This is a genomic window from Priestia sp. YIM B13552 (assembly GCF_042787775.1).
Taxonomy (GTDB): Bacteria; Bacillota; Bacilli; order Bacillales; family Bacillaceae_H; genus Priestia; species Priestia megaterium_E.
Genome location: NZ_JBHZOU010000003.1, coordinates 401945 through 863317, shown reverse-complemented (window position 1 = coordinate 863317; position 461373 = coordinate 401945). Strand labels below are relative to the sequence as shown.

Genomic DNA, 461373 nt, shown 5'->3' with positions numbered 1-461373 from the left:
GAAAAGAAGGGCTTAAATATTTTGGTATGTTTGATGTCGGAAATGCCTTTGTTATTTTTGTTTTATGCTATGTAATTGGCAGCTACTACTCTGGGGATGATATTGACATTGAATTTAAAAAGATTTTATATAAAGTATTAAAATCAATGCCGCTTCTTACCTATGTAATCATTTGTCTTCTTGCGATTATAGGCATTCATTTACCATCATACGTATTAGACGTTTCAGACATTATCTCGAAAGCGAATATGCCGCTTTCTCTTTTGCTTTTAGGCGTATACTTAAATTTTTCATTCCAAAAAAGCTATTTGAAAAAAATTATCATGTTTTTAAGCATCCGCTACGTGATTGGACTCGGCGTAGGAATTGCGCTGTTTTTCTTACTTCCGTTTGAAGATATGTTTCGGTATACAATCTTAGTTTGCTTCATTCTACCGGTAGCGGGGTCAGTTTTACCTTACGCAGTAGAATTCAAATACGATCAAAAATTTGTCGGCACCGTGTCAAATATGACCATTTTGCTAAGCTTTTTGCTGCTGTGGGGAATGACAAACATTTTAATGTAAATAACTGAGGACGCTCGCACTTGTGAGCGTCCTTTTTGATGAAAAAAGGATATTCCCAAATAAACAGAGGTAAGCTAGGAGAAGAGAAAATCCATCATACATACAACCTGACGGGAGGAAAAAAAGTGGAGTCCTTAACTTTTGTTTTATTTGGCGCAACGGGTGATTTAGCAAAAAGAAAAATCTTTCCTGCTCTTTATAATTTATTTACAGACAAAAAGCTCCCTGATGCTATTTCTATTATTGGATCGGGGTACGAGCAGATGTCTCATGAGGATTTTAAAGAGCGCGTAAAGCAATCTGTAAACGATTTTTCGAGACGGAAAATGGAAAGTAATGAGGAAGATTTTTTGTCTCTGTTTCATTATCAAGCAGTAGATGCAAGCAAAACAGAAGATTACAAACAGCTATTAAAGGTTGTGAATGAGCAAGAAACAACTCATGGAAGTAAAGGAAATCGTTTGTTTTATTTGTCCGTAGCACCCGAATATTTCGATGTAATTGCTTTGCATATAAAAAAAAGCGGCTTAGATCAAACTGGAGGCTGGAAGCGTCTAATGATTGAAAAGCCGTTTGGACATGATCTTGTTTCAGCAAGAGAGCTTAATGAGAAGCTAAGCAGCACGTTTAAAGAAGAAGAAATTTATCGAATTGATCATTATTTAGGTAAACCGATGGTGCAAAATTTAGAAGCGCTTGAATTTACGAACCCTGTGCTGCAATCATTGTGGAATAACAAACACATTGCGAACGTACAAATTACGGCAAGTGAAACAGTCGGTGTTGAAAATCGTGCAGGGTATTATGATCATACGGGGGCCATACGCGACATGATTCAAAATCATATGCTACAGGTTCTCATGATGACAGCTATGCATCTTCCAAAACGAATTTGCTCAGAAAACATTTTAGAAGAAAAGCAAAAAGTAATGGAGTCACTGAGGAAAATTCAAGCGAAAGAAGTAGCTCGCGATGTTGTACGAGGGCAATACGGAAGCGGAGAAATCAATCACAAATCTGTTAGAGGATACAAAGAAGAGCCTGGCGTAGAAGCAGACTCTAAAAATGATACATTCGTGGCAGCACGTTTATGGATTGATAATCCATTTTGGAAAGGTGTTCCTTTTTATATTCGAACGGGCAAACGAATGAAAGAAAAATCAACTCGCATCGTCGTAGAATTTAAAGATTCTTTAAAAGGTCTGTATGAAACTCCTTATGACAAAGTAGCACCAAACTTATTTATTATTGAAATTAGTCCAAGCGAAAACGTCGCTTTGCAGCTTAACAGCAAAAATCCATTAAAAAATGGTGTTATTGAGCCGGTTCGTATTACGTTTTCAAGAGAAGAAGAAAGTGTGCCAGAAGCATACGAACGAATTATTTACGACGCATTAATCGGGGACTCCACATTTTTTGCCCATTGGAAAGAAGTAGAGCTATCTTGGCAATGGGTGCAGCCTGTATTAGATGCATTTGAAGCTGACATGCTGCCGCTTTATGAATATCCATCCGGCTCACAAGGTCCTGAAGAAGCACAAAAATTAGTTGCACAAGAAGGCTTTAAATGGTGGCTCGATGACGATGAACATGGGGAAGCACCCGGAGTGTTTTTGCCGATTTAATAAAGACATCTCTTTTAGGGGGTGTCTTTTTCATACTTTGTATATTCTGAATTTTCTTGAGGCTCTTATGTTCCCTGCGTATAATCAAAAGAGTAGATGCATGAAGTATTGTGTAGAGATTAATATAAAAAGACGCAGGGGGATTTTTGATGAAAACGTTAAAAATAGCGAACATACCAGGAGATGGAGTAGGAAAAGAAGTTGTGCCGGAGGCGGTGAGGGTCCTTCATACGATTGCAGATCTTCACGGGGGATTTAAATTTGAATTTACAGAATTTCCTTGGAGCTGTGATTATTATTTGAAGTACGGACAGATGATGCCGGAAGATGGGCTAAAGCAGCTTCAACATTTTGACGGAATTTTTTTAGGGGCCGTAGGAAATTTAAATCTTGTGCCAGATCACGTGTCGCTATGGGGGCTGCTCATTAAGATTCGTCGAGAATTTCAGCAGGTAATTAATATTCGTCCAGCCAAGAGGTTAAAAGGCATCGCATCTCCACTAACGAACCCAAAAGATTTTGATTTAATTGTTGTTCGTGAAAATAGTGAAGGAGAATACAGTGAAGTAGGAGGCCGGATTTATCAAGGAGAAGATCAAATTTCTATTCAAAATGCGGTTTTTTCTCGAAAAGGAACAGAACGAGCGATGCGCTACGCATTTGAATTAGCTTCTAAAAGAAAAGCGAAAGTTACAAGCGCAACGAAGTCAAATGGAATTGTTCATTCCATGCCGTTTTGGGACGAAGTGTTTCAAGATGTTGCAAAGAGTTATCCTCATATTGAAACAGACTCACAGCACATCGATGCGCTGGCGGCTTTTTTCGTTACAAATCCAAGTCGTTTTGATGTAATTGTGGCAAGTAATTTATTTGGAGATATTTTAACAGATATCGGAGCTGCTATTATGGGAAGTATTGGCGTTGCTCCTGCTGCAAATATTAATGTGAACGGAAAATATCCTTCGATGTTTGAACCGGTGCACGGGTCTGCTCCTGATATTGTCGGAAAAGGCATTGCAAACCCAATCGGACAGATTTGGACGGCTAAAATGATGTTGGATCATTTCGGTGAACAAGAATTAGGCAGTCATTTGTTAGAGGTTATTGAACAAGTGACGGAATCGGGCATCATTACACCAGATGTGGGAGGCAGCGCAACTACTAGTGAAGTAACGGATCAAATTATTTCTCATTTAAAGAAGTGAAGGTTCTAAAAGAGGCTAGGACAAAAGAATATTAGACGAAGTGAAAAACGAACCATTGATCAAAGTGTTTGATTCATGGTTTGTTTTTTTGTGGTAAACGTAGGTTTCATGTGTGTAGATCTTTCTAGCGGTTGATTGGAGGGCAAGGCGAAGACTCCTGCGGGGAAATTGAAGTCTTGCCCGGAAATCAAAATCGATAAATACATGTTGACACTTACATATATGAACCCTATAATAGTTTGAGTTGAGATAATTCGTATACATATTATTTCTAGACTATGATTTAGTTTGTTTTAATAAATAGATACGAATAAACAAATAAAAGGAGGAAAATCATGCAGAAATCGAAATTATGGACAAAAGATTTTTTAGCGGTCTCATTGACCAGCTTTTTTGTTTTTGTCATTTTTTATATGTTAACTGTCACATTGCCGCTGTTTGCAACAGATGAACTTCATGCAAGTAAACAAAGCCTAGGGTTAATTGTGACAATTTTTTTAGTGTCCGGTATTGTGTTCAGACCGCTAGCCGGTAAGTGGATGACAACATTAGGACAAAAGAAAGTGCTATTGATAGGTGTCTTTATCTTTTTAATTGGTTCTATTTTATATATGAATATTCACTCATTATCTGCGCTGCTGCTGCTGCGTGTGCTTCATGGTATTGGTTTTGGAATGAGCACAACTGCTACAGGAGCAATCGTTGCAAATGTAATCCCAGAACAGAGAAAAGGCGAAGGGATGGGGTACTATGCGACGTTCATGAACTTAGCGATGGTAGTAGGTCCGTTTGTAGGCTTAACGTTAACAAATACTTTGAGTCATACAGCGGTTTTTACCGTTGCGGTTGTATCTTCTGTTTTAGCAGTATTATGCAGTCTAGTACTTCGTGTACCTGAGGTGCAAGCTTCTTCTGCAACAAATGAAATACAGCCAGCTAAAGGTCTTGCGGCGTTTTTTGAATACCGTTCGCTGCCTATTTCTGTTGCTGGCCTTGTGGTAGCTTTTTCATATGCAAGTGTTATTTCGTTTGTGTCTATTTATGCAAAAGAAATGGGCTTTACGCAAGCTTCAAGCTTTTTCTTTGTTGTATACGCGGTGTGCTTATTAGCTTCTAGACCTTTTACTGGAAAATGGTTTGATCAATACGGAGAAAACAGCGTGGTATATCCGTCCATTTTATCTTTAGCCATCGGTATCTTTTTGCTTAGCCAAGCGACGACAAGCTGGGTGTTTTTATTAGCTGGAGCATTGATTGGATTAGGCTTTGGAACGATTACATCAAGTTTTCAATCCATTGCTGTAAAAAAAGCTTCTCCTCATCGCCGAGGTGTCGCCACAGCTACGTTTTTTGTGTTTTTTGACTCTGGAATGGGTTTAGGGTCCTTTTTATTAGGCATTTTATCCACGGCAGCCGGGTATAAAGGAATGTATGTATTCTGTTCTGTTGTTGCTCTTTTAGCTATAGCAGTATACCTTGTATTGCACGGCCGAAAAAGCCAGAAACAGCGCATTATTTCTCAAAATGAATCATTAGGAAAATAACATAAATAAAAAAAGGCGTGCTCAAGGGGAGCATGCCTTTTTTATTTATAGAGCTCTAAAGAAAACGGCTGTGAGCATATCGATATAGAAGCCCTCCTGATTTTTTTAGAGATTTCTTTTATTCCACTTCTTCTTTTGTAATCCACTCACTGGACCATGTCTGAATTTCCTGAATTACCGGCGCTAGTGCTAATCCTTTGTTGGATAATGAATACTCGATTCGAACTGGAGTTTCCGGAATAACCGTACGAATGACGATTCCTTCATGCTCTAGTTCTTTTAAGCGCTCGGATAAGAGCCTTCCGCTTACTGGAAGTGCTTCTTGCATTTGAGAAAACCGCTGTGATCCGGAAAGCAGCTGAAAAATGATCAAACTCGTCCAACGTTTCGTTAGTATAGTAACAGCCTTTTCAAAACGCGGGCAGAGTGCTAAACCGTCCATGTTATTACCTCCATTCTCTTCCTATATTATAAAACAAAGTCAGCATTTTATCTAGTGTTGTGTAATTTAATTACTTAAAGAACATAAATTACTTTACGTTTTTACGTTTTAATTATATAATTCATATAATTAAGGAAGTTAATTACTAAAAGTAACAAATAGAACATAAAAGCTTTACAAGATAAATTTATCGTCATATAATACTTTAAGCAAGTAAAGTTACTTACTTTTAGTAAGCTGATACATCAATTAAAAAAGATAAATGTAGTGAAGTGCTAGAAAAAATAGTTGTTCATGTGAGAGATTGAGCAAAATGTGAAAATAGTAGATAAGTGAAAGACACATTAGAGGAGGAAATGACTGTGATTAACGAAAAAGTTGTTTCAATTTTAAAAGATAAAATTAACGTAGTAAAAAATGATGATCATTTTATTTATATAGTAGGACCTATCACGCTTCCTGTGAATCTAGATGGTGAGACACAAGTATTTAGTTGGTATTCATGGCTGCGTTCTGATAATGTAAAAGAAGGATCTTTAAGTACGGAAGAGCTTATTGAAAAAATGCAAGGAGCTAATTTAGCTGACATGCAGCAATCGAGTGTTCTTGTGTACGGAGATTTTCAAGAATCGCATGAGGCACTCATTCGTATGCACAGTATCTGCCATACGGGAGATATATTCGGAAGCAAACGCTGCGACTGCGGTTTTCAATTAAAACAATCGATGAAAATGATCGTCGAAAATGGAAGCGGAGCGCTATTTTATTTAGCAAATCATGAAGGGCGCGGTATTGGCCTATTCAGCAAAGCAATGGCATACGTTCTTCAAGAAAACGGATTTGATACGGTAGAAGCGAATGAAGGGTTAGGATTTGAAGATGATACTCGCAGCTATAGTGATGCCATCAGCGTGTTAAAAGTGCTGCGCCAAAAACCGGTTACGCTGATTACCAATAATCCGAAAAAGCTAATCGCGCTTGAGAAAAACGGCGCACTTTTATCAGGGCGCGTTCCACTTTGGGGAGATGTATCTCAGTTTAATGAAAAGTATTTAGATACTAAAGTTAAACGTTCAGGACACTTAAAAGAGGAGGTTCTTCTTTGATCAATCACGAATTTTATATGAATATAGCTTTACAAAACGCAAAAGCAACAAAAGGACAAACAGAGCCAAATCCGCTTGTAGGATCGGTCATTGTAAACGATAATCGAATCGTTGGAATTGGGACGCATTTAAAAGCTGGCGAACCGCACGCTGAAATTCACGCGCTGCGAATGGCTGGCGAACAAGCAAAAGGGGCAACTGCTTACGTAACGCTAGAGCCTTGTTCACACCACGGACGTACGGGTCCTTGTGCTGAAGCGCTAGTTGAAGCCGGTGTAAAAAAAGTGATCATAGCAACTTTAGACCCCAATCCTTTAGTAGCAGGTAATGGAGTTAAAATTTTAGAAAACGCAGGCATTGAGGTCATAACAGGTGTATGTGAAGAAGAGTCACGTCAAATGAATGAGGTCTTCAATAAGTATATTGTAACGAAGAAGCCGTTTGTTTCATTAAAGTCAGCGATTACGTTAGACGGTAAAATAGCAACTGCTTCTTCTCACAGCAAGTGGATTACGTCTGAGGAAGCTCGTTTGGATGTACATCAGCTGCGTCATGAAACAGCGGGTATCTTAGTAGGGGTGAATACGGTCATTAAGGACAACCCAGAGCTGACAACTCGCATTGAAGGCGGCCGCAGTCCAATTCGTATTGTGATGGATTCAAAGCTGCGCATGCCGCTTGAATCTAAGCTAGCAACGGATTCTTTAGCTCCAACGTGGGTATTTGCAAGTCAGGGCTATTCAAAAGAAAAAAAAGAACAGCTCGAAAAGCAAGGCGTCGAAGTATTTGTTACAAGCGGTGAGGACAAAGTAAATCTTGAAGACATGCTTTCTATACTAGGTGAGAAATTTGTGTCGTCTCTTTTAATTGAAGGAGGGGGCGAAGTGAATGCCGCATTCGTGGAAAATCGTTTAATTGATAAATTGGTGCTGTATATGGCTCCAAAGCTTTCAGGAGGAAAAGAAGCTCCTACTTTCCTAGAAGGAAAAGGCGTAGAGAAAATGTGGGACGCAGTGGACGTGGAGCGTCTTTCTGTGACGTCAATCGGCAAAGACTTTAAATTTGTTGGATATCCTGTTTATAAATAAAAATGTGAATGAGAATGGAACAAAAATATGTTAGTTGAAGGAAGATCCGAACGATTTATCGTTCGGATTTTTTGCTGTTATGGTGAACAGAGGTTTCATGGATGCAGATGCTTTTAGCGGTTGATTGGAGGGCGAAGCGAAGTCTTGCACGAAAATCAACGGCGGTGTGACAAGTAGTCCAGATTATTTATCCTATTTGTTCGTCTTTAGATTGGATTGATGTAGTTATGTCTCAATCACGTTTTTTTTAGGGGATTTTTTAGAGAAGAGGAATCATACACTATTTTACTCTTATAGATTAATTTGCTATTATAGGGAATGGTCAATTTCGAAACATCGTATAAATTTTTAACGTGTTTACAGTTGACTATCTAAATAAAAGCACTATATGTTTATAGAGAGAATATATTATGTGAAAGTAAGGGTGAGAAAAGAGATGAGAGAGTATAGAATTGGGAGTGTTATGAGAGACCTTCGCAAAATGGCAGGGTTGACACAACAAGAATTATCAAGAGACATTTGTACACAAGCGCAAATCAGCAAAATTGAAAACGGTGAAGAATATCCATCAAGCATTACCCTCTATAAAATTTCTAAGCGCCTTGGCGTAGATGTTAACTACTTTTTTGATAGTGTAGAATCACCTCGACTTGATTACGTAGATGCGGTTCAATCGTTAATTCGTCAATATATTCGTCAGAGAGATTATGATGCTATTCATAATATCATTGTAAAAGAAAAAGAAAGTCCTCTGTTTCAAAACCCGCTGAACAAGCAATTTTTAATGTGGCACGAAGGGATTTGCGTGTATTACATTCATCACAACAAAGAAGATGCGCTGTCTAAAATGTACCAAGCGATCGAGCTTACTAAGCAATCGGCAACGTTTTATAAAGAAAGAGAAATTGAAATTTTAAATAGCATTGGGATTATTCTTTATGAAGAGAAAGAGTATGAACAGGCTCTAGATACATATCAAACAGCACTCAAAAGCTTAAATGAGCTGCCCCAAACAAAAGACGAAAATATAAAAATTAGAATTTTAAATGCACTTGCCAAAACGCTTGGAGATATGAGTAACTATGATGAATCATTAATATATAGCAATCGAGGAATCGATTTGTGCATTAGTAACGAATCAATGTATTTATTTGGAGAACTTCATTACCAAGCAGGAGAGAGCTTAATCAAATTAGGTAAAATTGAACAAGGTAAAGAATATATGGAAAAGTCTATGACCATTTTCACCCTGCAACGAAATGAGCGATTCGTCAAGCTAGTAGAAAAAGAACTTGAAGCTCTATTTGTTTAAAATATTCCTATCATTATAATTTTTGAGAAATTTCTATCAAAATGGAGAAAATCCATGGTTTTAAGGCGATAAATGCTGATAGAAAGGAATTCATCTACTTTTATCCTGTGATACACTAGAGTCAAATCAAAGAAAGAGGAGGAAATAATTATGAAAAAAGTATTAGTCGGTATGGCATTAGCATTTACATTAGTAGCAGGTGTTGCTTCAGTTGGAACAAGCGTAGCAACAGGAGATTTTTCAACATTAGGTCTTCCTAGCCAACATTAATAAGAAAAAGCCGTGCTTCTTAGCACGGCTTTTTCTTATTGTGTTTTACTTGACTGATCTTTGTTGCGTTTGTTTCCTTTTGAATTATCTCCGCTTGAAATTTCTTCACCCATTTCAACAAGATGGTGCTGCGTTTTTGGGTTACTTTGATTAGCGCTTCCTTTGTTATTCTTTTTAGTCATCTTCATTCTCCTTTAAAACGATGGCAATGCATCGAGATTATTTGTTTTGTCATGGTCAGGAATGCTGCGAATATACGTACCGCCGTCTTTCCCTACAAAGGTACTCACATGCTCAACGTCCCCGGCTTCTACTTTCTTTAACGCTTCTTCATAGGTTAAAACGTCTCCTGAAGCCGTTTGGAATTCTAAGAGGTCGCCGTCTGCATTTTTACGTACTGCAACGAAACGTTCTTTCATACAAATAAACACCTTCCTTTACATCTATATGGTTGCTGAAATAGTCGTTTTTATTCATTATAAAAAGTGATAAGGTAAAGAAAAGAGTGCAAAGGGGATAAAAAATGACAACATTTAATTGGCATGATCAAGCTCAAGACGAATGGAATCAAAAAGTCTCATTTTGGAATAGCCGAAGTGAAGAGATGTGGAAAAACGGAAGTCGGAAAACAGTGATTCCATTTATTCAAAAACATCTTAAATCAGGTGGTATAGTGGCAGACGTGGGCTGCGGTGATGGGTTTGGAACGTCTCTTCTAGCTGCTTCTGGATATAAAGCAGTCGGTCTTGATTTATCGGAAGAAATGATTCAAAAAGCATCCCAGCTGCATAAAAGTGAAAATTTGTCGTTCGCTCAAGCTGATATTATGCAGCTTCCGCTGTCTTCTGAATCAGTAGAAGGGGTTATGGTAATCAACGCCCTAGAATGGACGGAGCACCCGCGATTAGCTTTGAAGGAATTGCACCGAGTTGTAAAAACAGGAGGATACGCATGTGTAGGTATTCTTGGACCAACTGCTCAGCCTCGTACCAATAGTTTTCAAAGACTATATGGTGAAGACGTTATTTGCAACACGATAATGCCGTGGGAGTTTGAACAGCTTGCAAAAGAAAATGGATGGGAAGTAATCGATGGCGAAGGTGTATATAAGCGAAATGTTCCAGATAAGCTGATTGGACAGCTCCCAAATGAATTAAAGCAAGCCTTAACGTTTCTATGGCTATTTATGCTTAAGAAACAATAAAATCAGCACACCTCTCCTTATATGTAGCTGTACAAAGGGTACACTACAAACTGGAGGTGAGTGACATGAGTAAAATTAAAAAAGACCGCTCAAAATCAGAGCTGGGTTCACCAAATGTAGAAGGACAAGGGACGACCACTTCTGAACAAGGTGTTCAAAGCAGTTCAGCTAACAAAAAGCAGAAGCGTTCATAACAAAAATAAAACGAACTTGCAGGGAGAACAACGAGCTCTCTGCAAGTTCGTTTTATTTTTGGTGTCAGCTTTATAAATAAGAAGGTGTTGTGTGCAAGAATATAGATAGCTTATAATAAAATTTGAGCCAATAATTGTAATTTTCTACAAGCTTGGTTTACAGTCGATGTAAAGTGGAGGTGTAATAAATGGTAAATAAAAGATGTTTACCGGATACTGCAGCGTCTCATGCAAAGCCTGATATTAGAAAGGCGATACTTTGCATGGGGTGGACGGTTTAGTAATAGAACATCGCCTAACCGCGCATATCTCATTTCTAATATATACGGCTTTGCCCCTTATTGTATAAGCAAAACCACATAAGGAGCTGGCAGAAATGACGTATGTAAAAGCAACAAATATTTTACCTGAAGAGCTGATTAGTGAAATTCAAAAATACATTCAAGGAGAAACCATTTATATTCCAAAGCCGCAGAAGGCAAAAAGAAAATGGGGAACTTGCTCTGGTGGAAGAAAGTTGATTGACGAGCGAAACGAACGGATTAGGAATTTGTTTAAAAAAGGAACTTCAATTGAGGAACTAGCCCGTGAATACTTTTTATCAACCGAAACCATCAAAAAAATTGTATATAAAAAGCAACGGTAGAAATCAAGCGCTGGCAACTGAATGCCCGCGCTTTTTTAGGTATAGTTTATTTCTGATTTATTTTTTACATTTCGTAAAAGGAATCCGTACTGTAAAGTAAAAAGTAGCTGATTAAATGAAGAAGGAGTGAAGAACGTGGAAGCGTTTATAAGAAATGATCAATATAATTTTATCAAAAGCCAAACGCAAATCCTTATCAATGGGCATGGAACAGTAAACAATTCCGATGTGCTGCAGGCTTTAAAAGCTCTTGCAAAAGAAAAAGTATTAAATGTGTTTGATGTGCTTAGCGAGGAACAAGAAGAAGTGCTGCTGTCAGTTGCTGAAGTTAGAAATAAAGAGCAAGCAGAGGTGTTTTTAGAAACGATAAATCCTTACGTGATTCCATTTAAATCTTTTACGGAAGCTGGCGTGAAAAAGCTATTTCCAAAAGTGAAAAAGTTAAAAGTTCCGTCTGCTGACAGCATTGATCTAACGAGCATTTCCTATGTCAGCTGGATCGATAAAGGCTCAAACAGAAAGTTTATCGTAGCGCAGGATCCGGATACCCAGAAGTTAAAAGGTATTCAAGGAACGTTTAAACCTATCAATCAGAAGGGAATATGCACGCTCTGCCACAGCTACGAGGAAGTCGGTATGTTCACTGCTGAAATCAAAGGAACTGTTCAAGGGACATTTACACAACGAGGAAATTATATTTGTCAAGATAGCGAAGCATGTAATCAAAATTTGCTTACCTTAGAGCGGCTTCATGATTTTATGTTAAGGCTTAGTAAATAACATGCGCCTAATAAGAAGAATACAAAAAGAGAAGGTTCAGCCTCTATACTTTTGGTGAGACTGAGCCTTCTTTGTCTATCTGTTTTTCTCGATTGGATTGTCACGATAGCTAATCCAATCGCTCCAGCTGCCGGCATATAATTTTACATTTGGAAAACCTGCTGATTTTAAAGCTAAAACGTTAGGGCAAGCAGATACACCCGATCCGCAGTATACAATGATTTCAGCGTGAGAATCAATAGCTGAAAACATTTCCTTCCACTCTTTATCTGTTTTCCATAAACCTTCTGAAGTTAACACATCTTGCCAGAAAGAATGAATGGCGCCTGGGATATGTCCTGCTACAGGATCAATGGGTTCCTCTAAGCCGAGATATCTCTTTTTTTCACGAGAGTCGATAAGAACAACATTAGGGTTATGAAGATTCTCTTTTACGTATTCAACTCCTGCAAGTCCCCAATCTTGTTGCACGAAAGGTACAAACGTTTGAGGAGAACCTTCTGGTACGTTCTTCGTTGTTTCATATCCCGATTGCTTCCAGTTATTAAAACCTCCATTTAAAATTTGTACGTCTTCAATTCCTATATATCGCAGTAGCCACCATGCTCTTGAAGCCATCATTCCGTTTTGTTCATCATAAACGACGACTTTTGAATCAACATTAATTCCTAAATTGCCCAGCTTCTGAGCTAGCTTTTGAACGTCAGGCAGCGGGTGTCTTCCTCCGTGCAAAGTAGCCACAGAAGACAGATCTTTTTCTAAATCCAAATAATGAGCATCCGGGAGGTGCTCATTTTGATAAGCGCTTGCGCCTGCCTCAGAATTCCCAAGGGTAAATCGGCAGTCAAGCAACACAATGGAGTGTTGGGGTTGCTGTAATGCAGTATGTAAGTCAGCTGGTGAAATAATAGTATTCATAACATTCACATCCTTTTACCAAAATTCTAGTTGAAATAACTAAAAATGAAAAGCGTTATATATAAATTACGGCAAAGCCATTTTGTTTTCCTTCAATTATTCCCCATAGAATAATTGACCATTTTAACGCTTATCTGATGCAGAGCGAAATGCTCCTGTGCTACAGTTATAATAAGAGTTACATAGTGTAAGTCAAATGCTCAGCGTAATGTCATACCTACTATTGATGAGAAGGAGAGAGAAAGATGCAAACAAATGAAAAAAAAGAATTTAAACTGATCGCACTAGATATGGATGGAACGCTGCTGAACAATCAGCAAGAAATTTCTACAGAAAATCGTCAGGCCATTGCTAAAGCCCAAGAACAAGGTGTTCATGTGGTGCTCAGCACGGGGCGATCTCTTTTAACATGCCGTGAATATGCGCAGTCTCTACAGCTATCTTCTTACCTTATTACAGTGAACGGAAGTGAAATTTGGGATGAATCTGGAGAGCTTGTAGAACGAAAGTTAATTGATGCTTCTTCCATCGAGAAGATGTGGAATTTAACGCAAGAGCATAAGCTTAACTTTTGGGCTGTGACTACGGATAAAGTGTGGAGAGACGAATTTCCAGAAGATATTGCCTCACAGGAATGGCTGAAGTTTGGCTACGATATTCCAGATGATGCTTTACGAGAAGAAGTGCTGAAACAAATAGCAGGCATTTCAGATTTTGAAATTAGCAACTCTAGTTTAACGAATCTAGAAATTAATGCACTTGGTATCAATAAAGCAAAAGGGATTATGACCGTATGTGAACGTTTGGGCATTTCAATGGATGAAGTCATTGCTATGGGAGACAGCTTAAACGATATGGCTATGATTGAAGCGGCAGGATGTGGAATTGCCATGGGAAATGCTCAGGAAGCTGTAAAAGAAGCAGCGGACTGGGTGACAGATACAAATGTCAATAACGGAGTAGCGAAGGCTATCAGCCACTGGGTGCTGAAATAACAGCAGCTCTACATGTTGCACCACTTAACTGCTTCCCGCATAAACTGATACTGGATGCCTCCCTTAGAGTTCGTCTTATACGTATATATAAGGAGAAGCCATCTAGTTAAGGAGTGGGGAGTATGAGTGATTTATCATTAGACAAGCTGTTACAAAAAGCAGAAAATAAGTTGCAAGATGTACATGAAATAGTGCAAGAAAAAGCGTACGATCTCATTGGGCAAGCATATAAAGAAAGCATATTTGTTAGTATCACTGAAGGATTTAGATCGATAGAGCATCAGCACAGACTATATTCACAAGGCCGAACAACACCAGGAAGTATTGTGACTAATGCCAAAGGCGGCTATTCTTATCATAACTATGGACTAGCTTTTGACATTGCGCTGCTTGATAACGACGGAAAAGTTGACTGGACCATTGATCGAAGATGGAACAAAGCGGGAGAGATAGGAAAAAGGATTGGGTTGGAATGGGGAGGAGATTGGACAAGCTTAAAAGATTACCCTCATTTTCAATATACATTCGGTTTATCTTTGTCGGAGCTTCGAAGTGGAAAAGTACCTAAAACACAGACGCCAAAGGCTTCAAGCATGTTAATTAAATACGGAGATCGAGGAAATCACGTACAGTTAATTCAGCGTATGCTTATTCACTTAGGTTATTCTCTTTTTGGAGGCGCAGACGGTATATTCGGGTCTTCCACTTTCAAAGCGGTAAAAGATTTTCAACAAGCACTTTATCTGCAGGTAGATGGAATAGTTGGACCGAAGACACTCGAAAAACTCTACAATAATTTTAATAAAACTATGTTCTAAATAACCATAAAAAACCGATAACGAGAAAAGGAAGAAAAGAGATGGATGGAAATCGTCTCCTTTCTTCCTTTTCTGTAGTTATAGTAGAAAAACTGAAATTTATAAAGAAATAAAAAAGATTTTCTAAGCGTAAGAAACGTTCACGTGATCTAACTGGATAACATTGCTCAACAACACGATATCTTTATATATTTCACTTTTTACAGAGGCGTTTGAACAGTTTTGATAGTCTTTCAACAAGCGGCCAAGTTCTTTAATAAATAACAACGTCTCTTGTTCATTAATCATAGTCAAAACTCCTTGTTTAGAAATGAATCCAGGTCATTATATAGGAATTCTATCATATCTATACGCACCTGTTGACAAAAAAAGTTCGTCAATTTTTTTGTATGAAGAAGAAATTTAGGGATATGTGGAATACGTTCGACTCTCTCATTTTATCTATATGCAGCTTGTCTAAAAATATGAGAGTAGTTATAGTAATATTTACTCCTAATCATGCAACTTAAAACCTATTTTAGAGGTTATCCGTAAATTCCCTCTATTGTAGAGCGATGGAACAAAAAAAGAATGCCTCTTTTTGTATCTTTAGTATGATAACGTTTTGAAGAAATAAGACATATTTTTGAGTTTTAAGATGGATTTGGATTAGATCTTTTGACACGCTCTTTTTGTAGGAGAGGCATATTTACTTTCTATCAATGGAAATCGTAAAGCGCCAAAGAGTTTCTAAATCAGAAACTCTTTGGCGCTTAATTTTTTGGATAGGGGATGTGCAAAAGTTCTGGGACGGTCACAAAATGATATCCTTCTTGCTTAAGTCTAGGAATGATGGTATCCAGTGACTTTGCGGTGTTGGAAAGGTCCATGGTCCAATGGCCGCCGTCGTGCATCAAAACAATTGTTCCGGCGTGCATGTTCTTAAATACATTATTGGTAATTTCCGTTTCCGGGATTTGCTTCCAGTCCAATGAGTCAGAAGACCAGTTAATCGCATAGACATTTTCATTTGGCAGCTCGTTGATCATTTCTTGTGTTAAATTTCCATACGGAGGACGAAACAGCTGCGTTTCAAAACCGGTAATGTTTTTAATAATAGCCTGAGTTTTGGCAATTTCCCAGTGAAACTTTTCAGTAGATTCTTTTAGTAAATTGGGGTGCCAATAGGTATGAATCCCAACGGCATGACCTTCAGCTACCATTCTTTTCACCAGCTCAGGATGTTCGTGAGCTTTTGCCCCGATAAGAAAAAAGGTTGCTTTAATACCATGCTTTTTCAACTGATCCAATACATGTGGAGTAAAGCGAGGATCCGGTCCATCATCAAATGTTAGGGCGGTTTGCTTTAGTTGGTTATTACCTTGATAAAGCAAACGGTCACGCACTTCTACATTTTTTACTTGTTCCGCTTTACATAGTGCAGCAAGGGCTCCATTAAATAAGAAGCACAGTGTGAAAAGCAGTATGCTAATTCTTCGTATCATGTACATGCACGCTCCTTTCTAGGGCAAAGTATAACGTTATGATACCCGATTAAAAATTTTGTATGAAGCTGAATTTCCCTTTTGTGTCAAAACGTATGATATGCATGAAACAGCGCACTATAATAAACAGTTACTATTAGGTGAAGAAAGGAAAAAGCAGATGAAAAAAATAATGATTGCCGTAGCATTGATTTTTTCGCTAAGTTTATCTCCCTTAGCTGAATATATTTCCTATCACGATGACTATAACGTAAGTGCAAGGTCGTACCGGTCAGGGAAGCGGTCGTTTAATAGACAGCCAAGTGTTAGGCAAAATGAGCCGAGGTCTAATTTTTCAAACCGCAGAAATGGAACTGTAAATCGAGGGGTTACCCGTTCAAAACGAGGAGGGTTCGCTCGTGGACTGCTTTATGGCGGTCTAGCAGGGATGTTATTTGGCGGTTTGCTTGGTCATATGGGTGCACTGGGCGGGATTTTTGGGTTGTTAATTAACATTTTAGCTATTGTGCTTATAATTAATTTAATTCTGCGTTTATTCCGCCCTTCTCGTCGCGACAATAATTGGAGGTAGACCGTAATTGCTGTCATAAACTAATAAGAAAGCTCCATATAAATAAGAAAACGCTTTCTATAGTTAATCGAAAGGATGAAACGTATGTCAGCAAACAGACAGCGCAGCAAATACCTGGCGTTTTGCACAGAATGCGGTCTCCCAAACAGGTTAACATTGTTTCTTCTAAGACAGTACGTTGCGACAGACGAATATAGCGGATTTTACTGTGGGAATTGCGGAATTCGAAACGAATTTCCAGATTCGGTGATTGAATATATTAAAGAACTTTAAAAAAGCTGGGACAAAAAAATCCGAACGCGTTTGATTCTTGATGGAGAATCAAACGCGTTCGGATTTTTTCATTGGTAGGGTGAACGTAGGCTGTATGTAGGTGCTTCTAGCTGTTGATTGGAGGGTAGGGTGAAGACTTCTGGGGGAAAAGCGGAAGAGGTGAGACCCTGCAGGAGCAGCAGCGGCGAGGAGGCTCATCGGCCGCCCGCGGAAAGCAACGTCTTGTACGGAAATCAACAGTGGTGAAACAAGCGATCCATACTAGACCATTTATCTCGTTTGTTTGTCTGTAGATCGATTTTGTTATGTCTAAATCCCTTTATTTATTTGATAAAACTATGTTCTAAATGCAAATTAAAAAGAAAAACATAGCTGTGCACAAAGATAACTAAATACTTTTTTTCTTAAGGATAATCAATAAATTCCTCCCTTCAGGCTTGCTGATTAAGGGCAGTGTAAAACGATTTGTAAGAAGAGTAGGTATAATGAATAATTGTAAGACCTAACTAACATTTTTGATTGCAGAAAATCGATTGAACCATACTTTAGAAGGAAGCATATACTACATTAAAATTTTAGAAAACGGAGGAATTGACTAATGCCTGTTTCCGTCATTTTCAACCAAATAAATGTGGTAAGTATGGTTTCCAATTCAGTAATTGCTTCGGGTCAAAATAGCCAGCCAGATTGGAATTCCCAAGGTAAATTTAACTTAGGAAACGGATTTTCTGTAAATTCAGCTATACTGGGCAGTACGAATATCATTAATGATCAAGATGTTTGTGACATTCCAATTACCCAGCCGGAAAATATTAATCCTCAGCCAGTTTCTCAATTCTAGGGAAAAAGAAGATGAAAGAAGTTGAAAAAGTTGATTATAAAATTTACTAATCTTAATGTTACGTATATTTCTACTAATTCTGGTATTTTCACAGGGGAAAATACTCAATCAGATTGGCAAGTAAATTGGAAAAGTAATACAGGTTTTGGTGAAATAATCGGCTATAATAACTTTGCCTCTCAAATTGTAAATATCATTAACGATAATGACGTCGTTGATTCCTATTTTTCTGAAAATATAGATGTCAACAACGCCCCTGTTACACAAAGTTAAATGAGGAAAAACGGGTTCTGCAAATACCCGTTTAAGCACTCTATTAATTATTCTGTCAGAGTGGCGAGAATAGATTAGTAATAGAGTTAAACCATCTTTTATACAGATGGTTTTTTGCTAGCTTATTTTAGGATGTAATCGCAGCTATTAACATAGACTAAAAGGTAATGACAGGAATACTTTTATCGTAAATGGAGTAAGTATCATAGAAAAGACGTAAAAGCTCAAATGATTAAAGAGACGTTCAATTTGAGGTAAACAGATAAGAGTTTAGACATAAGATAATGTATTTTCAGTTTTATATTGAATGTGATGAAGCAAACTTCTGTCTGTGAGGTGTTGTCTATGGCTAATATTCACTATCATTCGATTAAAGTAAATAAAATTCAAAATAGTTCAGGCCTATTTTACGGCGTTAATATTCAATATAAGTGGAATCATAAAAGTCGAATTTCTGATGGTTTCGGAAAAGTAGTTGGTGATTCTAATAAAATTTTAAATAATACCACCATTGCAAAAATCCCTAAAAAGAATGATGAATAAAAACGTAGAGTCAATCCTCCTTTCTGACCTGTTCAAAAGAATCATTTATATCATCTTCACCAAGAACAAGATGTGTGTTATAGGATAGCTGATTATCATCTCCCAAAATTGTTCCAAAACCTGAATTACTGCTGCTGATCGTAGTTTCCCAATTTTGTTGCACATTCTTCCCTATAAAAACTCCTGCGTTGTTTTTAACCGCATTTACGGTGAGATCATCAAAAACGATCTGAGGAGAACGAAGATGTATTTTCATAATTCCTCCCGATACATATGAGACATTAATAGAAGTCATCTAATACACTATTATATGTTGTAGATGGGCTAAAAGTGTTAAATCAAATAAGGGGTCAAACTCTATGGATGAAAAGGTGCTGAATATACTCCAAAACATTGAAAAAAGGCTTACAGATTTAGAAAAAAACATGAATGAACTTTCAAAAAAAACGGTCCATTCTTTTCATTTAGATATAAAGAACGTTCAAACACTAAACTTGGACGAACTGTCTTATTATTTAGAGCACATTGATGTAAAAGAACTTAGTGGAACGTTGAATATTGGTAATACTTTTCCTTCGCAAACGAATCAATATCAAGCGCCAGGAAAGAAAGGTAAAAAAATAAAAAATGACTCTGATGTCAATCGAAAATCGGGTAGTCAGAATAATAAAGCAAAAAATAAAGAAAAGGGTCCTTCTGAAATATCAGTTAAAATTAATGAAAGAAGTGTCCCTTATACACTAACCCATATGGAAGAAATGAGGGAGCCTGATCAAGCTCTAGAATCAACTTTTAGCATAGGTGACATCCACATTGGCACAATTGAAGATGCTTCAGCTGTGAATTTTGGTAATAACTTTCCGACAAACTTCAGAAGTCATAAAAAAGTGAGTCAAGGATTTGGCAATATTTTAGGCAATCAAAATGACATTCATGACATCTTATCCTCTTTGGAAGAAAAAGATATATCAGAAGTATACAATGAAAGCCAAGACGGTAAGCCACCCCAGTGGCTGGACACAATGGTAGAAGAACAAACGAAGGAAATGGATGAAACAAAACTAAATGAAGATGAAAAGGGAGAATGAGCAATAGTATGTGAGTGTTGGATCTCAAAAGCCGTGTTGTTGATGCTGAATTTCTGAAAGAAAGCTTTAATTGCGGAATGAAGAAGAATTAGTAATAGAAAACCTGCTGCTCTAAACGAGCAGCAGGTTTTCTATTTTATTTCTCATTTGCTGCAGTTTTAACACAAAAAAGAGCATGCGTAATTTAATTGAATACTGGGACAGATCGGTTCTTTCATTCCCACAGATAAGGAGTCTCTTGGTAAACATAATAGTTCAACCAATTCATAAACAGCAGGTTGGCATGAGAACGCCATGTTTTTAAAGGATTTTTGTCAGGATCATTGTTTGGGAAATAGTGTTCCGGAAGCTTTGGTTCTAGCCCTTTTTCTGTATCTCGAAGAAATTCTTCTTGCAGTGTTTGAACGTCGTATTCTGGGTGTCCTGTAATGAAAACAAACTTTTCATCTTTAGACATCGCCATATAAACACCAGCTTCTTCAGAGTAGGAAAGAAGCTCAAGGTCAGGATGGTTTTTTACTTCATTCATGTCGACGTCGGTATGACGAGAATGAGGAGAATAAAAGACATCATCAAATCCTCGCAGCAGCTTAATCGGTTCTTCACTCGATACAACATGCGTAAATACACCCGTGCATTTATCAGAAAGAGGTCGCTTGTCAATGCCAAAGTGATGATAAAGTCCAGCTTGAGCTCCCCAACAGATATGAAGGGTAGAAGTCACATTTGTTTTACACCAATCCATAATTTCTTGAAGTTCTTTCCAGTAGTTTACTTCTTCAAATGGTATATGTTCTACAGGTGCTCCTGTAATAATCATTCCGTCATATTTTCGTTCTTTAATTTGTTCAAACGTTTTATAAAACTGATCTAGGTGATTTTTACTCGTTGTTTTGGCTTTATGACTTGCTGTGTAAAGAAGTGTAATATGCACTTGCAGCGGCGAGTTCCCGAGTAAACGTAATAATTGCGTTTCAGCTTTTTCTTTTTCCGGCATTAAGTTTAGGATAACAATATTAAGCGGGCGAATTTCTTGGTTAACCGCGCGTACGTCGTCCATAATGAAAATTCTCTCTTTTTCTAAAATTTCTTTTGCCGGAAGATCACGTGGAATATTAATAGGCAATAAAATTCCTCCTATTCGATTTCGAAGTAATGACGCGTATAAATGTTCTTTCTCACGTGAAAATGAGGTTCAACATTTATGTACAATATACTATTATAGGAATATACAGAATATTAAGCAATTGAATTTTGAAAAAAAAGAGCATTAATATGCGTAATGGCTAAAATGAAATGGTACAATAAGGTTAAACTGGAGCGTCGCTATGCTTTTTTTTGCTTGACTGAAACTCAGTGAAATTTACAGCGCAGTCGTTCCTGTATTCATTAAACTTCATATCTCCCCCAGAAAATGGATTTTATCCTTTTTTGATGAAGTGTTTGAAAAGAATTCTCAGCAGAAAAGGGGTTTTTATATGACAACTAAGAAGCAAATAAAAAGTGATTTGCAAATTGCACAAGAGGCAACCATTAAACCGATTAAAGAGATTGCCGAGCAGCTGGATATTTTAGAGGCCGAGCTAGAGCCGTACGGACATTATAAAGCCAAGCTTTCTTTGTCCGTTATGGAACGTTTACACACAAAACAAGATGGAAAAGTGATTTTAGTTACAGCTATTAATCCAACTCCAGCAGGAGAAGGGAAGTCGACAGTGACGGTCGGCTTAGCTCAGGCATTACATAGATTAGGTAAAAAAGCGATTGTCGCCATGCGTGAACCATCTCTTGGTCCGGTAATGGGAATTAAAGGAGGTGCCGCTGGCGGCGGTTATGCTCAAGTGCTTCCAATGGAGGATATTAACTTACACTTTACTGGAGACCTGCATGCCATCACAACAGCTAACAACGCGCTGGCGGCTATTTTAGATAACCATATACATCAAGGCAATGAATTGCGTATTGATACACGTAAAATCACGTGGAAACGAGTGGTTGATTTGAACGACCGCGCGCTGCGTCAGGTCGTCATTGGATTAGGTGGTCCGATGCAGGGTGTTCCTCGAGAAGATGGATTTGATATTACGGTGGCATCAGAAATTATGGCTATTTTCTGCTTAGCGTCAGATTTACAAGACTTGAAGCGTCGCTTAGCGTCTATTGTGGTAGCTTATAATATGGACAATGAGCCTGTAACGGTTGCAGACTTAGGTGCACAAGGAGCGCTTACTCTTCTTTTAAAAGATGCGATTAAACCAAACCTTGTACAGACGTTGGAACATACTCCAGCCCTCATTCACGGAGGTCCTTTTGCTAATATTGCCCACGGCTGCAATAGCGTCATTGCCACAAAAATGGCTGCAAAACTAGGCGACTATGTAGTAACAGAAGCGGGATTCGGGGCAGATTTGGGGGCGGAAAAATTCCTGAATATCAAAGCTCGTATGGCAGATATTAAACCAGAAACGGTGGTAATCGTTGCAACAATTCGCGCTTTGAAAATGCATGGGGGCGTTCCTAAAGAGCGTTTAAATGAAGAAAACATTGAGGCTTTAGAAGCGGGAATTGAAAATCTGGAAAAGCATATTGAAACGATTCAGGCATTCGGCGTTCCTTACGTTGTAGCCGTGAACCGTTTTGTGACGGACTCAAAAGGTGAAGTAGAAGCGCTTATGAATTGGTGTGCTTCAAAGAATGTTCCCGTTGCTTTAACAGAAGTATGGGAAAAAGGCGGAGAAGGCGGCGTCATGCTTGCTGAAAAAATTCTTGAAGTCATGAACGAGACAGAAAGTCAGTTTTCTCCTCTTTACGATGTGTCGGCTTCGATTCCAGAAAAAGTAGAAGCTATTGCTAGAACTGTATACGGAGCACAAGGCGTAGATTTTGCTCCAAAAGCGTTAAAGCAAATACAGCAATTTGAAGCAAACGGTTGGGATCATCTGCCGATCTGTATGGCCAAAACGCAGTATTCGTTAAGTGATGATCAGACGAAGCTTGGGCGACCAACTGATTTTAAGATTACGGTAAGGGAATTCCGTCCTTCACTCGGAGCTGGGTTTCTCGTGGCGCTAACAGGTTCAATTATGACAATGCCTGGCCTTCCAAAAAAACCTGCTGCGCTCAATATGGATATTGACGAGAATGGACATGCACTAGGGATTTTTTAAGAGAAGAGGCTGGGGTAAGAGTATTTTAGTTGAAGGAAAATCCGAACGATGAAGCAAGATTCTTGATGAAGAATCAAACTCGTTCGGATTTTTTCATAGCTATGGTAAAAAGAAGTTTCATGGGTGTAGTGGCTTCTAGATGTAAATTGGGTGGACTTAGTTGTGTCTCAATCTCTTTCTTGTAATATAAAACAAAATAACAGGTATGTTATGAATTAATTTGGCAAGAAAGAAGAAGAGCTGACTGTTTGTATTTTATAAAAAAGGAAGTAGTTGAAATGTTTGATCCGATTGTATTTGATAATTTAAAAGTTGTTGTAGAAGGAGAGATCTATGATCTTGACTTATCTGGGCAAGTATCTGTTACGAATCGCGAAGATTTTGTAGACTTAGCTCAGTTTACTCGAACGTACCGTATTTCTTTTCAACAGCATTTTTGCTGTACCGCGTCGCTAACTTTATCAACCGACTTAGACAACATTCATGCCGAATTAACGCCTTCCCGTGTAGAAAAACCAGGGTGTACAGTTTATATTCATTTTCAGCTAAAAAAACAAAAACCGTTTGAAGAAGCTGAGTTTCAAAACATACAGGAAATGTGTGAGCGGATCTGGGGAACAACAAGAGTTGTGAAGCAGCGTATTACTCATGAAATCGGAGGAAGCGAATACGAAAACAATATTGAGGTAACCTTTAACCGATTTATTTACGAAGACCAAGTAGGAGATTTAATCGAGATGATTGATTACATGCTGCAAACGACTGACCAGCTAAAGGTTCTTTACGACAAATCATAAGAGCGTTTCAGTTGTACTTCCGAAATAAAGTGAATTACAATAGGGAAAAGGAGGCGTTTTGATGAGCGTGTATGAATACTCGGCAAAAACAATTAAAGACGAAGACGTATCGCTATCTAACTATCAAGGTGACGTGCTGTTGATTGTGAATACAGCTAGCAAGTGCGGCTTCACCCCTCAATATAAAGATTTGCAGGCGCTGTATGAAGAAGAAAAAGAAAACGGTCTAACGGTTCTAGGTTTTCCTTGCAATCAGTTCGGTGGTCAAGAGCCAGGAAGTTCAAATGATATTGAACAATTTTGCGAGTTAAACTATGGCGTTTCGTTTCCGATGTTTGCAAAAGTAGATGTAAAAGGGGAGCATGCACACCCGTTATTTACATACTTAACAGAACAAGCACCGGGCCTACTAGGTTCCAAAGGGATAAAGTGGAATTTCACAAAGTTTTTAGTGAATCGTCAAGGTGAAGTCGTGAAGAGATACGCACCTCAAACTGCACCAAAAGATATTCAAAAAGATATAAAAGAATTGCTGTAAAAGCAGGTGGATCTCCATCTGTTTTTTATTTTTAAGCAAGGGTTTTCAAACGGTGATCCGCTGTCAGTGAGACGAGCGCCTCACTTTGTGCTAAAATAATGGTGGATATAATTGAGGTGAGCAAATGAATAAAATAGTGGAAACGGAAAAGTGGGTTCAAGCAAAGCTTGCGCATGACACAACGGGTCATGACTGGCAGCATATCGATCGCGTGCGTCGGAATGCAGTGCTTTTATATAAAAAAGAAGGCGGCAATCGGGAAGTTATCGAACTAGCCGCACTTTTACACGATGTTGTAGATGATAAGCTAGTCGAAGATGTTGAAAAGGCGTACGAAGAAGTGTGGGAGTGGCTGAAGAGTCATCAGGTAGAAGAAGAGAACTGCAAGCATATCGTTCACATTTTACAAACGATGTCATTTAAAGGCGGAAACCGTCCGACTATGGCTACGCTTGAAGGTCAAATTGTTCAAGATGCAGATCGTTTAGATGCGATCGGTGCAATTGGTATCGCACGTACGTTTATGTATGCAGGTGCTAAAGGCACGGCTTTGTATGATGAAAACATTGCTGTACGAAGTGAGATGACGGAAGAAGAATACAGACACGGGAAATCAACGGCTATTGCACATTTTTATGAAAAGTTATTAAAGCTCACTGCGTTAATGAATACTCAAACAGCACGGTCTCTAGCGCAAGAGCGACATACATATATGAAAGAATTTTTAGTTCAATTTAAGAAAGAGTGGAATTATCATTATGAAAATGCTGACTGTTGAAAACTTAACAAAAACGTATGGAGAAAAAGAGCTGTTTCATCAACTAACATTTACCATTACGGAAAATGAGCGAATCGGCTTAATCGGTGTAAACGGAACAGGGAAATCAACGCTTCTTAAAATTATCGCAGGTTTAGAGATCGGAGACGAAGGAGATATTGTTCATGCTAAAGACTACAGCGTGACATATTTACCGCAGCATCCGGATTTTGATGAAGACTTAACGGTTCTGGAGCAAGTTTTCAGCGGAGATACGCCTCTTCTTAACTTATTAAAAAACTATGAGCTAGCTCTGTATGCGTTAGAGCAAGACTCTGCAAACGAAAAAAATCAGCAAACATTGTATGATTTACAGCAGAAAATGGATGCGATGAACGCGTGGGAAGCCAATTCTAACGCACAGTCAATTTTGACGAAGCTTGGAATTTCAAATATGAGTGCAAAAATTGGTGAGCTTTCAGGTGGACAGAAAAAGCGCGTCTCCATTGCGCAAAGCCTAATTCAAACACCTGATTTACTGATCTTAGATGAGCCGACTAACCACTTAGATTATGAGACCGTTAAATGGCTCGAAGAATATTTATCCAAATATCAAGGAGCCGTGCTGCTTGTTACTCATGATCGCTATTTCTTGGATGCTGTTACAAACCGGATTTTTGAATTAGACGGTGGAAATTTATATAGCTATAAAGGAAACTATGCTGCTTTTCTAGAAGGAAAAGCGATTCGAGAAGAGCAGGAAAAAGCAACTCAAGCAAAATTAAGCAACTTATACCGCAATGAATTGGCTTGGATTCGCAGAGGAGCAAAAGCGCGTACGACTAAGCAAAAAGCGCGTATTCAGCGATTTGATGAATTAGAAGGGAAAATCGATTCCTCTGAAAAAGAATCACTGGATTTAAGTTTAGCAGGCAGTCGCCTTGGGAAAAAAGTGTTTGAATTAAAAGATGTGTCTAAGACGTATGAAAATAAAATCATTCTTTCAGATTTTACGCACATCGTAAAAAAACAAGATCGAATTGGAATTGTCGGGAAAAATGGAAGCGGAAAGTCTACCCTGTTGAATATGATTGCAGGACGCATTGAGCCGGACAGCGGTGAAATTGACAGAGGACAAACGGTTAAAGTTGCTTACTATACCCAAGAAAGCGATGATATGGACTTGAATCAACGCATGCTTGATTATATTAAAGAATCGGCAGAAGTTGTGCATACGACGGATGGGAAGATGATCTCTGCGTCGCAAATGCTTGAGAGATTTCTATTTCCTTCACATACGCACGGAACACCGATTCAAAAATTGTCCGGGGGAGAGCGCCGTCGTTTATACTTATTGAAATTATTAATGACATCGCCAAATGTTTTGCTTCTAGATGAGCCGACTAATGATTTGGATACTCAAACGCTAACGGTGCTTGAAGACTACCTCGAAGAATTTCCAGGTGTTGTTATCACTGTATCGCATGATCGCTATTTCTTGGATAAAGTAGCAGATTACTTACTAGTTTTTGAAGGAGAAGGAAACATTTCGATTTATTTTGGCGCTTATACAGATCAATTGGAAGAAGCGATGAAGAAGAAGCAGGCAATGGTTCAGCAGGCTAAAGTGAAAGAAGAAAAGCCAAAACAGCCGGAGAAAACAAAAAAGCGTCGCTTAACGTATAAAGAACAAAAAGAATGGGAAGAAATCGAAGATAATATTGCAGCAAAAGAAGAAGAAATTGACCGCTTAACAAGTGAAATTGAACAGGTGGGCAGCGATTATACAAAAGCGCATAACCTATCGTTAGAACAAGAAAAAGCAAATGAAGAATTAAGTGCACTTCTTGATCGCTGGGCAGAGCTTTCAGAGCTGATTGAAGAAATTGAAAACGCGTAAACAAGTCGTTAGACTGAGTATAAAGCACATGCTACAATTTTAATGAGAGGAGTACGATACGATATGAACATTAAATCAATTGAGCCAACGCCAAGTCCGAATACAATGAAAATTAATTTAGACGAAGTGCTATCAGGCGGAAAAAGCAATAACTATACGGAAAAAAATGCTGAAGCAGCTCCTGAAGTTGTTCAAGACATCTTGAAAGTAGAAGGGGTAAAAGGAGTCTACCACGTAGCGGACTTCTTGGCAGTAGAGCGAAATGCCAAATATGACTGGAAGCAAATTTTGCCGCAAGTTCGTGCAGCGTTTGGTGAAGATTTGCAAAGCAGCAGTGAACAGCACAAAATGAATGAGCATTTTGGTGAGGTCAATGTGTCAGTTCAAATGTTCAAAAATGTACCGATGCAAGTCAAGCTAACGGACGGAAATGAAGAAAAGCGCTTTGGTCTGCCCGAGCGATTCGCAAAAGCGGTAGCAGAACTTCAACGTTTTTCAGATAATGTGGTATTAGAACGGAAATGGAAAGAACAAGGCGTTCGTTACGGAGAGTTAGCTGCTATCGGAGACGAAGTAGTAGAAGAGTTAGCAGCAGCATATCCCCAAGAAAGATTAACTCGCCTTGTGGCTAATGCACAAGAAGAAAAAGAAGGCGGAAAAGCTGTACAGCCGCGTAAAACCTATAAAGTTACAGAAGAAATGCTAGAAGACAACGATTGGTCAGTGCGCTATGCCCATTTAGAACAAATGGATCCAACAGAAGCTGATTTAGACGTTTTAAATAAAGCGCTTGATGATGAAAAAGCATCTATTCGCCGCTTAGCTACAGTCTACTTAGGAATGATTGAATCAAAAGCGGTACTGCCTTACTTATACAAAGCATTAAAAGATAAATCAGTCACTGTGCGCCGTACTGCTGGAGACTGCATGTCAGATTTAGGTTTTGAAGAAGGTATTCCGGCAATGTGTGAAGCTCTTGGTGATAAAAACAAGCTTGTTCGCTGGCGTGCAGCTATGTATTTATACGAGGTAGGGGACGAGACGGCTCTTCCTGCATTAAAAGCAGCAGAGAATGATAAAGAATTTGAGGTAGATTTACAAATCAAGCTAGCAATTGAACGTATCGAAGGCGGAGAAGAAGCAAAAGGTTCTGTTTGGAAACAAATGACGGAAAGCAGAAAAGCATAAAAAAAAGATCATTCATCTGAATGATCTTTTTTTTACGACTGTTTTGCAGCGGGAGTTGGAAACTGCATAGGCTGCATGGTGTTATCAATTTTAATAGGCTGATAGCCCGACTGCTTTAAGTAAGTCAAAATAGCAGGAAGGGATTGTGCCGTAAAGGATTTATCATGAAATAAAATGACTGGTGTTCTTCCATTGGAGTTAACCCCTTGAATATGAGGTTCAAGCCCCTGAATAATTCTAGGTGCAGAACGAAGTGCCCAGTCTTCGCTGTCTACATTCCAGTCCCATAATTTAAAGTGGCTTAGCAACTCTGTACGGTGAGGCTCTTTTAAATAGGGAACGCTGCCGTAAGGAACGCGGATTAACTTACTGTCGACACCGGTTACTTTTTTAACGGTCGCTTGACACTCCTGCATTTCTTTTAACGCGGCGCCGTCTTCACTATACATGACATGAATATCATGAGAGACGCCGTGACAGCCGATGGCATGTCCTTCCTGTGCTACTTTTTTAGCAATTTCAGGGTGAACGTCAATTTGATGCTTTAACATAAAGAAAGTTGCTTTTACGTTATATTGACGCAAAGCATCTAAAATATGAAGAGTATCAGGTGTTGGACCATCGTCAAACGTAAGGTAAACAGGCTGTGTAAGAGCTTGATTTTGATTGTTTACCGTATTTCCTACATACATATTATGATGAAGTGTATTAAGCAGCTTCTCAGGCTGTGCTGAAGATGCAGCTTCTTTCAGCGGCAACGCAGTAGATGCTAATACTTGCTGAGATGCAGCGGATTCACTTCCTTTGGCTTCTGTAATAAAAAACAAAGAAGCGACGATCACTAACACTAAAGACAAAAATGCATAAAATCGTTTGTTTGGCTTAAATCGTTTGTTCGGTTTAAATCGCTGGTTCAATTTGAAAATCCTTTCTACTAAACTACTATTTACTACTATAGTACAAAAAATGGAATATTAATAGTAAAAATCGACATTTTTATGGAAAAAAATTAGATGATATGACCCGGTTTTAATCTTTTTTTGTCAAATGGAAAAGGAGAACGGGACAACGATAAGGATTTGAAGAGTGAGTAGCTAGATTTTTCCTGGTTTTTATAGTATGCTTTTAGCGTGAATGATTGTTAGGAGGAATGTTAATATGTCAATGGCATATGAAGAATATATGCGTCAGTTAGTTAAACCAATGCGTCAAGAATTAACTCAAGCTGGTTATGAAGAATTAACAACAGAGGAAGCCGTAGTTGATTTTATGGAAAACGTAGAAGGAACAACTTTTGTTGTCGTTAATTCAGTTTGTGGATGCGCTGCTGGTTTAGCACGTCCTGCAGCAACGCAAGCGTACTTACAGTCTGAGCAAAAACCAGATCAAGTGGTAACTGTTTTTGCTGGCCAAGATAAGGAAGCAACAGCTAAAATGCGTGAATATTTTGGGGACATTGAGCCTTCATCACCGTCTATGGCGCTTTTAAAAGGAAAAGAAGTCGTTCATTTTATTCCTCGACATGAAATTGAAGGTCAGCCGTTAGAAGTTATTTTTGAAAATATTTTAAATGGCTTTAAGCAGCACTGTTCATAAAATGTCCTGCTTTTGTCACATCTAGTATATAGATTTTTAGAGAAAAATCGCATATACTTTATAAGAAAAAGGATGTCTATCGGCATCCTTTTTCTTTATGTAAATAGCCAAACAGTGTAGGGGGAGTTATGAAAGTGATTGTTACGACTGCTGGTCGAACAAATGAACAGATGACTGTAAAAGCCAAACAAGTAGCCGCTGATTTAAGTATACCTTTTGTAGTAAGAGAGAAGAAATCCGTTGCAGATCTTCAAAATCTTCAAGCTGCAGACGTGCTGGTTGTCGGTAAGAATAGAGTAGAATTGCATGTCCAAAATGAAGAGGAACCTATTTTTTTTCATCCAAATTCCGCTATGTTTAGAGTAAAGAGATGGCTGCGAGGAGAACGTGATCCGTTTATTGAAGCTGCTGGTTTAGAAAAAGGAATGAGCGTGCTTGACTGTACACTTGGTCTTGCATCGGATAGTATGATGGCGAGCGCAGCGGTAGGGAAAAGCGGGAAAGTTGTCGGACTAGAAGGCAACCGCTATGTAGCTTATTTAGTCAAACAAGGACTTTTAAATTGGGAAAGTGACGTACAAGAGTTGAACGATGCAATGAAGCGTATAAACGTGGTTCATCAAAATTTTGAATCGTTTTTGGCGTGTTGTGAAGATAATTCTTTTGATGTTGTCTACTTTGATCCTATGTTTCAAGAGCAAATTGATGAATCGAATGGAATTAACGGTATTAAAGCAATAGCACTGTATACTACGCTGACGCCAATGGCTATACAAGAAGCAAAAAGAGTAGCCAAACAAAAGATCGTGCTAAAAGATCATTGGAAAAGCAGTCGTTTTGAAGAACATGGATTTACCGTACAAAAACGAAAAACATCAAAATTTCATTACGGGACAATTGATATACAATAATAAACAAAAAAGTAAAATGAATCCCGATCATTGAAAAGACTTCCAAAACCTTTTAGGAATTAAAAAGTTTTGGAAGTTTTTTTTATGAATTTCATCTAAAGTTCATAAAAGTATGATATATTTTTGAACATAAAAATACTTTTGTGTTTAAGCATCCAGCAAAAAAGGAATATCTTGTATAGGTTTCCGCTCGGTGTGACAACCTCAAATAGAAGAAGGAAGGTGCTAACTAAAAAGTCTTCGAATGCCCGTAGGCAGCATAAATGAATAAGCAAATATAGGTAAAAAATTAATAAGTATGTTACAATACCTAGTGAGTTATAACAATGAATTTTACGATATGAAAAGACCATATGGGAAAAGATAAGAAAGGAAAGATACGAATGCCTAGATGGATAAAAAGAATGCTAATTGTATTTATTACAGTATTTACATTTGGGCTTGTCACTCCACCAGAATATTTATACGTTGATGATGCAAAAGCGGACAAGCAACATAAAGCAGGGTATGTAAGAGAAACAACTCCTGTCACAGCTGTTATAGAAGATATTCATTTGCCATATGAAGAACCAAAATATGAAGACGTTTCATCATTTGTTACGTATGCAATGGAATCAGCTGAAAAACAGTCAGTGGAAAAATTCGGAACAAAAATTGGACCTGTCATTGAAGATGAATTTCGTCTAGCAGTGTTACCTAAAATTGAAGAAGTGCTGACCGACATTGGCACTGAACGTGAACAGTCGATTCAGAATCTCGAGATAAGCGAGCACCCTGCTGCTGGCTACGGTGAAAAGATTTTCCATGTATATGACCGGGAAACCGGTCAGGACTTAATACGATTTCATGTACGGCGTGAAAATCCTCCAAAAGATGGATACTGGTTTAATTTTCACTATCATGCGGCTGCAGATAATTTTCAGAAGCATTATGATTTAGGGAAAATTTATTGGAACCGAAACATGCCGCCTAAATGGTTTAGCTGATAATAGACACAACATTCTGCGATTTCGAAATGTTAGCTTTTTTAAGCTAGCATTTTTTTACGTCTAAAACCGTTATGGTCTAAATAAGCTGAAACATTAGCACAATGATAAAAAAATCGTTTATAATGAAGTCAGACTTCTTACCATAGAATAGGGAGAAGGAACGAATAGATGTTGGAGGTAACATAATGAAACAATTTACGGAAGAAAAACAATTTCGCGAACAAATTAAGAACGAAACACTAAGCGTTGGGATTTTTACGACAACGTGGTGTCCTGATTGCAAACGTTTGGATATGTTCATTGATGAAATCGTTGACGAAAATACAGATAAAGCATGGTTTAAAATTGATAAGGATGAGTTTGAAGAACTTTCTGCTGAAAACAATGTAATGGGTATTCCTTCTCTTCTTGTATATAAAAACGGTGAAAAAATTGCACACTTGCACAGTGCAAATGCTAAAACGCCTGAAGCGGTCCGTGAATTTTTAGCAACTCTTTAATTCCTTAAGCTGCGAGAGCATTCTCGCAGCTTTTTTTGTGAGAATGGCTATTTCCATTTTTCCATGAGTGGGGTATACTAGGACAAGTGAATAATCGTAAAGCAATAAGGTCTCAATTTAAAGATTGAGTGAAAAGGGAAGTCTGGTGAAAAACCAGCGCGGTCCCGCCACTGTAAGCGCTCTGTGCGTAAGTCAGGAGACCTGCCTTATTGTTAGCTGTGAAACCTTCGAGGAAGGGTGAAGCAGGGTAATGAACATACATATCAAGTATAGTGAACGGATTCTTTTCCTGCTTATCTTGACGTTACCTGCTTTGCTTTCAATTGAAAGTAAAGCTTTTTTATTTTGAAGCTGCCTGCGAGCAGTATACATAGTCAAAGCGGAAAAACGGGATAGCGCTGCTTTTTGCATGATCATTTGCTTTTTCTTTAACGTGGAGGTTTCGTATTCACAATGAACAATATATAGGGGGAGTATTTAGATGAAAAAATGGCTTTCGTATTCCATTATTGCACTGTTAGTCATCGTACTTGCTGCATGCGGTGCAGGCAACCAAAGCAACAGTGATAAAAAAACGAAGCAAGATACGAAACAAACGTCACAAGCTGCATTTCCAGTGAAGGTAAAAGACGCGCGTGATAAAGAAATCACGTTGAAAAAACAGCCTAAGAAAATTGTTTCCTTAATGCCAAGTAATACGGAGATTGTATATGCCCTTGGCCTTGAAAAAAAATTAGTCGGTGTTACAAGCAACGATGATTATCCTAAAAGCGTAAAGAAAAAAGCGCAGGTAGGAGATATGAACGTTAATGCGGAAAAAGTTATTGCTTTAAATCCTGATTTAGTGCTGGCACACGCTTCAAGTATGGGCGTTTCGGATGAAGTATTTAAACAAATTGAAAGTGCGGGTATTCCGGTATTTGTTGTAAAAGATTCAACAACGTTTGATACGGTTTATGATTCTATTACGCAAATCGGTAAATTAACAGGTAAAACAAAAGAAGCTAATCAAACAATTAAAGACATGAAAGAAAAAGTAGCTTCAATTGAGAAAAAAGCAAAAACGATTTCAAAAGAAGATCGTAAAAAAGTATGGATAGAGGTATCAGGAGCTCCTGAGATTTATACAACAGGAAAAGGTACGTTCATGAACGAAATGCTTACTATGATCGGTGCGGATAACGTAGCAGCTAGTGAAAAGGGTTGGGTTAAGTTTTCTGAAGAGCAAGTTGTTAAGTTAAACCCTGACGTTATTATCGCAACGTATGATGCAGACAAAAATGAGATTATGAAGCGTCCCGCTTGGAGCAGCATGACTGCTGTAAAAGAGGGTAACATCGAGAAGGTTGATCAAAACAAAATCAATCGCTTAGGACCTCGTATTGTAGATGGCTTAGAGGACTTAGCAAAAGCAGTATACCCTGAGGTGTACAATAAATAAGAAGAGGGACCATATTCCAGTTCGAATTGAAAAGGGGATTGGTCCCTTTTCACATCTTAAAATTGAAGAACGGCCTGAGCTTTTAATCATGAAAACCGAGACTTCTTATAAAACATACAGCTCAGGGGTTTTAGGAACAGGCATTACGGAAACGGACACCTTTTACAATCGATTTGTTCACAAAGACTATTATTCAGATACTCCTTCTTTGGAGTATGAGCAATATTTGATGAAAGAAAATGTGCGCCATGAGCAAATCGTAGGGTTGATGACAGCCGTTTGGTTAAAAGAAAGAGCGGTTTACTGTTATGAAGGCTACGGAGTAAGAGTAGCTTCCGTGATAACGGCTGGAGTAGGAAACGCAGTAGATATTACAGCTGATGAAGCTGTCCCGTTCTATTCCTCTCCCGGTACAATTAATATGTTTTTTTTCGTGGAAGGTACGCTTACGGATGCAGCGTTTTTACAGCTTTTTATCGCGGCCACAGAAGCTAAAACAAAAACGCTGTCACAGCTGGGTGTCATAGATCCGGCTACAAAGACGATTGCTACGGGAACATCTACGGACAGCATCTCAGTTGCAGCGTCTCAGCAAGGAGCATTATATGAATATGCAGGCTCTATGACCGCTTTAGGGCAAGCGGTAGCCAAGCTGGTGAAAATAAGCTTAGAGCAGGGACTTAAGGGAAAGAGGTGAAGAAATGAGTATTACACAAGCGATAATTGCACACATGACGGCCATGACGATTGCTTTACTAATTGACCGAATTATAGGTGACCCCGAAAATTGGCCGCATCCCGTTCGCTGGTTTGGCAAATGGATTTATTGGATGGATTCCAGATTAAATACAGGTGCAGGAAAACGATTCAAAGGATTGCTTCTTGTGATAAGTATGGCTGTGCTCGCAGGAGTTGTTCCCTTTTTGTTCCTCCATGCTTTGTACGGAGTTCATTTTATAGCAGGTGTTTTAGTAGAGGGCGTAATGATTGCGACTACTATATCCACTCGTTCTTTAAGCGAAGCTGCCTATAAGGTACAAAAGCCGCTTCAGCTAGGAGATATGGAGAAAGCTAGATATGAAGTAAGTATGATTGTGGGACGAGATACAGATCGTTTGTCAGAAGGAGAAATTGCCAGAGCGACGGTAGAGACCGTGGCTGAAAATACAAGTGATGGTATTACAGCTCCGCTTTTTTATGCATTTATAGGAGGAGGAGCCCTAGCATTTTTTTACCGGGCTATTAACACATGTGATTCGATGGTTGGGTACAAAAATGACCGCTACTTTCTGTTCGGCTACTTTAGTGCAAAAACCGATGACGTATTAAACTATATTCCAAGTCGGTTAACTGCAGTGGTGATGACGGCTGTTAATGTAGCAAAAAGCCAGTATTCTCTTGGGCATGTAACGAGTTTGATTAAGCGTGATGCTAAGAAGCATCCAAGTCCAAATAGCGGATACGGGGAAAGCGCAGTGGCGGCTCTGTTAGGTATTCAACTCGGCGGACTTAATACATATAAAGGCATAGAATCTAATCGTGCAAAAATGGGTGAACCACTCATTCCCCTGCAAGCCGGTCATATTGAACAAGCTGTTTTCATTATGAAAAGGACGGTCTATGCTACGTGGTTATTATATTTTTTGTTAGGAGGAGTTATGAGTGCTATTACCTACACATGGAGCTAATCCTACTGTCTTTTTAAAAGCAATAGGGGCCGAGAATTTGTCGCATATAAAAGACTTTAGCGTGAACACAAATCCTTTAGGGGCTCCCCTTGTGCTTCACGAAAAGTGGAACGAATTCAAGGATGCAGCGTTTAGTTATCCTGATCCTCAAGTAACGAAGCTGAAAAATAAACTTGCAGCTCATCATCATGTTTCAGCTGCTCAAGTGTTGCCTACAAATGGTGCCGCTGAAGCGTTTTTCCTTATTGCTTCGTTATTTTCAGGAGAGAAAGCAGGGATTGTACAGCCGACTTTCGTTGAATATGAACAGGCAAGTAAAGCTTATGGATGTGAAGTGACATACATTCCTTTAGCTGAAGAAAATGGCTGGAGCTGGGATATAGAGTTGATTATGAGCATTCTTCCGGACATAAAAGTACTGTGGATTTGCCATCCAAATAATCCAACGGGCGTTATGTATAGTCATGAGGAATGGATGAAAGTAGTAAAAGCTGCTGCTCATCATGGTACATACTTAATGATTGATGAGGCATTTATTGATTTTGTCGAATATCAGCCTTCATTTGATTCTCTTATTCTGGATTATGAACATATCATTGTTGTGCGTTCCATGACAAAGATGTTTAATATTGCCGGGCTTCGTCTTGGCTATATTTTGGCAAATGAAAAAATCATCAGCAAGATGTCTAAAAAGCAGCCTCCTTGGAGTGTAAATGGATTGTCGCAGCAAGTAGGCATGATATGTGTGGATGAAAAAGATTTTGTAAAAGAAACCGTACATTATATTAAACAAGAACGGGAACGGATCTTGAGTCAACTAAAAGAATGGGGGCTTTTGGTTTCTCCTTCTCAGACAAACTATTATCTTTGCAGTGTTCCGTCTTCTATTAAAACGCGCGAATGGCTTGTCTATTTAGCAAGCCATGGCGTGGTAGCTCGTCATACTGAAAACTTCCCATTTTTAAATGGCCGCTATATCCGTTTGGCTGTGAAAACGAAAGAAGAAAATGACTATTTACTTAACGTAATCAAACAAGGACTTGATGAAATATGATCATCTTTATTAGCGGAGGCGTTCGAAGCGGAAAATCACGTGCAGCGGAGAATATGGTTCAAACTTTTTGTACAAAGCGTGCTGTTTATATTGCCACAAGCAGGCAAACAGATAAGGAAATGCAAAAACGCATCCAGCTTCATCAAACAGAACGCCAAGCAGCGAACACGCCTTGGGTAACGATCGAACAGTCTGTAGATTTACAAAAAATTCTGCCGAATCTTCAAAGTGATGATGCTATACTTTTGGATTGTGTCACGAACTGGCTTGCCAATGAGCTTTTTTTAACAGAAAAAAGGTGGCAAACAAAAGAAGGGAAACAAGTGGTTTTTCGTCATATGACAGAAACGCTCGATAAGCTGTTTGCGCAGTCTCAGACGGTTGTGCTAGTATCTAATGAACTGTTTGAAGCGGGCGTATTAGAAGAGCCCACATATAGTTATATGAAGATGTTAGGGAAATTACATCAGTATATTGTAGAAAAAGCAGATGTGTCTATTTGTGTAGAAGCGGGAATCTATCGTTTTAAAAAAGGAAAGGAATGTGTAGATATATGAAAGAATGGATAGCCATACTACGAATTTCTCTCCAGTTTTTTACGATCTTACCAGTGGCTAAAACCGTTCAATGGACTGAAAAAAGAACGGCACGCTCACTTTTTGTGCTGCCGTGGATTGGTATGTTACTAGGCTTGATGTTTTATAGCTTTTTACAGCTGCTTCAGTCTTCACCTATCACTACGATTGTTGGTAGTATTTTAGTTTTGCTTTTACCGCTTATCTTAACGGGCGGTCTTCATTTAGACGGCTGGATGGACGTAAGCGATGCGTATTTTTCTCATCAGTCAAAGGAAAAAAAACTGCAGATTTTAAGTGATCCGCACGTTGGGTCTTTTGCTATTCTTTCTCTTATGGTTCTGCTTCTGCTGCGTTTTAGTGCGATCTATGAATTAGCGTCTCTTTCTTCTTTATCAATTTGGGCATGTTTAGTAGTCTTTACACTTCCAAGAATTGGAGCAGCCTTTTTGTTGATGAGAGATAAGCCCGCTAAAGATACGGGTCTGGCTGCTTATTTTCAAAAAGGAGTCACCAAACGGTCTATTTATGGATTTATCATCATGAGCCTATTCTTAGTTGCTATTTTCGCTGTTTTTATGGACAATAAATTCATTATTCTTTTCTTTGCCGGGTTTTTATGGCTGTGGATACGGTTTTATCGTTCGCAGTTTGGTGGCGTAACAGGAGATGTTATAGGGGCAACCATTGAAGGAGGAGAAACGTTTTTATGGATAATTCTTTGGTTATCACATGTATTCGTCACGGCATGACGCTTGAAAATCAACAGAAAAAATATATAGGGTGGAGTGATCCGCCTTTAAGTATAGAAGGGAAAAATGAATTGAAAGAGCTTTTTCTAGAACCTCAGCTCGTTATTTCCAGTGACTTAAAAAGAGCGCTAGAAACAAGTGCAGTTGTTTTTCCAAAATCTCAGGTGGTTAAAAGTAAAAATTGGCGTGAACTGCATTTTGGAGATTGGGAAGAGAAGACGTATGAAGATTTAAAAAACATACGGGCGTATAGAAATTGGATTGATCACTGGACAGAACATACGCCTCCGAATGGTGAAAGCTTCTCAAGCTTTTCAAACCGAGTTTGGGCAGCGTGGGAAGAAGCGGTCGATTTGGCGGCCAGTCAGCAATTGCGTCACATTGCTATTGTTTCACACGGCGGACCACTGCGTTTACTTGCATCTCATTTTAAACAGACAGCGTCGCTTTGGGATGTTTCTTTTTCTTACGGAGAAGGTTTTTCAGTAGCGTGTACATACAAACAGGCAAAGGAGAGAAGAGCATGCATTTCGTATTCGGCGGTGCATTTACCGGCAAAAGAAAATGGGTGAAGCAGCATTATGCCAGTGAGTCGATAAAATGGCATTGTTTGTATGAAGACCCCGTTTTACCAGCGTTTGAGTTCGAAGAAAGTTACATAGTACTAGAAGGATTTGAGCACTATGTTAAGGAATTAATACATAGCGAGCTGGAGTCTCCGCATCTTGTTGTTAAAAAGTTAATACAGAAGTGGAGAGACAGCGGTGTATGGGAACAGTTAATAGTGATTGGAACTGAAGTCGGCAAAGGGATTGTTCCTTTAGATCCAACAGAGCGGCAGTGGAGAGATGAGTGCGGGTATGCGTATCAGCATTTAGCGGCACATGCCCGGAAAGTAGATCACATTTGGTACGGAATTGCTAATCGATTGAAGGAGGAAATACAATGAACATTTACACAAAAACAGGGGACAAAGGGCAGACAAGCTTAATTGGAGGACGAGTAAATAAAGATGATATTCGAGTGGAAGCATACGGTACGATTGATGAGCTAAATGGCTTTGTAGGTCAAGCGATTTATCAGCTGGATGAAGCAACATTAAAAGATGTAAAAGAAGAGCTAATTACGATTCAACATGAGCTTTTCGACTGTGGAAGTGATTTAGCATTTGCAAAAGATGATCATCCGTACAAAGTAACAAACGACATGATATCAGTACTTGAAAAGCGCATTGATGTCTATATGTCAGAAGCGCCGGCCCTTGAGCGTTTTATTTTACCTGGAGGCACACCTGCAGCGACAACGCTTCATATTTGCAGGACGATTACACGCCGCGCAGAACGGCTTGTTGTTGGCGTACAGCGTGAGTATAAAATTAATGCGGCGGTGCTTCAGTATTTAAATCGTTTATCCGATTATTTCTTTGCTGCGGCTCGAATCGCTAACGCGCGAGAAAATGTACAGGATGTAGAGTATATTCGCAGTGCCAAAGTATTTAAACAGCCTAAAAAATAAGGTATAAAAAACGGTCGAGCTAAAAGCGATCGTTTTTTTTTATGAGCTATTTCGATAGGCAAAATAAAGCTATAAAAAAGAGGTAAATGCATCTATAATGATAAGAGACAGAGAGATAAAGAAAAGAGGTTGAGAAATGAATCAAGATTCTAAACGAGCAGGTATTGTTTATACAGCCAGCGCTTACGTTATGTGGGGGCTTTTTCCGCTTTACTGGAAGCTTCTTGGCGAAGTGAATGCGAATGAAATACTCGCTCACCGTGTCATATGGTCATTTGTTTTTATGCTTTTACTTTTGCTTGTGACAAAGCAAATGAGTGCTTTAAAGAAGACGCTTGGTTTATTATTTCGTAATACGAAACAAGCGGTCATTTTATTTGTGGCTTCAGTGCTGATCAGCATCAACTGGTTCGTTTACATTTGGGCGGTTAACCATAATCATATTATTGAAACAAGTTTAGGTTACTACATCAACCCGCTCGTTAGTATTTTGCTTGGTATAGTCGTTTTAAAAGAGAAGCTTAATTTTTGGCAGGGTGCTTCTGTTGGATTGGCTGCTATAGGTGTTATCGTTATGACAGTTACATACGGGCATATCCCATGGGTATCATTAAGCTTAGCGTTTAGCTTTGGTTTGTACGGTCTTGTAAAAAAGACTATTCAATTAGAAGCAAAAGTAGGATTAACGATTGAAACGATGATGGTTGCACCTATTGCTGTTATTTATTTTATCTTTCTTTTAGTGAAAGGATCTTCAAGTTTTTCTCTTCAGTCGCTTGATCTGAGCGCTCTTTTAATTGGCGGCGGTGTCGCTACAGCTATGCCACTACTGTATTTTGCTAAAGGAGCGCCGCTTATTCCGCTATCGATGGTCGGTTTTTTACAGTACATCGCTCCTACCATGACGCTTTTATTAGGAGTGTTCGTCTATCATGAACCGTTTTCTAGCGTAGAGATGATTGCCTTTTTGTTCATTTGGGGCGGATCGGTTATGTTCATTTTATCTAAAACTAAGTTCATGAGTTCTCATCAGCCGAAATTCTTTAAAGGGCGCTCAGCTTAACGGACAAAAAAGCGGATATCTTTAGATATGCGCTTTTTTGTCTGCCGTAAAGAAATAAAAACGGGGACGGGAAAGTCACCGTATGTATACTTTATAGCTTCCGCTTGAAATGAGCGTTCAACTGACCTTGAAGCATTTGGTTTTTTACTTCTTTCATTTTTCTCGCTTCATCTTTTTTGGCCAGTTCTGTGCGTATTTCACTCGTTTGAACTCCTTCTTCTATGCGATCGGCAATATCCATTAATCGTTCGACGTCTGAAAACGAATATTTCCGGATACCCGTATTGGTTCGGTCCGGAAAGAGCAGGCTTCTTTTCTCGTAGTAGCGAATTTGCCTTTCTGATAAACCGGTTAATTCTTTTACAATCCCAATAGACATGACTTTTTTATCTCGATATGACGCTTCATTCGTAGACAATCTCCCTCACCCCTGAGTACGTAGTAGTATGTTATTATTATAAAGGAAAAAAATACAAAAATTTATAACATGTAATACATTCTAACATATATATGTTATATTTTTGAATTACTATGTGAGAAAAAGTGACATAAATAATGAAATAGGGAAAAGAGTCCTATAAACTAATGATTAACTCGATCCCAAGTGGTTAACCATACAGGATAAAGCCTTGTGGTTAATCACTTGCTTTCAAAATGATGAATAGAAAATAAATGTGAGAATATACATAAATTCTAAAAGGGAAGGGCGTTTTAAATGGCTGTGCAACAATTGAAAAAAGAAGAGATTATTGAGCTGGCAAAAGAAATTATTGAACTTGATTTGAAAAGAGATGAAAAATTTGAAGAGTTGACAGAGTTAGCCGGAAATCGTGCATATGAAATTTTGCGCAGAGTACAAAATGCCTGTTTATAAGTAATAAAAAAATCCCGCTCTAGGCGGGATTTTTAATTGGACTGCTGTTCAAGATTAAATAATTCTTGTTTCATCTGAGCGTGGTCGAGGTTTTCCCCTATAAAGACAAGAGTGGTGGGCAGCTTCATCATTTCTTTCATATATAGAGGCATGCCGTATGAATATTGAAACGAATACGTATCATCCGAATGAGTAAAGCGCATATAGCCTTTAATACGATAGATGGTATCTGGCATTTGGCGCAGCCAATTTTCAAATAATTCAAGATCCACTTTTTTTGTAAACTCATATACAAATGTTTTCAAATGAAGATGATCTTCAACATGAGCCTTCTCGTGCGGCTGTTTTTGAGACAGCTGAGCTTTTTGAATCAGGTCAAGCTTCACGCGGGAAAATGTCGTTAATAATGTTATTGCACGAGCGTTAATTGATTGAACCTCAAAAAGCAGGGAAGACTTTTCCGCCTCAGACAGCATGTCCGTTTTATTTAATAAAATTACATCCCCATGTTTTACTTGTTCTTGAAGAAGTTTTTGAAGTTGAATGCTTAAGGACCCACGTTCTTTCCACCTTGTTGCATCGAGTGTGGTGATAATACTTTTAATCGTGACTTGATGCGCAAAAAGAGGAGACATACAGGCATCCAACACTTCAATGGGATGTGCAACTCCGGTTGTTTCTATATAGATAGCATCCAATGTGTTCTCCTGTAGAAGTGAATGAAGCTGAGTTTCAAATTGACCTTGAATAGTACAGCACACGCAGCCGTTTAGCAATTCTTTTAACGGCGTGTCTTTTTCTACTTCATTTGAGTCAATCGAAACTTGGCCAAGCTCATTCATCACAACAGCAATGTTGCGATTACGATCTTTTTCTTGCTGAAGCAGCTGTTTAAGTAACGTTGTTTTTCCACTGCCTAAAAATCCAGATAAAATGTAGATTTCTGTTTTCATTTCAGTCTCTCCTATGTAAATAACATTGTTTAAATCGAAATTTTTCCGATTACCGATTGGTAAATAGTATATCCAAGAGGGGATAAATATCTAAGAGTAAATTTTTATGCTTTTTTGTATTCATTATAACAACTTTAAAAGCGCTATGGCTATCTTTTGTAAAAAACTCAAAATACACAATGAAATAAGAATATTATAAAATTTCAAACTAGCTGTGCTACAATAAAGGAAAAAGAAAAAGGGGAGCAAAAGTTATGCGAATATTAGTTTTAGGCGCAGGCGGCGTTGGAGGTTACTTTGGAGGCAGGCTTGTGGAAAAAGGAGAGGATGTGACTTTCCTTGTCAGAGATCGCCGAAAAAAAGAGCTGGAACAAAATGGACTTGTTATCAAGAGCATACACGGTGACTTCACTTCACCTGTACAAGCTATTACAAAATCTGAGATGAAAGAGCCTTATGATGTTATTTTGTTTACAACTAAGGCTTATCATCTTAAACAAGCAATTGAGGATGTGCGTCCTTTTATAGGGAATCAGACAGTTGTCGTACCATTGTTAAACGGTATGGCTCACATGGGTCCTTTACAAGAAGCTTTTGGGGAAGAAAAAGTCATTGGGGGACTGTGCTTTATTGAGACGACGTTAAACAAAGATGGAGATGTCGTCCAGACGAGTCCTGCTCACAGACTTGTATTTGGTGAATTTAAGCAGAAGGAAACAGAAAGATTACAACTGATTGAGCAAGCGTTCAGTGGTACAAAAGCTTCGTTTGTAAAAAGTTCATATATTGAACAGGATATGTGGCATAAGTATTTATTTATTACGGTTATGTCAGGCATGACCACTCTTATGCGCGCACCTGTTGGCCCAGTGCTAGCGGCAAAAGGAGGGCGTCAATTCGTACAAGAGCTTTTTAAAGAAGTTGAAAATATTATGATGGCATACGATGCACCATTAGCTGAAGGGATTATTGAACAGCATATGAATACGATGGACAAAATGACGTATGACATGAAGTCATCGATGCAGCGTGATATGGAAAAAAGTTCTCAAATTGAAGGAGACCACCTTCAAGGATATTTGCTGACATTAGCTGAAAAATCGTCTATACAAGTACCCCTTCTTCAAACTGTGTATACGCATCTAAAAGTGTATGAAGAAATGTTAAAAGGTTATCAAAAATAATGACAGCGAAAATTGATTTAGCAGTCATGCAGGTACTGCAGAAGCTGCTAAGTACAGCAGAAATAGGACAATTGCCTTCCGCTCCCGGCATTTATTTTTTCTTCGATAAACCCGGCAGGCTTTTATATATCGGAACAACGACGGGCTCTCTATTAGAAAGAGTAAGAGCTCACGTTGCAGGAAAAGGCGTTAGCAACACAAAAAAATTTCACAAAGAGATTTATACTGTTGGATATATTGAAGTTCATGGATTAAAAAAAGAATTGGATATGCTAAGAACGATGCTTGTAAATGGTTATTTTCCAAAATACAATAAACAAGATGTAAAAAGAGAAAATGAATACGACATTTACACCGTTCACGGTAGAAGCCTCAGGGATACAGGAGTTGATAAGAAAAAAGCCTCCAAGCGAAAAACGGTGCTAAAGCCAACGTTAAAAGAGATAGAGATTCGTCAAGAAAACAGCGATATTACATATGCACGAGTCGCAAATATGAATGCTGAAGATCGAGTGAAAAAATTGTGGTCTTGTCAAGAAGCAGGAGCGCAGCTACATCTTCCGGAGTCGAAAGTGTTAGCAATAAGTGACCGGCTCTTAAAAGAGCAGTATACATTTCAGCGAGATATGAAAAAGAATATGATGTTTACGATGCGGGATTTAGTTGTTATTCAAGTGTTGTTAAATTTAAATCCGACCCATGATTTGAAAAAACGAGAAATAAAGGAAGCCATCAGTTTAGTGCGTAAATTTGGCATAGAAGAAGCTCTTCGCATCTCTGAAAAATTACTCAAAACGTAATAAAATCCATGATCATTGTGATCATGGATTTTATCATTTATCATTCACACTTAAGCTAATTCGTCAATAACTTTTGGTAGAGCCATAATGGAAATAACGCAAAGTGAACTGACAACTTGATGCATTTCAAAAATGGCAATGATGAATAACATCAGTGATATATATAATTGAAGGCCTTTTAATCCCCATGGCTTGCGATCGAAAAAAAAGTCGCTAAGTACAAATACAAAGAAAATGAGCGAACTGAACAAAATAATCATGGATGTAGACATGGAACGATCATAAGCAATGATAAATAACAAAGCGAGAAGCGACACAACAGATATAACTTTTAATGTTTTAATCATCGTGTTTTTATTCACTTTTTTCACCTTCATTTGTAGGATTGATCTTTCATCCTCATTTTATAGGATAGTCAAAAGTTCTAAAAGTCAAACGAATAAATCATAACAACAATTTAACATCTTTATACTACATTTACATTGAGAGAAAAAAATGGGCGTGTTTTGAGCTTTGTGCCCTTCATTGACGCGTGCAAAGAACAAGTGCTATAGTATGTTTGCTCTAAAAGCGAAAGGAGCAAAGTTTTCAAAGGACGTGACTATGTGAACGAAACACTATTAGTAATTGATGGATTTAATTTATTAAGCCGCTGTTATTTTGCTACTTCTTATGGCAGAGATGAAGCAGCGTTGACAAGAAACAGTAAGGGCCAATTTACGAATGCCCTGAGAGTAACGATTCAAAAAATGCATGCATTGATTCACCAATATGAGCCAACCCATATTTTCGTCGCTTGGGATGTTAAGCGCGAGGATACAAAACGTAAAGATACATACGCCCTATATAAGCAAACAAGAGCAGAGCTGCCTGAGCCGCTGATTCAGCAGTACGAAACGTTAAAGCAGTTTTTTGACACCGTCGGGATTTATCAAATGTCATTGTCTTCTTATGAAGCAGATGATTTAATCGGCGCACTGGCAAATAAGTGGAGCAAAGAAAAGCAAAGCCCAGGATATATTTACAGCAACGACCGAGACTTGCTTCAGCTCCTAGATCAACATATTTCACAAATTATTGCTAAAAAGCAGGTGGGAGATCTTGTTTATGGCTTTAAGCACTTTCAAGAAGAATACAATATTCATCCTCGTCAATGGGTGGACGTAAAAGCATTGCTTGGTGACAAATCTGACAATATTCCGGGCGTTCCTGGTGTAGGAGAAAAAGCCGCACTGCCTCTTATTCAACAATATGGCTCTATCCATGAAATTTATGCACAAATTGAACAATTAGATCCAGCTTTTAATCGGTACAAAAAAAAGCTGGTCGAAGGAAAAGAACTAGGTATGCTTAGTCGTGAACTTGCTGAGATTATTATAGACATTCAAGAAATCAGCATGTTAGATTGGGAAGGATTAACATTTATGTATGATTATGAACGATGGAATAAAGAAATTCAAAGTCTAGAACTAAACATTAGGATTCGCTCATGATTTTTAGTACAATACAATTTATGAACATGAGAAAGGAGTAACAAGCGTGCAACCAATTCATAAAGAAACAGTCCAAAAAAAAATACAAACATTTTTAAATAAAGACGTATATGTACACCTTGAAACGACAAACGGTGCATATGCTTCACACGTAAATGAAAAAGTAATGACAGTTGGGGCTTTTATTCGCAATGGTAAAGTCACTATTTCAAACGGAAAGATAACTGGAGAAGGTCCTTATCGTGTAGGTCTTCAAATTGACTTAGGATGGATTTATGCAGAGGGACTAACAGATTGGGAAATTGATGAAGAAGGCCGACTTCTTCTAGCTGGGCATGACTTTGAAGGTCGTTTAGCAGTTGCCCTTCAATTAAGTGAACATCCGTTTTCATAACAGAAAAGAGAGGAGAATAGAACATGGAAGAAAGATTATTAATTGTATTTCCGCATCCTGACGATGAAGCATATGGAGCAGCAGGAATGATCACGCAAGCGAGACAAAAAGGAACGCCCGTTACATATGCCTGTATTACGCTAGGTGAAATGGGACGAAATATGGGTAGACCGCTGTTTGCTAACCGTGAAACTTTACCCCAAATCCGAAAAAAAGAACTTTTAGATTTAGCGAACGTTTTAGATATTCAAGACTTGCGTATGCTAGGGCTTCGTGATAAAACGCTGGAATTTCTTGATATTGATGTTTTTGCAGATAAAATTGAAGAAATCATTAACGATGTAAAGCCGACTCACATTTTAACGCATTACCCTGGCTTTGCGGTACACCCTGATCATAATGCTACAGGAGCAGCTACGATTCAAGCAGTAAAACGTATGCCAAAAGAAAAGCGTCCGGTAGTTTGGTGTCATGCGTTTTCAAAAGATCGTATTGAACATATTGGAGAACCAGATGTTATTTTTGATGTAACAGCGATGAAAGATAAAAAAATTGAAGCGTTAAAAGCCCATCGTTCTCAGACCGAAGGAATGATAAACGCAATTGACTTCGACCGCTTATCTGACTATCCGCAAATGGAACGTTTATTAACTAGAGAAGAATTCTGGACATATAACTGGGAGTAACAGATGAAAAAACAGCGAATTTTATTTATTGGAGCAGGACGAATGGCTGAAGCTGTAGCGGCTGGTTTGGTTACGAGCAGCGCTGACAGTATTGAGGCAGTGGTGATGTCAAACAACGGAGATATTGAGCGGTTACAGCGTGTTGAAAAAACGTACGGCGTACAAACGACGCAAAATTGGCGCCAAGAAGTTGACAATTCGGATGTTATTATTTTAGCGATGCCTCCTGAAGCCCATCCTTCCGTGCTCAAGGAACTTTCGACTCATTTAAATCAACAATTTGTCGTAACGTTAGCGGCAGGAATTGGTCCGAGTTACTTAGAAAATCACCTTCCGCAGGATACGCCTGTCGCTTGGATTATGCCAAATACAGCTGCTATGATTGGACAATCGATGTCACTGTATACACTTGGAACTTTTGCCACAAAAGAGCATAAAGAAGTGCTTCACATGATTTTAAAAGGAATTGGTGAAGCGCATGAGTGTTCAGAGAAAGAAGTACATGAGCTAACGGCTGTAACTGGCAGTGCACCTGCGTTTTTATATTATTTTGCAGAATCGTTAATTGATGCAACTACTGCTTACGGTGTAGATGAAAAAACAGCCAAAGATTTAGTTATTCAAATGATGTATGGCTCTGTACAAATGCTGCATGAAACCAAAGATCCTGCGTCTTTAAGAGAGCAAGTAACAACTCCAGGCGGCGCTACTGCCGAAGGGTTAAAAGTGATGAAAGAACAGGACTTCTCTTTAATAATGAAACAGGCAATTGAAGCAACGAATAAAAAAGCAATGGGTGGAAGTTAAAAAACTCGTACAACCATATGTTAGCTGAAAAATCCGAACTATAGTTCAGCATTCTTTCATTAGAATGTTGAATCAGTTCGGATTTTTTAATGAATAAACTTCCTTAACATACATTCCTCTTTGGAACTGTTTTTTCTCTATGTCCCAAACTTTTTTAGTCATCAACAAACCGCTTTTTCATATCAGAAGTTGGGAGCATGCAGTGCTGCTGTTTGCCAAACCACTTATATCGGTTGCGAGCGATCCAGTTGTATACTATATCTCGAATAGGTGCAGGAATGATAATGAAAGCATATAAAAATTTAACGGGTCCATCTAAGCGCTTAGCGATTTTTAAAGCAGCCGTTGATTTTACATATCTTTGTTTTCCATGAATATATACAATGCTGTCTAATTGCTCAGGAAGTAAGCCGTGAGAGGCTAGCTGCTGCTTTCCGAAATCTGATTGAAGAGAAGCGAAAGAAAACAAAGCTTGTTCATCATGTTTAATAATATATTGAACACTGCTATTACATAAATTACATATACCATCAAAAAGAATTAAATGATTCATTGGACGATTTCGCTCCTATTCCATAAAAAAAAGTATAATTACTTGTTATTTTTGAAAAATAAAGGTACGTTTAAAAGATGTGAAAGTGATCCAAATTCAAAGGTAATTCGATTATATAATAAGGACTCATAAGAGTTAAAGGAGAAGGGTATGAAAGAGCAAAACGACGTTGTCTTATACAATAGAATAAAAGAACGAGACAAAAAAGCCCTTGAACTGCTGTATGACAAGTATGAGCGAATTCTTTATTCGTTTATATACCGATTAACAAATAGCTCTGATATTGCTGAAGAAGCTGTTCAAGAAGTATTTATTAAGCTGTGGAGAGGAAAAGGAGTTTACAGCGATGAAAAAGGGAAGTTTTCATCATGGCTGTTTACGATTACAAGAAACACCGCGATTGATATTGTAAGAAAAAGAAAAAACGATCCTATTTTCTCAGAAGAAATTTTTGATTTTATTGAAGATGATCATCCTCAGATTGACGAGCAGCTTCAGTGGAAAGAAGAACAGCAGAGAGTACGGCACGCTGTATCAAAATTGTCTGAAGACCAAAAAAAGATTATTCAATCCGTTTATTTTAAGGGATTAACGCAGCAAAAAGTAGCAGAAGAGCAGCAAATCCCATTAGGAACAGTAAAGGGTAGGGTGCGATTAGCGTTGCGGAAATTAAAAACATATTTAGGTACTGATGCAGAAGGGAGAGCTGATTCATGAGTATGTGCAATAAACTAATTGATTACTATAATGATCAGTTGACTTCCCATGAGAAAAAAGAGTTTGAAATGCACTTGAAAAACTGTCAAAGCTGTCAAGAAGAACTAAGAGAGCTGGAGGAAGTTCTTGGAGATCTAACGTATTTGACACCAGAACAATCTCCTCCGCCAGAAATGAAACAGCGAATACTTGCGAACGTATTTGAAGAAGATCAAGATGAGACAAAGAGAGAACCAATCGCTTTAAAAAGTGAAAAACAACATGCTGCGTCTAAGAAATCAAATAAAAAGTCCATCATTATTGGATTAGCTGCGGCACTTCTTTTATCCCTTGCAGGAAACAGCTACTTTCTGTTGAAAGATGGAGACAAAGGCAAACAAGAGCCAAATGTTTCGGTTGCTCCTCAAAACGAACCTCTTACATCTGAAAAAACAATGAAGCTGCAGGCAGAGCCGAACGTTTCTGGCGAAGCAACAGCATCTCTTACGAAAAAAGGTGGAAATTTAAATGTGGTTATTCAAGCGAATAACTTGAAAAACGTAAAGGGGAATGAAGTCTATCAGGTGTGGCTCATAAAAGGTGATAAGCCTCATCCGGCAGGTGCTTTTGTAACAGATAAAAATGGAAACGGGACAGTGGTCTATACGATGAGCCAAAAAGAACAGACTGAAAAGTGGGATGTTATGGCGATTACTTTAGAACCGAACGCGAATAATAAGACGCCAAAAGGAAACATTGTGTTAAGTTCAGCGCTCTAACAAAAACCCTTCTGCTAACAGAAGGGTTTTTGTTACGTGCAGTTAATCATCTTCAAATTGTATGGCAATGGTTTGGTCATTTTCTATCTTATTCAGTCGAATTTCCAATAATCCATTTTTGTACTTAGCGCGAACTGGTTCGTCTGTGTAGTGAAAAGGAAGTTTGACCGTGCGAGAAAATACGCCTGTATGGCGTTCGTTGAGCTTTAACTTTTGTTTAGAAGCTTCATAAGCATAAGGAACGTTCCCTTCAACTGTTAATATATTTGCGTCCAACTTGATTTGAATGTCGTTAGTTGAATGCAGTCCAGGAACCTCAACGACGATAATGCCTTCTTTATCGGTTTCATATAAGTCGACGTTTGGAAATCGCTTTGGTAAGATGTGATTTAAATCGCTCCAAAAGTGATTTCCAAGCATATCTTCTACCTTATGCTGAATCGAACCCCAATCAATCTCTTCATATTTTTTACTCAAAGGAACCCCTCCTTATATTCACGTAAATTCCTTCTATATATATGAAAAAAAGAAAATTCAATGCCTGCTTACAAAGAATGAGAAAAACGCGTAAATAAGTGAAAAAATGTGAGAAAAAAAAGAGATTTTGAGTGAAAAAGAAGGATTATGTAGAATAAAAAAAGTATAATTACGTATAGAGCTTTCTATTTTCCTGAATGAAAGCAAGTATGTGAAGGAGGAAGTTGAGATGAGAGAAAAGCGTACATCCAGTGGTTTTCTATTAAAACAACGTGCTTTCTTAAAATTATATATGATTACGATGACAGAACAAGAGCGTCTGTATGGCCTTCGGTTATTAGATGTGTTGAGAGATGAATTTCGCCCTTTTGGGTTCAAACCTAATCATTCTGAAGTATACAAAGCCCTTCATGACTTGATTGAAGACGGTGTCCTCAAACAGGTGAAGCGTAAAAAAGAAGGAATGAAGCTTCAAGAAGTGGTTTATTATACATTTACAAATGAGGGAGAAGAGAAAGCTAAACTATATAAAAAACAATTAAAAGTAGAGCTGGAGCGGTGTGAAGCTATGATTCAAAAAGCTATTCGTGACAACTTCGGGTCCAAATGAACGTGTCTTTAGTTAGAAAAGACACGTTTTTTCTATAGCTGATTTTGTCGTCTTATGTCGGAATAAAAGTTATAAAATGGGTACAAAGTAGTGTAAAAGATGGATATATAGTTATATTATGGATAAAATACACACTTTTAACATATATGGATGAATTCGATTTTAAAGATTATGTACTATTCATAAATAGTGTACGAATTGATATGATACAAAGTGTATATAAATCTATTTAATGCGTTATTTGCCATATTTTAAGAACTTATAAACCGTTATCAGACCATCATTGAAGCATTTTGGTTTTAGCAACTCTGACGAATTTGACTAGATTTGTATCGAGAAGATATTATTTGTTTACTATGAAAGGAATGGATTTTATGAAGTCTACAGGAATTGTAAGAAAAGTAGATGAATTGGGTCGCGTAGTAATTCCTATTGAATTGCGCCGCATTTTAAATATCAACACAGGTGATCCAGTAGAAATATATGTTGATGAAGATATTATTATTTTACAAAAGTATAGCCCGTATGGTGCTTGCTTAGTAACTGGGGAAATTACGCGCGAAAACTTAACCTTTGGGAATGGAAACGTTGTGTTAAGTAAAAAAGGTGCGGAACAGCTTTTACAAGAGTTAGAGCGTACCTTAAATAAATAAGAAGTTTTAGGCCTTAGTATAAGGAAGAGTATCAATCCATTTTTAAACAAAAAAAGAACGTTCTTTTGAGAACGTTCTTTTTTTGTTTAAGCCGTTCGAGAAGATTTATTCTCCTCTAGCAGCTGCTTTTTTTGTATTTTTATCAAACGATACGCAAGTCCTGTTGCTCCTGCAGCAAGCCCCGCAATTAGTCCAATCCAATAGCCAAACGCCTGCAAATCGGTGTATTTTGCTAAAACAATGCCTAAAGGTAGACCAATTACCCAATAAGATACCAAGGACATTAAAAAGGTAACATTTACATCCTTATATCCTCGCAGAGCGCCTTGAATAGGAGCTTGAAGAGCATCAGAAAGCTGAAAGAAAATTGCATAAATCAAAAAATGAGAAGTTAATGCGAGTACCTCTGCATCTTTTGTATATAAAGATGCTACTGATTCTCGAAGAGTAAATAAAAGACCTGCGCAAACAAAAGCCATGCCCACAGCGATAGTTACACCGATCCTGCTATAGCTTCGTGCATCTTGATGACGCTTAGCACCCGCTTCAAATCCAACAACAATCGTTAAAGCCATAGAAATACTCAGCGGAATCATATAGAGAAATGAGGCAAAATTAATAGCTGCTTGGTGAGAAGCGATTGTAATGGTATTATACGAGCTCATAAACAGCGTGACGGCTGAAAAAATACTTGTTTCGAAAAAGACCGAAAAACCGATAGGTAAACCAATTTTTAATATTTCTTTCCAAGTAGAAAAAGAGATACGGTGAAATCTCTTAAATAAATTGAAGTTAGAAAAAGGTTCTTTTTTATGAATAATTACAATGGATACAATGAGTATGCACCAATACGTAACGGCAGTTGCATAACCGGAGCCTACTCCACCCAAGTGTGGGAAGCCCAGCTTACCGAAGATTAATACATAGTTTAAAGCTACATTAACCGGAAGCCCTAAAATGGTGATAAGCATAGACGTACGAGTTTGCCCTAAAGCATCAATAAAGTTTCGTAAAACCGTATAAATAAAAAGCGGAATAATACCAAAAGATAAAGCAATTAAATACTGTTTGGCAATGCGCATTACGTTTGCTTCTAAATTCATCTCTTTTAAAATAGGATCAACAACAAAAAAGCCGATTAAAATAATAACAACGGCCATTAAAATGGAGACATAAAGCCCTTGAATGACGGAGAACGGAACTTTTTTCTTTTGATTAGCTCCCACAAGCTGTGCAACAATTGGCGTAATAGACATTAAAATTCCGCTTAGCCCTGTAAAAACAGGCACCCATAAGCTTGAACCAATCGCTACCCCTGCCAAGTCGTCTGCACTTACCCTCCCTGACATCATCGTATCAAAAAAAGTCATTGAAAACATTCCAAACTGGGTGACCAATATCGGAAATAAAATAAAAATGAACTGCTTAACTTTTTGAGACGTTGAAAACATTTGTTGCATTAAAAAACCCCCAATTTGAAAACATTTACACCAAAAAGCATTATATCACGCCGTGGCTTGTTTTTGCTAAGAGTTCTGACAATAAATTCAAAGAACGTATCCATAAAACGCACCGTTTAAAAGGAATAAAAAGGTAAAATAGTATATGATTTTAATTTTGACAGGCAGTGAGCTATGATAGAAAGTATAGTAATTATCATTTAACGTGGAGGGATACGTGTGAATTTACAGTTGCAAAATAAAAATGTACTTATTACCGGCGGGTCAAAAGGAATTGGGAAAGCTATTGCTGCCTCGTTTATTCAAGAAGGAGCAAACGTTGGAATTGCGGCAAGAGGAGAGGAAGCGCTACAGGATGCACAGTCAAAATTAGAAAACGTACGTACATATACAGCAGACCTAACAAACGAATCAGACAGAGTTGCATTAATCGAGAAATTCATTAAAGACTTCGGAAGCATTGATATTTTAATTAATAACGCTGGAGGAAGTAATGGAAGCAAGGCAATGGAAACAGATTTATCCCTTTTCAAAGAAGCGATGGAGCTTAACTATTTTTCAGCTGTTCACTTGAGCAAGCTAGCAGCAGCTCGTATGACAAAAGATGCGGCAATCGTTAATGTGACGTCTATTTTCGGGAGAGAAAGTGGAGGGAAAGTCACGTACAATAACGCAAAAGCAGCGCTTATCAGCTTTACAAAGTCGTTTGCAGATGAAATGATTTCTAAAGGAATTCGTGTAAATGGAGTAGCGCCGGGAAGCATTTTGCATGAAACGGGTAATTGGAAAAAAAGAATGGATGAAAATCCGGAGAAGATTAAGCAGTTTGTTGAAAACGAAATACCAGCAGGGCGCTTTGGGGAGCCGGAAGAAGTGGCAAACGCCGTTGTTTTTTTAGCATCTTCTCAAGCTTCATGGATAGTGGGTGCTACGTTAAACGTAGACGGTGGACAGTCAAAAATGAACTTTTAAAAAAAGTGCAGGAATTTCCTGCACTTTTTCATTATCCAATATCTTTTTGCATACGAGGAATCTGAAAATCTTCATTAATTGCGTCCGCTGTAAGCTGACCTGATAATGTCACCATTGGCACGCCGCCTCCAGGGTGTGTAGAGCCGCCCACAAAATAAAGGTTAGAAAGAAGCTGACTTCTTGCCGGAATTTTAAAACCTCCATTTTTCTTACGGTCAGTTGCTACGCCATAAATGGACCCGCCGTTAGCACCGTAAAGCTCTTGGATATCGTTAGGAGTAAACGTATATTCAAACTCAATGCTTGAACGTAAGTCTTCTAATCCCATTGCCTCAAGCTTTTTCAATATGACTTCCCGGTAGCGGTCTTTTAATGCAGCCCAGTCGTCGCCTTCTTTTAAAGGAGGTACATGGGTAAGAACGAACAGATTTTCTTTTCCTTCAGGAGCTTGCGTAGGGTCTGATTTAGACGATACGCCAATGTAAATTGTCGGATCCATGGCTACTTGACCTTTGTTAAAGATTGTATCAAACTCTTCTTTCTGATCCTTTGAGAAGAAGAAATTATGATGTTGAAGCTGCTTGTACTGTTTGTTAACCCCTAATAAAAGAACAAGGCCAGAAACAGTAGGCTCGAATTTAGCAAGCTGCTGAGTTTGCTTAGCTGCCTGCGCATGATTTTTTAATAAATAGCGGTAAGTTGGAATTGCTTCTAGATTAGATACCACAATATCTGCTGATAGATTCTCGCCATTTTCTAGTGTAATCCCAGTTGCCTTTGCTCCGCTTGTTGTGATTTCTTTTACCGGCGTATTTAGATGCACAGTGACGCCAAGCTCTTGAAGAAGCTTATCCATCGCTTCAGCGATTTTGTACATTCCGCCTTTTACGTAATAAATACCTAATCCTAGTTGAACGTGAGCAAGCTGTGTTAATACAGCCGGTGCATGATAAGGAGAAGAACCGATGTACATAATTAAAAAATTAAACAATTGACGCAAATGTTTGTTTGAAAAATATTTGCGTGTAGTAGCATCCATAGATCTCATTGGATCCATTTGAAGCAGTTCTTTTACCGTGTGCATCGTTCGTAAATCATGCAGTCCAGATAAACTTTTTTTATAAAAACTTTTTAAGTTCGATTCATACATTTTATTTGCATAAGATAAATAGTCAAAAAAACCTTCAATGTCTTCTGGAGCAAGTTCTTGAAGCTGCTGAAGCATGCGAGGAAGGTCACTGGTCAAATCAATTTGTGTTCCATCTTGGAAAAAAGTTCTCCACTGAGGCTCAATTCGTTCTATTGTTAAGTAGTCGTGGATATTGCGGCCTGCACTGTCAAACAGCTGCTCTAGCACCCACGGCATCGTTAAAATAGAAGGTCCTGTATCGAAAGAAAATCCTTTGCCGCTGCGAATATTTAACTTACCGCCAATTCGCTCGCTTTTTTCAACGACTGTTACATCATATCCATCAGCTGACAGACGAATAGCAGCTGACAGACCACCTAAACCTGCGCCTACAACAATTACTTTCTTTTTCATCTTTTTCCTCCTTATAAAACAAAAGCGAGTTGTCAACAATGTGTATAAAATGACTTCACGCAAAATAAAAATAGGTCTACAACTTTTTATTTTGTCCAGTTCGCTAATTTTCATACGTGAAGGAAAGGAGAAAAGGATGTCTTTTTTACTGGTTGCTCTTGTCTTGACAGCTACGCTTGTCATCACTATCCCTACATTTAAACGTGTAAAAATAGTAAGAAACAATATGTCATGTTTGTCCATTATTATTCCAGCTAGAAATGAAGAAAGAAACCTTACCTTTTTATTGCAGTCACTCCAGTTACGGAACGCTGACTTTGAAGTGATTGTTGTAGATGACAGCTCAACAGATAATACTGAGAGGGTAGCCAAAGCATTTGGCGTAAAAGTAGTGCAACCGGGCGCACTTCCAGCTGGGTGGCTAGGAAAGTCATGGGCATGCTGGAATGGAGCACGAGAAGCAAAAGGCTCGGTGCTTTTGTTTTTAGATGCTGATATTACAGTAGAGAAAGACGGAATTGAAAAAGTATTTTTCTATTATCAACAGCAAGGGGGTGTGCTGTCGGTTCATCCTTATCACCTTGTTAAGAGGCCTTATGAAATGCTTTCTGCTTTATTTCACTATGTTACGTTTGCATCGATTGGCGCGTTTCACCCCTTTAAAAATTGGAAAAGTCCTTCTGTCGGTTTCGGGCAGTGCTTGCTTTGCAGCGCAGCCTCCTACTTTCAAAGCGGAGGCCACGAAGGGATAAAAAAAGAAGTGGTTGAAAATATGGCGCTGGTTGAGAAAATGAACAAACAAGGTGAATTTATTACGTGTATGAGTGGACAGGGAGCTCTTTCCATGCGCATGTATCCAAATGGTATGAAAAGCCTTATAAGAGGGTGGAGTAAAAGTTTTGCTTCAGGTGCGGGGAAAACGGAAGCCATTTATTTATTTCTAGTAAGCTTGTGGCTTACTAGCATGATTAATTATATCCTTTTTTTACCAACTCTATGGAATCAACATGCAGGCTTGGCAATTAGCAGCTATGTTTGCTATGTAAGCCTCTTATTTAATAGCTTAAGAAAAATAGGTTCGTTTACCTTTTTTTCTTTGTGCTTATTTCCTATTCATATACTGTTTTTTCTGGGTCTATTCGTATGGTCTTTCGTCCAAACGGCGGTGAGAAAGCAAGTTAAATGGAAAGAACGCAGCATATCTATAGAAGAAGAAAAAAAGAAGAAAGTGATAAAATGACAGGTGCTCAGCTCTTAATTAATATCATGGCATGGTTTGTGATTCACATGTTCATCGCCTACAGATGCACAAAAATTTCTGCCTTTTATTTAAAGAAGGACCTTGCGCTGTTTAAGGTTCAAAGGTGGGAAACAGTTGGGATATATAAAAAATTCGGGGTGCACCGATGGAAAACGTGGCTTCCTGATGCAGGAAAGCTATTTAAACGAGGATTTTATAAAAAGAAATGGGAGAGTAGAACGAAGGAATATGCACAGCTTTTTTTAATTGAAACAAATCGAGCAGAGTTAACTCACTGGATCAGCATACTTCCTTCTATTCTTTTTTTTATATGGAACTCTCCTTCTATAGGTGTTTGGATGGTTATTTATGCGATTGTCGCAAACGTACCGTTTATCTTGGTTCAACGATATAATCGAATACGAATTCATCAAGTTGTTTTGAAACTCAAATGAAATTAATTCACGTGCCTTTGGCTCCGAGTAGGGGCCTCGTTTTTTATCTTTTTCTCTTTATTCGAAGACAATAACTTCTTGGATAAAAGAAAAAAAGAAGCAAAGGCGATATAAATACTAAAAAAGACTAAAAACCCCCATAAACCTGCTATGGCATCATCAAATTCCATATTGCCCCGAGTGGTAATTCCTTGCTGAATTTCAATGGCAAAAACTAAGACAAGCATAACGGTAAGGGTATAGATAAAAGAAATAGCTGTAATACTAAATTTCCACTTTGACAATAATTTAAAGATCATATAAACGCTTAAAAACGTGAGAAGTCCAATAATACCAATAATCCAGAAGTGAAGTTCTTTATCTGAAAGAGAAAATCCTAGTAAATAAAAAATATAAATTAATCCGTCGTGCAATACATTAATAATATTTGTAATGAAAACAATACATTCTTTCATTTTTTCTCCTTTATAAAAATGTAAGACGTTTAAACTTCTAGGTATACAAGCATGCATAGCCCATACTCATTCCAATTTTATATAAAAAATGCACTTTCTAGATCAGACGTTAAAGAGATCTGAAATTTCAAATAATATTTATAATTTATATTATAAACAAAAAGGTAAAAAAATAAAAATTTTCGATGCAAACTGACACATTTTTTTCAAATTTAAAGAAAGAAATAACTCAAAATATGTGGTTTACTGTAGAAAGAAAAGAAAATAAGAGGTATTGATATAACAAATATTCACAAGTGCTTTTATGCATTCTCTTGTAAAGGAGAAGGAAAACTAAGGCAAGTGTTAAATTTATATGTATAGTGGACAAAATAAAAAATAAATATAAAATAGTGAAACTTAAAGAGAAGCTGTCCGTATTAAATAGTGAGAAGAAAAAAGCATAGGAAACATTTGTGTTTGAAAGCCGATATAGCTGGGAATAAGAAAGTAGTTATTTTCTCACGTTTGGTGAAAATTATACGTAGCGGTGTTGACAATTTTTTTTAAAGAGTTAAAATGTGAAAGAACAGATTAGCTCTCTTACATTTTTTGTAAGAGAGATTTCTTTTTACATTTACTATAAAAATAAAAGTGAGCTTAAATTTCAATAGAGACAGAGGTGGGAATATGAAACAGCTCATGACAAACGGTAAAAATATTTTTTCGAAACAGCTGCCGTTATTTCTAATTGCAGTTTTGTTGTTTTGGATTAAAACGTATACCGTTTATCGTATCGAATTTAACTTAGGGCTAGATAATTTTATGCAAAAGTTCTTACTTTTCATAAACCCAATTGGTTCGGCAATTTTCTTTTTTGCCATTGCACTACTATTTAAAGGGCGCGGAAAAGTACGAGCACTGCTTGGAATGAATTTTTTACTTTCATTCATCCTGTACGCAAATGTAGTGTACTATCGCTTCTTTAATGATTTTATTACTGTTCCTGTATTGACTCAGTCAAACAACTTTGGTCAATTAGGCGGCAGTGCCATGGCTTTAATTAGCCCAACTGATATTTTATACTTCACAGATTTCTTTATTCTTTTAGTTTTAGTACTATGGAAAAAAGTTGACTTACCAGCAACGATTAGTCGACGTACTGTGACAGGTGTATTTTTATCAGGGATTTTATTCTTAAGTGCCAACATCGCACTAGCGGAAATGGATCGTCCTCAACTATTAACAAGAACATTTGACCGCAACTATTTAGTAAAATATTTAGGAACGTATAACTATACGATCTATGACATCATCCAGAGCTCGAAATCTTCAGCACAGCGCGCGCTAGCAGATAGCAGTGATGTGGCTGAGGTAGAGAACTATGCAAAAGCAACATATGCTGAGCCGAACAAAGAATATTTCGGTCAAGCAAAAGGCAAAAACGTCATCTATATTTCATTAGAGTCACTTCAGTCATTTATGATTGGTTATAAGTTAAATGGTGAAGAAGTAACGCCATTCTTAAATTCACTATTAAAAGATCAGAACACAATGTATTTCGATAACTTCTTCCATCAAACAGGGCAAGGTAAAACGTCAGATGCTGAATTCATGATGGAGAACTCATTATTCGGCTTACCTCAAGGTTCTGTATTTACAACAAAAGCAAATAACACCTATCAGTCGCTGTCTGGTATTCTAGATCAGCAAGGCTATACAACATCTGTGTTCCACGGAAATGGAAAATCGTTCTGGAACCGTGACGAAATGTATAAATCAATGGGTGTAGAAAAATTCTTTGATTCAGCTTATTACAATATGTCAGACGAAGATACGCTGAACTATGGTTTAAAAGATAAACCATTCTTTAAAGAATCAATGCCGTACCTAAAAGGCTTAAAGCAGCCATTTAGCGCGAAGTTCATTACGTTATCAAACCACTTCCCTTATCCGCTAGATAAGGAAGACCAAACGATTGGACCTCACAATACGGGAGATAAGTCAGTTGACCAATACTTCCAAACGGCTCGTTATTTAGATGAATCAATCAAGCAATTCTTTGAGGATTTACAGGCCTCTGGCTTAGCAGACAATACGATGGTCGTGATGTACGGTGACCACTACGGTATTTCTGAAAACCATAAGCGTGCAATGGGCAAAGTAATGGGTAAAAACATCAATGATTTTGAACAAGCTCAGCTGCAGCGCGTACCATTATTTATTACTTCACCAGGCCTTAAAGGCGGCGTAAATCATACGTATGGTGGAGACGTAGATGTTCGTCCAACAGTGATGCATTTATTAGGTCTTGATACAAAAGACTATATTGACTTTGGTACAGACTTATTATCAAAAGAACATCAGCAAGTTGTGCCTTTCCGTAACGGTGACTTTGTTACACCTAAGGTAACAAAAGTTGACCAGAAAGTGTATGACAATGCAACGGGCAAGCAGCTTTCAGATAAGGAAGCGAAACAGTACGATAAGTATGATGAACTAGTTAAGAAAAAGCTAGAACTATCAGATAAACTTGTTTACGGAGATTTACTCCGCTTTCATACACCAGAAGGGTTCAAACCAATTGAACGCTCGAAGTATGATTACAACAAGCGCGAAGATCAATAAAAAACAGGCAGCTTTTAATAGCTGCCTGTTTTTTTGTTTTGTGAAACCTTTAAAGGTTTTATCCGTATATAAATTATAACAGTAATCGTTTTAAGAGACGGGAAGACAATGGTATAATATGTATACGTTTAAAAGTTCGGTCACATTTGAGATAGGAGTGAAAGCGATGAAAGTCGTTCGAATCATAAAAAAGATTCTTGCCATTTGGGTAACAGGAGCAGTAGCCGTTCCGGTCAGCTATTTTGGATTTAGTACCACGATGATTCAATCCTTTGGCATTAGTATAGGAGTAATGGTCGTGATGAGCCTGTTCTTTATTATAAGCAGTGCTCGACGTCATTATCAAAATCCGTATAGAGAAGAAATTGCATACGTTCGTCATCAAGTAAAAGAGGCAAGAAAGCAATTAAGAACCATTGGAAGCTATCGTTTTAAAATTCGGTCTGTTCATATGTGGACAGAACTTTCTAAACTATACAAAGTAGGTAAAAGCATCATTGAAATGGTAGAAAAAGAGCCCGCACGTTATAAAGATGTTCAGCCCTTTTTTACGAACTACTTACAATCAACGGTTACCGTCATTGAAAGGTATATGTTTTTATTATCAAAACCAACGAAAAGCATAGAAGTCAAAGAAAGTCTTCATGAAGCGGAAGACATGCTGCGCGGGTTATCAGGGAAGTATGAGCATTTATTAACAAATGCTCTTTCACAAGATAAGCTGACATTAGATGTAGAGCTTAAAGTGCTAAAACAAGCATTTGAAGAAGAGCAGCCGTATATACCGACAGCTACTAATCGCACAAAGTAACGTAAATGCAAAGGATGGGATTTTATGATGAAAGAATATAATCAAAATCAATCGTTAGATGCGCTGCTTGATGATCCTTTTGCGTCACCTACCCCGCAGGTACAATCGGACTCTCGCGCTGCAAAAAGAAACACATACGATGATTTGACACCGGAATATCAGGAAAAAGCACAGAAAATCGCAAATCAAATTGATTATAAAAATCAGCAGGCGATCTTACAGTACGGGGTAGCAGCTCAGTCAGAACTATCTCAGTTTTCTCAATCTGTGCTACAGCATGTGCAAACGAAAGATACGGGACCAGTAGGAGACGTTATAGGAGATTTAATGAGTAAGATTCGCCAAGTGAATCCCGATGATTTTTCTGCAAAGAAAAAAGGAGTTATCGGTCGATTGTTTTCAGGAGTCTCTAGGCCTATTCAAAATTTATTAACAAAATATCAAAGCATTAATGTTGAAATTGATAAAATTGCAGATAAGTTAGAGCGCTCAAAACAAATGCTGTATCGAGACATTACGATGCTAGATAGCTTATATGATAAAAATAAACAGTTTTACGAGGCGCTTAACGTCTACATTGCAGCGGCAGAATACAAGTTAGTGGCGCTGCAGAATGAAACGCTGCCCCAGCTTCAGCAAAAAGCATCTCAAAAAAATGACTACTTGATGGCTCAGGAGGTCAATGATTTAAATCAATTTATCAATAGGCTAGAAAAACGAGTGCATGATTTAAAACTGAGCCGTCAAATTGCCATTCAAAGTGCACCGCAGATTCGATTAATTCAAGAAGTCAATCAGACCCTTGTTGAAAAAATTCAAAGCTCTATTTTAACAGCTATTCCCCTTTGGAAAAATCAAGTAGTAATCGCAACCACTTTATTACGCCAAAAGAAAGCAATGGAAGCCCAAAAGCAAGTATCTAAGACAACAAACGACTTGCTTACTAAAAATTCAGAGCTGCTCAAGCAGAACACGATTGAAGTAGCTCGTGAAAACGAGGCGGGGATTGTCGATATCGAAACATTGAAAAAAACACAGTCCGATTTGATTACCACGTTAGAAGAAGTGCTAAAGATACAAGAAGAAGGACGTACGAAGCGTACCGAGGCGGAATCAGAGCTGTATCAAATGGAAAAAGATTTAAAAACTAAACTGTTAGATATGAAATAAAGAAAAAGTCGGTTTACACACTTTGTAAACCGACTTTTTCTCTGTTTTATGCATTTTGAAGCGTTCTCGCCATTTCTAAAAACGGCGTTAAATCCCTTTCGGATTTAGGAGCAAAGATCGTTAACCGGAAAGTAGGGTGATGATTTTGCTTTCGAACGAGAAAACCGTATGCGTTACTTTTATCATCTGATGCTTTGTACGCAGCTTCTATCTCTAAGTTATGGTGAATGAGGTGCGTATCAAGGGAAGCCACTTCTGAAAAGCCAGCTCTTAAAATTTTTTTTGTTTCTTTATTGAGCTCCTTTACACTTTTATTTGAGGGAAACACTTCAATCCGCATCCACAAAGCATCATTTTTTTTGTTGTAAATGACATCTTTTCGTGGCTCTTCTTCTGTAAACTCGTATCCTTCTAGTACGTAAAGCGTATAGTTTTGATTGGTGCTTCTTTTAAGATAACCCGCATCTGTTCTGCTGCTTCCTTTGTAAGGATAGGTGAACTTTTGCTGTGGCAAGCGTTCTTTTGGAATTTCTTCTTGTGTGTTAATAAGCTCTTCACGAAAAGCAGTTGAGCAGCCACTCATCAAACATATAAAGCAAACAAGAAATATCTTTTTTTTCATAGCTGGCTTCCTTATCTATTTTCATTCATGCGTTTTTACTGAGTTCACAATTGAAATTAACTTTTTTTCATCATCAGAATTTTTAGCTGTAACCATCGTGATTTTTAAAGCAGGGTGCCCCTTTGTTTCTCTCAGTACATACAGCTTTGCCGTTTCTTTTTTGCTCCCTGATGTAGATGCAAACACAACAGGTTGAAGAAATGGGGATGCAGAAGAAATTTTTAACGATTTTCCAAACTGGTCATCAAACAATTTTTTTGAACGATCTAGATATGATTTGCTTGTACTTTCTTTCCCGGAAAGGACTTCAATTCGCATCCACGTATAGGGAGTCTTGGTTGAAAAAAGAATATCTTTTCCATCCTCTTCTTTTTGAAGCGTATATTCATTGGGCAATGAAAGAGAATATCCTTGTTCGCTTACGGTGAGCTGCTGATGTTCCTTATTGCTTTCACTGACTGCTTTAACAGAAGGCAGTATAACCATGGTTATGCTTATCATTAACAGAAGCGCTAAATAAAATTTTCGCATGTATATATCTCCTATTCAAAACGCTAGACAGCGTGTAGTTACTATAAAAAAATGTTTTCGCCATGTTAGAACCCGTAGGTTTATTTTTGACTTTTTGGTAAAGCTAAAAACACAATCAATTAGTAATGGAGAGAAGACTATGAAAAACCGTAAATCAACTTCTGCAGCTAATCGCCGTCAACAGCGCGTGTGTTTGGGTGATGAACGATTATTTGCAGTTGGTATCAAAGCGTTTATTGACAATACGCATGAATCACACCTAGACAAAAAAGGAGGTCATTGAGTGAAATGGTGCTTGTCAATTATCATTATTGTTTCCATTAATTTCTATGGTATTCAGGCGGATGCTGCAAAGAAGAGCAGATTTTATTATGAAAAAAAAGGAGATATCGTGTGGGAAGTTCCCATGAAAGACGAGAAGTTAATTGCGCTTACATTTGATGATGGACCAGATCCTAAATATACGCCGACCATTTTGAATTTATTGCAAGAGTACGGTGCCAAAGCAACTTTTTTTGTAGTCGGCGATCGAGTAACATCGTTTCCCAAGCTTGCTCAAAGAGAAGTTCGTGAAGGGCATGAACTTGCTAATCATACATATAGCCATTTGAAAGTAAGGGGCCAGGAAGTAGAGAGAATTGAACAAGAAATTGAAAAAGCGGATGAACGTATACAAGCTATTACAGGAATAAAACCTTACCTGTTTCGTCCACCTACTGGCTATTATGACGATCGGGTAGTAAAAGCTGCTAAAAATCAGCAGTATACCATTATTCTTTGGTCTTGGCATCAAGATACATTTGATTGGAGAAATCCAGGCGTAGGTAAAATTGTAAGTCAAGTGCTTAACCATGCCAGGTCAGGAGATATTGTATTGTTTCATGATACGGGAGGAGATCGAACCCAAACCATTGAAGCATTAAAACAAATTTTGCCGAAGTTAAAGGAAGAGGGGTATAAATTTGTAACGGTCTCAGAACTTTTAAAACATCACCCCAATTATAAATCTCTTTATTTGATGCAACAGCAAAAACAGCACTCCGTTCAATAATCGAGTGCTGTTTTTCTCGTAAAGACTTTAACCAATTTTTTAACTGGTTTTTCCTTCTCTTTTGTCCCCATCAGACGTATTTTTTTGGAAAAATGCTTTTACTTTATCCCGTTTTTTCTTCGAAATAAGAATATATAATGTATCACCTGCAAAAATTTGTGTATTTCCTCTAGGGGTAAGTAGTTTATCATCTCGAATAACAGCAGTCACTAAAATGTCTTCAGGGAGGTGAAGTTCTTCAAGCGATTTTCCTGATATATCTGCATGTTCCACGAGCTTCAACTCAATCATTTCATTTTTTGTTTTGCCCATCGAAACAAGCTCGAGACTGTGAGGAACCGTCTCTTTTTCACCTTGAGAAAGGTTTAGAAATTTGGCTAAAGGAGCGATTGTTGCTCCTTGAAGAAGAGCGGAAGTTAAAACAACAAAGAAAACGACGTTAAAAATGAGCGTGCTGTTCTCCAAACCTGCCATCATAGGATAAGTAGCCAATACAATTGGAACAGCTCCTTTTAAACCGGCCCAAGAAATAAACAGTTTTTCTTTGGATGAGTATTTAGCAAACATCATCGAAAGAAATACGCCGAGTGGACGAGCGACAAACATAAGTAAAAGAGATAACAGTATACCCTGCCAAATGATATCTAGCAGTTGATTAGGAAAGACAAGAAGGCCGAGTAAAATAAACATTAAAATTTGCATCATCCATGCAAAACCTTCGTTAAAGCGGACAATTGTGTGACGATAAGTTAGATCTGCATTCCCTACTACCACTGCCATTACATATACAGCAAGTAGACCGCTTGCTTCTACAAATGTGGAAATTCCATAGGTTAAGGCGGCTAATGACAATGTAAGCACAGGGTAAAGACCTGAAGAATCTAAATTAATTCGATTAATAATCCACACGGCTGCTTTTCCGAGTACTAAACCAAGTACCAGCCCGATTCCCATTTGCCAAAAGAAATTAAGGATTAACGAGAGGATAGGAGAGTCTGGATGTTGAATTAATTCAATAATAGAAACGGTTAAGAAGATGGCCATCGGATCATTGGAACCAGATTCTGCTTCTAGCGTGGAGTTTAATTTTTGGCGGATATTCTGTGTCCCTAGTACAGAGAACACGGCTGCAGCATCTGTAGAGCCAACGATTGCCCCGAATAAAAAGCCTTCAAGCCAAGTAACACCTAAAATATATTTGGCAAGTACACCTGTTAAAACTGTCGTAATGAGGACTCCGAAAGTAGCTAATGAAACGGAAGGGCGAACAACGCGTTTAACATCTTTCCATTTGGTCTGCACGCCCCCATCAAAAAGAATAATGATAAGCGCTAATATTCCGAATCCTTGTGTTAAAAGAGCATTGTCAAAGTAGATGTAGTGGCTAACAACCATTCCTACAATAATAAAGAGTACAAGCGAAGGGACTCCAAGGCGAGTAGAGAACTTTGCAGTAAGTACCCCTATGACAAGGAGAATAGATAGTAAAAGAATTGAATGGTCTACCGTAAAATCCAAAAAATACACCTCGTTTGTTCAAAATTTTTATGTAAGTAATAAATGAGGTTCCTCTATAATAATTGTAGCATAATGGATTTAAAACCTTGAGAAATCTGCTTATCAAAAAAAGAGATGCATAAACATCTCTTTTTTTGATCATGTATGAATAACAGGGACAGATTCTTACTTAACATCTTGCTCGTGATAAAGATGAGGAGCTTTAAATGTTGCTTTCTTTTTAACTGAAGAACCTTGTTGGTCGGGACGGGAACGATCGTAAATAGCTGTTCCAACAATCTCAGCCACATCTTGAAGTTTTTCTTTGCTTATTTTATCAAGGTTATCTTCAGGCGTATGATACCAAGGTTCAGACGGACTGTGAATAAATAGAGCAGCCGGTATTCCTGCTTCTGCAAACGGAACGTGATCACTGCGGCCGCCAGCTTGGAATGGCGTAGGTGCTCCATTTAATCTTGTACTTGAAGCTTGAGCTAATTCTGTGACAAGATTTGGTGTTCCATCAGCTGTATTCATCACCAAATCTCCCGCATCTTGACTTCCTACCATGTCTAAATTAAACATTCCAACAATACGATTTTTCTCATCTTCAGATAGCTCACTAACATAATGCTCGGATCCTAGTAAGCCTACTTCTTCAGCTCCGAATGTGACAAATCGCAGTTCTGTATCAGTAGGAAGAGTTTTAAATACGCGAGCTAATTCAAGCACCATTGCTGTTCCAGAAGCATCGTCATTTGCCCCAGGCGCTCCGGCCACAGAATCATGATGAGCACCTACTACAATAATATCATTTGTTCCTTTTTTCTTAAAAGTAGAAGGTTTAGTAGCGGTTACATTATAAGATGTTCGCTCACTTACGACAGCTCCTTCAATTTTTACTGTACCTGAAGGCTTTTCGCCTTTTTGAATAGAAGTAAGAACCTTGTCACCTTCTTCTTTGGTAACAGCAAGAGACGGAATGTAGTTATCATTAGCGCCGCCAAGCGTTCCGTTTAGCTCACCGTCTGTATTATTAAAAATAATGACGGCTGCAGCTCCTTTTTCAGCAGCATTTAATACTTTTTCACCAAAAGTAATAGTGCCTCGCTGAACTAATACAATTTTACCTGTCACATCTTTGTTTGCTAAATTATCTTTTGTACCCAGCCCTCCATCTACAATTTCAGCAGTGACATTTCCATTGGTGCTATAAGTAAAAGTTGTCGGAGAGTAGCTGGTACCGTTTACGCTTAGTGAAAAACTAGCTGCTGGTGTGTAACCGGTAAAGGTAAAAGGCTCTACTGCGCTCTCATAGCCTAGTTTAGACAAACGCTTTTGAACAAATGTAGCAGCTTCGCGTTCAGCTTCAGTTCCTGCCACACGAGGTTTTTTTGAGAGATACGCAATGTCTTGATAAATTTTCTCAGCATTGATTTTTTTTAATACTTTTTGTTCAGAACTTTGATGGTGAGAAGCATTTGCAGAAGTAGAAGCTTGTACACTTGTAAAAGATAAAGTCAAACTTGTTGCTACAGCCAAAGAAATCACGGTTTTTTTCATTAAAATCCCCCTAAATTTATCGATGTAGTTGGTACTACTCGAATTTACAATATTAAGAAAATACAAAAAAGAGTATTATTACCTAAATGTTCCAGGATATTCCGTATCTAAATTCCTATTTTGATAGAGAAAATAACTCAAATAAAATGAAAATACGGAAACAACTAAAGAGGATAAAAGAAACTGTGTCAAAAGTAATAAAAAAAGGTATTAGATAAGAATAAAAAAATAAGGTAAACTAGTTTAAAAGTAAGAAGAATATTCAGAACTTAATTGATGAAACATAGAGAGTATTCACGTAAAAAACAAAGGCTGGTGGGAAATATTGATAAAAAATAGGGAGGGTGTACGAAAAGCAGCGGCGGTAGCGGGTCTTCTGCTTGTAGGGGTGTACATCGTCTTTCAAACAATGGCATTTTTTAAAGGAGCATATGCTCTTAGCAGTTTGATAAAAGATAGTTTACTAGTGGGCGTAACGGCTGGCACGTTTTATTTACTTCATAAGCGTTCGATTCATACCCAGGTGTCTGATGAACAATATCAGCTTGCTACATTAATAAATTCAATGCCAGATTTTATTTGTTTTAAAGATGGAGCTGGCAAATGGGTGGCGGTGAATGATTTTGGAAGAGAACTTTATCATTTAAAGGGTATTGATTACAGGGGTAAAACCGATGCAGAACTTGGGGAACTTGTGCCTTTCTTTCAAGCCGCTTTCTTACACTGTATTTCATCGGATGAAGAAGCATGGAGAAAAAAGGAAAAGGTACGCACGGAAGAAGCATTTGAAATACCAAACGGCGAGGTCAAAACATTTGATGTTATTAAAGTACCTGTGTTTTTTGGTGATGGCTCAAGAAAAGCTCTTATCACGATTGGACGAGATATCACTCAGCAAAAGCTTGCAGAAGCGCTTCTCATAAAAAAGGAAAAGCTTTCTGTAGTAGGCGAATTAGCTGCTGGAATTGCTCATGAAATTAGAAATCCGCTTACGAGTATTAAAGGGTTTGTTCAGCTCATGAAAGAAACAGACCGATCCGCAATAGGGTATGCTAACATCATGCTTGATGAGCTGGAACGAATTAATGGTATTGTCAGTGAAATGCTCCTTTTGTCAAAACCTGAAAGTGAACATTTTCGCGTGTTTTCTCTTACAGAAGCGGTTAAGTATGTAATGAGTTTAACTTCCCATGAAGCTTTATTGAAAAACATTGACTTCTTATACGATGAACAAACAAATAACGCTAGTGTGTATGGAAATAAAAATCACCTTATTCAAGTATTACTTAATGTTTTTAAAAACGCAATTGAAGCCATGGATAGGCCTGGAAATATTTACATTACAATCAAAACAGCGCAGGATAACCATATTTTTATAGAAGTTAGAGATGAAGGAGTAGGAATTTCTAAAGACCGTCTAGAACATATAGGAGAACCGTTTTTTACTTTAAAAGAAAAAGGAATGGGGCTTGGATTAACAATCAGCTCCAAAATTATTCATGATCATCACGGTACCCTGCAGATTGAGAGTGAACAGAACAAAGGGACGATTGTTAAAATCCGACTGCCTCTGTATGTCGAAGATACGGCGGTTTTTGCAAGCAAATGAAATGTTGTAAACGAAAAGTAATGAAAACGTCATCCATTTCTTATTGCTAAACGCAGCCGTACATGATGTAATAAAAGAAACGAACATGTCAGGAAGGTAGCAAAATGAGACGTGCAGATCAAAAAATTATATTACCGTATACACCGGAAAATTTAAGAATGCTATTGCTTCAAGTATGTGACGGAGAAAATCCGTTCTCCCATCAGGACCTTACGTATTGGTGTGATAAATATACTCTCCATTATTATGAGTATGAAGCGGATGAAACGCAGTGGATGAATGATATGCAGCAGACAGATAATAGACAAGATCTAGCTAAATCCTATGCCATTGCTAAAGATATTGGCTGGCAGTGGTACTTTTATATGGCTAGAGGGACGACGCTATCTGATATTCAATATGTCGAGCTTCACGAACTAGAATTACCCAGACATTTGTTTGTAAAATGGCTAAATGAATTATATGAAATGTAATCCTATATATGAATTGTAGTACATCCGGTCTGATGAAAGAAAGACCATCTCTGGTAACGGGGCAAAAGACCACTGAAGTACATACAAGCGTAAAATAGAAAGCTAAGGAAAATCCTTAGCTTTTTTGTTTTGTCAAAATTATTCAAAAAAACTGTCTTCAGGAAAAAACATAAAACCTAGTTGACTTATTGGTATTGTTATATTATAAGTAATAGAGACATGATTTATGGAAAAAATTACAGGGGGAACATCTATGAATAACTTATTAGTCATCATAAACATCCTCATTATGCTCGCATTGCTTGCGGGGCTGTTTATGATGCAGAAAAAACATGTATCATTTTCAAAGCGTGTGTTTACAGCGCTTGGACTAGGAATTATTTTTGGCTTTGCTCTTCAGTGGGTGTATGGTCCGACTCATGAAGTAACGATGACGACCGCCGATTGGTTTAGCATTGTAGGAAGCGGATATGTTAAGTTTCTGCAAATGATTGTTATGCCGCTTGTATTTGTATCGATTGTAGCGGCATTCACTCGCTTAAAATTGACGAGCAATATTGGAAAGATTAGTAGTTTAATTATTGGGATTTTGCTTGTCACAACAGCGATAGCAGCTGCAATTGGTATTTTTACAACAACGAGCTTTAATTTAGAATCTGTCCAAATCACAAAAGGGGAAGCGGAACTTCAGCGCGGAGAGGACTTAGAAAACAATTTATCTAGTTTAGAAGCAAAAACAATCCCACAGCAAGTAGTAGAATTATTGCCTGCTAACCCGTTTCTTGATTTAACAGGCGCACGTTCAACTTCCACGATTGGCGTTGTCATCTTTGCGGCATTTGTTGGAATTGCGTATTTAGGCGTGAAGCGTAAAAAGGCTGAGGAAGCGGCGTTATTTTCAAAAATTATTGATACGCTTTATGCCATTGTAATGCGTGTAGTGACGCTAATTCTTCGTTTAACTCCTTATGGGGTACTTGCAATTATGACCAAAACAGTAGCAACGAGTGATATTGATGCAATTGTTAAACTTGGAAAATTTGTTGTAGCATCATATGTCGCATTGGCAGCTATGTTTATTGTTCACTTAGTTATTCTAACAATGATCGGTGTAAATCCGATCACATATGTTAAGAAAGTATTTCCTGTATTGGCTTTTGCCTTTACTTCCCGTACAAGTGCTGGAGCATTACCTTTGAATGTTAATACACAAACAAGACAGCTAGGGGTTCCAGAAGGAATTGCGAATTTCGCAGGTTCATTTGGTCTTACAATTGGTCAAAACGGATGCGCTGGAATATATCCAGCTATGTTAGCCGTTATGATTGCACCAACGGTAGGTATTGACCCCTTAACGCCTTCATTTATTTTCACGTTGATTGCCATTGTAGCAATTAGTTCGTTTGGCGTAGCAGGCGTTGGCGGAGGAGCGACATTTGCGGCTTTACTTGTATTATCTTCTATGAATTTGCCCGTAGCGCTAGCAGGCTTATTAATTTCAGTAGAGCCATTGATTGATATGGGGCGTACGGCGCTTAATGTAAGTGGAAGCATGACAGCCGGAGTCGTCACTAGTAAATTAACAAAAGAGCTAGATACAAACGTATATAACGATCAAACCATCTCACCTGAGACAGCAGAAGTGTAAAAGAGATACGTCATCCATAGTTAACATTGTTAACTATGGATTTTTTTTCTTTATCCACATAAAATAGGAAAAAATACTTATGATGACGCTTTCAAAAAAGGTTATAGTGAAAAATGTGTACGTACTTTATTTTACGGGAGGGTTTTCATTGAAACGTAGTTGGACTAAATATGCAACGGTACTGATGGCTTTACTCTTACTAGTAAGCTCTTTTTTTAGCCCATTTATGCAATCGTTTGCATCTGCAGCAGACGCAACAAAAATCACGATTCACTATCAGCCTGCTCCAAATGATACAAAGGAATGGGGATTATGGGTTTTTCCTGAAGGAGGAGAAGGGAAGCCTTACGCATTTACAGGGGAAGATCAATTTGGAAAAGTAGCGGAAGTTGAATTACCCGGTACTTATGACAAAGTAGGTTTTATTGTTCGAACAGAGTCGTGGGAAAAAGATGGAGGAGACCGCTTCGTTTCGGTGGAGAACGGTGAAGGAGAAGTATGGGTGAAAAGTGGAGATGAACATACATATACGTCTCCTCCTGACGGTGAATACCGAGATTTACCGAAGTTTGATAAAGTAAACGTTACCTTAAATTATCATCGGTACGACGGAGATTACAGCGGGTGGAACATTTGGACATGGCCCGGTGATGAAAAAGAAGGCAAGCAAATCGAATTTACGGAAGACACGAATTTTGGGAAGAGAGCGACTTACGCCATTAACAGTGGAAGTGGCAATTTATTTGACAAAATTGGTTTTATTGTACGCCATTCTACTAGTGACAGCGATTGGGAAAATAAAGACGGAGGAGACCGCTTTATTACCAAGGTTGGTAAAGATGGGAATGTAGAAGTATGGATTGTTCAAGGACAAAATCGAATTTATTATGATAGAGCAGGAGTAGATATCACTCGGAAAATCACGAAAGCGACTATGGATACATTTAATCAAATCACCTTAGAAACAAACGTGCCGTTTGACTCTTCTAAGAGTGTAGGAGACATTGAAATTGACGGAGCTCAAATTGAGAAAGTGATACCTTATAAAGAGGGAGAAGACGCTGCTACTACTAAAGTTAAAATCATAACAAAACAGCCTTTGGACGTTACAAAAACGTATAAAGTTAAGCAAAAAGGCTACGGCTCAGCTGATGTAGTCAATGGAAATGTCGTTCGCACGAAAGAATTTGACGAAAAGTATGCATATAGCGGAAACGATTTAGGAAACACGTATTCTAAGAAACAAACAAATTTTCGCGTATGGGCTCCAACTGCAAGCGAAGCCAAGCTAGTGATTTATTCGTCATGGAACTCCAAAGCTGTAAAAGAAATTTCTATGACTAAAAGTGAAAAAGGAACGTGGAAAGCGGAGTTAAAAGGAAATCAAGATGAACTGATTTATACGTACAAAGTAAAAATTGGGAACAGCTGGAACGAAGCGGTTGATCCATATGTACCAGCAACAACGGTGAATGGAGATCGCGGAGTTGTCGTAGATTTGGCTAAGACAAATCCGAGAAAGTGGAGTGCAAATAAGCCGAAATTTAAAAATCCAGAAGATGCGATTATCTATGAACTGCACGTACGAGATTTATCGTCTCAAAAAGAGAGCGGTATCAAAAATAAAGGAAAATATCTAGGCGTAGCGGAGTGGAATACGAAAGGACCAAATGGAGTAAAAACAGGACTCAGTCATATTAAAGATTTAGGTGTGACGCACGTTCAGTTCCTGCCTATTTACGATTATCGTACGGTGGATGAAACGAAATTAAACGAGCCGCAGTTTAACTGGGGATATGATCCAAAAAATTACAACGTCCCAGAAGGTTCCTATTCAACAAATCCATATAATCCTAAGACGAGAATTATTGAGCTTAAACAAATGATTCAAACGCTTCATGACAAGCAGCTTCGTATGGTAATGGACGTGGTTTATAATCATGTGTATGCAGTGAGTGAGCATAGCTTTGATAAACTAGTTCCAGGCTACTACTTCCGTTATAAAGAAGATGGAACTTTATCCAACGGAACAGGTGTTGGAAACGACACGGCGTCTGAACGGAAGATGGTTCGGAAGTTTATTGTAGATTCTGTTGCGTATTGGGCAAAAGAGTACCACATTGATGGGTTTCGATTTGATTTAATGGGGATTCACGATACAAAGACAATGAATGAAGTGAGAAAGAAGTTAGATGAAATTGACCCTTCCATTATCGTCTTAGGAGAGGGCTGGGATCTAGGAACCGAGCTTGATGCTAAGCTAAAAGCTAATCAGAAAAACGCTCAGGATATGAAGCGCATCGCTCACTTCAATGATGGTATGCGAGATGGTCTTAAAGGCAGCGTGTTTTTTGATCGTGAAAACGGATTTGTTAATGGAAAACAGGGTCAAGAAAAGCTCATACAGCAAAGTATAGCAGCTGGAATAGATTATGATCATTCAACTGCCACGTATGAAGACCCGGATCAAGTTGTGACGTATGTAGAAGCCCACGATAACCATACGTTATGGGATAAGCTTCAGCTGACGAACCCTGCTGACACCGAGCAAACGAAAAAGCAAATGCATAAGCTTGCTTCTTCTATTATTTTAACATCTCAAGGAATGAACTTTATACATGCAGGTCAAGAGTTTATGAGAACAAAAGGCGGAGATCATAATAGCTATCAGTCACCCGATTCTGTCAATCAGCTAGATTGGAAGCGCCGAGCAGCTTTCAGCCAAGAAGTAGATTATATGAAGGGACTTATTGCGCTTCGAAAGCAATATTCCTCATTTAGAATGACGAGTGCACAGGCTATTCATCAAAATTTACGCTTTGTTGACGCACCATCAAACGTAGTAGGTTATACGTTAAATGCTAAAGCTAATAAAGATAAAGCAAACGAAATAATGGTGATTCATAATGCAAATAAACAAGCTCAAACGGTTCATCTGCCTTCTAACAGAACGTGGAGATTACTTGTTGACGGCGAGCAGGCAGGAACAAAAACGCTCCGTACGGTGAAAGGAAATACAGTAAACGTTTCGCCTCTTTCGACATTTGTACTAGTAAGATAAGTTTTAGATAGCTGGAATACATGTAGAAAAATTCAGAATATTGTATGTAAAATTGTTGATTTTATTAGATAACATGGTAAAATATTCATTGTTAGCGTTTTCAAAATTCGTGGGGAGGTATGTATTTGATGCAAAATCTTGGAGCGAAAAAAGTTGAAATGAGTCCGAAAGTAGTGGAGTTTTTAAAAGGAGTTAAACAGCTATACATTAACGGCGAGTGGGTAGACTCTGTTTCAGGAAAAACGTTTGAAACAGTAAATCCAGCAACGGGTGAAAAGTTGGCAGATGTAGCTGAAGCAAATCCAGAGGATATTGATCGTGCCGTCAGAGCGGCTAGAGAAGCCTTTGATCATGGACCTTGGACAAAGATGTCAGCAGCTGAAAGAAGTCGACTTATTTATAAATTAGCTGATTTAATGGAAACACATCAATTGGAACTTGCGCAGCTTGAAACGCTTGATAACGGAAAACCAATTCGTGAAACATCAAATGCAGACATTCCATTAGCAATCGAACATTTCCGCTACTTTGCTGGTTGGTCAACTAAAATGGTTGGACAAACTATTCCTGTGCAAGGAGCGTATTTTAACTATACAAGATATGAGCCAGTAGGAGTTGTTGGCCAAATTATCCCGTGGAACTTCCCGCTTTTAATGGCCGCTTGGAAGCTCGGAGCCGCTTTGGCAACTGGATGTACAATTGTGCTCAAACCAGCCGAGCAAACGCCGCTTTCTGCACTTTACTTGGCTCGACTAGCCGATGAAGCAGGGTTCCCAAAAGGCGTGCTAAACATCGTGCCAGGCTACGGGAAAACAGCAGGTGAACCGCTCGTTCATCATGATCTTGTCGATAAAATTGCTTTTACGGGATCTACTGCTGTCGGAAAAGCAATTATGAAGCAAGCTAGTGACTCCTTAAAGCGTGTGACGTTAGAGCTTGGAGGTAAATCACCAAACATTATCCTACCGGATGCAGACTTAACAAAAGCGGTTCCTGGTGCACTTTCAGGTATTATGTTTAATCAAGGACAAGTATGTTGTGCTGGAAGTCGTCTGTATGTCCAAAAAAGCTTATATGATAATGTCGTAGCTGATTTAGTTTCTCAAACGAAATCTATTAAACAAGGAAATGGATTAGCAGATGAGACAACAATGGGGCCGCTTGTATCTGCGCAGCAGCAAAAACGAGTGAAAACCTATATTGATAAAGGAATAGAAGAAGGAGCAGAAGTACTCGCAGGAGGAAACATTCCATTTGATCAAGGCTATTTCGTAGAACCGACTATCTTTGCAGATGTCGATCATTCAATGACGATTGCTCGTGAAGAAATCTTCGGTCCGGTTGTAGCTGCTATGCCGTTTGACGATCTTGATGATTTGATTGCCAAAGCAAATGATACAGCATATGGTCTAGCAGCGGGCGTCTGGACACAGGATTTAAAGAAAGCACACTATATTGCTCATGGTATTAAAGCAGGTACAGTTTGGGTGAACTGTTACAACGTATTTGATGCAGCAAGCCCGTTTGGAGGCTATAAACAGTCGGGAATTGGTCGTGAAATGGGAAGCTATGCGCTTGATAACTACACTGAAGTGAAAAGCGTATGGATCAATATGGAATAATTAGTAAGAATTTTTGTGAAAATCAATAGCATATCTTTGTGTGAAAAAGAGTAGTCTTTAGTGGACTACTCTTTTATTTGTTTAAGTCCCGCATTTTTAGAAAAGGAGTGATAACATTGCCGGTTATACAGGGCCCCTCGTCGTATAAGCTTACCGGTCACCTGCAAAAGTTTAGAGAGAACCCCCTGGGTTTTTTGGAAAACTTGACTCAGTATGGAGAAATTGCAACATTTAGAGTTGCGCACAAACGCTTTTATGTAACGAGAGACCCTCAACTTATTAAAGATGTAGTCATTACAAACAGCAAGGCGTTTCAAAAAATTAAACTAACGCACATGTTTAAAACGCTGCTAGGCGAAGAAATGTTATGGACAGATGAAGCATTATACATGAGCCCCATTCAACCCTCACAACTTAAACAACATCTAACCTATAATAAGGAAGCAATAGCAAAAATAATTGAAAAGCATACGGAAACGTGGGAAGAAGGGCTGCTTCGAACGATAGTAAAAGACATAAGACAGATAGTCGTAGCTGTACTCCTTCAACTTGTATTTGGCATTTCGATTGAGGATAAAGATAAAATTCACTACGTTCAAGCGCTTATGAGAAAAAAAGAAAAGTTAGGCAAAATTTATATTCGTCTGCCTTTGCACCAGCCTGACTCAGATGAGCAGCTCGAACAACTCCTTTTTGAACGCGTTCAAATGCGTGTTCAAAACAAAACCGAAGGAAATGATTTACTGCAGTATATATTGAATTCTTGCGGAGAAGACAGCGATGAAAGAGAAATATACGAACAGCTAAATTCTATATTCCTTTCGATGTATGAAATGATTACGCACGTATGCAGCTGGTCTATTCATTTACTGTCTCAAAATACTAGGGAGCACCTTCAGCTGCATAAAGAAATTCAAGCCTATGCTAGCGGCGAATCGCTTTCAACCAAAAATCTGACCTATATGCGCAAAATAATTGCTGAAAGCATGAGGTTATATCCGCCTCTTTGGCTATTTGGGCGTCAAGCACGTGAAGATATACAAATAGATGGCTACAGTATTAAAAAAGGGGAGATTATGTTAATTAGCCCTTATATGATGCATCGCCATGAAGATTATTTTTTAGAGCCAAGTGAATTTTTACCTGACCGTTTTGAAAAAGGAGGGTCCATTGATGTCCCAAGCTATATGTATATGCCGCTTGGGATTGAGCATCAAGCGGAAAGGGGCACGGACTACATCACTGAAATAGTAACCATTTTTCTGTCAGAAATGACAAAGCGCTTTTTATTTCAGCTGACTAAACCCGAATCTATTTCTCCGATGGCGGGCGTAATGCTGAATATGAAAGAAGAACTGAAGGTGAATGTTCACAAAGTTCACACCCAGTCTTGAATGAACGGGAATACTTTCCCTCTTTATATCAGACTGTCAATTTATTGACACATCCTGCATTGAGATTTATCATAGGGTAATATTTGATAGAGATTACTGAAGGATTTTTAGAGGGGACTATGGATAAAACAATTAAACAGTTGGTGTCGCTAGTTGAAACATCATTACTAACGCAAGTTACGATTCAAAGTGAAAGTGACTATGATCCAGTTGAAGTTACGAACAAAACAAAAGAGTGGGTACTTATTGGTAAAGGAAACTATGCCGGTGTGTTTACGCACGAAAATTATCCTGAATTTGTCGTGAAAGTATACGGAAGAGAAATTTATGGTGTAAAAAAAGAAGCGCAAGTGTATAGAAAGCTGGGCGTTCACCCAGCTTATTCTCAACTTTTTCATGAGGGAAAGACGTACTTGATTTTAAAAAGACTTACAGGCGTTACACTGTATGATGCCGTCCAGCGGGGAATAAAGATTCCAGAACAAGTCATAAAAGATGTGAACAAAGCTTTGGACTATGCAAGAAGCCAGGGTTTAAACCCGTATGATGTGCATGGTAAAAATGTCATGATGAAAGATGGAAGAGGGTATGTGGTGGATATTTCTGACTTTTATAAGGAAGGTATTGATAAAAAATGGACAGACCTTGTAAAAGCTTATTACACCTTTTATCCGTTTATTGATAAGTACCATATCCGCTTGCCATACCCGTTGTTAAACGTGATCAGAAAAGCATATCGTCTATATCGTAGAATCAAATCAAAAAGGAGTTTCCGCTAAAGGAAACTCCTTTTTAAGATGAAATACAGCGCAATACATGCTGCTGCTCAAAAGTTGGTTTTAATTTGAATAGAATGGTTTGTAGTATTTCAGATTGATAGACAAATTTTAGCGTATGTTTAAGGGAAAGAGGGTGTAAGAAAGAACGTATTCTTTTTTCAGCATAACGTATCACCTGTTCTTCATAAAATAAAGTACGTGCGGAGATTTTAGCGTGAATGTCTTTTGTTAGTTCAATTGTAAACTGGATAATCATTAAATCAGTGTCTTTACAGTATTTTTCTAATAGCATAATATCACCTCCATTTTGTCAACTCATTTACATAATCTTAATATAAAATTTACAAATGTCAATAAAACACGGAAAAATAAATGGTAAGACTGTTCTTTTTATATGTTGAATAAACAAGAACGTGATAGAGGTGAGTAAAGTTGAACATTAACGTCGGATTTGCCATTTTAGCTGATATTGATAATAAGATGACGGCTGCTATTTATGTGGAAAATCAAATTGTAGCGATTATAGCTGGACCTTCAGACATTCTGTATGAAAAGTTAAAAAAAGTGTTTTTATAATAGAGAAAAGCTGTAATTGTAAATATGATTCATAAAAAGCTTAAAAATTCTATGAAATAGTCGAAATAAAAGATGAGGATAAAATATACAAAAAGAAAGAACAGGAAGTTAAGGATAGGAGAATTACATATGGATAAAACATCTTTTATTGGACTGATTTTAGGAATAGCCTCTCTTATTGTAGGCATGTTTTTCAAAGGGGTTAATCCATCTGTGTTAGGAAATCCGGCTGCTATTTTAATTATTATTGTCGGAACCGTCGGAGCAGTAGTGATTGCATTTCCTTCAAATGAAATCAAAAGAGTCCCAAAACTGTTTGGTGTCCTGTTTAAAGAACAAAAAATGCTGCAGCCCGTTGATTTAGTATCCATGTTTTCTGAATGGGGACAAGTTGTTCGAAAAGAAGGGTTACTATCACTTGAAGCCCAAATTATTGATGTAGATGACCCTTTCTTAAAAAATGGTTTGAATTTAGCTATTGATGGTCAAAGTGCGGATTATATACGAGACGTGTTGTCTGAAGAAATTGATGCGATGGAAGAAAGACATCAAACGGGTGCAAGTATTTTCGCTTTAGCAGGTACATATGCTCCAACTCTCGGTGTACTTGGAGCTGTTATAGGGTTAATTGCTGCGCTTGGGAACATGGAAGATACAGATACGCTAGGACATGCGATCAGCGCGGCGTTTGTTGCTACGCTTCTTGGTATTTTTACTGGGTATGTACTATGGCATCCGTTTGCAAATAAACTAAAGCGTAAATCGAAACATGAAGTAAAGGTGAAGTATATGATGATCGAAGGAGTGCTTTCACTTCTAGAAGGAGAAACACCAAAAGTAATTGAGCAAAAGCTGGCTTCTTATTTGCCAACAGCGGAACGTAAAAAGCTTCTTCAAGAAAGTGAAGTGGGCATAAATGAGTAGACGCAGAAAACGAAAGCATGAAGAGGACCATGTTGACGAAAGCTGGCTGCTTCCTTACTCAGATTTGCTTACACTTTTACTTGCTTTATTCATTGTATTGTTTGCAATGAGCTCAGTGGATGCGCAAAAATTTAAGAATCTTTCTCGCGCATTTAATGAGGCGTTCGTTGGAGGAACGGGCGTGATGGAATTTCAATCTCTGGAGGAATCTGAAGAAGCGGTTCAGCCTTCAAATACTCCTGCAGCTAAAAGTACGGAAAAAACAAATGAAGTGGAGACAGCTCCTAATCAGTCTCCTGCTTCTTCACAATCGCTAACGAGCGAACAAAAGGAGCAAACCATTCGAGAAGCTGATCAAGAAGAGCTTCAGCAAATTCAATCTAAAATTAATGCGTATATTCAAAAGAAAAACCTAACAAATCAATTACAGACTTCGCTAACTGATGAAGGTCTCTTAATTTCCATTCGAGATAATGTATTGTTTGATTCGGGAAGAGCGCAGGTTCGAAGTGAAGATACAAAAATCGCCAATGATATTTCAGAACTTTTGGTGATTGATCCTCCTCGTAATATCATTATTAGCGGTCATACTGATAACGTACCCATTCGCAACGCTGGTTTTGAATCCAACTGGGAGTTAAGCGTGATGAGAGCAGTTAACTTTATGAAAGTTATCTTAAAAAATGATAAGCTTAATCCAAGCATGTTCAGTGCAAAAGGATTTGGAGAGTTCAAACCGGTGACATCTAACAATACAGCAGAGGGGCAAGCGAAAAATAGAAGGGTTGAAATATTGATTACTCCTCGTACAATTAAACAGCCGTAAAAGCAGTCCTGCTTTTACGGCTGTTTTTCTATGTGTTATAAAGCTAAGAGTCTTCTCTTTTCAAAGTTTCCTCGTACTAACTTGAGGTCCATTCCATCTAAAATCAAGTCAATGAGAGCGCCTTTAAAGACATCCGCTGTTTTTTTCTTATCATTGGACTGCAAATATTGCACCCGATACCACTTGTCTTCAACTTGAAAGTACATAAAACGTCCATGCGTAAAGTCAATCCAAAACTTTGTAGGTTGTCCATTGAGATTTTTATAAACATATCCCCAGCTTCGGCCTTGGTGAGCGTCCTTCATTTTAGGGCGAGCTGTATTAAATACTTCGTAATATACTTTGTGCTTAATATCATAGAGCATCATATGACAGTCCTCCTATCTATAGACGTGCTAGCAGGTAAATGTATATTTGTATATAACAAGTATACTCAGCTGAAAGGAATCGTAGACTATTTTTTTGAGACAAGCAGAAACGCAGTTAAATGAAAAAGACAGTTTAAATTAGCTCAATCATTCTGCTTTTTTTATACTGTAAGTAAATGCGTTAAATAAGGAGGAAAAAATGAGACGAGTAGGAATAGTAGGTGCTGGAATGACGGGCCTTACAGCAGCGGCTGAATTACAAAAAGAGGGAATAGAGGTCTTTCTTCTTGATAAGGGTAAAAGTGTAGGGGGACGAATGGCTACCCGAAGAGTAGGGGATGGAAAAGCAGATCACGGAGCTCAATTTTTTACAGTGAGATCCGATGAATTTCAACAAGACGTAAATAAATGGATAGCTGATAGAAAGGTTAAGAAGTGGTTTGGTGACCATCACCCTCGGTATCACAGTCCGAATGGCATGAATGCGCTAGCTAAATATTTAGCTGAAGATCTACGCGTATACGTGAATCGAAAAGTTCAAGCCATTGATTTTCAAAACGGAAGGTATCAGCTGTATACAGAAGAAAATGAGATTTTTGAAGCGACTGATATCATTCTTACACCTCCGTCTCCTCAGGTTATTGAGGTACTTAATAATAGTAAGCTGCAAGCGGACCAATCTATTCTTAAAACACTGAAATTTAGTCCCTGCTTGGTTGCTATCGTGGAGCTTTACACAGAGATGCTGTATGGTGATCATGGTCAAATCATGAATCCATCCAGCACAATCCAAAGAATCGTTAATCATGAGCAAAAAGGAATATCAAAGACGCCCGTTCTTAGCATATATACGAATAAAGACTGGTCAGAAAAACATTTTGATGAGCATGAACATGAGTTGCTGCAGGCGATAAAAAATGAAATAAAAGAATGGATAGATGCAAATCATATTAAAAGCATTCAGTTAAAGAAATGGCGCTATGCAGAGGTTGAACAAGTTCTTCATCAGCCCTTTGCTAAAATTATGCCGTCGCTACTGGTGGCAGGAGATGCTTTTTTAAGAAGGGAAGACGAGACGAATCACTCACGGTTAGAGAGCGCATATTTGTCAGGGAAATCGGCAGCCGCTGAATTAATGGGAAAGAACACCTAGAACAAGGAGGGACCAAGAAGTGAAAAATAATTGGATAATGAAACAAACGTGGAAAGATTTACTGTTTATTCATTGGCCTGTAGATCCGGCATTTTTGGCTTCTTTATTGCCTAGTCAGTTAGAGCCTGACACCTATGATGGTCAAGGATGGATTGCACTGGTGCCTTTTACGATGACAGACATTCGATTTAAAGGAACGCCCGCAGTTCCCATCTTTTCACGGCTATATGAGCTGAATGTGCGTACATATGTTACATATAAAGGGGAAAAAGGCGTTTATTTTTTTAGTTTAGACGCAAGCAATCCGCTAGGGGTATGGATTGCTCGTCAGTTTTTTCATTTGCCTTATTACCACGCTGCTATGACATTCAACAAGACTCAGAACCATATTTCTTTTCAGTCAGTTCGCACGCACAGAGACTCAAAAAAAGAGCGAGTAAAGCTTACATATAGAGGTACTTCTCCGTCCTATCGCAGTAGAAAAGGAGAAGTAGCTCATTGGCTTACAGAGCGCTACTGCTTATTTACCACTCATCAAGGAAATGTCTATAGAGGAGACCTTTATCATGATCCTTGGGAGCTGCAAAAAGGAGAGTGTGAAATAAGAGATGATTCTATTACTCAGCCTTTTTTGCGTCCGGCAGACAATCGCGATTTAATTGTGCACTATGCGAATCAAGTCACGGCTTATTTTTATCCTTTTAAAAAAGTATAAGTATCAAAACAAAATTAAAAAGTCTTCATACCCTTCTTCTTTAAGCTTCTCTTTTGGAATGAAGCGCAAAGCCGCGGAATTTACTTGATAGTATTCGCTGTTTTCTTCGGTTAATAGTAAACCCAAATAGTTATTTCCTTCTTTGCTTTTTAGTGCTGTTTCATGCTGCATCGGAACTTTTTTTATATTTCCGTATAAAATAGGGCGTTTAAAAACAGGCCACCCTGTATGGGAAGGGAGTTGATCTGACGTTTTAAACAGTGCTTCTCCCGTTAGAAGATCAACGTAAATTCCTTGTTTTTTGTTATTCCAATATAAATTTGTAAAAGGAGGTTCGGTTCCATTTTCCTGCGTAACAAAATATTGAATGGGCGTTAGGACCTCTTTTAAATAGGAGCGGTCCTTTAGCCAATGCTGTGTCAGAAAATCAGTCCGCCCCGAGCCTTCTTTGTATAATTTATAGTGAAATGCGTTTTTTCGATAATAATCCTGCTGCTGTTCTTCTGCTTCGCAAAAAGAAGAAAAAGGTAAAATAGGTGTGACGATAGGACGCTTAAAGCGCCCGCTTTGGGCTAGCTTTTTTTTAGAATCGAAAGCCGCTTCTTTTTGTTTTTCGTTGTGATAAAAAATAATGGCTCGATAGGACGGTCCGCGGTCTGAAAACTGTCCGCCGGAATCCGTAGGGTCAATTTGCTGCCAATACAGGTTAAGCAGTTCTTCAAACGTAATATGAGAAGGATCCCATACAATTTGTACTGCTTCTACGTATTCGCTTTCCTGTTTAGCTTCAGAAGTGATTTGTTCATCTTTAGCGTAGCCCGAGCGAATACTGCTGATTCCTGGAAGCTGATCAAAAGGAGCGACCATGCACCAAAAGCATCCTCCCGCAAATGTTGCATATTCTTTCATGTTACTTACCTCTTTTCATTGAATAAAATAAATAAAATATATTTATGTATTAAAATGTATAAATAATCAGAAAGCGCTTTATAACTAGTCTTGTAAGAAAGCACGCTCTTGTGGTATTATGACCACTGGATAAAAGAAAAAATGGCTTATTGTTTACACGAGTAACCTTATTTTATGTTCTTAAAAAGATGCAGTTTATTGTTTAAGCATTCAAAGAAGTACATACGTTCAAGCAGTAAGAGGAACAATTAAAGAATGAAATAAGGACGTTTTACTCTTAAACGATACCACATTCCAGAATCTACATACCAGTTTAGGAGGAGCTAGTTTGAACACAACCCGTTTACCATCTATGTGGGAAATAATGATTGTGCTTGCTTTATTTTTAGCAGTTGTTATTTCATTTGCAACTGTTTTGGATTTACCTATTCAGCTCGCTTTATTTATTTCATGGTTTATTGTTATGGCGCTAGGAGTACGACTTGGGTATACGTATAATCAGCTGCAAGGAGCCATTACAAGAGGAATATCAAACGGTTTAGAAGCTATTTTAATTTTATTAGCCGTCGGTACGTTAATTGGAACATGGATTGCCGGAGGAGTTGTTCCTTCTCTTATTTACTTTGGACTAGAGTTTATTAATCCAACATTCTTTTTACTTGCTACACTTATCATTTGCTCTATTACCTCGATTTCAACAGGAACATCTTGGGGAACGGTTGGTACAGCAGGAATCGCGATGATGGGAATCGGACAAGGCTTAGGTATGCCGCTTCCTTTAGTAGCTGGAGCTGTGATTTCAGGAGCTTATTTTGGAGACAAGCTTTCTCCTCTTTCTGACAGTACCATTTTATCTGCGTCAATGGCTCGAGTGAACGTTATTGATCACGTAAAAGCAATGTTAGTGTTGGATATTCCTGCTTACGTCATTACGGCAGTATTATTTACGGTAACAGGGTTTATGTATGGAGGAAAAGATTTTGATGCTGGACGGGTAGAAGGATTAAAATCTTCGCTGTTGGATACATTCCATATCAGCGGGTGGATGCTGATTCCGGCTTTGGCTGTTATTGTCCTTTTAGCATTAAAGAAACCTTCTCTTCCAGCCATTGCGATTGGCTCATTATTAGGAATTATATGGGCAGTTGTCTTTCAGCATATGGATGTGGCGAGCGCATTTAATACGGCTTATGAAGGATTTAAAATTAATACCGACAACACATTTTTAAGTGAGCTGTTAAATCGTGGCGGAATTTTAAGCATGGTCGGTTCCATTATTGTCATTATTTTTGGACTAGGCTTTGGCGGGTTATTAGATGAGCTCGGTGTCTTAGAAGTCCTGCTATCTAAATTCGAAAAAATTCTTGTCAATTCTGGAAACGTTACGGCTTCTACTATTTTCGTTGGATTATTAGGGAATATATTTGGTTGTGCAATGTATGTTTCATTAATTTTAACGCCGAAAATTATGGAGAAAAGTTATGACAAGTTAAGAATACAGCGTCTAGTGCTTGCCCGTAACTCAGAAGTAGGGGGAACCTTAACTTCAGGGATGGTTCCGTGGACGGACAACGGTGTATTTTTAGCTACAACGCTTGGGATTTCTACATTCGCTTATCTGCCGTTTATGTGGCTAAGCTTTGTCTCTATTATTTTGGCGGTTATTTACGGATATACAGGGAAATTCATTTGGTATGTAACCGAAGAAAAACAACGTTCTTCTATAGCAAAATAAAAGAGGCTGCGGCAACAGTATGTTAGTTGAAAGAAGATCCGAACGATGAATTAAGATTCTTGATGGAGAATCAACTTCGTTCGGATTTTTTTATTGGTATGATAAACGTAGGTTTCATGTATTTTGTTGCTTCTAGCTGTTGACTGGATTGATTTAGTTATGCCTTAACCTCTTTTTGATCAAATCATTTCTGGATATTCGATTTTCCAGTGGACATTTTGAAGGTAAAGCTGAACATCCGCCTTTTTTTTCTGCTTCAGAAGTTTTAGAATATGGCGGTGATGTTCATTCATCACATGTAAAATGGCGTATAGCTCTTTATTGTCATCGCTAAAGTACGTTTGTCTGATGAATCCGTCTTGTAAAGATATAAGCTGTTCTTTTAAGGTCACATTACCGCATCGGTTCAAATATACTCGATGAAAATACGTTTGGTATTTTTGATAATCCTGATAATTTTCTAATGCAATCGAAACATCAATTTTTTTAATAAGCTCATCCATCTTCGTAAAATCGTCTTCCGTTAAGTGATCAATCGACAGGGAAGCTGCAAGACCATCTAAAGCACCGACGATTTCAAATACTTCTAGTTTTTTTGGTGTATCAATTTCCTTTACGGTAAATCCTCTGCGCGGTCTGTATTCTAATAGGTTGTCTGAAGCTAATTTAATAAGCGCTTCTCTCACAGGCGTTCGGCTGACATTCAGCTGAGAACAAATGCTGGCTTCATTTATTTTGTCGTTAGGCAGCAGTGTACCGTCTTGAATTTGACTTGCTATGTAGTTATATACATGATCTTTTAATGAATGATAAATCATAGGCCCCTTGTTCATTGTTTCCCCCTAAAATAAATATCGCATCAGCCGTTCTTTCTCATCATGTCATGGTGATGAAAGAGTATAAAAATAGCGTGAAAGAACGTACAGGTGTAAAAATAATCATATCACTTCGTCTAATCTTAGTTAGAATATAAAAAATAGAATTATTGAAATATTTTTTACTATTGATTGTTGTAAAAAATCTGAAAAATGATATAATCGAAAAAAGATTTAAGAAGTGTATATTGTATACAATATACAAAATTTGTACATATCGAAGAAATAGAGCCTACTCCTTCAGAGAAGAGACTATAGAGAATATGTAAATAAACCAAGTTTTTAGATGGGTTTACTATAAAAGGAGGTACATAATGGGAGAGAATACAACATCTATGAATCAGTTACAAAGAAAAATGAAAAGCCGTCATTTATTTATGATTTCTCTTGGCGGTGTTATCGGTACGGGGCTGTTTCTTAATTCAGGCTACACAATTAAGGCAGCAGGTCCTGGGGGAACACTCCTTGCTTATTTAATCGGTGGATTAATTATGTATTTAGTCATGATATGTCTAGGGGAACTAAGCGTAGCAATGCCTGTGTCGGGATCATTTCAAGTATACGCTACGAAGTTTATCGGGCCGGGAACTGGTTTTGCGGTTGGCTGGCTTTACTGGCTGACTTGGGTGGTGTCTGTCGGTTCGGAGTTTACAGCGTCTGGATTGCTTATGCAAAGATGGTTTCCTGACGTTTCGGTTTGGATATGGAGCGCGCTGTTTGCCCTTTTATTATTTGGTTTAAATGCAACATCTGTACGTTTTTTCGGTGAAACAGAATTTTGGTTTTCAAGTATTAAAGTATTAACGATTATTGTATTTATTATTTTAGGCGCAGCAGCGATGTTTGGATTCATTCCCCTTAGCGGTCATGAAAAAGCGCCGATGCTTTCTCACTTTACAGGAGAGGGCGGTTTATTTCCAAATGGACTTATGCCTGTATTAATTACGATGGTTTCTGTTAGCTTTGCTTTTTCGGGAACAGAATTAATTGGTATTACGGCTGGGGAAACAGAGGATCCGGAAAAGAACATACCTCGCGCAATTAAAAATATCATTTGGCGTACGTTCTTCTTTTTTATTGGCGCCATGTTTGTACTATCTGGATTGATTTCATGGAAACAAGCAGGAGTGTTAGAAAGTCCATTTGTAACGGTATTCGATCAAATAGGTATTCCTTACGCAGCAGATATCATGAACTTGGTTATTTTAACAGCTTTATTATCAAACGCTAATGCAGGATTATATGCATGTTCGAGAATGCTATGGTCATTATCTGATCAAAAAATGGTCAGCACTTGGTTAGGAAAAGTAACGTCTAAAGGAGTTCCATTTAATTCGTTGCTTATCAGCATGGGAGTGGCATGTCTGTCCTTGCTGTCAAGCGTAGTTGCACCAACAACTGTTTACTTAGTATTAGTTTCTATTTCTGGATTTGCGGTTGTAGCTGTATGGATGGCTATTGCGGCTTCTCACTTTATGTTCAGAAGACGCTATATTAAAGAAGGGAATGATGTATCGAAGCTTGTTTACAAAGCTCCTTTATATCCTATTGTACCTATTTTAGCGTTTGTTTTATGCTTTGCTGCTTGTGTAGGACTGGCTTTTGATAAGAGTCAGCGTATCGCATTATACTGCGGTATCCCCTTTGTCCTTTTTTGTTACTTGTTTTATTATTTGAAAAATAAAAAAGGAAACAGAAAAAACGAAAGTCAGCCTATAGCAAAATAAAAAGCAGAAGACCTAGGTCTTCTGCTTTTTTTGCATACAAAAACACCCTATCCATCCGTACTGGTTAAGTGTCCCGCAACAAGCGAAATTGAATTGGATAGGGTGCGTATCTATATAGTAGAGAAAGAGGCGCCGTTTGTCAAACTTATTTAGCCGCGCCTTATTTAAAAATAGAACTAAGCAAGGTTTTCACTGTTTTTTCATTTTCACTATGTATAGTAAGGAATGTAAAGAAAAGATATTCGCAGCAGCACGTCGTACAGATCCGTAGAACGCGAAAGAAAGGAGGAGGTCAAATGGCTAAGCGGGATGCCTATTTTGATAACGTAAAGTTTATCTTAATTGTATTAGTAGTGTTTGGCCATTTGTTAACTCCCTTCATCAATGATGAACAGTGGCTACGAACGCTCTACATATTTATTTACACCTTTCATATGCCAGCGTTTATTTTAATAAGCGGCTATTTTGCAAAGGGATACCGAAAAAAGGGATACATGTGGAAGATGACGAAGAAAGTATTACTTCCTTATATTATTTTTCAACTTATCTATGCGGTATACGACTATAAACTGTATGATGAATCCACATTCGAAGTTTCAGTGTTTCAGCCAGCTTGGTCGCTATGGTTTTTGTTGAGTTTATTTTGTTGGAACGCCATGTTGTTCATTTTTACAAAAATCAAATATCCTTTAGCCGTTGCGGCAGTTTTAGGAATTATGATTGGCTTATGTGAACCGCTGGAAACAACGTTGAGCCTTTCTAGAACCTTTGTGTTCTTTCCCTTCTTCTTAGCAGGATTTTATATGAAAAAAGAACATTTTAAAAAGTTGACGTCGGTTTCTTGCAAAAAAGTAGCTGGAGGCACTTTGCTGATTATTGCTCTATGGATCCAGTATATAGCACCGGATTTTGAGAAAGAGTGGTTATTTGGTTCAAAATCTTATGCCTCTTTAGGTGTAAATCAATTAGAGGGAATGACCATTCGTACGCTATTTTATAGCATCAGCTTAGCAATGACGATTTCCTTTTTAGCTTTGATCCCTACACAAACGATGTCCTTTACATCTCGAGGTGCTCAAACCTTTTATGTATATCTGCTACATGGGTTTCTGATTAAATATATCCGCCTATCTTCTTTTGGAGACTGGATAGAAAGTGTACAAGGATACAGTATCCTTCTAATTGGAGCTTGTGGAGTGGCGTGGTTGTTGTCGAGTAAATACGTATCTACTATTGCAAGACCTTTAATTGAGCTTAAACCGTTACCAAGGCGCAAAAGTTTAAGTTTAGGTAAGTAATGAGAAATGGAAAAGGAGTTTAACGATGTCTAAAAACAAAATAATTATGATTATTGCAGCCGTTGTGGTTATTGCTGCAGTAGCTATCGGTGCCGTAGCAATGAATAAATCAAAGGTGGTTGCTACCGTTGGTGATGAAAAAATCACAAAAGATCAGCTGTACGATGCTCTTCTTGCTCAAGGAGGATCAAGTGTCCTTGATTCATTGATTGAACAAAAAGTCATTTCAAAAGAAGCAGCTAAACAAAATATTAAAGTAACCGATAAAGAAATTAATGCTGAATTAGAAAACCTTAAAAGTCAGTACGGGGGAGAAGATGCATTAAATCAAGCATTAGCATCTAGCGGTGTAAAATTGTCAGAGCTGAAAAAAGATTTAAAGACGAATATTGAGGCAAAAAAAATGGTCGAGTCGACTATTAATATTAAAGATAGTGAAATGAAATCGTACTTTAATCAAAATAAAGATTCACTAGCTACAGAAGCACAGGTGAAAGCTAGCCACATCTTAGTAGCAGACGAAAAGACAGCGAAAGAAGTAAAGGCTAAGCTTGACAAAGGAGAAGATTTTGCGAAGCTAGCAAAAGAATATTCAACAGATACAGCTTCTAAATCAGATGGCGGAAACCTTGGATACTTCAAAAAAGGCGATATGGTCGAAGCTTTTGCCAACAAAGCATTTTCAATGAAGGTAAATGAAGTAAGTGATCCTGTTAAAACAGAATACGGTTATCACATTATTAAAGTAACAGGCAAAAAAGAAGCGCAAAAAGCAACATATGAAAATAGTAAAGCAAAAATCAAGCAAACGCTGCTTGATCAAAAATACCAAACAGAGTATCCAACGTGGTTACAAAAGCTAAAGAAAAAGTATGATATTACAAACAAACTTGATTCATAAATAATACCTTAACGAAATGAGGGGATGGATATGAAACAAACAGCGTCTTATAGTAAGTTAGAAAAAATCGTCGAGCAATTGAAGCACAGAGGTGTACGAGCTGAGATATGCCGGCGTGTTGTAAAGGTCACAGAAACTGTTAATGGATCAAATCCTTCATATTCAAATCAAATCGTTAGGCATTCTTAATACAGATAGGGAAAATTAAAATGAAAAGTGATCAGTAGAGGCAGCTTGTTTCTGCTGATTCTTTTTGTATAATAAAGTAAACAAAAGGATGCAGGAAAATGTATCAAATGAAGGAAGGAGTTACGCAGAATGAACGTACTGCTAGCAGAAGATGATTTGCAGCTAGGTGAATTAGTTAGTTATATGCTGAAGAAAAAAGGAGGCTATAACGTCGAATGGGTGACGGAAGGGAATGATGCATATGATTATGCATCTGAAGCGCATTATGATGTGTTAATTCTTGACTGGATGATGCCCAATGGAGACGGAATCGATGTATGTAAACGTCTAAGAAAAGAAGGATACGCCGGAGCTATTCTTATGTTAACAGCAAAAGATGCGGTTCAAGATCGTATACAAGGCTTAGATGCGGGAGCGGATGATTACGTTATTAAGCCATTTGAAATTGACGAGCTGCTTGCAAGGCTTCGCGCTTTGTCTCGTCGTAATTATGCACCGATTTTAGAAGAAGAAGTAGAGATTGCCAGCATGATATTAAAAAGAGCAAGTCAAACCGTGCAGTTTGACGAGGAGTTTATTCAATTAAGTCCTCGTGAATTTCAACTGCTAGATTTTTTAGTGAAAAACAAAGGACAAGTTCTTTCTCGAGATATTATTTTAGACCGGGTATGGGGATATGAATCAGATGTTTCGATTAAAACGATTGATGCGACGGTTAAACTTTTGCGGAAAAAACTAGAGAAATTCAACAAACAAGATCTTATTCAAAGCATTCGCGGAGTAGGCTACAAAATTGAAAGCTAAACTTCTTACGAGGGCTAAACAGAAAGTAAAACAAAAAGTAAAGCAAGATTTATTCAGCCAGACGCAAAATCGTTTAACATTCCGATACAGCGCATTGCTAATGCTGTTTCTGCTATTATTCGTGTTTATTGTTTATGCATTGGTATATGTGGTTGTATCCAACAGTCAGCAGCAAAACTTAAATAGCATGCTAAAACAAGAGTCTCGAATTGTCCAAAGCATCTTAATTAAACAAGCGATAAACAGCTCGAATCAACAGTCGAAAGAAGAGTACAAAAACATTGTCGTAGCCGGTGAAGATCAGTTTTTTTATTATGTCATCAGTCCTGAAGGGGACCTTATTATGGGGAACGAAGCGAGTGAGCGTCTTCGCTCTAACTTGTTAGATTTAATTGATGGATGGATCCCTATTGAAAATGAAGTGAGGAAAGAACGAATAAAAGCCCCACGTCCTAGTTTTGAACACATTGAAGGAGTAAAAGGGCAAAACGGAGAAGGCAAAATAGATATTGATTTGATGATGGCGGGTGAACCTATTTTTTATAAAGGCCAATTTTTAGGGATGCTTTATATTGGAAAAGACGTTTCGTTTCTTTATCAGCTGTTAAAGTGGCTCCTCATTATTATGCTGAGCCTTACCGTACTGTTTGTAGGAGTAGCCATTTATATCAGCCGTTTAATGTCAAAACGTGCGATGGTCCCAATTGAAACAGCTTTCCAAAAGCAAAAAGAGTTTGTGGCGGATGCGTCCCATGAGTTAAGAACGCCGCTTAGCGTTATGCTTTCTTCTATCAACGCTTTAGAAATGCAGGAGGAAGTAACAGAAGATCCTTTCTCTAAAAAATTAATTAATAATATGAAAGCTGAAGTGAAGCGAATGACGAGTCTCGTCAGTGATTTACTTACGCTTGCACGCTCAGATTCTAATAAAGTAGAAAAAGCAATGATGCCCTTTGATATTACAGACGCGGTGCAAAAGGTAATGGAATCTGTTGAAACTCTGGCCATTTCCAAACCTATTGATTTACAGCTAGATACGCCCGGAAAATTAGTCGTAACTGGAGATCAAGAGCGTCTAACTCAGCTGATTTACATTTTGTTAGACAATGCTATTAAATATACGACTCCTCATGGAAGTGTAAACATTCAAGTAGTTCAGCATGGGAGTGAATGTATATTAAAAGTACGTGATACAGGAGTTGGAATTCATCCTGACGAAAAGGATCGGATCTTTGACCGCTTTTATCGTGCTGATAAATCCCGATCCCGTCAAATGGGAGGTCACGGGCTAGGCCTAGCCATAGCTAAATGGATTGTAGAAACACATAAAGGAAAAATTGACGTAGAAAGTGAACAAGAAAAAGGAAGTACATTTACAGTAAGGTTGCCAATGTCACAAAAAGTGAAAAAGAGTTAAAAGAGGCTGTGACAAAATTAGTTGAAGGAAGATCCGAACGAGTTTGATTCTTGATGGGGAATCAAACTCATTCGGATTTTTTTATGGTTAGGGTGAACGTAGGTTTTACGTATGTAGTTGCTTCTAGCTGTTGATTGGTAGGCAAGGCGAAGACTCCTGCGGGAAAAGCGAAACAGGAGGTGAGAGCCGGCAGAAACGAAAGGCTTGGACGGAAATCAACAGCAGTGTCACAAGCGATCTATACTGGTCCCTTTATTCAATTTGTTCGTCCATTCATTTATTTATATCTCAATCTCTTTTTAGTTAGTGAAAGTGACCAAATAAAAAAGAAAAGTTTAGACAAAATAGCGAGTGTGAAAATCAGATAATTCAGTTATATTTACTAGCGTAATAACCAGTCTATGTGTCAGGTTTCTTTACAAGGATAAAGACTTTTTGAAGGAAACAATGCATGATAGAACAATAGCAGACTGCTTCGTTTAATAAGAAGACGGAGTAGTTAAATAAAGGGGAGTTTGATAACATGTACGATTTAATTATTAGGGATGGTTCGGTCGTATTAGAAGACGAAATAGTAACAGCGGATATAGGGATTAAAAAAGGAAAGATTGCAGAAATAGCGCAAGGTGTTAGCACACCAGCAAAAAAATACGTAGATGCTAAAGGCAAATATGTTCTGCCTGGAATGATTGATATTCACGTGCATTTTGATGAACCGAGCCGAGACCATTGGGAAGGGTTTGACTACGGTTCAGCGTCTATGGCTGCGGGAGGCTGCACTACATATTTTGATATGCCTTTAAACGGCGTTCCTCCTACCGTAACAGAAGCAGCGCTGTGGGAAAAGAAAAAGCTGGCTGATCAAAAGTCAGTAGTAGATTATGGTCTATGGGGAGGGTTGGTTCCTGGTAATAAAGAAGAATTAGCCAAAATGGCTCATTCGGGTGTAATAGGTTTTAAAGCATTTATGTCAGAAGCCGGTTCTGAATTTGATTTCTCAGATGACCTCACATTATACGAAGGAATGAAAGAGATTGCAAAACTAAATAAAGTGCTTGCCCTGCATGCTGAAAGAAATGACTTAATACAAAAGCTTGAACAGGCTAAACAGAAGCAAAAGCAAACTGCTATTAAAGATTATTTAGAAACGCGACCGGTCGTAGCAGAAGTAAACGCAGTAAAGCAAGCGCTTGAGTACGGTGAAGAAACGGGATGTCCGCTTCACTTTGTACACATTAGCAGCTCTGAAGCAGTACAGCTTATTACGGAAGCAAAGAAGAATGGAATGAACGTTACGCTGGAAACATGTCCGCATTATTTACTCTTTACAGAGGAAGACTTTGAAGAAATTGGCGTAACGGCTAAGTGTGCACCTCCTCTTCGCAGCAGGAGTCAAAAAGAAAAATTATGGGCTTGTATCCAATCGGAGGAAATAGATATGATTTCTTCTGATCATTCTCCTTGCCCGATTGAGTTAAAAACCGCTCATCAGAATGATTTATTTAAAGTTTGGGGTGGAATATCAGGCGGCCAGTACTCTTTGCAAGCAATGATTAGTGAGGGAGCCATCACTAGAGGGATTTCTCTTTCTCGCATTTCAAAGCTTGTATCAACCAATCCAGCTAAACGTTTCGGTTTATATCCTAAAAAAGGAACCATCTTGCTGGGATCCGATGCGGATTTGGTTATCGTTGATCTGGATCAAACTGAAAAAGTGACAAAAGAAGGAATGGTTTTCAAACATAAGCACAGTATATATGAAGGAACAGTATTTAATAGCGTTATTTTAACTACCATTAATAGAGGAACGATTGTATACACTAAAGAAGAAGGTGTGGTTCCTCTTCACAAAGGACAAATGGTAAACGGTGAATACGTAAAATTGTAGGTACAGTGAAAAAAGAGGTAAAAAATAAACCTTTTATCTCTTTTTTTACATAAAAAAATGAGGATGACTTATATTAAAGGTAATACATAGGAGAAAAATGAGTATCTACTATAACAAAAGAGATGTTTTTAAAGAGGTTTTTATTATTCTGAAAAAGTATATTTTTGATTGAGGGAAGCATAATGAAAAAATAATAAAATTCCTTTTTAAATTCAAAGAAAAAATTTCCAAAAAGAAAAATATTATCTGGTTGTATGAAAAGTAGATAATCAGATGCTTTGTAATCAAGGGTTTTGTATAAAAAAAATTTCAAAAAGATATTTTAAGAAAAGAAATCTTGATTTAAAGCTTTTTATAGGTGCAATTTTATAATGGAAAATCGTATTTTATGCACTCATTGTAAAATTCTGATATTGACAGAATCATTTTATAAGAATAAAATTTTCTTGTTTCTATTTTTTTATATCATCATAATTTTTTGATAGTTTTGTCTATGGTGGTTTACGGTTGAAAGAGAGGTTAAGGAATATGTCGGTAGAGAGAGAAAAAGTGTATGAAACAGTTCCTCAAAAAGGATTCTTCGGACATCCTAAAGGGTTATTTACCTTGTTCTTTACAGAATTCTGGGAACGTTTTTCATACTATGGAATGCGTGCGCTACTTGTATTGTACATGTACGATACAATTGCAAACGGTGGATTAGGAATGGAACAAGGAACCGCTTTAGCGATCTTTTCTATTTATGGTTCCCTTGTTTATATGTCTGGAATTATTGGCGGTTGGATTGCAGACCGCATTTTAGGTACGTCTAATACGGTGTTTTACGGTGGTATATTTATTATGCTGGGGCATTTAGTGCTTGCGTTGCCGGCAGGTGTAACAGCGCTGTTTATTTCAATGTTCTTGATTATCATCGGAACAGGTTTATTAAAACCAAACGTTTCGAGCGTTGTGGGCGATATGTATAGCCCGACTGATAACCGTCGAGATGCTGGATTTAGTATCTTCTATATGGGTGTGAATGCTGGAGCATTTATCGCGCCGCTAGTTGTTTCAACAGTAGGTGAAAAGTATAACTACCATTTAGGTTTTGGAATCGCGGCAGTAGGAATGCTTTTAGGTCTAATCGTATTTATGGCTACAAGAGGCAAAAACCTAGGTCGTGCAGGCAGACAAGTTCCAAACCCTTTAAAACCAGAAGAACGCAAAAAAGTTTTTGGTACCATTGCACTTGTTGTAGTTGTACTGGCAATCTTTATTGTACTGACTTCTTTAGCGGGTATTTTAACTGTTGAAGGTGTTATTTTATTTGTAAGTATTTTAGCGATAGTTATTCCTATTATTTACTTTGTTGTTATGTATAAGAGCCCCAAGACAACAGCTGATGAGCGTTCACGCGTATTAGCGTACATTCCTCTTTTTATCTCTGGAGTAATGTTCTGGGCGATTCAAGAGCAGGGGTCAACAATTTTAGCAACGTATGCAAAAGATCATACGCAGCTAACGTATGGTGGTTTTAAAATTCCAGTTGGCTGGTTCCAATCGTTAAATCCGCTATTCATTATTATATTTGCGCCAGTTTTTGCAGCGATTTGGGTAAAATTAGGAAACAGACAGCCTTCTACACCAAAGAAGTTTTCATTAGGACTTTTATTTGCAGGACTTTCTTTCCTTGTCATGGTTATCCCGGCTAGCATTCATGGAAATGAAACGTTAGCGAGCCCGCTATGGCTAGTGCTAAGCTTCTTCTTAGTTGTAGTTGGAGAGCTTTGTTTATCACCAGTAGGGCTATCAACTACAACAAAACTAGCACCTGCAGCGTTTTCTGCTCAGACGATGAGTTTATGGTTCCTAACAAGCGCAGCGGCGCAGGCAATCAATGCTCAGCTTGTTCAATATTATGAAAACATTTCGCAAGTTGTTTATTTTGCTGCATTGGGCGGAGTGTCGGTCATTTTAGGTGTAATTGTACTAATGATTTCGCCAAAAATTCAGCGTTTAATGAAAGGTGTTCAATAAAAAAAACCGTCCTCAAGGGCGGTTTTTTTATGATTTATTTGAAAAAATATTCATGAAGGAGGCGTATGTCTGATCGTCTTCACCTTCGTAAAATGCAAGATTTAAAAGTCTGTTTAGTTCGTTTGTTGATTTTTCAGTTTCTGCAATAATTTGATGCATATGAGCAATCTTAGACATGGATCCGTTGCCATGCGCATTTTTGATTTGATTTAATGTTAAATGAAGTGATAAGACCTCTCGGCGAAGAGCTTGTCTTAATTCAGAGGAAGCCGGAATAAAAAAGCGTTTATAAAAATAACTTGCTTCTTCAAAAACCAATTCTCCATTTTCTAGCTCTTTAGCCGCAATTTCTTTAATTTCTTGATCGTCTAATCGACTGGACGCCTCTTCGATAAGAAATCCAAAAATAATAGCTGTATCTGGTTTTAGCATGCAATAACCTCCATTATTATAAAAAAGAACTATGTAGTTTATATGTATAGAGAGAAGAGAAAGAATATTCATAGTAATTTACTAATCAGCATAGACAAAAAAATAAAAATTATTCTTTTAAAGGTAAACTGAAATTATTTTAAAATAAATTTTTTATAATTAAACATTTTTTCCATATTAAAGAACCATTTTAACTCTCAAAAAGAAATAACCGTTGTAAATAAGGTTCTTAATACCTATATAAAAAGAAAATTAATAAAAGATATTAAATTCAGAAATTTCCACCTCTTTATAACTAAAAAATTGCTCTACTAAAATAGTTGACAGCAGAAATAGATAGGCATAAAATATACTATTGTCAAATGAATTAGCATGCTATTCATAAAAAGTTAACGGACATTTGAATAATATGTAATATCCATATAAGATGTTAATTACTTAAATCTAACCAACTTGTATGCTTGTCATACAAGTCTACAGAAAGGAAGATAGTCGTATGCGCAACGTATTTTTTGCAGATAATGAAACAATCGAAACGACTTTACGCGGGAAAGAAATTTTAGGAGCTCCAATGTTAAACAAAGGGGTAGCTTTTACAAAAGAAGAGCGCAAAACGTTAGGATTAGAAGGTTTACTTCCTCCAATGACTTTAACTTTAGATGAGCAAGCAAAACGTGCATATGAGCAATTTTTAGCTCAGCCAGATAACCTTGGTAAGAATGTATATTTAAACGATTTACAAAACCGTAATGCTGTATTATTTTATCGTTTATTGCAAGATCACTTAAAAGAAATGCTTCCTGTTGTTTATACACCAACAGTTGGACAAGCAATCCAAGAGTACAGCCACGAATATCGCCGTCCGGGTGGCGTATACTTATCAATCGATAATGTAGAGGGCATTGAAGAAGCTCTTAAAAATATCGATGCAAATAGTGAAGACATTGATTTAATGGTTATTACAGATTCAGAAAGTATTTTAGGAATTGGCGACTGGGGCGTTGGCGGTATTAATATTGCTATCGGTAAATTAGCGGTATATACAGCTGCAGCAGGAATCGATCCAAGCAGAGTGCTTCCAGTTGTTCTTGATGTAGGAACAAACAACGAAAAATTATTAAATGATCCTTTATATATCGGAAACCGTCATGAACGTATCCGCGGTGAACGCTATGATCATTTCGTAGATCAATTCATTTCAAAATCTCTTGAAATATTCCCTAATGCACTGTTACACTGGGAAGATTTCGGTAATGTAAATGCTCGTAACATTATTAACAAGTACGGAAAAGAAATTTTAACGTTTAATGATGATATCCAAGGAACAGGTGCTGTAACGCTTGCCGCTATTTTCTCAGCAGTTCAAGTGTCTAAAATGCCACTTCGTGACCACCGCGTTTTAATCTTTGGACCGGGTACAGCAGGTATCGGTATTGCGGATCAAGTTCGTGACGCAATGGTATTAGACGGTATTACAGAAGAAGAAGCATACAAAAACTTCTGGGCAGTTGATTTCCGAGGTCTTTTAACAGATGACATGGACGACTTATTAGGTTTCCAAACGCCTTATGCACGAAAAGCAGAAGAAGTGAAGGACTGGAACCGTGAAGAAGACAAAATTTCTCTTTTAGAAGTTGTCAGACAAGTGAAGCCAACAATCTTAATTGGTACGTCTGGTGTAGCAGGCGCATTCTCAGAAGAAATCATAAAAGAAATGGCGAAGCATGTAGAACGCCCAGCTATTTTACCGATGTCAAATCCGACTCCGCTTGCGGAAGCTACTCCTGAAAACCTATTAAATTGGACAGAAGGAAAAGCGCTTGTAGCGACTGGAAGTCCGTTTGAACCAGTTAACTACGATGGTGTGGAATATGAAATTGGTCAATCTAATAATGCTTTTGTTTTCCCTGGTCTTGGTCTTGGATCAATCGTGGTAAAAGCAGAAGTTATTACAGACAGCATGTTTGCAGCATGTGCACATGCTGTAGCTCAAATGGTAGACAGCAGCAAGCCGGGTGCTTCATTACTACCACGCGTAGAAGAATTACGTGAAGTATCATATAACGTTGCTTTAGCGGTTGCTAACGCAGCAATTAAAGATGGCGTTGCAAAAGAAGTTCCAACAGATGTTAAAGCGGCAGTAAAAGCGGCAATGTGGGAACCAACATACAAAGAAATTAAAGCTTTAGAAACAGTAAATGCTTAATTTTTAGATAGAAAAAGCACAGCTTCTGAAAAAAGAAGCTGTGCTTTTTTTAGTTACAAAAAGAATTCTTAAGTTACATAACGTATATAGTTTTTTGAAATTTGTGTATGATTCTCTATATTAGAACCACAGGGGGTTATGAGATGAATACAGCACGTAAATTGGAAACGTTTACTCAAGATTCACAGCCTGAAAATAAGGGTTTTTGGAACCGAATCAACAATATTAAAGTAGGAGTTATTCCTCTGCCGCTATACGTTTTACTTGCATTAATTGTATATGGCGCGGCCGTTTACAACGAGCTTCCTCCAGATATGATTGGCGGATTTGCAATTATTATGGTAATGGGAATGCTCCTTGGTGATTTAGGATTAAAAATTCCGATTTTAAAAGATATTGGCGGACCAGCTATTTTATCACTGCTTGTACCTTCCGTATTAGTTTTTTATAATGTTTTAAATCCCGCATCTATGGAAGCGGTAACAACTTTGATGAAAACATCAAACTTTTTATACCTTTATATTTCTTGTTTAGTAGCCGGAAGTATTCTTGGTATGAACCGTAAAGTTTTAATTCAAGGCTTTACACGTATGTTCGTACCGCTTGTATTAGGTACGTTAGCCGCTGTAGCTGCAGGCGTAGCTGTTGGGATGTTATTTGGCTACGGAGCAAAACATACATTTTTCTATATTGTTGTACCAATTATTGGAGGAGGGATTGGTGAAGGTATTTTACCGCTTTCACTTGCTTATTCTCAAATTTTAGGTAGTTCAGCAGAATCTTTTGTGTCGCAAATGATTCCAGCTGCTGTTATCGGAAACATCGTTGCTATCGTATGTGCTGGCTTAATGAAACGTCTAGGAGAGAAAAAGCCAGAATTAACAGGTAATGGAGTTCTTGTGAAGACAAAAGGCGGAGATGGCATCTCAGAAGATACAAATATCAAGAAACCAGTAGATTTCTCGTTAATGGGCGCAGGTCTTTTAATTGCATGTAGTTTCTTTATTTTCGGAGGCTTAGCACATAAGTTTTTAGGAATTCCAGGTCCAGTTTTAATGATCGTAGCGGCAACGCTAGTCAAATGTTTACAAGTAATGCCTGCTAAAATGGAGCAAGGTGCTTATCATATGTACAAATTCATTTCTACGAGCTTAACATGGCCGTTAATGGTAGGGCTAGGAATTTTGTATATTCCTCTTGAAGATGTAGTGAAAATTGTTACACCAGGTTATGTAGTCGTATGTGCTGCAGTTGTTATTGCTATGGTAGCAACGGGTTATTTTGTAGGTAAAATGATGAAAATGCACCCTGTAGATGCTGCTATTGTAACCGGCTGTCATAGCGGTTTAGGAGGTACGGGAGACGTAGCGATTTTATCAGCTTCCAACCGTATGTCACTTATGCCATTTGCTCAAGTAGCAACAAGACTTGGAGGCGCTTCCACTGTTATTTTAGCGACGCTTCTTATGAAACTGTTAGGAGTATAAAATCAAAACAAAAAAGCAGCTCGGTTCGTACGAGCTGCTTTTTTGTCTTATGAAATGCTAACAGGTTTTAAGATAAATTCTTCCACAACTTTTGCCACACCGTCGTTCATGTTTGTATCTGTTACGTGGTTGGCTTTTTCTTTAATATCTTCAGGAGCATTTCCCATTGCTACCCCAAGTCCTGCAAATTCAATCATGGCAAGATCATTATAACTGTCGCCAATAGCAATCACTTCATCGCGTGTAATGCCAAGCTGTTGAATTAATAAGTGAAGACTTGTCCCTTTTGTGACGCCTTCTTCTGTAAATTCAAGGAAGTATGGTTTAGATCGCATTACGCTTAGCTCTCCTTGAAGCTGCTTTTGAAGTTTCTTTTCAACATGAACCAGCATTTCCGGTTCTGCAAGCATGAGTACTTTTACAACAGGCTCTGTAACGGCATCAGTAAAAGATGAAACAACACGGATCGGCAGACCTGTAATGTCACTTTCGATATCCGTAAATTTATTTTCTACTTCAGTTATAATTTCATCTCCAACGTACGTATGAATTAAAACGCCTTCTTCGCGGCTAATATCGTCGAGACGTGCAACGGTTCTCGGAGATAATGTGCTGCTAAATAGCTCTTCATTTGTTAGGCAATTAATGATTTTTGCCCCATTAAACGATAAAATAAAGCTTCCGTACTTTTCTAACTCCAGTTCCTTGGCGATGTGAACCATTCCGTAAGTTGGTCGTCCAGAAGCAAGTACAACTTTCACTCCCGATTCTTGCGCCTTCATTAATGCTTCTTTTGTGCGCGGAGAAATAGTGTGATCATCGCATAATAGTGTATCATCCAAATCTAAAACAATCATTTTGTAAGGCATATTTTTAAATTCCCTTCTTCTACTAGACTCATATCTTCATATGGTACTATAAAAAAACGTTTGATTCAATTTAATGATTTTTTGAAAAAATGAGAGGGATGCGTATACTTTGTTTGAACTGCTGGTAAGTAGATAAAACAAAGAAATTGAGACATAACTAAATCACTCGAATCTATAGACGAACACATGGGATAGAAGATCCAGTATGGATGACTTGTTACACCGCTGTTGATTTCCGTGCAAGGCTTCGCTTTGCCCTCCAATCACCAGCCAGAAGCAACTAAACACATGAAAGGTACGTTCTTCGTATCAATAAAAAAAACGCACTAATAATCGGTAATTTTGATTATTAGTGCGTTTTTTACTTCTACTAAAATACTTTTGTCTCAGCTTCTGGATTAGTAAGCAGCTAGAGTGTGATTAGTTCTCTGCACATCTCCTTCATTGAATGCTTCTTTTAAGAGCGTGTAAGATCGCTTTTTTAGTTCAAAATCTTGAATGGCAGTAAGAATAATAAATTCATCAATAGAAAATTCCTGTTTCAAAGCTTGAAGCTTTTGACGAACGGTTTCTTTTGTACCGTGTATAACGTTTGCTTCTTTTTCTTCAATTCGATAGCTTTCTTTGGACTGCTGACCGAATTCTTCAGCTTTTTCTTTGGAGCCTAATGTAGCGGACTTCCCATTTTGTAAGTATACTTTAAATATTTTTGTGCTGGATGCTAATGCTTTTGCTTCTTCTACGGTATCCGCTACGATGACGGAAAGGGCAATGACAAGCGAGCGGGCGCGAGATGAAACGTGCTGATTATAGACAGAAATCGCTTCTTCTAGCACTTTTTGATCACCATTAATAAATTGAGCAAATACATAAGGAAGGTTTAATGAACCCGCAAGCTCTGCGCTTGAAGCACTTGCTCCCAGTAAAAACATATCTGCTGATTTTTCCGGCCTTGGATAGGCTTTTAAACCGTAAAGAGGGTGATCTTCCGGCAGCGTATCGTTTAGGTATTGCTTAAGTTCTATCAGTTTGTCTGTTAAGGACTTAGTAGGCTGAGAGTTTTGTTGCAAGGCTTGAGTAGAATGAGGTAGTCCTCCTGGTGCTCTACCGATTCCAAGATCGATGCGATTTGGAGATAATGAGGCTAAAACATTAAAATTTTCTGCTACTTTATAAGGGCTGTAGTGCTGAAGCATAACACCGCCTGAGCCGATACGGATATGATGCGTTTTAGCGAGCAGGTGAGAAATTAACACTTCAGGTGATGATCCTACAACATGTTCAGAGTCATGATGCTCCGCTACCCAAAAGCGGTGGTAGCCAAGTTCTTCTGCTAGCTGAGCTAATTGTATAGTATGCTGAAATGCATCTTCAGCACGCTCACCTTCATAACGGGGGCTTTGATCTAAAATACTTAATTTCACTGAAAACACTCCTTAAAGTTGATAAAAAAGGTAAGAATAATTGGGATTAATTTTAGCAAAGGATTTTCCAGATGAAAAGAGTTTTTTAAAAGAAAAATATTTTTTAAAAAATAAGTTGACTTTGCCATTTTGAGGCTATATAGTTGAATCATCAAACAGAAAAGCCGATAAAACAACTTGGATAAATAAGAATTAAGTGAGTATGTTTCAAAGACACTTCACTTCATTCTCCGGTTTTATCAAAGAAACAGTTAAAGCTGATTGGTCTACCAAAGGCTCCTGAGGAAACTCCAGGAGCCTTTTTGCTGTAAAAAGGAGGGGAAGAAAGTGAGCGATGTATGTATTTTATATAACGGGAGCTCTCATAATTATCAACAAATAGCCTCAGTGAAAGATGAGCTAGAAGCTTGCTTAACCTCAAGAGGAGTGCACGCAGAAACTATTTTGTATCATGATGTACACGCTTTGAAGCAGGAAGCACAGAAAGAAGTAAAGGGATTTATTTCAAAAGTGAACCAAGCTAAAAGTATTGTCGTTCTGTTATCTGGAGTAAATGAAACATACGTACAGTCTTTTGAACGGCTAACAAAAATATTGCCAGAAGATTTATTGCATAAAAAAATACTTCTGCCAATTCTTATTGGTGAAAATGTGAATTCGTTACTAAAAGCTAAGTATGATTTAAAACTTTTAGCGTCTTTTTTAGGTAGACCTTATTGGGTCAGCAGTCTTTTTTTGCTGCATGAATACGTCTCTTTTACAGGCATCAACAATGCAAATGCCAAAAGTCGTTTAAAGGAAGCTGTGGATGAGCTGATTTATAAAGCCGATCTATCTCTTCAAACATTTATAAAATGAGGTGAAGAAAATGAGTGAATTATTTCGATTAGCAACCGTAGAAGATGCTGAAGAGCTGTTGGATTTAACGCTTCGAGCATACGAGCCGATTCGAAAGCTAGGAATTAAGTTTCCAGCCGCAACGGCAACGATTGAACTAGTCAAAGAAAACATTCAAAACAGCCGCTGCTACGTACTGGAAAGTGATAAAAAAATCGTAGCTACGATTACAGCAAGAACGTATAAAGAAATAACGAACTGGCCTTTCTTATGGTGGTTTGCGGTAGATCCTTTGGTTAAAAAGAAAGGAGTAGGTTCTAAACTCTTAACATGGGTTGAAGAAACAATTATTCGGGATCAATTGGGGGAACCTGCCGTTACATTGGCTACTTCTGATCAACATCCGTGGTTGATTCCTATGTATGAAAGGAAAGGGTATGAGCGCTTTTTTGAAGTCGATCAAGGAGAAGAAGGAAAAGGCGTATTCTTAAGGAAGATCTTACACCCCGAAAGATATGAGTTAGAAAAACACAAGGAGTTACAAAAAGCTACTTAATCATTTAAAAGAAAAGAGGAAAAACCATGTCAGTAAAAATTTTATTATGGAATCGAAAAGGTTGTCATCATTGCGAGGAACTAAAAGCATATTTTCATGAGAAAGGATATCAATATGAAAGTATCGATGTAGAAGGAAGAGATTATTTGCGGGATTTACTTGAAATTAAATACGGTATTCGCTATGTACCGGTCGTTGAAATTGGAGACGAGGGGCAGTTTAAAGGAGTAATTGAAAAAGATTATGAGCAAATAGAAAAATTGATTGAAGACTATTCACCAATCGTTAAATAGCTGGAACATCTATTTTATTCATTCATTCATTAAAACAACAAATTATTTTGAGACATAGTGAGGGACAAAACACATGAAAAAACTACAGCTGACAGCTATCTTTTTATCACTTCTTTTATTACTAGCCGCTTGCGGAACACCAAATAAAGAAACAGCGGCTAACGCAAGCAAAGACAAAGTACAAAAAATTATTGTAGGAACGGGTACGCAATTTCCGAACATTTGCTTTCTTGACAATAAAGGAAATCTAACAGGGTATGACGTAGAGCTTGTTAAAGAAATAGACAAACGTCTTCCAAACTATAAGTTCGAATTTAAGACAATGGATTTTTCTAATTTACTTTTGAGCTTAGAATCGAACAAAATTGATTTAGTAGCCCATCAGATGGAAGTGAATGAAGAGAGAAAACAAAAGTTCCTTTTTAATAAAGAACCTTATAATATCTTTCCGCTGCATGTAGTTGTAAACGAAAAAAATACGTCTATTAAATCAATTAAAGATTTGAGCGGTAAAAAGGTAATTGTAGGAGCAACGAGTAATTCTGCTAACTTAATCGATAAGTATAACAAAGAACATGGAAATAAAATTAATATCGTCTATTCAGGCCAAGGATCTGATGACACAAAAACGCAGCTGAAAACAGGGCGTGCGGATGCCACGATTAGTACGCCGTTTGCAGTTGACTTTGTCAATAAACAAGCGGACGCAGAGCAAAAAGTTGTAGGGCCTGCTATTTCAAATTCAAAAGTATATTTTATGCTTCGTAAAAATGAAACAGGTTTACAAAAAGACGTTGATAAAGCGTTAAAAGAAATAAAAGAAGACGGAACATTGACAAAATTAAGTAAAAAATGGCTGGGAGAAGATTATACAAAAGCAGCTGGAAATAACTAAAGCACTTACTGTGACCCAAGCCTTGAACTTGGGTCCTTTCGCTACCTGCAGAGGGAAACAAAGGAGAGAAAAAGATGGGAAAAGCATTTGATATAGAGCTGATTTTCACCTCTATTCCTCAATTATTATCTTATTTGCATATTACAATTTGGATTTTGATTGCTTCACTTGTGATTGGCAGTACCTTGGGATTGTTTATTGCTCTGCCTCGTATTTATAAAGTGCCGGTGTTAAGCCAAATAGCAGCAGTTTATATTTCTTTTATGAGGGGAACCCCTATTTTAATTCAATTATTTTTAGTTTTTTATGGAATACCTGCCCTTTTACAATTGATTCATATTGACGTTTCAAGAATGGCTCCGCTTGTATTTGTTATTATCACGTATTCACTGAGCACGGCGGCGTCTTTTTCTGAAATGATGCGCGGTGCCATTAATAGTGTAGATAAAGGGCAAACCGAAGCAGCTTATAGTATAGGAATGACGGGAAAACAAACGTTCACTCGAATTGTGCTGCCGCAAGCTCTCGTTGTAGCCTTTCCTAACTTTGGAAATCTTGTGATTGGGTCCTTAAAAGATACGTCTTTAGCCTTTACCATTGGTGTGATGGATATGATGGGAAGAGGAGATACCATTATCGCTGCAACGGCTCATGCAGTGGAGGTATATATCGCACTTGCCATTATTTATTATTTGGTAGCGATTATATTAGAGAAATTTTTTGTGAAATCAGAACAGAAGCTGCAAAAACATGATCAGCCTGTTCATGTATAAAACGAGCTTATTAAAAGAGGTGTAAACATGATTATTGATGTACCGTTTATATGGACAGCATTTGTAGAAATTTTAAAGGCATTACCTTTAACGCTCCTTATTACCATCGGTCCGTTACTAGGCGGGTTGCTTATTGGCATTGCTGTTGCGGCTGTGAGAATCAATTCAGTAAAAATAATAACGCCAATTGCCAACGTATACGTATCATTTTTCCGAGGAACGCCTGCTATTCTTCATATTATGGTTATTTACCTAGGGTTCCCGCTATTTATTAATAAACTATCGAGTTACTATGGATGGAGCTTCAATGCAAACAGCATTCCTATTGTCGTATTTGTATTAATCGCTTTGTCTTTTACAGCGGGAGCTTATATGTCAGAGATTATTCGCTCTGGTTTGTTAGCTGTAGAAAAAGGACAAATTGAGGCTGCGTATGCCATTGGGATGAATCGTTTTCAATCAATGAAACGAATTGTTTTTCCACAGGCGTTTGCTTTGTCTTTACCGAATTTATGTAATATCTTCATCGGCTTTTTGCATACGTCTTCTATCGCATTCATCGTATCGCAAAAAGAGCTAAACGGTGCTGCTAATATCGTAGCTTCGAACAATCTCAAGTTTTTAGAAGCCTATATTGCTGCTGCTCTTATTTATTGGATGCTGACGATGTTAATAGAAGGGATAACAGCGCTGCTTGAACGAAAATTAACGGTTTATAATCGAGGAGGGGTTGTATGATTGCATTAACAAATATCAAAAAAACATTTGGTGATAATACAGTATTGGACGGTATTGATTTAATTGTTAAAAAAGGCGACGTTGTGACCATTTTAGGACCGAGTGGTTCTGGAAAGACTACGTTTTTGCGCTGCATTAATTTCTTAGAAAAAGCAGATGAAGGAGAAGTTTCGATTGATCAATTTACGGTTCAGTGCCAAAAGCCAAACCGCAAAGACATTTTAACTCTTCGACAAAAAACAACGATGGTTTTTCAGCAGTACAATTTGTTCAAACACAAAACCGTTACTGAAAATATTATGGAGGGGCTAGTTATTGTTCAAAAGCTGCCAAAGGAAGAAGCGAAACAACGCAGTTTAGACGTCCTTGAAAAAGTTGGGCTTGCTGAAAAAGCAAATGCTTATCCAAGTCAGTTATCAGGAGGTCAACAGCAGCGAGTGGGCATTGCTAGAGCGCTTGCTTTAAACCCTGAAGTCATTTTATTTGATGAGCCAACGTCTGCTTTGGACCCTGAACTGGTGGGTGAAGTACTGTCTGTTATCCGTAAAATTGCTGAAGAAGGAATTACAATGATCATTGTTACGCACGAAATGAGTTTTGCCCGTGAAGTTTCTAATCACGTGGTATTTATGGACGGAGGAAAGATTGTCGAACAAGGTCATCCTGAAGACATATTTTTAAACCCAAAAGAAGATCGAACAAAGCAATTTTTTAAGCGTATTAACCCAACGCATTCTCCTTACTCTTATATTTATGAAAAAACAATCTAATATTTTAATTAAAAACCAACTTGACTCATAGGAATAATAAGTATATGATAAAATCATCAAATTAAACAAACCGACTAGATCACTAGAGGTTCTTTGCACAATGTGTGACATTGTGCAAAGAACCTTTTATTTTTTTACTAGACTTAAGGGAAGAAGGGTGAACGTAGTGAATAGAGGAGCATTAAAAGCTAAAACAAGCAAAAAACTTATTATAAAAGGGCAGGTTGTACCTGGAAGGCAGCAAGGAAGACACTTAGGGTTTCCAACAGCTAATATAGATACTCAGCATGAGGAATTAAAAAATGGCGTGTATGGTGTCCTCGTTCATCTGCGGGGACTTGAACATATAGGAGTTATGAATGTAGGGGTTAAGCCGACATTTGGATCGGAACTATCTAAAACATTTGAGGTGCATATTCTGGATTTTAACGACGTTATTTATGAAGAGACAGTTCAATGCGACGTGATCTTTCGGGTGCGAGGAGAGAAAAAATTTCCTTCTATTGAATTTTTAAAGCATCAAATTAAAGCTGATACGCTACAAGCAAAGCAAAGATTTCAACATATGGGCTATGTATCTAGTGAACATATAGCTTCCAAGCTAGGGCAAGCGCGGTATTTAAATCTGCCTGATCTCCAGTTTTTTAATTGGTGCCACAGTCAATTCAGAGTCAATAAAGGGATTTACAATACAATTGATCAATGGTTTTATGACGAAGGAATTGAAAATATTCACCCTAGAAGAGTTCACGTTATCGCTTTTTTGCAATTTGCACAAGAAGGAAATGGAAGAAAGACAGAAAAAGAAGGAGTCCTTCGCTTTGGAGCAGGTGGTTTAACCAATCAATTACGAGAATTTATGAATGGGTATGAAAAAGGAGAATGGTAATATGACACATCAAAGACAATTAAAGCTAGGGGCTATTATTCATGGAGTTGGAGGAAATATGGGGGCGTGGAGACACCCTGAAATTTTGTCAGATGCCAGCGTTAATTTCGGTTTTTACAAGCAGCAGGCTCAAAAAGCGGAAGAAGGAAAATTTGATTTAGTATTCATTGCCGATGGGTTATATATCAATGAAAAATCGCTTCCGCATTTTTTGAATCGTTTTGAACCTCTTACTATTCTATCAGCACTTGCTTCTGTCACTTCTCATATTGGTTTAGTCGGCACTCTATCGACTTCGTATAGCGAGCCGTTTACGGTGGCTAGACAATTCGCTTCACTTGATCATATTAGCAGCGGCCGAGCGGGATGGAATGTTGTCACGTCTCCATTAGAAGGATCTGCGCTTAACTATGGAAAAGAGCACCCCACTCATGACAAACGCTATAGAATAGCTGAAGAGTTTCTAGAAGTAACAAAGGGATTATGGGATTCTTGGGAAGATGATGCATTTATTCGAAATAAAGAAACCGGACAATTTTTTGAGGAGAAAAAGCTACACCGATTACATCATAAAGGCGAATTTTTCTCTGTAGAAGGTCCGTTAAACATTGGGCGCTCAGCTCAGGGGCAGCCCGTAGTGTTTCAAGCAGGATCTTCTGAAAGCGGAAAAGATTTAGCAGCAAAAACGGCTGATGCAGTGTTTACGGGACAAGACAATTTAGAAGAAGCAAAAGCTTTTTACCAAGATGTAAAATCGAGAGCCGCAGCGCAAGGACGCAATGAAAACGAACTTCTAATTTTTCCGGGAATTGGTCCTATAATTGGTAGTACAAACGAAGAAGCCGAAAGAAAATATGAAGAACTTTCTCAATTGGTGACAATTGAACATGCGCTAAACTACTTAGGACGCTTTTTCGATCATTTTGATTTTTCACAGTTTCCATTAGATGATGCATTTCCTGACTTAGGAGATATAGGAAGTAATAGTTTCCGCAGTACAACTGACAAAATTAAAGAAAACGCCAAAAAATATAAGTGGACACTGCGAGAAGCAGCGCTGCGAATTGCTACACCTAAAACACAATTTATTGGGACGCCAGAGCATATCGCTAATTTGATGGAACAGTGGTTTGAAGAAAAAGGAGCTGACGGCTTTATTATTCATTCAAGCGTTCCGCATGGCTTAGATGACTTTGTTGAACACGTTGTACCGATACTGCAAGAAAGAGGCTTGTATCGTACAGAATACGAAGGGAATACGTTAAGAAGTAACTTGCAGTTGAATGTTCCTAAAAATCGCTACACACAGGTGAAAGTTAATTGAAGTGGATTCAAAGAGACTCGAAGGAGTCTCTTTTTTAATATTTTTAATATTAAAAATATGGTAAAATTCTTTTTGTAGGTTATTCGTTTCAGTTCATAAGGCCTAAAGGGTTTTGAATACCCGGAAAGGAGTCAAATGGAAAAAAGACATAAAAGTAAGAAGAAGCGTATGATCATTTCGATATCTTTATCCGTTTTTTTAGTCGGGGGAGGAGCGACAGGGTGGATATTGTACCAAAACGGAAAAATTCCTTTTTTATCACAGCAAAGTATACAGGCAAGCGCCATTAAAGTGGATCAACAAAAAGTTGATAAACTGGAAAGCAGCGATCAGCAGGCAAAAGACTTTATTGCTGAACATCATGACGTACTAAATGATTTGACGGGGTGGAGTGCCATTGAGCATCCAGACTGGTCTGCAGTACAAGAAGAAGCCACAGCCATTAACAATACGATTGGCACGATTGAAGTAAAAGATTCTGTTTTAAAGAAAGACTTTCAGCATATGGAGAAGCTCGCTGTACAGCTAGAGCAGACGAAAGATCAAGCACTGTTAAAAGAACTTCATCGTTATTTTCATGACTTAGATGTTGTGATCAATGAAGACGATGGATCAAATACATATTTTGATGTTACTAGCTATGGTAAATCAGTTGTAAAGACTTCTAAATGAGCTATAGCAAAAAGCTTTATACATAAAAGTAGTTTTGTATAACAAACGTCTTCGCTTATTCATGCATATGCTACGGATAAGGAGGAGACAGGTTATATGAAAAAAATTTATTTAGATGCAGGTCACGGAGGGGCAGATCTAGGGGCTGTCGCCAGCGGGTTATATGAAAAAGACTTAGTGTTAGCTGTTCAACAGTACATCATCTCTTTTCTTTCTACTCACTATCAAGGATTTTCTCTTTGTACAACACGTACAACCGATGTGTTTTTGTCATTAAATGAACGGGTCAACAAAGCCAATGCGTGGGGTGCTGATGTATACTTATCTATTCATATAAATTCGGGTGGCGAAACGGGATATGAAGATTTTATTTATAGCAAAAATATAAATAACCAAACCATTGTGTTACGAAACGATATTCACGATCATGTGAAATTTGTTCTCACTAAATACAATCACTTTAACCGAGGCAGGAAATTGGCTAATCATAGTGTGTTAAGACGTTCCTATATGCCGTCTGTACTAACTGAAATCGGGTTTATTGATACAGAACATGATGCAAAGCTCTTAAAAAATCCTCAATTTCTAAAAGATATGGGGGTGGCATATGCAAAAGGGGTTGCGCAGTTTTTAAACCTGGAGTCTAAATCTACAAATCCTGTGGGAGATTCTGACGAGGAAGGTTTTCCAAAGCCTACTTTTTTATATAAACCTTTATGGATAAAAACAACCGAGGATACGGAGACGTATAAGGATGCAAATATGTCGGAGAGAACAGGTTATTTAAAAAAGAATACCTTCTTTCAAGTTTATGGTGAAACGCGTGCAGCCTGGGTGATGGATGGACAACATTTTATTGAAAAAAAAGATACAATCATTGAAGGAGAAACCATCACAACTGCGGAATTAACAAAAGAGAATATGGAAACATTAAAAGTGTTTGTGACAAAAGAGAAATTAGAAACAGCTATAACCTTTTCCAAAGAAGGAGCTGCGGTAGCCATCATTACCCTTCGCGATAAAAAAATACTGAATGTAAAAGCATTTTTAGATAGAGAAAATTGGTGGTACAAAGCTGAAAGGATAACAAAATAGTGAAAAAACCTTCTTGTTTTTTGAAGCTTTCACCCTAGTAATTTTACTTATTTTTGATAGAATATAAAGAGCTGAATCGTAAAGATGCATAAAGGTGTGATGGAAATGGAAGAGCAACAAGAAGCGATTGATTTAACAAAAGTATATGTATATGAGGAGTTTCCGGATAAAGTTGCAGGCAGATGCGATAACTGTGGACATGTGAAATTTAAAAGCTTAGTAAAAGACTTTATTTTTATTCGTACATGCGTAAAGTGCGGCATGAAAAAAAGCATTTAAATCCCTACTTCTTTATAAAAAACGCTCTTTTCTGAAATGAAAAGAGCGTTTTTTCTCTATTTAACGTATAAATGATCGCTAAGCTGCTCTGAAATAGTCTCTACATCTTCTTGTACATGTTTTTGTTTTTTCATCATTTCTAATAGGATGTCTTCAAGGTTCTGTGAATGGTTTTGCTTATCTTTTGGTTTATGTAAGTACTTTGCAATTTGATGCATATTATTGCTTAGCCGGCTTAGTTCAGACTCAATTTTTCGCAGGTTAACCAATAGTTCCACACCTGCTTCTTTGCCGATTAAAGGAGGCTTAACTTTTCCATCCATAATAAATTTTCGAATGAGAGACGTTCGTTTTAAATTATAGTGTTCAATAAGTTCTTCTAATTTTTCTTTTTCTTCTTCATTCAACTTAATTGCTGGAATGCTGTGTCCTCTCATAAGGTATCTCCTTTCAAGAGCAGTTCTTGCTGCGTTCAATCATATGTAAACATTCTCTTGTCTTTAATAATAGCAACCTTTTCCATGGTTAACTATGGTGAAAAGTTACTAAAATGTCGAACGTACAGTCTGTTAAAAAACTGGTAAATTAAGAAATTTGGTTTAGTAATAGTTTAATTATAGAAGGAATGTCATTATCTACAATATTGCTGCTTTATTAAAAAGGCAGCAAAAGGGATGAATGGACCGCTGTTGTACTCAACCATTTTTGAGAGCGCAGCTTTAAAGAAGAGGGATGATTTTTATGATTTTTTCCTCGTACCACATCTTTCCTCCTAGTAACTCTGTCGAATCTTCTAGACTATTGTCTCAAGGGAATAGAAAGAAAGAAGACGAAATGGTTGAGAACGAGGTAAATTCATATTATGTCTTTATTGACCTCATTTACATACTTTACGGGGGAGGAATACGTTTGAAACTAAAAATAAGATTAAAACTAAATAAGATAGGGGTAGCCATGCTTACGGCTGGTGTCATATGTACAGCTTATATGCCCCTTCATATGCTGCAAAAGCCTGTAGTCGCTTTGGCTGCAGAGAATCAGTCAGATTCTTTGGAGCGAGCATTTGCACAAGCATCTAAAGAATTTGGTGTGCCAGCTTCGCTTTTAAAAGCAATTTCCTACAACAAGTCGCGCTGGGAAAATCATAACGGAGAACCCAGTGCAGCCGGGGGATACGGTCTTATGCATTTAACAGACATCCCTTCTTTAGAAGATGGAAAAGGAAACGGAGCTTCGCCTTCAAAACCAGCATATGATAAACAGCAAACGCTCACCTTAGCTGCTAAGCTGCTTAAGTCCGATAAAGAAAGATTAAAAAAAGATCCTGTGCAAAATATTCGCGGTGGCGCTGCTGTGCTGGCTTTTATTGCAAAAGACAAAAACGGAAATGTACCGTCCACTGATCAAAAATGGTACGAAGCAGTCGCAGCTTACAGTTCTTCTCAGGATAAAGAAAACGCTCAAGTATTTGCCGATGATGTATATGAAACGTTGGAAAAAGGAGCAGAGCATACAACGTCAGACGGACAGCATCTTAAAATTCCCCCTCAAAATATAGATATGTCGATTCCTCATGCTGAAAATACCAATACGAATAAAGCGGATTGTCCGGCATCTTTAAAATGTGAATACATCCCTGCTTTTTACGGGAAATTCAGCGAAAGTCCTTCAGATTATGGAAACTATGATATTGCAAATCGCCAAAAATCAGATGTTCGCTATATTGTTATTCATGATACAGAAGTAAGTTATGATGGAACGATTGATTTGTTTGCTAACCCTAATAGAGCCGCTGCAAACTATGTAATCCGTTCAAGTGATGGTCACATCGCACAGATGATCAATAACAAAGACGTAGCATGGCATGCAGGAAACTGGTATTTTAATACACACAGTATTGGAATCGAGCATGAAGGGTTTGCGCTTGAAGGATCCACGTGGTTTACGGAAGAAATGTACCGTTCTTCGGCAAGACTCGTACGCCACCTCATCATGACCAATAATATTCCGTTAGACCGAGCTCATATTATTGGTCATGATGAGGTGCCGGGTTTGTCTCCTAAAGCTCAATCAGGTATGCACTCAGATCCTGGGCCGTTTTGGGATTGGGGGCACTACATGGATTTAGTAGGAAGCCCAATCGAGCGCCAGCATACAAACAAACTAGCCGTTACGATTAATCCAGTCTTTCAAAACAATCAGCCAGAAGTATCAGATGCACCAAAGCAGCCGGCCAACTTTGTGTATTTGCATCAAGCTCCCAGCAATGATTCACCGCTACTGAATGAGCCTGCAGCTTCAGGGCCTGGAACGAAACAAACGTTAGACTGGGGAAGCAAAGCTGTAACTGGCCAAACGTATGCAGTAGCTGAGACAAAAGGAGAATGGACAGCGATTTGGTACGGAGGGCAAAAAGCGTGGTTTTATAATCCCCATCATAAAAATACAAGTAAAGGTACAGGCATATTATTAACGCCAAAACCAGGAAAAGAAAGCATTCAAGTGTACGGAGGAGCTTTCCCGGAAGCTTCAGCCTATCCTTCTAATATACCGGTTAAAGGCATGGTCCCGCTTCAGTATACAATCTCTCCGGAGCAGGTGTACGTGGGGGTAGAAAAAGTAAGGAGTGACTATTACTATGCCCCAACTTTTACAACAAACCCAAACGATCACAAAATGATTGTTGGAAAAGACGAATATTATCAAATTTATTTTAATCACCGCTATGCGTTTGTGAAAGCGTCGGATGTAGAGGTTAAAAAACAATAGAATAGAGTGTTAAAAGAAAAGGAAGAGACAGGGGGTGTTCAAACGGTAGGTCTCTTTCTTTTTTTAATAAAATGTTATAAAAAATTCAGAATTTTATTGACAGCATTTCCTTATAGTGATTTAATAAGATTATTCAACTGGTAATTACATCATTATGAGTTGTAAGTGTAAATAAAATTTATTTTTTAATTCATTTGTCTTACAATGGAGAAAAGAAATAAATTTTAGAAGAGGTGCATTGTGATAGACAATACGAATAAAATAGTGGTAGAAAAAAATAGACCTTTGCCTCTATACTTTCAGCTGAAAGAAGTACTTAAAGAAAAAATTGAAAAAGGAATTTATAAGCCGGATGAATTAATTCCTTCTGAACGAGAACTAATTGATACTTATGGGATAAGTAGAACACCTGTAAGGCAGGCTTTAAATGAACTGGTGGCTGAAGGTTTTTTGAGAAGAGAGCACGGTAGAGGAACCTTCGTTGCACCAAAGAAGATTGACCAAATGTTTTTGGAAAGTTTGAGTAGTTTTGGAGATGAAATGGAGCGTAAAGGACTTTCCTTTGACACAAAAGTGTTAAATAAAGAGATTGTTGAAAAAACGTCCACTCTTCAAGAGATTTTTGGAGATAAATATCAGTTCTTTTACCGAATTGATCGACTAAGGTATATTGAAGAAGATCCATACGTCCTTGTAACGACCTATATTCCAGCATCTCTTGCATCGGGTCTGCTTGATGAAGATTTAGAGGTTCAGTCTTTGTACAAGACGCTTGAATCAAAATATGGATTTCATATCAGTCATGCTAAGCGTGTAATAGAGGCTGTTAATGCTACGAGTGAGGACGCTGGCGCTTTAAATATTCCTCCGATGTCTGCTGTTCAAATTACAAAAACAACGGCGTTTCAAAAAGATTCTCAGCCTTTTGAGTATTCTATAGGGCGTTACCGTGGAGATTTAAACAAGTTTACAGTAGAGGTAAAATACGAAAGAATATAAGAAAGCTGAACGAGTTTTTTAACTTGTTCATTTCTCTGCGCTAACTGGTAATTACATAATTACAAGATGATAGATTTAGTCTATGAGCGATTGAAGGAGGGATGGGTATGAGTAATGGATATATTATTGCTCATGATATCGGAACAACGGGAAATAAAGCAACCTTATATAAGACTGACGGAACGTTGGTTAACAGTACGCTCCATAAATATAAAACCTTCTATCCTAAAGCTGGATGGGCTGAACAAAATCCATCAGACTGGTGGGAAGCCGTTTGTGAAACAACAAAAATTTTGCTTGAGCAAAGTGGAGTGAAACGCGAAGAAATTTCTGCTGTGAGTTTCAGCGGGCAAATGCTCGGCTGCTTGCTTGTAGATCGAGAGGGAACCCCTCTTGGTAATTCCATTATATGGGCAGATATGCGGGCGGCCGATCAGGCTCGGCGGTTTGAGAATGAAATAGGTATGAAAAATGTTTATGAAATCACAGGACATCGCATTAGCTCATCATATTCTGGAGCAAAGATTAAATGGGTCAAGGAAAATGAGCCGGAACGCTTTAAAAAAGCATATAAAATCTTACAAGCGAAAGATTACCTTGTTTATAAACTAACAGGTATATTTGCAACCGATTATTCAGATGCATGCGGAACTAACTGTTTTGATTTAATAAATAAAGTATGGTCTCGTGACATTTTAAATACGTGGAAAATTGAGCCGGAGCTTTTTCCAGATTTGTATGCTTCTACTGATGTAGTAGGGTCAGTAACAGCTAAGGCAGCAGCCGAAACAGGCTTACTTCAAGGAACTCCTGTTGTAATAGGGGGAGGCGATGGAGTTTGTGCAGCTGCCGGCGTGGGCGTTATAGATGAAGGAGAAGCTTTTAATTACATTGGCTCTTCTTCATGGATTGCAACGGCATCAAACAAGCCTATTTTCGATCCTGAAATGAAAACGTATACATGGGTTCACCTTGATTCTACTAAATATTCTCCTAATGGAACAATGCAGTGCGGTGGGGGATCTATGCAATGGATTACAGAGTTACTTTATCAAAATTCCAACAAAAGCTATGAACTTATGAATAGTGAAGCCGAACAATCGCCCCCTACGTCAAAAGGGCTAATTTATTTACCTTACTTAATGGGAGAACGCTCACCGAGATGGAATCCGGATGCTAGGGGAGCTTTTGCTGGTTTGTCCATTACTCATACAAGAGGAGACATTGCCCGTTCCGTCATGGAAGGAGTGGCATATAACTTGAAAATTGTACTTGATACTTTTCAAAAAGAAGGAGCACCAATTGACCGGATGTGGGTATTAGGCGGCGGAGCAAAAAGCACTTTATGGCGTCAAATTCTAGCAGATATTTACGGGCTTGATGTGTATGTGCCTAACTATTTAGATGAAGCCACATCTATGGGGGCAGCGATGGCTGGAGCCGTTGGAGTAGGGGTAGTGGATAATTTTAAAGAGGCTAAAAAATGGGTGAAGAGAGTAGGTATTCACCATCCGCAGCCAGATATTCAAGAACAGTATCAAGAGTTTTTTTCGGTATTTAATGAAACGTATGAACAGCTAAAACCAGTTTACCAAAAGCTAAAAGTTTTTAATTGAAAATAGAGGAGATGCATGATAAATGAGTACATTATTTCAACCTTTTGCTACACAATTAGATTTTGAAACAGGTAAATTAAATCCAGAAGGAAAAGTCATTATTCGACATTTATCGGATATGAAAGGCATGTACTTAGACGAGGGAGAATTTGAAAATCAACTTAAGAAAAATCCGCTTATTTACGAGGTTTATAATGTAGTAGTTCCAGAGACAATGCCTCACATTCAGCATTGCGTAACTATTTTGCATCCAGGTAAAGTAGGAAAAGAGTATTTTATGACCAAGGGACATTATCACGAAGTATTAGATAGGGCTGAAATTTATTTTTGCCTTAAAGGAAAAGGTGAGCTGCTAATGCAAACAAAAGACGGAGAGTTTTCTAGCCTAGAAATGGTGCCGGGAACAGTAGCATATGTGGCACCAGAATGGGCTCACCGCACTGTTAATACGGGGGAAGAACCTTTTGTGTTTTTTGCAGCTTACCCCGGAGATGCAGGCCATGATTACGGAGGTATTGAAACAGAAGGATTTGTAAAAACGTTAGTTGAACAAAACGACAAGCCAACATATATTGAAAACCCTCGCTATATACAAGCGGTAAAATAACAAAAAAGGAGAAAACCAAATGTTTAAAGTATTAATTACCCCTCGGTCATATGGGATGTTTACAGAAGACATTATGAATAAATGGCGCGAAGAGGAGTTTGAGGTGATAAGGGAGGTCGGCCCTATTTCTGAATCTAGGTTTATAGAGCTCATACAAGATGTACAAGCATTAATCATAGGAACTGACCATCTTAGCAAAGAAGTTTTAAACCATGCTTCGGAGCTTAAAATTATAGCAAAATACGGAGCAGGTACTGATAATATTCCTAAAGAATATGCAACGCAAAAAGGAATTGTGGTCGTGAATACTCCCGGTGTGAATCATGAAGCTGTTGCAGACTACGCGTTTGGTTTAATGCTGTCTGTAGCCAGACAAATTTCACTATCTTCCCAAAGGCTCAGAAAAGGACAGTGGACAAAAAACGTAGGGGTTGAACTTTATGGGAAAACGCTAGGTATTTTAGGGTTCGGTGCAATAGGAAAGGCTGTTGCCCGCCGTGCTAAAGGATTTCAAATGGACATACTCGTTTATGACGTTTTTCAAGATGAGCAGGCAGCTGCTGAATATGGTGCAACCTACGTCCACATAAATGAATTGTTAAAAAAAAGCGATGTTGTATCTGTTCATATGCCTCTTGTGCCTGAAACAACCAACCTTCTAAACTATCAAATGATGAAGAAGATGAAGAAAGAGGCAATTCTCATTAATACCGCAAGAGGCGGAATCATAAATGAAACTGATCTTTTTCATATTTTAAAAGAAGAAAAAATACTAGGAGCGGGCATTGATGTATTTTCCGTTGAGCCTCCTACAGATTCTCCTTTGCTAGAGTTAGATAATGCTGTTTTAACCCCTCATAATGCAGCGGCCAGTAAAGAGGCAATCGAGCGTATGACATTGCAGTCAACGCATAGCGTAATTAAATTCTTTCAGCGAGAAATTTCAAAAGGGCAAGGAGGGAACCAGCATGTCACGCAAACGTGAAGTTATGAATGGTATTTGTAAAAGTAGTGTTGTGGCAGTTTTACGAGGTACAGAAGCGGAAGTGTTAACGACAGCTAGAGCTGCAATTGATGGCGGAATACAGGCAATCGAACTAACGATGACGGTTCCAAATGCAATTGATGTATTACGTCAATTAAAAAGTGAATGTGCCTCTCAGTCCGTTTACATAGGAATGGGGACCGTCATGGATGTTCATTCGGCGGTTAGTGCCCTTCAAGCAGGAGCAGATTTTGTTGTGACTCCTCACTTGGACATGGACATTATTACGGTAAGCCATCAATATCAAACTCTTGTTATGCCCGGAACTTTTACAATGACAGAAATGGTTACTGCGCTTAAAGCAGGGTGCGAAATCCTTAAATTATTCCCAGCAGACTTAGCAGGAACGGCTCATATTAAAAATGTAAAAGGGCCTTTGCCTCAAGCTAATATTATGCCTACTGGAGGCGTTAACGAAACAAATATTGAGCACTGGATTCAAGCGGGAGCAATCGCTGTAGGAGTAGGATCTAATTTAACAAAAGCAGGTGGGGATTCGCTTGATTCCCAAAAAATTCGTGAATATGCCTCTTTGTTGATGCGTAAAGCGCAGCAGGCTAAATTGACGCTTAGCGGTATTAGATAATGAAAAATTCATGTCGTATACAAACTGTTTTAGGCTTTGTGGATTCAAACGAAATTGTACATGTTCAACCGCATGAGCACCTTATGCTTGAAAAAGGTTATGCAGCGAGTACTAATTCAGATTTATGCATTGATAATGTCGATGTTACAGTAAGTGAAGTAAAGAAACTGCCTGCGCGCTCTCTTGTAGTGGACGCACAGCCGATCGGCGCGGGGCGCATAGCAATGGACCTGATACGAGTCTCTAAGCGAACAGGTGTTCATATTGTTGCTTCGACAGGATTTCATAAATCCATGTTCTATTGGCGAGATCATTGGATCCATAATGAATCAGCAGAAATCCTTACAGCGCTTTTTGTTTCTGAAATCCAAAAAGGAATGTATGTAGGTAATGGAATAGAGAGGCCTACTAAAAAAGTTGATGCAAAGGCAGGGCTAATTAAAACTGCCGTCGATAAAAAGGGGTTAACTCCCTATTATCAAATGAAGTTTGAGGCAGCTGCCGAAGCGTCGCTTTTAACAAACGTCCCAATTATGGTTCATATTGAAAAAGAATCCGATCCGTTTGAAATTATTCAATTTTTGACGGATAAACAGGTAGCAGCTAAAAAAATAATTCTTTGTCATCTCGATCGTACTCATCATGACTACGGGTTGCATAAAGAAGTAGCGGCAACGGGTGTCTACCTTGAGTACGATACGATTGGACGCTTTAAATATCACAGCGACGATAAAGAAATTGAGTTAATTCACCACATGTTGAATAGTGGCTTTCAAGAATCTCTTTTAATTAGCCTGGATACAACCAGAGCGAGGCTGCAAGCATATGGGGGAGAAATAGGAATTGATTACTTAACTAAAACCTTTATTCCAAAGTTGAAAGTAAGTGGGATTTCAGATAAAACCATTAGTACCTTAGTTCTGGATAATCCGCTCGCAGCTTTAAGCGTTTAGAAAAATCAAGGAGGACACTATGTTAAATCTAGTAAATGCAACCAAACCAACCTTTTATTTTATTGGCGTTACAACAGGACAATCCTCTATCATGAAGCTATTTCCTTTATGGGCTAAATCTCTTTGTATCGATGCGGAGATTAAAGGAATTGATATTGATATTCATGCAAACCGTGAAGTGTACCGTGAAGTGGTAACTTTTTTAAAGAATGATCCTCTGTCGCTGGGAGCATTGGTCACAACACACAAAATTGATCTATATCATGCGGCAAAAGACTTGTTCGATGAGCTTGATCCTTATGCGCTTTTATTTGGAGAGTTATCAAGTATTTCCAAAGGAGACGGAAAGCTGATTGGACATGCTAAGGATCATATCTCTAGCGGGTTAGCCATGGAGGGTTTTCTTCCAAAAGATTATTGGAACAAACATAAGGGGGATGTCCTTATTATGGGAGCTGGCGGAAGTGCCATCGCCATTGCTTCAAACCTAATCCAGGATGCAAAACGTAATGGCATGCCATCTGCTATCTATGTAACAAACCGAAGCCAACCGAGGTTAGATTCAATGCAGAAAATTATCTCGGAAATGTCTACGGATGTACCTATTCAGTATCTTACAGTAGACGAGCCATTTAAAAATGATAAAGTGTTATCTAAACTGAAGCCCTATTCTCTAGTCATTAATGCAACAGGGCTTGGAAAAGATCGACCAGGCTCTCCGCTAAGCAACGAGGCGCTATTTCCTCACAATAGTCTTGTGTGGGAACTGAATTATCGAGGGGATTTGTTGTTTATGCATCAAGCCTTGTCGCAAAAAGATACGCAGTCATTATATGTTGAAAACGGATGGATTTATTTCATACATGGATGGACTCAGGTAATATCAGAAGTGTTCCAAATTCAACTAAACAATGAGCAATTTACTGAAATTGAAAGAATTTCAAGTGAGTTTAATCAATCAAAATTAAGTGGGAAATAAGGGAGTGAGGAGGAAATGTTTCTCCTCTTCACTTACATAAAACAGTGATAACTAAAAATGAGAGCGTTAACAAAAAAAGACTACAAAAAGGTGAAGGATGTGCCTCTTATGAAGATTATACGCACAGAAAATTATGAGGAAATGAGTTACATGGCAGCTGTTGAAGCGGCTAAATGTATAAAAGGAAATCCAGAGTTAGTATTGGGCCTTTCCACAGGAGGAACACCTCTAGGCACGTATAAAAATTTAATTCAGTTCTACGAGGAAGGAAAAGTAGATTTTTCAAATGTAACAACATTCAATTTAGATGAATACATCGGTTTGGAGCCAGAGCATTTCCAAAGTTACACGTACTATACATGGGAAAATTTTTTAAAGTACGTAAATATCAAAGCAGAGCAGGTGCATATTCCTTTAGGTATATTTGAGAACGAAGATCAAGCAGTGAAAGAATACAATGAGAAATTAATAAAAGCCAACGGGATTGACGTACAGATATTGGGAGTTGGAAGGAATGGGCACATTGGTTTCAACGAGCCTCAAGATTACTTGCATGGGGCTACACATATTGCTAAGTTAACCAAAGAAACGATACGAGACAACGCTAGGTTTTTTTCAAATATAGAAGATGTCCCTAAAAAAGCAATAGCAATGGGAGTAGGAGATATTTTAAAAGCAAGACACATTATCTTTATCGCCAGTGGTCATGAAAAAGCAGAGGCTGTTTATCAAACGTTACATGGACATGTTACAACAAGATGTCCCTCTTCTCTTCTTCAGTTACATCCTAACGTCACAGTTATTGTAGACAAAGAAGCAGCCGCGTTACTTTAGATGTCAAGGAGTATTTTAACAGCATAGGTGAACACAGAAGCAAGTGGATTTGTAAAGAAATGATGAGTGATAATAGGGAGGCTTTACAATGAAACATAAAAATTTAGTTCAAATGCCTAATGGGTATCTTAATCGAACGCCTATCTTTCAATTTATTTTACTTTCTATTCTTTTCCCACTTTGGGGAGCAGCCGCGAGTTTAAATGATATTTTAATTGCTCAGTTTAAAAGTGTGTTTACTCTTAGCGACTTTGCAACGGCTTTTGTGCAAAGTGCTTTCTACGGGGGATATTTTTTAATTGCTATTCCAGCTTCGTTAATTATTAAGAAAACAAATTATAAGCTGGCTGTTATTACAGGACTAATCTTCTATATTATAGGTTGTTCACTGTTTTTTCCTGCTTCTCATATGGCTACCTATTCTATGTTTTTATGCGCAATTTTTGCAATCGCCATTGGTTTAGGTTTTCTTGAAACATCAGCTAATACGTATAGCTCCATGATGGGACCTAGGGAATCCGCAGTGCTACGCCTTAATATCAGTCAGACGTTTACCCCTATCGGATCTCTTTTAGGAATTGTACTTGGCAAGTATTTAATATTTCAAGAAGGGGAAAGCCTTGATAATCAGCTTGCTAAAATGAGCTCGGAAGAAGCACATATCTTTGGCCTTAAAATGTTACAGCATACGCTGCAGCCTTATAAATATATGATTTTAGTTCTTATTGCCGTACTGGTACTTTTTCTTATAACGAAATATCCTTCATGTAAAGCTCAAATAGAGAAGACCGAGGTAGGGCAAAAAAGCGAATTGATAAAAACGCTAAAGTATTTAGGGGGGAATTCGCGTTTTCGTAAAGGTATCATAGCCCAATTTCTATACGTAGGGATGCAGGTAGCTGTATGGTCATTTACCATCAGATTGGCCTTAGACCTTAATTCTGAAATTAATGAGCGAAGCGCATCAAATTTCATGATCTATAGTTTTATTGCTTTTTTTGTTGGGAAATTCGTAGCTAATCTATTGATGACACGTTTTTCAGCCAAAAAAGTGTTAGTTATCTATTCAATCATTGGTACGCTTTTACTTGCGTATACGTCGTTTGCATCCAGTACGATGGCTGTATATGCAGCTGTTGCTGTAAGCATGCTTTTTGGTCCATGCTGGGCAACAATCTATAGTGAAACGTTAGAAATAGTAGAAGAAAAACAGCATACGGAAGTCGCAGGAGCTATTCTAGTTATGGCTATTGTAGGAGGAGCTGTTATTCCTGCCGTTCAAGGACTTGTATCAGACTTAACAGGGTCGCTTCAACTCGCTTTTTTAGTTCCGACGGCATGTTTTATCTATGTAGGATATTATTTTTATAGTGGTGTAAACAAACGTGAGAAAGTAAAAAAACTAATGAATGAAGATCAAATTAATTCAGCTAAATAGAAATCGATTTTATAAACAAGGAATTTTACGTTTTTCATCGAATACAATGTAAATTGCCTTAAGTTAAAAAGAAAACTGCTTTGGAAGCAGTTTTCTTTTTTTACTTTAATTATTTATTACTATCTTTTTACAAAAGGAAGGAATGTCCCGTGATTATAATTAAGCCTCTAAGCCAGTGTTCTTTTTCTGATGCGCTAGAAGCATTTAATAAGGGTTTTGAAGATTATTATCTTCCGATTGAGCTGTCACTAGATCAATTCACTTGTAGATTTGGTTTCGATCAGCTATCTGTCGACCATTCTTTTATGGCTTATTATAATAATACACCAGCTGGAATTATGTTAAATGGAATAAAAAAGGTCAAGGGAAAAAAACATGCTTGGAATGGAGGTACAAGCGTAGCCCTACCTTACCGAAAAATGGGAATTGGAGAAGGCTTACTAAAATCTACACTTGAGAGATACCAGCAGCAAGGAGTAGTGGAAGCCAGTCTGGAAGCATTTAAAGTGAATGAAAAAGCCATTCATCTTTATCAGAAATACGGATATGAGATTGTAGATATGCTTTTATTTCTAAAGCATAGAGGTAGTTTTCACGCTTCTCTACTTAAAAAGAAGAATCAGCTTACGTATTCGTTAAAGCGAAGACTTGCAAAAGATATTCAAAACCTACCCTTTTATACATACGACGTTCCGTGGAAAAATCAATTTGACTGTATTCGTGATGGAGAATCGTTTATTGCGTTGAATGAAAAAAACGAAGAAGTTGGCTATCTGTTATTTCAAAAGAATTTTTCTTCCATAGGCATCGTGAATTCCGTTACTTTTTATCAAGGAAGCGTTAAGGAACATATCTCAAATTCAGAGGACGTTCTGAGCTTTTTATTAGCAACCATTTTTAATATGTATGGACCAATTGCTTACAATACATATAATGTACCTGAAAAAAGAAATAGCTTACTCGTGAAAATGTTAAAATCATTTGGTTTTCAAGATTTATATACAGATGAAGGAATCAAACTTGAGCAGGTGTTTATGAAAAAACAACTTTAAAAAGCGGCCATGGGCCGCTTTTACTGCATTTCTGTAATTGGATGTGCATCATAAAATTCCTCGATTTTTTCTTGCTGTCCTTCGAATTTTTCTTTCCATACTTGTTTCACGTCATTATAATTCCGAAGATCTATTCCGTAGAAGTCCGTTAACTCTTTTCGAGTAATGGTGATTGTCTGAGGAACAGTCGTATTAATAGTAAAGTGAACGCTATCAGCATTTTGTACGGCAGAAAGTAAGATGGTTGCGTTATGTAAAAGTATGCGTTTGGTTTTAACAGACGTCCAGCTTTTTTCAAACGTATGCTGATTATTATTTATTGCAGCGTAATTAATTGCTAAGTAATAAGGTTTTTGTGTATCTTGAAAGGCTATACCTTTTAAATAAACGTGTCCCGGAAGCTTATTTGTAATTTCCTCTACTGAAGCCTCATGTTTTGAAGAAGAAGTATGTTGAATAGAAGAAGCAGAGACTCTTTCGGCAGACAGATTATTATGAGGTGCATAAGCACACCCTGATAGGCAAGTGAGTACTGTGAAAAGTGTAAGAGAAGCATATATTTTTTTCATAATGGTAACTCCTTTTGTTTAGATCTACTTGTAAAGACGAAAGGCCTATATATTTTGTTTCATACAAAATATAAGTTTATTCACTAAAAAGACAGATAATCCAAAATAATAGAAGTTAATAACCCTAATGAAGCAATAAAACCAATAACAGGACCACCTTCTTCAAAAGCTTCTGGCAACATCGTCGAAGCAACCATTGCCACAATTCCACCACCGGCGAATGAGGCAATAAAACCCATCATGTTTGGGGTAGCATTTTGAAGAAATAGATATCCAATCCAAGAACAAAGAGCCGATATAAAGAAGACAGAAAGCCATAATGAAAAAATTTTCTTTTGCTTATATTGGCTTTTTAGCAGTCCGCTTGTCCCGGAGATTCCTTCGGGTATATTGCTGATAAAAATAGAAACAACAAGCAGCCAGCTAACGTGGTGCTGTTCAATCAAACTTGCGCCAATCATCAGTGACTCAGGTATAGCATCCATAATGGTACCAATAAAAATGGCTAGTCCCGAGCTAGCGGGGACAAGGTGGTCCGAACGTTTTCTTTTGTGAGCGCCTTTTTTAGCTAAGGAGATGTCAAGAAGAGTAAAAAGTGCTGCGCCTGTTAAAAAGCCTAAAGAAGAAGCAATGATTCCCGCTTCTTTTACCGAATCTTGAATGAGCTCGTAAGCAGCAGCTCCTAACAAAACGCCCGTGCCAAAAGCCATAATATAAGCAGTCAACTGTTTTTTTAAAGGTACAAAAATAGCTATAATAGCTCCAATTAATACAGCTGAGCCTGAGACACCACCCCACATAAGGGCATCTATCACATGAGATCCCTACTTTCTTACGTACTTACTTGTAGTGTAACCATCTCTATGATTATTATGAAACACGATAAATGAACTAAAAAAATGGAAAATAATCACTGATTTAGACCTTAAATAAAATAAGTCTTCTGTATAATTGACAAAATTTTCTGATTGTGTCCGTTGAAAGTGAAAAAACCTTGTGATAGTCTGATCAAAAGATACAAAGATGGAAAAAAATTCTTTGATCTGTAGAAGATTAAAAAACTTAACAAGGTCACTTTTAAACGAAAGAAGGAATACGAGATGAATTCAAAAGCAGTAAAAAGAGAAAATCGCTATGCTAACTTGATTCCTATGCAAGAAATCCAATCCGTTGAACAGCAGCTTTACCCATTTGATATTTATAACAGTCTGCGTCAAGAGGCACCTATTCGTTATGATGAAAGCCGAAACTGCTGGGATGTATTTGATTATGAAACAGTAAAGTATATTTTAAAAAACCCGTCGCTTTTTTCATCCAAACGAGCAATGGAAGAACGCCAAGAAAGTATTTTAATGATGGACCCTCCAAAACATACAAAGTTACGAAACTTAGTAAACAAAGCTTTTACACCAAGAGCTATTCAGCACTTGGAGGGTCATATTGAAGAGATTGCCGATTATTTATTAGATCAAGTAAGCAGCAAAAAAAAGTTTGATATAGTAGAAGACTTTGCTGGACCACTCCCGATTATTGTAATAGCAGAGCTGCTAGGAGTACCAATCCAAGACCGAGAACTGTTTAAAAAATACTCCGATGACTTAGTGAGCGGTGCTGAAAATAATTCAGACGAAGCTTTTGCAAAAATGATGCAAAAGCGTAATGAAGGCGTGATTTTTTTACAAGGGTATTTTAAAGAAATTATCGCGGAGCGTCAGCAAAATAAACAAGAAGATCTCATTTCGCTTCTTTTAGAAGCAGAAATCGACGGCGAGCATTTAACAGAAGAGGAAGTGCTGGGGTTTTGTATTTTATTGCTAGTAGCAGGCAATGAGACAACCACAAACTTAATTACGAACGGAGTTCGGTATATGACAGAAGACGTAGACGTGCAGAATGAAGTTCGCCGAGACATATCGCTAGTTCCGAACCTGGTAGAAGAAACGCTTCGCTATTATCCTCCTATTCAAGCGATTGGACGCATAGCTGCTGAAGATGTAGAACTTGGAGAGTGTAAGATTAAAAAAGGGCAGCAGGTAATTAGCTGGGCAGCAAGTGCAAATAGAGATTCAGCTAAGTTTGAACGGCCTGACACTTTTGTCGTGCATCGTAAAACAAATCCTCACGTGAGCTTTGGATTCGGCATCCATTTTTGCTTAGGAGCACCGCTAGCAAGAATGGAAGGGAAAATTGCTTTTACTAAGTTACTAGAGAAAGGCGAGTTTTTAAAAGTTGAGAATCAGTCTTTAAAGCCAATAGGCAGCCCTTTTGTTTTTGGCGTAAAAAAATATGAGATTACTTTTAATAAAGCTTAAAAAGCGAGCGCAAATTATGCGCTTGCTTTTTAGCTAGCGTTCAGTGTTCCATTTTTGGTCCTCTGAAGGGGACGTGTACGTGTCCATTGAAGAGATAAGCTGTTCAGGAGTATCAGAAATATTGATGAGACGAATAGCAGAATCTGTAGAAAATCCTTCATCTACGGCATGCTGAACCATTTGCATAAGCGGGTTGTAGTAGCAGTTCACATTTAATAACCCTACTGGTTTTTTATGTATACCAATTTGAGCCCAGCAGAGAGCCTCAAACAACTCTTCAAATGTCCCGAAACCTCCAGGAAGCGCAATATAACCATCAGCTAACTCGTGCATAGTTGCCTTTCGCTCATGCATGCTCTCTACTTCGATGAGTTCTGTCAGCGCGGTATGAACAATTTCACCGCTAAACAAACCGCGGGGCATAATGCCGATGACTTCGCCTCCATGCTGAAGCATTTCATTTGCGACTTCTCCCATCAGGCCCATTCGTGAGCCTCCGTAAATCAGCCGGTATTTTTTTTGGGCCATGTAGCGTCCTAGCGAGACGGCTGCCTCTTTATATTCGGTTTTTATTCCAGCGCTTGATCCTGCAAATATACAAATTGATTTCAACTGCTTCACTCCTTTGTTTCTTTTCTATATAAGTCTTTTCTGTTTATGAAGAACAAATTCCTTCTTAATAATTTATGAATTTTCACAATGTCATCGCTTGATTATTCTAAAAACTTTGCTTATAATCAAAGCGAAACGTCTGTTTGAAAGCGTTATCTATTGTTCTTCTTTTAATGGAAAAGACAGTACGTATGGATCTACTTGTAAGATAAGTAGATAACATGAACTCATAGGAAATTTGACCGTTTTAAACGCTTCATTTAGTAAGTATACGCACTTGCAGGATTAAGACAAGGGGGATATGGGGATATGATGAACAATTTAATACGCACATTAATGGTACAAACACCGACCGTACCAGGAAACTTAGGAAGAGTAGCAACAGCTATCGGAAATGTTGGAGGAGACATTGGCGAGGTTGAAACCGTTAAAGTAGGACATAACTACACCATGAGAAGCATTACGGTTCAAGTAGAAAGTGAAGACCAGCTTGAGGAATTGCTTGAAGCGGTTCGCAGTTTAGAAGGCATTACTTTACATACAGTATCAGATGAAGTTCTTCATGCGCATGAAGGCGGCAAAATTCAAATGAAAAGCAAAATGAAAATTGAGTCGATCGCTGACCTAAGAAGAGTATATACACCAGGTGTAGCAAACGTTTGCCGTGCTATTCAAGAACAGCCCGACAAAGCTAAAATTTATACGAGCATTGGAAACACGGTTGCGATTGTAACAGATGGTACCGCTATACTAGGATTGGGAAATATTGGTCCAGTTGCAGGAATGCCTGTTATGGAAGGAAAAGCTGCGTTATTTGATCAACTTGCCAATGTAAACGCTATCCCTATTTTGTTGAATGTAAATGAGCCGGAAGAAATCATTCAAACGGTTAAAAATATTTCACCGGGATTTGGCGGCATTTTACTAGAAGATATAGGGTCGCCTCACTGCTTTGAAATTGAAGAACGTTTAAAAGAAGAGCTCGATATTCCAGTTATGCATGATGATCAGCACGGAACAGCAGTTGTGACGCTAGCAGCAGCTATCTCAGCTTGTCGCAGCACAGGTGTGAATTTGAAAGAAGCAAAAGTAGGACAAATCGGCTTAGGAGCTGCCGGCATCGCTACTTGCAGAATGTTCATGGCTTACGGTGTCAAACAGGTGATAGGAGCTGATAAGTCTCCTGAAGCGAATGAGCGCTTAGTCAGCTACGGTGGAAAAGTAGCGGATTCATTAGAAGAGCTTATGGAGAACTGCGATATTGTTATTGCGACAACAAGTGTACCTGGCTTAATACAAAAAGAATGGATCCGAAAAGGGCAAATCATTCTAGCACTTTCTAATCCAAAGCCAGAAATTGAACCTGAAGATGCTCTTGAAGCAGGAGCTATTTACGCTACTGACGGAAGGTCAGTGAATAATGTACTTGGCTTCCCAGGTATTTTCAGAGGAGTGTTAAATGCGGGGGTGCGTGATATTACGCATACGATGCTTGTAGCTGCAGCTGAAGCCATTGCAAATTCAACGCGTCCAGGCGATTTAGTTCCTCATCCTCTTAATCTAGCTGTACATGAAGCAGTATCTGAAGCAGTTGAAAGAGCGGCTGTTGTACACGGAGAGAAAGACGGCGTTTATCGATAACAAACAAGGTTGCCTCGAAATAGGCAGCTTTGTTTGTTTTTTATCAAAAAATAATAAGAAAATAGCAAACTATGAAACTTTTTTCCTTTTTTAACGTAATATAGTAATAGAAATAGTAAAAAAGGTAGAGAAAGGAGTTTTTATGGAGTTTGAACATTTAAAGGGCAAATTGCCCCTCGAAGCTAAAAAAGCGATGCGCTGGCAATCCATTTTTACGCATAGCCTGTGGCTTCTTGCAACAGCGGGTTATTTTCTACTCGTTCATTTTTTTGATTGGTGGTCAATTATTGGATGGATATCAGCTGGACTATTAGTCGTGAGCTTTATCATATATACAATTATAGCTCCAAATGTATATATGAATGTATATTCATATGAAGTCACAGATACTCAAATTGATGTACAAAGAGGGCTATTCATCTGGTATCATACGAAAATTCCGCTTGTGAAAGTGCAGCACGTTGAAACATTGACAGGGCCGATTTTTCGAAAATTTGACTTGGCATCTGTTAAAATCATTACAGCAGCTGGAAGCGTCGAAATTCCTGCACTTGTACAAAGAGATGCTGAAGCACTGCGAGAGTATATTGCTAGACTAGCAGAGGTAGATGATGAAGATGAGTAAACGGCTGCATCCGCTATATATTGCAATAGCATTTATTGAACATATAAAAAATAATATTCTGCCTTTTGTGTTTGTATTTATTGTTAATCGGCACCTATTGTTTACATATTGGTGGGCAACGCTATTAGCGGGAGGCGTAGTCGCTTTATTTGCTTTTTTTACTTGGAAGGAATTTCGTTACGAGGTAACAGAAACGGAAGTGCGTCTGTATAAAGGGATTTTTAAAAAAGAAAAACGATTTATTCAACGCAATCGCATTCAATCGATTCAGTTAGATCAGCCGTTTGTTTTTAGAATTCTTCGCTTAGCCCGGCTTCGTATTGACACGGCCAGCAGCGGTACGGATGCTGAAATTGATTTATCTGGTATTTCACTAAAAGAAGCGCACCATCTTAAAGATACGTTAAAGCTGTCAGGGAGTCAGCCGGAAATAAGGGAAAAAATTCCTGAACGTACGATGAAAGTGTCGGTGAAACAGCTGGCGTTAGCTGCTGCGTTTTCCGGGAATTTTGGGTATATATTTGCTGCTCTTGGTTTTCTTTATCAGTATATTGATACGTATATCAACCGCTGGGTGAAGACAGCTTACGAAGAAGTGATTCATCAATCGATGTTTGGTTTATTTGTATTAGTGGCTGTAATTGTGGTGCTTGCTTATTTGCTGTCTATCGTTTTATATGTAATACGATTTGGCGGTTTTACAGTAGAGCGCTACGATCATTATCTACATATTAAATACGGATTGTTAAATAAGAAATCCCTTACGATTCCTTTTCATAAAATACAGGCTGTTACGATAGAGGAAGGGTTGGTTCGACGCTTATTTGGATGGTCTTCCGTTTCGTTAAACGTCGTAACCTCTGATTTAAAAGAAAAGGTCTATTTACACCCGTTTATCCAGCAAAAAGAGATTTCAGCATTAATGAACGTATATGTCCCGCACTATGAATATATAAAGTGTCCAAGAAATACAGCTATTCAATATGCATGGTACCCATTACTATTACCGCTCTTGTTATTTGCAGCGGCAGGGATTGGCATCAGCTTTTGGAAATCAATGTTCGTGTGGGTTATTGCCGTGCTATGCCTTGCGTACGTACTCATTCACTGGTTGGGCTATCGCCAAGGCGGCTTGATGATGAATGATGTATTTGTCAGTATTCGATCGCAGTTTTTAACACGAAAAACAACGATTATTAGAAGGAAGAAAATAGAAGAAATTGAGGTGTTTGCAGGCACCTTTTTATGGAAAAAAGGATACAGGAAAATAAAAATTGCAACTATGGGTACAAGCGGCAGCTATAAGTCCGGATATTTTCCATTTGAGATTTGGCATCCTATCTTTTTGCAAGCTACTTCGGCTAAAAAGGCATGAAGAACATCATTGTTCTCCATGCCTTTTGACGTTATCTATTCATTAAATTTTTCCCTTGCTCGTAATAGCTGTTCATCACCTCAACTGGAACCATACTGCCTCCGGTCGACCATACAAGATGAGTAGCTTTTGACATATCGTTTTCTAATCCTTGCGCTTGTATATAGGAAGGCCCGTTTTTCATTAGGTGAAAAGGCCCTTGTAAACCAGCCGCTGCTGAAGGTTCTATATACATATTTTCACGATTGGCTAGCTCATAAATAAATCGGAAAAGCTGATCATCTTCTACGGTATAAATTCCGCTAATAAGCGATTTTACCGTTTCGCCTACAAAGCTAGATGGCCTTCCTACAGCTAGTCCATCGGCAGCTGTTACGTTATCAAGTCCAATATCGGTAACGGAAATGCCATCATGCAGCTCGGTCATTAATCCAAGCAGCATGCAAGGGGAGTGAGTAGGTTCAGCAAAAAAGCAGTGAACGTGATCACCGTATATTGCTTTTAATCCAAACGTAATACCGCCAGGACCGCCGCCTACTCCGCAAGGTAAATAGACAAATAAAGGGTGTTCGGCGTCTACTTGAATCTGCTGCTCGGCTAGCTGCTTTTTCAAACGTAAAGCCGCAACGGAATAACCAAGAAATAAATCTCTAGACTGCTCATCGTCAATAAAATGACAGGCGGGGTCTGCTTCGGCTTGCTTTCGTCCTTCTTCCACGGCTTTTCCGTAGTCAGACTGATATTCAATAACGGTTACACCTTTAGAACGAAGCAGATCTTTTTTCCATTTTTTAGCGTCCGCTGACATATGGACAGTGACGTTAAAGCCGAGAGTAGCGCTCATAATACCAATGCTTAAACCTAAATTACCGGTAGATCCTACTGCAATAGAATAAGAAGAAAATAACTTTTTACATCGGTCTTCAGCTAGAAGAGCGTAGCTGTCTTCCTCGGTAAGCAGTCCTTCTTTGATAGCAAGACTTTCAGCAAATTTTAATACTTCATAAATGCCGCCTCTTGCTTTAATAGAACCTGATATGGGAAGATCGTGATCGCATTTCATCAATAATTTTCCTTGCAGCTTATTATTCATTTGTTGATTTAAATAGTCTTTCATGTATGCAATTTCTTGAAGAGGTGATTCAATGATTCCTTTTGATGCTTTCAGCTCAGAAAAAGCAATTTGAAGAAAAGAAGAAAAGCGAGAAAGTCGTTCTTTTGCATCTTTTATATCTTTGGTATGTAAAGAAAGAGAAGAAAGTGCTTCTTGAGCAGGTTTTATATAAGGATTTATCCAAAGTATTTCCTGTTTATTGATTAAAGGTGTTAATAAAGGATATTCATGCATCCATGTAGCAAGGGGTTTTTGGTGAAATAAATTTGTCGTCATAAAGGCTCCTTTCTCAATATGTTATTTCCTTTATATGTATAGTATCAAGAATAGAAGAAGTTGAAAACGAAAATATCAAAAAGCAGAAAGCGCATTTTAACCACCTCTTGTATACTAATAAAGATAATCTATACAACTGCATAGAAAAAAGGAGAGGAATTCATGACATTTTCAGGCGATGATAGCAGATGTCCTATCTGCGGAGAAAAAAATAACTGTGCTTCTGTACAAGATAGAGAAATAGAAAAATGTTGGTGTATGCAGAAAGTTTTTACCCCTGATTTGTTTAAACAAATTCCTTTAGAAAGCAGAGGAAAAGCGTGTGTATGCGTCAAATGCGTTGGGAGACAGAAGAAAGAAGGTGAGGATTAACTTGAAAAAAGGAATTATCTCATACGGTGAGGCATTTATTGATTATATTGCTAAAAACGAATTTAACACCAGCTTTGACCCTTTTTTAGGAGGCACAACGGTTAATGTAGCAGTCGGAGTTCAGAAGTTAGGAGCAAAAGCATATTATATCTGCAAGTTAGGCAGTGATGAAACAAGTGACTTTGTAAGAAAGAATCTTTTAATTGAAGGAGTGAATCAAAGCGGCTGTGTAATATCGGAGATTAAAAAAGTTTGTGAAGTGTATGTACATAAAAGTAAAGAAGGAGATCGTTACTTCCATTCCTACATAGATTCTACACCTCATGAGCAAGTGTATAAACATGAGCTGCAGGAAGCTTTATTTGAGCAGGCAGCGATTTTTTATTTTGGATCAGGTACGTTGTTTCATTCGATTTCCCAGGAAACTACAAAAGAAGCTGTGAAGCTCGCAAAAAAACATCGTATGCTTGTAGCGTTTGATCCAAATATTCGAATGAAAAGATGGGAAAGTGAAGCAGCATGTAGAAATATCGTGACACCGTTTTTGTACGAGACAGACATTTTGAAAATCTCTCAAGATGAGCTCCTATTTTTGATGAATTCAGCAGACCTGACAGAAAGCCTAGAAAAACTGAGAGCGTATCATATTCCGTACGTATGGGTCACTCAGGGAGAAAATGGCGCAGTAGCCGTTACTGCAAATCAAACGCTTCATGTGAGTGCAAAAGAAGTGCAGGTGATAGACACGACGGGAGCGGGTGATGCATTTATGGCAGGAATTTTATGGTGTGTTCACGAAAAAGGATTACCTGAAAGTGAGGAGTCACAGAAGCAGTACACAATGTTTGCTAACGCGTTAGGTGGAGCAGTTTCGGCAAGGTACGGAGGAATGATTTCGCTTAAAGCAAAAGATGTATCTAGTATAAAAGCAGGTAGCTGATAGCTACCTGCTTTTGAACGTTTATTATTTAAAAAATGACAGTATAATCATAAGGGCAAAAATAATCGTAAGATGGTTCAATGAGAACACAAACATTAAAGTAGCCCATTTTGTATCTTCTAATTTTTTAAATCCAACAATCCCAAGAAGCATCCACACTAGTGTTAAACCAAACATTGTAAATGCGATAATTTTACTAAACGATAAAAATAAGAAAGATGCCGCTAGCAAAATAACTAGGTATACAAGCGTTTGGACTTTGGAACGACGGATCCCTTTTACTACAGGAAGCATTGGTACACCTGCGGCTTTATATTCCTCAAGTCTTCTAATCGCAATAGCGTAGAAGTGAGGAGGCTGCCATAAAAACATAAATACAAACAATCCAATGGCTACCGGATGAAATAAGTCTGGTGAAATAGCGGCCCAGCCAATGATTGGAGGCATAGCTCCAGAAATACTTCCGACTTCGGTATTATAAATAGTTGTACGTTTTGTAAGCATAGTATAAGGAACTACATAAAAGAAAAATCCTAAAATACCCATAATGGCGGCCATGTTAGAAACTAAAAATAAAATGCCTACACCGATAACAAATAAAGCCAGTCCTAGCCATAGAGCAAATTTAGGGTTGACCGCTCCTGTTACCGTCGGTCTGTCTTTCGTACGTTTCATGATCGCATCAATATCACGGTCATAGAAGTTATTAACTGCCCCAGCTCCTCCTACGACAAAGGATGTCCCAATTAAAGCCAAAATAATGATAGGAATTTGTGTCACAAAGCTTAAGTCATTAACAGCAATTGCGAGACAAAGCCCAGCAACCATTCCTAGTGAGTTCGATTTAATAATCCCAGTTTTTATAATAGCACTGATTACTTCCCGGGAAAAATACTGATTGATAGGAAGTGATTCCTTTGTGATAACTTCGGTATTTTTCACAGCAATTCTCCTTTTTGAGCTTATTCCTACATGAATAAACCTAATCTTTATTAATCAACTAAACTATTTTAACAAAAAAATATCGTAATTACATCAAGGTTGCTCGTAAAATTTGTTAACATTCCTTGAACTTTTTAAAAAAACAAAGAATAATGTCGAATTACCAATTAAAAATAAGTACATCCTTTATTATAAGATAAAAATGGAATGCTTAAAAATGAAAATTTTGACTATCTGGTGAACTTTTAACGAGCAAGAAACTCGAACTTAATCGTACCATATTTATTGGTAATTGCAATCACATAGTATGTGATGAAAGAAAAGATGTGGTACATTAAAGAAAGAACTAACAAGTTTATTTACTATGTCTTATTCACAAGGAGGATATATGATGCCAGATAAATATGCTAGCTTCTCTGAACTTGCCTCTCATGAAGTATACAACCAAGACTACAAAATTCAATTCGAAATCAGACCTTCTAACATTATTATGCTTGCGATACACGGCGGAGGTATCGAAACTGGAACATCCGAACTTGCTGTTGGGCTAGCAGGAAACGAATACTCGTACTATATATTTGAAGGGTTAAAGAAATCAGGAAATGCCGATCTTCATATCACATCCACTCATTTTGATGAACCTCATGCGTTAACTATTATATCGAAAGAAGACTATGCCGTATCTTTTCATGGATACAATGATAAAAGTGAAAAACACACTAAAATCGGCGGTGCTGACAAAGCATTAAGATCCAAAGTGTATGAGGCGCTTGTTTCCAAAGGTTTTAGCACAGAAATTTTATCAGATCAAGACCCTTTTTCCGGTACAAGCCCTAGAAATATAACCAATAAAACAGCTAGGAGGATGGGTGTGCAAATTGAGATAAGCAAAGCGCAAAGAGAAGCTTTTTTTGCAACTAACACGAGAAATGAACGTAAAAATTCGAAAACCCAGGAATTTTTTGAGTATATATCAGCTATTAGAAGCGCATTTCCTCTTAGATAAAACAGATACGTTTAGTATTTATTAAACAGGTTAGATTTATTACGGACATGTTTGTGGTATACATATAGTAACTACATATACTGGAGGAGATAATCATGAAAACATTTGACCAAGAAGATACCCTAGAACGTCTTAAAGCCTCTTATCAATATTTAAAAAGCGTAGACGTACGGGGAATCAGCACATTAGATGATCAAAAACGAGCGGAAGCTGTGCAGTTAATCGAAGAGATTGGTCTTAAAATATCAGAAATGCGTGTGAAAGTAGAGTGAGAAAAAAGAGAAGGACATCTGTCCTTCTCTTTTTCAACAACTATAAACAGGAGATTGGCCATGAATGAGCAATATTATGACGCTTTATTAAATATAAAAACAACGGGAGAACAAAAGGGATTCAATGATTCATTTCATTACCATCGTTATGAACCCACGCCTTATAGTGTATTAGAAACACTTTTCACTCAGTATGAGCTAACAAGCAGCGATAGAATTGTCGACTTCGGGTGTGGAAAAGGAAGGCTAAATTTTTATGTGAACTACCTGTGCAATGCCACCGCTGTAGGGGTAGAAATGAACGAGCACTTTTATGAGCAGGCCATAGATAATCAGAGGCGCTATTTAAAAAAAGCCAAGGGTCGCAAACATCCTATTCATTTTCAGTGTTGTTTAGCCCAGGAATATAAGATTCATCCGCTAGACAACTGCTTTTATTTTTTTAATCCTTTTTCAGTTCAAATTTTTATCCAAGTAGTGAACAATATTTTGCTTTCGTGGGAAGAGAATAAACGCGAGATTGATTTGATTTTATATTATAGTTCGGAGGATTATCTTCATCACCTCGAAAAACACCCTTCTTTCATTTTAAAAGAAGAGGTAATGCTGCCAGAGTTGGATCGTAAAAACCCATATGAACGGTTTTTGATTTATAAAGTAGCTTATTAAGACGAACTATTTACTGTTTGATAAAGCTGTATCTTGACGGTTCTATTGAACAAATCAGCAGGAGGTGGAAAAATACCTGCTGATTTTATTTATAACTTTTTAGAAATTAAAGCATAACACTTTATTATGTAAGCGCTTTCTGTTATAATGAAATTAGGTTGGATAGCATGCGTGGCTATCGGTGTACTCAGCGCAGGCGGGGCTAGTACAGAAAGAGAAGGCTACATACAAGTTAATAAACATTTAGTGGATAGAAATAAGAACTCTCAAAAACAAATTTATTAATTTGTATGCTAAATCGTAAATTAACAAAAACGGCATTTATGATAAGGTTTTAGAGAAAAGAACCCAGCATATACTGTATAAGCAATTTTTTTACTCTAAAAAAGGGTAAAGAAATTGCTTATTTATTTTTAAATAAGTGCCCAGCTGTTCAGATTTGTTTTGAGATATCTAACGTTAGTGTATAATAGTAACAAGTATGAAAAGTTGACATTGTGAATTGATTAAAGGGGATTTAAAAATGAGTGAACTAAAAATAGATGATGTAGCGAAGCAAAGCGGTTTAACAAAACGTACAATTCGTTATTATGAACAAATCGGACTGATGCCAGCACCTCCAAGAAGTGAAGGTGGATTTCGTCTGTACACCGAAGAACATGTAGAATTTTTAAAGAAAATTACGAATGCCAAAGAAGTCATGGGTTTTTCACTTCAAGAATTACAGGAATTTCTTGCTTTAAGTGATACTCTTGAAATACAAAAGATGGATTATAGGCAAGTGAAAGGAACAAGTCAACAAAAAGAAAAGTTAGAGCAAGTATTACATACGGTAGAAGAGCAGCTCAAGCTGATTGAACAGAAAAAGAAAAACATCTTAAAAGTAGAGTCTGACCTTCTGTCACTGAGAGATCGTGCTAAGACTGCAATTGTAAAATTTGAGCAGGAAGAATCATAAAAAGCAGGCGCATTCACCAGAAGAGTGCGTCTGCTTTTACGGTTTTTATAGGGCATTGATTTACGATTGTGAAGTGTTTTCTTCTAGCTGTACCCCTAAAAGAAGTAAAATAGCCTGTATCCCATCGGCTTTTCCACTGTGAAAGCTTCTTGTTTCAGCATCCAAAGCTTCATTTACAGATTCCATCATATTTGATTCGTACAAGTCTAAAATTAATTGTTTTCCTTCGGGACTCAAATGCAGCTGCCCGCGTTCCTTCATTTTAAACTTCAACTTCTTCAACTCCCTTTCCCATAATACTATCAGTATACAAAATTAATAACATTTACGTAAACGTTAATTTTTGTATATGGACAGAAGAACGTATTGAGTATAGGTACTAAGTGAGGTGAGAGATACTGATTACCCTTTGCTTGTTTTAATGTTTGTCAGCTTATAGCCGCAAGCTGAGCATGTATAGATAACGTTTTGATTGGACTGAGCAGTTAAAACGGTAGCAAGCTCTTTTTGAGAATGACAGTTAGGACAAATAACAACAGGGGATTTCATGTGATTTTCTCCTTTTCTTTTTCATAGTCAAATTTTATTTTATGTAAAGTTTAATCAAATATCCTTTGTGCTATCAAAAACGACGGAAGACATGTAAAAAAGCATTCTCGCTCAAAAGAAACGGGAATGCTTAAGGTGAGTTTAAAATCCGTCCTGGCTTGCTGTAAATGGAATGTTAAGTCTTCTTTCTACATTGCGTAAGCGCTGATTTAATCTGTTTATACGATCAGTATGTCGCTCCACAACGCGATTTAAACGAGTAATTTCTCTGACTTGCTCCTCATTTTGTCTCTCAAGGGCACGAATTCTTCGTTCAAATCCTCCAAGATTTTGAAGCTGCTGTCTTTCATCGTATTCTTCATGCTGTGGTACGTAAGGGGGATAGTATTGTTGAACTGAGTAATCAACTTGCTGAGGAATGTATCCAGGGTTGAAATAATAAGGGTTCATTAGGGCACCTCTCCTTTTAAATAGTAATTTCAAATCAAACACGATATAACGTATGCGAAGATAAGAAAAATGCTATAGGCACATACCTAAAGACATTCTGTATTTAAAAAAGGAAAGTATTTTTAAAAGCGAAAAGGAGATAGCCGGTCCTTTCTTGAATATGCAAAATAGAAAAGCTTCTTTTTTAGACACTTTATTTAAGAAAGAGGGAAAGCGACCGATGGCTCAAGGGAAACAAAAACCAGCACCTAAAATAGAAGAATCAAAAGCTCCGCCTGCAAAGAAACAAAAGTCGAAGAGCCGAAGCACTAAAAAAGCGCAGCCTCCTACATCGCCCTGGGTAAAAGTTGCTTCCATTTTATCTAACATTGATTTCATTCGTTTGTTTCGAGTGCTGTTTCTTGCTTTAGTGGTTGCTTTTATTGTGTATCAATATATTTTACTTACAAAGGGAATCTTCATCAAAACATATGCGGCCCTTTGGCATCATCACAAAATGCTCTTGCTGGCCGGAGCTGCATTCATTACCTATACTTCTTTCGTTTTTTACCTTGGCTACCGCACTGCTAAAAAACGGTAGAACTGCTCTAGGGGGCGAATAGCATCTATTCTTTAAACAAACCTTATATGTATATCAGCATAGAGGGGGGAAGAAACGTGGACAAGCAGCGAGCAAAACAAATTGCTGATTCACCCGTTATGGCTAACGTTACGTATAACGATACGGCCGTTTATATTCAACATGTAAGCGAAGAAAATGATACGGTAAGAATTTATCCGCTAGGTCAGCCGGAAAATGAACAAAATGTTTCCGTGAGCCAATTAGTAGAGAATTAAGGTGGATAAATAGAGCTGGTTTTTCAGTTAAATAAAAGCCAGAGAGCTATGTTGTACTCTCTGGCTTTTATTTATTCTTCCCATTTCTTACTGCTGATTTTCTCAATAATTCCGTGCAAATCATCGGGCTTATGAAACTCAATCGGGGAAGCGCCTTTTTCAAACAGAATCGATTCTGCTTCAATTAACGCCACGTAGCGTCCGTTCACTTTCGCTAAGTGAATATTTTCCCCGAAATCAGCTAACAGTCCTTTAATCTCTGTTTCGCCAAGCTTCATTTTAAGTTCTGCATCAGGCGTATGCTCGACGATATGAGCAGCAGCTTCCATGACTTGATGGGTATCTAAACGTTCTTGAAGCTCACGCTTTTCACTTGTTGCCCACAGTTCCATGTCGGATTCAAACTGCTCGAGTTCTACGCTTTCTGCTTCGAACGTTTCGCTGACGTGTTCACGCACCATATCCATCACTTGTGTTTTCATAATTTCAGGCATCGGCTCGTTGTAGTCAATAAATTTCAAGAAGTCTTCAAAGTAACGAGCGTGAGACGCTTGGTGGATGACGAGTTCACTTTCTTCGACCATGCCTTCTTCAGGCATGTATGGGTATTGAATAGATTTCATGTTTTTAGTAGTAATCGCCATTTCTACGTGACGAATAAGGGTTGATTCATCTGAAATTGAAGCCACTTTTGGTTCGAAGTCACATTTTAAAATAAACACAAAAGCATGATCAAAATATTTTCTTGGAACAGCAGATACAACTAAAAATGCTCCTCCTCGAACGGCTGCAGTATCAAGGTATGCATTGATAAACTGTTCGCTATTTTCTTCAAATTCTTCTTTGGTTGTGGCAAAACGAGTGCGGTGAAATAAATTATAATTAGGGTTTGAGTCGAGAGCGTGTCCTGGTTCAACTATAAAATACCCGAGCTTTGTAGGCACTTGTTCTGCTTTGGGGTGTCGCTCTACTTTGCGTTTTACAATTTTTTTAAATTCACCGTCTAAAAAATCTTTAATGGAACTTTCGTCATATTCTTCTGTATCAAGCGTTTGAAAATGCTTATATTGTTTAGAAGCCTGTTCTTCTTTTCCTTCTACTTGTATTACGTAAAATGATAAAAAATTAATTTTAAAATCCATAGCAGTCACCTTGTTTCTTTTTAGTCAGTTACTTCAGTATAAGAAAGAGTCCGGTAAGCGTCAATGGCTGTTAGCTTTAGGGGGAAGAAGATCTATTTATACAATTGAACAGCTGAGGAATAGCCTATAAAGCAAAGAATAAGAGAGGCAGAGGGCCTCTCTTATTTATACTGCTCCAACCGTTCAAAAAAGGTTTTGACAAACTTATAAAAAATTTTATCAGAAGGTGCTAAATCACGATTTCGAGGAATAATCATCCCGACTGTACGCTGAAGCTGCGGCGTGTGAATAGGGAGTTTAGTCGTAAAACGAGGAGTCGTTTCAGACACTGTGCTTTCAGGAAGAAGCGTGACGCCGATTCCTGCGGATACAAGACCTTTAATCGCATCTAAATCTTCTCCTTCAGATGAAATATTGGGCATGAATCCTGCTTGTTTGCAAGCGTCGAAGGCCATTTTATGTAAAATGAATCCTTTTGGAAATAGCACAAAATCTTCATTTCTTAAATCCCGCAGCCGAATGTTATCCCGTTCAGCGAGCGGATGATGAGAAGGAACAAGGGCTAAAAGATTTTCAGTGAATAGAATATGGCCTTCTATACTCTGGTCCTCTACAGGTACAGGGCCTAAAAAAGCGATATTAATATCTCTTTTTTTAACCGATTCAATTAAAAATTTATACGAACCTTGTCTAAGATGAAAAGCAACATTTGGGTGTTCTTCTTTAAAGGCTGATATAATAGTAGGAAGAAGGTGACTGGCAAGGCTTGTGGGAAATCCGATTTTAATCGTTCCTCTTTCGGGATCCAGGTATTCATCAATTTGTTCTTTCGCATAGTCAATAGCTTTCATAGCCGTCTCCGTATGCTCAAGAAAGACTTTTCCTATTGCTGTTAACTTGACATTTCTTCCTTCGCGTTTGAATAAACTAACACCTAGCTCAGACTCCAGGTTCGCGATTTGACGGCTGATCGCTGATTGAGCTACATGCAGATATTCTGCCGCCTCAGATACGTGTTCTCTTTTTGCAACTTCCATAAAATAGCGTAATTGACGCAGTTCCATAGGCATCCTCCATCTATATATATCAAAATTAGATTAGTTTTATCTAAATTATATATTGTTTATATTGATTTGAAAACTTACAATGTAAACAGGTGATCTTAAAAAGATAAAGAAAACGAACGGGGGAGAAGAAGATGACATACAATCAAATGCCAAAAGCTCAAGGTCTCTACCGTCCTGAATTTGAGCACGATGCATGTGGAATCGGACTATACGCTCAATTGAAAGGCGTAGCGTCACATGATATCGTTAAAAAAGGACTAAATATGCTTTGCCAGCTTGACCATCGAGGCGGACAGGGAAGCGATCCGCTAACAGGAGATGGAGCTGGATTAATGGTGCAAATTCCACACGCGTTCTTTAAAAAGACATGCGTTGAATTGAACTTGCCTGAAAAAGGTCGTTATGGAGTTGGAATGATCTTTTTCTCAAATAACGAAGACGAGCGTCGAGAAATCGAAGCTTATATTAATAAATTAATTGAAGAAGAGGGACAAACGTTACTAGGTTGGAGAACTGTACCTGTAAATGTCGGAAAAATCGGAAAAGTTGCAAAAGAAAGCTGTCCGTACGTACGACAAGTATTTATTGGGGCAAATGACGGTATTCAAGATGACTTAGCGTTTGAACGCAAGCTATATGTTATTCGTAAGCAAGCGGAAAATTGGGCGCAGGCGCGTCAAAACCGTTTTTATTTTACGAGCCTTTCAAGTAGAACAATTGTGTACAAAGGGTTATTAACGCCTGAGCAAGTTGATGCTTTTTATCTTGACCTACAAGATGAAGACTTCACTTCAGCGTTTGCTTTAGTGCATTCTCGCTTTAGCACAAACACGTTCCCAAGCTGGGAAAGAGCACATCCAAACCGTTATTTAATTCACAACGGTGAAATCAATACGCTTCGCGGTAATCAAAACTGGATGAGAGCACGTGAACAGCAGTTTGTTTCGGACGCATTTGGTAAGGATTTGCCGAAGGTTCTTCCAATTTTAGATGCTGAAGGAAGCGACTCATCGATGTTAGATAATGCGCTAGAGTTCTTTGTATTGGCCGGCCGCAAGCCAGCGCATGCAGCGATGATGCTTATTCCAGAGCCTTGGTCTGAGAATCCGCACATGTCAAAAGAAAAACGTGCTTTCTATGAGTATCATAGCGCATTAATGGAGCCATGGGATGGTCCGACTGCTATTTCGTTTACGGATGGAAAGCAAATCGGTGCTATTTTAGACCGTAACGGTTTACGTCCAGCTCGCTATTATGTTACAAAAGATGATTACATCATCCTTTCATCAGAAGTAGGCGTCATTGATGTTGAAGATGAAAATGTATTATATAAAGATCGTTTAAGCCCAGGTAAAATGCTTCTAATCGATTTAGAGGAGGGCCGAATTATTTCAGACGAAGAAATTAAATCTGAAATGGCACAGGCTGAGCCTTATCAAGAGTGGTTAGATGAACAGCTGGTAACGTTGCCAGAAGTGCAGGGAAAAAAATCTGAATACTTCGATGATTTGGTCATTCGCCAGAAGTCATTTGGCTACACGTATGAAGATATTCATAAATATTTAGTTCCAGTTATTACAGAAGGAAAAGATCCGCTTGGTTCAATGGGTAATGATACTCCATTAGCCGTGTTGTCTGATCGTCCTCAATCGCTGTTCAATTACTTTAAGCAGCTGTTTGCTCAAGTAACGAATCCACCGATTGATGCTATTCGTGAACAGTTGGTTACATCAACAATGACATTGCTTGGTGCAGAGGGTAATTTACTGCATCCAACTAAAGAAAATATTCATCGAATTCAGCTTGAGACACCGGTTTTAACAAACGATCAAACTGATCAGCTGAAGTCTGCCATTCATCCAGATTTCAAAAGTGCTGTTATATCTGCTGTATTTACAAATGATTTAAAAGCAGATCTTGATCGCGTATTTGCTGAAGCTGAAGCGGCGATTAACGCAGGTGCTAGCATTCTTGTTCTGACAGACCGTGAAGCGGGAGCTCAATCCGTAGCTATTCCAGCTTTATTAGCGGTTAGCGGGCTGCACCAGCACCTAGTGCGAAAAGGAAACCGTACAAAGGCGAGCATTGTTGTGGAAACAGGAGAAGCGCGTGAAGTGCACCATTTTGCAGCGCTGATTGGTTACGGCGCAGACGCAATTAATCCATATCTTACTTTTGCAACATATCAAAATGAAATTAACGCCGGTACGTTGAACGTATCGTATGACTATGCTGTTGAGAAATATGTAAAAGCCGTTACTGAAGGTGTCGTAAAAGTAATGTCTAAAATGGGTATTTCAACGGTGCAAAGTTATCGGGGCGCACAAATTTTTGAAGCAGTTGGAATCAGTGCAGAGGTTATCGAGCACTATTTTACAGGTACTGCTTCGCAGCTTGGCGGTATCGGTTTAGATGTTATTGCAAAAGAAGCAAAAACGCGTCATGACAATGCTTATGTTGAAACAATTGAGCAAACGTTAGAATCAGGAAGTGACTTCCAGTGGAGACACACGGGCGAGCATCATGCGTTTAATCCAAAAACAATTCACACGCTGCAGTGGGCTTGCCGTAAGGGAGATTACAGCTTATTTAAAAAATTCTCTGAATCGGCTAATGAAGAACGCATCGGTTTCTTGCGCAACCTGTTCTCATTTAATGGATCGCGTTCATCTATCTCCATTGATGAAGTGGAATCAGTTGATTCGATTGTAAAACGTTTTAAATCAGGTGCTATGTCGTTTGGATCTTTAAGTCAAGAAGCTCATGAAACATTAGCGATTGCGATGAACCGTTTAGGGGCACGCAGCAACAGTGGAGAAGGCGGCGAGCATCCTAGCCGCTACACTCTGGATGAGAATGGAGATAATCGCCGCAGTGCGATTAAACAAATCGCTTCTGGGCGTTTTGGAGTGAAAAGTCACTACCTTGTGAATGCCGATGAGCTTCAAATTAAAATGGCACAAGGTGCAAAACCTGGAGAAGGCGGTCAGCTTCCAGGAAACAAAGTATATCCATGGGTGGCAGATGTGCGTGGATCAACGCCAGGAGTAGGCTTAATTTCACCTCCTCCACACCACGATATTTATTCGATTGAAGATTTAGCGCAGCTTATTCATGACTTGAAAAATATAAACCGTGATGCACGAATCAGCGTCAAGCTCGTTTCAAAAGCAGGTGTAGGAACGATTGCTGCCGGAGTAGCAAAAGGAGTAGCGGATGTTATTGTCATTAGCGGTTACGACGGAGGTACGGGAGCATCTCCAAAAACAAGTATTAAACATACTGGACTACCGTGGGAACTTGGCTTAGCAGAAGCTCATCAAACACTTATGTTAAACGGTCTTCGTGAAAAAGTAGTGCTTGAAACAGACGGGAAATTAATGACGGGTAAAGATGTAGTCATGGCAGCACTTCTAGGAGCAGAAGAGTTTGGTTTTGCTACGGCACCTTTAATTGTTTTAGGCTGTATCATGATGCGTGCGTGTCACTTAGATACATGCCCAGTTGGAGTGGCGACGCAAAATCCAGAGCTTCGTAAAAAGTTCCTGGGAGAAGCGGACCACATCGTTAACTATATGAAATTTGTTGCACAAGAAGTGCGCGAAATTATGGCTGAACTTGGATTTAAAACAGTGGATGAAATGGTTGGACGCACAGACGTATTAAGCGTTAGTGAACGTGCAAAAAATCACTGGAAGGCTCAGCACTTAGACTTAACAACTCTTTTATATCAAGCTGAAGGTGTACGTACCTTTAAAACACCTCAAAATCATAAAATTGACGAATCTCTTGATATGCAAAAGATTTTGCCTGCGGTACAGCAAGCAATCGAGCATAAGTATCAAGTCGAGTTAGAACTGCCAATTTCTAATATTAACCGTGTAGCTGGAACAATTGTAGGAAGTGAAGTTACAAAACGTTACGGTGAGAAAGGTCTGCCAGAAGATACGATTACTCTTCGATTCACTGGCTCTGCAGGACAAAGTTTTGGCGCGTTTGTTCCAAAAGGCATGTCTATGTATCTAACTGGAGATGCAAATGATTATATCGGAAAAGGTTTATCAGGAGGTAAAATCATTGTTGCTCCACCTAAGGAAACAACAGCTGTGTCAGGCGAGAATGTTATCGTTGGGAACGTTGCATTTTACGGTGCAACAAGCGGTGAAGCCTATGTTAGCGGGCTAGCAGGGGAACGTTTTGCAGTTCGTAACAGCGGTGTGAACGTAGTGGTTGAAGGAATTGGTGATCATGGCTGTGAATATATGACTGGCGGACGTGTTGTCGTATTAGGCGATGTAGGTAAAAACTTTGGTGCAGGAATGTCAGGCGGTATTGCTTACGTATTTGCTGATGATCAAGAGGCATTCAAAAACCTTTGCAATAAAGACATGATTGGGTTTGAGAGCTTAAAAGGCGAAGAAGCAGAAGAAGTAAAAGAGATGGTTTCAAATCATCTGAAATATACGAACAGCCATAAAGCAGCATTTGTCTTGGAAAATTGGGAGCAATCACTTTCAAAATTTGTAAAAGTGATTCCGAATGATTATAAACGCATGATGAATCGCATTGAAGAGCAAAAAGCAGCTGGACTAACGGAAGAAGAAGCAGCTATGAGTGCGTTTGAGGAAAATGCAAAACAAGAAAAGAAAGCGTCGGCAAAACAACAAGAAGCGGTAGCTCAGTAAGAAAGGGGAGAGTACGATGGGAAAACCAACAGGATTTATGGAAATCAAACGTGAAAAAGGGAAGGAACGTGACCCGTTAAAACGTTTAGGTGATTGGAAAGAGTATGCTGCTCCTTTATCTGATGAAGCGCTAAGCCGTCAAGGGGCACGATGTATGGATTGTGGCACACCTTTTTGCCACATGGGAATGGATATTAATGCTTTTACTTCTGGATGTCCAATCTATAACTTAATTCCAGAGTGGAATGATTTAGTTTATAAAGGACGCTGGAAAGAAGCTTTAGAGCGTTTAATGAAAACGAACAACTTCCCGGAGTTTACAGGACGAGTTTGTCCTGCTCCGTGTGAAGGTTCCTGTACGCTTGCTATTTCAGATCCAGCCGTTTCGATTAAGAATATCGAACGCGCTATTATTGATAAAGGCTTTGAGAATGGGTGGATTACTCCGCGAATTCCGGAGAAAAGAACAGGCAAAAAAATTGCTGTTATTGGCTCTGGGCCAGCAGGCTTAGCAAGCGCAGATCAGCTGAACCAAGCGGGTCATTCCGTAACGGTATATGAAAGAGCAGATCGTGCTGGCGGTTTATTAACATATGGAATCCCGAATATGAAGCTAGATAAAGAAGTAGTGGGAAGACGTGTTCGCTTATTGACGCAAGAAGGTATTGATTTTGTAACAAATACGGAAGTTGGAAAAGACATTACTGCTGAAGAATTAAAAGAACAATATGATGCTGTGATTTTGTGTACAGGAGCTCAGAAGCAAAGAGATCTAGTATTAGAAGGTCGTGAAGCAAAAGGAGTTCACTTTGCAATGGACTACTTGACAACTTCAACAAAAAGCCTTTTAGACTCTAACTTCAAAGATGGTCAATTTATTGATGCTGAAGGAAAAGACGTTATTGTTATTGGAGGCGGAGACACGGGAGCTGACTGTGTAGCTACTGCTCTTCGTCAAAAATGCCGCAGCGTTGTTCAGTTTGGTAAACATCCTCAGCTTCCTGCTGAGCGTACGGCAGATAATATGTGGCCTGAATATCCACATGTATTTAATCTTGAATATGCTTATGAAGAAGCACAGGCAAAATTTGGGGACGATCCACGTGAATATTCAATTCAAACGAAAAAAATCGTGGCAGATGAGCAAGGCAATCTAAAGGAACTTCATACGGTTCAAATGGAAAAAGTAAAAGGTGAAAATGGACAGTACATCTTTACCGAAATTCCAGGAACAGAAAAAGTATGGCCAGCTCAGCTTGTCTTTATTGCGATTGGGTTTGAAGGTCCAGAGCATCCGGTTCTATCAGCGTTTGGTGTTGAAACGAAAAATCGTCGCGTAGATGCAGCGTATGGAAATTACAAAACAAATGTTGAAGGTGTTTTTGCTGCTGGTGACGCTCGTCGTGGGCAAAGTTTAATCGTATGGGCTATTCATGAAGGTCGTGAAGTAGCCAAACAAGTTGATAGCCATCTAATGGGAGCAACTGTATTACCATAATAAAAAACCGTCACAATTGTGGCGGTTTTTTGTTTATCTAGGATTTGGCACTTCATTTCCTCTACGTAAATTTTCAAATGAAACGGTTAAAATCGTGTTGGTAATTCGAACTTGTGAAGCGGGGGAAACGCTGTATAAGTTGAAAAGTTCAAATATCCAGGGGTCACGTTTTTTTAACTGTCGCGCGGCTTTTTCAACGCGTTCGTTAATAGATCCGCTGTAATTGTTATAGTTATCATCAACAAATCTTACAATGGAACGAAATAAGTATTCTGTTAGTTTGCTATCCATCCCGCCTCGTTGAGCATCTCTGTAGATGGACTGATACTGTCGTTTTAAAATTTTCATCACTCTGTCTACATCGCGTGTAGATCTAACTTCCTCTTCTTCATGCAGGATATAAGAAAATAAGTCTTCATTGTATCTATAAGGTTCTAAATAATTTTCATTCGTAGTAGGAACCACTGGATGGTAATAGCGCGGCATATAGGGGTAAACCCATTGACTGTACATGAAACATTCACACCTTCCTCGTTCATTTCCCATTAGTTTATGCACGAGCGTGCTAGCTGCTGCATGTTTGTTTTAAATAAAATTTAGGAGTTTGATAATAGGACCACCCTCTAAATTCTTGATAAGTCGATATAAAATAAATGTAAATGGGTGTATTTAGCAAGTCGGGATAATGTTGAAAAAACGCTTGGTCTCCGTAAAACATTGCTTCTAAAGCAAGGGGGAGTTCACGACGGAAAATTTGATAACGAAGCTGCGCTTGCTCGCGGCTGAACTCGCCTCCGCTAACAAAAACTTCGCCTTGAATAACTGCTTGTCGGTCTGTTACGTGAAGCGCAGCTAGTACTTCATCACGCATATTTTTATCTATCGCCTTGTTGTTATATGAGCATCCGATGCTTAAAAAAAGCTGACCGGTTGTATCAGAATGAGTGAGAGTATATTTTCTTCCGGAAACCGGATAGGAGGAAGTAGCAGGGGGAATAAGAGTCGTAGAAAGTTTTGAAGAATTAAACGAACTCATAGTCATTTACACTCCTTTTTTTGAATGAATTTCAATATTATACGGCGCTATGGGCTCAGTTGTGATAAATGTCTACTTTCTTTCTGTAAGAAAGGCGTTTTGATGTACTTTTTGAGAAAAGGATGGTAATATTTAACTGAAATTATGCATGTATAGTCCCCAAGAGAGTCTTCAAAAGCAAATGTGAATGGAGGTTATCACTTGAATATCACAACGTTTGACGGTAAGTATGGAAACTGGCTAACGACTAAAAATCCTCTTCAATTTCAAGCAGCGACTGCCTATGGGAACATTGGGCTGGCTCCTATCTATTGGGGAACAAAAGAAGAAAAAAATGGATGGTATTACATGTATCAGCCTGAAGAAATAACGGGCGTTCAAGTAGAAGGTGAAGTTGATGGTGGTAAATTTCTCATTCGAATTCCCGATGATTGGAATGGAAAGTTAGTTATGTCAGGAGTTCCAGCTACCCGAGATGAGAAATCAACGGATTTACTATTCAGCGACTATGTGTTGGCAAAAGGGTTTGCGTTTGCTGCTTCTGATAAAGGAACTCAGGGAGAAGAAGTGAGAGATGATCCATTTGCTAAAGCAAAGAACGCTCTAGTCAAAGAAGAAGACTCCATTAGAAAATGGCATATTCAATACCGAGAAGTGACAAAAATCGCGCAGAGATTTTTATTTGAAAATTATCGTCACAAACTTCAAAAAGAAGTGACAGAATATTTTGATATAAAAACGTATGCGTTAGGTATTTCTAACGGGGGTTATGTTGTTCGCTATGCTTTAGAAAACGACGGGAAACATGGAGAGCCTCAGCTTTTTAATGGAGGCGTTGAATGGGAAGGGGTTATGTGGCGAGCTGATCACGATAACTTGATTACTTCCTTAACACCTGTTGTAAATCATGCCGAAGAAGCACTGTACACCGTAGGTGAATCGCAAAAAGAAGCTTTGCACCGTTTGTATCAAGCAGGGTTGCCAAAAGGATCTGAGTTTTTATGGCCATATCATGACCAGTATTATTGGTTTTTAACGCTTAATATATATAGAGATGAGTTTGACAGTCAAGCACCTGGAAGCATTCCATGGCAAAAATACTTGACTCTTTTTGAAAACGGAGTTAGAGACCGTTCGTTAGATTCTATTTTTGAAAAGTATGATTATCAAGAAAGACCGCAAGATGTAAAGCAAAGAGTTCGTGAAATTGAAAATACAGGTGATATTTCCGTTCCGTTGATAAGCATTACAGGGTCGTTAGATGCTCTTATTTTTCCGGATATTCATGCTTATCCTTATGAACAACTGGTAAAAGATTCTGGTAAGCAGCACCTTCATCGTCACTATGTAATTGAAAATGGCAACCACATTGATAGCTTAGTATGGAATCATCAAATTGACCCAGATCGAAAGCTTCAGCCTCTCCTGCCTTATGTGTATCAAGGATTTGAACTGCTATGTGATTGGGTGGAGAATTTTGAAGAACCTCCGAAAAATAAGAAAATAAGTGCGCCTCTCAAGGAAATGCATGTAAAAGATCTAAAAACAGAGGAAGACGTGCTGCCGTTGACTACAAAGAAAAGCATATCAACAGAAAAATAAATCGTTCAAAACCGTGCCGAAGGTGCGGTTTTTAATTTGGAAAAGCAATGTTTGAATAAAAACACCTTTGGTGAATACAAAATATTATAGTACGATAAGAATGGAATATACGTTATTTGTTATTTATTTTCATCTATTTAAAATAAAAACAATAAAAACATTGAACAAAACCGAACTTTTGTGTTAGATTAATAACTATAATTCGTACATTTATTAAATGGCTACAGTTGAAAGGAGCAAAAAACATCATGACAGCGAAAGTAATTAAAGGAAAAGAAGTAGCGCAAGAACTGCGCGCCGCATTAAAAGAAGAGGTAGCTCAATTAAAAACAAAAGGTATCGTTCCTGGTTTAACCGTGATTTTAGTAGGAGAAAATCCTGCTTCGCAATCATATGTAAAAGCAAAAGCAAAGGCTTGTGAAGAAATCGGTGTTGCATCTGAAATTATCAAACGTGACGTAACGATTACTGAAGAAGAGCTTTTAAACGAAATCCATCACTTGAATGGAAATCCATCTGTTCATGGTATTCTTATTCAACTTCCATTACCAAAACATATTGATGAAAAAGCAGTATTAAATGCTGTATCTCCTAAAAAAGATGTAGATGGCTTCCACCCAGTAAGTGTAGGGAATATGGTTATTGGCGATGAGTGCTATTTACCATGTACACCACACGGCATCGTTGAGTTAATTAAACGTTCAGGTGAAGAAATTTCAGGTAAACATGCGGTAGTAATTGGACGAAGCAATATTGTTGGTAAACCAGTATCCATGCTGTTACTTCAAGAAAGTGCAACGGTAACAATTGCTCACTCTCGCACAAAAGATTTATCTGCTTTAACAAAACAAGCTGATATTCTTGTGTCAGCTGTAGGACAACCTAGACTTATTAAAGCAGATGATATTAAGCCGGGTGCGATTGTAATTGATGTAGGTAACACAATGGAAAATGGTAAACTCGTTGGTGATGTTGATTACGAAGCGGCTTTAGAAGTTGCAGGTTATATCACACCAGTACCAGGCGGAGTTGGCCCGATGACCATCACAATGTTATTAAAAAATACGGTAGATGCTGCTAAAACAATTAACAACGTAAAATAACAAGAAGTAAAAAAGAGGCTGAGACAAAGGTATTTTCGTTGAAGGAAGATCCGAACGAGTTTGATTCTTGATTGAGAATCAAACTTGTTCGGATTTTTTCATTGATAAAGTTAACATAGGTTTCATGTATGAGTGTGCTTCTAGCTGGTGATTGGAGAGCAAGGCGAAGACTTCTGCGGAAATCAATAGCGGTGTTACAAGCAATCCATACTAGAGCATTTATCCAGTTTGTTTGTCTTTAGGTTGGATTGATTTCGCTATGTCTGAATCTTTCTTTGCTTCAGTAATGGAATGGAGGCTAAAAGAATAGAATGTAACAACCTGTATACAAAGAGGAGGAAGCGATGGTTACGTTACCTGCAACCGTATATTCTCAACAAATAGTGAAGAAAAAGTTAAACGTTTATTATCCAGTTGTACATTTGACTAATCAAGCTGTTCAGCACAGCATGAACAGTAAAATTTTGCAGCGCACGAATGAATTAATTCGTCAGCAGGGATATGGAGAAAATCCGGATACGGAAGAAACGGGTTATTATGAGTTGAAAACGAACGAGCGAAATGTACTCAGCTTAACACTTGTCAATTTTGCTTATTCCGGGGGAGCGCATGGTTTGACCGTGGTCGTTCCGTTAACGTTTAATGTGCTGAGTGGAAAAACGTATCAACTCAAAGATCTATTTAAAAAAGACAGTAATTACGTGAGCATTCTTTCTAAAATAGTAGGAGAGCAAATAAAAGAGCGCGATATTATGGTTCTTGGAGAGTATAAAGGAATTAAACCAGATCAAGATTTTTATATCGCCGATAAATCACTTGTGCTCTTTTATCAGCTGTATGACCTGGCCCCTTACGCATATGGAATTCCTTACTTTCCAATTTCTATCTACGCTATTCAAGATATTATTGAAGATGAAAGTCCACTTGGACAAATGTTTGGATAAAGTTATAAAAAATTGCGGTGCGGCCGTACGTATCTTTTTAATTCGGCCGCTAACTGCTGACGAAGCGAACGAACGCTAATCGCTTCAGCAATATCTTTTGCTACAGGGAATACCCCGATTTTAGTGATATGAATACGAAGATAACCCTCATACAAGCATCCTCCCTCCGCATGCTTGATTTTGGTGCGTACCACAGCTTCTATTTTATCGTTTTCATTTTGCAAAGGGTAAGAATCTGTGATATGAAAACGAAAAGAATATTCCTCCATCACCATCATCCTTTTTTCTATGATATGTACTAGCATACTATACAAATAGTGAATCAGAAAAAATAAATGTGTCAAAAAGACAAAGGGCAAAGCAATCAAGGAAGCAGTTTCTTGCATGTAATGGTCCTTATTTGTGAACGATAACAGAAAAAGACAAGAAGCTGGAGTTGCGATGATAAAAATAGCATTCAAAGGATTACTTATTATTTTATCTTTATATATTCTGTACGTGGTTATAGCGGCGGTGGTTCTCTTTTATGTACCTTTAAAAACAGGAGAGGGAACGACTTCAATTAAACCGACTAGCTTTTTTGGTCACAGGGAGTCTACGGACCGAGTGAGACTTCTTGAAGATGGTTATGAGGCAGGAAGAGTTCGTATTCAAATGATTCAAGAAGCTGAGAAATCGATTGATATTGCTTATTACTCAATAGGAAAAGGAGAGTCAACTGATTTAATTATGGCCGCTCTTTTTAAAGCAGCTGATCGAGGCGTCCATACTCGCGTTCTCTTAGATGGGATAGCTAACGGCTTACGAGGAAATCGAAGAGGCGTGCTCTATGCATTAGCTTTACATCCCAATATTGAAGTGAAGTATTACGAACCGCTTCAATTGTTTAAACCTTGGGCGTGGCAAAATCGTATGCATGACAAAATAATGATTGTAGACGGTAGACTAGGTATAATAGGAGGACGGAATATAGGGGACAAGTATTTGGCTAAAAAGCCTCCTCCAGATTTCGTCTATGATCGTGATGTCTTTATTACAAACAGCAAACATAAACAAGATAGCGTCATCACTCAAATGCAAAATTATATAAATGAATTATGGGCTCATCCTTACACTAAAAAAGCTTTTTATCATCTCACGCAGTACCAGGTCGATCAGGGAAATAGGATGAAAGCTTTGCTGCTGCAGCAATATGATAAAGCTAAGCAAGTAGGAGAAACGTTTGCGACGCCTAAGATTAATTGGAATGCTTCCACCGTTCCTACAAAGCGTGTTTCTTTTATTCATAATCCAATTGAACGCTTTAATAAACGACCTTTTATGTGGAAAACGTTTATTAATCTGGCAGAAGCAGCTAACCGCTCTGTTCTTATTCAAAGTCCTTATGTGGTGCCAACCAATGCGATGAGAAAGTATATAGCAATGAAAAAGAATCCAGCTGTTCAATGGACGCTACTCACAAATTCAGTTACATCTACGCCCAATGTGTTGGCTTTTTCCGGGTATATAAGTATGCGTGATACGATTGTGAAAACAGGTGTAAAGCTTTACGAATACCAAGGACCTTATTCGATTCATGCAAAGTCTGTGATTTATGATCAAAGACTCAGTGCCGTAGGCTCTTTTAATTTAGATTGCCGTTCTACATTTTTGAATAGTGAATCCATGGTCATTATCGATAGTCAAGAATTTGCAAAAAAGCTGACGATGGCGATGGAAAACAAAATGGATAAAAGTGTCCTTATTGCTAACCATAAGCGATGGATTAAATCTCCTGACATCCAAAAGACAGAAGAACCTGTTATGAAGCGGACCTTCCTATACGCCCTTGCAAAAGTGACGAGGTTTTTTAAGGAATTTATTTAAACAATCGGCAGTAGAATAAAAAGCACTCAATGGTATATCCATTGAGTGCTTTTTGTTACATATCTTATAAATAAATGAATAAACAAACTTATCACATAATGTAAATTATCCTCTTTTATTTATTGGAAAAACTAGGTAGTATAAACATAATAGACAAAAAGGAGGAAGGCACGTGGAAACCCCCGTTTTAATGAAACCAGATGCAGCTTATAAAGAGGCTTATATGAACTTTTATCATGAATGGAAAGCAAGCGGAGAAAAAATGATTCCGTGGGTAATTGATAAAGAACCTGCTTACTTTGAAAAAATGGTTCAAGAGTTGTTAGATGCAGAAAAAGGGATCGGGTTAAAAAAAGGATATGTACCCGATTCCACCTACTGGCTAATGCATCACGAAAAAGTAATAGGCGTAGTTAATATCCGCCATGAGCTAAGTGAAATACTGCGAAACAGCGGAGGACATATAGGTTATGGTATTCGGCCGAGCGAAAGACAAAAAGGATATGCGAAGCTGCTACTGAAGTTATCTGTTCAAGAAATTAAAAAGCTGGGAGTTCAACGGGCATTAGTTGTGTGTGATGATTGGAACACCGCTTCTCGTCGAACTATTCTGGCAAACGGTGGTGTACAAGACGAGGATTATATAGAAGAGGACGGAACTGTCGTTCAACGCTTTTGGATTCACACGGATAAAATGGCATAAGAAAGAGGTGAATTTTTCAATTCTCCTCTTTTATGCTTAGTCATATTGTTTTAAAGCTAACTTCAGCCGCATATAGGTATACATGGCGTATGCCTGTCTTCCTTTTAAACTGTACGGATTTGCTTTGGAGCAAAGACAGTCAAGAAATTGCTCATCACATGAGCGGCATGATCCGTAATCTTCATAGCATAAATCATGGTATTTGCAGCAGCAGTCTACATCGTTTACCGGACATCCGGGACCACTGCATCCGGGACCACACCATTTATAGCCGGGGAAGAGGCAGGGCGCGGCTTTCCGTTTGTTCGGAACAGACATAATCATACATCCTTTTCAATAGTCTCTTTACATTAAATGCAAAAAAGAGAAAAGAGACAGGGACAAACACCTTGCAGCAGCAGCCTAATTTTCATGAATTTCTATTTAATCGATAAATGCGTCATTCATCCGCATTAATAGTTTGCCAAACAGCTCCTTTTCTTCATTTGACCATTCCTTTAACATACTATGATAGCGTTCAAGGCGCATTTGCTTATCAGTTTGCAGCATTTTTTTTCCACGTGGTGTGATGTCAAATAGGCTGACGCGTCCATCCGAAGGATCAGAGGAACGGGAAATAAACTTTTTATTTTCTAAAGCAGATGCTTGTCTAGACAGAGTTGAAATGTCGAGTTTAAATGCTTCTGCCAGCTCTTTTACACGAGCTGGTCCAAATTCATCTAATTGCCGCAATAATAAATAAGCTGATCTTTCTAGATTTCCTATTTTATTTTCAGAATTATCAAGATAGACGGCTCGTCTAATAAAGGTAGTAAGCTCATATTCAATCAATTCAATTGAATTTTTTTCTTGCATTATAATCTCTCCTTACAAAATCATTCATTGACAAAGAAATATATACTTGTATAATACAAATGTATATATAGTTGTATAGTACAAGTAAAAGCAGGTAAAGTAAAGGATGTTTATATAGTTAAATGTTAGACAACATGACAAAATAAAGAGAGGAGGACAGCTGTTCTTTATCTATAGGACAGCGACCTATAATGAAAGTGATACGAATCATTTTACAAATCGCGATTCTTTATGCTTTTTCTATGATTGGCGAAGCTTTTCACCACATGCTTCACCTGCCTATTCCAGGCAGTATTATAGGCTTAATTTTAATGCTCATTTGCTTAACGTGCAAAGTTGTTCCCATCAAAGTGATTGAAGACGGAGCAAGCTTCTTGTTATCTTTTTTACCTTTATTATTCATACCAGCTATGGCAGGAGTGATGAATTATCCTTCGCTTCTTTCAAGCAGCGGAGCGATTTTATTTTTAATTATTGTGCTTAGTACAATCATTACGATGGCTGCCGCGGGGGCTGCCAGTCAACTTTTAGAAAAGAAAGCGAACAAACGAAAGGAGAAACAACAGTGCAAGAATTCTTTATCGCGCTCTTTATAATCATAGCTACAGTTGCTCTGTATCTAGTCATGGCAAAAATATACGTACGGTTCTCTTACCCAATCCTTATTCCAGTTTTAACTACAACCGTATTCGTTATTCTTCTTTTGCTTGCCTTTCATATTTCCTATGACGAGTATATGATTGGAGGCAAATGGATTAATTCACTTCTGGGGCCAGCGGTTGTTGCATTAGCGTATCCACTGTATAAACAGCGTGAGATGCTAGTGAAATACAGCATTCCTATTATTGGAGGAGTGTTTGTAGGATTATTTGCAGGCATGATTAGCGGACTCGTGTTCGCTGAAGTATTCGGCATTGACCGAAGCCTGATTTTATCCATTGTTCCTAAGTCTATTACCACTCCCGTTGCAATTCAAATTGCCACGGGACTAGGAGGGGTTCCATCCATGACTGTGGTATTTGTTATGATTGCAGGCTTTTCGGGAGTAATTCTTGGACCTTTACTTTTAAAGTGGATTCGTATTAAAAGTTCTTTAGGAAAAGGAATTGCCCTAGGCAGCGCTTCTCATGCGCTAGGAACTTCTAAAGCATTTGAATACGGTGAACTAACGGTATCGATGAGCTCGGTATCAATGACGTTAAGTGCTGTACTGGGGTCGGTTTTTGGGCCGATTGTTGTCTGGCTATTCCAAGTGTAAAGTGAGATAAGTAAATACAGAAAACAATCCTGTTTGAGTTCAAACAGGATTGTTTTCTCTGTCAAATTACGAATTTTATTCGCAGCAAACTTTCAGTTGTGCGGCTCTTGCTCTGGTACTATAATAAAAAGAAAGAAAATTCATAAAATAACCGCTTTTTTGTTATTTTTAGGAAGGCTAGTCAATTGTCGGTTGGGTAAGTAGGCTTAGTCAAGGTTATATACGCAGTAAAAATAGCAGAAAAGAGGAGCTGAGCGTATTTTATGAAAGAGGAACTCGTGTATATAGGAAAAAAGATTATTGAACATAAATATAGCTTGTCAGAAAAATTAGCCGAACGATTAGATTCTACGCATACGCTAAGTCTAGAGGAATTGAAGGAAAAGAAAATTTTGAAGTGGCGAGTGTTAATCATGGAATACTTTGGAAGATCCCTATTTGAAGAACAAGAGGATGTACTTAAACTTGTTAAAGAATGGGCACTAGAAACGGGAAAATATGCGGTAGAAAAAAATATTCCGTTAGAAAAAGCACTGGGTACCTTACCAATCTATCGCAGCGTTATTTGGGATGTATTTACAAGAGAACTAGAGGAGCATCAGTTTGCTGCAATTACTATGCTGCATGTCAGTGAACGGATTGATCCGCTTTTAGATACGGTAACATGTGTTTTTGGTCAAATTTATGACGAGCATAATCGATACATGATGAATTTAGCTTATACGTCACTAGAAGAACTGTCAGTTCCGCTTGTACCTGTCACAAAAGGGATTGCTATTATGCCGATTATTGGAGAAATTGATACCCACCGCTCGCAAGTTATGATGGAAACCTGCTTGAAAAAAGGGACAAGCCTTCAATTATCCTATCTTATTTTGGATATTTCAGGTGTCGTGATTATTGATACAATGGTAGCAGATAATCTGTTCAAAATTCATCGATCTCTCAAATTAGTAGGAGTGGAAGCTATTATAACAGGGATACGACCGGAAATTGCCCAAACGGTAGTGAAACTAGGAATTGATTTTAATCAAATTAAAACAGAAGCAAATTTAGAAGCAGCGCTTTTAAAAATTGGTTTTAGACGTCCTGAAGAACATAGCCGCGCGCATGTGTCATCACGGCGAATAAAATGACCGGAGATGAACACGCGGCACCTGTGTTACATATGTAGAGATTCATTCTTCTAAACGTCGGTAGGAAATATGGATTTCAGCAGATAGAAAGTAAGCGCATAGTAAAAAAGCGGATGTTAATTAACATCCGCTTTTTTTACTTAATAAATGCCATATGCCATGGCAGCACCAAAGCATAAACGAGGAAGTATACCACTATTGAATAGATAAAAAACCAGCCGTTTAAATGCATATAGCCACTTTTAATCATTCCGTATTCTATGAGTAGTGAACCAGCGCAAAAGAGAAGTGATAAAACCCATTTATTTTTAGCTGTTAAGTAAGTCAAAAATAAAATGGAAAGGGAAGGTGGAATAAATGTATAGCTTAGAATATCTCCAAGTCCTGTAACTTTTGGGTCTCCCAAATCAATCATGTTAAAAACACGCGTAATGATAACATCACAAAGCCATCCGACAAATCCAACTACGCTAAACGTGATATAAAAATCTCGCCAAGTTAGCTGTCGTTTAAATAAAACAAGGGCAAGAATAAATAAACATAAACTAACGGTAATCGGAAACCACAAACCATGTGCAGATAAGTCTAAATGCTGAATTGCTTGCTCCAACATTGTTCACCTCAAAAGGAAGAGTTAGTGTTGAAGTTAGCCTATGTTATGGAAAGTATTTTATACATTTTCTACGCGTTGCGTGTATATTCTTCTCGCAAGATTGAATATAACTTTAAGTCTTGGTGAGCTCCCTTAATAAACATGGCTTTTCGAATCGTTCCTTCATAAGACATGCCGATCTTTTTCATCACTTTCTCAGAAGCGGCATTTTCAACAAAGCACCTCGCCTGAATGCGCACTAAATCCATTTCTTCAAATCCAAACGCAATTACTTTTTCAGCTGCTTCCGTAACAAATCCCTTATTCCAATATGCTTCAGAAATCGCATAGCCAATTTCCGCAATGCGATGAGTAGGGTTCCAAGTGACAAAGTCAATGGTGCCAATACATTTTTTTAAGGCTTTGATTTCCATAGCCCAAGGAGAAATGGATTGGTTGCTGTACTGCTTTAGAACGAAGGAAACAAACTCTTTTGTATCTTGAAGCTTTCGGTGCTTTTCCCAATTTACATATCTGCTTACCTTTTCATTTGAGGCATATTCAAACATGTCACGCACATCTTTTTTTGTAACTTTCCGCAAGCGGAGTCTTTCGGTTTCTAGTGTGGGTAAATTTCCGTATATATCTTTTACTTGAATCATAAAGTTGTCTCCTTTCCCAGCAAGAAGTGGATGAAGTGTTGATAATAATGTTTCATAGAAGCTGCAGCATTCCAAGAATACGCTTTCTATTTCATTTGCTTGATTCTTTAATTGTAAAATATTTCATTGGTGAGTGTAAGAGGTCAAATGGGTTTTAAAAAAATAAAAAATTATTTTTCCTGTTCATAATCAGTTCACATATGCTTGTTAGACTAAAGTCAGAAATTACGAAGGAGTGAAATGAAACACATGAACAGTGAAGTGAAAGAAGAACGAACTTCAAATAAAAACAGAATAGACTTATTTTTAGTTCCCATTGTTTTAATTGCAGCGTTTTTGAACTTATTTAAAATTTGGACAGATGAATACGCCAATGCTTATTACACGGCAGCTGTCAAAAGTATGCTTCAAAGTTTTCATAATTTCTTTTATGCATCTTTTGATCCAGGAGGCTATGTAACGATTGATAAGCCGCCGGTTGTATTTTGGATTCAGACAATTAGCGCTAAAATATTTGGATTTCACGGATGGAGCGTCATTCTACCGCAAGCATTGGCAGGCATCGGTTCAGTCCTTTTACTATACGTGCTCGTAAAACGTACGTTTGGCGTATGGGCTGGGAGATTTGCTGCTCTTGCCATGGCTCTGACGCCAATTGTGCCTGCGGTAAGCCGAACAAATAATATCGATAGTATGCTTGTATTTACATTACTAGTAGCAACGTGGATGTTATTTCGTGCTGTGCGTACGGCTAAATTTGGCTGGGTGTTAGCAGCTTTTGCGATGATTGGTGTTGCATTTAATATGAAAATGCTTCAAGCATACATGGTTTTACCAGCATTTTATGTTTTCTATGTAGTGGCAACCAAAATCACTTGGAAAAAGAAAATTGCTTTTTTGACAACAGCGACTGCACTAATGCTCGCGGTTTCTGTCTCATGGGCAGTTGTGGTAGATTCTACTTCTGCTGATAAGCGCCCTTATATGGGAAGCAGTCAAACAAATTCAGTTCTAGAGCTTGCTTTCGGATATAACGGTATTAATCGTTTAACTGGAAATACAAGTGTGACGGGAAGCGGTCATAAACAGCCTGCTCAAACTGAGCAGCAAACAGCAAGCAGTGAAACAAAACAAACTAGTAATTCAAGTGCTGATTCTTCACAAAGCTCAAATCAAAGAAAGAGCAGCTCTTCTCAAAAGATGCAGGCTCCAGGTGGAGGGAATCAAAACGGAATGTTCAACACGGGGAATCCTGGTCCATTCCGACTATTTCAAAAAGGGTTATCAGATCAAATCAGCTGGTTATTACCATTTGTAATCTTTTCAATCGTGGGTCTATTTGCCGGAGTAAAATTTAAAGGGCCTTACACGACAAAACAAAAAGAAAGTTTATTTTGGTTAGCGTGGCTGCTACCAGTAGCTGTTTTCTTTAGTATCGCAGGATTTTTCCATCAGTATTATTTAATTATGCTGGCACCTCCAATCGCTGCATTTGCTGGAGCGGGAGCAGTAGCTTTATGGAGCATGTACAAACAGCATAATGGCTGGAAATCATGGCTGCTGCCAGGTGGTATTTTAACAACAGCAGCACTTCAAGTATATATTATGTCTCCTTATGTCAGCTCAATCGGCGTAGCGCCAATTGCAGGTGTAGGAGCACTGGGCGTCATTTTAGCTCTTGTTTTAGCTGTTCGTAAACAGCGTAAAAATTCGTTGACGAACTACCTAGGAGCCGCAGCGATGGTTGTCTTACTTGCGATGCCGGCGTACTGGGCGATGACACCAATTATTTATGGTGGAAATAGCATGCTTCCATCAGCAGGTCCTGATTCTTCAAGCGGTATGGGAGGACCTCCAAGCACAGCTACAAATAGCAAACAATCTGGTTTTAACGGCATGCAGCCTCCAGGAAGCTCTAGCGGCAATTCATCATCGAACAATCAAATGCAGCCGCCAAGCGGTTCATCAAACGGCGGTCAAATGCCGGGCGGTTCGTCCAATAATGGTCAAATGCAGCCGCCAAGCGGTTCGTCCAATAATAGTCAAATGCCAAATAGCTCTTCAAGCAAATCATCCTCTTCAAAACGAAAAAGTGGAGGGATGAACGCAGAAGTAAACCAAAAGCTACTAAACTATTTAACAAAAAATAATACAGGCGAAAAATATTTATTTGCCACAACGGACTCAACTTCAGCTGCACCTTACATTATCAAAACGGGCAAGCCAGTAATGGCAATGGGTGGATTTAGCGGTTCAGATCCAATTTTAACGGTAAGTAAATTAAAAGCCATGATTAAAAAAGGTGAAGTGAAATATTTCTACCTGTCTGGAATGGGCAAGGGAGGTCAATCTGACGTTATCACTTGGATTAAAGACAATAGTAAGGAGATTCCTTCTTCCAAATGGCAGTCTACGTCATCAAGTGCTCAGCAAGGGCCATCTGGAAACGGAACACTATACGAAATAACGCTTAAATAAGGAGGGCATGAACATGAGTTCCATTGTTAAATATTCTATTGTTATTCCTGTCTACAACGAACAAGAAGTGATTCATGAAACCTACCGCCGTCTCACAGAAGTGATGCGTTCAACGAAAGAAGCTTACGAGCTTCTTTTCGTGAACGACGGCAGTAGAGATCGAACAGCAGAAATCATTAAAGAGTACAGTGAGCAAGACCCAGCGGTTGTTTTATTAGATTTTGCCCGTAACTTTGGTCATCAAATTGCTATTACAGCGGGTATGGATTATGCAAGAGGAGAGGCGGTCGTTGTGATTGATGCTGATTTGCAAGATCCGCCCGAATTGATTTTAGAGATGATTGAAAAATGGAAGCAAGGGTTTGACGTTGTATACGCTAAGCGTACAAAGCGAAAAGGAGAAACATACTTTAAAAAACAAACGGCTGCTATGTTTTATCGCTTCTTACGTGCGATGACCGATATTGATATTCCACTTGATACAGGGGATTTCCGTTTGCTAGATCGCAAAGTGTGCAATCAAATGAATAGCATTCAAGAAAAAAATCGCTTTGTTCGCGGATTAGTAAGCTGGGTTGGCTTTAAGCAAACAGCAGTAGAATATGAGCGAGACGAGCGTTTGGCCGGGGAGTCGAAATACCCTTTGAAAAAGATGCTGAAGCTTTCAATGGATGGTATTACATCTTTTTCATATAAGCCATTAAAGCTAGCTAGCTATGCTGGTGTAACTCTATCTGGTATCGGCTTTATTTATCTTTTAGTAGTGCTGTATTTGAAGTTATTTACAGACAGCACCATCACCGGGTGGTCGTCATTAATTGTCATTCAGCTATTCTTTAGCGGCATCATTTTAATTATTCTTGGTATGATTGGAGAATATATTGGCCGCATCTACGATGAAACAAAAAATCGTCCACTCTATATCGTCCGTGAAAAGTATCAGCTTGAAACACGCAAGGAAGTATCACTTCGTGACTAACAAATGGATATCTTTTATTAAATTTGCGTTAGTAGGAGTTGTAAATACACTGATTGATTTTGTAGTATACGCACTTTTAACAACAATCGGTGTTAACTACATACTAGCGCAGTGGATTTCATACAGTGCGGGCATCTTAAACAGTTATGTCATGAATCGCAAATGGACGTTTGAGAGAAAAGAAAAAAGCAGTAAGCGTGAGGTGATTTCATTCGTGATCGTAAATTTGATCACTTTATCCCTAACATCATTTCTGTTGATTGTTCTATATAATAAATGGGGTATATCGCTGCTAATCAGTAAACTTTTAATTACAATCGCAAGTGTCGGTATCAACTTTATTGGTACTAAATTATTTGTATTTACTACTAAAAAAGAAAGAGGGATTCATATATGACGATAAAAAAAGCAGTTATTCCAGTAGGCGGTTTAGGAACTCGATTTTTGCCAGCGACAAAAGCGCAGCCGAAAGAAATGCTGCCAATTGTCGATAAGCCTGCTGTACAATATATTGTAGAAGAAGCTGTGAAATCAGGCATTGAAAGTATTATTTTTATTACAGGGCGAAACAAAAAATCAATTGAAGACCATTTTGATAAATCAATTGAGTTAGAGCAAATGCTTGAAGAAAAACACAAGTTTGACATGTTAAAAGAAGTACAAACGATCTCATCAATGGCCAGCATTCACTATATTCGTCAAAAAGAGCCGTTAGGACTCGGTCATGCTATTCTTTGTGCCGAACAGTTTATTGGAGATGAGCCGTTTGCTGTTCTTCTTGGAGACGATATTATGACTTCTGAAGAACCTGCGCTCAAACAGATGATCCAAGCGTATGAAACGACTAATCAATCAGTTATCGGAGTTCAAAAAGTGGATGTTGAAGAGGTATCAAAATACGGAATCATTCAGCCGAAAAATAAATCTGGCAGCCTTCATGAAGTGAATGACTTGATTGAAAAACCATCGATAGAACAAGCTCCGTCAACTATTGCCGTTATGGGCCGCTACATTTTAAATCCTTCTATTTTTTCTTATCTAAAAACGATTGAAAGAGGGGTAGGAAATGAATTACAATTAACAGATGCACTGCGTGTGGTATGTGAAAAAGAGCGATTGTTTGCTCTTGAACTGGAAGGGCAGCGCTTTGATATTGGAGATAAGGTAGGCTATATGAAAGCGATGGTAGAAGTTGCGTTAAAGCGCAGAGATTTACGTCACACGTTTTTATCGTATTTGGAGGGAATTGTAGAAAAAGAACGAGCAAACAACTTCAGTCACTAAGCGTTAATCAGTTTGTTCATATTCAGTTCATATTTGAAGTATAAAATCATTGTATGATCTTATGCGGCTCTCTGTTTGGTATAAACAGAGAGCTTACTGTGCGTAAAAGCTGGACAAACTTAGGAATAGGGAGAGACATGTATGATTCAAATATTAGTTGCAGATGATGATCAACATATTCGAGAGCTGATATCATTATATTTAGAAAATCAAGGATTTAAAATTATAAAAGCAGCAGATGGTGAAGAAGCATGGACGAAAATGGAAGAGTTTCGAATTGATCTAGCAGTCGTTGATATCATGATGCCATTTAAAGACGGATGGGAACTAACAAAGGAAATTAAGGAGTATTTTGATATACCGGTTTTAATGGTAACAGCTAGAGGCGAATCGCATGATAAGCTAAAAGGATTTGATATCGGAACAGACGACTATGTCGTGAAGCCTTTTGATCCTCAGGAAATGGTTGCTCGTGTAAAGGCTCTTTTACGCAGGTACCGAGTAGAAGCTAACAATGTAATCTATATGGGGAATATAAAACTAGACCGTACCAAATTAGAGATGAGTGCAGGAGAAACAAGCGAACAGCTGCCGTTAAAAGAGTTTGAATTACTGTTCACGCTCGTTAGTTCTCCAGGAAAGATTTTTACTCGTGATCAGCTTATTCAATTAATTTGGGGATATGATTATGAAGGCGATGAGCGCACGGTAGACGTTCACATAAAACGTCTGCGAGAGAGGCTTAATCATATGAAAAACGTCGGTATGGAAATCAAAACAATTCGCGGATTAGGTTATAGAGCAGAAGGGTGTTAACGTGAAATCAATTTATGTAAAGCTGGTTCTGTCGTTCATCATTACAATTTTATTGAGCGTTGTGATTACCGTTGTCGTTACGACATTTCTTAGCAAGCAGAAGCTCGAAATGCGATTAGGTCAGGATATGGTGAAGATGGGAGAAGATTTTATTGATTTGTACGGAGCAGAAGACTCCGACAAAGCTGCAAGGTTTTTATCTAATTCATCATTCATTCATTTTTCGTTTATTATTATTGATGATCAGCATGAAGAAAAAGTATTAGGACAGCCAGGACCGCCTATTCCAATTACACCGAAAGAAGTAGATCAAGTATTAGACGGGAAGCGTTATTCTAATTTAAACGAGGAAAAAGATGATCGTCCACAGCCAAACGTAGTGGGTCTTCCTTTTAAAGAAAATGGACGGTCGTATGCTCTATTTATTCAGTCTCATCCACAGCGGCAATTTTCAGTTATTCAAGATGTTCAAAATATCCAGCTTATTACGATTTTATTAGTGGGTATTGTATTATTTGCATATGTTTCAATGATTATTATTAAACCGATTAAGCGTCTCAGTACAGCGATGAAAGTGGTCGGACAAGGCGAATACAATGTGCAAGTCGAGCACGCAGCGAATGATGAAATCGGTCTGTTAACTAAAAATTTCAATCAAATGACTAAAGAATTAAACAAAATAGAAACGATGAGGCAAGAGTTCATTGCTAGCGTTTCGCATGAGATTCAATCACCGCTGACCTCTATTCGCGGTTTTTCAGCGGCACTTAAAGATGATATCGTCAGTGAAGATAAAAAGATACAATATTTAACGATTATTGAAAAAGAAAGTACAAGACTTTCTCAGCTTAGTTCCAATTTGTTAAAGCTTGCTTCTCTAGACTCTGAACATCAAACGCTAATGCTGCAGCCATACCGCCTGGATGAACAAATCAGGCATGTGGTCATGGCTTTAGAACCTCAGTGGACAAAAAAGAACATAGAAATTGATCTTGATTTATCCAATGTTCAAATGGAAGCAGACAAAGATTTGTTAGAGCAAGTGTGGCTAAACTTAGTAACAAATGCTATTAAATATACGCCTGAACATGGATTTGTGAAAATATCCATTTCTCTAAAAAACGAAGAAATAGACGTGGAAATAAAGGATAATGGAATTGGTATTGCCGAAGAAGATCAAAAATATATTTTTGAAAGCTTTTATAAAGTAGATAAATCGAGAACGTTAAAAGGAAGCGGCCTCGGTCTAGCCATTACAAAAAAAATTGTTCGGCTGCATGAGGGCGCAATACGTGTTGAAAGCAAAAAAGAACAAGGAAGCATCTTTACGGTAACCCTGCCTATCCAAAAAAATAGGACTAAAAAAGACTCGTCTGTGTAAGTTCATGCAGATGAGTCTTTTTTATTAGGTCAAAGATATAAAAAAATTTAATAATATCTATTTATTTTTTTAATCCCTACTTGACATATAGGTAAAGTGTAAATAATATAGATAGTATAAATCTTTTGAAAAAATTGGGATGCTAAAGAAGCTGATCGGTCAACCGAAGGCTCATACTTGTTCGCTACTAGTGTGGGCCTTTTCTGTACATTGGTTGTGGTCATTAAAATCTCAATCTTCAACTGAACATATGGGGAGGATTACCATGTATTTATCTTCTGCACATTATACAAGTACTTATAGATGTTGTTCGCTTTGTTTATTCAACTGCAACTAAAATATAAATTTATCTATGAATAGGAGAATGATAAAATGGCTTCAATTACACAAGAAAAATTAGATTATATTGTTAAATTACTAACTGAAATCAACTATGGATCTGTACTAATTACTCTTCACGACGGACAAATTACTCAAGTGGACAGTACGGAAAAAAACCGTTTTTTAGCTAAAAGCAAAGTAGCAAGCCACAAATAAGTCTAGTTAAATACTTTCTCCACAAACATGGAAGAGACGGCCTAGCTATTGAAGTCTTTGGCAGCAAAGTGGGAGTACTGTATCAAGTATAGAAAATATGCATATCCAAAGAATAATTGACTTTTTATTGATGGAAGATTTAGAATTTTTCGAATTAAAATTGTGTTATAGGTTGTCTAAGTATAACGATGAGAAGTGTAAAGCTGCTGAAGCAGCAGCTTTATACTTTTTAAAATGATAAAGATCTGACAGTTTCATCCTTGTGCTGATCGGGTTACCGAAGGCTTCTAACCTATGTTAGAAGCCTTTTTTATTTTTAGATGAATAGAATAGGAGGAATAAAGATGGAAAATTTATTACGAGCAGCGGTGCGGCAAAGAAAACAATACCTCATTGAAGAGTTATTAAAAAAAGGGGTTTACAAAAAAGAAAACCATCATCTTTTTGAACTCACGCTCTCTGACTTAGAAAAAGAGTATCAGACACGCAGTAAGTAAGGAAAACACGTAAAAAGAACTAAAATAAGTGTAAAAAAGATTAAAAACCTAGTTGACTAATAGGTAAAGTGTGTTTATTATAAAAACAAGAATAAATTGTCTTTTCAGAAAGTATCTTCTTTTTATTCTTACGAATAAATTTAATAAGAATAATTTAAGAGCATATACGCTGATCAGACTAACTGAAGGCTGCTTCTCTTTTCAAAGAGATAGCGGCCTTTTTGTATTTTTTATAAAAAGGGGAGTAAAACATGAAGAAAAAAGCAGTTCAGTTTTTAATGGTGCTAACAGCACTGCTCGTCGTACTAGCAGGTTGCGGCAATGGGAAATCTACTGAAACAGCAGGGAAAGATAGTTCTGCGAGTAAAAACGATTCAAAAAAACCAGTAGAGCTTTTAAACGTTTCATATGATCCTACACGTGAACTTTATCAGGAGTTCAATAAGAGTTTTGCATCTTATTGGAAAGATAAAACAGGGCAAGACGTTACTATCAAGCAATCACACGGTGGCTCTGGTAAGCAAGGTAGAGCAGTAATTGACGGTTTAGAAGCGGATGTCGTAACGCTGGCGCTTGCATACGATATTGATGAAATCGCTCAAACTCGCCAATTATTAAACAAAGACTGGGAAAAAGAATTGGCTCATAATTCTACACCATACACATCAACAATTGTTTTTTTAGTTCGTAAAGGAAATCCAAAGGGAATTAAAGATTGGGATGATTTAACGAAAAAAGGTACATCCGTTATTACACCAAATCCAAAAACGTCTGGAGGCGCACGCTGGAATTATTTAGCGGCTTGGGCATACGCGAAGAATAAATATAACGGAGATAACAAAAAGATTGAAGACTTCATGAGTAAACTTTATGGAAATGTCGAAGTGTTAGACTCAGGCGCACGCGGAGCGACAACTACATTTGTAGAACGGGGCATTGGAGACGTGTTAATTGCATGGGAAAATGAAGCTTACTTATCGTTAAATGAGCTAGGAAAAGATAAATTTGAAATTGTAACACCGTCATTGAGTATTTTAGCAGAACCGCCTGTTGCTGTAGTAGATAAAGTAGCTGAAAAGAAAGGCACAACAAAGGTAGCAAAAGCATACTTGAAATATCTATATACAGAAAAAGGTCAGGAAATCGCAGCGGAAAACTACTATCGTCCTCGAAATGAAAAAATATTAGAGAAACACAAAGATCAATTTCCTTCTCTTAACCTAGTCACCATTAAAGATTTTGGCGGCTGGAAAAAAGCTCAAGAAACTCATTTTAACGATGGAGGAACATTCGATCAGATTTATCAGCCAAAGTAATATGATGCATTAAAAAAGTAAATGAGGAAGATACGAATGGTAATTCGTATCTTCTGTGTATATGTATCTTGAAAGCAGAGAGAGGTGTAAGACGTGAGCGTGTTACAACGACAGAAGAAAAAGAAAAGCATCTTACCTGGATTTGGGCTTTCTTTAGGTTTTACGATGTTTTATGCAAGTATCCTTGTGCTTTTTCCGTTAGCTATGATTTTTTTAAATACGGCATCTATGGGATGGAGCGACTTTATTAAAACTGTTATAGACTCTAGAGTAGTAGCATCATATAAATTAAGTTTTGGAGCAGCATTTGCAGCAGGGATTATTAATGTTATTTTTGGAACTATTATTGCATGGGTATTAGTGAGATATCATTTTCCTGGAAAGAGGTTTATTGATGGACTTGTAGATTTGCCGTTTGCTTTACCAACGGCTGTTGCCGGCATTGCCTTGACCACTCTTTACGTTCCGAAAGGATGGATTGGTCAATTATTTACGTTTAAAATCGCATTTACGCCTATCGGAATTATTATCGCTCTGACGTTTATTGGTCTGCCGTTTGTTGTCCGAATGGTGCAGCCAGTATTGCAAAACTTTAATGCGGAGATCGAAGAAGCATCTGCTAGCTTAGGAGCCAGCCGAATGCAAACGTTCAGAAAAGTTATTTTTCCAGAGCTGGTGCCTGCTATTTTAACAGGTTTTTCTCTTTCATTCGCAAGAGCGCTTGGAGAATACGGGTCAGTTGTTTTTATTGCTGGAAATATGCCGATGAAAACTGAAATTACGCCGCTTATTATTATGACAAAACTCGAGCAGTACGATTATGCGGGCGCTACTGCTATTGCATCAGTCATGCTCGTTGTATCATTTTTTCTGTTATTACTTATTAATATTATTCAATGGTGGACAAATCGTAAATTTGTACATAGTTAAGGAGGGATGACATTGGCAGGACATGTTCCAATGCAGCATGCAAAAACGACTGTTAAACTTAATCATTCTAGTTTAAAAGAGCCCAAAGTCGTCCAGTGGCTGCTTACATTTATTGCACTGGCTTTTTTAGCTCTATTCTTAGTGCTCCCGCTCATCACCATTTTTATGACAGCTTTTCAAAAAGGGTGGGAAACGTATCTTGCTGCGATTACGAATCCGGATGCTTTGGCTGCTATTAAACTAACGCTAATTGTGGTGCTTATTACCGTTCCTTTAAATGCCATTTTCGGCGTGGTAGCTGCATGGTTAATTACAAAGTTTGATTTTAAAGGAAAGAATATTTTAATTACGCTTATTGATTTGCCGTTTGCTGTTTCGCCTGTTATTGCTGGATTGATTTTTATTTTATTATTTGGTGCACAAGGGTTATTCGGAGAATGGTTGTTTAATCACGACATCAAAATTGTATTTGCTATTCCCGGTATTATTTTAGCTACTCTTTTTGTAACGCTGCCGTTTGTTGCTAAAGAATTGATTCCACTCATGCAAGCTCAAGGGTCAGCCGAAGAAGAAGCGTCGTTAACGTTAGGAGCCAGCGGTTTCAAAACTTTTTTTCTAGTGACGTTACCTAATATTAAATGGGGCTTATTATATGGCATTATCTTATGTAATGCGCGCGCAATTGGAGAGTTTGGAGCTGTTTCCGTTGTGTCTGGGCACATTCGAGGAATGACAAATACGATGCCTCTTCATATTGAAATTCTCTACAATGAATATCAATTTGCAGCAGCGTTTGCGGTAGCATCTTTAATGTCAGTTTTGGCTATTTTTACATTAATTGTAAAAAATATTATTGAGTGGAAAGCCAAACATATTTGAATAGGAAGGAGCTTATGAGATGAGTATCCATATTAAGCACGTATCAAAGAACTTTGGTGATTTTAAAGCGCTGGATTCTATTAACATTGATATTCAAACGGGTGAATTAGTAGCTTTACTCGGTCCGTCCGGTTCTGGAAAAACATCTTTGCTTCGTATCATTGCCGGTCTTGAACATCTTGATCAAGGAGCTATTTTATTTGATGGAAAGGAAATTACGCACATAAATCCAAAAGAGCGGAATGTAGGGTTTGTTTTTCAACACTATGCTTTGTTCAGGCATATGACTGTGTTTGATAACATTGCGTATGGTTTAAAAGTACGACCTAAAAAAACAAGGCCTTCTAAAACAGACATTATCAATAAAGTAACCGAGCTACTGCAGCTTGTTAAACTAGAGCCGCTTGCAAATCGCTATCCCTCTCAATTATCGGGCGGACAGCGCCAGCGAGTAGCGCTTGCTCGAGCGTTAGCAGTAGAACCGAAAGTACTGCTATTAGATGAACCTTTTGGCGCTTTGGATGCAAAAGTTCGCAAGGATTTGCGCAGATGGCTGCGTAAATTGCATAATGATTTTCATATTACGAGTATTTTCGTTACACATGATCAAGAAGAAGCTTTAGATGTGGCCGATCGTATTGTTGTGATGAACAACGGTAAAATTGAGCAGATTGGCAGTCCTGAGGAAGTATATGATCATCCTAACAGTCCATTTGTGTACGATTTTCTAGGGAACGTCAATTTATTCAAGGGCCGCATTCATAAGGGAAAACTAAAACAAGGAAGCTTTGAAATGGATATTCCAGAATTTAACGGAAGAAATGAAGAAGCAGCTGTTGGATATGTACGACCTCATGATATTCACCTTGAAAAGGCAAAAACAAGCGCAGATGCTGTTTCTGCAACCGTTAGCCATATTCATGTGATAGGGCCTATCGTGCAAATTGAATTAAAAAGAGAAGATGCAGAAGAATTTTTAGAAGCTGAATTAAGCAAAGAGCACTATAAAGTCCTCAGCCTTCAAGTGGGAGAGCAGGTGTATGTAAAGCCTAAGCAGCTAAAAGTATTTATTCCAGAAGATTATTCTATTTAATAAAAAGCGTAAAGGGTATGCCTTTGCGCTTTTTATCTGCTAATAAATTAGTACCAGATATTAAAAGTAGGTGTTATAATTAAGTATCAACTGATTTGAGGTGGAGAAATGATACAGTCAAAAGCTAGAATTACGGGAATGGGGATATATACACCAAAGCAAAAATTAACGAACGACCATTTAAAAGAAATGGTTGATACAAGTGACGAATGGATTGTACAGCGCACGGGAATGAAAGAACGACGAATTGCAGGGGAAGGCGAATACACGTCCACGCTTGCCATTCAAGCCGTTGAAAATTTGCTTAACCGATATGATGTAAAAATAGAAGATGTAGATGCAATTATTGTTTCGACCACAACGCCTGATCACTTTTTTCCTAGCGTAGCATGTCAGGTTCAAGATTACTTTCATATTGATCAAGCTGCTGCATTTGACTTAAGTGCAGCATGCGCTGGATTTACATATGGCCTTCATGTGGCGAACGGCTTAGTGACGTCGGGATTGCATAAAAAGATTTTAGTTATTGGTGCTGAAGTCATGTCGAAAATTACAGATTATACGGACCGGGCCACATGCGTGCTGTTTGGTGACGGAGCGGGAGCCATGCTTGTAGAGTACGATGAGCATAATCCAAGTTTCTTAGGATGTCACTACGGAACGGACGGAAGCGGAGGAGTAAATTTATATCGTTCTAACTTATCTAATACTCTTTCGGGAAAAGAAATTAACTCGAGCGGGAATTTAGTTCAAAACGGGCGTGAAGTATACCGCTTTGCTGTACGAACGATTCCAAAAGGAGTAGAAGCATTATTAAAGAATACTTCCATTTCTCTTTTTGATGTAAACTGGTTTATTCCGCACAGTGCAAACCTTCGAATGATTGAAGCTATTTGTTCTAAAACGGGTGTTTCAATGGATAAAACGTTAACGAGTGTGCAATACTGCGGAAATACGTCTTCCGCTTCTATTCCGCTAGCTTTAAACGAAGGAATAATGACAGGAAAAGTACAGGATAATGACCTCCTTATTTTCTATGGTTTTGGAGGAGGATTAACGCACTGCGGTCTGTTAATTAAATGGACGTGTAAAGAAAAAAGCTAAAAGGCATCGCCTTTTAGCTTTTTAGATTTTCATTACAGAGCTTTTTATTGTCGTTACAAGAGAGTTTATTCTTTTTATAACGGCAGGTTTACTGTATTTTCAGCGCAAACATATATAATAGAAAAAAACCGCTTTTTTACAGCGGGTTTTCAGCCGGCTTTTGGAATAGTAAAACCTACTCCAAAGACGTCGCGCACATCGTGTACGACCACAAAAGCTTGTTCGTCGACTTTATGAATAATACGCTTTAATTCTAGCAGTTCTTGTTTGTTCACAACTACGTACAATACGTCTTTTGCTTCTTTTGTATAGCTTCCATGAGCCGAAAAGACAGTGACGCCGCGCTGCATCTTTTTATTGACTTGTTCGGCTACTTCAGCTGAACGGTGTGAAATAATAGTGATTGCTTTGCGAGGGTTGAGTCCTTCAATGATATAATCAAGCACTTTCGTTCCGATGTAAAGAGAAATAATCGTATACATCGTCTTTTCTCCACCGATGACAAAATAAGCGCTTGCTACCACTAATAAATCAATTGCCAGCATCGTTTTGCTAATATTCCAGTCTAGATATTGATTAGCTAAGCGGGCAATAACTGCAGAGCCTCCGGAAGTTCCGCCGCCTCTAAACACAAGTCCGAGTCCTACCCCAGCTAAAATACCAGCAAAAATAGCCCCCAGTAGCGTATCGTCAAGAGGATTTCCCAGTCCTTCAGTTATATGTAGGAATAGAGACGTGAAAATAATACATATAATTGTGTAAACAATCACACGCTTATGAAGCAATTTGTATCCGATTAGTACCAGCAAACCGTTTAATATAAAGTTTGTGATACCCGGAGACCAGCCTAATACATAATAGGTAATCATTGTTACACCGGTTACGCCGCCTTCTGCTAATTCATTTGGAATAGCAAAGTAATTAATGGCCAGTGCGAAAATGAGGCTCCCTAGAATAATGAGGATAATTTCTTTTATTTTATTAATCATGAACGTTACCTCCAATCATCAAAAACTCCGAAAACACAGTCATGACAATGTATTATACCAACTCTAGAGACCGAATTAAAGATGGGATATTATTATTTTTTAAAAATCAGTTTCTGCTATTAACATAAAATCTTTTGACAGTTTTTATGGAGTATGAAAAAATGAATTGTTTGCTTTTATTTTGATTAAAAAGTTTTGCAATGAGAATGTTCGTTCGGTAAAATAGAAGCAAGAGTCAAGGGGGAGAATGAACGTGTATCAAGATGAATTAAAACAGTATGCGAAGTTAGTAATGCCCGAGCATTTAGAGAAAATGAAGAAAATGTACAGTCCCGAGGCGCATAAGCAGTCCTTAGGGTTGAAAAAAGAAAAGATTGAGCATATTGAAAATGTCATTATGAACAGTTACTCGGAGCATCATCCAGTAACGCTTCACGTCTATGAAGCAGGACATATTCAAAGGTATGAACGAGTGACGATTGATAAAGTCTCGCTGCAGTCGAATATGCTGATGGTTACAGGCCCTTGTTATACATATTCGATTCGAGCGGATGCAGTAATTGAAGCAGATGTATGGAAAGATGAAAGCTACTCTAGCTAAGAGTAGCTTTTTTGTTCGTTTTGTATCTTTTTTTTAACGCATGCATACAATACATAAAAGCATATTCTGCGAGTAGTAACTTCTAGCTACTAGGAAATTTTAATTAAAGAAGGGATCATTGTATGCAAAATGAAAAAACTCAAGTAAGAGAAATCGAATTAACGCAGTTCATTAAGAAAAGACTTGTTCGTTTTATCTCAAGTTTAGCTATTTCTTCTGCCCTTGCTTCCATATTATATATGCTTCTATTTTTATTTAAATGATGGGTCACTTTGAGTTGTCCAAAAAGGTGGACAACTTTTTTGGTGTGTAGGCTTTTACGAAATCAGGACAAGCTATGGCTGATTCAGTCAGAAAAATTCAATCGGTCAAGAAATAGTCAAAAACAGTCATAGCTAATTGAGTAGAAGAAAACCTTTACATATAATGAGAAAAGTAGACGAATTCTTGAATTACCAGCATATTTCCTTTTGTATTAACTATTATTAAACCAAATGCAAATTTAACTATTCGTTCAAAAAACTTTATTTTGTAATTAAAAAAATGAATGTTTTTGATTTTTTATGATTGATTTTGAATGTAAACCGTGATAAAGTAAGTACATGAAATAAATGAAAACGCTTTTTTGAAAAAGGAGCTAGAACATGTTAACGCCGGAGAGACATCAACTAATCTTAAAACTTTTAAAAGAGAAAGAACTTGTAAAAGTACAAGAGTTTATCGAAGTTACAGGCGCTTCGGAATCCACCATTAGAAGAGACTTAAGTCAACTAGAAGAAGAGCAAATGCTCAAACGTGTTCACGGTGGCGCTTCGCTTATTCGCAGTAAACGAATCGAACTGAGCGTTATCGAAAAATCTGCTAAAAATGTTCAAGATAAACGAAACATTGCAGAGTATGCGGCTTCCATTATAAATGAAGGTGACTGTATTTTTTTAGATGCAGGAACTACAACGTATGAAATGATTCCTTTTTTAAAGCAAAAAGATGTAGTAGTCGTGACAAATGGTTTAATGCATTTAAACCCGATGCTAGAACAAGGTATCACCCTCTATTTAATTGGGGGATCTGTTAAACATAAAACGGGCGCTTTAATTGGCAATGGAGCTCTTTTAAGTCTTGAGCAATATCGTTTTGATAAGTGCTTTATGGGAGCGAATGGGATTCATCATCAATATGGATATACAACTCCTGACCCAGAAGAAGCATTGATCAAGCAAACGGCAATGAAGCTGTCTAGAGAATCGTATATTTTATCAGATTCCACTAAGTTTTTTGAAACAAGCTTTGCGAAAATAGCCGATTTACATGAAGCAAAAATTATAACAAATGACGTACCTAGCGATGTACTTATACAGTATGCAAACAAAACAGACATAAAGGTTGTGAAATCATGATTTATACATGTACGTTGAACCCATCCGTTGATTACGTAGTACATGTTTCAGCATTCGAAGAAGGCGGGCTTAACCGTACAACGAATGAAGCCAAGTTTCCAGGAGGAAAAGGCATTAACGTCTCTCGCGTTTTAAAGCGATTAGGTGTTGATAATAAAGCCCTCGGTTTTGTAGCCGGCTTTACAGGAACCTATATCGAAGACTACTTAAAAGCGGAGAATATCGAAACAGCTTTTACAAGAGTTGAGGGAGATACCCGTATTAACGTAAAGTTAAAAACAGAAAAAGAAACAGAAATTAACGGTCAAGGACCTGCTATTACAGACGAAGCGCTTCAGTCTTTATTGACTCAAGTAAAACAAATGACTGAAGGCGATATCTTCGTATTAGCGGGGAGTATACCGAAAACGCTTCCAAGTTCTGTGTATGAAACGTTAACTGAACTAGCAGCAGCGAACGGAGTAAAAGTTGTAGTAGATGCAAGTGGAAAAACTTTGCTAGACGTCGTGTCTCACAAGCCGTTTTTTATCAAACCGAACCATCATGAACTTGCAGAATTGTTTGATGTAGAAGTAAACAGTGCAGAAGATGCGCTAGTATACGGTAAGAAGCTCGTGGAACAAGGAGCGCAAAACGTTGTTGTGTCTATGGCAGGTGATGGAGCACTGCTTATTAACGAAAGCGGTGTCTACAGTGCCACAGTCCCTAAAGGAACGGTAAAAAATTCTGTTGGAGCTGGCGATTCACTTGTAGCTGGATTTATTGCTTCTTATGTAAAACAAGGGGATTTATTAGAAGCTTTTCAAACAGGAGTAGCTTCAGGAAGTGCCACAGCATTCTCACTTGAATTATGTACAGCAGAAGATGTAAAGACGCTTCGTGAACAAGTGTCAATCACAAAGGTAGAGTAGGGGGAAACGAGAATGAGAATTACTGAATTATTAAAAAAAGATACAATCATTCTTGATTTAAAAAGCACGTCAAAAGCTGATGTTATTGATGAATTAGTTGGAAAATTAGACGAAGCTGGTCGCTTAAGCGACCGAGCTGGCTATAAAGAAGCAATTTTAAATCGTGAATCTCAAAGTACAACGGGAATTGGAGAAGGCATTGCCATTCCGCATGCGAAAACAAGCTCGGTAAAAACACCGGCCATTGCATTTGGACGCTCAACAGAAGGTATCGATTATGAATCATTAGACGGACAGCCTGCACACTTATTCTTCATGATTGCAGCGAGTGAAGGCGCAAATAACGCTCACTTAGAAACACTATCTCGTTTGTCTACGTTATTAATGGACGAATCATTCCGAAAAACGTTGCTAACAGCATCATCAATTGATGAAGTCATTAAAGCAATTGATGATAAAGAAACTGAAAATGAAGCGCCGGAAGAGGAAGTAGATACAGCTTCAGATCAATTAGTGCTTGCTGTAACGGCTTGTCCAACGGGAATTGCCCACACATATATGGCAGCGGACAGCTTAAAAGCAAAAGCGAAAGACATGAATGTCACGCTAAAAGTTGAAACAAACGGTTCCAGCGGGGTTAAAAACGCGTTGACGAAGGAAGAAATTGAAAACGCTACCGCTATTATCGTTGCAGCGGACAAGCAAGTAGAAATGGAACGTTTTGCAGGTAAAAAAGTCATTCAAGTTCCAGTAGCTGAAGGAATTCGCAAGCCTGAAGAATTAATTAACCGCGCGTTAAAAGGAGACGCTCCTGTATACAGCGGCGGCGGTGGCAGCAAAGAAGGCGGAGAAAGTAAAGGATCAGAGCGTACAGGGTTTTACAAGCATCTAATGAGCGGTGTATCCGCAATGCTTCCGTTTGTTGTAGGGGGCGGGATTTTAATTGCCATTTCATTTATGTTTGGCATTCACTCAGCAGAACCGAAAGATCCGACGTACAATGCATTTGCAGCAGCATTAAAAACAATTGGCGGAGATAATGCATTCTTCTTACTAGTACCAGTACTAGCAGGATTTATTGCAATGAGTATTGCTGATCGTCCTGGTTTAGCTCCCGGTATGGTTGCAGGTCTTTTAGCAGCTTCTGGCGGAGGCGGTTTCTTAGGTGGTTTAATCGCTGGTTTCTTAGCAGGTTATGTAGTAGTGGGGTTAAAGAAATTATTCAGCGGCCTACCGCAAGCGCTTGATGGAATTAAGCCAGTTCTTCTTTATCCGCTATTTGGGATTTTTATCTCAGGGTTGATTATGCTTTATGTTGTAAATGAGCCAGTTAGTGCAATTAACAAAGGATTAACGCACTGGTTAAGTGGATTTGGTACAGGTAACTTAGTATTATTAGGTATTATCTTAGGCGGTATGATGGCGATTGATATGGGTGGTCCTATTAATAAAGCAGCCTTTACATTTGGTATTGCAATGATTGATGCTGGAAACTATGCACCACACGCAGCGATTATGGCAGGCGGTATGGTTCCACCATTAGGTATGGCCATTGCGACAACTTTGTTCAAAAATAAATTTACTCGCCAAGAGCGTGAAACAGGTAAAACGTGTTATGTAATGGGTCTTTCATTTATCACAGAAGGTGCGATTCCATTCGCAGCAGCTGACCCAGGCCGCGTGATTCCGGCATCGGTTATCGGTGCTGCAGTAGCAGGTGCTTTAACAATGATGTTCCACATCGGTTTACCAGCACCACACGGCGGCGTATTCGTTATCGGAATTGTACAAGGAAATCCTCTTTTATATGCACTAGCAATTTTAATTGGTGCAATTGTAACAGCGGTCCTTGTAGGCGTATTAAAAAAGCCAAAAGCAGAATAACAAATAAAGACTGATTTTACATGATGTAAAATCAGTCTTTTTGTGTTTTTCTGGTAGACATTTGTTCTTTATGGGAGTACAATTACGGTAGTATTCCTTTAATTTTTAGAAAAGTTAGATAGATGAGCTTTTCTACTTGATAAAATATGGTACAATAATCGAATATTAAAAACAAAGTAAGGAAGTGTCTCACACATGAAGGTTGCGAAGTTTGGCGGGAGTTCAGTTGCAAGCGCAGAGAAATTTAAACAGGTTGCGCATATTGTAACGTCTGATAAAGAGAGAAAGCTGGTGGTTGTATCAGCTCCGGGTAAGCGATACGGAGAAGATACAAAAATGACAGATTTGCTAATCGCACTTTCTGCCAAAATACAGCTTGGAGAAGATTACGTCGATGAGTTTGGGCAAGTAATTGATCGCTATCGTGAAATCGTTGTGGACTTGTCTATGCCAGAAACGATTATTACTGACATTATTACGAATTTACAATCACTTATTGATTTACATAAAAACGATCCATTTCGCTTATTAGACTGCCTAAAAGCAAGTGGAGAAGATAATAACGCAAAGGTAATGGCTGCTTATTTAAACCATTTAGGTTTTGAAGCTCATTATGTAAATCCAAAAGAAGCAGGTATTTTTGTTTCTGATGAACCCGGAAGAGCAAGAGTGCTTCCACTGTCTTATGAAAAATTACCGCAGCTAAGAGAGCGTTCGGGCATTTTGGTGATTCCAGGATTCTTTGGCTACTCTGAAGAAGGGAACATGGTTACGTTCTCGCGCGGTGGGTCAGATATCACAGGCTCAATTGTAGCAGCAGGAGTAAAAGCTGACTTGTATGAAAACTTTACCGACGTAGATGCTATTTACAGCGTAGATCCACGACTTGTGGAAAAGCCTCATGAAATGAAAGAAGTAACATACAGAGAAATGCGTGAACTATCCTATGCAGGTTTTTCTGTCTTCCATGATGAAGCGCTGGAGCCGGTTTATAAACTAGGCATTCCTGTATGTGTAAAGAATACAAATAATCCGGAAGCAAAGGGCACATTCATTGTAGCTGAGCGTCCTCACGGCGATACACCGGTAGTTGGAATCGCTGGGGATAAAGGTTTTTGCAACATCCACGTGAGCAAATACTTATTAAACCGTGAAATTGGTTTTGGCAGAAGATTACTTGAAATTTTAGAGGATGAAGGTATTTCATACGAACATACCCCTTCAGGAATTGATAATATCTCTGTCATCATGCGCGAGCATCAGCTTACGCCAGATGTGGAAAAGCGCGTATTTGCTCGAATTGAAAAAGAACTTGAAGTAGATGAAATCTTTATTGAACGTGATCTTGCTATGGTTATGGTAGTAGGAGAAGGAATGAATAGCACAGTAGGAATTGCTGCAAAAGCTACAGAAGCTTTTGCTCGTGCTGAAGTAAATCTTGAAATGATTAACCAAGGTTCTTCTGAGGTGAGCATGATGTTTGGTGTGAAAGCAGATGCTTTAGACCGTGCTGTTCAAGCTCTTTACAATACGTATTTTAACAGCATGTACAGTATTTCTTATTCGAATGTAAAATAAACAAGACGAAAAACCCCGCTTTCTTTTTAGAGAGCGGGGTTTTCTAGTGAAGGCGTATAAAAATCAAATTTGTGGACATAAAGGGAAGGAAGAGTGAAGTCAAAGGAGGAAATACAGTGAAGAAACGACCCTTTTTCATATTCTTTTCCCTTATAAGTATTAGCGTGCTTTCAGCGTGCCACAATGATGATGCAGCGCCGGCAAAAGAAGCTCAAAATAAACAAGGCGTGACGAATGGCGGAACGCCGATGAGCTATGATAATCAAAGCGAAAACACATCTTTTAACTTTTCAAAATTTGATTTAGAAGTAGACTATAAGGGGCTCAACAATGATTATGAAGCCGACTACGAAAATGAAAATGATGAGATAGAAGCCAAAGTGGATGATAATATTAACGATGAGCACTTGAACGGAGACAAAGCTTTTAATAAATTATCTTCAAAATTTAAAAAGTTAAATTTTGATCAGCGCACGCCCGATGAAGATGTAAAAAAAGAAGTAATCGATGCGTTTGGTCTAAAAAAAGATTTTCAGTCGTTTGAATTAGAAGTTCGTTTTTCAAACGGAACGGAAAAAGAATACAACTTTAAACAGAAGTAAGACGTTAAAGCAAAGTATTTTAGTTGAAGGAAAATCCGAACGATGAATCGAGGTTCTTCATTAAGAATCCAACTCGTTCGGATTTTTTTATTGGTAAGGTGAACGTATGTCTCAATCTTATTTTTGATGTCTAAAAAAAGGAAAATAGTGAAAGGATGGTGATAAATAAGAAAAAGGAGGAATCACGGATGCAAAAGTTGATAATGAACGGATGCGTAGTCTTTGTTCTGTTATTGTTAGGAGCATGCAGCATGGTAAAAGAGCAAAATAACGCTCATGAAAACCACCTGAAAACAGAGGAAGCAAAAGAAACAAGCGAAGTATCGGTAGAACCTGTTAAAGTGGATTTAACAAATACATCGGGTAAAAAAGTAGGAGAGGCTACCCTGTCAGAAGCAAAGAACGGCGTGCACATTAAATTAACTGCTCAAGGTCTTTCACCTGGGAGACATGGATTTCATATTCATGAAATAGGAAAATGTGAGGTGCCGGATTTTAAAACAGCGGGTGCCCATTTTAATCCTTTTAAACGTGAACACGGCTTTAAAAATACAAAAGGCCCGCATGCAGGTGATTTGCCCAATCTAGAAGTTGCTCCAAATGGCAAAGTAGATACAGAAATTTTTGCTTCTCTTGTCACTCTGCAAGAAGGAAAGCCGAATTCTCTTTTGGATATGGATGGATCGGCATTAGTGATACATGATAAAGTCGACGATTACACAACGGATCCTTCAGGAAACTCAGGAGATCGGATTGTTTGTGGAGTGATTACAAAATAAGCCAAAAAGCTGTGAGATCATTCACGGCTTTTTTATTTCAGTAACGAGCCGCTTCTAAATTGCGGTGAGCTTCTTTTTTTTGCACAATAGAAGAAAGAGCTAAAGAAGGTGAAAACATGCATAAGCAAGTTGTCGTAATAGGCGGAGGAATAGGTGGTTTAACAGCGGGAGCGCTTTTAGCTAAACATGACTATGAAGTGACGGTTTTAGAGGCTTCTCGAGAATGGGGAGGCTGTGCAGGGAAATTTCAGCGTCATTTGTATACGTTTCCTGTTGGGGCGACGCTTGGAATGGGATTTGAGCACGGAGGGATACATGAGCGAATCGGCACGTACCTTGGCCTAGAAATTGAAAAGGTTTCTCTTGAGAAAATCATGAAAGTTCATCTTCCTCATCGTACACTGATTTATTATCAAGACCGGTATCAGCATATTTCCTATCTTCAAAAACAATTTCCTCATAAAGCAAAAAATATTAGGAGCTTTTATGAAAATGTTTTTAGAATTGCAAAAGAAATTCGCAAGCTTATGCAGTCTCTGCCGGTTCTTCCTCCTCTAACAGTCGGTGAGTGGAGCAGGCTGGTAAGTTCGTTGAATTTTGGTTCTGTGAAGCTGTTGCCTTATTTTCATCAATCGTTTAGTTATTTACTAAAAAAACACAGCTTGCTAGACGAAGCGGACTTTCTTCATTTTGTTGATGGTCAATTAATAGACAGCATGCAGACAACGAGTGAGAACTGTTCAATGCTTATTGGATGTTTAGCGTTAGATATTTATCACGAAGGTGCTTTTTATGTGAATGGCGGATTATACAAAGTCGCAGAAGCGCTGCAAAAATCGATTAAAGCCAGCGGAGGAAAAACGATTCTAGGAAGGAAAGTAGTAAAGATAGAGCGTGATAATGACGGGTGGATCGTGCATGATCATAGAGGTAACCATTACCGTGCATCAGACGTTGTATGCAACGCGCCGGTTCAAAGCATAAAGTCTTTGCTGCATGATGAAGATTACCAGCATATTCATAAGCGGGCAAAAGAAAAAAGCGAGCTTCCGCAGTGGGGAACGTTTTCGATGTATTTTGCGATTGATGAAAGAGATCTGCCGCAAAAGGTAGAGTTGTTTCAGCAAGTACTTCAATCCGAACAAGGGGAAATGACGGAAGGAAATCATTTGTTTCTCTCAGTCTCTCATCCTGACGATCGTTTTCGAGCGCCTGAAGGCAAGCGTACAATTACAGCGTCTACTCACATTGATCTTAGCAAGTGGAGTACCAAAGAAGCCTATGATTTTCAAAAACAAGTTCTTGAAAAAAAAATGGTAGCAGGCATTAAAACCATTATTCCTGGCATTGAAAAAGCAGAGCATCAAATTTCGGGAGCTCCTAAAGCATGGGAAAGGTTCACTTCTCGCCCAAGCGGCGGAGTGGGAGGCTTTCCGCAAACGTTAGATCATGCCTTGTTCAACAGCATTTCACATCGATCTGGCTTACAAGGAATGTGGTTATGCGGAGATACAGTATTTCCAGGAGCAGGAACTATAGGCGTATCGGTAAGCGGCTATCATGTTTTTCAAAGTATAACGTCTCATCGCCACGCGTTACCTTAACATTTCTTACATACAAACTACTATTGTTCATACTATTAAAAAACACCGGCCCTATTACCATAGGGCCGGTGTTTTCAGGAGAGAAACAGCTTCCACCACTTCCTTTTTCGCTTCATATCAGCAGCGGCGGTTTGTCTAAAGGTTTGGACAAAATCACTAAACATCTCTTCGCGTTCAGCTACGCTTTGACGATGAAGCTTACGTTCTTTCTCCATTTCTTTTAAATAATAGACTCGTTCCTCATTCATTGAATCAATTAAATCACGAAGCTCTTCTGTCGTATTAGTTGAAGAATTGTTTAATTTTTCAACCATAAATTTTACTTGATTCATCGCAACGGTGGAATTGCTTGAGAATCGGTCTAATAAATACTGCATTTCTTTAGAGGATTCATCCGCATTCTCCATGACATCTTTCATGAACAGGCGCATATCCTCGGTTTTCTCTTCAGCGATTGTTGAATAATCTTCAATCAAAGAAGTGACTTCATCAAACGATTTTTCGTTAGAACGGATAATTTTTTTAGACATATTCTCTACATCTCTTGCGCTGCGTTCTGAAGACTCAGAGATGTATGCCCCGACCGACTCCACCATTTCTACAGTTTGAGTAGCACTTTTTTCAAGCTCTCTTTTTACTTCTCCGACAATTTCTTCGCGAACTTCATTTCGCATACCTTCCCGCATTTCTTTTAACAAATCAGCTTTAAATGTATCAAGCACCTCAAACACATCTTCATAGCGGCGAACAGCTTCTACTAATTCCCCTTGAAGCAGTTCTTTTTCATTCACAACAAGGTCGTTTGGTTTTGGCTCTTCAATAGAAGCAGAAATAGCCTGCTTTTCTTCTTCAGTAGCTAATCGTGCTTCAGGTATAGGAGGGGTCTTCTCTTGCTTATTTTCTGAAATGCTTTCCTGCTTTTCAGCAGCTTTTTTCTTTTCTTGCTTCATTTGTTTATTGGAATGTTCTTGAAAATCAATGACGTTTTCTTTTTTAGCAGTTTTCAACTGTGCCGGTTCTTCTTCTTTTGAAACCGCTGCCTCTGATTCCATCACTAAATGCTCCTGTTCTTCTTGTTCTTTTATCAGCAGCTGAACGTATTCTTTGACTTCATCTAACGTACATTGTTCATCAAACAGCTGTTTAATATCATTAAATAACTCAATTTGTTCCTCTGTATAGACACGGGCCCCATCTACTCGTTCAATTGTTAAATAGCTGCCCAATAGTTTTTCCCATTGTTTTAGCGTTTTCTTTTCTACCTCTAATTGATCACTTACTTTTTTAATTGTATATGTCTCCATCATTTTTCATTTCCTCCCTTATCTATTTTCATCCAACTATGTAATGGATTATTTGTTGTATGTTGTATTCACCATATCTTCACTTGTTTTCCTGCTAGGTGACAAAGGTTGTCAAAACTAGACGACATTAGCCTTCTATGTAAAGAAAACGCATATTTTGTAAAAAAATGTACAGAAATGCGCAAATGGAAAAAATGGAAAACATAAAAGAAAAGAAGAGTATAGAAAACAGTTGACGGGAAAAAATGAATCCTATAAGATAAGTTTAAATGTTTAAGTTCTTGAACATATAAACATAAGGAGTGAACACTATGTCACAGCATTATGCGCTCATCACCGGTGCGTCGGGAGGAATAGGTAAAGAGTTAGCTTATCAATTCGCAAAGGATGGGCATCCTGTAATTTTAGTTGCCAGAAGCGCTGATAAACTAACAGCGATTGGAGAGAATTTAAAATCTACTTACAATATTGACGTGATAACGGTTGTTAAGGATTTATCAAGAGAAGAAGAGATACAGTCACTATATGAAGAACTTAAAAATAAAAAAATACACGTTGACTATTTAGTGAACAATGCTGGTTTTGGACTATACGGCAAATTTATTGAAACAGCTTTAGACGACGAGTTAAACATGATCGATTTAAATATTCGAGCATTAACTCATTTAACAAAATTATTTTTACCGGATATGGTCAGAAGAAATCAAGGTAAAATTTTGAACATTGCGTCCGTTGCTGCATTTATGCCGGGTCCGCTTATGACGGTGTATTACGCAACAAAAGCGTACGTATTGTCTTTCACAGAGGCCCTTGAAAATGAATTAAAAGGTACCAATGTAACGGTAAGCGCTCTATGCCCGGGTCCAACTAAAACGGGTTTTAGCGACCGAGCCCAGCTAAGCAACTCCAAGCTTTTTCAAAGCGGTGCAATGGATGTAGAAACAGTAACGAAAGTTGGCTATAAAAAATTTATGAAAGGGCAGACGGTTATCGTACCAGGAGTGCAGTTTCGTCTCGCCACGTTCATCCCGCGCTTCGTGCCAAGAAAGTGGCTTACATCCGTTGTCCGAAGAACACAAGAAATTAAATAAAGGGGAATCTATATGAGTGAAAAAGCAGTCGAGTTATTTCGTGCCAGCATTCCTATTTTTCAGGCGCTAAGTGATTCAGCAAGACAAGATATTATTTTGCTGCTCGCGGAAAAAGAGCCTTTAACCGTAAATGAAATTGCAAACGAGTCTACGCTATCACGACCGGCAATTTCTCATCATTTAAAAATTTTACGCGATCAAAAGCTTGTGCAAATTGAGCAAAAAGGAACGCAGAGATATTATTCATTAGCTTTAAATGAGGCAGTTGAGCTATTAAAAAACTTGCTTGCTACAGTTGAAAGCGAATGTTTATAGGGAGATGAAAGAGATGAACCACGAGCAATTTTATATCACAGATAAAACGGTCATTGAGCATATTGTCTCTACACAAAAGCAGTATTTCTATGCGCAAAAGACAAAGAGTATCAGCAGCCGCATTCAAGCGCTGAATAAGCTAAGAGAAATAGTCAAACAAAATGAGCAGAGAATTATGGATGCTTTAAAACAAGATTTAAATAAATCTGAAGTAGAGGCCTACACGTCGGAAATCGGGATTTTACTAGAGGAAATTCGGTTTACGCTTAAACATTTAGCGAAATGGATGAAGCCTAAAAAAGTAAAAACCGCTTTAACACATGTGGGCTCTAAAGGGAAAATTGTTCCTGAACCGTATGGAGTTGCGTTAATTATTGCTCCGTGGAACTATCCGTTTCAATTGGCACTGTCTCCTTTAGTAGGAGCGATTGCCGCTGGAAACACGGCGATTATAAAACCTTCTGAACTAACGCCTAGCGTATCTCGCGTTATACAAGAATTACTGGCTGAAGCTTTTGACCCAGCATTTGTGACGGTGGTTGAAGGGGCTGTAGACACGACAAGCCTGCTTTTAAAACAGCCCCTTGATTATATTTTCTTTACGGGAAGTGTAAATGTAGGGAAAATTATTATGCAAGAAGCAGGGAAGCAGCTTATCCCCGTCACGCTTGAGCTAGGCGGAAAAAGTCCGTGCATTGTACATGAAGACGCAAACCTAGATCTTGCAGCGAAGCGAATTATGTTTGGTAAAGGGATGAATGCAGGCCAGACGTGCGTTGCTCCTGATTATTTGCTCGTGCATAAAAAAGTGAAAGCGCCGCTTGTAGAGAAACTTCGCGAAGCAATTTCTCAATTTTACGGTAGTAATCCACTTGAAAGCGACCGCTACGGCCGTATTGTCAGTGAGCGTCATTTTACTCGGCTAGTTGAGTTTTTAAAAGACGGAAATGCTATAGTTGGAGGCGGGTACAATAAGGACACGCTAACAATAGAACCTACGGTGTTAAGTGAAGTAAGCTGGACATCAGACGTTATGCAAGAAGAAATCTTTGGGCCTATTCTTCCTATGATTGAATATGAAACACTAGACGAAGTCATTCATAAAGTTCAAGAAAAAGCTAAGCCGTTAGCTCTTTACTTATTTACAGAAAGTGAAGATGTGCAAAACGTCATAACGGAGCGCCTTTCATTTGGAGGAGGCTGTATAAACGATACGCTTATGCATATCGCTACGCCATATTTGCCGTTTGGCGGAGTGGGAGAAAGCGGCACGGGTCAATATCATGGAAAAGACAGCTTTCAGACATTCACTCATTTTAAAAGCATGCTGTCTCAAACAACCAAGTTTGATTTGTCATTCCGCTATCCTTCGGAAAAACAAAGCTTGAAAATGATCAAAAAACTATTGAAATAAAAGAGCCTCCTGATAGGAGGCTTTTTCGTTATTTTGAAAGGGAAAGCTGAGAAAGCGGCCATTTTTCTTGGGTATATGCCATTTCCCAAAATAAATACTCCAGTTCACAGCTTTTGATGAAATGATCTTTCATACGGTTACGTTCTTCTTCAGTCGCTTGTTCGGCGAGTTCATCAAGCTTGTTACAAAACCATTGTGTTGTGCCATTCATTTCTTCATTATTATAAAACTGAATCCATTCATAAAAAGGATGAGAAGGAGATGGATTTACTTGTTCTGTAATGCGCTGGCCAATTTCAACGTACGTCCATGGACATGGAAGAAGCACTGCAATGATTTCTGCTAAGCTGCCTGTATGCGCAACACTTGTCATATGGTTAATGTAGTGGCTGGCCGTCGGTGAAAGCGTCTCAGTGTGAAGGTCTTCATAACGTACGCCTGCTACTTCACAAAAATTATTGTGAGGGTGTACTTCACTATGTAATACCGTAGAAATGCCGGCATTAAAGGCTTCCATTTCGGTACGCGTGCGGCATTTTGTTAAAGCAGCGCCGTAAATGCGAACAAATGCTGTTAAGTATTCGTAATCTTGAGAAACGTAGTGAATAAGCGCTTCTTTTGGCACGTTTCCTTCAGCAATTCCTTTAATAAAAGGATGGTTAAAAATGGCTTCGTAAATATAGTTTGCTTCTTGTCTTAATTGAGATGAAAATGACATCAAAATCCTCCTTTAATATGAGGAAGTCACAAACAAGCACATAAAGGAAATAAAAAACACTCCGTTTATAAACGGAGTGGCAAAGGACAGTAAAAAACTGAACATTGCCACTTTCCTACGCTGGTATGAGCCAGATCAGGTTCAAAGGGATCAAGAAAACTTGTCTCAGCCGGTGGCACCCCTAGTGGACTTCCTATTAATCTAAGTTTAACTTACCATATATTCTGAAAAATAGAAAGCGTTATGGGAAATTGTGTGCTAACCGCTTTTCTTTCTTAAAGAGGAAATTTCTTAAAGCTATTTTTAATCATTTTTGTTTAAAAATGCATATTTTTAGGGAAGAAGAGGTATTAATGAAGGGAAGAGCCGTTTTCGTCTCCGAAACACTCCCATATAAATAGAAGAAAGGAGAGAACAAAATGGCGAAATTTCGTTTGTATGCTGTATTAAATACAGTAGGCTTGGCTATTACACTGCTTGTGAATTATTTAGCAAATGCTATTCCAATAGGAGGCAAAACAACGGGAGAAGCTTCTGCGCAAGTTCCTACGTTGTTTACACCAGCTGGTTATGCCTTTGCTATCTGGGGCGTTATTTATTTATTATTAACCATTTGGGTTATACGCCAATTTTTTGCAAGAGAAGATCAAAAGGAAATATATGCACGTATCGGCATTTGGTTTTTTCTAAACTGTTTGTTAAATAGTGCGTGGATCTTTATTTTCCAAAACGATTACTATAAGTTATCCCTTTTAGTTATGCTCTTTATTCTAGGCACATTAATGATTGTGTATTCCATTATTCAGCATTCTCGAATGACGACATGGTTTATGCGTCTGCCAATTTCGCTTTATCTTGGATGGATTTCTGTTGCGACTATTGTCAATGTGTTTGTCGTATTTCAAGCAAATGGAATACAGCACTTGCTTGGCTTAAACGAGTTAGCATGGACGATTATTATGCTGCTGGTAGGAGCTGTGCTGGGCATCATGTTTACATTAAAAAACCGAGACGCTGTTTATCCGCTTGTTTTTATTTGGGCTTATATTGCCATTGCAGTGAAGCAAAGTGGAAATCAGCCAATTGTCATGACTGTCATTATTTCGATTGTTTTATTAGCAATTGCCATTATTGTGGGACTGATTAAACGCTATAGACGTTTTTAAAAAGAAGCTCTAGCTTTTGTAAGCTAGAGCTTTTTATGATGCTCTTTTGATTGTAAAAAAGCAGCTGTAAAAGCAATTAAGCTAATTAAAATACCAAAAGGAACAACAATTGGTACGAATGATAAAATAAATGTCATAAGTGTAACCTCCATGTTGCATCGGTGCATAATGAAAAATTCAACTTTTTTAAATTGAAGTTCCGCTATTATAGTATGCTAGGCTTTATGTTTGGAGCCTATATGTTTAGAAATAAACGAAAAAGGCAACATACGTTACATACAGGTTATATAGGAGGAGTTAAAATGGAAACATATTTAGTCGCTTACACAGATAAAGATGATATGGAATATAAACAAGTGACGTGCGAGAGCTATGAAGATGCAGAGCGTACGGTCCTTCGTTTAGAGAGAGAAGGGCATATGCATATTGAAGAAATTTCAAATCAAGAAGCCTACCGTGGAGATGAATCATCGTACAGAGAATAAATTTTGAATAGAAACACCGACCTTAAAATGAAGAAGCAGCTGCTTCTTCATTTTTTCTATTCTATATAGATATCGTTTTATAGAAAAAAGTAAAACGGGAATGATTTTCTTCTGCATTTATGGTACAGTACTAATCAGGTGAGTTTTGAGTTTAGAAGAGGAGAGAGTAACATTATATGAGTAAAGGAAATCAGTGGTCTTCACGCCTCGGTTTTATTTTAGCATCTGCTGGGGCAGCAATTGGTCTAGGAGCGATATGGAAGTTTCCATACGTAACGGGAACCAGTGGCGGTGGAGCATTTTTTGCGTTGTTTATTTTATTTACGATTTTTATTGGATTGCCGCTTCTGTTGGCAGAATTTATCATTGGAAGACATACGGGAAAAGAAGCGATTAGTGCTTATAAGGCAATTGCTCCAAAATCCGCTTGGGTATGGATTGGCAGGCTGGGAGTACTAAGCTGTGTCGTTTTGCTTTCCTTTTACAGCGTCGTTGGCGGCTGGGTGATTTTATATACGATTATGAGTGTAACCGGTATGCTAAGCGGAAAAGAGTACGGCGCGTTGTTCAATGCCGTCATTAGCCAACCTTATGTAGTATTAGGTGCACAGGCGCTGTTTTTATTAATTACAGTGTTTGTTATTTCAAAAGGCGTACAAAAAGGAATAGAGCGTGCTAATAAATACATGATGCCGCTGTTATTTATTTGTTTTATCATTATCGTGGTGCGTTCTCTAACATTAGACGGAGCAATGGACGGAGTAAAGTTCTTTTTAAAACCGGATTTTTCAGCCATTACAGGGTCATCTGTTCTCTATGCGCTCGGTCAGTCGTTTTTCTCGCTTTGCGTGGGATTATCCTGCATGGTGACATATAGCTCTTATTTAGGGAAAAAAGTAAGCTTGACGCGTTCAGCTGGCACTATTGCTATTTTGAACTTGTTTGTTTCGCTGCTGGCGGGCTTGGCTATTTTTCCAGCCGTTTTTTCGTTTGGATTAAAGCCAACTGAAGGACCTGGACTTTTGTTTGTGGTCTTGCCAACAGTATTTGAGAAAATGCCGTTTGGTACCGTCTTTTTAGCACTGTTTTTAATTTTATTTCTATTTGCTACGCTTACGTCTGCTTTTTCACTTCTGGAAATTATCGTAGCTGCTTTAACCAAAGACGATCAGACAAAACGAACTCGCTACGCTTCTTTATCAGGGATTCTTGTGTTTGTGGTAGGTATCCCATCAGCGCTTTCGTTTGGTGTACTAAAACATGTTTCACTTTTTGGCAGAAGTATATTTGACGTAGCTGACTTTTTTGTGAGCAACTTAATGCTGCCTCTTGGAAGTTTAGCCATTGCGATTTTTGTGACATTTAAAATGAAAAAAGAAGCCGTGTATGAAGAGTTTATTTCAGGAAGTACAAAAGGTGTTAAATTATTCAACGCATGGTTCTTTCTAGTTAAATACGTATTGCCTATTATTATTATAGCTGTTCTATTAAGCTTACTTGTTGCATATTAAAAAAAAGCACTCATCTGAGTGCTTTTTTTGTTTATTTTGCAAAAACGTGATTTCCGATCGTAATCGTAACCTGTTTTTGACGAAGCCATTGGTCGCTTGTTTTATCTGGATTAAAGAAGAATAATGAACCTTTTCCTTGACCTCTAAAAGCTAGTGCTTCATTTACAGCTTTTTTTGCTTCAGCATCCGCTGCTTTATTAATTTCACCGTTTTGTACAGGTGTAAACTGTGTACCTTGATAAATGACATCATGAATAGAGTTTGGGAAAGAATCGCTATCCACGCGATTTAAGACAACTGTTGCTACAGCCACTTTGCCAGCGTAAGGTTCGCCTTTTGCTTCAGCTTGTACAAGGCGAGCTAACAATTCTTTATCACTTTCGCTAATAGAGTTAGGGATTGTTAGTGTTTCATTTGCATTAATAGAGTCCGTAGATTTGTGATTCGCTTCTTTTAACTGTTTAACCGTAACGCCGTATTCAGCGCCAATCTTGTAAAGAGTCTCTCCGGCTTTTACGCGATGAGTTGTTTCAGCGGCATTTGCCCCGTGACTCATGCCGAACATAGGAACTGCCAGTGCTCCAATAATTGCTAGTTTCTTAAACATAAAGTAAGTACCTCCTAAAATCCTTTTGAACGCCCCTTTTATCACGGATCGGTGCGTGCTGTGCACCGAACTTTATATGTACGTTTCAAAGATTAACAGGTGTCAATACATCTTGTCACTGCTTAAAACATGCCAATCTAGGAAGATATTATAATAGTTAACAGATAATTTGAAAAATACGTTGACTGATAATAAAGGAGTGAATTATAATGAACGAGTAAATAGTTAACCGTTTAACTGGAGAGATTTTATGGGAGAAAAGATAACGATTCGTGATGTAGCGAAGCATGCAGGGGTGTCTGCAGCTTCAGTATCTTACGTCTTAAACGGAATTAACAAAGTATCCGATGAAACAAAAGAGCGAATCTTAACAGCGGTAAAAGAATTAAACTACGAACCAAATTTAACCGCCGTTAGTCTCTCGAAACAAAAGTCAAATATGATTGGCGTTATGTTCCCGCTTACAGATGATTCACTTTCTACTATATTTAAAGATAACCATTATTACAGCGAAATGATTAGTGGAATTGAATATGTAATCCGCAAGCATGGTTATGATCTAGTCATATCTGGAGCGAGTAGCCCAGCTGATTGCCTAAAATGGATTCGAACGAGAAATATTGATGGTCTTCTGTTTTTAGGAGCCTTCCCTCATCGATTGTATGAGAAAATGAAAGCGTTATCGAATCCGATTGTGCTAGTAGATACATATGAAAAGTATGAACGTGATTATCATCATATTTCTGTAGACGATGAGCATGGAGGATATCTAGCTACAACACATTTAGTGAATTTGGGGCACAAAGAAATTGCCTTTGTTGCTCATCACCTCGTCAATAGTCCAGTGGATAAAAAGAGGTATATAGGCTACGAGAAAGCATTAAAAGAAGCAGGCATTACACCATCAAAGACGTTTGTTTTTGAAGTGAACGAAAGTTCCTTTGATAACGGTTACAAATTAGGGAACAAGCTGCTGCAAGATCATAAGGATATTCGTGCGGTTTTTGCATCCTCTGATACGCTGGCGCTTGGAATTATGAAAGCACTGCAAGAAAAGGGGAAAAAAATTCCGCAGGACTACTCAATCGTAGGGTTTGATGACATAACGTTTAGCAGCTATGCATCTCCAAGTCTAACAACCATCCGTCAAGATGTATTTAACAAAGGAGTCGTCGCCGCGACGTCTGTTATTCAAGCAATTGAACACCGTTTCAGCACGCTGCAGCATGTGAAATTATCGGTTGAACTTATTATTCGAGATTCGACTGCTAAGCGCGGGTGAATCACAGTAAGTTAACCGGTTAACCAAAGTTTAGCATTTATAAAAAAAGGGGATATAAGTTAGCATTCACAAAAAAAGGGGATATGAAAATGATTAATGTTACAGTATGGAATGAAAATCGTCATGAACAGAAAAATCCGGTGGTAAGAGAAATTTACCCTGAAGGCATTCACGGTGCCATCGCTTCTTTTTTAGAAGAAGGAGGATTTCGTACGCACACCGCAACATTAGAAGAAGTAGAACACGGGTTGACTGAAGAAGTATTAAATCAAACGGATGTTTTAGTATGGTGGGGTCATTTAGCACATGACGAAGTAAAAGATGAGATCGTTGAGAAAGTAAAGCAGCGCGTGCTAGACGGTATGGGGCTTATTGTCTTACACTCAGGTCACTTTTCTAAAATTTTCAAAACGTTAATGGGCACAAGCTGCGACTTAAAATGGCGTGAAGCAGATGAAAAAGAGCGCTTGTGGGTAGTAGAACCAAGTCATCCGATTGTGGAAGGTATTGGTGAATTTATCGAGCTTGAGCGCGAAGAAATGTATGGAGAGCACTTTGATATTCCAGCACCTGATGAACTGATTTTCACGAGCTGGTTTGAAGGCGGAGAAATTTTCAGAAGCGGCTGCACGTACAAACGCGGAAACGGAAAAGTATTTTATTTCAGACCTGGACATGAAACATATCCAACATACCATAACAAAGACATTCAGCGTGTCATTATGAATGCGATTAAATGGGCGAAGCCAGCAGAGAGAAAACGTCCGGTTTACGGCAATGCGCAACCGCTTGAATCAATCGCTGTTAAAAACTAATTAATAATGCTTAAGCAAAGGGGATAGGAAAGATGGCAAAAGTAAAAATTGGCGTTATTGGGTGCGGAAGCATTGCGCAACACCGTCACTTACCAGAATATAAGATGAATGAACAAGTAGAATTAGTAGCCGTTTGCGATATAAACACAGAACGTGCAAACAGCGTAGCACAGCAGTACGGTGTAAAAGCTTACACAAACTATGAAGAACTTTTAGCAAGCGGTATAGTAGAAGCAGTGAGCGTATGTACGCCCAACTATCTTCATGCGCCTATTTCGGTTGCAGCGTTAAACAGCGGAGTTCATGTCCTGTGTGAAAAGCCGATGGCAACATCAGAAGAAGAAGCGAAAGCAATGATTGAAGCAGCAAAAACAAACGGTAAAAAACTAATGATCGGACATAATCAGCGCTTTGTAGCTTCTCATCAAAAAGCTCGTGAACTTATTGAAAAAGGGGAAATCGGTAAAATTTATAGTTTCCGTACGGCTTTTGGCCACGGTGGCCCTGAAGGTTGGAGCGTGGACGGAAAAGACAGCTGGTTCTTCAAAAAAGACGAAGCGTTTATTGGGGCTATGGGTGATTTAGGCGTTCATAAAACCGATATGCTCCGCTACATATTGAATGAAGAAATTGTAGAAGTCGGTGCATTTGTAGAAAGCAATGCAAAAGACTTTGCAAATGTAGACGACAATGCTGTGTGCGTATTAAAAACGGAAAGTGGGATTATCGGTACGCTTGCGGCAAGCTGGGCTTACAATGGAAAAGAAGATAACTCCACGATTGTTTACGGAGAGAAAGGGATTCTTCGTTTGGAGGACGACCCGACGTATTCATTAGTTGCACAATATGCAACGGGTGAAGTCGTGAACTATGAATTAGGAAAAATTCAATCGAACGATGAAGGCGGCCAAGGTAATTCTCACGTCATTGAACAATTTGTAGATGCAGTTGCAGAAGATAAAGAATCTCCTGTTCCTGGTGAAGAAGGATTAAAATCACTTGCTGTTATTTTAGCAGCTTTAAAATCAAGTCAAACGAAACAAATTACGCGCGTGTAAGAGGTGAAAAACGTGAGAATTGGCATAATCGGAGCAGGAGGGATTGCTGTAAGCAGGCATATCCCGGCATTCAAACAACTGGGTGATGAATGTGTGATTTGGGGGCTTAGCGATATTAATAGTGAAAGAGCCACAGAGGTAGCCAATGAGCATAATATCCCTCACGTATTTGTTGATTACAAAGATATGTTTAAAGAAGTGGATGCTGTATGTATTTGTACACCGAATAAATTTCACGCCGAGTTTGCAGTAGAAGCGCTAAAAGCAGGCGTTCACGTCCTATGTGAAAAGCCAATGGCGATGTCTAAAGAGCAAGGTGAAGAAATGCTTGCTGCTGCTAGAGAATCAGGTAAGCAGTTAGCGATTGCGTATCATTACCGATTCATGAAAGAAGCGCAGGCAGCGAAAAAAATGATGACAGAGGTAGGGCGCCCATTAGTTGCACGTGTCAGAGCAATGCGTCGCCGAAAGGTTCCCGGTTGGGGGGTATTTACGAACAAAGATCTTCAAGGAGGAGGCAGCTTAATTGATTACGGCTGCCATTTGCTTGATTTAACGCTTTGGCTGATGGGAAACCCAAAGCATACTGAAGTGCTGGGAAGTACATATAATGACCTGAGTAAAACGCCTAACCAATTAAATCAATGGGGAGCATTTGATCATGAAGCATTCAGCGTGGATGATCATGTAACGGCCTATATTAAATTTGAAAATGGAGCGTCGCTTCTTTTAGAAACTTCTTGGGCTGCTAATATCGAAGATGATGAAGAGCACGTAAGCATATCAGGGGTAGATGGCGGTTTAAGCGTGTTTCCGTTTGAACTATACACGTCTAAAAACGGTATGCTCATGAACAGTACGTCACCGTGGATAGATGGAGAAGATGATTACAGCCTAAGTCAGGCTAAAAATTTCGTTGAAGCGTGTAAAGGAAATGCTGAATTAGTGGTAAAGCCACAAGAAGCGCTTCAAGTCTCAGCTATTATTGACGAAATATATCGCACAGGGGGAAATTAAAATGAAACTTGGAGTATTCACGGTCTTATTTGCGGATCTTTCTTTTGAAGAGATGTTAGATAAAGTAAAAGCAGCAGGTCTTCATGCTGTTGAAATCGGAACGGGGGGCTATCCGGGAAACAGTCATTGTCCGTTAGATGAGCTGCTTGAAGATGAACAAAAAAGAGAAGCCTATATGAAGCAGATAAAAGACCGCGGACTTACAATCAGTGCATTTAGCTGCCACGGCAATCCTATTTCACCTGAGGCAAGTTTTGCAAAAGAATCTGACGAAACGCTTCGCAAGACCATCCAACTAGCATCATTAGTAGGTGTTCCAGTGGTTAACTGCTTTTCTGGAACAGCAGGAGATCACGAAGAAGCGAAGTACCCAAACTGGCCTGTTACTCCTTGGCCTAACGAGTATGGAGACGTCTTGAATTGGCAGTGGGAAAATAAGCTTGTTCCTTATTGGAAAGAAATTGGAGAACTAGCGGAGGAGCATAACGTGAAAATTGGTTTAGAACTTCACGGCGGATTTTTAGTTCATACTCCGTATACGCTGCTAAAGCTTCGCGAAAAAACAAGTCCAGCGATTGGCGCTAACCTTGATCCAAGTCATTTATGGTGGCAAGGAATTGATCCGGTAGGAGCTATTAAAATTTTAGCAAAAGAAAATGCCATTCATCATTTCCATGCAAAGGATACGTACTTGGACCAGGATAATATTAACATGTACGGCCTGACGGATATGCAGCCATACGGAGAAGTCCAAACGCGTGCATGGACGTTTAGATCCGTAGGATGCGGACATGATGTGAAAGAGTGGTCTGATATGATGAGTGCACTTCGCACATACGGATACGATTATGTAGTCAGCATCGAGCATGAAGATCCAATCATGTCGATTGAAGAAGGATTTAAACGCGCGGTTACAAACTTACAAAGTGTATTAATTGAAGAAACTCCCTCACAAATGTGGTGGGCGTAAGCAAAAAGAAGCATCTCTAAAAAGAGGTGCTTCTTTTATTTTCGTTAATAAATCAATTCGTCTTTTGTTCACCTGAACTTCGATACAAACGGGTGATTGGTAACCCAAAAGCGCCAAGGGTAATCCTTCGCTTCACCAGAATTATCAATGCCAACGCGAGGTCCGGCGGAAATCTCTGAAGGAGTGAAGCCACGAGCAATATAAAGAGGAGGGCTGGTTAAATCATGACCGTACAAATCCATTGAAACCCCTAGTGCTTTTGTTAGTTTCCCAGGACCGTTTGTCCAATTTATTTCATTTTCCATCCCTCGACGTCTATTTTTCATCAAATTTTTTCCGCTAAATGGCTCAATAGCTCGAATGAGGACGCCTTCTGGACAATCGATGTCGCTGCTTACAACATTGAGTAGACAATGTGTATGCATTGTATGCGTATAGGCATGACCAGGAGGACCGAACATGACCTCCGTCCTTTTTGTGCGCCGGTTATTAAAACTATGAGCTGCTCGGTCGAAAGGCCCTTTGTAAGCCTCTGTTTCTACAATAAAACCAGAGGCAGTTCCTTCTGCCGTTTCGTGAACAAGAAGACATCCTAACAGCGACTGAGCTAATTCAAGTGTAGGCTGTTGATAAAATAAAAGAGGAAGTGGTTCAATCGCTAAAAGAGAACGCTTCATTTGCTGTAGTCCATCCTTTCAAAACAGAGTCATTCACGCTGTTATGCGCACCTTTTATTATGATGTTTTCTTTATTATTTTGCAAAGGAAGGCACTGATTAATACAGTAATCTTTCTTACCTCACTTTCAAGTATTTATCATGATTCAACTTACTCTATGAAATTATTTTATTTTAAAGAATGGTTTCGTTTTGCACGTATAGGGGGAATATTTTACTACAATGCTTCGCTTTTGCTGCTGGTATGATATACACAGTTCATCCATATTTTACATACTTTTAGTTTTAAAAAATAGTGATCCGTCTTTTCTTTATTTTCGTTCTACACATGAAAGCAAAATAAGAAGATTGAATTGTAGAAAGTTCTTTATAAATGGAAATAAAGAAAAAATATCCTTCAAAGAGTATTTAAGGGATTTTAGAACATATTAAAAATAAAATTTATACACTGTGAGGAATAGCTATGAACATCCACTTTGATACATTAATGAACTTATCAATTAAACATATTTTTGGGCCTGCATCTCAAACGATCAACCATTTGACATATCACTCAAAGCAGGTTTACGACGGATCAGTATTTTTTAGTATAAAAGGTGAAAATGAAGATGGACATCAATATATTAAAGAAGCTATAGCTAGAGGAGCCGTAGCAGTCTTTGGGACAAGCATTGAGGAGCTGCGTCTTTTGAGCACTCAGTATTCTCACTGTACGTTTTTAGCTGTTGATGACGTTCGCAAAGTAATGGCCTCTTTTTCTAAAATGTATTTTGATTATACGGATGAAAAAATTGAGACAATTGGCGTTACAGGTACAAATGGTAAAACAACCGTAGCAGCTTACGTAAGGTCGCTTTTAACTCTTTTAAAATTGCCGACAGGATCGATTGGCACGACCGGCATTTGGTCATCAAAGAAGAAGTTAGTTTATAAAAAAAGTACGCCTACAACACCTGAATCGGTAGACTTGCATAAAATTTTTTATGATTTGTATACACGAGGCGATGAAGCGGCAGTGATGGAAGTATCTTCAATTGCGATTGATCAGCAGCGAGTAGAAGATATTTATTTTGATGTCGCCATTCACACAAATCTTTCAGAAGAGCACTTAGAGTATCATAAAACGTTTGAGCACTATAAAAAATGCAAGATGAAATTATTTCAGCAGGCAAAACATGCCGTTATTAATATAGATGATCAGGACATGGGTAAAGACTTGAGCAGGCTATTTGAAGGACCTAAAGTCACGTATAGCTTATTAAATAATGCGGAGGCAACTCTGCAAGCAAAAAACATTACTGTCAAAGAAGGGGGCTCTTTCTTTGATTTACTTTATAAAGGACAGTCATACAAAGTAGCAGTGCCTGTATATGGCGATTACAACATTGCTAACGTGCTAGCGGCCATTGGTACAGCTCTTCATTTTGAATACCACATTGAAGATATTATTAGCGTGCTTCCTAAATTGGAAAGTCCAGAAGGACGCTTTCAAGTGATAGAAGGTCCTAATAACCAAAAAGTGATTTTAGACTATGCCCATACGCCTGTTGCCCTTACGCGTTTAGTAGAAGAAGTAAAAAAGATGGAGTATAACCAGCTCATTGTCATGATTGCAGGGATCGGCATTCGAGATTTTAATAAAATGCCTAAAATGGCGCGTGTCATTGAAGGAAAAACTGATGAAATTGTCGTAACTGTTGATCATCCAGGTCATCATGATCCGAACGTGATTGTAGATCAAGTAATGACAGGTTTTTCAAATCCAAGCGCAAGTAATATTCACCGTGCCCCTACTCGAACAGAAGGAGTATTAAAGTCGCTTTCTTTAGGAAAGCCGAATGATATTATTTTACTTACAAGCGGCTGTATTAACGGCGCTCAGCTTGTAAAAGGAAACGAAATTCCGCATTCAGATGAAGAAATTATTGCCTCTTATTATGCATCGTTAAGCAATATTTCCTAATACTCTTCTTCATTTATCGAACGAACGTGGAGAAATTGAAACAGCATACGAAAGAAGGTCTCTTACTATTTTTAGAGACCTTCTTTTTGCATCAAAACTATAGGCTGTTTTCTCGCTGTGTTTTTAGTTCTTCAATTTTTACATCATGTTCTTTAGCCAGCTTTTTAATAGCGGCATTGTAATCGCGTATCCCTTTTCGTGCCTCATCAAGCATAGCGTTTGCCTCAGCAATAAGGTTGCGGTCCTGCTTTTCTAAAGCGCTGACAATTTTAATGAAAGCATTATACTGGGTATTGGCAGCCTTTATATAGCCTTCATGAACCTTTCGAAGATCGTCGGTTTCTACATCGATGTTTTCGAGTTCGTCGACAAATTTACGATAGGTAGGAATGACTTCACTCGTCATCGTATCATACATCACTGCGTCACTTGTGTAGTTAGCGCCTGTAACAGAATCGTATGCGTCAATCGCTTCTTTTTCAAGCTGAGCGGCTTTTTTTAAATCTTGATTGTTATAGTCGATTAAATCATCTTGAACAGGATCACTAAAGCAGGCGGATAATAAAAACAAAAGAGGGACAAGACAAAATAAAACCTTCTTCAACGAATTTCACCTCCGTTTAACAATGTATGAAACATCTGCTTGGCAAAGTCGATTTTAATAACTGTGAAAAAGAAGGGAGTGTATAAAAGGATTTTTAAAGGTTGACAGTGAATTTATTCATAAGTAGGTTTGTAGTTGACCGCCCGTTAGTAGCAGGAAGGAAGAGAAAATGATTAAAATAAAAAGAGACCACTTAACGAACAATGAAGTTATTGAACTAGTAAGTTCTCACCTTCAAGGAATGAACTTACATTCACCTCCTGAAAGTATTCATGCTCTAAATATTGAAAGCTTAAAACACCGTGATATTACGTTTTGGAGCGTGTGGGAAGACAGACAGCTAGCAGGGTGCGGGGCTATAAAAGAGCTAGATGAGCATCACGGAGAAATTAAATCGATGCGAACAGCCGCGGCTCATTTGCGAAAAGGCATTGCTAGGGAGCTGCTGCAGTACATAATAAATGAAGCGAAAAAACGAGGATACCGACGCTTAAGCTTAGAAACAGGATCCGCTTCTGCTTTTGAACCGGCTAGAAAGCTATACGCCAGTTTTGGGTTTTACGAGTGCGAACCGTTTTCTACCTACAAAGAAGATCCATACAGTGTATTTATGACAAAGAAATTGAATGATTGATTAAAAGAGGCCGGAACAAAAGTATTTTAGTCAAAGAAGATCCGAACGATGAATCAAAATTTTTGATGAAGAATCCAACTCGTTCGGATTTTTTTATGGTGATGGTGAACGTAGGTTTCATATATGCAGTGGCTTCTAGCGGTTGATTTAGTTATGTCTCAACCTCTTTGTTTTTTGTTTTGTCATAATTCATATAAAAAGGTATAAACTAGATTTTTTCACTAGACAAAAAGGATTTTCCTATGTAGTATAGGTGTCAGATAATACAAAACGAATGTTCAGTATAAATAATAAATGTGCCGGGCGGTGGAAATAGCTTGAATAAAAAAAAGCTTCAAAGTGAACAAACCAAAAGAAAAGTGGCAGATGCCGCTAAAGCATTGTTTTCTCAAAAAGGCTATAAAGCTACATCTATTGAGGAAATTGTAGAAGCTACGGGAAGCAGTAAAGGGAATATTTATTATCACTTTAAAAGTAAAGAAGGGCTTTTTCTCTATTTAATAGACGAATGGGATCTCGAGTGGGAACGCAACTGGAAAGAAAGAGAGTCTCTTTACAAAACAACAAGAGATAAGCTTTTTGGAATTGCGGAGCAAATCATTTTAGATGATTTAAATCATCCTCTTACGAAAGCCGCCGATGAGTTTTTTAACAACGAGGAAAAGGGCAGCGACATCGAAGAGCGAATTGATGAGATGGTGAAACGACACGTGGAGTTTAACCGGGAGCTTTTGCAAAAAGGCATTGATGAAGGAGAGTTTTCTCCTAAAAATGCAGAACAGCTTGCAGTGATTTTAGAAGGGCTGTTTGTTGGAATGAGCCGCATGTCTCGAAAAACGAACACGGAAAATGCCCTGAAGCTTTACCATTCAGCAATCGATGTATTTTTAAACGGAATCATAGCAAGGTCTTCTTAAATAATCGGGGATGCTTATTGCGGTAATGAGTAATCCCTCATTATTTTGTATTTTTATAGACCGAACGTTCAGTATTTTTGTAATCAGGAGGTTTATATGTCATTATTGTTAAGAAATCGAGCGGCGATTTTGCTGCTCATGCTAAATATTTTTATTGTTTTTACAGGAATCGGTCTCGTTATTCCAATTATGCCAACATATATGACGGAGCTTCATATCAACGGCAGCGTGATGGGGCTTTTAGTAGCGGTGTTTTCACTGACTCAATTTTTGTTTTCACCTTTAGCGGGTCGGTTATCAGATTCGTTAGGGAGAAAGAAAATTATTGTAGCGGGAATGATTGTTTTTGCCTTGTCTGAATGGTTCTTTGGTTCAGTGAGTACACCTCTTTTATTATTTGTATCGAGAATGTTAGGCGGGGTTGGGGCCGCGCTCATTATGCCTGCTGTTATGGCCTATACAGCGGACGTGACGTCTGCTAAAGAACGCGCTAAAGGAATGGGCTATGTGACGGCGGCGATTACAACAGGATTTATTATTGGACCCGGTATCGGCGGCTTTTTAGCTGAATACGGCATGCGTGTACCATTTTATATGGCCGCAGTAGCAGGAGGCTTGGCTGCAGTGATTACGCTTCTTGTTTTGCCAGAGTCTCGTCCTGTACAAAATCATACTGTTTCAAACAATGAGAATCCAAAAGAAGAGCGGCTGCTACTGCAGCTTATGAATTCTTATAAAGAACCTTATTTTTTAAGTTTAATTATTGTTTTTGTGACATCGTTTGGATTATCCAATTATGAAACGATTTTTTCACTATTTGTTGATCATAAATTTAGCTTTACGCCAAAAGATATTGCGTTTGTTATTACGTTTGGCTCTATTGCGGGGGCTGTAGTGCAGGTTACGATTTTTGGGTGGATTTTAAATAAATTTGGTGAAAAAAGAGTGATTTCGTTTTGCTTGATGATGACGGGACTTTTTATTTTACTTACGCTATTTGTGCACACGTACTGGCTTATTATTGTTGTGACATTTATCGTTTTTTTAGCAACAGATATTTTACGTCCGGCAATCAGCACGCAAATGTCGATGATGGCACAAGACGACCAAGGATATGTAGCCGGACTAAATTCTGCTTATACAAGTCTTGGAAATATTATTGGCCCCGTTGTAGCAGGCTTTCTCTTTGATATAAACATTAATTATCCGTACGTATCAGCTGCACTTGTACTGCTTCTTTGTTTTCTTTTATCTTTAAGAGCAGGGAAGGACAGAAAAACAGCTGTGAGAAATCAAGCGGTTCAAGAGAAATAACCATAAGGAAAAATGATAGAATTCTTAGGGAATAGAAGACCTCCAGTAGCTTACTGGAGGTCTTTTGATTATTCTTTTAGGAATGGTGTAAGGTTTAAAGCGCCACTCAGCCTATAGAGAAGCTTTATTTTATCGGCAAAACAGTGAAATGGTTGCAAATAAAAAAGGTTAATAGTAAACTTTAAACGTAACAAGAATAGTATGGGAGCTTGCGCGGGGCAGGCTGAGAGTACAGGGACGCCTGTTGACCATTTGAACCTGTTGGATAATGCCAGCGCAGGGAATGTGAGTACATACCAAAGCACTTTGCGCATGCAAGGTGCTTTTTTGTCTTTTTTGCAGTGTTAAAACTAAATGAAAAGAGTGAAAAAACATGGATATTAGTAAAATTTCAGCTCAATTAGAGAAAGTAAGAGACATAAGTCCGCTTGTTCATAATATTACGAATGTTGTGGTAACCAACTTTACAGCAAATGGACTGCTTGCACTAGGAGCTTCACCTGTTATGGCTTATGCGAAAGAAGAAGTGGCTGACATGGCACGAATCGCCGGAGCGCTTGTCTTAAATATGGGTACACTGACGGCTCAAGAAGTAGAAGCGATGAGAATAGCAGGAAAATCAGCAAATGAAAATGGCGTGCCGGTTATTTTCGATCCTGTAGGAGCCGGAGCGACACCGTTTCGTACAGAAGTAGCACGTCAGCTTGTAGAAGAATTAAATATGGCAGTTATTCGTGGTAACGCTGCTGAAGTTGCGAATGTAGTAGGCGAGTCATGGCTCATTAAAGGCGTTGATTCATTAGAAGGGCAAGGAGACATCATTGAACTTGCTGAGAAAGCAGCGAACAAATTAGATACAGTGATTGTTATCACGGGTAAACAAGATGTAATCACAGATGGAAACAAAACGTATACAGTAGACAACGGTCACCCGTTATTTACGAAAGTGACGGGGACTGGATGTCTGCTGACATCAATTATAGGAGCTTTCGCTGCTGTAGAAAAAGAATATGTCGAGGCAAGCGTTGCTGCTTTAAGTTTTTACGGAGTGGCAGGTGAAATCGCCGCAGCGAAAAAAGGTGAAGAAGGGCCGGGAAGCTTTCAAATTGAGCTGTTAAACCAGCTTCATCTTTTATCTGGGCAGGATATTGAATCATATGCAAGAGTACATCAACGTTAAAAGGAGCCGGAAAATGACAAACAAAGAAATCAAAAAGCTGCTGCAAGTTTATTTTATAATGGGCAGCAATAACTGTACAAAAGATCCGAGAGCAGTGTTGAAAGAAGCAATTGAAGGCGGCGTTACTGTGTTTCAATTCCGTGAAAAAGGCGAGGGTGCCCTAACAGGAGAAGCGAAATATCAGCTGGCGAAGGAACTTCAGCAAATTTGTCAGCAGCACAGCGTTCCTTTTATTGTGAATGATGATCTTGACTTAGCGATCCGCTTACAAGCAGATGGCGTTCATATTGGACAAGAAGATGAAAAAGCTCATATTGTTCGAGAGAAAATAGGAAAAGGAATTGTAGGCGTCTCTGTTCATAATGTACAAGAGCTGCAGCAAGCGATAAAAGACGGGGCGGATTATGTAGGAATGGGACCTGTTTTTCCTACGTCTACAAAAAAAGACGCAAAAGCAGTGCAAGGTACAAAGTTAATTGAAGAAGTGCGAAACCAGAATATTGACTTTCCAATTGTAGGAATCGGCGGGATCACGCCTGAAAATGCCAAACAAGTAGTAGAAGCAGGTGCAGATGGCGTTTCTATTATTACCGCGATTAGCTTAGCAGCGTCTCCAAAAGAAAAAGCAGCTCAATTGAAAGAAGCGGTAGGAAAATAAAAAAAGCGCACACTGTGCGCTTTTTTTATTATAGCTGAACAGTTTGAGGAGTTTCTTCGCCTTCATTCATAAAGCGAATTTCGTTCGGCGTAATTTCAAGAACAACATACTCAGGGTCATTTGGACCGTCAAACCATTCTTTCATGTGATCGTTCCATATACGTCCTTTTAATTGATCACCAGTACGAAGAACAGCTGTACCAGATAATTCTAAGTATTGATCGCCATATCCTTCGCCGCTGTAGCCCAATAGTACGTGCACGTTCGGATTGGCTTCGATTTCTTCTGCCTTATGTGTATTGATATTTGTTGGTGTGTAAAGAGCGATACCATCTTCATCGCTAAAGAATGTCATATAGCGAGAGTGGGGTTTGTTGTTTACAACTGTAGCTAATGTTCCTACACGATTTCCTTCTAATACTTCGTTTACTTTTTTAGCAATTTTTTGTTCATTCATTTTATCCATCTCCTTTATTACTTTTTATGTTCCTCAATCGAAGATAAATAAAACATACATGTCTAAAAAAAATATAAGTTAACAATAAAATAATTATGTAAACTAATAAAATAAAAAATAAAAAAGCTAGCTACAGCTAACTAAAAAATAAGCCCGCACTGCCGTAACCCTAAGTGTCTTAAATACCCAGATCTACTAGGTGGGTGCCCTCATAGCCGGGTTTAGCGTCCCAAGAAGGGCGTGCTATCTGCAGCTAAATTTTGAGCTCCCTTTTAACACTCAAAGGTTTAAGACAACATGAGTATACGCACAGCGCAGGTATGTATAACAAATGTAAATAAGATGCCGATATATAAATGTTTTCTAATTAATCAACTTTCATCGTACAAGAAATGATTATAACGGAATAATGAATGGAACGCAAGACTTTTATTTAAAGTTTTTCTTCTCTAACATCTTGGCGGGGAAGCAGTAACAAAATAAGAAAAGGGCCGGCAACTGGAATGAAACATAAAAGAAGGTAAGGCCGGGATGCTATCCTTTCTTTTGTCATAACGGAGTAAGAAAGCCACATTAAAACAAAAAAATCAGCGGTCATCACGCTAACAAGCTGTGACTGCATAAAAGCTTCTCCATAAGCTTTTATTGAACCTATGGATAGTCCGTATACGTAACCTGCAATCGTGAGCGCTAAGCATAGTCCAATCCATAGACGAGAAGAAATGATAGTAATGAAACGTGAAGGAATACGCGAATGTTTTCGAACTTTTTGTCCTTTCCAATGATAATAGAACAAAAGAGAAAAAGCTCCAACCCCAAATGATAGAAGAGAAAATGGCCATCCAGGCAGTTTGTATGTATCTTTTTTACAGATCATTACCATAAACAATATTGGGAAAAGTCCCAAAAAAGAGAATACCATAACCACGAGCGGATCTACCTGTTGAAAATTTCCTGTGATAAGTTTTTTAAACAGTAAATCATCAGAGGCGCTTGCTCCCGGAGCTAGTAGAAAGGCGTATAGTACAAGCACAGCCCATACAATGATATACATATTCTCAACTCCTTTTAATTGTTTTAGTGTACAAAAACCATTTCAGTATATTTCCCCGTCTTGTGACGAAGGGAAACGCTTGAAACTCTTCTTTAATTAGGTGTAATATTACACTAAAGAAATGTACGTGTATAGAAAGAAAGGGCTGTGAAAATGAATAAACAAAAAGTAATTAAATCAGTATCGGATAAAATACGATTAATTCGTTTAGAAAGAAACTATTCACAAGACAGAATGGCTGAAGTCATTGGTATTTCCAAAAAAACATTGGTTCAAATTGAAAAAGGGCGCACGGAAGCAGGGTGGACGACCACTGTTGCAGTATGCGGTTTGTTTGGTGACAGTGAAATCCTTCAATCGGTTTTAGGAGACGTTCCTTTAGAAGTAGTAGAAATCATTGCTCATAACGGCGTATCTTCTCCAAAAGATAAAACGCTCGGAGGAAGAGTATGGTGGAAAGAAATTCAAAAAGAAGGCTCTTTTCGTCTGCAGCAAAATATGATTAGTCAGCACTATCGCATTTTAGATGACCAAGACTATCGATGGTTTAGTTCATTTGATAAAAGCGAAGCGGTAAAAAGGTTTGAACAATTAACGAATGAATAAAAAGAGGCCGGGACATAACAAAATCACTGCGTATATGAAACCTACATTCACTCTACTCATAAAAAAATCCGAACGAATTTGATTCTCCATCAGGAGTCTTGATTCATCGTTCGGATTTTTCTTCCACTGCTATACTTTTGTCTCGGCCTCTACTGATTCATTAACGTACCTGACGAGGGACGACTGAACCAATTCCATAGCTCTACATCTCCAAGTGACGCATATGTGATCGACGGATCATTTTTTAATTTCAGCAGTTTTTTTGTAGGCCCTGTAATCACAACGCCGTACACACCGACGCCGTGTTTTTTTACATAAGAATATCGCTGCTTTAGCAACAGATCGGAATGGTCTAGCTGGCGAACTTTTTGGACCGTTTCTTCATTATCGGCTAATAGTTTCATCATATTTAAAACGTTCGACTTGCTAGTAGAGTGGGTTTGATTTCCTTTGTGATCGTAAGGTAAGTCTAGAAACTCTGGAAAGCCAAATGTTGATGTTAAGTCAATTAATGGCTCGTCTTTTGTACTTGTTTTTTGTTCGTGCCCTGTATTAAGCGCGTACCAAGAGGTAGAAAAATCACGGCTGTCGATGGCGCTCATTTTTTGCTGAACTTCTTTTAGCGAATACGTATCATCAAAAGAAATAGCCACTTCGCTTACCGTTCCTTTTGGTAGATTTTCTAATGCTTTCCATGTTTCATTCGTCCATTCCTTATACTCTTTTGCATGTAGCTTTAATTTTTTTGGATCCGGATAGACAAAAGAAAGGTTAAGATCGTATTTGCCGCCGGAAAATTCTTTTTCTACACCGCTTGTTTTATCAAACAGCTGATGAAATGTAAACGTCCCAATGGCCTGCTCTTCACGTCCAATTTGCTTATAAGCTTCCATTTGCGACTGCATGCGGAAGAAGGACTGTGTATCAGAAGTGGTTTCACGTATATGAACGTTCGGAAAAGCAGATTCGATAGCTGCTTGATTCACGCTGTTTATGTATTCGGTTTTTGATTGATGATAATATACAATAGATAAAAAGCTGCCGATTATCCATAGCAGAACGACAGAGCCAATGACAGTTGTCACATTTGAAAGGCGCTGCTTCCATTTGGCGATATAAATGGACTTTTTAACTTTTTTATTATCCAACATCGTATCGTCACTTAGTGAAGTAGCTGGTGAAGTTGGCGGTAACGGTTCATCTTCGGTTAGCAAGTGCTCCAAATGAGCTGAGCATGCTTCACAATTTTCCGTATGTTCTTCAAGTGTTTCTGCTTCTTTGTCTGTCAAAGTGCCGTTTTTATATTTTTCCCATTGATGCTTCATATCTTGACAGCTCATCCGTCCTCTTCCTTTCTTTTTTTCAATTGTTGACGACCACGATACAAGTCCATTTTCACTTTTGACAGAGTATAGCCAGTCATTTCTGCAATCTCTTCATATGTGAAGCCGTGATAATCTCGTAACAGTACAATATTCTGCTTAGCCGGAGGCAAAGCAGATACATCAGAAAGCCAGCCGTCGATTTCACTTTGAATCATCACTTGTTCTTCAGCACTTGGCTGAGGAGTAAAGTGCCATTCTTCTATTTCGACAGTAGGGCGTTTTTTTTCTTTTCGATACCAGTCAATAAAGGCGTGATAAGCAATTTTGAACAGCCAAGGCTTCACTTCCTCGCCTTTATATGTTTCTAAGTGTAAAAGTGCCCGGTAAAAGGTCTCCTGCATTAAATCTTCCGCTGATTCTTTTCTGCGAGTAAGAGAGAGAAGATAGCGAAGCAAATCATGCATGTGCTGTTTATAAATGTGTTCAAAGTTATGCTGTTGTGCCATTTTCTCCCCCTTTCATTTAATCAACGCAATTTGTGGATAAAAGTTTCGGTTTTTTTATCAAAAATCGTATGTAATAGATAAAAGATGCTTAAAATACGATATATAGCTTATCACACTAAAAAGAAAATCATATGAAATTCGACATAATTCCGTGTAATTTGTCATTTTTTTAAAAAACTAAAGGGTAATTGGTGTTCGAAGGAAACAGAAAATGTTATGATAGAACGAGGATGTGCTCTTACAAAAAACAGCTACATACATAATAAAAAATACAGCGTTTGTTTGCAAAGTAAAAATGGACAAACACATGGTGTTTAACCATAGATGTTTGTGGGAAAATAAACTAAGTATTTTCAACAAAAAGTAAATTAAATTGTGTTTTCACTTATAAAAAACACGGTAAATTGGAAAAGGTGGGGTCATGATGGACGTAGAAAATACACAAGGTACAGAGGAACAAGCACCTAAAGTCAAAGCAGCTAAAGTTGGCGATACGATTCAGCCAAAAAAAGGCGACTATAAAGGATTTAAAGGAATTGTTATGGTAGTGCGAGACAATTCGGTTATCGTAGATTTTGGGAAAGATGCTGAAACGGGCGAATCCATGAAAACAGTTGTTAATCATAAAAACTATAAAATCGTAAAAAAGTAGGTGAATAACCTACTTTTTTTTACTGAATATATGTTTGAAGACTGCGATTTTTCTATCCGAAACCTTAGAGAAAAGCGTAGGTAAAGCAATTCTTTGAGAAGAAGAATGTTTTTTAGTAAACTATAGAAAGTATGCAGAAAGAAAGGATTTTTGTTATGTCAATTCAACTATCACAATTATCATTACCACAAGAGGTTCTTTCGCTTTTAGCGAATCGTAAATATGAAAATTTGTCCGATGCTGATCAGCTATTAATTGGAAAAGGCGGCTATACAGCAGAAGAAGCAGATATTTTAGAAGATGCCATTATTGCTTTGTCACTAGGGAAAAACGTACTTTTAAAAGGGCCAACAGGTTCAGGTAAAACAAAGCTTGCTGAAACACTGTCGCATTTATTTTCTCAGCCGATGCATAGCGTTAACTGCTCGGTTGACTTAGATGCAGAAGCGCTGCTTGGTTTTAAAACAATTGCTGAACAAGAAGGGAAAACAGGTATTGAGTTTGTGGAAGGACCTGTTATTCAGGCAATGAAAAAAGGCCATTTACTATATATTGATGAAATTAACATGGCTAAACCTGAAACACTTCCTATTTTAAACGGCGTTCTTGACTACCGGAAAATGATTACGAACCCATTTACTGGAGATGTAGTACGCGGTCAGCAAACGTTCGGCGTAGTAGCAGCTATTAATGAGGGATATGTTGGTACCGTTCCATTAAACGAAGCGTTAAAAAATCGTTTTGTTGTTATTGAAGTGCCGTATATTCAAGGAGGCAGCTTAAAGCAAGTTCTGATGTCTCAGTCTCAGTTAAAAGACGAAAAATTAATTGATAAATTTGTCACGCTCTCTGCAGATTTAATTACTCAAGTTCAAAGCGGCCATGTATCAGAAGAAGCTGCGTCTATTCGTGCGCTTATTGATACGTGTGATTTAGCTCTTTATATGCCGCCTCTTCGCGCGATTAGACGCGGTATTATTGAAAAGCTAGAAGATGAAAGGGAAAAAGCCGCCATTCAAAATATTGCTGAAACATTATTTGAGTAAGGAGTGGCGCTATGCGATTTATTAAATTTAACGACAAAAATGTAGATTCCTTTCTCTATATGGAGCTGGCGGATTTAACGAAAACATTAACAAAAAATGATGAAATTGAAGTAGAGTATCGCGTTTCTTCTTATTATGATCCTGTACACGGCATTATTTATCTCAGTCACTTTTGGGATAACCGTCCAGAAGAAGACAAAGTGTACGGCTTAAAAAGTGATGTATTTTTAAGAAGTATTGGAAGCTATAAGCATTCAAACTTCAAAGAAATTAATGCATATTTAAAGAAAATAAATAAAACCTCGGTACCTAGCTTAGCTAAGCAGCTGTTTATGCTGTTTGAAGATATTCGTTTAGAAGAAGTATGCAAACGCGAACGCCCTGGAACGAAAAAAGCCTTCGCCGTCAGAAGACAGCTCTACAGAAAATATTTTGCTACACAAATGAGCGCAAATTTAACAAAAAGCGTGTATACGGATGCACTTTTTAACGGCATCTACTTGCTATTGACGGCCGAAAATCCATTTGAAGAAATTCCTTCAATGAGTGAATCGATTAATTTAGCGATGACTTTTATTCGCAGACAGCTAACAAACGTATATGAAGCTAAAACAACAAAAGATGTATCGCGCATCTGTCTTGAACTTGTAGATGTTTTTGATGATATTATTGAAAAAGATATGCTTAATACTTATTTCTTCTTGGCTGAACTTCAGTATGATCAGTTAGAAGAAGGGTTAACATTTGAAGATTTAAAGCGCAAAGATTCATTAGTGAACGATGATATTTTAGAGCATGAAAAAGACGGAGATGAAGACATTCACGAAGAGAAAATGGAAATGTGGCATCGAGAGACAAGCGAAGCGACGCAAAGTTTTCTACAGTTTGATATGGATCAAGGCTCAAAAACAGACATGCTAGGCGATGGTGTTCGTGAAGGCGACGATGGAGATCAAGCAATGGGCATGGTGCAAGGGTCTTCTCAAAAAACATCGCGCAACGATTATTCTCAAATCGAAGCCATGGAGCAAACGCACCCGGAAAAAGACGGGGAAGCGGATTATGAGTATGGGAAAGAAAATAAGCATGCCTATGCTGTTTTTGTAGATTCTAAACTTCCGAACGACGATCACGTTGTTCAGTATGATGAGAATAAAAAAATCATTGCATCGTATCAAAAGAAATTAAAGCAAATGATTGAAAAAACGCTTGAACATAAAAAAACGCTTCCTAGAAGCGAGCTGCACTTTGGCCGATTAAATAAAAAGCTTCTAAAACTATGGACAGATGACAATCCTCGTTTGTTTTATAAAAAAGATGAAGATTCTGCGCAAATTGATGCCGTCTTTTCTCTTTTAGTTGACTGTTCCGCATCAATGTACGACAAAATGGATGAAACGAAGCTTGGGATTACGCTATTTCATGAAGCGTTAAAATCCGTTATGGTGCCTCATCAAATTGTAGGGTTTTGGGAAGATACAAATGATGCCACCGAAACGAGCCAGCCTAACTACCTGCAGACAGTTATGGACTTTCAAGCATCGTTAAAGCGCAAAAGCGGTCCTGAAATTATGCAGCTTGAGCCCGAAGAAGACAACCGTGATGGATTTGCCATTCGCCATATGACACGCCGCTTGCTTCAGCGTTCTGAACAGCAGAAGTTTTTACTTGTGTTTTCAGACGGTGAACCAGCCGCTATGGGATATGAACAAAATGGTATTGTAGATACGCACGAAGCGGTATTAGAAGCACGCAAGCACGGAATTGAAGTCATCAACGTCTTTTTATCCAACGGGGAAATTGATGAAGGACAAAAGAAAACCATTCAAAATATGTACGGGAAATATAGTATTCTAGTACCAAACATCGAAGAACTTCCCGATGTGCTATTTCCTTTACTCAAGAAATTACTTCATAAAAGCATTTAAAAAAGTCGAAGCATATTGCTTCGACTTTTTTTGCTATTGACCGTTAAAGAGGAGCGAGGTAAGTTAAATATATATGAAAAAGAGAGAAGGAATGGCAAGTGGAAGGAGTTCAAACGTCATCTAGAAGAGCATGGGGGCTACTGCTTGTAATCATTGGTGCCACAATGTGGGGAGTATCTGGCACGGTGGCTCAATATTTATTTCAGCATAAAAGTTTTAACGCAGAGTGGCTGGTTGTCGTTCGTATGTTAGTATCCGGATTGCTGCTTTTGGCAATAGCCTCTAAGCAGCGCAATATTTTTGCAATTTGGAAAACAAAAGAAGAGAGGACTTCGCTGCTTTTGTTTGGTGTAATCGGTATGCTCGGCGTGCAGTATACATATTTTGCAGCTATTGAAGCAGGAAACGCTGCTACAGCTACAGTGCTTCAATATACGTCGCCAATATTTATTATTGGCTATTTAGCTGTGCAAGCAAGAAAGTGGCCGGTGAAAGTAGAAATGATTTCTGTTGCGCTCGTCATAACGGGGACCTTTTTTCTTGCAACAAGCGGGAATTTTAACGAGCTGTCTATTACAGGATGGGCGTTGTTTTGGGGAATTGGGGCAGCTGTGACGTCTGCTTTTTATACGCTTCAGCCTAAGCGTCTTCTTGCGAAATGGAGCTCAATTGAAGTAGTAGGCTGGGGAATGGTGATAGGCGGTGCAAGTTTTTCGTTTATTCACCCGCCGTGGCATATAGCAGGTGAGTGGTCGCTATTGTCGCTGTGTGCGGTGTTATTTGTAATCATCTTCGGAACGCTCATTGCATTTTATTGCTATTTGGAAAGTTTGAAGCATATTAGCGCTTCTGAAGCCATTGTTCTTGCTTCAGCAGAGCCTTTATCAGCAGCGGCGCTCTCTGTTCTATGGCTTCATGTGACGTTTGGATGGACGGAATGGTTAGGTACGATTCTTATTATCGCTACGGTATTTTTACTTTCTCAGCGAAAGCCAGAGGTGACATCATAAGTAAAAAGGACTTTCAAATGAAAGTCCTTTTTATTTTTATAGAGGTTTTAACGTAAACGTGTTTGTATACGAGCGGTTAGCATATAGCGTGTAATCAGGATGTGTTTTAGCTCCCCAGCTGTCGTCTCCGCCAACGCCCATTTGCTTGTAATTAACCCGTACGGTTACTGAATCGCTTGACGGCAATTTGTAAAAATGATCGTAAGCCTCCAGTTCAAAAGGTGAGTAAGATAAAGCATTCAGCTCGACTGTTGGCAAACCTTTTATCAAAAAGCCGCGTCCTTGATCGTTTGTAATAGTGGCCCATCGAACGTCCGTTTTGTTTCCGCATTCTTGAGGGCGTAAATACGGTGTGACTTGCTCTTTTACACTGCCTTTATGAAGGCCAAGCTTAGCGCCAGTTTTACGGTCCCAATAATTTTCATGAGGGCCTCTTCCGTACCATGTTAAAGAATCAAAAGCCTCGTCCATCGTAAACAGCATGCCGATTTCAGGAATTTCAGGCATTGTCTCAGAAGGTGCTAAAGATTGTTCAATCTTCATTTCACCATCGTTATATAGCGTATAAGTTACATAGCAAGAAGCAAGAGAGTTGTCTAAAGCTAGTTCAACCGAAATGATAACAAAGTCAATTTGCGGCTGAACGGTTACTTTTTTCACTTGTTGCTCTAAGCTTGCTTGACGCCACGTTTGACATCTTTCATGCAGTTTATTTCCGAGGTCATTATCGGTTACTGCACGCCAGAAATTCGGACGGAAACCCGACGCAAGCAGCTCGGTGCGCTCATAGTTGTAAGAAATAAACTGTCCTTTTCGCTTATCAAAAATAGCCGTGAAGTTAGATCCAGTAACCGTAAGCGTTTGTTCATTTTGGTCAACGGTTAAAGCAGGATGAGCAGCTTTTACTGAAGGTACAGCGGTTTTAGCAGGCAGTACAAACTGTTCGTACGCCACTTCATATCCAGCTGAAGCCCAAGCTGTATCTTTGGACAATCTGAGAGAAAGAGTTAAAACAAATTCATCAGTTTCATTTTCTTGCTCATAAAGAGGATAAGAAAGCGTCAGTTCGTCTGTATTATCAGGAGCTACATTTAAAAGAGACGCATGTTTTTCAACGAGTTCACCGTTTTTTTCAACAGTCCAAACAAAATCATAGGCGTTCAAGTTTGTAAACAAGTGTTTGTTTTGAACGGCAAATTTTCCTTTAGAAGCGTCGATTGCTGTCCACTTTACAGGCTGATAGCATTTTTTTACTTCTGCAATTTTTGGGCTAGCTGTTCCATCAGCAAAGATTAAGCCGTTTCCGCAGAAGTTGCCATCGTTTGGCGTATCACCAAAATCTCCGCCGTAAGCTAAGTAAGAAGTACCGTCTTCAGCTGTTGTTTGAAGAGCTTGATCTTTCCAGTCCCATATAAAACCGCCTTGCAAGATTGGATATTGATCGAACAGCTCCCAGTATTTGTACAGATTTCCGCATGAATTGCCCATTGCATGACTGTATTCACATAAGATGTAAGGTTTTTTCGGATTCATTAGTGCATAGCGCTCTACATCTGCTGGCTTAACGTACATCGTGCTTTCTATATCTGAAGCATCATAGTCGCGATGATGGAAGATTCCTTCGTAATGAACAAGTCTCGTGGAATCTTTTTCTTTAAAAAAGGTATACATATGCTGAAAGTTTTCTCCGCCAAATGATTCGTTTCCAAGCGACCAAATAATGATAGAAGGGTGGTTTTTGTCACGTTCGTACATAGAACGACAGCGATCCAATACGTTTTCTTTCCATTCTGGCTTGCTTCCTGGAACGGCTTTTTGCTCACCTTCTTGTAAATAAGTCCACGTTCCGTGCGTTTCTAAATTGGTTTCATCAATAACGTATAGACCGTATTCGTTACATAGTTCATACCATACTGAATCGTTAGGATAATGGGATGTACGCACCGCGTTAATATTATGCTGTTTCATCAGCAAAATGTCGTGAAGCATGTCTTCACGCGTGATGCCTGCCCGACCTTTTACTGAATCAAATTCGTGGCGATTCACTCCTCGAAGTACAATACGCTGGCCGTTGATTGTCATAAGACCGTTCTTTAGTTCAAACGTACGGAAGCCGACTTTACAGCTTTCTGTTTCAATAATAGAACCAGCAGAATTCTTTAAGCTGAGTACAAGCGTGTACAAATTAGGGCTTTCCGCGCTCCATTTTGCAGGGCTTTTAATGTGTGTACGCAATGAGACTGTACGTTGATCGCTCACACTTAAATTTGTTTGCAGGGGAGCTTGTAGTACCTCTTGGCCATTCGCATCATACAGCATGATTTCAAATGTTAGATCTTGAGCATCGTGCTCAAAGTAATTTAAAATATCAGCTGAAACGATAAGTTCACCATCTTCGTAGTTGGTATCAAGCGACGAACGAACGCTAAAGTCATAGATGTGAACTGGCGGAGTAGAATAGAGATATACATCTCGGAAGATGCCGCTCATTCGCCAAAAATCTTGGTCTTCAAGCCAGCTTGCATCACTCCAGCGATATACTTCTACTGCTATCGTATTTTCACCATCGTGAAGGTAAGAAGTTATATCAAATTCAGCTGGAGTAAAGCTGTCTTCGCTGTATCCAACAAACTCACCGTTAACCCATACGTAAAAAGCAGATTCAACGCCTTGGAAGCTGACGTACACCGGCTGATCTTTCCATTCTGATTTAGGTGTGAAAGTACGGACGTACTGACCGACAGGGTTATATTTAGTCGGTGCAAAAGGAGGTTCGAGCTCTTCACTTTCAACCCAAGGGTATGTCACGTTTGTATATTGAGGATAGTCATATCCTTGCAGCTGCCAGTGTGAAGGAACTGAAATAGATTCCCATTTCTCATATGAAAACTCAGGTGCGAAAAAGTTTTTGACGCGGCCATTTGCATTTTCAGCAAAATGAAAATACCAGCTGCCATTTAAGCTTTGATAGTAAACAGAAGATTTTCTATCATTTTTTAAGGCCTCTTCGACCGTTTGATAAGGCATAAGTAAAGCGTGTGCTTTTGAACGGTTCAATTGAAAAATTTCAGGGTTGTTATTCCATTCAGGGTATCCGTTTGCAGGTGCTGTATAATGAAATTTCTTGCCGGTTTTTAACACGTCGATCCCTCATTTCTAAAGTACTAGGTTATTAGTTTATATGAAAATGATAACGTTTTCTGAAAACCTTATCAATCTAATTATTTTCATGATAATATAACTATATTCACATAAAAAGGGGGAAGTAATGTGGACCGTATGTACTTTCCGGCTCTTTCAGATGAAGATATGAAACTGCCATTCTATGTTACAAGCGCTGGAAGCTGGAGACACCAAACGCATATTAAGCGTCAGGGAGAGTTTCCTGATTATCAATGGATTCAATGCACAAAAGGAAGAGGCGAGCTTCGTGTAAATGACCAGGTTTATATTATAAAAGAAAATGAAGGGATGTTTCTGACGCCGCACGTTCCGCACGAATACTATCCCGTTACGAGCGAATGGCAAGTATGCTGGGTTTCTTTTAACGGAAGTGTGATTGATGATATCATGCTTTCTCTTCAATTTATTAATTCGGGAAAAATCGCCCTTACAAATGCTGAAAGTCTTTACAGGATGCTTCAAGAACTAATGGATCGGTTAGAAGAAAATCATACCTCTAGCACCATGCAGTGCTCCGAACTACTATACAGCGTCATTTTAAAACTTCGCCAAGACAGCGTATATATAGAAAGCAAAAGTCGTCTGCAGCAAATTACTCAGCTCAACCCAGTCCTTCGTTATATCGAGGAATATTATCATCAGCCGTTAACGCTAGAAGTACTGGCGCAGCAGCTCAACGTAACGGAGCAGTATACGTGTTTGCTTTTTCAACAATCTCTTGGCATCCGGCCATTTGAATACGTAACGCGCGTGCGGATTCAAAAAGCAAAGAAACTGCTGCTTAAAAACAATCAAATCTCTGTACAAGATATAGCAAGACAAGTAGGGTATGAACATCCAAGCTACTTTATCAAGCGTTTCAAAGAACAGGAAAACGTTACGCCAACTATTTTTCGGAAAATGTATTTTTCATAAGCTACATATATCGGGGTTTTTCTAGGTCATAAGATATGGTATGTGTGCTGGTTATTTCGTACGAGTTTTAAAAAAGAAATTAAATGTAGTTTTAAGTGAAAACGGGGAGGAAAAGTAGAGAGAAGAAACAAAAAGGAGGGATAAACGTGTTTGGGTTAAATGATCTTCCAAAGTTTGTGTGGTCATTCTGTCTTGTATTGCCACTTGTATCATTTGTTCATCAGCTGGGGCATTCCGTCATGGCAATTATTTTCGGAGGGAAGGTCGATTTTACTATTGGGCGAGGGAAAACGATTCTTAAAATGGGGAAGTTTAAAATTAAGTCAGTCTATTTTTTAGACTCGTTTTGTAAATATGAAAATCTTAAGAATGACAGTCGCATTTCTCATGCAGTGGTGTATGCGGGTGGTGTACTGTTTAATTTGCTTACTATTTTTATAATAAATGGATTAATTATGGCTAATATTCTGCCTGAAGATATATTTTGCTATCAATTTGTTTATTTTTCAGTCTATTATGTTATTTTCTCACTGCTGCCAATTCAATATACAGAGGCATCTGCAAGTGATGGACGTGCTATATATAACGTATTACGGTACGGGAAAACGTGTGATCCAGATTAAAGGGCTGTGTGTAGCAGCCTTTTTTGGTGCGTTTTTTCTCGTTCATTTAAATAAAAAAAGGAAAACTTTACGAAAAGAAAATAGTAGCGGATAATAAAGATAGTAGATGTTGGAATGTACGAAAGGAGAGGATTCATACGATTATTGAGACAGAACGAATGACGCTGCGAGCCATGGCCGAAAGCGATGCAGGAAATTTACTGAAAATCTTTGAGGATGCTGAAGTAATGAAGTATTATTCTTCTACTAAAAGCGCACAAGACACACGCTGCTGGATTCAATGGATGAAGCAGCATTATCAAACGTACGGCATTAGCATGTGGATCGCTGAGGATAAAAAGAAAGGAGAGTTTCTAGGGCAGTGCGGCATGGTTCTTCAAAAAGTAGACGGAAAGGTAGATCCAGAACTTGGTTATTTATTTTTACGCAGCTGCTGGGGGAAAGGCTATGCGAGTGAAGCAGCAAAAGCTTGCTTAGATTATGGACTTCATACGCTGAAATTTCAGAAGATTATATCATTAATAGATCCTGACAATTCCCCCTCGATTAAAGTGGCTGAAAGAATTGGCATGAAAAACGAAAAGCAAGTTAACAAATGGGACAAATCATTATTCTTTTATAGTATATATAATGAAAAATGAGAGTATAGGAGTGTTAGCATGATCAACATTAAGAACGTTTCGGTAAAACGAGCAGAAAAAGAAATTTTAAAAAACGTGTCGTGGTTAGTGGAAAAAGGGGAACATTGGTGTTTGCTCGGGTTAAATGGTTCCGGAAAAACGACGCTTTTAAATATAATCAACGGATATATCTGGCCTACAAAAGGCCAAGTAGAAGTTCTTTCAAGGAAATTTGGAGAAACAAATCTGTCTGAGCTCAGAAAAGAAATCGGGTGGGTAAGTTCTTCGCTTCAGCAGCGGTTTCGAGATGACGATACGGTTTTAGAATTGATTTTAAGCGGCAAATTTGCATCTATTGGTTTATATGAACAAGTGGAGCAAAAAGATATGAACCAAGCCATAGAATTAATGCAGCTGCTAAATTGCGCAGATTTACAAAACCAGGCGTACGGAACACTTTCTCAAGGAGAGCGCCAGCGAGTGCTAATTGCCCGAGCTCTTATGGCCTCACCAAAGCTTTTAATACTTGATGAGCCATGTACAGGTCTAGATATAATGGCCCGAGAACAGCTTCTTCAGCTGATTGCAAAAATGGTAGAGCAGCCAAAAGCGCCTACGCTTATTTACGTTACTCACCATGTAGAAGAAATTTTGCCGTGCTTTACCCATACGCTTTGTATGCGCCAAGGAGAAGTGTTTTCTTCTGGAAAAACGAAAGACCAGCTCACTGAGCCGCATCTTTCTAAATTTTTTAATCACGCCGTAGAGATTCAGCAGCAGAAGGAACGCACTTGGCTGTCATTAAAAGAACCGGTAAAAAGCTGAGCTAGCGTCGAGAAACCTTCTTACATACCATGGGAAAAAGAGCGCTGCTTGCAATGGAAACAAGCTCATTGTGGAGATAATGTTTACATGCTACATAAATAGTGGTGCTGCAAATAATATCAATTAGTAAAAAAGCAGCAATGTCATGTTTATCAATGGTTACAAATACAAAAGAAGAGGAATCATAAGCTGTCATCGTTGGCTCCTTTGATTATATCGTTATGTTACTTTATTCACAAAAGGCTTGGGCTATACGGATTTTTAAAGAAGTAGGATGATGACAGCCGATTCTCTTTTCTACAGCTGATAGTATTCTTGTTCGAGTATACTCATGATAAGATCTGTCTGAAATGCTTCTTCAATAAAAGCACCTTCACGCTCTATTCCTTCTTTTACAAAACCGCATTTTTCATAACAAGCAATGGCTCTATGGTTGTATTCGAGCACTCGTAAATCGACTCTGTGCAAGTGAAGGTGTTCAAATGCGTACGCAAGTACCAACTTTGTAACTTCAGTGCCTAGCCCTTGATTCCAAACGGAGGAATCAAATAAACCAATTGCATACCGTGCGCGCCGGTCGTACTCGTTAACGGTCAGCCGGGCCTCTCCAACAAAACGCTGCTTATATTCAATACACCAATTGAGCTTTTGAGACTTTATGTACTCGACGTGCCGCTTGGCATCTTGTAATGTAAGAGGTTTTAAGTTTCGGGTATCGCCTCCGTACATGCGAATAAGTTCTTTTGTTTGTTTGCACGCTAGATAGTCATTTACATCGCTGTCTTTTGGTTTTCTTAGTATCACGTTTTTTCCTTTTAACAGCGGTGAAACATTATTCATTTGATGCATCCTTTCTTTCCTAACATTTAAAAAGGTATTCCACTTGTTTCTTAAAAAACCTGCTTTTACGTATAAAAAGAAATTGAGACACAACTACGTCCATCGAATCTCAAGACAAACAAATGGGATTAATGTGCTAGTATGGAGTGCTTGTTACACCGCGGTTGATTTCCATGCAAGACTTGGCTTCTCATTAACTGCTCTACATATATGAAGCAAGCCTACGTTCACCCTACAAATAAAAAAATCCGAACGAGTTGGATTCTCAAGCAAGAATCTCCATTCATCGTTCGGATCTTCCTTCAGCTAAACTCCTTTTGTCCCAGCTTTTTACGAAGAATGTTTTTTTGCGTAGTGGGCAAGTGCAAGAAGAGGAAAAATATCATTGTAGCTGTGGTACTGAATATAAAATTGTCCAGGAAGACCAATTCCCGTGGGGTAATGAATTTGCTGCTCTGTAAGATTTGGATTCAGTAAAAATGTAATTCCTTTTTCAACGGATCGATCTTTTAACGGACATATTGTCATTAAAGCATCGAGAGCCCAAGCCGTTTGAGAAGGGGTGCTAAACGACAGTGGCACATATTTTTTTAAAGAAGCGCTATAGCATGATTCTCCGAATCCACCGTCTTCTTGTTGAATGCTTTTGAGCCAGTTGATAGCTTTGATGATACGCGGATCAGAAGCAGAAACCCCTACAGCACGGAGTCCTGTAATAGCGGCCCATGTTCCGTAAATATAGCAAACCCCCCACCGGCCGTACCAGCTCCCGTTATCCAATTGATGATCAAACAGCCATTTTACTGCAGCTTTAATCGAAGGGTGGGATTTATTCATACCAGCAAAGTTTCCGAGACACTCAAGCACTCGACCGGTTAAATCGGCAGTAGCCGGATCCGTCGCTGCATCTTTTGCATTTTCAAGCGGCAGATAAGTAAATAAAATAGAGTCGGTATTTTTTTCAAATGCAGCAAAACCCCCATCTTTGTTTTGCATGGACAGCAGCCAGTTAATGCCTTTTTGCCAAGACTCCAAATAATCTGTATCGGTTTGCGCTCTTCTAGAAAGAGCTCTGATAGCAGCAGACGTATCGTCTAAGTCAGGGTTATTCGTATTAATATCGGAAAATCCCCAGCCTCCAGGTGCTGTATTTGGGTTATGAAACTGCCAATCTCCAAGCTTTGTATGCTGTCTTTTCTTTAAGTAGCGAGTTGAGCCTTTAATCATGGGATCTTGCTGCGGTACACCTGCTTCCTGTAGAGCGTAAGAGAGCAGCGCGGTATCCCAAACGGTTGACGTGGAGTTTTCTACGTGCACGTGGCCGCTGCATGTACTAAGTAGTGAACAAATCCCGTCAATTGCTTTTTGGATCACAAATGAATCTTTTTTATAGCCAAGAGCCAAAAGACCGTAAATCATAAAAAAAGTAGAGGTGGCGTAGCTGTAGAGTGTTCCATCTTTTTCAATTCTTTCTAGCATGTAACGCTCGGCTGCTTGATAACCAAGCTTGTGGATGTAAGAAGGTAAAGAAGCCAGCTGTTTTAAATGGTCGACTAAAAAAATTGAAGCGCGTGATTCTTGAGCAGTTTCCTTCGATTCCTGTTTCTGTTCTCTTACATCTAAATGAGAAAGAGAAGGTGTATGTCTAGAAGTAAGTGAAAATTTTTTGTTTCCTGCTATCATCATCGGAACGAAGTGAATTCTGGCATAGGTGCTTAATTCATAAAAGTTAAGGGGTACATAAGTAGGCACGAGCAAAAGAGAAAGCGGGAGGTAAAATAGCTTTGGCCACTCGTATAAACCGTTAACAGAAAGCATCCATCTTGTGAGAAAATGAGCGCGCGAAATGCCTCCCGAATCTATAATATATCTTTCTGCTTTTCGCAAAATCCGGTCGTTTTTTTGGTAATACCCTGAATATAAAAGAGCTGTATAAGCTTGAATAGTGGCGGATAAGTTATGTTCTTCATCATCAAACAACGTCCAAAGACCATCTTGATTTTGAAGGGAAACGATCCGTTCGGTTAATTGTTTAATCAACACTTCTTTATCTAAATCAAAGGTGCGAAGAAGCATAATTAAAAACGCATCAGGCATAACGCCTGTTTCAAAACAGTAGCGAAATGACCCGTCATTTTTTTGTGTGGGACGCAGATAGGCGATTCTTCGCTGAATCTCTAGCTGAACTTCCTTTAGCAATATGATCACCTCTTATGATAATGCTTTTCAATCTTTCGACCTGTTTCTTTATAACTGTATTCAAAGGAAGAGAGTTCTATGAGAGGAGAAAGTTGCAAAGAATAGAGCGCTTGCTGCACAATAAAGGTACTGGAAAATTGGAGTGATAGAAGTGAAAGAAATACAGGTAGAAGTCATTCAAGGACGAGGCTCTTACCGAGAGCTTGGTGAAATGCAAGGGAAATTACATAAAGGAACAAAGCTGTTTGAAAATCATCAAAAAAGAAGAAAACGTTCATTACGAAGCTATCAAACGATAGCAAAAGAAGCTCGTCATTATTACGACTTATTTGCTCGGGGACTGTGGGATGAGCTAGTGGGCTTAGCAGAAGGTTTAGATTGGCCTCTTGAAGACGTTATTCATGAGTACAGCGGATATCAGCAAGAGTGGAAAAAAACGGGATGTTCGGCTCTTATGCAGCACGGCGTGTATGTACGAAACTATGATTATCATCCTAAAACGTACGAAGGCCGATTTTTGCTTTTTCAGCCAAATGAAGGATATGCAAGCGTCGGATTTGGAACGAGAATGATTGGGCGAATGGATGGAATGAATGAAAAAGGACTGGCAATTGGCTATCATTTTGTTAATCGCCGCCGTCAAACAAACGGATTTATTTGCTGTACGCTCGCTCGGTTTATTTTAGAAACATGTGAAACGACAGAAGAGGCTGTTGCTATTTTAGAAAGAGCACCGCATCGTCATGCGTTTAATTATTCCATTTATGACCGCAGCGGACAGGCAGCAGTAGTCGAAGCATCCGGACGAGGCGTTCATGTACAAAGAGGGACGATGATGGGGTGTACGAACCATTTTAATCAGCTGGTCGAAGAAAATCGTCATCATTTGGTAGAGTCAAAGGAAAGGCTCGATCATATTCGAGATCATATTGAAAAAAAGCTATCGCCTCTTGAAGCTTTTTCTTTATTTAATGAAGATGAATACGGTATTTTTAAAGAAGATTACCGGAATTCTGCTGGAACGCTTCATACAGTAGCATATGTACCGGAGACGCTGCAAGTCATTGTAGGGATTGGACGAAAAGCAAAGCCTCTCATTTTCTCGTTTGAAGATTGGGTGAAAGGAGAACAATTAACTATAACGAAAATAAAAGGAACGGTAAATACAGATGAACCATTTCCGTTTCAGTAAGGAGCAGCATAATGAGAATTGTAACGAATCAAGAGATGTATCAAGTGGATGATTATATGATGAATACAATTGGGATGAGTGAAGAGTCCCTTATGGAAAATGCCGGGCAGGCTGCTGCTAACGCGCTGAGTGAGCGAATCAAAAAACATGAAAACATAGGGCTGCTTATAGGAACGGGAAACAATGGAGGAGACGGCTTTGTTATTGCCCGTGCTTTGAAGTCAAAAGGCTATGAAGTTGACGTCTGGGTAGTTCCTGCACGGGAAAAAATAAAAGGCGCGGCTAAAAAAGCCATGATCATCTATGAAAATGCCGGGTTCACGTGGCAATCGGCTGGAGACAACTTCTCTGTGAAAAAGTATACGGTTCTTATTGATTGTTTATTAGGTATAGGCGTAAAAGGCAGTATCAAATCTCCTTACGATAACATTATAAAAAAAATAAACGACTCTAAGGCTTACATATACAGCATCGATGTCCCAAGTGGAGTAATGGAACAGAAGCAAGAGCTTACGGTACGTGCAGATGCTACGATTACGCTTCAGCAGCCGAAAGTCACGGCATTTACATACCCGAGTAAAGAAAGTTACGGTGAATTGATTGTAGTAGATATCGGTATTCCGCCGCTAGCAATTGGAAAAAGTTCATCTCTTAAGGAAGTATGGTCAACTCAGCATATTAAACAATCTTTTCCCATTCGAAACGCTTCGTCCAATAAAGGTACACATGGAAAAGGAATCGTAATAGGAGGTTCGCTTCAAACACCCGGAGCGCCGATGCTAACGTCAAAAGCAGCGCTCACAAGCGGAGCGGGACTTTTAACGCTTGCGCTTCCGAGCGATATTCATGCGATTGCAGCTGCTCACATGATGGAAGTGATGTATAAACCATGTCCAAGCAAAGATGGATTTTTTGCAGGCGAGATTCCTTTAGAAGAAGGTAAGTATGATGCAATTGCAGTCGGACCAGGGCTTGGGAGAACGAAAGAAACGAAGAAAGTCGTCGAACAAGTGCTTCACCAGCCGGTTTCTGTTGTGGTGGACGCCGATGCTCTTTTTCATCTTTCCCATTTAGACAAAGAAGTAAAAGAAAGAGAACACGCCACGATTTTAACGCCTCATCCGGGAGAAATGGCAAGGCTCGTGGACACAACAATCGCCGAAGTAGAAGCAAATCGATTTTCAATATCTAGACAATACGCAGTGGAACATGGTGTGTATCTTGTATTAAAAGGTCCAAACACGATTGTTACAACACCGGACGGAAAACAATACGTAAATACCACTGGAAACGCGGGACTTGCAAAAGGCGGAACGGGTGATACGTTAACAGGAATTATCCTCGCTTTTATTATGCAGCATGATTCTCTTCAAGAAGCAATCAGTAATGCGGTATATGTTCACGGAAAAGCAGCGGATGTGCTGCTCGATCAGGGGCATACAATGATAGATATGTTAGCAAGCGACGTTATTTCTGCACTTCCGGCAGTATTCGAACAGCTGAGTGAGAAGTAATTTCTTTTGGATTATTAAAATTTGTTGACAAAACCCTTCAAAAAGTTGTCAAAACTCTTTGTAAATGATAACGTTATTTTACGTAAGATTTTACATAGAAAGAAAGTGATGTTGTGTACTACTCAATGAGACCAAGAGGCATTCATTTAGCTGTGCCTACACTTTTCTTCCTTATCACAGTCGTGTTATTTGCGATGATGCAGTTTGGTTTTTATTTGGATTCCAGCATTCTTCGTAAAATTTGGGTCATCGTTATGGCTTTATTGCCCATTGCTGGACTAATCACGGCTATTAAAGGTAGAAGGGGAAGCGCAAAGCCGTGGTTAATTATAGGGAACGTGATTCTTATTTTAACCGTTACAATAATGAGCGTACAGGCTATTATTTACTAAACAAAAAAACGTGTTCGCCAAATAGGCGGACACGTTTTTATTAGGAAAGAGAAACGATTTGCTTGGTTACATAGGCAGCTTCTCCTGCGATTACCACACCATACGTATTCGCTTTTTTTGTAATTTCTACATGAACGAAGCCATCTTTATCTATTTCCTGTCCTTGCTCAATCACAAATTGCCAGCGCTCGTTATCTTGCTGGTCCACATATCTCGCATAATAGGCGCCCATTACGCCTGATGCTGTTCCAGTTACGGCGTCTTCTACCGTACCTGAAAATGGTGAAGAGAAATGTCTTCCGTGCATATGAGCTTCTGAGTGAATCGTTTCAAAACAAAAGGGATGAATAGATGCTTTTGGCATATCTGTTAAAATATGAGGAAAATCTTCTTGATTAGGCTTCATCTTTTTACAGGCATCTAAATTTTTTAAAGGTACAATAAGCGTCCAGTTCCCTGTGCTTCCATATACAATAGGAAGTCTTTGATCAAGGTCGTCAATATGAAGATTAAGAGCTTTTGCCAGTTTTTCTTTTGAACCTGAAAACGGATGAAACTGCGGAGAAGCTTGACTCATGGTGATAACAGGTCGTCCGTTTCTATTCTGTACAGTCATCGGCAAAATTCCAGCATTTGTTTCCACTGTAAATGTAGTTTTTGGAAGTTTGTTTTTACTATGTAAAGCATAAAGAGAAGCGACGGTCGCATGACCGCACAAATCTGCTTCTTGTCCGGGTGTAAAATATCGAATTCGTAAATCAGCCCGGGAAGACTTCATGATAAAAGCCGTTTCGTTAAACTGCGCTTGATAAGCAATTTTCTGCATTTCTTCAGCTGAAAAATCATCTCCGTTAAACACAATTCCCGCAGGATTTCCTTTATTAGGGCGCGTACTGAACGCATCGTATTGATAAACAATCGCTTCTTTCATAGAAATTACCTCCATTTTTATATCATTGTATGAAAGCTTTAACCAGTGCTATTAAATGATCGGCTATTAAAATAGTGAAATACCTGAACGTTAGAATAAAAAAACAGCAGTTTTTACCTGCTGCTTTTCACTTCGCAAAACTATTCTTGCATAGCGGCATTTATTCCTTCTTTTCTAATTTCCAGCATATGAGTAGCTTTTTTATCAATATCTTTAGCTGTATCGGAAGAAATGACGCCTACGCTGCTTAAGTCATAGGCAAGACTTGTAACAAGCAGCTGCTCTCTTTGTGCTAGTGTGCCGTATGTAAGTGCAGCGGTTTTAGCTTGAATGCCACTCATATTTAATTCATCAGTAGAAGAAGCTGCTTCTTTTTTTGCGGCTATTGCTTCTTGATAAAGAGAATCATATCCTCCAAACCCCACTTGGGCAATTAGAAAATTATAAATGTCATCGGCCGATTTTTTAGAAGGCTGGGAAAAAGTTCTTTGAAATTTATTGCGAGGTAAAAAGTTTAGTGCCGCCTGTCTTCCGTCTTCATAAATTTTTTCTTGTATTTCTTTCGTCGCTTTTTCGTCGCTTTTTTTCTGCGCTGCATCTAGCTGTTTGCGGTATTTTTGAATAATGACTCCGTCCTGCTGATTGTTTCCCTCTTTGAAAGTAGCCGCGGCTTGTGGAACATCTGACGTTGCTAGAGTCTCAGCAGCGTTCTCTGAAGAAGAAAAGAACGTATTTTTGACAAAAATAAGTGCAAAGATCAGCAAAATAAACCATAAAAACCTGAATTTCTTAAACAAAATGTTCACCTCTGTATAATATTTCTAAATTATGTAAAACAACATGGACCAGTATACAACAATTTTAGTGTTTTTTTACACATTTACCCAAAAATAAGAAAATAGTAAGAGGTGGTTTTATTCATCTAATAGATATATAGGTTCATTGTTATAGTTCTAAAGAAACTATTGATCTATTTGTACTGATTTACATAATCAAATATGTTTTTGCTAATAAGGCTTAAAGTGACAAGAATAAAAAGCGTTCGGACGTACGTCACGCCTTTTGATAGAGCGACATTTGATCCAACGAAAGAACCCACAATCATCGCAAACCCCATAATTAATCCGTAAGAAAATACAACAGAATCAAAATATAAAAATACAAGCAAAGCACCTAAATTACTGCCGAAATTTAAAAATTTTGCGCTGCCTGCTGACTGCAGGAAATCAAATCCCATAAATAAAAAAGCAAATAAAATAAATGAACCTGTGCCTGCTCCTAAAAATCCATCATAAAAGCCAATAATAAAAATAAGTGCGGTAAAGAAAATAAGTTTCTTAATAGACAGCGGCTTATACGTGGACGTGGTGCCCCAGTTTTTTTTGAAGATTGTATAAATAGCAACTAAAACAAGGAGAATCAAAATAACAGGTTTCAAAAAAGCAGAGGATAGAAAATGAACGGTGATTGAACCTCCTAAAGAGCCAATAAATACAAAAGGAAACCATTTACCTACGACGCGAAAATCGACTTTTCCGGATTTGACAAATCGAATGGTACTCGTTAATACGCCCATCGTTCCGGCTAATTTGTTTGTAGCTAAGGCAGCAGCGGGAGGCAGGCCTAAAAATAAAAGGGCAGGCGTTGAAATTAAACCGCCTCCGCCAACTACAGAGTCGATGAATGCAGCTAAAAAACCAAATAGTAAAAGCAAAAGAACAATCTGTAAACTTAATTCTTCCATAAAGCACCTTCCTCATGTCATAATATATAGTGACTACTTAAATAGTAACTATATAAAAAGCAGTTGTAAATATGTAAATGATGAAAATTTCAAATAACTTAAAAAACAGGGAGGTTTCCTTTTTGGAAAATATTATTCAGCAGCTGCAGTCGCTTGGATTTAATCAGTATGAATCAAAAGTATACGTGACGCTTGTCAAAAAAGGATCTTCCACTGCTTATAGCATTAGTAAACATTCAGGTGTGCCAAGAGCACGTGTATACGATATTTTACAAACACTAGAGGAAAAAGGCATGGTGTTAAAAGAAGAGAGCAATGATGGCACTCAGTACACGTCATTGCCCGTCGATGCTTTTTTACATTCGCTGCAGAAAAAATGGAACGAAACGTATGAAGACGTTAGCGCAACGCTTAAACGTCTTGAAACTGCAGAGTCTATAGAAGAAAGCAGGGTTATGACGATGAAAGGAGAAACAGCCATTCTTGCTTTTTGTGAGTCGCTATTGTTAAAAGCAAAAAATAAAATTGTCATCTCGCTTTGGCCCGATATTTATAATGAGTTGAAGCCTCTTTTATTACAGCTAAGGGAGAGAGTCACACTAAAAGGAATTGTGTTTGAACAAGATGAAGAGATGGAGGAATTTGACAGGCACCGTCATACGAGCTATACCGAAAACATTGGGAATCAAAACTGGTTTATTATATCTGTTGACAGCAGTGAAATGATTTATGGTCATAAAGAAATGGCGTACTATACAAATAACGCAGTCAACATTAATTTACTTGAAAATTATATTTGGCATGATATTCTCGTTAACAGACTTGTAGAAAAAAGTGATAGAGAAATGGACAGGTGGATCGAAAGGGAAAGAGAAAGTTTTTTCGCGTAGAAAAGAGACTTAGACATAACAAAATCACTTCCATCTAAAGATGAACAAATGGGGGAAAATGGTCTAGTATGAATGGCTTGTTACATCGAAGTTAATTTCCGTGCAAGACTTCGCTTTCCACGGGCGGCCGATGAGCCTCCTCGTCGCTTACGCACCTGTGGGGTCTTATCTATTCCGCTTTTACCGCAGGAGTCTTCGCCTTGCCCTCCAATTAACTGCTGGAAGCAGCCACCATGCATGAAAGCTACGTGCACCTTACCAACAGAAAAATCCGAACAAAGTTGATGCTCCATTAAGAGTCTCGAGTCCTCGTTCGGATCTTCCTTCAATTAAAATATTTTTGTTACAGCCTCTTTATATTAAAAAGTTTGGGCAAGTTTTTTTGCTTCTGCTATTCCTTTTTCTTTAATTTCTTGGGCTTTATCTGGCATTGCGTTATGCCCTTCCACAAAAATGCCGTCTAACGAAGGGACTCCGAAGAAATTCATCATAATCCCAATATAACGATGTCCCATTTCCATATCAGCTGCAGGGCCTTCAGAATAAATGCCTCCGCGTGCTTGAATATGAAGCGCTTTTTTATCCGTTAATAGCCCCACAGGACCCTCTGCCGTGTATTTAAATGACTTACCCGCTACGGCTACAGAGTCTAAATAGGCTTTCATAACGGGTGGAAACGAAAAGTTCCACATAGGCGTTACAAAAACATATTTGTCTGCTGCTACAAACTGTTCGCTCAATTCTGCAAGGCGATTGACCTTTTCCTGTTCATGAGAAGAAAGTTCCGAGCCAGACTGAAGTTTGCCCCATCCGCTAAATACATCCGCATCAATATGAGGGATATTTTCTTTATAAAGGTCAATATGTACAACTTCGTCACTTGAATTGTGCTCTTTGTAAGCATCGATAAATGCTTTTCCAGTTGCCATACTGAATGATTGAGACTCATCGTGAGGATGAGCTGTAATATAAAGTACTTTTGCCACGTCTTATCATCTCTTTCTTGTTTGAAATAATGTACTGTCTTATCGTTATCACTCCCATAAAAAACTATACGCGCTTTGTCAGGCAAGCTAAAAAAGAACGAAAGAAAGGGATGTCTATATAGAAAAAAATGGTATAATAAATGTTTGAATATTTACATAACAAGTATGTCTAACAGAAGTGAATAAGAGGTGTCGAGATGAAAGAAAAATGGATAATCGTTACGGGTGCAGGTTCTGGAATTGGCAAAGAAATTGTAAAAGAGTGTGTGTCGAAGGGCTATTCAGTTATTGCTTGTGATATTAACGATGGAGCTTTGAAACAGCTGGCTGAAGATACAAAGGGCCATATTGAAACACACATAGTAGATGTTAAAAAAGGAAAGGATGTAAAAGATCTTTTTTATCAAATAAAAGATAAAAATTTGTATGGGTTAGTTAATAATGCAGGCGTGTATTTAGGGAAAAATTTATTGGATTATGAAGAAAACGAAATAGATTTTGTGATGGATATTAATATTAAAGGATATGTTTATTTTTCCAAGTACTTTGGCGAATTGTTAATGAAAAAGGAAACAGAAAGAGCGATTATTAATATATCGTCCGTGTCAGGAATGGAAGGAAGCTCCGATGCTATATATGGAATGTCTAAAGCAGCAATACTAGGATTAACCAAGAGCTGTGCGATGAATTTTTCTCCTTATATCCGGGTGAATGCCGTAGCACCTACAATGGTAAATACCGATATGATGAAAAATATTCCAGAGTGGCGCAAAAATGAATACATCGCTCATCAGCTGATTCCAAGCTTTGTTACGCCTCAAGATGTGGCAGATACGGTTCTTTTTTTACTGAGCCCTCAAGCAAAACATTATACAGGAGCCACCTTCGACTTAAATAGCGGATGTTATTTACGATAAATTATCTTTTAAACGAGGCTGGATAAAAATATTTTAGTTAAAGGGAAATTCGAATGATCAATCGATATTATTGACTGATCATTCGGGTTTTTTACTGTTATTATGAACGTTGGTTTCACCGCTTCTAGCTGTTGATTGGAGGGCAAGGCGAAGACTCCTGCGGGAAAAGCGGAACAGGTGAGACCCCGCAGAAGCGGAAGCCACGAGAAGGCTTACCGGTCGCCCGCGGAAAGCGAAGTCTTGCACGGAAATCAACAGCGGTGTCAAGAGCAATCCATATGAGTTTATTAATCCAATTTGTTCGTCTTTAGATTGGGTTAATTCCGTTATGTCCCATCCTCCTTTTTGTTTTCTTAAGAATTCTTAAGAAATTTACTTAACGTTTCTTTAGATTTTTTTTCTATTCTAGAAAGAAAGAGTAGAAAGAAGGAATAGCAAATGAATTTAGCTTTTATGTATCAATATTTTCACCAGCCGCGAACGGTAGGAGCACTTTTGCCAAGTTCTACGCACTTAGCGGAAAAAATGGTAAAAGGGATTGATTTTGAACATGCAGACTGTATAGTAGAGTACGGGCCAGGAACCGGAGTTTTTACCCGTGAATTAATAAGAAGACGAAGTGCTTGTACAACTTTGCTTCTTATCGAATACAATCGGCATTTTTACGAAAAAGTAAAGGAACAAGTAAGAGATGAAAAAAATGTGTATGTGATACACGGATCCGCTGAACATGTTCAAAAGTACTTGATACAGTATGATATTCCAAAAGTGGATTACGTACTATCAGGTCTTCCTTTTGCTTCTTTAACGTCTGAAGTGTCGGACTGTATTTTGCAAAACACGCGCAGCGTATTAGCGAAGGAAGGGAAATTTATTACGTTTCAGTATACGAATTTAAAAAAACAGCTGATCCGCTCGTTTTTCCCTCAGATTAAAGTGGAAAAAGAGTGGAGAAATGTTCCTCCTGCATATATTTTTACATGCGAAAAAAATCAGATATAAGGAGTTTGTAAATGAAAGACAGAATTTTAATTATAGATGACGATGAGCAAATTCGTAATTTAATTGCTATTTACTTAGAAAATGAAGGATTTGAAGCGCTGAAAGTTTCTAATGCTGTATCTGGATTAGCGCTTTTAGAGGAACAAGAAGTAGATTTAATTATATTAGATATTATGATGCCGCAGATGAATGGAATCGATGCTGCTTTTAAAATACGTGAAGAAAAAAACATGCCCATTATTATGCTGTCGGCTAAGTCAGAAGATATGGACAAGATTTCTGGGTTAACAGCAGGCGCAGATGATTACTTAACAAAACCATTTAATCCTCTCGAGCTCATCGCACGAGTAAAATCACAAATTAGACGCTATAAAAAATACAATGAACGTGCTGAGCGCGATATTATTCAAATTGGCGATTTGGAAATTAACCGCAGCACCCGGCTTGTCTTTGTGCGCGGCCAAGAGATTCGTTTAACACCAAAAGAGTTTGATATTTTAGAGCTGCTGGTACGCCACAAAGGAACGGTGATGAGTATGGGGAAAATATATGAAGCCGTATGGCAAGAAGATGCGTTTAAATCGGATAATACCGTAATGGTTCATATTACAAAGATTCGCGAAAAAATTGAGGATAATCCGAAAAAGCCAATTTATATTAAAACCATATGGGGCGTAGGATACAGAATATGAGAAGAATAAGTGTAAAGCTTCTTTTTGCTATCATTATAAGTTTTTTGGCTACCAATTTAATTTTTATTTTAATTGCTAGGCTTGTTTTGAGCAGGTATATACAAGAAGAGAAAATGAATGTCCCTGCATATAATGTATTAGCGTTTGGACTTTTCTTTATCGCCGTTGTGGTCTTTGTTTTTGTTTTCTTAGCACTTATTCGTTCCCATATTCGTTATTTGAAAGAAATCTCTAAACAAGTTCAAAAAATCTCAAATGGAGATTTAGGCGCAACCATCCAGGTACGAGGAAAAGATGAACTGGCTGAATTAAGTCAAAACATTAACAAAATGTCTGCGCAACTTCGTACAAAATTTGATCGTGAACGAGAGCTGGAGCAAGCAAAAAATCAGCTAATATCCAGTGTATCTCACGATTTGCGTACGCCGTTAACATCCATCGTTGGGTACCTAGATTTAATCAAAAAAAGAGAAAGTATGGATGATGAAACATTAGATAGCTACTTATATATTGTTGATTCAAAAGCAAAATACTTAACGGATTTAATAGAAGAATTGTTCGACTATACAAAATTAACGAGTCCTGATCTTCAGCTTCAACGGAATGAGGTCGATATGAAACGTTTGCTTCAGCAGGTAATAGGAGAGTACGAGCCAATTTTAACAAGAGAAGGCATTGACGTTCAGACTCACTTTGCCTGTGAATGGAATGCATTTGTTGATGTAGAAAAAATGGTAAGAGTATTTCAAAACTTGCTCGAAAATGTCAAGAAATACAGCAAAAAGCCTTCCGTATTAGAGGTGAATCAGGAGATTGACGAGGGTTACATAGTTATTTCTTTTAGGAACAGCATTAACATCAGTGAAAAAATTGAGGTAGAAAAGTTGTTTGATCGATTTTATCGAGGTGATGAATCAAGAACGGACGCGAATGGTTCAGGTTTAGGACTGGCTATTGCAAAACAAATTATTCAGCTGCATCAAGGAGAGATACGAGCGGAACGTCAGCATAATAAGCTCACTTTTTTTATAAAGCTGCCGTTAACACAAGAAAGCCTTAAGAATCACTTGTAAAGATTCTTAAGGCTTTTTGCGACTATTTTGATGCCGTATTCAAATTCTGCAAGCGTCGCATAAGAAAAGGATATTCTGATATGCTGTGAAGTCTCATGGTCATACAATGCGCCTGGATTTAAAAGAACTCCTTCGTCAAGACAGTGCTTAAATAACTTCCGCATCGAAATAGGCTTATGCAGCGTAAGCCAAAAATAAAAACCACCGCTCGGAGCATTCCACACAGCGAGATTCTTCAAATACTTCTCTAGAATAGCCAGTGTTTGCTGAGATTTTTCTTTTAATTTATGGCGTACGCTGGCCACATGCTTGTCATAGAGTCCGGTTTTGAGAGCTTCAGCAGCGGCCCATTGAGATAAGGAACTGGCTCCGTAGTCAACTTGCATTTTAAGATCAGCTAATCGCTCAATTACATGTTCAGGCCCTACAATCCATCCAATTCGAAATCCTGGACTGAATGTTTTAGAGAACGTTCCTAAATAAAGAACCATTCCATTTTTATCTTGAGCTTTTAATGAAAGTGGAGGCGGTGAATGGAACCAAAGCTCTCCGTAAGCATCATCTTCAATAATGGGCAAATGCATTCTTTCACACTGGCGAAGCAGTGCTTGGCGCCTTTGTTCACTCATCGTTACATTGGTAGGGTTATGAAAGTTCGGTATTGTATATAAAGCTGTGCCTTTTTCTTTTACATGCTGGTCTTTTAATGAAGCTAAATGCATTCCTTCTTCGTCTAACGAAACGCCCGTTATTTTCATTTGTGCGGACTGAAATAACGGTAGAGAATAAAGATAAGAAGGCTTTTCAGCTAATATATTGGCACCTGGAGGCAGCAGGCCGATTGAAATTAACTGAAGGGCTTGAAGTGAACCGGATACAATTAAAATAGATGAAGGAGAAGTTTCAATGCCTCGTTTTTTTACATGCTTCACTAACTCTTGTCGGAGTTCATCATTTCCTCTCGGGTGCTCGTAGCCCAAGTGTACGCTTCTATGATTAATTCCGCTAAATAGTTCCGAAAGCTGGTAGGAAGGAAGCAGGTCAGGTGCTAACTCTCCAGTTCCTAAACGAATAATGCCCGGTTGAAATTCAGCTTCGTTAATATGGCGGATAGTCGGGGAATTTGGTTGGTATATTCCTGCTTCTACATATGAATTCCAGTTCATGTGAGAACCTGATGCTAGTAAGCTCCACGTATTGTTAATGACCTTGGTGCCACCGCCTTTGTTTCCGCTGAGCAGTCCTTCAGCAATTAAGTTTTCGGTTGCTGTCACCACCGTGCTTCTATTTACAGAAAAGCTAGCAGCTAAATGGCGCTGCGAAGGAATTTTAGTTCCAATAGGCCACTCTCCATTTATGATTTTCTCTTTCATATACTCTTGAATTTGTTTGTGCATTGGCTTTTTATCAGCCGGATCTGGAGTCCAGTTCATGTGAGACCACCTTTTTATAATTTGGTTGGTATTATAAATCAAAATTTGGATGGAGACAACAGGGGATGTCAATTGTAGGATAAAAGAGAAAGGAGAGAGCAACATGTTTACAGTGGTTATACATGCTTTGTTGTTAGCATTCGGTTTGATTTTACCTTTAGGGGTACAAAATGTGTTTGTTTTTAATCAAGGAGCCAATCAACGAACGATCAAACAGGCGCTTCCCGTAGTGGTAACGGCTTCTGTTTGTGATACGATTTTAATTCTAGTAGCAGTGCTGGGAGTTTCAGCAGCAGCCGCTGCTTTTTCATTTTTTCAAACGCTTATTTTTGGAATAGGTCTTCTTTTCTTAGCGTATATGGGCTTTGTGACGTGGAAGAGCGAACCTTCAAAAACGTCATTAAAGGAAGGAATGACGGTGAAAGCGCAAGTTTTATTTGCTGCTTCTGTATCTTTGCTAAATCCTCACGCGCTAATGGATATTATGGGCGTAATCGGAACAAATTCTCTACTGTACAGCGGAAGAGAAAAGTGGGTTTTTACGCTGGTTACGATATGCGTTTCGTGGATATGGTTTTTATCCTTAGCATTTGCAGGAAAAGCAGTAGGGAAAATGGATTCAAATGGAAAAATAATGATTTGGGTCAATAAGGCTTCTGCATGTATGATTTGGGGAGTAGCTCTTTACATGGCAAAAAGTATGTTTTTTCAGTAAAATAGGTGCTAAAAGGAAAGTTATGTAATACTTTTTTCTAGAAAGCGAGGGGTAAAGATGATTCAAGGAATTAATCACATGTGCTTTTCTGTGTCAAATTTAGAACAATCTATCATATTTTATCAGAAAGTGCTAGGAGCAGAACTTTTAGTGAAAGGAAAATCCACCGCTTACTTTAGTCTGAATGGATTGTGGCTGGCGTTAAATGAAGAAAAAAATATTCCTAGATCAGACATTCAGTATTCGTATACTCATTTAGCGTTTTCTATTTCTATTGAAAACTTTGACGAAGCAAGAGAACTGTTAAAACAGCATAATGTAACCATCTTACCGGGAAGAAACCGCGACGAAAGAGACAAACAATCTATTTATTTTACGGATCCGGACGGTCATAAATTTGAATTTCACACCGGTACGCTCCAAGACCGTTTAGCGTATTATCAAGAAGAAAAGCCTCATATGACATTTTATTCACCAAAAGAGTAGTATTAAAATAGTTATATAAGGTTACAGTTTTATTACATTCGCATTCCTCGCTCAGTTATCATTAAATAAACGATTCTGTTGTGATATAATGGAAAAAAAGTGAGGAGGAGGAAGAATGTATACCGCAAAACAGGTGAAGTTTGGTTCGCATATTGTGATAGGCGTACTTTTCGGCATCCTAGCTGCGATGTTAATCGGCACTTTTTATCAAAATGTACCAGGTGTATTACCATACGGGATGATTAGTGGACTTGCAGTAGGACTAGTAGCAGATACATATTATACAATTAAAACTAAAACAAAAATAAAGGTTATCTAATATAGTGTAGTACTATCTTCAGGAGAAATAAAAGATTCCTCTTGAAAATAGTACTATTTTTATGAAGAAAATGGTTAATTTCCATATTAGAAAAACAAGTCAACGCGCTAAAAAAATTGTAAATTTATTATTTTGAATCAGAACTAGGGGTTGAAATATCACATTAACTCTAAGTATAGAATTATATGTTAAAGTAAATAACCGTTTTCTAAACGGTGAAACGGTTTTTACTTTTCCTAATTAGTTTTTAGCCTGCGCAAGGTGAAAGGTGTAACGATTAAACAATTTTCAATAACTTTGAGAAAAAAAGACCTGTTTAAATCTCCGGAACTGGTAGAAAAAAGTGTTGCTCTTAATGGTTTATTTGTTAAAAACTTGATATTTTTGCTAAAATCGTTCTTTTGGATTACGTAATATATGCTATCATGGTTGGGTGAAAAAACTACATACCAAAAAAAGGAGAAAGAAATGAAGAATTTAAGAAAAATTGGCCTAGGACTTGTAGCATCGTTGTTATCTATTAGTCTAGTAGCTTGTGGGTCAACAAAAGAAGAACAAAAACAAGCATCTGCTAAGCAAGAGCAGAAACAAATGGGGAAAGAGCAGAAAAAACTTGAACAAAAAATCTCTAAATTAGAGAGCGAGTATGAAGACTATACAAAAGAAAAAGGATATATGGAATCTGATGATTATCTTGTTTTTGAAGCAGACTTTAACATACTTGCAAAGTCAATTGAAAGCAAGAATATTCTTCAAGGCGATGATGGTGAAATAGACAAACACTTAAAAGACTTAAAAACTGAGATAGACAATTTAAGTAATGATCAAGCAATAAAAGCTCAAAAACGTTACGGTTCGGCAGTAGATGTGTACGAGGCTGCAATAGGTACTCATATACATATTGTATTAACGAAAGCCGATATTACTCAGCACTTTAATGCAGTGAACACGATTGAGTTAGACAAAGATTTTAATGCAGATAGCTACGATTATGAAAAAATTGATGCAGACGCAACTGAGGCTATTAAGTCTATTAAGTCTATACAAGGAATGCCTATGAAAAGAATAAAGCTTATTCAGGAAGAGTTGGAGAAATATAAAGATAGCTTTAGTACTGAAGAATATAATCAATTGAATTCCGCAGTCACTAGCGTAACTTCGTCATTAAATAAGCAAGTTGAAATGCTAGAAGTTCTACAAAAAGAAAGTGGTAAGGATAAATCAACTTTAGAAGAAAACACAAAAGCTGCTGAAACACAATTTTTAGATGCTAAAGAAAAAGTGTCTACATTTGAATCTAAATATGATATCCAAATGTAAGATATATGCTTTAAATACAATTGTTTATTAAAATAAAAAGCCGTTTCTTAACCAAAGAAACGGCTTTTTGTTATTTCTCTCTGTTAATCTTTGGTGTACGCAAGAAGAAAGAGAGTAAAAGTGCAACCAGACCTAATAATGTAGCAAATAAGAATGCATTGTTAATGCCATCTATAGTCGAAGTTTTTATTGCTTTAGCATATAGCGACATAATACGGCTAGTACCTAACTGACTAAGTTGCCTACTAAAGAAATCATTGTTAGTTGTTAGTGTATTAGTGTAGTTTGAAAGATGTTCAGTAGTTTGTTGCGTCATAATTGTAACGAGTATAGCCGTACCAATTGAACCTGCAACTTGACGAATTGTATTACTTAAAGCTGTACCGTGAGAAATTAAGTGTTGAGGTAATTGGTTCATACCTGCAGTCATAATCGGCATCATAATTAAAGACATACCGAACGAACGTAAGGTGTAAATGCCTAAAATGTGGCTATATGGAGTTTCACCAGTATGTTTAGTGAATTCATATGTAGCATAAGAAGTAATTACAAGACCAACTATTGCTAATACGCGAATGCTGTATTTATCAAACAGTTTACCGGGGATAGGTCCCATTAAGCTCATAATTAATGCACCTGACCTGGCAATAATAGTAGAGCTGTTTGAAGCGGCGTAAAGCCTCGAGTGCTTTGTAGATAGATTGGCAGCAGTTTTGAAATTATTTAGGGTAAAACATAAAAAATTATAATCAGATTTGTTAAAAATCAACCTAAAAATTATTAATGTAATTTTCTGAAACCTTTCTTTGTGCTAAAACGTATAGTAAGTATAGGGAATTTTAATTTAAATTCCTTTTTGCGGAAAAACATTTAATATACAGTCGGAGGATATATGCTGTATTACGCGACGCTAGGTGAACTAAAGAAGAAAAAGGGACCTGAAGAGATTTAACTTATGAAATTAATCCTTTTACTGGGTTAGTAAAAGGAGTGGTTAGTAAAACTAATCAAAATCCTAAGAAGTAATCAAATGTAATATCGAAATTAAAAAAGGGGGTAGTAAAATGACAATGTGGCTGTGGGCAGGAGGATGTATAGTTTTTTTGTTAGCAATGGGTTACATTGCAGATCGTGTAGCCATAAGGAGAGACATTGAATTTAGTCCGGAGGATGGAATTAAAAATGCTACAGATGCAGAACAAATATATGTGGAGAGCTATTTAAATGAAACAAAAAATACGAATAATAATATACCGCTTTAATAGAAACCATAAATAAAAGGCTTATCCGCCACTACTTGCATTAGGGATAAGCCTTTTTGTTTTATACTTAGTTCCAAACTTCGTCTAAAGTATCTCTAAATAATTTATCTAATTCATATGTTGGGTCATCTAATTCTACGGATAAAGTTCTGACGTATTTGTCTAAACGGTCAATTTCTAAGTTTAAAAATTCATTAATAACATTGATGCGTGGTTCTAAATCTAACTCATCACCACTAATTTTACGCTTTAACAGCTTACTAACCTCTTCTTTTAATTCTCCTTCTGGTAACAGTTTCTCTAAGAGAATAGGGAATTCTAGTGGAGGAAATTCATTATATTGCTCAATCCACTTAGCAGCTAACACGGGTCTTAAAACATAAAAATATTTTTTGATTTTTACTTCGTCACCTTGTAAATACTCTCGAAAGTTATTTCTAGCCATATTTAAATAGTGGTATATACAAGAAGTAGGAGTAAAGATGTTAGAATGTAGTTCTTTCATTTTATCAAATGTTGAATACGCCTTGTAATATACAATGTTTGACTGCATCCATTCTAGTAAAGGTGGGTTTGATTTTCTAAAAAGTTTTAATGTCTTGGTTAAGTCCCAGCCGCTAACATCTAATAGGTCATTAATAGGTAGCTCTATTACATCTCGCTTTTTACCTACACCGATTGGGTCAATGCTTAAATATTTATTTCTCTTATGAATATAAATAAATCTAACATCATAATCGCTATCTTTAGATGGAAAGTCCCACGCTCTACTTCCAGATTCACAAGCGTATAATACTTTTACGTCGTAATCTTCTTCAATTTTCTTTAAAGCTGCAACAATTGTTTCTCTCATAACCCAACCTCATTTTCTTTTGATGCTTTCTATATATAAAAGCTACAAATTATATCACTCAAAAAGCACTACATCCAATCCGTTTCTGCGGTAACAGGTTAGAAGCGTATACAGTTCTGCACGGTGATGGTATAAATGAGACTGAATTTCAAGCAGCCACTCAAAACGTGTATACGTGCATCCCCAATAGGATGTCTGCAGTATAAATAGCTGTTGTTCGTCAAAAGAAGAGTAAACTGCTTTTAGCTGATTGAAGCCCTCTACTAAAGCTGCTTTGAGTTCAAGCTTTGTATAAGCTGGATGCTGCAGATAAAAGTCATTCATTTTATCTGCAGAGTAGCCTAAGGAAATATAATAGTCTGCACTGCAAATGAGACATAAATGCTGCAACAGCTCTTGAATAGATCGCTTGTGAGGGAGGGGACGATAAGCAAGCTCTTCTTCTGTAACGTCATTAATAATGGCGGTTAGGGAATGGATGTTAACGTTTATTTGATTAAACACCATCTCACAGTACGAATTCATATATTCACATCCTTTTTATTCAACTAAATACCGCATTTTTTGATCGAGCCAGTACTCTGATTTTTCATTGTTATCGAGCTTGATATAGCAATCGACAATTTCATCATAAATGAATTCCTTTTCTTCTACTAAATCAATAAATTTAATGAGTAAAAATACGGCTTTTGAAACTTTTCCATTCTCACAAAGCCATTCTTTCATCCAGATTAATAAGTCAAGAAGAATAATCTCTATTTTTACTCGGATATCAAGGAACCAATCGTCATAAATCGTTGTTAAATAATGAGGAACTAATTGGTGCAGTCTCTGTTCAGCTTCCTTGAATTTCAACGCCGGATCAGACTGTTCGGTAATCCACTGAAGGTCAGTTAGTAAGTCTAATCCATCGCTTGACACATCGGCGTTTAAAGAAATGAGCTGCCTGTTAACAAGTAAAACCGGCTCTGCGCTTTCTGCGTTCAATAGCTTTTTTAAATGAGACAAATAGACGCGCAAATTCTTTTTGGCGTTGCTTAAAGGTACGTCAGGCCACAGCGCTTCGCATAGCTGTTCTCTGCTAATAGAATGATGAAAAATAAGATATAGTAAAATCTCTTGAGCAAAGCGTTTGTTCCAGCCTTCTGTAATAAGCTGGCCATTTACATAGACGGAAAAAGAGTACAAAAAATCTACTTTAAGAGAGGGTGTATGTGCATGAAAATCTTTTTGTATATCTATAGCTGTGTCACTTTCCCAGTTCTTAAGTATTTTCATAGGATCATTTTTTAAAGAAGGCAGTTGTTGTGTATTACTTTTAATAAAATCTATAACAATTTCTTTGAGTAAAGCTGTTTTTTCTTTTACTAGAAATGAAGAATGAGCGTTAGGTATGGTCATATGACTGTAATTTTTTAAAAACATCGTTTTTGAAATCAGATACTGTGATGAAAACAGCAAATCATTTTGGCCAGATAAAGTGAGTACAGGAAGTGAAATACTAGTCAACTCTTGAAATAGATTGTCTGTAATAGATAGTTTAAGAAAGCGGAAATATACCCTGGGATCCATTTTTTTTAGTTTTTCAATTATCTGTTGTATGTTTGTAGGTTCCAAACTCTCTAGTTTGCCTAATTCGAAAATTTTATCTACCGGTATTTGGTTTTTACTTTCTTCGTTGTAACATCTCTTAATCTTTTGAAGGGTGCTATCGGAATAAAAAGGAAGAGACAATAGTATCAGTCCCTCAATAAGAAATTCATAGCGAGCAGCAAATTTAACAGCGATTTGTCCTCCAAATCCCACGCCAACTAAGTAACATTTCTTTATATGCAACGTATGTAATAGGTGGAAAAGATCTTCAATATGAGTCTCAAACGATATTTCCCCTGTAGCGGAGGCGCTGTTTCCTGTCTCTCTCAAATCGTATTGAATAACACGATAATGTTGGGTTAATTCTCCAGTAATAGAATCAAAAAGCGTATGATCAGTGATAACAGAATGAATCATCACAATGGTGTCTGTCTGGTCAGTGAACGCGGGCGAATGAACTTCATAGTAAATTTTTTCTGTCGCCGTATGCAGAAAAGGCATAAAAACAATCCTCCTAGTGTCTAACTGTAGCGTTTGTGTAACGGTAAAATTATTATGATAAGAATAGACAAAAATTTCAAAAAAAATAGGTGCTTTTTAGTAATTAAAAAATGTCTAATGTTCTAGTAATATCCATTATACTGTAAAACCATAGTGATAAATAAGGGAGAATGCCCAAAAACACTAAAAAGAAAACGTTATCAATTTCGAAAAAAGAAGAAAGGAGGAGAATTATGAATTTTAAAGACGAAAATACGTTAGACTTAGAATGGGTTATGCTCATAATGGAAGCAAAACAAACAGGTATAAGCATCGAGGAAGTTAGACAATTTTTACAAAGCATTAGTTCAAATGCTTAGCCGATACAATGATAAGGGAATAAAGCGTTCCCAAGTATAGATAACCTTTATAACTAGTCTCAAGCTATCTTCACTAGATGCATAATCACCCTTTTTTAGATGTATAATCACCCCTTTATGGTAAGAACGTTTATTTATAATGCACGGTAAAGTGAAATTATGGTATTATTATCGATAAGTAAGCATTAGTAAGGGTGATTAAAATGACAATTGGCCAACGTATTCGAGATCTCAGAACGAAACAGGGAATATCGCTAACAGAACTTGCAAACCGAGCGGGTGTTGCTAAATCGTACATATCTTCAGTAGAAAGAGGAATTCAGCTCAACCCATCTATTCAATTTCTAAACAAAATTTCTACCTCATTGAACGTGAGTATTGATAGATTAATTCATGAGCCTATGGATAAATCTGAATCGTTGGATATTGATGATGAGTGGCTTGAGTTAGCAAAAGAAGCAGCGGAGTCAGGAATAAGCAAAGAGCAGTTTAAACAATTTCTTGAATTTCAAAAATGGCAGCGGGCAAAGCAAGATTAACTTCGCGGAATATACATAAAAGAGAACTTACATAGAACAACTGCTAAAAAAAGAGATTCCATTTATCTATGGAATCTCTTTTTTTTAGGCTTAAGAAGAAATAAAATGGGACGAGAATTCTTTTTCTCGCTGAAACTGAATATGTTCAAGAGTTATTAATTTAGGCTTTCTTTTCTGTTCAAACTGTCTCAATGTTTCTGAAATCTCTTTGTTTTGATAAAAAACTTGATGCAGTAAGTCAGACAGTAAGTCAGCATCTTTTAATGACTCGTTTAATCCAAAAGCGCCAGTTGGAGTCATCGTATGAGCAGCATCCCCTAATAATAACAGGTGATGCTTTGACCATACTTCGCTTATGCTGCTTTGCACAGAAAGAAGCGTAAAGTCTGACCACGACGTAATAAACCTTTCTATTGAAAGGTTTAAGCTAGGGAAAGCGTCTATTAAACGCTGAATAAACGGTCTAAATGATTGTTTCCGAAGAGCAGGATAGCTGCCTTTTTCAATATTCCATCCGATTTGAACAAAGCCTTTTGCTTGAGAAAAAAGCGCCACCTGCTGCTGTTCTACAAGTGCAAATTTAATAGAAGGCTCCCAATTGGCTGGTGCAGGAATTTTTGCCCAAAGCAAGTCGTATCCATGATTATGAATATTGTTTTTTATGTGCGCAAGTTTGCGAACAGTTGAATATCGGCCATCTGCTCCAATAATGATTTTACTTTCAACTATTATTTCACCCCGGCCTTTTTGCTGAGCTTTTATTCCAGTATATTGTCCTTTTTCATTCTGCATTAGCTCCGTTACTTTTGTGCCCAGCATAAGTTTGTAGGAGGGATGGATGCTTGCTTGGTTATTTATAGACTGAAGGAGATGCTGCTGTGGAACATGAATTCCTGCATGTCCAAGTTCAGATTCTATGGTTTTGAATACATGTCCATCCTTCCAGTATTCGACCCTAGACATTCGAAGGAGGCCTAAGCTTTCCATTTCTTCAAATATATGATGTTTCTTAAGAATCATTTCTCCATCTTCATTTAAATGTTCGCCTCGAAATTCTTTTCCAAGCTCATCAGATCTCTCTATCAGTATAGTTGATATATTTTGTTTAGCCAGTAGATAGGCCAGTAGAGCACCGCCTGGTCCGGCTCCTATTATACACACATCTGTTTGATAGTTCATTTTCTTCACCTTGTTTGTTATATGCAATTAAGTTACTTTTAGTAAGTATATTAACTTTTATAAATGTGAATGTCAACTTTTTTATAGCTTTTCTTCTATGGAATTCGCTCTTTGGACAAAACACAAATAAGGTTTTGCATAATCAAAGTCAAAGATTAAGTTTTATGATAAACTAAAATACACAAATTATTTTGAATAATTTGTATAAAAAGGTGAAACATCAAAATTGTTGAGAAAAAGCACGGTTGGAAAGCTGCAGGATTTTTAGCAAGAAGAGTAGAGATCGTCTCTGAAAATTCTAGCAAACTCCAATTTCGACTGGAGGATGATTATGACAAAAGTAGAACATTATATTCAAACATTGGGTAACAGTGCAGATTTGCTAACGAAAAAGCAGACAAGCATTTACTTCGAAAAACTTTCAAACACCTTTCCTTTTTTAACAATCATGCAAATTAATTGGCGAAAAGTATTAATTAAAAAGTCCACCCGGCATATTGAAGAAATCAAAAAATGGCTTCAAGAGATGAATATAAAAGAACATCAGGTTGTTTTATTTTGGAAACGAGCAACTAAAGCTGTAAGCGTCGATTTAGCTCAGGCTTTACTGTTTTTTCAACAAACAGCTGATCTTACAGAAGAAGCATTTATTTACTGTCCGTCTGTTGACTATGTCATTGAGTATTTTAAAGACGGTAAAATGATGATTGGTTTAGCAGCACGTTAATTAAAAGGAAAAAAAGCTGAGGGAGGAGGGGAATTAGAACTTCTTCACTCAGCTTTTTATGCATATAAAATCTAAAAAATACGAAACATAACGTTATTTACAACATAAATTACCTTCTCTTTATAATTAGTGGGAAAAGTATTGACATTTTCCATAAAACAAATATAATTAACATTAATCATATTGTTAATTGTAAAAAGAGCGATCAGGAGAAATGATGAATGTCGAACAAAAAAGCAATGACGAATCAAACGAAAAAAGAATATCCTAAACCCTATGGCTATACGTCAGATATTGCTGTATTTACGATTGTGACGGAAGAAAAAGAACCATACAAACCACCTAAAATGAGTTTGAAATTAATGCTTATCCAACGAGCAATGGTGAACGCAGAGGGAGAAAAGAACAGCGAAGCAGGAAAGTGGGCGCTTCCCGGCGGATTTGTCCATCCTGATGAATCAGCTTTTGAAGCGGCTAAAAGAGAGCTCGAAGAAGAAACGGGCGTAAAGGACATTCATTTAAAACACTATGGTGTCTATGACGAGCCTGGCAGGGACGATAGAGGATGGGTCATTACAAACGCACATTATGCAATCGTTCCAGAAGATAGTCTAATAAAGCGAAAAGCGAATGATGATGCTGCTCGAGTTGAATTATTTAAAATAGATGAAATCTTTTCATTGCCTTTAGCTTTTGATCATGAAATCATCATTCGAGATGCAATCAAGGAAATTAAGAAAGATTTATTGCAAACGACCATTGCCCAGAAATTTCTGCCTTCTCAGTTTACATATTCTGAGCTGCAGGCTGTGCTGCTTACCGTAACGGATGATGCAGCGATTAAAAGTGATCAGGCCTTTGCACGAAAAATAAGAATGCTGCCATTTATTGAAGAAGTAGACGGAAAAACAACGACGAGAACGTCTAAAAAACCAACAAAGCTCTATCAGTTTGTTGAAATGAATGTGATGAAGCCAATCTATACAGCACGCTATTAAAAGAAAAACTTTCAATCCAAATAATTAACAATATGTTAACTGTTAATTTTCACTTATGAGGGGGAAACATAATGAAAAAAGCACTGATTAACATCGATTATACAAATGATTTTGTAGCTGAAAACGGAGCTTTGACATGCGGAGAACCAGGGAGACACATTGAAACATTCATATGCGATATTACGCGTCAATTTATTGAGCAAAATGAGTATGTGGTGTTCGCCATTGATTTTCATAAAGAAAATGATTCCTTGCATCCAGAATCAGCGCTGTTTCCGCCTCATAATGTTGAAGGCTCTGCAGGAAGAGAGCTATACGGAAAGTTAAATGATTTATATAATGTGTATCAATCACAGGTAAATGTAGAATGGATGAATAAAACAAGATACAGCGCATTTGCTGGAACGGATCTGGAGATTAAACTTCGAGAAAGACAAATTACCGATGTCTACTTAGCAGGTGTATGTACCGATATTTGTGTACTTCATACAGCAGTAGATGCCTATAATAAAGGATTTGCTATTTATATTTATGAAAAAGCCGTAGCAAGCTTTAATCAAAAAGGTCATGAGTGGGCGCTTGAACATTTTAAATCTTGCCTCGGAGCAGAAATTATTTAAGACATAATAGTGGAGGAAATCAATGAATATGTTTACAGATGACAGCGTAATGCTACACACCGATTTATATCAAATTAACATGGGAGAAACTTACTGGGAAGATAATATTCATCAAAAGAAGGCTGTTTTTGAAGTTTTCTTCCGCAAACTTCCTTTTGGGAATGGCTATGCTGTTTTTGCTGGATTAGAAAGAATTATTGAATATATTAAAGCATTTAAATTTAGCGAATCAGATTTAACCTACTTGCATGAAGAATTAGGTTTTAAAGAAGATTATTTAGCTTACTTAAAAGACCTTACGTTTACTGGAACGATTCGATGTATGCGTGAAGGTGAGCTTGTGTTCCATAATGAACCAATTTTACGTGTAGAAGCACCATTAATTGAAGCTCAGCTCGTAGAAACAGCTATTTTGAATATTGTGAATTACCAAACGCTGATTGCGACAAAAGCAGCTCGAATCAAACATGTAGTAGGAGATCAAGTGGCAATGGAATTTGGAACACGCCGCGCTCAAGAAATGGACGCTGCTATTTGGGGAACAAGAGCAGCCTATATTGGCGGATTTGGTGCTACTTCTAACGTGCGAGCAGGAAAGAAATTTGGAATTCCAGTTGCAGGAACGCATGCTCATGCGATGGTGCAAGCTTATAAAGACGAATATATTGCATTTCATAAATATGCTCGTCGCCATAAAAACTGCGTGTTTCTAGTTGATACGTACGATACGTTAAAATCAGGAGTTCCCAACGCCATTAGAGTAGCAAAAGAATTAGGCGATAAAATTAATTTTACAGCGATTCGCTTAGACAGCGGCGATTTAACATATTTGTCTAAAAAAGCTCGTCAAATGTTAGATGAAGCAGGGTTTACAGAAACAAAAATTGTTGCTTCCAACGATTTAGATGAAGATACGATTATGCATTTAAAGTCGCAGGGAGCACAAATAGACATGTGGGGAATTGGCACTAAGCTTATTACTGCCTATGATCAGCCGGCGCTTGGCGCAGTGTATAAACTCGTTTCTATTGAAGGAGAAAAGGGCGAGATGATGGATACGATTAAAATTAGCGCAAATCCTGAAAAAGTGAGTACACCAGGATTAAAGCGCGTATATCGTATTATTAACAATTTGAATGGAAAATCTGAAGGGGATTATATCACGATGGAAGACGAAGATCCTCAAAGCGAAGAACGTTTAAAAATGTTTCATCCTGTTCATACGTTTATCAGTAAATTCGTCACAAATTTTGAGGCAAAAGAACTCCACCATGATATCTTTGTAAACGGAGAGCTTGTGTATGAAACAGAAGAGCTTCAGGAAATTCAGCAGTACGTAAAAGATAATTTAGAGCTGCTTTGGGATGAATATAAGCGCACGCGCAATCCTGAAGAATATCCAGTAGATTTAAGCGAAAAATGTTGGGAAAATAAAACGCGTCAAATTGCGTACGTGAAACAAAAAGTAGCGGAAGCCCTAAATAAAAAATAGTAGGGAGCTGGAGACATGTCAGATACGCTTGCTTATTTTCAACAGCTAAACCCTGATAAAAAAATAGATAAGCTTTTAGAAAAAGGAGCGAAAATTGGGATTTATGGTTCTTCTTTTGATCCGGTTACCAATGTTCATCTTTGGACGGCATCAACGGTTGCGCATCGAAAGAAGTTAGATGCTATTATCTTTTTGCCTTCATCGCACAAACGAACGGATAAAAAGCTCCAGACGTTGGATGAGCACCGTGTAAATATGGTTAGCTTAGCGATTAAAGATAACCCAAAATTTTTGCTCGATACGTATGAGCTAGACGTATTGCCCGGCTATCATTACACATACTACACTATGGAGCACTTTAAAAAATTGCTTCCACACGCTGAGTTATTTTTTATTATGGGAGCGGACTTACTGCAAGATATTGGCGAAGGCAAGTGGAAGAAAGCAGATGAACTTATTAGTAAAAACCAGTTTATCGTCATGGCAAGAGAGGGAATAGACATGTTGAAAGCTATTAGCCGTTCTCCTTTGCTTCGAAATTATGACGACGGCCGGTTTCAGCTTCTTGATAAAGGGCTGGCGATGGAAATCAGCTCTACTTATATCCGTCAAGAATTTGCCCGGGGTGGAGAACCACGATATTTAATGCCTGATCTCTGTTATTTTTATAGTAAAAAACATGGATTGTATCAGTAAGAAATCTACATATAATGGAAGGAGAGCATGTATCATGTCAGACATGCAAGAAAAAATAAGAAAAGAGCTACATGTGAAATCTGAAATTGATCCAGCACAGGAAATTCGTGCCCGCGTTGATTTTCTCAAAACCTACTTAAAGTCAGCAAATGCAAAAGGCTTTGTATTAGGTATAAGCGGAGGCCAGGACTCTAGCTTAGCTGGACGATTAGCGCAGATTGCTGTAGACGAGTTGCGAAAAGAAGAATATGAAGCAAAATTTGTAGCCGTTCGCTTGCCTCATGGCACGCAGCATGATGAAGCGGATGCGAAGGCGTCACTAGAATTTATTAAACCTAATGAAACATATACGTTTAATATTAAAAACACGGTAGAAGCATTTGAAAGTTCGTTTACAGGTGCGACAGATATAGCGCTGTCTGATTTTCATAAAGGAAATGTCAAAGCACGTACGCGTATGATTGTACAGTATGCAGTCGGAGGAGAAAACGGCCTTTTAGTTATCGGAACCGATCATGCAGCAGAAGCAGTAACAGGCTTTTTTACGAAATATGGAGATGGCGGAGCAGACGTGCTCCCTCTAACGGGACTAACAAAACGTCAAGGAAAAGCATTGCTAAAAGAATTAGGTGCAGATAAACGATTGTATGAAAAAGTGCCAACAGCTGACTTGTTAGATAATAGTCCTGGTCAATCTGATGAAACGGAACTAGGAATTTCTTATGATGAACTAGACGATTATCTGGAAGGAAAAGAAGTATCACAAGAAGCCGCTGAAAAAATTGAACAGCGCTATCGTATCACTGAACATAAGCGTCAGTTACCGGCTAGTATGTTTGATGAATGGTGGAAATGAGAGAAATGCCCATATTAGGTATATCTAATATGGGCATTATTTTGACTGATTTCTTTCATAAAACAAAAAAGAGGCGGAAAAAGTGCAATTTAACAAATTGTTTTCTCATACACACTTTGTTATTCTTACGCACTTTGGTATAATGAAGTGCTTTTAATATTATTGAGGAGGAACATTTTTTATGGCAGTTGAAGTAGGTAGCAAGGTACAAGGTAAAGTAACAGGTATTACTAATTTTGGAGCATTTGTAGAATTACCTGGAGGTCAAACTGGGCTTGTACATATTAGTGAGGTAGCTGACAGCTATGTAAAAGACATTAATGACCATCTTAAAGTTGGTCAAGAAATTGAAGTGAAAGTCGTTAATGAGAAAGACGGAAAAATTGGATTATCGATTAAAAAAGCAATAGATAAACCTGAAAGACCCTCATCTTCTTATTCACAACGCCCGCCACGTCAGGCAAGAAATAATGATAATCGTTCTAAAAGCAACTTCCAACCAAAGGAAAACTTCGAACAAAAAATGGCGCGTTTCTTAAAAGATAGTGAAGATAATTTATCTACACTAAAACGCAGCACTGAATCAAAACGAGGTGGCAGAGGCGGAAGACGCGGATAAATCCCTTCCACTTTAACTACTTTATTATATAGCTGAAGCAAGCCAATAAAAATTGGCTTGCTTCTTTTTTGTAATAGCTTAAGTACATGCGCTAGAAGAGTAAAGAGAAGGTTAGGTACTACTTGGTTGTAAAGTAGATGCCAATAGTGACAAGTGATGAGAGAAGATCAAGGATGAGTAGGATGAAATTTAAATCTATCATAATCATGCCTCCCTTTGTGCGAGCGTTGACGTTAGTATCTGCAAGATCTCATTTTATTATTCGTAATTTTTTAAAATTTCATTTAATTAAGTGCGATATTTTATATTAAATTAAACTATGTTCTAAATAATAAGTAATAAAATAAAAAGCGCTTATAAGAACAATTTTCTTAAAATAATAAAAAAACCTTATAAGTAAACAAAGGAAAAGTAGGAATGAGTCCCTGATAAAAATAGCTACATTAACAGAAATTCGTCAGTATTCTTGTATATTCATCTAATCTCTTCATAATTTTAGGAATAAAAAAGTTACGGAAAGAAGATAAACAGACAAAATTCTTCATTTTTTGAGCATTAGTGCTTAATTTGCACGAGTATATAAAATGATTCCATAGACTCAAGGATTTTATAGTAATATATAGAACTTCCATACTATTCTAGTTTTTAGCTCACTAGCTAAGCAAAAGATGCGTATGTTCTGGGGATGAAGGCATACATAGTAGCACGAAGTATAGAGAGAAATGGAGAGGGAAAACACAATGAAAAAAGTATCAATTCGGTCTGTATTAAGTACAGTAGCATTTTCGGTTGCTTTATCTTCTTTTGCAATGGGCGCATCCGCCAACGGAAATTCAAAACCAGCGCTTGAACCGTCTTTAGTTAAAATTCAAGGAGACTATAACTTAAAGTCGGCTAAAAAAGTAAAAGTTATTGTGGAGTTAAATGAAGAGTCTGTAGCGGAAGCAAAGAAAAAAGGAGTAGCGCAAAGTAAAGGAAAGATTAAAAAAGCGCGTGACGAAGTGAAAAAAGAGCTTTCAAAAGCTTCTAAAACTTCAAAAGTAAAGCGTGAATATGACCAAGTATTTTCTGGGTTTTCAGCGGAACTTCCGGCTAATGACCTTGAAAAAGTAGCAAGTTTACCGGGAGTAAAAGCTATTTATCCAAGCGTTGAATATCATACAACGGAAGTGAAATCGAAAGAAGTGAGCGCCGAAGAATACAGTTCTGAAATGGATAAAAGCATTTACTATGTAGGAGCAGATCAAGCGTGGAAATCAGGATATACAGGTAAAAATATGACTGTAGCCGTTATTGATACAGGCGTCGATTACGACCACCCGGATTTAAAGTCAGCGTTTGAGAAATATAAAGGGTGGGATTTTGTAGATGATGACAAAGACCCTCAAGAAACGCCGGCTGGAGATCCAAAAGGAGAAGCAACAACGCACGGAACGCACGTAGCGGGAACAATTGCAGCGGACGGGAAAATTAAAGGAGTAGCTCCTGATGCTCATTTACTTGCTTATCGTGTACTAGGGCCAGGAGGAACAGGTACAACGGAAGACGTGATCGCCGGTATTGAACGTGCGGTAGAAGACGGAGCGGATGTAATGAACCTGTCGCTTGGAGATACGATTAATAATCCAGACTTGGCAACGAGTATTGCATTAGATTGGGCAATGGAAGAAGGAGTAGTTGCTGTTACGTCAAATGGAAACAGTGGACCAGCTAACTGGACAGTAGGGTCTCCGGGAACGTCTCGTGAAGCTATTTCAGTTGGTGCAACTCAGCTTCCTTACAATTTGTATAAAACGACATTAACTGTAGATAACGCAAGCTATGCTTCAGCTGAAGTAATGGGTTTTCCAAATGACAAGGCGCTACTAGATGCAAGCGGTAAAAAGTATGAATTTGTACCTGTCGGACTCGGAAAACCAGAAGACTTTGAAGGAAAAGATGTAAAAGGAAAAGTAGCGGTTATTTCTCGCGGTGACATTGCGTTTGTAGATAAAGTTGATAATGCGAAAAAAGCCGGCGCTGTTGCCACGGTGATTTACAACAATGTAGAAGGGACAATCCCTGATATTCCAGGCACATCTTTGCCAAGTATTCGCTTATCAAAAGCTGATGGACAAGCCTTGGTTGCTTCTTTGGCAAAGGGATCGGTTACGGGATCTTTTAGTGCAACGTTTAATCAGACAGTCGATGAAACAATGGCTGACTTTTCATCGCGCGGACCGGTTGTTGATACATGGATGATTAAGCCGGACATTTCGGCACCGGGAGTCGATATCATCAGCACAGTGCCAACCAATGATCCAAGCAACCCTCATGGATATGGATCCAAACAAGGAACAAGTATGGCAGCACCCCACGTAGCAGGAGCAGCAGCGTTAATTTTACAGGCGCATCCAAATTATAAAGTAGAAGACGTAAAAGCATCTTTAATGAACACAACGGAACTGCTTCGTGATCGCAACGGGCTGGTTTACCCTCATAATACGCAAGGTGCAGGAAGCATGCGCGTAGTAGATGCAATTAAAGCAAAAACGCTTATTACACCAGGAAGTCACTCGTACGGCGTCTTTTATAAAGATAAAGGGAAACAAGTAGAAAAACAAAGCTTTAAGATTAAAAATCTATCAAATCACAGTCAAAAATACTCGGTCAAAGTAAAATTTAAGAAAAGCCATCAGGCAATTGACGTTAAATCAACAAACGATTTAGTGGTTAATGCAGGAAAAACGCAAAAAGTAAATCTGAATGTAAAAGTAGATGCAGGGAAATTATCTCCTGGCTATTACGAAGGGACAATTACCGTAAGTAACAATAAAGAAACGTACGATGTTCCAACCATTTTATTTGTAAAAGAGCCGGATTATCCTCGCGTTACTTCTGCGTATGTAGATGTACTTGGAAATGGCTCATTTGAATACGGGAGTTATTTACCAGGAGGAGCAGAGAAGCTTAGCTATTACATTTACGATGCAACGTTAGAAAAAGGGGAATTGTTAAGTTCATATACGAATGTAGCAAAAGGATTTTCTAGCGCAACGTGGGACGGAAAGATTAATGGTGAAGCTCTTCCAGCGGGAACGTATTATTTATACGCAGAAGCACTAAAAGCAGGTCAGACGACAGGTTCTTTAGGAGAATTCGAAATTAAATAAATAAAAAAAGAGTGCCAGTCTAACTGACACTCTTTTTTTATTGAGCCGTATATCCACCATCGATCACAGCAGCTTGGCCGGTTACGCCTTTTGCTAAATCACTTGCTAAAAACATTGCGTAGTCTGCAATTTCATCAACTGCAAGCAAGCGCTTTTGAGGAACAAGAGGATAAATGACTTCTTCTAGTACTTTTTCAAGCGCTACATTTCGCGTACGTGCTAAATCTTTTAATTGATTTTGAACAAGCGGCGTATCAACATAACCAGGGCAAATCGCATTTACCGTAATGCCGTGCTCTGCACCTTCAAGAGCAGCCACTTTCGTTAAGCCAATCACGCCGTGCTTAGCGCTGTTGTATGCTGCTTTTCCTGAGAAACCAATCAATCCGTTAATGGAAGACATGTTCAAAATGCGGCCGAATTTTTGCTTTTTCATAATAGGAAACGCATGCTTAGTCGCAACAAAAGGTGCAACAAGCATAATTTTCGTTAAAAGTTCAAATTTTTCAGTAGGAAATTCTTCGAGCGGGGAAACAAATTGCATGCCGGCATTGTTAATTAATACATCAAGGCGGCCATATGTTTCAACCGTTTGAGCAATCATTTGTTCAATATCACTTTCCTTTGTCACATCTGCTTTAATGCCTAATGCTTCGTAGCCTTTTGTCTTCAATTTGTCTGCTGCTTTCTTAACTCCATCTTCATTTAAGTCAGTTAAGACAACAGTCGCTCCGTCTTCAGCAAAGCGCTCACCAATTTGATAACCGATACCTTGAGCTGCACCTGTAATTAACACAATTTTGTTTTCAACCATCGTTTTTTCCCCCTTATATGTAGAAAATATAAAATCGCTTACTTTTCCATTTTATCAAAAATTATCTTAATTTAGCGAGTTTTTTAACTATACTTCACGCGAAAAGAATGGGTGTGGGAAGGGGTGTTTACTATCTTTACTTCCACATTGCTAACAGAAGCGAACGGTGAGGGACCTTTTTTTATTTCTTCAATAAATTTTTGGATGTTGCTTTCTTCACCTTCAGCATCAATTTCCACTTTTTGATCGTCTCGATTTCGTACCCATCCGTTAATGGAACATTCCATTGCCTTTAGCTGCGTATAGTGACGGAACCCAACCCCTTGAACGCGTCCGTCTACAATCATATGCACATGTTTTTTCACTGTTCTCACCTCGCAGGTAATTTTCCCTTTTTTATAAAAAAGAAAACAACTACAATCTTAACTTTCACTGTATAATAGAAAAAGACATTGTAAGACTTTAACAATTATAATGTAGATTAAATTAAGAAAGAAGGGTTATGAATGCAAGCAGCAGCACGAACGCAGCAAGCGCAGCCGGCAACGATTTATCGTATTTTATTTGCTATTAGTTTAGGACATTTTCTAAATGATTGTATGCAGTCCGTTATACCGGCACTTTTTCCTGTCCTTGAAAAATCGATGAATTTAAACTACACGCAAATCGGCTGGATTGCCTTTGCTTTAAACATGACGTCATCGATTATGCAGCCCGTATTCGGCGTGTTTGCCGATAAGCGTCCTTCGCCATTTTTATTGCCAATTGCAATGTGTTTAAGCATGATTGGTATGGTTGGGCTCGCTTTAGCGCCAAATTTTTATTTTGTGATTATATCTGTCTTATTTGTAGGATTCGGCTCAGCTATTTTTCATCCGGAAGGTTCTCGCGTAGCGTATATGGCAGCAGGAGGAAAACGGGGGCTGGCACAGTCTATTTATCAAGTTGGCGGAAATACAGGACAATCGATGGCTCCGCTATTTACAGCATTTATCTTTATCGGACTTGGTCAGTTTGGAACGATTTGGTTTACGTTAATTGCAGGTATTGGCGTAGTGGTTTTGTATAGCGTCTCTAAATGGTATAAATCGGAGTTAGCTACTCGTCAACGCTTAAAGAAAAAGCAGTCAGATGCTTCATTTACGATGAACAAGCAAATTATTTTTGCAGTTGGACTTTTAATTTTTCTTGTTTTTGCACGTTCATGGTACGGAGCAGGCATCCTTAATTTCTTTCAGTTTTATATCATTGAAAAATTTAATTTGCCTATCAAAAGCGCTCAGCTTTACGTTTTTTTATTTATGATTGCAGGGGTGTTTGGAACATTCTTTGGAGGTCCGCTTGCCGATCGTTTCGGAAAACGAAATATTTTGTTGTTTTCTATGTTAGGATCAGTACCGTTTACTTTATTACTTCCTCATGTTTCTCTAGGAGTGGCGGCACCTCTTTTAGTACTAATTGGCTTTATTCTTCAGTCAAGTTTCAGCGTCACGGTCGTCTATGCTCAGGAGCTGATGCCGGGGAAAATCGGCTTGGTATCCGGCTTAATTGTAGGGCTTGCTTTTGGAATGGGAGCTTTAGGAGCTGTTGTATTCGGTAAATTAGCCGATGTCTTCAGCCTTCAATTTATCATGCTGTTTTGCAGCTATCTTCCAATTCTAGGGCTGCTAACATGGCTGTTACCGAGCGATAAGAGTGTGAAAGAAATGCACGAAGCAAAATAAGAAAATGAAAAAGCAAACGCAGGACAGCGTTTGCTTTTTCTATGAGCGTGAAGCAAATTTCAAGACGAATTCATATTTTTCTCCTACAATAGAGACAATATAGAAATTGAAAATTGAAAGGAAGAATCACCTATGATTAAGCTAAGCGTATTGGACCAGTCTCCTGTTTCAAGCGGATCAACACCAAAGGAAGCGTTAAAACGTACGGGAGAGCTGGCTAAATTAACGGAAGAGTGGGGCTACCACCGCTTTTGGGTAGCGGAACATCATAATACGAACGGTCTTGCAGGCTCATCTCCAATTCTTTTAATGACGTACTTGGCTTCTCAAACGAGCCGAATCCGAATTGGATCTGGAGGAGTTCTTCTTCCTCAATACAGTCCGTATAAAGTAGCAGAAGACGCTCAGCTGCTTGAAAATCTGTTTCCGAATCGAATTGACTTAGGTCTTGGACGGTCACCGGGAGGAGATGCGCTGACTCGGCTTGCGCTGACAGATGGAGTCCGTAAAAGCCTCAATGAATTCCCGCGGCAAATTCAAGCTTTAAAAGGACATCTTGAGCATAATTTGCCGTCGGATCATCCGTATTACGGGGTGACAGCTTATCCGTTAAGTGAAACAAAACCAGAACTGTGGCATCTTGGTATCAATAAAAGAGGAGCAAGGTCGGCTGCTGAGCTGGGCATCTCTTTTACGTTTGGACACTTTATTTATTCAGTTGGAGGACAAGAAGCCATTCGTCATTATAAACAAGAATTTATCCCTTCTTCGTATCAATCAACGCCTAAAACCAACGTATGCGTATTTGTAGTATGTGCAGAAACAACAGAAGAAGCTGAGGGACACGCTAAAACGTTAGATGATTGGTTGTTGAAAGTAGCTAAAGGCGGAGATACAACGGTTTCATCGATAGAAGAAGTGCGTAATCGTTCTTATTCAGAAGAAGAGCTCAAAAAAATAACCACCAATCGTCCTCGTATGATCGTAGGAAATCCAGCTGAAGTAAAACAAGGATTAATCGGGCTGCAGCAAAAATACGATAACGACGAATTTTTAATTATTACAAATATCCATGATTATGAAGCAAAAAAGAAGTCTTATGAACTGCTTGCAGAGCTATTTCCTCAACCCTCATTTTTTTAAGAAAAAGATGGGGTTTTTTTACGGGATTAAATGTTAGAATATTTAAAAAGGAGGAGTGACATGCACGTAGATCAAAAAAGTGTAAGCAGCCAAACTCATAGGATTACCTATACACATATTAAAACAAGAGGTCCTCGCATTTGCTTTATGTTTTCAGGGCTAGGCTATACGTACGAAAAGCCGCTATTGTATTATGTAACGATGCTGATGCTAAAACATGGGATTGATGTTGTTCAGATTCACTATGCATATTCAAAAGAGCTGATGACAAAGTCTACAGATGAGATTGCAGATGTTATGATGCAAGACATTGATCTCGTGCTGCAGGACGTTTTATCTCACAGTGACTATAAAAATATCATATTTGCAGGAAAATCAATTGGCACCATTCCGCTGATTCAGCGAGTTATGAAAGATGAAGTCTACAAAGATGCAGTGATGCTTTTACTGACGCCGCTTTTAACAAGAACAGAACTGTTTGAAAGTTTACTAGAAAGTAATCATAAAGGTCTTATTGCAATAGGAGCTCGTGATCACTATTACACTGAAGAAGTGTATCAATTAAAAACAAACAAAATGAATATTCAAGTGATCGAAAATGCTGATCATTCATTGGATGTTTTATATTCCCCAGCAGAATCGTTAAGGGAGCTGAAAACCGTTTTGGACGGCATAGAACAGCTTCTGTGAGATAGGAAATAAGGAAAGGAGTTCAAAATGGATACGCTACGTGAAATTATTTGCGAAAAAAGAGCCTACAGCTATTCACCTCATACTCATGATCATAACTACAGTCAGCTTTTGTTTCCGCTAGCAGGTGCTCTTGATATTCAAGCAAGTGAGCAGCACTTAACGCTGCAAGAAGGATGCTTTTACATTCCGCCTCGTCAGCTTCATACGTATCAAGCTAAAAACGCAAATGAATGTTTAGTTGTTGATATTCCGTTGAAATTTACAGAAAGTGCGCATCTTTCTCAACAAGCCACTTTTATTCAATGGGATTCAACATGGAAAGCAATTCGCTACCTTTTACTTGATGGGCTTCAAAAAAGCACTGACAGAGGGGCGCTTGAAGATTTAGTCCGTTACGTTCAGCATTATTTGCCAAAGAAACAAACGTTTAAATCCATTGATTATCTTCATACTAACTTTAATCAAGAGCTAAACATAGAAAGTCTTGCCAAGATGGAAAATTACCATCCTGCCTATTTTTCTGCTTGGTTTAAACAAAAAACGGGCTATTCGCCTCAAAGCTATGTAGCGCGTATACGTTTAAAGAAAGCAAAAGAATTGTTAAAAGAGAGCAGCTATTCGATAACGTATATTGCGCACGAAGTCGGCTATTACAGCTTGTCTTCATTCACTAAATGGTTTGCAAAACAAGAAGGAGTCTCACCCACGCAATATCGAAGTATCTTAAAAACAGACAAATAAGATCATAAAAGCGGAAAAACTTTTTTCTTTCTTTTAGCTATGATAAAAGAAAGGAGATGGAAATATGAATATTTCATTATCAAAAATACTTATTTTATGTGCAGCTGTACTATGGGGAACAACAGGGACTGCCCAAGCTTTAGCATCTGCTGAAGCACATTCCGTGGCAATTGGAGCGGTGCGTTTAGCTGTAGGGGGACTGTCGCTTCTTGCAGCTTGTCTTATTCAAAAAAAGAAAGTGGACGTAAGAAACCTTCCTATTCTGCCCCTTACGGTTGCTGCAGCAAGTATGGCCGCTTATCAGCCGCTGTTTTTTTCAGCCGTTATCAAAACGGGTGTTGCAGTAGGGACAATGGTAGCAATTGGGAGTGCGCCGCTTTTGTCAGGAGTGTTAGATTACATAGTGTACCGCAAGAAACCTACAAAAAAGTGGTTGCTTGCTACGTTTACGGGTATTATAGGTTGCTGCAGCTTGTTGTTAAAAAAAGACAGTCAAATCGACGTGATAGGTTTAGGTATGGCGATAGGAGCAGGGGCGTCTTTTGCCTGCTATACGACTGTTAATAAAAAAATTGTTCAGCATGTTGATCCGCAAGTAGGCGCTTCTCTTGTGTTCACAACAGCTGCTGTTCTACTAATCCCATGCTGGTTTATATACGATATGAGCTGGCTAGTTTCTTTAAATGGAATAGGCATCGCTCTTCACTTAGGAATACTTACGACGGCTCTTGCTTATGTATTATTTTCTACAGCGCTCAAGTCGGTGCATGCGTCTACCGCCGTGACGTTATCGTTAGCTGAGCCCGTTACCGCTTTTTTACTTGGCGTCTTTTTCTTAGGAGAATCTCTAACTTTGGTGAACATATGGGGAGCAGCACTAGTGTTTGCTAGCTTAGCGTTTTTAACGTATTCTCCGAAATCATCGCTAAATCAAGAGGTGCGTATATAAAGAAATCCCCTTTCTCTAGAGAAAGGGGATTTCTTATTAAGCGTACATGCTAGCTACTTGTTTTTGCAGGTTGCTGTCTTCTAAATACTCATCGTACGTCATTTGCTTGTCAACTACTCCGTTTGGCGTAATTTCAATTACACGATTTGCAATCGTTTCAACGAACTGATGGTCATGAGATGTGAAAATCATTGAACCTTTGTAGCTGATAAGTCCATTGTTGAGTGCTGTGATTGATTCTAAGTCAAGGTGATTCGTAGGATCGTCTAGCAAAAGAACGTTTGAACCGCTTAGCATCATTTTAGAAAGCATACAGCGAACTTTTTCTCCTCCGGAAAGAACGTTGGCTTTTTTCAACACTTCTTCACCAGAGAATAGCATTCTGCCTAAGAAACCGCGTAAGAAGCTTTCGCTTTGGTCATTAGGTGAATACTGACGCAGCCAGTCTACTAAGTTTAAGTCTCCGTTTTCAAAGTACTCGGAGTTGTCTTTAGGGAAAAAGGCTTGAGACGTTGTCACACCCCATTTGTACGTACCGCTGTCTGCTTCCATTTCACCCATTAAAATCTTCATTAATGTTGAATTTGCAAGTTCGTTGCGGCCTACAAGAGCGATTTTGTCATCTTTATTCATAATAAAGCTTACGTTATCAAGCACTTTTACGCCGTCAATTGTTTTTGTTAGACCTTCAACGCGAAGTACGTCATTTCCAATCTCACGTTCCGGCGTGAAGTTCACGTACGGATAGCGACGAGAAGAAGGGCGGATGTCATCTAATGAAATTTTATCAAGCAATTTTTTACGAGACGTTGCTTGTTTTGATTTTGATGCATTTGCGCTAAAGCGAGCGATAAAGGCTTGAAGCTCTTTAATTTTTTCTTCTTTTTTCTTGTTCGCATCTGACGCCATTTTTTGTGCTAATTGACTTGATTCATACCAGAAGTCATAGTTACCAACGTAGACTTGGATTTTACTGAAGTCAAGGTCAGCAATGTGCGTACATACTTTGTTTAAGAAGTGACGGTCATGAGATACAACAATGACTGTGTTTTCAAAGTTAATTAAGAACTCTTCTAACCATTGAATTGCTTGAATATCCAAGTTATTCGTAGGCTCATCTAAAAGTAATACATCAGGTTTTCCGAATAAAGCTTGTGCAAGAAGCACTTTTACTTTTTCACTACCCGTTAGTTCAGCCATTTTTTTTGCGTGAAGATCTTCAGAAATGCCTAATCCTTTTAAAAGAATAGCCGCTTCTGATTCTGCTTCCCAACCGTTTAATTCAGCAAATTCACCTTCAAGCTCAGCTGCTTTCATTCCGTCTTCATCTGTGAAGTCTGCTTTCATATAAATAGCATCTTTTTCTTGCATTACTTCATAAAGGCGAGCGTGCCCCATAATAACGGTTTTCATAACTTCTTGATCTTCATATTCGAAGTGGTTCTGTTTTAAGACAGCAAGGCGTTCGCCAGGGCCCATATGTACATCACCAGTTTGAGATTCAATTTCACCAGATAAAATTTTTAAAAACGTTGATTTTCCAGCACCGTTTGCGCCGATTAATCCATAACAGTTACCAGGTGTGAATTTAATATTCACATCTTCAAATAACTTTCGGTCGCCAAATCGTAAACTTACATTACTAACTGTAATCATGTATGAGCAGTCCTCCAAATTCAATATCTATAAAATTATACCATTCTTTTGAGATAAGAGCGATATGAATACAATATTTCAAACATAAAGTGTAACCGACACTTCAAGCACTCGTCAACCATTTAAGGGATTTTTTGAGCGGTGAAACTTGATTATTCTAGCATTCACCAAAACTTTGAACAGCAAACCAGCATGTTTAATCCTTCAGTAATCAGCTCTTTTTCATTTTTAAGATGGATGTTGTATTCCTTTGTATAAGAAACAAAAAGAAGAATAATACTACCTGGTAAATAAAAGAATTTATATGAAGTGAACACTGATATTTTACGGGTGCTTATTTCTAAAATTGGTTTGATATAGACATAAATAGGGTGATTATCATGTGGAAATTAGTTGTTTCCTATCTTCCAGAATGGCCAGTTTTTATACAAGCAGTTCTGGTTTTTTTCATCCCGTATATAATCTACAAATTATTAAGCGGGATTCGTAATTCAGAGGAAGAGTGATGAAAGTGAAAAAATGGAAATCAGCAGTAAAAAAAATAGGCAACCATGCGCACGAGAAGGAAAGCAAACAGGAATCTATACATCAGGATTCACCTAATCATATTACGGATCATTTAGCTTTAACACTAAAAGTAGTTAAAAATGAAATTGGTCATAACTCCGACGTTCATTTTCGAGAGTTTATTATAGGACGCACCGGCATTCAGGCAGCTATTATTTTTGTAGAGGGGCTATCAGATAAAGATCTTATTGAAAAACATATTTTGTCATCATTGATGGCTGATTTTTCAAAAGAATATCAACAGGATCAGCTTTACGTAAAGGGAAGCCTTTCAAAACAGTTTATTAAAAGCCAAGTATTATCAATTAGTGATGTAGAAGAGGTCCATCCTATTAAAGAAGTAATATCAAAAGTCTTAACAGGATCTACGGCTCTTTTAATTGACGGGTTATCACTTGCCTTAATTCTTGGTACAAGCAAAGTAAAAACAAGGACGATTGAAGAGCCCGTATCAGAAGCATTGGTGAGAGGGCCAAGAATAGGCTTCACTGAATCGTTAAGTGATAATACTTCTTTATTAAGAGGAAGCGGAGACATTGAAAATTTATCGCTGGTGAAATTTCAAGTAGGAAAGCGTTCCAAAAAAGATTTAGTTGTTGCTTACATAAAGGAGGTTGTTAATCCAGAGCTAGTTGAAGAAGTAGAAAAACGAATTAAAAAAATTGACCTCGATAATGTACCGGAGTCAGGATATGTTGAACAACTCATTGAAGATAATTACCTTAGTCCCTTTCCTCAGGTGCAGAATACGGAGCGTCCCGATCGTGTAATTGCTGCTTTGATGGAAGGGAGAGTAGCCATTTTATTAGACGGGACGCCTTTTGCTTTAATCGCCCCTGTTACGTTTAGCATGATGTTACAGTCGCCGGAAGATTATTATGAAAGGTGGATTCCCGGTACATTCATTCGTTTTCTTCGTTATATTGCAGTGGTTCTTTCCCTTTTTACCCCGGCTTTGTATATTGCGTTTATTTCATTTCATCCAGGATTAATTCCGACTAAGTTAGCTATTTCTATTATAGGATCAAGGTCTGGTGTTCCGTTTCCCGCCCTTATCGAAGCTTTATTTATGGAACTATCGATCGAAATTTTGAGAGAAGCCGGACTCCGGTTGCCGAAACCAATTGGTCCAGCAATGGGCATTGTCGGTGGGTTAATCATTGGAGAAGCTGCGGTGCAGGCAGGAATCGTTAGCCCTATTTTGGTGATTGTAGTGGCGTTAACTGCCATTTCATCGTTTTCTATTCCGCAATATAGTGTAGGAATCACATTGCGTATTCTTCGGTTTGTAGCCATGCTTTGTGCTGCCATACTTGGATTATATGGCGTCATCTTATTTTTCCTTTTTATGATGAGCCATTTAGTGAAACTAAAAAGTTTCGGCGTACCTTATATGAGTCCAGCTGTTCCTTATCGTTTAAGTGAATGGAAAGACTTGGTAGTCCGTATGCCTCTGATGATGATGAAACGACGTCCAAAGATGATGCACACCAAAGATCCTCTGCGAAAAGGGTAGCTTATGATGAAAGGAAATGGGCTGTTAGAAATGATAAATTCAAAAGATCGTATTACGACGCCTCAAACAACTATTATTATTACCAACTTTATTCTTGGAACAGGTATTCTTACCTTGCCCCGGGCAGCTGCGGAAAAAGTGAAAACACCAGATGTTTGGCTAACTGTTATTTTAGGGGGGATAATCACCATGATAGCAGGGGTAATCATGGTGAAATTAAGTCAACGCTTCCCTGAAAAAACCTTTTATCAATACAGCCAAGAAATTGTAGGGAAATGGATAGGCAAGTTATTTAGTTTCCTCATGATAGGTTATTTTTTGGCACTTGGTGGGTTTCATGCTCGTTCATTGGCAGAGGTAACTGGATATCTATTGTTGGAAGGAACCCCAAAATGGGCTATAATCATGCCATTTATGTGGGCAAGTCTCTATCTGATAAGAGGGGGAATAAATCCAATTGCCCGTATATTTGAAATTATATTACCTATTACCGTTATTCTTTTTTTACTTGTTGCCTTTATGAGTATCAAAATATTTGAAGTGGATAATCTGCGCCCGGTACTAGGTTCAGGTATTACGCCGGTGCTAAAAGGGATAAGGACAACAGCTCTTGCGTTTACTGGGCCTGAATTCATGCTTTTAATATTGGCATTCATGAAAGAACCAAACAAAGCAGTAAAAGCTGTACTAGTTGGTACTGCGATTCCTTTGCTTCTTTATGTTATTACCGTCGTGATGGTTATCGGAGCGTTCTCAGTGGATGGAGTGGTTACGAGAACGTGGCCTACGCTTGATTTAATAAGAAGTTATGAATTAACTGGGTTAATATTTGAACGCTTTGATTCCTTGTTGCTGGTGGTATGGATTATGCAAATGTTTACTTCTTTTAATGTTAACCATTACGCTGCTTCATTAGGACTGTCTCAGCTTTTTGGAAAAAATATCCACACATTTATGTATGGTGTGCTTCCGGTTATTTATCTCATTTCCATGATCCCTAGAAATATCAATGATGTATTTAAATTAGGAGATATGGTTGGTAATGCTGCCCTGATTTTATTTGGCTTTTTACCCGTACTGCTTCTTATCATTTCAAAAATAAAGGGGAGAAAGTATGAGACAAGCCTCTAATCACGTACGGTTCTTCTTATCGGTTTTGCTTTCTGTTTTTTTGCTTTTTCCTCTGGCGGGCTGCTGGAGCAGTCATGAAATTGAAGAACGAAGTTTAGGAGTAGGTATGGCTCTTGATAAAGCTAACAAGTCCATGACTGAAAAAGAATTTGATGAACAAGAAGAGTATCCCAAAAGGAACTTGATTACGTCAACCTACCAACTGATCACCCCGCAAGTGGCAAGTTCAACAACTGTCCAAGGAGGACCTCAGCAGAAGGCCTACGTGAATATGGCTGAAACGGGAGATTCTATTCATCAAATGACCCGTGAATTATCATTGAGAAGAGAGACTTCGATTGCCAGCCAACATCTAAAAGTAATTATTATTGGCGAGGCTCTTGCGAGAACGTATAGTTTAGGAAAATTAGTGAATGAGTTTCTTCGTGATAATGAGATTAGACCAAGCTGTCTTGTACTTATTAGTAAAGGGAGAGCTAGGGACGGGCTAGAATCGAAGACAGCAGGAGAAATCCCGGCATTTCGTTTGGCTGGAATGGTGGAAAATGCATATCGAACAACGAGAATTTTACCTCCCACGTCGCTCATTAAATTAGAGAGCAATATTGAATCAGGGACTAGTTTTCTATTGCAAAATGTATTATCGGCAAATGGGGAAATCAAATTTGCTGGTGCTGCCATAATTAAAGGGAAAACAAACAAAATGATCGGTTTTTTGAATGAAGAAGAACTAGATGGTCTGACTTGGATCACAGGAAAAGGGAAAGGCGGGCTAGTGAAAAGCTTTGATAAAAAGACCGGTCAGCTGATTGTATACGAAATAGAATCCATGAAAAGTCATATTGAACCTCATGTTAAAGGAAATAGCATCTCCTTCGATGTGCATATTGAATCCGAGGGGAGGCTATCTGAAAATTGGGTGGTCTCAGGAAATCCTTTAAAAAATCAATTTTTACAGAAGGTGCAAAAAAACTCAGAAAAAAAAGTGGAGCACCTCGTAAAAAACACGGTAGAAAAAATGCAAAAAGAATATAAAGTCGATGTGGCCGGGTTCGGAAATCAATTGAGAATTAAAAGGCCCAGAGTATGGATGAGGGTTAAAGACAATTGGGATCAAACATTTAGTGAAGTTCCAATTAACTATGATGTAAAATTAATGATTAAAGATTATGGAACGTCAGGATCAAAAAAGTGAGCAGCTAAGTACAATTTGGCTTGTTTTGATGTTGGAAATGAAAGAAACTAAAAGGAATAGCCTTAGAGCTTGCTAAAAAATATTCCCCCCAGTAAGGAGCTTGAGGGATAAATGAAGAATAAGAGCTGTCCAGAACCGACAGCTCTTATTTGCTATTCAAAAATATAAGCTAATGCTTGAAGAGCCTGTTCTGGCGTTTCGACTACAACTTGGGCTTTATTTGACAGTTCTTTAAGCGGATGGTGCAGTTTTTCAGGGCGAACCAAAATTAGCGGTTTATCTAATGCAATGGCTGTCGCCGCATCCATTGCGCTGTTCCACTGCTTGTATTTTTCGCCAAATAAAGCAATAACCACATCAGATTTTTTAAGGAGTACTTGCGTACGTAAATTATTAATTTGAGAAGCAGCTTCATCTTTTAAGACAGCGTTAGGCTGTTTTCCTAAAATTTCTTCTCCAATGTTGTCGGAGCGGTCATGGTCTGTCATGGGACCGACAAAGGTAAGGGGAAGGTTTAATTGTTCTGCTTGGTTTTTAATTTCGTCTCGCCAGTTATCGTGAATTTGCCCGGCAAGGTATACGGTTAAGTTCATTATGTAGAAGTCCTCCTCTAACTAAGATTTGTTTTATTTTATCAAATGTAAGCGGATAATACGAATGATTTGAATGGGCTGCTTTTCCAAAAATAAGGTTATAGTAGACAAATAGTTAAAAAAGAGAAACAATAGAAGGCGTATTGCTAATTAAAGAAAGGATGTACATGATGACAGAAACAGTGCTACAAGTAGATCATGTCAGTAAAGTAATTGGGAAGAAAACCATTTTGCATGATGTATCCTTATCGGTTGAGCGCGGTGAGATTTTTGGATTGCTTGGTCCAAACGGATCTGGAAAGACAACGCTAATTCGTACCGTCGTAGGACTCATTAAAGAAACAAAAGGGACAATTACCGTCAATGGGTTTCCTTTAAAGGAACAGTTTACATCAGCTATGAAATCAATTGGCGCGATTATTGAGAACCCTGAGTTTTATGATTATCTGACGGGCTATCAAAATTTAAAACACTTTGCGAATATGCATGAAGGGATCACATCAGAACGCTTGGATGAAGTGATTACTTTAGTAAAGCTTGAAAACAGCATTCATGCAAAAGTGAAGACGTATTCTCTTGGGATGAGACAGCGTTTAGGAGTAGCTCAAGCTATTTTACATAAGCCTGCATTGCTTTTACTAGACGAGCCAACCAATGGTCTAGATCCAGCGGGAATGAGAGAATTTCGTACATATTTACAAACGCTTTGCAGGGAAGAAGGAATTTCAATTTTAATCGCGAGCCACTTATTAAAAGAAGTAGAAGCATTATGTGATCGCGTTGGCATTATTCAAGACGGTGAGTTAAAAGCCGTTCAAGATTTATCTCCAAATCGTCAAGATCAAGGAATGTACGTAGAATTTGAAGTGTCTGATGCGCAAAAAGCAGCGGATCTTTTATCACAACAATTTGAAGTAACGATGAGATCACATAGTATCGACGTGGCGATTGTAAAAGAGCAAATTCCAGCTGTGAATAAAAAATTAGTGGACAGCGATATTTTAGTCTACCAAATTACCCCTGTGTATGAGACGCTTGAAGATTCGTTTATGTCCGTTACGGAAGGAGAGCACCATGCTTAAGCTAATTCAAAATGAACACATGAAATGGTTTCACAAAAGAAGTACAAAAATCACGTTTATTACAATCGGCATTTTAACTCTTTGTATGGCTCTGTTAATGAAGAAAGTAGCAAACAGTGCAGGAACAGAAGACAATATTTTGAACTTCCTGTCATTTAGTTCAGGTATGCTGATTCTCGTTCAATTTTTCGCGCTTGCTGTTGGAGGGTCAATGGTTGCAAAAGAGTTTGAAGCAGGTACCATTAAGCTTCTCTTAATTCGCCCTGCTAGACGTTCAACGATTTTAGCATCCAAGTACCTAACTCTCATTTTAATTAGCTTATATTATTTACTGAGCTATTTGCTTTTTTCATTTGTATGGGGAGCATTGTTCTTTGGCTTTACCAGTCTAGAAGGAGATGCACAGCTGCTTAAAAACATTACGCTTACGTATGACAGTGCGTATATGGAAACGTTTATGATGATGACGTTTGCATTCATGCTGTCGTCTTTATTTAGAAACAGCGCGCTTGCTTCCAGTCTAGCTATTGTCGTAAGTATCGGCGCGAAAGCTGTAACAGGACTGGTATCAGAGCTAGGTTTATGGTGGGGGAAATTTTTATTATTTGCCAACACGAACTTTGTGCAGTATATGGACGGAATGAAGCCGTTGTTTGACGGCATGACGATTCCATTTTCCATTTTCATCTTAGTTGCCCATTTTGTCTTCTTTATGGGCGTAGCTTGGGCAGCGTTTTTAAAACGAGACGTAGCTAATTGATGTGAGAATTTTCGCACTATATATTTTTCTAAAATAGCATTTGACAATTAAATAAAAAGAGATTACAGTAGTGAAAGACTATTTTTAAAACAACTATAAACTTCTTATCAAGAGAGACGGAGGGACTGGCCCTATGATGTCTCGGCAACTGGCTGTACGCAGTGCGGTGCCAAATCCAGCAGACGATGTTTCGTTTGGAAGATGAGAAGGGTAATCTTATGATACAAATAAGAGACCTCTTCTTATCAATAAGAAGAGGTCTTTTTTTATTACGTAAACAAGAGGTGTTAAGAATGGAACAACAAAAAGGAAACGGCTGGGCGCTGTTACCGCTGGGCGTCTTTTTAGTCCTGTTTGTCGGATCAGGAATTATAACGGGAGATTTTTATAAGCTTCCTGTATTAGTAGCCATTATTATTGCAGCCATTGTGGCCCTGGCTATGAATCGTAAAGATTCACTTAATGTAAAAGTGGAGCGTTTTGCTAAAGGAGCAGGGCATCCTGATATCATTATTATGGTGCTTATTTTTATTTTAGCAGGTGCTTTTTCTCAAGTTGCTAAAGGCATGGGAGCTGTTGATTCAACGGTAAACTTAGCTCTGTCTGTGCTTCCGCAAAGCTTAGTGGTAGTCGGAATCTTTGTTATTGGCGCATTCATTTCAATTTCGATGGGAACGTCAATGGGAACAATCGCTGCGCTAGGGCCTATCGCTGTAGGAATCAGTGAGCAAGCGCATGTATCCATTACATTAGCAATTGCTGCCGTTGTTGGTGGTGCAATGTTTGGAGATAATTTATCCGTAATCTCTGATACGACCATTGCAGCAGTTCGTACGCAAAAAACAAATATGTCAGATAAATTAAAAGTAAACTTTTTTATTGTCCTTCCTGCAGCGATTGTTACGGTAATTTTATTGCTTGTAATGACGCTAGGCAATACGTCATCAGTAGAAATTAAAGATTTTAGCTGGTTTAAAATCTTGCCTTATGTCGGCGTACTGGTTGCTGCCATATTTGGTGCAAACGTATTAAGTATTTTAACTGGAGGAATTGTGCTAGCCGGCGTGATTGGATTAGCTGACGGAAGCTACACGCTTTCTTCTCTTGCTAAAACTGTGACAGAAGGTATTGGCGGAATGTCAGAGTTAATTATTTTATCTCTGCTAATCGGCGGAATGGTTGAGCTTATTCGCTATAACGGCGGTATTCAGTTCTTATTGAATTTATTAACACGACGCATTCAAACAAAAAAAGGCGGCGAATTCAGCATCGCTGGACTAGTAAGTTTAACTAATTTAGCGACGGCTAATAACACGATTTCAATTATTACAGCAGGTCCGTTAGCAAAAGAAATCTCTGATAAATATTCAATTGATAATCGTAAATCAGCCAGTCTGCTTGACTTGTTTTCATGCAGCGTTCAAGGGCTTATCCCTTACGGCGCACAAATGCTTCTCGCAGCAGGATTTGCTAAAGTTTCACCGATTGAGATTATTCCATTTACATTCTACCCAATGTTAACAGCGGTTTGCGGGGTCATTGCAATTGTAATTGGATTTCCTCGTTTAAATAAAAAGTCAAAGTCATCTAAAGAAGCTGCGTAATATCAAACCCTTAAAAAGAATGTTCTTTTTAAGGGTTTTTTACTGTTTAAAAAAATCAGTCGGCTTTTCATCATCTAACTCCTTCCAAAGCGTCTCGTTCTGTTTAAGTGCATAAGCCGCTCCTCCAATTTCAATCCCGCATAATAAAATGAATAATAAAATACCCATGAAATGACCTCCTTACGTAAATGAATAAAAACACGATGGTAACGGGTTTAGCTTCTTGCTGTTTCACTTTATAATGAGAATAAAGTATGAAACGCGTTTCAGCGCAAGAGAAAAAGGTGAAAACATGACAAATATCCGAGATATCGCAAAAAAAGCTGGTGTATCTGTTTCGACTGTATCCCGGGTGCTAAATCATCATCCGTATGTAAAAGAAGAAAAACGCCGGCTGGTAGAGCAGGTTATTCACGAACTTAATTATGAACAAAACATTAATGCCGTTCACTTATCAAAAGGGAAAACAAATATGATTGCCGTCGTCTTGCCTTTTATTAATCATCCGTATTTTAGTCTGCTTTTAGAAGGAGTGGCATCTCAAGCGTTAGAAAAGCAGTATCAGCTTGTTATTTGTCAAACGAACTATGATGTAAAAAAAGAAGAAGAAGCGCTTCATATGCTGAAAACAAAGCAAGTTGATGGAGTGATTATTTGTTCTAGAGCAAGCAGCTGGAGCACGATTGAATATTATCAGCAGTACGGACCGATAGCCGTGTGCGAAAACGTACAGAATCGTTCTATTCGCTCCGTATACGTTGATCATTATGCAGCTTTTAAACAGGCGCTTATGTATTTAAAAGAAAAAGGATATACGGATATTGGCTACTGTATTGGAAGAATGACGGGTACGAATAGTCAACAGCGGCAACAAGCATACAAAGAATATGTAGAAAGAATAAATCAGCCTTATCATCCGGAATGGGTTTTTCAAGGCTGTTTGAACGTGACAGATGGTGAAAAAGTGGTGGAAAAATTAGTGCAGATGAAAAATCGGCCTCAGGCGCTTTTAGTAACAAACGATCAAGTAGCTATCGGAATAAAAGCTCAGTGCGAACAAGCGGGTATTTCAGTTCCTGGTGAGTTAGCTATCATTGGTTTTGATAATCATCCGCTTTCTTCTTATTTACAAATAACAACGATCGAACTTCCTCTTAAGGAAATGGGAGAAACGCTTTTTACATTAGTGGGAAGCAAGGCTCCTCAGAAAATTGAGCTCCCTTTTCGGTTTATTGAGCGTAAAAGCGTATGAATTTTTGATGGTGCCATGAGGTGTTTTTACCGGATAAAATGAGCAAAAGCGGACATCATACGAGTAAAGAAAGAAGAAAAGGATGATGATCGTGGAGAAAAAAGAATATCAAGTGGGAGATCAAGTATTTGTTATTTACCGAAATCCTCATACGGCAAACGTTGCGAATATTAATCAAGCTGAAATTGTTGAACATCCCGAAAACAAAGGTGAAAAGGCGCTGTTTTTACATGAGTCTTACCATTTGTTAGCTGAAGATGATGCCGTATATTCAACGTATGAAGAAGCTGAAAAAATGTATAATAAGATATTTGATTATGAACAATATGACTGATGCAAGGCTCTCTTAAACGGAGAGTCTTTTTTGTTTGAAAAATAATTACCAAGGATAGAGTCTTTTTATTTTTCAAACGCTATTAGTATTAGAAAAAAGGAAGTGTGCATGATGATAAAACCTTTTGTACCTCAATTAGTATATATTGAGCCAGGAGCAATGGAGTACCCGCTTGGTGTTCAATTAAAAGAGAAATTTGAGAAGATGGGAATTGAGATTCGTCAAACAACTTCCCATAATCAAGTGCGTAATATACCGGGAAAAAATGATTTGCAAAAATACCGCAATGCCAAGTCGACTTTAGTAGTTGGCGTGCGTAAAACATTGAAATTTGATACATCTAAACCGTCAGCTGAATATGCAATACCATTTGCAACAGGGTGTATGGGGCACTGTCACTATTGTTATTTGCAGACAACAATGGGAAGCAAACCATATATTCGCACGTACGTGAATGTTGAAGAAATATTAGGTCAAGCAGAGCAATATATGCAGGAAAGAGCCCCTCAAATAACGCGATTTGAAGCGGCTTGTACATCTGATATCGTAGGAATTGACCATTTAACACATTCATTAAAGCGCGCGATTGAATATTTTGGGGAAAGTGAACTAGGTCAACTGCGCTTTGTGACTAAATTTCATCACGTGGATCATTTATTGGATGCTAAACATAATGGTCGCACGCGCTTCCGCTTTAGTATAAATGCAGATTATGTTATAAAAAACTTTGAACCTGGTACATCTCCTCTTGATTACCGGATTGAAGCTGCTAATAAAGTTGCAAAAGCCGGATATCCACTTGGCTTTATTGTGGCGCCTATTTACATTCATGAAGGTTGGCAAGAGGGATACCGTCAGTTGTTTGAAAAGCTTGACGCCTCTATACCTGAGGAGTCAAGAGATGATATTACGTTTGAAATGATTCAGCATCGCTTTACCAAGCCGGCCAAACGGGTAATCGAGAAAAATTATCCGAAAACAAAGCTTGAGATGAATGAAGAGGAACGCCGCTACAAATGGGGGCGTTACGGAATTGGAAAGTATGTATACGCAAAAGATGAAGAACAAGAATTAAGAGAAACATTAGAGTATTACATTGATCAGTATTTTCCGAATGCAAAAATCGAATATTTTACGTAATTATTCTACAGTAATTGAAAAGTTATTCTGACGCTTTAGTCAAAATAACTTTTCAATTTTTAATGTAAAAAAATAAATTGCTTGCTAATAAGTTGAAAAAAAGAGGTTATTTTTATCTGTTGTCGTATTACATACAAAAGGGAGGTGACTGAGATGTTAAAAAATGAAGAGTTTGCGCTAACAAAAGAATTAACAAACGAACAGCAAGAAGCTGCACGGAATTTTATTCAAGTGTTGTTCCAAGAAGATTTATCTGAATTTTGGAACATATTGTGTGATATCGATAAGTCTCGTATTTACGGCTTGTATGAAGCAAACCATTATTATGATTCTGATGTTGAACTGCATGGGTTTGTAAAAGAAATAAGAGATAATGTAAGAGCTGTTTATGCGCCTCTTCAAGGGCAAGGGGGTATTTCGACGAAAGTTCGATATACAAGCGAAGGAAAGATGTATGTATACATATTAGGCAGTGGCGAAAACCCTAAGGTATATCCTGTTGGATTAATGCCTGAAACATATATCGAACAAGAACGTTTTTCTCAGCGGCTTCAAATTAGCATTTATAACGACGAGTTTCGAAACGTTGTCCTATAAACCATATATATGGAAAAATAAAGAATAATAAAATTAATTTGTTAAAATAGCAATATTTGGGGTATGTAATAGGTATAACATTAAAAAGGGGTGAAAGAAATGCATTATTATCGTATTTCAGAGGGAGACCATGAAGAGTATTGTGAAACGATTCTGCTTCATGAAAAGAAGTTTTGCAAAGAAACATTTCAATCTATGGTGCGAGAAGCAATGAATAATAAGCCCGGTAAAATTGACCGTGTGGATATTGTTAAATATTTAATTGGTCACCATAGCTTTCAAGTAGCCCACATCGAAGCGGGATTTCATAGTACATACAGCGAGAAAGTGACATAAAAAATGCAGCACATCCTATACAACGAACTTTTCTTTTGAAAAGGGCGCTGTATTTTTTTTTGCTTAAAATGGAATGTTTCTAAGAGATATTCCTTTTAATGGTATAATAGTTAAGTGCTGTAAGATATACATATAAAAATCACAAATACTTTAAAGAGAAAGGGTGAGGAAATATGGAAAAAGAAAGAATAGAAGAACTTGAACGAAAAATAAGCAGTTTAGAAGAAGACGTAGCCAGGCTAAAGTCGCTCGTATATAAAACAAATTCTCCAAGACCAAAAACAGTTCACGCTCCTCCCAAGCAGCGTGAGGAGACGACTAAACGTCCTGCTCAAACAGCAGCTAAAAGCTCACAGGCAATAGAAGAACCCGTTGATTGGGAAAAAGTCCTTTTTCAAACATGGCTGCCGAGAATTTTTATTTTTGTATTTATTATTGGCGTGCTATGGGGATTTAAAGCAGCCTCTGACTATGGGTTAATGAATGAAAAAGCAAAAGTTGTTCTCGGTTTCGCTGTTTCAATAGGTTTTGCTGTGACAGGTCATTTCCAAATTAAAAAGGGCAGGTTGGTGCTCGGGCAAGTACTTGTAGGAGGAGCTATTCCTATCCTCATGTTGACGACGTTTGCGATGCATAGCCTGTATCATTTAGCGGGACCAATGCTTGCTTTTATACTAAATGCGAGCTGGATTATCCTAGGGATTATCGCGACAGTCTTTTATCGTTCACAGGCATTAGGTATTATTAGCGCGGTTGGAGGCGTACTAGTTCCTTTTCTTATTGAAAGTAATTCGCCTAATGCGCTCGTTTTCATTGGCTATGAAACGCTTCTGTATATTGCCTTTTTATATGTGGCAATCAAACAAAAATATTCAATTTTATATGTTCTTTCCGCGGTACTATTAAATCTTACGCTACTCATTTATTACTCGTTTGTCGGTGATAATGGTGTAAAAGAGTTATTAGGTATGGCAATTCTTATTCAGCATTTATGCTTAATTTCAAGTTTTTTTCTATCACAATCCGTACTCCAAGTATATGCGTTTACCCTTTTATCGAGTTTAGCAGTTACGTACGGCTGGCTGCTCGCCGTTTTTGACGATGGCACGACCACAATGGTGCTGCTTGCGCTAGTTATTATTTACGCATTAGGTGTTTACGCAGTAAGAAGTTCTAAAGAGAAATTTGAATTTTTTATTACCTATTTAATTGTTGCAGTAGCGTTTTTTATTCATCAGCTCGTCGATTTAAGAGAAGGAGTTATTTTATATGTGATTCAAGGACTTGCTGTTTACTATATCGCCATGACGTATAAAAATCTACTTCATCAACTATTTTCTTATACGATTTATATACTGAGTGCAACGTATATCTTAGTTACACCAATCGAACGAGTGCTGTCTCTTCCGACATTAAATTGGATTGTTGTGTTAGCTTCTATTCCAGTATTTATATGGATCAGCATTCAAAAAACAGAACGGGATGAGCACGATATATTCAAAATTGGAGGAAGTATTGTTTTTTCTATTCTTTCTTTAATTTTTGCTACAGAAGTGACGGTCGCTGGCACCAATCACCTTTCCACTAATCCGCAAACGCTTATTATGACGGCCGTTTGGTTAGGGATGTCCATTGCAGCATTTGTAATAGGATCACTTAAAACGTTTAAAACAGCAACGTATATCGGCGTGGGCATTTTGTTCTTAACACTTTTTAAACTCATTTTATACGATTTACCTTTTATCCCAATGGCTATACGGGCCTTGTTATTTATCGTCTTAGGAGCTATCGGTTTAATTATCTCGCGACTATTTTATAAAAAGAAGTAGCTCGAAGCTGAAGAGAAATTCTTCAGCTTTATTTATTATAATATGATTATGTAAACTTAATCTTGAAGTCGTACAAAAGGTATACAATCATGTATAATGGAACAAGTGAATTGGAGGTATACATAAAATGAAATCACTTGTATTAGCAGAAAAGCCAAGTGTAGCACGTGATCTTGCGCGCGTACTTGGCAGCACACAAACAAAAAAAGGGTATATTGAAGGACCAAAGTATGTCGTAACATGGGCACTCGGTCATTTAGTTGAATTACAAACACCAGAGGATTATGATAACCAATATAAAACATGGCGCTTAGAAGATCTGCCAATCATGCCTGAGAAAATGAAATTAAAAGTAATTCGTAAAGTGAGCTCGCAGTTTCGTACAGTATCCGATCTAGCAAAAAGAAAGGATATTGGTGAGTTAATTATTGCGACTGATGCAGGGCGCGAAGGAGAGCTTGTAGCACGCTGGATTATGGAAAAGGTACGCTGGAACAAGCCGTTTAAACGCCTTTGGATTTCGTCTCAAACGGATAAAGCAATTCGTGACGGATTTAAACAGTTAAAACCAGGAAAAGAGTTTAATCGCTTGTATGATTCAGCCGTTTGCCGTTCAGAAGCCGATTGGCTTATCGGTTTAAACGTAACGAGAGCGTTAACGACTAAATACGAAGAACCATTGTCGGCAGGAAGGGTACAAACACCGACGCTTGCGATGATAATTGAGCGTGAACAAGTAATCAATACATTTAAACCTAGTGAATATTGGACGCTTACAGCTCAGTTTTCATCTTTTGAAGCCGCTTGGCAAAAGGGCAATGAAAAGCGTATTTTTGATGAAAAACGCGCAAAAGAGCTGCACTCAAAATTATCAGGTGAGGCAGTTGTAAAAACAATTAAACGCAAAATGCATAAAGAAGCGCAGCCGCTTCCTTATGACTTAAACGAACTGCAGCGAGATGCTAACAAACGCTTTAACTTCTCTGCTAAGAAGACATTGAATGTACTTCAAAAGTTATATGAACAGCATAAGTTAGTCACGTATCCACGTACAGATTCTCGTTATTTAACAACAGATATGGTTTCTACTATGAAAGAGCGCTTGGAAAGCATCTCTGCTGTATATAAAGAAGAAGTTCGTCCAATTTTAAGAAATGCACAGTTGCCAAAGCGAGTGGTTAATAACGAAAAAGTAAGTGATCACCACGCTATTATCGTAACGGATCAGCCTGTATTTCTCCAGGACTTATCAGCTGATGAACGAAAGCTGTATGACTTAATTGCAAAGCGATTTATTTCATTATTTTATCCTGCATATGAGTATGAAGTGGTTAAAGCAGAGCTTGAAGTAAATGGGGAACAGTTAGTAGCAAGCGGAAAGCAAGTCGTGAATGCAGGCTTCAAAAAAGTTTCTGGTGGAGACTTAGAAGCAACGGTGAAGCTGCCTGATATGGAAGAAGGCAGCAAGCTGTCCATTCAAGATGTAACGATGAAAAGTGCATTTACAGAGCCGCCGCAGCGCTATACAGAAGCGGATCTTCTTGGACAAATGGAAAAACATAATTTAGGTACCCCGGCAACACGTGCAGATATTATTGAAAAACTTCTGCAAAATGAATCCATTGATCGCCAAAACAATCGTCTGCACGCAACCAAAAAAGGGAAGCAGCTGATTGACCTAGTAGCAGATGAGTTAAAGTCGCCTGAGCTTACGGCTAAGTGGGAACGTGACTTAGAAGCAATTGCTAAAGGAAAAGGAAATGCAAAAGAGTTCTTAACAAATATTCGCGAACAAACAGAAAAGCTAGTTAAGCAAGTAAAAACGAGTAATCAAACATACAAACCTCATAATTTAACGGGCTCTAAATGTCCGGAATGCGGTTCTTTCTTGAAAGAAAAGAAAACAAAGCAAGGAAGAGTGCTCGTTTGTTCAAGCCTTGAGTGCAGCTATAGACGCGCAAAAGACCCTAAACTATCGAATCGACGCTGTCCGCAGTGTCACAAGCGAATGGAAATTCACTCAGGAAAAGCGGGTACGTACTTCCAATGCCGTTCATGTCAAGTAGTGGAGAAAGCTGAGGACAAAAAGAAAAAGATTTCAAAACGAGAAGAACGAAAGCTTCTTAACAAATACAATGATGATGGAGCATTTGGTTCAAGCTTGGGTGATGCTTTAAAACAAGCTCTTCAAGATAAAAAAGATAAATAATGTAGAAAAGTGCGATACCACGGTATCGCACTTTTTTCGTATAATATGGATTAAGTGATGAGTAAGTAAGGCGGAGTGGAATATGAGTCCTACTAGGCCATATGTTTATTTCTATTTTTAATTTTTGTATTTGGCTCTATCACAGAGCTTTTTTTCAAAGGCACTCATTTTTTAAATGAAGAATGCCAGACTGAATAGAGTACTATGTGTAACATCCGCAGCTTTTGTGGATATATTTTTTACTTTTCTATCAGTTTATATAGCAGACTCGCTTGTGAGCGGCATCACTGTATCTATTTTAGCGGTGACTCTTTTATCCGTCTTATTTTTTTGATGGAGAGTACATAGGGTAGTGAGTTTCTACGTGAAAAAACAAGCTGATGAAGTTTTTCATCAGCAGCGCATCAGCAAGAAAAGCGCATCATATCAAGCTTCAACGCTATTTAAAGAACCCTGTAACATATTTTTTGAAAAAAGTATGTGATTTTTTTCACATATCTCTTGAAAAAGAACAAACATGTTTGTATAATAAGAATTGTAAAAGATATGTGAAACGTTTCACAATATATGTGAAAAACTTCACAATATTATATTTTCTATAATCCTAAGGGGGATATCATCTATGAAAATTGCAGTAGTAGGGTGTACACATGCAGGAACGGCAGCAGTAAAAAATATGGCAGAACTTTATCCAGAAGCTAAAATTACAGTTTATGAGCGAAATGATAATGTTTCATTTTTGTCTTGTGGAATTGCGCTCTATGTAGGCGGGGTCGTAAAAGATGCAAATGGCTTATTTTACTCTTCACCGTCTGAATTGCAAGAGATGGGTGTAAATATGAAAATGAAACATGAAGTTACGAATATTGATACAGATGGTAAAAGAATAGCTGTACGAAATTTAGAAACCAACGAAGAATTTGAAGATACATTTGATAAATTAGTGATGACAACTGGCTCATGGCCGATTATTCCAAACCTTGAAGGCATCGATTTAAATAATGTTGTGCTTTGTAAAAACTATCAGCATGCTAATCACATTATTGAAAAAGCGAAGCAAGCGAAGAAAATAGCCGTAATTGGTGCGGGCTATATTGGTGCAGAATTAGTAGAAGCATTCGAAGTGTATGGAAAAGAAGTGACGTTTATTGATAGTGCTGATCGTATTTTAAATAAATATCTTGATCCAGAATTTACGAATTTAATGGAAACTGAGTTTGAAAATCGAGGAGTTAAATTAGCATTAAACCAAGCGGTTACTAAATTTGTAGGCAGTGAGGGATCTGTTGAAAAAGTAGTGACAACTGATGGCGAATACGAAGCGGATCTTGTTATTCTGTGTGTTGGCTTCCGTCCAAATACAGACTTAGTAAAAGGACAAGTAGATATGCTTCCAAACGGGGCAATTGTGGTTGATGAATATATGCAAACAAGCAAAAAAGATATATTTGCTGCCGGAGATAGCTGTGCCATTTACTACAATCCGATTAAGAAACATGCGTATATTCCGCTTGCTACCAATGCGGTTAGAATGGGAACATTAGTAGCTCAAAACCTTGTTAAGCCGACAATTAAGTATATGGGAACACAAGGAACGTCAGGCTTGCATATTTATGATTACAATGTTGCATCTACCGGTATAACAGAAACAGCAGCTTCTCTTTTTGATATGAATGTGAAAAGTATCACAATATCAGAGAATAACCGACCTGAATTCATGCCAACGTACGAAAATATTACGTTAAAAGTAGTATATGAAGAAGAAACAAGACGAATTGTAGGTGCACAGGTTATTTCTAAAATTGATGCTACTCAAGCAATCAATACATTGTCTGTATGTGTACAGCAGGAAATGACGATCGATGAGCTTGGCTTTATGGACTTTTTCTTTCAGCCGCATTTTAATAAGCCTTGGCATTTCTTAAACCAAGCAGGACTTCAAGCGCTTCAAGCATAAAAAAGCAGGTGACTACCTGCTTTTTTTATGTGGATTTTATTATCTTTTTTATTTTAGCAGGTCTAAAGCGGAGCCAGCCTATAGTAAGGAGAATAAAAGGATAAAAAGCTCCTACGAAAAAACTATAGGGAATCCACGTTTCGGCTAACCATGTTTTTTGATAGATAATAGTTGGATAAACGATAATAGAAAAAGTTGTAACGATTAACCCCATCGGTAACGTTAGAAATCGAGTTTCGTTCACGTTAAAAATGTGGCAAAGCCCAGCGATAGAAGCATGAAAATAAAGAGAAACTTTAAAGAAAAGAGTAAGAAACCATATAATAGCAATAATTACTTCAATTCCTTGCAAAAAATTCCCCAGTTCAATTCGCTTAGCCATTTCGTATACAGGAAACATGGTAGTTGAAGAATGATAAGAGCCAATAACCATTATACAAAAGAGAATAATCGCTACCATAATAAATCCACCTAACAGACTTCCACTCATTAAAGCTTTAGCACCTTTTTCAGGTTTTCTTAAATGAAGAGGAAATACCATCATTAAAGGAGCAAAAGTAAAATAAGTGATGCTAAGAAAGGTGAAAACCGAATGAGTCAGCGGCTTTAAGTGAATATCTAATAAAGGCGTAAGGTTTTCGACTTTCATTTGAGGAGTCAGTGAGAAAATGAAAATTCCGAGAAGGCCAATAAGCCAAGGGAAAAATATTTCACAGCAGCGTGCGATGGTTTCTAGTCCAAGTCTTGCTCCAAACACAACCACAAGCATAAAAATAATGTGAATAGCAATCAGCGGAGTTTCCATCATAATATGTGTATTTAAAAAACTCCCCACGTAGTATACAATGCGGCTGCATGTTATGACAGTAGACGTGACAAATAAACAAGATACACCTTTTCCTAAATATTTTCCAAACACTGCTTCATTGATTTCTATCAGATTTTTATCTTTAAATAAAAGTCCGAGAGCTATATATACTTTCACTAATACAAATCCGCATACTACTCCAAGGATAGCTGGAATCCAAGCGGTTTGTTTAGAATCTACAGTCATAGCTGCTGGAGCAATAACAATTGTGCTTCCAATTGTATAAAGCATAACGAGCATGCGAAATTGAATCGTTGAAATTTTAACTACAGGTTTCACTGTATTCACTTCCTCGTCTTAACGTCTTAAGATAGTAAATGAAGTAAAAATATGCTGATTGGCTTGAAGATAGCAGCTGATAAATCAGAAGGGTTTGGAACATTTAAACCAAGTGCTTTACAGATGCTTACGACCATTCCGATTGCAAGAACTGTATAGAATAGCCACAGTTCTTTCTTCGCTTTTTTTTGCCGTAGTTTAGGTACTTCAAACCAAATAACGAGCGTGCAAACAATAAGTAACCCCAATACCCCTAGCATACACTAGCTCCTATACATGAATAATCAGTGTTATATTTTCCTGAAAAATAATTACTTATACTGAAGGTGCAGTCTTTATTAAAGGTTTGTGAGTTTCTATCCATTGCTAGAACGCCGCTTTTTATTTTGAATAAACCCTGCAATTAAAAGGAAAAGTGGATATAAGATGCCTACAAGTAAGCTGTAGGGAATCCACGTTTTTGTATCCCAATCCTTTTGATAAGAAACGCTTGGATACACAATAAGGGAAAGGGTAATCATAATGAGCGCGACTGGAAAAGAAAATAGCTTGTAGTCCTTTATATGAAATACATTGGCAAACCCCAAAAGAGTAGCGTAAAAATAAATGCAAAGTTTAAAAAAGAGAGTAATAAACCACAAAATAGCAATGACCACTTCAATTCCTTGAAGAAAGTTTCCTACATCAATTCTTCTTCCTAATTCATAGCTTGGAAACATGGTGATTTGGGAGTAATAAGGACCAAGTACTAAAATTCCGAGTAAGATTAATGTAACCATCACTAGTCCACCGGCTATATTACCTATATAAAAAGATTGAGTTGCCTTTTTCGTGTCTGGTGTATGAGAAGGAAAAATCATAAGCAGAATGGTATAAGTCAAAGAACTCATGCTTAAAAACGTTAAAACAGCCCGAATAAAAGCTTTTGGATGGATTTCGAACACCGGCTGAATATGCTCTATTTTAATTTGAGGGATCATAGACAAAATAAGAAGTCCGAATAATCCGACAAACCACGGAAATAAAATCTCGGCACTTCGTGCAATAACTTCTATTCCTAGGCGTACTCCTACGATGACCACACCCATAAATGCGATGTGGATGGCTGTAAGCGGCGTGTAGGGAAGAATTTGTGTAGTGAGAAAATTTCCTACATAGTAAAGAACTTGACTGCTGATAAATAAATTGGATAACACAAAAACAGCAGAAACAATCTTTCCAAATAGTTTGCCTAAAATTTTTTCGTTCATTTCCATCAGCGTAAGCGTTGGAAACATTTTTCCTAGTGAGGTAAAAAGCAAAACTAAGCCAATTCCTAATGCTACACCAAAGAGTGCGGCAATCCAGGCATCTTGATGAGCATCAGCTGTAATAGCGGCAGGTACAACAATAATTGTGCTTCCGATGCTATACAAAGTTACTAATTTGCGAAACTGCGCAGCTGAAATATTGATTTCATTAAGCAAAATGAGCACATCCTTTTGCCATATACACTAATTAAGTGATCCAACGGAATAATAAGTGACTTAAAGGTTGAAACATTACTTCTACCCAATCAGAAGGGTTGGGTAGAGGCAGCCGAAAGATTTTTGCAAGAGCGATTATGATGCTGATTGTCATGAACACAATAAAAATGTTCCGTTCCTTTTTATGAGAGTGTTGAGGTAATCTTTTTATTTCCATCCATATAATCCCTGCACAAATGATCAAAAAGGAAAGAAACAAGTGCATGCAGTCAACCCCAATACATTTTTTCGTTCAGATAAGCTATTCGTATGATGTCCGCTAAAGAAAGTGATTATACATTTTTGTAAAATATAGAAAGCATTTCAGGAGATAGAAGATATTTTCTAGGGCTCTTAAATGATTGAGGGATTTGTTATGAGGAATATTCACTTAGCTTTAACCTATTGAAGCGTCGTATGAATAAGTAGAAAAATGCCACACTAAAGAGTGAACAAATGGAAAGGAGCACTATGATGAAAAAATTCCCATACAATAAAGATAAACAACAATCGTTTCAAGCAGCACAGCAGGGGCATAAAGAAGCAGTAGATGCATATGAACAGGCAAATGAAGCTAAAAATGATGCATCGTACGGACATGAAGCGAAGCAAGCGATAGGTGAAGTGAATGAAGCCTCTCAGCAAATTGAGAATGCGCTTGAAAATGCTTCTGAAACACAGCGTCAGCGTTTAACAGAGTTTCAGCAAGATATAGAAGATATGGAGAACGACCTTAATCAGTAAAAGAGCCGCTGTTTTACTTAGGCAGGTTCACAATAGAGAGTATAAATTGTAAAAGCAGAAGATAATGAACTTCTGCTTTTTTTGTCGTGTAAGAAGTATTTACGCTCATTTTTTAATGGAAATGAAGGCTAAATAAATTCCCACCCATACATATACATATTTTGGGACATTAAGGGTATAGAGCAGTAATTTAATTAAGGAGGATGATTATGAAAGCAGTAACTTTTCAAGGTGCAAAGGATATCCAAGTAAAAGAAGTAGAAGATCCATCTTTGAAGAAAAAAGACGATATTATTGTTAGGATTACATCTACAGCCATTTGCGGTTCGGATTTACATATCTACCAAGGTGCTCTCCCGGCTGAAAAAGGATACGTTATTGGCCATGAACCAATGGGAATTGTAGAAGAAGTAGGTCCAGAGGTAACAAAAGTAAAAAAGGGAGACAGAGTAGTTTTACCGTTCAATATTTCGTGCGGGACCTGTTATTATTGTCAGCATGATTTAGAAAGTCAATGTGATAACTCTAATCCTAATAAGGAAATCGATACAGGAGGATACTTCGGGTTCACTGAACGATATGGGAATCACCCAGGAGGACAGGCTGAACTATTACGTGTTCCCTTTGGGAATTTTATGCCATTTGTAATTCCGCCCTCCTGTGAGCTTGAAGATGAGGCATTGTTATTTATGTCGGATGTTCTGCCAACCGCTTATTGGAGTGTAGAAAATTCCGGAGTTGGACCTGGGGATACAGTAGTGGTTCTTGGCAGCGGCCCTATTGGATTAATGACTCAAAAGTTTGCATGGATGAAAGGTGCTAAACGGGTCATCGCTGTTGATAACGTTCCATATAGATTAAAACGAGCTAAACAAATGAATAACGTAGAGTGCTTTAATTTTGATAAATACGACGATATGGGAAGCTATATTAAAGAGGTAACCGGTGGTGGAGCAGATGTTGTAATTGATTGTGTAGGAATGGATGGAAAGAAATCACCAGTAGAAGCGATTGAACAAAAACTCAAGCTGCAAGGAGGAACGTTAAGTGCTATTCAAATTGCATTAAAAGCAGTAAGGAAATTTGGGACAATTCAGCTAACAGGTGTATATGGATCGATATATAATATGTTTCCTCTTGGGAACATTTTTGAAAGAAACATCACTTTAAAAATGGGACAGGCTCCAGTCATTCATTACATGCCAGAATTATTTAAAAAAATTACAGATAGGGAGTTTGATCCTACAGAAATAATTTCTCATAAAATCCCTCTTAATCAAGCAAGTGAAGCCTATGAAATGTTTAACAATCATCAGGATGAATGTACAAAAGTTATCTTAAAACCATAATAAAGCACATATCTCCTTAAATATGTATAAAGAAAAAATTGAGAATTATTTTACAATAGTCATATCTATTTGAAAGAGGCTGGAACAAAAGCATGTTATTTGAAGGAAGATCCGAGCGCGTTTGATTCTTGATGGAGAATCAAACGCGCTCGGCTTTTTTTATTGGTAGTGTAAACGTAAGTTTCGTTTATATAATTGCTTCTAGCTGTTGTTTGGAAGGAAAGGCGAAGACTTGCACGGAAATCAACAGTGGTATAACAAATAATCCATCATTCCATTCTTATTTTAAAAGGTATAGAAGTTAAAAAAGTAAGAATCCTAATAAAAAGAAACGATAAGAATGGAAAGGGATTGTGACAGGAAATATGCTAATAAACATACTAATAATGATTGTCGTATTGTACTTCATATATGTATTCGCAACTGCAGTGGTACTGTTTTATGTCCCTTTGCACAAGGGAAAAGACTTAAAAGTAATGAATACTGAGAATTTTTACGGGAAGAAAGAATCTACAGACCGAGTTATGCTTTTGGAAAACGGTTATTTTTCAGGGCTTGTTCGAATGCAGATGATTCAAGAAGCGAGGCATACAATTGATATTGCGTACTTTTCCATCGGTAAAGGTCGTTCTTCGGATTTACTTATGGGCGCTTTATTCGAAGCTGCGGATCGAGGTATACGTATTCGCGTGCTGTTAGACGGGATCTCTCATGGGCTAAAAGGCAAGAGGAAAAATGTTCTTTATGCTCTAGCTTTCCACAATAATATAGAATTAAAGTACTATGAGCCCTTCACTATTTTTAAACCTTGGACATGGCATAATCGTCTTCACGATAAAATAATAGTAGTCGATGGCCAATTAGGTATTATTGGAGGACGAAACATTGGAGATAAATACTTGGCCAGTCAACCAAATAAAAATTTTGTCTATGACCGTGATGTGCTGATTTATAACACAAAGCAAGAAAGTCATAGTGTCATTCTCTCAATGGAGAAGTATGTAGAGAAATTATGGAATCATCCGTATACACGAAAAGCTTTTCCAAAGCTCAAGAAAACTAAACAATTTCGCGGTCTTTCAGGAAAGAAATTGTTGATAGATCAATACGAAGAGGCCAAAAAAGCAAACGAACCTTTTGTCCATCCTTATATTGTATGGAGAGAAGCAACGATCCCTACAAGAAAGATTTCTTTTATTACAAATCCTATTCAACGAATAAATAAAAGCCCTTTTATATGGAAAACGTTTATTAAGCTTTCCCAACAAGCTGAAAAATCCATTGTTGTTCAAACCCCTTATATCGTACCAACAAAAGAGATGGAACAGTATATAGATAAGCGAGTAAAACCAAAAGTGCAAAGAATTATTTTAACTAATTCTATTACATCCACTCCAAATGCTATGGCTTTTTCTGCATACTTGGGAGTAAAGAATCGCGTCATAAAAGCTGGTTCGAAGCTTTATGAATATCAAAAGCCTTATTCAATTCACGGGAAATCTGTTGTTTACGATCAGCGTTTAAGTGCAGTTGGTTCTTTTAACCTAGATTCGCGCTCTGCATTTTTAAATACTGAATCCATGGTTATGATAGATAGTGAAGAATTTGCAGCCCAGTTAACAGGAGCTATTGAAGCTAAAATTTCTCACAGTATGCTTGTGGGAGATGAGGGAGAACCTGTGGATGTTAATACGGATTCTCAAAAAAACGTGCCTCCTGTAAAATCTGCACTCCTACATATTCTTTCGGTCTTTACACGATTTTGGAGACATTTTGTATAGTACTTTGTTACAGCAGAGTCTCTAAAAACAAATAGCGGAGATTAAAGAGGACTGCAGCTGGTGAAGGGAATGTGTAAAAAGCTGTGATATGCCTCACAGTTTTTTGAAAACCGCTAGTACTAGTTATGATTCATCAAAAGATCTATTGACGAAATTCCATATATGTTTTATTATGATGTAGCGTCGTTAATAAACGAGGTTCTTTTGAAGAGGTCATTTCTAGGGGCATAGTTTAAAGGTAGAACTACGGTCTCCAAAACCGTCAGTGTGGGTTCAATTCCTACTGCCCCTGCCATTTTGGAGTTATCTTTTAATTCACACGCGGGTGTGGCGGAATTGGCAGACGCGCTAGACTTAGGATCTAGTGTCTTATGACGTGGGGGTTCAAGTCCCTTCACCCGCATCTTAATTTAGATAAATGCGCGGAAGTAGTTCAGTGGTAGAACACCACCTTGCCAAGGTGGGGGTCGCGAGTTCGAACCTCGTCTTCCGCTTCTTTTCAAAAGCAGTTTGCATGTGCAAACTGCTTTTTTGTTGTAGAAATAAAGAGTTTTATTATGCTGTTTGTAATCAGAAATATTTTATTAAAGCAGTACTGCTTATACGTGTTGCTTTCGTGAATATACACATAATATTGGGGTTACATTAAAAGCTAATGAACGATACGTGAAGACATCTAATATGGTTTTTAAGATAGGGGAGAGTCCTATGGAATCTAGTTGGTTTTCGATTATACCGTTTTTAATTGTTATTCCCATAGCTATTTTCACGAAACAAGTGCTGCCAGGGTTGTTTTTAGGCTTATTAGTAGGTGCTTATTTAATTGATCATTCGATTATCGGAGGTGTTGAAAAGCTACTTCACTATGTTGTACAAGCTCTTAGAAATAAAAGTAATATAGAAATCGTCGTCTTTTTATACGCGTTTTCAGGGCTTATCGGAATGATTAAGATGGCTGGAGGAGTTAAGGGGTTTGTGGAAACAGCTGCAGAAAGAATTGATACAAGAAAAAAAGCCCTTATTTTAACCTATGTTTCAACCATTGGAACATTCAGTGCTCCCACATTTCGTTTTGTGACGATCGCACCCATCATGAGAGCGCTGCTGAAAAAAGTGAAAATGACGACAGCAGAGCTAGGGTTTGTTATTGAAACAACTGCTACTCCTGTTATCGTCTTAATTCCTGTGGCAACGGCATTTGTAGGGTATATGGTCTCAATCATTCAAATGGCAATTGATCATCAAGGCATAAAACAAGACGCTTATTCTTTGTTCATTCAAAGCATTCCTTATAACTTCTTTTCGATTGTGATTATTCTAGTAGGGATTTATTTCAGTTTTTTTCATCATTCAACATCTACGGCTCCTATGAAGCTAGAGGAAGAAGACGAAAAAGATTGGCATGATTGTCATCCTTGCGTGTCGAAGGATTTGCCTTCTAAGCCTTGGAATCTGTTAGTACCTTTACTTGTTGTGATTTCACTTACTTTACTTTTAACATGGTGGAGCGGGCATCATAAGAGCCACAGCTTTTTTGAAGCATTTATTAAAGCAGACGTGCTAGAAGCGATGGTAGTAGCTTTAATTATCACTACGTTAATTACCCTCATTTTTTTCTTGTTTCAGCGCTTTACATTGCAGAATTTGCTTAATGGTTTTATCACAGGAGGCAATGACTTAATGTCTGTTATTCTGCTGTTATCGGTAGTATGGGGATTATCCGCTGTTACAGAAGACTTAGGTTTTTCAAATTTTGTGACGGCACATTCTAAGTGGATTCCTCAAATGTTTGTCACTCCTTTTATGTTTGTGTTTGGAGCTGCTATTTCTTACTTTATCGGGTCTGCTTGGGGGACATGGGGGATTTTAATGCCGCTTGGCGTATCGCTTGCAAGTTCTGCAGATCTTTCTTTGCCATTAATTATCGGTGCGGTGTTTGCGAGCGGTTCCTTTGGAGCATTTTCTTCACCTTTAAGCGACGATACGAATACCATCGCCAAAATATTAGATTTATCTGTTATTGAATATGCCAAATATAAATTAAAGCCAGCTTTAATTGCAGCGGGAATAACAGTTGCTTTCTATCTTGTTGTATCTTTCTTGTTTTAAATGAGGGAGTAGCTATCTATTCTTCACTTTTCATTTTTTTTAGCTTAACGTATGCATACAGCCCTAGTGATAGGCACACTAGCATGATACAAGTAAGCGGAAATAAGATGGTATTAACAAAATGATCATAAAACCATATATACACGAACATCACCTCGATAATTTTAACGCCATTTTTTCTATTTATTAGAGATATACTATCTGTGCTGCTTCTTCCTATTTTTCAAAAAGGCGATAATCAAAAGCAGTATAGGTATGATAGAAAATAGCGGCATATGTAAAAGAAATCTCGCTACGTGCAGCCCTTCATAAAGGTGTTCTTGAAAATTACTAGCGATTGTAATCGACAGAAATAACACAATGATGCCTAAAGGATACGCTAGACGGGAAGGCGATTTAATTTTAAATAAAGTAGCTGTACTTATTATAGAAGCATAAAACAAGATGCTAACTTTAAAATAAATTCCAATAACCATAGCGAACATAAAAAATACATCTAGACGCTCTAAAAAATCAGCTACTTGGATCGTTTGGACAGTACTCAGAAGAGGGAACTGTGATCTTGTCGTCAAATCAACTCCAAGTACGCTAATGTTAATGATCATCGTAATAATTAGGTTAATTCCGCTTAATCCCGTTGCGCATATCATGGTGACACTCGCTTTTTTTGGGTTGCTCAAGTAAGGAAGAAGCATGGTAAATACAATAGCTTCTGTGAAAGGAAAATACAGCGTTTCAGTTAAAGCAATTTTCGCAACGGGGAGTACTCCTTCTTTTAATACCGGCTGCAAGTTCTTAAAATCAATTAGCCCTGAGCTAATAATTAAGATGAAGCCTGCAACAGCCAGAAAATACATAAAAATAAACAGAAGCTCTCCTGACCTTGCTATCGCTTCAATTCCTTTTCGGGTTATATAGATAATGACCAGCATCAATAAGGCATTGGCAATAAATAAAGGCGTATCGGGATAGGCAAAAGTAAGAAGCATCTCTCCGAAATCTCTTAGAACTCGTGATGCATCGTATAAAAAATAGACAATATATATGAATGCAAGAAGTGTTCCAAGTGCCTTCCCTAAAATTTTTTGCATATACTCTGTAGGCAGAAGGTCCGGATAGTAGGAATAGAGCTTATGATAGACTAAGAAGAAAAAAAAGCTGCACAGCATTCCAATTAAAATAGCTAGCCATGCATCTTGCTTCGCTCTCATTGCAAGAGGAACTAATAAAGCACTTCCCAGCTCGAATAAAACCATGAGAATAAATAATTGAGTGGCGCTAATTTTTGCTTTTTCCATATAGCCAGAACCTCCTGACCTCAGTTTTGTTTTTCTTTTACGCTAGAGAGAAACGACTTATTGCGCAGACCTGTTCGGCGAATGTAAGCTTCTACTTTAACGTCTACATCTAATTTTGGAAAGTAAACGTCATCCCATTCTGATTTGAGTTTTTCCCACTGATTAGGCCGCGTGCGTGCTAGTGCTTCTCCGAATCCAAAGATGTCAACTTTGTTTGTCTGAGCTTGTTTAATAGCTATTTGTAATTCTTTTTTTATTTCTTTACCTGCACCTTTTTCCATTTTTTTAATTACAGCAGGTTGACGGGTATCAACGGGGACCTCAACTTCTCCAAGATCGCCTTCTACGCGAGTGTGAACGGACGCATAAGGTTTTCCTTTTACCATTTTTACAGATACATCCGTTTTTTGACGAACTGTTTGATAGGCAAGCGCTTCCTTTTTTCCTTTCCAGTCTACATTAATATCGGTTCCTTGTATTTTATCAAGAATCCAAACGCTGCCTCTGGCTGGACTATTGTACAACCAGTCGATTAACTTTCCATTTTTAAAAACAGCAATGCCAGAAGCACGAAGGGTAGCTTCTGGTGCGCTTTGCTGGAGGTTATCTAATTTTTCTGCTTGTTGAGGATTTCCAACTAAACGAAAACCCGAGACTAGTGCTTCTCCTCCGGGAGATTCGAGAGATTTCATCACTTCTTGAAAAGAAACCTTGAGGTTTTCTCCCCATTTTCTTTGAGTGAACTCCAGCGTTTTCATAATTTTGTTTGCTGGAATTTTATCCACAGGCGTTAGTGCTTTTACCAAATTAGCAGCACTTGACTGGTTTGCGATTACTAAGGAAGTCGTAATTCGAAACTCAGGATCGCGGTCAATAGAATCAATAAGAATGTTAATTCCTTCTTCACGCGCTAGTTTTTCTCCGATCACGACTAAGTTGGTGTGGGCATAATAAAGTCTTCGTGAAATTCTAGCTGAAGCGCGTCTGCTTGCTTCAACTAAATTATCACCGGAAGCAGCATAGATCGTAACAGGCGGACTTTGGGTACCGCCGCCCCCTTGTAATCCAGCTACATTTCCCGGGTTAATAATTTGATAGGTAAGCTCATATCGCCCATCTTTCGTTTTATCAATGCCCATTGCCGATACAAATGCAAGATCCGTTAACTCTTTTTTACTCCAGCAGCTAGTAAGCAATACCATCATTATGGTCATTACCAGTAAAAATAAACTTTTATGTTTCATTTTGATCATCTTCTTCCATCTCCTGATTAATCATACCTCTTGAAAAAGGAGGCTCAGGCTTTTGATGTTTGCTTTGACGAACTTTGTTATCACTAATTAATTTAGGTCTTCTTCTCATCGTCCACCATGGCAACCGCAGCAATGTATCTTCATTGCTTGCAGGAATAAACGGTGCTAATGGCGTCATATAAGGAACACCAAATGAACGTAAGCTGCACAGATGTCCAACTCCCATTAAAAGAATAAGAATAATACCATAGAAACCGAATGTAGCCGCTCCTAGTATAAATAAAAAACGAATTAAACGCGCTGAAATAGCCATATCGAAAGAAGGTGTGGCAAAGCTAGCAATAGCTGTAATCGATACGATAATAACCATAGCTGGTGAGACGATCCCCGCTTGAACCGCTGCTTGCCCAATAACAAGAGCTCCGACGATCGATACGGCAGAGCCGATAGCTTTTGGTAAACGAATCCCTGCTTCACGCAAAATTTCAAAGGTGACTTCCATAAAAAAAGCTTCCACAAACGCGGGAAATGGAACGGATTCTCGCTGTGCCGCAAGAGCTACAATAAGCGTCGTGGGTACCATCTCTTGATGAAATGTTGTAACCGCCACATACGTAGCAGGAGCGATAAGTGAAATCATAAACATAAACACCCGCAAAAGACGAATGGACGTCGCAATATCAAAGCGTGCGTAGTAATCTTCAGCCGATTGGAAAAATTGAATGAACAAAGCGGGAGCAATAAGGACAAAAGGAGTTCCGTCCACAAAAATAGCAATTCTTCCTTCCAAAAGGTTACCTGCCACCACGTCGGGTCTTTCTGTATTATAAATAGTTGGAAAAGGAGTGACCGTTTGATCTTCAATTAGCTGCTCAACATAACCTGATTCCAAAATACTATCAATATCAATATTTTTTAATCGCTTTCGAATTTCTTTTACAACTTTATCGTTTGCGATGCCATGAATGTACATAAGGGTCACATCCGTTTTAGTTACTCGGCCAATCTTCATCGATTCTAGCCATAAGTCGGGTGTTTTAATAATTCGGCGCACCATGGCTAAGTTTGTGCCAATAGACTCAGTAAAGGCACCTTTTGGTCCCCGCACTACCATTTGGGTAGTAGATTCTGAAATGGCACGCTTTTCACCGCCTTGTGTACTCACGCTGAGTACGCGGTTTATGCCGTCGACAATAAGAAGGCTGTCTCCTGACATCAAAGAAGACAGTAAATCATTCCAGTTGTCTGCAAACGATACGTTGCCGATTGTTACGATGTCTTCGGAAATTAACTCTAATGCATTTTTATCATTTAGTTCGTTTTTTTGATTATCTTTCATAAGAGACTGCAGTAAGTAATCTTGGATAGCCTGATTATCTACAATCCCTTCTATGTAGACGATAGCAGCAGCCAAGCTGTTATTGACGCCTATTTTAAAATGACGAATCACAATATCTGAGCTGTTTCCAGTTTTCTCTTTAATGAGGGTAAGGTTCTCAGAGAGCAGATTCTTAAGAGAAGAAGCTGTTTGTTCGCTGCTTGTTTGATCTGCCTGAGGGGGAAGCTTATTTTTAGACTTTTGGTTTTTAAAGAATGAAGGCATAAATGAAAGCACCCTTACTATAGTTTTTATTAATTTGACCAAAAACCGTATAATTATGTAATTTTTAACAAAATATCTTTTGCATGATGGTAAATAAAAATGACGAACCTATGAGGTAAGTAATGATTAGGTGAGGAGTAGACATATGAAAATTATTGGAGTTAGCTTACTGCTATTTGGATCTGTGATTGCTCTTTCTGTAGGAATTGATCTTTTTCAAGGAACGAACATACTGCAGGCGCTATACAATGCGTTAAGCCCGTTTCGTGTAATGGAAGTGGCCGAATTATTTGTCCTTTTTTCTCTTTTATTTTTCTTTTTCGCAGAGTCACTTTATCTTGTTTTAAAGAAGCGTCAGCAAAAGCAATAGTAACTTGTGGTGCAAAGAGGTTTTTATATCTTCACTATCGAAACAAGCGTATAGAAAGATAGCTTTGAGATAGGGGAGAACTACATGAACATTGAGACTGACAGATTACTAATACGCAAATTTAAATATGAAGATTGGCAAGATGTCTACGCATATACATCTGATGCTAATGTCATGAAGTACATACCAGAAGGTGTTTTTAGTAAGGATGATGCGAAGAAATTTGTAAATGAAAATACGAAAGAAAATGTTAAAAAATTTCCAGTTGTCTTAAAAAACGAAAAAATTTTAATTGGTCATCTCGTCTTTTTTAACTATTTTGGGGACCATACTTATGAAATTGGTTGGGTATTTCATTCTCTCTATCATCAGAAAGGATATGCTTCAGAAGCGGCAAAAGCAATCGTGGACTATGGCTTTAACACAATGAAACTGCATCGGATTATTGCTACTTGTCAGCCTGAGAATACGTCTTCTTATCGTGTTATGGAGAAGATCGGGATGAGAAGAGAAGGGTATTTTAAAAAATGTATTCCAACTGAAAAAGGATGGTGGGATGAATATTATTACGCGATTTTAAAGGAAGAGTGGAAATGAACTTTACTTTTACGGAATTGCATTTTCCAAGTTGTAAAGACGAAAACAAGCCCAATTTTTAAAAAATGAGCAGAACAGCAAACCAAAACGTCTAGGCAGACATACAATAAGCTATCCATGAGAAACACCCCATGTTTGAACCTTCTTTGTTTTAGCAACAGAAAATCACGTTGAAAGGGAGTGCTTGTATGTCTAATGCTGGATGTGGATTCGGTTCTGGTTTCGCTTTATTAGTTGTATTATTTATTCTATTAGTAATTATCGGATGTAGTTGTTATAGCGGTGGTTACGGTGGCGGCTACGGCTGCTAATTATATCACTGAATAGCCTAAAGAAATTTCTTTAGGCTTTTTTGTATTTTAAAAGTCCGTTAGTTTCTAAGAAAATCACTTACTCATTAGCGGTTATGATGAACGATTGAACAATTAAAAGACCCTACCGCGATCGATATCTGCTATACTTTTAATACGGATAATAACGCTTACATGTATGGGGCAGCAAACAAAAAAGAGAGGGCATAAGGTGAACTTTCCTATTTCAAAAAGTATTACAACTAAATATCTTCTTTTATTTACGGTTATTTTAATTGTACCGGGCATCATCATTTATTACATCATCACTGGCTATGCAAGCAAAATTATTAAAGAAGATGTAAAGGTTCAAAACATTGCAAGTAAAGATATTATAGCTAAAAGGCTGAATTCAGAAATTGAGCATGTAGCTTCGCAGCTGCAGCTTATTGCAGGAGAGGGGCTAGAGTCAGATCTTAACATAAATAGAATGTATAACCGAGCTAAACAAGCAAATTCACAAAGTTCAGTTATTCATTCCATTTACTATATCAATGAACAAAAACGCGTAAAGTTTGAAACGCCTTTTGCTTCAAGTCAAAACAATTTAATGTATCATCACCCTAATTTTACCCAAGTGTATTGGACACATACGTACGCTTTATCGGATCTTATTCAAAATTATCGTCATCAAAAAGTAGTAACCATTTCTGTACCTGTTCTTACTAATGATAAAGAATTTAAAGGAATTATTGTTGCAGAACTAAGCCGAGATTATTTATCAGAGGTGTTAAAAAGCGTCAGCCTGTCACGAGGACACTTCGGTTTTTTAACGGATCGCAAAGGGAATGTCATCGCATCTACAAGCGATAAGCAGCTTAACAAGAAGTTTTCAGTAGACAAAATACTAAACGTTTCTGGCTATACTCAAATAAATCATAATGGACAAGAGAGTTTAGCAGCTTATCAAACGAACCAAGAAGGCTGGAACTTGGTTTACGGTGTACCGACTAACGTAGCCTTTTCTCCTTTACATAAATTATCTCTTTTACTGCGCGTTAGTTTTATTAGTATATTGCTGCTTGCTTTATTTTTTATATGGTTAGGCATCAAAAATATTTTACAGCCAATCGTCAAGCTTACAAGCTATGCAAAAACGTACCGGAATTCTCAAACGTTCGTACCATTAAATAAAGAAGCGCCGGCAAGGGATGATGAGCTGAGTATATTGACACGTACAATTATTGAAATGGGAAACAGCAATTACGAAAAACAAAAAATGCTTGAGCAAAGTGAAAGATACCTTCACGATGTATTAGAAGGAATTCCTTATGGAATTATTACAATTGATCCGAGAAGTAAAATTACATACGTGAATCAGCAGTTTGAAAGAATGGTTGCTTTTCAGCGCCAGGACATGATTGGTGTTAACTTAGAAGATTTACCAATAAAATCTGAAAGCGTAGATTTTATTTTGCTTCACACATTGGCATCTGGGAAAGACATGGAAGAGATAGAAAGCTATATTCTCGATTCAGACGGCAGAAAAAGAATTGTTAAAGTTACGACATCTACTTTTTATACCGACACAAGTGAAGTGATGGGGATTATCGCGGTCATGCAAGATATTACCGAAATAAAGCAGTTACAGCTAAGACTGCAGCAAAGTGATAAGCTAGCGTCTATTGGACAAATTACGGCAGGAATTGCCCACGAAATAAAGAATCCTCTAGCCATTTTATCAGGATCAGCTGAACTTTTGCTGGATGAAGCGGAAGAAAGCGCCTGCTCAGAAGAAGTAAAAGAGCTTGCTGCGGATGTATTCATCGTTGTAAACCGTCTCAAAGAGATCACAAATAATTTTCTTAATTTTGCAAACATGAGTCAAAAGGAAAAGAAAGAAGTGTCACTTGTACAAGTGTTAGAAGAAGTGTTTCATTTACTGCGTTTAAAGTGTAATGAAGCAAACATTAGCATTGTAAAAGACTTTGAAGAAAAATGTTTGATTACAGGGGTCTATGATCAATTGATTCAAGTATTTTTAAACATTGTCTTAAACGCAATGGAAGCAATGGATGAGGGCGGGTATATTATCGCTTCCATTCAAACGATGAATATGAACGAAGAATATGTGGTTGTTCGTATAGAAGATACGGGTTCAGGCATTAACAAGCAGGACTTAGAGTGGCTGTTTAATCCCTTTTACTCCACGAAAGAAACAGGTTCAGGACTAGGGTTAACGATTGCAAGAGATATTGTAAAAGAACATGGAGGAGAATTATTTATTGAAAGTATAGAAGGCAAAGGGACAACCATTACATGCCGTTTTCCCAAACAGAAAAATACAAAAGGAGGCTAAAAACATGGAGAATAAGTGCAGTGTGTTAATGATTGACGATGAACAGAACCTTTGCAAGCTGGTAGCCAAAAAGCTTCAGAAATCTGGTTTTCATACGCACGCGGCATATACCGGAGAAAAAGGAATCGAAATGGCTAAAACGCTGGATACAGATGTCGTGATACTAGATTATATGCTTCCGGATATGACGGGGATCGATGTATTAAAGAAGTTAAAAGAGGTAACGCAATCAAAAGTAATCATGCTTACTGCATACGGGAATGTTGAGAGCGCTGTGCAATCTATGAAAATAGGGGCTGCTGATTATTTGAATAAGCCTATTGAACTTGAAGAATTAAAAAATATTATTGCTTCGCTATGTACGGGCAAGCAATCTGATGCGGTGATGGAAAAAGATAAAGACAAAGACTTTATTTCAAAAAGCCCAGCAATGAACAAGTTAGTTGAAATGGTGGAGTACGTAAAAGATACAGACGCCAGCATTTTAATTCTAGGTGAAAGCGGAGTAGGTAAAACCGCGATGGCTAAATGGATACACGAGCAGAGTCATCGGAAAAATAATCCTTTTGTCGCTATCAACTGCGCAGCCATACCAGAAGCCCTTCTTGAAAGTGAGCTGTTTGGCTACAGAAAAGGAGCTTTTACAGGGGCTGCTTCTTCTCAAAAAGGTAAGTTTTCTGCTGCGGATGGCGGTACCATCTTTTTAGACGAAATTGGAGAAATTTCGTTAAGCATGCAGGCAAAGCTATTGCATGTGATCGAGGAAAAAAAAGTAATGCAGCTCGGAAGCAATGAGTATGAATCCTTGGACGTCCGAATTATTTCAGCTACAAATAAACCGCTTCAACAATTAGTAGAACAAAAGAAATTTCGGGAAGATTTATACTATCGGTTAAATTTAATGGAGGTCACTATTCCACCTCTAAGGTACCGAAAAGAAGACATTGAACCGCTCATTCATCATCACATTATAAAGTTAAATACAAAATACAATAAGACGCTTGCTGTTTCAAACGCAGCACTTCAACAGCTAATTTCTTATGATTGGCCGGGAAATATTCGTGAGCTGTTAAACGCGATTGAAAGAGTCCATATTTTAAAACGGCATGGAACAATTGAGCTCTCCGATTTAACGTATCTTTTTAATAAGCAAGAGTCTCATTCATATAGGAATCAGCCGATAAAAGCCAAGCAAACAAATTTATCACATGCATTAGGTGAAGTAGAAGAAGAAATGATTAAAAACGCTCTTGAAGAAATGAAAGGCAATCAAACGAAAGCAGCTCAAAAACTAGGAATTGCTCGCCATACGTTAATTTATAAAATGAAAAAAATGGGTCTTAAATTTTAGAAAAAGGATATGAAAGAAATGACCTATCGTAAAATATTCAGCTTACTGGTACTGTGTTTTACAGTGCTGGGAGCATGTCAGCAGCCCAGTACTGCCCCTCTTAGGGAAGAAAAGAAGCCCCTCGATTCTGTTAGTATTACAATTGGGTCGAAATCCATGACCGAGCAATATCTACTAATGAAAATGACCGCGCTTCTATTAAAAGAACAAGGAGCTACTGTACATGAAAGGCGCTTTTTAGATAGCGATTCTATTCGAAAAGCAAGCTTGGCGGGATATGTTGATATGTACTGGGAATATACAAGTACGGCAAGAATTGTGCATCAAAACCAAGAGCCGGTCTATAATGAAAAAAAGTTGTATCAGCTGGTGAAAGAAACGGATGAGAAAAAACACTTAACGTGGCTGAATCCTAGCCATTTTAACAGCAGCTGGGGAGTTTTAGTTAACCGTTCTTTTGCAAAGGAGCATCATTTAAACTCTGTTTCTGACTTGATTTCCTACATAAAAAAGCAAAATAAAAAATTGAAAATAGCTACAAACAATGAATTTCTAAAAAGAAAAGACGGTTTGATTCAATTAGCTGACAATTATGAGTTGAAGTCCATTTCAACTGAAATCATTGGAATCGATTCAGAAATTATTCCTTTAGCAGTGAAAGAAGGCAGAGTAGACGTAGGGATTGGAATGATATCTGATAGCCGAATTCAAGCATACGGTCTTGTGTTACTAAAGGAAGATCAATCTCTTTTTCCGCCTTATTATGCAGCTCCCGTAGTAAAACAATCGTTAGCAAGCCGTTATCCGTCTGTCGTTTCTACTTTAAATGAACTATCAAGTAAACTAACGAATAAAAAGATGGTAGAGCTGAATCATCAAGTTGATATTTTACACAAAGACGTATCAGATGTGGCCTATAAATTTTTACTGGAAAATCACTTGCTTACTCGTTGATAGATATAATAAAAAAAGAGGCTGGGACAAAAGTAGTTGAGCCCAAGTAAAAAAACGAACCATTCATCAACCTTTTTGATGAGTGGTTCGTTTTTTTTTTTTTTTGTGATGGTGCATATCGTTTTATTTGTTTCGTTGCTTCTAGCAATTGATTGGAGGGCAAGGCGAAGACTCCTGCGGGAAAAGCGGAACAGGTGAGACCCCGCAGGAGCGAAAGCGACGAGGAGGCTCAGCGGCCGCCCGCGGAAAGCGAAGCCTTGCACGGAAATCAATTGCGGTGTCATAAGCAGTCCAGCTCATGTATCTCATTTGTTCGTCTTTCAATTGGATTTATTTCGTTATGTCTCAACCTCTTTTTTATTGTAGAGTGTAGAAAATTTCTACAGTAAATTGTGCGAATTTTCTACACTTTATTTTTTGTTTGCTATTAAGTAGCGATTACATCAGCTATTTGAACTTGGCACGCATCTTGCAATAGATATAAGTGAAAGTAAAAATGCTGAAACGTAAGGAGATTAGTATTCAATGAAAATTACGGGAATAGAGATCAAACATTATTTACTGCCTTTAAATCCGCCTTTTAAAGCAGCTTGGGACCCTGAGCCCCGCAAAAAGTTTGCTTCTACCGTTGTCTATGTACATACGGATGAAGGAATAACGGGAGTCGGATCAGGAGATTTAATGATGGGGCTTGAAGGACATGAACATTTGTTTATCGGTCAAGATCCTTTTGCCATTGAACGACATGCACAAGTGATTCAAAATATAGATTTTCACTATGGCAGATGCTGGCCGCTTGATTTAGCTCTATGGGATTTGATGGGGAAAGCAACAAAACAGCCCGTCTATAAATTGCTTGGAGCCCGATCTAACAAGCTTCTCGCTTATGCTTCAACGGGAGAAATCGTGACTCCTGAAGAACGTGCGGAGCGTGCAATTCGATTTGTAGAGCAAGGATTCAAAGCTATGAAAATTCGTTTTCATCACAAAGATGTAAAAGACGATATTCAAGTAGTGGAAGCGGTCAGAAAAGCCGTTGGTGACAAGCTAGAGATTATGGTTGACGCAAATCAAGGATGGAAAATGCCGTGGGACGTTGAACGGACGTGGGACTTAAAAATGGCCTATCAAGTAGCTAAAGAACTTGAAGAACTGAAAGTGTTTTGGCTTGAAGAACCTCTGCCTTCTCATCAGTTTGAACTGATGGCAAAACTTCGGGATCGAGTAGGTATTCGAATTGCAGGGGGAGAGATGAACCGTCATATGCATGACTTTAGAGAGTTAAACAAAATAAATGCATTAGACGTTTATCAGCCGGATGTAGCATTGTCAGGAGGAATTACGCAAACGAAAAAAGTTGCGGATCTTGTTCAAGGAAGCGGCGCTTGGTTCAGCCCGCATACATGGACAAACGGCATTGGTTTACTGGCAAATTTACATCTAGCAGCGGCGGTCAGTCACTGTCCATATTTAGAATTTCCTTACGATCCTCCAGCATGGTCTAACGAACGGAGAGATTATATTCAGCAAAACCCGCTTATGATTGACAAAGATGGTTATTTAGTAGCGCCAGAAAAGCCGGGTTTAGGCATCGATCTTGATGAAGAAGCTTTAAAACAGTACGAAATTAATCATTTCTACGTAGGTGAAAAAAATACAGTTTCTATTTAACTGATATAAAGGGTGAACACAAAGTGAAGAAATACAGTGCTTATATAAACGGAGAATTTATTCAAGGCAGCAGTCAAATGAATATCACGTACCCAAGAACGGGTGAAGTCGTAGCCCAAGTCTCTTCCTGCAGTACAGAAGAAACAGAGCACGCTGTTTCTTGCGCTAAACAAGCTTTTAAAGAGTGGAAGCTTCGTCCGTCATATGACCGGGCTGAACAAATTAAAAAATTTTTAACGAACATGAAAACAGAAGAACATATTGAACACATCGGAACAGCCATTACACAGGAAATGGGAAAACCCTTAAATGCAGCGAAATCAGAGGTGTTTTACGGAGCAGAGCTTGGTGAGTACCAAACTCAGTGGGCAAGACGCATTGAAGGTCACGTAGTAGACAGCGATAACGTAAAGGAGAAAATTATTTCTTATAAAGAGCCTCTTGGCGTAGTCGTGGTAATTGTACCTTGGAATTTTCCGATTTATGTGCTGATGAGAAAAATTGTACCGGCGCTTGTCGCAGGTAATACGGTTGTGGTCAAGCCGAGCGTAAAATCTTCTTTATCTGCTTTAGCATTAGCGGAGTGCATTCATCAATCCGGCTTTCCAAAAGGTGTTATTAATATTGTGACAGGTATGGATGACATTGTAGGAGAAACGTTAACCTCATCTCCTGATGTAAACATGGTGACATTTACCGGAAGTACTAAAGTAGGAAAAGGTATTATGGAAAAATGTTCTCGTCATATGATTCGTACATCACTTGAATTAGGCGGAAAAGCACCTGCTATTGTAATGGAAGATGCGGATATTGATTTAGCGGTTGAAGCAATCAAGGGAGGCAGGTTAGCTAACTCCGGTCAAGTCTGCAATAACACTGAGCGTGTGTACGTTCATAAAAGTGTAAAAGAAGCGTTTACTACTAAACTATTGAAAGCGTTTCAAAATGTAGAGATAAAAGATGGTTTGGCTAATCCAGATGCAGAAATGAGCTGTCTCATTAACAAATCTGAAGCGAACCGCGTTCATCAAATGGTACTTGAGGCCGTAGAAGAAGGAGCCGCTGTATTATGCGGAGGCTATTTGCTAGAGGAATTAGGAGAAAGCTTTTATCCACCAACGCTATTAGATCAGTGTACGCAACAAATGAATATCGTGCAAAAAGAAGTGTTTGGGCCCGTTCTTCCCATTATTTCGTTTGAATCACTTGAAGAAGCAATTAATCTAGCGAATGATTCTGAATACGGATTAACCGCTAATGTATATACATCTAGCTACCATTATGTAATGGAGCTAACTACGCAGCTAGAATGCGGTGAAGTATACGTGAACCGCCAGCAGGGCGAAGCATATCAAGGCTATCACTCCGGCTGGAAGCAATCGGGGATCGGCGGAGACGATGGCAAACATGGATTTGAAGAGTTTTTACAAGTGAAAACAGTTTATATGAAATTTTAATTTTAAAAAGCAGGTGAGCACAGGTGGAGAAAACGCGTGTGGAGGAAGATAGTTTTGGAAAAGTTGAGCTCCCGGCAGAGATTTTGTACGGCATTCACACGGCCAGGACAATTGAGAATTTATCATTTTCTAATAAAAGATTGCATGAATATCCGGACTACGTGCATGCACTGTTAATCGTAAAAAAAGCAGCTGCCTTAACAAACGTAGAAGCTGGAGTAATTCCAAAAGAAATGGGAGACTCCATATCAAATGCATGTGACCAATTGCAAAGCTCCGCTTATCACCATCATTTTTTGATTGATGTGCTGCACGGCGGAGGCGGTATCGGGACGAATATGAATGTGAATGAAGTAATAGCAGGATGGATAAACCAGCAGTGCCCACATCATCTTCCTATTCATCCTATTGAACATGTAAATGCATCTCAATCAACTTCTGATGTGTGTCATACCGCTATCCGAATTGCGATTATTAAAAGCTATCATTATTTAGAAAAAGAAATGGAGCATCTCCATTCTATTCTTCAAAAAAAGATGGAAGAGTTCAAGCCTGTGGTGACAATCGCAAGGACTTGCTTGCAAGACGCGATGAGTATTTCGCTTAGTGATACATTCAGCGGATATGAAGCGGTTCTTTCACGGCGTACGCGCTATTTAAAAAGAGCGGTAGAAGAACTGCACGCTGTTAATCTTGGAGGTACGGTTATTGGCTCCGGATCGGGAGCATCAGAGATATACCGAAGTAAAGTCGTTCAGCAGCTGTCACGTCTATCTGGTATGCAGCTTTACCACCGCGCTAATTTATTTGATGCAGCACAGAATATTGATGATCTTGCTAATGTTTCGAACGAATTAAAGCAGCTGGCTACGTCTTTTATAAAGTTTGCTAAAGATTTAAGGCTGCTCTCTTCTGGACCAGAAGCTGGCTTTGGCGAAATTCAATTACCATCTGTTCAAGCAGGTTCCTCATTCTTTCCAGGCAAAGTCAATCCTGTGGTACCTGAAACCTTAATTCAATGCTGTTTTCAAGTGCTAGGATGTGACAGAATCGTTCAAGCTGCTCTTGAACACGGAGAATTAAATTTAAATGTATTCGAAGGAGCCGCTGGAATTAATATTTTAGATAGCATTCAGTTTTTAACCAGCGCTGTAAGAAGTTTTTCGACGCTTTGCGTGCAGGATTTATCAGCCAATTCAGAGCGCTGTCAGCAGCTTTCTCAATCGCGTATTCCGTTGATTGTTGAAATGAAAGAAAAATATGGCTATAGCCGCGTTGCAGGTAGTTTAAAAGAAGCAGGCTATGAAGGGCTGAAAAAATGGAGGAAATGTGAATATGACAAAACTAAATGAAAAAACCTTATTTAAAGGAATGGAACAACCTGCATTATTATGGGCAAAAGAGTGGCTGAAAGAACCTAAAAAACTCTATATCAACGGGGAGTGGAAAGAAAGTTCAAGCGGTGAACTAATTGATTCTATTAACCCTGCAAACGGAGAAATTAATGGCCAAATTCAAAGTGCAGCAAAACAAGATATCGATGAAGCAGTAGCTTCAGCTAGACACGCGTTTGACCACGGTCCCTGGCCAAGCGTTACAAGAAAAGAACGCGCGCGAATTTTAAGAGAAATAAGCAGTTTAATTAAAAAACATCAAGCAGAGCTCGCCACATTGGAGTCTCTTGATAACGGCAAGCTTTATACAGAATCGTACCATGACGATGTACAAGAAGCGTCGGATTTATTTGAGTATTACGCTGGCTGGACGGATAAATATTACGGTGAAAACAATCCGGTGGAAGGAGATTTCGTGAGTTATACAACGCGCGATCCAATCGGCGTATGCGGTCAAATTGTACCATTTAACTTTCCAATCGATATGGCCGCATGGAAACTAGCGCCGGCTCTAGCGATGGGCAACACCATTATTTTAAAGCCCTCTAGCACGACATCTTTTTCTGCGATTCGTTTAGTAGAAATCATCGATGAAGCAAACATCTTACCGCCAGGTGTTTTAAATTTAATTTTAGGAAAAGGATCGATCGGTTCTCATATCAGCCGTCATATGGGAGTTGATAAAGTATCTTTTACCGGAAGCACAGGAGTAGGCAAACAGTTGGTTCATGATTCTGCCGACTCTAATTTAAAGCCTGTGACCCTTGAGCTTGGAGGCAAATCACCAAATATCATCTTTAGCGATGCACCCGATTTGGATGCTGCGATTGAACGTTCTTTTTACGGCTTGTTTACACATAAAGGAGAAAAATGCTCAGCGCCTACTCGCTTGTTAGTACAGCGTGACATTTACGAGCAGGTAGTTGATAAGTTAGCAGATTATGCAAATAGCTACAAGTGCGGCAGTCCTTTCGATCCTGATTCAGATCAAGGAGCCCAAGTCTCTGAATCTCATATGCAGTCAATCTTACACTATATCGAGAGCGGTATACGTGAAGGAGCTACGCTAGCAGCGGGCGGAGAGCGCGATGTGAGTGGAGATAATAAGCACGGGTATTTTATCCGTCCTACTATTTTTGCAGATGTTGATAATAAGATGACCATTGCACAAGAAGAAATTTTTGGTCCTGTACTGTGTGTAATTCCGTTTGATACAGAAGATGAAGCGGTGCAAATTGCGAATGATACGATTTATGGTTTAGCAGCTGGACTCTGGACAAAAGATGTGTCAAGAGCCAATCGTGTAGCCAAGAAACTAGAAGCAGGCATGGTTTTTATCAATAAATACGGCTGCTATGATTTTGCCAGCCCATTTGGAGGATGGAAACAAAGCGGATGGGGGAAAGAATATGCGATTCATTCTCTTCAATCTTACACAAAAATAAAAGCAATATGGATGGCTTATTAAATTAAAAAGCTGGAGGAAAGTATGATGAAAATGAAAGCAGCGGTCATGACGGGCGTTAATGCGCCTCTTGAAATTTTAGCGGTGGATTTAGGAGCGCCAAAAGCCAATGAAGTACTTGTGAAAATAGAAGCAACGGGCGTGTGCCACAGTGATTTAAATGCTTTAGAAGACTCTTCAACACCAACACCTACTATTTTAGGTCACGAAGGTGCAGGTATTGTAACGGCAGTCGGTTTAAACGTGAAAACGGTAAAAGTAGGAGATAAAGTAGCGCTTAGCTGGGTTCCTTACTGCGGCACGTGTGAGTTTTGTGTGACAGGGGCCGTACATCTGTGTGATTCGGCTTTTGGACCGATGTTTAACGGAACGCTGTTAGACGGTACCTCTCGATTAAGTAAAGATGGAGAGCTGGTTTTTCATAACTCGCTGCTTTCCACTTTTGCTGAATATGCGGTGGTGCCGGAAATGTCTTGTATTAAACTTCCTGATGAAATGCCGATGGCTCAAGCCTCTTTAATTGGATGCGGTGTAGCGACTGGGTACGGAGCAGCTGTGAACGCCGCAAAAGTTACGCCGGGATCGACGGTAGCCGTCTTTGGCATCGGAGGGGTAGGGGTTAATGCTATTCAAGGGGCTCGGATTGCGGGAGCAAGTAAAATTATTGCATGCGATGTCAAACCAGCTAATTTGGAACTTGCTAAAACATTCGGAGCTACTCATACGATAAATGTAGCTTCAGAAGAAGCAAGCGAAGCTTTAAAAGCTTTAACAGGAGGACATGGCGTCCATTTCGCGATTGATTGCACCGGTCATACAAAAGCTACTGAATCTGCTTGGGAAGGAACGAGAAAAGGAGGTACGGTAGTTGTAGTAGGAGCTTTTAACCCATCCATGTCTATTAATTTACCAGGCGGAGGCTTTCATCGTGTCGGCAAAGTGTTAAAAGGAAGCTTTTACGGAGACACGCAGCCGTTTCGTGATTTTCCTAAAATTGCTCAGCTTTATTTAGACGGAAAATTTATGTTAGACGAACTGATTCTTGGACGCATGCAGCTTGATGATATTAACGAAGCTTTTCAGTCATTTCATGATTGTAATTGTGTAAACGTAGGCCGGTCAGTGATTGAATTTCCGTCGATTGTATCCCAAGCCTCGCTAGAAAACGGAGATGAATTTGACATTGTTTCATAATGTAAATGAGCTAAGAGAGGAGAAAAACAATGAATTCAGTATTTGAATTTACTACAAAAACAAGCATAGCGTATGGACTAGACCGGGTTTTGCAAATTGGAAAAGATGTTGAAGCAGTGAGCGGTGAAAAAAGAGCCGTGTTAGTGACAGACCCAGGGGTAATCAAAGTTGGTTTAGCAGACACCGTATTGAAAGCGCTCCAAAATGAAGGGGTAGAGACGTTTGTTTTTCATGATGTGAAAAGTGATCCTACGGCCGCTTCTATTGATGCGGCTGCCCAGCTCATTCGTGAACATCAGATAAAGTGCGTCATTGGTCTTGGAGGAGGCTCAGCTATGGACGTGGCTAAAATGGCTGCGCTAGTTGCAGGGGATCAGTATGAAACGATGCACTATGCTTTAATGGCCAATCCTTTTGCAAAAAAGAAAGTGAAAACGATTATGCTTCCAACTACTTCAGGAACGGGAGCGGAAGTAACAAGCACGGTTGTATTTTCTACTCACGATCAAGTAAAGGTATGGGCGTGGGATCAAGACATGGCACCGGAACTAGCGATATTAGAACCGCGATTTACTGTTAAACTACCGGATTTCTTAACAGCTGCGACTACTTTAGATGCGCTTGTGCATGCAATTGAAGCATGCACAGGCAAGCGTACGAATCCTTTTATTCAAGCGCTGGGCCTTCAAGCAATATCATTGGTGAGTCAACACTTAGAAACGGCGCTGCAGCAGCCTGAAAACTTAGAGGCAAGAGGAAAGATCGCGATTGCAGCAACGCTTGCAGGAATGGCGATTGAACAAGGAGGAACGGGGCTTGCACACTGCATAGGGCATGCGTTAGGAACAGTCGGAAAAATCCATCACGGCCGCGCGGTTTCAATTGCTTTGCATGCTGTATACGACTGGAACATTGAAGGTGCAGTGGAACTGTACGCAGAGGTAGCAAAAGCTTTGGGAGTAAAGAAAGCATTTTCTACGAAGGAAGAACTTGCTTATGCAGGTGCAGAAGAATTTAAGCGTCTAGTAGCTGTAAGTGGATTAAACCTTGCGATTGGAGATAGGGATGAACTCTCTGTGAATATCTCTAACTTTGTGGACGTGATGCTTTCCGTTGAAAATGAACCGATGAGAGTAAATAATGCCCGTTTTGCCAGCGAAGAGGATCTACAGCAGTTTGCACATGCAATTATAAGTATAGGAGCGTCGAAAGTTTGATAGAAGCACATACCGCTTGCAAGAAGCGGTATGTAACATCTCATTAATCAGGCAGGAGGAAGCGTAATGAAAAAGATCAGACATGCTGTATTTTGGCCTCCATTTTTATTGTTAATTGGAGCTGCATTACTAAGTTTTACAAACCGTGAAACCTTTACGACAGTTACGACTAATGCAAATAATTGGGTTATTTCTAACTTAGGCTGGCTGTTTAGCATTAGCGGGCTGCTGATGGTAATCGCATGCATTGGTGTTTACTTTTCACCGCTTGGCAATGTTAAAATAGGGGGGCCTGACGCAAAACCCTTTCTTAAATTCGGCAACTGGTTTGCGATTACCTTATGTACAACCATAGCTGCAGGCGTTACGTTTTGGGGAATTGTGGAACCGATCTACCACGTATCTGCACCTCCTGAATCGTTAGGAATTAAACCGAATTCTCCAGAAGCAGCCATTTTCTCGATGTCTTCTATGTACCTTCACTGGACCATTTCGCCGTATGCAATTTATTGCGTACCTGCAATTGTATTTGCATTTGCTTATTACAATATGAAAAAACCGTTCAGTCTAGGATCTACGCTAGCTCCAATTTTAGGGGATAAAATTAACGGGAAAACAGGGAAAATAATTGATGCGGTATGTTTGTACACTCTTGCTCTTGGGATGGCCTCTTCTCTTGGAACGAGTGTTTTAAATTTAGCAGGAGGCGTTAATCATTTGAGCGGTATTGCCAGCAACCCTTTACTGTGGGCGATTATAACGGCTGCCGTTACCATTACCTTTATTTTATCCGCATCAAGCGGCTTAATGAAAGGAATTAGAATTTTATCAGATATTAATATGAAAGCGTTCTACGGCATTGCCATTTTTATATTTATTGTAGGACCAAGCTCTTATATTTTAAATTTAGGGACGGAGTCGGCGGGTAATTATTTTACTCATTTTTTTGAAAAAAGCTTATTTACAGGAGCGGCAGCAGGTGATACGTGGCCGCAGTCATGGACTACTTTTTATTGGGCAAGCTGGTTTTCATGGGCAGCTATCACCGCATTATTTTTAGGAAGAATTGCATACGGATATAAAGTGAAAACGATGATTCTTGTGAACTTTATTTTACCAGCCTTTTTTGGAGGCGTATGGATGACGATATTTGGCGGAACATCGATTCATATGCAAATGACAGGAGGGAAGCTCGCAGATATTATGGCACAAAACGGGCCTGAAGCCGTTTTGTATGCAGTATTTGCTGCTTTACCGTTCGCTAAATTTGTTATTCCGTTCTACTTGTTTATCGTGTTCATTTCATTCGTGACAGCGGCAGATTCTAATATGGAAGCGATGGGCGGAATCAGTTCATCGGGAATTTCTCCGCAAAGTCCGTCTCCGGGCATTATGATTAAAGTAGTATGGGGTGTCACTGTAAGTTTAGTGGGATGGGTGATGATTAGTTTTGCAAAATTAGATGGAATTAAAATGTTAGCCAATCTAGGAGGAGTTCCTGCGCTGTTTTTAGGTATAGGTGTTCTTATTGCATTAGTCAAAATTGCTCAAAATCCAGCCAAATACGATCGAACGACAAAGGTAGATAAAAACGCTGCAATTAAAGATGCAGATGAAACAAAAGCTGTATAAATAAAAGCAAGGAGGGCTTACTCCTTGCTTTTTTTACGTTTTAATCGGCAGGCTCAGTATCAACATGCGATTCAATTTTTTTCTCTTTCGGCAATTGATCAATAGAAGCCCAAGGCACGCGCCGAGGCTTATATTCAATCGCATCAGTAGAGTAAACGGCCACGCTTATGACTCCCCCGTGCACCTGCGCTCGAATCAACAAAGGATCACTATACGTATTTTTAAAATGAAAGTCAGGTCCATACCAGCTGACGGTAGCGTCTCGTCCAGGAGGTACGTAGGAAACACTGCGACTGTGTGAGTAACGCTGTGTAATCGTTACGCCAGCGTTATCGACGGCGTTAAATAAAGTAGAAGAAACTTGGCAAATTCCTCCTCCAACTCCTTCAGAATACTCTCCTTTTACAATGATTGGCGCACGCATATACCCTTTTGCTGCCGTTCTTTTTCCGACGGTTTGATTAAAAGAGAAAACTTCCCCAGGAAATATAACGCTGCTGTCTAGTGATTCAGCTGCAAGAGAAATATTGTGAGAACGATTTTTATTATGAGGGTTAAATACCGTATGATAATGACCGATTTGCTTAATTCGAATCGTTGCAAGCAGCTCTTTATCTACGCGAGGCGGAACAGGAAGCGTCGGGATTTCTAATGTTGACGTACCGCCGTTAAAAAAATAAGTATAAAATTTCTCCGCAAAATCTTTATGATATAGTTTGACACCCGCTTGCTCAGGAACAATCTGTCCGCTTTTATCAATGCGGGCATTTATGGGCTCTCTATATGTTTTTTTATCCAATTCTTTTAGAAGAAGATTGTATCGATCATGATCAACCATAGGGAGAGGAAGAAGAGGCACGGCCACTTTGTCCCGTTCAATCCGTTCAATTGGTTTACCGTCATGAGTAATAGATAGGTGGTCTTGTGTAGAAAGAGGTTGAATGAGCATTAAAAGTCCAACCATCCAAGTGAAATTCATATCATATACCTCGCTTTCACCTGTTAGTATGAATAAAATGAACCGTTTAATGTATAAGATTCACAAGCTCTTTTTTGTATTATTTTCCATGAGCTTAGCGTGTAAAAATTTCTATTTATAATTGTCTGTGTACTTTCGCATATTACATAGAGAAACTACAAGGTAATGAGGGTAGACAATGACAAAATTAATGATTTTAGTCTTTATGCTTATTAGTTTTTTTGTGCATCCCCAAAAGATGAAAGCAGAAGAAAACCTTACGTACTTTCCGGTAAGTGACACAGGAAAAGTATTAAAGTGGAAACGTGTAGAAAGCTTACTGCCGAAGGGGAAAAAATTTAAAGTGATCGATGTGGAAACCGGTTTTTACTTTTACGTGCAGCGAAGAGCAGGCTCACACCATGCAGATGTTCAACCGCTTACACGTCAAGATACGAAAGTAATGAAGCACTTATATAACGGTAAATGGAGCTGGAACCGAAGAGCTGTTCTCATTCCGTTTAAAGGTCAAATGCTTGCCGCTTCCATGAACGGAATGCCTCACGGAGCCGGTGCGCTTGACAATGGATTCCCCGGTCATTTTTGCATTCATTTTGCAGGAAGTACGACTCACAAGTCTCAAAATGTAGATCCAGGTCATCAGTTAATGGTATTAAAAGCAGGAGGAAAGCTTGATGAATATGCATTAAAAGCTGAGCCGACAGAAGTCGTCAATATGTTTTTAACCGGATTAAAGCAAGATGACGATGCCTTAATGCAGCCGGTTTTGCGCGTAAAGCAAGAGCATAAGCTATGGGCAAAGCTGCATAGTATCTCCACCATTTATTATAAAACGGACTTATTTCATGCAAAAAAGTATAAAACAAAAGAGAAAATCTCCGTAGATTGCCTTATTTATTACGAAAATAAAGGGGCTCACAAGACAACGATGGTTTTTACTTTAAAAAGAAATCCGTTAACAAACGGGTGGGAAATTTCTTCTCTTACATTGTAAGTACTGATTAATGCTTAAAAACACGTCTGACAGAAAACAGATGTGTTTTTAAGCATTTGTTTAGCTCTTTAGTCCTTCGCAATGTTATAGTGTAAAAACGTGCTTACATACGATAGAAAAGAATAAAAAAGGGTATAAGTAATAATATTACTCTTTCTACAAAGAACTCTACAGCACGAAAGGAGAAGGTGTTTATTTTCTCATATTGGTTTAGCCGCTTAGTCGCTGCAGATCCTGGACGAAAAAGGTTCAAAACAGCTTCTAAAGCTACGATCAGTGTCATTACAGCTGTCGTTATTATGCTGATTGTATTAAAAGCAGCGGGAAGCTCTCAAATTACCGCTGCTATTTTAGCAGGCGTAATCGGCCTGATGGGTATATTGGTTGTAAATGATGAAACAACAAAAGCAAAAAAAGTGACAACAGGATTAGTAGCACTTTCTAGCGCCGTTTCTCTTGGAATTGGCTCGTTTTTATCACGATATGGACAAGCAGAAAATGTTTTTCTCGTTCTGCTAGTGTTTTTGTCTTTTTATTTACAGAAATTTGGTATTCGCTATTTCTCTCTGTCGATGGTAGCATTTATGTCGTTTTATTTTGCTTCTATTTTACACGTTACATTTTCTCAGCTGCCGTGGCTGTTAGCTGGCGTTATAGTAGGAGCATGCTGTGCATTTATTTATAATTTTGTTATCTTTAAAGACCGGCCTGCCAACGTACTGAGGTCTTCAATGAAATCGTTTCATATTCAAGTGAATCTGGTGCTTGATTTAATTATTGAGTTAATTCAAAAGAAACAAATTGAACCTGCTCAAATTAAACAATACAACCGCAATATTAAAAAATTAGCGGAGTATGCCCGTGTAGCATCAGAAGAGCTTGGCAATACAGATCCTCACGACATATGGCCTGGCGTAACAGCTGAGCAAATGCGCCTTTATGTATTTGATACAGTGATGCTGCTCCAGACATATTCCCCGGCGATTCGAAAGCTCAGTGAACTAAAGGCATTTAATCATTTTGATATTCAGCAGCTGCTGTTAAAACTAGTGGAATCGATTCGCGAAGCAGAGGTATTAAATGAAAATCCTACTCATTCCTTAACGGATGCAGCTCAGCATCTGCAAGAGCTGCGCCAAAAATTAAGTGAACTCGAACCTCAAGATAAAAGGTATAAAGAGTGGCTTTACTTAATCCGCCGTATCGAAACGATATCAAATCACGTGATTGATGAAGCCTATGAGCTGCAGCAAGCAATTGTGAAACAAGAAAAACAGCCTCAAAAAGAAGCGGAAGAAAAAGAAGACGAAGAGGATAATGATGAGGAAAAAGGATTAAAGCCATCTACGAAAAAGTCTATTCAAGCGGTCATCACTGCTGTTGCGACATTAATATTTGGCTCTTTTTTATCTCCATCGCATCAATATTGGGCGCTGTTAGCAGGCTATCTAGTGCTTCTTGGTACAGAAACGATAGGAAGTACGTTTGTAAAAGCCGTGCAGCGAAGCGTAGGAACGCTTTTAGGAGCAGCTGTTGGCTTTGTTGTCGCAAGCTTTGTCTCACCCGGGATACTTGAAATAACGCTGCTTTTTATCTGTGTGTTTATGGCTTTTTATTTCTTTCCTATTACGTATTCGTTTATGAGCTTTTGGATTACGATGATGCTGGCCTTTATGTATGACATGCTTCTTGGGGGGATTTCAGAGAGTTTATTACTAGCTCGCGTATTAGATACAGTTGTAGGAGTTGGAATTGGTCTAGCCGTATCTGCTCTTGTGTTTCCTAAAAGAACAAGAGATAAAATAACCGACACCTCAGTAGAATACGTAGCGGCTTTAAAAGAATTTGTTCATACTTATTTGCATCGTTTTACGAAGCAGTATGCGTTTGCCAATTTAGCTGATAAAGGAATGAAATTAGAAAAAAAGCTAAAACAGCTTCATGTAGATTCATATCCTATTATCAAAGGTTTCGTTGGCCGTTCACGTCTTCAGCAATTTTTGACCGTCTTTACCGCCATTAATTATTACGCCAAGCATTTGGTAGCTTCTTCTACTAGAAACGAGGCTTTTTACAAGGAAGCAGAATTTCATGGTGTAGTAAAGGAAGTGGAAGAGAAAGTAGCAAGCAACTTCACTCAGCTTGAAAAAGCGTTGCGAGGAGAGCGAGGAACGTATGTATACACGCTTGAAGATGTAAGACAAAAGATTGAACAATCTTTAGATTATTTTGACACGTCCGTTCAATCAAGAAATTTACAGCATCTTCAGCTGCTGCATAACATTTATTACGTATGGAAAATCAATCAATCGGTTGTTCACTTAGCCAAAGAGCTGGGAGCAGAAGAAATAAGTAATGAAGACTAAAAAACCAGCGAATATGTCGCTGGTTTTTTAGTCTGATGAATAAGGTGACGTATCTTTTCTAATCGTTCTCCACGTTGTTTTAAGACCGGCGTAGCTGCCAATTGCGGCGTATCCATAAAAATATCCCATAAACAATCCGGCAATAATATGATGAGGGTGACTGATAAATACTGAAAAAAGCACGCCGACAGCTAAAGCAATAGTCGGAACATATTGCTTTTTAGGATGAAAAAGCCATTTGATCAGCTGTGTCACGATTAATACGACAGGAACACCAATGACTGCGTCCCAAAAATTTGTATGAATTGTAGGGAAATCCATATTCAAGCACCTCGTTAAATGTGTTAGATGTAAGGTTATCTATGCTGCTTACCTTAAAACACTCCAATTAGTTATGAGGTGCTCCAGGTGAATAGTAGTAAGGCGGAATTTTAAGCCAGCCTTTTTGCTGCATCAGACTTTTTACTTTTGATCCTAATATAACCTTTTCAGTGTGGAATTTTAGCCACATCAATCCAATATCCGTTCTAATAGACTGTCCCATGTTCGTGCTGCACATGACGATATTAGAAGCAATTTTTACAGATATTAAGTTAGCGATTTCAGAATCCGTTGCTTTTGCTCCTAATGGAATGCTGTTAGGGTCGGATTTCGGCTTGGTAGCCGGTATTTCAGGAAGCAGAATTCCTTCTTTAACCATTAATTTTTTTAGGGTATCAATCTGAGATTCAGCCAGGTTTTTTGAGTCTTGAAAAAGCTTAAGCAGTTCACTGTTAGTTGTTGTATTAAGACAGGTTTCTAAGGCAGGTACTTCTTCCGCTAAAGCAGTGAAATATAACCAGCATCCCATAGCCTCACCAATATGTGGGGGAGGGGGCGAGTCATCTGTAGAAGAGTTCTTTATATAATCAAGTAGTGTCTCAATGACGTTAATCATAACTTTTCACCCTTTATATAGTTTATGCATCTTCATTATTGCCTTCAGCAGAAAAGGATAAACACAGCTAAGAAATGTTACATATAAAATTGATTATGATGAGTGGAAGAAAAAGCCTCTTACACAGCAAATTACAATGAAATACATTTACTGTCATTACATCTAAAGGTATAAAAATTGCGTCAAGGCGTAATAAATACGTGGGGGCTAGAAAATGAAGTAAATAGAAAAAACTCCTTGCTTATCAAGGAGTCTTTTTATCAGGTTTATTATATCGTTTTTCTCCGATGCTCTCTCCATAAAGAAGTTAGTTCTTCTGACCAATATTTATAATCAAATACCGTTATATTTTTGCTAGGCATAAAAACATTCAAAAGCCAATTAACTCTTAATTTGTCTCTGACGCCTATCGTTTTATCATTTTTACAGCAGCCTTCATCACAAGGTTTATCGTGTATCTTGTAAGGAATATTTTTAACGACTAATCCATTTTTTACACGTTTTGTGTACTCAATTCCTATAATCAAATATATCACTCCTCACAGTAACTCTTATCTTCATAATCATATGTATGAATGACTTCTTTAATGAAAGGGTGAAAGGGAGTAAGTCAAAATAAAAAAGCCCTGCTGTAGGGCTTTTTTATTAAGCAACTTTTGATGCAACGACGATTACTTTGCCGTGATCTAATTCTTCTTCATAGCGTTCAGCTTCTGGCTGTGATAATCCTAATGAACGCATTTTGGCACGAAGTTCGTCTCCTCGAGAACGAAATACGTTCGCAATCGCATCAAAAACACCTTGTTCAGAAAGACCGATATTGTTTGTATTTGTTGCAGCTGTTAAATCCTCGGAGCGATCTTGATGGTGTGCAAGTAAATAAACTTCGTCTTTTGTAAATCCTTCACGCAAAAATTGTTCGATTGTATCTTTTGCCTGTACGCCATTTTCAACTACTTTTACATTTACCATTTCAAAAAACCTCCTTGTATGATAGACAACTTTCTCGAGTACGTTGAGTAATGAAGAGAAGTTTAAGTAACTTATCTCCTTGGTTTGTGTATACACGTTATTGGAAGAGATAAAACCTATTTTCTGAAATTGAGTTAAAAAGCTTAACATAGGAGAAGGGAAAGCAGCGCTGTTATTTTTGAGGAGGATCCTGTGAAGGATAAGCGGGAAGAAGCTTTAGTTAGCCTTTTTCCTGCATCGTTTTTTTTGATCTTTTAAGGTACAGTACAAACTGCAAAAAGCCTGGATCTTAAATAGCTAAGATCCAGGCTTTTTGCATACATAAAAATAGAGAAATTTAAGATGAAAGACGTTCTTTTTGTTTTTCATAAACAGAAGTAGACTCGTTCCATGTATATCGACCATCTTGTAATTGAATGGTTGCGCTGAATGGACAGTCTATTGACGTTTCTGCGTCATCTAAACTACTTTCAAGTAAACTTTTTTTAAAGCGAAGCAAATCCTCTTTTGAAGCAACTCGAAAAACCATTTCTAACGTAAGATCATCGTCCATTGCATTGTGTAATTGACTAATACTTTTGCGGAATTCTTTATTATATTGGAGCATAATTTTAATATCTGCTACGCAAGCAACACCAAACACATCTTTCACAACAGACTCAACCGTTAGCTGAGTTGTGGAAGCATATGTTGAAATATTACGCTGTGGATTTTCTAAATAATAAATCGTTTCTACAGGATGTCTCGTGATAAGCACCTCTTTCCTATTCTTAAGTATACAGGAAAAAAGAATGGAATGGGGAAAGATTTTTAGGAAAGGAGTCCTGACATACATAAAAAGACTGTTTGTAATAGGAAAGAGAGTTATAAATTGAGGGCTTTTCGCTTATCATTTTTGCTATAACCTTAAATCAACGAATTCTGTGCAACTTCCTTTAAGATTTGATAAAATAAAACCCTACGCCTCAATTTCTTCTAACTTAATCCCTCAACTACTATTTCTACTTATTTTAAAGGAGGACGCAATTTTGCAGTTTGAACAAGCTTTAACACATTTACAGTCCTATTTCGGCTATGACTCATTTCGAAAAGGACAGGAAGAGTCGATTCGTTATGTTTTAGAAGGGCACAATACCGCTTGTATTATGCCGACAGGGGGAGGGAAGTCGCTTTGTTATCAGATTCCTTCATTGCTTTTAGAAGGTACAACATTAGTGATTTCTCCGTTGATTTCCTTGATGAAAGATCAAGTGGACACGCTGAACGCAGCTGGTATTCCGGCCACGTATATTAACAGCTCGCTGACGCACACAGAGGTACAGCAGCGCTTAGGAGAAGTGGCGCTTGGCGAATATAAGCTGCTTTATGTAGCACCTGAACGACTGGAGTCTCCGCAGTTTTTAGAGCAGCTTCAAATGCTTCCTATCCCGCTTGTAGCGGTAGATGAAGCGCACTGTATTTCACAGTGGGGCCACGATTTTAGACCGAGTTATTTGCGCATCAATGAACTCATCAGCAAGCTGTCTAACGCTCCGATTGTGATGGGGCTGACGGCTACGGCGACGCCTCAAGTGCGTGAAGATATTTGCCGAGCTCTTCATATTAACGAAGAGTACACGGTGATGACGGGGTTTGAACGTGAAAATTTATCGTTTGCTGTCGTGAAAGGTCAGGATCGAATCAGCTATATCGAGCAGTATATCCGTAAAAATGACCAAGAAGCAGGAATCATCTATGCCGCTACGCGTAAAGATGTTGAAGAGCTTCATGCTAGATTGCAAAAGTCAGGAGTTAACGTATCAAAATACCATGCTGGTATGAATGGGAACAGTCGTGATGAAGAGCAAAACCGCTTTCTGCAAGATGATGTGCAGGTGATGGTGGCTACCTCTGCCTTCGGAATGGGGATCGATAAATCGAATATTCGCTTTGTTCTTCACTATCAGCTTCCGAAAAATATGGAAAGCTATTATCAAGAAGCGGGACGTGCTGGTCGTGACGGACTGCCAAGTGAGTGTATCGTGCTTTATTCACCTCAGGATATTCGCGTGCAGCGCTTTTTAATTGAACAGTCAACGTCGAATCCTAAAAAGCAGATTCAAGATCTTGAAAAGCTGCAAAGTATGGTGAACTACTGTCATACAGAAGGCTGCTTGCAGGCGTATATTCTTCATTATTTTGGAGAAAGTGAAGCGCATGAGTGCGGTCGCTGCAGCAACTGTACGGATGATCGTGTGGAAATAGACGTAACGGTCGATACGCAAAAAGTATTATCTTGTATGATTCGTATGGGCGAACGTTTCGGTAAAATGATGATTGCTCAAGTATTAACGGGTTCTCGAAATAAAAAAGTAGTTGATTTTGGTTTTGATAAACTGAAAACGTACGGCGTCATGAGCGACCGGTCGGCTAAAGAAGTGAGCGATTTTATTGAATATTTGATTTCAGAGCAGTTTATTTTAGTAGGACAAGGGTCATTTCCTACCTTATCCGTAGCGGCCAAAGGAAAAGGCGTGCTTCTTGGTACGGAAAAAGTGATGAGAAAAGAACAAATGGAAGTGAAGCAAATTGTCCAAGACGACGAGCTGTTTGCTCATTTGCGTTCCGTTCGAAAGCAGCTGGCAGACGAAGCGGGCGTGCCTCCTTTTGTTATTTTTTCAGACGATACTCTTCATGATATGTGTTCAAAACTTCCGGTAACCCTTGAACAGTTCGCCAATGTAAAAGGAGTCGGAGAACAAAAACAAGAGCGATACGGAGAACGATTCACGACTGAAATCAAACAGTTTTGTGAAGAAAATCCAGATCGAAAGCGAGAAGTTTCAGCGCCTGCTCCGAAAAAAGCAAGAGCGTCATCAAAAGAAGGCTCTCACTTAATGACGTATGAGCTATTTCAGCAAGGAAAATCGTTAGATGAAATTGCAGCAGAACGTGAGTTGAGCCGCATTACCATTGAAAATCATTTGTTTAAATGCGCGGAAGAAGAAAAAGAAATTGACTGGTCACCTTTTCTTTCAGAGGAGGACGAACAGCTTATTTTAGAAGCTGCTTCCTCAGTAGGCGATGAAAAGTTAAAACCAATTAAAGAAGAATTACCTGAAAACATCACTTATTTTATGATTAAAGTAGCGTTATTCAAACGAAAAATGAAGCAGCTATCTTAAACAAAAAGCTCCTATTAAAGGAGCTTTTTGTGTTGAATAAGCGAGTTTACTGATAAAATAGAAGGTATAAATATTTGAAAAATCAGATTAAATAAAAAGGAGTACTGCACTGAGATGATTGAACGAGAGCTTGAAGCTATTTTGCATGCTTCTAACGACAATATCGTCATCACTGATGAAAAAGGGTGTATTTTACGAGCGAGTCAAAACTGCCGTGATATATACGGGTATGACGTGTCAGAGTTAGTCGGACAAACCGTATACGAATTGCAAGACCGCGGGATCTTTTCACCTTCCGTTACGATTGAAGTGTTAAAGAAAAAGAAAGAAGTACAGCTGATGCAAAAAACAGAAACGGGCAAAGTTGTAATGGCAACCGGTATTCCCGTGTATGATGAACATCAGTGTATGAAAAGAGTAATCAGCTTTTCACATGATTTAACAGAGCTTCAGCGCTTAAAAGAAGATTATCAGCAGCTTGAAGTGAAAATGAAAACATATCAGCTAGAAGTGGAAGAGCTTCGGGAACAGCAGTCAAATGATATAATCATACGAAGTGAATCGATGAAAAAGGTATGGTCCATTATTAATCGCGTGTCAGACAGCGATGCAACGGTTGTGTTGCTAGGTGAATCGGGTGTTGGTAAAACGGCTTTTGCTCGTGCTTTACATTATGGAAGTGAACGAAAAGAAGAGCCGTTTATTGAAATTAACTGCGGAGCTATTCCAGCTAGTTTGTTTGAATCTGAAATGTTTGGATACGAAGCAGGCTCTTTTACAGGTGCAAGTACAAAAGGAAAAATAGGAAAGTTTGAATTAGCTCATAACGGCACGCTTTTTTTAGATGAAATAGGAGAGCTGCCTCTTGATATGCAAGTGAAGCTGTTAAAAGTGCTGCAAGAAAAAACAGTCACCAAAATTGGAAGTGAACGAGCCAAACACGTAAACTTCAGGCTAATTGTAGCAACAAATCAGCCGCTTGAGGAAATGGTCGAAAAAGGAACATTTCGCGAAGATTTATTTTATCGATTACACGTTATTCCGATTACAATTCCTCCGCTTCGCCAGCGAAAAGAAGACATCGCGGCACTGCTTTATCACGTGTTACATAAACAAAATGAAAAATATAAAATGAAGAAATTTTTTCATGCAGAAGCACTAAATCAGTTAGTTGAATATCATTGGCCCGGAAATGTGCGCGAGCTAGAAAATACGATTGAACGCCTAGTGTTAACAACGGATGAAAACAGCATCTCGCCTAAAGACCTACCGTTTCATGCAGAAAAGATCAGAAGTGAAAAAGAAGAATGGGAGTCTCTTGACACGTTAACCTCTCAGGGAATGACGCTTCAGCAAGCACTTGCAGAAGTGGAGAAAAACTGGCTGATCCGTGCTTATCGCCAGTGTCAAACAACGTATGAAATGGCAAATGCATTAGGAATTAGTCAGCCTACGGTTGTAAGACGTTTACGAAAGTACAACATTAAATAAGGGAAATTTAATTCAAAATGAATTAACTGATTCAGTACTGAATCAGTTTTTTTGTTTTGATTCTATTATGAATTGAAAATCGTCCATAATTGCACGAAATAGGGCGATAAAATTTGGCATGCATTTTGCATTAATAAAAAGTATCTAAATAAAAAGCGTCAGTCTCTAAAATGATGACACGGCGCTAATGAATGAAACCCATTAGGAGGAATAAATCATGCCAAAATATCAGCCGAAAAATTCATTTGAATCTCCGCGTTTTTGCGGACCTCGAACGTTTATGAGACTTCCGTATGTAGAACAAGTAAATGCAGATATGGATTTTATTGTGACGGGTATTCCATTTGATTCAGGGCAGTCTTTTCGCACAGGAGCACGTTTTGGGCCGGAAGCTATTCGAGATTTCTCCATTTTGCTTCGCCCGTATAACCCAGAACAAAAGATTAATATTTTTGACTACATTTCAGGCGTGGACTACGGCGATTTGGCAGTGGTTCCGGGATATATTTTAGAAACATATAAAAAAATTGAAGAAGGGTTAACACCGGTTGTGAATGAAGGAATTATTCCGATTTCACTAGGCGGTGATCATTCGATGACGCTCGGTGAACTTCGTGCTATCGCGAAAAAACACGGACCGGTAGCGCTTTTACAGTTTGATGCTCATTCTGATACGTGGGATAGCTATTTTGAACAAAAATACAATCACGGTACCGTGTTCAGACGAGCAATTGAAGAAGGGCTAATTGACGTGTCGCGTTCGATTCAAATTGGTATGCGAGGCGGTCTGTACGGCATTGAAGATTTAGAAGATGCAAAGAACTTAGGTCTAGCTTTGTATACGACAAATGAATATAAAAAACTGGGCGTTAAAAGAATGCTAGATATTATTCATGAGCGTGTAGGAGAAGGACCTGTATTTTTATCGTTTGACATTGACTTTTTAGATCCAGTTTACGCACCGGGAACAGGAACGCCTGAAGTATCAGGCGCAAGTATTGACGATGCGCTTCAATTCGTTCGTGGCTTAACAAATATTGATTTTGTCGGCTTTGATTTAGTAGAAGTACTGCCAGCTTATGACCATGGCCAAATTACAGCAGCAGCGGCCGCTAACATTGTTTATGAATTTATCACGCTTATTGCGTTAAGAAAAAAAGCAAAAGAAGAAGAAGCGCTGTTAGTACAAGCGCGCGACTGAATATAAGCAAGGCGGTAAAAGTGGGAAGGTACTATTATCTTCCCATTTTTATATAAGAGTTCTATGTAAGCAGCGTTTGGTTATGGAAGGAAAAGCAGCAACAAAAAATTTACCAAGTTAGCCTCAAATAAAGTAATAACATGTATTTGATTCTGTCAGGGGTCTTTCCTATAATAAATGTAGGAAAACTTTCCAAAGGAGAATTTTATGCTCGAATTAGAGGCTATTCAAAGCAGGGCCATTGAAAAAACTAAACATACATTACTACAGGATATAAAAAGCGTGTTAGGTGAACAAGACGAATGTCCGGATTTTGAGACTTATTTAACAGACAGGCACTCTTTTATTAAAAAGGCATGGGGGACTACGTGGAGAAAAGCAGTTGTTTCTTCTGTATCTAAAAAAAGCAGAAAGTCATATTTAACAGAGAAAGGCTTTGAGGTAAAAGGGTATAAACCTCAAGCTATAGATAAGTTATTTGCTAAAGAAACGAGAAAAGGTATAGAGTTTGATGCTTTTTCTTGGCTAGAAAAGCAGTACGGAAAGGGCAATAAAACGAAGTGGCTATCTCTATACGGAGAAGCAAGGGCTGAATTTGCCGAAAAAGAAGAAGAAAGAAAAGAGAAAGAAAGACAGCAAAGTATTAATGATCGAAAAGCCAGATATCAATTACAGTTAAACTTAGAAGCAGCTCCTATTTTGGAAGTAAACAAAGAGCTATATTACCTACATATAAGAGAACAGCTTTCCCAACAGCTGTCAAAAGACATTAAAACAAACTCAAAGTATATTGAAAATTATGCGCCCCATACTGAACTTGAAGATGAATTAATAACAAACGGTGATTTAACACGTCATGATTATGAAACGGTTCATGACTTTTTTCAAGAACTCACCGGGAACGTAAGCTCAGAATTAGACAGATATTCAACGATTATCTTGTTTGAAACGTATGAAGATGTGTATGAGGTATTTATCACCGATAAGATTTATGAAATCATTCCAACTATGATCATGGATGATCTTCCTGCTTCATTTAAAGAAGAATATAAATCTTATACAAATGCTTCAGTAACAAGAATGGATATCATAAAAGCACTCAGAAGTAATTTATCAGATTTGGTCTATGAATATAAAAAAATGCTCGTAGAAGAAAAGCTTTCTGATGTACTAGAAGTTTCAGATCACAACTTAACGATCGAAGAGCATAAAGAGCGATATCAACAGCAGCTGGAAGAAAGAAGATTACAACAAGAACGTGAACGTGAAGAAAAGAAAAAGCTGATTGAAGAAGAACAGCGACAGTTAAATTATATTTTTGGTGCAGAATACGAAATGGATCCAAGAAAAGAAACGGAATACATTCTTCATCTCGGTGATACAAACACAGGAAAAACGTATACGGCATTAAAGTCATTAAAAAAAGCTGCTTCGGGTAGTTACTTAGCGCCGCTTCGCTTGTTAGCTTTAGAAGTTTTTGAAAAGCTGAACAAAGACGGAGTTGCTTGTTCGTTAAAAACAGGTGAAGAAGAAAAGATTGTTGAAGACGCTCAGCATATGGCCGGCACCGTAGAAATGTTTAGCGAATTAGAACCTGGCGATGTAACGGTAATTGATGAAGCACAGATGATTCAAGACCGAGATCGGGGGTTTTCATGGTATAAAGCCATCACCCGAGCTAATGCCAAACAAGTTCATGTGATCGGGAGTTTAAGCATTCGAAGTATGTTAGAAGAGATGTTAGACGGTGTGATCTCAGAAATTCATGAGTACGAAAGAGATATACCTTTAAAAGTAGATCTTCGAAAGTTCAAAATTGAACAAGTGAAACCCGCAGATGCTTTAATTGTTTTCTCGCGTAAAAAAGTGCTCCAGACAGCGGCTAAGCTAGAAAAAGATGGTCATAAAGTGAGCGTGATTTATGGAAGTATGCCGCCTGAAACAAGAAGAAAACAAATTGAGCAGTTCATTAATAGAGAAACAACTGTCATTGTGTCTACAGATGCGATTGGAATGGGGTTAAACCTTCCAATTAGACGAATTGTCCTTTTAGAAAACATGAAATTTGACGGGCAAAAACGGAGATTGTTGACTTCTCAAGAGTTAAAGCAGATTGCAGGCCGTGCTGGAAGGAAGGGGCTCTACAATGTGGGAGAAGTTGCATTCGCTAAAGATGCAAAGCAAATGAGAGAACTGTTATTTTCAACAGACGAGCAAATCAGCAAATTTTCAATCGCGCCTACTTCAGATATGCTTAGAAGGTTTAAAGAATATCATCATGACCTCGGAACGTTTTTTGACATGTGGGCTAAATTTAAAAATCCAAAAGGGACACAAAAATCAAATCTGGCACAAGAACGTGAGCTTTATGAGGAAGTGAAAGACACGCTGATTGAAGCAAAAATGCCCATTGTTGATTTATACGGCTACTTGCAGCTGCCGTTTTCAGCAAAAGAAAGCTCTTTGAAAAAGCAGTGGGTTGCCAGCATGAATGCGATTGTTAACAGAGAAGAGTTACCTGAACCAAGGATGATAGAAGGTTCACTGGAAAAGTTAGAGCTGTCTTATAAAGCGATTGGCCTGCATCTTTTATTTCTATATCGAATGGACAGAAGGCCAGAGGCTATTTACTGGGAGCGTGTCCGAGAAGAGCTTACAGATAAAATCCATAACGTATTAAGAAAAGATATGAAAAAATTTAAAAGAACGTGCAGTGCGTGTTCTAAAGACCTTCCTTGGAATCATGATCATGCCATATGCGATTCGTGTTTTCATAAAAGATTCCGCAGAAGACACGGAGACGACGATTTTAATTACTAAGATGTAGTGATAAAAAAGAGGCTTGTACAAAATTATGTTAGTTGAAGAAAGATCCGAATGATAAAGCGTTCGGATCTTTTTATTCTGATGGTGAACATAGGTTTCATGTGTTTCGTTGCTTCCAGCTGTTGATTGGAGGGCAAGGCGAAGACTCCTGCGGAAAAAGCGGAACAGATGAGACCCCGCAGAAGCGTAAGCGACGAGGAGGCTCAGCGGCCGCCCGCGGAAAGCGAAGCCATGCACGGAAATCAACAGCGGTGTACCAAGCACCCCATACTAAATCATTTATTCCATTTGTTCATCTTTAGATGAGATTGATTTAGTTAAGTTTCAACCTCACTATTCGTATAAGCTTTTCATCTTTTTCCTATGAATTTCTGCGTCAAAGCAGATTTTTGTAGAAAAAAATCGGAAATGTATAAGCGGTCATCTTGTAAAAAGAGTAATAAATTATTATGATATAGAGTGGAACTTATATTTTAAAGAGTTCCGTGATTTTTTTGTTGGGCGGACGTGTATTGTATTAGAGTAAGTTTGCTATCATTCGTTATGTTAAAAGCAGCACTTTTAAATAGAGATACGGTTCGTAATAGAAGGGAAGAGGATGATGACAAGTCATAACAAAGAAAACAAAGCTGCAGTCGAGCAGTACAGTAAAGGGAAGATTTTGTGGCAATTAACCCGTCCTCATACGCTAACAGCATCGTTTGTACCGGTTTTAATTGGAACAGTTCTAGCCATGTTTTATGGCCATGTGAATGTTTGGATGTTTCTTGCGATGCTTTTTTCATGTTTGTGGATTCAAATTGCGACGAACTTATTTAACGAGTACTATGATTTTAAACGCGGGTTAGACACAGAAGACTCCGTAGGTATCGGAGGAGCCATCGTCAGACACGGCATGAAACCGAAAACGGTATTAAATTTAGCACTTATTTCTTATGGAATTGCTCTTATTTTAGGTGTATATATATGTGCAAACAGCAGCTGGTGGCTTGCTTTAGTGGGATTAGTAGGTATGGCGATCGGTTATCTGTATACAGGCGGACCGCTTCCGATTGCGTATACGCCGTTTGGAGAATTATTTTCAGGTCTTTGTATGGGCGCGATGTTCGTATTGATTTCATTTTTTATTCAGACGAATACCGTAACGTCTGAAAGCATCTTTGTATCACTTCCGATTGCGATTTTAGTAGGTGCGATTAATTTGTCTAACAACATTCGTGATATAGAAGAAGATACAAAAGGCGGACGTCGTACGCTAGCCATTTTATTAGGTTCTAAAAATGCGATTAGATTTTTAGCTGCTTTGTTTGGCATTGCGTATATTTGGACTGTTGCATTAGTGGTATTCTTCGATATTAGCCCTTGGATTTTCTTAGTGTTTCTTAGTGCACCTAAGCCAATTCAAGCCGTACAGGCATTTGTACGCGGAGAGCTTATTGCAATGAAAGCAACTGCGCAAACCAATACGTTTTTTGGATTTACTTTATCAATTGGATTATTAATTGGCTATTTAGTAAGCTGATTGAGTGGAAAAAGCCTGTCTTTTTAAAGACAGGCTTTTTGTTATGCTCCAGTTATTTTTTCTTTTACCGCGCTAATAAATGCATTCATATTTTCAGAAGATGAAAAGCTGGCTTGAGCTTGTTTTGGTCCGCCGCCGCCTTTTCCATCGTAAAGCGGAAGCAATTCTTTATAAAGTTCTCCGCATTTTACCTCACTGCCGCTGTGAGCCAGTAAGACTTTTTGATCACTTGAAAAAGCAAAAAGAAGCGTCGTATCAGGTGTTTGAAGCAGCTGCTTTGTCAAAGCTTGCACATCTTTTAGTGTGCGGTTTTCAAAGTGATGGTACAGAAATGAACCTTCTTTTTTGGCTTCTAATTCACTTGCTAAATAAGCTGCATTTTCATTTTTTAATTCTTCTAGTTGTTTTTGCAGCTCTTTTTGTTCAGTCTCTACTTTTTTAATTCGTTCTACAACTAATTCACGGCTTGTGCTGAATTTATTGCTAAGTTCTGCTAGGATTTCTTGAGACTGCTGATAATCAGCTAATGCACGCATACCGCATTTAAAAAAGAGGCGTGTATTGCCGCGCTGCTTTTCTGTTTTTGTAAGTTTAATAAGGCCAAGCTCTCCAATTTGGTTCACGTGAGTACCGCAGCAGGCAGAAACATCAATGCCTTCAATTTCCACGATGCGTACAATTTCGTCTTCTAACTCTGGCACTTTGCGAAGCGCAAGAGTATGTAAATCTTCTTTTTTCACTTCGTGCGTTTTAATGTGACGGTTGCTGTAAATAGCGTCATTTACAACTTTTTCAATGTGTAATAACTGCTCATGAGATAACTGAGGTACATTCAGATCGATAGAGACTGCTTCGCTTCCTAAGTGAAAGCTAACGGTGTGAATATCATATGTATCAATTAATAGAGCCGAAAGTAAGTGCTGTCCGCTGTGCTGCTGCATATGATCAAAGCGGCGTTGCCAGTCAATTTCACACGTGACGTTCGTTTGTTCAGGGAGTGTATCGACGATATGATATACTTCTCCATTTTCTTCATACACATCTTTCACGTCGATTCCGGCAATATTACCGTAGTCAGAAGGCTGTCCGCCTCCTTCTGGATAAAAAGCGGTTTGTTTCAACGTTAATGCGTAGCCATTTGAAAGAGCACGCGTCTCTATCACTTCAGTTTCCCATGTTTTTATGTAGGGATCGCTATAATAAAGTCTTTCTGTCATGTTCATCATCCTTTCTAGTAAAACCATATCTAACTTTTTCTATAGTATCAGAAATATGTTTCTTCGAACATGGATAAGCTAACTTGTAACAATAAAACTGGGTGGGACATATGAAAAATACTGTTTATATTTATACGCGGGATTTAAAAAGAATTTTCACCAATTGGGCGATGATTATCATTGTGCTGACGCTTATGATTCTGCCGTCTTTTTACGCATGGTTTAATATAAAAGCATCTTGGGACCCATACGGGCGGACTGAAGGTATTGCCATTGCAGTAACGAGCGAAGATGAAGGTTCTACGATAAGAGGTCAGCACGTGAACGTGGGAAAAGATATTATTGCAACGTTAAAGAAAAATAAAACGCTTGGATGGACGTTTGTCTCCAAAGAAAAAGCTGATCACGGAGTAAAGCACGGTGATTATTATGCAAGTATTGTTATTCCAAAAGATTTTTCACAAAAGCTTGGTACCGTTCTTCAAGATCGTTTGGAAAAACCGGTCATTATTTATAAAGTGAACGAAAAAATAAACGCAGTGGCGCCTAAAATTACAAGTAAAGGAGCCAGCAGCTTAACACAACAGATCAGTGAAAAATTCGTCAAAACAGCGAATGGAGCTATTTTTTCAGTGTTTAACGAACTAGGTATTACACTGCAGCGGGATTTGCCGACCATTCAACAAGTTGAACAACGGATTTTCGAACTTGAAAATCGTCTTCCTGAAATCAAAAAAGTAATTAATGAAGCGAATGACACCACTCAAAAAGCTGGAGCTATTGTATCAAAAGCCCAGGCCGCTCTTCCTGAAGTAGAGAGATTAACAGCTGATGGCGCACAGATGACTCAGCAGCTAAACACTTTTTTAACTAAAACCAATGAAGTGTTAAAAAACGCTGAGCCAACGATCAACGAAACGCTGCGGCGGGTTCAGCAACGAGCTCTCCGAGTTCAAGAATTGAAGAATCAGCTGATGGAAAAAGATATAGCACCGGCTGAAGTCAGCGCAGCAGCAGAACAGCTAAAAGGGCAGTTAACAAAACAAATTGCTGACACAGGAGAGATTCTTACACTTCTTACAGATTTAAATGCGTTATCTCAACAAAAAGTTCTTTCACCGGTTATTAATGACGTAAAAGATGTAAATACGCTTTTACAGCAGCAGCTTTCGGATGTAAACAGTCTGCAGCAGCAAACAAAGAATGGGGATGTTCCCAATCAAAGCGTACTTGATAGGTTCAGCTCTCGCACCGATCAAGCTGTTTCTAGATTAAATGCGTTAACGAACTCATATTCTTCTACGATTGTGCCTGCTGTTGAACAAGCAATCAAAGAAGCGAAAGATAAAACGGCAGGCGCAAACTCACTGCTTGATGAAGCTAACAAAAGCATACCGGATGTTTCTAACGTCCTGTCTAAAACAGCGAGTGGCATCTTGCTTGGACAGCAGGAGCTTGGGAAAATAGCACAAGATTTTCCGCGAATTGAACAAAACGTGCACAATATAGCGGATAAAATACGAGAATTTCAGCAAAAAGAAAACATTGAAGATATTATTAATTTGCTAAAAAACGACGTGCAAAAAGAAAGTGACTTTTTTGCTAAGCCGGTTCTTTTAAAAGAAGAAAGACTTTACCCGATTCCGAACTACGGATCGGCTATGTCTCCGTTTTATACAACGCTTTGCTTGTGGGTCGGAGCTTTGCTGTTAGTTTCAATTTTAAGCGTAGAAGTAGCGGATGAAGAGCGATTCAAAAGCTACGAAGTTTATCTTGGCAGACTGTTAACGTTTTTGTCTATTGCTCTCGTGCAAGCTTTTATTGTGACGATAGGCGATTTATTCTTAATCAACACGTACGTCGTAGATAAAGTGCCTTTTATCTTTTTAGGCTTGCTGTGCAGCTTCGTATTTATGACGATTGTCTATACGCTTGTTGCGATATTTGGCAATGCAGGAAAAGCGATGGCGATTGTTTTACTTGTGCTTCAGCTTTCCGCTGCAGGCGGTACATTTCCGATTCAAGTCGTGCCTGCTTTTTTTCAAGCAATCAATCCGTTTTTACCATTTACCTATGCAATAAGCATGATGAGAGAAGTTGTAGGAGGCATGTTAGCGGATATTGTCAGAAAAGACGTTACCGTTCTTCTTTGCATTTGGCTTGGCGTGCTGCTCGTTGGCATTTTTCTTCATAAGCCTCTTAGTAAAACGAGTGCAAAATTAACAAAAAAAGCGCGTGAAAGTAAATTAATTCATTAAAAAAACGTTTTGGGTTTCCAGACAGAACAAAATGCGGTAGTGTAGATAGAAAGGAGTGATAAGCATGGGTATATTAGATGGACTATTAGGAAATGCATCAGAAGCAGATATAAGAGGAACTGAAAAAGATTTACAAAACATTTTAATTGCCAACGAGCGAGTGGAACAAGCATATAAAGTCATTCGCGATTTAATGGTGTTTACGACGAAGCGCTTAATTATCGTTGATAAGCAAGGAGTGACGGGAAAGAAAACAGATTATCATTCCATTCCTTATAAGACGATTACCCATTTTAGTGTAGAAACTGCTGGAACGTTCGATTTAGATGCGGAATTAAATATTTGGGTATCAGGTTCTAGCGCGCCGATTTCAAAAGAATTCCGTAAAGATAAAAGCATTTACGACGTGCAAAAAGTATTAGCATCTTATGTATTAGATTAAAAAAGTTGAGCCATGAAAAATTGGCTCGACTTTTTTTTATGCTTGTGTAAAACGGGAAGAGATAATATCTTCTTTCTCGCATGCAGCTGTTTAAAAAATAATCAGGTTGTTGTCCTTCTATATTTGTTTACTTCACTCATTACTGAAATGCATGAAAACGATTTACATAATGAATTATACAGAATAAAAAAACCGTGATATGCTCTTTTTAGAGAAAAAAGGAAGTGACCAACTGTGAGTTATACCGTAATTGGAACATCAGCTTTTCGCAAAACAAATGTTGCGCTTTTTGCAGCAGGCTTCAACACATTTTCGATTTTATATTGTACACAGGCCATTTTACCCGAATTTTCTAGAGAATTCGGGATATCCCCGGCGTTTGCGAGTTTATCTCTTTCGTTAACAACCATCACGCTAGCCGTTAGTATGCTTTTTTTAGGTTCTTTATCGGAAGTGTGGGGACGAAAGAAACTGATGGGCCTATCGTTAATTTTTGCGTCATTGCTATGCATCATGACAGCATTTAGCTCTACCTTTGAAACGCTGCTAGTTTTTCGCGTTATTCAAGGAATCGTGTTAGCAGGGCTGCCTTCTGTGGCCATGGCTTACTTAGGAGAAGAAATCGAACCAGGGAGTTTAGGAAAAGCGATGGGGATTTATATAAGCGGAAACGCCTTTGGAGGCGTAGCGGGAAGGCTTATGACAGGAGTGCTCACGGAGTATTTTAACTGGTCGGTAGCTCTTGATGTTGTAAGCGCAATCAGCTTATTGGCCACATTTGTTTTTTTTATGAACTTGCCTGATTCACAGAACTTTACTTCTCGGTCATTTGAACTTAGGCAGCTTACCGGTTCTCTTCGGAGTCATCTTCAAGATAAAGGGATGCTTTGTCTTTTTGCTATTGGTTTTGCACTGCTTGGAAGTAACGTAGCTTTATACAATTATATTGGATACGCTTTATCCGCTCCTCCGTATTCTTGGAATCATACGCTTGTAAGTTTTATTTTTGTTATTTTCTTTGTTGGAGTATTCAGCTCAGTCTGGATGGGGACGCTGGCGGATCGATACGGCCGGAAGAAAGTGCTGTTATGTACGATTGCTGTTACGCTTATAGGTTCAATCGTTACGCTGCATCCGATTTTATCGATAAAAATTACCGGGCTTTTGCTGCTGACCTTTGGCTTTTTCGGAAGTCACTCCATCGCAAGCAGCTGGGTAGGAAGAAGAGCAACGCATGACAAAGCTCAGGCCTCGTCTTTGTATTTGTTTTTTTACTATGCAGGATCAAGCATTGGAGGGACTGTGGCTGGCTTATGCTGGAGTGCGTACGGCTGGAAAGGTGTTATTGCTTTAATTGGTGTGTTTCTTACAACAGCCTTTTTCTTAGCGGTTCGCTTATCAAAAATGCCGGCTCAGCAGACGCATGTTCACTAAAAAAGACTTTCCACTCAGTGTGGAAAGTCTTTTTTAGTTTAAAAGCTGAATAAAAAGCTCCGCCACTTTTTTATGAGCGCTGTTAGCAGGATAGATATAAGAGAAACGGCGCTTAAAAGGAGCGGTGTTAACGTTGAGAATCGATAGGTGCTTTTGTGCTACATCTTCTTTAATAGCGCAAAGCGACAGCACAGACATTCCTAAATCGTGAACGATGGCTTCTTTAATTCCTTGATTGCTGCTGATCGTTAGCATGCTTTTCATTTTTAAACCGTTGGACATTAAAACGTGATCTAAATATTCTCTTGTTCCAGAGCCTTTTTCACGTGCTACCCACCGCTGATTTTGTAAATCATCAATTTCTACTTTTTTAAGCTGAGCTAAAGGGTGATCCACTGACGCAACGATGGCAAGCTCATCGTCCATAAAGGACTGAATATGTAAGTCGGATTCTTCCGTGTGTCCTTCAATAAGTCCTACATCTACTTTGAAATGACGAACAAGCTGAGCGATTTCCTTTGTATTACCGATAGTCACTTCTACATCAATATCAGGATATTGTTCACGAAGCTTTGCTAAAAATGAAGGAAGAATATATTCGCCAATCGTAAAACTGGCGCCAATCGTTAGCATTCCTTTGACACGGTGATGATGTTCATAAATATCTCGTTTCGTATGCTCATATATCTGAATCATTTGTTTAGCACGATCGTATAAAATTTCGCCGCTGGGTGTGATTTTTAACATTTTAGGTGAACGCAGGAACAGGGAAGTTTGAAATTCTTTTTCAAGATTTTTGATGTGTACGCTTACGCTTGGCTGTGAAATCATTAACTTTTCCGCAGCTTTTGTAAAGCTTTGCTCTTCTACAACAGAAACAAACGTCTTTAACGCATCATAGTACATAGAGTATGGCTCCTTTTATATTAAAAAAATTAATTATAAACATTATAAAACATTATTATGGTAATAACTAGAGGCACCTGGGTAAGAAAAACAAAATGAGGTGCTGATTTAAAGGAGTACTTTGGCTTCTAACGAAGGCAGCCCACGCAATTTGTTTACAGTTATTTGCATTTCATCTATAAAGCTATTAAACACTTTTTTGTCATCTATTTGTAACAAAAGTAAAAAAAGTACTTGTTTTTTCCAAAAAACATACTATAATATTAACTGTAATACGATAAGTAATACAGTTAATACACCTAGTACACACATCATGATTTTGGGTAGATGAAGGGAGGCAGACTATGTTCGATTTAGATATTCGTAGTCGCAAGCCGATATACGAGCAATTAGTAGATAAATTGAAAGAGCTTATTATTCATGAAGTCTTTAAGGCCGATCAAAAGCTTCCATCTGTTCGGCTGTTAGCAAAAGAATTAACGATTAATCCAAATACAATTCAAAAAGCGTATCGTGAACTAGAACATCAGAATTATATTTATTCAGTTCCAGGCAAAGGAAGTTTTGTAACGCCTCAAGTTGATACACTAAATAACGAGAAGGTGAAAAAGATGAAAGAAGAATTAGTAAAACTGTTGGCAGAAGCTATGTATTTAGGGATGGATAAAGATGAAATTCTATCACTTATTTCACAGGCTGAAAAAGCAGTAAAAGGAGGAAGCGATAGTGATTGAACTGAAGGCGATAAAAAAAGAGTTTGAAGAAATGGAAGCTCTAAGAGACGTCACGCTTTCTATAAAAAAAGGATCTATTTACGGACTGCTTGGCTCGAACGGGGCAGGGAAAACAACGCTATTAAAAATCATTGCAGGTATTTACAAGCAAGATTACGGAAAAATCGCAATAGACGGCGAGGAAGTATTTGAAAACGTTGGCTTAAAAGAACGTCTTATTTTTATGCCAGATTCTCTTTATTTTTTCCCTCAAACAACGATTAAGCAATTAGCGTCTTTTTATAGAAGCGTCTATCCGACTTGGAACGAAGAACGGTTTCAAAAATTAAAAGAAGCTTTCCCAATTCAATTACATAAAAAAGTACACAGAATGTCCAAGGGAATGCAGCGTCAAGTAGGTTTTTGGTTAGCGCTGTCTGCTATGCCTGATGTACTTATCTTAGATGAGCCGCTCGATGGGTTAGATGCGGTAATGCGTCAAAAAATTAAAAACCTTCTTGTCCAAGACGTGGCAGAACGGGAAATGACGATTTTAATTTCATCACATAACTTACGAGAAGTGGAAGATCTTTGTGATCATGTAGGCATCTTGCATCATGGTCAATTATTAATTGAAAAAGAACTGGATGATTTAAAATCAGACGTGCACAAAATTCAAGTTGCATTTGAAGGAGATGTGCCGCTAGCGCTTTATGACACGCTGGACATTTTATATCAAGAAAAACGAGGAAGCGTCTTGCTTTGTATTGTTCGAGGAAAAGAAAATCACTTAGTCAACAAAGTTCGATCGTATAAGCCTTTAATTTTTGACATCTTGCCACTTACGCTGGAAGAAATCTTTATTTATGAAATGGGGGATGTGGGTTATGCAATCGAAAACATCATCGTTTAACCGAGGCATGTGGATTCAATCTACGAGAAACGTAGGATGGATTGGACTTGTATACTTGCTAGTACTGCTGTTCGCTCTACCTTTACAACTAATTTTCACTTTCACTGGAAAGGTAGACCCTTATATAGAGAAACCAGACACGTTATTTGAGGTATTTGACGGGCTGGAATTTGTGTTTATGTTTGTTGTACCAGTGTTACTCGGTATTTTCCTATTTAGGTATATACAAACGAAGATTGCGGCTGACTATATTCATAGTTTACCAATTAAGCGTTCTACGCTGTTTCATCAAAATATGCTTCTGGGCGCGTTGGTTTTAGTTGTTCCGATTTTAATTACGGGAGCCGTTACTTTTGCCGTTAAAGGAGTTTTAACGGTTGAGAATGTTTATACAACAAGAGATGTTCTAAGCTGGGTCGGGTACAGTATTCTGATTAACTTATTTGTGCTAACTGGAACTGTTTTAGCGGGAATGTTCACCGGAATGTCTGTCCTGCAAGGAATCTTTTTATACGTTCTATTTCTTCTCCCCGGCGGAATCTCTTATTTAGCTATATCCAATGTAAAGTTTTACTGGTACGGCTATGCTTATGACTATTACATGAGTAAAAATATTGACAGCCTTGTTCCGTTTTCACACGTAGCGCAAATGGTAGCTCATAAAAGCTTTTCTACTAGTGTATTTGTTTATATTGGACTCATCGTCTTATTTTACATCATTGCTTTAATCACCTATCAAAAAAGAAGAGTAGAAGCTGCTACGCAAACTATTTCAGTTGGCTGGTTAAAACCGGTGTTCGTTTACGGAGTAACGGCTTGTTCACTGATGCTGGGCGGATTTTACTTTGGCAGTATGAAAGGCGAGTTTTCATGGATGGTCGTGGGCTATATTATTGGTTCATTAATAGGTTATATAGTTGCTCAAATTATTTTAAATAAAACGTGGCGTATCTTTACGAAATGGAAAGGGTATCTAGGTTTTGTTATAGCTGCAGCTATTGTAGGCTTTATTATTCATTTAGACGTGTTTGGCTATTCTACTAAAGTGCCGGCAGTTTCAGAGATTGAAAGTGTTTATTTTGACCAAGAGATGTATAGATTGACGGATAAACCTGAAAACTATGCGGATGGAAGAAGTGGCTACTACGAAGCTCCTTATTATTATACAAGTAAAGAAACGATTAAGAGCGTTCGTCAGCTGCAAAAACAAATTACATCATCTAAAGATAAGAAGATGGATCCTGAAAAACAGAGTGAAATAGAGGGCAGAAACGGGAAAATGGCGGTATTTGCTTATAAATTAAAAAATGGAAAGAAAATAGTTCGAGAATACTTTATTCCATTTTCAGACTACAAAGCTTTTTATAAAGAAATTGCGGAAACAAAAGAATACAAAGAAAATTTCCATCCACTTTTACGAACAAAAAATACGGATAAAATTAAAAGCGTGAGTTTTTCTGTTTTTGGAAAGTCAAGTGCACTTAATATTACAAATCCAGAAAAAGTGCAAGAGCTCATACATGTAGTTAAACAGTCGATGATGAACGAAACGTTTGATGAAATGTACAGCACAAAAGAAAGCTGGGCGTCAATTGATTTCATGGATGGAAAAGGACAGTATGTTCAAGAAGCATCTTGGGAGAAGTCATATAGCGAAGTAGAAGCATGGCTGAAAAAAGAGCACTTATATGAACGTGCTCGCCTTATGCCAAAGGACGTAGTAAAAACCGAAGTGTTTAAAAATTCTTCTCATCTTAAAAACGACTATCGTCTTCAAGAAGATTTTACATCTCTAACGAAGGATGAAAAATCAATTAAAGTAAAAAACAATCAGCAGGTAGAAATACTTCTTCAACGTGCTAATTTACGAGACACAGGAGATTATCTTGTTGCTTTTTATTACAAAGATCAAGTAGATACTCCTCAGGTTTACATGTTGAATGAAAATGAGCTGCCAAACGAACTAAAAGAAAAACTAAAATAACAAGGGAGAACTTATTATGTGCGGCGAGGAATTGCAAGATTATTTGAATCAGGTGCTGGCTTATTTATTGAAAAATGGCGTGAATAGACAAGATGCCGAAGATATTACGCAAGAAGTAGCATTAAAATATTTAGAAAAACAAGAAATGGTCGATCCTGAAAAAATAAAAGCTTGGATGTTTCGCGTCGCATTAAATAAACGGTGTGATTTAGGACGACGTAAAATAGTGAAAGACCGCTATACGTCTTCTTACAAAGAAGAGCCCGTTATGTATACGCCTATTCAGCAGGTCCTCAGAAATGAAGAAGCGGCTGAATGTCAGGCGATTTTAAATAAATTGAATCCTAAGTATCGCAATTTGCTTCTATTAAAATATGGATTTGGATTTAAATATGAAGAAATTGCGGAGTTATTAAATATGCAGATGACTACGTTAAAATCAGCTCTTTACCGCGCGCGCAAATACTTTGTAAAGGGATATAATGAAGTCATTTAATATAAATGAAACAGCAGCAGTTTGTGAAAAAGAACTTTTTTGCACAAACTACTGCTGTTTTTTTCGTATTTTTCTTCTTTGGACGGCATAGATAATCAAACTGATCGCACAAAAAGCTAAAGTGATCTCAATCACGTCCGTATAAGAAGATGTCGTATTAAAAAAGGAACCGAAAATAAATAAAGCGAGAGTCCAAATGAAACCAAAAGAGAATGAGACTTTAATGTAATGACGATGCTTCATTCCGCTTGCTCCGAGAAAAAAAGGCATCACATGTCGCATTCCTGGTAAAAAGTAGCTTGCGATGATGGCGTGAGATCCATATTCTTGAATCGTTCGCTCAACTTTCATGACATTCTTTTCCCATCGCGGGCGTTTTAATAGCGCCAGCGCCTGAGCTGAAAACAGGCTGGCTATCAAAAATTTAAGGTATAAGCTAAGCATCATTCCGCTGTAGGTAAGTATAAAAGCTGGAATATACTGAACGGATGGAGACGTAGCCTGACTGCCTGCAAGCATAATATATACTGGGTCAGGAATCGGAGTAAGGTTGGCTCCGACTAAAATGATAAAAAAGAAATATCCGTAGCCTAATTGGTTAATGGCTCCGATAAGCTGATCAATCACGTTTTCTTCCTCCTTTCTTCATTAGAATACGAGAGAGTGACACACAGTGTTCGCTCAAAATAAAAATAAAGTATAGGTACGCACAACTTAGAAAAAAAGAGTTATAATAAATAAGAATGTACGTTCTTCTTTCGGGGATTAATTATACAGAAAGAGGTGATAGTATGAAAATGATGTACCCTAAAAACGGCAAAGTTATTCTTCATATTGATGCCAATGCTTTTTATGCATCTGTTGAAACCGCACATGATCATACGCTCAAAGATAAGCCTCTTGCTATTGCTGGCAATCCAAAGGAACGAAGAGGAATTGTTGTAACCTGTAACTATATTGCTCGTAAACGCGGAGTATATGCGCCAATGCCTCTTTGGGAAGCGAAAAGAAAATGCCCTGAGCTGGTTGTTATAAAACCTAATTTTCCATTATATCGCCAAGTGTCCAAAAACATGTTTGATTATTTAGTAACCATTTCACCTCTTTTAGAGCCTGCTTCCATTGATGAAGGCTATTTGGATATTACAAACTGTGCTGAATTAGGCTCTCCTCTTGACATAGCAAAGTCCATTCAGCAGCATTTAATACAGACGCTGCAAATTCCTGTGTCAATTGGAATCGCACCGAATAAATTTTTGGCCAAAACAGCAAGTGATATGCAAAAACCTTTAGGGATTACCGTCCTTCGAAAAAGAGATGTCCAAACCGTTCTTTGGCCAAAAGCGGTGGAGGAAATGCACGGAATCGGTAAAAAAACAGCTGAAAAGCTAAATGCGATTAAAGTGGTAACCATAGGTGATCTAGCAAACGCCGCTCCCGGTCTTCTTAAACAAACTCTCGGAGTAAAAGGAGAAGTTATGAAAGAACGAGCATGGGGCCAAGATGATCGACAGGTGAACCCTGATCGCCAATCACAGTTTAAATCTATTGGAAACTCTACGACGCTGTCTCAAAATGCAGTAGATGAACATGAAGTTCTCCCTATTTTAAATAAATTATCGCATTCCGTAAGCTCTCGTATGAAAGCGAAAAAAGTTGTAAGCAAAACGATTCAATTAACGATACGATACAGTGATTTTAAAACCATTACTCGAAGCCAAACTATTTCAACAGCAATTAGCGAGCCAAATGATCTTTTTCATTACAGTGCGGTATTATTTCAAAGGCATTGGAACGGAGAACCGATTCGTTTATTAGGCGTAGCTGCTCTTCAAGTGAGCCACCATGTTCAGGAAGAAGAACAGTTAGACTTGTTTACATATGGAGAGGAAGCAAAAAAAGAGCCTTTATACAAAGCGGTCGAAAGTTTGCGTGAAAAATATGGAGATAACATTATTCAAAGCGGTTTAAAAAAACAAAGAGGAAAAAAAGAAAGGTAACTCTCTTTTTTTGTATAAAATAATAGGTTTACACTCATTATAGAAGGGGAAGTACATTACTATCACGGTAATCAAAGTGATTACAAAATGAATTTGATTGCGACTTTTTTGATTGTCTGCAATGAAATTACATAAAATAATCTATGAGGTGATCTTATGTCAGACGTACTATTTACATCTAAAGCAACAGCGGTAGGAGGCCGAGATGGTCGAGTTAAATCAGATGATGGTATTATTGATTTAACCCTTGTAAACCCTTCTCCAAATAACAAAGAAGAAGGAACAAATCCCGAGCAGCTGTTTGCAGCAGGATATTCTGCTTGTTTTGACGGTGCTTTAAATTTAATCGCAAAGAAACAAAAAAAAGACATTGATTCGTCTATTACTGCAGAGGTAAGTCTACTAAAAGACCACACTGATGATGGCTTTAAAATTGGAGTCGTGTTAAACGCTCATATTAAAGGCGTTTCACAAGAAGTAGCTGAGAAGCTAGTAGAAGATGCACATCAATTCTGCCCGTATTCTAAAGCAACGCGTGGAAATGTTAACGTAACGTTAAACACAACGGCTGAGTAAATAAAAAACGCCTGGATTTTTCTTAAATCCAGGCGTTTTTTTATGTGCAATTTTATATGGTCTATTTTTGATTGTACGTATGCAGTGATTGCAATAACTCCTGCAGCGTTTCTTTCAGCTTTTCTAATTCTCCCTGTGACTTATTCGTCATACTGAAAACTTCTTCTGGAATATGACAAGCTTTATCACGTAAGTTTTTTCCTTTTTCGGTTAAACTAATAAAAACAACGCGTTCATCTTCATGAGAACGCTGACGAATCACTAATTCTTGATCCTGCATTCTTTTTAGCATAGGAGTAAGGGTGCCTGAATCCAAATACAGAAGTTCGCCCATTTTTTTCACGCTGAGTGTTTCATGTTCCCATAAAACAAGAAGGGCTAAATACTGCGGATAGGTTACTCCTAATTTATCGAGCAGCGGCTTGTACACCTTTGTAATTTCTCGAGACGTGGCGTAAATTGAGAAACAAAGCTGATTTTCTAGCTGCAGCTGCTTATAAAGTTGTTCCATTCATGTTGCCTCCAGTCTATTGCTTTTTATTTAATTATACACAATTAAATAGTGGTGTCCAATAACGCCGGATGAAAAAGTAATCAAGCTGTAAATAAAAAATGGGAATTTTACATATACTAAGAAAAAAAGGGAGCTGTGCACATGTATTTTGCAAAAAAAGCCGTAGAAGAAGAAGTAGATCAAATGATGGATACGACTGTATATGCGTGTCAATCTGAATCATGTAATGGGTGGATGAGAGAAGATTTTGTTACGGTTGATTATAACTGCCCGATGTGCGGAACCGAAATGTCGCAGGAAGTACGCGAGCTGCCGAAAATTAAGTACGATCACCAATTTTATAATAAATAAAAAAAGAAGCAGCTGCTTCTTTTTTATTTTTCACTAAAATTTCATTAAGCTGCGCTAGACTAAGAACCAACATACGATGAAGGTGAGGAATATCAGAATGAATCAAGGGAACTTTTTGAAAGGTTTATTTTGGGGAACCTTATTTAGTATTCCTATTTGGATTTCATTGTTTGGCTGGTTCCGCATTTTATCACATCTTGCATAGTTTCGTTTTATAAACCGTCATACGCGCCCTTATCTTTCTATTTCCGCTATAATAAAGGTGATAAAAAAAATAAGGAGCTGTTCTCATGATTCAATATAAAACAGAGCAAATGACGGTTTTTGAAAGCGCGCTGTTTCAAACAACATCTGCAGTGATTGAAACAAAAGATTGTGTTATTGTTGTTGATCCAACGTGGCTTCCTCACGAAATTAATGAAATTAAACAGCATGTTCAAGAAATCTTAAACCACCGCAACCTGTATGTGTTTTTTACTCACGGAGATTTTGATCACGTCATTGGGTATGGCGCTTTCTTAGAATTAAATGCCACCTTTATCGGCAGCAAATTTTTGAAACATCACCCGGACAAAGAAGAAAAAGTTCAAATGATTAAGCAGTTTCATCATGACTATTATATAAAAAGATCTCATGATATTATATTCCCAGAGTTAGATATTGTTGTAACCGAAAATGAACAGCATATTACTTTAGGCGAAACATCCATTACCTGTTATTTTGCAAAAGGTCATACAAATGATGGCCTATTTATGATTGTCGATGATTCGATATGGATTGCAGGGGATTATTTATCGGATTTTGAATATCCGTACATATATGAAAGTGTAAATGATTACCGCGACACGCTTGCCACTGCGCGACACATTTTAGCTAAGCACCAAAACCTAACGCTAGTTCCCGGGCACGGGAAAACGACACATCACCGAGCTGAAATTCAAAGACGAGTGGAGATGGCCAGCTCTTATTTAGATGAACTGCAAGCGGCAGTGAAAGAAAACAGTAAAGAAGCGCTCGATAAGCTAAATGATAAACTGGCGTTTCCTTCTGATTTCACCGCACAATGTCATCAAAAAAACGTTGAAATTATGGAAAGAGAACTCCTGTCATAGAAACCAACTGTATAGTCATACCGTTAATACTAAAAGTAAGAAACCACATTTTCTATTTCTAGGTAATGGAAAATGTGGTTTCTTTAGTTCCTTTATTTATCAATTAAATGAAACTTTTTCCTTTTCTAACCGTTTATATAAATAAGAAATTATTTTATGTATAAAGGAGTATGACAATGGGGAAAAACGGTTGTGTAAAATGCGGACATACAGAAGCACAAACAAAAGAAATTGCTACAACGGGAACGGGACTGTCTAGATACTTAGACGTTCAGCACAATCACTTTACAGTGGTATATTGCACGAACTGCGGATATTCAGAGCTATATAATAAATCATCTTCAAGAGGCAGCAATATTATTGACTTATTTTTTGGAGGATAAAGATGAATATCGACCTTGTTGAAATTGATAAAGACAGTCGCGCTTGCTATTTGAACCTGCTATTAATAGGGGATGAAGACGAAAAAGTGGTGAAGTCGTATATAAATGAAGGTTCCTTATTTACCATTGTGTATGAAAAGAAGGAGATAGGAGTTGTGCAGTGCCTCATCGATGAAGAGGAATCGGCAGTAGAAGTAAAGAATATCGGTTTAAAAGAAGCATACAGAGGAAAAGGAATCGGCAGCAAAGTCATTAACAAGTTAGAAGCATTGTATGAGTGTAACCATTATTCTAAAATGATTGTAGGAACAGCGGACTCCAGTCTTGAAAACATAGCATTTTATAAAAAGGCAGGCTTTTATCAAAATGGTGTCAGAAAGAATTTCTTTTTGCAGTATGTTCCACCGATTTACGAGAATAGCTTGCAAGCTATCGATATGATTATGTTTGAAAAAAAATTAAAAAGCAGAAGCGACTAACACGCTTCTGCTTTTAGTGATTAATCTAAAATTTGAAGTTTTACCGTTTTGCGTCCCCAATTTAAAGCTGAGCTTTGAGATGCCATAAATAAATCAACGCGAGTACCTTTAATGGCACCGCCAGTATCTCCAGCAATTGCTTCTCCGTAACCTTCTACGTATACGCGAGAACCTAATGGAATCACGCGAGGATCAACTGCAATTACTTTTCGATTAGGATTTGACCTTAGATCGATCCCTGTAGCAGTGATTCCGCTGCAGCCTGCACAGTAAGCAGTATAAGCTGTTGCTTCAACCGTAATCTCTTTCGAAACCGACTTGCTTTCTTGCACTGGAGCAGGCGCCGGCGTTGAAGTCGACTGTGCTGAAGTTGACGGTGTTGAAGGAGCATCAGGTGATGGCGTTGATAGTTTCGCCTGAGCTGCAGCTTGTCCGCCTACTTGTAGCACTTGATTAATGTAAATCGTATTAGACGATAAGTTATTCCACTGTTTTAATTGAGAAATTGAAATGCCGTGTCGCTGTGCTACGCTCCACATTGTATCTCCAGGCTGAACTTTGTAACTTTTACTGTTGCTAGGAGCCGGGGATGCTGGCGTTTCGTTTGTTTTTTCTTGTACAGGTGCTGAAGGTGATGATGAAACAGTTCCTGTTCCGCTTATTTTTAGTACTTGATTCACATAAATTAAATGACTAGATAAGTTATTCCACTCTTTTAGCTGCTGTACAGAAGTACCGTTGTTTTTAGCGATACGATAAAGCGTGTCGCCTGATTGTACTGTATATGTATGGTTTGAAGATGTCGTAGTTGGAGTTGAACTAGATGAAGAGTCAGTAGATGTAGATCCAATTTGTAATGTTTGGTTTGCATAAATTAATGTCGAAGAAAGACCATTCCACTTTTTTAAGTCTTCAACTGTTACATTATGTTGCTGTGAGATGCTGAATAACGTTTCTCCAGCTTTTACTTTATGCGTGTCTGTGTCAGCTGATGCTGCGTCTGCAATTCCAATTGATACTAAAGCTGTAGCCCCTAATGTAAAAATGTGTTTTTTCATCTAATATTTCTCCTTTATTTCCAATAGTTGTCTCTTATTCTATCAGCAATATGTAACAAACTCATGACAAAATGGTAGGTTTTATATTACAAGTTTGTAACAATACGTCTAAAGTGATAGAAAAAACGCAGTTTTTTTACGATTATGATGAAAAAAGTCTTAATTTGTCTGTAGAGATAGAATAGTAAAAAAGATGTTCTGCTTTTATAAAAATGAAGAAGAAAGAAGCTATGCTATATTCAAATGACATGATAGAATAGACAAGTTAGAAATGAACGGATAAAAAGGGAGTTAGACATCTATGGAAAAACGCTCTATCTCTTCATATTTAAAAGCATGGGTGCGCGCACTTTCAATTGAGATTAATTATATGAAGAAACACGGCGGAGAAAAGTATACGGTAGGAAAAGGAGAGTACTTAGGGCAGCAGGAGGATGCGTATCTTTACCGGTTTGAACGCACAGCCGATTTATACCTTTTTGATGGAGCTCAGGTACGCCTTGTCCACCAGCATAAAGAAAGTAAAGGAGAAGTGATTGGAACAGAAGGGTTTGATCTGTACCTTAAAATAGATGCGTTTATTGGACAAGAAGTAGACGAACTCGATATATATAACGAACCATGGGAATTATTGCAGGCTCTCATTGATAGACTCACGGAATCAAAAGATTACAAGCAAAAAATAGTAAGAATCAAACGTCTTATGAGAGGCGATAGTCCTGTGCGTCATAAGGAGTATACGTCTAAGAACGCTCTTCATGAAGTGTTACTGCGAGCGCGTTATAATCGTACTACTTATATTTGGGGGCCTCCTGGAACAGGAAAAACATATACGCTGTCCAAAATCGCGGCAAGCTATTACCGGAAATCAAAGCGGATCCTTTTATTATCTCACAGTAATGCAGCGGTGGACGGTTTGCTGCAAGAAACTGCGCGTCAGTTAAAAAAGAAAGAAGCTTGGAAAAAAGGAAAACTCATTCGATACAGAGCAACAAAAAGCAGCGGCTTAGAAAATATAAAAGTAGAAGAAGTCATTGGAGAAGATGATCCGGATTTAGCTCAGGAGATGCGTGATTTACAAGAAGAACGAGTTTACTTAAGCAGGTATCCCAATAGAGCACACCAGCTTCAGCAAGTTAACAAAAAGCTAAACGCCCTTCGTAACAAGTGGATGGAAGCGGAGAAAAATGTTTTTGATCAAGCGTATATTGTAGGCACTACTTTATCAAAAGCGGCTATTGACCGATTACTTTATCAAAGTGAATTTGATATGGTTGTGGTAGACGAAATTAGCATGGCATATGCACCGCAAATTGCTTTTGCAGCTACGTTAGGAAAACGAATTGTTGTATGCGGCGATTTTAAACAGCTTCCCCCGGTATCTCAATCTTCTCATGCTGAAGTGAAGAAGTGGCTGCAGCGAGATTTATTTGAGCAGACGGGTCTTGTAGAGCAAGTAGAAAGCGGTGAGATACACCCGCATCTTTTTATGTTGACGAAGCAAAGAAGAATGCATAAAGATATCTCAGCTTTTACAAATCGCTATATTTACAGCAATCGAGTAGCAGATCATCCATCTGTCACAACAAGTCGAGAAGTAGTAGCAAGCAGCCGGCCGTTTGCTCATGAAGCAGCGCTTATGCTTAACATTGGTCATTTGCATTCTTCCGCTATGCGAGATGCTGCTTCCGGCTCACGCTACAATGTGATAACGGCTGTGTTGGCGGTAAGTTTGATGCTGCGGGCAGGCAAAGCTTCTTCGGCTACTCTTGGCTATGTGACTCCTTATAAGTCTCAAGCCAAATTGATCAATGCATTTCTTCAAGATATTGAACCAGCTAGCGATATAATTGCAGCAACCGTACACAAATTTCAAGGGGCGGAACGAGATATCATGATTTTTGACACGGTCGATACAAAGCCGCAGTCAAAACCAGGATTACTTTTAACAAATGAAAATAGCGATCGATTGGTAAATGTGGCGGTGACGCGTTCAAAAGGAAAATTTATTATGCTTTCAGACGAGTCGTTTGCCCAGCAGCGCGTACCAAAAGAGCGAGCGTTATGGAAGTTGGTCAACCACTTTAACGAAAATCAAAAAGTATACCAGCCTCAGGAATTTTTAAAAGAAGTCATTCAGCATCCTAAATTGATTTGGTATCATCCATCGAACAGCAGTCAGTTAAAAAAAGACTTATATCAAGCTCGGCAGCAGATTTTATTGTGTATTCCTTATGCTTCCCTTGTTCCTCAAGAAATACGTGATATGTTAAATTCGTTTAAAGGTGAACTGACCGTTCTTACTCGTGAACCAACAGAAGTTCGAATTGACGGCGCTCATGTCATTTCATCTCCTGTTCCGATGTCACTGCTTATCATCGATGAATCTACTATATGGATTAATATGCCTTATGGCGGAAAGAATGAAGCGTTTATGGCAGCTAGAATTGAGTCAAAGCTAGGCGCTAAACAGCTTATTCGGTCAATTGACTTTACCGAAGATAAAACAAGAAATCAAGAAACGAAAATGTATATAGAAACAAATAAACCACAATATTCTTTGAGCAATTATCTTCGCAGCTGGGATCGCTGTGAATCTTGTCAGCATATGCGAGAAGTAGAGATAACAAAAAAAGGAAAAGTAAGGTTTATTTGCTATTATTGCGGGAAAACAAGTGGGGCAACACGTTTATTAATGGAAAAATATTTAAACTACGTGCATGCTGTATGTAAAGCATGCAAGCAGCCGATGAACGTAGATTATGATGAAAATAAAGGCGTCTACGCATGTTGTCGATCGTGCAAAAAGGAAGTTTTGCCTAGAGATTTATTGTAACTTTAGGAAAAGGGCGTGATCTTATCGTTTACTCTCGTAATGTAGCGGCTTTAGCTGATTGTTTGCTAGAAGGAAACGTTCAAAAAAGCTGGCTGCTTATTGCTATATATATAGAAGAAGGCCATTCTTCAACTGACGTATACACGTTTCTGACAGAAGCGATGTATGAGATAGGGAAAAGGTGGCAAGAAAATAAAATTTCAGTCGCGGACGAGCATTTGGCTACTGCAACCTGTGACTATGTGTTAACTCGCTTTCAGCTATCACGGCATCAATTGCTTCAGCGCCATCGAGCACTTCTTTTTTGTATTGAAGGAGAAGAGCATTACTTAGGTATTAAAATAATTGCAGGACTTATGAGAGAACAGGGATGGGAAGTTAAAAACTTAGGAGCAAACTTACCGCTGCCGTTTGCTCTAAAAAGCATTGAAAGATGGGACCCTGATGTAGTGTGCTTGTCTGTCTCCCAAGTGCATTTGCTACCTGATTTACAAAAGTACATTGCTGAGATTGAAAACATGCCGCAAAGTCCTCTTGTATTAGTAGGCAGCAGGCTTCTCAACAAGCATGATTTATCGGCTTCAGGATCTTCAAAAACCATATTCATTAATCATATTCAAGCTTTTAAAGACTGGCTTCTAATCAATAATAAAGAAAGTTCGATGCAAGATAAAATGTTAGTAATGGGGGAAAAAATATGATCAGTTTGCCGATTCAACACATCCCGGTTCCAATGTTTTTACTCAATAAAGACAACGAAATAATTGAATTTACACCAAGCGTCACGAAAAATTTCCCGCCTGTTCAGAACTTTTTAGATCTAGTTGATGAAGACAGCCAAGAAAAAGTAAAAAGAGCACTCCAGGGAAAGGAAGAAGTGCAAATCGAAGTAAATATGCGCACGTTTTCTAACCCGGTTGCTCTTTTTGATTTTCATTTTAAGCCTGAAGCGTATCATTCGCTGCACGCTGTTTTCTGCTATCCTATTCATGAGCATATGATGAGTGTTCAATCAACTCTTCAACAGTTTCGCTCTATGCTTATGCAAGACTCACCACAAGTGAACCAAGATTTTTCAGTCAGGGAAACAGATGTAGAAACGGTGAAAAAAATGCAGCTAGTTGATCTTCAGCGTCATTTTCGAGAAATGAAAACAAATGTGCTAACCATTCAAGACCTCCTAAGTATTATCCGCTCCGACGTAATTGAAGCAGGAAAAGGAGAATATATTGAATTGGTCTCTACACATTTGTTTGACATTCAAGATGTAATTAATCAGGAGCTTGAATGTTTAAGGCAGAAGAACAAAGTACATTAAGAAAGCGGCAATCGGATTTCTACCGTTGTACCTTTTCCTTCTTCACTATCATACGAAATGCTTCCTTTATGATTACTAATGATTTTGTGACTCACCATCAATCCTAATCCTGTTCCTTTTTCTTTTGTTGTATAGAAAGGCTCGCTAATTCGTGTTAATCGATCTTTCGGCATGCCTTTTCCTTCATCTATCACTTGGACGACTACTTGATTTGTATCTGGATCAAATTTAGATACCACCAGAATAGACCCGGGGTCATCCATCGCTTCAATAGAATTTTTTACCATGTTGATAAATACTTGTTTCATATCTTTTTCAATACAATGAACAACAGGTAATTTTTCTTCAAAATCTGTTGAAATAGTAATGTTTTTAAGAATGGCCTGTGTATGCAGCAGCGTACATACGTCTTGAAGAATTAAATTTATCTGTTTATTTTCATATTTTACGACTTCGGGCTTGGCTAGAATGAGCAGTTCGCTAATAATTAGTTCTAAGCGGTTAAACTCGGACATCATGACATCCATATATTCTCTTTTATACGTTTCTTCTTGCATCATAAGCTGTAAAAAGCCCTTTAATGATGTAAGAGGGTTTCGTATTTCATGGGCAATGCCAGCAGCCAGCTGTCCAAGTGCTGACAGCATCTCTGAATTTTTGAGCATCATTTCCGACTGTTTGCGCTGTGAAATGTCTTCGCTTAACCCAATGTAATGGATGATTTCATCCTGATCATTTTTAACAGGCATTAAGGCTAACTGTTCCCAAACGGTTTCTCCGTCTTCTTGAACGTAGGAAATTTCTCCGTTCCATTTTTCTCCTCTGTATACTTCATTCCAAATCTTAGGGAATCTTTTAACCCCCAGCTTTTTTGTATATAAGTCATAGAGGTGTAGTCCAAATACTTCCTGCGGGGCATGCTTTTGCTCCATGAATTTTTGATTAATGTACTTAATTTTACCTTGATGATCGGTAATAAAAATGCCCGTAGGACTGTGAGCGACTGCAAATGATGTAATAGCCAATTCTTCATTTGATCGTTTAATTTCTGTAATATTAATAAATGTAATAACTACACCGTTAATTAAATTCTCATTTGTACGATAAGGCATCATTTTCATGCTGTACCACTGGTTATCATAGCTTTGAATTTCTTTTTGAAGGGTGTTATTTGTTCTTAAAACGTGCATGGCATCCTCGATTAGATGGTCATATCTAAAGTTATGCGAAATATGAAAGAAAGGTCTTCCAATATCTTGATGAAGAACGTTGATGACTGTTTTCGTTTCCGGCGTAAATAATTTAATATTCAGCTGCTCGTCTAAAAAGATGGTAGCAATAGTTGTGCTGATTAATAAATTATCGATATCGTTGTTTAAGTCCGTTAATTCTTCAATCTTTCGCTCGTACTGGTTGTTAACACTAATTAGCTCTTCATTAACAGACTGCAATTCTTCATTTGTGGACTGCAGCTCTTCGTTAGAAGCAATCAGTTCTTCGTTTGTGGACTTTAGCTCCTCATTTGCTGTTTCTAACTCTTCAATCGTCGTTTGCAAATGCTGCTGCGTATAATGAAGCTCTTGCTCTAAATCTACTACAAGCTCACTAATAGAGCTTGTTTGATTAAGAAACATGGGCTCTTCCTTATCAGTAATGGCACTGTCTGTCTGTTCATCAAACATAAGTAAGTAAAGAGAGTGATTTGTTGGAAGGGCAGATATCGTAATATTAAAACGGCGCTGCACGTCGTTTATGACAAACTCAATGTGCTGACAGCATACGCTCATACCTTGCTCTTTTACACGTTTAATAGCTGCTCCAATGGCTAAAGAGACGTGAACTGGAACCATTTTGAAAATTGTATAATTAATTTTCCCTACAGGAACGTTAATAAGCTGAGTCGCTTCTTTTGAACAAAATATTACTTCGTTGTATTCATTTAATACAAGACAAGGGCTCATAAAGTGATCAATCATTGACTGGTACATCTCATCTAATTTAAGTGAAGGAAGAGGCTTATAAAGTTGGCTTGGGAGCGGCACGCTAGAAAAATCACCTTCATGCAAGCTGGATTTAGAAAGATTAAAAGCTCCCGTAATTTGTCGGCTGGGCTGGCCCGAACGCTTAAATATTTTCCACTTACTGTTGATAGGGCGGAACAAATCAGATAAATTTCCCGTTGTTTCACTAGGGCCTAAAAAAAGCACGCCTTCTTCTGTCAAAGAAAAATGGAAAAGAGACAGAATGCGCTGCTGCAGTTCAGCTTGGAAGTAAATCATCATATTTCGACAGCTAATTAAATCAACGTTTACAAAAGGCGAGTCTTTTCCTATATTATGCGGGGCAAAAACAATCATTTTGCGGATTGTTTTTTTAACTTGATAACCACCGTGTTTTGTTTGCTCAAAATATTCATTAATCTGAGCTGCTGAGAAGGAATGAACTTCCGCTTCTTCATAAATACCTTGACTAGCTCTTTTGATTGCATGACGATCGATGTCCGTAGCAAAGATTCGGACATCGAAATAACGGTTGATTGTTGATAAATAGTCATGAAGCAAAATAGCTAATGTATATGCTTCTTGACCAGTAGAACAACCTGCTACCCAGATGCGGATTTCATCTTCTTGACTATGAATCTTTCTTTCAACTAATTGAGGGATGACTTGTTCTTCAATAATAGAGAATGCTTCTTTATCTCTAAGAAATTGCGTCACTCCAATCAACAAGTCTCGCTGCAGTTCGACGATTTCTTCGGCTTCTTTACATAAATAGTCCCGGTATTCTTCCATCGTTTGAGAGGGCGGATCGAGTAAAGCCATTCTCTTTTCAAGTCGTCGCAGCACCGTGTTTTTTTTGTACATAGAGAAGTCGATGCCTGTTTTCTTCTTTATTAATGAATAAATGTATTGCAGCGTTTCTTCATTATATGTAAATTCAGTTTGGCTGACATGCGTTTGCACAAGGTCAGGCATATCAGCAGGAGAAAGAATATAATCAGCAAGGTGTGCATCAATAGCGCTTAGGGGCATATCTCTGTACTTTGCTGTGCTTTCATCTTGTACAAGTACAGTTCCGCCATACTCTCGTATCGTTTTTGCTCCTCCTGTTCCATCATTTCCTTTTCCCGATAAAATAATGGCTGTGCACCGGTGTTTTTTTGAAGCAGCCAAAGAATGAAAAAAGGCGTCAATCGGATACTTTACCTGATCATTTTCTTCATAAGGACGAAGGCGAAGAGTATGATCAACAACGGTCACATAATGATGGGGAGGATTTAAATAAATTGTGTCTTCTTGTAAAGTCATCCCGTCTTGTGTCAGTTTGATATTCATTCCTGTTTTCTTTGCTAAAAGTTCTGGCATAAAACTTTTATATTTAGAGGAAAGGTGCTGCACAATAATAAACGCCATTCCATTTGGTGAAGGCATATTAGCGAAAAACTGCTCAATAGCTTCTAACCCTCCGGCAGAAGCGCCAATTCCCACAACGTGTAAATCCTGTTTCTCTATTCCTTCTGAAGACGATGGAACTGTAGAAAACGAGTTGTTCTTCATAATAGAACCTCCAATAATGTTTCGACACTTCCTAGATTGTATGTCGTTTTGTTTATTTTAATGTCGACAGCACAGTGTGGTTTACATCAAAAGTAAATTTTTCAAAAAAAACCAAGATGCTGGTACATAGGTTCATTTTAGCAAACCTATTATATTGTTCAAATAACGTTTTCAAAATTCCTCTATTTTTTGCAAAAAAATTTAAAGCCCAAACTATACAGTATGCCCCGATTTTCTTTATATAAACGCATTTTTATAAAAAAAATCGTTTTTTTTTGCAGAAAAAAATATTTAAAAAAGTTTTGTTTACGCTTACATATGCATAAGGTTATACGCTCAAGGAGGAAAAAAACGGTTAAATTCAACTTGACACTCTTTTTCAGCATGTTACTATAGGAACCGTTGAAAGAAACGAGAACAAAAATACGAACAAATGACAGGGGAGATTTGATGGATCAAAAACAAAAAGTTGCTTTTTTAGGTGCTGGATCAATGGCAGAAGCGATGATTTCCGGTATGGTCAATGCAAAGAAATTACCTGCTGAAAATATTATCGTAACAAATCGAAGCAATGATGCGCGACTGCACGAACTTGAAAATAGATATGGTATCACAGCAGTAAAGCGCAGCGAGCTGAAAACAGATGACATTGACGTTTTTATTCTAGCGATGAAGCCAAAAGGCGCTGAAGAGGCATTAAACGAATTAAAGCCTCAAATCAACAAAGACCAGCTTGTCCTATCTGTTCTTGCAGGGATTTCGTCTTCTTACATGGAAGAGTTATTGCATGATGAACAGCAGGTCATTCGAGTGATGCCGAATACATCAAGCATGATTCAGCAATCAGCAACGGCTATATCTCCAGGTCAATATGCTGCAATGGATGCTGTGCTAACAGCAAAAGAGCTGCTTTCTGCAATCGGAAAAGTATACGTGATTGATGAGCCACAAATGGACATTTTTACAGGAATTGCCGGAAGTGGACCCGCTTATTTTTATTTCCTTATGGAGCATATCGAAAAAGCAGCAAAAGAAGAAGGTCTCGATCCTGAGCTAGCACGTGAAATTGGCGCCCAAACCATTTACGGTGCAGCAAGAATGATGATGGAAAGAGATGAAACGCCGACGGAGCTTCGTGAAAATGTGACGTCTCCAAACGGTACAACAGCAGCTGGTTTAGACGCCTTAGCTAAACACGGCGGCGGAGAAGCAATGATGCAAGCAGTCAAAGGAGCATCAAAGCGTTCAAAAGAAATGAGTGCTCAACTACAAAAAGTGGCAAGTACTAATTAATGCGTCACTTATCTTCTTCGTGAATTCCTCACCACAAAAAAATAATCATAAACAAGAAAACATACAGAACACACTAGGAGTGATTTGATGAGTCCCGACAATAAGAAGCGGGTTGTAATTAAAATTGGAAGTAGTTCATTAACAAGTTCACACGGTGAAATCAGCAGACGGAAGCTCGAGCGCCTTGTGGATCAAGTCGTAGACTTAAAAGACAGCGGTCATGAAGTGCTGTTGGTTTCATCAGGAGCTGTAGCTGCAGGATACCGCAAGCTTGGCTGCTTAGAGCGACCTAGCTCTTTGCCTGAAAAACAAGCAGCTGCCTCAATCGGTCAAGGACTGTTAATGGAGGCTTATTCAGAACTGTTTCTATCGCATGGATACGTTGCTTCTCAAATCTTAATTACAAGAGACGATTTTTCAGACGAAAATCGTTACAACAATGCCCGAAATACAATTAACGTGCTGTTAGAACGCGGCATTGTGCCAATTGTCAATGAAAACGACACGGTAACCATCAATCGATTAAAATTTGGCGATAATGATACACTTTCAGCTAAAGTTGCTGGACTAGTGGATTCCGACCTGCTTATTATTTTATCGGATATCGATGGCTTATACAGCGCGGACCCTCGCCAGGATCCAAATGCAAAATTAGTTCCTCACGTAGGGGAAATCACGCAAGAAATCGAAGAATCTGCAGGAGATTCAGGAAGTTCAGTTGGAACAGGCGGTATGCGCTCGAAAATTGACGCGTTCAAAATCGCTATGGCATCAGGAATTCCAGCATTTTTAGGAAGAGCCGGCGTGCCAAACATCTTAACACAAGCGGTTGACGGAGATGCAACAGGAACGTATTTTGAATCTGAAGATGATTCTGCGAACCTTAATCAGAAAAAGCAGTGGATCGCGTTTAACTCTGGTCCTGAAGGGGAAATAGTAGTCGAAGATGCCGCGAAACGTGCAATTATTGAAGATAAAGAGCCTTTACTTCGCGAGCACGTTAAATATATTAAAGGCCACTTTAGTGAACGAGCAGTTGTACGTATTCTAGATAAAGACGAAAATGAGCTGGCTCTTGGCGTGACAAATTATTCATCTGATGAACTTGCACTGAATGAGCCAATTGATCAACCGATTGTAGACAGCGAAGGTCTAGTGTGTCACTTGGAAATTCCAGTACCGGTCGGTTTGTAAGCAAACATGCTGTAAAGAAAAGGAGCCCTTCCTTTTCTTTGCATGATTGCATTTACCTCTTATGCCTCACACTTTAAAATCAAACAAAACTAAAACGAATCCAGGAGTGATTTGGTGTTACAAACAAATGAAAAGTATTCAGTAGAAGAACAAGCTATTTCAGCAAAAAAAGCAGCTAAACAATTAAGTTTACTAACAACAGAACAAAAAAACGATGCGTTGTTAACGATTGCCTCTACACTTGAAAACAACACGGAGTATATTTTAAAAGCAAATGAAGTAGACTTAAAAAACGGGAAAGAAAAAGGGTTTGACGAAGCGCTGATGGATCGCCTTGCTCTTTCAGCGGAACGTGTAAAAGAATTTGCAAACGGCCTTCGTGAAGTTGCTGAGTTAGATGATCCAACAGGAGATGTTTTATCAAACTGGACATTGGATAACGGTCTAGATGTAAAGCAAGTACGCGTGCCTCTTGGCGTTATCGGAATGATTTATGAAGCACGTCCAAACGTAACGGTAGATGCAACAGGGCTAGCGTTGAAATCTGGAAATGCCATTGTGTTAAAAGGCGGCTCTTCAGCTATTTCATCTAACCAAGCTATTGTGGACATTATTCATAAAGCTCTTGATGAAACGCCAATTCCTAAAGAAGCGGTACAGTTTATTTCAAGCACAGATCGTGCGGCTACGCAAGAATTATTTACAATGAAAGAGCATATTGACGTGCTAATTCCGCGCGGAGGGGCTTCGTTGATTCAAGCGGTCGTCAATAACGCAACGGTTCCTGTGTTAGAAACGGGAGTCGGAAACTGCCATATTTATATCGATGAACAAGCTGACGTTAAGAAGGCCATTCCGATTTTGATAAATGCAAAAACAGATCGACCAGCGGTGTGTAACGCAGCAGAAACGGTTCTTGTACACAAAAACTGGCTCCATTCTCATAAAGATGAATTGATTCAAGCATTCAATGATCACAATATTGAAGTATATGGTGACAAAGCGACAGTAGGTGAAATTCCTGGAGCAAAACCAGCGGCTGAAAAAGATTGGGCTGAAGAGTATTTGCGCTTAGCGATCGCGATGAAAGTAGTAGAAAGTGTGGATGAAGCGATTGACCATATCGAAACATATGGAACAAAACACTCTGAAGCCATTATTTCAGAAGATGAACAAGCCGTTTCACGCTTCATGTCTTTAGTGGATGCAGCGGCACTGTATCATAATGCATCTACGCGTTTTACTGACGGAGGAGCTTTAGGATTTGGAGCTGAAATTGGGATTTCAACTCAAAAGCTTCATGCACGCGGTCCAATGGGACTTCCTGCGCTTACGACAATTAAATATATTATGAGTGGAAACGGACAAACTCGATAAGAAATGAAAAGCGAGCCTAATCATGTGCTCGCTTTTTTTTTTTTGAAAAGACAAGTAAATGGAAGCTGATTTGTAAAAAATTATAAACTCTGTTATAATAGTAAAATATATAATTTTTGTGATCTTCATTTTTGTTCTTTTCAGACTATCCCGTTGTTTTAAGAAAAGCAACTGCTATCTGCTTTGTTATAACTTCATTTTTATTTTAGTCTTTCAAGACGCCGTATGTATTCCTCAAAGATTGATTTACGGATGTATAGTATCACTTTATCTTGCGCCATTTACCACATTTACACGCTAAGTTAATCTTCATTTATTATCCACTTAAAAAGTACTGTTTAAAGGAGACGATGTGTATGTATAATCGTAAAAATTTAGAGCCGGCTGTTATTGAAGAAACAAAAGTTTGGGAATGTACATCAGATACGTGTAATTGCTGGGTTCGAGATAACTTTAAAAGCGGAGATCAGCCAACTTGTCCAATTTGCAAAAGCGAAATGAAGCAAGCTGTAAAAGAACTGCAGGTTATTCATAATCCTAGAGTCATTGATTAATAACTTTTAGGAAGACGTTTTTTGAAAGGGGTTTGTGGATGTTTCTAGGAATTGATCATGTTCAGCTTCTTGGTCCAGAAGGATGCGAGCAAGAAGCAAGAAATTTTTATGAAAATCTTTTAGGAATGAAAACTGTTCTTAAGCCGGAAAATTTAAGGCACAGGGGCGGCATATGGTTTCAATGTGGGACTCAAGAAGTGCATATCAGTATTCAAGATGACTACATACCTGCTAAAAAAGCGCATCCAGCTTTTGTCGTGGAAGATATCAAGACGCTTAGACGTAAGCTGGCAAATTCGGGGTGTGTTCTTTCTGAAGAAGAGCCTATTGCAGGGAGAGAACGTTTTTTTGTCCATGACCCGTTCGGAAATCGATTAGAATTTTTACAATATGACAAATAAAAGACCTCCAAGCGGAGGTCTTTTATTTTAGGGCGTTATCTAAATACGTATATACCGTTTCTTTGCTAACTAATACTTCATTTTCTCTGTCTTTATCTTTTTGCCACTTTTCCCGTGCTTTTGCTAATACTTCTTCGGCTTCATCCTTAGGAATGACAATGACTCCACCGTCGTCACCTGCAATAAAATCCCCAGGACGGATCTTCACGCCTCCGCAGGAAATGATCTCGTTTACCTTTCCTTTTTCTTTTTTGCTGCTTGCTGCGATCGTAGAGCCCTTGCAAAATACGGGGAAATTGAGCTTTTCAATGTCTTCCTGATCTCGTATAACACCATCGAGTACAATACCGCTTATTCCAACAAGCTTCGCCATGGCTACTACGAAATCTCCTGCTAAGGCACGGTTGCAGTAGCTTTTTCCATCAATGACGAGCACGCTTCCAGGCTCCGCTAGTCGAATCGCTTCAAGCACTGAGTAATTATTGCCAGCAGGCGTATCTACAGTAAGAGCTGGCCCAAATAGTTTGTAATGACGCTGCAATGGCTTAATAGAAAAGTCTAAGTGGTTTGCACCTTCCATTGCATCTGATAAATTTGCTGTTGATAATGGGAGCTGTTCATTCAACATCGTATCTCTCCTTTTTGATTATATTCTATCTATATTCATATAAGAGAAAGCTCTTATTTATGAAAGAGCACGCAGATAACGTGAAGTATTGGCCATCAATTAACTGCAAACATACAGCATTAGAAGCTTTCAGAGCCAATTTTAAATGCATTGTACTATATCTTTGAGGCGCCGCTGTTTCTCGTATGGTATTCGTCATATAAGCGCCTATATCCTTTAATTAGTAATAAAGGTGAAGGTAGCACATAGCCTATAAGACATTATTAAAGAAGTGGAAAAACCAAGGAACTCTACAAAAGTTACTTTAGATAATATTTTTGGCAAAGTGTAAAATAAGCTGTATTTAATGAAGATGAAGGACCTTTGTTAGTTTTATGAAGGTCTCTGGTTTATACTTGAATAGTCTTATATACACAAGAAATACGTGCAAATGTTTAATCCTGTGAACATTTGATGTAGCTTGATGCATTTTTATATAAAAAAGTGAAACCTTTTGGTATGATGAAACGTAGGAACATATATGGAAATCATATATGAAAAAACATATGTGACGTTAGTCATTTAGTGGAGGGAAAACAATGGTAAAAAAATTATTGGCCGCATTTATCGCATTAGCGGTTGTGTTTTCACCAGTCGGTGGATCACTTATTCATGACGGTTCAAACGTAGCAAGCGCAAAAGGGTATAAGTCAGGAAAGCGCTCTTTTGACAGCGGAAGCAATAACCAATCAAGCTTATTTAAAAACAATAACAGCAACTCTGTTAAGCAAAACAATACGTCTAAAAACTCATCATCTAAAAGTACAGCGGCTAGCTCAAAGCGCGGCGGCTTAATGAAAGGTCTTTTAATGGGAGGAATTGCGGGCTTATTATTCGGAAGCTTGCTATCTAGCTTAGGACCATTAGGCCCAATTTTAGGCTTTATGGTAAATATGCTTGTGATTGTAGCTTTAATTCTTCTTGTAGTAAAGTTATTCCAAAGCGTACGTAGCAACAAGCGTAAAAATGAGGAAGTGAAATCGTGGAGACAATAAAAATTTCTGAACAAGATATTATCAATGCGATGTGTTTGTATATCGCAGAAAAAAAACAAGTTCAGCCTCAAGAAGTAGAGATTGAGCTAATGTATGATGATGACTACGGTTTTTCAGCAGAGTCATACGTACATGATCGTAAGCAGGTTCATATTACTTTGAACATTATTGAAGCGCTGCGCTTTTGGCTGGATGCGGAAATGAACGTAGACCCATACGCAGCAGGACTAGAACTGGAATTAGACGATGAAGAAGGCATTATCGCTTTTGCTAAATTAAGTCGTTAAAGAAGCCTTCAATAAAAAAACCGCTCACTTGAGCGGTTTTTTTATTATGATTTTAACTGTTCGTTGGAACTGGACTTATCGCGTTTTTTAGTGAAAAACCACCAGTTGGCATCTCCAAGCAATTTCATAAGAGAAGGGACAAGAAGCATTCTGACAATCGTTGCATCGATAAATATAGCTAAAGCAATTCCTACACCCATTTGTTTAACAGGCGTTACGTCTGTAAAAGCAAAGGCTCCTGTAATCACGATCATAATTAAAGCAGCGCTCGTAATAATTTTACTAGTGGAAGCTAAGCCTTCTACCGTTGCTACATTATTATCGCGGGTTTGATGATACACTTCATGAATGCGCGAAATCAAAAAGACTTCGTAGTCCATGCTGAGCCCAAATACAAGGCCGAAAACAAAGACTGGCAGCACTAAAGCAATATTAGATTGAGTAAGACCTAAATGTCCATTTTGAAACAGCCATACAAGTAAACCAAACGTAGCTGTTAAGCTTAAAATATTCATAATAATAGCCTTTAAAGGAATGAGAACAGAACGAAAAGCAATCATTAAAATGACATACGTTGAAAATAAAACAAGAGCCAAACCATATGGAGCTTTTTCATAAATTTCATCGAATATTTCTTGTTCAAATTTTGGATAGCCGCCAATATGAACGGTGAAAAGTGAACGTTTGTCTTTCCATTTTCGAACAAAATCTTTTGCTTCATCTGAATTTTGGTCTGTATCTAGCGTAGCTTTTATAAGCATATAATGTCCGTTAATGAACGAATCTACAGCTGGCTTTGCCTGCGCACTTATCTGCGGGTTTTCCAGCATAGCTTGAAGCTGATCACTCGATTTTACGTTTAAAGCGGTAGAAATAGAATCGACTTGCTTAACTAACGAATCTTCTTTTAATTGTTTTATAAAAGTAAAGGCATTTGTTAAAGGCTTTTTATTCAGCATATCTTGCTTAGCTTCTAGCACAAAATAAACGTCTGCCGTGTTTTTATTTATAAATGTATCGTTATACGTGTCAAAAGCTTGACGAGACTCGTATTTTGTTGGCAGCGCTTCTGAAGACGGTATTTCTAGATGCATGTCTCGAACGGGAATAAGTGCTACTAACAGAATGATAAGAGAAACAATCGTCATAGTTACAGGCTTTTTCATGACAAATGTAGCGAATGAACGCCACCTAGACTGACCGCCTTGTTCACTGACTTTTAAGATGCGTAAACGATTAATGCGTGTACCTAATATAGCCAGTATGGAAGGAAGCAGCGTAAGAGCTGAAAACACAGCAATAAAAACAACAGCCATTCCTCCAAGAGCGACGTTTTGAAAAATATCCACTTGGATAAACAGCATTCCCGCTAATCCAATAAATACGCATAATCCTGAGAAGATGACCGAGCGTCCCGCTGTTTGAATGGTGATTTTGATTGCTTGTTCTACCGATTTTGTTTGGATTTCTTCTTTAAAGCGATTAATAAATAAAAGGGCAAAGTCAATACTAAGAGCTAATCCAATCATTGGAATCACATTTAAAATAAAGATGGACAGCTCTGTGTACGGATGAAAGAAATAGACAACGCCCATGGTGGTAACGACGGTTACAATTCCTATCATAAGAGGAATTGCAGCGGCTACCACGCCGCCAAAAGCTAGAAGGAGCACAACTAAAGCAACAGGTATACCGATGGCTTCTGCTTTTGCTAAATCTGCTTGGCTTGCTGTATTCATATCTTTTTCAATAATAGGACCACCGGTTAATTTTACACTAACTTCTTTTTCATCAGCTGAAAGAGTTCTGATCTTTTCCACTCGTTTATCCATCGTTCCATCATCGTGATTAAAGTGGATAATTCCATACGCTGTGCTTCCTTTTATCATCTTGTTAGAAGCCGTTGGTATGTCAACTTTCGACGCGTCTGATTTGTCCTTTGCTTTTTGCATATACTGAGCGATCGTTTGCTGGAATTTTGAGTCAGAAACTCCGTCTTTTTTTTCAAACAAAACGATGATCTGAGCTTCGCTAACATCAAATTTATCAACTAAAAGCTGCTCGGTATCTTTATACATTCCTTTCATTTCAAATCCGTTTCCTCCCAGCACAGAAGGAAGCTTAGCCGCATAAAAGCCAAATCCGACAATTAGAATGATCCACAGTATTAATAAAAATTTTCTGCCCGCATATAATGCGTTCGCTACTTTATTCATATTAACCTCCCATTTTTTGTACAGTTACTAGACTATTTTATACTAACAGTTATTGTAATTAGAAGAAGTATTGTGTTTTTTTGTTTTTCTTGCCTGAAAAAGCTTTTTAGATAGATGGGCAGAGGTGTTTCCTCAGCAAAATCGTGTTTATGTTTCAGGAGATTTAGGGAACACTGTACATAAATGCACGAAGGGGGATTTAAAAAGATGCAAATGAAACAGTCAGCTAAAATGACGAATAGTTACGGGTGTAAAAATGAGTATGATACATTAAAACGTGTGGTCGTTTGCCCACCTACATATATGAAAATTGAAGAAATTATTAATGAAACACAAAAGCATTATGCGGACGAAAACATTGATGAAAGCTTGGCTTCAAAGCAGCACCGTCAATTTGTCGAATGCCTTCAAAAAGAAGGAGTAGAAGTCATCGGGCTATCTGCACAAGAGCCATTTCCAGAACAAGTATTTACGCGGGATATTGGCTATACGCTCGGAGACACCGTTATTGTCACGAAAATGGGAAGCGAGATTCGAAGTGGAGAAGAACAAGTGCTAGCAGAGTGGCTGAAGCAGCAAGATATTCCTTTCCATCAGGTACCGGACCATCCCATTGAAGGTGGAGATGTGCTGATTGATGGACAAGCTATTTTTATTGCGCTCAGCGACCGTACAAGTAAAGAAGGCGTGGAGCATATCCAAGAGCTGCTTCCAGCGTATGAGGTTGTTCCGATTCCTATTGATCGGTCTTATCTTCATCTTGATTGTGTGTTAAATATTTTATCACCTACAGAAGCGCTCGTATTTTCACCAGCTTTACATGAGAAAGAATTAAATTTACTTCGCATGAAATATGACTTAATTGAAGTAACAAAAGAAGAGCAGTTTACGATGGGAACCAATGTATTATCCATCGGTAATCAGCGGGTGATCAGCCTGCCAATGAATACAGAAGTGAATGAAGAGTTAAGGAAACGGGGCTATAAAGTAATTGAAGTTGATATATCTGAAATTATTAAGTCGGGCGGTTCTTTCCGCTGCTGCACAATGCCTCTTGAACGAGTGTAAAAAAGCTTAAAAAGAAAAAAGATCTCGGCAATAGCCAAGGATCTTTTTTTTTGAGGGATGTTGTATAAAATTTCAAGTGAAAGGAACATTAACCTATATAAGCTGTTGAAGGAAAGGAGTGATAAACATGGCAAATCGTAATCCTATTGTAGTTCAAGGTGCTGAACAGCTTCTTGATCAGTTAAAAACGGAAATTGCGGGAAGACTTAACGTTCAGCTTGGCGCTGAGCAAACGGCTCGTGCAAATGGTTCTGTTGGTGGAGAAATGACGAAGCATCTTGTTGCAATGGCGCAACAGCAATTAAGTGGTGCACAAGGACACATTCGCTAGTCTGCTCTACATAAACACTCTGATGAAAAGTTCTGGCTCTTTTGAGCTGGAACTTTTTTTGTGGAAAACATCATTCTACTTTCTCTTGGTCGTTTGATTTGAGATTTTGCTTGAAATTCTCCACTTTCAAGGTTGAAAAGTGCATAAAATGGGAAAAGAACAAAAAAAGAGAAAGTAGAGGTTTATCATGAAAAAGCTATTATCATTTGGAAAAAGTCTTGGTAAAGAAATTCAAGAAGACCAAGCAACGGGACTAGCGGCTGAGCAAGCCTATTATTATATGCTATCATTATTCCCTATGCTTATTTTACTGATATCGATTGTTCCGTATCTATCGATTAAACCGGAAGAGGCAATCGATGTCCTTCAAAGCGTTATGCCGGGAGAAACGGCTGCAATCTTTAAAGATAACGTAGCTCAATTTATAAGCCAACCAAACGGCGGGCTACTGACTGTAGGGATTTTAGGAACCATTTGGTCTGCTTCAAACGGTATGAACGCCTTTATCCGTGCAATGAACCAAGCCTACGACGTGAAAGAACAGCGCTCGTTTATTAAAGTAAGAGGCCTGTCCATTCTTTTAACAATTGGATTAATTGTAACAATTGTTGTATCGCTTCTTTTACCAGTGTTCGGAGGGGTTTTGTTAAATTGGATAAGCGAATGGTTTTCTCTTCCTTCAGGTACAACAGTGGTTTTAAATATTCTGCGCTGGATTATCGGTGTCGGCATTATGGTACTTGTTTTATCCGTATTATACAGATTAGCGCCAAACAAAACGTTTCCTTTTGCCCATGTATGGCCCGGAGCGCTCGCTGCTACGCTGTTATGGCAGCTGACATCTTTAGGATTCTCATTTTACGTAAGCAACTTTGGCAATTATTCTGCTACTTATGGAAGCTTAGGAGGCGTGATTGTTCTGATGCTTTGGCTATTTTTAACGGGGTTAATTCTCGTTATTGGAGGAGAGATTAACGCTATTTATCACCGAAACAAAACGGCTGCGCCTCCTAAAGATACGTCTCAGGCGATGTAATAAAAGATGTAATAAAAAAGGAAACCTTTATAGAGGTTTCCTTTTTTAACGTTTAAAGCTATTCACAAGCTGTTTAAATGAGTTGGCTGTATATTTGACCGAATCTTTTTTGTACTGTACATCGGTTTTAATCGCTGCTTGTGTTACTTTTAAATGATTTGTTTTTTCTTTGATATGATCAGTTTCGTTTTGAAGATGCTGAGAAGTGGCATTTACAGAGTTCACAGTTGGCTTGATTTTTTTATTAAATGATACGCCTGCGTAAATAAGATACGCAAGTGATGCCAAAACAACAGCTAAGCTTATATAAACAATAATCATCGGTGTGCCTCCTTTGTACGTATTTATATTTATATAGGTGAGAATAAAATATATACGAATATCATCCTCTTTATTTAATTGTTATACCCATTTTTAATCAAAACAAACAAAAGCCTGCCGAGAAGACAATATATTGGATTTTTTCTGAAATTTCATTCATCATTACATATAGAGTTACCTTGAAAGGAGAGAGAAGAAGAATGCCGTTAGATCCGCATATTCAAATATTTCTAAATCAATATAATGAAATGCCCCGTCCTTCTTTAGAGGACGTTACACCCCCACAGCTGAGGGAAATGGAAAAGATGTCCTTAACTCCTTCTAAAGAAGCAGTTAAAAAAGTATATAATGAAGAAATTGAATTAAATGAACGTACGCTCACTCTACGAGTGTATGAACCTGAAGGAACAGGGCCATTTCCCGCTCTTGTTTATTATCACGGAGGAGGCTGGGTATTAGGCAGCCTGGATACTCATGACTCCATATGCAGGTCGTATGCAAATGAAACGAACTGTATTGTAGTGTCTGTTGATTACCGCCTTGCTCCTGAGAATAAATTTCCCGCTGCAGTAAACGATGCCTATGACGCCTTGGAGTGGATTTCAGCTCGCGCGTCTCAATTAAATATCGATTCAAACAAAATTGCCGTCGGGGGCGACAGTGCCGGTGGTAATCTTGCTGCGGTTGTAAGCATTTTAGCAAAACAAAGACAAGGTCCATCCATTGTTCATCAGCTGCTTATTTATCCGTCTGTAGGATTTAAAAATCAACACCCTGCCTCTATGAAAGAAAACGCCGAAGGATATCTTCTTTCAAAAGATCTCATGGATTGGTTTCGCCTTCAGTACTTAAATAATAAAGAAGAAGAACAGCACCCCTATAACGCTCCGGTATTACTAGAAGATTTATCGAGTCTACCGAGCGCTACCATTATTACAGCACAATATGATCCTTTAAGAGATAGCGGAAAAGACTACGCGGACGCATTAAAAAATCACGGTGTCCCCGTCACCTATGAAAATTATGAAACAATGATTCACGGGTTTTTAGGGTTTCATGAATTTGTTCCACTCGCTCAGCAGGCGATAAATAAAAGCGCAGCTCAACTGCGTCAAGTATTTGATTCTATTTAAGGATATATAGTGTCATAAATTATATGAACTTGGGAGAAGCAGCACATGGATGTGCTGTTTTTCTGTGTTGATAGGGAGAAAAGATTGACAAGAGTTTCAAAAAATAGCCCATTATCTCTTTTAAAGTCATTTTGTTTGGAGTATAGTAGAAAAGTAGGATAAAAACATTTATTGACATTAAGTAAGGTGATTTTTTGAATGATAAAAAACAAGTAGGTCAGCTGATTCAAGATCTGCGAAAGATTGCGGAAATGACAACTGTCGAGTTATCAGAAGGAATTTGTACTGAAGAAGAGCTACATCGATTTGAACAAGGTGAAATTCATGCAAGCAGTGAAGTTCTCTATCATTTATCGAAACGCTTAGGGGTTCCGATGAATTATTTCTTTGAAGCAGGAGAGCTAACGCCCAACGATTATTCAAAAGAAATTAAATCGACCATTAGGCATTATATACGAAAACGCGATTATGAAACCGTGTTACATATGGTGAACAAAGAAAAAGATAATCCTATGTTTCAAGATCCTTTTCATGCACAATTTTTCCTATGGCACGAAGCCATATGTGATTATTATATTGGAAATAAATTTGAACAAGCGCTTCGTAAATTGGAAAAAGCTATTGCGTTCACGCGTACGAGCGAACAGTTTTATTCAGAAAAAGAGATTGCTATTTTAAATAGTATTGCCATTATTTATGAAGAAGAAGGTCATTTAAAAAAAGCGTTCAGTACGTTTATGGAAGGATTGCAGCATATTGCTTTGCTTCCTAAGTTAAAAGATCCTCTTGTTAAAATTCGAATTTTATATGGATTATCACGTGCGCTTTTGCAAATGGAACGTTATGAAAAGTCGGTTAAATATGCACAAGCAGGACTAGAGCTGTGTATTCAGCATGAGACGCTTTATTTATTAGGAGAACTGCACTATCAAATTGGAGAAGCACTCTGTCAGCTTGATGAGCTTAAAGAAGGAATAGCCTACCTAGAAAAAGCTATTACCGTTTTTGAAATTGAACAAAATGAAGCGTTTGTGACCATTATTCAAGAAGAGATGTCTAAATATCAAGAAACAAAAAAGAAGAGCTGATCGCTCTTCTTTTTTTATCTCCAATACACTGGGTGTGGGTAAAATGGACGAGGACGAGGGTAAAAGTAAGGGGGGTGGTAATAAATAGGACGAGGATAAGGGGAAGGATAAAATGGACGTGGGCGAGGATATGGATAATAACCATATGGGAATCTTTCTTCAGTTTCATGAGGATTCGAATAATAATCATAGCCATATTGGTACTCTTCTAAAGGTTGTTCCGGGTAATATTGATAATTCACTCTTTTCACCGCCTAAGTTTTTATGCTTTTTACTGTATTCATTATAGAAAGAATTGGAGTATGTACTCATCAAACTTTTAATTTGAAAAAGGCGGGAGACAAGGAGTATTTTGAAAATAAAAACAAATTAGCTTTCCTTCTCGTTTTCTTGTAAGTTATCAGCATCGGGAAGGGTGGGGTGTTCAAAGCTTTTAATAAAAGAAGCATAAGCAATCGTATCTTTAATAGGGTTTACATAAGATAATGGTTGACCTCGGTAGCTGAAATTAAATGTAATCCAAGCAAAATCTTTATTATTATTGGAAATCAGTTTTGCATTATGTATAAAAGCAGATGCGGCAATCATTGCATCTGGGCCTTTAATTTTTTTATTGGATTCTATTTTAGCTTTTCTGCGAATTTGAGCTGCTAGCTGTGCAATTTCACTTGTAACGTCTACAATCTTATCTGTCATATCGTAAATATAATGATTTTTTACTGCTTTGACTTGAGGATTTGTTTCTACTTCCCAATGCGACAGAAGTTCCATTTCTACCACGGTAGGCATTAAAAATTCCGTGTTATTTGAAATAAGTTCATTAATATATTCCACAACTTCTGGATAATTAAGCGCATGTGAAGCCCAAATGTTTGTATCAATGATTACTTTTTCATCCAACACAAATCGTTCACTCCTCTCTACTAGCCATTCGTACCAGCTCTTCTAACCCAGAAGGTGAGTAAAGAGCCGCAGATTCTGAAAGCTGATTGCTTAATAGAAGCTTTTCATATTTAGTTAATCTAGTTTTTGCAGATTTTATGAGCTTTTCTTGTGTGTCATTTAATGTTTTATCTTTTTTATCGTACGTGCGTAGAACTTTATTTTGAGGTTTGTATTTAAGATTTTTCTTCTGCATAGGGGGTGAAGAAGGTGGTTGCGGTAAGGGTTGTGTATAAATTTTTCCATTTATTTTTAGGTTAAAGTGCTTCTGAACTTCCTTGCTGTATGTTCCTTTTTGGTCATCTACCAAGCGCTGTGCTTTCATGATATCCCTGCCTTTTATATAAATTTATATAGTATATGTGATGAAGTTTTCTCTTACTATTCCTTTTATATAAAAAGATTAAAAAATTAGCTTCCGGGAGTTATTAACTTAACTAATGTTTGCCTGATGGGTGATAATCTCAGCGAATACCGGACAAAGGTTTAAAAACATGATATCGTGTAAGAGAAATAAATCAGTATAGGTTAGAGAAGGAACTACAAAAAAGGGGATGCAAAATGAAAACAGAAAAACAAAAAATGCTGGATGGAGAATTATATCTTTCCGCTGATCCGCAATTAATAAAAGAACGTGAAAACGCTCGAAGATTAACAAGGCTTTATAATCAAACAACAGAAAGGGAAGAAGAAAGACGTACAAACTTATTAAAAGAACTGTTTGGATCTACGGGAAATTCTCTTTGCATAGAGCCTGCTTTCCGCTGTGACTACGGTTCTAACATTCATGTTGGAGAAAATTTTTATGCTAACTTTGATTGCGTACTTTTAGATGTATGTGAAATAAGAATAGGAGATAATTGTTTTCTTGCACCAGGTGTACATATCTATACAGCAACTCATCCTTTGCATGCTCTTGAAAGAATTTCAGGAGCTGAGTTTGGAAAACGCGTAGAAATAGGAAATAACGTCTGGATTGGGGGGAGAGCCGTTATTAATCCTGGAGTGAAAATAGGCAACAATGCGGTAATTGCTTCGGGTGCCGTTGTGACAAAAAATGTTCCTGATAACGTGGTAGTCGGAGGCAATCCTGCAATTATAATCAAGCATATTGAAAATTAAAGAATAAACAAAGAGCTTTTGAATTGTAAAAGCTCTTTGTTTATACGATGTTTTATTGCCGATTTGGCTCGTCCTCATTTATAATGTTTTAGTTAAATGTAAAAATATACATATTTCCTTCCGAGATCATCCATACTTTATTGACAAAGGAAAATTAATCATGGTATATTATCTTTAATTAAAGATATTCAAATTAAAGATAAATAATAAATGATAAACTAGACGATTTGTCCGGAGGAATGTAGAATGAACCACTTAAAAGGAATACACCACGTAACGGCTATTACAAGCAGTGCAGAAAAGAATTATGAATTTTTCACATATGTGTTAGGCATGCGCTTAGTTAAAAAAACGGTCAATCAAGATGATATTCAAACGTATCATTTGTTTTTTGCAGATGATAAAGGCAGCGCCGGAACGGACATGACTTTTTTTGATTTTCCAGGTATTCCAAAAGGTTTTCACGGAACAAATGAAATTTCAAAAACATCTTTCCGCGTTCCAAATGATGCGGCTTTAGACTATTGGGTAAAGCGCTTTGATCGCTTAGAAGTAAATCATACGGGGATTCAAGAGCTATTTGGGAAAAAGACGCTTTCGTTTGTTGATTTTGATGATCAGCAGTATCAGTTAATTTCCGATGAAGGGAATCAAGGAGTTGAATCAGGCACTCCTTGGCAAAAAGGCCCTGTCCCTCTTCAATACGCTATTACAGGACTTGGTCCTATCTTTATTCGTATTGCCGAGTTTAATTACTTTAAAGAAATGATGGAAAAAGTCCTTTTATTTAAAGAGATTGCTCAAGAAGGAGACCTTCACCTATTCGAAGTAGGAGAAGGAGGAAACGGTGCGCAAGTAGTAGTAGAACACAATGAAAAACTTCCGCAGGCTCAGCAAGGTTTTGGAACTGTTCATCACGTTGCTTTTCGCGTAGAAAATCGACAAGCTCTTGAAGAGTGGATTAATCGAATGTCAAGCTTCGGTTTCCATACGTCTGGTTATGTGAATCGTCACTTCTTTGAATCGTTGTATGCAAGAGTGGCTCCGCAAATTTTATTTGAATTTGCGACAGATGGACCAGGATTTATGGGAGATGAACCTTACGAAACGCTCGGAGAAAAATTATCACTGCCTCCTTTTTTAGAGCCAAAACGTGCAGAAATTGAGAAGCTCGTGCGTCCGATTGATACAGTAAGAAGTACAAAAGAGTTTATGAAAGAATAATACACAAAAACACTCAAATAGCTATTTGAGTGTTTTTTTGCTTTTTCAAAGATGAATCAGCTTTCAAAACGCTAAAAAAGAATGTGTTTTTGATATCTTTTCCTTTTATATATACCTATCGCGAATGTTTGCTTAAAAACTGCCAATGTCCTACAAGGAAGGAGTAGGAGTGGGTTGTGCATAGCCTTCTTTATATTTTTCGTCGATGTCTTTGCGGATATCTTTTATTGATTTGCCTCGGTTATAGTCGAGCATAGCTTTAGCTGCAATTTCTATACACAATCCGCATTTTGTTCCATGATCATCCCAGACAACTGCTCCATTTCTTTTGTTTTTAAAAATAAAGCAGTCATAGCTGTTTTTGTGATTTGCTTCCATGCCACATCCGCAGTAGCAAGGGATTTTTTCAAGTAGTTCACGATTTTTAGCAACGGATAGATAAACTAGTTTCATATCTTTAGGCTGGTTCTTTAAAAACTGTGGTAAAACGTCTGCTCCCGGAGTCTCTTCGCGAATATCAGCAACTGCAGCTTTGTGATGTTCATGACCTGAATGTGCAGAAGAGTTTGTGGCAGAAGAAGTTGTTGTATTGTTTGAACAAGCGGATAATCCAATACTTGTAGCGAGAATCCCCAACAAAATAATTGATTTTTTCAATACAATTAACATCCTTTCATGTGAAAATAAATGATAGCTGCATCATACACGGCAGTTTATCTATGTAGATAATCAAACACCTGCTTGTTTATATCTAATTCTCTATAAGTATGCAGAGCGGTTATCGTGTATGATAGAGATGGACGAGGAAAAAATATGAAGCATGAATTTATCATAAGGTGCGTTTTGTAAGTAAGTGGACAGAAGGAAAAAGTGAACGGAGGTTAAACAGTAGTGAGTGAACAAAATCAACGACTTTTTGAATATATTTTAGAAAATTCAGCCTCTATCAGTGAAGAATGGCTGCGCCAAAGAAGTAATATTAAAGGATCGATTTACTCAAAGGACGCAGATGCTTCAGTTGAGAAAAAGCTGCGTGAGCAGCATCTTTATACGATCGAAACAATTGCGAGCGGCTTTCTTGACGATCAAGAGATTTTCAAACAACGTATGGTGAAATGGACGACGGAAGTAGTAAACAGCAGAATTAAATTTGATACGCCGATTTACGAGGTAGTAGAAGCGCTAAGCAAAACAAGAAAAATTATTTGGACGTATGTCAAAACATATAGTCTGATACATTCATCTATCACAAAAGAAGATATACTCTCTTGGAGCGAAGTTTATCATACAACATTTGATAAACTCCTTAATGAATTCTCCGAACAGTACTATAAAATCACAAGGCAAAAAATAAGTCTTCAGCAAGAGCTAATCGACGAAACGAGTTTTCCTGTCATTCCAATTGTAGATCACATCGCGGTCTTGCCTTTAGTAGGGCTTATTGATGAAATCAAAGGTGATTCAATTATCGAGGTTGTTCCAAAAAGATGTGCAGAAAAACATATAAGACATCTAGTCATTGACTTATCGGGTGTAAATTATGTAGATACGTATGTTGCGCACAAATTTTTTGATTTAATTAACATTTTGCAGCTGCTAGGCATCCATGCGATTATGTCAGGAGTGAGTCCTGACATGGCTCAGACGGCTGTTAATGTAGGAATTAGTTTTAATAAAATTGAAACGTTTGGACATTTAAAACAAGCTCTTTCTTCGCTTGGTGTAAAGAAAAAAGAAGAATAAAGTATAGAAATGCTAAAAAGAAACGGAACTGAAACTTTTGCTCTCAGTTCCGTTTCTTTTTGTTTGTCTACATTCTTCTGCATTCAAAATCTTGTAAGCATGCCTTACAAACTCCTTTTCACATGGGGACAAATGGAAGATACTAAGGAACAAATAAACGGCGGTTTTCTATGCCAAACGTTTCGTTTAGCTCAAGAATGGAGGTGTAAAGAGAAGAATAAGAGAAGTACATAATGAGATAGTTAAAGTCTTAGATAAGTACTGATAAGCCGTGTGATTAAGGAGGAGTTCTATGAAAATAATTTATCTTCTTTGCCTGCTTCCGTTTGTAGGAATATTAGGTTTATTGCCTTTTGTTAACAAAGTAACGCCATTTATTTTAGGAATGCCTTTTTTTCTCTTTTGGATTGTTATGTGGGTAATCCTTACGTCGTTTATTATGGGCATTGTGTACAAGCTCGATCCTGCTGTTAAAGGAGGAGATAAATAATGAATACCGCTCTAATTATTATTTTTGGTTTTTTACTTTTAGCTATTTATCTTGGAATTCGAGCTACGCGGGGCAAAAAAATGGATTTAGAACAGTGGAGCGTAGGCGGCAGAGGTTTTGGAACTGTTTTTGTCTTCTTTTTGATGGCGGGTGAAATCTATACTACTTTTACGTTTCTAGGTGGAAGCGCTTGGGCATATGGAAAAGGAGGACCAGCGTTTTATATTTTAGCCTATATTTCTTTAGCGTACGTGTTAGGGTATTGGATTGGCCCGCAAATATGGCGATATGCCAAGAAACATAAGCTTATGTCTCAGCCGGATTTTTTTGTTTCAAAATACAGAAGCCCGTTTCTTGGCATTGTTGTTTCATGCGCAGGGGTGCTGGCAATTGTTCCTTATATTATTTTACAATTCAAAGGCTTAGGTATTATTGTATCTGAAGCTTCTTATGGGTCTATCTCTTCAACTGCAGCCATTTGGATTGGTGCCATATCATTAACGGTTTACTTAATGATATCAGGCATACATGGTTCCGCGTGGACGGCTATTGTCAAAGATATCATGATTTTTATTGTTGTCTTATTTTTAGGAATATATATGCCGTTTCATTACTACGGAGGCTTACAGCCAATGTTTGAGGCTGTGCATCAAGCAAATCCAACGTTTCTCACTCTTCCCAAGACAGGTCTAAGTATTTCGTGGTTTATTTCTACAGTCATGCTGACCGTATTAGGATTTTACATGTGGCCGCATACGTTTAATGCAACGTATTCAGCTGAAAACGAGAATGTATTTCGAAAGAATTCTATTATAAGTCCTATTTATACGTTAATGTTGCTTTTTGTCTTTTTTGTAGGGTTTACTGCTCTTATGCAGGTACCTGGACTACAAGGCGCAGAAGCAGACTTGTCACTGCTTCGTCTTTCCATTCAAACATTTGATCCGTGGATTGTCGGCTTTATTGGCGCAGCTGGTTTATTAACAGCACTTGTGCCTGGATCGATGCTTTTGATGGCAGCTTCTACGTCACTGTCTAAAAACGTTTATGGCGTTCTTGTTCCTTCAGCGACGGGAAAACAAATTTCGATACTGGCTAAATGCTTCGTACCGGTCATTGCGCTTGTTTCAGTCTATTTTACACTTCATGGAGGGAATACGATTGTAACGCTTTTACTAATGGGCTACAGCATTGTGACGCAGCTATTTCCTGCTTTTATTTTTAGTTTAATGAAAAATAATATCGTGACTAAATACGGGGCATGTGCAGGTATTGTTGCCGGCGTTGCGTCTGTGATGTATATAACGATTACTGAAACAACGCTTGGCACGTTGTTTCCTGCGTTGCCACAAATCATTAAAGATACAAACGTCGGCGTTATTTCTTTATTTATTAATTTAGTTGTATTAATGGTGGTCAGTTTAGCAACGAAAAAAATCGCCGCACAGCCGCATTTTGAAAGCGGGGCAGTAGATGGAAAACAAATTTTGTGAAAATCTTTTTCCAATTGCGTTTTAAGAACATCATGAAGGGTATAAAAGTAGTGCATCACCAAAATGTTCAATATGGCTGCAAGACATAAGCAGCCTTCTCGATAAAATGTAACGATTGCGTTGTTTTTAAACATAGGTAACGAGTGTGAAAAGCAACAAGACGTATGCCACAAGCGGTGTACGTCTTTTCTATGAAAGATATTCACCTAAAAAAGGAGATGATAACATGACATCTGAAAAAGCATTTGAGCAAAAGAAAGATCTTTTAATGAATCAAATTATTGAATCGGGTTACTTTAAAGCAGAAGACGGGAGACATTTGTACGAATTGAATTTAAGTGAACTAGAACAAACGCATCACGATCTTCAAAGCCAAAAGGTAAGAGAAATATAATTAAAATCTCCCAGATTATTAGAAATTCAGCTGATTTCGTATATATGTGTAAACACCTGCTGTTCAGTTTGTTCCTCCGCGGCTTTTTGCTTGAAAGCAGGCACTTTTCTTTTTCTTCCGGTGCGTTTACAGCCTCGCTGTTTCCAATCATACTCCTCAAACATATAACTCAACACTTAAGAAATATGCGAATAAAAACAAAAAAAGCGCAGCTTCTGCGCTTTTTTTGTTGAGTTAAAAACGAGTGGAAGCCGCTGTTTTTTTAGGTTTGCTCATTGCTTTTTTTAATACTTCAGAAAAATAGGGATCTCCGCTAGGATTTTGCTGTCTTAGCAAATCAATGGTTCCTTTCACGTCATCCATAGCTCTGTGAGCATGCTCTCTCTCGATATTATGATGATCAAGAAGCGTTGTTAGTTTTTTATTAGGAAAGCCGTACTCTTTCCATTTGACAGCACGCATAGAGCAGTGCCATTTTTGGTTAAATAAAGATGGATAGCGTTTTAAAAGAAAGCTGCGATCGAAAGAAGCATTATGAGCGATGATAGCCGAAACGCTAGTTAACAGCGATTCCACTTTTTTATCGTCTAATGTTTTATTTTTGACCATCTCATTTGTAATTCCCGTTAAGTTTGTAATATACGGGAAAATGGGAGTTGAAGGCATATTAAATTCTTCATATTCTTCTACAATGTCGATTATTTCTCCGGTAGAAGAATCATAAGAAACAACAGCAATTGCTAGTTCGATAATATCGCATGTTTGCGCACTTAATCCCGTTGTTTCAACATCTAAAACGGCTGCTAATTTCACTTGTTCAGTTGACAACTAATCGCCCTCCCTTTCTATTTATCATTCTATTAGCTTATCATTTTTTAACAAAAAACGTTAGTAAAAACGATGAGGGAGCACGTGCATGGATTCATTTTATACGCCCACGCGGAAAAGGAATTTGCTTTTTTAAAGGAGATGACAATAGGAAAGGAGAATAGTAATATTTACTCATCTAAATTAAGTCTTCATTGAAAATAATGAAATGAAGGAAGAAGGGGATCGTTATCATGCAATTGCTGTATATGGTACTTTTTCTTGTCTTAATTTTTTGGGGAATTACATCTTTTATTCATTACAGGAATCAAACTATTAAAGTTCGTTTGAACAAGCATTATACGAATGCAGTAGAATGGATTGAAGCTGTTAAACAAGAGCTAGAAAAGCAAGGGAAATCCGTGAGTTATGAAGGGGATTTCTTGTTTAAAATTGATGAAAAGCCTTATGAAATCGCAGCGCGTAATATGTCTCTTTGGAGCATGTCGCTCTATTATATCTTGCTGCAGCGTCAAAAAGAACATTCTTAAATTTACTTGCATACGGAGATTATCACTTCTCGTCTACTGAGGAGTGATTTTTTTATCTTTACTTTATCCATAATAGGGAATTTTTTGTTTTTATATAATAGTAATACGAAAAAGATGGTTCTAATTTCCTAAAAAAATACGCTTCATATATTTTTAGTTTTGGTTATCGATTTGGCATGGAATTTGCATATGTAAGAAGGGTTTATCAGACATTTTAATTGTCAGGCAAAGAAAACTAGTTACATACTATAAAACTATTTTACATTATCTACTAGAATCAAAAAATTTTAATAATATAGTAAAATGTAGTTGACCTTCCTAGTTTTAGAATATAAAATAAATCTTGCTAATAGTTTGAAAATTCTAAAATGGAGGGGTTTACTTGAAAAGCTGGAAAAAGATTTTGGGGACATCTTTTCTTGCCACAACTGTTACATTAAGCGGAGTCGGGCCAGTACTTATGAATGGAAGTGCTGCTTCAGCTAAAACCGCACAATCGGAGGAACTTCCGAGTTCACCAATTGATATGAATACAGTACCGGAAGAAAGATTGGCTAACGCACTGAAAAACCAAGGAGTTATTTCTCAAAGTGCAACACCGCAAGAAGTGAAGAAAGCCGTTACTTCTTACATAAACAAAAAAGATGCACATAAAGAGAGCATGAAGGGACATAAAGCTAGCAAAATTGATTTGAAAGCGAAAGAAATGCAAACAAAACAAAAAGAAAAGTTTCAACGAGGCGAATTTGCTAATATTAAGTCTCAAGGAAACAATTCGGGGAACGGGGTAAACGTTAAACCTGCAGCTCAGGCCAAATATAACGGACAAGTGAGAAAAGATAAAGTTCTTGTTCTTTTAGTCGAATACGCAGACTTTAAGCATAACAATGTCGTTCAAGAACCTGGTTACATGTATGCAAAAGATTTTAATCGAAATCACTATCAGCAATTAATGTTTGGAAAGAAAGACTTTACGTTATTTAACGGTAAGAAAATTAAAACATTTAAACAATATTATGAAGAACAGTCTGGAGGTAGTTACACAGTAGATGGAACGGTTTCTGACTGGTTAACTGTACCTGGAAACGCAAAAGAATACGGAGCAGACAATCCAGCGGGAGGAAACGATAATGCGCCTGGATCTAAAGGGCCTCGTAATCTTGTAAAAGAAGCGCTTGCTGCAGCAGCAAAAAGCGGCATTAACCTTTCAGATTATGATCAGTTCGATCAATATGATATCGATGGAGACGGCAACCGCAATGAGCCTGACGGCATAGTGGACCACTTAATGGTCATTCATGCTGGAACTGGGCAAGAAGCAGGTGGAGGTAAACTAGGAAACGATGCTATCTGGTCTCATCGCTCTACTTTGGGACAAGTGTATAAAGTTCCTGGAACAAACATGGCTGCTTATGATTATACAATTGAACCAGAAGACGGAGCAGTTGGCGTTTTTGCTCATGAATTTGGCCATGATTTAGGTTTGCCGGATGAGTATGATACACAGTATACGGGGCAAGGTGAGCCGGTAGGCGTTTGGTCAATTATGAGCGGAGGGAGCTGGGCTGGTGAAGTAGCTGGAACAGAACCGACAAGTTTCTCCCCGCAAAATAAAGAGTTTTTCCAAGCAAATATGGGTGGAAACTGGGCAAATATTCAACAAATCGACAGCAAAAACATTACAAAATCGGGCTCAGTGAGCGTGGTTGATCAAAGCGTGACAAAATCTAAACGCCCGGGTATTGTAAAGATTAATTTACCTAAAAAAGCTGTTCAAGGGATTAAGCCTGAGTTTGGAAGCAACTACTACTACAGTAAACGCGGAGACGATCTGCATACGACAATGACGACGCCAGAGTTTGATTTAACAGCAGCGCAAACAGCTAAATTCAATTACAAAGCGTTCTATGAAGTAGAGGCAGAATACGATTACTTATATGTAAATGCAATTCTTCCTGACGGCTCAAAAGTTCTGTTAGATACAATTGGTGATAAAGCGAACAATGCAGACGGTTCTGCTGAAACTTCCGGCGGAAACTGGGAAGATAAAAGCTATGACTTAACGCAATTTAAAGGTAAAAAAATCAAGCTTCAATTTGAATACGTAACGGACGGTGGACTTGCCCTTCAAGGATTTGCTCTTGATAATGCCAGTTTAGTAGTAGATGGAAAAACGGTATTTACGGACGATGCTGAAGGAGCGCCAAAAGTAACGTTAGATGGATTTGAAAAGACAAACGGCATCAGCTATAAAGACAACTATTATTACCTTGAGTGGAGAAACTATGCAGGCAGCGATAAAGCACTTCAATTCGCGCGAGGTGCAAAATATAATACAGGCATGCTGCTTTGGTACGCAGATGAAAGCTACCTTGATAACTGGGTAGGACAGCACCCAGGTGAAGGATTCCTTGGCGTAGTTGATTCCCATGCTCATAAAGTTCTTTACTTTAATGTAAATGGGATTAGCACGACAGCAAATTCAAGCCGATATCAAATTGCAGACGCGGCGTTCTCATTTGATAAATCACCTGCTTGGTCATATTCCCATAAAACATGGGGAACTATTTCATCTAAAGGATCAAATGGAGTTACAAGCTTCAACGACAAAAAATCGTATTTAGATGAAAGAATTAAAGATGCAGGCCGCTTGCTTCCTCAAAACGGATTAAAATTAGACGTAATTGGTGAAGCAAAAGACAATTCAGCTGGTGCTGTATGGATTCATAAGTGAAATTAGACGTATTCAAAAAAGATCTGAAGAGCGTATTCTTCGGATCTTTTTTTATGTTAGGAAATCAAAATAAACTATGAGCTAAATAATCAAAGTGCTTAATACCGTTTAAAAAATAAAATAAAGGGAATTTTCAACAGTGAATAATTGTTATTATGTCATGAAATTCATCCATATAATCAATACTAATAGGTAAAGAAAATATTGAAAAGGAGTTCTAACTATGAGCTATCGTATCGAAAGAGATTCAATTGGAGAAATCAAAGTGGCAGAAGATAAACTATGGGGAGCGCAAACGCAAAGAAGTAAAGAAAATTTTCCAATAGGGATTGAAAAAATGCCGATTGAAGTAATACGCGCTTTTGCGGTTTTGAAGAAAAGTGCGGCTATTAGTAATCATAAACTAGGCAAACTATCAGCAGGGAAATCGGAAGCCATCGTACAAGCTGCTAACGAAATTATTGAAGGGAAATGGAATGAACATTTTCCTTTAGTGGTATGGCAGACAGGAAGCGGAACGCAATCAAACATGAATGTAAATGAAGTGATTTCTCACCGGGGAAACCAGCTAATAAATGGCGACGAAACGCTCCATCCAAATGATGATGTCAATATGTCACAAAGCTCTAACGATACTTTTCCTACAGCTCTTCATATTGCAGCTGTACTAGAAGTCGAAGATCAATTATTGCCTGCTCTAAAAACATTAAAAGAAACGTTCGCTGCGAAGCAAGAGCAGTTTAAAGATATTATTAAAATAGGAAGAACCCATTTACAAGATGCTACACCGCTAACACTAGGACAAGAAATTAGCGGATGGCATCATATGCTCGAAAAGAATGAAGAAATGATTAAACAAAGCGTAGAGTATATGAAGGAGCTAGCTATTGGCGGTACAGCTGTTGGGACGGGGATAAATGCACATCCTGACTTCGGCGATGAAGTAGCGAAAGAAATCAGCAGCACGCTTGGAAAAACATTTATCTCAGCACCTAATAAATTTCATGCATTAACAAGTCACGATCAAGTGGTTTATGCCCACGGTGCACTCAAAGCCTTAGCAGCTGACTTAATGAAAATCGCGAATGACGTACGCTGGCTGGCAAGCGGTCCTCGTAGCGGACTAGGCGAAATTACGATTCCTGCTAACGAACCAGGAAGTTCTATTATGCCTGGAAAAGTAAATCCAACTCAAAGTGAAGCTCTAACAATGGTTTCTGCACAAGTGCTTGGGAATGATGTGACGATTGGCATTGCGGCTAGTCAAGGAAACTTTGAATTAAATGTATTTAAGCCGGTTATTATTTATAATTTTTTACAATCAGTCAGATTGCTGACAGATTCCATGCAGGCTTTTAACGATAAATGCGCAGTAGGAATTGAACCCAACAAAGAAAAGATTCAGCATAATCTAGAAAATTCTCTTATGCTTGTAACAGCGTTAAATCCGCACATAGGGTATGAAAATGCGGCTAAAATTGCCAAGCTGGCTCATCAAGAAGGAACGACATTAAAAGAAGCAGCGGTGAAAACAGGCCTTCTGACAGAAGAACAATTTGAGCAATGGGTAAATCCTGCTAATATGATTCATCCATCAAAATAAAACAAGAAGCCAAGCAGGTCAGAATGCTTGGCTTCTTGTTTTAATAAAATAAACATTGTTCTAAATAAACATATAAAAAGAAATTGCGGATTAAAAGAAATTTTACACTGCCTTATACTAGATTCAAGTACATACAATTAGGGTATTTACATTTTTATAAAGGAGGGATTCAAGTGACGTACGAAGTGAAGTTTTATTTTGGAAATGAAAAATCAATCAGTACATTGGTTGAATCAGAAAATGTAAAAAAGCTTGAGGAATCTATTATTCATACGCAAGGATGGTATCGTTATTATGACAAAAAACACGAAGCTTATTTAGCGATTCAAATGAGCAACGTTTTACACATCGTTATAAAAGAATATCAAGATCCGGAAAAACAGGGGTTTTGAGAGATTCGTCGTATACATAAGGAAGCTAGCAAAAGAGGTGAAAACTATGCAAAGGCGACATTCAAATAATCCTATTATTCTCGACGTTTCTCATCATCAAGGAATCATTAATTGGAAAGAAATAAAAAACACCGCAGTAAAAGGGGTGTATATAAAGTTAACAGAAGGCGGAACTTTTGTAGACCCTAGATCCTATGAAAATTATATAGGTGCTAAAAATGCGGGCTTGAGAGTAGGGTTTTATCATTATGCTCACTGTACAAATAGCCCGGAGAAAGAAGCTGCTTTTTTTATTGCTCAGCTTGGACAAATGAAACTAGACCTTCCACCGTGTTTGGATCTAGAAGAAGATAAGAAAAAATCCAAAGAATTTGTTTCTCGCTTTGCCGTAAGCTGGCTTGAGCATGTTCACAAAACAACAGGGATTAAGCCTATCGTATATACGAATTATCATTTCGCTAAAACTTTTTTTACAAACGAAATAAGTAAGTATCCTTTGTGGGTAGCAAGATATAGTGCAGCCAACAGACAAGGCGGTATGCAGCACCCTGGTGAGCTAAGTCAGTGGCAGCGATGGGCCATGTTTCAATATACGGATTCTGGTAGAGTAAAAGGAATTTCTACAAATGTGGATATAAATGAAATGGACTGCTCATTTTTTAAAGAAGTCACAACAAATCTCTCTATGACGAATAATACAAAAGGACCCTTTGTCTATTCCAAAGGTGATAGAGGGTTAGGAGTCAAACAAATTCAGCAAAACTTACTTGCGCTAGGATTTTCTCTTCCAAAGTTTGGAGCAGACGGTTTCTATGGAGATGAATTAATCGCTGCAGTGAAAAAATTCCAGAATCGATATGGCCTTTTTTCAGATGGGATAGCAGGAGCGGACACACTGGCCCGTCTTGTTAAAGAAGTGAATAATCTGAATAATCTGGTTTGAGAGATTACCAGATAGGGAAAAGTTACTGTAAGATTCAAAAAGGTACAAGGAAGGAGTTATTATGAGAAAACGAAAACAAAAAGCATTGATATCAGGTATTACGCTATCAACGGTAGGAGTCGGCATTACGTCTTATATATTAAGCGATGCTGCGAAACGACGAAAAGTAAAAGGACTTGTTCGAAGTGCCAAAGTAAAACTTTCAAGTTTATCTAAAAAACAGCAGGTAAATGCTAGCCTAAATAAAGATGCGCATTCAGATCCTACGTACGTTTCTGAAAGCAATATGATTTCAGAAGGACCTATGTATCAAGATCAGCATAGATAATAAAAAAACTAGTCTTGCCTCGGGCGGGACTAGTTTTTTTATTAATTTTATAAATAGCAGCGCTTATTCATGTTACACTCTCTATATAAGGGAATTATTTTACGCATATTTACAAGTAAAGGAGGAATAGAAGGAGTGATTAGCAGCGGATTATTTGTTAACTTATGTATTTTTTCGTTTTTTGTCAGTATTATGATTGCGATACGAATATTTTTGTTACAGCGTCTAGCCCATAAATACAAATGGATGAGTGGTATTTATGCAAGTATTGTTTCTGCTATTCTTATGGTATATAGCGTTACGTATCAACAGATTACATATGATTTACGTTTTCTTCCTCTTATTTTGACCGTTCTATACTTTGGTTACAGAGCCGGTGCAGTTGCAGGTATCGCTATGGCTGTGTGCAGTATCTATTTAGAAAGTCATTGGTTACTGACTATCTTAATTTTAATCTTTACCTTTTTATTTTCCCTTCCTCTTATTCGATATAGAAAGCAGTTTTCTTTATTAAAACAATCTCTTCTTTGTTTCTTTATTCATTTTATCGTTCATGTCTTACTGACAAATTACTTCTGGAATACACCTATTCAGTCGCCGTTTTATAGCGAAATAGAATATTTAGTGTTCGGAATTCTCGGACTGGGAGTAGCCGTGGCGACGATAGAGTTTTATCGTAAATTTTACGCTGTAGCAGAAGAAGCTGCTTATGCTGGATCAGATTCATGTAAGGATGAAGAAGATTCTTTTTTTGTCAGGATAATGAAAAAAGAACTAGAATATACGAAAGAACAGCTGGAATCTTTTATTAATCATCACATGGATGCGGTTATTATAACTGATTTAGAAGGGCGAATCTTGCGAGTTAATGAAGCTTATGAAAAAGTATATGGCTGGAAATCCCATGAAGTCATTGGGAAAAAATATTACGATATAGCAGGAGCTTTTAGTGAGGATGTACATGAGAATATAAAAAAGACTGTTGCTGAAAAAGAGGCAATCAATCGAGTAGAAGTTGTAAGAGCTCGTAAAGATGGAAGTTTAGTAGACCTTCGCATCACCATTTCTCCAATTTTTAATGGGAAAGATGAGTTGGTAGGTTTGTCTGGAGTATGTGTGGATATATCTGAAGCTAAAAAAGCAAAGGAAGAGCTTGACTTGCTGCATCGTAGGCTTAAAGAAAGTGAGTTGAAATATCGCACGTTATTTGAGTACGCAAATGACGCAATTTATTTACTTGAAATAGGGCCGGATCATTTTCCTTCTCGTTTTGTTGAAGTAAATGAAGCTGGATGTAAGCGCTTTGGATATACGAGAGAAGAGCTTTTATCCATGCCTTGCCACGATATTATACCTAGAGATTCTGACATTGTTCAAAAAACAGTCGAAGAAATTCGCAACGGAAATCTTTCTTTTACGCTGCAATCACAGTTTACATTTAAGTCTGGCGAAATAAAAAACCTAGAATATAGTGGAAAGTTGTTCAATATAGAAAACAAAAAAGTACTTCTTATTGTTTCAAGAGACAGAACAGAGTACTTAAAAACAGAAGAGCTGCTGCAGAAATCTGAAAAATTAGCAGCAGTCGGGCAGCTTGCTACAGCTATTGCTCATGAAATTAGAAATCCTTTAACGGCCATCAAAGGGTTTATGCAGCTATTAACTGAAAAAGCGAGTAAAGAAGAGTTAACCTATATGAACATTATATCCTCTGAAATTGAGCGTATTGAAATGATTACAGATGAATTCATGTCTGTGGCAAAACCACAGGCCGTAACATTTCAGTCGATTGATTTGCAGCTGTTAATTCAACAAGTGATTTTATTGCTGCAGCCTCAGGCAACCATGAAAAACATCTTTATTGAACTTAACTCATATGGAGAAATACCTTTTGTATATTGTGAAAGCAATCAAATGAAACAGGTATTTATAAATATTCTTAAGAATGCGATTGAAGCAATGCCTTCAGGAGGAGAAATTAAAGTAGAGCTGAGAAAAAAGGACCACAATCATATTCATATTCAAATTATTGATGAAGGTGTAGGAATTTCAAAAGAACGCATCAAACATTTAGGTGAACCATTTTACAGTATTAAAGAAGACGGAATCGGGTTAGGGTTAATGATCTGCTTTAATATTATCCAACAGCATAAAGGAACTCTTAGTATTGAAAGTGAAGTAAACAAAGGGACAAGTGTGGAAATTTGTTTACCGTTAGAATAAAAGGTAATCAGTTAAAGGAAGAAGAAATTTTGCAACAAGTTGTTTAGTAAAGTTATAATATTCTATGTTGAAGGAAAATAAGCAAAGGAGTGGTTACGATTAAACAGAAAAAGTGGATTAACATATTTCGTATTCTGTATATTATTTTTGCTATTATTGCGATTGGAGCATCTTTTGGAGACTATTCTTTTGGGCTTAATAATCCCCGCATAGTTAGTTTAACGGCTCTTGTTTTGGCGGTTATTTGTATTGTTCCGTATTACATACTTCGCTTTAAAGAACAAGCTTCTAAAAGTAAATAAGTTAATATTTGTTATCTTAAAAGAGGCTGTGACAAAAGTATTTTAGTTGAAGGAAGATCCGAACGATTCATCGTTCGGATTTTTTTATTGTTATGGTGAACATGGATTTAATCTAGTCGGTTGCTTCTAGCGGTTGATTGGAGTGATTTTGTTATGTCTCAATCTCTTTTTTATCGTCATAAAAGGGCGATAAATGGGCGAGCATTTTTTCTGGCCTGTACATATGCTATAGAGTAAACAGGCTACGGAGGTGAAGTGAAATGGGATTTTACAACTGGGGTTACGGCGGTGGTTATGGCTACGGCGGCTACGGTAGTTACGGTGGCGGTTTTGCATTAATCGTTGTACTATTTGTTTTATTAGTTATCGTTGGTTGTACATGCTTGAAATAAACAGAAAAAGCACGGATTTACAAAGGTTTTAGTAGATTCGTGCTTTTTTATGTTCATAAGAAGGGCAGTACTATAATAAAATAATGTTGTGCATGTACATAAAAAATATACAAAAAATTTAATTAATAGATTAAAAAAATAAAAAATTGAAGAGGAAGAGTAAATTTAAGCCACAAAAAAGGTCTGAAATTTATAATTTTCCTTATAAGTAATTTTTGTAAAATGCTTCGCAGCACTGATAATAAGACCAAATAACACTCCATAGAACGCTAGTTTTTATCGGCTGACTAAAAGAATTATTTTACTTGTCTGAAAATCAACATAAATGATTTTCATATAGTTTAAATAGGTAAAAAAGACTTATTGCAAAAGGTTTATTCTTAATTTTAATAATAATAGTAATATTAAAATAATATATAGACGTAGTAATTTTTAGTTGCTATAATGTTGCTAATTATCACAATTAACAGAAAAATTGCGGTAATTAAATTTACTAGGGATAGGGAGAAAAAACTATGAAAAAGAAAAAACAGGCTTTAAAGGTATTATTATCAGTTGGTATCCTTTCTTCATCATTTGCTTTTGCACATACGAGCAGTGCCGCGCCAAATAATGTACTTTCAACCGAAAAGTATAACAAAGAAATTAAATCTCCTGAGTTTATTTCTGGAAAGCTTTCAGCCCCATCATCACAGAAAGCTCAAGACGTCGTATTTCATTATATGAATACAAATAAAGACAAATATAAATTAGGAAACGAAAATGCTCAAAACTCATTTAAAGTGACAGAAGTAGTGAAAGATCCCGTTGAACAAGCAACCGTTGTACGCTTGCAGCAGGTATATAATAATATTCCTGTTTGGGGATCTACTCAATTAGCACACGTAGCGAAAGATGGAACCTTAAAAGTTGTATCAGGTACAGTAGCTCCTGATTTAGATAAAAAGGAAAAGCTAAAAGGCCAGAAGCAAGTTGACAGCAAAAAGGCGATTCAAGCAGCTGAAAAAGACTTAGGCTTTAAACCGACGTATGAAAAATCCCCTTCATCTGAACTGTATGTTTATCAAAATGGTTCAGACACAACGTATGCTTATGTAGTAAATTTGAATTTCTTAAATCCTGAACCAGGCAACTATTATTACTTTGTTGATGCTATTAGCGGTAAAGTGCTAGATAAGTACAATACGATTGATTCCATAGCTGGTCCAAAAGCCGATGTGAAGCAAGCGGCAAAGCCGGCAGCGAAACCTGTAACAGGCACAAATGCTATTGGCTCAGGTAAAGGAGTGCTTGGAGATACTAAATCGTTAAAGACAACGTTATCTAGTTCTACTTACTACTTACAAGATAATACAAGAGGGGCGACAATCTATACGTACGATGCAAAAAATCGTACATCTCTTCCAGGTACGCTATGGGCAGACACGGATAATACGTACAATGCAACCCGCGATGCAGCTGCAGTAGATGCTCACTATTATGCAGGTGTGACGTATGATTATTATAAAAACAAATTTAACCGCAACTCCTATGACAATGCAGGAGCTGCGCTAAAATCGACTGTTCATTATAGCAGCGGCTACAACAATGCGTTTTGGAATGGCTCTCAAATGGTATATGGAGATGGAGATGGAACTACTTTTGTTCCGCTATCAGGAGGGTTAGATGTTATCGGACATGAATTAACGCATGCGGTCACAGAAAGAAGTTCTAATTTAATCTATCAATATGAATCAGGTGCATTAAACGAAGCGATTTCCGATATTTTCGGAACATTGGTAGAATACTATGACAACCGAAATCCAGATTGGGAAATTGGAGAAGATATTTACACGCCTGGAACAAGCGGTGATGCCCTTCGTTCAATGAGCAACCCAGCAAAATATGGAGATCCGGATCATTATTCAAAGCGCTATACAGGTTCTAGTGACAACGGCGGAGTCCATACAAACAGCGGTATTATCAACAAAGCTGCCTACTTGCTAGCTAACGGAGGAACGCATTACGGGGTTACTGTAACAGGCATCGGCGGCGATAAGCTAGGGAAAATTTATTACCGTGCTAATACGCTATACTTCACTCAGTCTACAACGTTTAGCCAAGCGCGTGCAGGTTTAGTACAAGCTGCTGCTGATCTATACGGTTCAGGCTCTCAAGAAGTAGTTTCAGTAGGCAAGTCATTTGACGCAGTTGGTGTTCAATAAGTTATAAACCAAAAGTCGCAAGATAAATGAGGTATCTTACGACTCTCTATACTACCTTACTACCAATAAAGGAGTACTCGTATAAATATATTACAGTACTCCTTTATTTTATGTTAATAAATAAGGAAAACAGATTTCTTCTTGATCTATAAAAATCCACTTCTTATTCCTCCCTTTTATGTCCATTCGAATTATACTGTTGCTTGTTAAATGAAGAGAACACGTTTTAGTAAACGGTCTTATTATAAAATGTTATAATAAAGAAAAGAATTGAATACATACATATGAAAAAGGAGTGGAGGAATCAATGGACAAAATTGCTGTTATTTCAGATATCCACGGAAATCTTCCAGCTTTAGAAGCAGTTTTAGCTGACATACAACAGCGAGATATCCATCGCATCATTTGTCTAGGTGATTTAGTAGGAAAAGGACCGGATTCAAGTAAAGCGATTGATATCATAAAAGAAAAGTGCGAAGTAACGGTAATGGGAAACTGGGATGACTTCATTACAAAGCCTGCGGAATTCGAAGCGTTGAAATGGCATCAGAAGAAGTTAAGTTCAGCCCAAGAGGCATACTTAAAGGAACTTCCTTTTTCCGTTGAGTTTATGATGAGCGGAAAATTAATTAGAATGTTTCACGCTTCACCTAGAAGTCTTTATGATCGAATTCAACCCTGGGATTCACTTGAAAAGCGCCTTAGTCTATTTGCTAATACGGAATATACGGAAAATATAAAAGGATCAAGAGAGCCGGATGTTATCTGTTACGGAGATGTACATAATGCATTTATTCAACATATTAAAGGGAAAACGCTATGCAATGTAGGAAGTGTAGGAAACCCGCTTGATTTACCACAAGCTTCTTATCTTATCTTAGAAGGAAAGGATCAAGACGAAAGTCCTTCAGCATTTTCTATTCAATTTGTACGTATTCCATACGATATTGAAAAGGCTATCGAATTGGCGAGAGCTGTAGAGATGCCGGACTTTGAACCCTACGTTCAAGAATTAAAAACAGCTCGCTATAGAGGACTGAAAAATTAAGAATAGAATGTATTTCAACCTTCAGTATAAATACTGAAGGTTTTTTATTGGAGTATATGAGGGGTTTTTCAACACCATTAGTATGATACATGCAAATAAAAGTTATTCCGATGAATTTAAGGAAGGGAAAACTTGGAGAAAAACATACAGCATTTGAAAGGAAATAAATTTTATTTTATGAAGACAATATGAAGAGGGCAATTCTATTTGAACATAAAGTCATGCAAAAACGTCCCTGAAAAGCTGTTTTTACCATAACGAGTGGAGGAATACAGGATGAAATTTTTTATTGATACAGCTAACCTGGAAGATATTAAAAAAGCATATAAAATTGGAGTATTATCAGGTGTTACCACAAACCCTTCGCTAGTAGCTAAAGAAGGCGTAAAGTTTGAAGATCGCATCGAAGAAATTTTAAAAACCGTCCCGGAAGTAGAATCCGTTTCAGCAGAAGTCACGCCCGACACAGTAACAGCAGATGACATGATTGCTCAAGCAGAAGAGCTGATAAAAATTAATGGAGGAGACAAAAATATAACGATTAAACTTCCTATGACCATTGCTGGATTGGAAGCAACCCGTTATCTAGCTAAAAAAGGCGTAAAAACAAACGTAACGTTAATTTTTACAGTGAATCAAGCGCTTCTAGCAGCTCGTGCCGGTGCCACATACGTATCGCCATTTTTAGGACGCTTAGACGATATTTCAGAAGACGGTGTTTATCTGGTATCTCGAATTGCAGAGCTATTTCGAATTCAACACATTGACTCACAAATTATAGCAGCGTCAGTCAGACACCCAGATCACGTCACACGAGTAGCTCTTGCTGGGGCTCATATTGCTACAATTCCGTATGCCGTAATTGAACAATTAGTAAAACACCCGTTAACAGAGCAAGGAATTGAAAAATTTGCATCAGACTGGGAAAAAGCTGTAAAAAGTTAAATTCACTGAAGGAGAAGACATCACTTTAGTGTCTTCTCTGCTTAAAGAGTATACGAAGATTCTTTTTTTCTATTTTGCAGCAAACAACTTATCAATAATAGGCGAACATCCTATACATATATGCAGAGATGACATACGTTAATAGAAACGAAAGAGGTGTTAAAATGGGCTGTATTATTAACATTGAAAATATCGTGACTAACGGGTTAAAAGACAACTCGAACGTAAGCGTAGGCTGTGTTGTACAAAATAGTCACACGGCAAATACAAAATCGGTAGGAGCTTGTTTTTCGTTTGGAAACGGCTCTCCTGCTATTGCCTCTATGACAAACAGTAATATCGACTTTTGCAAAGGTGAAGAAAATAAAGAGCAGCAATCTTGAAAACAATTCCAGAAATACTCTTTCTGGAATTGTTTTTTGGTAAGTGATAGAGTTTTGTTAACAAGGTGTTTTGGCTTTTAAAAGAAAACATTCATGAGGAAGGGGTTTGAGCGGTGCTATGAGCATTATTTCTATGATTCCTTATACATACGTTGAAAGAAAAATAAAACGAACACAAAAGGTGACGATTCAGCATTCAAAAGATATGTATTTATACGCTGATAGTATTGAAACACAAAACGATTGCTTTCCCATTAATGCCGTATTTGACATCTCCTACAAATGCGTTTCAAAAGACAGCGGCTTTTTATATTTACATACAAATCAAGGAATGTTCGCTTATACCATACAAACCGATCCTGCTGATTTTATAGCAGCATATAAAGATATAAAAAAGAAGGGGTGACATTGCTGTCAGCCCTTCTTTTTTTTGTTATTATTTTATCCACTGTACAACTTGATCCATACTTCTTCTTGTTTTTCCACGCTTAGGCTCATGAATTCGGTAGCCGAACGCAACCATAACGGAAATATCAAACTTACCGTCTTCTAGTAATCCTTCTTCTTTTAGAATTTCATGTACTTGGTCATAATTAAACCCTTCAATCGGACAAGAATCAATACCAATTTGAGCAGCTGATGTCATCATATTACCTAGTGCAATATAAGATTGTTTGCTAGCCCAATCAAATAGTGCTCGCTTGCTTTCGAACAAGTGAAAATCATTTTCTTGGAAATCTTTATAACGAGGCATTAATGTCTCTAATACGTCATCCGGCATTTCTTTGACGTTCTTCTGAAGATCCAATACATATTCAGAGTCATATCTTGCGTCTGTGCGAGAAAGAATAATAACAAAATGACTTGCTGTAGGAATTTGGCCTTGTGCTCCCCAAGAAACAGCTTTTAATTTTTCTTTTAAATCTTTATTTTCAACGACTAAAAACTTCCACGGCTCATAACCTACTGAGCTTGGAGATAGGCGTCCCGTTTCTAAAATGAATTGGAAATCTTCATCGGAAATTTTCTTCGTTGGATCAAACTCTTTTGTAGCATGACGAAAGTTAAATGCGTCTAAAATTTCTTGTTTTTTATCTGTATTGTTCATGTGTAAACAACCTTTCTGTAAAAATATTTAGTGATGAACTGTTTAGAGTATCCTATACCCTGTATAGCTTACAACTAACAGTTAGTTAACATACAATTTGTCATAAAACCCGTTTGCAAATTTATCATAAATCATATAAATCATCCTAACAAGTACGCACATTTTTGTTGTATAGTATACTTTTTTATACTATTAATGCAGTTTTATAAGAAGCAGAAAGGAGTAAACAATCTGTGGAGTTTCGTTTTCGAAAAAGTAATTAAGAGAAGGAAGAGAGGAGAAGAGTGATCTTCTCCTTTTTAATTAAATTTTTGTATTTGATTTTTTCGCTTTGTTTTCAAGTTCACTTTTTGGTTCTGTTGAAAATTCGACATCTTTTCCGTGTCCTTGAGGGTTAACTCCAGGAGCCACTTGACCACGGTTAGCAGATTTTTTTGTACCCATTTTCGTCACCTCCGTTCGGTTAGTATGTACAAAAAGCAAAACAAAAATTAGGAAGTCAAGCGTGGAAAGATAAATAGGAAAAGATTATCTTTAAGCATCTTCATTACATAAACAAAATAGTTACTCATTTAAACGGACATAAAAAAACACCCTTGGAAGGGTGTTTTTTTTTAAGAATCTGAGCTTGTCGCTCTGTCTGCGTATGGATAGATAGGATCTTTTAATTGAAATTCGTAAGTCACTCCATCTACAAGTCCTACCGTTTTATTGCTATCATAAAGGTCCAGCATAAAAGCAGCCATTTCTTTTGATGTATGAAACTTAGGTACTCGTCCTTCGTATTCAAAATCACTCATATCCATCGAACGCTGTGCAAATTCTGTTTCAGTAGCTGCCGGAGCTAGAACTTTAGCCTGCATTTTTGCTCCTCTTCCTTTTAATTCTTGAGAAAGACCTTCTGTAAATGCACTTACGTAGAATTTTGTTGCGCAATAAGTTACCGCATCAGCCACAATGGTGTAGCCGCCTCCAGAAGAGACATTAATAAGCTGTGTACCTTCAACGTTTTCATAATCTCTTACAAATAGAGAAGAAAGAATGGTTAAGGCTTCAATATTTAAATGAAGCATTGTTTCAATTTTAGTTAATTTTTGTTCACCGACAGAAGCAAAGTTTCCGAATCCCGCATTGTTAATCCAAGTTTCTAATTCATACTTTTTGAGTGACTCATAAAACGTATGAGCATTTTCTGCCACGGATAAATCAACCGACTGGACAATAACATTTACATCTTGATTCAGTTCTTCAATCTTTTCTTTTAACTCTTCTAGCTTGTCCTCTCTACGTGCAGCCAATATAAGATTTTTTCCGCGTGCTGCGAAAGCTAAAGCTGTTTCATATCCAATTCCTGAACTTGCGCCAGTAATTACTGTATATTTCATGTTGATTCCTCCATTTTCGATGTTTTCGAATTGATTATAATTGTTAAAGTATACTTTAAGTCAAGCGTTTATTCGATTTATTTTTCCCTTTAGAAGTCTATTTATAAACATTTGAAGTTGAGTGCTAAACTTTTTTGCTTTTATGCTACACTTGAAACAACAGCCGAAATTTCATTTCATTAAAAGGAGGAATGTATGCGTTTTCTCAACGTGAGTAGAAGACCTAGCTTACTTGCCCAAATTACATTACTTATTACGGTAGTTATTCTTGTGAGTACCGTCCTTGTATGCATTTTATTTTCTGCAATGATAGATGAAATTGTTGAAAAATATGTAGGTAAGCAAGCTATGACAGTAGCAAAATTAGCTTCTGAAGACAAAATGATTGTAAAAGCTTTTAAGAATAAAAATCCTTCTGAGCATATCCAACCTGTTGCAGAAAAAATAAGAAAAACCACTGGGGCAGATTATGTCACCATCGCCAATGATAAAGGAATCCGCTATTCTCATCCCAATAGTAGCTATATTGGAAAACATACTAAAACAAGCAACGAAGCTTCTTTAAAGGAGCATCAATCCATTATTTATAAAGGAAAAGGAATTTCAGGATTTGCAATTAAAGCCAAGACCCCCATATGGGATAGCCGAGGAAACGTAATAGGCGTTTCGTCAGTAGGGTTTCTTGTAAGCAATATAGAAAAACAGATTAATGATTATAGAATAAAAATTATTAAATTGTCCTGTATTCCTTTTCTTATTGGAGCATTTGGAGCTTTTTTCATTGCAAGGCGGGTAAAAAGACTAATATTTGGACTGGAACCGGAGGAGATTTCCTTTCTTTTTAAAGAAAAGGAGGCTACCCTTGAATCTATTCGAGATGCTACTGTTACTGTAAATGTTGAAAAATATGTAACGTCAATGAACAGAAGGGCTAGAGAACTATTTGGTCATCTTCAAATAGGAGGAGAGATAAAGAACGCCCGTCTAGGACAGCTAATTGATCAAGCGATAGAAAAGCAGCGGGTGTATTCTAACCAGTCCCTTGTACTAGATGGTCAGCAGTATATTTTGGATTTATCTCCTATTGTAAGAAAAAAAGAAGTGCAGGGCATCGTCCTTACTATAAGAACTTTATCTCAAATTGAAGAATTGACAGAAGAGATTTCTAAAATTAAAATGTTTTCTGATAATTTACGTGCTCAAAATCATGAATTTTTAAATAAGCTGAACGTGATTTATGGATTGTTAAAGTTAAAGAAGTATGAGCATGTCATGCAAATGATTTCATCAGAGGTAAAGGAACGCCAAGATATTATTTCTTTTTTAATGTCTTCTGTAAAGGATCCTTTGATTGCGGCATGCTTACTTGGAAAGATCAATCGTTCGAAAGAATTAGATGTTACTTTAGAAATTGACCAAGATAGTAATTTAACAAGTACTTTAGATATCGAAGACGCAAAAAACGTTGTTTCCATCTTGGGGAATTTAATTGATAATGCGCTCGAGGCTGTGCGAGAACATAAAGGGAACGTGCTGGTATCTTTTACAGATGTAGGAAATGACCTGATTTTTGAAGTTGAAGACAATGGACATGGGATATCAAAAGAAGTAGAAAATATGATTTTTATAGATGGTTACACAACGAAAAAAGGTGAAAATCACGGAATTGGATTGACTATTGTTAAAAGATCTGTAGAGCTGCTCAAAGGTGAACTATACATAAGCAAAAGTATGTTACAAGGAGCAAGATTCACATTAGTAATCCCAAAGCTATTAAATAATGAAAAGGAAGAATCGATATGACTGAAAATCAAATTAATGTCATGATTATAGAAGATGATTCTACAGCTGCACAAATTTATGAACAGTTTACTAAGAAACTAGAGCATTTCACTGTTGTTGCAACCGCAGGATCTGGAGAACAGGCTTTAGAATTACTAACAATATTTACACCGCAATTAATTTTATTAGACGTTTTTTTACCAGATATCAACGGAGTGGAACTGTTATGGGAAATCAGAAAGAAGTATCGAGGAATCGATATTATTTTAATAACGGCAGCCAATGATGTTGAAACAGTTGAGGAAGCAATAAGAGGAGGAGCATTTGGTTATTTGGTGAAACCTGTAATTATTGATAAATTTTTATCTACTTTAAAACATTATCAGTCTACAAGAATAGAATTAACCGAAAATAAAATGATAAACCAAGATAAAATAGACCATTTATTTAGAACACATCATAACCGCCGCACTCAATCAGCAGCTGCAGTAACAGAACTTCCTAAAGGGATTGATAAACATACTCTTCGTTTAGTAAGAGATAAAGTTCGCGAAGTTCAGCAGAGCTTGAATGTAGATGAGTTTGCTCAACTAGTAGGTATCAGTTATTCAACAATGAGAAGGTACTTAGAGTATTTAGTATCTTGTAAAGAAATGCAGGTGGAAATAGTGTATGGAAGTGTAGGGAGGCCTGAGCGGAAATACCGAGTAACTAATTCTACATAAAAACGAGATAGCGGTTCTTTGTCCGCTATCTCGTTTTTATGTAGAAATGACGCATGAAAAAAATGAAAAGAATTACTTTTATAAAAGATATTAAACTTATGGTGATTATCTATGAACCTGCTTTAACAAGTGATACCTTTTTAGTAACGTGTAGCAAGAAAAAAATGAAAACGTTATCAAAAAGGAGGAAAAATATCCGTGCTTTCTTTATTAGGATTTTTAATGGTTGCAGTATTCATGTATTTAATTATGTCGAAGCGACTTACCCCAATGGTTGCTCTTATCATTATTCCAATTATATTTGGTTTAATAGGTGGGTTTGCTAGCGGAATGGGACCTATGATGCTAGAGGGTGTAAAAGATATTGCTCCTACAGCTATTATGATTTTATTTGCTATTTTATATTTTGGATTAATGATTGATTCAGGATTGTTTGACCCTCTCGTTTCCTTCATTTTAAAGGTTGTAAAAGGAGATCCTCTAAAAATCGTGGTCGGAACTGCTGTGCTTTCAATGATGGTTGCTTTAGATGGTGATGGAACTACTACCTATATGATAACGGTCTCTTCTTTGCTTCCATTATATAAACGCCTAGAAATGAACCCGCTTATCCTAGCAGGAGTTGCGATGCTATCTATGGGAGTTATGAATATGACTCCGTGGGGAGGTGCTTCTGCTATGGCTATGAGTTCATTAAATTTAGATTCGTCTCAGTTGTTTTTGCCTTTAATACCTGTAATGGGTTTTGGGCTTCTATGGGTGCTATTTGTTTCTGTTGTCCTTGGAAGAAGGGAAAGAAAAAGGTTAGGAGTTATCAATATTAAACATTCTGCAAATGAAATCGCACATGCAGATGAATTAGAGGGAACAGCGCAACATTTAGACTATCGACGTCCTAAGTTAGTATGGTTTAATTTTCTCCTTACCGTTAGTCTTATGGTGTGCTTAATTATGGACTTTATGTCGCTGATGCTTTTGTTCATGGTAGCGTTTGCTATTGCATTATTAATAAATTATCCAAACATCAAAGATCAACAGCAGCGAATTTCATCTCATGCAAATAATGCGGTAGCCGTCGTTTCAATTGTTATTGCAGCAGGTATTTTTACAGGAATTATGTCTGGAACAAAGATGATTGATGCTATGGCAAATACACTTGTAGGAATAATCCCAGATGCAATGGGCCCTTTTTTGCCAGTTGTAGTAGCATTTTTAAGTGCTCCTTTTACATTTTTTATGTCCAATAATGCCTTTTATTTTGGCGTATTGCCGATTATTGCTCAAGCTGCCGAAAGTTATGGCATTAGCGCAGCTGAAATTGGAAGAGCTGCTATCTTAGGACAACCCGTTCACGTGATAAGTCCCTTGGTAGCAGCAGCTCACTTATTAATTGGAATGGTAGGAATTGAATTTAGTGATTTACAACGCTTTTTAATTAAGTGGGCGCTAGGAACTACGGCAGTGATGACAATAGCTGCGTTAATTTTAGGTGTTATTTCTATTTGATATAAAAAAAGACCCCAAAGGGTCTTTTTTTTATACTCTTACGTTGAACTAGACTGTTCGCTGCAGCTGCTTTTTTTAAAATAGAACTTATAAATTAAAAATCCGCATACAGCCACTACCGCTGCAATTAAAATATAGGTTTGTGCATCTGAGATAAAAGATTGAATGGACTTAAAGTTTCCGATTTGCCCTAACCAAAGCATGGCAATATTCAAAGGAAAGATACCAAGAAATGTGAGCAGAGCAAACGGAATAGGTTTCACTTTAGATAGCCCCGAAAGATAGGAAATGTAGTTGCCGAGCCCTAAAGGACGAGCAATCGCAATACTCCATAATCCGCATTTTTTAAACCATTTTTGTGATTTCTCAAATGCTTTTTTCTTTTTTGATAATTTTTTCTTTACCTTATCCTCTAATTTATAGCCTATCCCATACGGTATAAAGCTAAAAGCTGTATAAACGGCGCTTCCTGCAAGAGCAATTAATAATAATTGCACTATGTGCATGTTTAATAAGTATCCGTAGGTAAGGGTGAGAAGAGAACCGGGAAACGGCAGGGAGGAAGCCTCAATGGCCAGTCCGCTTAAAAGTCCCCAAATTCCAAATTGTTTCAGTAAGTCTGTTATGAAATGTAGCATAAGATCGCCTCTTTTTCTGTGTCATAACATTCAAGTACCCATCTATATGTTCGGAAAAACTTATAAAAGAAAAGAAAATAAAGGAAGAAAGTGGGATGTGACAGAAAAAAACTTAGCTTGTACAAAGAAAAAGGAAGGAAGTGTATTTTATAGCTTCTACTCAGAGTGAAATTATATGGGAAAAATAATCGAGTGTGAATTTTTAAATAAACTACGACTTTTATTCATAGTTTTGATTCCTTTTATTCATTTTACTTATAAAACTAGCGGGTGTAAACTTGTTGTGTTGTGAAATAATCCATTATGTATATGTATTAAAAGGAAAGGAGGTTACCGTGTGGTTATTATTGTAGGATTGTTATTGTTGATGTTTTTTGCTTATTTAGGATGGTCTATTATCTGGGTGGCACCTGTTGTAGCTACATTCGTTGCTTACTTTAGTGGTTTAAAAGTACTGCCTACTTATACAGATGTGTATATGGGAGGGTTTGTAGATTTCGCTGCAAAATGGTTCCCCATCTTTTTATTAGGAGCCGTCTTCGGAAAGCTAATGGAAGATACAGGCGCAGCTAAGTCGTTGGCGCAGCGTATTGCTAAATTATTTGGAAGTAAAAGAGCCATTTTAGGGGTGCTGATTGCTTCCGCCATTTTGACATATGGCGGAGTGAGTCTATTCGTTGTGGTCTTTGCGATTTATCCTTTAGCAATCGCGTTATTTCGAGAAGCCAACGTATCGCGAAATTTACTGCCAGCAACCATTGCACTCGGAGCATTTACGTTTACAATGACAGCGATTCCAGGTACGCCTCAAATTCAAAATCTGATTCCGACTGCTACATTTAAAACCAATGCAATGTCTGGTTCGATTATTGGAATTGTCTCAGGTCTTATTATGGCGGTGGGAGGGTATTTATGGTTAGCTTATCGCGATAAAAAATTAAAAGCTAAAAATCAAGGGTTTACTGAGCCTAATGAATCATCAGTCGCAGCGAGTGAAGAACAGGACTCGATGAATGTAATATTAGCTATTTTACCGCTGATTGTCGTTGTCGTGACATTAAACGTTTTAAAATGGGAGCCTATCGTTTCGTTATTAATTGGTATTTTTTCTATTTTACTTATTAATTTTAAACACTACAAGACGTTTATTTCTTCTATAAATGAAGGAGCAAAAGGATCCGTGATGGCTGTTATTAATACGAGTGCAGCAGTAGGTTTTGGCTCGGTTATTACAGCAGTTCCAGAGTTTAAAGATGTCACGCATGTGTTGCTAAACATTTCGAGTAATCCGCTCGTTTCAGAAGCATTAAGCGTTCAAGTGCTAGCGATGATCACGGGCTCAGCATCCGGCGGTATGGGTATTGCGCTTCAAGCATTAGGAGATACGTGGTATCACTTGTCTCAAACAACGAATTTAAGTGCCGATGCTCTTCACCGTATTGCAAGTGTTGCGTCAGGTGCATCTATTTTACCGCATAACGGTGCGTTGTTAACACTATTAGCCGTAACTGGTCTTCGGCATAAAGAAACGTATAAAGACGTATTTGTTGTTGCATTTATCATCCCGACAATCGCTTTATTTGCAGGAGTCGCATTAGCGGCAGCCGGTATTATTTAAAAACAGGAGGAGAATACACATGGTTGAAAATCAAGTAATTGTAATCACAGGAGCAGCAAGAGGAATTGGGTTTGAAATAGGTAAACGATTCGCAGAAAACGGCGGAAAAATTGTGTTATCCGACATTGATCAAGCTGCTGTAGAAGCTGCAGCACAAAATCTTCGTGAAGCTGGATTTGAAGCGCTTGGTGTCAAAGCCGATGTAACAAAAGAAGAAGAAATCAAACATTTAATTGAAACGGCAAACGCACATTTTGGAGCGGTTCATACGTTCATTAATAACGCTGGCTTGCAGCATGTTTCTCCAATCGAAGAGTTCCCAACTGAAAAATATGAGTTAATGATTAAAATTATGCTAACAGCTCCATTTATGGCGATTAAGCACGCGTTTCCGATTATGAAAAAGCAAGGGTTCGGACGTATTATTAACGTTTCTTCTATCAACGGTTTAATCGGTTTTGCGGGCAAAGCAGCTTATAACAGTGCTAAACACGGTGTAATAGGGCTAACAAAAGTAGCTGCTCTTGAAGGCGCAGCACATGGTATTACGGTGAATGCACTTTGTCCTGGTTATGTGGATACACCACTAGTAAGAGGTCAGTTAGATGGTTTAGCTAAAACAAGAAACGTACCATTAGAGAGCGTGCTTGAAGAAGTTATTTATCCTTTAGTCCCTCAAAAAAGATTATTAGACGTGAGCGAAATTGCTGACTATGCTATCTTCTTGGCGAGTGATAAAGCAAAAGGTGTAACTGGTCAAGCGGTAGTAATGGACGGCGGATATACAGCTCAATAAAAAATAAAATAAATCATTAAAAGCATAAATGAGTCCAACGGGCTCATTTATGCTTTTTTAGGTTATATCTATTCTATTGAGTTAATCAACGTTAAAATATAATTAGGCTATACATAAAAAAAGCCTCATACTATTTCTCCTGTAAAGATAAATAGTATGATAAAAAAGCCTACAGTTTAGAAAGGATGATACATATGGTGCAAACAGTAAATGAATTAATTAAACATCCGGTTTTTTATTTTTTTAACGAAATTTCAGCTATTCCTAGAGAATCTGGAAATGAAAAGAAAATTAGTGACTATTTAGTTTCTTTTGCAAAAGGAAGAAGCCTTGAAGTTATCCAAGACGAGGCTTTAAATGTAATTATTAAAAAGCCGGCCGCTAAAGGATATGAACATGCTCCAGCCATCATTTTGCAAGGACATATGGACATGGTATGCGAGTTAAATAAAGGGACTGTGCATGATTTTGAAAAAGATCCGCTTCAACTGCGAATTGTGGAAGATATGCTTTATGCAAATGGTACTACGCTAGGAGCTGACAACGGGATTGCCGTTGCATATGCACTGGCTTTACTAGATGCTCATGATATAGCTCACCCCTCTCTTGAAGTAGTCATTACTACTGAGGAAGAAACAACTATGGGCGGAGCCATTGCTGTAAGTCCAGCTCATTTTGAAGGGAAAATCTTTATTAACCTTGATACAGAAGAGGACGGAAAGCTGCTTGTCAGCAGCGCAGGCGGGGTAAAAAGCGTGCTTCGTATTCCCGTAGACTGGGAATCGTCTTCCGATAACTCAGAAACATATAGCTTAAGCATCGGTGGACTGCGCGGCGGACATTCTGGAATGGAAATTGATAAAGAAAGAGGAAATGCTAATAAACTGCTGGGGAGAGTTTTATATGATTTACAACATGAACTTCCCTATTCTTTAAGCAGCATTAGTGGAGGATTAAAATCAAATGCGATTCCCCGTGAATCAGAAGCAATTCTATCAGTTGAGCCTTCTGAGGTAGGGAAGCTAGAAAATAAGATTCGTGAGTGGAACGAAATAGTAAAAAATGAATTACAAGCGGCTGATCCGAGCGTATATGTAAAAATAAACAAATTTTCTTCCGATGGGAAATGTTTCACAAAAGAAACGACAGAACGAATTGTACAAGCTATTATGCTAACACCAAACGGCGTTCAAAGCATGAGTATGAATATCGAAGGATTAGTAGAATCTTCTACCAACTTAGGTGTGATTACGACGACAGAGTCTGAGATTGTTTTTCAAAATGAAATCCGCAGCTCAGTAAAAAGCTTAAAAGAAAAAATAGTAAGTCAAGTGCACATACTTGCTCAAGTAGTCGGAGGAAGAGTTGAAACAAAAGGTAATTACCCTGAATGGGCGTACAATGCAGATTCAAAAATTCGTGAATTATGTAAAAAGGTTTACAAAGAAAAGTATGGGGAAGAGGCGGAGGTCATCGCCATCCATGCTGGAATTGAATGCGGTATTTTCCTGGAAAAAATCTCTGGATTAGACGCCATTTCGCTCGGCCCCGATATGTACGACGTTCATACACCTGATGAACACCTGAGCATTCCGTCTACTATTAAGACATGGGAATACTTATTAGCGGTATTAAAAGAAGCAAATAAGATATAAAGTTATCAGCATCTCTATAATTTTTAAAAAAGAGCTTCTGTAAAGGAGCTCTTTTTCATTGGTCATTTATCAGATAATAAGCAGAATTCCGTCAACACGTCAGGCAATTGAGAACATTTATGTAAGCGTTTTACAAATGAAGGTTTTAAAACGGGCCTAAAAGAGGTAAACAATTACTAAAACGATAGACAAATGAATTCAAAACAAGCTCTGCAACTAATAAATTAGTAGGGAGAGAATGTATATGAATGATAATAGTCTTATCAAAGATCCCTTTTTGGAAAAAGGAGAAATTGAATTTTTAGAATTAAGGAAAGACGAAATACGCTATCTAAAGTTCGATCGGTTTTTGAAAGTGATTAAAGCACTTAATCAACGCAGTGATAAAGGCTACCAGAGTCTTATGCTTTCCGTTGATGGCTTTAAAGGTAATTCAAGAGAATTATATGAGATAGAGGAGTTTCGCAGATACGTAAATTTGTTAATTAATCAAGTTCCTCAAATATTATTTTATATTCACGATAAAAACAAAATGACTAATCAAATTTTGAAAAGTCTATCAAACAACAGCAGCCAACCGGCCTCTATAGATCCTAAAAGAGCACGTTTAATGATTGATGCCATACAGGAGCAAGTAGAGAAAACAGAGGACAAAGAGATAAAGGAGAACCTTTCTGAATTCGTATGTAAAATCCAGAGCTTTGTGAATCAGTATTAACAGTTCCCAATAGAAAAGCAGAATCCATATTATAAAAAAGTACGAGAACTCAAAGTTTCTCGTGCTTTTTTATTGGAAAAACAGTAGAAAGAGAAAAGGAGTATCAACATAGATTAATAAATAATAATGGTAAAGCTTCATATTCTGCCGTGAAATAACAAGGAGGAATGAACATTGCATCATATTGAAATAAGAAGACCAAAAATAGAAGACCGCGCAGAACTCCACGAGCTTTTTAATGAAGTAATCACAGATACCTTTCATAAAGAGGGTCTATCAGACATGGTGAACGATATACAAATAGAAATTGAAAGTAAAGCACAATATTTAAAAAGTGACCTTGATAGCGGTGGAAAACATCGATTCTTTTGGCTCGGAATAGATACGTGCACCAATAAGATTATTGGCTGTATTGAATATGGTCCTGCTAGTGAATTAATTACGGCGTGTACAAAAGGAGAGCTGCAAGGATGGATTGAAATCGGCACAGTTTTTGTTCATCCAAAGTACCAAAGAAAAGGTGTAGGCACACTGCTTTTACATACTATGCTGCTTACGCTTCAAAGCAGAGAAATTAAAAAAATTTGTTTGGACAGCGGATACAAAAATGCTCAAGAAGTATGGAAAAACATATTTGGAATCCCTGATTATTTAGTAAAAGATTACTGGAGCAAGGGGTATCATCACATGGTTTGGAAAATATCAGCAGAAAGTACGCCGATAGTATTTAAGCTCAGTTATAACGAAGAATAAGGTGTCTCCTAGAAAATAGCCGGTACGTTTCTCCCGGCTATTTTCTACTGTTAAGCTGTTTACATATGTGCAATTATATATTAGTGTATTTTATTAAATATAATACCTTGACTGTCATAGTAATATGATTTAAATTATACATAAAGAGGTGATACTTTGGTATATACAAAAATGTCTTCAGATTTACTTCGGGGACATACAGATACAATGATTTTGAAATTACTTCTCAGCGGCGATAAGTATGGGTATGAAATTAGTAAGCTTATTTATACCTACTCTAAAGAGCAGTATGAATTAAAAGAAGCCACAATGTATTCAAGCTTGAAGCGCCTTGAAAAAGACGGCCATATTCTTTCTTACTGGGGAGATGCTGTACAAGGCGGCCGCAGAAAATATTATAAAATTACAGAACAAGGAAAAAACGTATATAAACAAAACAAAGAAAATTGGGAGCAAGCGAAAAAAATTATTGATTTATTGTTGTGAGAAAGGATGATGTTATAAATGAACGAAAAAATAAAAAATCATGTGCATAACATTTTGGCTCCTTATCAGGATGTAGAAAATGTTCAAGATTTAGAGGAAGAACTATCACAGAACTTACAGGAAAAATTTACAGATTATAAAAAAGATGGGCATAATGAAGAACAGGCTTATTATATGACAATCAATTCTATCGGCGATATCACAGAGCTGATTCAATCAATGAATGTAGAAACCAAGGAATTAAAGCAAACCGTCCCTATGGATTTTTCAAAGACCGAGCTTACAAAATCTGATTTTCGTTCTGTATCGGTGTATAAAGGGAAATTTAATGCCAGTAATTTGAATGAATCTGATTTTAGCTACGCAGATCTTACGGACAGCATGTTTAAAAGCAGCAATTTAACGAAAGCGATATTTCATCACGTTAATTTAACAGGCGTACAATTTAAATGGGCAAATTTTAAACAGGCCAGTTTTAAAGACTGTATCTATGACAACACGTACTTTAAGCAATGTAATTTAACAGACATTGTATTTGACGAGGAAACATTTAAGGGAACAATTTTTGAAGGAACATCATTAAAAAAAGCCTCATTTCGCAACGCCACTTTGCTAAATGTACAGTTTCGAGGATCAGATTTAAAAAAATCCGATTTTGAAGGTGCAAAAATGGATAAATTGACATATAACTTTTTAAAAAGTGCCAAGATAGATCTGAGTAAAGTTACGATTATTTAAAGATAAAAAAGACCTCTCTGAAGGTCTTTTTTTATGGACATATAACAATTCTTTTTAAGAGCGAGCAGGATAGTTTATTAGAGAGCTAGAACACATTCATAGAAATAATAAAGCTTTTATCACTTATGTGGAGGAGTATGGAAATGTCTATATATGAAATTTGGAATGAAGTGGATCTTTATATGAATGATAAGCTTATACAACCTGACCCTGTTCTTGATGAGGTATTGAAGGCAAATCAAGAGGCTGGATTACCTGCCATCGACGTATCGCCTAGTCAAGGAAAGTTTCTGCATTTGTTAGCTTTATTAAAAGGAGCTAAACGCATTTTGGAAATTGGTACTCTTGGAGGATACAGCACGATTTGGCTAGCCAGAGCTCTTCCGAAAGACGGACAGCTGATTACGCTCGAATTGAGCGCTCAGCATGCAGAAGTAGCAAGAGCTAATTTAAAAAGAGCGGGAGTAAGCCACTTAGTAGAAGTCCTTGTCGGCCCCGGGCTTGATACATTAGCTGTATTAAAGGATAAGAGAACAGAGCCGTTTGATCTTATCTTTATTGATGCTGACAAGCCGAATAACCCAAATTACTTAAAGTGGGCTCTAGAATTATCGAAAAGAGGAAGTACGATTATTTGTGATAATGTTGTTCGTCAAGGGCATGTGGTGAACTCAGAAAGTGAAGATGAAAATGTAAAGGGAATTCGCCAATTTATGAATGTTCTGGCTCAAGAAAAACGAATCAGCGCCACGGCTATACAAACCGTTGGAAGCAAAGGCTATGATGGATTCATTGTAGGGATTGTTGAATGATAAAATTTGTATTACACATAAAAAGAGACGGAGACATAACGAAACCCATCCAATCAACAGCTAGAAGCAAATACATACATGAAACCTACGTTCAGCGTCCCCACGAAAAAATCCGAACGAGTTGGATTCTCAACCAAACTCGTTCGGATTGTCCTTGAATTAACATACTTTTGTTCCAGACTCTTTTTAAATGGGCCCCAATTTATCTGTCATTTGTTTTTCGGTTAAAAAATTAATCAATTCTCGTACAGCGAATGAACTGTAGCGTTCTTTTAACAGAATAATTCCAAGTTCCCACATCATTTCAGGATCTGCAATAGGTACGGTAGTAATATTGGGATCTTTCACTTTGGTATAAAGCGATTCGGGTAAAATAGCAATACCTAGTTCTGCCGCTGTTAATTCAATAATTAAATCCCATTGAGAACTTTTATACGCTATAGAAGGCACAAAGCCTGATTTTAAAGCATCTTGAATTAACCGGTCGTGCAGCGTAAATTCTTCACTAAACATAATGAATTTTTCATGCTCCAATTCTTTCATCCAGACGGAAGAACGTTTCGCTAAAGGATGGTTTTTATGCGCGTATAAAAGAAATCTCTCCTTAACGAACGGGTATACGTGAAAATGTTCATCATGACCGCTTGTAAGAGGAAGCATAACAATCCCCATATCTACACCAGCCTCTTCCACAAGTGCTTCAATTTTTTTTGCTCCAAATTCAATAAGCTCTAGAGATACTTTAGGGTATTGTTCATTAAATGCTTTTGCAATCTTCGGGAAAAACAAGGTCCCGATGAGCGGAGGGACTCCCATCTTGATTTGCCCTGTTTGCAAGTTCATTAAATCTCCCAACAAGTGAGGCATGTCTTTTAACACCGACAGAGCTTTAGTTGCTTGGTGATACACAACTTCTCCTGCATCGGTTAGCTTTAATTCTCTTGTTGAACGATCAAGAAGCTCAAATCCTAGTTCATTTTCTACTTTTTTGACGGCTTTACTTAAAGCTGTTTGTGACAAATGAACTTGCAGCGCTGCCTTTGTAAAATTCTTATGATTCGCTACCTCTATAAAGTATTCTAAGTCTCTGATTTCCATGTGAAACTCCATTTCTGCAAACTGCTTATCCTTTTTCTTTACTCTTTATTTTAACCATTAAATTATTTACTGTAAATGCGCTAATTAAAAAGGGGGAGGATATATCCAATGAATAAAACCAGGGAAAGGAAATGAACTAAAATTTCTGTCGAAATTGATTGATAAAACGCATAATCTTTTTATAGAGAAACATAGATTTTGCTGCTAGCTGATGAGGAATATAAAGATTTTTGCATGTACGTTCGGGCAAAAATGCAAAACTTATCAAAATAACTGAAAGTCCAAAGGCTGCGGCTGTAATCTCTAGCCAAGAAAACATCATATCATTCCTCCTTTTACAAACCTATTAATAGAATATGTAAAAGTTTGAAAGGAGGTTGTACGATAGACCTATAATGAGCGGAGTTATAAAGTTCTCTCTAAAAATAAAATGACGTTAAAGAACGCAGGTGCTGCGCTCTTTAACGTCATTTTATTTTCGCTCTTCAGCTTGATGTTCTTGTTTGTTTTGCTCAGTAAGACGTTTTTGATGAGCTTTTGTTTCTGCGCTTACATGATTCGCATCATTCGGTTGATTTTTCTTTGAACCTCCTGCAGCGTTACTCATTAGACGACACCTCCAGTTCGGTTATGAAACATACCTATAGAATGTACGTATTTACAGACTTTATACACCGCTATCAATATTACTGCACACGAAAAAAGCAAAGGGAGAGTCACTAAACTGTTCCCTTTGCTTTTTTGCTAGGCGACTTTATCGGTGGTGATAATTTTGTTAATCCAGTCTTTTCCTTCTGTAAACCTTGTAACAAGCATCGCTGTTACTGTATTTCCCGTACTGTTTAAAAGCGTAGCAGGGGCGTCAATAATTGTGGAAATGACCGCAATAATGGGCAGAACTTCTGGCGAAAATCCGTAAATTGTAATGATTAACATTTCGCCAATCATACCGCCTCCAGGGATTGCTCCCATTACGGCTCCAACTAAAAAGGCTACGCCTAATATGCTCAAAATACTCGTAGCAGACGTCATATCTTTGCCAAACAAACTGAATAAGAAAACAATTTTTAGAATACCACCGATAACAGAACCATCTTTATGGGTGTTTGCTCCTAATGGAATCACCGTTTCAGCAATATCCAGCGGCACACCCATTTTCTTTGTTGCATCTAAATTGACTGGAATAGATGCAGCAGAAGAACAGGTAGCAATAGCGGTGATAGAAGGAGCAGCTGCATTTTTCCAAAACAGCTTAATTCCTGCTTTACCGCCAGCAATCCATGCATATAGCGTAAAGAAACCGAAATAGTAAACGATTGCAATTAATAAATAAAGAATAAATGCTCTAGCGTACCCTTGTAAGATCTTTGGTCCAAGTTCTCCTACTACAGTAGCAAAATAGCACCCTAAACCAATTGGAGCATAGTACATCACAATTTTAACAACCTTCATCGATACTTCTTGACCGGAAGTCAGAAATTTCGCCATAGGCTGTCCTTTTTCGCCAGCCATCGTTGTAGCAATACCGAAAATAACGGCAAAGACAATTAATTGTAAAATGTGCTCTTTCGAAAATAACTGAACAAAATCAGATACAGTAAATGTACTAACAAGCTGAGTTAAAAGCGTCATTTTTTCAGCTGTATTTTCACTGTCACCCATCAATTCTTTAATGGCAGAAGTATCTACATTATGTAGCGGATTGTAAAGTGATGCGCCTAAAAAGCCTAAAACGGCTGAAACAGCAGCAGTGGCGATAAACACAACGGCGATACCTAGCATAATTTTACCAAGACGCTTCATTTCATTCATGTTTGCGATCGCCGAAGCCACACTAAAAAAGACAAGGGGAACGATAATCATGAACATTAAATTAAGAAACAAATCACCAAAGGGCTTTACGACTGCCACATCGGGCCCGATAGCATATCCTGCTATCCCGCCAATTAAAATAGCGAGAAGCAGAATAAGCGATGATCTGTACGTTTTAAATACACTTAAAACCATAGTTAGATTTCCTCCAAACAACAATAGCTTCTTTACTACGCAAGAACAGCTATTATTTGCTCATTGCATACGTAGTAACGACTGGCTTTACATCTTTACGCACCAAATCTTCGTATGTTTCTCGCTCTACAGCAAGACGAGCTTCTCCATTTTTTACAAATACAACAGCAGGGCGCGGAATACGGTTGTAATTGCTAGCCATTGAATAGTTGTAGGCACCTGTAGAGGACACTGCTAATAAATCTCCTTGATTAACGTGCGGTAAATCAATATCCCAAATAAGCATATCTCCTGATTCACAGCATTTACCCGCAATTGATACTGTTTCATCTTTTTTATCCGTCACTCTATTAGCCAAGACAGCTTCATGTTTTGCATCGTAAAGAGCAGGACGGATATTATCGGTCATACCGCCGTCAATTCCTACGTATTTTCGTACACCTGGAATCTCCTTCGTTGATCCAATTGTATAAAGCGTTGTACCTGCTTCTCCTACGATGCTTCTTCCAGGCTCAATCCAGACTTCTGGAAGGGTATAATTCTGTTCAGTTAACGTGCGGCTTAGCTTTTCTGTCAGTGCATCTACATAATACTCAACTGGAAGAGGAGAGTCGCTTTCGGTATAACGAATACCAAAACCACCACCTACGTTTAAAACTTTTACTTCAAATTCCATTTTATCACGAATGCTGAATAAGAAATCAGTTAAAATATCAATGGCGCGAGAAAAACCATCTACTTCAAAAATTTGCGAACCAATATGACAATGAATGCCTAAAAGATCGTAGTAAGGCTTTTCTAACGCAGAACTTACCGCTTTCATGGCTTGGTCATTGGAAAGCCCAAATCCAAACTTGGAGTCTTCCTGTCCGGTCATAATATATTCATGTGTATGGGCTTCAATCCCTGGAGTAACACGCAGAAGAATAGATGCTTTCTGTTTGCGCTCAGCTGCTAAGGCATGCAAAACTTCAAGTTCGGTAAAGTTATCAACAACAAAACAGCCAATATTCGCATCAAGAGCCATTTCCATTTCTTCAATCGTTTTATTATTGCCGTGAAAATGAATGCGTTCAGCTGGATATCCAGCTTCAAGCGCTGTAAATAATTCGCCTCCTGAGACCACATCTAGTGACATATCAAGCTTCGTTAAAAGGCTAGCCATTTCCATACAAAGAAAGGCTTTCCCTGCATAGGCGATTTGATATGAAAATCCGCTTCTTCGAAAGGCTGAATGGAAGGCCTTGCATTTCGTCTCAATTAATTCTTGATCGTAGATGTATAGGGGAGTGCCGTATTGTTTTTTCAGTTCGACCGTATCGCACTGCCCAATTTCTAAATGATTGCTGCTGTTAATTTTACTCGTTCCATGTAAGTACATAATCCGTATCCCTCCATTTAAATCATTCAACTATAACTTTGATGGTCAGTAGAAAAACACAAAAAAGACCCGTGAAGTGATGTTCACGCGTCTTGGTTTCATAATAATAAAATATTATTACATTCTAGGCATCAACATCTCTTCAATAGCTCTCCACAAACCAAATGGTTTGTGACAGCTCAGCATTTATTCAATACTGAACCAGTATATGAACACAATGGATGTTTATATACTTCGGCACGAAATCCCTTTTACTTATCTTCACAGACTCCATTAGTCTCCAATAAGTGACTCTTGATTTCATGCACCTCTATTCTCAGAGAGGAAAATTATATTTAAATGTAATTTCTATTATATTTCCTTTTCCTCCGTCTAGTCAATGAAAAGTTAAGGCATAGGAATATCAAAAAGAATAAATAAGAAAGCTATAAAGCTTCCAGATAGAACCCAAGCACCCAGCGCTGTCTTCTGATGAATGACTAAAAGTGAGAACGTGACAATATTGAAGAGAAAAGAACACAGCAGCGACCATCCATAATGATGAGTAATACTGTGATTAACATAAGCAATGAACTCAATCACAGTAAATAAAAGCGCCCACAAAAGAATCCACCACAGCCGGCCGCTTACATGCAGCGGCAGCCTTCCTAAAAAAACCGGTATAACAACCGGATAAATAATTAAGGTTATTCCAAGGGAAACCATTAGGTGATCGGGTAGAAAAAGGTGATCAATACCAACAGGGTGAAATACCCATACGCGGTGATGAAACAGCAGTACTTCATAAAGCAAATTCCCCGTGACCCAAAACAGCAAAGTAGGATAGTATTCTTGATACCTGCGCCACTTGCCAAATAGTAAACCAAGAATGATAAAAAATAACACAAATGAAGATTGCATACGCTCTCCTTAAAATAATGGTTATTTCTTTTTATTTACATATTATAGAAATTTTATTCTCTTTGCTTTTATTCAGAAACTATAATAGAAAAGCCATAAGCAGCAGCGTTAAAGACGTACTACCACTATTTGTGGCTTTCTTCACGCTGCTATAATCTTCGTAAAGGAACTTCTACCGCTTTTGTTTACGAGATGAAAGGAGCTGCTATATGTTAAAGTCAGCAAGACGTAAAAATAAGCTCAAAATAGCTTCGCCTAGTATGTGACTTCTTTTTTTGCTATGCTAAAATTGCACACATATAGCATAAGAATACTAGAAGAAAGAAAAGGGTGTTTTGGTATGAAAACATACATCGTAGTTGGAGCTGGGATACTTGGAGCTTCTACAGCATATCATTTAGCAAAAGCAGGAGCAGATGTGACATTGGTAGATCGTAAGGATGCTGGTCAAGCTACTGATGCAGCAGCAGGAATTGTTTGTCCATGGCTTTCACAGCGTCGAAATAAAGCATGGTACCGCTTAGCAAAAGGCGGCGCCAAGTACTATCAAACATTAATTCAGCAATTAGAAGAAGATGGAGAAACCGATACGGGATATAAGCAAGTGGGAGCAATTAGCTTACATACTGATGAACAAAAGCTTGAAAAAATGGAAGAACGAGCATATAAACGTCGGGAAGAAGCTCCCGAAATAGGCGAGATTACATGTTTATCCGCTAAAGAAACACAGGCTTTGTTTCCGGTTCTTTCGGAAGAATACAGTTCAGTTCATATTAGTGGAGCCGCTCGCGTTAACGGAAGAGCTCTTCGAAACGCACTTGTGAATGCAGCGAAGAAAAACGGTGCAAAAATAATAGAAGGAAACGCAGAACTTCTTTATGAAAATAATCGAGTAACGGGCGTTGCCGTAAATGGACAAACCCTTCTAGCAAGTACAACAATCGTGACAGCAGGAGCCTGGGCAAATCAATTACTAGAGCCTCTTGGAGTGAAATTTTTAGCAAGCTTTCAAAAAGCGCAAATTGTCCACTTGCACCTTCCAGATTTAGATACAAAAGACTGGCCCGTTGTGATGCCTCCAAGCGACCAATATATTCTTTCGTTTGAACAAGGTCAAATTGTCATAGGAGCAACACATGAAAACGACACGGGTTATGACTTGCGAGTAACTGCTGGGGGGCTTCATGAGATTTTTTCAAAGGCCTTATCAATTGCTCCCAGCTTAACAGAAAGCACAGTCTTAGAAACAAGGGTAGGGTTTCGACCATTTACTCCAGGCTTCTTGCCAGTCATTGGGGCTCTTCCGGCTTACGAAGGAATACTAGTAGCCAATGGTCTCGGAGCTTCAGGCTTAACGTCGGGTCCTTATCTTGGTTCAGAGCTTGCTAAATTAGCACTTGAAATGGAAATGGAAATTGATCTTAGCGACTATGATGTAAGAGGAGCTATCGAGTCTTAAGCAAACAGAATGAATGAAAACAAATAGAAGTTCGCAAACTACAACTACTATATGATGAAAGGAAGTAGATTGTTTGCGAAAGATTATGATAAGTGCAGCAGCAGCTTTTTTATTTATGAGCGCGACGCCTGTATTAGCGGAAAACAATCCTCAGCCAGAAACAAAAGACGTGCAGCTGACGTCTCAGCAAAAGCAGGAACTGTCCGTGCTGTACAAAGAAATACTAGCAAAAAAGAAAGAAATACTTTCAAAATATGTGGAGTACGGCGTGTTAAGCAAAGCGGAGAGTCAAAACATTTCTTCGCATATGGAAAATCGTTATCAGCATATGGAGAAAAATGGTTTTGTTCCGAAGCGACACTGTCATAAAATGCATCATTCAAAGTAATTCATATTCACATAAAAAAGCGCCTTTACAGGCGCTTTTTTATGTGAATGAATGGAAAATATCCGCTTCTTTATCTAGTAAATTCTAAAATCCTCATGTAAAATTAAGAGAATGAGAACGAGTAGGAAAGATGCTAGTGAGGGGTAGGTAAATATGAACGATGAACGAAAATAAGAAAATAGTCCGATTACATGCAGAAAATCATTCAGCTGAGGCGCTAGGAATCATATTTGCTTACAAACAAAAAGATGACCATCTTGTTTACAGTATGTATCAAGGTGAAAGCGTTCATGAGCAAAAAATCCCTCTGGAAGAATGGGTCTCGTATGAGCATTTTTTCGAAGCACTAAATAAAAAGAAAAAGCTTATGTACGAGCTTCAAATAAATGATAAACGCTATGTAGTAAACTTAACCCCTTTATCTTACACAGAAAAGCCTGAAATCATGGGACATTGCGTGAATATAACTAGTTATCAGGAGAAAAAAGAACAGATTCAGCCTTTTATTTATCATAACGCAGATGCTGTTGCTGTCGTTGACTTAAAAGGTAAAACGCTTCAAGTGAACCCTGCGTTTGAGAATACATTTGGCTGGACGTTTGAAGAAATTTATCAAAAGCCTCTTCCGATTATACCTTCGTTTTTAAAGGAGCCAGTGTGGGAACTTCATAAGACCATTCAATCAGGTGAATCGAAAACGGAATTTGAGACGGTCAGACAGCATAAAGACGGTCATTTAATTAATGTAAGCGTCACACTATTCCGCGTTGAAAATATGAATGATTGGCCGCTATGCATTGCTTTTGTCTATCGAGATATAACATCACGCAAGCAGGCCGAAACGGCTTTAAAAGAAAGTGAAGAACGCTACCGAAGCTTGATTGAGTTATCGCCGGAAGCGATTATCGTTCATAGTGAAGGGAAAATTGATTACATCAACCCTGCAGGAGCTAAAGCGCTAGGATACAAAAGTCCTCAAGACGTATTAGGAGCTTGTGTTTATCAGTTTGTTCACCCTGACTACTATGATGTTGTAAAACAGCGAATTTATCGAATGAAAACAGAAAATAAATCTGTAGACCTACAGGAAGAAAAGTTTATTCATAAAGACGGTCATACGATTGATGCCGAAACCATTGCCTTTCCTATTCCCTATATGGGAAAGCAGGCCATTCAAGTTTTGTTTCGTGATATTACAGAACGTAAAAAAACTGAAAAATTGCTGCGTGAATCCGCTCAGCTTTCCTTAGTCGGACAGTTAGCCGCTGGTATTGCTCACGAAATTCGAAACCCTCTGACGGCGGTAAAAGGATTTATACAGTTATTAAAAGAAACGAGCGGTCAGCCTTACTATGTAGAAATGATAAATCATGAGTTAGATAGAATTGAATTGATTACCGATGAGTTCTTGAGTCTTGCAAAGCCTCAGGCGAAAACCTACAAAGACAAACATGTCCAAGATATTTTAGAGAATACTTTAAAGCTAGCTGAGGTGCAGGGGATTACAGAGAAAATTCACGTAAAAAAAGAAATTGATCTTCATCTTCCTCTCGTATTATGCGAAGAAAATCAGTTGAAACAGGTGTTTAGCAATATATTTAAAAATGCAGTCGAATCTATGCCAAGTGGAGGAACCGTAACGATTCAACTAAAAAGGTTTAATCAGGAGAACCTTGTTGTCCGGTTTAGCGACGAGGGGCTAGGCATCACGCAGGAAAGAATGCAGCATTTAGGAAAACCTTTTTATAGTACCAAAGAGAAAGGAACGGGGCTTGGACTGATGGTGTGCTATAAGATCATTCGAGAACATAGAGGAGAAATTAACTTTGTAAGTGAGCTTGGAAAAGGAACTACCGTAGACATTCTTTTGCCTTTTAAAAAGTAGATTCTACTTTTATAAGCATGAAACCTTTTCTAAAGGGGAATACATGTTAGTGAACGAATAATGAGGTTAAAATTAGGAGGGAATAAGATGGAACGCATTGAAACGGGAGAGATTTTTACAATTTTAGATGAAAATGATCAAGAGCAAGATATTGAAGTGCTTGGAAAAATGACGATTGAAGGGCACGATTATATTGCCGTTGCGTTTGTGGAAGAAGTTTTAATTGAAACAGAAGAAGAAATTGATGTTTTCTTTTTGAAAATTGAAGATGATGGTGAATGGTCTTCAATTGAAGATGACGAGGAGTTTGAAAAGGTATCAGCCGTATTTGAGGAAATGACATCCGCGTAAAAAGAGAGGTTAAAACCTCTCTTTTTTTATTTTAAATAATATAATATTTAGAATTTTTCTAAAAATATCTTGCTGAATTATTTCCCTTCATTTATGATGAATATGTAACATACCAACCGGTTAGTAAGTAAATGAAAGCGAGGGACTACCGTGTATTTTTCTTACTCTGACAAAGTAGTGAAGCTGCAAAAAGAATTGACCTCTTTTATGGAAGAGCATATTTATCCAAATGAACGGCTATACGAACAACAGCTGAATGAACAGCCGTCTAGATGGTCAGCTGTTCCTCCGATCATGGAAGAGTTAAAAGAAAAAGCAAAGCAAGCTGGATTATGGAACTTATTTTTGCCAGAAAGCGAATACGGAGCGGGTCTAACAAATGTCGAATATGCCCCTCTTTGCGAAATTATGGGCCGTTCTATTATTGGACCAGAAGCTTTTAACTGCGGAGCTCCTGACACCGGCAATATGGAAGTACTGGTTCGATACGGAACGCCTGAACAAAAAGAAAAATGGCTAAAGCCGCTGTTAAATGGAGACATTCGCTCCTGCTTTTCTATGACAGAGCCGGATGTAGGTTCTTCTGATGCGACAAACATTCAGTGCAGTATTGTAAGAGAAGGCGATGAATATGTGATCAACGGAAGAAAATGGTGGTCTTCAGGTGCGGGAGATCCTCGCTGCAAAATTGCTATTGTCATGGGAAAAAGCGATTTTACCGCATCTAAATATGAACAGCAGTCTATGATTCTAGTTCCATTAAATACTCCCGGAGTTAAAATTGAACGAATGCTTCCAGTCTTTGGATACGATCACGCTCCTCATGGACATGCTGAAATTCATTATGACAATGTGCGTGTGCCAGCGTCTAATATGCTTTTAGGCGAAGGAAAAGGGTTTGCTATTGCTCAAGGCAGATTAGGGCCTGGACGTATTCATCACTGCATGCGGCTAATAGGAGCAGCTGAAAGAGCGCTTGAAGAATTATGTAAGCGTATTCAAAGTCGTTCTACGTTTAATAAGTTGCTTTCTCAGCAAGGGGTTATTCAAGAATGGGTGGCAGAGTCGCGTATTGAAATTGAGCAAGCTCGCTTATTAACATTAAAAGCTGCTTATATGATGGACACAGTTGGAAATAAAAAAGCGCGGAAAGAAATTGCTATGATTAAAGTAATGGCTCCTGCTATGGCTTTAAAAGTCATTGATCGCGCTATTCAAGCATTTGGAGCAGCAGGTGTTTCAGAAGACACGCCGCTTGCGGCACTTTGGGCAAATGCCCGCACTCTACGCCTTGCTGATGGTCCAGATGAAGTGCACAAAGCACAGCTTGCAAGGCTTGAGCTAAAACCCTATCAAGAAAAGGAGGCAACCTATGCACATAAAGGACTTGTTTGATTTAACTGGCAAAACAGCTATTATTACCGGCGGAGGCAGAGGGTTAGGAGAACAAATGGCAGAAGGGCTTGCAGAAGCAGGAGCAAACATTGTTCTATGTTCGAGAAAAAAGGAAGCATGTCAGCAAGTAGCCGACCGATTGGCCCGCCTCGATGTAAAAACGCTCGCCTTAACTTGCGACATCAGTCAACCTGAAGATATTAAAAATGTCGTGCATCAGACAATTGAAACATTTGGACGTATTGATATTTTAATTAATAACAGCGGAGCTACGTGGGGTGCTCCGGTTGAAGAAATGCCTCTTGAAGCATGGAAAAAAGTGATGAATATTAATGTTACAGGAACGTTTTTAATGTCCCAAGAAGCTGGAAAAGAAATGATTAAACAAAAAGCTGGGAAGATTATTAACATTGCTTCGATTGCCGGTCTTGGAGGAACGGATCCTCAGTACATGGATACAATCGGGTACAATACGAGTAAAGGAGCGGTCATTACGTTTACGAAAGATTTAGCTGTCAAATGGGGACAGCATAATATTCAAGTTAATGCGATTGCGCCGGGATTTTTCCCTACTAAAATGTCAGGTGCGATTATGGAACAAGGCAAAGATTATTTTCTAAGTCAAACCCCTTTAAAACGCTTTGGCTCCGACGCTGATTTAAAAGGAGCCGCTGTTTTTCTTGCTTCTGCGGCGTCTAATTATATTACGGGAGATATTCTGACAGTAGACGGTGGAGTTCATGCTATGTGAATAAGAAAGGAGTAACTTGATGGAAGACGTTAAAAAATGGTTTACACCTTATCCAGAAGCCTACACTCATGACATTCACATCGAAGATATTTCACTATTTGATATGCTGAAAGAAACAGCCGAACGTTATCCTGCTCACACGGCAACGCGCATGTATCAGCATACGTTAACGTACCAGGAGCTGTATCACTCAGTTCGCGTATTTGCAGGAGCACTCCAGAAAAAAGGGATTAAAAAAGGAGATCGTGTAGCAGTTATGCTGCCAAACTGTCCGCAATATATAATAAGCTATTTCGGCATTGTAGCAGCGGGCGGCATTGTTACTCAGGTCAATCCTATGCTTGTCGAACAAGAGCTAGAGCATATTTTAAACGATTCCGGGGCAAAAAAAATAATTCTACTCGATGATTTTTATACGAGACTTCAAGAAATAAGAAATCGCGTTCATATAGAAGAAGCGATAACTGTCAGCTTGCAAAAACCTTTTGTTCCTACATCACCAGACCTTTCCTTCCTAGATTTTTTAACCATAAAACATGAATTTAATCAGCCGGTCATCCATCCATCACACGATATTGCTGTTCTTCAGTATACGGGAGGAACGACCGGACCATCTAAAGGTGCGATGCTTACACATACAAACATTTACACAAACGCAGTTCAATCATACGAAATATTTAAGCATGATATTGAATTAGGAAAAGAAAAATGCTTAACCGTTATTCCATTGTTTCACGTATTTGGCATGACTTCCTGTATGCATTTATCAATTCTTTGCGGAAATGAAATATTGCTATTGCCGCGTTTTGATTTGGAAGAAGTACTAAATACAATAAAAAAAGAGCAGCCTAGTATTTTTCCCGGTGTTCCAACTATGTATGTTGCTATTACCAATCATCCTCAGGCAGAAGAATACAACATCGAAAGTATTCGTATCTGCAACAGCGGCAGTGCGCCGATGGCTGTTGAGCTGATGAAAGAGTTCGAACGAAAAACGGGCGCTAAAGTGTTAGAAGGGTACGGGCTATCAGAAGCATCTCCTGTGACGCATTGCAACCTGCCGTTTTGTGAGAGAAAGCCAGGTACAGTCGGACTTGGCGTTCCGCAAACTGCTTATAAAATTGTTGATGTGGCTACAGGAACAAAAGAACTGCCAAGAGGAAAGCTTGGAGAAATAGTAATTAAAGGCCCTCAAGTTATGAAGGGCTATTGGAATCAACCTGAAGAGACGGCTCACGCGCTTAGAAACGGCTGGCTGTACACAGGAGATATTGGACAGATAGATGAAGACGGGTATTTATCCATTGTTGATCGTAAAAAAGATATGATTATTGCGAGTGGTTTTAATGTGTACCCTCGAGATATTGAAGAAGTTTTATATGAACACAGCCACATTAAAGAAGCCGTTGTAATTGGTGTGCCGCACCCTTACAGAGGAGAAACCATTAAAGCGATTTTGGTAGTGAAAGATGGGAAATCTCTTTCCGAAGAAGAGCTTACTTCTTATTGTCGACAGCACCTTGCCGCTTACAAAATTCCGCGAATCTTTGAGTTTCGCGCTGAGCTTCCTAAGACTAATGTAGGAAAAATTTTACGACGGGCACTACGAGAAGAAGTGGTGAAAGAAACGATGTAAATAAGCTGAACATAAACAAACTTTTTCAAAAGCTCCCTCTAAGCCATGGTATAATTTGTGAAAATGAGAAAAGACAGAGAGGGTTTGACGATGAAAGATTTGATGATGGAACGAAGCATTCAGCTTTTTGCTCAAAAAGGTTTCAAAGAAACGTCTATTCAAGATATTGTAAATGAATTAAACGTCACAAAGGGAACGTTTTATTATTATTTTAAAAGCAAACAAGAGCTTTTAATGGATATTCACCTTCAATATATTGAAAGATTAATAGAAAACCAAGAGACGATTCTTGCAGATAAGACAACATCTTATCCAGAAAAGCTTCACAGCATTATTTTTAAACTTGTTCATGATATTGAGAAAGAAGGTCTTCGAGCTAAAGTGTTTTTTCGAGAGATGCGTCATTTGAGTGAAGAACACTTAGAACAAATCATTCCAAAACGCGATCGTTTTAAAGAAAACGTACAGGAAATTATTGAAAAAGGCATGGAAGCAGGGCAGTTCCGTTCAGATTTGCCTTCAGATATCGTGACGCTAGGCATATTAGGAATGACAAATTGGAGCTATTTTTGGTTTCAGCCAGATGGTGAAAAGACAGATCGAGAAGTTGCGGCTATTTTTTATAAGATGCTGATGAAAGGTATTGAGTCATAGTAGCTGCTAGGCTAGACAGTGCTCGTAAAAGGCGGGAAAGTACAAGCCCTTTCTCTCCTTTTATATTAAAAGGAGGCTATAACATGAATAGTAAAGATATACAGCGTATTGCTGTTATTGGAGCAGGACAAATGGGACATCAAATCGGTATGCTTTGTGCACTCGGAGGATATGAAACAATTATTCAAGATATGAATGAACAATCACTCATTGATGCAAAAGACAAGCTGGAAGCAATTATAGGCAAGTGGGTTCAGAAAGGAAAAATCTCTTCTGAGGCTAAGGAAGCCGCATTCCGAAGATTGTCTTTTACAAACACATTAAAGGAAGCAGTTTCAAATGCTGATTTTATAATTGAAGCTGTGGTAGAAAAGTTAGATGTAAAACAAAGTGTCTTTAAAGAAATAGATGAGTACGCACCAAGTCACGCCATTTTAGCGTCGAATAGTTCAACAATTGTTAACTCGCTTATTGCAAGTGCAACAAACCGTCCAGAGCAAATCGTTAACATGCATTTCTTTTTCCCTCCCCTTGTAATGGACTGCGTAGAAGTTGTGATGAGTGAAAAGACAAGTGAAAAAACAGCTCAAACGACAATGGATGTTTGCAAGCAAATTAATCGCACAGCAGTCCTTCTGAAAAAAGAAATCTCAGGTTTTATTGCTAATCGAATTTTAGGAGCGTTGCAAAAAGAAGCCGTTTTCCTTTATGAAAATGGATACGCAGATTTTGAAGACATTGATACGATTTGCAAAAAAGCGCTCAATCACCCGATCGGTCCTTTTGAATTGATGGATCTCTCGGGAATTGACGTCGGATATTTTGTGATGCAGCAGCGCTATAGCGAAACGGGGAATCCGGAGGACAAGCCAGCTGCGTGCATTGAAGAAAAAGTTCAAAAAGGCGAGCTTGGACGTAAAACAGGAAAAGGTTTTTACACATACCACACACAAGGAGTGAAGTAATGATGAAAAAATTTGTACGTGTTGAAAAAGAGGAGAAAACGGCAATTGTAACCATTGATAACCCGCCTTTAAATGTAATGAGCCAGGCTGTTGTGCAGCAGCTTGAAGAAACGTATGAAGAGCTTAGTAAAGACCCTGATGTCATTACAATCATTTTAACAGGAGCGGGCGACCGGGCCTTTATGGCTGGAGCTGATATTAAAGAGTTTCCTCAGTTAATGGGGCAAAGCGGCATTAAAGAAGAGTTTATGAAAACCCATCGTGTTTTGCAAAAACTTGAAAACATTGAAAAACCAACAATTGTCGTGTTAAACGGTTTAACGTTTGGAGGAGGATGCGAACTTTCACTAACCGCTGATATACGCATTGCCGAAGAACATGCTCAAATCGGTCTTCCGGAAGTGAAGCTCGGATTGTTTCCTGGAGGTGGCGGAACTCAGCGTCTTCCACGCGTAATCGGCGTTTCTAAAGCTAAAGAGTGGATGTTTGCCGGCAGTCCTGTTTCTGCAGAAGAAGCGCTTCATGCAGGCTTTGCCAATCATATAACGCCTAAAGGAAAAGGGCTCGAAAAAGCAAAAGAGCTAGCTAAGAAATTTAACCGTCACTCTCTTCCGTCACTTTTTCGAATTAAGACAGCGGTAAACGAAGGAATAAATCGTACATTATCTGAAGGTCTTGAACTTGAGGCAGAGCTGTTTGAAGAAGTCTTTCAAACAGAAGATATTAAAGAAGGAGTATCAGCATTTATTGAAAAGCGTCCCGCTGTTTTTTCACATAAGTAAAGGAGGAGAAGATCATGTATGAAACACAGGTCAAAGTGCGCTTTTGCGAAACAGACGCACTCGGTCACATTAACAATACGAGCTATTTCATTTATTTAGAAGAGGCCCGTATTGCTTTTTTTGAAGAAATGGGAGCATCCATGCATACAAAAAAGTGGGAGTATATTTTAGCGTCTACTAAATGTGATTTTGTTGCGCAAGGTTATTTTAATCAAGTGCTAATGATTAAAACCTTTGTATCTAATGTCGGCAATAAAAGCTTTACAATTGGTCATGAAATTACCGACAGCAAGACGGGATCGCTGATTGCTAAAGGAGAAGCTGTCATTGTGTACTTTGATTTTGATGCACAAAAAAGCGTGTCTATTCCAGCGGACATTAAGCAGTTTTTGATGAATTATAAAGTAGCTGTTTAACTATAAAAAAGCAGGTGGTAAAAGAATGTCACAAATCATTCCTGTACGAAAAGGAGAGGAATTAAACACGGAAAAACTGCATCAGTTTCTCCGTGTTTCGATTCCAGATTTACCTAAAGAGCCTCTTTTAATCAAGCAATTTGGATCAGGTGCGTCCAATTTAACCTACGCTCTTTCAGTCGGAGAGTGGGAAGCGGTGTTGAGACGCCCTCCCTTTGGGCCAGTTGCGCCAAAAGCGCATGACATGCAAAGAGAATACAAGATTTTATCTGTTTTATCGAAGTCTTTCCCTCTCGCTCCTCGGCCGTATGTGTTTTGTGAAGATGAGACGGTGGCCGGGAAATCCTTTTTTTTAATGGAGAGAAAGCACGGTGTTCTCATCGACACAGCGTTTCCAGAGGAAGTGAAAGGAACTAGCGCACTTTGCCGTTGTATTTCAGAACAAATGGTGGATGTCCTTGCTCAGCTTCATGATGTTCCTTATAAAGGCACGCTTCTTGAAAAAATCAGCAAGCCCGAAGGATTTTTAGAACGTCAGGTACACGGCTGGATTCATCGTTATGAAAAATCAAAAACAAGTGACATACCGGAAGTAGAAGCCCTAAAAAAATGGTTGACCACACACATCCCCACTACACAGCATTCGACCATTATTCACTATGATTATAAGCTTAACAATACGTTATTTTCGCCGGATGGAAATAAAATTGTAGGATTATTTGACTGGGAAATGACAACCGTTGGAGACCCGCTTGCTGATTTGGGAGTGGCGCTGAGCTACTGGATGGAAGACAGCGATCCTGAACTTTTGAAAAGAGGACTCGGAAATCCACCTGTTACTGTGCAAAAAAGCTTTTATTCCCGGCGAGATTTTGTAGAAGCATACGCTAAAAAAAGCGGACGGGATGTTTCACACATTGACTTTTACCTGAAATTTGCGTACTTCAAGCTTGCTGTCATTTGTCAGCAAATTTATTACCGTTATAAAAAAGGCCAAACAAATGATAAACGGTTTTCACAATTTGGAGATTATGTAAAAACACTAATTATTCATGCTCTGCACACAGAACGAGGACATATATGAAAGGAAAAGTTCACGTAATACTTAAAAAGGAAGAGCTTCTTGCCAAAAAGCTAGAAGGAAAAACGGTTGTTATATTTGACGTCTTATTAGCTACATCAACAATTGCGGCTGCTTTACAGCAAGGAGCAAGAGAAGTTATTCCGGTAAAAAACGAAGAAGAAGCGCGTGAAAAAGCAAAAACGTACAAGCCTGATGATATTGCGCTTGTAGGCGAATATAGAGGGAAAACGATTGAAGGCTTTTTTGATCCGAATCCCAGCACGTTAAAGAAGCATGTTCAAAATAAAACGGTTATTTTGTCCACGACTAATGGAACCGTAGCCATTCATAACGCTGAAAAAGCAAACCATGTATATACAGCTTCGCTTTTAAACGGAGAAGCGGTTGCCAGTGCTGTTTGTCAGCAAGGTCAAGATGAAACTGTTTTATTAGTTTGTTCAGGTTCATCCGATCGCTTCTGTCTAGAAGATTTGTATGGAGCGGGGTACTTTATAAGCTGTCTGCTGCAACTAAAAACATTTCATTTAACGGATGCTGCAAAAGCCGCACTGCTTTTGTATGAGGCTTATGAGCATTCACCTGTTGAAATATTGAAGCGCTCAGCCGTAGGAGAAATGCTCACTCAGTATGGCTTTCTAAACGAAATTGGCTTTGTCAGCCAAAAAAACGTCTATTCCGTAGTTCCTAAGGTAGTGAAAAAAAAGCTAGTAAACGGGGAGGACACGATATGTCTGAAATGAAAACTGAAGCAAAAGGCGGATCATTTTTACTAAAAAAAACATCTGCGCATCACGTTTATACACCCGAAGACTTAACGTCTGAGCATCGTATGATTGCTCAGACGGCAAAGCAGTTTATTGAAAAAGAAGTAGACCCTTACCATAATGACATTGAGCAGCAGGATTTTAATAAAGTAGTAGAATTAATGCATAAAGCAGGCGAGCTTGGACTTCTTGCTCACAGTATTCCAGAAGCATATGGAGGACTAGGTCTTGATAAAGTAAGCAAAGGACTTGTCGGTGAAATCATTGGCCGCACAAGCGGATATGGAGTCGCTCATTCTAATCATACATGCATTGCGACACTTCCTATTACGTATTTTGGCACCAAGGAGCAAAAAGAAAAATACTTGCCTAAATTGGCAAGCGGCGAATATATTGGGGCCTACTGTTTGACAGAGCCAGAAGCAGGTTCTGATGCTCTTGCAGCCCAAACAAAAGCCGTATTAAATCCTGAAAAAACGCATTATGTATTAAATGGAACGAAGCAGTACATTACCAATGCTGCCTTTTCAGATACGTTCATCACGTATGCAAAAGTAGACGGTGAACATTTTACCGCTTTTATTGTAGAAAAAGGTTTTGAAGGACTGTCTCTCGGGTCAGAAGAAAAGAAAATGGGAATCAAAGGTTCGTCTACTCGTCCAGTTATTTATGAAGATTGTTTAGTACCCGTAGAAAACGTACTTGGACAAGTAGGAAAAGGTCACTTGATTGCGTTGAACGTCTTAAACCTTGGACGTTTTAACTTAGGTTCTGCATGTATGGGCGCAGCGAAATATGCGTTTGAACTTGCTTTAGCTTATACAAAAGAACGCAAGCAGTTTAAAACAGCTATTGCAGAATTTAATGCTTCAAAAGAAAAAATAGCAAAAATGGCAGCTCGTATTTTTGCATCTGAATCTATTCAGTACCGTACAGCTGGTTTACTAGAAGAGGCGCTTGGCGGCTTATACGAAAGTGAAAATCATAAGTTAGTAGCTAAACAGCTGGCTGAATTTGCAATGGAATGTTCAGTTTGTAAAGTGTATGGATCGGAAACCCTTGATTTAATTGCCGATGAATCGCTGCAGCTTCATGGAGGCGCAGGGTTTATTCAGGAATATAAAATAGAACAAGTATATCGTGACTCACGCATCAATCGTATTTTTGAAGGCACAAATGAAATCAACCGCCTTTTGCTTCCAACTCAGCTTCTAAAAAAAGCAGCCAAAGGAGAAATAGAGCTGAGCAAACAAGTAGAACATGCTGTTAGTGAATTGATGAGCGGTCAGTGGGAAATATCTTCAAGTGAACTTCTAGCAAGAGAAAAGCAGGCGGTTATTACCACAAGACATTTATTTCTTGCTTTGTTAGGAACAGCATTCCAAACGTTTAACGCCAACTTAGCACAAGAACAAGAAACGCTGATGAAGCTCGCAGAAATTGCTGTTGGACTATTTGCGATAGAGTCATCTGTGCTGCGCGCGGAAAAAGCCGTGAACAAAAATGGAGAAGAACAAGAAACATTAAAAAGCAAGCTGACAGCAACCGTTGTCAGTGAAACGCTATTTGAAATTGAAAAGCAGGCTCGACAATTAATAAACGGGATGTTAACGGGTGAAAAACACCGACAATACCGTACAATTCTTGGGAAATGGATGAATGATTTGCAAAGTGAAGGAGAGTTCACGCGCAATCGAGATATCGCCCGTGAATTTATCGACAGCGGGCGATATGTTGTATAAGGAGGGATATTATGCGTTTTGAAGGGCAAATAGCTGTTATTACAGGAGCTGGAAGCGGCATTGGAGAAGCGACCGCTCAGAGAATGGCGAAAGAAGGCGCTCGCGTCATTCTTGTCGGGCGAACGAAAGAAAAACTAGTACAGGCTGCATCCGCTATTGACACACGGTGTGAACGAAAATGCACGGATATTTTCCCAGCTGATGTAACGAAAGAAGAAGACGTCAAAGAGCTGGCTGAGTTTATAAAAGAAAAGTACGGACAAATTCATTTATTAATTAATAACGCAGGCGGATCAGTTAATTCAACCATCAAAGAAACAACTCTTGAACAGTGGAAACACGTGCAGGACGTCAATTTAACAAGCGTGTTTCTTGTAACAAAACATTTGATTCCTTTTTTAACTGAAGAAATAGGAGGAAATCGATCTATTGTTAACATCGCTTCTCTTTCAGGACATAAAGCAGGTGCACAAATCCCTCACTACAGCGCTGCTAAAGCTGCTTTAATTAACTTTACAAAAGCAATGGCATTTGAATTAGCACCTCAAGGAGTCAGAGTAAACTCTGTGTCTCCTGGATTCGTAGAAACACCTTTAACACAGCCTGGACTTGAAAATGAGCGCTTCACTAAGGCAATCGAAAAAAATACGGCTTTAAAACGTGTAGGTAAACCAGATGAAATTGCAAACGTTATTGCTTTTGCAGCGTCTGAAGAGGCATCGTATATGACGGGAAGTGATTTATTAGTAGATGGTGGGTGGCTTATCGTTTAATGCAAAATAAAAAGGAGGGAATCCGAAATATGAGTGATTTAGTGGTAGAAAAGCAGGGGACTATTTTATCTTTAACGTTAAATCGTCCGGATCGTTTAAATGCATTCAGTGAGGAAATGATTGGAAAGTTAACATCTGAAATAAAACAGGCGCAAAGCGATGAGTCTATTAAAGTGGTTATATTAAATGGCGCAGGGCGCTCATTTTCTGCCGGAGGCGATGTAAAAACGATGGGCCAAGCATCCGGATCTGATGTTTATGAACATATCGGCCGTTTAAATGAATGTATTTTAGCGATGCAAAATCTAGAGAAGCCAATTATTTCAGCAGTTCATGGATTTGCAGCAGGAGCGGCTTTTAATTTAGCTCTCGCTTCTGACTTTATCATTGCGTCAGAAGAAAGTCGGTTCGTATTAAGCTTTTCTCAAGTTGGATTGATTTCAGACGGAGGAGGCCTTTACTTTCTTACAAAGGTCGTTGGTCCCCACAAAGCTAAGGAACTGTTATTTTTAGGAGAGCCTATGAATGCCGATACGGCTTACAAAGCTGGTTTTTTAAACCGTATAGTTCCGTTAAATCAGCTGAAAGATGAGGTCACATCCTTTGCAAGTCGCTTATCACAAGGACCAACGAAAGCGTATGGAAAAATGAAAAAAATTGTCAATGATTCTTTTCATTTAACGTTAGAACAAGTCCTTGAACAAGAAAGGCTAACGCAAGTTCTTATGGTAGAAACAAGAGATCATCAAGAAGGAATATCTGCGTTTAAAGAAAAAAGAAAGCCACTATTTCAAGGGAAATAAGAGGGGGATATAAGATGAAAGCCATTCAATTTACGCAGTACGGAGGACCTGATGTTCTTCAAGTTATCGATATTGCACGCCCTGTACCAAAAAAGAAAGATGTGCTCATTAAAGTTGCGGCAATCGGCGTTAATTACGCCGACGCTGCGCGCCGTGAAGGAGCATACGTAGTCGAAACACCGCTGCCTTTTATCCCTGGCTCTGAAGTAGCGGGCGAAGTGGTTGAGGTAGGCGAGGATGTAAAAGGGATAAAAGTAGGTACAAAAGTCGTGACGCTGCTGGGATCTAATCGAGCAACAGGATACGCTGAGTACACGCTGGCAGATTCAAGAGGCCTTATTCCGTTGCCGGATAATGTGGATTTAACACAAGCGGTTGCTTTGCCTCTTCAAGGACTCACGGCTTATCATATCTTAAAAACAATGGGTCGCCTTGAAAAAGGAGAAACCGTCATCGTTCATGCGGCAGCAGGCGGTGTTGGAACCTTAGCTGTTCAGCTTGCCAAAATTTTTGGAGCTGGAAAAGTTATTGCTACAGCGAGCTCCAAAGAAAAGCTTGAGCTTGCAAAAAATCTGGGAGCTGACGAAGCAATTAACTATACAGAAACAGGCTGGGAAAAACAAATTTTAGAAGTGACGGAAGGAAAAGGAGCCGATATTATTTTAGAAATGGTAGGAGGGCATATATTCTATGAATCTCTTCAATGTCTTGCACCATTTGGGCGCCTCGTTTTTTACGGAATGGCTAGCGGAAAACCTGTAAAATTTAACCCTGCCCGCCTGATGGAAAAAAATCAATCGGTTCTAGGCTTTTTCTTACCTCAAATGATGGCAAAACCAACACTTTATCAGCAAAGCCTGCATGAGCTATTAAACTACGTAAATTCCGGTCAGTTAAAATTAATGCTGGGCGGCACATTTTCACTTGATGAAGCGGCAGATGTACATCGTCTGCTTCAAGGAAGAAAAACGACCGGAAAATTAGTGTTAGTTCCTTAACAAAACAGCTTCCGTCTCTAATAGGGATGGGAGCTGTTTTGGTTTAAAAAATTGGCTCTTGCATGCCAAAAATTTAGAAGATGATTAATAATTTGGCACAAAAATCAATATTTTTTACTAATTTCTTCTATATTTTAACGCTGGCATGGAAGTTGCATAATAAGTATTTGAACATATAAAGGAGGAATTGAATATGGTGAGAAATGGAACAGACCGCGTGAAGCGGGGAATGGCGGAAATGCAAAAAGGCGGCGTTATCATGGATGTGATCAATGCAGAACAGGCAAAAATTGCAGAGGCAGCAGGCGCTGTTGCTGTTATGGCGTTAGAGCGTGTTCCAGCTGATATTCGTGCAGCAGGCGGCGTGTCTCGTATGGCAGACCCAACAATTGTTGAAGAAGTGATGAACGCTGTATCCATTCCAGTTATGGCGAAAGCTCGTATTGGCCATATTGTTGAAGCCCGCGTGCTAGAAGCAATGGGTGTAGACTATATTGACGAAAGTGAAGTACTCACTCCAGCTGATGAGGAATATCACCTTAACAAAAGTACATTTACGGTTCCATTTGTATGCGGATGCCGTGATTTAGGGGAAGCAGCAAGACGAATTGGTGAAGGTGCTTCGATGCTTCGTACAAAAGGCGAACCAGGAACAGGAAACATCGTCGAAGCAGTGCGTCATATGCGCCAAGTCAACGCTCAAGTACGTAAAGTTGTAGGCATGGATGAAGACGAGTTAATGACAGAAGCAAAACTATTAGGTGCGCCTTATGAGTTATTACTGCAAATTAAACGTGAAGGCCGCTTACCGGTTGTAAACTTTGCAGCAGGCGGCGTAGCAACACCAGCAGACGCAGCGTTAATGATGCAGCTTGGAGCAGACGGTGTGTTCGTTGGATCAGGAATCTTCAAATCAGACAACCCTGAAAAATTTGCGCGAGCAATCGTGGAAGCAACTAGTCATTATCAAGACTATGAACTGATTGCAAGCTTATCAAAAGGGTTAGGAAGTGCAATGAAAGGGATTGAAATTTCATCATTATTACCAGAAAATCGTATGCAAGAACGCGGCTGGTAATGAGTAATAACTTTTAAACTTAGTTAGGAGAATGATCATGGGGAAATATACGATAGTCGATAAAGAAACGTGTATTGCGTGCGGTGCATGCGGAGCTGCGGCACCTGATATTTATGATTATGATGATGAAGGAATTGCGTTCGTTATACTTGATGATAATCAAGGCACGGCTGAAGTGCCCCAAGAGCTGGAAGACGATTTAATAGATGCGTTTGAAGGCTGTCCAACCGAGTCCATCCGTATAGCAGATGAAAAGTTTGATGGAGACTCGAATAAATTTCAATAAAGCCGAATAAATAAAAAAATAGAAAGTTTTTTTAAAAGAAAAGAAGGATTTTGTCTAGAAAAGGCGAAATATTAGTTGTGTAAGAACATATCTTTTTAAAAATGAAAGCACTTACATAACTAAAAGCATATGAGTTAATCTCATTTGACCTTTCAGAATTATTAGTGTAAAAGTGCGGAGTAATTAAATAGTTTTTAAAAGGAGATTAAGGGGCATGCAAATACTGAATACAGTCATTGTGACAGGATATGCAAAAGCTCCACAGGGAACTTCCATGTATGAAATGTATAAGCATGCGGGAATTGTACTAGAAGTGGATCTGACAGAGCATAAAATTGTAAATGCTGAGTTTACGTTTATTACGGAGCTGACGCAAAACTTTTTCCGGAAGCTGCTTATTGGTTACTGCCTTGCAGATGGAATTGAACCTCTTATTGAACGTATTCAAAATTATTATTTTGCTCCATCTCAACAGGCGATTATCGTAGCGCTTCAGGCTGCAATCCAACGTTACTGGGATAATGTGAATCAAAAAATTACATAGCGTTTGGTTAGAATAAAGTGAGAAGACAACCTCTTTTCATGGTCTTATTAAAACCAAGCAGACACACACACTTTACAAAGAGTGGGGACATCCCTGTTTCTTTGGGGAGTCATTGTGTCCTGCTTGGTTTTTTTCGCGTAGAGCGCTGTGAAATATAAAAAGAAAAGGAGGAAACAAAATGAACAAAATCATCACGCGCGAAGAAGCAATAAAAAAAATAACGGATGGCGCACGCATTATGGTAGGTGGATTTGGTCTCGTTGGAAGCCCGCTTAGTCTGATTGAAGCGATTGCCAAATCAAACCTTAAAGATTTAGAGATTATTAGTAATAACCTCGGTGAACCTGGAAAAGGATTAGGTGTATTGGTTCAAAAAAAACAAGTAAAAAAAGCCATAGGTTCTTATTTTACTTCCAACCCTGAAGTTGTACATGCTTATCAACAACAAGAACTCCAAGTGGAGCTCATCCCGCAAGGAACAATGTCCGAGGCTATTAGGGCAGGAGGTGCGGGCATCGGAGGGTTTTACACGCCTGTGAGCGTAGGGACTCAGCTGGCGGAAGGAAAAGAAGAACGAGTATTAAAAGGAAAGAAATATGTTTTGCAAGAATCGCTGCACGCAGATGTAGCTCTAATAAAAGCTAAAAAAGCAGATCGACTCGGAAATCTTATTTACAGCAAATCAGCAAGAAACTTTAATCCAATGATGGCAACGGCTGCTGATATCGTGATTGCAGAAGTAGAAGAAATTGTTGAAGTTGGACAGATTTCTCCTGAAGAAATTGTAACTCCTCATTTATACGTTACTTATATCGTAGTGAAAGGAGAAAATTAAGATGAACGTCAAACAATATATTGCTGCGCGTGCTGCAAAAGAGCTTTGTCACGGAGATACAGTGAACTTAGGAATCGGCATTCCTACTTTAGTTGCTAATTATATTTCACCCGATGTTCACGTGTTTTTACATTCAGAAAACGGGATTCTTGGCGTTGGCCCTACTCCTGAAGAAGATTATATAGATCCAGAACTTGTGAATGCTGGAAAGCTGCCCGTCACGGTTTTAGAAGGTGCCTCATTTTTTAACAGCGCTGATTCTTTTGCCATGATACGCGGAGGCCATGTGAATGTATCGATTCTTGGAGTGCTTCAAGTAGATGAAACAGGCCGAATTGCGAACTGGGCTGTTCCGGGGAAAAGTGTTCTTGGCGTAGGAGGAGCAATGGATTTATTAGAAGGCTCAAAAAAAGTGATTGTTACGACTCTTCATACGAACAGCCAAGGAGAGTCAAAGCTGGTTGAGGAGTTAACTTATCCGCTTACTTCAGAGCGACGAGTCGATATGATTATTACAGAATTAGCTGTCTTTTCGGTAACAGACCATGGTCTTGAACTTCTTGAAACAGCTCCGGGTGTTTCTTTAGAGACAGTGCAACAAAAAACGCAGGCTTCTTTTCGCGTTTCTAAATTATTTAATAAAAACAATGAGGTGACAGCATAATGGCAGTGATTGTAAATGCATTTCGAACGCCTATTGGAAAGTTTGGCGGTTCGCTTGCAGATACGCTTCCAGAAGAACTAGTCTCTCTTGTGATGAAAAACAATTTGTCTTCAGCGGGATATACGTCAGAGATTGTTGATGAAATCATTGTCGGACAGACGAAACAAAGCGCTCATGCTCCTAATATAGCGAGAGTAGCCGGGCTGAAAGCTCAATTCTCTGAACGTATTCCAGCTTATACCGTGCACCGCCAGTGCGGTTCAGGCATGCAGGCTGTAATGAATGGAGCTATGTCCATTTTATCAGGTCAAGCCGAAGTGGTATTAGCCGGAGGAGTAGAAAGCATGTCTCAAGCACCGCACTATACGGTAGGCACTCGTTTTGGTTTTCACGTTGGTGATTTAACACTCTATGACTCTAATACAGAAAGTCAGCCAAAATCACAGCCTGAAACGTTATACGGAACGTTTACGATGGGACAGACGGCCGAGTGGCTCGCTGAAAAATATAGTATTAGCCGCACGGAACAAGATGAGTTTGCTTTTTATAGTCAGGAAAAAGCTAGGCGGGCTATAGAACTTGATTTGTTTGAAGAAGAAATTATCCCGGTAGCTGTAAAAGAAGGAAAAAAAGGTATGAGGCATTTTGCAACAGATGAATTTCCTCGTCTTACTAGCAAAGAAAAGCTTGGTGCGCTTAAGCCTGTTTTTCAAAAGAATGGAACGGTTACAGCCGGCAATTCATCCGGCAGAAACGATGGCGCTTCGATGCTGCTGCTGATGTCGGAAGAAAAAGCTGAGCACCTTGGATTAACGCCTATGGCAAAGATTGTGTCGTTTGCCGCAGCGGGCGTCTCTCCAAAGGAAATGGGAATTGGCCCCGTTTCTGCTTCGCAAGTTGCTTTAAATAAAGTCGGTTTAAGCTTAGGTGATATGGACTTGATTGAATTAAACGAAGCATTTGCCGCTCAAAGTATTGCTTGCTTAAGAGAATGGGACATCACATCAGAAAAAGTGAATGTAAACGGAGGAGCGATTGCGCTTGGACACCCTTTAGGATGCTCCGGGGCAAGAATTATAACAACTCTGTGTCATGAGCTCCAAAAGCAAAAAAGACGATACGGTCTGGCTACTATTTGCGTTGCAGGAGGATTAGGAATGGCGATGGTGGTGGAAAGATGGACGAAATAAAAAGAGACTATGTGTTTCATAGAGATTTAACAAAAAAGTACCCAATGATTACACACGGTGAAGGAAGCTACTTAATAGATGAACAAGGCAAAAAGTATTTAGACGGCTGCTCCGGGGCCGTGGCGGCAAATTTAGGGCACGGCATTGCGCAAATAGCCGAGGCGATGGCGGAGCAAGCAAAAAAAGCGGCGTTTGTTCATACATTGCGTTTTGAAACGAATGTTTTGCATAAACTTTCGAAAAAAATTGGTAAAATGGCGCCACTTCATTTAAACAAAGTCTATTTTACATCAGGAGGATCAGAAGCTAATGAAAGTGCATTAAAATTAGCAAGGCAATATCACAGAGATGCCGGAAAGATGCAAAAACACATCGTAATCGGAAGGTGGCAGTCCTATCACGGAAATACGATAGGGGCACTATCAGCTGGAGGAGATGTAAAAAGACGATATCCTTATACACCCAACCTTTTACATTTTGCGCACGTCTATTCTCCGTATTGTCATCGCTGTCCGTATAATCGCAATCAAGAAGACTGCGTGGCAAATCAAAACTGGAGCTGCATCACCGATATTGAACGAACTATTTTAGAGCTTGGTCCAGAAAATATTTCAGCTTTTATCGCAGAGCCCATTGTAGGAAGTCAGCAAGGAGCTGTTGTACCTCCGCTTGACTATTTCAAAAAAGTACGTGAGCTCTGCAGCCGCTATGACATTCTTTTGATTGTTGATGAAGTGATGACAGGCTTCGGGAGAACGGGAACTGATTTTGCAGTGGAACAATTCGGAATCGAACCGGATATCCTAACGTTTGGTAAAGGAGTTTCAGCTGGGTACGCTCCTTTAGGAGGAATGATTGTCCATGACCGCCTGATTCAAGGTCTGTTAGAAAATAGCAGCGGAAAATTTCTTCATGGCTATACGTACAGTGGACATCCTGTTTCAATAGCGGCAGGCCTTGCTGCTTTGGATATGTACGAAGAAATGAATATCCTTCAAAACGTTGAAACTCAAGGCGCGTATTTAATGGAATGTTTAGTAGCTCTGCAGCGCAAGTATCCTTATATTTCAGATATTCGCGGCCGCGGACTTTTAATTGGATTAGAACTAATGAAAGATGCCAATCAACAGATATTTTTCGAGCCACGTGAAGCAGCCAGCGAAAAGCTCAATGAAATTTGTATGGAGCTTGGAGGCGTCTTTTATCCAGGATCCGGATCTATAGATGGACATAAAGGAGAGCATATCATTATCAGTCCTCCTTTAAATATAACGAAATCAGAAGTTGATGAAATAGTGAGATTGCTAGATCATGCGTTTTCTATTTTTCATCAGCACATAAGAAAGGATGAGTCATATGAAAGTGCAAAGTAAAACAGAAGAGCTTCAAACCAAAGGAAAAAAACATTTATCACCGGTGATGACAAGAGTAACAGAGCTTGTTATTGAAAAAGCGCACGGTGCAAAATTTTGGACAGCTGATGGCAAGGAATATATTGATTTTGTATCAGGAGTAGCTGTCAATGCAGTGGGTCATACGCATGAAAAGATGGTAGAAGCGATAAAAAAACAAGCAGATCAGCTGCTTCATCTAGGCTTAAACTACGGCTATTACGAAACAGCAGTAAATTTGGCGGAAAAACTTGCGCAAATTACGCCTGGAAACTTAGACACGGTGTTTTTTTCAAACTCAGGCGCAGAAGCCATTGATGGTGCGCTCAAATTAGCAAAAGCGGCAACTGGCAGGCCAGCAATCATTGCTTTTGAAGGTTCTTTTCACGGTCGTACACTAGGAGCTACAGCTATTACGGCTTCAAGCTCAAAATACCGCAGCTACTACGAGCCGATTTTAGGAGAAGTGTATCACGTTCCTTATCCGTATCCAAGTCAGCTTCCTAATGTTGACGAGGAAGATGCAGAAGCATATTGCTTAAATCAACTGCAAAAGCTGTTTGAACTGCGAGTCGATCCTTCACGCGTAGCAGCGATTGTAATTGAGCCAGTTATGGGCGAAGGAGGCTATTACCCTGCTCCTTCTAGCTTTTTACGCGCACTGAGAGACATAGCGAATGATTACGGCATTCTGCTTATTTTTGATGAAGTGCAAACGGGATTTGGGCGCACTGGAAAAATGTTTGCCGCAGAACATGCTGGAGTCACACCAGATATTTTAGTTTTAGCAAAAGCTCTTTCCGGCGGCATGCCTTTAGGAGCCATTGTAGCAAGCCGAGAACTGCATGAGAAATGGCCAACAGCTGGACATGGTTCTACTTTTGGAGGAAATCCAGTATCGTGCGCAGCTGCTTTAGCTAATATTTCAATCATTGAAGAAGAAAAGCTTGTAGAGCGCAGCGAAAAAGTAGGCGCGGATATCGTGAAACGTCTTCAGCATTCTATCGGACATTTACCTGCCATTAAAGAAGTTAGAGGAATTGGTATGATGATTGGTATTGAATTTCATGTTGAAACAGCAGCTGCTTATGTCCCTGTTATTAAATCAAAAGCGCTGGAAAAAAGACTGCTAATTATGAACTGTGGAGTCAAAGGGCAAACCATTCGTTTAATGCTGCCGCTAAATATTGATAAAGACGTGCTGGATCAAGGGCTGTCTTTACTAGAAGAAGCCATTACAGAAGCAGTTTCAATTAACTAGCTTTTTAAATGAAAAGGAGGGTAACAATATGAGTCAGACTAAAACTGAACTGTTACAAGGAAATTTATATATTAACGGCGAGTGGGTAAGTGAAGAGGAGCAAACCTATTTTGAAAGTATAAACCCTGCAACACAAGAGCTCGTCGGAACGTGCGCAGCCGCTACGGCTAGTCAAGTCGATGATGCGGTAAGAGCGGCTAGTACAGCCTACAGCCATTGGAAAAATACATCTATTCCTGAACGTGCAGCATTTTTAACAAAAGCAGCTGAGATTTTTGAAGACCGAAAAGAAGAGCTAGCTCAAGTGATGACAAAAGAGATGGGAAAACCGCTATCAGAATCCATAGGCGAAGTTGGTGTCGTCATTGCAACAGCTCAGTATATGGCGGGAGAAGGAAGACGTTTGTTTGGCGAAATAGTGCCCGCTGGCTTTCCTGACAGAGATATAAAAATGATTCGCGAACCGCTTGGAGTTGTGGCATGTATTACACCTTGGAACTTTCCTGTTTCTCTCGCTTCTTATAAAATGTTTGCCGCTTTAATCGCTGGCAATACCGTTGTCTGGAAGCCGGCTTCAGAAGTGGCGCTCTCAGCGAAGATTTTTATGGAAGTATTGCACGCTGCGGGGCTTCCAAAAGGAACAATTAACTTGCTTACAGGATCGGGCAGAATCGTTGGACAAAAGCTTGCTACGCACTCTGAAGTGAAAATCATCTCATTTACAGGTTCTACGGAAGTTGGTCAGAAGTTAGCAGAAATGAGCAGCAAAACCTTAAAGCGTATTTCTTTAGAGCTAGGAGGAAAAAACGCTGTTATTGTATTAAAGGACGCCGATTTGAATAAAGCAGCAGAAGGAATTGTTAAATCAGCATTTACGACAACGGGGCAGCGCTGTACCGCAGCTAGCAGAGTGATTGTGGAGCGTTCAGTAAAAGAAGAGCTTTTGAAAAAAGTAATAGCTGTTACAAAAGAAATGAAAATTGGAAATGGTCTTGATGAAGGAGTTGTAATAGGCCCGCTTGTTAATGAACAGCAGTGCCGTTTAGTAGAAAATTACGTACAAAAAGCGGTGGAAGAAGGCGGAAATATTGCGCTTGGAGGTCGTGCTTTATCAGAATTAGGGACTTGTTATTACATGCCTACAATCATCGATAACGTCCATTCGAATCACACAATTGCTCAAGAAGAGATTTTTGGCCCCGTGCTTGCTTTTATTGAAGTAAATGGCTATGAAGAAGCAATGAGCGTCAATAATGGAACGATGTATGGACTTTCCACTTCTATTTATACAAGCAGCTTGCACTATGCCAGCCGAGCGGCAAAAGACGCTGTTAGCGGATTAGTCTATATCAATAACGGAACATCTAATGCTGAAATGGGGGTAGCATTCGGAGGAATGAAAATGTCTGGCAACGGCCACAGAGAAGTTTCTCATCATGCATTTGATGTGATGACAGAATGGAAGTCTGTCTACACCAACTATTAATCTCGCACCTTAGCGAAAAGGAGGAGCACATGTCTTCATATCGCATTGGCATTGCCTTTTTTTATCATGAATCTCACAGCTTTAGTCCATTAAAAACAGAAATAGAACAGTTTGTACAAGAAGGATATTTTGTTGGAACGGAAATATATAAAGCATACTCAGGAACCAAAACAGAAGTAGGGGGATTTTTGGATGTGTTAAAGCAAGAGAAGCAAGTAGAGATCGTTCCCCTTGTTTGTGCAGCTGCAGTTCCGTCTGGGGTTGTATCTTCGGCGGCTTATTACACAATTGAAAAGCAAATGCTGCATGCGCTTACTCACGCCGGCCCGCTAGATGGCCTATTAATTGCTTTGCACGGCGCAATGGTAGTAGAGCATCTTTTCGATCCTGAAGCTCATTTGTTAGGTCAAATAAGAAGCTGTATAGGAAATAACGTTCCTATTGCTACTACGCTCGATATGCATGCAAATGTCAGTGAAGATATGCTTACGTACACGCCGCTTCACTTTGGTTTTAAAACATATCCTCATGTTGATATGTACGAACAAGGAGTGAACGCTGCGCGAGCGCTTTTAACACAAGTAAAAGAAAGCGCTGTCTATTATGCGTCTTTAAAGAAATTGCCTATGCTTTTGCCCTCAATTAATATGCGAACAGCAGAAGGCCCTATGAAAAAAATGATTGACCTTGCTGAGCAAGAAGCAGACGTATACAATGTTTCCATTTTTGGAGGCTTTCCGTATTCTGATATTCCAATTGCCGGAGCAAGCGTGCTCGTAACAGCTTTGAATCCTGAAACAGCAGAAAAAACAGCAAAGAAACTAGCTTCTCAGTTTTGGAGTATAAAAGAAGAGTTTATCGTGGATTTGCCTACCGTTGAAGAAGGTCTGCAAACAGCGTTAAAACTATCAAGCGAACAGCCAATTGTGCTTGCTGATATAGCGGACAATCCTTTAAGCTGCGGAAGCGGCGACACAACAGAGCTTTTGGAATACATGCTGAAGCTAAATATGCCGGGGACACTGTTTGGAGGTCTTTATGACCCTGAATCTATTAAACAATGCGTGCAAGCAGGAGTTGGGAACTACGTCTCTCTTTCCTTAGGAGGAAAAGTTTCTCCTGAGTTCGGAAAGCCCGTTGAAGTTGAGGCGAAGGTCGTTGCTTTGTCGGAAGGTGAGTTTTACAATTCGGGACCGTTTAATCAGCATTTAAAAGTAAATGTAAAAGGTGCAGCTCACATTCAAGTAGGAGAATTAGACATTTTGCTGATTGGAAGGCCGGTATCAGCCAATGATCCTGAACTTTTTCGCCATATTGGCATTGAGCCAGCGACGAAAAAAATCATTGGTTTAAAAGCTAAAAATCATTTCAGAGCCGCTTTTGAACCGCTTGTAGGATCTATCATCTATGTGGATGCGCCAGGCGTAGCGTCAAATCGCTTAACGACCTTTAAGTATCAGCACATTCCAAAACCAATATGGCCGCTGCAAGATGTCAAGTATGAAAGTGAAAAAAGGAGGAAAGAAAAATGGATGCATTAAAAGAGCAGTATCATATCGAAGTGCCGGAATCGTTAACTCCTGAACAGCAAAAGATGATGATCGAACTTGAAAAAGATGCGTTTCCGGGCATGGGAGCCGTGGATGAACAGACGCTTGTACCTTTAGCGCGCTACGGAAAGCTCATTCAATATTTCCAGGAAAATGACGCAAGGCCAATTGCCATTTGCGAGCTGCTTCGAGATTACAAAGATGTCACAAAAGCTTATATCTTTGGGTTCTACGTCCGCTCTGATAAACAAGGAAGCGGAATTGGACAGCTGTTCTTAGAAGAAATATTTTCGATTCTACAAAAAGATAGTTTTAAAAGCGTTTGTTTGACTGTGAATGTAAAAAATGAAGGTGCTGTGAAGCTGTATAAAAAAATGGGCTTTACGATTAAAGAAACGCGAGCAGGAGAGTTTGGCGAAGGAGAAGATCGCTATTATATGGTGCGGTCAATTTCTTAGTAGAACATCTATTCAAAAAATGAACTTTGGAGGGAATATAAAATGAAAAATACATTATATAAAGCAAGCAGACATTGGAAAGAAATTGAGCTTTGGAAAGATGTAACGGACGAGCAGTGGAACGACTGGGTATGGCAGCTGACAAACACGATTAAAACATTGGAAGATTTGAAGAAAGTGATCAATTTAACACCTCAAGAAGAAGAAGGCGTTAAAATTGCAACCAAAACGATTCCGTTAAACATCACTCCTTATTACGCATGGTTAATGGATGAGAACGATCCGAAATGTCCAATCAGAATGCAGTCCGTTCCTATTTCAGAAGAACTGCATAAGACAAGGTATGATTTAGAAGATCCGCTTCATGAAGATGAAGATTCACCGGTTCCTGGCTTAACGCACCGCTATCCAGACCGCGTGCTGTTTTTAGTTACAAATCAGTGCTCTATGTACTGCCGCTACTGTACAAGAAGACGTTTTTCAGGACAAATTGGCATGGGCGTTCCAAAAAAACAGCTGGATACAGCTATTAATTACATTGCTGCCAACCCTCAAATCCGTGATGTATTAATTTCCGGAGGAGACGGCCTATTAATCAATGATAATATTTTAGAATATATTTTGAAAAATTTGCGCGATATTCCGCACGTAGAAATTATTCGTATCGGTACAAGAGCACCTGTGGTGTTCCCGCAGCGCATTACAGAAAATCTTTGCAACATCTTAAAGAAATATCATCCGGTTTGGCTGAATACGCACTTCAACACATCAATTGAAATTACAGAAGAATCAAAGCGTGCTTGTGAAATGCTTTCCAACGCAGGAGTTCCAGTTGGAAACCAAGCGGTTATTTTAGCCGGAATTAACGACAGCGTGCCAATCATGAAGCAGCTTATGCATGATTTAGTAAAAATTCGCGTGAGACCTTACTACATTTATCAATGTGATTTATCAGAAGGAATCGGCCATTTCCGTGCGCCAATCAGTAAAGGACTAGAAATTATGGAAGGACTTCGCGGCCATACGTCCGGCTATGCAGTTCCTACGTTTATCGTGGATGCTCCTGGAGGAGGCGGTAAAATTCCGCTGCAGCCAAACTACATTATTTCTCAAAGCTCCAATAAAGTTGTGCTTCGAAACTTTGAAGGTGTTATTACGTCTTATCCGGAGCCGCAAAATTACCAAAGTGGCAGCGCAGAAGAATTTTATAAAAAAGTATATCCTGAAGTGTTTGAAAAATTTGAAAGCAACGGTGTTCTTTCGATTATTGATGATACAAAGTTCAACTTAACGCCGGAAGGTCTAAACCGTCTTGACCGCCGGAAAACGTATGACCAAAATCCAGAGCATAGCTCTTTAAAAGACAAGCGTGAAAAGCGCGATCAATTAAAAGAGAAAAAATTTGAAACGCAAATGAAAAAATACGAAACGGCGGGAGCGAAGGAGGAATAATGTTGAAATGCCAATGGTGCGAATCATATGAAGCGAAAGAGACGGATGCAACGGTTTATTGGGAGCTTCCTGACGGCACAAAAGCTATAGAAATTAAAGAGACGCCTTCCATTACATGTTCAGAATGCGGGATTACGTATCAAACAGATGCAACGGTTGGGCACATTGAAGATCAACTGTTTTTAATCAACACCTCTGCCTTAGAAAAAAGTGTAACGTACGAACAGCTTATGAGCCTGCCTCGTCTATTAAAACGAAACTACTTTGATTTTTCAAAGTAAGCAATGAAGAGTCCATCTCCTGCTTTTTGTGGGAGATGGATATTCTTATACGCTTTACATTAAACATGTGCGCATAGTTCATTTATAAAGGTGGGATAAGTATGGAAGCGGTCGATATAAATCGTAATGAAGAAGAAAAGAAGCAGGACGATAAGCATATAAAACGCCATTTAAAAGCGCGTCATATGACCATGATTGCCATTGGAGGGTCAATCGGAACGGGCTTATTTCTAGCTACCGGATCATCCATCCAAACTGCTGGACCTGGAGGAGCGCTGATTGCTTACGGGGCTATTGGAATTATGGTTTACTTTCTCATGACTAGTCTTGGAGAAATGGCCACGTTTATGCCGGTATCAGGTTCTTTTTCAACGTACGCCAGTCATTATGTAGACCCAGCTCTCGGCTTTGCGCTCGGCTGGAACTACTGGTTTAACTGGGCTGTTACGCTCGCTGTAGAAATAGCTGCTTCTGCTATTATCATGAAGTTTTGGTTCCCTGATGTGCCAAGTATTATCTGGAGCGCTTTGTTTTTAGGCTTAATTTTTTTACTTAATTTCCTATCTGTAAAAAGCTATGGAGAATCTGAATATTGGTTTGCTCTCGTAAAAGTAGTAACCATCATTGTGTTTATCGGAGTGGGCCTTCTGACCATATTTGGCATTTTCGGCGGTGAATATATCGGTTTTAAAAACTTTACATTAGAAGAAGCGCCGGTCAACGGCGGATTTCTGTCCGTACTAAGCATTTTCTTTATCGCGGGATTTTCTTTTCAAGGTACAGAGCTAGTCGGCATTGCGGCGGGGGAAAGTGAAAACCCTCAAAAAAATATCCCAAAAGCCATTCGCCAAGTCTTTTGGCGCATTCTTCTATTTTATATTGCAGCCATTGCTGTAATTGGGCTTATCATTCCTTACACAAGTCCATCTCTTCTAGGAGGAGATGTGGATAACATTGCTGTTAGTCCATTTACGCTTGTTTTTGAAAAAGCAGGAATTGCTGCAGCTGCTTCAGTGATGAATGCTGTTATTCTTACGTCGGTTTTATCAGCCGGAACTTCTGGCTTATATGCTTCTACGCGAATGTTATGGTCCATGGCCAATGAAGGGCAAGCGCCTAAAGCGCTTCGAAAAATTAATCGTCGAGGAATTCCAGTAAACGCGCTTGTTTTAACCACTATCATTGGCGGTCTTGCCTTTTTAACATCAATTTTTGGCGATCAAATGTATATGTGGCTTTTAAACGCTTCAGGCATGAGCGGATTTATTGCGTGGATTGGTATTGCCGTCAGCCACTATCGTTTCCGAAAAGCATATGTTGCTTCAGGACGGGATATAAATGAACTGGCTTATAAAGCAAAATGGTTTCCTTTAGGCCCGGTTCTTGCATTTGGAATGTGTCTCGTCGTTATTTTAGGACAAAACTATCAAGCGGTACTTTCTGACAAAATTGATTGGTACGGCTTAACGGTCTCATACATCGGACTGCCTCTCTTTTTAGCGACGTGGTGGGGATATAAAATAGCAAAGAAAACCAAGGTTGTACCTTTGCATGAGTGTATCCAAAGAGAAGATAAGAAATAAAAAAGCTATACGGCTAACGATAAGCAAAAAAAGGTGAACCTCGGACAACAAGGTTCACCTTTTTATTTATAAAGATCTATCATAGTAAGCTTTATTTTATAGATATTATAGCATAAAAAGTTATTTTTTTCCAGTATGGTTTTTATTTTGTTTATTGATAAAATTCAAGAATACCACTGCATGCTAAGCGATTGTGGAGGTTGAAAATCTTTTTACTTTAATAAGAAAAGGGGAGTGCAATGAGAATTTCTGCAGGTGTTGAAATGCTACAGTTGACTGCCAGAGCTTTTGACCAAGATATAATATTAAATCCTACGTTAGTTTGGAATAACGATGAAGCTGTTCTAATTGATACAGGAATGCCTGGGCAAACCGATCAACTGAAAGAGGCCTTGGGTGAATTGAATATATCTATTGAACAGCTAAAAGCAATTCTTCTAACACACCAAGATCTAGATCATATAGGATGTGCGACTGATATACGAAAAAAATCAAATGAAAATATCATCGTACATGCTCATGAATTTGATAAGCCGTATATTGAAGGGAAACTTCCGCTTATTAAAACGAATGCGAGTCGAATGAGTAACGAAGAACTAGCAGCTATACCTGACGAAATAAAATATTTATATAAAAATCCTCCAAAAGTTGAGGTAGATACAGTATTCAAAGAAGATCAACTGCTTCCATACTGCGGAGGTATTGAAGTTATTTTCACTCCCGGACATACGCCTGGGCATGTTAGTTTTTATTTAAGAAAATCAAAAACACTGGTTGCTGGAGATGCTTTAGTATTTGCAAATGAACAACTAATGGGACCTGTTAAACAAACGACCTTAAATATGGACCAAGCAGTTCACTCACTGGAAAAATTCTTACACTACGACATTGAGCATGTTATTTGTTACCATGGAGGGTATTTTCAAGACTGTCCGAAAGAAGCAATTTTAAGGATAAAAGAACACTTTGCACAGGGAGAAAGTTAAGGGAAGGAGATGTGTAAAATGTTTACACCAACTATCAGTGTCCGAAAAATAAATGATAATCTCATTATAAAATGGCAGCTTTCACACTTTACGATTCCGTTAGAAGACATTCTTGAAGTAACGGAAGATGACACGTACGGAGGCAAAGAAGTAAGCGCCATTCGAATTGGCCCTCCTTACGGAACGACTGACCGCATCTTTATAAAAACGACCAATAAAAACTATCTGTTATTTACCTCAAACGCACCGGCTATATTAAACGAAATAAATTCATAACGACCATTACTAAATACGAGATATATAGGAGAGAAAAAATTGAAGATTAGCCGTACTTTCGATGCTGATACAATTGCCAAGCTTAATCAGTCTGTTCATCAACTGCATGTAGAATTATACCCCGAGCGCTTTCAAACATATGATTTTCAGAAGATACATGAATTTTTTAAGAACGTGATGAAAGACGATAGATTTATCTTTCTTTTAGGAGAAAACGAAGGTCAGCATGTGGGATTCGCTTGGCTGGAAATAAAGCAGTATTCAGAGACAGTGTTTAAAAAGACTTACAAGTCAATTTATGTTCATCAAATAAACATCGCAGAACCCTACAAAAACAAAGGGTTTGGTTCGAGTTTGATGAAAGAAATTTATAGCATTGCTCGTGAAAAAGAGATCACTACAATTGAGTTAGATTACTGGAGTGACAATACGATTGCCGAGAGCTTTTACGAAAAAGAAGGATTTGTTACGTATAGAAAAATGGCTTATAAAGAACTTTAAAGAGAGCATTTACTTGCTCTCTTTTTTATATCTAAGAAGCCATTTTCTTCATTTTAATTACTCAATAAAATAAAGTACGCGATTTGAGAACTTAACTCTTGAAAAATTTTTGTTTTACATTTATACTTACATTCTTGTTCGCGTAATGCGACAACTCACTTTATATTCAACTAGGAGGTATACAGATAGTATGGAAAATTTCATTTATCATAATCCCACAAAATTAATCTTCGGAAAAGATCAGCTTCAAGCATTATCAGAAGAGCTCCCGAAATACGGAAAAAATATTTTGCTTGTTTACGGCGGAGGAAGCATTAAGAAAAACGGTTTATACGATCAAGTTCTTACGCTGTTAAAAGAGTTAAACGTAAATATACATGAGTTAGCGGGCGTAGAGCCAAATCCTCGACTATCTACGGTACGAAAAGGAATTGAAATTTGCCGAAATGAAAACATTGACTTCATGTTAGCAGTCGGCGGTGGAAGCGTGATTGACTGCACAAAAGCAATCGCTGCCGGAGCTGAGTATGAAGGAGACGTTTGGGATATTATTAACAAAAAAGTAACGGCTACAAAAGCACTGCCGTTTGGAACAGTATTAACATTGGCAGCAACAGGTTCTGAAATGAATCCTGATTCTGTTATTACGAATTGGGAAACAAATGAAAAATACGTTTGGGGAAGTGCCGTTACGCATCCTGTATTTTCGATATTAGATCCTGTAAACACGATGTCTGTTCCTAGAGATCAAACTATCTACGGCATGGTAGACATGATGAGCCATGTATTCGAACAATATTTCCATAACGTGAAAAACACGCCTTTACAAGATCGTATGTGCTATTCTGTATTACAAACAGTAATTGAAACAGCACCGAAATTACTAGAAGATCTGCAAAGCTACGAACACCGCGAAACGATTTTATATTCCGGAACAATCGCATTAAACGGAACACTTCAAATGGGCTACTTTGGCGATTGGGCTTCACATACAATTGAACACGCAGTATCAGCGGTATATGACATTCCTCATGCAGGCGGTTTAGCAATCCTATTTCCAAATTGGATGCGACACGTTGTAGATCAAGATGTAACGCGTATGAAGCGTGTAATGACAAGCATGTTCGATATTGAAACTGCAGGTAAAAGCGACAAAGAAATCGCATTAGAAGGAATCGATAAACTAAGCGCTTTTTGGTCAAGCCTTGGTGCACCTTCTCGCTTAGCAGATTACGATATCGGAGAAGAGAGACTAGACGAAATTGCTGGAATTGCTGCTCGTGAAATGGAGTACGGAGGTTTCGGTAACTTTAAAAAACTAAATAAAGATGATATTTTAGCTATTTTAAAAGCGTCACTGTAAAGTGAAAAACAAAAAAGAAGGAGACATCTGTCTTCTTCTTTTTTGTTTTATCTTATAAATGACTGGAAATTAAGTAGAGCAGGAAGAATGGTTTTTTTCTCGAATTTCAGTTAACAACTAAAGGAAAAGCCTTATAATTAAGTACAGAAAGAAAGTTTTAGAGAATTTAAGGGAGTGGGGAGATGAAAAAGTTTGCGCTAGCTTCATATGCGCTTTATTTGCTGGGCGGATTAGTCATTACAGCCGTAGGGTCCGTCTTACCGCAATTGTTAACGCATTATCATGTGTCCTATACAGTTGGCGGGCAGCTTGTATTATTAGGTTCTTTAGGATTTTTGATAGGAGTTCCGCTATCTTCTTTTCTATTAGGACGCTTCAGAGAAATGAATTTACTTACAGTTTCTGCACTAATGATAGCGTTATCACAAATAGGCATGCTTTTATTGCCGCCATTTGAGTGGATTATTGCATTCAATTTTTTAAACGGTATTGGTGTAGCCGCATTGGAAGTAGTTGTAGCTACTTTAATGATGGAAGTATTTATCGGTAGAAGAGCTATTGTTATGAGCTATTTAGAAGTATCATTTGGTCTAGGTGCGCTGTTGATGCCGTTAGTAGCTAGCTTATTGATTTCAGAGAACAGCTGGAGGTTTTCATTTTTTATAACGAGTGTACTAGCTTTACTAATGGTTGTGGTTTGTAAAATGATTCCTTTTAAAAAAGAGACTGTTCTAACTTCAGAAAGCGATGCTTCAGACGCCAACTCAGAACCTGCGCCTGTGCTTGCTAAAAATCAAATATGGAAAATACTTGCTCTTTTTAGTGTAATGATTTTTATGTACGCTGGAGTAGAAAGCAGTATGAATAATTTTCTTTCGTCTATTTTTATCGCGTATCTAGATGTAATTCCGTCACAGGCTACTTTGAGCATAAGCGTTTTTTGGGTGGCTATGCTAATAGGACGAGTGGCTACTGGATGGATTATTCGAATTGTTACATACGAACGTTATCTTTTTGGCAGCATTGGAGGAACAATTGTGAGTTTAGTGCTGTTTATTGTGTTAAAAGAAGCAGTAGCAGGCTATATTTTATTAGGGTTTTTAGGGCTTGCAATGTCAGGTATCTATTCGATAACGATGGTATATGCTAACCATACGTTTACTGGATCTGCTCGTATTGTAACAAGTTTAATTACTGGTTTTTCAGGGCTTGGAGGAGCTGTTTTCCCTGCACTTATTGGCTTTACTATGGATGTAAGCGGAATTACCTCAGCACTTTGGTACATAACAGCTTTTGCATGTTTATATCTTCTGGCGCTTTGCATCATTTTTTTCGCTCAGCGTGATGCCAAACAAAAAGCTAATAATCATTTGCAGCCTATGAAATAAATGCTACGTCAAAAAAAGAAGTGAATTATAAGTTCACTTCTTTTTCTTTTCTCTTTCGTTATAGTAAACAAAAAGGGTTCAAATAAATTCAAACAAGAAAGTAAAAAATGGATATATCTATGAAAAAGGAGCGCAATATGAAAGAAGTGAATATAAAGGATCCCGCATTAAACCCCGACGTTGCATTAAAAAGAATACTAAATGAGATGGCTGAAAAAGATGTAACTTTATAAATGGTTAATATCTATTTTAATAAAAAATAAAAAAAGAAAGGTTGAATCTATGTCGACCTTTCTTTTTTTTAGAAAAATTCTCATTAAATTTTTTCTAACAATATCTTTATAATCAAATAGCAAAATTCCTGCTTTTAGTTTCGCTTTAGTATTAACCCTATAAACCATTCTTTTCTTTACTTTTTACTAATATATTAAATATTCTATATATTCCTAATGTTATATAAAATTAAATTGACAAATATATGAAGCGGTCATTAGAATTTAGTCATCGAACAGTGAAGAGCTGTTTAAAAGTAGGGGGGAAGTAAATGCCGTTACAAAATAAGCATCTAGCAGTTGTGTTACAAAATACATATTTACCGTTTATTTTTGAAGAAGCAGAAGCTCTCGGAATTAACGTGACGTTTTTTTATAACCAAGAAGAAGTAGAACCTAAGCATCTTAAAAACGTACAAAATTTCATACCTATCGATTTATTTCACACCCCAGACAAAGCTCTTGAGATTATTAAAGCAGAGCATCATAAAAATCCTTTTGACGGCATTATGACATTATATGAGCCTGCATTAGAGTTTGTATCTCAGCTGACAGAAGAGTTAAACTTACCGGGCTTATCACCGTTTGTGATTAGTAACTGTCGCAACAAACAGAAGATGAGAGAGGTTTTAAAAGATAATGATCTTAACACTCCGTATTTTAAAGAGGTTGAAAATACGGAGGAATTAAAGAATCTTTCACTGCCTTATCCTGTCGTAGTAAAACCTTCTAACGGATTTTCCAGTCAAGGTGTATCACGAGCGAATAATAAAAAAGAACTAATTGACAGCGTAGAAAAAGTGAGACGTGTAAATGAAGAAGACCTAAGTAAATTCACAAAAAATAAAACGGGCATGGTAATTGAACAATTTATAGACGGACCAGAGTTTGCTATTGAGACGTTTTCTGTAGAAGGAGAAGTTTATGTACTTTCTATAGGTTATAAAGGAAATTCCAAAGGACCTTTCTTTGAAGAAGGTGTTTATATAGCTCCAGCTCAGCTAGAAGAAAACGTTTGGCAATCTATTGCACAAGAAGCAGCTAGAGCAGCAAATGCTTTAGGAATTGAGAATGGCCCGGCTCATATTGAATTACGCCTGGACCCAGCAGGAAAACCTTATGTAATTGAAATAGGAGCGCGCATTGGAGGATCTGGGATTTCTCATTATATCGTAAAGGAAAGTACAGGTATTAACTATATGGAGCTAGTTTTTTACTATGTATTAGGAGAAAAACCTTCTGTATTAAAAAATGAAAAAAAACGAAAGAAAGTGGTGGGCAACTACATTATCCCTGTGCAAGGTCATGGGATTTTCAAAGAAATTCGAGGCTTAGAAGACGTGCGTAGAGATACTGAAGTAAAAAGGGTTATTCAATTTATAACTAAAGGGACAGACATTTTACCATATCCGCACTTTTCAGGGTACCCTGGATTTATTTTAACCACTCATGACTCTTATTCCGACTGTGAGCAGTATTACAGCTATTTAGATAACAAAGTAAAAATCGTTTATAAAAATAAAGTAAACGCATAGGGGGTATCAAAGGCTATGATAGTTGCAGAGTCGTCTAGTAAGAAAAATAAGCAGCTTCAAAAAATTAGCATTATCCATACCTTAGGGCCTGAAGGAACAAATTGTGAAAAAGCAGGCTATCTGTGGTTTGAACGCCAAAGCATACAAGGTCAGGTCTTTTTGCACCAAACGTTGGAAGAAGCTTTAGTTCATGTGAAAGAAACAGAGAGTTCTGCTCTTCTAGGCTGCGCTGTATATCCTTACTTACATGATATTGTGTTCAAAAATTTAACTAGTTTAGAGCTAGTAGATAGCTTTATTATGCCAACGTATAACATGGTGCTTGCCTCAAAAGAAGAGGTGATAACAAACAACAACCTGTTAATTGCTTCACATCCTGCCCCTGTTGATTTAGCTCATTCCATCAGTCCTAATGTTCAGTTAGTAAATAGTAATGCTCAAGCGGCGATTGATTGCTTAGAAGGAAAGGTAGACGCATGTATTACAACAAGTAAAGCCGCTAACGAGCAGGGGTTAACAGTTGTAAAAGATTTTGGAGAAGTGCCGATGTGTTTTACGCTCCACGGAAGAAAATAGGCACAACTTAAAAAAAGAAATAAGGTGAAACAGTGATTTCTAAATTAACCCGGATTCATGTCCATCTTTTGTTTTGTCTATTAGCTGTCATCGGGGGGACGACATGGGCTTTTCAAAAGACTGGATTAAAAGATAGCTTGCCTCTATGGTCAGCAGGTATGAGGTTTTTAATTGCTAGTTTAATAATTGCCCTCTACCTCTTACTCACAAAAAAAATAGCCGTTTCAAAAGAAGTAGTAATCATTTCAGCATTAAACGGAATTTTGTATTTTGCTCTACCGTTTGGTTCTGTTTATTGGGCATCCGTCTATTTGCCAAGCGGGCTTGTTTCCGTTTTAGCTGCCAGCATTTCAGTGTTTGCTCTTTTATTTAATCGCTTATTTAAAGGAACACCAGCTACAAAAGGACAAAAGCTAGGTGTAGTCATGTGCTTAATTGGTATGAGCGTTGTATTTGGAAATCAGCTGTTTATACAGGGGAATGTGATTCAAATAGTAGCCATGATCGTCATTTTAATGGCTATGCTAGGTTCTGCTTTTATAACCGTTCAAGTTCAATCTCGCATAAAATCCTTGCCTATTATGACCTTTAATTCTTTTTCGATGCTAAGTGGAGGCGCTTGTTTACTGATTGTTAGTTTATTTGTGGAAAATGGAAATCGCACTTTCTCCGGGATTAGCCTTATCTCATTATTATACTTGGCCATTATAGGGTCGGTCGTAGGGTTTTCTATTAATATTTATTTATTAAAAAAATGGCATATATCAAAAGCAACAGCGCATTTATTTATTTCACCGGTTATCGCCTTATATGTAGGATTTGTCTTTTTAGGTGAAACATTAAACAAACAGGTCTATATAGGTACAGCGTTTGTAATAGCAGGGGTTATATTTATTAACTTGAAAAAGCAAATAGAGAAAAACACAAATAACTCTACTCTTACATCATCTAAAAATTTTTCTGCTAAGTAGCTGTTCTAAAAAAGGAGTGTTTTAATCATGTTAACAAAAAATCATACTCAAAGTTTAGTGGAGTTATTAAACGATAAAATAGTACCTGCTCTATATGAGATAAGAAAATATCAGGGCCCAAATGGAGAGGTCAAAAGAAATTACGAAAAAGCTAGAGAGCTCTTATTAAAAGTAGTTGCTGAAACTGAAACAATATATAACTCTTTAAATTTACCTGAAGTGTGGAATGCATTAAAAAATGACGTATGTGATTGGATTGAAAGAGGACTCGATCAAGCTCCTTATTTTGATCAAACTTTAATTGCTTATAGCCCGCCTGCAAACGGGGAGGCGACGTTCTTTTTAGGACCGATTGTAACGCCTAATGGCCCTACAAAAAGAGGCTTTTATTTAGAAGCCTTTATCGCTGTTCGCGATGAACCTGAAATCATGAAATCCATCGAAGCAGACCTTCCTCATCCTAAAAATGGATGTGAATCTTTAAAGCTGTTGGCTGGTACTCAAGGATTTATGGAAGGGAAGTGTATTGTGTTTTTCCCTGAGAATGTAAAAACAAAAGAAAAGGTAACAAGTCAAAACTTCGCGATATTTTTCTTTAATAAATTTCACAGCATATACAATGAGGATACATTAAAAAGAGCGTCTTCTATCTTTCCTGATTTCAACTTTAAATCTCATACTATGAATAGAGAAGACACTTATCAGGCAAGGGTAATCTGGGGATATTTGCATGATTATTACCATCACTGCGGAAATAAACCTTTTGACCAACATATACAGGCGAAAATGAATTTTTTTGCAGGCATACTGGAAGAAGTTAAAGTAGACTGCCAGACGGTGCTGACTCTTCATAAAAGAAAATATCCTTTTTGGGAAGAGATAACGGAATTTGTTCTCTTTGAACGACTTTTAAGATACCCTAGTCAGCATAATGCACCTCGAAACTTTGATTCTGGAACAGGTTTTTTTCTTTTTAGCTGGCTAGTTGCAAACGGGCGTTCAATATCCCGAAAAGGAGACCATGCTTATTTAGATTTACACATATGCTTAAAAGAACTGGATCTTTTAGTAAAAGAAATTGAAGAACTTGAAACGATTCAAAGTGACCTTGACTATAAAGAAGAAGCTGAACAGTATGTTCGAAAATACTTATTACCTAGTGAGAACGGTGATAAATTTTTTATCCCGGACAATTACTTTATTAATCAGCAAAATAAAAAGATTGAAGTTCCATACTTACTATTCAATGACCATAATCTTTAAGGAGAAGGTGCACTAGTGACTGCTTTGCATTTAAGTAAAATAGGAAACAAAATGACTAATAAAGTAGGCGTTCGCGCTATTATGCATGACATCCAAGAAGTGCTCAATTCCAATCTCAATCAATATATGAATTTAAGTGCTGGCAACCCCGCCATCCTCCCTCAAGTTTATGAAATGTGGGAAGAAGCTTTAAGAGATATTGTGAACGACAAACAATTAAAAAATTTGATTAGCCAATATGGTTCTAGTTACGGTACGCATGAATTAATTGATTGCATAAGAGAATACTTCTTTACGAATTATCGTATTAAACTGGACAGAGAACAAGTCTTGATCACGTCGGGAAGTCAAAATCTCTTTTTTTTAGCTTTAAATTCGTTTTGCGGTACAAGTAAAGAAGGAAGAGTAAAAAAAGCATTAATACCTATGCTGCCAGATTACGCTGGGTATAGTGGAGTCGCGCTCGAGGAAGGTGTAATAGAAGGAATTCCTCCTATCCTTTCAAAGCTTGATCGTCATACGTTTCGCTATGAATTTAACAAACAAGCATTTAAAGATAAAATAGCTCAGGACCCAGACATCGGAGCTGTTGTATTATCAAGACCTAATAACCCAAGCGGCAACATCCTTTCCGAAGAAGCCGTACAGCTTATATCCCAAGTTTGCAAGGACTATCACATTCCATTGCTAATTGATTCAGCTTACGCACCGCCTTTTCCTGCTATTAATTTTATTGAAATGGATCCAATTATACAGGATAATATCATTCACTGCATGAGTCTTTCTAAAGCCGGATTGCCTGGAGAGAGAATAGGAATTGCTATAGGAAAAAGTGAGTTCATAAAAGTAATGGAAGCATTTCAATCAAATATTTTGATTCACTCTTCTAGGTTAGGTCAGCGAATGGTGGCTAGCACCTTAAAGAGCGGGCAGTTAGCCGGAATTTCAGCTGACTATATAAGAACTCATTATAAACAAAAACATGACTATTTAAAAAATCTTTTAACTACACGTATGCCGGATAATATTCCTTGGTATTTGCACAAAGCGGAAGGTTCGTTATTTGGCTGGCTTTGGTTAGAAGGTTTGCCTTTCAGTGATAGCGATCTATACAATAGATTAAAAGCAGAAAACTTGATTGTAGTACCAGGCGGCTCATTCTTTCACGGCAGCCAATCTTCTTCTCACAACCGGGAGTGCATTCGTATAAGTCTTACTGCTACAGATGAGGAGTTAAAGAAAGGAATTGATATTCTTTCTTCAGTAGTTAAGGAAATATACAGTTCAAACTTTATATTTTAAACAGAAAAAATAGAATTTCTTTAAGATTTAGAAGTGCAACTCATACGTAATCATAAAGGATTCTTTATAAGCTAAAGATTGTTTAAAGAAGACAATAACATCCAATTTCTTTTGGAATTGGATAATTTTTTGCAATGAAAGACTCCTATATTTCTGCTAGCATATGAACCACGTCAAGAAATAGCAAGGAGGCTTTTTATTTTTATGATAAAGAAACTAGTAATCGCTATAGCGATGCTTATCCCAAGTTTTGGTGCAGGTTACTCAGCATTTGCTGCAGCGCCCGCTCATGAACAGCACGTTCAAGTAAATAAAAATGATAAAGAATTATTAGCTCGTCTCGTATCAGCCGAAGCCAAAGGAGAGCCTTATGCAGGCAAAGTAGCCGTGGCGACAGTTGTATTAAATAGAGTCGACAGCAGCAAATTCCCGGACACTGTAAAAGGCGTTATTTATCAAAAAGGTCAGTATAGTCCGGTCAGCAACGGTCAAATTAATAAACCTGCAGACAAAGATTCAAAAAAAGCTGTAGAAGAAGCAATTAACTTCCAAGGTCAAGGAAAAGGTTCATTATTCTTCTTTAATCCTGATAAAACGGGAGATCAATGGCTGCGCCAAAAACAAGAAACAATTAAAATAGGAAATCATGTATTTGCAAAATAATAAAAAAGCTAATGGCTAGCTGCGCGCTGCTATTAGCTTTTTTAGTTATGTACATAAAATAAACAGTAGAACAACCTTTAAAATTAGAATTTTATGGTAAAATATAAAAAGTTATTTGTAATTAAAAATATGAGGTGATAACGTGAAAGAGAATATGATGTTTGCTTGGATAGCTTCATGGTTAGCTCTTGCTGGTCAGCTCGTTTTTTTTATGGGAGTAGCGCTTTTTACAGGGGATTGGCGCTACATGATGTGGAGTTTTATGATAAGTATAATTGTAGGTATACCTAGTATCATTGGCACCTATAAACGAAATCAGCAGCTAAAAGCTTACAAGAAATAAGGAATATCGTATTGAAACGAGTTATGAAAGACTTAGAGAAATCCTCCAAGTCTTTTTTTGTTTGGGTATAAAAAGATATGAACCGTACTCCGTTCTTCTAAAAAAAGTGCTTTTTACATAGTTTATCAATACAGAAAATTTGATAAACATGCGGAGGAGTAAACATGCAGAAACAGCCTAATTTTTTGTTGATTATCGTGGACGAGGAGCGGTTTCCACCCTTATATGAAAGTAAAGAACTAAAAAAGTGGCGAAAAAAACATTTAAAAGCACATGAATTTTTAAAACAGCATGGAATGGAATTTACCCGTCACTACGTCGGCTCTACAGCTTGTTCACCAAGTCGAGCTACATTGTTTACAGGGCAGTATCCTTCCTTGCACGGAGTTACGCAAACGCAAGGTATCGCAAAGAAGTCACAAGATCCTGATATGTTTTGGCTGCAGCCTAATACCGTCCCGATGATGGGAGATTATTTTAAGCAGGCTGGGTATCAAACCTTTTATAAAGGAAAATGGCACATTTCCGATGAGAACATCTTAATTCCAGGAACACATAATGTTTTTTCCAGCTACCAGATGCAAACAGGAATACCGGATCCGGAAAAAGAATGCCTCTATCAACGCGCTAATAAGCTTGAAAAGTTTGGTTTTTCAGGGTGGATTGGTCCAGAACCGGAAGGGAGAAACCCGCACAATTCTGGTTCATCTGCTGCCGTTGGAGTGAGCGGACGAGACGAAATATATGCAGAGGAAATCATAGAGCTTATTCAACGATTAGAACATCAAGCGACTGAGCAGCCTTGGCTCATGGTAGCTTCGTTTGTGAACCCGCATGACATTGCGCTGTTTGGAGCGATTACCAAACACCTTCCTATGTTTCAGTTTTCTATTGATGAGACGATTCCGAACATCGATCCGCCGCCTACCATTAGAGAATCTTTACAAACAAAGCCTAGTGCTCAAAGCAGCTATAAATACATCTATCCAAAAGCGCTGCAGCCAACGCCAAATTCTAGCTTCTACCGGCGCTTGTATTATCAGCTGCAAAAAAATGTTGATACACAAATTTTAAAAATTCTTCGGACCATGGAACAATCTTCGTTCTATGAAAATACAATTATTATTTTTACGTCTGATCACGGTGATTTGCTCGGAGCTCACGGGGGACTACATCAAAAATGGTACAACATGTATGAAGAATCTATTCACGTTCCGCTTCTCATTCACAACAAATGTTTGTTTACCAATTATCAACGTACAGACCTGATGACTAGTCACGTTGACTTGATCCCGACAATGCTTAGTTTAGCTAATATCGATGCTTCCGCTGTTCAAAAGCAATTACAAAAAAGTCATACGGAAGTACATCCATTTGTTGGGCGAGACCTGTCAGGTATACTTCGAGAAGAATCGTCTCTTGAGCAAGAGCAAACACCGATTTTCTTCATGACGGATGATGACCCGACAAAAGGACTTCACCAAACAAATTTTTTAGGAGAAAGCTACCCGTCAGTTGTTCAGCCTAATCACATTCAAGCGGTCATTGTCGAGTTTTCGTCAGCGGCAGGAAAGGAAATTTGGAAATACGCTCGCTATCATGATAATCCGCAATTTTGGTCAGCAGCTGACGAAAAAGATGAATTCATTCACGGAGAGCAATATGAAGATTACCCTGTAAGTTTTACTACCCTTAAAACAACCCGTGTTCCTGATCAAATTGAAATGTACAATTTGACCAAGGATCCGTTAGAAACAGTAAATCTGGCTCACCCGTATTTTTCGACAAATGAAACAAGGAAAATTCAGCGGCAGCTTGATGTTATTCTTAAAGAACAAGTTAGGAAAAAACGGATTTTTCCGCAAAGTGGAAGCATGCATGATGAGCTTTTGTCTAAAGATAGATAAAAAATAGTTTCTATGGATTCAAGTTAAATATTTGTGTGAGCAGAAAAAGGTGTATTTAATATTTTAGTATATAAATTAAAAACTTGATGATACTTGTGTTAGGTTACTTGTTCTGGTTTGGGGTAGTATTGGTTTCACTTCATTAATTCTGCTTAGATAAAACAAATAAGGACTTATAGCATCTTTCTTTTTCGCCTTTATTGCTGTGAAAATAGAGGTAAAAATAAGAATGGAATGTAGTCGTTAATAGTATAATAAAAAACTTTTTCAGTCCGTGTATTCTTAAGTAACTTTTCAAAAATTCAAGCATAAAGTAATTCTATACCATTTGAAAAATAAAAATTACTTCTTGACTTTTGTTAAATTTATACACTATAATCGCTTTTAACAACTAATAAACAGTATTTGGCAATGAAAAGGACACGAATTAGATGCTGTTTTCTTCGCAGAGAATAGGGCCACTGGCTGAGAGCCCTTAAGAAATCATCTAATTTACCACCTTAGAGCTATTGCAGGGAACGTGCATAACTGAAACTGCAATCGGTAAAACCGTTATCTTTTTAAGCGTAAAATACGTATGGGTATTTTACGGAATTAGGGTGGTACCACGGCCGCATTCGTCCCTTCACTAGGGATGAGTGCGGTTTTTTTGTAGAAAAAAGAATATACAAGCAATGAAAAGGACATGAATCATTTTTGAATTTTCTTTACAGAGAGTAGGGTCACTGGCTGAGAACCCTTAGAAAACGAAATGAATTTACCACCTTGGAGCTGCGGCGGGGAATGTGTATACACTGAAACCGCACCCGGTAAAACCGTTATCTTTTTAAGCGTAAAATACGTATAAGTATTTTACGGAATTAGGGTGGTACCACGGCCGCATTCGTCCCTTTACTAGGGATGAATGCGGTTTTTTTTGTTGAATAAAAACATATTGGAGGAATGAACATGTCAAAACAAATGGAAGCAGAAAAGCGAAATCATCAAAAGTTAGGTCAAGAACTGGAGCTGTTTATGTCAATGGAAGAAGCTCCTGGTATGCCGTTTTTCTTACCTAACGGAATGATTGTTCGAAATGAGTTAGAAAATTACTGGAAACAAAAGCATTATAAAGCAGGCTATCAAGAAATAAAAACACCCATCATGATGAAACAGGAGCTCTGGGAACAATCAGGGCACTGGGAGCACTATCATGAGAATATGTATTTTTCAAATGTTGACAAACAAAACTATGCGATTAAACCGATGAATTGTCCGGGAGCCATTTTATTGTTTAACAGCAAGCGAAGAAGCTACCGAGAACTTCCGATTCGATACGCAGAGCTTGGATTAGTTCATCGTCACGAGCTTTCTGGGTCTTTAAACGGCTTGCTAAGAGTCCGTTCATTCACACAGGACGACGCTCACTTATTCGTAAAGCTCAGTCAGATCCAAGCTGAAATTAGCCGCATTCTAGCGTTTATCCATGACTTTTACTCACATTTTGGCTTCGATTACAAAGTGGAGCTATCCACACGACCTGAAAAATTCATGGGAGATATTGAAACATGGAACCAAGCAGAAAAGGCGCTTCAATCTGTGTTAAGTGAAAAAGGCTTAGACTATCAGGTAAATGAAGGAGACGGAGCTTTTTATGGGCCGAAAATCGATTTTCATATTTTAGATTCCTTAGGTCGCAGCTGGCAGTGCGGAACAGTTCAGCTTGATTTCTTAATGCCGGAGAAGTTTGACTGTATGTATATTGGAGAAGACAATAAACCGCATCGTCCCGTAATGATTCACCGCGCTATATACGGTTCCGTTGAACGATTTATGGCCATCTTGATTGAACATTACGAAGGTCAATTTCCTCTTTGGCTGGCTCCTGTTCAATTTAAGCTTTTGCCTATTGCACCGCCGCACGTGGAATATGCATATAAAGTGAAACACGAGCTGGAGTTAAAAGGGTATCGTGTTGAAGTAGATGATCGCATTGAAAAAATAGGGCTGAAAATTCGAGAAGCAGAAATGCTAAAAGTTCCTTATATGGCTGTGATAGGAGATAAAGAAGTGGAAAATGAATCGCTTGCTATGCGAAAGCACGGGAAGAAAAATATAGGAACAGTAAGTGTGGAAGAGGCAGCTGTACACTTGAATAAAGAAAAGAATTCAAACAGAGTGTATTGAAGCTATTTACCTTACTAAATAGAAAAATCCGATTTTTTAAGTCGGATAGTGATTCCCTTCATTTTGTCTCACACCAAAATGAAGGGAATATTGAACTAGAAGGGTATAAGATAATATATATCAGCAGTATAACTTTTGCCTTAGACAAACGCCGGTATTTTATAAAAAAATTTATCTTATTCCATTCGAATCGTTTGTACGGGATGAAGCTGAAGCCTCACCTGATGGTTTGTTCATGTTTTGGTGCTCTCGCTTCTTTTTAGAAGGAGAGTAAAAAAGAAATTTAAACATAAAGTATACTCCTAATGCTAGTAAAATACAGCCAATAAGTAAGTTAATCATCTTTCTCCGCCCTTCATACACTTCAGTTTTCATCATTATAACACCCGGTAAGATAAAACATTCATCGTTCTGTAAATAATCTCTATGTCAGGAATTTATATCTGAAGATAGTTAGTAAAAAAATATCTAAAAATATATAAAATAATTTTTTAGAATATTATTTTTATTCAAACTTATTATACGTACGCACAATGATAATCTCTTTATTTAGTTTATAAATCCAAAACAGAGCAATACTAAGAAATCGCTTACAAAAACTCTTGAAATATATATAATGATATTAGTATACTAATAGACAAGTTAGTAATTATTTCTATATAATTACTTCTGTATCTGAAGTGAAAACGCGCAGCCCAATGGGAAAAGAAGTTATTTTCAAGTTTTAATGGATGAGTGGCAACAGAGAGGAGAGAGTGCAATGGGAAAACTATTTAAAAAGAAGTCAATCGAGCAATTATTAGAACAAAGTCAAAACAAATCTCTAGTCAAAACATTAGGAGCATTCGATTTGACTCTTCTTGGTATTGGAGCCGTAATCGGAACGGGGGTTTTGGTATTAACAGGCTTAGTAGCTGCTAACGATGCTGGACCAGCCGTTATTTTTTCTTTTATATTGGCTTCTATTGTATGCGGTTTTGCAGCGCTGTGCTATGCAGAATTTGCTTCAACTATACCTGTATCTGGTAGCGTTTACACCTATACATATGCAACCATCGGCGAAGTGGTAGCACACTTAATGGGCTGGACGTTGCTTTCGGTCTACTTGTTAACAATGTCAGCAGTAGCAAACGGCTGGTCTTCTTATTTTAACAACTTTTTAGAAGGATTTGGTTTTTCACTGCCAAAAGAATTGATTACAATCCCTGCAAATGGAGGTCTAGTAAACCTTCCTGCTATTTGTATTACGCTTCTTATTACATGGCTGCTTTCAAGAGGAACAAAAGAAAGTAAAAAAGTGAACAACTTTATGGTGCTTGTTAAATTGTTTATTATCCTTCTTTTTATTATTGTAGGAGCTTTTTATGTAAAACCGTCTAATTGGACACCTTTTATGCCTTATGGAATTGAAGGTGTTGTGACAGGGGGTGCGGCCGTATTTTTTGCTTTCTTAGGTTTTGATGCCTTATCTACATCAGCAGAAGAAGTAAAGAATCCGCAGCGTAATTTGCCCATTGGAATTATTAGTTCACTCGTGATCTGCACGATTATTTATGTAGCAGTATGCCTTGTTATGACAGGGGTTGTTTCTTATAAGGAACTGAACGTTCCAGAAGCAATGGCCTATGTTCTTCATTCAGTAGGACAAAATGCAGTGGCAGGAATTATTGCTGCAGGAGCTGTCATTGGAATCATGGCTGTTATTTTCGCCTACATTTATGCAGCAACACGCATTTTATTCTCAATGAGCCGTGACGGCTTGCTGCCAAAAGCATTTGCTAAAACAAATGAGAAAACAGGAGTTCCGACTCTTTCCACTTGGCTAGTAGGGATTATCGGAGCGTTAATTTCAGGGTTTATTGATCTAAAAGAACTTGCGAATTTAGCAAATATCGGTGCTCTTTTAACTTTCGGCATGGTGGGCGTCAGCATTATCATCTTACGTAAAACGCATCCAACTTTAAAACGCGGATTTACAATGCCGTTTGTCCCGATTTTACCAATTTTATCTGTATTATCTTGTTTATTTTTAATGATTAATCTTCCTAAAACAACATGGCTGTATTTTAGCATATGGATTGTGCTTGGTATATTTGTGTATATAGGTTATTCTCGTAAACACAGTCGATTAACAAGTAAAGAAATGAAAAAAGCGAGCTAGCAAAAAAAGAGCCTTTCATCCAAGAAAGGCTCTTTTTTTGCTTTTTGTTCAGTTGTTAGACAGTCAGGACGATTGTTCACTATGTTTTTTGCGTGTTTCCACAATAAAAAGACAAGTGCTAATAACAAAAGCCGTTCCTACAAAAATGGCGCCAACCCAAGGAAGTGAAGTAAGTCCCATATGGTTAATAATTACGCCTCCGAAAAAGGCGCCAAAAGCATTTCCTAAGTTAGCAAATGAGTGATTCGAAGTAGAAGCTAAAGCAGGTGCTTCCTGTGCTAAGTTCATAATTTTCACTTGAATACCAGGCATTACAGCAAAGGCTGCTGCTCCCCAGAAAAACAGCGTGATAATAGCTGCTGTTGGGCTTTTAACGGTAAACGTAAAAATAGTCAGCACAATACAAAGAAAAGCAAATATACCTACAACCGAAGGCATTAACTTCCAGTCTGCTAGCTTCCCTCCAACAACATTTCCGAGCGTAACGCCGCATCCATATAATACAAGTATCCACGTAACACTATGTTCACTTACTCCTGTAACGTCTTCAAGAAGCGGTGTAATGTACGTAAATACAGTAAATAAACTGCCGCATCCTATCGCGCTTAAAAGAAGCATCACAAGAAGTTTTGGTTGAGTAAAAGCAGCAAACTGCTGTTTTAGACCCGTTAATTTGTCTTGACCAAGCTTTGGGATAAACAGAATAATACCGATAAATGCAATAATCCCCATGATCGTAATAGCCCCAAACGAAGCTCTCCAGCCTAAGTGTTGGCCAATGAATGTTCCCACAGGAACGCCAATGATATTTGCAATGGTTAAACCTGCCATCATCGTTGCGACAGCACTTGCACGTTTATGAGGTTGTACGAGCCGTGAAGCAATAACAGCGCCTACTCCAAAGAAAGTACCGTGACATAATGCCGTAACTAAACGAGCTCCCATTAAAATTCCATAGCTGGGTGCAATAATAGCAATTGCATTTCCGAGAATAAATAAAAGCATAAGTAAACAAAGCAGAAGCTTTTGAGGAAGTCGATGAGTAAAAATGGTTAAAATTGGCGCGCCGATTGCTACTCCTAAAGCATAGCTTGTAATTAGCTGTCCAGCAGTCGAAATGCTAACATGAAGGTCTTCCGCAACGTTAGGCAGTATCCCCATAATAACAAATTCCGTCATTCCAATAGCAAAAGCTCCAAGAGTCAATGAGATGAGAGCAATTGGAAAGGAATCTTTCTTACTGACCTGCTCATTAGCATGCATTGTATTCATGTGTGATCACCCTTTCTGTGTATAAAATTTATATCTCCTTGAAAAGAAGTCAATTACTAATAATACTTAAGTGAGGGGGCTTTGACAACCAAAAAAGCTGATGTAAGCGGTATCTTTCGAGATTTCTATTTATCTTTATCATATATGAAGACAGTCAGACATAAATTTATTGACAGAATAAAGTTTAGTCCTATAAACTATTTTTAAAGTCGAATAGTTTATACCTATAAACTAAATAAGCAAAGGAGGGAAAGAAGTGACAAAAAGCAAGTTATATCAAGCTGTAGAACTTTTTGAAGAAGTGCTGTTTGTAGGAACAGAAGTAATTCATAGAGAGCTCAGCCATAACCTCTTTGAACATGTCTCTAGGCAGCAGTTTGATTTGTTAAATAGTTTAATGATTAAAGGTCCATCTTCACCTGGCAGTCTTGCTGTCTTGCAAGGTGTTCATAAAAGTGCTATTTCGAATCGAATCAAAAAGCTGCTCGAAAAAGGGCTTGTGGAGTGGGACACTAATGAACTAGAGAGCGATAAACGTTCTAAGCTTATTAAGATTACGGCTGAAGGAGAAAAAGTAATAAATGACGGAAATGCCGCGTGTTTTAGTATCATTGAGAATTTGTTTGATGATGTAGAAGAAGAAAAAATAGATACATTTATTGAAATTCTTACAATGGCAAAAGAAAAGTTAACTACAAAAGGGGAACGCAAAGAATGAAATTTATTGTGAAATTTAAATGGGTGATTGCGGCCTTTATTTTAGCTTTAACAGTTATATTGATGCTAACGTCACCAAATTTAACAAAGCTCGCAAGTGAAAAAGGACAGTCTCAGCTTCCCGACGATGCCGTTTCATCCAGAGCCAGCCAAATTCTAAAAAATGCTGGAGAAGACAGTAATACCATCAGCATGGTTATCAAGTTAGATAACGCATTAGATAAAGATAGCGAGAAACAAATACAGAAAATCATTGATAAGACAGAGAAAATTAAAGGTGTAAAAGATGTCACAACGCCTTTAACAGATGATCAAGATGTTCGTAATCAATTAATGTCTAAAGACAAAAAAACCGTTTTAGTTCCGGTTACTGTCAGTGGATCGGATGAAAAAGTTGAAAAAATAGCAAATCAGATTTATGATAGCGTGCCAAAAGACACTACGGCATATGTAACGGGTGCATCTCTTATTAATCAGGATTTTGCACACAGTTCAGAAGAAGGGTTAAAGAAAACTGAGTTTATTACTATCTTTTTGATTTTAGGTTTGCTTTTACTCGTTTTCCGTTCAGTCGTGACGCCGTTTATTCCTATTTTAATTGTGGGAATCACATACTTAATCAGTCAATCGTTACTAGGGATTTTAGTTAAAAATGTCGATTTTCCAATCTCAACGTTCACGCAAACGTTCTTAGTAGCTATTTTGTTTGGAATTGGTACGGATTACTGCATCCTTTTACTTAATCGTTTCCGTGAAGAATTGGCAAACGGACATGATAAAGTAGAGGCCACGATCACGGCTTATCGTACAGCAGGAAGAACGTTATTTATCAGTGGAATTGCTGTATTTATTGGGTTTGCAGCCATTGGATTTGCCAAGTTTGCCATTTTCCAGTCGGCTGTCGGAGTAGCAGTGGGGGTAGGTGTACTGCTAGTCATTTTATTTACTCTGCTTCCACTTTTTATGGTTACGCTTGGAGAAAAATTATTTTGGCCGTCTAAAAAAGTGGCTTCTCATAGCGATAATAAGCTGTGGGGCTTTTTAGGGAAAAAGGCAGTGGCGCGACCGTTCGTGTTTTTAGTCATTACAGCGATTATTACCGTGCCTTTTATTGTAACGTACGACTCAAAAGTATCGTTTGATTCTACTGCTGAAATAAGCAGTGATTATAAATCTATAAAAGGACTAAACGCTATCAGTGATGCACTCGGAGAAGGAAAAGCGTTTCCTGTCAATGTTATTATTAAAGGAGATAAAGAGTTAACAAAGGCAGATGTTATTCCTTATTTAGGAAATATAAGCAAAGCAATTGAAAAAGTGGATCACGTAGATTCTGTTATGACTATCACACAGCCTACCGGAGAAAAGATTGATGATTTATACGTTAATTCACAGCTAGGCTCCGTATCAGACGGAATCAAAGATGCTGTTAAAGGAATCGGAGATGTAGAAAAAGGATTAAGTGATGTTGAAAAAGGGCTAAATCAAATAGCTGACCAAACGGGTTCTGCTTCTAAAGAGAAATCTGGAGGGTCACTTGCACCTGCTGTAGACGGATTAGCTCAAATTAATCAACAGCTGCAGCTTGTCAGCGCTCAGCTCTCTACAACAGGAACTGTGCAGCAAGCGGTTCCGCAGCTTGTTGCAATCAGTAAACAGCTTACTACCATTCAAACCGGTCTCCAACAAGCAAATGAGAATCTTTCAGCTCAGCAAGGTCAAGTTGGAACGTTATCAGACAGTATCAATCAGTTAGCAAAAGGAGTTAAAAGTGCGAATGACGGACTGACGAAGATCTCAGATGGCTTAACAAAAGCAACAGATATGCTTGATAACATGAGTGACAGCTCAACAGTTAGAGATACTGGTATTTACCTTCCAGCAGAAGTGATGAAAGATAAAGGGTTTAAACAATCCATCGATAACTATTCTTTTGCAGATGGAAAAGGAGTTAAGCTCAGTGTAGTGCTCGATCAAAATCCATATTCTGAAGAAGCCATTTCAACCGTAAAAAATATTGAAAAAGCGGTGGCAAGCGAAGTCGTTGATACGCCGTTTGAGCATACAGAAATTGTGTACGGAGGGGTATCGAGCTCAAATGCGGATTTAAAAGATTTATCTACAACCGATCTTTCACGCACAATGGTTATTATGATGATTGGGCTGTTTATTGTGCTGACCATTTTATTCCGTTCAATGATCATGCCTGTATACATGATTGCTTCACTGCTGCTTACCTATTATACAGCAATGGGAATCTCAGAGCTTCTATTCGTGGATATAATGGGTAATGATGGAATCAGCTGGGCCGTGCCATTTTTTAGTTTTGTTATTTTAGTTGCTCTTGGAATTGACTATTCTATTTTCTTGTTAGACCGTTTTAACGAAGAAGTAAAAAGCGGCGTCGCAGAAGGAATGGTTACGTCTATGAGTAAGATGGGATCGGTTATTATTACTGCTGCTATTATCTTAGCTGGAACGTTTGGGGCTATGATCCCATCGGGTGTATTAACACTTGTTCATGTAGCAACGGTTGTTATTATTGGTCTTTTACTTTATGGTCTTGTTATTCTTCCGCTTCTTATGCCAGCGATTGTCGTAACGCTTGGAGAAGGAAACTGGTGGCCGTTTCTTCGAAAAAAAGAAAAGTACAAAGTAGAAGAATAACTTGTATACGCTAGGTCGAAAATTAGGTATGTCTTAGGAAGAGTACTATTGACACAGTATATAGGATAAAACTGAAGGATAGAAAGAGCGTCATCGGGCTGCTCTTTCTATCCTTTTTTGTGCTACAAAAAAACAATGTTCAGGAGTGGCCATAAACACGCCCAGTCGAATAAAAGACCTCTCATCAGGAAAACCTATAGTCAAAAACATGAGGGAGGTTTTTTTATGAAATTTGTAAATTTCTTAGCTAATCAGCGAGACAAACGACGGGAACAAATGCGCGAAGCAGGAACATGTCCAGATTGCTTAGGGAAACGATTCCACCATATTGGACTTTATTTTGTGCATGTTTATGAGTGTCCAAGCTGTCAAGGCAAAGAAGATATGTAATAAAATCTTCAGAAATAAGGCAGTCTCTATGCAGATTATGATGTGAAACCTTCTTAATTTTAGAGAAGGTTTTTATTTTTTTGAAGGTGAACAGTTGCTTGTATGTTTTGTGTTAGCAACCTTTACATATTTATTTTCTGTCTAACTAGATTCGATTAGTATAGTCATTAAGTTACTTTAATGTCTCAAGTTAACAATTTAAATAAAAAGGAGGAAAGAATTAAGGATTAAGGAAAAAGAGACGCGTAACTTGCAATCATGTATCTCAAACTTTAAATATAAGGAGCTGAGGTGAGATGACAATGTTACATTTAGATAAAGTATATAAAATATATGATAAAAAAAATATCGCCGTAAATGATTTTAACCTTCAGATTGGAGAGAAAGAGTTTGTTGTATTTGTTGGACCTTCAGGCTGTGGTAAATCTACTACGCTGCGAATGATTGCAGGTCTAGAAACGATTTCAAAAGGTGATTTTTACATTGATGGAGATCATATGAACGAAGTAGCTCCAAAAGATCGTGACATTGCTATGGTCTTTCAAAATTATGCTCTTTACCCTCATATGACTGTTCGAGAAAATATGGCATTTGGTTTGAAATTAAAAAAAATAAAGAAAGACGAAATTGATAGACGGGTAAATGAAGCAGCCAAAACATTAGGTCTAGAAACATATTTAGATAGAAAGCCAAAAGCTTTATCCGGAGGGCAGCGTCAGCGAGTTGCTTTAGGTCGTGCTATTGTTCGGGAAGCAAAAGTTTTCTTAATGGATGAACCATTATCTAATTTGGATGCGAAGCTGCGAGTACAGATGCGTGCTGAGATTATTAAACTGCATCAAAGGCTGCAAACAACAACAATATATGTGACGCATGATCAAGTGGAAGCTATGACAATGGCTACTCGCCTAGTGGTTATGAAAGACGGGATTATTCAACAAATCGGAACTCCTCAAGATATTTACAAACATCCTAGGAATGTATTTGTAGGCAGTTTTATTGGATCACCCGCAATGAATTTTTTTCGGGGATATCTCCAAGGCACTTATTTTATAATGGGAGAAACTAAAATACAGCTTCCTGATTTTCTACTACACGCTTTACATTCTCAAGGTCATAATGAGAAAGAAGTCATAATGGGTGCGCGTCCTGAACACATTATATATCATAAAGAGGATAGTAAGAGAGAGTTGAACGATGAGTTTTGCTTCACTACGACACTAGATATGATAGAGGTACTAGGTGCTGAAACAATTTTATATGCTAGTTTAGAAAAGCAAACGTTTGTGGCTCGAGTGCCTCTTTTATGTGAGTTTGAAGCAAGGGACAAAGGCGTTTTTTCGTTGAATTTAACCTACGTTCATTTTTTTGATGGAAAAACAGAAGAGCGCATTTCTACAAATATAGATAAAAAAGTTAAATATTCTGATAAATGTATTGACTAGTTAATGTTAACAGTTTAATATAACAATATATAACATTACATAATGTTGTATATCATATTTTATTTAAGGAGTGGGGAAAATGAGCA

General features: G+C 38.2%; 463 protein-coding genes, 3 tRNA genes, 1 other RNA gene, 1 pseudogene, 5 riboswitches and 2 other annotated features (2 of these 475 only partly in view). Of the genes and pseudogenes, 354 read left to right on the top strand and 114 right to left on the bottom strand.

All coding sequences use genetic code 11. From position 1 onward, the window contains the following. From ACFX40_RS16540 to ACFX40_RS16525, 4 genes are all read left to right on the top strand, one after another. Window positions 1–566, top strand: the 3' portion of a protein-coding gene (locus tag ACFX40_RS16540; RefSeq protein WP_377255611.1) for an AEC family transporter. It extends 346 nt beyond the left edge of the window; 566 of the gene's 912 nt are visible here — the last part of the coding sequence; its start codon lies off the left edge, out of view; its stop codon occupies window positions 564–566. A gap of 125 nt (window positions 567–691) precedes the next feature. Then, window positions 692–2191, top strand: coding sequence for a glucose-6-phosphate dehydrogenase (gene zwf, locus ACFX40_RS16535; protein ID WP_176524094.1), 1500 nt, complete (start codon window positions 692–694; stop codon window positions 2189–2191). A 149-nt stretch (window positions 2192–2340) separates the two neighbouring features. Continuing rightward, window positions 2341–3396, top strand: coding sequence for a tartrate dehydrogenase (locus tag ACFX40_RS16530; protein ID WP_028408825.1), 1056 nt, complete (start codon window positions 2341–2343; stop codon window positions 3394–3396). Window positions 3397–3731: 335 nt separating this feature from the next. Next, entirely contained in the window at window positions 3732–4940 is a 1209-nt protein-coding gene (locus ACFX40_RS16525; RefSeq protein WP_028408824.1) for an MFS transporter, read from the top strand. Between the two features lie 118 nt (window positions 4941–5058). Here ACFX40_RS16525 and ACFX40_RS16520 read toward each other — a convergent pair whose 3' ends face one another. Beyond that, the gene (locus tag ACFX40_RS16520; protein WP_028408823.1) at window positions 5059–5382 is read right to left on the bottom strand and encodes a winged helix-turn-helix transcriptional regulator; all 324 of its coding nucleotides are present in this window, start codon (window positions 5380–5382) and stop codon (window positions 5059–5061) included. Window positions 5383–5744: 362 nt separating this feature from the next. Between ACFX40_RS16520 and ACFX40_RS16515 the strand changes: the two genes are divergently transcribed. The 3 genes from ACFX40_RS16515 to ACFX40_RS16505 all read left to right on the top strand — a co-directional run bounded on the left by ACFX40_RS16515 (window position 5745) and on the right by ACFX40_RS16505 (window position 8888). Further along, window positions 5745–6488: a GTP cyclohydrolase II gene (locus ACFX40_RS16515; RefSeq protein ID WP_013056667.1), complete on the top strand. Its 744-nt coding sequence runs from the start codon at window positions 5745–5747 to the stop codon at window positions 6486–6488. After that, the gene (gene ribD / locus ACFX40_RS16510) at window positions 6485–7576 is read left to right on the top strand and encodes a bifunctional diaminohydroxyphosphoribosylaminopyrimidine deaminase/5-amino-6-(5-phosphoribosylamino)uracil reductase RibD (protein WP_060747433.1); all 1092 of its coding nucleotides are present in this window, start codon (window positions 6485–6487) and stop codon (window positions 7574–7576) included. Before ACFX40_RS16515 ends, ribD begins: the two co-directional genes overlap by 4 nt. Before the next feature lie 436 nt (window positions 7577–8012). Further along, window positions 8013–8888 carry a helix-turn-helix domain-containing protein gene (locus ACFX40_RS16505; protein WP_014460489.1) on the top strand — a complete coding sequence of 292 codons (876 nt, stop codon included), beginning with the start codon at window positions 8013–8015 and terminating at the stop codon, window positions 8886–8888. A 305-nt stretch (window positions 8889–9193) separates the two neighbouring features. Here the strand turns inward: ACFX40_RS16505 and ACFX40_RS16500 are convergent, their stop codons facing one another. Together ACFX40_RS16500 and ACFX40_RS16495 are read right to left on the bottom strand one after the other, a co-directional pair. Continuing rightward, entirely contained in the window at window positions 9194–9340 is a 147-nt protein-coding gene (locus ACFX40_RS16500; protein ID WP_013056671.1) for a hypothetical protein, read from the bottom strand. A gap of 12 nt (window positions 9341–9352) precedes the next feature. Beyond that, complete coding sequence (locus ACFX40_RS16495; protein ID WP_013056672.1) at window positions 9353–9577, bottom strand: DUF3892 domain-containing protein; 225 nt, start codon at window positions 9575–9577, stop codon at window positions 9353–9355. Window positions 9578–9681: 104 nt separating this feature from the next. Between ACFX40_RS16495 and ACFX40_RS16490 the strand changes: the two genes are divergently transcribed. From ACFX40_RS16490 to ACFX40_RS16475, 4 genes are all read left to right on the top strand, one after another. Then, entirely contained in the window at window positions 9682–10362 is a 681-nt protein-coding gene (locus ACFX40_RS16490) for a class I SAM-dependent methyltransferase (RefSeq protein ID WP_263034270.1), read from the top strand. A gap of 65 nt (window positions 10363–10427) precedes the next feature. Beyond that, window positions 10428–10556 carry a YuzL family protein gene (locus tag ACFX40_RS16485; protein WP_013056674.1) on the top strand — a complete coding sequence of 43 codons (129 nt, stop codon included), beginning with the start codon at window positions 10428–10430 and terminating at the stop codon, window positions 10554–10556. A gap of 376 nt (window positions 10557–10932) precedes the next feature. Next, on the top strand, window positions 10933–11202 hold the full coding sequence (locus tag ACFX40_RS16480) for a CD3324 family protein (RefSeq protein ID WP_377255607.1): 270 nt from the start codon (window positions 10933–10935) through the stop codon (window positions 11200–11202). A 135-nt stretch (window positions 11203–11337) separates the two neighbouring features. After that, window positions 11338–11982, top strand: coding sequence for a FusB/FusC family EF-G-binding protein (locus ACFX40_RS16475; protein ID WP_263034269.1), 645 nt, complete (start codon window positions 11338–11340; stop codon window positions 11980–11982). A gap of 75 nt (window positions 11983–12057) precedes the next feature. Here ACFX40_RS16475 and ACFX40_RS16470 read toward each other — a convergent pair whose 3' ends face one another. Continuing rightward, window positions 12058–12900, bottom strand: a complete 843-nt coding sequence (locus ACFX40_RS16470) for a sulfurtransferase (RefSeq protein WP_377255604.1) — start codon at window positions 12898–12900, stop codon at window positions 12058–12060. A 245-nt stretch (window positions 12901–13145) separates the two neighbouring features. Between ACFX40_RS16470 and ACFX40_RS16465 the strand changes: the two genes are divergently transcribed. After that, the gene (locus ACFX40_RS16465) at window positions 13146–13895 is read left to right on the top strand and encodes a Cof-type HAD-IIB family hydrolase (protein WP_028408816.1); all 750 of its coding nucleotides are present in this window, start codon (window positions 13146–13148) and stop codon (window positions 13893–13895) included. A 122-nt stretch (window positions 13896–14017) separates the two neighbouring features. Further along, on the top strand, window positions 14018–14713 hold the full coding sequence (locus tag ACFX40_RS16460) for a peptidoglycan-binding protein (RefSeq protein ID WP_028408815.1): 696 nt from the start codon (window positions 14018–14020) through the stop codon (window positions 14711–14713). 123 nt (window positions 14714–14836) lie between these two features. Here the strand turns inward: ACFX40_RS16460 and ACFX40_RS16455 are convergent, their stop codons facing one another. Next, complete coding sequence (locus tag ACFX40_RS16455) at window positions 14837–15001, bottom strand: hypothetical protein (RefSeq protein WP_013056680.1); 165 nt, start codon at window positions 14999–15001, stop codon at window positions 14837–14839. A 464-nt stretch (window positions 15002–15465) separates the two neighbouring features. After that, window positions 15466–16197: a polysaccharide deacetylase family protein gene (locus ACFX40_RS16450; protein WP_098249908.1), complete on the bottom strand. Its 732-nt coding sequence runs from the start codon at window positions 16195–16197 to the stop codon at window positions 15466–15468. 160 nt (window positions 16198–16357) lie between these two features. On the opposite strand from ACFX40_RS16450, the gene ACFX40_RS16445 reads away from it, so the two are divergent. From ACFX40_RS16445 to ACFX40_RS16425, 5 genes are all read left to right on the top strand, one after another. After that, window positions 16358–16768 carry a hypothetical protein gene (locus tag ACFX40_RS16445; protein WP_028408813.1) on the top strand — a complete coding sequence of 137 codons (411 nt, stop codon included), beginning with the start codon at window positions 16358–16360 and terminating at the stop codon, window positions 16766–16768. Window positions 16769–16852: 84 nt separating this feature from the next. Further along, window positions 16853–17041, top strand: a complete 189-nt coding sequence (locus ACFX40_RS16440; protein ID WP_014460480.1) for a hypothetical protein — start codon at window positions 16853–16855, stop codon at window positions 17039–17041. A 640-nt stretch (window positions 17042–17681) separates the two neighbouring features. Then, window positions 17682–17882: a hypothetical protein gene (locus ACFX40_RS16435; RefSeq protein ID WP_225049698.1), complete on the top strand. Its 201-nt coding sequence runs from the start codon at window positions 17682–17684 to the stop codon at window positions 17880–17882. A gap of 21 nt (window positions 17883–17903) precedes the next feature. After that, window positions 17904–18155: a hypothetical protein gene (locus tag ACFX40_RS16430; protein ID WP_034275938.1), complete on the top strand. Its 252-nt coding sequence runs from the start codon at window positions 17904–17906 to the stop codon at window positions 18153–18155. 345 nt (window positions 18156–18500) lie between these two features. After that, complete coding sequence (locus tag ACFX40_RS16425; protein ID WP_028408811.1) at window positions 18501–18698, top strand: hypothetical protein; 198 nt, start codon at window positions 18501–18503, stop codon at window positions 18696–18698. Window positions 18699–18708: 10 nt separating this feature from the next. On the opposite strand, the gene ACFX40_RS16420 is transcribed toward ACFX40_RS16425, so the two are convergent. Beyond that, complete coding sequence (locus ACFX40_RS16420) at window positions 18709–18954, bottom strand: hypothetical protein (protein ID WP_028408810.1); 246 nt, start codon at window positions 18952–18954, stop codon at window positions 18709–18711. 103 nt (window positions 18955–19057) lie between these two features. On the opposite strand from ACFX40_RS16420, the gene ACFX40_RS16415 reads away from it, so the two are divergent. After that, complete coding sequence (locus ACFX40_RS16415; RefSeq protein WP_098331593.1) at window positions 19058–19786, top strand: hypothetical protein; 729 nt, start codon at window positions 19058–19060, stop codon at window positions 19784–19786. A 214-nt stretch (window positions 19787–20000) separates the two neighbouring features. Here ACFX40_RS16415 and metA read toward each other — a convergent pair whose 3' ends face one another. Then, entirely contained in the window at window positions 20001–20912 is a 912-nt protein-coding gene (gene metA / locus ACFX40_RS16410) for a homoserine O-acetyltransferase MetA (RefSeq protein WP_028408808.1), read from the bottom strand. Window positions 20913–21264: 352 nt separating this feature from the next. Here metA and ACFX40_RS16405 point away from each other — a divergent pair, with 352 nt between their 5' ends. The 6 genes from ACFX40_RS16405 (at window position 21265) to ACFX40_RS16380 (ending at window position 28133) form a co-directional block, all read left to right on the top strand. Beyond that, a complete protein-coding gene (locus tag ACFX40_RS16405) occupies window positions 21265–22953 on the top strand; it encodes a formate--tetrahydrofolate ligase (RefSeq protein ID WP_098333309.1) in 1689 nt (562 codons plus the stop codon). Window positions 22954–23231: 278 nt separating this feature from the next. Beyond that, window positions 23232–23750, top strand: coding sequence for a hypothetical protein (locus ACFX40_RS16400; protein WP_028408806.1), 519 nt, complete (start codon window positions 23232–23234; stop codon window positions 23748–23750). A gap of 61 nt (window positions 23751–23811) precedes the next feature. Continuing rightward, window positions 23812–24288, top strand: a complete 477-nt coding sequence (locus ACFX40_RS16395; protein ID WP_025752029.1) for a glutathione peroxidase — start codon at window positions 23812–23814, stop codon at window positions 24286–24288. A 124-nt stretch (window positions 24289–24412) separates the two neighbouring features. Next, window positions 24413–25066: an HD domain-containing protein gene (locus ACFX40_RS16390; RefSeq protein WP_217598766.1), complete on the top strand. Its 654-nt coding sequence runs from the start codon at window positions 24413–24415 to the stop codon at window positions 25064–25066. Continuing rightward, window positions 25047–26945 (top strand): ABC-F family ATP-binding cassette domain-containing protein, encoded by a 1899-nt coding sequence (locus tag ACFX40_RS16385; protein WP_377255600.1) that lies wholly within the window; start codon window positions 25047–25049, stop codon window positions 26943–26945. Before ACFX40_RS16390 ends, ACFX40_RS16385 begins: the two co-directional genes overlap by 20 nt. Before the next feature lie 63 nt (window positions 26946–27008). Then, window positions 27009–28133: a conserved virulence factor C family protein gene (locus ACFX40_RS16380; protein ID WP_098658472.1), complete on the top strand. Its 1125-nt coding sequence runs from the start codon at window positions 27009–27011 to the stop codon at window positions 28131–28133. 32 nt (window positions 28134–28165) lie between these two features. On the opposite strand, the gene ACFX40_RS16375 is transcribed toward ACFX40_RS16380, so the two are convergent. After that, window positions 28166–29050, bottom strand: coding sequence for a polysaccharide deacetylase family protein (locus ACFX40_RS16375; protein ID WP_136789419.1), 885 nt, complete (start codon window positions 29048–29050; stop codon window positions 28166–28168). Window positions 29051–29291: 241 nt separating this feature from the next. On the opposite strand from ACFX40_RS16375, the gene ACFX40_RS16370 reads away from it, so the two are divergent. The 14 genes from ACFX40_RS16370 to rarD all read left to right on the top strand — a co-directional run bounded on the left by ACFX40_RS16370 (window position 29292) and on the right by rarD (window position 40217). After that, on the top strand, window positions 29292–29729 hold the full coding sequence (locus ACFX40_RS16370; RefSeq protein ID WP_013056693.1) for a BrxA/BrxB family bacilliredoxin: 438 nt from the start codon (window positions 29292–29294) through the stop codon (window positions 29727–29729). Window positions 29730–29863: 134 nt separating this feature from the next. Next, the gene (locus tag ACFX40_RS16365; RefSeq protein WP_028408801.1) at window positions 29864–30640 is read left to right on the top strand and encodes a class I SAM-dependent methyltransferase; all 777 of its coding nucleotides are present in this window, start codon (window positions 29864–29866) and stop codon (window positions 30638–30640) included. A 383-nt stretch (window positions 30641–31023) separates the two neighbouring features. Further along, window positions 31024–31626, top strand: a complete 603-nt coding sequence (locus tag ACFX40_RS16360; RefSeq protein WP_028408800.1) for a YpjP family protein — start codon at window positions 31024–31026, stop codon at window positions 31624–31626. A gap of 188 nt (window positions 31627–31814) precedes the next feature. Further along, window positions 31815–32129: a thioredoxin family protein gene (locus tag ACFX40_RS16355; RefSeq protein WP_013056696.1), complete on the top strand. Its 315-nt coding sequence runs from the start codon at window positions 31815–31817 to the stop codon at window positions 32127–32129. Window positions 32130–32219: 90 nt separating this feature from the next. Next, window positions 32220–32352, top strand: a riboswitch (cobalamin riboswitch). Window positions 32353–32610: 258 nt separating this feature from the next. Then, window positions 32611–33570: an ABC transporter substrate-binding protein gene (locus ACFX40_RS16350; protein ID WP_377255597.1), complete on the top strand. Its 960-nt coding sequence runs from the start codon at window positions 32611–32613 to the stop codon at window positions 33568–33570. Between the two features lie 88 nt (window positions 33571–33658). Next, entirely contained in the window at window positions 33659–34267 is a 609-nt protein-coding gene (locus ACFX40_RS16345; protein WP_028408798.1) for an adenosylcobinamide amidohydrolase, read from the top strand. A 4-nt stretch (window positions 34268–34271) separates the two neighbouring features. Beyond that, window positions 34272–35258, top strand: a complete 987-nt coding sequence (gene cbiB, locus ACFX40_RS16340) for an adenosylcobinamide-phosphate synthase CbiB (protein WP_377255594.1) — start codon at window positions 34272–34274, stop codon at window positions 35256–35258. Then, window positions 35233–36312, top strand: a complete 1080-nt coding sequence (gene cobD, locus ACFX40_RS16335; protein WP_028408796.1) for a threonine-phosphate decarboxylase CobD — start codon at window positions 35233–35235, stop codon at window positions 36310–36312. Before cbiB ends, cobD begins: the two co-directional genes overlap by 26 nt. Further along, window positions 36309–36869: a bifunctional adenosylcobinamide kinase/adenosylcobinamide-phosphate guanylyltransferase gene (locus ACFX40_RS16330; RefSeq protein ID WP_377255591.1), complete on the top strand. Its 561-nt coding sequence runs from the start codon at window positions 36309–36311 to the stop codon at window positions 36867–36869. The genes cobD and ACFX40_RS16330 overlap by 4 nt, the downstream gene beginning before the upstream one ends. Then, on the top strand, window positions 36866–37639 hold the full coding sequence (gene cobS, locus ACFX40_RS16325) for an adenosylcobinamide-GDP ribazoletransferase (RefSeq protein WP_136789414.1): 774 nt from the start codon (window positions 36866–36868) through the stop codon (window positions 37637–37639). The genes ACFX40_RS16330 and cobS overlap by 4 nt, the downstream gene beginning before the upstream one ends. Beyond that, complete coding sequence (locus tag ACFX40_RS16320; RefSeq protein ID WP_013082848.1) at window positions 37597–38211, top strand: histidine phosphatase family protein; 615 nt, start codon at window positions 37597–37599, stop codon at window positions 38209–38211. Before cobS ends, ACFX40_RS16320 begins: the two co-directional genes overlap by 43 nt. After that, window positions 38163–38588, top strand: coding sequence for a bifunctional adenosylcobinamide kinase/adenosylcobinamide-phosphate guanylyltransferase (locus ACFX40_RS16315; protein WP_028408792.1), 426 nt, complete (start codon window positions 38163–38165; stop codon window positions 38586–38588). The genes ACFX40_RS16320 and ACFX40_RS16315 overlap by 49 nt, the downstream gene beginning before the upstream one ends. After that, window positions 38585–39154 carry a cob(I)yrinic acid a,c-diamide adenosyltransferase gene (locus ACFX40_RS16310; RefSeq protein ID WP_028408791.1) on the top strand — a complete coding sequence of 190 codons (570 nt, stop codon included), beginning with the start codon at window positions 38585–38587 and terminating at the stop codon, window positions 39152–39154. The genes ACFX40_RS16315 and ACFX40_RS16310 overlap by 4 nt, the downstream gene beginning before the upstream one ends. 136 nt (window positions 39155–39290) lie before the next feature. Beyond that, the gene (rarD, locus tag ACFX40_RS16305; protein ID WP_013056706.1) at window positions 39291–40217 is read left to right on the top strand and encodes an EamA family transporter RarD; all 927 of its coding nucleotides are present in this window, start codon (window positions 39291–39293) and stop codon (window positions 40215–40217) included. Between the two features lie 91 nt (window positions 40218–40308). Here rarD and ACFX40_RS16300 read toward each other — a convergent pair whose 3' ends face one another. Beyond that, complete coding sequence (locus ACFX40_RS16300) at window positions 40309–40635, bottom strand: MerR family transcriptional regulator (protein ID WP_013082852.1); 327 nt, start codon at window positions 40633–40635, stop codon at window positions 40309–40311. A gap of 297 nt (window positions 40636–40932) precedes the next feature. Between ACFX40_RS16300 and ACFX40_RS16295 the strand changes: the two genes are divergently transcribed. Further along, a complete protein-coding gene (locus tag ACFX40_RS16295; protein WP_013056708.1) occupies window positions 40933–41091 on the top strand; it encodes a hypothetical protein in 159 nt (52 codons plus the stop codon). A gap of 32 nt (window positions 41092–41123) precedes the next feature. Here the strand turns inward: ACFX40_RS16295 and ACFX40_RS16290 are convergent, their stop codons facing one another. Beyond that, entirely contained in the window at window positions 41124–42044 is a 921-nt protein-coding gene (locus ACFX40_RS16290) for a CobW family GTP-binding protein (protein WP_098249895.1), read from the bottom strand. Between the two features lie 254 nt (window positions 42045–42298). On the opposite strand from ACFX40_RS16290, the gene panE reads away from it, so the two are divergent. Both panE and ACFX40_RS16280 read left to right on the top strand, forming a co-directional pair. After that, entirely contained in the window at window positions 42299–43228 is a 930-nt protein-coding gene (panE, locus tag ACFX40_RS16285) for a 2-dehydropantoate 2-reductase (protein WP_098432679.1), read from the top strand. After that, window positions 43228–44028 (top strand): GIY-YIG nuclease family protein, encoded by an 801-nt coding sequence (locus ACFX40_RS16280; RefSeq protein ID WP_098331600.1) that lies wholly within the window; start codon window positions 43228–43230, stop codon window positions 44026–44028. Before panE ends, ACFX40_RS16280 begins: the two co-directional genes overlap by 1 nt. A 50-nt stretch (window positions 44029–44078) precedes the next feature. Here the strand turns inward: ACFX40_RS16280 and ACFX40_RS16275 are convergent, their stop codons facing one another. Then, window positions 44079–44390 carry a hypothetical protein gene (locus ACFX40_RS16275; RefSeq protein ID WP_016763842.1) on the bottom strand — a complete coding sequence of 104 codons (312 nt, stop codon included), beginning with the start codon at window positions 44388–44390 and terminating at the stop codon, window positions 44079–44081. A 243-nt stretch (window positions 44391–44633) separates the two neighbouring features. Between ACFX40_RS16275 and ACFX40_RS16270 the strand changes: the two genes are divergently transcribed. The 4 genes from ACFX40_RS16270 to proC (ACFX40_RS16255) are packed head-to-tail and all read left to right on the top strand — an operon-like array spanning window position 44634 to window position 47408. Then, window positions 44634–45521 carry a 5'-3' exonuclease gene (locus tag ACFX40_RS16270; protein WP_098432680.1) on the top strand — a complete coding sequence of 296 codons (888 nt, stop codon included), beginning with the start codon at window positions 44634–44636 and terminating at the stop codon, window positions 45519–45521. 46 nt (window positions 45522–45567) lie between these two features. After that, on the top strand, window positions 45568–45915 hold the full coding sequence (locus ACFX40_RS16265) for a YojF family protein (protein WP_013056714.1): 348 nt from the start codon (window positions 45568–45570) through the stop codon (window positions 45913–45915). A gap of 23 nt (window positions 45916–45938) precedes the next feature. Further along, entirely contained in the window at window positions 45939–46601 is a 663-nt protein-coding gene (bshB2, locus tag ACFX40_RS16260; protein WP_377255587.1) for a bacillithiol biosynthesis deacetylase BshB2, read from the top strand. 3 nt (window positions 46602–46604) lie between these two features. Then, window positions 46605–47408 (top strand): pyrroline-5-carboxylate reductase, encoded by an 804-nt coding sequence (proC, locus tag ACFX40_RS16255; protein WP_028408784.1) that lies wholly within the window; start codon window positions 46605–46607, stop codon window positions 47406–47408. 154 nt (window positions 47409–47562) lie between these two features. Here the strand turns inward: proC (ACFX40_RS16255) and ACFX40_RS16250 are convergent, their stop codons facing one another. Beyond that, entirely contained in the window at window positions 47563–47961 is a 399-nt protein-coding gene (locus ACFX40_RS16250) for a thiol-disulfide oxidoreductase DCC family protein (protein WP_377255584.1), read from the bottom strand. Window positions 47962–48111: 150 nt separating this feature from the next. Between ACFX40_RS16250 and ACFX40_RS16245 the strand changes: the two genes are divergently transcribed. Further along, entirely contained in the window at window positions 48112–48678 is a 567-nt protein-coding gene (locus ACFX40_RS16245) for an RNA polymerase sigma factor (protein WP_025752052.1), read from the top strand. Beyond that, window positions 48675–49436 carry an anti-sigma factor gene (locus ACFX40_RS16240; protein WP_028408782.1) on the top strand — a complete coding sequence of 254 codons (762 nt, stop codon included), beginning with the start codon at window positions 48675–48677 and terminating at the stop codon, window positions 49434–49436. The genes ACFX40_RS16245 and ACFX40_RS16240 overlap by 4 nt, the downstream gene beginning before the upstream one ends. A gap of 42 nt (window positions 49437–49478) precedes the next feature. Here the strand turns inward: ACFX40_RS16240 and ACFX40_RS16235 are convergent, their stop codons facing one another. Next, complete coding sequence (locus tag ACFX40_RS16235; protein ID WP_013082862.1) at window positions 49479–49913, bottom strand: Hsp20/alpha crystallin family protein; 435 nt, start codon at window positions 49911–49913, stop codon at window positions 49479–49481. 229 nt (window positions 49914–50142) lie between these two features. Between ACFX40_RS16235 and ACFX40_RS16230 the strand changes: the two genes are divergently transcribed. Both ACFX40_RS16230 and ACFX40_RS16225 read left to right on the top strand, forming a co-directional pair. Then, window positions 50143–50523, top strand: coding sequence for a replication termination protein (locus tag ACFX40_RS16230; RefSeq protein ID WP_013056721.1), 381 nt, complete (start codon window positions 50143–50145; stop codon window positions 50521–50523). A 374-nt stretch (window positions 50524–50897) separates the two neighbouring features. Beyond that, on the top strand, window positions 50898–51176 hold the full coding sequence (locus ACFX40_RS16225) for an AbrB/MazE/SpoVT family DNA-binding domain-containing protein (protein ID WP_025752053.1): 279 nt from the start codon (window positions 50898–50900) through the stop codon (window positions 51174–51176). An 86-nt stretch (window positions 51177–51262) separates the two neighbouring features. Here the strand turns inward: ACFX40_RS16225 and ACFX40_RS16220 are convergent, their stop codons facing one another. Continuing rightward, on the bottom strand, window positions 51263–52636 hold the full coding sequence (locus ACFX40_RS16220) for an MATE family efflux transporter (protein WP_028408781.1): 1374 nt from the start codon (window positions 52634–52636) through the stop codon (window positions 51263–51265). 219 nt (window positions 52637–52855) lie between these two features. On the opposite strand from ACFX40_RS16220, the gene ACFX40_RS16215 reads away from it, so the two are divergent. Continuing rightward, a complete protein-coding gene (locus tag ACFX40_RS16215; RefSeq protein WP_098791427.1) occupies window positions 52856–53608 on the top strand; it encodes an SDR family NAD(P)-dependent oxidoreductase in 753 nt (250 codons plus the stop codon). A 31-nt stretch (window positions 53609–53639) separates the two neighbouring features. Here the strand turns inward: ACFX40_RS16215 and ACFX40_RS16210 are convergent, their stop codons facing one another. After that, window positions 53640–55151: a phytoene desaturase family protein gene (locus tag ACFX40_RS16210; protein ID WP_028408779.1), complete on the bottom strand. Its 1512-nt coding sequence runs from the start codon at window positions 55149–55151 to the stop codon at window positions 53640–53642. A 136-nt stretch (window positions 55152–55287) separates the two neighbouring features. Here ACFX40_RS16210 and ACFX40_RS16205 point away from each other — a divergent pair, with 136 nt between their 5' ends. Next, window positions 55288–56391 (top strand): glycosyltransferase family 2 protein, encoded by a 1104-nt coding sequence (locus tag ACFX40_RS16205; protein WP_098333298.1) that lies wholly within the window; start codon window positions 55288–55290, stop codon window positions 56389–56391. Further along, the gene (locus ACFX40_RS16200) at window positions 56334–56846 is read left to right on the top strand and encodes a glycosyl-4,4'-diaponeurosporenoate acyltransferase CrtO family protein (RefSeq protein ID WP_225049700.1); all 513 of its coding nucleotides are present in this window, start codon (window positions 56334–56336) and stop codon (window positions 56844–56846) included. The genes ACFX40_RS16205 and ACFX40_RS16200 overlap by 58 nt, the downstream gene beginning before the upstream one ends. Window positions 56847–56848: 2 nt before the next feature. Here the strand turns inward: ACFX40_RS16200 and ACFX40_RS16195 are convergent, their stop codons facing one another. After that, complete coding sequence (locus tag ACFX40_RS16195; protein WP_028408776.1) at window positions 56849–57301, bottom strand: hypothetical protein; 453 nt, start codon at window positions 57299–57301, stop codon at window positions 56849–56851. 669 nt (window positions 57302–57970) lie between these two features. Here ACFX40_RS16195 and ltaS point away from each other — a divergent pair. The 3 genes from ltaS (at window position 57971) to ACFX40_RS16180 (ending at window position 61889) form a co-directional block, all read left to right on the top strand. Then, window positions 57971–59908 (top strand): lipoteichoic acid synthase, encoded by a 1938-nt coding sequence (ltaS, locus tag ACFX40_RS16190; protein ID WP_013056729.1) that lies wholly within the window; start codon window positions 57971–57973, stop codon window positions 59906–59908. 166 nt (window positions 59909–60074) lie between these two features. Then, the gene (locus ACFX40_RS16185; RefSeq protein ID WP_028408775.1) at window positions 60075–60719 is read left to right on the top strand and encodes a 5-bromo-4-chloroindolyl phosphate hydrolysis family protein; all 645 of its coding nucleotides are present in this window, start codon (window positions 60075–60077) and stop codon (window positions 60717–60719) included. Window positions 60720–60743: 24 nt separating this feature from the next. Beyond that, on the top strand, window positions 60744–61889 hold the full coding sequence (locus ACFX40_RS16180) for a toxic anion resistance protein (protein ID WP_377255581.1): 1146 nt from the start codon (window positions 60744–60746) through the stop codon (window positions 61887–61889). Window positions 61890–61935: 46 nt separating this feature from the next. Here the strand turns inward: ACFX40_RS16180 and ACFX40_RS16175 are convergent, their stop codons facing one another. Together ACFX40_RS16175 and ACFX40_RS16170 are read right to left on the bottom strand one after the other, a co-directional pair. Then, the gene (locus ACFX40_RS16175) at window positions 61936–62511 is read right to left on the bottom strand and encodes a hypothetical protein (protein WP_328249676.1); all 576 of its coding nucleotides are present in this window, start codon (window positions 62509–62511) and stop codon (window positions 61936–61938) included. 21 nt (window positions 62512–62532) lie between these two features. Beyond that, window positions 62533–63042, bottom strand: coding sequence for a hypothetical protein (locus ACFX40_RS16170; protein ID WP_098249885.1), 510 nt, complete (start codon window positions 63040–63042; stop codon window positions 62533–62535). 139 nt (window positions 63043–63181) lie between these two features. Between ACFX40_RS16170 and ACFX40_RS16165 the strand changes: the two genes are divergently transcribed. Both ACFX40_RS16165 and ACFX40_RS16160 read left to right on the top strand, forming a co-directional pair. Continuing rightward, window positions 63182–63325 carry a hypothetical protein gene (locus tag ACFX40_RS16165; protein WP_013056734.1) on the top strand — a complete coding sequence of 48 codons (144 nt, stop codon included), beginning with the start codon at window positions 63182–63184 and terminating at the stop codon, window positions 63323–63325. Beyond that, window positions 63326–64093 carry a polysaccharide deacetylase family protein gene (locus ACFX40_RS16160; RefSeq protein WP_025752060.1) on the top strand — a complete coding sequence of 256 codons (768 nt, stop codon included), beginning with the start codon at window positions 63326–63328 and terminating at the stop codon, window positions 64091–64093. A gap of 39 nt (window positions 64094–64132) precedes the next feature. Here ACFX40_RS16160 and ACFX40_RS16155 read toward each other — a convergent pair whose 3' ends face one another. Next, a complete protein-coding gene (locus tag ACFX40_RS16155) occupies window positions 64133–65611 on the bottom strand; it encodes a potassium/proton antiporter (RefSeq protein WP_377255578.1) in 1479 nt (492 codons plus the stop codon). Between the two features lie 165 nt (window positions 65612–65776). Continuing rightward, window positions 65777–67153 carry a M28 family peptidase gene (locus ACFX40_RS16150; protein ID WP_098525157.1) on the bottom strand — a complete coding sequence of 459 codons (1377 nt, stop codon included), beginning with the start codon at window positions 67151–67153 and terminating at the stop codon, window positions 65777–65779. Between the two features lie 325 nt (window positions 67154–67478). Here ACFX40_RS16150 and ACFX40_RS16145 point away from each other — a divergent pair, with 325 nt between their 5' ends. From ACFX40_RS16145 to ACFX40_RS16115, 7 genes are all read left to right on the top strand, one after another. Continuing rightward, window positions 67479–68762: an ATP-binding protein gene (locus ACFX40_RS16145; protein WP_377255575.1), complete on the top strand. Its 1284-nt coding sequence runs from the start codon at window positions 67479–67481 to the stop codon at window positions 68760–68762. Window positions 68763–68866: 104 nt separating this feature from the next. Next, window positions 68867–69235 carry a hypothetical protein gene (locus ACFX40_RS16140; RefSeq protein ID WP_013082877.1) on the top strand — a complete coding sequence of 123 codons (369 nt, stop codon included), beginning with the start codon at window positions 68867–68869 and terminating at the stop codon, window positions 69233–69235. A gap of 253 nt (window positions 69236–69488) precedes the next feature. After that, a complete protein-coding gene (locus ACFX40_RS16135) occupies window positions 69489–70883 on the top strand; it encodes an L-cystine transporter (RefSeq protein ID WP_377255572.1) in 1395 nt (464 codons plus the stop codon). A gap of 79 nt (window positions 70884–70962) precedes the next feature. After that, a complete protein-coding gene (pulA, locus tag ACFX40_RS16130; RefSeq protein ID WP_377255569.1) occupies window positions 70963–73944 on the top strand; it encodes a type I pullulanase in 2982 nt (993 codons plus the stop codon). 128 nt (window positions 73945–74072) lie between these two features. Then, window positions 74073–75566, top strand: a complete 1494-nt coding sequence (locus ACFX40_RS16125) for an aldehyde dehydrogenase family protein (protein WP_013082880.1) — start codon at window positions 74073–74075, stop codon at window positions 75564–75566. 107 nt (window positions 75567–75673) lie between these two features. Then, window positions 75674–76960 carry a cytochrome P450 gene (locus ACFX40_RS16120; RefSeq protein ID WP_098579621.1) on the top strand — a complete coding sequence of 429 codons (1287 nt, stop codon included), beginning with the start codon at window positions 75674–75676 and terminating at the stop codon, window positions 76958–76960. Window positions 76961–77079: 119 nt separating this feature from the next. Next, window positions 77080–77739 carry a serine/threonine-protein kinase gene (locus ACFX40_RS16115; RefSeq protein WP_060747395.1) on the top strand — a complete coding sequence of 220 codons (660 nt, stop codon included), beginning with the start codon at window positions 77080–77082 and terminating at the stop codon, window positions 77737–77739. Between the two features lie 13 nt (window positions 77740–77752). Here the strand turns inward: ACFX40_RS16115 and ACFX40_RS16110 are convergent, their stop codons facing one another. Next, the gene (locus ACFX40_RS16110) at window positions 77753–78031 is read right to left on the bottom strand and encodes a hypothetical protein (RefSeq protein WP_014460422.1); all 279 of its coding nucleotides are present in this window, start codon (window positions 78029–78031) and stop codon (window positions 77753–77755) included. Window positions 78032–78171: 140 nt separating this feature from the next. Between ACFX40_RS16110 and ACFX40_RS16105 the strand changes: the two genes are divergently transcribed. The 3 genes from ACFX40_RS16105 to ACFX40_RS16095 all read left to right on the top strand — a co-directional run bounded on the left by ACFX40_RS16105 (window position 78172) and on the right by ACFX40_RS16095 (window position 80065). Then, window positions 78172–78315 (top strand): hypothetical protein, encoded by a 144-nt coding sequence (locus ACFX40_RS16105; RefSeq protein WP_014460421.1) that lies wholly within the window; start codon window positions 78172–78174, stop codon window positions 78313–78315. 129 nt (window positions 78316–78444) lie between these two features. Further along, window positions 78445–79239 (top strand): flagellar motor stator protein MotA, encoded by a 795-nt coding sequence (gene motA, locus ACFX40_RS16100; RefSeq protein WP_013056745.1) that lies wholly within the window; start codon window positions 78445–78447, stop codon window positions 79237–79239. Then, window positions 79232–80065, top strand: a complete 834-nt coding sequence (locus ACFX40_RS16095; protein ID WP_028408764.1) for a flagellar motor protein MotB — start codon at window positions 79232–79234, stop codon at window positions 80063–80065. Before motA ends, ACFX40_RS16095 begins: the two co-directional genes overlap by 8 nt. Before the next feature lie 35 nt (window positions 80066–80100). Here the strand turns inward: ACFX40_RS16095 and ACFX40_RS16090 are convergent, their stop codons facing one another. After that, window positions 80101–80433, bottom strand: a complete 333-nt coding sequence (locus tag ACFX40_RS16090; RefSeq protein WP_013056747.1) for a hypothetical protein — start codon at window positions 80431–80433, stop codon at window positions 80101–80103. A 199-nt stretch (window positions 80434–80632) separates the two neighbouring features. On the opposite strand from ACFX40_RS16090, the gene ACFX40_RS16085 reads away from it, so the two are divergent. Next, complete coding sequence (locus ACFX40_RS16085) at window positions 80633–81586, top strand: NAD(P)/FAD-dependent oxidoreductase (RefSeq protein ID WP_028408763.1); 954 nt, start codon at window positions 80633–80635, stop codon at window positions 81584–81586. 19 nt (window positions 81587–81605) lie between these two features. Continuing rightward, window positions 81606–82301 carry a YqjF family protein gene (locus ACFX40_RS16080; protein ID WP_136789405.1) on the top strand — a complete coding sequence of 232 codons (696 nt, stop codon included), beginning with the start codon at window positions 81606–81608 and terminating at the stop codon, window positions 82299–82301. Between the two features lie 3 nt (window positions 82302–82304). Here ACFX40_RS16080 and msrA read toward each other — a convergent pair whose 3' ends face one another. Further along, window positions 82305–83210, bottom strand: a complete 906-nt coding sequence (gene msrA / locus ACFX40_RS16075) for a peptide-methionine (S)-S-oxide reductase MsrA (RefSeq protein ID WP_263034256.1) — start codon at window positions 83208–83210, stop codon at window positions 82305–82307. A gap of 328 nt (window positions 83211–83538) precedes the next feature. On the opposite strand from msrA, the gene nhaC reads away from it, so the two are divergent. Beyond that, window positions 83539–84945 (top strand): Na+/H+ antiporter NhaC, encoded by a 1407-nt coding sequence (gene nhaC, locus ACFX40_RS16070; protein ID WP_060747390.1) that lies wholly within the window; start codon window positions 83539–83541, stop codon window positions 84943–84945. A gap of 179 nt (window positions 84946–85124) precedes the next feature. On the opposite strand, the gene ACFX40_RS16065 is transcribed toward nhaC, so the two are convergent. Next, a complete protein-coding gene (locus ACFX40_RS16065; protein WP_253352748.1) occupies window positions 85125–85778 on the bottom strand; it encodes a GntR family transcriptional regulator in 654 nt (217 codons plus the stop codon). Window positions 85779–86134: 356 nt separating this feature from the next. Here ACFX40_RS16065 and ACFX40_RS16060 point away from each other — a divergent pair, with 356 nt between their 5' ends. From ACFX40_RS16060 to ACFX40_RS16030, 7 genes are all read left to right on the top strand, one after another. Next, window positions 86135–87547 carry an amino acid permease gene (locus ACFX40_RS16060; RefSeq protein ID WP_263034255.1) on the top strand — a complete coding sequence of 471 codons (1413 nt, stop codon included), beginning with the start codon at window positions 86135–86137 and terminating at the stop codon, window positions 87545–87547. Window positions 87548–87843: 296 nt separating this feature from the next. Beyond that, complete coding sequence (locus ACFX40_RS16055) at window positions 87844–88845, top strand: acyltransferase family protein (protein ID WP_028408758.1); 1002 nt, start codon at window positions 87844–87846, stop codon at window positions 88843–88845. A gap of 25 nt (window positions 88846–88870) precedes the next feature. Then, window positions 88871–89746 (top strand): peptidylprolyl isomerase, encoded by an 876-nt coding sequence (locus ACFX40_RS16050; RefSeq protein WP_098249873.1) that lies wholly within the window; start codon window positions 88871–88873, stop codon window positions 89744–89746. A 318-nt stretch (window positions 89747–90064) separates the two neighbouring features. Continuing rightward, a complete protein-coding gene (locus ACFX40_RS16045) occupies window positions 90065–90739 on the top strand; it encodes a response regulator transcription factor (protein WP_013056756.1) in 675 nt (224 codons plus the stop codon). Beyond that, entirely contained in the window at window positions 90729–92156 is a 1428-nt protein-coding gene (locus ACFX40_RS16040; protein WP_098249872.1) for a sensor histidine kinase, read from the top strand. The genes ACFX40_RS16045 and ACFX40_RS16040 overlap by 11 nt, the downstream gene beginning before the upstream one ends. Window positions 92157–92679: 523 nt before the next feature. After that, entirely contained in the window at window positions 92680–94044 is a 1365-nt protein-coding gene (locus tag ACFX40_RS16035; RefSeq protein WP_098249871.1) for an allantoinase, read from the top strand. A gap of 528 nt (window positions 94045–94572) precedes the next feature. Then, entirely contained in the window at window positions 94573–96063 is a 1491-nt protein-coding gene (locus ACFX40_RS16030) for a peptide MFS transporter (protein ID WP_028408754.1), read from the top strand. A 27-nt stretch (window positions 96064–96090) separates the two neighbouring features. Here the strand turns inward: ACFX40_RS16030 and ACFX40_RS16025 are convergent, their stop codons facing one another. Continuing rightward, the gene (locus ACFX40_RS16025) at window positions 96091–96495 is read right to left on the bottom strand and encodes a hypothetical protein (RefSeq protein ID WP_028408753.1); all 405 of its coding nucleotides are present in this window, start codon (window positions 96493–96495) and stop codon (window positions 96091–96093) included. 496 nt (window positions 96496–96991) lie between these two features. On the opposite strand from ACFX40_RS16025, the gene ACFX40_RS16020 reads away from it, so the two are divergent. Together ACFX40_RS16020 and ACFX40_RS16015 are read left to right on the top strand one after the other, a co-directional pair. Continuing rightward, entirely contained in the window at window positions 96992–98701 is a 1710-nt protein-coding gene (locus ACFX40_RS16020; protein ID WP_028408752.1) for an NAD-dependent malic enzyme, read from the top strand. 143 nt (window positions 98702–98844) lie between these two features. Further along, a complete protein-coding gene (locus ACFX40_RS16015) occupies window positions 98845–100188 on the top strand; it encodes a 2-hydroxycarboxylate transporter family protein (protein ID WP_013082898.1) in 1344 nt (447 codons plus the stop codon). Between the two features lie 47 nt (window positions 100189–100235). On the opposite strand, the gene ACFX40_RS16010 is transcribed toward ACFX40_RS16015, so the two are convergent. Further along, entirely contained in the window at window positions 100236–101057 is an 822-nt protein-coding gene (locus ACFX40_RS16010) for a Cof-type HAD-IIB family hydrolase (RefSeq protein ID WP_028408751.1), read from the bottom strand. A gap of 398 nt (window positions 101058–101455) precedes the next feature. Beyond that, the gene (locus ACFX40_RS16005) at window positions 101456–102481 is read right to left on the bottom strand and encodes an LLM class flavin-dependent oxidoreductase (RefSeq protein ID WP_098331618.1); all 1026 of its coding nucleotides are present in this window, start codon (window positions 102479–102481) and stop codon (window positions 101456–101458) included. Window positions 102482–102808: 327 nt separating this feature from the next. On the opposite strand from ACFX40_RS16005, the gene ACFX40_RS16000 reads away from it, so the two are divergent. From ACFX40_RS16000 to ACFX40_RS15945, 12 genes are all read left to right on the top strand, one after another. Then, a complete protein-coding gene (locus tag ACFX40_RS16000; protein WP_098333287.1) occupies window positions 102809–103339 on the top strand; it encodes a hypothetical protein in 531 nt (176 codons plus the stop codon). A gap of 10 nt (window positions 103340–103349) precedes the next feature. Further along, window positions 103350–103874, top strand: a complete 525-nt coding sequence (locus tag ACFX40_RS15995; RefSeq protein WP_263034254.1) for a GNAT family N-acetyltransferase — start codon at window positions 103350–103352, stop codon at window positions 103872–103874. 26 nt (window positions 103875–103900) lie between these two features. Then, on the top strand, window positions 103901–104167 hold the full coding sequence (locus ACFX40_RS15990) for a glutaredoxin family protein (RefSeq protein ID WP_153253857.1): 267 nt from the start codon (window positions 103901–103903) through the stop codon (window positions 104165–104167). Window positions 104168–104240: 73 nt separating this feature from the next. Beyond that, window positions 104241–105062 carry an amino acid ABC transporter substrate-binding protein gene (locus ACFX40_RS15985; protein WP_028408747.1) on the top strand — a complete coding sequence of 274 codons (822 nt, stop codon included), beginning with the start codon at window positions 104241–104243 and terminating at the stop codon, window positions 105060–105062. Between the two features lie 74 nt (window positions 105063–105136). After that, complete coding sequence (locus tag ACFX40_RS15980) at window positions 105137–105835, top strand: amino acid ABC transporter permease (protein WP_028408746.1); 699 nt, start codon at window positions 105137–105139, stop codon at window positions 105833–105835. Between the two features lie 27 nt (window positions 105836–105862). After that, complete coding sequence (locus tag ACFX40_RS15975; RefSeq protein ID WP_028408745.1) at window positions 105863–106573, top strand: amino acid ABC transporter permease; 711 nt, start codon at window positions 105863–105865, stop codon at window positions 106571–106573. Beyond that, entirely contained in the window at window positions 106570–107343 is a 774-nt protein-coding gene (locus tag ACFX40_RS15970; protein WP_377255564.1) for an amino acid ABC transporter ATP-binding protein, read from the top strand. The genes ACFX40_RS15975 and ACFX40_RS15970 overlap by 4 nt, the downstream gene beginning before the upstream one ends. A 157-nt stretch (window positions 107344–107500) precedes the next feature. Next, window positions 107501–108232, top strand: a complete 732-nt coding sequence (locus ACFX40_RS15965; RefSeq protein ID WP_377255561.1) for a riboflavin kinase — start codon at window positions 107501–107503, stop codon at window positions 108230–108232. A 1-nt stretch (window position 108233) separates the two neighbouring features. After that, window positions 108234–109556, top strand: a complete 1323-nt coding sequence (locus ACFX40_RS15960; RefSeq protein ID WP_028408743.1) for an LLM class flavin-dependent oxidoreductase — start codon at window positions 108234–108236, stop codon at window positions 109554–109556. A 135-nt stretch (window positions 109557–109691) separates the two neighbouring features. Next, window positions 109692–110228, top strand: a complete 537-nt coding sequence (locus tag ACFX40_RS15955; RefSeq protein WP_098249863.1) for a hypothetical protein — start codon at window positions 109692–109694, stop codon at window positions 110226–110228. A gap of 96 nt (window positions 110229–110324) precedes the next feature. Then, window positions 110325–111323: an N-acetylmuramoyl-L-alanine amidase family protein gene (locus ACFX40_RS15950; protein WP_263034253.1), complete on the top strand. Its 999-nt coding sequence runs from the start codon at window positions 110325–110327 to the stop codon at window positions 111321–111323. Window positions 111324–111422: 99 nt separating this feature from the next. Continuing rightward, entirely contained in the window at window positions 111423–111602 is a 180-nt protein-coding gene (locus ACFX40_RS15945) for a DUF8096 family protein (protein ID WP_263034690.1), read from the top strand. Window positions 111603–111658: 56 nt separating this feature from the next. Here ACFX40_RS15945 and ACFX40_RS15940 read toward each other — a convergent pair whose 3' ends face one another. Next, window positions 111659–112039 carry a plasmid mobilization protein gene (locus ACFX40_RS15940; RefSeq protein WP_028408740.1) on the bottom strand — a complete coding sequence of 127 codons (381 nt, stop codon included), beginning with the start codon at window positions 112037–112039 and terminating at the stop codon, window positions 111659–111661. Window positions 112040–112511: 472 nt separating this feature from the next. Here ACFX40_RS15940 and ACFX40_RS15935 point away from each other — a divergent pair, with 472 nt between their 5' ends. The 11 genes from ACFX40_RS15935 to ACFX40_RS15885 all read left to right on the top strand — a co-directional run bounded on the left by ACFX40_RS15935 (window position 112512) and on the right by ACFX40_RS15885 (window position 124480). Next, complete coding sequence (locus ACFX40_RS15935) at window positions 112512–114371, top strand: N-acetylmuramoyl-L-alanine amidase (RefSeq protein WP_377255558.1); 1860 nt, start codon at window positions 112512–112514, stop codon at window positions 114369–114371. Between the two features lie 240 nt (window positions 114372–114611). Continuing rightward, entirely contained in the window at window positions 114612–115370 is a 759-nt protein-coding gene (locus tag ACFX40_RS15930; RefSeq protein WP_098658466.1) for a GntR family transcriptional regulator, read from the top strand. Between the two features lie 107 nt (window positions 115371–115477). Then, window positions 115478–116986 carry a xylulokinase gene (gene xylB, locus ACFX40_RS15925; protein ID WP_377255555.1) on the top strand — a complete coding sequence of 503 codons (1509 nt, stop codon included), beginning with the start codon at window positions 115478–115480 and terminating at the stop codon, window positions 116984–116986. 22 nt (window positions 116987–117008) lie between these two features. Beyond that, on the top strand, window positions 117009–117593 hold the full coding sequence (locus ACFX40_RS15920; RefSeq protein ID WP_377255553.1) for a glucose-6-phosphate isomerase family protein: 585 nt from the start codon (window positions 117009–117011) through the stop codon (window positions 117591–117593). Window positions 117594–117612: 19 nt separating this feature from the next. Continuing rightward, window positions 117613–118578, top strand: a complete 966-nt coding sequence (locus ACFX40_RS15915) for a phosphoglycerate dehydrogenase (protein WP_098525137.1) — start codon at window positions 117613–117615, stop codon at window positions 118576–118578. Beyond that, a complete protein-coding gene (locus ACFX40_RS15910; protein WP_098525136.1) occupies window positions 118562–119224 on the top strand; it encodes a bifunctional 4-hydroxy-2-oxoglutarate aldolase/2-dehydro-3-deoxy-phosphogluconate aldolase in 663 nt (220 codons plus the stop codon). The genes ACFX40_RS15915 and ACFX40_RS15910 overlap by 17 nt, the downstream gene beginning before the upstream one ends. Continuing rightward, window positions 119224–120177: a phosphotriesterase family protein gene (locus ACFX40_RS15905; protein ID WP_377255550.1), complete on the top strand. Its 954-nt coding sequence runs from the start codon at window positions 119224–119226 to the stop codon at window positions 120175–120177. Before ACFX40_RS15910 ends, ACFX40_RS15905 begins: the two co-directional genes overlap by 1 nt. A 19-nt stretch (window positions 120178–120196) precedes the next feature. Beyond that, window positions 120197–121156, top strand: coding sequence for a shikimate dehydrogenase family protein (locus ACFX40_RS15900; protein WP_377255547.1), 960 nt, complete (start codon window positions 120197–120199; stop codon window positions 121154–121156). A 108-nt stretch (window positions 121157–121264) separates the two neighbouring features. Continuing rightward, window positions 121265–121990 carry a glucosamine-6-phosphate deaminase gene (gene nagB / locus ACFX40_RS15895; protein WP_377255544.1) on the top strand — a complete coding sequence of 242 codons (726 nt, stop codon included), beginning with the start codon at window positions 121265–121267 and terminating at the stop codon, window positions 121988–121990. 88 nt (window positions 121991–122078) lie between these two features. Next, window positions 122079–123428 (top strand): L-fucose:H+ symporter permease, encoded by a 1350-nt coding sequence (fucP, locus tag ACFX40_RS15890; RefSeq protein WP_060747367.1) that lies wholly within the window; start codon window positions 122079–122081, stop codon window positions 123426–123428. A 149-nt stretch (window positions 123429–123577) separates the two neighbouring features. Beyond that, entirely contained in the window at window positions 123578–124480 is a 903-nt protein-coding gene (locus tag ACFX40_RS15885; RefSeq protein ID WP_263034251.1) for a GNAT family N-acetyltransferase, read from the top strand. Between the two features lie 20 nt (window positions 124481–124500). Here ACFX40_RS15885 and ACFX40_RS15880 read toward each other — a convergent pair whose 3' ends face one another. Beyond that, the gene (locus ACFX40_RS15880; RefSeq protein WP_263034250.1) at window positions 124501–125049 is read right to left on the bottom strand and encodes a DUF4825 domain-containing protein; all 549 of its coding nucleotides are present in this window, start codon (window positions 125047–125049) and stop codon (window positions 124501–124503) included. Between the two features lie 83 nt (window positions 125050–125132). After that, window positions 125133–125864: a ZIP family metal transporter gene (locus ACFX40_RS15875; protein ID WP_028408736.1), complete on the bottom strand. Its 732-nt coding sequence runs from the start codon at window positions 125862–125864 to the stop codon at window positions 125133–125135. A gap of 285 nt (window positions 125865–126149) precedes the next feature. Between ACFX40_RS15875 and ACFX40_RS15870 the strand changes: the two genes are divergently transcribed. Continuing rightward, on the top strand, window positions 126150–127361 hold the full coding sequence (locus ACFX40_RS15870) for a cytochrome P450 (RefSeq protein ID WP_028408735.1): 1212 nt from the start codon (window positions 126150–126152) through the stop codon (window positions 127359–127361). A gap of 33 nt (window positions 127362–127394) precedes the next feature. Here ACFX40_RS15870 and ACFX40_RS15865 read toward each other — a convergent pair whose 3' ends face one another. Next, window positions 127395–127973, bottom strand: a complete 579-nt coding sequence (locus tag ACFX40_RS15865) for an LOG family protein (RefSeq protein WP_377255541.1) — start codon at window positions 127971–127973, stop codon at window positions 127395–127397. Window positions 127974–128282: 309 nt separating this feature from the next. On the opposite strand from ACFX40_RS15865, the gene ACFX40_RS15860 reads away from it, so the two are divergent. The 3 genes from ACFX40_RS15860 (at window position 128283) to ACFX40_RS15850 (ending at window position 131614) form a co-directional block, all read left to right on the top strand. Then, window positions 128283–129614, top strand: a complete 1332-nt coding sequence (locus ACFX40_RS15860; RefSeq protein WP_377255538.1) for an NAD-dependent malic enzyme — start codon at window positions 128283–128285, stop codon at window positions 129612–129614. Window positions 129615–129756: 142 nt separating this feature from the next. Further along, entirely contained in the window at window positions 129757–130239 is a 483-nt protein-coding gene (locus ACFX40_RS15855; protein WP_013056785.1) for a PH domain-containing protein, read from the top strand. After that, a complete protein-coding gene (locus ACFX40_RS15850) occupies window positions 130232–131614 on the top strand; it encodes a PH domain-containing protein (RefSeq protein ID WP_377255536.1) in 1383 nt (460 codons plus the stop codon). Before ACFX40_RS15855 ends, ACFX40_RS15850 begins: the two co-directional genes overlap by 8 nt. 31 nt (window positions 131615–131645) lie before the next feature. Here the strand turns inward: ACFX40_RS15850 and ACFX40_RS15845 are convergent, their stop codons facing one another. Next, the gene (locus ACFX40_RS15845) at window positions 131646–133004 is read right to left on the bottom strand and encodes a D-serine ammonia-lyase (RefSeq protein ID WP_377255533.1); all 1359 of its coding nucleotides are present in this window, start codon (window positions 133002–133004) and stop codon (window positions 131646–131648) included. 162 nt (window positions 133005–133166) lie between these two features. Between ACFX40_RS15845 and ACFX40_RS15840 the strand changes: the two genes are divergently transcribed. Continuing rightward, complete coding sequence (locus ACFX40_RS15840; protein WP_153253880.1) at window positions 133167–133376, top strand: cysteine-rich CWC family protein; 210 nt, start codon at window positions 133167–133169, stop codon at window positions 133374–133376. A gap of 1 nt (window position 133377) precedes the next feature. Beyond that, window positions 133378–134316 carry a carbohydrate kinase family protein gene (locus tag ACFX40_RS15835; RefSeq protein ID WP_377255529.1) on the top strand — a complete coding sequence of 313 codons (939 nt, stop codon included), beginning with the start codon at window positions 133378–133380 and terminating at the stop codon, window positions 134314–134316. Window positions 134317–134340: 24 nt separating this feature from the next. Here the strand turns inward: ACFX40_RS15835 and cyoE are convergent, their stop codons facing one another. Next, window positions 134341–135258 (bottom strand): heme o synthase, encoded by a 918-nt coding sequence (gene cyoE / locus ACFX40_RS15830; RefSeq protein WP_013056789.1) that lies wholly within the window; start codon window positions 135256–135258, stop codon window positions 134341–134343. Window positions 135259–135649: 391 nt separating this feature from the next. Between cyoE and ACFX40_RS15825 the strand changes: the two genes are divergently transcribed. From ACFX40_RS15825 to ACFX40_RS15810, 4 genes are all read left to right on the top strand, one after another. After that, window positions 135650–136264, top strand: a complete 615-nt coding sequence (locus tag ACFX40_RS15825; protein ID WP_028408728.1) for a poly-gamma-glutamate hydrolase family protein — start codon at window positions 135650–135652, stop codon at window positions 136262–136264. A gap of 95 nt (window positions 136265–136359) precedes the next feature. Further along, the gene (locus tag ACFX40_RS15820) at window positions 136360–136536 is read left to right on the top strand and encodes a hypothetical protein (protein WP_169305171.1); all 177 of its coding nucleotides are present in this window, start codon (window positions 136360–136362) and stop codon (window positions 136534–136536) included. A 60-nt stretch (window positions 136537–136596) separates the two neighbouring features. Then, on the top strand, window positions 136597–137205 hold the full coding sequence (locus ACFX40_RS15815; RefSeq protein ID WP_377238008.1) for a methyltransferase: 609 nt from the start codon (window positions 136597–136599) through the stop codon (window positions 137203–137205). A gap of 523 nt (window positions 137206–137728) precedes the next feature. Beyond that, window positions 137729–138163 carry a MerR family transcriptional regulator gene (locus ACFX40_RS15810; RefSeq protein ID WP_013056794.1) on the top strand — a complete coding sequence of 145 codons (435 nt, stop codon included), beginning with the start codon at window positions 137729–137731 and terminating at the stop codon, window positions 138161–138163. Between the two features lie 60 nt (window positions 138164–138223). Here the strand turns inward: ACFX40_RS15810 and ACFX40_RS15805 are convergent, their stop codons facing one another. The 3 genes from ACFX40_RS15805 to ACFX40_RS15795 form a co-directional block, all read right to left on the bottom strand. Then, window positions 138224–138436: a hypothetical protein gene (locus tag ACFX40_RS15805; protein WP_013056795.1), complete on the bottom strand. Its 213-nt coding sequence runs from the start codon at window positions 138434–138436 to the stop codon at window positions 138224–138226. 129 nt (window positions 138437–138565) lie between these two features. Then, window positions 138566–138712, bottom strand: coding sequence for a hypothetical protein (locus tag ACFX40_RS15800; protein ID WP_013056796.1), 147 nt, complete (start codon window positions 138710–138712; stop codon window positions 138566–138568). A 141-nt stretch (window positions 138713–138853) separates the two neighbouring features. After that, on the bottom strand, window positions 138854–139162 hold the full coding sequence (locus ACFX40_RS15795) for a flagellar hook-associated protein FlgK (protein ID WP_013056797.1): 309 nt from the start codon (window positions 139160–139162) through the stop codon (window positions 138854–138856). Between the two features lie 220 nt (window positions 139163–139382). Between ACFX40_RS15795 and ACFX40_RS15790 the strand changes: the two genes are divergently transcribed. Next, window positions 139383–139742 carry a hypothetical protein gene (locus ACFX40_RS15790; RefSeq protein ID WP_377255526.1) on the top strand — a complete coding sequence of 120 codons (360 nt, stop codon included), beginning with the start codon at window positions 139383–139385 and terminating at the stop codon, window positions 139740–139742. Window positions 139743–139819: 77 nt separating this feature from the next. Next, on the top strand, window positions 139820–139999 hold the full coding sequence (locus ACFX40_RS15785; protein WP_013056799.1) for an H-type small acid-soluble spore protein: 180 nt from the start codon (window positions 139820–139822) through the stop codon (window positions 139997–139999). A gap of 71 nt (window positions 140000–140070) precedes the next feature. On the opposite strand, the gene ACFX40_RS15780 is transcribed toward ACFX40_RS15785, so the two are convergent. Both ACFX40_RS15780 and gltC read right to left on the bottom strand, forming a co-directional pair. Next, on the bottom strand, window positions 140071–141141 hold the full coding sequence (locus ACFX40_RS15780; RefSeq protein WP_377238007.1) for a DUF3900 domain-containing protein: 1071 nt from the start codon (window positions 141139–141141) through the stop codon (window positions 140071–140073). A gap of 161 nt (window positions 141142–141302) precedes the next feature. Further along, window positions 141303–142205 (bottom strand): glutamate biosynthesis transcriptional regulator GltC, encoded by a 903-nt coding sequence (gene gltC / locus ACFX40_RS15775; protein ID WP_013056801.1) that lies wholly within the window; start codon window positions 142203–142205, stop codon window positions 141303–141305. A gap of 134 nt (window positions 142206–142339) precedes the next feature. Here gltC and gltB point away from each other — a divergent pair, with 134 nt between their 5' ends. Continuing rightward, a complete protein-coding gene (gene gltB / locus ACFX40_RS15770; RefSeq protein WP_377238006.1) occupies window positions 142340–146893 on the top strand; it encodes a glutamate synthase large subunit in 4554 nt (1517 codons plus the stop codon). Window positions 146894–146909: 16 nt separating this feature from the next. After that, the gene (gene gltD / locus ACFX40_RS15765) at window positions 146910–148391 is read left to right on the top strand and encodes a glutamate synthase small subunit (RefSeq protein ID WP_377238005.1); all 1482 of its coding nucleotides are present in this window, start codon (window positions 146910–146912) and stop codon (window positions 148389–148391) included. Between the two features lie 33 nt (window positions 148392–148424). On the opposite strand, the gene ACFX40_RS15760 is transcribed toward gltD, so the two are convergent. Together ACFX40_RS15760 and ACFX40_RS15755 are read right to left on the bottom strand one after the other, a co-directional pair. Further along, on the bottom strand, window positions 148425–148904 hold the full coding sequence (locus tag ACFX40_RS15760; protein WP_016763905.1) for a hypothetical protein: 480 nt from the start codon (window positions 148902–148904) through the stop codon (window positions 148425–148427). Window positions 148905–148956: 52 nt separating this feature from the next. Next, complete coding sequence (locus ACFX40_RS15755) at window positions 148957–149427, bottom strand: staygreen family protein (protein WP_028408724.1); 471 nt, start codon at window positions 149425–149427, stop codon at window positions 148957–148959. A gap of 201 nt (window positions 149428–149628) precedes the next feature. On the opposite strand from ACFX40_RS15755, the gene ACFX40_RS15750 reads away from it, so the two are divergent. The 3 genes from ACFX40_RS15750 to ACFX40_RS15740 all read left to right on the top strand — a co-directional run bounded on the left by ACFX40_RS15750 (window position 149629) and on the right by ACFX40_RS15740 (window position 153076). Next, window positions 149629–151029, top strand: a complete 1401-nt coding sequence (locus ACFX40_RS15750; protein ID WP_028408723.1) for a tannase/feruloyl esterase family alpha/beta hydrolase — start codon at window positions 149629–149631, stop codon at window positions 151027–151029. A gap of 248 nt (window positions 151030–151277) precedes the next feature. Then, on the top strand, window positions 151278–152132 hold the full coding sequence (folD, locus tag ACFX40_RS15745; protein ID WP_028408722.1) for a bifunctional methylenetetrahydrofolate dehydrogenase/methenyltetrahydrofolate cyclohydrolase FolD: 855 nt from the start codon (window positions 151278–151280) through the stop codon (window positions 152130–152132). A 344-nt stretch (window positions 152133–152476) separates the two neighbouring features. Beyond that, window positions 152477–153076 (top strand): DUF3298 and DUF4163 domain-containing protein, encoded by a 600-nt coding sequence (locus ACFX40_RS15740; protein ID WP_377255522.1) that lies wholly within the window; start codon window positions 152477–152479, stop codon window positions 153074–153076. A gap of 2 nt (window positions 153077–153078) precedes the next feature. On the opposite strand, the gene ACFX40_RS15735 is transcribed toward ACFX40_RS15740, so the two are convergent. Then, window positions 153079–153345 carry a diaminopimelate epimerase gene (locus tag ACFX40_RS15735; RefSeq protein ID WP_377255519.1) on the bottom strand — a complete coding sequence of 89 codons (267 nt, stop codon included), beginning with the start codon at window positions 153343–153345 and terminating at the stop codon, window positions 153079–153081. Between the two features lie 172 nt (window positions 153346–153517). Between ACFX40_RS15735 and ACFX40_RS15730 the strand changes: the two genes are divergently transcribed. Together ACFX40_RS15730 and ACFX40_RS15725 are read left to right on the top strand one after the other, a co-directional pair. Beyond that, window positions 153518–154942, top strand: coding sequence for a phospholipase D-like domain-containing protein (locus ACFX40_RS15730; RefSeq protein ID WP_377255516.1), 1425 nt, complete (start codon window positions 153518–153520; stop codon window positions 154940–154942). 190 nt (window positions 154943–155132) lie between these two features. Further along, window positions 155133–155645, top strand: coding sequence for a GNAT family N-acetyltransferase (locus ACFX40_RS15725; RefSeq protein WP_263034689.1), 513 nt, complete (start codon window positions 155133–155135; stop codon window positions 155643–155645). Window positions 155646–155681: 36 nt separating this feature from the next. Here the strand turns inward: ACFX40_RS15725 and ACFX40_RS15720 are convergent, their stop codons facing one another. Then, window positions 155682–155963, bottom strand: a complete 282-nt coding sequence (locus tag ACFX40_RS15720; protein WP_081085336.1) for a hypothetical protein — start codon at window positions 155961–155963, stop codon at window positions 155682–155684. A gap of 105 nt (window positions 155964–156068) precedes the next feature. Further along, complete coding sequence (locus ACFX40_RS15715) at window positions 156069–156500, bottom strand: MarR family winged helix-turn-helix transcriptional regulator (protein ID WP_060747353.1); 432 nt, start codon at window positions 156498–156500, stop codon at window positions 156069–156071. 191 nt (window positions 156501–156691) lie between these two features. Between ACFX40_RS15715 and ACFX40_RS15710 the strand changes: the two genes are divergently transcribed. The 3 genes from ACFX40_RS15710 (at window position 156692) to ACFX40_RS15700 (ending at window position 158894) form a co-directional block, all read left to right on the top strand. Further along, window positions 156692–157096, top strand: coding sequence for a CidA/LrgA family protein (locus ACFX40_RS15710; protein ID WP_060747352.1), 405 nt, complete (start codon window positions 156692–156694; stop codon window positions 157094–157096). Next, the gene (locus tag ACFX40_RS15705; RefSeq protein ID WP_028408715.1) at window positions 157066–157758 is read left to right on the top strand and encodes an LrgB family protein; all 693 of its coding nucleotides are present in this window, start codon (window positions 157066–157068) and stop codon (window positions 157756–157758) included. The genes ACFX40_RS15710 and ACFX40_RS15705 overlap by 31 nt, the downstream gene beginning before the upstream one ends. A gap of 263 nt (window positions 157759–158021) precedes the next feature. After that, the gene (locus ACFX40_RS15700) at window positions 158022–158894 is read left to right on the top strand and encodes an STAS domain-containing protein (protein ID WP_028408714.1); all 873 of its coding nucleotides are present in this window, start codon (window positions 158022–158024) and stop codon (window positions 158892–158894) included. 136 nt (window positions 158895–159030) lie between these two features. Here the strand turns inward: ACFX40_RS15700 and ACFX40_RS15695 are convergent, their stop codons facing one another. Together ACFX40_RS15695 and ACFX40_RS15690 are read right to left on the bottom strand one after the other, a co-directional pair. Continuing rightward, window positions 159031–159507, bottom strand: a complete 477-nt coding sequence (locus tag ACFX40_RS15695) for a hypothetical protein (protein WP_377255513.1) — start codon at window positions 159505–159507, stop codon at window positions 159031–159033. A gap of 68 nt (window positions 159508–159575) precedes the next feature. Beyond that, complete coding sequence (locus ACFX40_RS15690) at window positions 159576–160148, bottom strand: GNAT family N-acetyltransferase (RefSeq protein ID WP_014460341.1); 573 nt, start codon at window positions 160146–160148, stop codon at window positions 159576–159578. Window positions 160149–160388: 240 nt separating this feature from the next. On the opposite strand from ACFX40_RS15690, the gene ACFX40_RS15685 reads away from it, so the two are divergent. The 13 genes from ACFX40_RS15685 (at window position 160389) to ACFX40_RS15625 (ending at window position 173442) form a co-directional block, all read left to right on the top strand. Then, the gene (locus ACFX40_RS15685) at window positions 160389–162626 is read left to right on the top strand and encodes a glycosyltransferase family 39 protein (RefSeq protein ID WP_377255510.1); all 2238 of its coding nucleotides are present in this window, start codon (window positions 160389–160391) and stop codon (window positions 162624–162626) included. Between the two features lie 13 nt (window positions 162627–162639). Continuing rightward, window positions 162640–163605: a glycosyltransferase family 2 protein gene (locus ACFX40_RS15680; protein WP_028408710.1), complete on the top strand. Its 966-nt coding sequence runs from the start codon at window positions 162640–162642 to the stop codon at window positions 163603–163605. After that, a complete protein-coding gene (locus tag ACFX40_RS15675; protein WP_377255507.1) occupies window positions 163598–164002 on the top strand; it encodes a GtrA family protein in 405 nt (134 codons plus the stop codon). Before ACFX40_RS15680 ends, ACFX40_RS15675 begins: the two co-directional genes overlap by 8 nt. Beyond that, a complete protein-coding gene (gene galU / locus ACFX40_RS15670; protein WP_098249846.1) occupies window positions 163999–164889 on the top strand; it encodes a UTP--glucose-1-phosphate uridylyltransferase GalU in 891 nt (296 codons plus the stop codon). Before ACFX40_RS15675 ends, galU begins: the two co-directional genes overlap by 4 nt. Window positions 164890–165030: 141 nt before the next feature. Continuing rightward, entirely contained in the window at window positions 165031–165705 is a 675-nt protein-coding gene (locus ACFX40_RS15665; RefSeq protein WP_028408707.1) for a response regulator transcription factor, read from the top strand. A gap of 1 nt (window position 165706) precedes the next feature. Further along, complete coding sequence (locus tag ACFX40_RS15660; RefSeq protein WP_098249845.1) at window positions 165707–167086, top strand: sensor histidine kinase; 1380 nt, start codon at window positions 165707–165709, stop codon at window positions 167084–167086. 372 nt (window positions 167087–167458) lie between these two features. After that, window positions 167459–167623, top strand: coding sequence for a YezD family protein (locus ACFX40_RS15655; RefSeq protein ID WP_013056824.1), 165 nt, complete (start codon window positions 167459–167461; stop codon window positions 167621–167623). 344 nt (window positions 167624–167967) lie between these two features. Further along, window positions 167968–168120 (top strand): Fur-regulated basic protein FbpA, encoded by a 153-nt coding sequence (locus ACFX40_RS15650; RefSeq protein WP_034275894.1) that lies wholly within the window; start codon window positions 167968–167970, stop codon window positions 168118–168120. Window positions 168121–168371: 251 nt separating this feature from the next. Further along, on the top strand, window positions 168372–169436 hold the full coding sequence (locus tag ACFX40_RS15645; protein ID WP_025752130.1) for a sulfate ABC transporter substrate-binding protein: 1065 nt from the start codon (window positions 168372–168374) through the stop codon (window positions 169434–169436). Between the two features lie 93 nt (window positions 169437–169529). Continuing rightward, the gene (gene cysT, locus ACFX40_RS15640; protein ID WP_377255504.1) at window positions 169530–170366 is read left to right on the top strand and encodes a sulfate ABC transporter permease subunit CysT; all 837 of its coding nucleotides are present in this window, start codon (window positions 169530–169532) and stop codon (window positions 170364–170366) included. Between the two features lie 12 nt (window positions 170367–170378). Next, window positions 170379–171245, top strand: coding sequence for a sulfate ABC transporter permease subunit CysW (gene cysW, locus ACFX40_RS15635; RefSeq protein ID WP_028408705.1), 867 nt, complete (start codon window positions 170379–170381; stop codon window positions 171243–171245). A 19-nt stretch (window positions 171246–171264) separates the two neighbouring features. Further along, window positions 171265–172338: a sulfate/molybdate ABC transporter ATP-binding protein gene (locus tag ACFX40_RS15630; RefSeq protein ID WP_377255501.1), complete on the top strand. Its 1074-nt coding sequence runs from the start codon at window positions 171265–171267 to the stop codon at window positions 172336–172338. Between the two features lie 108 nt (window positions 172339–172446). Next, window positions 172447–173442 (top strand): ketoacyl-ACP synthase III, encoded by a 996-nt coding sequence (locus tag ACFX40_RS15625; RefSeq protein ID WP_377255498.1) that lies wholly within the window; start codon window positions 172447–172449, stop codon window positions 173440–173442. Between the two features lie 149 nt (window positions 173443–173591). Here the strand turns inward: ACFX40_RS15625 and ACFX40_RS15620 are convergent, their stop codons facing one another. Continuing rightward, the gene (locus ACFX40_RS15620; protein ID WP_028408702.1) at window positions 173592–174431 is read right to left on the bottom strand and encodes a YitT family protein; all 840 of its coding nucleotides are present in this window, start codon (window positions 174429–174431) and stop codon (window positions 173592–173594) included. Between the two features lie 247 nt (window positions 174432–174678). On the opposite strand from ACFX40_RS15620, the gene ACFX40_RS15615 reads away from it, so the two are divergent. From ACFX40_RS15615 to ACFX40_RS15580, 8 genes are all read left to right on the top strand, one after another. Further along, window positions 174679–175032, top strand: coding sequence for a YolD-like family protein (locus ACFX40_RS15615; protein ID WP_028408701.1), 354 nt, complete (start codon window positions 174679–174681; stop codon window positions 175030–175032). Between the two features lie 644 nt (window positions 175033–175676). Then, a complete protein-coding gene (locus ACFX40_RS15610) occupies window positions 175677–176429 on the top strand; it encodes a DeoR/GlpR family DNA-binding transcription regulator (protein WP_013056834.1) in 753 nt (250 codons plus the stop codon). Further along, on the top strand, window positions 176426–177340 hold the full coding sequence (pfkB, locus tag ACFX40_RS15605; protein WP_025752144.1) for a 1-phosphofructokinase: 915 nt from the start codon (window positions 176426–176428) through the stop codon (window positions 177338–177340). Before ACFX40_RS15610 ends, pfkB begins: the two co-directional genes overlap by 4 nt. A 12-nt stretch (window positions 177341–177352) precedes the next feature. After that, the gene (locus ACFX40_RS15600; RefSeq protein WP_013056836.1) at window positions 177353–179224 is read left to right on the top strand and encodes a PTS fructose transporter subunit IIABC; all 1872 of its coding nucleotides are present in this window, start codon (window positions 177353–177355) and stop codon (window positions 179222–179224) included. A 195-nt stretch (window positions 179225–179419) separates the two neighbouring features. Then, window positions 179420–180802: an aspartate kinase gene (locus ACFX40_RS15595; RefSeq protein WP_013082960.1), complete on the top strand. Its 1383-nt coding sequence runs from the start codon at window positions 179420–179422 to the stop codon at window positions 180800–180802. Between the two features lie 116 nt (window positions 180803–180918). Beyond that, a complete protein-coding gene (locus ACFX40_RS15590; protein WP_016763933.1) occupies window positions 180919–181404 on the top strand; it encodes a YusW family protein in 486 nt (161 codons plus the stop codon). Between the two features lie 188 nt (window positions 181405–181592). Next, window positions 181593–182183: a superoxide dismutase family protein gene (locus ACFX40_RS15585; RefSeq protein ID WP_025752148.1), complete on the top strand. Its 591-nt coding sequence runs from the start codon at window positions 181593–181595 to the stop codon at window positions 182181–182183. Window positions 182184–182299: 116 nt separating this feature from the next. After that, window positions 182300–183787, top strand: coding sequence for an FAD-dependent oxidoreductase (locus tag ACFX40_RS15580; protein WP_377255494.1), 1488 nt, complete (start codon window positions 182300–182302; stop codon window positions 183785–183787). 74 nt (window positions 183788–183861) lie between these two features. Here the strand turns inward: ACFX40_RS15580 and ACFX40_RS15575 are convergent, their stop codons facing one another. After that, entirely contained in the window at window positions 183862–185094 is a 1233-nt protein-coding gene (locus ACFX40_RS15575) for a helix-turn-helix domain-containing protein (protein WP_025752150.1), read from the bottom strand. Between the two features lie 308 nt (window positions 185095–185402). Between ACFX40_RS15575 and ACFX40_RS15570 the strand changes: the two genes are divergently transcribed. The 3 genes from ACFX40_RS15570 to ACFX40_RS15560 are packed head-to-tail and all read left to right on the top strand — an operon-like array spanning window position 185403 to window position 187911. Next, on the top strand, window positions 185403–186182 hold the full coding sequence (locus tag ACFX40_RS15570) for an SDR family NAD(P)-dependent oxidoreductase (RefSeq protein WP_028408699.1): 780 nt from the start codon (window positions 185403–185405) through the stop codon (window positions 186180–186182). Window positions 186183–186194: 12 nt separating this feature from the next. Continuing rightward, entirely contained in the window at window positions 186195–186497 is a 303-nt protein-coding gene (locus ACFX40_RS15565; RefSeq protein ID WP_057243764.1) for an ArsR/SmtB family transcription factor, read from the top strand. Between the two features lie 13 nt (window positions 186498–186510). After that, window positions 186511–187911: an aldehyde dehydrogenase gene (locus tag ACFX40_RS15560; RefSeq protein WP_051421067.1), complete on the top strand. Its 1401-nt coding sequence runs from the start codon at window positions 186511–186513 to the stop codon at window positions 187909–187911. Between the two features lie 28 nt (window positions 187912–187939). On the opposite strand, the gene tenA is transcribed toward ACFX40_RS15560, so the two are convergent. Next, window positions 187940–188629: a thiaminase II gene (tenA, locus tag ACFX40_RS15555; protein ID WP_013056845.1), complete on the bottom strand. Its 690-nt coding sequence runs from the start codon at window positions 188627–188629 to the stop codon at window positions 187940–187942. A 95-nt stretch (window positions 188630–188724) separates the two neighbouring features. Then, window positions 188725–188822: riboswitch (TPP riboswitch) on the bottom strand. A 226-nt stretch (window positions 188823–189048) separates the two neighbouring features. On the opposite strand from tenA, the gene ACFX40_RS15550 reads away from it, so the two are divergent. The 3 genes from ACFX40_RS15550 to ACFX40_RS15540 all read left to right on the top strand — a co-directional run bounded on the left by ACFX40_RS15550 (window position 189049) and on the right by ACFX40_RS15540 (window position 191791). Next, window positions 189049–189795 (top strand): TspO/MBR family protein, encoded by a 747-nt coding sequence (locus tag ACFX40_RS15550; RefSeq protein WP_060745764.1) that lies wholly within the window; start codon window positions 189049–189051, stop codon window positions 189793–189795. Between the two features lie 302 nt (window positions 189796–190097). Next, on the top strand, window positions 190098–190280 hold the full coding sequence (locus tag ACFX40_RS15545; protein WP_013056847.1) for a hypothetical protein: 183 nt from the start codon (window positions 190098–190100) through the stop codon (window positions 190278–190280). A gap of 176 nt (window positions 190281–190456) precedes the next feature. After that, on the top strand, window positions 190457–191791 hold the full coding sequence (locus ACFX40_RS15540) for a sodium-dependent transporter (RefSeq protein ID WP_098249835.1): 1335 nt from the start codon (window positions 190457–190459) through the stop codon (window positions 191789–191791). Window positions 191792–191822: 31 nt separating this feature from the next. On the opposite strand, the gene ACFX40_RS15535 is transcribed toward ACFX40_RS15540, so the two are convergent. Continuing rightward, window positions 191823–192398, bottom strand: coding sequence for a cell wall hydrolase (locus tag ACFX40_RS15535; protein WP_028408694.1), 576 nt, complete (start codon window positions 192396–192398; stop codon window positions 191823–191825). A 250-nt stretch (window positions 192399–192648) separates the two neighbouring features. On the opposite strand from ACFX40_RS15535, the gene ACFX40_RS15530 reads away from it, so the two are divergent. The 5 genes from ACFX40_RS15530 (at window position 192649) to ACFX40_RS15510 (ending at window position 197540) form a co-directional block, all read left to right on the top strand. Beyond that, window positions 192649–193680 carry a LacI family DNA-binding transcriptional regulator gene (locus ACFX40_RS15530; protein WP_060745760.1) on the top strand — a complete coding sequence of 344 codons (1032 nt, stop codon included), beginning with the start codon at window positions 192649–192651 and terminating at the stop codon, window positions 193678–193680. Window positions 193681–193769: 89 nt separating this feature from the next. Continuing rightward, the gene (locus tag ACFX40_RS15525) at window positions 193770–194495 is read left to right on the top strand and encodes a ThuA domain-containing protein (RefSeq protein WP_060745759.1); all 726 of its coding nucleotides are present in this window, start codon (window positions 193770–193772) and stop codon (window positions 194493–194495) included. Window positions 194496–194527: 32 nt separating this feature from the next. Continuing rightward, window positions 194528–195553, top strand: a complete 1026-nt coding sequence (locus tag ACFX40_RS15520; protein ID WP_098579599.1) for a Gfo/Idh/MocA family protein — start codon at window positions 194528–194530, stop codon at window positions 195551–195553. 12 nt (window positions 195554–195565) lie between these two features. Next, window positions 195566–196570: a Gfo/Idh/MocA family protein gene (locus ACFX40_RS15515; RefSeq protein WP_034275886.1), complete on the top strand. Its 1005-nt coding sequence runs from the start codon at window positions 195566–195568 to the stop codon at window positions 196568–196570. A 1-nt stretch (window position 196571) separates the two neighbouring features. Then, the gene (locus ACFX40_RS15510; RefSeq protein WP_028408689.1) at window positions 196572–197540 is read left to right on the top strand and encodes a sugar phosphate isomerase/epimerase family protein; all 969 of its coding nucleotides are present in this window, start codon (window positions 196572–196574) and stop codon (window positions 197538–197540) included. 68 nt (window positions 197541–197608) lie between these two features. Here the strand turns inward: ACFX40_RS15510 and ACFX40_RS15505 are convergent, their stop codons facing one another. Next, entirely contained in the window at window positions 197609–198217 is a 609-nt protein-coding gene (locus ACFX40_RS15505; RefSeq protein ID WP_336116948.1) for a DNA-3-methyladenine glycosylase, read from the bottom strand. 462 nt (window positions 198218–198679) lie between these two features. Here ACFX40_RS15505 and ACFX40_RS15500 point away from each other — a divergent pair, with 462 nt between their 5' ends. After that, window positions 198680–200179, top strand: a complete 1500-nt coding sequence (locus ACFX40_RS15500) for a UDP-N-acetylmuramoyl-L-alanyl-D-glutamate--2,6-diaminopimelate ligase (RefSeq protein ID WP_098249830.1) — start codon at window positions 198680–198682, stop codon at window positions 200177–200179. Between the two features lie 97 nt (window positions 200180–200276). Here the strand turns inward: ACFX40_RS15500 and ACFX40_RS15495 are convergent, their stop codons facing one another. After that, window positions 200277–200783: a hypothetical protein gene (locus tag ACFX40_RS15495; protein WP_098249829.1), complete on the bottom strand. Its 507-nt coding sequence runs from the start codon at window positions 200781–200783 to the stop codon at window positions 200277–200279. 169 nt (window positions 200784–200952) lie between these two features. On the opposite strand from ACFX40_RS15495, the gene ACFX40_RS15490 reads away from it, so the two are divergent. The 5 genes from ACFX40_RS15490 to thiE all read left to right on the top strand — a co-directional run bounded on the left by ACFX40_RS15490 (window position 200953) and on the right by thiE (window position 205486). Then, the gene (locus ACFX40_RS15490; protein ID WP_060745754.1) at window positions 200953–201417 is read left to right on the top strand and encodes a GNAT family N-acetyltransferase; all 465 of its coding nucleotides are present in this window, start codon (window positions 200953–200955) and stop codon (window positions 201415–201417) included. A gap of 317 nt (window positions 201418–201734) precedes the next feature. Beyond that, entirely contained in the window at window positions 201735–202334 is a 600-nt protein-coding gene (locus ACFX40_RS15485; RefSeq protein WP_028408685.1) for a TetR/AcrR family transcriptional regulator, read from the top strand. Window positions 202335–202430: 96 nt separating this feature from the next. Further along, window positions 202431–203648 (top strand): MFS transporter, encoded by a 1218-nt coding sequence (locus ACFX40_RS15480; RefSeq protein WP_028408684.1) that lies wholly within the window; start codon window positions 202431–202433, stop codon window positions 203646–203648. Window positions 203649–203839: 191 nt separating this feature from the next. Continuing rightward, window positions 203840–203948: riboswitch (TPP riboswitch) on the top strand. Between the two features lie 73 nt (window positions 203949–204021). Beyond that, complete coding sequence (gene thiM / locus ACFX40_RS15475) at window positions 204022–204828, top strand: hydroxyethylthiazole kinase (protein WP_377255490.1); 807 nt, start codon at window positions 204022–204024, stop codon at window positions 204826–204828. 13 nt (window positions 204829–204841) lie between these two features. After that, on the top strand, window positions 204842–205486 hold the full coding sequence (gene thiE / locus ACFX40_RS15470) for a thiamine phosphate synthase (protein WP_098249826.1): 645 nt from the start codon (window positions 204842–204844) through the stop codon (window positions 205484–205486). Window positions 205487–205514: 28 nt separating this feature from the next. Here thiE and ACFX40_RS15465 read toward each other — a convergent pair whose 3' ends face one another. The 3 genes from ACFX40_RS15465 to ACFX40_RS15455 all read right to left on the bottom strand — a co-directional run bounded on the left by ACFX40_RS15465 (window position 205515) and on the right by ACFX40_RS15455 (window position 206997). Further along, a complete protein-coding gene (locus tag ACFX40_RS15465) occupies window positions 205515–205943 on the bottom strand; it encodes a pyridoxamine 5'-phosphate oxidase family protein (protein ID WP_013082985.1) in 429 nt (142 codons plus the stop codon). A gap of 146 nt (window positions 205944–206089) precedes the next feature. Continuing rightward, window positions 206090–206267: non-coding RNA, 6S RNA (gene ssrS, locus ACFX40_RS15460), on the bottom strand. A 109-nt stretch (window positions 206268–206376) separates the two neighbouring features. Beyond that, window positions 206377–206997: a hypothetical protein gene (locus ACFX40_RS15455; RefSeq protein WP_098525117.1), complete on the bottom strand. Its 621-nt coding sequence runs from the start codon at window positions 206995–206997 to the stop codon at window positions 206377–206379. Window positions 206998–207150: 153 nt separating this feature from the next. Between ACFX40_RS15455 and ACFX40_RS15450 the strand changes: the two genes are divergently transcribed. After that, complete coding sequence (locus tag ACFX40_RS15450) at window positions 207151–207603, top strand: helix-turn-helix transcriptional regulator (protein WP_176524092.1); 453 nt, start codon at window positions 207151–207153, stop codon at window positions 207601–207603. 149 nt (window positions 207604–207752) lie between these two features. Here ACFX40_RS15450 and ACFX40_RS15445 read toward each other — a convergent pair whose 3' ends face one another. After that, on the bottom strand, window positions 207753–208943 hold the full coding sequence (locus ACFX40_RS15445; RefSeq protein ID WP_060745750.1) for an anti-sigma factor: 1191 nt from the start codon (window positions 208941–208943) through the stop codon (window positions 207753–207755). After that, window positions 208940–209434, bottom strand: coding sequence for an RNA polymerase sigma factor (locus tag ACFX40_RS15440; protein ID WP_016763958.1), 495 nt, complete (start codon window positions 209432–209434; stop codon window positions 208940–208942). Before ACFX40_RS15440 ends, ACFX40_RS15445 begins: the two co-directional genes overlap by 4 nt. A 421-nt stretch (window positions 209435–209855) precedes the next feature. Between ACFX40_RS15440 and ACFX40_RS15435 the strand changes: the two genes are divergently transcribed. From ACFX40_RS15435 to ACFX40_RS15420, 4 genes are all read left to right on the top strand, one after another. Further along, window positions 209856–210086, top strand: coding sequence for a YkvS family protein (locus tag ACFX40_RS15435; protein ID WP_013056869.1), 231 nt, complete (start codon window positions 209856–209858; stop codon window positions 210084–210086). Window positions 210087–210217: 131 nt separating this feature from the next. Further along, window positions 210218–211132 (top strand): AAA family ATPase, encoded by a 915-nt coding sequence (locus tag ACFX40_RS15430; protein ID WP_043982189.1) that lies wholly within the window; start codon window positions 210218–210220, stop codon window positions 211130–211132. Between the two features lie 11 nt (window positions 211133–211143). Beyond that, window positions 211144–213060, top strand: a complete 1917-nt coding sequence (locus ACFX40_RS15425; RefSeq protein ID WP_377255487.1) for a vWA domain-containing protein — start codon at window positions 211144–211146, stop codon at window positions 213058–213060. Window positions 213061–213158: 98 nt separating this feature from the next. Continuing rightward, a complete protein-coding gene (locus ACFX40_RS15420; RefSeq protein WP_060745747.1) occupies window positions 213159–214070 on the top strand; it encodes an EamA family transporter in 912 nt (303 codons plus the stop codon). Window positions 214071–214106: 36 nt separating this feature from the next. Here ACFX40_RS15420 and lacZ read toward each other — a convergent pair whose 3' ends face one another. Next, window positions 214107–217211, bottom strand: coding sequence for a beta-galactosidase, LacZ type (lacZ, locus tag ACFX40_RS15415; RefSeq protein ID WP_098525115.1), 3105 nt, complete (start codon window positions 217209–217211; stop codon window positions 214107–214109). Between the two features lie 138 nt (window positions 217212–217349). Here lacZ and ACFX40_RS15410 point away from each other — a divergent pair, with 138 nt between their 5' ends. From ACFX40_RS15410 to ACFX40_RS15395, 4 genes are all read left to right on the top strand, one after another. Then, window positions 217350–218168, top strand: a complete 819-nt coding sequence (locus ACFX40_RS15410) for an AraC family transcriptional regulator (RefSeq protein WP_225049777.1) — start codon at window positions 217350–217352, stop codon at window positions 218166–218168. Between the two features lie 146 nt (window positions 218169–218314). Next, the gene (locus tag ACFX40_RS15405) at window positions 218315–218791 is read left to right on the top strand and encodes a site-2 protease family protein (protein WP_377255484.1); all 477 of its coding nucleotides are present in this window, start codon (window positions 218315–218317) and stop codon (window positions 218789–218791) included. 158 nt (window positions 218792–218949) lie between these two features. Further along, window positions 218950–219432, top strand: coding sequence for a GNAT family N-acetyltransferase (locus ACFX40_RS15400; RefSeq protein WP_034275877.1), 483 nt, complete (start codon window positions 218950–218952; stop codon window positions 219430–219432). 18 nt (window positions 219433–219450) lie between these two features. Beyond that, window positions 219451–220236 carry an ABC transporter ATP-binding protein gene (locus ACFX40_RS15395; protein WP_377255481.1) on the top strand — a complete coding sequence of 262 codons (786 nt, stop codon included), beginning with the start codon at window positions 219451–219453 and terminating at the stop codon, window positions 220234–220236. A gap of 1 nt (window position 220237) precedes the next feature. Here the strand turns inward: ACFX40_RS15395 and ACFX40_RS15390 are convergent, their stop codons facing one another. From ACFX40_RS15390 to ACFX40_RS15380, 3 genes are all read right to left on the bottom strand, one after another. Then, a complete protein-coding gene (locus ACFX40_RS15390; RefSeq protein ID WP_013056879.1) occupies window positions 220238–220432 on the bottom strand; it encodes a hypothetical protein in 195 nt (64 codons plus the stop codon). 101 nt (window positions 220433–220533) lie between these two features. Further along, window positions 220534–221076 (bottom strand): GNAT family N-acetyltransferase, encoded by a 543-nt coding sequence (locus ACFX40_RS15385; protein ID WP_028408672.1) that lies wholly within the window; start codon window positions 221074–221076, stop codon window positions 220534–220536. A 330-nt stretch (window positions 221077–221406) separates the two neighbouring features. Then, the gene (locus ACFX40_RS15380; protein ID WP_098333254.1) at window positions 221407–223284 is read right to left on the bottom strand and encodes a terpene cyclase/mutase family protein; all 1878 of its coding nucleotides are present in this window, start codon (window positions 223282–223284) and stop codon (window positions 221407–221409) included. Between the two features lie 142 nt (window positions 223285–223426). On the opposite strand from ACFX40_RS15380, the gene ACFX40_RS15375 reads away from it, so the two are divergent. The 3 genes from ACFX40_RS15375 to ACFX40_RS15365 all read left to right on the top strand — a co-directional run bounded on the left by ACFX40_RS15375 (window position 223427) and on the right by ACFX40_RS15365 (window position 226373). Then, the gene (locus ACFX40_RS15375) at window positions 223427–224467 is read left to right on the top strand and encodes a C45 family autoproteolytic acyltransferase/hydrolase (protein ID WP_263034237.1); all 1041 of its coding nucleotides are present in this window, start codon (window positions 223427–223429) and stop codon (window positions 224465–224467) included. Between the two features lie 11 nt (window positions 224468–224478). Beyond that, window positions 224479–225981 (top strand): NAD(P)H-hydrate dehydratase, encoded by a 1503-nt coding sequence (locus ACFX40_RS15370; protein WP_263034236.1) that lies wholly within the window; start codon window positions 224479–224481, stop codon window positions 225979–225981. A gap of 113 nt (window positions 225982–226094) precedes the next feature. Continuing rightward, window positions 226095–226373: a hypothetical protein gene (locus ACFX40_RS15365; protein WP_223268911.1), complete on the top strand. Its 279-nt coding sequence runs from the start codon at window positions 226095–226097 to the stop codon at window positions 226371–226373. A 40-nt stretch (window positions 226374–226413) separates the two neighbouring features. Here ACFX40_RS15365 and ACFX40_RS15360 read toward each other — a convergent pair whose 3' ends face one another. From ACFX40_RS15360 to ACFX40_RS15350, 3 genes are all read right to left on the bottom strand, one after another. Next, window positions 226414–227304 (bottom strand): PhzF family phenazine biosynthesis isomerase, encoded by an 891-nt coding sequence (locus ACFX40_RS15360; RefSeq protein ID WP_028408668.1) that lies wholly within the window; start codon window positions 227302–227304, stop codon window positions 226414–226416. A gap of 140 nt (window positions 227305–227444) precedes the next feature. Beyond that, a complete protein-coding gene (locus ACFX40_RS15355; RefSeq protein ID WP_231504500.1) occupies window positions 227445–228110 on the bottom strand; it encodes a hypothetical protein in 666 nt (221 codons plus the stop codon). Between the two features lie 164 nt (window positions 228111–228274). Beyond that, entirely contained in the window at window positions 228275–229048 is a 774-nt protein-coding gene (locus tag ACFX40_RS15350; protein WP_013056888.1) for a sulfite exporter TauE/SafE family protein, read from the bottom strand. A 122-nt stretch (window positions 229049–229170) separates the two neighbouring features. Here ACFX40_RS15350 and ACFX40_RS15345 point away from each other — a divergent pair, with 122 nt between their 5' ends. Next, the gene (locus tag ACFX40_RS15345; RefSeq protein ID WP_098249816.1) at window positions 229171–229938 is read left to right on the top strand and encodes a TrmB family transcriptional regulator; all 768 of its coding nucleotides are present in this window, start codon (window positions 229171–229173) and stop codon (window positions 229936–229938) included. 80 nt (window positions 229939–230018) lie between these two features. Here the strand turns inward: ACFX40_RS15345 and ACFX40_RS15340 are convergent, their stop codons facing one another. Continuing rightward, window positions 230019–230231: a hypothetical protein gene (locus ACFX40_RS15340; RefSeq protein WP_034275873.1), complete on the bottom strand. Its 213-nt coding sequence runs from the start codon at window positions 230229–230231 to the stop codon at window positions 230019–230021. A gap of 66 nt (window positions 230232–230297) precedes the next feature. Further along, window positions 230298–230924, bottom strand: a complete 627-nt coding sequence (locus ACFX40_RS15335; RefSeq protein WP_050688737.1) for an FMN-dependent NADH-azoreductase — start codon at window positions 230922–230924, stop codon at window positions 230298–230300. Between the two features lie 197 nt (window positions 230925–231121). Between ACFX40_RS15335 and ACFX40_RS15330 the strand changes: the two genes are divergently transcribed. The 5 genes from ACFX40_RS15330 (at window position 231122) to ACFX40_RS15310 (ending at window position 234608) form a co-directional block, all read left to right on the top strand. Continuing rightward, window positions 231122–231841 carry an SDR family NAD(P)-dependent oxidoreductase gene (locus ACFX40_RS15330; RefSeq protein WP_377255477.1) on the top strand — a complete coding sequence of 240 codons (720 nt, stop codon included), beginning with the start codon at window positions 231122–231124 and terminating at the stop codon, window positions 231839–231841. A 131-nt stretch (window positions 231842–231972) separates the two neighbouring features. Beyond that, the gene (locus tag ACFX40_RS15325; protein WP_377255474.1) at window positions 231973–232152 is read left to right on the top strand and encodes a hypothetical protein; all 180 of its coding nucleotides are present in this window, start codon (window positions 231973–231975) and stop codon (window positions 232150–232152) included. Window positions 232153–232279: 127 nt separating this feature from the next. Continuing rightward, window positions 232280–232843, top strand: a complete 564-nt coding sequence (locus tag ACFX40_RS15320; RefSeq protein WP_060745738.1) for a class I SAM-dependent methyltransferase — start codon at window positions 232280–232282, stop codon at window positions 232841–232843. An 11-nt stretch (window positions 232844–232854) separates the two neighbouring features. Beyond that, complete coding sequence (locus ACFX40_RS15315; RefSeq protein WP_028408662.1) at window positions 232855–233535, top strand: response regulator transcription factor; 681 nt, start codon at window positions 232855–232857, stop codon at window positions 233533–233535. Continuing rightward, complete coding sequence (locus ACFX40_RS15310; RefSeq protein WP_028408661.1) at window positions 233532–234608, top strand: HAMP domain-containing sensor histidine kinase; 1077 nt, start codon at window positions 233532–233534, stop codon at window positions 234606–234608. Before ACFX40_RS15315 ends, ACFX40_RS15310 begins: the two co-directional genes overlap by 4 nt. Here ACFX40_RS15310 and ACFX40_RS15305 read toward each other — a convergent pair. Continuing rightward, window positions 234599–236041 carry an aminotransferase-like domain-containing protein gene (locus tag ACFX40_RS15305; protein WP_098967315.1) on the bottom strand — a complete coding sequence of 481 codons (1443 nt, stop codon included), beginning with the start codon at window positions 236039–236041 and terminating at the stop codon, window positions 234599–234601. The two genes, ACFX40_RS15310 and ACFX40_RS15305, sit on opposite strands and share 10 nt — an antisense overlap. 103 nt (window positions 236042–236144) lie before the next feature. Here ACFX40_RS15305 and ACFX40_RS15300 point away from each other — a divergent pair, with 103 nt between their 5' ends. The 4 genes from ACFX40_RS15300 to ACFX40_RS15285 all read left to right on the top strand — a co-directional run bounded on the left by ACFX40_RS15300 (window position 236145) and on the right by ACFX40_RS15285 (window position 238881). Beyond that, entirely contained in the window at window positions 236145–236756 is a 612-nt protein-coding gene (locus ACFX40_RS15300) for a LysE/ArgO family amino acid transporter (RefSeq protein WP_028408659.1), read from the top strand. A 57-nt stretch (window positions 236757–236813) separates the two neighbouring features. After that, complete coding sequence (fosB, locus tag ACFX40_RS15295; RefSeq protein WP_098249810.1) at window positions 236814–237242, top strand: metallothiol transferase FosB; 429 nt, start codon at window positions 236814–236816, stop codon at window positions 237240–237242. Window positions 237243–237357: 115 nt separating this feature from the next. Beyond that, window positions 237358–237561 carry a hypothetical protein gene (locus ACFX40_RS15290; protein ID WP_098249809.1) on the top strand — a complete coding sequence of 68 codons (204 nt, stop codon included), beginning with the start codon at window positions 237358–237360 and terminating at the stop codon, window positions 237559–237561. Between the two features lie 468 nt (window positions 237562–238029). Then, window positions 238030–238881, top strand: a complete 852-nt coding sequence (locus tag ACFX40_RS15285; protein WP_377255471.1) for a hypothetical protein — start codon at window positions 238030–238032, stop codon at window positions 238879–238881. A 70-nt stretch (window positions 238882–238951) separates the two neighbouring features. On the opposite strand, the pseudogene ACFX40_RS15280 reads toward ACFX40_RS15285, so the two are convergent. Beyond that, window positions 238952–239592 (bottom strand): annotated as a pseudogene (locus tag ACFX40_RS15280) (MFS transporter); the annotation flags it as partial. A gap of 353 nt (window positions 239593–239945) precedes the next feature. On the opposite strand from ACFX40_RS15280, the gene ACFX40_RS15275 reads away from it, so the two are divergent. Further along, complete coding sequence (locus ACFX40_RS15275) at window positions 239946–240143, top strand: hypothetical protein (RefSeq protein WP_102813185.1); 198 nt, start codon at window positions 239946–239948, stop codon at window positions 240141–240143. A 67-nt stretch (window positions 240144–240210) separates the two neighbouring features. Here the strand turns inward: ACFX40_RS15275 and ACFX40_RS15270 are convergent, their stop codons facing one another. From ACFX40_RS15270 to ACFX40_RS15260, 3 genes are read right to left on the bottom strand one after another with little or no spacing between them, the layout of a single operon-like run. After that, window positions 240211–240996 (bottom strand): nucleotidyltransferase domain-containing protein, encoded by a 786-nt coding sequence (locus ACFX40_RS15270; protein WP_098525110.1) that lies wholly within the window; start codon window positions 240994–240996, stop codon window positions 240211–240213. A gap of 54 nt (window positions 240997–241050) precedes the next feature. Beyond that, the gene (locus tag ACFX40_RS15265) at window positions 241051–241521 is read right to left on the bottom strand and encodes a DinB family protein (protein ID WP_098525109.1); all 471 of its coding nucleotides are present in this window, start codon (window positions 241519–241521) and stop codon (window positions 241051–241053) included. Between the two features lie 15 nt (window positions 241522–241536). After that, window positions 241537–243090, bottom strand: a complete 1554-nt coding sequence (locus tag ACFX40_RS15260) for an alpha/beta hydrolase (protein WP_377255467.1) — start codon at window positions 243088–243090, stop codon at window positions 241537–241539. Between the two features lie 233 nt (window positions 243091–243323). On the opposite strand from ACFX40_RS15260, the gene ACFX40_RS15255 reads away from it, so the two are divergent. Together ACFX40_RS15255 and ACFX40_RS15250 are read left to right on the top strand one after the other, a co-directional pair. Continuing rightward, window positions 243324–243449 carry an anti-repressor SinI family protein gene (locus ACFX40_RS15255; protein ID WP_013083022.1) on the top strand — a complete coding sequence of 42 codons (126 nt, stop codon included), beginning with the start codon at window positions 243324–243326 and terminating at the stop codon, window positions 243447–243449. 203 nt (window positions 243450–243652) lie between these two features. Continuing rightward, complete coding sequence (locus ACFX40_RS15250; RefSeq protein ID WP_013056901.1) at window positions 243653–243988, top strand: helix-turn-helix domain-containing protein; 336 nt, start codon at window positions 243653–243655, stop codon at window positions 243986–243988. A 90-nt stretch (window positions 243989–244078) separates the two neighbouring features. Here the strand turns inward: ACFX40_RS15250 and ACFX40_RS15245 are convergent, their stop codons facing one another. Beyond that, on the bottom strand, window positions 244079–245167 hold the full coding sequence (locus ACFX40_RS15245) for an FAD-dependent monooxygenase (protein WP_028408653.1): 1089 nt from the start codon (window positions 245165–245167) through the stop codon (window positions 244079–244081). Between the two features lie 331 nt (window positions 245168–245498). Between ACFX40_RS15245 and ACFX40_RS15240 the strand changes: the two genes are divergently transcribed. The 8 genes from ACFX40_RS15240 (at window position 245499) to ACFX40_RS15205 (ending at window position 254327) form a co-directional block, all read left to right on the top strand. Continuing rightward, window positions 245499–245894 (top strand): CDI toxin immunity protein, encoded by a 396-nt coding sequence (locus ACFX40_RS15240; protein ID WP_028408652.1) that lies wholly within the window; start codon window positions 245499–245501, stop codon window positions 245892–245894. Between the two features lie 221 nt (window positions 245895–246115). After that, the gene (locus ACFX40_RS15235; RefSeq protein ID WP_060745728.1) at window positions 246116–246892 is read left to right on the top strand and encodes an NUDIX domain-containing protein; all 777 of its coding nucleotides are present in this window, start codon (window positions 246116–246118) and stop codon (window positions 246890–246892) included. Between the two features lie 71 nt (window positions 246893–246963). Then, window positions 246964–247512, top strand: a complete 549-nt coding sequence (locus ACFX40_RS15230; protein WP_028408650.1) for a cysteine hydrolase family protein — start codon at window positions 246964–246966, stop codon at window positions 247510–247512. Between the two features lie 22 nt (window positions 247513–247534). Next, window positions 247535–249004: a nicotinate phosphoribosyltransferase gene (locus ACFX40_RS15225; RefSeq protein ID WP_060745727.1), complete on the top strand. Its 1470-nt coding sequence runs from the start codon at window positions 247535–247537 to the stop codon at window positions 249002–249004. A gap of 15 nt (window positions 249005–249019) precedes the next feature. Then, window positions 249020–249700, top strand: a complete 681-nt coding sequence (nadD, locus tag ACFX40_RS15220) for a nicotinate (nicotinamide) nucleotide adenylyltransferase (RefSeq protein ID WP_028408648.1) — start codon at window positions 249020–249022, stop codon at window positions 249698–249700. Between the two features lie 34 nt (window positions 249701–249734). Further along, window positions 249735–250556, top strand: a complete 822-nt coding sequence (nadE, locus tag ACFX40_RS15215) for an ammonia-dependent NAD(+) synthetase (protein ID WP_028408647.1) — start codon at window positions 249735–249737, stop codon at window positions 250554–250556. A gap of 181 nt (window positions 250557–250737) precedes the next feature. Next, on the top strand, window positions 250738–251175 hold the full coding sequence (locus ACFX40_RS15210) for a S1 domain-containing RNA-binding protein (protein WP_013056909.1): 438 nt from the start codon (window positions 250738–250740) through the stop codon (window positions 251173–251175). Between the two features lie 740 nt (window positions 251176–251915). Beyond that, complete coding sequence (locus ACFX40_RS15205; protein WP_098432730.1) at window positions 251916–254327, top strand: S8 family serine peptidase; 2412 nt, start codon at window positions 251916–251918, stop codon at window positions 254325–254327. 37 nt (window positions 254328–254364) lie between these two features. Here the strand turns inward: ACFX40_RS15205 and ACFX40_RS15200 are convergent, their stop codons facing one another. Beyond that, window positions 254365–255141, bottom strand: coding sequence for a 3-hydroxybutyrate dehydrogenase (locus ACFX40_RS15200; protein ID WP_025752250.1), 777 nt, complete (start codon window positions 255139–255141; stop codon window positions 254365–254367). Window positions 255142–255224: 83 nt separating this feature from the next. Further along, window positions 255225–255506 (bottom strand): acylphosphatase, encoded by a 282-nt coding sequence (locus ACFX40_RS15195; protein ID WP_028408645.1) that lies wholly within the window; start codon window positions 255504–255506, stop codon window positions 255225–255227. 141 nt (window positions 255507–255647) lie between these two features. Between ACFX40_RS15195 and ACFX40_RS15190 the strand changes: the two genes are divergently transcribed. The 5 genes from ACFX40_RS15190 to ACFX40_RS15170 all read left to right on the top strand — a co-directional run bounded on the left by ACFX40_RS15190 (window position 255648) and on the right by ACFX40_RS15170 (window position 260391). Continuing rightward, entirely contained in the window at window positions 255648–256865 is a 1218-nt protein-coding gene (locus ACFX40_RS15190; protein ID WP_060745723.1) for an MFS transporter, read from the top strand. A gap of 132 nt (window positions 256866–256997) precedes the next feature. Then, on the top strand, window positions 256998–258008 hold the full coding sequence (locus ACFX40_RS15185; RefSeq protein WP_377255464.1) for an LLM class flavin-dependent oxidoreductase: 1011 nt from the start codon (window positions 256998–257000) through the stop codon (window positions 258006–258008). 60 nt (window positions 258009–258068) lie between these two features. Beyond that, entirely contained in the window at window positions 258069–258698 is a 630-nt protein-coding gene (locus ACFX40_RS15180) for an alpha/beta family hydrolase (protein WP_377255461.1), read from the top strand. Between the two features lie 27 nt (window positions 258699–258725). After that, the gene (locus tag ACFX40_RS15175; protein WP_136789368.1) at window positions 258726–259442 is read left to right on the top strand and encodes a helix-turn-helix domain-containing protein; all 717 of its coding nucleotides are present in this window, start codon (window positions 258726–258728) and stop codon (window positions 259440–259442) included. Between the two features lie 64 nt (window positions 259443–259506). Then, complete coding sequence (locus tag ACFX40_RS15170; RefSeq protein WP_098432734.1) at window positions 259507–260391, top strand: DMT family transporter; 885 nt, start codon at window positions 259507–259509, stop codon at window positions 260389–260391. A gap of 36 nt (window positions 260392–260427) precedes the next feature. On the opposite strand, the gene ACFX40_RS15165 is transcribed toward ACFX40_RS15170, so the two are convergent. Beyond that, on the bottom strand, window positions 260428–262047 hold the full coding sequence (locus tag ACFX40_RS15165) for an ABC-F family ATP-binding cassette domain-containing protein (RefSeq protein ID WP_050688769.1): 1620 nt from the start codon (window positions 262045–262047) through the stop codon (window positions 260428–260430). A gap of 505 nt (window positions 262048–262552) precedes the next feature. Here ACFX40_RS15165 and ACFX40_RS15160 point away from each other — a divergent pair. Genes ACFX40_RS15160 through ACFX40_RS15150 form a run of 3 tightly spaced genes read left to right on the top strand, consistent with a single transcriptional unit; the run spans window position 262553 to window position 266456 of the window. Then, window positions 262553–264130, top strand: coding sequence for a spore germination protein (locus ACFX40_RS15160; RefSeq protein ID WP_098249798.1), 1578 nt, complete (start codon window positions 262553–262555; stop codon window positions 264128–264130). Between the two features lie 3 nt (window positions 264131–264133). Beyond that, a complete protein-coding gene (locus ACFX40_RS15155) occupies window positions 264134–265261 on the top strand; it encodes a spore germination protein (protein ID WP_098333239.1) in 1128 nt (375 codons plus the stop codon). Beyond that, complete coding sequence (locus ACFX40_RS15150; RefSeq protein WP_060745717.1) at window positions 265245–266456, top strand: Ger(x)C family spore germination protein; 1212 nt, start codon at window positions 265245–265247, stop codon at window positions 266454–266456. Before ACFX40_RS15155 ends, ACFX40_RS15150 begins: the two co-directional genes overlap by 17 nt. A gap of 152 nt (window positions 266457–266608) precedes the next feature. On the opposite strand, the gene ACFX40_RS15145 is transcribed toward ACFX40_RS15150, so the two are convergent. Continuing rightward, a complete protein-coding gene (locus tag ACFX40_RS15145; RefSeq protein ID WP_025752263.1) occupies window positions 266609–267049 on the bottom strand; it encodes a YtoQ family protein in 441 nt (146 codons plus the stop codon). 170 nt (window positions 267050–267219) lie between these two features. Here ACFX40_RS15145 and ACFX40_RS15140 point away from each other — a divergent pair, with 170 nt between their 5' ends. From ACFX40_RS15140 to ACFX40_RS15130, 3 genes are all read left to right on the top strand, one after another. Next, window positions 267220–268131, top strand: coding sequence for an ABC transporter ATP-binding protein (locus ACFX40_RS15140; protein WP_377255458.1), 912 nt, complete (start codon window positions 267220–267222; stop codon window positions 268129–268131). Then, window positions 268124–268891, top strand: coding sequence for an ABC transporter permease (locus ACFX40_RS15135; protein ID WP_025752267.1), 768 nt, complete (start codon window positions 268124–268126; stop codon window positions 268889–268891). The genes ACFX40_RS15140 and ACFX40_RS15135 overlap by 8 nt, the downstream gene beginning before the upstream one ends. Window positions 268892–268992: 101 nt before the next feature. After that, window positions 268993–269099: riboswitch (SAM riboswitch) on the top strand. An 85-nt stretch (window positions 269100–269184) separates the two neighbouring features. Then, a complete protein-coding gene (locus ACFX40_RS15130) occupies window positions 269185–270495 on the top strand; it encodes a Na+/H+ antiporter NhaC family protein (RefSeq protein WP_098333237.1) in 1311 nt (436 codons plus the stop codon). A gap of 39 nt (window positions 270496–270534) precedes the next feature. Here ACFX40_RS15130 and ACFX40_RS15125 read toward each other — a convergent pair whose 3' ends face one another. Then, on the bottom strand, window positions 270535–270663 hold the full coding sequence (locus tag ACFX40_RS15125; protein WP_013083044.1) for a hypothetical protein: 129 nt from the start codon (window positions 270661–270663) through the stop codon (window positions 270535–270537). A 124-nt stretch (window positions 270664–270787) separates the two neighbouring features. Between ACFX40_RS15125 and ACFX40_RS15120 the strand changes: the two genes are divergently transcribed. From ACFX40_RS15120 to ACFX40_RS15085, 8 genes are all read left to right on the top strand, one after another. After that, the gene (locus ACFX40_RS15120; protein ID WP_028408632.1) at window positions 270788–271747 is read left to right on the top strand and encodes a LacI family DNA-binding transcriptional regulator; all 960 of its coding nucleotides are present in this window, start codon (window positions 270788–270790) and stop codon (window positions 271745–271747) included. A gap of 85 nt (window positions 271748–271832) precedes the next feature. Next, entirely contained in the window at window positions 271833–272081 is a 249-nt protein-coding gene (locus ACFX40_RS15115) for a transcriptional regulator SplA domain-containing protein (protein WP_016764006.1), read from the top strand. A 111-nt stretch (window positions 272082–272192) separates the two neighbouring features. Continuing rightward, complete coding sequence (gene splB / locus ACFX40_RS15110) at window positions 272193–273221, top strand: spore photoproduct lyase (protein ID WP_025752275.1); 1029 nt, start codon at window positions 272193–272195, stop codon at window positions 273219–273221. A gap of 153 nt (window positions 273222–273374) precedes the next feature. Beyond that, window positions 273375–273818, top strand: coding sequence for a hypothetical protein (locus tag ACFX40_RS15105; protein ID WP_098967342.1), 444 nt, complete (start codon window positions 273375–273377; stop codon window positions 273816–273818). Window positions 273819–273917: 99 nt separating this feature from the next. Beyond that, a complete protein-coding gene (locus tag ACFX40_RS15100) occupies window positions 273918–274154 on the top strand; it encodes a hypothetical protein (protein ID WP_013056931.1) in 237 nt (78 codons plus the stop codon). A gap of 173 nt (window positions 274155–274327) precedes the next feature. Continuing rightward, on the top strand, window positions 274328–275983 hold the full coding sequence (locus ACFX40_RS15095) for a DUF2339 domain-containing protein (RefSeq protein ID WP_060745712.1): 1656 nt from the start codon (window positions 274328–274330) through the stop codon (window positions 275981–275983). A 127-nt stretch (window positions 275984–276110) separates the two neighbouring features. Continuing rightward, on the top strand, window positions 276111–278192 hold the full coding sequence (locus ACFX40_RS15090) for a DNA topoisomerase III (RefSeq protein WP_060745711.1): 2082 nt from the start codon (window positions 276111–276113) through the stop codon (window positions 278190–278192). Between the two features lie 622 nt (window positions 278193–278814). Continuing rightward, entirely contained in the window at window positions 278815–280149 is a 1335-nt protein-coding gene (locus tag ACFX40_RS15085) for an FAD-dependent oxidoreductase (protein ID WP_098967345.1), read from the top strand. Between the two features lie 25 nt (window positions 280150–280174). On the opposite strand, the gene ACFX40_RS15080 is transcribed toward ACFX40_RS15085, so the two are convergent. The 3 genes from ACFX40_RS15080 to ACFX40_RS15070 all read right to left on the bottom strand — a co-directional run bounded on the left by ACFX40_RS15080 (window position 280175) and on the right by ACFX40_RS15070 (window position 282771). Beyond that, window positions 280175–281296, bottom strand: coding sequence for a GerAB/ArcD/ProY family transporter (locus ACFX40_RS15080; RefSeq protein ID WP_098967347.1), 1122 nt, complete (start codon window positions 281294–281296; stop codon window positions 280175–280177). Window positions 281297–281322: 26 nt separating this feature from the next. After that, window positions 281323–281556, bottom strand: coding sequence for a hypothetical protein (locus ACFX40_RS15075; protein ID WP_028408627.1), 234 nt, complete (start codon window positions 281554–281556; stop codon window positions 281323–281325). Between the two features lie 96 nt (window positions 281557–281652). Beyond that, window positions 281653–282771, bottom strand: coding sequence for a GerAB/ArcD/ProY family transporter (locus tag ACFX40_RS15070; RefSeq protein ID WP_231504497.1), 1119 nt, complete (start codon window positions 282769–282771; stop codon window positions 281653–281655). Window positions 282772–283275: 504 nt separating this feature from the next. Here ACFX40_RS15070 and ACFX40_RS15065 point away from each other — a divergent pair. From ACFX40_RS15065 to ACFX40_RS15035, 7 genes are all read left to right on the top strand, one after another. Further along, window positions 283276–283545, top strand: coding sequence for a hypothetical protein (locus ACFX40_RS15065; protein WP_028408625.1), 270 nt, complete (start codon window positions 283276–283278; stop codon window positions 283543–283545). A gap of 209 nt (window positions 283546–283754) precedes the next feature. Then, the gene (locus tag ACFX40_RS15060) at window positions 283755–284894 is read left to right on the top strand and encodes a zinc-dependent alcohol dehydrogenase (protein WP_377255454.1); all 1140 of its coding nucleotides are present in this window, start codon (window positions 283755–283757) and stop codon (window positions 284892–284894) included. A 386-nt stretch (window positions 284895–285280) separates the two neighbouring features. After that, window positions 285281–286675, top strand: coding sequence for a phospholipase D-like domain-containing protein (locus ACFX40_RS15055; RefSeq protein WP_377255720.1), 1395 nt, complete (start codon window positions 285281–285283; stop codon window positions 286673–286675). A 221-nt stretch (window positions 286676–286896) separates the two neighbouring features. Next, window positions 286897–286970 (top strand) — tRNA-Trp (locus ACFX40_RS15050). Window positions 286971–286996: 26 nt separating this feature from the next. Next, window positions 286997–287078: transfer RNA gene (locus ACFX40_RS15045), tRNA-Leu, on the top strand. Window positions 287079–287097: 19 nt separating this feature from the next. Then, a tRNA-Gly gene (locus ACFX40_RS15040) sits at window positions 287098–287169 on the top strand. Between the two features lie 214 nt (window positions 287170–287383). Further along, window positions 287384–288784: a Na+/H+ antiporter NhaC family protein gene (locus ACFX40_RS15035; protein ID WP_028408623.1), complete on the top strand. Its 1401-nt coding sequence runs from the start codon at window positions 287384–287386 to the stop codon at window positions 288782–288784. A 197-nt stretch (window positions 288785–288981) separates the two neighbouring features. On the opposite strand, the gene ACFX40_RS15030 is transcribed toward ACFX40_RS15035, so the two are convergent. Genes ACFX40_RS15030 through ACFX40_RS15020 form a run of 3 tightly spaced genes read right to left on the bottom strand, consistent with a single transcriptional unit; the run spans window position 288982 to window position 292938 of the window. Further along, complete coding sequence (locus tag ACFX40_RS15030) at window positions 288982–290082, bottom strand: GerAB/ArcD/ProY family transporter (protein ID WP_028408622.1); 1101 nt, start codon at window positions 290080–290082, stop codon at window positions 288982–288984. 20 nt (window positions 290083–290102) lie between these two features. Next, entirely contained in the window at window positions 290103–291326 is a 1224-nt protein-coding gene (locus ACFX40_RS15025) for a Ger(x)C family spore germination protein (RefSeq protein ID WP_377255717.1), read from the bottom strand. After that, window positions 291316–292938 (bottom strand): spore germination protein, encoded by a 1623-nt coding sequence (locus tag ACFX40_RS15020; RefSeq protein ID WP_377255451.1) that lies wholly within the window; start codon window positions 292936–292938, stop codon window positions 291316–291318. Before ACFX40_RS15020 ends, ACFX40_RS15025 begins: the two co-directional genes overlap by 11 nt. 145 nt (window positions 292939–293083) lie before the next feature. Between ACFX40_RS15020 and ACFX40_RS15015 the strand changes: the two genes are divergently transcribed. From ACFX40_RS15015 to ACFX40_RS14950, 14 genes are all read left to right on the top strand, one after another. Further along, window positions 293084–293308 carry a YczF family membrane protein gene (locus ACFX40_RS15015; protein ID WP_028408619.1) on the top strand — a complete coding sequence of 75 codons (225 nt, stop codon included), beginning with the start codon at window positions 293084–293086 and terminating at the stop codon, window positions 293306–293308. Between the two features lie 84 nt (window positions 293309–293392). After that, entirely contained in the window at window positions 293393–293905 is a 513-nt protein-coding gene (locus ACFX40_RS15010) for a GNAT family N-acetyltransferase (protein ID WP_377255449.1), read from the top strand. Between the two features lie 188 nt (window positions 293906–294093). Next, the gene (locus tag ACFX40_RS15005; RefSeq protein WP_013056948.1) at window positions 294094–294216 is read left to right on the top strand and encodes a YjcZ family sporulation protein; all 123 of its coding nucleotides are present in this window, start codon (window positions 294094–294096) and stop codon (window positions 294214–294216) included. Between the two features lie 211 nt (window positions 294217–294427). Continuing rightward, window positions 294428–296554, top strand: coding sequence for a sensor histidine kinase (locus ACFX40_RS15000; protein WP_377255446.1), 2127 nt, complete (start codon window positions 294428–294430; stop codon window positions 296552–296554). Between the two features lie 4 nt (window positions 296555–296558). After that, on the top strand, window positions 296559–297905 hold the full coding sequence (locus ACFX40_RS14995) for a sigma-54-dependent transcriptional regulator (RefSeq protein WP_377255443.1): 1347 nt from the start codon (window positions 296559–296561) through the stop codon (window positions 297903–297905). A gap of 18 nt (window positions 297906–297923) precedes the next feature. Beyond that, window positions 297924–298859 (top strand): ABC transporter substrate-binding protein, encoded by a 936-nt coding sequence (locus tag ACFX40_RS14990; protein ID WP_377255440.1) that lies wholly within the window; start codon window positions 297924–297926, stop codon window positions 298857–298859. A gap of 148 nt (window positions 298860–299007) precedes the next feature. Then, window positions 299008–299145, top strand: coding sequence for a hypothetical protein (locus ACFX40_RS14985; protein WP_165573317.1), 138 nt, complete (start codon window positions 299008–299010; stop codon window positions 299143–299145). Window positions 299146–299384: 239 nt separating this feature from the next. Beyond that, a complete protein-coding gene (locus ACFX40_RS14980; RefSeq protein ID WP_028408614.1) occupies window positions 299385–300530 on the top strand; it encodes a mandelate racemase/muconate lactonizing enzyme family protein in 1146 nt (381 codons plus the stop codon). A gap of 23 nt (window positions 300531–300553) precedes the next feature. Continuing rightward, the gene (aldA, locus tag ACFX40_RS14975; RefSeq protein ID WP_377255437.1) at window positions 300554–301987 is read left to right on the top strand and encodes an aldehyde dehydrogenase; all 1434 of its coding nucleotides are present in this window, start codon (window positions 300554–300556) and stop codon (window positions 301985–301987) included. 23 nt (window positions 301988–302010) lie between these two features. Next, entirely contained in the window at window positions 302011–303339 is a 1329-nt protein-coding gene (locus ACFX40_RS14970) for a lyase family protein (RefSeq protein ID WP_377255434.1), read from the top strand. Then, the gene (locus tag ACFX40_RS14965) at window positions 303323–304849 is read left to right on the top strand and encodes an aldehyde dehydrogenase family protein (RefSeq protein WP_230932577.1); all 1527 of its coding nucleotides are present in this window, start codon (window positions 303323–303325) and stop codon (window positions 304847–304849) included. Before ACFX40_RS14970 ends, ACFX40_RS14965 begins: the two co-directional genes overlap by 17 nt. Before the next feature lie 21 nt (window positions 304850–304870). Further along, entirely contained in the window at window positions 304871–306040 is a 1170-nt protein-coding gene (locus ACFX40_RS14960; protein ID WP_377255431.1) for a Zn-dependent alcohol dehydrogenase, read from the top strand. 29 nt (window positions 306041–306069) lie between these two features. Next, complete coding sequence (locus ACFX40_RS14955; protein ID WP_377255428.1) at window positions 306070–307257, top strand: iron-containing alcohol dehydrogenase; 1188 nt, start codon at window positions 306070–306072, stop codon at window positions 307255–307257. Between the two features lie 66 nt (window positions 307258–307323). Further along, window positions 307324–308889, top strand: coding sequence for a BCCT family transporter (locus tag ACFX40_RS14950; RefSeq protein ID WP_116516326.1), 1566 nt, complete (start codon window positions 307324–307326; stop codon window positions 308887–308889). Window positions 308890–308929: 40 nt separating this feature from the next. On the opposite strand, the gene ACFX40_RS14945 is transcribed toward ACFX40_RS14950, so the two are convergent. After that, a complete protein-coding gene (locus tag ACFX40_RS14945; protein WP_377255425.1) occupies window positions 308930–309868 on the bottom strand; it encodes a VanW family protein in 939 nt (312 codons plus the stop codon). Between the two features lie 178 nt (window positions 309869–310046). Between ACFX40_RS14945 and ACFX40_RS14940 the strand changes: the two genes are divergently transcribed. After that, window positions 310047–310862: a hypothetical protein gene (locus ACFX40_RS14940; RefSeq protein ID WP_377255422.1), complete on the top strand. Its 816-nt coding sequence runs from the start codon at window positions 310047–310049 to the stop codon at window positions 310860–310862. 188 nt (window positions 310863–311050) lie between these two features. Then, a complete protein-coding gene (locus ACFX40_RS14935) occupies window positions 311051–313228 on the top strand; it encodes an FUSC family protein (protein WP_377255419.1) in 2178 nt (725 codons plus the stop codon). 27 nt (window positions 313229–313255) lie between these two features. Here ACFX40_RS14935 and ACFX40_RS14930 read toward each other — a convergent pair whose 3' ends face one another. The 5 genes from ACFX40_RS14930 to ACFX40_RS14910 form a co-directional block, all read right to left on the bottom strand. Then, a complete protein-coding gene (locus ACFX40_RS14930) occupies window positions 313256–313549 on the bottom strand; it encodes a hypothetical protein (RefSeq protein ID WP_025752303.1) in 294 nt (97 codons plus the stop codon). A 67-nt stretch (window positions 313550–313616) separates the two neighbouring features. Next, the gene (locus ACFX40_RS14925) at window positions 313617–314165 is read right to left on the bottom strand and encodes a DUF3231 family protein (RefSeq protein ID WP_377255417.1); all 549 of its coding nucleotides are present in this window, start codon (window positions 314163–314165) and stop codon (window positions 313617–313619) included. Between the two features lie 269 nt (window positions 314166–314434). Next, complete coding sequence (locus ACFX40_RS14920) at window positions 314435–314701, bottom strand: hypothetical protein (protein WP_230586558.1); 267 nt, start codon at window positions 314699–314701, stop codon at window positions 314435–314437. A 109-nt stretch (window positions 314702–314810) separates the two neighbouring features. Then, complete coding sequence (locus ACFX40_RS14915; RefSeq protein WP_013056955.1) at window positions 314811–315137, bottom strand: YflT domain-containing protein; 327 nt, start codon at window positions 315135–315137, stop codon at window positions 314811–314813. A 337-nt stretch (window positions 315138–315474) separates the two neighbouring features. Then, entirely contained in the window at window positions 315475–315894 is a 420-nt protein-coding gene (locus tag ACFX40_RS14910) for a hypothetical protein (RefSeq protein WP_013056956.1), read from the bottom strand. A 271-nt stretch (window positions 315895–316165) separates the two neighbouring features. On the opposite strand from ACFX40_RS14910, the gene recQ reads away from it, so the two are divergent. The 6 genes from recQ to ACFX40_RS14880 all read left to right on the top strand — a co-directional run bounded on the left by recQ (window position 316166) and on the right by ACFX40_RS14880 (window position 325341). Continuing rightward, window positions 316166–318301: a DNA helicase RecQ gene (recQ, locus tag ACFX40_RS14905; RefSeq protein WP_377255414.1), complete on the top strand. Its 2136-nt coding sequence runs from the start codon at window positions 316166–316168 to the stop codon at window positions 318299–318301. A 114-nt stretch (window positions 318302–318415) separates the two neighbouring features. Beyond that, window positions 318416–319792, top strand: a complete 1377-nt coding sequence (locus tag ACFX40_RS14900; RefSeq protein ID WP_377255411.1) for a sigma-54 interaction domain-containing protein — start codon at window positions 318416–318418, stop codon at window positions 319790–319792. A gap of 217 nt (window positions 319793–320009) precedes the next feature. Next, window positions 320010–320993 (top strand): agmatinase, encoded by a 984-nt coding sequence (speB, locus tag ACFX40_RS14895; protein WP_377255408.1) that lies wholly within the window; start codon window positions 320010–320012, stop codon window positions 320991–320993. Between the two features lie 207 nt (window positions 320994–321200). Continuing rightward, a complete protein-coding gene (locus ACFX40_RS14890) occupies window positions 321201–323813 on the top strand; it encodes a helicase-related protein (RefSeq protein ID WP_377255405.1) in 2613 nt (870 codons plus the stop codon). Between the two features lie 107 nt (window positions 323814–323920). Beyond that, a complete protein-coding gene (locus ACFX40_RS14885; RefSeq protein ID WP_255257658.1) occupies window positions 323921–324121 on the top strand; it encodes a hypothetical protein in 201 nt (66 codons plus the stop codon). Window positions 324122–324420: 299 nt separating this feature from the next. Further along, entirely contained in the window at window positions 324421–325341 is a 921-nt protein-coding gene (locus ACFX40_RS14880) for a 1,4-dihydroxy-2-naphthoate polyprenyltransferase (protein ID WP_025752322.1), read from the top strand. A 41-nt stretch (window positions 325342–325382) separates the two neighbouring features. Here the strand turns inward: ACFX40_RS14880 and ACFX40_RS14875 are convergent, their stop codons facing one another. After that, entirely contained in the window at window positions 325383–326558 is a 1176-nt protein-coding gene (locus ACFX40_RS14875) for an alanyl-tRNA editing protein (RefSeq protein WP_377255402.1), read from the bottom strand. 110 nt (window positions 326559–326668) lie between these two features. Here ACFX40_RS14875 and ACFX40_RS14870 point away from each other — a divergent pair, with 110 nt between their 5' ends. The 3 genes from ACFX40_RS14870 to ACFX40_RS14860 all read left to right on the top strand — a co-directional run bounded on the left by ACFX40_RS14870 (window position 326669) and on the right by ACFX40_RS14860 (window position 330692). Further along, window positions 326669–328816, top strand: coding sequence for a YhgE/Pip family protein (locus ACFX40_RS14870; protein WP_377255399.1), 2148 nt, complete (start codon window positions 326669–326671; stop codon window positions 328814–328816). Window positions 328817–328880: 64 nt separating this feature from the next. Next, on the top strand, window positions 328881–329258 hold the full coding sequence (locus ACFX40_RS14865; protein ID WP_014460184.1) for a PH domain-containing protein: 378 nt from the start codon (window positions 328881–328883) through the stop codon (window positions 329256–329258). Window positions 329259–329492: 234 nt separating this feature from the next. Continuing rightward, a complete protein-coding gene (locus ACFX40_RS14860) occupies window positions 329493–330692 on the top strand; it encodes an MFS transporter (protein WP_377255396.1) in 1200 nt (399 codons plus the stop codon). 33 nt (window positions 330693–330725) lie between these two features. Here ACFX40_RS14860 and ACFX40_RS14855 read toward each other — a convergent pair whose 3' ends face one another. Further along, entirely contained in the window at window positions 330726–331598 is an 873-nt protein-coding gene (locus ACFX40_RS14855) for a selenium metabolism-associated LysR family transcriptional regulator (protein WP_057243675.1), read from the bottom strand. Window positions 331599–331942: 344 nt separating this feature from the next. Here ACFX40_RS14855 and ACFX40_RS14850 point away from each other — a divergent pair, with 344 nt between their 5' ends. From ACFX40_RS14850 to ACFX40_RS14835, 4 genes are read left to right on the top strand one after another with little or no spacing between them, the layout of a single operon-like run. Beyond that, entirely contained in the window at window positions 331943–332332 is a 390-nt protein-coding gene (locus ACFX40_RS14850; protein WP_013083081.1) for a GntR family transcriptional regulator, read from the top strand. Continuing rightward, entirely contained in the window at window positions 332325–333224 is a 900-nt protein-coding gene (locus tag ACFX40_RS14845) for an ABC transporter ATP-binding protein (protein ID WP_050688809.1), read from the top strand. The genes ACFX40_RS14850 and ACFX40_RS14845 overlap by 8 nt, the downstream gene beginning before the upstream one ends. Then, window positions 333199–335208 (top strand): DUF6449 domain-containing protein, encoded by a 2010-nt coding sequence (locus ACFX40_RS14840; protein ID WP_377255393.1) that lies wholly within the window; start codon window positions 333199–333201, stop codon window positions 335206–335208. The genes ACFX40_RS14845 and ACFX40_RS14840 overlap by 26 nt, the downstream gene beginning before the upstream one ends. A 16-nt stretch (window positions 335209–335224) precedes the next feature. Then, window positions 335225–335704 (top strand): RNA polymerase sigma factor, encoded by a 480-nt coding sequence (locus tag ACFX40_RS14835; protein ID WP_013056972.1) that lies wholly within the window; start codon window positions 335225–335227, stop codon window positions 335702–335704. A gap of 48 nt (window positions 335705–335752) precedes the next feature. Here the strand turns inward: ACFX40_RS14835 and ACFX40_RS14830 are convergent, their stop codons facing one another. Further along, window positions 335753–336331: a DedA family protein gene (locus ACFX40_RS14830; protein ID WP_014460178.1), complete on the bottom strand. Its 579-nt coding sequence runs from the start codon at window positions 336329–336331 to the stop codon at window positions 335753–335755. Between the two features lie 164 nt (window positions 336332–336495). Here ACFX40_RS14830 and ACFX40_RS14825 point away from each other — a divergent pair, with 164 nt between their 5' ends. Next, complete coding sequence (locus ACFX40_RS14825) at window positions 336496–337704, top strand: DNA polymerase IV (RefSeq protein ID WP_098249766.1); 1209 nt, start codon at window positions 336496–336498, stop codon at window positions 337702–337704. Window positions 337705–337860: 156 nt separating this feature from the next. After that, window positions 337861–338280, top strand: coding sequence for an organic hydroperoxide resistance protein (locus ACFX40_RS14820; protein WP_013056975.1), 420 nt, complete (start codon window positions 337861–337863; stop codon window positions 338278–338280). 61 nt (window positions 338281–338341) lie between these two features. Here ACFX40_RS14820 and ACFX40_RS14815 read toward each other — a convergent pair whose 3' ends face one another. Beyond that, window positions 338342–338791 (bottom strand): MarR family winged helix-turn-helix transcriptional regulator, encoded by a 450-nt coding sequence (locus ACFX40_RS14815; protein ID WP_025752335.1) that lies wholly within the window; start codon window positions 338789–338791, stop codon window positions 338342–338344. 144 nt (window positions 338792–338935) lie between these two features. On the opposite strand from ACFX40_RS14815, the gene ACFX40_RS14810 reads away from it, so the two are divergent. The 4 genes from ACFX40_RS14810 to ACFX40_RS14795 all read left to right on the top strand — a co-directional run bounded on the left by ACFX40_RS14810 (window position 338936) and on the right by ACFX40_RS14795 (window position 341119). Then, window positions 338936–339145, top strand: coding sequence for a cold-shock protein (locus tag ACFX40_RS14810; protein WP_013056977.1), 210 nt, complete (start codon window positions 338936–338938; stop codon window positions 339143–339145). Between the two features lie 290 nt (window positions 339146–339435). After that, a complete protein-coding gene (locus tag ACFX40_RS14805) occupies window positions 339436–340257 on the top strand; it encodes an MBL fold metallo-hydrolase (protein WP_377255390.1) in 822 nt (273 codons plus the stop codon). Window positions 340258–340433: 176 nt separating this feature from the next. Continuing rightward, window positions 340434–340640, top strand: a complete 207-nt coding sequence (locus ACFX40_RS14800; protein WP_013056980.1) for a zinc ribbon domain-containing protein — start codon at window positions 340434–340436, stop codon at window positions 340638–340640. Between the two features lie 2 nt (window positions 340641–340642). Then, window positions 340643–341119: a GNAT family N-acetyltransferase gene (locus ACFX40_RS14795; RefSeq protein ID WP_098249763.1), complete on the top strand. Its 477-nt coding sequence runs from the start codon at window positions 340643–340645 to the stop codon at window positions 341117–341119. 20 nt (window positions 341120–341139) lie between these two features. Here ACFX40_RS14795 and ACFX40_RS14790 read toward each other — a convergent pair whose 3' ends face one another. Further along, window positions 341140–342177 carry a LysM peptidoglycan-binding and 3D domain-containing protein gene (locus ACFX40_RS14790; RefSeq protein WP_377255387.1) on the bottom strand — a complete coding sequence of 346 codons (1038 nt, stop codon included), beginning with the start codon at window positions 342175–342177 and terminating at the stop codon, window positions 341140–341142. Window positions 342178–342478: 301 nt separating this feature from the next. On the opposite strand from ACFX40_RS14790, the gene ACFX40_RS14785 reads away from it, so the two are divergent. The 3 genes from ACFX40_RS14785 to ACFX40_RS14775 are packed head-to-tail and all read left to right on the top strand — an operon-like array spanning window position 342479 to window position 346331. Further along, the gene (locus ACFX40_RS14785; RefSeq protein ID WP_377255384.1) at window positions 342479–345013 is read left to right on the top strand and encodes an AAA domain-containing protein; all 2535 of its coding nucleotides are present in this window, start codon (window positions 342479–342481) and stop codon (window positions 345011–345013) included. Beyond that, window positions 345007–345714: a cobalamin B12-binding domain-containing protein gene (locus ACFX40_RS14780; RefSeq protein ID WP_377255714.1), complete on the top strand. Its 708-nt coding sequence runs from the start codon at window positions 345007–345009 to the stop codon at window positions 345712–345714. The genes ACFX40_RS14785 and ACFX40_RS14780 overlap by 7 nt, the downstream gene beginning before the upstream one ends. Continuing rightward, a complete protein-coding gene (locus ACFX40_RS14775; protein WP_028408578.1) occupies window positions 345711–346331 on the top strand; it encodes a hypothetical protein in 621 nt (206 codons plus the stop codon). The genes ACFX40_RS14780 and ACFX40_RS14775 overlap by 4 nt, the downstream gene beginning before the upstream one ends. Here ACFX40_RS14775 and ACFX40_RS14770 read toward each other — a convergent pair. Then, complete coding sequence (locus tag ACFX40_RS14770) at window positions 346328–349888, bottom strand: CheR family methyltransferase (protein WP_252123189.1); 3561 nt, start codon at window positions 349886–349888, stop codon at window positions 346328–346330. The genes ACFX40_RS14775 and ACFX40_RS14770 overlap by 4 nt on opposite strands. Window positions 349889–350338: 450 nt before the next feature. Here ACFX40_RS14770 and proC (ACFX40_RS14765) point away from each other — a divergent pair, with 450 nt between their 5' ends. The 5 genes from proC (ACFX40_RS14765) (at window position 350339) to ACFX40_RS14745 (ending at window position 354707) form a co-directional block, all read left to right on the top strand. Continuing rightward, window positions 350339–351181, top strand: a complete 843-nt coding sequence (gene proC, locus ACFX40_RS14765) for a pyrroline-5-carboxylate reductase (RefSeq protein WP_013056987.1) — start codon at window positions 350339–350341, stop codon at window positions 351179–351181. An 87-nt stretch (window positions 351182–351268) separates the two neighbouring features. Then, entirely contained in the window at window positions 351269–352375 is a 1107-nt protein-coding gene (gene proB, locus ACFX40_RS14760; protein WP_013056988.1) for a glutamate 5-kinase, read from the top strand. A 114-nt stretch (window positions 352376–352489) separates the two neighbouring features. Further along, window positions 352490–353752 carry a glutamate-5-semialdehyde dehydrogenase gene (locus tag ACFX40_RS14755; protein ID WP_377255381.1) on the top strand — a complete coding sequence of 421 codons (1263 nt, stop codon included), beginning with the start codon at window positions 352490–352492 and terminating at the stop codon, window positions 353750–353752. A 356-nt stretch (window positions 353753–354108) separates the two neighbouring features. Next, window positions 354109–354306: a cold-shock protein gene (locus ACFX40_RS14750; protein WP_013056990.1), complete on the top strand. Its 198-nt coding sequence runs from the start codon at window positions 354109–354111 to the stop codon at window positions 354304–354306. A 38-nt stretch (window positions 354307–354344) separates the two neighbouring features. Then, the gene (locus tag ACFX40_RS14745) at window positions 354345–354707 is read left to right on the top strand and encodes a VOC family protein (protein WP_028408575.1); all 363 of its coding nucleotides are present in this window, start codon (window positions 354345–354347) and stop codon (window positions 354705–354707) included. Window positions 354708–354729: 22 nt separating this feature from the next. Here the strand turns inward: ACFX40_RS14745 and ACFX40_RS14740 are convergent, their stop codons facing one another. Further along, entirely contained in the window at window positions 354730–355335 is a 606-nt protein-coding gene (locus ACFX40_RS14740) for an RraA family protein (protein ID WP_028408574.1), read from the bottom strand. Between the two features lie 578 nt (window positions 355336–355913). Between ACFX40_RS14740 and ACFX40_RS14735 the strand changes: the two genes are divergently transcribed. Both ACFX40_RS14735 and ACFX40_RS14730 read left to right on the top strand, forming a co-directional pair. Beyond that, window positions 355914–356369 carry a hypothetical protein gene (locus ACFX40_RS14735; protein ID WP_013056993.1) on the top strand — a complete coding sequence of 152 codons (456 nt, stop codon included), beginning with the start codon at window positions 355914–355916 and terminating at the stop codon, window positions 356367–356369. Beyond that, on the top strand, window positions 356357–356656 hold the full coding sequence (locus ACFX40_RS14730; protein WP_336063805.1) for a YxcD family protein: 300 nt from the start codon (window positions 356357–356359) through the stop codon (window positions 356654–356656). The genes ACFX40_RS14735 and ACFX40_RS14730 overlap by 13 nt, the downstream gene beginning before the upstream one ends. 44 nt (window positions 356657–356700) lie before the next feature. Here the strand turns inward: ACFX40_RS14730 and ACFX40_RS14725 are convergent, their stop codons facing one another. Beyond that, a complete protein-coding gene (locus ACFX40_RS14725) occupies window positions 356701–358872 on the bottom strand; it encodes an MMPL family transporter (RefSeq protein WP_098432769.1) in 2172 nt (723 codons plus the stop codon). A 207-nt stretch (window positions 358873–359079) separates the two neighbouring features. On the opposite strand from ACFX40_RS14725, the gene ACFX40_RS14720 reads away from it, so the two are divergent. The 3 genes from ACFX40_RS14720 to ACFX40_RS14710 all read left to right on the top strand — a co-directional run bounded on the left by ACFX40_RS14720 (window position 359080) and on the right by ACFX40_RS14710 (window position 361307). After that, window positions 359080–359940, top strand: a complete 861-nt coding sequence (locus ACFX40_RS14720) for a dimethylarginine dimethylaminohydrolase family protein (protein ID WP_098249756.1) — start codon at window positions 359080–359082, stop codon at window positions 359938–359940. A 127-nt stretch (window positions 359941–360067) separates the two neighbouring features. Beyond that, window positions 360068–360271, top strand: a complete 204-nt coding sequence (locus ACFX40_RS14715) for an alpha/beta-type small acid-soluble spore protein (protein WP_098249755.1) — start codon at window positions 360068–360070, stop codon at window positions 360269–360271. 187 nt (window positions 360272–360458) lie between these two features. Continuing rightward, complete coding sequence (locus ACFX40_RS14710) at window positions 360459–361307, top strand: YihY/virulence factor BrkB family protein (protein WP_016764059.1); 849 nt, start codon at window positions 360459–360461, stop codon at window positions 361305–361307. A 45-nt stretch (window positions 361308–361352) separates the two neighbouring features. On the opposite strand, the gene ACFX40_RS14705 is transcribed toward ACFX40_RS14710, so the two are convergent. Further along, on the bottom strand, window positions 361353–361628 hold the full coding sequence (locus ACFX40_RS14705; RefSeq protein WP_025752355.1) for a hypothetical protein: 276 nt from the start codon (window positions 361626–361628) through the stop codon (window positions 361353–361355). 200 nt (window positions 361629–361828) lie between these two features. Here ACFX40_RS14705 and ACFX40_RS14700 point away from each other — a divergent pair, with 200 nt between their 5' ends. Together ACFX40_RS14700 and ACFX40_RS14695 are read left to right on the top strand one after the other, a co-directional pair. Further along, window positions 361829–362761 carry an alpha/beta hydrolase gene (locus ACFX40_RS14700; RefSeq protein WP_377255378.1) on the top strand — a complete coding sequence of 311 codons (933 nt, stop codon included), beginning with the start codon at window positions 361829–361831 and terminating at the stop codon, window positions 362759–362761. A gap of 194 nt (window positions 362762–362955) precedes the next feature. Beyond that, entirely contained in the window at window positions 362956–363849 is an 894-nt protein-coding gene (locus ACFX40_RS14695) for a helix-turn-helix domain-containing protein (protein WP_025752359.1), read from the top strand. A gap of 369 nt (window positions 363850–364218) precedes the next feature. On the opposite strand, the gene ACFX40_RS14690 is transcribed toward ACFX40_RS14695, so the two are convergent. Then, window positions 364219–364752: a PIN domain-containing protein gene (locus tag ACFX40_RS14690; RefSeq protein WP_098525065.1), complete on the bottom strand. Its 534-nt coding sequence runs from the start codon at window positions 364750–364752 to the stop codon at window positions 364219–364221. Window positions 364753–364759: 7 nt separating this feature from the next. After that, a complete protein-coding gene (locus tag ACFX40_RS14685; protein ID WP_028408567.1) occupies window positions 364760–365116 on the bottom strand; it encodes a hypothetical protein in 357 nt (118 codons plus the stop codon). 236 nt (window positions 365117–365352) lie between these two features. Between ACFX40_RS14685 and ACFX40_RS14680 the strand changes: the two genes are divergently transcribed. Both ACFX40_RS14680 and ACFX40_RS14675 read left to right on the top strand, forming a co-directional pair. After that, a complete protein-coding gene (locus tag ACFX40_RS14680) occupies window positions 365353–365913 on the top strand; it encodes a maltose acetyltransferase domain-containing protein (RefSeq protein WP_028408566.1) in 561 nt (186 codons plus the stop codon). 246 nt (window positions 365914–366159) lie between these two features. Then, entirely contained in the window at window positions 366160–367137 is a 978-nt protein-coding gene (locus tag ACFX40_RS14675) for a ring-cleaving dioxygenase (RefSeq protein ID WP_028408565.1), read from the top strand. Window positions 367138–367287: 150 nt separating this feature from the next. Here ACFX40_RS14675 and ACFX40_RS14670 read toward each other — a convergent pair whose 3' ends face one another. Next, window positions 367288–367794: a PCYCGC motif-containing (lipo)protein gene (locus ACFX40_RS14670; RefSeq protein ID WP_013083117.1), complete on the bottom strand. Its 507-nt coding sequence runs from the start codon at window positions 367792–367794 to the stop codon at window positions 367288–367290. A 234-nt stretch (window positions 367795–368028) separates the two neighbouring features. Between ACFX40_RS14670 and ACFX40_RS14665 the strand changes: the two genes are divergently transcribed. From ACFX40_RS14665 to ACFX40_RS14650, 4 genes are all read left to right on the top strand, one after another. Beyond that, window positions 368029–368880, top strand: coding sequence for an STAS domain-containing protein (locus tag ACFX40_RS14665; RefSeq protein WP_028408564.1), 852 nt, complete (start codon window positions 368029–368031; stop codon window positions 368878–368880). Window positions 368881–369172: 292 nt separating this feature from the next. Further along, window positions 369173–369370, top strand: coding sequence for a DUF3311 domain-containing protein (locus tag ACFX40_RS14660; RefSeq protein WP_013083119.1), 198 nt, complete (start codon window positions 369173–369175; stop codon window positions 369368–369370). Continuing rightward, the gene (locus ACFX40_RS14655; protein ID WP_377255374.1) at window positions 369370–370863 is read left to right on the top strand and encodes a sodium:solute symporter family protein; all 1494 of its coding nucleotides are present in this window, start codon (window positions 369370–369372) and stop codon (window positions 370861–370863) included. Before ACFX40_RS14660 ends, ACFX40_RS14655 begins: the two co-directional genes overlap by 1 nt. Before the next feature lie 226 nt (window positions 370864–371089). Beyond that, window positions 371090–371257 carry a Fur-regulated basic protein FbpA gene (locus tag ACFX40_RS14650; RefSeq protein WP_081732017.1) on the top strand — a complete coding sequence of 56 codons (168 nt, stop codon included), beginning with the start codon at window positions 371090–371092 and terminating at the stop codon, window positions 371255–371257. Between the two features lie 234 nt (window positions 371258–371491). On the opposite strand, the gene ACFX40_RS14645 is transcribed toward ACFX40_RS14650, so the two are convergent. Then, complete coding sequence (locus ACFX40_RS14645; RefSeq protein WP_028408562.1) at window positions 371492–372085, bottom strand: exonuclease domain-containing protein; 594 nt, start codon at window positions 372083–372085, stop codon at window positions 371492–371494. 233 nt (window positions 372086–372318) lie between these two features. Between ACFX40_RS14645 and ACFX40_RS14640 the strand changes: the two genes are divergently transcribed. The 14 genes from ACFX40_RS14640 (at window position 372319) to ACFX40_RS14575 (ending at window position 386518) form a co-directional block, all read left to right on the top strand. Next, a complete protein-coding gene (locus ACFX40_RS14640) occupies window positions 372319–372615 on the top strand; it encodes a hypothetical protein (protein ID WP_028408561.1) in 297 nt (98 codons plus the stop codon). A gap of 382 nt (window positions 372616–372997) precedes the next feature. After that, window positions 372998–375349, top strand: coding sequence for an immune inhibitor A domain-containing protein (locus ACFX40_RS14635; RefSeq protein ID WP_098967427.1), 2352 nt, complete (start codon window positions 372998–373000; stop codon window positions 375347–375349). Window positions 375350–375572: 223 nt separating this feature from the next. Then, window positions 375573–376952, top strand: a complete 1380-nt coding sequence (gene fumC, locus ACFX40_RS14630; RefSeq protein WP_034266080.1) for a class II fumarate hydratase — start codon at window positions 375573–375575, stop codon at window positions 376950–376952. Window positions 376953–377125: 173 nt separating this feature from the next. After that, window positions 377126–377344: a hypothetical protein gene (locus ACFX40_RS14625; RefSeq protein WP_102194846.1), complete on the top strand. Its 219-nt coding sequence runs from the start codon at window positions 377126–377128 to the stop codon at window positions 377342–377344. Window positions 377345–377390: 46 nt separating this feature from the next. Next, window positions 377391–378287: a GH25 family lysozyme gene (locus ACFX40_RS14620; RefSeq protein ID WP_028408558.1), complete on the top strand. Its 897-nt coding sequence runs from the start codon at window positions 377391–377393 to the stop codon at window positions 378285–378287. A gap of 61 nt (window positions 378288–378348) precedes the next feature. Continuing rightward, entirely contained in the window at window positions 378349–378615 is a 267-nt protein-coding gene (locus ACFX40_RS14615; RefSeq protein ID WP_014460133.1) for a hypothetical protein, read from the top strand. 135 nt (window positions 378616–378750) lie between these two features. Then, on the top strand, window positions 378751–380838 hold the full coding sequence (locus ACFX40_RS14610; RefSeq protein WP_263034205.1) for a PAS domain S-box protein: 2088 nt from the start codon (window positions 378751–378753) through the stop codon (window positions 380836–380838). 89 nt (window positions 380839–380927) lie between these two features. After that, a complete protein-coding gene (locus ACFX40_RS14605; protein ID WP_013083131.1) occupies window positions 380928–381140 on the top strand; it encodes a hypothetical protein in 213 nt (70 codons plus the stop codon). Window positions 381141–381400: 260 nt separating this feature from the next. Further along, complete coding sequence (locus tag ACFX40_RS14600; protein ID WP_016764087.1) at window positions 381401–381532, top strand: YjcZ family sporulation protein; 132 nt, start codon at window positions 381401–381403, stop codon at window positions 381530–381532. A 515-nt stretch (window positions 381533–382047) separates the two neighbouring features. Beyond that, entirely contained in the window at window positions 382048–383736 is a 1689-nt protein-coding gene (locus ACFX40_RS14595) for a M4 family metallopeptidase (RefSeq protein ID WP_263034204.1), read from the top strand. A gap of 307 nt (window positions 383737–384043) precedes the next feature. Beyond that, window positions 384044–384784 (top strand): metallophosphoesterase family protein, encoded by a 741-nt coding sequence (locus ACFX40_RS14590; RefSeq protein ID WP_016764089.1) that lies wholly within the window; start codon window positions 384044–384046, stop codon window positions 384782–384784. A gap of 276 nt (window positions 384785–385060) precedes the next feature. Beyond that, window positions 385061–385729 (top strand): fructose-6-phosphate aldolase, encoded by a 669-nt coding sequence (fsa, locus tag ACFX40_RS14585; RefSeq protein WP_013057026.1) that lies wholly within the window; start codon window positions 385061–385063, stop codon window positions 385727–385729. A gap of 164 nt (window positions 385730–385893) precedes the next feature. Beyond that, the gene (locus ACFX40_RS14580) at window positions 385894–386112 is read left to right on the top strand and encodes a spore germination protein (RefSeq protein ID WP_025752385.1); all 219 of its coding nucleotides are present in this window, start codon (window positions 385894–385896) and stop codon (window positions 386110–386112) included. A 118-nt stretch (window positions 386113–386230) separates the two neighbouring features. After that, complete coding sequence (locus ACFX40_RS14575; RefSeq protein ID WP_028408552.1) at window positions 386231–386518, top strand: hypothetical protein; 288 nt, start codon at window positions 386231–386233, stop codon at window positions 386516–386518. 30 nt (window positions 386519–386548) lie between these two features. On the opposite strand, the gene ACFX40_RS14570 is transcribed toward ACFX40_RS14575, so the two are convergent. The 3 genes from ACFX40_RS14570 to ACFX40_RS14560 all read right to left on the bottom strand — a co-directional run bounded on the left by ACFX40_RS14570 (window position 386549) and on the right by ACFX40_RS14560 (window position 388605). Next, window positions 386549–387220, bottom strand: coding sequence for an NAD(P)H-dependent oxidoreductase (locus ACFX40_RS14570; protein ID WP_060745662.1), 672 nt, complete (start codon window positions 387218–387220; stop codon window positions 386549–386551). A 303-nt stretch (window positions 387221–387523) separates the two neighbouring features. After that, window positions 387524–387664 (bottom strand): small, acid-soluble spore protein L, encoded by a 141-nt coding sequence (gene sspL, locus ACFX40_RS14565; RefSeq protein ID WP_013057030.1) that lies wholly within the window; start codon window positions 387662–387664, stop codon window positions 387524–387526. 170 nt (window positions 387665–387834) lie between these two features. Next, complete coding sequence (locus ACFX40_RS14560) at window positions 387835–388605, bottom strand: SDR family NAD(P)-dependent oxidoreductase (RefSeq protein ID WP_098333192.1); 771 nt, start codon at window positions 388603–388605, stop codon at window positions 387835–387837. Window positions 388606–388911: 306 nt separating this feature from the next. Between ACFX40_RS14560 and ACFX40_RS14555 the strand changes: the two genes are divergently transcribed. The 3 genes from ACFX40_RS14555 to ACFX40_RS14545 all read left to right on the top strand — a co-directional run bounded on the left by ACFX40_RS14555 (window position 388912) and on the right by ACFX40_RS14545 (window position 392618). After that, window positions 388912–390408 (top strand): ATP-binding protein, encoded by a 1497-nt coding sequence (locus ACFX40_RS14555; protein WP_240717288.1) that lies wholly within the window; start codon window positions 388912–388914, stop codon window positions 390406–390408. Beyond that, window positions 390405–391112 carry a response regulator gene (locus ACFX40_RS14550; protein ID WP_060745659.1) on the top strand — a complete coding sequence of 236 codons (708 nt, stop codon included), beginning with the start codon at window positions 390405–390407 and terminating at the stop codon, window positions 391110–391112. Before ACFX40_RS14555 ends, ACFX40_RS14550 begins: the two co-directional genes overlap by 4 nt. A 198-nt stretch (window positions 391113–391310) precedes the next feature. Beyond that, a complete protein-coding gene (locus ACFX40_RS14545) occupies window positions 391311–392618 on the top strand; it encodes a CitMHS family transporter (RefSeq protein ID WP_028408547.1) in 1308 nt (435 codons plus the stop codon). 38 nt (window positions 392619–392656) lie between these two features. Here ACFX40_RS14545 and ACFX40_RS14540 read toward each other — a convergent pair whose 3' ends face one another. Then, entirely contained in the window at window positions 392657–393256 is a 600-nt protein-coding gene (locus tag ACFX40_RS14540) for a DedA family protein (RefSeq protein ID WP_028408546.1), read from the bottom strand. Window positions 393257–393593: 337 nt separating this feature from the next. Between ACFX40_RS14540 and ACFX40_RS14535 the strand changes: the two genes are divergently transcribed. From ACFX40_RS14535 to ACFX40_RS14500, 8 genes are all read left to right on the top strand, one after another. Beyond that, window positions 393594–394874: a GntP family permease gene (locus ACFX40_RS14535; RefSeq protein ID WP_025751936.1), complete on the top strand. Its 1281-nt coding sequence runs from the start codon at window positions 393594–393596 to the stop codon at window positions 394872–394874. Window positions 394875–394893: 19 nt separating this feature from the next. Next, window positions 394894–395670 (top strand): 3-hydroxybutyrate dehydrogenase, encoded by a 777-nt coding sequence (locus ACFX40_RS14530; RefSeq protein WP_013057034.1) that lies wholly within the window; start codon window positions 394894–394896, stop codon window positions 395668–395670. A gap of 194 nt (window positions 395671–395864) precedes the next feature. Continuing rightward, entirely contained in the window at window positions 395865–397325 is a 1461-nt protein-coding gene (locus ACFX40_RS14525) for an aminoacyl-histidine dipeptidase (RefSeq protein WP_377255369.1), read from the top strand. Between the two features lie 244 nt (window positions 397326–397569). Beyond that, window positions 397570–398043: a hypothetical protein gene (locus ACFX40_RS14520; protein ID WP_013083145.1), complete on the top strand. Its 474-nt coding sequence runs from the start codon at window positions 397570–397572 to the stop codon at window positions 398041–398043. Window positions 398044–398217: 174 nt separating this feature from the next. Further along, window positions 398218–398796: a GNAT family N-acetyltransferase gene (locus ACFX40_RS14515; protein ID WP_377255366.1), complete on the top strand. Its 579-nt coding sequence runs from the start codon at window positions 398218–398220 to the stop codon at window positions 398794–398796. A gap of 156 nt (window positions 398797–398952) precedes the next feature. Then, the gene (locus ACFX40_RS14510; protein WP_028408542.1) at window positions 398953–399282 is read left to right on the top strand and encodes a PadR family transcriptional regulator; all 330 of its coding nucleotides are present in this window, start codon (window positions 398953–398955) and stop codon (window positions 399280–399282) included. A gap of 18 nt (window positions 399283–399300) precedes the next feature. After that, window positions 399301–400020: a pentapeptide repeat-containing protein gene (locus ACFX40_RS14505; protein ID WP_060745654.1), complete on the top strand. Its 720-nt coding sequence runs from the start codon at window positions 399301–399303 to the stop codon at window positions 400018–400020. Window positions 400021–400145: 125 nt separating this feature from the next. Continuing rightward, a complete protein-coding gene (locus ACFX40_RS14500) occupies window positions 400146–400832 on the top strand; it encodes an O-methyltransferase (RefSeq protein WP_377255363.1) in 687 nt (228 codons plus the stop codon). 186 nt (window positions 400833–401018) lie between these two features. Here the strand turns inward: ACFX40_RS14500 and ACFX40_RS14495 are convergent, their stop codons facing one another. The 6 genes from ACFX40_RS14495 to ACFX40_RS14470 form a co-directional block, all read right to left on the bottom strand. Beyond that, window positions 401019–401930 (bottom strand): LysR family transcriptional regulator, encoded by a 912-nt coding sequence (locus tag ACFX40_RS14495; protein WP_377255360.1) that lies wholly within the window; start codon window positions 401928–401930, stop codon window positions 401019–401021. A gap of 136 nt (window positions 401931–402066) precedes the next feature. Continuing rightward, the gene (locus ACFX40_RS14490) at window positions 402067–402252 is read right to left on the bottom strand and encodes a hypothetical protein (RefSeq protein WP_060745651.1); all 186 of its coding nucleotides are present in this window, start codon (window positions 402250–402252) and stop codon (window positions 402067–402069) included. A 150-nt stretch (window positions 402253–402402) separates the two neighbouring features. Then, on the bottom strand, window positions 402403–402537 hold the full coding sequence (locus tag ACFX40_RS14485; protein ID WP_013057043.1) for a hypothetical protein: 135 nt from the start codon (window positions 402535–402537) through the stop codon (window positions 402403–402405). Window positions 402538–402674: 137 nt separating this feature from the next. Beyond that, window positions 402675–403937, bottom strand: coding sequence for a dicarboxylate/amino acid:cation symporter (locus ACFX40_RS14480; protein WP_377255358.1), 1263 nt, complete (start codon window positions 403935–403937; stop codon window positions 402675–402677). Between the two features lie 52 nt (window positions 403938–403989). Then, window positions 403990–405318, bottom strand: a complete 1329-nt coding sequence (lysA, locus tag ACFX40_RS14475; protein WP_377255355.1) for a diaminopimelate decarboxylase — start codon at window positions 405316–405318, stop codon at window positions 403990–403992. A 138-nt stretch (window positions 405319–405456) separates the two neighbouring features. After that, a riboswitch (Lysine riboswitch) is annotated at window positions 405457–405639 on the bottom strand. A gap of 66 nt (window positions 405640–405705) precedes the next feature. After that, complete coding sequence (locus ACFX40_RS14470) at window positions 405706–406218, bottom strand: CBO0543 family protein (protein WP_098331697.1); 513 nt, start codon at window positions 406216–406218, stop codon at window positions 405706–405708. A gap of 340 nt (window positions 406219–406558) precedes the next feature. On the opposite strand from ACFX40_RS14470, the gene ACFX40_RS14465 reads away from it, so the two are divergent. The 45 genes from ACFX40_RS14465 (at window position 406559) to thrS (ending at window position 452635) form a co-directional block, all read left to right on the top strand. Further along, on the top strand, window positions 406559–407677 hold the full coding sequence (locus ACFX40_RS14465) for an NAD(P)/FAD-dependent oxidoreductase (protein ID WP_377255352.1): 1119 nt from the start codon (window positions 406559–406561) through the stop codon (window positions 407675–407677). Window positions 407678–407750: 73 nt separating this feature from the next. Next, window positions 407751–408065: a YckD family protein gene (locus ACFX40_RS14460; protein WP_028408535.1), complete on the top strand. Its 315-nt coding sequence runs from the start codon at window positions 407751–407753 to the stop codon at window positions 408063–408065. 160 nt (window positions 408066–408225) lie between these two features. Then, window positions 408226–409950 (top strand): PAS domain-containing sensor histidine kinase, encoded by a 1725-nt coding sequence (locus ACFX40_RS14455; protein ID WP_377255349.1) that lies wholly within the window; start codon window positions 408226–408228, stop codon window positions 409948–409950. Between the two features lie 87 nt (window positions 409951–410037). Beyond that, entirely contained in the window at window positions 410038–410301 is a 264-nt protein-coding gene (locus tag ACFX40_RS14450; RefSeq protein ID WP_028408533.1) for a DUF1292 domain-containing protein, read from the top strand. 150 nt (window positions 410302–410451) lie between these two features. After that, window positions 410452–411696, top strand: coding sequence for an acyl-CoA dehydrogenase (locus ACFX40_RS14445; RefSeq protein ID WP_060745645.1), 1245 nt, complete (start codon window positions 410452–410454; stop codon window positions 411694–411696). Continuing rightward, window positions 411674–412447, top strand: a complete 774-nt coding sequence (locus ACFX40_RS14440) for an SDR family oxidoreductase (protein WP_272767290.1) — start codon at window positions 411674–411676, stop codon at window positions 412445–412447. The genes ACFX40_RS14445 and ACFX40_RS14440 overlap by 23 nt, the downstream gene beginning before the upstream one ends. A gap of 19 nt (window positions 412448–412466) precedes the next feature. After that, complete coding sequence (locus ACFX40_RS14435; protein ID WP_377255346.1) at window positions 412467–414083, top strand: long-chain-fatty-acid--CoA ligase; 1617 nt, start codon at window positions 412467–412469, stop codon at window positions 414081–414083. 90 nt (window positions 414084–414173) lie between these two features. Next, on the top strand, window positions 414174–414737 hold the full coding sequence (locus tag ACFX40_RS14430; RefSeq protein ID WP_025751919.1) for a TetR/AcrR family transcriptional regulator: 564 nt from the start codon (window positions 414174–414176) through the stop codon (window positions 414735–414737). A gap of 83 nt (window positions 414738–414820) precedes the next feature. Then, window positions 414821–415702: a 3-hydroxyacyl-CoA dehydrogenase family protein gene (locus ACFX40_RS14425; RefSeq protein ID WP_098333183.1), complete on the top strand. Its 882-nt coding sequence runs from the start codon at window positions 414821–414823 to the stop codon at window positions 415700–415702. After that, window positions 415702–416484, top strand: coding sequence for an enoyl-CoA hydratase (locus ACFX40_RS14420; RefSeq protein ID WP_377255343.1), 783 nt, complete (start codon window positions 415702–415704; stop codon window positions 416482–416484). Before ACFX40_RS14425 ends, ACFX40_RS14420 begins: the two co-directional genes overlap by 1 nt. A 14-nt stretch (window positions 416485–416498) precedes the next feature. Then, entirely contained in the window at window positions 416499–416900 is a 402-nt protein-coding gene (locus ACFX40_RS14415; protein ID WP_013083164.1) for an acyl-CoA thioesterase, read from the top strand. 25 nt (window positions 416901–416925) lie between these two features. Further along, window positions 416926–417984 (top strand): phosphotransferase family protein, encoded by a 1059-nt coding sequence (locus ACFX40_RS14410; RefSeq protein ID WP_377255339.1) that lies wholly within the window; start codon window positions 416926–416928, stop codon window positions 417982–417984. Then, window positions 417981–418724, top strand: a complete 744-nt coding sequence (locus ACFX40_RS14405; RefSeq protein ID WP_028408526.1) for a 2-phosphosulfolactate phosphatase — start codon at window positions 417981–417983, stop codon at window positions 418722–418724. The genes ACFX40_RS14410 and ACFX40_RS14405 overlap by 4 nt, the downstream gene beginning before the upstream one ends. Beyond that, a complete protein-coding gene (locus tag ACFX40_RS14400) occupies window positions 418712–420490 on the top strand; it encodes an acyl-CoA dehydrogenase family protein (RefSeq protein ID WP_098967466.1) in 1779 nt (592 codons plus the stop codon). The genes ACFX40_RS14405 and ACFX40_RS14400 overlap by 13 nt, the downstream gene beginning before the upstream one ends. An 11-nt stretch (window positions 420491–420501) precedes the next feature. After that, on the top strand, window positions 420502–421263 hold the full coding sequence (locus ACFX40_RS14395; RefSeq protein ID WP_060745639.1) for an SDR family NAD(P)-dependent oxidoreductase: 762 nt from the start codon (window positions 420502–420504) through the stop codon (window positions 421261–421263). A 29-nt stretch (window positions 421264–421292) separates the two neighbouring features. Then, window positions 421293–422066 carry an enoyl-CoA hydratase/isomerase family protein gene (locus ACFX40_RS14390; RefSeq protein ID WP_028408523.1) on the top strand — a complete coding sequence of 258 codons (774 nt, stop codon included), beginning with the start codon at window positions 421293–421295 and terminating at the stop codon, window positions 422064–422066. A 14-nt stretch (window positions 422067–422080) separates the two neighbouring features. Further along, window positions 422081–423064: a quinone oxidoreductase family protein gene (locus ACFX40_RS14385; protein WP_098331704.1), complete on the top strand. Its 984-nt coding sequence runs from the start codon at window positions 422081–422083 to the stop codon at window positions 423062–423064. A gap of 193 nt (window positions 423065–423257) precedes the next feature. After that, a complete protein-coding gene (gene pdxS, locus ACFX40_RS14380; RefSeq protein WP_377255336.1) occupies window positions 423258–424142 on the top strand; it encodes a pyridoxal 5'-phosphate synthase lyase subunit PdxS in 885 nt (294 codons plus the stop codon). 37 nt (window positions 424143–424179) lie between these two features. After that, window positions 424180–424428 carry a ferredoxin gene (locus tag ACFX40_RS14375; protein WP_013083172.1) on the top strand — a complete coding sequence of 83 codons (249 nt, stop codon included), beginning with the start codon at window positions 424180–424182 and terminating at the stop codon, window positions 424426–424428. Between the two features lie 214 nt (window positions 424429–424642). Continuing rightward, entirely contained in the window at window positions 424643–424972 is a 330-nt protein-coding gene (locus tag ACFX40_RS14370; protein WP_013057066.1) for a DUF3870 domain-containing protein, read from the top strand. Window positions 424973–425150: 178 nt separating this feature from the next. Further along, window positions 425151–425807: a CoA transferase subunit A gene (locus ACFX40_RS14365; RefSeq protein ID WP_098525051.1), complete on the top strand. Its 657-nt coding sequence runs from the start codon at window positions 425151–425153 to the stop codon at window positions 425805–425807. Between the two features lies 1 nt (window position 425808). After that, window positions 425809–426471: a 3-oxoacid CoA-transferase subunit B gene (locus ACFX40_RS14360; RefSeq protein ID WP_098331705.1), complete on the top strand. Its 663-nt coding sequence runs from the start codon at window positions 425809–425811 to the stop codon at window positions 426469–426471. Next, window positions 426471–427661: a thiolase family protein gene (locus tag ACFX40_RS14355; protein WP_028408519.1), complete on the top strand. Its 1191-nt coding sequence runs from the start codon at window positions 426471–426473 to the stop codon at window positions 427659–427661. Before ACFX40_RS14360 ends, ACFX40_RS14355 begins: the two co-directional genes overlap by 1 nt. Next, complete coding sequence (locus ACFX40_RS14350; RefSeq protein ID WP_098331706.1) at window positions 427649–429034, top strand: aminotransferase family protein; 1386 nt, start codon at window positions 427649–427651, stop codon at window positions 429032–429034. The genes ACFX40_RS14355 and ACFX40_RS14350 overlap by 13 nt, the downstream gene beginning before the upstream one ends. Continuing rightward, complete coding sequence (locus tag ACFX40_RS14345; protein WP_028408517.1) at window positions 429018–430313, top strand: aminotransferase class III-fold pyridoxal phosphate-dependent enzyme; 1296 nt, start codon at window positions 429018–429020, stop codon at window positions 430311–430313. The genes ACFX40_RS14350 and ACFX40_RS14345 overlap by 17 nt, the downstream gene beginning before the upstream one ends. A 28-nt stretch (window positions 430314–430341) precedes the next feature. Beyond that, on the top strand, window positions 430342–431799 hold the full coding sequence (locus ACFX40_RS14340; RefSeq protein ID WP_377255333.1) for an aldehyde dehydrogenase family protein: 1458 nt from the start codon (window positions 430342–430344) through the stop codon (window positions 431797–431799). A 29-nt stretch (window positions 431800–431828) separates the two neighbouring features. Beyond that, window positions 431829–433340 carry a M81 family metallopeptidase gene (locus ACFX40_RS14335; RefSeq protein WP_098331707.1) on the top strand — a complete coding sequence of 504 codons (1512 nt, stop codon included), beginning with the start codon at window positions 431829–431831 and terminating at the stop codon, window positions 433338–433340. Beyond that, a complete protein-coding gene (locus tag ACFX40_RS14330) occupies window positions 433328–433807 on the top strand; it encodes a GNAT family N-acetyltransferase (protein ID WP_098578778.1) in 480 nt (159 codons plus the stop codon). The genes ACFX40_RS14335 and ACFX40_RS14330 overlap by 13 nt, the downstream gene beginning before the upstream one ends. Window positions 433808–433849: 42 nt before the next feature. Next, window positions 433850–435259 (top strand): lysine 2,3-aminomutase, encoded by a 1410-nt coding sequence (gene kamA, locus ACFX40_RS14325; RefSeq protein ID WP_028408513.1) that lies wholly within the window; start codon window positions 433850–433852, stop codon window positions 435257–435259. Between the two features lie 2 nt (window positions 435260–435261). After that, window positions 435262–435540 carry a YokU family protein gene (locus ACFX40_RS14320; RefSeq protein ID WP_016764133.1) on the top strand — a complete coding sequence of 93 codons (279 nt, stop codon included), beginning with the start codon at window positions 435262–435264 and terminating at the stop codon, window positions 435538–435540. A 101-nt stretch (window positions 435541–435641) separates the two neighbouring features. Continuing rightward, entirely contained in the window at window positions 435642–437123 is a 1482-nt protein-coding gene (locus ACFX40_RS14315; protein ID WP_098525049.1) for an amino acid permease, read from the top strand. A 239-nt stretch (window positions 437124–437362) separates the two neighbouring features. Then, on the top strand, window positions 437363–438109 hold the full coding sequence (locus tag ACFX40_RS14310; protein ID WP_028408511.1) for an MBL fold metallo-hydrolase: 747 nt from the start codon (window positions 437363–437365) through the stop codon (window positions 438107–438109). An 18-nt stretch (window positions 438110–438127) separates the two neighbouring features. Beyond that, entirely contained in the window at window positions 438128–438385 is a 258-nt protein-coding gene (locus tag ACFX40_RS14305; protein WP_028408510.1) for a SunI/YnzG family protein, read from the top strand. A 39-nt stretch (window positions 438386–438424) separates the two neighbouring features. Then, window positions 438425–438886 carry a GNAT family N-acetyltransferase gene (locus ACFX40_RS14300; RefSeq protein WP_028408509.1) on the top strand — a complete coding sequence of 154 codons (462 nt, stop codon included), beginning with the start codon at window positions 438425–438427 and terminating at the stop codon, window positions 438884–438886. Between the two features lie 190 nt (window positions 438887–439076). Next, on the top strand, window positions 439077–440249 hold the full coding sequence (locus ACFX40_RS14295; protein WP_098249711.1) for an iron-containing alcohol dehydrogenase: 1173 nt from the start codon (window positions 439077–439079) through the stop codon (window positions 440247–440249). Between the two features lie 182 nt (window positions 440250–440431). Then, window positions 440432–441637 carry an MFS transporter gene (locus ACFX40_RS14290; RefSeq protein WP_377255328.1) on the top strand — a complete coding sequence of 402 codons (1206 nt, stop codon included), beginning with the start codon at window positions 440432–440434 and terminating at the stop codon, window positions 441635–441637. Between the two features lie 544 nt (window positions 441638–442181). After that, window positions 442182–443444 (top strand): ATP-grasp domain-containing protein, encoded by a 1263-nt coding sequence (locus ACFX40_RS14285; RefSeq protein ID WP_028408504.1) that lies wholly within the window; start codon window positions 442182–442184, stop codon window positions 443442–443444. 15 nt (window positions 443445–443459) lie between these two features. Continuing rightward, window positions 443460–444020, top strand: a complete 561-nt coding sequence (locus ACFX40_RS14280; protein ID WP_028408503.1) for a hypothetical protein — start codon at window positions 443460–443462, stop codon at window positions 444018–444020. A gap of 32 nt (window positions 444021–444052) precedes the next feature. Then, window positions 444053–444991 carry a DMT family transporter gene (locus tag ACFX40_RS14275; protein WP_098249709.1) on the top strand — a complete coding sequence of 313 codons (939 nt, stop codon included), beginning with the start codon at window positions 444053–444055 and terminating at the stop codon, window positions 444989–444991. A 27-nt stretch (window positions 444992–445018) separates the two neighbouring features. After that, window positions 445019–446254 (top strand): DUF6421 family protein, encoded by a 1236-nt coding sequence (locus ACFX40_RS14270; RefSeq protein WP_377255325.1) that lies wholly within the window; start codon window positions 445019–445021, stop codon window positions 446252–446254. Window positions 446255–446269: 15 nt separating this feature from the next. Continuing rightward, window positions 446270–447556, top strand: coding sequence for a valine--pyruvate transaminase (locus tag ACFX40_RS14265; RefSeq protein WP_098249707.1), 1287 nt, complete (start codon window positions 446270–446272; stop codon window positions 447554–447556). Window positions 447557–447760: 204 nt separating this feature from the next. After that, a complete protein-coding gene (locus tag ACFX40_RS14260) occupies window positions 447761–448219 on the top strand; it encodes a cell wall hydrolase (protein WP_025751889.1) in 459 nt (152 codons plus the stop codon). 142 nt (window positions 448220–448361) lie between these two features. Next, window positions 448362–448562: a hypothetical protein gene (locus ACFX40_RS14255; protein ID WP_050688889.1), complete on the top strand. Its 201-nt coding sequence runs from the start codon at window positions 448362–448364 to the stop codon at window positions 448560–448562. 164 nt (window positions 448563–448726) lie between these two features. Further along, entirely contained in the window at window positions 448727–450469 is a 1743-nt protein-coding gene (locus ACFX40_RS14250; RefSeq protein ID WP_377255322.1) for a sulfatase family protein, read from the top strand. Window positions 450470–450871: 402 nt separating this feature from the next. Next, window positions 450872–451097, top strand: a binding site (T-box leader). 37 nt (window positions 451098–451134) lie between these two features. Then, window positions 451135–451363: a binding site (T-box leader), on the top strand. Window positions 451364–451417: 54 nt separating this feature from the next. After that, a complete protein-coding gene (thrS, locus tag ACFX40_RS14245; RefSeq protein ID WP_060745612.1) occupies window positions 451418–452635 on the top strand; it encodes a threonine--tRNA ligase in 1218 nt (405 codons plus the stop codon). 171 nt (window positions 452636–452806) lie between these two features. Here thrS and ACFX40_RS14240 read toward each other — a convergent pair whose 3' ends face one another. Further along, window positions 452807–453013, bottom strand: a complete 207-nt coding sequence (locus ACFX40_RS14240) for a hypothetical protein (protein WP_098331714.1) — start codon at window positions 453011–453013, stop codon at window positions 452807–452809. Between the two features lie 382 nt (window positions 453014–453395). Between ACFX40_RS14240 and ACFX40_RS14235 the strand changes: the two genes are divergently transcribed. Then, on the top strand, window positions 453396–454796 hold the full coding sequence (locus ACFX40_RS14235) for an amino acid permease (RefSeq protein ID WP_028408496.1): 1401 nt from the start codon (window positions 453396–453398) through the stop codon (window positions 454794–454796). A 63-nt stretch (window positions 454797–454859) separates the two neighbouring features. On the opposite strand, the gene ACFX40_RS14230 is transcribed toward ACFX40_RS14235, so the two are convergent. Next, a complete protein-coding gene (locus ACFX40_RS14230; RefSeq protein WP_013057095.1) occupies window positions 454860–456068 on the bottom strand; it encodes an MFS transporter in 1209 nt (402 codons plus the stop codon). Between the two features lie 256 nt (window positions 456069–456324). Here ACFX40_RS14230 and ACFX40_RS14225 point away from each other — a divergent pair, with 256 nt between their 5' ends. The 5 genes from ACFX40_RS14225 to ACFX40_RS14205 all read left to right on the top strand — a co-directional run. Continuing rightward, on the top strand, window positions 456325–456786 hold the full coding sequence (locus tag ACFX40_RS14225; RefSeq protein ID WP_098249702.1) for a MarR family winged helix-turn-helix transcriptional regulator: 462 nt from the start codon (window positions 456325–456327) through the stop codon (window positions 456784–456786). Continuing rightward, window positions 456783–459452 (top strand): MMPL family transporter, encoded by a 2670-nt coding sequence (locus tag ACFX40_RS14220; protein WP_098331716.1) that lies wholly within the window; start codon window positions 456783–456785, stop codon window positions 459450–459452. Before ACFX40_RS14225 ends, ACFX40_RS14220 begins: the two co-directional genes overlap by 4 nt. 225 nt (window positions 459453–459677) lie before the next feature. Continuing rightward, the gene (locus ACFX40_RS14215) at window positions 459678–459842 is read left to right on the top strand and encodes a hypothetical protein (protein ID WP_016764155.1); all 165 of its coding nucleotides are present in this window, start codon (window positions 459678–459680) and stop codon (window positions 459840–459842) included. A 296-nt stretch (window positions 459843–460138) separates the two neighbouring features. Continuing rightward, window positions 460139–461287 (top strand): ABC transporter ATP-binding protein, encoded by a 1149-nt coding sequence (locus tag ACFX40_RS14210; protein WP_221840538.1) that lies wholly within the window; start codon window positions 460139–460141, stop codon window positions 461285–461287. Window positions 461288–461366: 79 nt separating this feature from the next. After that, a protein-coding gene (locus ACFX40_RS14205; protein WP_098658376.1) for an SIS domain-containing protein crosses the window boundary here: on the top strand, window positions 461367–461373 show its start. It continues 980 nt past the right edge of the window; only the first 7 of its 987 coding nucleotides appear in the window; it begins with the start codon at window positions 461367–461369; its stop codon lies beyond the right edge, outside the window.

Excerpts from the sequence above, each read along its gene's own strand:
- ACFX40_RS16530 (WP_028408825.1), top strand. The coding sequence starts at position 2,341 with ATGAAAACGTTAAAAATAGCGAACATACCAGGAGATGGAGTAGGAAAA.
- ACFX40_RS16525 (WP_028408824.1), top strand. The coding sequence starts at position 3,732 with ATGCAGAAATCGAAATTATGGACAAAAGATTTTTTAGCGGTCTCATTG.
- ACFX40_RS16520 (WP_028408823.1), bottom strand. The coding sequence starts at position 5,382 with ATGGACGGTTTAGCACTCTGCCCGCGTTTTGAAAAGGCTGTTACTATA.
- ACFX40_RS16505 (WP_014460489.1), top strand. The coding sequence starts at position 8,013 with ATGAGAGAGTATAGAATTGGGAGTGTTATGAGAGACCTTCGCAAAATG.
- ACFX40_RS16500 (WP_013056671.1), bottom strand. The coding sequence starts at position 9,340 with ATGACTAAAAAGAATAACAAAGGAAGCGCTAATCAAAGTAACCCAAAA.
- ACFX40_RS16495 (WP_013056672.1), bottom strand. The coding sequence starts at position 9,577 with ATGAAAGAACGTTTCGTTGCAGTACGTAAAAATGCAGACGGCGACCTC.
- ACFX40_RS16490 (WP_263034270.1), top strand. The coding sequence starts at position 9,682 with ATGACAACATTTAATTGGCATGATCAAGCTCAAGACGAATGGAATCAA.
- ACFX40_RS16485 (WP_013056674.1), top strand. The coding sequence starts at position 10,428 with ATGAGTAAAATTAAAAAAGACCGCTCAAAATCAGAGCTGGGTTCACCA.
- ACFX40_RS16480 (WP_377255607.1), top strand. The coding sequence starts at position 10,933 with ATGACGTATGTAAAAGCAACAAATATTTTACCTGAAGAGCTGATTAGT.
- ACFX40_RS16470 (WP_377255604.1), bottom strand. The coding sequence starts at position 12,900 with ATGAATACTATTATTTCACCAGCTGACTTACATACTGCATTACAGCAA.
- ACFX40_RS16465 (WP_028408816.1), top strand. The coding sequence starts at position 13,146 with ATGCAAACAAATGAAAAAAAAGAATTTAAACTGATCGCACTAGATATG.
- ACFX40_RS16460 (WP_028408815.1), top strand. The coding sequence starts at position 14,018 with ATGAGTGATTTATCATTAGACAAGCTGTTACAAAAAGCAGAAAATAAG.
- ACFX40_RS16455 (WP_013056680.1), bottom strand. The coding sequence starts at position 15,001 with ATGATTAATGAACAAGAGACGTTGTTATTTATTAAAGAACTTGGCCGC.
- ACFX40_RS16450 (WP_098249908.1), bottom strand. The coding sequence starts at position 16,197 with ATGATACGAAGAATTAGCATACTGCTTTTCACACTGTGCTTCTTATTT.
- ACFX40_RS16445 (WP_028408813.1), top strand. The coding sequence starts at position 16,358 with ATGAAAAAAATAATGATTGCCGTAGCATTGATTTTTTCGCTAAGTTTA.
- ACFX40_RS16440 (WP_014460480.1), top strand. The coding sequence starts at position 16,853 with ATGTCAGCAAACAGACAGCGCAGCAAATACCTGGCGTTTTGCACAGAA.
- ACFX40_RS16435 (WP_225049698.1), top strand. The coding sequence starts at position 17,682 with ATGGTTTCCAATTCAGTAATTGCTTCGGGTCAAAATAGCCAGCCAGAT.
- ACFX40_RS16425 (WP_028408811.1), top strand. The coding sequence starts at position 18,501 with ATGGCTAATATTCACTATCATTCGATTAAAGTAAATAAAATTCAAAAT.
- ACFX40_RS16420 (WP_028408810.1), bottom strand. The coding sequence starts at position 18,954 with ATGAAAATACATCTTCGTTCTCCTCAGATCGTTTTTGATGATCTCACC.
- ACFX40_RS16415 (WP_098331593.1), top strand. The coding sequence starts at position 19,058 with ATGGATGAAAAGGTGCTGAATATACTCCAAAACATTGAAAAAAGGCTT.
- ACFX40_RS16405 (WP_098333309.1), top strand. The coding sequence starts at position 21,265 with ATGACAACTAAGAAGCAAATAAAAAGTGATTTGCAAATTGCACAAGAG.
- ACFX40_RS16400 (WP_028408806.1), top strand. The coding sequence starts at position 23,232 with ATGTTTGATCCGATTGTATTTGATAATTTAAAAGTTGTTGTAGAAGGA.
- ACFX40_RS16395 (WP_025752029.1), top strand. The coding sequence starts at position 23,812 with ATGAGCGTGTATGAATACTCGGCAAAAACAATTAAAGACGAAGACGTA.
- ACFX40_RS16390 (WP_217598766.1), top strand. The coding sequence starts at position 24,413 with ATGAATAAAATAGTGGAAACGGAAAAGTGGGTTCAAGCAAAGCTTGCG.
- ACFX40_RS16385 (WP_377255600.1), top strand. The coding sequence starts at position 25,047 with ATGAAAATGCTGACTGTTGAAAACTTAACAAAAACGTATGGAGAAAAA.
- ACFX40_RS16380 (WP_098658472.1), top strand. The coding sequence starts at position 27,009 with ATGAACATTAAATCAATTGAGCCAACGCCAAGTCCGAATACAATGAAA.
- ACFX40_RS16370 (WP_013056693.1), top strand. The coding sequence starts at position 29,292 with ATGTCAATGGCATATGAAGAATATATGCGTCAGTTAGTTAAACCAATG.
- ACFX40_RS16360 (WP_028408800.1), top strand. The coding sequence starts at position 31,024 with ATGCCTAGATGGATAAAAAGAATGCTAATTGTATTTATTACAGTATTT.
- ACFX40_RS16355 (WP_013056696.1), top strand. The coding sequence starts at position 31,815 with ATGAAACAATTTACGGAAGAAAAACAATTTCGCGAACAAATTAAGAAC.
- ACFX40_RS16350 (WP_377255597.1), top strand. The coding sequence starts at position 32,611 with ATGAAAAAATGGCTTTCGTATTCCATTATTGCACTGTTAGTCATCGTA.
- ACFX40_RS16345 (WP_028408798.1), top strand. The coding sequence starts at position 33,659 with ATGAAAACCGAGACTTCTTATAAAACATACAGCTCAGGGGTTTTAGGA.
- cbiB (WP_377255594.1), top strand. The coding sequence starts at position 34,272 with ATGAGTATTACACAAGCGATAATTGCACACATGACGGCCATGACGATT.
- ACFX40_RS16330 (WP_377255591.1), top strand. The coding sequence starts at position 36,309 with ATGATCATCTTTATTAGCGGAGGCGTTCGAAGCGGAAAATCACGTGCA.
- cobS (WP_136789414.1), top strand. The coding sequence starts at position 36,866 with ATGAAAGAATGGATAGCCATACTACGAATTTCTCTCCAGTTTTTTACG.
- ACFX40_RS16320 (WP_013082848.1), top strand. The coding sequence starts at position 37,597 with ATGGATAATTCTTTGGTTATCACATGTATTCGTCACGGCATGACGCTT.
- ACFX40_RS16315 (WP_028408792.1), top strand. The coding sequence starts at position 38,163 with ATGCATTTCGTATTCGGCGGTGCATTTACCGGCAAAAGAAAATGGGTG.
- ACFX40_RS16310 (WP_028408791.1), top strand. The coding sequence starts at position 38,585 with ATGAACATTTACACAAAAACAGGGGACAAAGGGCAGACAAGCTTAATT.
- rarD (WP_013056706.1), top strand. The coding sequence starts at position 39,291 with ATGAATCAAGATTCTAAACGAGCAGGTATTGTTTATACAGCCAGCGCT.
- ACFX40_RS16295 (WP_013056708.1), top strand. The coding sequence starts at position 40,933 with ATGGCTGTGCAACAATTGAAAAAAGAAGAGATTATTGAGCTGGCAAAA.
- ACFX40_RS16290 (WP_098249895.1), bottom strand. The coding sequence starts at position 42,044 with ATGAAAACAGAAATCTACATTTTATCTGGATTTTTAGGCAGTGGAAAA.
- panE (WP_098432679.1), top strand. The coding sequence starts at position 42,299 with ATGCGAATATTAGTTTTAGGCGCAGGCGGCGTTGGAGGTTACTTTGGA.
- ACFX40_RS16280 (WP_098331600.1), top strand. The coding sequence starts at position 43,228 with ATGACAGCGAAAATTGATTTAGCAGTCATGCAGGTACTGCAGAAGCTG.
- bshB2 (WP_377255587.1), top strand. The coding sequence starts at position 45,939 with ATGGAAGAAAGATTATTAATTGTATTTCCGCATCCTGACGATGAAGCA.
- proC (WP_028408784.1), top strand. The coding sequence starts at position 46,605 with ATGAAAAAACAGCGAATTTTATTTATTGGAGCAGGACGAATGGCTGAA.
- ACFX40_RS16250 (WP_377255584.1), bottom strand. The coding sequence starts at position 47,961 with ATGAATCATTTAATTCTTTTTGATGGTATATGTAATTTATGTAATAGC.
- ACFX40_RS16245 (WP_025752052.1), top strand. The coding sequence starts at position 48,112 with ATGAAAGAGCAAAACGACGTTGTCTTATACAATAGAATAAAAGAACGA.
- ACFX40_RS16240 (WP_028408782.1), top strand. The coding sequence starts at position 48,675 with ATGAGTATGTGCAATAAACTAATTGATTACTATAATGATCAGTTGACT.
- ACFX40_RS16230 (WP_013056721.1), top strand. The coding sequence starts at position 50,143 with ATGAGAGAAAAGCGTACATCCAGTGGTTTTCTATTAAAACAACGTGCT.
- ACFX40_RS16225 (WP_025752053.1), top strand. The coding sequence starts at position 50,898 with ATGAAGTCTACAGGAATTGTAAGAAAAGTAGATGAATTGGGTCGCGTA.
- ACFX40_RS16220 (WP_028408781.1), bottom strand. The coding sequence starts at position 52,636 with ATGCAACAAATGTTTTCAACGTCTCAAAAAGTTAAGCAGTTCATTTTT.
- ACFX40_RS16210 (WP_028408779.1), bottom strand. The coding sequence starts at position 55,151 with ATGAAAAAGAAAGTAATTGTTGTAGGCGCAGGTTTAGGTGGTCTGTCA.
- ACFX40_RS16205 (WP_098333298.1), top strand. The coding sequence starts at position 55,288 with ATGTCTTTTTTACTGGTTGCTCTTGTCTTGACAGCTACGCTTGTCATC.
- ACFX40_RS16200 (WP_225049700.1), top strand. The coding sequence starts at position 56,334 with ATGGAAAGAACGCAGCATATCTATAGAAGAAGAAAAAAAGAAGAAAGT.
- ACFX40_RS16195 (WP_028408776.1), bottom strand. The coding sequence starts at position 57,301 with ATGAAAGAATGTATTGTTTTCATTACAAATATTATTAATGTATTGCAC.
- ltaS (WP_013056729.1), top strand. The coding sequence starts at position 57,971 with ATGAAACAGCTCATGACAAACGGTAAAAATATTTTTTCGAAACAGCTG.
- ACFX40_RS16185 (WP_028408775.1), top strand. The coding sequence starts at position 60,075 with ATGAAAGTCGTTCGAATCATAAAAAAGATTCTTGCCATTTGGGTAACA.
- ACFX40_RS16180 (WP_377255581.1), top strand. The coding sequence starts at position 60,744 with ATGATGAAAGAATATAATCAAAATCAATCGTTAGATGCGCTGCTTGAT.
- ACFX40_RS16175 (WP_328249676.1), bottom strand. The coding sequence starts at position 62,511 with ATGAAAAAAAAGATATTTCTTGTTTGCTTTATATGTTTGATGAGTGGC.
- ACFX40_RS16170 (WP_098249885.1), bottom strand. The coding sequence starts at position 63,042 with ATGCGAAAATTTTATTTAGCGCTTCTGTTAATGATAAGCATAACCATG.
- ACFX40_RS16165 (WP_013056734.1), top strand. The coding sequence starts at position 63,182 with ATGAAAAACCGTAAATCAACTTCTGCAGCTAATCGCCGTCAACAGCGC.
- ACFX40_RS16150 (WP_098525157.1), bottom strand. The coding sequence starts at position 67,153 with ATGAAAAAAACCGTGATTTCTTTGGCTGTAGCAACAAGTTTGACTTTA.
- ACFX40_RS16140 (WP_013082877.1), top strand. The coding sequence starts at position 68,867 with ATGAGACGTGCAGATCAAAAAATTATATTACCGTATACACCGGAAAAT.
- ACFX40_RS16135 (WP_377255572.1), top strand. The coding sequence starts at position 69,489 with ATGAATAACTTATTAGTCATCATAAACATCCTCATTATGCTCGCATTG.
- pulA (WP_377255569.1), top strand. The coding sequence starts at position 70,963 with ATGATGACGCTTTCAAAAAAGGTTATAGTGAAAAATGTGTACGTACTT.
- ACFX40_RS16125 (WP_013082880.1), top strand. The coding sequence starts at position 74,073 with ATGCAAAATCTTGGAGCGAAAAAAGTTGAAATGAGTCCGAAAGTAGTG.
- ACFX40_RS16115 (WP_060747395.1), top strand. The coding sequence starts at position 77,080 with ATGGATAAAACAATTAAACAGTTGGTGTCGCTAGTTGAAACATCATTA.
- ACFX40_RS16110 (WP_014460422.1), bottom strand. The coding sequence starts at position 78,031 with ATGCTATTAGAAAAATACTGTAAAGACACTGATTTAATGATTATCCAG.
- motA (WP_013056745.1), top strand. The coding sequence starts at position 78,445 with ATGGATAAAACATCTTTTATTGGACTGATTTTAGGAATAGCCTCTCTT.
- ACFX40_RS16095 (WP_028408764.1), top strand. The coding sequence starts at position 79,232 with ATGAGTAGACGCAGAAAACGAAAGCATGAAGAGGACCATGTTGACGAA.
- ACFX40_RS16090 (WP_013056747.1), bottom strand. The coding sequence starts at position 80,433 with ATGATGCTCTATGATATTAAGCACAAAGTATATTACGAAGTATTTAAT.
- ACFX40_RS16085 (WP_028408763.1), top strand. The coding sequence starts at position 80,633 with ATGAGACGAGTAGGAATAGTAGGTGCTGGAATGACGGGCCTTACAGCA.
- msrA (WP_263034256.1), bottom strand. The coding sequence starts at position 83,210 with ATGAAAGAATATGCAACATTTGCGGGAGGATGCTTTTGGTGCATGGTC.
- ACFX40_RS16065 (WP_253352748.1), bottom strand. The coding sequence starts at position 85,778 with ATGAACAAGGGGCCTATGATTTATCATTCATTAAAAGATCATGTATAT.
- ACFX40_RS16060 (WP_263034255.1), top strand. The coding sequence starts at position 86,135 with ATGGGAGAGAATACAACATCTATGAATCAGTTACAAAGAAAAATGAAA.
- ACFX40_RS16055 (WP_028408758.1), top strand. The coding sequence starts at position 87,844 with ATGGCTAAGCGGGATGCCTATTTTGATAACGTAAAGTTTATCTTAATT.
- ACFX40_RS16050 (WP_098249873.1), top strand. The coding sequence starts at position 88,871 with ATGTCTAAAAACAAAATAATTATGATTATTGCAGCCGTTGTGGTTATT.
- ACFX40_RS16045 (WP_013056756.1), top strand. The coding sequence starts at position 90,065 with ATGAACGTACTGCTAGCAGAAGATGATTTGCAGCTAGGTGAATTAGTT.
- ACFX40_RS16035 (WP_098249871.1), top strand. The coding sequence starts at position 92,680 with ATGTACGATTTAATTATTAGGGATGGTTCGGTCGTATTAGAAGACGAA.
- ACFX40_RS16030 (WP_028408754.1), top strand. The coding sequence starts at position 94,573 with ATGTCGGTAGAGAGAGAAAAAGTGTATGAAACAGTTCCTCAAAAAGGA.
- ACFX40_RS16025 (WP_028408753.1), bottom strand. The coding sequence starts at position 96,495 with ATGCTAAAACCAGATACAGCTATTATTTTTGGATTTCTTATCGAAGAG.
- ACFX40_RS16020 (WP_028408752.1), top strand. The coding sequence starts at position 96,992 with ATGCGCAACGTATTTTTTGCAGATAATGAAACAATCGAAACGACTTTA.
- ACFX40_RS16015 (WP_013082898.1), top strand. The coding sequence starts at position 98,845 with ATGAATACAGCACGTAAATTGGAAACGTTTACTCAAGATTCACAGCCT.
- ACFX40_RS16010 (WP_028408751.1), bottom strand. The coding sequence starts at position 101,057 with ATGCCTTACAAAATGATTGTTTTAGATTTGGATGATACACTATTATGC.
- ACFX40_RS15995 (WP_263034254.1), top strand. The coding sequence starts at position 103,350 with ATGAGTGAATTATTTCGATTAGCAACCGTAGAAGATGCTGAAGAGCTG.
- ACFX40_RS15990 (WP_153253857.1), top strand. The coding sequence starts at position 103,901 with ATGTCAGTAAAAATTTTATTATGGAATCGAAAAGGTTGTCATCATTGC.
- ACFX40_RS15985 (WP_028408747.1), top strand. The coding sequence starts at position 104,241 with ATGAAAAAACTACAGCTGACAGCTATCTTTTTATCACTTCTTTTATTA.
- ACFX40_RS15980 (WP_028408746.1), top strand. The coding sequence starts at position 105,137 with ATGGGAAAAGCATTTGATATAGAGCTGATTTTCACCTCTATTCCTCAA.
- ACFX40_RS15975 (WP_028408745.1), top strand. The coding sequence starts at position 105,863 with ATGATTATTGATGTACCGTTTATATGGACAGCATTTGTAGAAATTTTA.
- ACFX40_RS15970 (WP_377255564.1), top strand. The coding sequence starts at position 106,570 with ATGATTGCATTAACAAATATCAAAAAAACATTTGGTGATAATACAGTA.
- ACFX40_RS15960 (WP_028408743.1), top strand. The coding sequence starts at position 108,234 with ATGACACATCAAAGACAATTAAAGCTAGGGGCTATTATTCATGGAGTT.
- ACFX40_RS15955 (WP_098249863.1), top strand. The coding sequence starts at position 109,692 with ATGGAAAAAAGACATAAAAGTAAGAAGAAGCGTATGATCATTTCGATA.
- ACFX40_RS15950 (WP_263034253.1), top strand. The coding sequence starts at position 110,325 with ATGAAAAAAATTTATTTAGATGCAGGTCACGGAGGGGCAGATCTAGGG.
- ACFX40_RS15945 (WP_263034690.1), top strand. The coding sequence starts at position 111,423 with ATGGAAATGGAAGAGCAACAAGAAGCGATTGATTTAACAAAAGTATAT.
- ACFX40_RS15940 (WP_028408740.1), bottom strand. The coding sequence starts at position 112,039 with ATGAGAGGACACAGCATTCCAGCAATTAAGTTGAATGAAGAAGAAAAA.
- xylB (WP_377255555.1), top strand. The coding sequence starts at position 115,478 with ATGAGTAATGGATATATTATTGCTCATGATATCGGAACAACGGGAAAT.
- ACFX40_RS15920 (WP_377255553.1), top strand. The coding sequence starts at position 117,009 with ATGAGTACATTATTTCAACCTTTTGCTACACAATTAGATTTTGAAACA.
- ACFX40_RS15915 (WP_098525137.1), top strand. The coding sequence starts at position 117,613 with ATGTTTAAAGTATTAATTACCCCTCGGTCATATGGGATGTTTACAGAA.
- ACFX40_RS15910 (WP_098525136.1), top strand. The coding sequence starts at position 118,562 with ATGTCACGCAAACGTGAAGTTATGAATGGTATTTGTAAAAGTAGTGTT.
- ACFX40_RS15905 (WP_377255550.1), top strand. The coding sequence starts at position 119,224 with ATGAAAAATTCATGTCGTATACAAACTGTTTTAGGCTTTGTGGATTCA.
- ACFX40_RS15900 (WP_377255547.1), top strand. The coding sequence starts at position 120,197 with ATGTTAAATCTAGTAAATGCAACCAAACCAACCTTTTATTTTATTGGC.
- nagB (WP_377255544.1), top strand. The coding sequence starts at position 121,265 with ATGAAGATTATACGCACAGAAAATTATGAGGAAATGAGTTACATGGCA.
- fucP (WP_060747367.1), top strand. The coding sequence starts at position 122,079 with ATGAAACATAAAAATTTAGTTCAAATGCCTAATGGGTATCTTAATCGA.
- ACFX40_RS15880 (WP_263034250.1), bottom strand. The coding sequence starts at position 125,049 with ATGAAAAAAATATATGCTTCTCTTACACTTTTCACAGTACTCACTTGC.
- ACFX40_RS15870 (WP_028408735.1), top strand. The coding sequence starts at position 126,150 with ATGAATTCAAAAGCAGTAAAAAGAGAAAATCGCTATGCTAACTTGATT.
- ACFX40_RS15860 (WP_377255538.1), top strand. The coding sequence starts at position 128,283 with ATGATGAACAATTTAATACGCACATTAATGGTACAAACACCGACCGTA.
- ACFX40_RS15855 (WP_013056785.1), top strand. The coding sequence starts at position 129,757 with ATGGAGTTTGAACATTTAAAGGGCAAATTGCCCCTCGAAGCTAAAAAA.
- ACFX40_RS15850 (WP_377255536.1), top strand. The coding sequence starts at position 130,232 with ATGAGTAAACGGCTGCATCCGCTATATATTGCAATAGCATTTATTGAA.
- ACFX40_RS15845 (WP_377255533.1), bottom strand. The coding sequence starts at position 133,004 with ATGACGACAAATTTATTTCACCAAAAACCCCTTGCTACATGGATGCAT.
- ACFX40_RS15840 (WP_153253880.1), top strand. The coding sequence starts at position 133,167 with ATGACATTTTCAGGCGATGATAGCAGATGTCCTATCTGCGGAGAAAAA.
- ACFX40_RS15825 (WP_028408728.1), top strand. The coding sequence starts at position 135,650 with ATGCCAGATAAATATGCTAGCTTCTCTGAACTTGCCTCTCATGAAGTA.
- ACFX40_RS15820 (WP_169305171.1), top strand. The coding sequence starts at position 136,360 with ATGAAAACATTTGACCAAGAAGATACCCTAGAACGTCTTAAAGCCTCT.
- ACFX40_RS15815 (WP_377238008.1), top strand. The coding sequence starts at position 136,597 with ATGAATGAGCAATATTATGACGCTTTATTAAATATAAAAACAACGGGA.
- ACFX40_RS15810 (WP_013056794.1), top strand. The coding sequence starts at position 137,729 with ATGAGTGAACTAAAAATAGATGATGTAGCGAAGCAAAGCGGTTTAACA.
- ACFX40_RS15800 (WP_013056796.1), bottom strand. The coding sequence starts at position 138,712 with ATGAAATCCCCTGTTGTTATTTGTCCTAACTGTCATTCTCAAAAAGAG.
- ACFX40_RS15795 (WP_013056797.1), bottom strand. The coding sequence starts at position 139,162 with ATGAACCCTTATTATTTCAACCCTGGATACATTCCTCAGCAAGTTGAT.
- ACFX40_RS15790 (WP_377255526.1), top strand. The coding sequence starts at position 139,383 with ATGGCTCAAGGGAAACAAAAACCAGCACCTAAAATAGAAGAATCAAAA.
- ACFX40_RS15780 (WP_377238007.1), bottom strand. The coding sequence starts at position 141,141 with ATGGATTTTAAAATTAATTTTTTATCATTTTACGTAATACAAGTAGAA.
- gltC (WP_013056801.1), bottom strand. The coding sequence starts at position 142,205 with ATGGAACTGCGTCAATTACGCTATTTTATGGAAGTTGCAAAAAGAGAA.
- gltB (WP_377238006.1), top strand. The coding sequence starts at position 142,340 with ATGACATACAATCAAATGCCAAAAGCTCAAGGTCTCTACCGTCCTGAA.
- gltD (WP_377238005.1), top strand. The coding sequence starts at position 146,910 with ATGGGAAAACCAACAGGATTTATGGAAATCAAACGTGAAAAAGGGAAG.
- ACFX40_RS15760 (WP_016763905.1), bottom strand. The coding sequence starts at position 148,904 with ATGTACAGTCAATGGGTTTACCCCTATATGCCGCGCTATTACCATCCA.
- ACFX40_RS15755 (WP_028408724.1), bottom strand. The coding sequence starts at position 149,427 with ATGAGTTCGTTTAATTCTTCAAAACTTTCTACGACTCTTATTCCCCCT.
- folD (WP_028408722.1), top strand. The coding sequence starts at position 151,278 with ATGACAGCGAAAGTAATTAAAGGAAAAGAAGTAGCGCAAGAACTGCGC.
- ACFX40_RS15740 (WP_377255522.1), top strand. The coding sequence starts at position 152,477 with ATGGTTACGTTACCTGCAACCGTATATTCTCAACAAATAGTGAAGAAA.
- ACFX40_RS15735 (WP_377255519.1), bottom strand. The coding sequence starts at position 153,345 with ATGGAGGAATATTCTTTTCGTTTTCATATCACAGATTCTTACCCTTTG.
- ACFX40_RS15730 (WP_377255516.1), top strand. The coding sequence starts at position 153,518 with ATGATAAAAATAGCATTCAAAGGATTACTTATTATTTTATCTTTATAT.
- ACFX40_RS15725 (WP_263034689.1), top strand. The coding sequence starts at position 155,133 with ATGAAACCAGATGCAGCTTATAAAGAGGCTTATATGAACTTTTATCAT.
- ACFX40_RS15720 (WP_081085336.1), bottom strand. The coding sequence starts at position 155,963 with ATGTCTGTTCCGAACAAACGGAAAGCCGCGCCCTGCCTCTTCCCCGGC.
- ACFX40_RS15715 (WP_060747353.1), bottom strand. The coding sequence starts at position 156,500 with ATGCAAGAAAAAAATTCAATTGAATTGATTGAATATGAGCTTACTACC.
- ACFX40_RS15710 (WP_060747352.1), top strand. The coding sequence starts at position 156,692 with ATGAAAGTGATACGAATCATTTTACAAATCGCGATTCTTTATGCTTTT.
- ACFX40_RS15700 (WP_028408714.1), top strand. The coding sequence starts at position 158,022 with ATGAAAGAGGAACTCGTGTATATAGGAAAAAAGATTATTGAACATAAA.
- ACFX40_RS15695 (WP_377255513.1), bottom strand. The coding sequence starts at position 159,507 with ATGTTGGAGCAAGCAATTCAGCATTTAGACTTATCTGCACATGGTTTG.
- ACFX40_RS15690 (WP_014460341.1), bottom strand. The coding sequence starts at position 160,148 with ATGATTCAAGTAAAAGATATATACGGAAATTTACCCACACTAGAAACC.
- ACFX40_RS15685 (WP_377255510.1), top strand. The coding sequence starts at position 160,389 with ATGAAACACATGAACAGTGAAGTGAAAGAAGAACGAACTTCAAATAAA.
- ACFX40_RS15680 (WP_028408710.1), top strand. The coding sequence starts at position 162,640 with ATGAGTTCCATTGTTAAATATTCTATTGTTATTCCTGTCTACAACGAA.
- galU (WP_098249846.1), top strand. The coding sequence starts at position 163,999 with ATGACGATAAAAAAAGCAGTTATTCCAGTAGGCGGTTTAGGAACTCGA.
- ACFX40_RS15665 (WP_028408707.1), top strand. The coding sequence starts at position 165,031 with ATGATTCAAATATTAGTTGCAGATGATGATCAACATATTCGAGAGCTG.
- ACFX40_RS15655 (WP_013056824.1), top strand. The coding sequence starts at position 167,459 with ATGGCTTCAATTACACAAGAAAAATTAGATTATATTGTTAAATTACTA.
- ACFX40_RS15650 (WP_034275894.1), top strand. The coding sequence starts at position 167,968 with ATGGAAAATTTATTACGAGCAGCGGTGCGGCAAAGAAAACAATACCTC.
- ACFX40_RS15645 (WP_025752130.1), top strand. The coding sequence starts at position 168,372 with ATGAAGAAAAAAGCAGTTCAGTTTTTAATGGTGCTAACAGCACTGCTC.
- ACFX40_RS15630 (WP_377255501.1), top strand. The coding sequence starts at position 171,265 with ATGAGTATCCATATTAAGCACGTATCAAAGAACTTTGGTGATTTTAAA.
- ACFX40_RS15625 (WP_377255498.1), top strand. The coding sequence starts at position 172,447 with ATGATACAGTCAAAAGCTAGAATTACGGGAATGGGGATATATACACCA.
- ACFX40_RS15620 (WP_028408702.1), bottom strand. The coding sequence starts at position 174,431 with ATGATTAATAAAATAAAAGAAATTATCCTCATTATTCTAGGGAGCCTC.
- ACFX40_RS15615 (WP_028408701.1), top strand. The coding sequence starts at position 174,679 with ATGAACGTGTATCAAGATGAATTAAAACAGTATGCGAAGTTAGTAATG.
- ACFX40_RS15610 (WP_013056834.1), top strand. The coding sequence starts at position 175,677 with ATGTTAACGCCGGAGAGACATCAACTAATCTTAAAACTTTTAAAAGAG.
- pfkB (WP_025752144.1), top strand. The coding sequence starts at position 176,426 with ATGATTTATACATGTACGTTGAACCCATCCGTTGATTACGTAGTACAT.
- ACFX40_RS15600 (WP_013056836.1), top strand. The coding sequence starts at position 177,353 with ATGAGAATTACTGAATTATTAAAAAAAGATACAATCATTCTTGATTTA.
- ACFX40_RS15595 (WP_013082960.1), top strand. The coding sequence starts at position 179,420 with ATGAAGGTTGCGAAGTTTGGCGGGAGTTCAGTTGCAAGCGCAGAGAAA.
- ACFX40_RS15585 (WP_025752148.1), top strand. The coding sequence starts at position 181,593 with ATGCAAAAGTTGATAATGAACGGATGCGTAGTCTTTGTTCTGTTATTG.
- ACFX40_RS15580 (WP_377255494.1), top strand. The coding sequence starts at position 182,300 with ATGCATAAGCAAGTTGTCGTAATAGGCGGAGGAATAGGTGGTTTAACA.
- ACFX40_RS15575 (WP_025752150.1), bottom strand. The coding sequence starts at position 185,094 with ATGATGGAGACATATACAATTAAAAAAGTAAGTGATCAATTAGAGGTA.
- ACFX40_RS15570 (WP_028408699.1), top strand. The coding sequence starts at position 185,403 with ATGTCACAGCATTATGCGCTCATCACCGGTGCGTCGGGAGGAATAGGT.
- ACFX40_RS15565 (WP_057243764.1), top strand. The coding sequence starts at position 186,195 with ATGAGTGAAAAAGCAGTCGAGTTATTTCGTGCCAGCATTCCTATTTTT.
- ACFX40_RS15560 (WP_051421067.1), top strand. The coding sequence starts at position 186,511 with ATGAACCACGAGCAATTTTATATCACAGATAAAACGGTCATTGAGCAT.
- tenA (WP_013056845.1), bottom strand. The coding sequence starts at position 188,629 with ATGTCATTTTCATCTCAATTAAGACAAGAAGCAAACTATATTTACGAA.
- ACFX40_RS15550 (WP_060745764.1), top strand. The coding sequence starts at position 189,049 with ATGGCGAAATTTCGTTTGTATGCTGTATTAAATACAGTAGGCTTGGCT.
- ACFX40_RS15545 (WP_013056847.1), top strand. The coding sequence starts at position 190,098 with ATGGAAACATATTTAGTCGCTTACACAGATAAAGATGATATGGAATAT.
- ACFX40_RS15540 (WP_098249835.1), top strand. The coding sequence starts at position 190,457 with ATGAGTAAAGGAAATCAGTGGTCTTCACGCCTCGGTTTTATTTTAGCA.
- ACFX40_RS15535 (WP_028408694.1), bottom strand. The coding sequence starts at position 192,398 with ATGTTTAAGAAACTAGCAATTATTGGAGCACTGGCAGTTCCTATGTTC.
- ACFX40_RS15530 (WP_060745760.1), top strand. The coding sequence starts at position 192,649 with ATGGGAGAAAAGATAACGATTCGTGATGTAGCGAAGCATGCAGGGGTG.
- ACFX40_RS15525 (WP_060745759.1), top strand. The coding sequence starts at position 193,770 with ATGATTAATGTTACAGTATGGAATGAAAATCGTCATGAACAGAAAAAT.
- ACFX40_RS15520 (WP_098579599.1), top strand. The coding sequence starts at position 194,528 with ATGGCAAAAGTAAAAATTGGCGTTATTGGGTGCGGAAGCATTGCGCAA.
- ACFX40_RS15510 (WP_028408689.1), top strand. The coding sequence starts at position 196,572 with ATGAAACTTGGAGTATTCACGGTCTTATTTGCGGATCTTTCTTTTGAA.
- ACFX40_RS15505 (WP_336116948.1), bottom strand. The coding sequence starts at position 198,217 with ATGAAGCGTTCTCTTTTAGCGATTGAACCACTTCCTCTTTTATTTTAT.
- ACFX40_RS15500 (WP_098249830.1), top strand. The coding sequence starts at position 198,680 with ATGAACATCCACTTTGATACATTAATGAACTTATCAATTAAACATATT.
- ACFX40_RS15490 (WP_060745754.1), top strand. The coding sequence starts at position 200,953 with ATGATTAAAATAAAAAGAGACCACTTAACGAACAATGAAGTTATTGAA.
- ACFX40_RS15480 (WP_028408684.1), top strand. The coding sequence starts at position 202,431 with ATGTCATTATTGTTAAGAAATCGAGCGGCGATTTTGCTGCTCATGCTA.
- thiM (WP_377255490.1), top strand. The coding sequence starts at position 204,022 with ATGGATATTAGTAAAATTTCAGCTCAATTAGAGAAAGTAAGAGACATA.
- thiE (WP_098249826.1), top strand. The coding sequence starts at position 204,842 with ATGACAAACAAAGAAATCAAAAAGCTGCTGCAAGTTTATTTTATAATG.
- ACFX40_RS15465 (WP_013082985.1), bottom strand. The coding sequence starts at position 205,943 with ATGAATGAACAAAAAATTGCTAAAAAAGTAAACGAAGTATTAGAAGGA.
- ACFX40_RS15455 (WP_098525117.1), bottom strand. The coding sequence starts at position 206,997 with ATGTATATCATTGTATGGGCTGTGCTTGTACTATACGCCTTTCTACTA.
- ACFX40_RS15450 (WP_176524092.1), top strand. The coding sequence starts at position 207,151 with ATGAATAAACAAAAAGTAATTAAATCAGTATCGGATAAAATACGATTA.
- ACFX40_RS15445 (WP_060745750.1), bottom strand. The coding sequence starts at position 208,943 with ATGAGCTGTCAAGATATGAAGCATCAATGGGAAAAATATAAAAACGGC.
- ACFX40_RS15440 (WP_016763958.1), bottom strand. The coding sequence starts at position 209,434 with ATGGCACAACAGCATAACTTTGAACACATTTATAAACAGCACATGCAT.
- ACFX40_RS15435 (WP_013056869.1), top strand. The coding sequence starts at position 209,856 with ATGATGGACGTAGAAAATACACAAGGTACAGAGGAACAAGCACCTAAA.
- ACFX40_RS15430 (WP_043982189.1), top strand. The coding sequence starts at position 210,218 with ATGCAGAAAGAAAGGATTTTTGTTATGTCAATTCAACTATCACAATTA.
- ACFX40_RS15425 (WP_377255487.1), top strand. The coding sequence starts at position 211,144 with ATGCGATTTATTAAATTTAACGACAAAAATGTAGATTCCTTTCTCTAT.
- ACFX40_RS15410 (WP_225049777.1), top strand. The coding sequence starts at position 217,350 with ATGTACTTTCCGGCTCTTTCAGATGAAGATATGAAACTGCCATTCTAT.
- ACFX40_RS15400 (WP_034275877.1), top strand. The coding sequence starts at position 218,950 with ATGACGCTGCGAGCCATGGCCGAAAGCGATGCAGGAAATTTACTGAAA.
- ACFX40_RS15395 (WP_377255481.1), top strand. The coding sequence starts at position 219,451 with ATGATCAACATTAAGAACGTTTCGGTAAAACGAGCAGAAAAAGAAATT.
- ACFX40_RS15390 (WP_013056879.1), bottom strand. The coding sequence starts at position 220,432 with ATGACAGCTTATGATTCCTCTTCTTTTGTATTTGTAACCATTGATAAA.
- ACFX40_RS15385 (WP_028408672.1), bottom strand. The coding sequence starts at position 221,076 with ATGAATAATGTTTCACCGCTGTTAAAAGGAAAAAACGTGATACTAAGA.
- ACFX40_RS15370 (WP_263034236.1), top strand. The coding sequence starts at position 224,479 with ATGAGAATTGTAACGAATCAAGAGATGTATCAAGTGGATGATTATATG.
- ACFX40_RS15360 (WP_028408668.1), bottom strand. The coding sequence starts at position 227,304 with ATGAAAGAAGCGATTGTTTATCAATACGATGCGTTCAGTACGCGCCCT.
- ACFX40_RS15350 (WP_013056888.1), bottom strand. The coding sequence starts at position 229,048 with ATGGAAGAATTAAGTTTACAGATTGTTCTTTTGCTTTTACTATTTGGT.
- ACFX40_RS15340 (WP_034275873.1), bottom strand. The coding sequence starts at position 230,231 with ATGGAGCATCAACTTTGTTCGGATTTTTCTGTTGGTAAGGTGCACGTA.
- ACFX40_RS15330 (WP_377255477.1), top strand. The coding sequence starts at position 231,122 with ATGAAAGAAAAATGGATAATCGTTACGGGTGCAGGTTCTGGAATTGGC.
- ACFX40_RS15320 (WP_060745738.1), top strand. The coding sequence starts at position 232,280 with ATGAATTTAGCTTTTATGTATCAATATTTTCACCAGCCGCGAACGGTA.
- ACFX40_RS15315 (WP_028408662.1), top strand. The coding sequence starts at position 232,855 with ATGAAAGACAGAATTTTAATTATAGATGACGATGAGCAAATTCGTAAT.
- ACFX40_RS15310 (WP_028408661.1), top strand. The coding sequence starts at position 233,532 with ATGAGAAGAATAAGTGTAAAGCTTCTTTTTGCTATCATTATAAGTTTT.
- ACFX40_RS15305 (WP_098967315.1), bottom strand. The coding sequence starts at position 236,041 with ATGAACTGGACTCCAGATCCGGCTGATAAAAAGCCAATGCACAAACAA.
- ACFX40_RS15300 (WP_028408659.1), top strand. The coding sequence starts at position 236,145 with ATGTTTACAGTGGTTATACATGCTTTGTTGTTAGCATTCGGTTTGATT.
- fosB (WP_098249810.1), top strand. The coding sequence starts at position 236,814 with ATGATTCAAGGAATTAATCACATGTGCTTTTCTGTGTCAAATTTAGAA.
- ACFX40_RS15290 (WP_098249809.1), top strand. The coding sequence starts at position 237,358 with ATGTATACCGCAAAACAGGTGAAGTTTGGTTCGCATATTGTGATAGGC.
- ACFX40_RS15285 (WP_377255471.1), top strand. The coding sequence starts at position 238,030 with ATGAAGAATTTAAGAAAAATTGGCCTAGGACTTGTAGCATCGTTGTTA.
- ACFX40_RS15275 (WP_102813185.1), top strand. The coding sequence starts at position 239,946 with ATGACAATGTGGCTGTGGGCAGGAGGATGTATAGTTTTTTTGTTAGCA.
- ACFX40_RS15270 (WP_098525110.1), bottom strand. The coding sequence starts at position 240,996 with ATGAGAGAAACAATTGTTGCAGCTTTAAAGAAAATTGAAGAAGATTAC.
- ACFX40_RS15265 (WP_098525109.1), bottom strand. The coding sequence starts at position 241,521 with ATGAATTCGTACTGTGAGATGGTGTTTAATCAAATAAACGTTAACATC.
- ACFX40_RS15260 (WP_377255467.1), bottom strand. The coding sequence starts at position 243,090 with ATGCCTTTTCTGCATACGGCGACAGAAAAAATTTACTATGAAGTTCAT.
- ACFX40_RS15255 (WP_013083022.1), top strand. The coding sequence starts at position 243,324 with ATGAATTTTAAAGACGAAAATACGTTAGACTTAGAATGGGTTATGCTC.
- ACFX40_RS15250 (WP_013056901.1), top strand. The coding sequence starts at position 243,653 with ATGACAATTGGCCAACGTATTCGAGATCTCAGAACGAAACAGGGAATA.
- ACFX40_RS15245 (WP_028408653.1), bottom strand. The coding sequence starts at position 245,167 with ATGAACTATCAAACAGATGTGTGTATAATAGGAGCCGGACCAGGCGGT.
- ACFX40_RS15240 (WP_028408652.1), top strand. The coding sequence starts at position 245,499 with ATGACAAAAGTAGAACATTATATTCAAACATTGGGTAACAGTGCAGAT.
- ACFX40_RS15235 (WP_060745728.1), top strand. The coding sequence starts at position 246,116 with ATGTCGAACAAAAAAGCAATGACGAATCAAACGAAAAAAGAATATCCT.
- ACFX40_RS15230 (WP_028408650.1), top strand. The coding sequence starts at position 246,964 with ATGAAAAAAGCACTGATTAACATCGATTATACAAATGATTTTGTAGCT.
- ACFX40_RS15225 (WP_060745727.1), top strand. The coding sequence starts at position 247,535 with ATGAATATGTTTACAGATGACAGCGTAATGCTACACACCGATTTATAT.
- nadD (WP_028408648.1), top strand. The coding sequence starts at position 249,020 with ATGTCAGATACGCTTGCTTATTTTCAACAGCTAAACCCTGATAAAAAA.
- nadE (WP_028408647.1), top strand. The coding sequence starts at position 249,735 with ATGTCAGACATGCAAGAAAAAATAAGAAAAGAGCTACATGTGAAATCT.
- ACFX40_RS15210 (WP_013056909.1), top strand. The coding sequence starts at position 250,738 with ATGGCAGTTGAAGTAGGTAGCAAGGTACAAGGTAAAGTAACAGGTATT.
- ACFX40_RS15205 (WP_098432730.1), top strand. The coding sequence starts at position 251,916 with ATGAAAAAAGTATCAATTCGGTCTGTATTAAGTACAGTAGCATTTTCG.
- ACFX40_RS15200 (WP_025752250.1), bottom strand. The coding sequence starts at position 255,141 with ATGGTTGAAAACAAAATTGTGTTAATTACAGGTGCAGCTCAAGGTATC.
- ACFX40_RS15190 (WP_060745723.1), top strand. The coding sequence starts at position 255,648 with ATGCAAGCAGCAGCACGAACGCAGCAAGCGCAGCCGGCAACGATTTAT.
- ACFX40_RS15185 (WP_377255464.1), top strand. The coding sequence starts at position 256,998 with ATGATTAAGCTAAGCGTATTGGACCAGTCTCCTGTTTCAAGCGGATCA.
- ACFX40_RS15180 (WP_377255461.1), top strand. The coding sequence starts at position 258,069 with ATGCACGTAGATCAAAAAAGTGTAAGCAGCCAAACTCATAGGATTACC.
- ACFX40_RS15175 (WP_136789368.1), top strand. The coding sequence starts at position 258,726 with ATGGATACGCTACGTGAAATTATTTGCGAAAAAAGAGCCTACAGCTAT.
- ACFX40_RS15170 (WP_098432734.1), top strand. The coding sequence starts at position 259,507 with ATGAATATTTCATTATCAAAAATACTTATTTTATGTGCAGCTGTACTA.
- ACFX40_RS15165 (WP_050688769.1), bottom strand. The coding sequence starts at position 262,047 with ATGATTACAGTTAGTAATGTAAGTTTACGATTTGGCGACCGAAAGTTA.
- ACFX40_RS15160 (WP_098249798.1), top strand. The coding sequence starts at position 262,553 with ATGAAAGTGAAAAAATGGAAATCAGCAGTAAAAAAAATAGGCAACCAT.
- ACFX40_RS15155 (WP_098333239.1), top strand. The coding sequence starts at position 264,134 with ATGATGAAAGGAAATGGGCTGTTAGAAATGATAAATTCAAAAGATCGT.
- ACFX40_RS15150 (WP_060745717.1), top strand. The coding sequence starts at position 265,245 with ATGAGACAAGCCTCTAATCACGTACGGTTCTTCTTATCGGTTTTGCTT.
- ACFX40_RS15145 (WP_025752263.1), bottom strand. The coding sequence starts at position 267,049 with ATGAACTTAACCGTATACCTTGCCGGGCAAATTCACGATAACTGGCGA.
- ACFX40_RS15140 (WP_377255458.1), top strand. The coding sequence starts at position 267,220 with ATGACAGAAACAGTGCTACAAGTAGATCATGTCAGTAAAGTAATTGGG.
- ACFX40_RS15135 (WP_025752267.1), top strand. The coding sequence starts at position 268,124 with ATGCTTAAGCTAATTCAAAATGAACACATGAAATGGTTTCACAAAAGA.
- ACFX40_RS15130 (WP_098333237.1), top strand. The coding sequence starts at position 269,185 with ATGGAACAACAAAAAGGAAACGGCTGGGCGCTGTTACCGCTGGGCGTC.
- ACFX40_RS15125 (WP_013083044.1), bottom strand. The coding sequence starts at position 270,663 with ATGGGTATTTTATTATTCATTTTATTATGCGGGATTGAAATTGGAGGA.
- ACFX40_RS15120 (WP_028408632.1), top strand. The coding sequence starts at position 270,788 with ATGACAAATATCCGAGATATCGCAAAAAAAGCTGGTGTATCTGTTTCG.
- ACFX40_RS15115 (WP_016764006.1), top strand. The coding sequence starts at position 271,833 with ATGATCGTGGAGAAAAAAGAATATCAAGTGGGAGATCAAGTATTTGTT.
- splB (WP_025752275.1), top strand. The coding sequence starts at position 272,193 with ATGATAAAACCTTTTGTACCTCAATTAGTATATATTGAGCCAGGAGCA.
- ACFX40_RS15105 (WP_098967342.1), top strand. The coding sequence starts at position 273,375 with ATGTTAAAAAATGAAGAGTTTGCGCTAACAAAAGAATTAACAAACGAA.
- ACFX40_RS15100 (WP_013056931.1), top strand. The coding sequence starts at position 273,918 with ATGCATTATTATCGTATTTCAGAGGGAGACCATGAAGAGTATTGTGAA.
- ACFX40_RS15095 (WP_060745712.1), top strand. The coding sequence starts at position 274,328 with ATGGAAAAAGAAAGAATAGAAGAACTTGAACGAAAAATAAGCAGTTTA.
- ACFX40_RS15090 (WP_060745711.1), top strand. The coding sequence starts at position 276,111 with ATGAAATCACTTGTATTAGCAGAAAAGCCAAGTGTAGCACGTGATCTT.
- ACFX40_RS15085 (WP_098967345.1), top strand. The coding sequence starts at position 278,815 with ATGAAAATTGCAGTAGTAGGGTGTACACATGCAGGAACGGCAGCAGTA.
- ACFX40_RS15075 (WP_028408627.1), bottom strand. The coding sequence starts at position 281,556 with ATGCTAGGGGTATTGGGGTTACTTATTGTTTGCACGCTCGTTATTTGG.
- ACFX40_RS15065 (WP_028408625.1), top strand. The coding sequence starts at position 283,276 with ATGAAAAAATTCCCATACAATAAAGATAAACAACAATCGTTTCAAGCA.
- ACFX40_RS15060 (WP_377255454.1), top strand. The coding sequence starts at position 283,755 with ATGAAAGCAGTAACTTTTCAAGGTGCAAAGGATATCCAAGTAAAAGAA.
- ACFX40_RS15055 (WP_377255720.1), top strand. The coding sequence starts at position 285,281 with ATGATTGTCGTATTGTACTTCATATATGTATTCGCAACTGCAGTGGTA.
- ACFX40_RS15035 (WP_028408623.1), top strand. The coding sequence starts at position 287,384 with ATGGAATCTAGTTGGTTTTCGATTATACCGTTTTTAATTGTTATTCCC.
- ACFX40_RS15030 (WP_028408622.1), bottom strand. The coding sequence starts at position 290,082 with ATGGAAAAAGCAAAAATTAGCGCCACTCAATTATTTATTCTCATGGTT.
- ACFX40_RS15025 (WP_377255717.1), bottom strand. The coding sequence starts at position 291,326 with ATGAAACATAAAAGTTTATTTTTACTGGTAATGACCATAATGATGGTA.
- ACFX40_RS15020 (WP_377255451.1), bottom strand. The coding sequence starts at position 292,938 with ATGCCTTCATTCTTTAAAAACCAAAAGTCTAAAAATAAGCTTCCCCCT.
- ACFX40_RS15015 (WP_028408619.1), top strand. The coding sequence starts at position 293,084 with ATGAAAATTATTGGAGTTAGCTTACTGCTATTTGGATCTGTGATTGCT.
- ACFX40_RS15010 (WP_377255449.1), top strand. The coding sequence starts at position 293,393 with ATGAACATTGAGACTGACAGATTACTAATACGCAAATTTAAATATGAA.
- ACFX40_RS15005 (WP_013056948.1), top strand. The coding sequence starts at position 294,094 with ATGTCTAATGCTGGATGTGGATTCGGTTCTGGTTTCGCTTTATTAGTT.
- ACFX40_RS14995 (WP_377255443.1), top strand. The coding sequence starts at position 296,559 with ATGGAGAATAAGTGCAGTGTGTTAATGATTGACGATGAACAGAACCTT.
- ACFX40_RS14990 (WP_377255440.1), top strand. The coding sequence starts at position 297,924 with ATGACCTATCGTAAAATATTCAGCTTACTGGTACTGTGTTTTACAGTG.
- ACFX40_RS14980 (WP_028408614.1), top strand. The coding sequence starts at position 299,385 with ATGAAAATTACGGGAATAGAGATCAAACATTATTTACTGCCTTTAAAT.
- ACFX40_RS14965 (WP_230932577.1), top strand. The coding sequence starts at position 303,323 with ATGACAAAACTAAATGAAAAAACCTTATTTAAAGGAATGGAACAACCT.
- ACFX40_RS14960 (WP_377255431.1), top strand. The coding sequence starts at position 304,871 with ATGATGAAAATGAAAGCAGCGGTCATGACGGGCGTTAATGCGCCTCTT.
- ACFX40_RS14955 (WP_377255428.1), top strand. The coding sequence starts at position 306,070 with ATGAATTCAGTATTTGAATTTACTACAAAAACAAGCATAGCGTATGGA.
- ACFX40_RS14950 (WP_116516326.1), top strand. The coding sequence starts at position 307,324 with ATGAAAAAGATCAGACATGCTGTATTTTGGCCTCCATTTTTATTGTTA.
- ACFX40_RS14945 (WP_377255425.1), bottom strand. The coding sequence starts at position 309,868 with ATGAATTTCACTTGGATGGTTGGACTTTTAATGCTCATTCAACCTCTT.
- ACFX40_RS14940 (WP_377255422.1), top strand. The coding sequence starts at position 310,047 with ATGACAAAATTAATGATTTTAGTCTTTATGCTTATTAGTTTTTTTGTG.
- ACFX40_RS14930 (WP_025752303.1), bottom strand. The coding sequence starts at position 313,549 with ATGGATTTCCCTACAATTCATACAAATTTTTGGGACGCAGTCATTGGT.
- ACFX40_RS14925 (WP_377255417.1), bottom strand. The coding sequence starts at position 314,165 with ATGATTAACGTCATTGAGACACTACTTGATTATATAAAGAACTCTTCT.
- ACFX40_RS14915 (WP_013056955.1), bottom strand. The coding sequence starts at position 315,137 with ATGGTAAATGTAAAAGTAGTTGAAAATGGCGTACAGGCAAAAGATACA.
- ACFX40_RS14900 (WP_377255411.1), top strand. The coding sequence starts at position 318,416 with ATGATTGAACGAGAGCTTGAAGCTATTTTGCATGCTTCTAACGACAAT.
- speB (WP_377255408.1), top strand. The coding sequence starts at position 320,010 with ATGCCAAAATATCAGCCGAAAAATTCATTTGAATCTCCGCGTTTTTGC.
- ACFX40_RS14890 (WP_377255405.1), top strand. The coding sequence starts at position 321,201 with ATGCTCGAATTAGAGGCTATTCAAAGCAGGGCCATTGAAAAAACTAAA.
- ACFX40_RS14880 (WP_025752322.1), top strand. The coding sequence starts at position 324,421 with ATGACAAGTCATAACAAAGAAAACAAAGCTGCAGTCGAGCAGTACAGT.
- ACFX40_RS14875 (WP_377255402.1), bottom strand. The coding sequence starts at position 326,558 with ATGACAGAAAGACTTTATTATAGCGATCCCTACATAAAAACATGGGAA.
- ACFX40_RS14870 (WP_377255399.1), top strand. The coding sequence starts at position 326,669 with ATGAAAAATACTGTTTATATTTATACGCGGGATTTAAAAAGAATTTTC.
- ACFX40_RS14865 (WP_014460184.1), top strand. The coding sequence starts at position 328,881 with ATGGGTATATTAGATGGACTATTAGGAAATGCATCAGAAGCAGATATA.
- ACFX40_RS14855 (WP_057243675.1), bottom strand. The coding sequence starts at position 331,598 with ATGTACTATGATGCGTTAAAGACGTTTGTTTCTGTTGTAGAAGAGCAA.
- ACFX40_RS14850 (WP_013083081.1), top strand. The coding sequence starts at position 331,943 with ATGTTCGATTTAGATATTCGTAGTCGCAAGCCGATATACGAGCAATTA.
- ACFX40_RS14840 (WP_377255393.1), top strand. The coding sequence starts at position 333,199 with ATGCAATCGAAAACATCATCGTTTAACCGAGGCATGTGGATTCAATCT.
- ACFX40_RS14835 (WP_013056972.1), top strand. The coding sequence starts at position 335,225 with ATGTGCGGCGAGGAATTGCAAGATTATTTGAATCAGGTGCTGGCTTAT.
- ACFX40_RS14825 (WP_098249766.1), top strand. The coding sequence starts at position 336,496 with ATGAAAATGATGTACCCTAAAAACGGCAAAGTTATTCTTCATATTGAT.
- ACFX40_RS14820 (WP_013056975.1), top strand. The coding sequence starts at position 337,861 with ATGTCAGACGTACTATTTACATCTAAAGCAACAGCGGTAGGAGGCCGA.
- ACFX40_RS14815 (WP_025752335.1), bottom strand. The coding sequence starts at position 338,791 with ATGGAACAACTTTATAAGCAGCTGCAGCTAGAAAATCAGCTTTGTTTC.
- ACFX40_RS14810 (WP_013056977.1), top strand. The coding sequence starts at position 338,936 with ATGTATTTTGCAAAAAAAGCCGTAGAAGAAGAAGTAGATCAAATGATG.
- ACFX40_RS14805 (WP_377255390.1), top strand. The coding sequence starts at position 339,436 with ATGATTCAATATAAAACAGAGCAAATGACGGTTTTTGAAAGCGCGCTG.
- ACFX40_RS14800 (WP_013056980.1), top strand. The coding sequence starts at position 340,434 with ATGGGGAAAAACGGTTGTGTAAAATGCGGACATACAGAAGCACAAACA.
- ACFX40_RS14795 (WP_098249763.1), top strand. The coding sequence starts at position 340,643 with ATGAATATCGACCTTGTTGAAATTGATAAAGACAGTCGCGCTTGCTAT.
- ACFX40_RS14790 (WP_377255387.1), bottom strand. The coding sequence starts at position 342,177 with ATGAAAAAACACATTTTTACATTAGGGGCTACAGCTTTAGTATCAATT.
- ACFX40_RS14785 (WP_377255384.1), top strand. The coding sequence starts at position 342,479 with ATGGAAAAACGCTCTATCTCTTCATATTTAAAAGCATGGGTGCGCGCA.
- ACFX40_RS14775 (WP_028408578.1), top strand. The coding sequence starts at position 345,711 with ATGATCAGTTTGCCGATTCAACACATCCCGGTTCCAATGTTTTTACTC.
- ACFX40_RS14770 (WP_252123189.1), bottom strand. The coding sequence starts at position 349,888 with ATGAAGAACAACTCGTTTTCTACAGTTCCATCGTCTTCAGAAGGAATA.
- proC (WP_013056987.1), top strand. The coding sequence starts at position 350,339 with ATGGATCAAAAACAAAAAGTTGCTTTTTTAGGTGCTGGATCAATGGCA.
- proB (WP_013056988.1), top strand. The coding sequence starts at position 351,269 with ATGAGTCCCGACAATAAGAAGCGGGTTGTAATTAAAATTGGAAGTAGT.
- ACFX40_RS14750 (WP_013056990.1), top strand. The coding sequence starts at position 354,109 with ATGTATAATCGTAAAAATTTAGAGCCGGCTGTTATTGAAGAAACAAAA.
- ACFX40_RS14745 (WP_028408575.1), top strand. The coding sequence starts at position 354,345 with ATGTTTCTAGGAATTGATCATGTTCAGCTTCTTGGTCCAGAAGGATGC.
- ACFX40_RS14740 (WP_028408574.1), bottom strand. The coding sequence starts at position 355,335 with ATGTTGAATGAACAGCTCCCATTATCAACAGCAAATTTATCAGATGCA.
- ACFX40_RS14735 (WP_013056993.1), top strand. The coding sequence starts at position 355,914 with ATGGTAAAAAAATTATTGGCCGCATTTATCGCATTAGCGGTTGTGTTT.
- ACFX40_RS14725 (WP_098432769.1), bottom strand. The coding sequence starts at position 358,872 with ATGAATAAAGTAGCGAACGCATTATATGCGGGCAGAAAATTTTTATTA.
- ACFX40_RS14720 (WP_098249756.1), top strand. The coding sequence starts at position 359,080 with ATGCAAATGAAACAGTCAGCTAAAATGACGAATAGTTACGGGTGTAAA.
- ACFX40_RS14715 (WP_098249755.1), top strand. The coding sequence starts at position 360,068 with ATGGCAAATCGTAATCCTATTGTAGTTCAAGGTGCTGAACAGCTTCTT.
- ACFX40_RS14710 (WP_016764059.1), top strand. The coding sequence starts at position 360,459 with ATGAAAAAGCTATTATCATTTGGAAAAAGTCTTGGTAAAGAAATTCAA.
- ACFX40_RS14705 (WP_025752355.1), bottom strand. The coding sequence starts at position 361,628 with ATGATTATTGTTTATATAAGCTTAGCTGTTGTTTTGGCATCACTTGCG.
- ACFX40_RS14700 (WP_377255378.1), top strand. The coding sequence starts at position 361,829 with ATGCCGTTAGATCCGCATATTCAAATATTTCTAAATCAATATAATGAA.
- ACFX40_RS14685 (WP_028408567.1), bottom strand. The coding sequence starts at position 365,116 with ATGAAAGCACAGCGCTTGGTAGATGACCAAAAAGGAACATACAGCAAG.
- ACFX40_RS14680 (WP_028408566.1), top strand. The coding sequence starts at position 365,353 with ATGAAAACAGAAAAACAAAAAATGCTGGATGGAGAATTATATCTTTCC.
- ACFX40_RS14675 (WP_028408565.1), top strand. The coding sequence starts at position 366,160 with ATGAACCACTTAAAAGGAATACACCACGTAACGGCTATTACAAGCAGT.
- ACFX40_RS14660 (WP_013083119.1), top strand. The coding sequence starts at position 369,173 with ATGAAAATAATTTATCTTCTTTGCCTGCTTCCGTTTGTAGGAATATTA.
- ACFX40_RS14655 (WP_377255374.1), top strand. The coding sequence starts at position 369,370 with ATGAATACCGCTCTAATTATTATTTTTGGTTTTTTACTTTTAGCTATT.
- ACFX40_RS14650 (WP_081732017.1), top strand. The coding sequence starts at position 371,090 with ATGACATCTGAAAAAGCATTTGAGCAAAAGAAAGATCTTTTAATGAAT.
- ACFX40_RS14640 (WP_028408561.1), top strand. The coding sequence starts at position 372,319 with ATGCAATTGCTGTATATGGTACTTTTTCTTGTCTTAATTTTTTGGGGA.
- fumC (WP_034266080.1), top strand. The coding sequence starts at position 375,573 with ATGAGCTATCGTATCGAAAGAGATTCAATTGGAGAAATCAAAGTGGCA.
- ACFX40_RS14620 (WP_028408558.1), top strand. The coding sequence starts at position 377,391 with ATGCAAAGGCGACATTCAAATAATCCTATTATTCTCGACGTTTCTCAT.
- ACFX40_RS14615 (WP_014460133.1), top strand. The coding sequence starts at position 378,349 with ATGAGAAAACGAAAACAAAAAGCATTGATATCAGGTATTACGCTATCA.
- ACFX40_RS14600 (WP_016764087.1), top strand. The coding sequence starts at position 381,401 with ATGGGATTTTACAACTGGGGTTACGGCGGTGGTTATGGCTACGGCGGC.
- ACFX40_RS14595 (WP_263034204.1), top strand. The coding sequence starts at position 382,048 with ATGAAAAAGAAAAAACAGGCTTTAAAGGTATTATTATCAGTTGGTATC.
- ACFX40_RS14590 (WP_016764089.1), top strand. The coding sequence starts at position 384,044 with ATGGACAAAATTGCTGTTATTTCAGATATCCACGGAAATCTTCCAGCT.
- fsa (WP_013057026.1), top strand. The coding sequence starts at position 385,061 with ATGAAATTTTTTATTGATACAGCTAACCTGGAAGATATTAAAAAAGCA.
- ACFX40_RS14580 (WP_025752385.1), top strand. The coding sequence starts at position 385,894 with ATGGGCTGTATTATTAACATTGAAAATATCGTGACTAACGGGTTAAAA.
- ACFX40_RS14575 (WP_028408552.1), top strand. The coding sequence starts at position 386,231 with ATGAGCATTATTTCTATGATTCCTTATACATACGTTGAAAGAAAAATA.
- ACFX40_RS14570 (WP_060745662.1), bottom strand. The coding sequence starts at position 387,220 with ATGAACAATACAGATAAAAAACAAGAAATTTTAGACGCATTTAACTTT.
- sspL (WP_013057030.1), bottom strand. The coding sequence starts at position 387,664 with ATGGGTACAAAAAAATCTGCTAACCGTGGTCAAGTGGCTCCTGGAGTT.
- ACFX40_RS14560 (WP_098333192.1), bottom strand. The coding sequence starts at position 388,605 with ATGAAATATACAGTAATTACTGGCGCAAGTTCAGGAATTGGATATGAA.
- ACFX40_RS14555 (WP_240717288.1), top strand. The coding sequence starts at position 388,912 with ATGATAGATGAAATTGTTGAAAAATATGTAGGTAAGCAAGCTATGACA.
- ACFX40_RS14550 (WP_060745659.1), top strand. The coding sequence starts at position 390,405 with ATGACTGAAAATCAAATTAATGTCATGATTATAGAAGATGATTCTACA.
- ACFX40_RS14540 (WP_028408546.1), bottom strand. The coding sequence starts at position 393,256 with ATGCTACATTTCATAACAGACTTACTGAAACAATTTGGAATTTGGGGA.
- ACFX40_RS14530 (WP_013057034.1), top strand. The coding sequence starts at position 394,894 with ATGGTTGAAAATCAAGTAATTGTAATCACAGGAGCAGCAAGAGGAATT.
- ACFX40_RS14525 (WP_377255369.1), top strand. The coding sequence starts at position 395,865 with ATGGTGCAAACAGTAAATGAATTAATTAAACATCCGGTTTTTTATTTT.
- ACFX40_RS14520 (WP_013083145.1), top strand. The coding sequence starts at position 397,570 with ATGAATGATAATAGTCTTATCAAAGATCCCTTTTTGGAAAAAGGAGAA.
- ACFX40_RS14505 (WP_060745654.1), top strand. The coding sequence starts at position 399,301 with ATGAACGAAAAAATAAAAAATCATGTGCATAACATTTTGGCTCCTTAT.
- ACFX40_RS14500 (WP_377255363.1), top strand. The coding sequence starts at position 400,146 with ATGTGGAGGAGTATGGAAATGTCTATATATGAAATTTGGAATGAAGTG.
- ACFX40_RS14495 (WP_377255360.1), bottom strand. The coding sequence starts at position 401,930 with ATGGAAATCAGAGACTTAGAATACTTTATAGAGGTAGCGAATCATAAG.
- ACFX40_RS14490 (WP_060745651.1), bottom strand. The coding sequence starts at position 402,252 with ATGATGTTTTCTTGGCTAGAGATTACAGCCGCAGCCTTTGGACTTTCA.
- ACFX40_RS14485 (WP_013057043.1), bottom strand. The coding sequence starts at position 402,537 with ATGAGTAACGCTGCAGGAGGTTCAAAGAAAAATCAACCGAATGATGCG.
- ACFX40_RS14480 (WP_377255358.1), bottom strand. The coding sequence starts at position 403,937 with ATGGTTTTAAGTGTATTTAAAACGTACAGATCATCGCTTATTCTGCTT.
- lysA (WP_377255355.1), bottom strand. The coding sequence starts at position 405,318 with ATGTACTTACATGGAACGAGTAAAATTAACAGCAGCAATCATTTAGAA.
- ACFX40_RS14470 (WP_098331697.1), bottom strand. The coding sequence starts at position 406,218 with ATGCAATCTTCATTTGTGTTATTTTTTATCATTCTTGGTTTACTATTT.
- ACFX40_RS14465 (WP_377255352.1), top strand. The coding sequence starts at position 406,559 with ATGAAAACATACATCGTAGTTGGAGCTGGGATACTTGGAGCTTCTACA.
- ACFX40_RS14455 (WP_377255349.1), top strand. The coding sequence starts at position 408,226 with ATGAACGAAAATAAGAAAATAGTCCGATTACATGCAGAAAATCATTCA.
- ACFX40_RS14450 (WP_028408533.1), top strand. The coding sequence starts at position 410,038 with ATGGAACGCATTGAAACGGGAGAGATTTTTACAATTTTAGATGAAAAT.
- ACFX40_RS14440 (WP_272767290.1), top strand. The coding sequence starts at position 411,674 with ATGCACATAAAGGACTTGTTTGATTTAACTGGCAAAACAGCTATTATT.
- ACFX40_RS14435 (WP_377255346.1), top strand. The coding sequence starts at position 412,467 with ATGGAAGACGTTAAAAAATGGTTTACACCTTATCCAGAAGCCTACACT.
- ACFX40_RS14430 (WP_025751919.1), top strand. The coding sequence starts at position 414,174 with ATGAAAGATTTGATGATGGAACGAAGCATTCAGCTTTTTGCTCAAAAA.
- ACFX40_RS14425 (WP_098333183.1), top strand. The coding sequence starts at position 414,821 with ATGAATAGTAAAGATATACAGCGTATTGCTGTTATTGGAGCAGGACAA.
- ACFX40_RS14420 (WP_377255343.1), top strand. The coding sequence starts at position 415,702 with ATGATGAAAAAATTTGTACGTGTTGAAAAAGAGGAGAAAACGGCAATT.
- ACFX40_RS14415 (WP_013083164.1), top strand. The coding sequence starts at position 416,499 with ATGTATGAAACACAGGTCAAAGTGCGCTTTTGCGAAACAGACGCACTC.
- ACFX40_RS14410 (WP_377255339.1), top strand. The coding sequence starts at position 416,926 with ATGTCACAAATCATTCCTGTACGAAAAGGAGAGGAATTAAACACGGAA.
- ACFX40_RS14405 (WP_028408526.1), top strand. The coding sequence starts at position 417,981 with ATGAAAGGAAAAGTTCACGTAATACTTAAAAAGGAAGAGCTTCTTGCC.
- ACFX40_RS14400 (WP_098967466.1), top strand. The coding sequence starts at position 418,712 with ATGTCTGAAATGAAAACTGAAGCAAAAGGCGGATCATTTTTACTAAAA.
- ACFX40_RS14395 (WP_060745639.1), top strand. The coding sequence starts at position 420,502 with ATGCGTTTTGAAGGGCAAATAGCTGTTATTACAGGAGCTGGAAGCGGC.
- ACFX40_RS14390 (WP_028408523.1), top strand. The coding sequence starts at position 421,293 with ATGAGTGATTTAGTGGTAGAAAAGCAGGGGACTATTTTATCTTTAACG.
- ACFX40_RS14385 (WP_098331704.1), top strand. The coding sequence starts at position 422,081 with ATGAAAGCCATTCAATTTACGCAGTACGGAGGACCTGATGTTCTTCAA.
- pdxS (WP_377255336.1), top strand. The coding sequence starts at position 423,258 with ATGGTGAGAAATGGAACAGACCGCGTGAAGCGGGGAATGGCGGAAATG.
- ACFX40_RS14375 (WP_013083172.1), top strand. The coding sequence starts at position 424,180 with ATGGGGAAATATACGATAGTCGATAAAGAAACGTGTATTGCGTGCGGT.
- ACFX40_RS14370 (WP_013057066.1), top strand. The coding sequence starts at position 424,643 with ATGCAAATACTGAATACAGTCATTGTGACAGGATATGCAAAAGCTCCA.
- ACFX40_RS14365 (WP_098525051.1), top strand. The coding sequence starts at position 425,151 with ATGAACAAAATCATCACGCGCGAAGAAGCAATAAAAAAAATAACGGAT.
- ACFX40_RS14360 (WP_098331705.1), top strand. The coding sequence starts at position 425,809 with ATGAACGTCAAACAATATATTGCTGCGCGTGCTGCAAAAGAGCTTTGT.
- ACFX40_RS14355 (WP_028408519.1), top strand. The coding sequence starts at position 426,471 with ATGGCAGTGATTGTAAATGCATTTCGAACGCCTATTGGAAAGTTTGGC.
- ACFX40_RS14350 (WP_098331706.1), top strand. The coding sequence starts at position 427,649 with ATGGACGAAATAAAAAGAGACTATGTGTTTCATAGAGATTTAACAAAA.
- ACFX40_RS14345 (WP_028408517.1), top strand. The coding sequence starts at position 429,018 with ATGAAAGTGCAAAGTAAAACAGAAGAGCTTCAAACCAAAGGAAAAAAA.
- ACFX40_RS14340 (WP_377255333.1), top strand. The coding sequence starts at position 430,342 with ATGAGTCAGACTAAAACTGAACTGTTACAAGGAAATTTATATATTAAC.
- ACFX40_RS14335 (WP_098331707.1), top strand. The coding sequence starts at position 431,829 with ATGTCTTCATATCGCATTGGCATTGCCTTTTTTTATCATGAATCTCAC.
- ACFX40_RS14330 (WP_098578778.1), top strand. The coding sequence starts at position 433,328 with ATGGATGCATTAAAAGAGCAGTATCATATCGAAGTGCCGGAATCGTTA.
- kamA (WP_028408513.1), top strand. The coding sequence starts at position 433,850 with ATGAAAAATACATTATATAAAGCAAGCAGACATTGGAAAGAAATTGAG.
- ACFX40_RS14315 (WP_098525049.1), top strand. The coding sequence starts at position 435,642 with ATGGAAGCGGTCGATATAAATCGTAATGAAGAAGAAAAGAAGCAGGAC.
- ACFX40_RS14310 (WP_028408511.1), top strand. The coding sequence starts at position 437,363 with ATGAGAATTTCTGCAGGTGTTGAAATGCTACAGTTGACTGCCAGAGCT.
- ACFX40_RS14305 (WP_028408510.1), top strand. The coding sequence starts at position 438,128 with ATGTTTACACCAACTATCAGTGTCCGAAAAATAAATGATAATCTCATT.
- ACFX40_RS14295 (WP_098249711.1), top strand. The coding sequence starts at position 439,077 with ATGGAAAATTTCATTTATCATAATCCCACAAAATTAATCTTCGGAAAA.
- ACFX40_RS14290 (WP_377255328.1), top strand. The coding sequence starts at position 440,432 with ATGAAAAAGTTTGCGCTAGCTTCATATGCGCTTTATTTGCTGGGCGGA.
- ACFX40_RS14285 (WP_028408504.1), top strand. The coding sequence starts at position 442,182 with ATGCCGTTACAAAATAAGCATCTAGCAGTTGTGTTACAAAATACATAT.
- ACFX40_RS14280 (WP_028408503.1), top strand. The coding sequence starts at position 443,460 with ATGATAGTTGCAGAGTCGTCTAGTAAGAAAAATAAGCAGCTTCAAAAA.
- ACFX40_RS14270 (WP_377255325.1), top strand. The coding sequence starts at position 445,019 with ATGTTAACAAAAAATCATACTCAAAGTTTAGTGGAGTTATTAAACGAT.
- ACFX40_RS14260 (WP_025751889.1), top strand. The coding sequence starts at position 447,761 with ATGATAAAGAAACTAGTAATCGCTATAGCGATGCTTATCCCAAGTTTT.
- ACFX40_RS14250 (WP_377255322.1), top strand. The coding sequence starts at position 448,727 with ATGCAGAAACAGCCTAATTTTTTGTTGATTATCGTGGACGAGGAGCGG.
- thrS (WP_060745612.1), top strand. The coding sequence starts at position 451,418 with ATGTCAAAACAAATGGAAGCAGAAAAGCGAAATCATCAAAAGTTAGGT.
- ACFX40_RS14240 (WP_098331714.1), bottom strand. The coding sequence starts at position 453,013 with ATGATGAAAACTGAAGTGTATGAAGGGCGGAGAAAGATGATTAACTTA.
- ACFX40_RS14235 (WP_028408496.1), top strand. The coding sequence starts at position 453,396 with ATGGGAAAACTATTTAAAAAGAAGTCAATCGAGCAATTATTAGAACAA.
- ACFX40_RS14230 (WP_013057095.1), bottom strand. The coding sequence starts at position 456,068 with ATGAATACAATGCATGCTAATGAGCAGGTCAGTAAGAAAGATTCCTTT.
- ACFX40_RS14220 (WP_098331716.1), top strand. The coding sequence starts at position 456,783 with ATGAAATTTATTGTGAAATTTAAATGGGTGATTGCGGCCTTTATTTTA.
- ACFX40_RS14215 (WP_016764155.1), top strand. The coding sequence starts at position 459,678 with ATGAAATTTGTAAATTTCTTAGCTAATCAGCGAGACAAACGACGGGAA.
- ACFX40_RS14210 (WP_221840538.1), top strand. The coding sequence starts at position 460,139 with ATGACAATGTTACATTTAGATAAAGTATATAAAATATATGATAAAAAA.